This window comes from Bacillus sp. S71, from assembly GCF_016625265.1.
Lineage (GTDB): Bacteria > Bacillota > Bacilli > Bacillales > Bacillaceae_G > Bacillus_A > Bacillus_A cereus.
The window spans coordinates 346029-699146 of record NZ_JACVUW010000001.1 but is presented as its reverse complement, the minus strand read 5'-3'; the positions used below and the strand labels follow the sequence as shown (position 1 = coordinate 699146).

The following is a 353118-nucleotide window of genomic DNA, read 5'->3' as shown; positions in this document are numbered from 1 at the left end:
CCTTGAGCACCTTGAGCACCTTGAGCACCAGTAGCGCCCGCTGGCCCTTGAGCACCTTGAGGTCCAGTAGCACCAGTAGCGCCTGCTGGCCCTTGAGCACCTTGAGCGCCAGTAGCGCCCGCTGGCCCTTGAACGCCTTGAGCGCCAGTAGCACCAGTAGCGCCTGCTGGCCCTTGAACGCCTTGAGCGCCAGTAGCGCCTTGAGCGCCCGCTGGCCCTTGAACGCCTTGAGCACCAGTAGCCCCCGTAGCGCCTGCTGGCCCTTGAATACCTTGAGCACCTTGAGGTCCAGTAGCACCTTGAGCACCTGCTGGTCCCTGAGCACCTTGAGGTCCTTGAGCCCCAGTAGCGCCTTGAGCACCAGCCGGACCTTGAGCCCCAGTAGCGCCTTGAGCGCCCGCCGGACCTTGAGGTCCAGTAGCGCCTTGAGGTCCAGTAGCCCCAGTAGCCCCCGTAGCACCAGTAGTTCCTCCACCTAGGCAACCAGATCCATATTGAACTAAGATAGCTTGAATTTCTGAAATGAGTTTAACGAGATTATCGATAGCACAGCAATCAATTTTGAATAACTTAGCGATATACAATAAATAATTAAGCAGGCTTTGTAGTTCAACGTATAATGCCCCACATGAAAAAGGTGTTGTTCTTAAAATAGTTAACAGATTAGCGATAATAGAATTTGCAATTTGTTTTTGTGCAGGAGACAAATCTAAGCAATTGAGGAATCGTTGGAGATTATTTAAGACGTTAATCAGATTATCAATATTATTTTGAGAAGGGTTTTGGAAGACAGCTTGAATAGCTTGACCAAGAGCTTGAAGAAGTCTAACAAATTCTGTAAGTTCTGACTTAGAGATGTTAATATGGCTACATGCTCTTACTTCGCAACAATCATTACCATAAAATACTTTTCCTTTATTTTTATTGTTCATCTTTTCATTCCTTTCTTTCATAGAATAAATAGTCGTTACTATATATTAAAATGAAATTCAAATTAAATTCGTGATGGACAAACTACTATTTCTCAAAAAATAAGAAGTTTACCTACCTAACACGAATAATAAAAAAGTAGAGAAAAATCTATATGTTTTAAAGAGAATAAATTAGCATAAAAAAACTCCCTTTAATTGTTAGAGTTTGCTTAACAATTAAAGGGAGTTCATAGAACAGCATTATCATTTTATAAGTTAATTGCTTCACGATTTACTTTAGGTAAAATCGGAATAGAAATAGTGAAGGTTGTACCGTCTGGAGCACTAGTCATTTTGAGCGTACCGTTATGATTTTGGATGATTTTTTTTGTTACTGACAAGCCTAGTCCTGTTCCCGAATCCTTCGTTGAGAAGAATGGATCAAAGATATATTCTTGAATAGCTGGAGGAATACCAATTCCATTATCTGTGAAAGTAATCCGAACGAAGTTATCAAGGCGATAACTAGTGATTTGAATAGAAAGAGGTTTGTCGCCTTGAGCATCGACGGCATTTTGAAATAGATTTAAAAACACTTGAACAAGTTCATGTCGATCAATATTGACTAAAATATCATCTAATTCATTAGAGAAGTTATAATCAATTGAAATGTTATGCAAGGAGACTTCACTAGCTAGTAACTGTTGAATATAGTCACGTAAAAATGTATTGATCGGAAACGGTTCTCTTGTAAATTCCCGTGTTTTTGAAACAGCTAAAAATTTTGTAATAATATTATTTGCACGATCTAATTCAGGGATAAGCAAGTTTTTAAATAACTCTTGATTTGATGTAGAAACGCTTTCTTGTAAAAATTGTAAGTATCCTCGTACTGTTGTAAGAGGATTTCGTACTTCGTGTGCAATTCCAGCTGCGATTCGCCCTGCTAACGAAAACTTCTCTGCATCACGTTCTGTATTTAAATAATGAAAGACACTAATAACTCTAAAAATCTCACCGTTATAATCACGAATAATTCGGTTATTTATAATACCGTAATTTTTGTCTAAAACTTCTTCATTATATATTTCTGTTCCCGTTCTTAATGTTTCAATTGCTTTAATTTTTTCTTCCGGCAAGTTTAGTAATTGTTGAATTGGTTTTCCAATAATATCATTACGTATTACACCGAAATCATCTGCGGCAACTTGATTACATAAAGTAATATTCCCTTTACTATCGACAAAGGTTACATGATGTGAAAAGGCATCAAAAATATGAACAAAGTGTTTTTCAAGTTGTTCAAATAAAAATAATGAATCACAAGTAAGTTGAAAATTAGCTTCTTTATTTTCTTTTGGTATTTCTTGAATGGAATGAGTTGTTCTGGTTTTCTTTATTCGTAAACCAATATGTGGATTTTTGTATGTGAAATGATGTGGTAATTGATTCACAAGTTCTTCATAAAAACGTACTTTATTTTCTAGTTCTTCAATTCGTTTTTCATGAGATACAGTAGCATCGTTTGGAAGCATAAATAAATAACCCCTCATTTTAAAAATTCTTCCATATAGTATATCATATTTTTATAAGGATACTCTTAAAGAAAAGGCTACATGATGCAAAGTGTTTGGAAAGTGAATAGAAGATGAAGTTAAAAAGGGAGGGATATATGTGCTGTTCATTGGAGTGACAGGATGGGGAGATCATAATTCTTTATACATAGATTCCTATGAAAATAGAAATAAATTACGAACATATAGCGAGTATTTTCCTATTGTGGAAGTGGATAGTTCATTTTACGCGATGCAACCTGCACGAAATTATATAAAATGGGCAATGGAAACGCCGAAAGATTTTTCTTTTGTCGTAAAAGCGTATCAAGGAATGACAGGACATATGAAAGGTGAAATTCCTTTTTCTACGTTCGATGAGATGTTTGATGTGTATAAACAGTCTATTCTTCCTTTATTAGAAGCTGATAAATTAAAAACAATTTTATTTCAATATCCACCATGGTTTGATTGCAAAAAGAAAAATGTAGATTTTCTTCGATATACGAAAGAAAAAATGGAAGGTTTACCATGTGCAATAGAATTTCGAAATCAAACATGGTTTTATCCAGAAATGAGAGATAAGACGTTACAGTTTCTAGAACAGGAGAAATGGGTTCATACAATTTGTGATGAACCACAGGCTGGGATAGGTTCTGTGCCACTCGTGTTAGAGGTTACGAATTCAGACATGGCATTAATACGTTTTCACGGTCGAAATGTTCATGGTTGGCTTGATAAAGGGGAAAATTGGAGAGCGGTTCGCTGTTTATATCGCTACAACAATAAAGAACTGGAAGAATGGGTTGAACGACTAGAGCAATTAAAAAAGAAAACAAAGGATATATACGTACTGTTTAACAACAATTCAGGTGGGGATGCAGCAGATAATGCGAAACAGCTTATGAAAATGATGAACATTACATATGGTGAGCCGAAGCCGGAGCAATTAAATTTTTTTGAATGATAATAAACAAGAAAGGCACTGTACAAACAGGGGGAATGTACAGTGCCTTTCTATATGAAAAAGAGGGGTAACAATGTTACTGAGCGTTTGGTTGATTCATCAATTGTTGGCTTCACAATAAATGATAATGGTTATCATTATCATTGTCAATGGTTTTTCTAAAAATATATAAAAAACTTTGTATATTTTAAATAGAGATAAAAAAAGAACAGCATTAATGCTGTTCTTTTCCGTTGACAAATTGTTGTAAATCAAAAGGAGTTATCGCCTGGATAAATTCTTTTGAGATAAGTGTTTGAACGAGAGTGCTCTCAGAGATAGAAGCACCTGTTTTCTTTTCATAAGCTTGTTTTAATAAATCAAGTTTTTCAGCCGTTTCTTTTGGTAATTCAATTGTAAGTGTGTTCATAATTTCTCCCCCTTAGTATTAGAGTACCACTACAGTATAGGAGAGACAAGAAAAGAGAATATGAAATATAAAAAAGGTTACCAAATTTTCAAATGGTAACCTTTTTTATGTATAAGAGTTATTAAGCAATACCGATATACTTTAAAGTTTTTGATGGAGTACTGTGATCAAAGAAGTGTTGTAAAAATGCAATATCAACACCTGATTTGTATGCACAATAACCCCAAGTTTTTCGAAGTGTATGTGAGCTAATCCCTTCTAATCCAACTTCTTTTGCAGCTTTGTTTAAAATGTACCATGCATGTTGTCTCGTAATAGATTTTGTTCCTTTTTGAGATTTTAGCAATGGTTCATTACGTTTCCAAGTTTTACGTTCTTTCATGTAGTCTTCGATTGCGTGCTGTAAGTCTTCATTTACAGCAAACCATTTATGTTTCTTCACTTTTTCATTGTAAAATAAAATGGAATGGCGAACATTTTCATTTTCATCGATTACATCACTAACTTTTAATTGTAAGATTTCACTTACTTTTAAGCCAGAATTTACAGCTAATACGAATAATAAGCCATCACGTTTCGAAGATTGTAAAAGTATATTTTTGATAGTTTCTAATTGTTTTTCATTTTGAATAGGTTGTCCTGCTTGTTTCATTTCACGCACTCTCCTCTTTTATATGTGTAAAGGAAAGGATTAACTTGTTTCTTACTATAAAGGGAGAGTGTGAATTTCATGTGAACTCCTAGTGAAATTAAGACAAATTATTTGACTTCTTTTACTTTTTGTAAATTGAAATAGAATACAACACTGTTAGTCGTATTATACACACCGTATTCGGCATGATGGAGGTCTAAAATGTTTTTAACAATAGATAATCCGAGACCGGTACCTCCAGTGTGACGGCTACGTGATGCATCTAGACGATAGAAGCGATCCCAAATTTTTTCAAGACTTTCTTCAGGGATAGGGTTTCCTGTATTTTCGATTTCGACTTTTACGGTATCTTCTGCTTCTATAATAGAGACTTGTATTTTTTCTCCATCTGGCGTATAACGGATTGCATTACTTAGTAAGTTCACAACTACTTGCTCAATACGGCTACGATTTGCTTTAACAAGTATAGAAGGGTCTGCATCGACATTCACTTGTAAATGTTTTTCTTCCATGCTAAATAATAATTTTGTGTAGACTTGTTGCGTTAATTCACCGATTGAGAACGTCGTCATATCTAGTTTGTAAGTACCAGATTCCAACTTTGCTAATTCTAACATTTCAACAATCAGCCTGTTCATATTTTCTGTTTCTTCTAAAATAACATCAGTATAATACGAAGTATCCTTACTAACACCATCTTTAATTCCTTCTGCAAAACTTCTAATTACACTCAGTGGTGTTTTTAATTCGTGTGACACGCCAGAAATGAATTCTTTTCTTGTTTTTTCTAATTGACGTTCACGTTCAATATCTTGTTGTAACTTTGTATTAGCGACATTTAATCGATCGATTCGATCTTTTAAATTTACAGATAATGTATTGATACTGCCAGAAAGCCCGCCAATTTCATCGTCAGCTGTAACAGGTAATTTCTCGCTGAAATCAAAATTAGCCATTTTTTTTGTAACACGATTTATTTTAATTAATGGCTTAACAATGATTTTTGAGTAGTAGAAGGATAACAAAATAATAACGAGAAACACGATAATTAAGGCATAAACATAATAATCTTTTAAAACGAGCATCGCTTCATTAACAGGCTGCAAAGATGCTATCGCAAAAGCATATTCTGTAATCTTTCCGTTTTCTATAATCGGTTTTACAAAGATACTATTTTTTATATTTTCGCCACCATCTAATATGAACGTGTTTAATTGGTTCGAGTTAGAAGTGCCATCTCTAATAATATCTGCAAAATATTGAACGGCTTGTAATGTTTCAATATCATTTGCAAGACGAACCTCAGCTTTTGATGGGAGCTGTAACTTAGTTATAACACCTGTAAAGACGATGCGAGTTGTAGATTTGTATCGGCTTGTAAGTCTATTTTTGGAAGGATTACCATTAATCGACTGAAAATCCGAATAGAAATGTTCGTTTTGCCATTGATTATAATTCGTTCCTAATTTTTGTGGTGTGATTATATTATTCTCTTGTACGACTCCATCAACATTAATTATTACATCTTTTTTTAAACCTAAATTTTCGAATTTATTATATTCTTCTGGTGTTAAAAGATTATTGAGTGGAATGGAATACTGTTTATTATTGTTGGGATTAAATACATCGATATAGTAATTGTTATCACTTTTAATAATACCGTTAGAATCCAAAAACTGCATATCGGCATTTGTTTTATCATGAAATTCTTGTTTTAGTTTTCTAACTTTCTCATAACTTTTATCACTTTTGTCATAATTATCTACGAATTTTTCAAAAGCAGTTTGAACTGTTTTTACTTTTTTATTAATATAAAATTTCTCTAAAAATAGAGATTGTCCTAGGAAAAAAAGTAGGAATATTATTGTAAATAAAGTTGATGTTAATAAAAATAGTTTAAAGACGATACTTCTGTTTTTCACTGCGTCACCTCTTATGAGAAATACTGTAAATGATTTCTTTATCCCGCCTTAACAGGTAATAAGACTCCTACTTCAAAATTCGGCAAATACAAGGGAGTTAGGCGGGAGATCAACTGCCCGTAAAATCCTGATTGGTTCAACTAATAATCAATGGAGAATGGGAAAAATCCCCACTGATTAAAGTTTCACTTTATTATAACAAACGTTACAAGAAAGTAGAGGGGAGAAATCTGTCTCTTTATAAAATAGTTATTTATAAAAAGTCACATAAAAAGAACTCGCCAGACGTATGACAAGTTCTTTAGTGTATTATTGTTGAATTGCTGCATCTAAAGCGATTTCAATCATTTCGTTAAATGTAGTTTGACGCTCTTCAGATGTTGTTTCTTCGCCAGTGAAGATGTGATCGCTAACTGTTAATACAGATAATGCATTTACACCGTATTTCGCTGCTAATGTGTAAAGAGCAGTTGTTTCCATTTCTACTGCTAATACACCGTAATCTCCAAGTTTTTTAACCATGTCCATGCTTTCACGATAAAACACATCTGCTGTTAAAACGTTACCGACACGAACGTGTAATCCTTTTTCAGTTCCAGCATCGTAAGCTTTCTTTAAAAGATCAAAGTTTGCAGCTGGTGCAAAATCAAATCCTGGGAATGTTAAACGGTTCATATTAGAATCAGTACAAGCCGTCATTGCGATAATAACATCACGAACTTTTACATCTTTTTGAATTGCACCGCAAGTTCCAACGCGAATTAAATTTTTAACTCCGTAGCTTTGGATTAATTCGTTTACATAAATAGAAATAGAAGGAACACCCATACCTGTACCTTGAACAGATACACGTTTTCCTTTATAAGTTCCAGTGAAACCTAACATACCACGTACGTTATTATAGCAAGTAATATCCTCTAGAAATGTTTCAGCGATATATTTTGCACGTAATGGATCACCAGGTAATAGAATAGATTCAGCGATTTCGCCTTGTTTTGCTTCGATATGTACACTCATGAAAAGTCCTCCTTATAATGTATTGATAGAAATCAATATCATTTGCATTATACACTACGAATCCTTTCAATTAAAATCTTTTTATTATTTGTAATATGTGCAAAATAGGAGGATTTCATAAATCATAATCTAGAATATATACCTTAAGAAGTTTTGTATGAACAGAGACAATAAAAATGGTAGGTGATGTTTTGAAAAATCTTGTCATTGGACTTATTGCGTTAGTACTTATTGTGGCAGGAGGATTTTACATAAAAAAATATCAAGAAAACGAAGAGACTGTAGGAGATGTTCAGGAAGTAAAGTGGGATGTGTCAAATGGAAAGGGAAATGAGAAAGTAGATATTGTATTTCAGTTGTTAAACAAAAAGAATAATGAAATTCGTGGTGTAAATGATCAAATTCGGGCAGTGATTGTAGATGGACAGTTAAAACACATACAACAAATTAAACCTACATTTGCAGGGAACGGGTCATATAAGTTATCTTCCAAAATAGCGAAAGACGAAGAATATACAATATTTTTATACGAAGATAAAAATAAGTCCGTAGAGTCATTCGCTAGGAAAGATTTTGGTAGAACGAAAGAGGAGAACAATAAGAAAAAAGTGAAATTTCCAATCGACAGTGTACTTACAAAAAAAATAGGAGAGTATGAAGTTTCTCTTTTATTTGGCGCATTACATCCGAATGAACCAGTTACGTTAACATTTCAGTTTCAAGCGAAAAAGGGTGAAAAATTGAAATTACATTCAGAGAGAGGAGAAGTAGAGTCACTCTATATCGTGGATGAAACGAAGGAGAACTTTTTATACGCTATGCCTGTAGATACGGATGAGCAATTACAATACCGGATTACATTTCCTGCCGAGGGCACGTATAAAATGTGGGGGAATTTCTATATAAATGGTAAGAAGTATGAAAAAGAATTTATTGTACAAGTTCAAAAAAGAAAAAACAGCTAAGAATTTAGCTGTTTTTTCTTTTTCCTATTAATTTTGTTACAGAGAGCATTGTAATTGGTAAAGAATGATTCTTCCTAAATGCTAAATATTTACCGCTCCATGCTGGTTTATATTTTTCTTTAAAATGTCGTAATCCGCTGAAACTATACGTATAACGAACGTTATTAAAGATTGCAGCAGCCACTCGTTCAGACCAGAAAGACTGTGTGGATAAACCAACATTTGAAAGTGGTGCCATACCAATATTAAAGGAGTGGTATTCATTTTCTTTTGCCCACTGGAATAAGTGGATGAAAATTGCGTCCATAATGCCGCTAGGCGCATCTGGATAATATCGCATTAAATCGACAGATAATGATCCGTTTTGATATACGGGCATGAATGTTGTGAATGCAATAATTTTTCCATCTGCATCAGATAATGTTGCAATAGGAGCACGACTAATATATTCACGATCGAAGTATCCGAGTGAAAAACCTTTCTCTTTTTTTCCACCAAGCCATGCATCTGAAACTTTTCTTAACTCTTCATATAATTCGTCTGAGAAAGGTGGCTCGTGAATAGAGAATGTATAGCCTTCTCTTTCAAAACGGTTGAAAGTAGCTCGCATGCCAGCGCGTTTCTTTCCTGTTATTGTAAATGTATTTAAATCAACAACAGCTTCTTCACCGAGCTTAAAGAAGTTATAACCAAAATCGTGATATAAACTCATCCATTTACTTTCAATTTGGTAGAATACACAAATGTATCCAAATCGATCAGCCTCAGCTAAAAACTCTTGCAGTACAGTACGATAGGAGGAAGGGTCCCCAATTGGATCACCTAGTACAATAAGTCGTTTTCCAGTTATTGAGAAGAGAATGAGTGCTTTTCCATCACTACTGAAAAAGAACTGTTTATCTCCTAAAAAACCTAAATGACTAAGTACGTTTCCACCATGTTCATCTAAGAAGTTTTGTAATCTTTTATCATTAGCTGGTTGCCCGGGAAATTCATTTCGATAACGATTTGCAATGAGTGAACCAATTAGTAAAAAAGTAGGAACAAAAAAGGCAGCTGCTAATGCACTTCGTTTCACTTGTGTAATATTACGAACGACAAAATCAGGTTTGAAAGCTTCCTTTGCACCTGCAAATAAAATACCTAAGTTTTTATATAAATATAACGTTACAAGTAGGAATATAAAAACTTTTACGATATCGGAAAGTGAGACTTCCATTTTCTCACGTACAAACCTTTTACGAAGCATATACAATACAGCGAGTACGATTAATAAAATAAACGTTTCTTCAACATCAATTCCTTTTAGTGTATTAAAAATAGCCGCTCCAATTAAAGAAACAATCGTCATATAATAAGAACGTTTTGTTCCGTAATATATCCCCCGTGAAAGAATGAGTAGGAGAATACCGAATGTTAGCGATAAGCTAAAAGAAAATTGAATAAGGTGTTTTGGAGCTAGAATATGTAAGGCGTGTGCCCGATTTATACTTGTCGGTAGAATGGTTGATAAAATAACCATTAAGCCAGCAAATACTGTTAAAGCAGCAGATGCCCAAGAACCTAACTTTCCTAGAAAGTCACGCTGCAAAGTCCATATAACACCAGTTGTCTCTAATGCAGGCGCAATAAAAGGTTTATCTTCAAACTTTTTAATGGCTACTCCTGTCATTTCAAAAGCTGCAAAAATGAGACCAAGGCAGAATGGTAAGATGTAATAGACGAGACGATATAATAACATAGCAGGGAGTAAAACACCTGTATCGATGCCGTATTGCCCAAGCCCAGTTAAGAAGACAAGATCAAATGATCCAAGGCCACCAGGAACAAGACTAACGACACCAGCTAAAGCAGCAATGACATATACGCCTAAAAACTTTTGGAATTCGATTTCAATGCCAAATAATAATAATATGACGTACATAACAATACCAGCAGATACCCATTCGACTAATGAAACTAATGAGTATAAAACGGTTGGGTTTTTCTCCTCTTCTTCTTGTCCCTCTGTTTGCGTCGCTTTTCTATTTTTTAATTTAGAAAACCCGATATATATAGGAACGAAAAGAGCAAAGAAGATAAGAACAGGCCATAGCCATGGTTTTTCATGCAAAATAAATCTCGTGTCTAATATTCCGATAAGACCAAGAAATGAAAGAATGGCTAATCCATTAATAAAGGCAGTTGTCATCCAAGCGATACTTTTAATAAGTTTTCCATTTTCTTTTATGTATGGACGATAAAGCATTGTGCGTACGCCGGCTCCAACGAGACCACCAAACCCGATAAATCCATTTAAAGTATTAGCAATCCACGAGATACGGAAAATCTTTTGGACAGGAATATCAGCTTTTAAGTAACGAAGCATAACATAGTCATAAAAGAACATTGTTGATACAGCGAATGCACCAAGTGTAATTGCTAAAAAGACTCCTCCAGTTGGAATGTTTTTAATTGTATCAATCGCTTCTAAAAAAGAAATGCCCGCTAATTCTTTTTTTGCTTGAAAGAATACAATTGTTAATACAACAAATGGGAAGATAATTTTCCCGATTTGTAAGAAACGTTTCCATGAAAACGACATAAATACAACTCTCCTTGTGTAAGAAAACTGAGACAATAATATTATTATGACAAACTTCAAGAAAAATAAAAAGGTAAATTCCTGTATAGGGGAGCTATTTTTTATATAGGTATATTTAAAAGAATATTTTGTTTATCAGAAAATTAAGTTAGAATAAGATAAAAGAAGGAGGAGGGGGGAGTATATGATTATAAAAGGTTATGTAGGATATGAGTTAGAAAAAGCGAAACCTAATACATCAGAGGATTTTTTTAACAGATCTGAAGTGACATATATATTAAATGATAAAGAGAAAACTTTTTCGGTTTTATACGTTCGATATTTTGAAGAAGTTTTACAAGAAATTACTCCTTTTGAAGGAAATCCAGTGTATAAAGTAGAAGAACAAAACATATATTTGCGCGATATTGTAGCGATATGTTGTTTAGTGAAAGATAGGGAGCTTCGTGCGCAAAAACGTTTGTATTTAAATAATATGGAAGAATTTCAACAATATTTTGATGAGGGAACGGTGTTGAAAGTACAAGAAATATTGGCTGAATTACATAAAAATAAAAGAGTAGAAATAGCGTGAAATGGCAAAGGAGAGAGAAAAAATGTCTAATTTGATGGTTGAAAATCAAACAGAACAAGTTTCTATATTTTTAGAAGATGCTATTCATTTAATAACCAATTATGTAAATTATCATACGTTGCCTTCTTTATTAGAGGAGACACCGGCAGGGAACGAGCAATATTATAAAGGGTTATTAGCATCAATGAGACGACTTCTCGTTTTTTGCGAAGAAGGGCATGATGCATGTTTTGTTTTGTTGAATAGTCAGCCATTTCGAAAAACAGCAGCTGAAAAAATTTTATATAAGATTTACCATCAAGTAATTGCAGAGTTTTTTTCACCGAAGAGTGATTATTGGTATGAAAATAGTCGGTCTGCATATACAGGAAAAAATTCTATCGTTTTTCAACAAACACCACCTGCATCTTTGGGGCAAGTGATGAAGAGTTTAGAAGGTAAATTTCAATTGATGCGTGAAGAACTAGAATATTATGAGACGGATTATCAGACAAAGATGTTACACAAATATTGATTGCGGAAAAGAAGCTAAGGTGACTTAGCTTCTTTTCCTTTTGTACAGTTATATAAGGGATTTTCATTGAATATAGTTAAGTGGATAGCATTAGGGAGGTGCAACATGAATCAACAAGGTGTATTTACAGATTACTTTCATGAAGTAGAAAATTGGTGTGAAAGTGTTCTTCACGTATTAGATAGCCGCGCAATGGAAGTGTATGATGTCCATATGCTTGCTTATAAAATTCAGACGTTGTTAGAGCGTATGAAAGAGCATGAGTATGAAACAGATGCAGAGTTTATGTATGAAATAAGTGATGATGTAGAACATATTCAGCATCACTTGCAGGAAGTATTTATGCAAGAAGAAGAGGAATATGAATTATATGAAAGAGGGGATAGCGAACGAGCTGTTCCAATTGGAGGACATACACTACCGCCATTATCTTATCCGTATAATGCGTTAGAACCGTATATTTCTAAAGAAATTATGATGTTACACCATGATAAACATCATCGGAGTTACGTGGAAGGGTTAAATAAAGCAGAGAAGATGATGGAAGAAGCGAGAAAAACAAATCAATTTGATTTAATTAAGCATTGGGAAAGAGAAGCGGCTTTTCATGGGTCAGGTCATTACTTACACACGATATTTTGGAATAACATGAAAAAAGACGGTGGTGGAAGTCCAAGAGGTGCTTTTTCACAACAAATCGAACAAGATTTTGGGAGCTTTTTACGTTTCCAAAAACATTTTACAGAAGCGGCCTCTAAAGTAGAAGGTTCAGGCTGGGCAATTCTCGTTTGGGTGCCCCGGTCTGGAAGGTTAGAAATTTTGCAAAGTACACTTCATCAATTATTTACACAATGGGATACGATACCACTCCTTGTACTAGATGTCTGGGAACATGCGTATTATTTACAATACCAAAATCGAAAAGATGAATATATTAAAAACTGGTGGAATGTTGTAAATTGGCCTGATGTAGAAAAAAGGTTTGAAACTGCGAAACAAATTGAATGGACACCATATTAGACGCAAATTCTCTGCGTCTTTTTTAATGGAAGCAGAAGGAAGATTTCGTTCATATTTTAAAAGGCCAAGCATACACTTGTACAAAAAGTGCCAAAAGGACGTGGGGAGAAATATGAGACGAATTTGTGTAATCATTACGCTTCTTATTATGTACGCAAGCGTTATGCCAATTCCTACATATGCAAAGATGAACAGCAATGTCAGTGCTCGAAATGCTGTATTAATGGAGCAACAGTCTGGTCGTGTATTATACGGAAAAGCAGAACATGAACCTCAAAAAATTGCTAGTATAACAAAAATTATGACTGCCTTGTTAGCTGCTGAATCAGGGAAGATGAAAGAAATGGTGTCAGTTAGCAATGAAGCGGTGAGGGTGGAAGGATCAGCAATCTATTTAAAGCCTGGACAAAAAGTGAAGTTAGAAGATTTAGTATATGGACTCATGCTTAGATCTGGTAATGACGCAGCGCAAGTAATTGCTGAAAGTGTGGGTGGGAGTATAGATGGATTCGTATATTTAATGAATGAAAAGGCGAAAGAAATTGGAATGAAAGATACTCACTTCTCAAACCCTCATGGTTTAGATGGAGATGGATCACATTATTCGTCGGCTTACGATATGGCGTTATTAACAAAGTATGCAATGGGAAACGAGTCATTTAAAAAAATCTTTGGAACAAAAACGTATAAATCCGATTCTTGGGATTACCCGTGGAAAAATAAACATAAGTTGGTAACGTCTTATTATGAATTTGCAACAGGAGGAAAAACTGGCTTTACGAAGAAAGCAGGAAGAACGCTTGTTACAACGGCATCAAAAGATGGACTAGATTTAATTGTCGTAACTTTGAGTGCTTCTAGTGATTGGGATGATCATATGAATTTGTTTGATAAAGGTTTTGAACGTTTCAAACAAACGAAAGTTTTAGGACAAGGAGCAATTGCTGAAATAAATGAAAAGAAGTATGCCAACCATGTTTATACAAAGAATAGTTTTTCCGTGCCGTTAACTGAAGAGGAAAGAAAGAACGTGTTATTAAAAGTTGAACTGGATAAAAGTATAACGCTTGAGGATGGAGTAAAGGTTGGAAAGACAGACGTTTATGTTGGCAATGAGAAAGTTGGAGAACGGAATTTATTTTATAGTAAACGGAAGTTAGTAGCTACAACGGGACTTTACTGGAATAATGTGAAAGAAATTTTTTCTTACATGATAGGTGTTGGGAACGATGGTTAATCTCGTATGGGTAGCGATGGCTGTCATTGGGATTGTATACGCCATGATAAATGGAACGATGGAAGAAGTGAATAAGGCTGTATTTGACGGAGCAAAAGATGCAGTAACGATTTGTATAGGACTTATTAGTGTTTTAGTATTTTGGCTTGGTTTAATGAAAATTGCAGAGGAAGCCGGATTGTTAAAAAAATTAGTTTCACTTTTTATGCCGATAGTAAAAAGGTTGTTTCCAGAAATACCAAAGGATCATCCGTCCATGGGATTTATTCTATCAAATATGATGGCAAACTTTTTTGGTCTAGGTAATGCAGCAACCCCTCTTGGTATTAAAGCGATGGAACAACTAAAAGAGTTAAATGGAGGAAAGGATTCGGCGAGCCGTTCTATGGTGACGTTTCTAGCATTAAATACATCAGCTATTACATTAATTCCTACGACAGTCATTTCAATTCGAATGACGTATGAATCAGCCAATCCTACTGAAATTGTTGGGGTAACATTTATTGCACAAGTACTTTCTATGATTGGAGCGATTTGGATTGACCGCTATTTTTACCGAAGAAGGAGTAGAAAGGGGCGGAAAAAATGAGTATTGTAAATACAATTTCCTTATGGGTAATCCCTTGTGTAATTGGTTTTATCCTTTTATATGGCACGATAAAGAAAGTGCCGACGTATGAATCGTTCGTTGAGGGAGGAAAAGAAGGGATTCAAATTGCAATTTCCATTTTACCGTTTATGGTTGGAATGCTTGTTTCTATTTCTATATTCCGATCTTCAGGTGCGCTAGATGCAATGATATCAGTAATGAAGCCAATGCTAGATTTAATTCATGTTCCAGCAGAAATCGTTCCATTAGCACTAATACGCCCTATTTCAGGTTCTGCTGGTCTAAGTATTACGACTGATTTAATTGCCACATATGGGCCAGACTCATTCATTGGGAGATTAGCTTCTACGATGCAAGGGAGTACAGATACGACTTTTTATATTTTAACAGTATACTTCGGAGCTGTTGGTATTAGAAAAATGGGAGATGCATTAAAAGTAGGTCTTTTTGCAGATTTAATCGGAATTATTTGCTCGATTGTCTTTGTTTCCCTATTGTTTCAGTAAAGCTATTCATTTTTTATGCTATTTCGCGTATAATACGTATACGACCACTATTAAGGTGTAGCTTAATAGTGGTTTTTTTATGTGGTATTTTTGACAAAATGATGAACTTTTATTGTGAGAAATATGAAAAATATGGACAATAATAAAGGATAAAAACATGATTTGACCTTTATATGTTTAATATCATCGCTATGTTGTTTAAGTGAGACGGAGCGAATAACCGTAAAGCGTATGCGGTTGCCAAGTCTTTCTAATGTAAGGTAAGATAAATTCGAGGTGAAAAAAAGAAATGGAACGATTACAAAAAGTGATTGCGCAAGCAGGTATTGCATCGAGAAGAAAGGCTGAGGAATTAATTCAGCAAGGAAAAGTGAAAGTTAACGGAAAAATAGTGAAAGAATTAGGAACAAAAGTAACTCCTCAAGATAAAGTAGAAGTAAATAACATCCCTCTTGAAAAAGAAGAACCTGTTTATTTTTTACTATATAAACCAACTGGTGTAATTTCAAGTGTATCAGATGATAAAGGTAGAAGTGTTGTAACAGACTTTTTCCCTGAAATTACACAACGTTTATTCCCAATCGGACGTCTAGATTATGATACGTCAGGAGTATTATTAATGACAAACGACGGGGACTTCGCAAATATATTAATGCATCCTAAATATAAAGTTGAAAAAACGTATGTTGCAAAAATAAAAGGCCCATTAACAGGTGAGAAAATTCGCATGTTAGAACGCGGTGTTGCACTAGAAGACGGTAAAACAGCACCAGCACATGTGAAAATTATTTCTTGGGACAAGCGTAAAGAAATGGCTATTGTACAATTAACAATTCATGAAGGACGTAACCGTCAAGTACGTCGTATGTTTGAAGCGTTAGACTGTAAAGTAGTGAAATTAAAACGTGAACGTTATGCTTTCTTAGAAGTAGGAAGCCTGCGACCTGGTGATGCGAGAGAATTGACACCACATGAGGTGAAACAATTACGCGCGCTTGCTTCTACAAAGCCAAGATAAGCTATAGAGTTAAAAATTCACCAGTGGAGTGCTCTGCTGGTGATTTATTCAATACAACATTTACAGAAGATAATACATAACATTTACCGAGGAGAGGAGAGGTAATATGAAGAAAAATCGCTTATTATTTCGCGTTATTATTCTACTCATTTTATGTGGTGCTGTAGGATTTACCCTTTATCAAGGATTCTTTGCTAATAAAGAGAAAATGCAAATCGGAAAAGAAGCACCTAACTTTGTTGTGACGGATTTAGAAGGGAAGAAAATTGAACTAAAAGATTTAAAGGGAAAAGGTGTATTTTTAAACTTTTGGGGTACGTGGTGTAAACCTTGTGAAAAAGAAATGCCTTATATGAATGAATTATATCCAAAGTATAAAGAAAAAGGCGTTGAAATCATAGCGTTAGATGCAGATGAAACGGATATTGCAGTAAAGAACTTTGTGAACCAATATGGTTTGAAATTCCCAGTTGCTATTGATAAAGGACAAAAGATTATAGGAACATATGGAGTAGGTCCATTACCGACAAGCTTTTTGATTGATAAAGATGGAAAAGTAGTGGAGCAAATTATAGGTGAACAAACGAAAGAACAGTTAGAAGGGTATTTAAAGAAAATTACTCCGTAATAAAGAAAGCCTTTACATAAGAGGTGCGTGTCTATAGTGCCTCTGGTTTAAAAATTCTGAGTATTGCGGTAACTCGAGGTTAGAATATACAATAGTACATATAGAGACAGGGGCGGTGAGAGTGTTGAAAGAAATTAAATGTGAATGTGGACATGTTAATCCGATAGGAACCGTTTTTTGTGAAGCTTGCGGGAAACCATTTGAAAGCAATGAAAATGCAAAACTATTGGATATGCGTTATGAGGGGAGTGCACGGAGATCTCTCACGCAAACAAAAACGATAGTCGATAAAATTTGGAGCTTTTTCTCTTCTGTAAAAGTGGGTGTATGGCTAATCGTAATAACTTTAGCTGCATCAGCGATAGGAACTATTTTTCCGCAAGAAATGTACATAACTCCAGGGATTGCACCAGCTGAATATTATAAACAAGAATACGGATTTTTAGGGCAATTATACTATCAATTAGGATTTAATAATTTATACGGTTCATGGTGGTATATGATTTTGATTGCTTCTATCGGTATTTCACTTGTGATATGTAGTTTAGACCGCGTTATTCCACTTTATAAAGCTTTAAAAAAGCAAGGCGTAAAAAGACATCCTAGCTTTTTAAAGAGACAGAGATTATATGGGACTGGTACACCGAAAGATGGTGACCTGGAAAGAGTGCAAAAGAATTTAAAGAAAAGAAACTATAAAGTGAAAGTGGAAGACGGAAACGTTTTAGCAGAAAAGGGACGCTTCTCGCGTTGGGGTCCATATGTAAATCATATCGGTCTTATTATCTTTTTATTCGGTGCGATGCTTCGTTTTTTACCGAGTATGTACGTAGACGAAGCACTTTGGTTACGTGATGGTGAAACGAAAGAAATACCAGGGACGGATGGACAATACTACTTAAAAAACGAGAAATTTATAAAAGAAGTTTATGATAAAAGTAAGGACAAGGAAGTTTTTGAGGAAGCGATTGATCGTGTAGGCGATAAAATGATTGCGAAAAACTTCCAAACGAATGCTGTATTATATAAAGCTGTGGGCGAAAATATAGCAGGGCAAAAACCAAAGTTGGAAAAAGTAAAAGAAGCGGAAATTCGAGTAAATGAACCACTGAAATTTGATCAATTTGCAGTGTATCAAGTGGATTATAAAGAAAGTGAATTTAAAAGTATGTCCTTCAACTTGCAAAATAAAGAAAATAATCAAAAATGGGGACCGATTAAAGTAGATTTAACGAATCCTAAGGAAAAATATGATTTAGGAAATGGTTATTCTCTAGAACTATTAAGCTATTTTCCTGATTTTTATTTTGATGAGAATGGAAAACCAAATACAAAAACGAAATTACCGAACAATCCTGCATTTGTATTTAAAATGTTTACACCTGAAACACCAGATGGTGAAGTGAGTTTTGTTGGTATTCAGCAAAATATAGAACCTGATGGAAACAACAAATATAAAATGTCGTTTGCAGGTGTTGAAATGCAAAATGCAACAGCACTTACTGTAAGAAAAGATTTAACGCTTTGGATTCTCGGTATTGGAGGGTTTATATTTATGGTTGGTGTCATTCAAGGTATGTATTGGAATCATCGCCGTATTTGGATACAACGTGTTAATGATGAATGGTGGATTGCAGGGCATACGAATAAAAATTGGTTCGGTTTAAAGAAAGATATTGAAAGAGTAATAGAAGGTACAGCAATTCCACAGCCAAATGATAAAGTAATCGATAAAAAAATTAGTTAAGGTGGGGAAACGATATGGTGCAAATAAGTAGTAACTTTCTCTTTACCGCATTTATTTTATATTTAATTGCGACTCTATTTTTTGGTGGAGCCATTAAAGAAAAGGGTCATAAATGGGCAAATGTAGGAATAACAATTACAATTTTAGGGTTTATAGCACAAACAGTATATTTTGTTACAAGGTGGATCGCATCAGGGCATGCACCAGTTAGTAACTTTTTTGAATTCGGTACATTTTTCGGCATGATGCTTGTAGGAGCATTTATTGTAATGTATTTTATGTACCGTGTAAGTATAATTGGACTATTTGCATTACCAGTTGCGCTTTTATTAATTGCCTATGCAAGTATGTTTCCGAGGGAAATATCTCCGCTTATTCCATCTTTAAAAAGTAATTGGTTACATATTCACGTGACGACTGCAGCAGCAGGACAAGCAATTTTAGCGATTAGTTTTATTACGGGCGTTATGTATTTATTAAAAAATGTAGATCAATCAACGAGAAGTAAACGGACATTTTGGCTAGAGACGGTAGTATTTACACTTGTTTGTACAGTTGGATTTATTGGAGTAACAACGGTATTTTCTAGTATGAAATATGAAGCGAAGTTTCAATGGGTTGATAAAAATGAACAGCAACTGGAAATGAAGTACAATCTTCCGGCTTTAGTTGGACCGCATGAAGGGAAGTTACTGACAGAAAATAAATTAGAACCGGCAGTTGAAGTTCCAGCGATTGTAAATGCGAAGAAATTAAATACTGTTATTTGGTCAGTGTTAGTTGGAACATTACTTTATATTGTATTAAGACTTGTTTTACGGAAGCGAGTATCGGCAGCACTTCAGCCGTTAGTAAATAATACGAATAGTGATTTACTAGATGAAATCGGATATCGATCTATTGCAATTGGATTCCCAGTTTTCACATTAGGAGCGTTAATTTTTGCAATGATTTGGGCTCAAATAGCGTGGACGCGTTTTTGGGGCTGGGATCCGAAAGAGGTTTGGGCACTTATAACGTGGCTCTTTTATGCTGCAGTACTACATTTACGATTATCTAAAGGGTGGCATGGAGAGAAATCAGCTTGGCTTGCAGTAATTGGTTTTGCAATTATTATGTTTAACTTTATTGTAGTAAACTTAATTATTGCCGGTTTACATTCATATGCATAGAGAAATAAAATAGGAGAGTGCATGTCACTTTCCTATTTTATTTTTGTCAACTTTTCTTCTTTTTTGAGAAAAACATGACAAAGTAGCGGTTGATTTTGTAAAATGATGTCGAGGACATTATATACTGTTCAAAAAAAATACATAGTTTTGGAAAAAAATTGAACAAAATTTATTATTCTTGTGAAGCATAATATGGGAAGTGAAACATTTAGAAGATTGCTTAAATAAACGAGAATAGCGCAACATAATAGTAAAGAAGGGTAGGTGTGAACCGCTGAAGTGAGAGTACGCAGCGGGTAGAGATGGAAAATGAATCAAGAATTTTAATTGTAGATGATGAGGATCGTATTCGTCGTTTATTGAAAATGTACTTAGAAAGAGAACAATACACAATTGAAGAAGCAGATAATGGTGATACAGCTTTAGAAATGGCGTTACAAAATGATTACGATTTAATCTTATTAGATCTTATGATGCCTGGTAAAGATGGCATTGAAGTATGTAAAGGGGTTCGTGAGAAGAAAGCGACACCAATTATTATGCTGACAGCAAAAGGTGAAGAAGTAAATAGAGTACAAGGATTTGAAGTTGGAACAGATGATTATATTGTAAAGCCATTTAGTCCACGTGAGGTCGTGCTACGTGTGAAAGCGGTATTACGTCGTGCTGTACCAACAACATTCTTTACACAAGATACAACGACAAAAGATGTTACTGTATTCCCGCACTTAACAATTGACAACGATGCACACCGTGTTACTGCAGATGGTAATGAAGTAAACTTAACGCCGAAAGAATATGAGTTACTATTATTTTTAGCGAAAGCTCCTGATAAAGTATTCGATCGTGAGCAACTGTTAAAAGAAGTATGGCAATATGAATTCTTCGGAGATTTACGTACAGTTGATACACATGTAAAGCGTTTACGTGAGAAGTTAAGCAAAAAATCACCAGATGCAGCGAAAATGATTGTTACTGTTTGGGGTGTAGGTTACAAATTTGAGGTTGTGAACGACTGATGCTTTGGAGAAGTGTAGTAGGGAAGTTATGGATGACCATATTACTTCTCGTTTCGTTTGTTCTTGGATTTGTTGCGATTTTACTTTCACAGTTTTTTAGAACGTATTATGTTGATATGAGTGAAGCTAGGCTTCAAAAAGTCGCAACAAGTGTTTCAGAGTTAATTGAAGAAGGTGCCGATGTAAAAACGATTGAGAATATCGCTTACAAATTCTCTGATCCACTTTCAAGGATTATTATTGTAGAAGATGGTAAAGAAATCTCTTCTTCACCGAAACAAGAAGGCTTAGTCACTCTTACAATGGATGACTTAAAAGAAGATAAAGAGTTAGCGGCTGTGTTTACAGACAAAAAAGAAATTAAGAATAACATTAGAAAAGCCTCTAATAGTAGAAAGAATAAAAATACTGAAAATGATATTATGATTGTCGGAAAACCAGTGCAATCAAAAAATCAAAGTGCAGTGTTTGTGTACGAATCTTTACAAGTGCCGATACAAGGTATGGAAAGAACGACTGATTTTATATTCTTATCAGCAGGGATTGCGATTATATTAACAACTTTCTTTGCATTCTTCTTATCTACTCGAATTACAGCACCACTTCGTAAAATGCGTGAGGTTGCTTTTGAAGTGTCGCGTGGGAAGTTTGATGCGAAAGCTCCTATGGTATCTCAGGACGAGATTGGTGAGCTTGCAACGGCTTTAAATCAAATGGGGAAACAGTTGAAGTTTAATATGAATGCCCTGCAGCAAGAGAAAGAACAGTTAGCAAGTATTTTGAGTAGTATGGCAGATGGGGTTATTACATTAAATCAAGAAGGTGAAGTTGTAGTAATCAATCCGCCGGCTGAACATTTCTTACAAGTTTGGCAAGAAGAAAAAGAGATAGAGCTCAGTAAAAAACTGCCTTCTGAACTTGTTGAACTATTCCATCTCGTTGTAGAAAGCGAACAACAACAAGTTGTTGAAATTAATTTACAAAAAGGGAACTATGTAGTTCTTATGACGCCGCTCTACAATCAAACGAAAATTCGGGGGGCTGTAGCAGTACTGCGAGATATGACGGAAGAACGTCGTCTTGAAAAGATGCGTCAAGACTTTATTGCGAATGTATCGCATGAACTTCGTACACCGATGGTCATGCTGCAAGGGTATAGTGAAGCAATTTTAGATGATATTGTGCAAACGAAAGAAGAAATTAATGAGTTTGTTCAAATCATTTATGATGAATCCGTTCGTTTAGGTAAACTTGTAAATGAATTATTAGATTTAGCACGCATGGAAAGTGGTAATGTAGAGTTACATATAGGTGAAGTGGACATACATCCGTTTGTTGAAAAAATTGGTCGTAAATTCCAAGGGATCGCAAAGGATAAAGAAGTTGAACTAACAGTTGATTTCAAAAATCCAATTGAACAATACCCGTTTGATGCAGATCGTATGGAACAAGTATTGACGAATTTAATTGATAACGCAATACGTCATACGAACGCAGGCGGACATGTAACACTTGTAATTGATACGAAAAATAATGGTCTCATTTTTGAAGTACAAGATTCGGGCGTTGGTATTCCAGAAGAAGATATTCCATTTTTATTTGATCGTTTCTATAAAGCTGATAAAGCAAGAACACGTGGGAAAAAAGGTGGAACAGGACTCGGGCTTGCGATTGCGAAAAATATTGTTCAAGGCCATGATGGTAAAATTTCTGTATCAAGTGTTGTTGGAGAAGGAACTACATTCTCTGTCTATTTACCGAATCGTATAATTTAGATATACGTTTTTAAAGTTGATAATGAATAAAGTTCTGCTGTTTTTTATTTTTTTGTAAACTCAATTAAATAAAGAATGGTAGAACTTTTTTCTATGTTGCTCGAATAAAGAATAACAAGAGAGGTGCTGTGAAGAAATGAAATTATATACAAAAACAGGAGATAAAGGAACGACAAGTGTAATAGGTGGTAGGGTTGATAAAGATGATATCCGTGTGGAAGCGTATGGAACAATAGACGAGGCGAATTCTCATATCGGATATGCAATGACTAAACTACAAGGCGGGCCTTTCGGAGATATTTACAATGAACTTGAAACGATTCAACATGAACTATTTGATTGCGGGGGAGACTTGGCGATAGTAGGCGAGAAGATACCTTATAAAGTAAAAATTGAAATGGTCGAAAACTTAGAAAGTAGGATTGATTCGTATATAGAGGAAGCACCGCCGCTAGAGCGCTTTATTTTACCAGGTGGAAGCGAGTCGGCAGCTACTATTCATATTGCACGTACAGTTGTAAGGCGAGCAGAACGATGTATCGTGTCCTTACAAAAAGAAGGAAAAATAAATGAAGTTGTTCTAAAGTATGTAAATAGATTATCTGACTATTTATTTGCAGTAGCTAGAGTAATAAACGCTCGATTACAAGTAAAAGATGTAGAGTATAATCGCAGTGCAATCGTTTTTCGTGATAAGAAAGAGAAGGAAGTGGAGTGATTCACTTTCTTTTTTGTATACTTTTTTCTGTAATATACCAAAATAGAGAAGGTATGGTGGTAATTAGAAAACGGAGGATGTATATGAAAGTTTTAAAATACGGCGTTATGTTATTGACAGTACTGTTTTTATCTCAATTACATGTGTACGCAGAGGGAAATCAATGGGCATGGCCTGTTGAAGGACAGATAAGTGATTATTTTGGGACAAGACATGGAAAACACTACGGTATAGATATAGCGGCACCGATCGGCACGCCTGTGTCAGCTATTCAAGAAGGGAAGGTAACAAAGTCTTATTATTCAAGTAGTTATGGAAACGTTATATTTATTAAACATGGAGAATATGAGGCTGTGTATGCACATTTAAATAAGAGATATGTAGTTCAAGGGGATTATATTTCAAAAGGAGAAAAAATTGGAGAAGTAGGGAACACGGGAGAATCGCGAGGTGCACACTTACATCTAGAACTTCATCAAGGAAGATGGACGATGGCGAAAAAGAATGCGATGAACCCATTGCTTGTTTTAAGTGAACAAAGAAATGAAGTTGTTTCTTCATCATTATATGTCGTACAAAAAGGGGATACTTTAGTTAGTATTGCACGGAAATTTAGTATGACACTTAAGGAAATTAAAGAAAAAAATGGATTGCAGCAAGAGCTAATTTATCCTAATCAACAATTATATGTTAAGTAAAGGCAACGTCTCAAAAATTAAACTTTGAATATTCTTAAATAAGGTTCAATGTAAAGGAAATTATATGGGCGCTTCTCCTAGAAGTATTGAGTGAATTAGAGTATCTATATTTAAAAGAAAACCGTCCCAAAATTTATTTTGGGACGGTTTCTTTTACCAAAAAATAAAGACACATATAAATCCAGAAATAGCTAAATAGCTATATAAGTAAAAAACTTTTGTTCTTGTTTTCTCTTTTGTTCGAAACAGTACGATAGTCGGTTCAATTAAACCGATTGTCAAACAAAGTAGGCCAAGAAGCATACAACCAATCGAAATAGAATACAGGGCGATTTGTGGTGCTTGAAATGGAATCATCCATTTTAATAAAAATGCAATAAGTGCAGTGTAACAAATGCTACCGATGTATTTATTCAGTGGTGTATTAGAACGAAAGCCAGGAAGTTTTTTTAAGAAAGAGCGGGAAACAACTTCTGTTTGTAAAGATGTATGCTCTTCAATAATTTTTTGAGCTTCTTTTCCTTTTTGAAAAAGAGATAAGATCCAATTTCGCTCACCCTGAAAAATAAATTGAGAAGTTGTCAAATAGTGATCAATCTTCACTTTACTCCAACTCTTCCACGGATGACGCTCACACAATTTTAATTTACTTTCTGTTTTCTTATCATACTGATAAATACTGATGCCATCTTCATCGAAAGTAGCATAGTATGTCTCGTTTGAGAATGTGCCTAAATCAATTGGGCAGTAGAAAAGTAATTCTTTTTTTAAGTAAAAGTATTCTTTTCTTAAGTTTTTTTTCATTGCTTCTCGAATAGAATGTCTCTTTTCTTTTTTCATGACATTTCCTCCATAACTCAGAAAATGTTCTTATCTTAACAATTCAATATCTTATCACTTTTAATTATATATGACTAGGTAATTCAAAAGAGAAATGCCGAATAATAAAAAATATGGATTGTATTGTAAAATATTTCGCAATTCATTTGTTTTTACGAAAAATAAATAACTAATTTTAAATAAGTTACAATTTTTTAGTTCACAATGTTATGAGGTTGTTGTATAATGAAGGGGAAAATAGAATATCGGTCTATCTTCGGGGCAGGGTGAAAATCCCGACCGGCGGTGATGAACTATTTATGATTTTGTTCTAAGCCCGCGAGCCGTTAAGGCAGGATTTGGTGTGATTCCAAAGCCGACAGTATAGTCTGGATGGGAGAAGATGGAGGTTCAAGCGTTCAAAAAAGATATGGATTTGAACGTCTGTTTGATGTGCCTTAAATTCTCCCTTTGTGTAAAACACAAAGGGTTTTTTCGTTCTATGAAAAAATAGGCATAGCAGAACCTTTCCACTTTCCATGAGATGATCGATGGAAAAGGAGAGAGAAAGATGAAACAAAAAAACAGTGTAGTGCAGATGGTGAGTGTAGCGATGCTAAGTAGTATTGCATATTTACTAATGATGTTGGATTTCCCGTTCCCAGGGCTTCCGCCATTTTTGAAAATTGATTTTAGTGATGTACCAGCTCTAATTGCAGCAATTATCTTTGGACCAGTAGCAGGAGTGATTGTAGAGGCGATAAAGAACATTTTACATTACGGGATTCAAGGAAGTTTAACAGGAGTACCAGTTGGAGAAATTGCAAACTTTATTGCAGGATGTTTATTTATTGGACCAGCAGCTTTCTTATTTAGAAAGTATCGTACTGTGAAGAGTTTAACGACAGGATTAATGCTAGGGACAATTACAATGGCACTTATTATGAGTGTATTAAACTACATCATCATATTCCCGGCTTACACTTGGTTTTTAAATTCACCGGCTATGTCTAGCGAAGCTATCAGAACAACGGTTGTAACGGCAATCTTACCATTTAATTTAATTAAAGGAATTGTTGTAACAATTGTATTTGTAGCATTATTCTCACGCCTGAAAGTATGGGTGTTTGCAAAAATGAAAAATGCATAATATATATTAAAACCATTAGTAGTGTGGAACTACTAATGGTTTTTTATTAAGGAAAATAAAATTTAGATACAAAAAACGCCCCTCATCAATATGAGGGGCGTTTTTTGAAGTTAATAAAAGACTATTCGAATTTTAAAGCGTCTCCGTCGAATGATTCGTCAGCAACTTTAATTGAGTCAGTTGGACAGCCTTCGAATGCATCCATCATATCTTCAATTAATACATCTGGAATTTCAACGATACCTTGGTTATCGTCTAATGTTACAAATGCAATACCTTCATCATCATAGTCATAAATGTCTGGTGCAGCAGCGCCACAAGCACCACATGCAATACAAGTATCTTTATCAACGATTGTATATTTTGCCATCTTTTTTCCCTCCTGATAATATGTATGTGAAAAGCTCGCCATAAAAATTATAACCTTATTGTAAAACGGTTTGTGAAACTTTTCAACATAAAATTATAATGATAATGCTTATCAATTAGAGTGTCAACTTATTTTTGAATTATGTCATAAGATTTTCAAAATACGTAAATGTGATTTCGTTTGATACAATAGAATATATACAAGTATATAGTTCTTATATGATAAGTTTAATGAGCGACAGTAGATAGTGTAATTGTACTGAAAAGAATGAAGTTAAGATTGGAAGGTGGAAGCGGTCATGCAAATACAATATACTTTGTTGCATTGTTTAAAACAATTGAATGGTGAAAGAACCGTTTCTTCTATTTATTATTTACTAAAGGGCAAACGTTCTTCGCAAACTTTACAAGATGGAAATATGTTCCGGATTTCTTTTTTATTCGGAATATATAAATCATTAAATAGAAATGACTATGATGGTGAAGTTGTAAAGTTGTTGCAAGCGGATTTTATTCAAGAAATACATGAAAATACATATGTGTTAACACCTACGGGTAAAATGCAGTTACATAAATGGGAGGAAGTTTATGCTTTTCCAGCACATTTGCATGGTTTACATTATGGTGAATTAGGTGAAACATTTTGGAAAAGATTATCATTGATTATTCAAACCATATCAAATTTACAGCAGAATAATACGAAGTTTATCCCGATTCAACAAGATACAGAAATAATGATGTGGGTAAAACGTTTTCTAACAGGAAGGCCATATAAAAGAAGTGAGTTGGCGAGGAAACTATGGACGGAAGTACATAATCTTTTGGAAAAGAGTAATGCGATAGAAGCGACGATTGTAACATATCGACTAACGGGCTATGAACGTATTGGTTGTACATTGCAACAATTAGCAGAAATTACGAAACAAGATATATTCAGGGTGTATTTTTTATTTTGGGGTACAATGCATTTCTTTATACAAGAAGTTCGTGATAAAGAAAATGAATTTCCACTATTAGCTGAAATTATATCTTATCCAAATGAGAGAGCTGAATTATTTAGTTTATCCACGAAAAAAACATATAATTTTTGGAGACAAGGGCGTTCTTTAGAAGAAATAGCGACGATTCGGAATTTAAAGGTTGCAACGATAGAAGATCATTTTGTTGAAATTGCTTTGCGAGAAAAAGATTTTTCTATTGAAATGTTTATGGAAAAAGAAAAGATAGACAAAGTAATAAAAGTAATTGAAGCATTACAAACGCGGAAGTTACGTGTTTTGAAACAAGCTGTTGGAGAAGATATCTCTTATTTTGAAGTTCGTCTTGTATTAGCGCGGATGGAGGGTGTAAATGAAACTTGAAGAATATTTATATAAGTGGTTTGGATATTCTGAATTTCGTCCAGGTCAAAAAGGAGTTATTACAGATTTATTAGAAGGAAAAGATGTGATAGCAATGCTTCCGACTGGAAGAGGGAAATCTATGTGCTATCAGTTTCCGGGGCTTATGCGAGAAGGAACAGTGCTTGTTGTATCACCGTTATTATCTTTAATGGAAGATCAAGTGACACAATTAAAGTATGTTGTGAAAAACCGAGTGATAGCATTTAATAGTTTTCGGACATTAAATGAAAAAAGAGAAGCGATGAAAAAATTATCTTCATATAAATTTATTTTTGTTTCACCAGAGATGTTACAGTCGGAGTTATTAATTAGGGAATTGAAGAAAATTCATATTTCATTATTTGTTGTTGATGAGGCTCATTGTATTTCTCAATGGGGTTATGATTTTAGACCGGACTATAAGAAACTAAATGTAGTTATTGAAAATATTGGTTCTCCTACAGTATTAGCATTGACAGCCACAGCGACAAAAGGGGTACTACAAGATATCGCAGACAGTTTAAATTTAAAGGGTGCCGCGGAACATGTATACTCTATTGACCGTCCTAATATTGCAATGGAGGTGCAATTTGTAGAGACGATAGAAGAAAAGAAAGAGGCGCTTTTGGAGCAGGTGATGTATTTACAAGGGCCGGGAATTGTATATTGTTCAAGTAGAGCGTGGACAGAAAGGTTAACGGAATACTTGAGAGGAAAAGGTGTTACTGGTGTAGCTTTTTATCATGGTGGTATGGAACATGAAGAGCGTATGTTAATTCAACAACAGTTTATGAACGATCAATTGCAGCTTGTAATATGTACAAGTGCATTTGGTATGGGGGTAAATAAGGCGAATACGCAATATATTATTCATTTTCATTATCCAACTAATATAGCTTCTTACTTACAAGAAATCGGAAGAGCTGGAAGAGATGGCGAACCGAGTATAGCTATTTTATTGTGTAGTCCGTTGGATCATGATTTACCAATTTCAATCATTGAGGATGAATTGCCAAGTAAGTCGCAAATACAATTTTTATTTTCTTTACTACAAGAAAGAATGTTTCAAACGAAAGAATTACCAATAGAAGATGTAGAAGAAATTTGTTATAATGCAGCAAGATTTAATGAGCAATATTGGCGTTTCGTTCGTTATCATCTCGAACAGGTTGGAATTATACAACAACGAAGATTATTATTAGAGAGTTTGTCAGATGAAATTATGAACCGATTAATAGCTGAAGTAGAAATAAGGTTGCGTAATAAATATAGTGAGCTAGAAAATATGAAGTCATGGATACGAGTTAAAGGATGTAGACGTGAATATGTGTTGCAACAGTTCGGTTATAGGAAAGAGAAAGAGTTAAATAATTGCTGTGATTATTGTGGTATTACAAAAGAAGATTATAAAAAAAGACGAGCGCAACAATCGGATTTCGACTATAATTGGGAAACAGAGTTACAAAAGCTTTTCGGCCTAGAAAAGATGGGGGAATGATGAACATTCAAAGGCATAATGTTGAAGATATGAGTCCGCAGGAAATAAGGCTGAATCTATATATAACACAGTTAATTATTATCGGTATTGGCTGTTTACTAGCATATATATTATTTCAAGATGTAAAAGAAGTGTTTAATTTATGGAGATGGGAACCAGTATCTATACTTATTATAGGTGGTTTGTTAGCGATTGGTATTGTGTTATTAGATTATGTTGCAATGCGAGTGTTTCCAGAGTCTTGGTTTGATGATGGTGGTATTAACGATAAGATGTTTCGAGGAATGTCGGTTCTGCATTTACTCATTATTACGTTCGTAATCGGTTTTGCAGAAGAATTTTTATTTAGAGGTGTAGTGCAGACTCATTTTGGAATTGTAATTGCGAGTTTCGTATTTGCAGTGTTACATATTCGTTATATAACAAAGCCATTTTTGTTTTGTTTCGTCTGTTTCATTAGTTTTGTCTTTGGTTATGTATTTGAATGGACAGGGAATTTGTTTATAACAATCTTTGCACACTTTCTTGTTGATTTTATAATGGGACTCCAATTAAGAAAATAAATGGAAGGTGGTGGTGAACAACATGAGGAAACGAATTCCTGATTTTGAAGAGGAATTAGAAGTTGAGCGAGTAGAAGAAAAAGAAAGTTTACCGCCGCGTAGTGAAATTCATAGAAATAAAGAGAAAAAACAAAAGTTTAAAATAAATCATATTTTCGTCCGGGTTTTAACATTTCTATTCATTCTGCTGCCGATTAGTATTTTGTGGTATACGGATAAATATATTCAGGTGAAGGGCGATAGTAATAATGCCGGGAAAAGTGCGTTTGAAGTAATCTTCTTTGATTCAGCTAAATCTGAGTCGCAGAAACAGTCTGAAAAAGCGATAACGCATACTGTGAAAGAGGGAGAAACTTTAGAAAGTATAGCGAAGCAATATTTTTCAGATGAAAATGGGGTTGAAGTAATTAAAAAGTATAATAACTTGCAAGAAGATGAAGTGAGTGCAGGTCAAGAATTAAAAATTCCGATAAAAGATAAGTCCACAAAGCAAGAGAGCTAGTGAATTAGGCGAACGCAGTTTGTTATAAAAGCCTAGGGTTATCTTTATGATGAGGGGAGTAAAAAATATGATATGGATTATATTATTCAGTACTCTCATAGGAATGGGGATTTTATTACTTCTTGTGATGTATAAAGAAGCGATGCGTAATACAGTGTTGGAACATACTTTAGTATTTAAAGAATTTCCGAAAAGTTTTCAAAAAGTAAATGTGTTTTTTATTTCTGATATTCATAGAAGAGTCATTTCGAATTTGTTAATTGAACAAGTAAAAGGAAAAGTAGATCTCGTAATTATCGGAGGAGATTTAGCCGAGAAAGGAGTCTCTTTATCAAAAATCTCTGCCAATATTCAAAAGTTAAGAGAGATAGCTCCTGTATATTTTGTGTGGGGAAACAATGATTATGAGATAGAATATCATGAATTAGATGCTTTATTATTAGAAAATAACGTAAAAGTTTTAGATAATACAAGAGTGGTATTTGAGTCTGAATTAGGCGAGAAAATTTGTTTGCTCGGTATAGATGATGTTGGATTGCACCGTGATCGTTTAGATTTGGCATTGGCGGATTGTAAAGAAGATGGTTTTCGTATCTTAGTTAGTCACAACCCTGATATAATAAAAAAGATGTCTGGAAATGAACAGATTTCACTTGTATTAAGTGGACATACGCATGGAGGACAAATCCGATTATTCCCATCTAAAAAATATTTAAAAGGTGGCGTATATAACCATTTGAATACGATTCTCTTTGTTAGTAATGGGTACGGAACAACATTGATACCACTTCGTTTCCGAGCGCCTGCTCAAACACATATTATTACATTGTGCGGAGGGAAATGATGCCAACTCTTAGTGGGAAATATAATATAAAAGCTGTTTCAAATATAATTGGAGTTCAGCCGAGTACGCTTCGCGCATGGGAAAGACGATATCAAATTATTGCCCCAAAGCGGAATCAAGCTGGGCATCGTTTATATACAGAAGAGCATATTCAAATTTTAAAATGGTTAATGGAAAAAGTTTCTTCCGGTATGATGATTGGACAAGCAGTTCAGTTATTAGAAGAGAATCGTTTGCAGAGTACAGTTCAAAAAGAGATACATTTCGATAAAGAAGTTGTTTTAGTGGACGATTTGCTACAAGCTTTGTTAAAATTTGATGAAATTACAATTGCTGCATTATTAAACGAAGCTTTTAGTATATATTCAACAGAAAAGGTTGTTGCCAGTATCGTTCTTCGAGTGACAGACAAATTATTAACGTCAAAAAATAATAATGAGATTTCAATGGTGCAATTTCAATATGCACTATCATTTTTACAAACGCGTCTAGGGATGGTGTATCACAATGCCTCAATGTTTTCTTCTTTACACAAAGTTATTGTGTTAGAAAAGAATGCATTGAAAGGATTTATTTTTTCAACTTATTTACGCTTAAAAGGATATGAGGCGATATATATTAGGACAAGCTTAGCTGAAGATGGTATGTTGTCAGCGGTAGAGGAAATACAGCCGAAATATGTATTTGTATCTTTTGCTGACGAACTAGAAATGAAAAAGACGATGAACTTTATAAATGTATTACAAGAAAAAAGGGAATCTCTTTCTGTTGGATTTATCGGAAAGCTAGGCGTTCTAAACCAGTTGAACATTGAAACAATCTTAATTGGTGATACGAAAGAAGAATGGGATGAATGGTTAAAAATGTCGGAATAGTTGTTCGAAAAGAACCATCTATTTTCTATTTCATATAATAAAAATTAGATGCATTGGTTACGTAGGGAGGGTATGAGATGAGGCTGGAACGATTAAATTACAATAAGATAAAAATTTTTCTAACATTTGATGATTTATCTGAAAGAGGATTAACGAAAGAAGATTTATGGAGAAATGCGCCGAAAGTACAGCAATTATTTCGTGATATGATGCAAGAAGCAAATAAGGAATTAGGATTTGAAGCAGATGGTCCGATTGCAGTTGAAGTGTTTTCTCTACAAGCACAAGGGATGGTTGTAATTGTAACGAAAGAAAATCAAGAAATTGATACGGATGATGAGTTCCGTGACGAGTTTATTGAAATGCAAGTGACTCTAGATGAAAGTGAACATATATTATATGAGTTTGCTACGCTAGATGACATAATTAACCTGTCGAATCGCTTATATAACCTTGGTGTAACTGGCGGAAAGCTATATACGTGGGATGAGCGCTTCTATCTTTGGGTGGAAGAAGAGGAACAAATTCAATTGTTAAAAGCGGATTTTATAGCTATTTTAGCGGAATACGGCAATCCGTCTACAGCAACTATTTATCGCATCATGGAGTACGGTAAAGAATTAATGGATTTTAACGCGATAGAACAAATACACAATTACTTTGTGAAAAAACAAAACCTCAGCTAATACAACATAGCTGAGGTTTTGTTTTTATTTGGATAAGGGAAGGGATGATAGTAAATACGCGAACATACTTTTTGAAAATAAAATATGCAGTTTTATGGGAGCGTCGCTGAGGAAAATAAAAAATATTTAAATATTTAAGTATTTTACTTTTCTAAAAGTAATAAAAGGACTATAATAATAGTGAAAACGCTTGCAACATAAAATAGTTTGTATATATTTGTTAGCGTTTTCTATTGCATTCCAAATTTAAGGGTGTATACTAGGCAATGAAGGTTTACTAAACAAGTGAAATTACAGGGGGTTTACTTACTATGGTAGCCGAAAAGGGAACTCAAACAAAAACACAACAACAAAGGGAACAACATTTTGAACTATTGAATTCAACACAAATTGTTATTAGTGAAGCGTTAGAAAAATTGGGTTATCCAAACGAAGTATATGAATTATTAAAAGAACCAATTCGTATGATGACAGTGAAAATACCAGTTCGTATGGATGACGGGACTGTTAAAATATTTACAGGATATCGTGCACAACATAATGATGCTGTTGGTCCAACGAAAGGTGGAATTCGCTTCCATCCGAATGTAACAGAAAATGAAGTGAAAGCACTTTCAATCTGGATGAGTTTAAAATGTGGTATTGTTGATTTACCATATGGTGGAGGTAAGGGTGGAATTATCTGTGATCCACGTGAAATGTCATTCCGTGAGTTAGAAAGATTAAGCCGCGGTTATGTACGAGCAATTAGCCAAATCGTAGGTCCGACGAAAGATATTCCAGCTCCAGATGTATTCACAAACTCTCAAATTATGGCATGGATGATGGATGAGTATAGCCGTATTGATGAATTTAATTCACCAGGATTTATTACAGGTAAACCGCTTGTATTAGGTGGATCACATGGACGTGAAACAGCAACTGCGAAAGGTGTAACAATTTGTATTCGCGAAGCTGCGAAAAAACGTGGCATTGATATTAAGGGCGCACGCGTTGTTGTTCAAGGGTTCGGTAATGCTGGTAGCTTCTTAGCTAAATTTATGCATGATGCAGGTGCGAAAGTTATTGCAATCTCAGATGCTTACGGCGCTTTACATGATCCAAACGGATTAGATATTGATTATTTATTAGACCGTCGTGATAGCTTCGGTACAGTAACAAAGCTATTTAACAATACAATTTCAAACAAAGAATTGTTAGAGCTTGATTGCGATATTTTAGTTCCAGCTGCAATTGAGAACCAAATTACAGAAGAAAATGCTAATGATATTAAAGCGAAAATCGTTGTTGAAGCTGCAAATGGTCCAACAACATTAGAAGCGACTAAAATTTTAACAGATCGCGGAATTTTACTTGTTCCAGACGTATTAGCAAGTGCTGGTGGTGTAACGGTATCTTACTTTGAGTGGGTACAAAATAACCAAGGTTACTACTGGACTGAAGAAGAAGTAGAACAACGTTTAGAAAAAGTAATGGTAAAATCATTTGATTCTATTTATGAAACAGCACAAGTTCGTAAAGTGAACATGCGCTTAGCGGCGTACATGATTGGTGTTCGTAAAATGGCTGAAGCAAGCCGCTTCAGAGGTTGGGTATAAAATATTATATCTTGAGAAAACGTGATTTCCTTTCGAGGGAATCACGTTTTTTTGTTGAAGTATTAAATGAGGTGTTGTATATGGAGAATGAAATGCTGGAACGAGTAGAACAATTAGAAGAAAAGGTTAAGAGGTTAGAGGGAGAACTTGCAAGAACGGTGAAAGCTCGAAAAATAAGTACTGTTCGGATATTCGGGGAAGGGCTACTGTTTTTGATATTTGGTATGGTTGTAGTAGGGCCGATTATTGCCGTTGTAATCTCAATTTTTACTTGGCTTGCTGAAAAATAAAATAAAAATAAAAAGAACGCTTGTTCTATACGAACAAACGTGCTATACTCTCCTTAGATAAACAAAACGGAAATGATTTTAAGGAGAGATAAATGATGAAAATGACAGTAGACCAAAGATTTATGATGCCAGCAGATGTTGTAGAGCGAGTGGAAGTATTACGAAACAAACAAAGCAAGCGTGGCACATTATTACAATCGGTAAACAAATTTTTCGGTTTAGATACGAAAGAAGATTGTGTTTGGTTTTACGGTTTTTATGGAGTGGCTGTAAGTATCTTGTTGTTTATGGTGTTCACTTCAAATATTTTCGATTTTCTCTTCGCGTAAGAAATATGCGATAAGGACATTGCTACCGAATACATATATAAGGAAGTAAGGTAATCTTCTAGAGCGGGAGTTGGTAGCAATGGCGATGTTTCCTATAGAGCGCAACTATATAGGATATGGAAGTTCACGACCGGGGATTCCTCTAACTAAAGTGAGATTTATTGTAAGTCATGATACGGGGAATCCTGGAAGCAATGCGATAGGAAATCGAGATTACTTTAATGAATTACAACCGAAAGCTTCGGCGCATACATTTATAGATGATAAAACAATATTGGAGATTATTCCTATAAATGAAGTTGCATATCATGTTCGATATGGTGTGCCGACGGATAATGACTTATACGGCTATGACGCGAATAAGGCGGCCATTGGAGTGGAACTTTGTTATGGCGGTGATGTTAATTTTTGGGAAGCATATAATCGTTTTACATGGTATCATGCGTATTTATGCCAAAATTTTGGCTTAAATCCGAAAAAAGATATCGTGTCACATAAAACGCTTGATCCAGCTAGAAAGATTGATCCTGAGAATGTATTAGGGAAACAAGGTATTAAATTTCAGCAGTTTTTAGCAGATGTCTATCGGATGTACGTTTCGTTTAGATGACAAATATATGAAAAATGAATACAATAAAGATAGGTGCCTACTGCTGTAAGTAGGTTTTTTCTTGTTTTTATAAATAGTGTATTGGTAGAAGACTAGGAGTGGACGAGTATGCAGAAAGAAACAGTTATTATAATCGGAGGCGGTCCGTGCGGATTAGCGGCAGCGATTTCGTTGCAAAAGGTAGGGATAAATCCGTTAGTAATTGAAAAAGGAAACATTGTAAATGCCATTTATAATTATCCAACTCATCAAACATTTTTCTCTTCTAGTGAAAAATTAGAAATTGGTGATGTAGCTTTTATTACAGAAAATCGTAAGCCAGTTCGAAATCAAGCGCTTGCGTATTATCGTGAAGTAGTAAAACGTAAATCTGTACGTGTAAATGCTTTTGAGCGAGTGGAGAAAGTTCAAAACGCTGGAGAAGTTTTTCAGGTTGAGACGACAAAGCGTGACGGAAGTAAAGAAATATATATAGCGAAATATATTGTTGTAGCAACTGGATATTATGATAATCCAAATTATATGAATGTTCCAGGTGAGGAATTGAAGAAAGTAGCTCACTATTTTAAAGAGGGGCATCCTTATTTTGATCGAGATGTAGTAGTTATAGGTGGGAAAAACTCGAGTGTAGATGCCGCGTTAGAACTTGTTAAAGCTGGTGCGCGTGTAACGGTACTGTATCGTGGAAGTGAGTATTCACCAAGCATAAAGCCTTGGATTTTGCCGGAATTTGAGGCGTTAGTACGAAACGACACAATTCAAATGCATTTCGGGGCTCATGTGAAAGAAATTACTGAGCATACATTAACGTTTACAGTTGATGGTGAAGATTTTACAATCCAAAATGATTTTGTATTTGCAATGACTGGTTATCATCCTGATCATAGCTTCTTAACAAAGATGGGTGTTAAGATTGATGAAGAAACAGGACGTCCAATTTATACAGAGGATAGAATGGAAACGAATGCTGAAAATATTTTCATTGCAGGTGTCATAGCTGCTGGAAATAATGCAAATGAAATATTTATCGAGAACGGTAGATTTCATGGAGATGCGATTGCACAAACTATTGCATCAAGAGAAAAATAAAAAGGAGCTGTCGGGAAAACCTCGACAGCTCCTTTTTATTCGTGCATAAACATATTTTGAATGGATTCATGAGAATTTGTATTCTCTAATGCGACAAGTAATTTAATGCGTGCTTTTTGTGCATTTAAGCCGTATGTGAATACAATGCCCATATCTTTTAAGTGTTTACCGCCACCTTCATACGAATATACGTCTTGAACAATACCGTTGAAACAGCGAGAAACTAATACGACAGGAATACCTTTATTTAATAATCGTTCTAGACTAGGAAGTGTTCTTGGAGGTAGATTACCTTGTCCAAGCGCTTCGATAACAATACCGTCTACAGGAAGATTTTCGATTGCTGCTAATAATGTATCATCCATGCCGGCATATGCTTTTAGAACAACTACATTTTTAGATACTTTGTTTATCGTATATGTTTCGTGATGTACTAAAGCGTGATGGAAGACAACACCGCGTTTTGTTACCATTCCAATTGGTCCATATTGTGGGCTTTGGAATGTTGCGACATTACTTGTATGTGTTTTCGTTACATTTGTAGCGCAATGAATTTCGTCGTTTAATACGACTAAAACACCTTTTTCTGCAGCTTCATCACAACTAGCAACTTTTACAGCTGATAAGAAGTTATATAGACCATCAGCACCTAACTCATTGCTAGAGCGCATTGCACCTGTCACAACAATCGGAATGGTTGCTTGTACTGTTAAATCTAAGAAATAAGCTGTTTCTTCTAATGTATCCGTACCATGCGTAATGACTACGCCATGAATGTTGTCTTGTTTTACTCTTTCATCAATGATGACTTGTAATTGTAACATTTCGCTCGGTGTCATATGAGGAGATGGTAGATGGAACACATCTTCAACGATTAAATCAACATCGCCTTCTAAATCAGGAATGAATTTTAAAAGAGGATTTTTTTCACCTGGTTGTACGACCCCAGTTTCTTTATCTTCCTCCATTGCAATTGTTCCACCTGTGTGTAAAACTAGGATTCTTTTCAATGCTTATACCCCTTTCAAGTAAAAAAATACATTTAGAACATAACATGTTTTGAGTAAATTCGACAATGGAAATGTATAAAAGTATGCCTCGAAAATGACAATAAAATTAACTGCTATATGTACGATGTATAAAATCGCGAAACGAAATGTGCAAATATAGTATAGGAGGGGCAATTATGTTGAAAAAGATGGAGAGAATTTTTATTCGTATATTAATAATACAATTCATTTGTCTTTCTGTTGTACAATTGTTATTTATACATAAGTCATCAGTGAAATATTTATCTAAAATTGTTTATTACGAAGGTGTCATGGTAAAAAATAAAGCAGAAATCTTGCAGGTGAATAGGTAGTTTTCATTTTCTTCTATGAAGGATTATGCTACAATAATTGAGGATTTAATGACGTGAAGCAAATGAGAAGAAGCAGGGTGAACACCTGCTTTTCGTTTTGTTTTATAAGTGAAAAAATGAGGTGTTACAATGGATAAACGAATTTCAATTGCTATAGATGGTCCAGCAGCTGCTGGGAAAAGTACAGTGGCAAAAGTTGTTGCGAAGGAACTTTCTTACGTTTATATTGATACAGGCGCGATGTACCGTACGCTTACATATGCAGCCCTTGAACAAAAAGTAGATATTGAAAATGAAGAACAGTTAATGGAAGTTGTAAAGAATGTAAATATTGAATTTCAGCAAGGAGAAAATACGCAGCTTGTATTTTTGAATGGACAAGATGTTTCTGAAGTAATCCGTACACCTGATGTGACGAATCGAGTATCTATTGTAGCGAAGCATCGCCTTGTTCGTGAAGAAATGGTACGTCGTCAGCAAGAGTTAGCGAAGAAAGGCGGCGTTGTAATGGACGGCCGTGATATTGGTACACATGTATTACCGGATGCTGAAGTGAAAATCTTTATGCTTGCTTCTGTTGAAGAAAGAGCGGAAAGAAGGCATTTAGAAAATTTAAATAAAGGTTTTGATTCTAATTTAGAGCAGCTAAAAGAAGAAATTGCTCAGCGTGATAAATTAGATTCAGAACGCGAAGTTTCTCCACTAAAAAAGGCTGATGATGCATTGGAATTAGATACGACTTCTTTATCAATTGAAGAAGTTGTCCAAAAAATTATGAGTATTGTTTCAGGAGTGTTTGCGAAATAAAGAAAGGGGATAATCCTCTTTCTTTTTTTGTTGAAATAGAAATGTAAAGGATACGTGAATTGTGAGTCTCTTTCCTTGACAAATGAGCTAATTTGTAAGAAGTTAGTTAAAGAGGAATAAAACTGTCAGAATATATTCGCTATTATATTTCAAAACATACTTTTTTCAAGCTGGTTTTGCTGTATACTATTTATATAGGTTTAATATATTTTCTTGTGAATGGTATTGAAAAAGAGTATGTGATGAGAGATTCTTAAACATGCAAATGAAAACTTTGTTTTCATTTCGTATATACATAAAAAAATGCTTTGTCAATTCTGTAGGGAGGTATTTCCATGGTAGAGAAAATGAATGAAGAAGTTATGGATTCAAAAGAATTACAAGTTGGTGACGTTGTTACAGGTTCTGTAACGAAAGTTGAAGAGAAACAAGTGCTTGTAAATGTTGGATACAAAACAGATGGCGTAATTCCAATTAGTGAATTAGCTAACGTTCATATTGAAAAAGCAAGCGATGTTGTAGAATTAGATCAAACACTAGAGTTGAAAATTATTAAATTAGAAGAAGATGATCTTGTCTTATCTAAACGTGCTGTTGATGCAGAAAAAGCATGGGTAGAATTACAAGAGAAATTTACTTCTGGTCATGTATTTGATGTTACTGTAAAAGATATTGTGAATGGCGGATTAGTTGTGGACCTTGGTGTTCGCGGTTTTATTCCAGCTTCACTTGTAGAAGTACATTATGTAGAAGACTTTACTGACTATAAAGGTAAAACATTAGCGGTGAAAATTGTTGAATTAGACCGTGAAAAAAATCGTGTAATCCTTTCGCATAAAGCGGTAGTAGAATTAGAACTAGATTCTAAGAAAAAAGAAGCAATTTCTTCATTAAAAGAAGGTGACGTTGTTGAAGGAACAGTGCAACGATTAACTGACTTTGGTGCTTTCGTTAACGTTGGTGGCGTGGACGGTTTAGTTCACATTTCACAAATTTCACACGAACGTGTAGAGCAACCTTCTGAAGTATTAGAGCAAGGTCAAAAGGTTAAGGTAAAGGTGTTATCTGTTGATGCTGATACACAACGTATTTCTTTATCAATTAAAGCGGCTCAACCAGGACCTTGGGAAAACGTTGCTGGCGAAATAAAAGCTGGAGATATTCGTGAGGGAGTAGTGAAACGCCTTGTTACATTTGGTGCATTCGTTGAGATTTTACCTGGCGTTGAAGGACTTGTACACGTATCTCAAATTGCAAATCGTCACGTGAAAAACCCGAATGAAGTATTGGAAATGGGACAAGAAGTAAAAGTGAAAGTACTTGAAGTTCACGTAGCAGAGAAACGTATTTCTTTAAGTATAAAAGAAGCGCTTGAGGAAAATAATGTAATTGAAGATTATAGTCAGTATGAGCCAAATGCTGATTCTGCTACTTTCCAATTAAGTGATATTATTGGTGAACAACTGAAAAAATTAAAGAAATAATGAGGGGTACAAGTGGTAAGGGCAAAACGTAAATTAGATCATATTGAATACGCTCTTTCTACTGGTCAGTCTCGTACGCATGGCTTTCATGATATTGATTTTGTGCATCAAAGCTTGCCAAATTCAAATTATGACACAATAACATGTGAAACAAAAATCGGCGAACTTTCACTAAGTTCGCCGATTTTTATCAATGCGATGACTGGTGGTGGAGGAGAGAAAACGTTACATATTAATGAGCAATTAGCATATGTAGCGAAACAGCATAACCTTGCTATGGCTGTAGGGTCGCAAATGGCGGCGTTAAAAGATGAAAGTGAGGCTGCTTCTTATAAGGTGATTAGAAAGGTAAACCCGAATGGTATTTTCTTTGCTAATTTAGGTAGTGAGGCAACTATCGAGCAGGCAGAGCGTGCCGTTGATATGATTGAAGCGAATGCATTGCAAATTCATTTAAATGTCATACAAGAGTTAACGATGCCAGAAGGAGACCGTGACTTTACTGGTGTACTTCAGCGCATAGAGAAAATTGTTTTAAATAGTAAAGTTCCTGTCATTGTAAAAGAAGTTGGATTTGGGATGAGCAAGGAAACAATGCAACAGTTAGCGAACGTAGGTGTAACGGCAATTGATATTGGTGGGCAAGGTGGTACGAATTTTGCTGCTGTTGAAAATGAAAGAAGACAGCGAATGCTTTCTTATTTTAATAACTGGGGCATACAAACAGCAACCTCGATTATTGAAGCAACCTCTACAAATAATAACCTCTCTTTTATTGCATCAGGGGGTATACAGACAGCGCTTGACGTAGCGAAAGCAATCGCATTAGGGGCGAATACAACTGCGTTTGCTGGTTACTTTTTACGTATTTTAATGCAAGATGGTATCGAGAAATTAGTGGATGAAATTGAGCTTCTACATACAGATTTGAAATTTATTATGACAGCTCTTGGTGCGAAGACGATAGAAGAGTTGCAATCTGTACCTCTTGTTGTAAAAGGTGAAACATATCATTGGTTAATGCAGCGTGGTATTGATACTGCGCATTATAGTAGGAGATAAAAAATCAACCGTTCGGTTGATTTTTTTGTTTTGTTTTCTTTCTCGTAATATAAAATGGAATTGGTATTTTCTAAAGGAAACAGGTGGAGGTAAAAAGAAGTGATAGGAGGATATGGTACACAAAATATTATTTCGATATAAATAAAAATCATTAAAATGATTATGTAAAAGACGGTTTCGTACAATATCGAAACCGTCTTTTTGTATTCATTAGTGCTGGTTTTGTTTTCGAGCCTGCTCTGGTGTATCAAGTCCAGTTGCACCTGGATATTGTAGTGATTGATCACGATCAGATTCAACGCGGCGTGATTCTCGTAGTTTTCGTTCTTGGCGATCTTTACCCATAATGAATAACACCTCCTTGTTAAAAGTGTTGCTGTTATAAGAAAAAACTATGCGTAAATAAAGTGGATTAACTTTCATAAAAAATTCCCATAATGGAAAACATAGGAGGTGAAGTAGATGGATGGAAGTACTTTTTATTTTATAGCTTGGATAGGGTGGGTTGTCGTAACCTTTTTTATGAAAAAGGACCATATTCGGTGGAAGTTAGGCGCTTGTATATTGATTTTTATAATTTGCTCTCCGTTACATGTAACGATCGCCTCATTCATGGTATCAGTAAATGCTCTTTTACTTTGTATTATTTCTTTTATAGGGATCGCGCTGTATTCTGTTTGGAAAAAATTATATAGCTTACTTTCGGCACTTATTATTGCGATGTTATATACAAGTTTTCATCTGTTAGAGATATATGATCCGATTTGGATTGTGGTGGATAGAGTGTTTCTGCTAAGTAGTGCTCTTGTGTATGCATCGGTGTTATTGCATGGGGATCGCATATTACGATTATGTTCCCTATATGTAGGGATGTTACAAGGAGAGTTGCTAGTGACATTTATTTTTCGGAAATTGAATTTTCCATATGATTACGGTAGTTTAGCATTTTTTGATATCGTCGCCGTTTCTACATTATTCATGGCAGTATTGTTTTGGATTGCAAAAGCATCAGTATACATGGAACAGTTTAAGAGAAAAACACGTAAAAGAAAGGCGAGGGTAATACATGACTGAATATACACCAGCCATTTTATGCGGCGTAATAGCGGGGACAGTTACAAGGGTGTTAATGCTTCGGACGGATACACGGCAATATCCGACGAGGCTACATGGAAAGATTATTCATATTGCAATGGGGTTAATTGCAGCAGCTTTAGGAGCGATTGCAATCCCATCTATTTTGAAAAAAGATTTTTCTGCCATTACATTTCTTACGTTAGCAGCGACACAATTTCGTGATGTACGTAACATGGAAAGAAATACACTTCAACAATTAGATGGATATGAGCTCGTACCGCGTGGAAATACGTACATTGAAGGGATTGCATTGGTTTTTGAAAGTCGCAACTATTTGGCGATGTTAACATCGTTTGCAACGACGTTTGCGTATATAGGGTTCCGTTCATGGATTGCTGGAGTAATTATGGCTATAATCGCATTTTTTATTGCGAAAAAATTAATGTCTGGTAGAAGGCTCCATGACCTTGTAGATATTGAGCATGTTCCGCTGCGTTTTGAAGGAGCAGGGCTTTATATCGATAATATTTATATTATGAATATTGGATTGCCGGTGAGGCAAGAAGAGATTATGAAATATGGCATGGGGTTTATATTAAAACCGAAATCAATTGATGCGATGGTGACAATCTCAAATTTAGGGCAACGGCAAGCTATTTTACACGATGTTTCGGTGGCGTTAGGGATTTATAGAGATTCTGGTACACCAGCGCTTGTACCGTTAGCAAAGCGTGATTTAGAGGATGGCAGGGTTGGGATTTTTGTCTTACCGCAAGATCAAGATGCAGAGAAAGCGATAAGTGTCATAGGAAATGTACCAACGTTAGAAAGTGCTGTCCATATGTCATCGGAAGCCCCGAAAGGAAGGGGAGATAAGAGATGATGTTAGAAAGCGTTATCCTGGCAGTTATTACAACAGCGCCAGAAAAATTTGCAGGTGGTGCTCCTTTATTTGTTTGTGAGTCGATGGAGGAACTAGAATTTGTTGCAAATAATTTAGAGGCAATTTTAGATGGTATTGCGCATCGCTTACAAGAGAATGTATATATTATTGTGAAACATTAGGAACGTGTGTTATAATGTGAGGTGTTTTGATACGTTGAGAAATATTCTGGAATGCAAATCCCTTCTTGCACAAAGAAGGGTTTTTTACATAATAAACAGAAGCAAGTTGAAAGGATGAAAGTATATGCCGAAACCAGTAATAGCAATAGTAGGCCGCCCGAACGTAGGAAAATCTACTATTTTCAATAGAATAGTTGGAGAAAGAGTTTCAATCGTAGAAGATATCCCAGGTATAACTCGAGACCGTATTTATAGTGCGGGAGAATGGTTAAATCATGAGTTTAACATTATTGATACAGGTGGAATTGATATTGGAGACGAGCCGTTCTTGACACAAATTCGTCAACAGGCGGAAGTTGCGATTGATGAAGCAGATGTTATCATTTTTATGACGAATGGTCGCGATGGTGTAACTGCAGCGGATGAAGAAGTTGCTAAAATTTTGTATCGTTCTAAAAAACCAATTGTACTTGCGGTAAATAAAGTTGATAATCCAGAAATGCGTAGTGATATTTATGATTTTTATTCATTAGGATTTGGCGAGCCATTCCCGATTTCAGGTACACACGGTTTAGGACTTGGTGATTTGTTAGATGAAGCTGCAAATCATTTTCCAAAGATTGAAGAAGAAGCGTATGACGATGAAACAATCCGTTTCTCTTTAATTGGACGTCCAAACGTAGGGAAATCATCGCTTGTAAATGCACTTCTTGGTCAAGAACGTGTAATTGTAAGTAATATCGCAGGAACGACGCGTGATGCTGTCGATACACCATATAGTAAAGATGATCAAGATTATGTAATCATCGATACAGCTGGTATGCGTAAAAAAGGAAAAGTATATGAAAGTACAGAAAAGTATAGTGTACTTCGTGCACTTAGAGCGATTGAACGTTCTGACGTTGTTTTAGTTGTTTTAGACGGAGAAGAAGGAATTATTGAGCAAGATAAAAAAATCGCTGGATATGCTCATGATTCAGGACGAGCTGTTATTATCGTTGTAAACAAATGGGATGCAGTGAAAAAAGATGAAAAAACAATGAAAGCATTTGAAGAAAACATTCGTGCTCATTTCCAATTCTTGGATTATGCACCGATTGTATTCTTATCTGCAAAAACGAAAAAACGTACACAAACGTTATTACCGGTTATCAATGAGGTAAATGAAAGCCATAGTATCCGTGTACAAACAAACGTATTAAACGATGTAATTATGGATGCGGTAGCGATGAATCCAACACCGACTCATAATGGTAGCCGTCTGAAAATCTTCTATGCAACACAGGTTGCGGTAAAACCACCGACATTTGTTGTGTTTGTAAACGATACAGAATTAATGCACTTTTCATATGAGCGCTTCTTAAAGAATCGTTTACGTGAAGCGTTCGGTTTTGTAGGAACGCCGATTCACATTATTGCTCGAGCAAGAGACTAATGGAGAGGATGTGATTTTATGACAAAAATCACAGTAGTAGGAGCAGGTAGCTGGGGAACAGCGTTAGCGATGGTATTAGCTGACAATGGACATGATGTACGTATTTGGGGAAATCGCTCAGAACTTATGGATGAAATGAATACGAAACATGAGAATAGTCGATATCTCCCAGGCATTACATTGCCAAGCACAATCGTAGCCTACTCTTCTTTAGAAGAAGCATTAGTAGATGTAAATACAGTACTGCTAGTAGTACCGACGAAAGCGTACAGAGATGTATTACAAGAGATGAAAGAAATTGTTACAGAACCGATTACTTGGATTCATGCGAGTAAAGGGATTGAACCTGGTACGTCAAAACGTATTTCGGAAGTAATCGAGGAAGAAATTCCAGAGAACTTAATTAAAGATGTTGTTGTATTGTCTGGACCGAGTCATGCTGAAGAAGTTGGTTTACGACAAGCGACAACAGTTACGTCTGCAGCAAAGCGTATGGAAGCGGCTGAGGAAGTACAAGATTTATTCATGAATAGTTATTTCCGTGTATACACAAATCCAGATATCGTTGGAGTTGAACTTGGTGGTGCGTTAAAAAATATTATCGCATTAGCTGCTGGTATAACTGATGGTCTTGGATTAGGTGATAATGCAAAAGCGGCATTGATGACACGTGGTTTAACAGAGATTGCTCGTTTAGGAAGAAAAATGGGCGGGAATCCGTTAACGTTTGCGGGTCTAACTGGTATGGGAGACTTAATTGTAACTTGTACAAGTGTTCATAGCCGAAATTGGCGCGCTGGAAATATGCTTGGAAAAGGACATTCTTTAGAAGAAGTGTTAGAAAGCATGGGTATGGTTGTGGAAGGTGTAAGAACAACGAAAGCTGCTCATGAATTGGCAGAGAAAATGGAAGTTGAAATGCCGATTACAGCTGCTTTATATGACGTGCTGTTCAATGGGAATAACGTAAAAGATGCGGTAGGCTCATTAATGGGACGTGTTCGAAAACATGAAGTGGAAGCTATACCTGACTTACTGTAAAGAAAAGCGACAGAAGTACATTTGTACTTCTGTCGCTTTTTTATTTTATGGGTCTTTTCACCATTTATTTATTTTTGCATAGGATGAAGAGTAACTTGAGGAGAGGGTGAAAAGAATGGATAATAACATTTTTAATAATATTGAGAAGGAAGCGAAAGTAAATAAAGAGGATATTTTTAAATTAGCATCATCCGTGCAAAATGCGAATTTACGTGATGAAACTGTACTTCGTCAATTGATTCATCAAGTGGCTCTTATGGCGGGACGTGAAGTGCCGAAAGAGCAAGAGGATCAAATTGTAAAAGCGATTATTAATAATAATATGCCAGCGGATTTTGGCTCGTTAAGCAAAATGTTTAAAAAATAAATTATGAGAAACAAAGAGTTTGTAGATTGCATATGATAGCCATGAAAGAATGGGAATAGAGCTGTTTTTGGGCATATTTGGTCAACCGAAGCGAGAGATATAATCGCTTCGGTTTTATTTTTATCTAGATTGGTGGAAGATGCTGAAAAACCTATTGATTAAAGTTACATATTTGCGATTTGTAGTAAAATGTTCTTTTTTTATTTGTTTAAAGATTTTAATTTGTTAAAATAGTATAAAAATAGATTAATAAAAAGGGGTGTGTATATGTCAGAAGGGCTTATGAAAATGTGGTTGGCTTTAGGGGCAATTGGATTTATGTTTTTTGCAGTAAGTTTTATTTTATTAAGTAGACATAAAATAAAGAATAAATTTTTGAAAGGGATTACAGCGTTAGTAGCGTACACCCTTATGGTTGTGTCAGGAATTGTTATTTTTCTTGTTGTATTTAGTGGACCTGTACAGCAGTAAATGGAATGGTCTCGAAAATACTACATACGGAGCAAGTTATATTAGTATGAAAAGGTGATGCTAGTGAAAAAAGTCCATATTATTTTAATATTTTGTTGTATGAGCCTTTTAACGGGGTGTCTGTATCCGAAAGAAAATATGAAGCAAAATGCGGTTCCTTATGAAGATCAGCTACAGGTTGTTCAAAAAGCTGTTGTGACATTTAAGGAGCAAAATGATGGGATATTGCCAATTAAGACGAGGGATATGAGTACACCTATTTATCAAAAGTATCCAATCGATTTTCAACAGATTGCTCCGCGTTACATACAAGAAGCGCCAGGGAATGCATATGAAAGTGGAGGAGTATATCAATACGTATTAATAGACGTTGAAACAAATCCAACAGTAAAGTTAATTGATGTTAGGATGGCTGAACAAATTCAGGAATTATCTTTAAAACTTAGGATGTATCGTGATGAACATCAATATCCACCTTTTAAAAAAGTAATTTCAGATGGTGTATATGAATTGGATTTCAAAAAACTAGGATATAAAGATGTGCCACAAGTGACAAGTCCATATTCTGGTAAAGGGCTTCCTTTTGTAATTAATGAAAAAGGAGAAGTTTTTGTTGATTATAGAATCGACTTATATGACGCTTTGAAAAAAAATGAAGGGCAGTTTACGGAGGGAGAAGATATTCGAAATATACTTTCGAAAGGTTCCCCGTTTGTACCAGCTTATTCTTTACCGTACACAGTAAAGAACGGAGAACCAATTTTTTTAAAATCATAAGTCATGAACCTTTCTTTTAGTGAATAAGTTCTAGAAGAAAGGTTTTTTATGTTATACAACTTACGATGCAAACAAAAGATATTTTTTAATAGTCATATGAAATTGGACAAAATTATATGATATATTGTCCGAACTTCTAGAATACCATTATATTATATCAGATATTATAGGCAACGTTAGAGAAGGTATTAGTTGACTATAAACGCGGAATTATTCCCAAAAATTTTGAGGGAGGGAATCACTTGGAAAAGGTAGATATTTTTAAAGATATTGCAGAACGAACAGGCGGTGATATTTATTTTGGAGTTGTAGGAGCTGTTCGAACAGGGAAATCAACATTCATTAAAAAATTTATGGAACTTGTAGTTATTCCAAATATTGAGAATGAGTCTGACCGTCAAAGAGCGCAGGATGAATTGCCTCAAAGTGCTGCTGGTCGTACAATTATGACGACGGAACCGAAGTTTGTTCCAAACCAAGCGGTTTCTATCGAAGTAGATGAAGGACTTGAAGTGAACATTCGATTAGTAGATTGTGTTGGATATACGGTTCCAGGAGCGAAGGGCTATGAAGATGAGAATGGCCCGCGCATGATTAATACCCCTTGGTATGAAGAACCTATTCCATTCCATGAAGCTGCAGAAATCGGCACGCGTAAAGTAATTCAAGAACATTCAACAATTGGTGTTGTAATTACAACAGATGGAACAATTGGTGAAATTCCAAGAAGAGATTATATAGAGGCAGAAGAACGCGTTGTAAATGAGTTGAAAGAAGTAGGAAAACCTTTCATTATGATAATTAATACGGTACAGCCGTATCATCCAGATACAGAGCAATTACGCCAAAGTTTATCAGAAGAATATGATATCCCGGTTATTGCAATGAGTGTGGAGAGTTTAAGAGAAACAGATGTATATAATGTACTTCGTGAAGCGCTATTTGAATTCCCTGTATTAGAAGTGAATGTGAACCTTCCGAGCTGGGTAATGGTGCTAAATGAAGGGCATTGGTTGCGTCAAAGTTATCAAGAAGCAGTTCAAGAAACTGTGAAGGATATAAAACGTCTTCGTGATGTGGATCGCGTTGTTTGGCAGTTTAGTCAATATGAATTTATTGATCGAGCGAGCCTAGCTGGCATTGATATGGGGCAAGGTGTGGCGGAGATTGATTTATATGCGCCAGATGAATTATATGATCAGATTTTAAAAGAAGTAGTAGGAGTAGAAATTCGAGGGAAAGATCATTTATTGAAGCTTATGCTCGATTTATCTCATGCGAAAATAGAATATGACCAAGTGGCAGATGCATTGCGTATGGTTAAGCAAACAGGATATGGTGTAGCAGCCCCTGCGCTAGCGGATATGAGCTTAGATGAGCCAGAAATTATTCGTCACGGTTCAAGGTTTGGTGTGAAGTTAAAAGCGGTAGCGCCATCTATTCATATGATTAAAGTAGATGTAGAGTCAACGTTTGAGCCGATCATTGGTACTGAAAAGCAAAGTGAAGAATTAGTTCGTTATTTAATGCAAGATTTTGAAGATGACCCGTTATCAATTTGGAATTCTGATATATTTGGACGTTCGCTTAGCTCGATTGTTCGAGAAGGAATTCAGGCGAAATTATCTTTAATGCCAGAAAATGCTAGATATAAATTAAAAGAAACGCTAGAAAGAATTATTAATGAAGGATCTGGCGGATTAATTGCGATTATACTATAAGAAAAATCCCTCTCACTGTAGAGGGATTTTTTGTTTTTTCGATTATAAAATAGAAAAATAAACAGTCATTATCTAATACATTGTTGTAAATTGTCAAGTTTCATCAGATTTTCACATTTTCAGAGTAACAATTTCCTTAAAAATATTGAATTATAAAGGAGAATCGTATAATATAGGCGTTGATAATGATTTATCTACATCTTTGTAGTATAGAATTTGTAAAAATTGCCTACAAATGAAAGTAAGACTCATTTTATGATCATTATACAGTCTTATCTTTGGGAGGAGGTGAATGGCATGAACAAGACAGATTTAATCAATGCTGTTGCAGAAGCAAGTTCCCTTTCTAAAAAGGACGCAACAAAAGCAGTAGACGCTGTTTTTGATTCTATCTTAGAAGCTTTAAAACAAGGTGATAAAGTACAACTGATCGGATTCGGTAACTTCGAAGTTCGTGAGCGTGCGGCTCGTAAAGGTCGTAACCCACAAACAGGTGAGGAGATTGAAATCGCTGCAAGTAAAGTACCTGCATTCAAACCTGGTAAAGCGTTAAAAGATGCGGTTAAATAATCCTTACATATTAACAGGGAAGAAGAGTTTCCTTTTTGGGAACTCTTCTTTTTGCTTTTAAAAACATAAATATGCTAGAATGTGTTCGTATCACTTTTAGGTTTTCGGGAGGGCTAGCGGATGGCAAAAGTTAATTTAGAACAAATTGAACATGCAGTACGCCTTATTTTAGAGGCGATTGGGGATGATCCAAATCGTGAGGGAGTACTTGATACGCCAAAGCGTGTTGCAAAAATGTACGCAGAAGTGTTCTCAGGTATGCATGAAGATCCGAAAGAGCATTTGCATAAAGTATTCGGAGAAGATCACGAAGAGCTTGTACTAGTAAAAGATATACCATTTTATTCGATGTGTGAGCATCATTTAGTTCCATTCTATGGAGTTGCTCACGTTGCATATATTCCGCAAGGTGGAAAGGTGACAGGGTTAAGTAAATTAGCTCGTACTGTAGATACAATTGCACGTCGTCCACAACTGCAAGAACGTATTACATCAACAGTAGCGAACTCTATTATGGAAGTACTAGAGCCTCATGGTGTAATGGTAGTAGTAGAAGCAGAACATATGTGTATGACGATGCGTGGTGTGAAAAAACCAGGTGCGAAAACAGTAACGACAGCAGTGCGTGGTGTGCTTGAAAATGATGCTGCAGCGCGCAGTGAAATTTTATCGTTTATTAAAGCGAAGTAAAGAAAAGCGGGAAACTGCTTTTCTTTTTTTTTTTAGTAAATAAATGATATAGTTTTAGCTAGACAGAGTGAGATTAGAAAGATTGCTTACATGAATGGTAGGTGTAGCCAAGTTTTGGTTATAGAAAATAGAGTGTATGTGTTATAATAAGTTTTATGAATTAGAAAACAAGGGTGATTTTTTGTGTGTGACATCTACGGAGGGTATGCGGGTATAAAAGAGAAATTGATGGAGAAATTACGCCATCCTTATTTTATAAACTATATTGAAGAACCATTTATTGATGAGGAAAAGATAGCATTGTTATATGGTGCTTTAAAGAGTGCAAACTTACATATAGAACAAATTGAGCATTACGTAGTAACAATTATGCTTGTACAAATTGCGCTTGATACGCATGAAAGGGTATCAAATAAAGCAGGCGAGGAAGAGATTGAATTCCATAAATGTCGTCAATTAACAGTACTTGCAGGCGATTACTATAGTGGACTATATTATTATTTATTGTCTATGAATCGTGATATTGTTTTAATTCGTGCACTTGCTGAAGGAATTAAAGAGATAAATGAACACAAAATTATGTTATACCAAAAAGCGCATGAAACGACGGATGACATAATGAAAAGCGTAGTAACGATTGAGTCTGCGCTCCTTCAAAAAACATGTGATCATTTTCATTTATCACATTGGAAGCCATTTATCACATACGTATTAGGTGGAAATCGCCTTCAAAAAGAAATTCAATTGTATGCTGATAAACAACATTCACCTGTTTTTCAAGCTATGCAAGATGCTTTAGGGGATAAAGCAGAAGTAGTGATTAATGGTTGGATGATGGAATTGAGAAAGAAAGAAAAACAATTTTTAGAAAATCACACAGACGTAAATGAAATAAATTCTGTGTTAAGGGATAAATAGAAGACATAAGCAATTTTACATTGGAAGAAGGTACGAGCATGCAACAATCAAAAGAAGAAAGAGTACATGACGTATTTGAAAAGATTTCTGATAAATACGATGTGATGAATTCTGTAATTAGTTTTCAAAGACATAAAGCGTGGCGTAAAGAAACGATGCGAATTATGGATGTACAACCTGGCAGTAAAGCGCTTGATGTATGCTGCGGAACCGCAGATTGGACAATTGCGCTAGCTGGAGCGGTAGGTGAGCAAGGAAAGGTTGTTGGCTTAGACTTCAGTGAAAATATGTTATCTGTCGGTAAGCAAAAGGTAGAGGCGTTACAATTAAAACAAGTAGAACTTCTACATGGGAATGCAATGGAGCTTCCATTTGAAGATAATACGTTTGATTATGTAACAATTGGGTTTGGTTTACGTAACGTACCGGATTATATGCACGTATTAAAAGAAATGACGCGTGTAGTAAAACCAGGTGGAAAAGTAATCTGTTTAGAAACATCTCAACCAACAATGATTGGTTTTCGACAAGGGTATATTTTATACTTTAAATATATCATGCCGTTATTTGGAAAGATGTTTGCGAAAAGTTATAAAGAATATTCATGGCTTCAAGAATCTGCTAGTGCATTCCCAGGGATGAAAGAATTGGCCCAAATGTTTGAGCAAGCTGGACTTGAACGTGTGCAAGTGAAACCATTTACTTTTGGGGTAGCAGCGATGCATTTAGGTATTAAACCAGAATCAAAATAGAAAAAAGAAAAAAGAAGTTTTAGGTTAAGGTGAACAATATGAAGTTACAACTTATGTACTCTTTTTTACGATCGGATATTAATGTGATAGAAAAAGAATTAAAAAAGACAGTTGCTTCTGAACAGCCATTAGTAGAAGAGGCAGCATTACAACTTATTGAAGCTGGTGGGAAGCGAATTCGTCCTGTATTTGTGTTGCTTGCAGGGAAATTTGGAGATTATAAGTTAGATGCGATTAAGCATGTTGCTGTTGCATTAGAGCTTATTCATATGGCTTCTCTTGTTCACGATGATGTTATTGATGCTGCATTTTTACGACGCGGCAGTGCGACTGTGAATGCGAAATGGGGAGATCGTATTGCGATGTATACAGGGGACTATTTGTTCGCTAAGTCTCTTGAATGTATAACAAATATCGAAATCCCAGAGGCGCATCAAGCGTTATCACATACTATTTTAGAAGTCTGTAAAGGTGAAATTGAACAAATTAAAGATAAATACAATTATGACCAAAATTTAAGAACGTATTTAAGAAGAATAAAGCGAAAAACAGCATTATTAATTGCCGCGAGTTGTCAATTGGGAGCGATTGCTGCTGGTGCTAATCGTGATACAGTAAATCGTCTATTTTGGTATGGGTATTTTGTAGGAATGTCTTATCAAATTATTGATGACATTTTAGACTTCGTTTCCACAGAAGAGAAACTTGGAAAACCTGCTGGTGGAGATTTATTACAAGGAAACATAACGCTCCCTGCTTTATATGCGATGGAAGATCCAGTACTTCGTCAAAAAATCACATCTGTACATGAAAATACAACAGCAAGTGAAATGCAAGAAATTATTGATGCTGTAAAAAATAGTCCAGCAATTGATCAAGCATTTGCGTTTAGTGAACGTTATTTACATAAAGCTTTAGAAATAATAAAACCACTCCCACGTGGAAAAGCAAAGTATGCATTACAAAATGTTGCAAAGTATATTGGAAAACGAAAATTTTAATGTTTATTCTAAAAAATAAAATAATCTCTCTATTTCAAAACTATTGCACAATTGTGATAAGGGTGATAATATGTGTGTGGGGATATACAATTACATACATAATTCAGAAGTGGAGAGATTTTTTATGGAAAAAACATTTCTAATGGTAAAACCAGACGGTGTACAACGTGCCTTCATTGGGGAAATTGTAGCTCGTTTTGAGAAAAAAGGCTTTCAATTAGTTGGTGCAAAATTAATGCAAGTCACTCCGGAAATTGCTGGACAACACTACGCTGAGCATAAGGAAAAACCTTTCTTTGGTGAGTTAGTAGACTTTATTACATCTGGACCTGTATTCGCAATGGTATGGCAAGGTGAAGGTGTAGTAGATACAGCGCGTAACATGATGGGGAAAACAAGACCACATGAAGCAGCTCCTGGAACAATTCGTGGAGATTTCGGTGTAACTGTTGCGAAAAATATTATTCATGGTTCTGATTCTTTAGAAAGCGCAGAGCGCGAGATTGCTATTTTCTTTAAAGAAGAAGAATTAGTTGACTACTCAAAATTAATGAATGAATGGATTTACTAATTATTTTGAAATAATTTGTAAACGCTTTAATCACTGTGATAATAGTAAAAAGTGCAAGGAGAATAGGGGTATTCTTCTTGCACTTTTTTTATTTTCAATTAGTTACGAAGTTTGAGCTGTTATGATATATTGATATTTAAATTAGGCCTATCGGAAATATAGAATAAGAAAATGATCGATTTATGATATAATTTCTTTAATATTTTTAGAATGATAAAAGTTAATATAGTGAGATAAATACATATACGAAAAGAGGAATAACGTATGCGATATATTACAGCTGGTGAATCTCATGGTCCGCAACTTACAACGATTATAGAAGGTGTTCCAGCAGGATTGTCTTTAGTAGCGGATGATATAAACGAAGAGTTAGTTAGAAGGCAAAAGGGATATGGGCGTGGTAGACGCATGCAAATTGAAACGGATCAAGTGCAAATTTTAAGTGGTGTTAGACATGGAGAAACATTAGGTTCCCCTATTGCACTCGTTGTTGAAAATCGTGATTTTGCCCATTGGACAAAAATTATGGGGGCAGAGCCTTTAACTGAGCAGGAAGAAAAAGAGATAAAAAGGAAAGTGACAAAACCAAGGCCTGGGCATGCTGATTTAAATGGTGCAATTAAATATGGTCATAGAGATATGAGGAATGTACTGGAACGTTCGTCAGCGCGCGAAACGACGGTGCGTGTTGCTGCTGGTGCGGTTGCTAAAAAGGTGTTAGCAGAACTTGGTATTAAAGTGGCGGGCCATGTAATTGAAATTGGCGGTGTACAAGCTAAGGAGGTTACGTATAGTTCAATTGAAGAATTAAAGAGTATTACAGAAGCATCTCCTGTACGTTGCTTAGATGACGAAGCTGGTAACCAAATGATGAAAGCGATTGATGATGCGAAAGCAAATGGTGATTCAATTGGTGGAATCGTTGAAGTAATTGTGGAAGGAATGCCAATTGGAGTAGGTAGCTACGTGCATTATGATCGAAAACTGGATGCGAAATTAGCAGCTGCAATTATGAGCATTAATGCTTTTAAAGGTGTCGAGATTGGAATTGGTTTTGAAGCAGCGCATAGACCGGGAAGTGAAGTTCATGATGAAATTCTATGGAATGAGGAGCATGGATATACAAGAAGAACAAATAATGCAGGTGGATTAGAAGGCGGTATGACGACTGGAATGCCAATTGTTGTGCGCGGTGTGATGAAACCGATACCTACACTTTATAAACCTCTTCAAAGTGTAGATATTGATACGAAAGAGCCTTTTACAGCGAGCATTGAACGTTCAGATAGTTGTGCAGTGCCAGCAGCTAGTGTCGTTGCAGAAGCGGTTGTGGCTTGGGAATTAGCAACAGCTTTAATAGAACAATTCGGATTAGATCGTATGGAACTAATTCGTGAAAATATTGAGAAACACAATGAATATGCGAGGGGATTTTAATGGGAAACATACATATTCAAACGAAATCAAAAGAATATGATGTACATGTTGGTAAAGAAGCGTTGTCAAACTTAACAATGATCGTTCAAAATATGCAGCCAGCTGTATCTAACGTAATGATCATTTCAGATGAAGCTGTTGCATCACTACATTTACAGACAGTTATCGATGCATTACAAGTGGAGCAGGACGTGTTTTCGTTTGTTGTACCAAGTGGCGAAAAAGAGAAGTCTTTCGAAAATTTCTATGCGGCTCATACGTCAGCTCTTGAAAATAAATTAGATAGAAATTCTTTAATTCTTGCACTTGGAGGCGGAATGATTGGAGATTTAGCTGGTTTTGTTGCTGCATCTTTTATGCGGGGTATTCGCTTTGTGCAGGTTCCGACGACTTTATTAGCGCACGATAGCGCAGTAGGTGGGAAAGTAGCGATTAATCATCCGTTAGGTAAAAATATGATTGGTGCATTCCATCAGCCAGAAGCGGTTGTATATCATACACCGTTTTTACAGTCTCTTCCTGAAAAAGAGTGGCGTTCAGGTTATGCAGAGGTGATAAAGCATGCTCTTATTGGTGATGTGGAGCTATATCATTGGTTAAAAGAAGAAGTGCAAACATTAGCGGATCTTCGTGATGAGAAGTTAATCCATATATTAACGAAGGCGATTCCTGTAAAGGCAAATGTTGTGTCACAAGATGAAACAGAGAAGGGTGTACGTGCCCATTTGAACTTTGGACATACGTTAGGACATGCTCTTGAAAAAGAGCTAGGGTATGGGAATATTACTCACGGTGACGGCGTAGCGGTTGGAATGTTATTCGCCATATTTTTAAGTGAGAAAGTGTACAAGGTTGATCTTGCTTATGAAGATATGAAGCAGTGGTTCTTGAAATACGGCTATCCAAAAATGCCAAGAGATTTGAATGTAGAGCGCCTCGTTCAATTGATGAAACAAGATAAGAAAGCAAATGCAGGAGCAATTCATATGGTGCTTATGCAGGAATATGGGGTAGTGAATGTCGTATCTATTTCAGATGAGACTGTTCATATTGCGTTAGAGGCATTTCAAAAAGATATGGTTTAAAATGATAGCGAAGTGTTGTGAAGTGCTCATTTAGAGGTATTCTCGTAATAGTGACGGTTATGATAAAAGATTACAGTAAGGGGCTATAACTGTATTGTAATCAAATTGAATGAAATGACTGGGGGAAGAAAAATGAGAGTGAAAGAGCAATTGTTAACTTTGAGAGCGTATGTGCCTGGGAAAAACATTGAAGAAGTAAAAAGGGAATATGGATTATCGAAAATTGTGAAATTAGCATCGAACGAAAATCCATTCGGTTGCTCAGCGCGTGTGACAGAAGCATTAACTTCTTTAGCGAGCCAATATGCCCTTTATCCAGATGGATATGCCTTTGAACTTCGGACAAAAGTAGCGGAACATTTAGGTGTAAAAGCAGAACAACTACTATTTGGTAGTGGATTAGATGAAGTCATTCAAATGATTAGCCGAGCGTTACTACATGAAGGAACAAACGTTGTAATGGCGAATCCTACGTTTTCACAATATCATCACCATGCTGTTATTGAAGGAGCAGAAGTTCGTGAAGTATCACTTAAAGACGGTATTCACGATTTAGATGCAATGCTAGAGCAAGTAGATGATAAAACGAAAATTGTATGGATTTGTAATCCGAATAATCCGACAGGTACATATGTTGAGAAACAAAAATTACTTTCATTTTTAGAATCAGTTCCTAAGTCGGCTCTCGTTATTATGGACGAAGCATATTATGAATACGCGGAAGCAGAAGACTATCCGCAAACATTGCCACTTCTTGAAAAGTATGAAAATCTTATGGTTTTACGCACGTTTTCAAAAGCATATGGTTTAGCTGCTTTTCGTATCGGATATGCGATTGGGGATGCGAAGTTAATCGGACAGCTAGAAGTAGCGAGGTTACCATTCAATACATCAACTGTAGCGCAATCTGTAGCACTCGCTGCATTAGAAGATCAAGCCTTTTTACAAGATTGTGTGAAAAAGAATGCTGAAGGTCTAAATCAGTATTATGCATTTTGTAAAGAATATAACGTATTCTATTATCCATCTCAAACAAATTTCATTTTCTTAAAACTTGGTATACCAGGTAATGAAGCTTTCGAACGATTAATGAAAAAAGGATATATCGTTCGTTCTGGTGCTGCATTTGGTATCGATGATGGTATTCGTATTACTGTCGGTTTGAAAGAAGAAAATGATGAAATTATAGAGTTGCTGAAAGAGCTTGTAAATGAGCAAGTACAGAAAGAAGAAACATATTCTTAAGAGATTGTGAAGGCTCCTATTATAGGAGCCTTTTTTATCATATTAAAAATAAAGGTTGAAGACTGGTAATTAAGTTGTTCTGTAAATCACGGTTTGTATGGCTTGATAATTAGTGAGAGAAGTTATTTGCACGGTCATAAAAGAAAGCGGTACAATAGAAGATGATGATAAGGTATCGGTGTCATATCCGAACCTTTTGAACAATTACCTACTCTGTAAGAAGAAGTATAAGAAGAAGCATGCTCATTCTAAAGGTTGCGTTCTAACAGTGAGTTGCTTATGATAAATGAACAGAAGAGAATATTTTTTAGAATTAAAGGAGACGTTTATGCAAAAGTTTGAACAAGCTGTTTCATATATTGAAAATGGTGAAGCGGAAAAAGGATTACAATTATTAAAAGAACAATTAAAAATTGCAAATGATGAAGAGAAGTATGATATCGCTCGTTACTATCATACACTTGGATTTACAGATGAGGCATTAGCAATTACTGAAGACTTACGTTTACTGTATCCGGAAGAAAGTGAATTCACTGTATTTTTAGCAGAATTATATATTGATCTAGATAAAGAAGATGAAGCGATTGAAGTACTTCATGATATTCCAGAAAATGACGATTTATATGTTCAATCGTTATTACTTGTTGCAGATTTATTCCAAATGCAAGGTTTTGATGATGTAGCAGAGCAAAAACTATTAAAGGCGAAAGAAATGATGCCTGATGAACCTGTTATTACGTTTGGGTTAGCAGAATTATATAGTAGTAAAGGTGAAGAACAAAAGGCAATTACTTATTATGAATCGCTATTAGCTGAACATAAAGTAATGGGTGGTGTTGTGATCGCACTTCGCCTTGCAGAAACGTTAAGTGCGATTGGAAACTGGGAAGAGGCGATTTCTTATTATGAAGCAGGCCTAGAGGAACAAAAAGATATTCACTCATTATTTGGATATGCCTTCACATTATACCAAGGTGAAGAATATCAGAGAGCAATCGGTGCTTGGCAAGAACTAAAAGAATTAGACCCTGAGTACGCATCACTGTACATGTATTTAGCGAAAAGCTATGAAAAAGAAGGAATGCTTCAAGAAAGCTATGAAACGCTTCATGAAGGAATTAAAGTAGATGAGCTTTCAGTTCCGTTTTATGTAGAGTTAGCGAACATTGCGGCGAAATTAGGAAAAATAGTAGAAGCAGAGGAAGTTCTTCAAAAAGCACTTGAGTTAGACCCAGGGCATTTAGGCGCAACATTAAAATATGCGTATATCTTAAAAGGACAAGAAAAGTACGAAGAGTTAATTGCAATTGTAGAGCGTGCTATTGATAGTGGAGAACCAGATACACAACTACTTTGGGACCTTGCGTATGCAAAAAAACAATTAGAAATGTATTCGGATGCATTAAAACACTATGAAAGTGCATATACTTCTTTTAAGAATCATCCAGACTTCTTAGAAGAATACGGTTATTTCTTATTGGAAGAAGGAAAGCGAAAAGAGGCGAAAGAAGTATTTACCCAGTTATTACAACTAGACCCGACACAAATTCATATTGAAGAGTTGTTATATAATTTAGAGGATTTTTCATAAGTTGGAAGGAAACTGAATGCCGCTTCTTGAATCTAAAAAGAAAAGAGAAAGACAGAGGAGGGACTTAATTGCTATGAATACCCCTGTTTCTGTAAACGAGAAGAAGGATTTTGTAAAATGGTTTTTGAATAATTACCAACTGAAACAGCGTGAATGTGTATGGATTCTGAATTATTTAATGAGTCACGACCAATTGATGCATAAAGTCCACTTCGTAGAGCATGCAAAATATTGTCCGCGTGGCTTAGTGATGTCAGCGAATTGTGTGAAAGACACACCGTTTCACTTTTTTAAACAAAATGTTATGACAACAGATGCTGAAAAATCGTTTCATGATATTCGTTTAAATCGAGATGAGGATATTTATATTCAACTCAACTTTAAATCATCGTTTCAAAATGCGAATTATGTAGCTGTATTAGAAGAAAACCCATATCTACCAAAGCATATTGAAGTAAATGAAAAAGATCGTTTACTTGCAGAAAGGTTTTTGGAAGAAAGTGTATTTTCATTTAGGAGAGAACGCCTTTTGAAACAAATTGATGAAGCGTTAGATAAGCAAGATAAGGAAGCGTTTCATAGATTAACGGCCGAGTTAAAGACTTTATAGAATTTATTTGGATTAATAAATTTTTACAAATTTCAGACTTTCGCCAAGAAAAACTACCTATATTGGGTAGTTTTTCTTTTTTTACCTCTTTTAGTATGGTTTAATATATATAAAGTGAAAGTTCTGTCATTTGCGAGTGAAGGAGGGAAGGAATTTGAAGTGGAGTGTAAAAGATGTGGAACAGTTTGAACAAGCAAGAGAGTATGTTGATACAGGAGTAATACCGCTTTTATCAATTTCGGCAGCACAAGAAATGAAAATGGTTGTAGAACAAGGTGAATTTATCGAATTGTTGAGCACGGAATTGGAAAGAGAGTATAAAGGAAGAGTGCTTTTACTACCTGCGTTTACGTATTTGGTAGAAAGTCAAAAGAATGAAAAAGGTCGTTTGCAAGAATGGACAAATCATTTACGAAGCGAAGGTTTTAAGCATATTGCTTATGTTACAAGTGATTTTTCATGGAAAGAGGATATGCAAGAGTTACAGGGAGATTTATTTTGGTTCCCTTCATTAGCATTAGAACAATTTAGTGATCAAGCAAAAAGAGAAGTTATTCATGCGCATATAAAAAATATAATGGTGATGTTGGAAGAGAAGTGGGGAAACTCACAATAAACAGAAAGTTCTTATTATTATGAGTAGTATGATATTGACCTGTGCATGAGCGTATTATATCATGATAGTGTCCTAGTTTTTATTTTTTATATAATTTATCACGAGGGGACAATTTCTGATAGAGGGGGGAAATTTTCGTGAGCGAGAAAGAACATCGCGTGTCAAGAAGACAATTTTTAAATTACACACTCACAGGGGTAGGAGGCTTTATGGCTGCCGGTATTTTAATGCCGATGACGCGATTTGCGCTTGATCCGGTGTTAAGAAAAGAAGCCGGAACAGATATGGTTGCTGTTGCGCAAGTAAAGGATATTACAACAGAGCCGAAGCGTTTCGATTTTAAAGTGAAACAGGTTGATGGTTGGTACAAGTCTGAAGAACCAAAATCGGCTTGGGTTCATAAAGATGAAAGCGGAGACATTGTTGCGTTCTCTCCAGTATGTAAACATTTAGGATGTACAGTTAACTGGAATTCGGACAAAGCACATCCGAATCAATTCTTTTGTCCATGTCACGGGGGTCGTTATACAAAAGATGGGATGAACATTAAAGGTACGCCACCCCTTGCTCCGCTGGATGTGTACGAGTCTAAAGTGAAAGATGGAACGCTGTATCTAGGAAAAGCGAAGCCAAGAGGGGGTGCAAAGTAGATGTTAAATAAAATTTATGATTGGGTAGATGAAAGATTAGATATTACACCGATATGGCGTGATATCGCTGATCATGAAGTACCTGAACATGTAAACCCGGCACATCACTTTTCTGCATTCGTCTATTGCTTTGGAGGACTTACCTTTTTCGTTACTGTAATTCAAATTTTATCTGGAATGTTTTTGACGATGTATTATGTGCCTGATATTAAAAATGCTTGGGAATCAGTTTACTATTTACAAAATGAAGTTGCTTATGGGCAAATTGTTCGTGGTATGCACCACTGGGGTGCTAGTCTCGTAATTGTAATGATGTTTTTACATACACTCAGAGTTTTCTTCCAAGGTGCGTATAAAAAGCCCCGTGAGTTAAACTGGATTGTTGGTGTTCTTATTTTCTTTGTTATGTTAGGTCTTGGTTTTACCGGATATTTATTACCGTGGGATATGAAAGCTTTATTTGCTACAAAAGTAGGGATTCAAATTGCAGAGCAAACACCGCTCATTGGTCCTTATATTAAAACATTACTCGCTGGTCATTCCGAAATTGTTGGCGCTCAAACATTAACTCGCTTCTTTGCTATTCACGTCTTCTTCTTACCAGCAGCACTTCTAGGTTTAATGGCCTTCCACTTCATCATGATTCGCAAACAAGGTATTTCCGGTCCACTATAAGAGATTGCTAAATTAAAGGGGAAAGAACTAAAGGAGGGAGATTATGCATCGCGGCAAAGGGATGAAGTTTGTAGGAGATTCTCGGGTACCGGTAGCTCGGAAACCAAATATTCCAAAAGACTATTCTGAATACCCAGGGAAAACAGAAGCATTTTGGCCGAACTTCTTGTTAAAAGAATGGATGGTTGGTGCAGTTTTTTTAATCGGTTATTTATGTTTAACAGTGGCGCATCCGTCGCCGCTTGAGAGAATGGCGGATCCAACAGATGCTGGGTATATACCACTTCCAGATTGGTATTTCTTATTCTTGTATCAGTTATTAAAGTATTCTTATGCTTCCGGTTCATTTACTGTAATTGGAGCGTTTATTATGCCAGGGATTGCGTTTGGTGCATTACTGTTAGCTCCATTTCTTGATCGAGGTCCAGAAAGACGTCCATTGAAGCGTCCTGTAGCAACTGGATTTATGCTTTTAGCAATTGCATCGATTATCTTTTTAACTTGGGAATCTGTAGCACACCACGACTGGGAAGCTGCAAAGAAACAAGGAGCAATTGTAAAAACCGCGCCAGTTGATAAAAATGATGATGGCTATAAATTAATGCAAAAAAATACTTGTTTAACATGTCATGGTGACAACTTACAGGGCGGGGCGGCAGCACCAGCACTGCAAAACTTAACTTTAAAGCCAGAAGAAATTGCTAAAATTGCGAAAGATGGAAAAGGTTCCATGCCTAAAGGTGTATTTAAAGGTACAGATGAGGAACTGAAGAAGCTTTCGGAATTCGTTGCAAAGTATAATAAAAAATAATAAAAAAGCTGACTACAAAATTTGTAGTCAGCTTTTCTATTTAGTTGGATGAAGTTTGTTATAATAGAGTAGGATTTAGTGAATGAATTACTTTGCTTGAAAGGTGTTGGACATACGGATTGGTGTACTTGTATGCAATGTTAAGACAACGCTCGGTATTATTATTTTTATTAATTGTTAACTTATTAGGTACAATTTATGGATTTATATGGTACGGAAATCAATTGAAAGAAACGTCACCTATATTTTGGCCGTTTGTACCAGATAGTCCTATGGCGAGTCTCTTTTTTGTCTTTGTTTTAATTGCTTTTTTGACAAAGAGAAACTGGGGATTAATAGAAGCGCTAGCGATTGTTACTTTAATAAAATATGGTATTTGGGCTGTTGTTGTAAATGCGATTATGATTTACGTAAAAGGTCCTATTGGCCTTATGGGCTACATGTTAATGCTTTCGCACTTTGCGATGGCAGTGCAAGGTGTTTTATATGCTCCATTTTACCGTATAAAAAAATGGCATTTTATAGTAGCGGGTGTATGGACGTTGCATAACGATGCAATTGATTATTTATTTTGGCAAATGCCACGATATGGAATTATGCATTTGTTTGTAGAGGAAATTGGTTATTTTACGTTTTGGTTAAGCGTTGCTGTACTATGTATTACATATTATTGTTGCTTACGTGAGCACAGGAAACAATTTTCTTTATGATGGTTAGAACATTTAGGGGGAGAACATGGAGAAAAATAAGAGTGGTACAAAAATATTGGATCGATTGATTACTTTAGTTGTTTCATATAGCATAGCATTTTCTATTTTTGCACTCGCAACAACGGCAGTTGTGTATGGAAAATGGCTGTATTATTTTGAAATTGATTTTTTAAATATTCCTGATTTAGCGGATATGACGAAGGATGAAATTAAAAGAAATTACGATGTGCTTATTACATATTTATCCCCGTTTTATGACGGAGCATTACATTTGCCAACATTAGATATGTCTACAAATGGCCGTATTCATTTTGTAGATGTTAAAAATATTTTAGTAAAGATTCAATATGTGATGTATGCGACAATTATGATTGCAGTGATAGGGGGAATTTATTTATTAAAAAAGAAAAATGAAAAGTTTTTACTGCACGGATCAATTTTAACAATTATTTTTCCGATAGCGCTTATGTTACCAATCGCTATTAATTTTGAAAAGAGCTTTGTATTATTCCATAAGCTTTTATTCAGTAATGATTATTGGATGTTTGATATTGAAACGGATCCAGTTATATTAATGCTACCAGAGGAGTTCTTTATGCATGCTGCGTGTGCTATTTTATTATTCATTTTAGGTGGTAGTATACTTTGTTATAGCTTATATAGATATTTCGTAAAAAAGAAAAGGATGTCAAAGAAAAAATTCTCTGCTTAAAGAGAATTTTTTCTTTGTAAAACGATAATATATTTTTCGGTTCAGTTCTGTTCTATTCTTGTCCCAATTAACATATTTTGTACTAGTAGTTATAGGGGGGACCGGGATGAAGAGAACATTAATTGGATTGATAGCATTTCTAATTATAATGTTTCCGTTACGTATATATGCTGAAGAGTGGAATGAGCTAACAGGGTTGTTAGACGACTCGTTACAGTTAGTGAAGCGTAATGAAGATGAAAAAGCGGTACAAGTATTACAACTTTTCTCAGAGCAATTTTTAATGAAGGGGAATGAAAAGAAGCATGAAGTAACACCAGATCAAGTTAGAGTTATTTCTTTAGCTTACGACAAGGCGCAGCAATCGCTCTCTGAAGAAGGTTTAGGTAAGCAAGCTAAAATGGATAATGTGTTGGCATTACAACTTGCTGTTGATGCACAAGTATCGAAATATCAGCCACTTTGGATGGAAAGAGAAAGGAAAGTAATGGATGCCTTTTCTCAAATGGAAAAAGCGATGGAAAAAGAAGATGCTGGGCAGTTTCAACAAACATTAAATACATTTTTAAATGAATTCAATATTATTTATCCAAGTTTAATGATTGCTTTGCCAGAAAACGAGGTACAGCGTGTAAATGTTCATTTATCTTATTTGGATGAATTTCGTAACGTTATGTTAAAAACGAAAGGTGGCCAAATGCAATTAGGGATTATTAAAGGGGATTTGCAAAAGATATTTCACACAGTAAAAAAGGATGAAATCGCACCTTCTCTCATTTGGTTTATGACAATTACTGGGGGACTTATTTTATTCACATTAACTTATGTTGGATGGAGAAAGTATAAAGGAGAGAGAGAAAAAAGAAAAAGTAATGTGCATTCTAAAAATAGATAATGTAATAAGTAAAGATATGGATTGTAAGGTTTATTCATTGACAATAGTGGCAGAAGAAAATAGAATGAGAAGTACTATAATTAAAACTTCAATGGAGGTTCATGATGTTTTATTTAATTTACTTCGCGATCATAATGATCATACCGTTGTATGCACAGTCAAGAGTACGAAGTGCCTATAGCAAGTATTCACAAGTTTATTCAACATCAGGTATGACAGGAGCGGAAGTGGCTCGAAAAATTTTAGATGAAAATGGATTATACAATGTAGCTGTGGAAGAAACACCAGGTCATTTATCAGACCATTATGATCCAACGGCCAAGACGGTTCGATTATCAACAGATAACTATTATGGACATTCAGTTGCTGGTACAGCAGTGGCAGCACATGAAGTAGGACACGCAATTCAAGATGCGCAAGATTATAACTTTATGCGTATTCGTCATTCGTTAGTTCCTGTGGCGAATTTTGGATCGAATATATCATGGGTATTTATTATGATTGGTATATTTGCGACAATGTCGAAACTATTGTTATTAGGAATTATTTTAATGGCTGCAGGTGTTGTGTTCCAACTTGTTACATTACCAGTTGAGTTCGATGCTTCAAAGCGTGCAATGCAACAAATTGAAGCGTTAGGTATCGTATCAACAGATGAATATGGCCAAGCTCGTAAAGTATTAAATGCAGCGGCATTAACATATGTAGCAGCTGCAGCTGTAGCGGTATTTGAATTATTACGTCTCGTATTAATGTATACTGGTATGCAGCGTAGCGACGACTAAAGACTATCAATTTTGATAGTCTTTTTTTGTTGTGTGGATTGAATTATATAATGTATTACAAATAGAAATAATAGAAGTAATGCGGAAAGGCGGTGGGGGAAATGAAATATCCAGACCATTTAGTAAAACAAGTGAAAGAGCGTAGTGCTCCTTATCAACTAGAAGGTTTTTTAAGTGGACAAGGTCCTGAAAATCCCAAATTTATGTTGTTAGGAGAAGCGCCTGGTGAAACAGAAATTCATAATGGGATTCCGTTTAGCGGGAGGTCGGGAAAACAATTAATGGGTTTTTTAGAGCGTATTCACGTTACGAGGGAAGAAGTATATATTACGAGCGCTGTTCGGAGTAGACCTTATAAATGGCGAGAGAAAAAAGAACGAAATGGTGAAAGCATACAAAAAAAGTATAATAGAACGCCAAATCAAGGAGAAATAGTTGCCCATGCGCCTTTGTTAGATTATGAATTAGAGAAAATAAATCCGAGGCTTATCGTCACACTTGGAAATATTGGTCTTCAACGTTTAACAGGAAAAAATAAAAAAATCACAGATGTACACGGGCAATTATTAAAACAGCCCATTCAAAAATTAAAGGATATGCAAAGTGCAGAGTTTACATGGTCAGAGAATGAATATCATGTTTTTCCAACTTTTCATCCAGCTTCCATTTTTTATAATCGGAGTTTATTGGAGCTTATTTATGAGGATTTGGAGAAGCTTAAAAGACTTGTAATAAAAAACTAGAAAAGCTAAGGCGCTTTTCTAGTTACATTTAATTATGTAAAGGGTTTTTATTTTCATCTAACGTAAATCCTTCACCAACTACATCATGTACGTCACTTACTGCAACAAATGCATGAGGATCTACAGAAGTAATAATATTTTTTAATTTCACGATTTCATTTTTAGCAACAACGCAATACAATACGTTCCGTTCCACTTTTGTATACGATCCAACAGCTTTTAAAAAGGTTGCTCCGCGCTCCATCTCAGATAAAATCTTAGCAGCAATTTCATCGTTTTTCTCTGAGATAATAGTCGCTCCTTTGGCGGCATAGGCTCCTTCTTGCATAAAATCAATGACTTTAGCCCCGATAAAAACAGCAACTAACGTATACATACCCTCGCGGTATGATAAATAGGTAAGAATAGAGACGACGATAACGACAGCATCGAACATAAACATCGTTTTACCCATACTCCAGCCAACATATTTGTGAGCTAGTCGTGCGATAATATCTACACCGCCAGTAGTCCCGCCATATTTAAATATTATCCCAAGGCCGATACCGATAAATGCCCCGGCGAATAAAGCTGCGAGTGTCATATCATTTTGCAAGTTTAAATGTAAGTTGAGCACTTCGTAACGCTGGAAAATCCATAGAAATAAAGATACGCTAAATGTGCCGATTAATGTATATAAAAATGTCGTTCTGCCAAGTAACCTCCAACCAATAAAAAATATAGGGATATTTAAAATTAAGTTTGAGTAGGAAGGATCAAACTTAAATAAAAAATACAATAATAGTGTAATACCAGTAAACCCACCTTCTGCAAGGTGGTTTTCAATATTGATATTGACAATACCGAAAGAAAATATAGCGGAACCGATTAAAATAAAAATAATATTTCGCATCTTCAATTTTGATGTCATATAGAAATCCCCCTAATTATGTAATGATTACATTGCTCCGCTGAAACGGTAAAACATAATAATAAGTAATTTCTAGTTGCTAGTGAAAATAGTAAGAACTCGATTAGTATGGGCTAATCTTTTGCAAAAAGCGCAAAAGAAAGTTTCACTTTACCCCGTTCCAACGGCTGGTAGGAGATAAAGCTCTGAAGAAAGGCGAACCAGCCGTAGGAACCCGATTGGTTCAACTAATCTTTTGCAAAAAGCGCAAAAGAAAGTTTCACTTTATTATAGTCTATCCAAAAAAGGGTCGCAAATAGGTGTTTGGCGGGGAATAATATTTGTCAAATCGCGATGAATTGGCTAACATGAAAGAGGAAGGATTAGAGGTGAATAGTATGGAAGCAAAAACGATGAAAGATATGCAGAAAGAAGTAGATGCATATATTGGTCAGTTTAAAGAAGGTTATTTCAGTCCGCTTGCAATGATGGCTCGTTTAACGGAAGAAATGGGAGAGCTTGCGAGAGAGGTAAATCATTATTATGGTGAGAAACCGAAGAAAACAACTGAAAAAGAAAGAAGTATTGAAGAAGAGCTTGGAGATGTATTATTTGTTATGATTTGTATGGCAAATAGTTTAAATATTGATTTAGAGACAGCACATAACATTGTAATGAATAAATTTAATACACGTGATAAAGATCGCTGGACACGTATTGATGAGGGAGAGAAAGAATAATGAAAGAAATTAAAGTAATTATCGCCGGACCAAGAGGACGTATGGGACATGAAGCAGTCCTTCTTATGGAAAGAACGGAACATTTTAATTTAGTAGCAGCAGTGGATTATAAGCATGGTGGTGAGAAGATTTCTGATTTACCTGGCATGCCAGCATTACATGCACCGATTTACGCTGATTTACATACTTGTTTAGATGAAGTAGAAGCAGATGTGTTGTTAGATTTAACAACACCAGAAGTTGGGAAACAACACGTTACACTTGCAGTTGAGCGTGGACTTCGTTCTGTTATTGGTACAACTGGATTTACAGAAGAAGAATTGGCACATTTAACAGAGAATGCAAAAGAAAAAGCAGTAGGAACAATTATTGCTCCAAACTTTGCAATTGGTGCAGTTCTTATGATGAAATTCTCACAAATGGCAGCGAAATATTTCCAAGATGTTGAGGTAATTGAATTACATCATGATCAAAAATTAGACGCACCATCTGGTACAGCTGTAAAAACGGTAGAATTAATTCGTCAAAATCGTGAATCAAAGCAGCAAGGTCATCCAAATGAAGTAGAGCAACTAGCAGGTGCACGTGGTGCAAATGTAGACGGTATTCACATTCATAGTGTACGTTTGCCAGGGCTTATTGCACACCAAGAAGTAATGTTTGGTGGAGATGGACAAATGTTAACAGTTCGTCATGATTCATTCAATCGTGCATCATTTATGTCAGGTGTAAAACTATCAATTGAGACAGTAATGAACCTTGATCATCTTGTGTACGGTTTAGAAAATATTATCGACTAAAGGGGAGACAACGGATGAAAATTGCCTTAATCGCACATGACAAAAAGAAAAATGATATGGTTTCGTTTGCATACGCATATAAACCAATTTTTGAGCAACATGAATTATTTGCAACAGGAACGACAGGGCTTCGTATTATGGAAGCGACTGGATTAGTTGTAACAAGATATCAATCTGGCCCTCTTGGTGGAGATCAAGAAATTGGTGCAATGATTGCAAAAAACGATTTAGATATGGTGATTTTCTTCCGCGATCCATTAACAGCACAGCCGCATGAACCGGATGTGAATGCATTGCTTCGTTTATGTGATGTATATGCGATTCCACTTGCAACGAATATGGCAAGTGCTGAAATGTTGATGCACGCATTAGAGCGAGGAGATTTAGATTATCGTAAGTTAAGAAAATGAGGGGAACAATTATGAGTGGATTACATATATTAGCGTTTGGTGCTCATGCCGATGATGTTGAAATCGGCATGGCTGGTACCATCGCTAAATATACAAAGCAAGGGTATGAAGTAGGTATTTGTGATTTAACAGAAGCTGATCTTTCTTCCAATGGAACGATAGAGTTGAGAAAAGAAGAAGCAGAGGTCGCAGCTCGTATAATGGGAGTAAAAACGAGGCTGAATTTAGCGATGCCAGACCGTGGTTTGTATATGAAAGAAGAGTATATACGTGAAATTGTCAAGGTGATCCGTACATATAAACCAAAACTAGTTTTTGCGCCATACTATGAAGATCGTCATCCAGATCATGCAAATTGTGCAAAGCTTGTGGAAGAGGCTATTTTTTCAGCAGGAATCCGTAAATATATGCCGGAACTTTCACCACATCGTGTGGAGTCTTTTTATAATTATATGATTAATGGTTTTCATAAACCGAATTTTTGTATAGATATAAGTGAGTACCTCTCTATAAAGGTGGAAGCATTAGAAGCATATGAAAGTCAATTTTCAACAGGAAGTGATGGGGTTAAGACACCGTTAACAGAAGGATACGTTGAAACTGTGATTGCTCGTGAGAAGATGTTTGGAAAAGAAGTTGGAGTCTTGTATGCCGAGGGATTTATGAGTAAGAAACCGGTTTTATTACATGCTGATTTATTAGGGGGATGTAAATGAAATTAAAAATAGGTATTACATGTTATCCTTCTGTAGGTGGTTCTGGAGTTGTTGGAACAGAATTAGGAAAGCAATTGGCGGAACGCGGGCATGAAATTCACTTTATTACATCGGGTTTACCATTCCGGTTAAATAAAGTATATCCAAACATATATTTTCATGAAGTGACGGTAAGCCAGTACTCTGTATTTCAATATCCACCATACGATTTAGCGTTAGCAAGTAAAATGGCAGAGGTTGCACAAAGAGAAAACTTAGACATTTTACATGTGCATTACGCAATACCACATGCAATTTGTGCATATTTAGCAAAACAAATGATCGGAGAGCGTATTAAAATTGTTACAACCTTGCATGGAACAGATATTACTGTGTTAGGTTCCGACCCTTCGTTAAATAATTTAATTCGTTTTGGTATTGAGCAATCGGATGTTGTTACTGCTGTCTCGCATTCATTAATTAACGAAACGCATGAGCTTGTAAAACCAAGTAAAGAAATTCAAACGGTATATAACTTTATAGACGAACGTGTATATTTCAAACGTAATATGTCTCAATTAAAGAAAGAATACGGTATAAGTGAGAGTGAAAAAGTACTTATTCATATTTCGAATTTCCGTAAAGTGAAACGTGTGCAGGATGTTGTTGAGGCATTTGCTAAAATTGTTAAAGAAGTAGATGCGAAGTTGCTTCTTGTTGGAGACGGACCAGAATTCTGTACGATTTTACAGATAGTGAAGAATTTACATATTGAAGATCGTGTTTTATTCCTAGGGAAGCAAGATAATGTTGCAGAACTACTTGCGATGAGTGATTTAATGTTGCTTCTATCAGAGAAGGAAAGTTTTGGTCTTGTTTTATTAGAAGCAATGGCGTGTGGTGTACCTTGTATCGGAACACGGGTTGGAGGTATTCCAGAGGTTATTCAACACGGGGAAACAGGATATTTATGTGAAGTTGGCGATACAACAGGAGTGGCAAATCAAGCTACTCAGCTATTAAAGGACGAGGAACTTCACCGTAATATGGCAGAACGAGCAAGAGAAAGTGTTTATGAGCAATTTCGCTCAGAAAAAATTGTTTCACAATATGAAACGATTTACTATGACGTACTAAGGGATGACAAAAATGGAAAGATTTAAAAAAGCTAGTTCTATTATTGAGACATTAAAACAACAAGGACATGAGGCTTACTTTGTTGGTGGGAGCGTGCGAGATCTTATTATCGATAGGCCGATTGGAGATATTGATATTGCGACATCTGCTTTACCAGAAGAAGTGATGGCTATATTCCCAAGAAATGTTCCTGTTGGTCTTGAGCATGGAACTGTAATTGTTTTAGAAAATGGTGAGCCTTATGAGGTAACTACTTTTCGAACAGAAAGCGAATATGAAGATTTTCGAAGACCTAGTAGTGTTCAATTTGTTCGTTCATTAGAAGAGGATTTAAAACGTCGTGATTTCACGATGAATGCAATTGCTATGACAGAAGAAGGCGAAATGGTTGATTTATTTGCTGGACAGGAAGCCATTCAACAGAGAGAAATTGTGACAGTTGGAAATGCTGCGGATCGTTTTCAAGAAGATGCCCTGCGAATGATGCGTGGTATTCGGTTTGTAAGCGCGTTAGGTTTTTCATTAGAAACGAAAACGAAGCAAGCGATTGAAACGTATGGACATTTGCTAGAACATATAGCAATTGAGCGCATTACAGTAGAGTTTGAGAAATTGTTAACTGGTACATATTGTGTGAAAGGTCTCAAAGAATTAGTAGAGACGAAGCTATTTTCTCATTTGCCATATTTACAAATGTCAGAAGAGAGACTGTTAAAAGCTACGCAGTATAAATGGGATTCTTTCGAAACGGATATTGAGGCGTGGGCATTTTTCTTATATTGTATCGGAGAAGAACATCCATCTGTCTTTCTACGTCAATGGAAGTTTTCGAATAAAAAAATAAAAGATATTGTTGCAGTTTTATTGGCAATCCGTACTAGAAAGGAGAAGGATTGGGATACAGTCCTTCTTTATAAAACGGGAATTTATATCGCTGAAATGGCAGAGAGAGTATATGAAGCGATGATTGAAAGCTATGATCCTACATCTGTTAAACGAGTACAATCAATGTTTCATGCATTGCCAATCCAGGGTCGTCAAGAAATGAATGTGACTGGTAATGATTTATTAAACTGGGCAAACAAAAAGCCTGGTCCGTGGGTTGCTGACATGCTTCAGAAAATCGAGGAAGCAATTGTAAAAGGAAACGTAGTTAATGAGAAAGAGCGTATAAGGGAGTGGCTGCAAGGATGCAATCTACTATAAGAAAGCAGTTATTACAAGTTTTTTCTGAAGCGGATGGCGAGTTTGTATCCGGCCAAACGATTAGTGATAAACTTGGTTGTTCAAGAACTGCTGTGTGGAAACATATGGAAGATCTCCGGAGTGAGGGATATGAACTTGAAGCTGTGCGCCGATTAGGTTACCGAATTGCAAGTAAGCCAGACAAAGTGACTGCTAATGAAATTCAGTTAGGGCTACAAACGAAGCGAATTGGTAGAACAGTGTATTTTGAAGAAACTGTTGAATCAACGCAGCACATTGCAGCAAAACTTGCTTATGAAGGTGCAGAAGAAGGAACTATCGTTGTAGCAGAAGAACAAACAGCGGGAAGAGGTCGTTTAAGCAGAAAATGGCATTCACCAAAAGGAACAGGAATTTGGATGAGTATTATTTTACGCCCATCGATTCCAGTTCATCATGCACCGCAACTTACTTTGTTAGCGGCTGTTAGTGTTGCACAGGCAATTGAAAAATGTACAGGTGTAGACGTGGGAATAAAATGGCCAAATGACATTTTAATTCAAGGTAAAAAGGCTGTAGGTATATTAACAGAAATGCAAGCGGATCCTGATAAAATTAATGCTGTCATTATGGGCATCGGTATTAATGCGAATCAAAAGCAAGAACATTTTGATGAAGAAATTCAGCACATTGCTACTTCATTAGCGATTGAATCAGGTAAGCCGATTGTTCGTGCAGAACTTATGCAACAAATCTATTTACAACTAGAAAAATTATATGAAGAGTATTTACAAAATGGTTTCTCTGTCATTAAAATTCTTTGGGAAAGTTACGCTGTGAGCATCGGGAAAGAAATTACCGCTCGAACGATGAGAGAGACGATTACGGGGTTAGCAAAAGGAATCACAGAGGATGGTGTATTACTTCTGGAGGATCATGAGGGGAAAGTACATCATATTCATTCTGCAGATATCGAAATTAAGTAAAAGAAGTTCCTCTTTTGGAACTTCTTTTTATTTCAATATTTTTGAGTTAAATTTGTAACATGATAATAAATCCTTTTCATATTTAAAGTTCATTTCAAGATATCTTCCGTCTAGTTGGCCTGGCATGTTATTTGACGATTACTTTGCCTTCCATTCCTTTAAGGAGATGGTATCGACATATTAATTCATATGTACCAGTATTTTTAGGTTTCACGGTAATATTCTTTTCTTTTCCTGACTCAACTACGACGTCAATGCCGAGTTTTTTCACTGTAAAGGTGTGCTCGTTTTTACCTTTATTTTTCAATAGTAATGTTGTTGATCCTTCAAGCGGAATCGTGATGACATTTGGATTAAAGTAATCATCATTTAGTTCAACCTCAATCACGTTCGTTACATCGGTGGGTTGTGTTACGACATTAACTGAGGCAAATACATGAAAGGATCCTAAAGACATCCACCATACAATCATTACAAGCAAACTGCTGAATCGAAATAACCACCTGTTCATAGACATCTGCAATTCTCCTTTGTTAAGTACTTTTCCTCAATTAACCTGCATCATTAGTTTAAGAGTTATACTATACAGTTAAATTGATTACAGAAGAAATTAACTTGGAATTTTTTAACATGCGCTGAAAAAACATGTATCTTTTCAGGATTGAATTATCTATAAAAACTTTATCCCGCTATTTACTGGGCAATAAGACCTCCACCTCAAAATTCAGCGGAAGCAAAGAAGTTAGGTGGGAATCGGGCTGATTAAAGTTTCACTTTCTAGCATATATACTCTCTTATTAAATTTCATATACCGTAATCAGAATAAAAAATTATTTTTTCGAAAAAATGTAGTAATTCCCTTTTGTAGTTTGCTATAATTAGTTCGAATGTGGGCAGTATCAGAGCGAACTGCACCATGATTCGAAGTAATACGAAAAATAATAACTTGGATTCTGCCTTGATCCAATAACGGACTGGGACAGAGGGATGAATAATGCCGACTAACACACAACCCTTCTGCCCTTTTATGGCCAGAGGGGTTTTTTATATGATTGCGGCCATCTCCTCTCTCCTGCATAAAGGAGGAGTAGTTTTTGAAAACAAAAACAGATTTTTTGAAGATGAAAGAGCAAGGTGAGCCGATTACAATGCTAACGGCGTATGATTATCCATCTGCTAAATTAGCAGAAGAAGCTGAAGTTGATATGATTTTAGTTGGAGATTCTCTTGGAATGGTTGTACTCGGATACGATTCAACAGTACCTGTAACAGTAGAGGATATGATTCATCATACGAAAGCTGTACGCCGCGGAGCGAAAGAGACGTTTATTGTAACTGATATGCCATTTATGTCGTATCACGTATCATTACAAGAAACGATGGTGAATGCACGCCGCATCGTTCAAGAGAGCGGGGCGCATGCACTGAAGGTAGAAGGTGCTGGAGAAGTTATATCAACGATTCAATATTTGACGAACGCAGGAATTCCTGTTGTAGCGCATTTAGGTTTAACCCCTCAATCTGTAGGAGTATTGGGTGGATATAAAGTGCAAGGAAAAGATGCGGAGAGTGCAAAGAAATTAATAGAAGATGCAAAGAAATGTGAAGAAGCTGGTGCAATAGCGCTTGTGTTAGAATGTGTACCAATGCAGTTAGCAGAACTTATTTCAGAGCAACTAACAATACCGACAATTGGGATTGGTGCAGGACAAAAAGTAGATGGGCAAGTGCTTGTTTATCATGATCTTATCTCATACGGCGTGAATCGTGTGCCGAAATTTGTGAAGCAATATACATCTGTTCAAGAGGAGATTGTGCGTGGGATTTCACAATATGTTACTGAAGTAAAGACAAGGCAATTTCCTGAAGAAAAACATTCGTTCACAATGAAAGAGGAAGAATGCTTAGCGTTATACGGAGGAAAACAATAATGAAAATCGTAACTACAGTGCAAGAGATGCAGCAAATTACAAACGAACTTCGTGCAAGTGGAAAGAGTATTGGTTTTGTTCCAACGATGGGTTATTTACATGAAGGGCATGCTACCTTATTACGTAAGGCAAGAGAAGAAAATGAAATTGTAGTTTTAAGTGTATTTGTAAACCCGCTGCAATTTGGCCCAAATGAAGATTTAGATCGATATCCTCGTGATATTAATAGAGATGAAAATGTAGCAAAAGAAAACGGTGTAGATTATTTATTTTATCCGAGTGTAGAAGAAATGTATCCAGCAGAACAAACAACAACAGTAGAGGTTGTGAAGCGCACGGACGTATTATGCGGTCAACAAAGACCTGGTCATTTTGCTGGTGTTGCAACTGTACTAATGAAACTATTTAATATTACGCTGCCAACGCGTGCTTATTTCGGTATGAAAGATGCTCAACAAGTTGCAGTAATTGAAGGATTTGTAACTGATTTCAATATTCCGGTTACAATCGTACCAGTTGATATTGTAAGGGAAGAAGATGGATTAGCGAAAAGTTCTCGTAACGTGTACCTATCACAAGATGAACGTGAAGAGGCTCTTCATTTATACCGCAGCCTATGTATAGCGAAAGAAAGAATTGAGGTAGGTGAACGTAATCCGGAAATCATTACAAATCTTGTGAAAGAGTATATTGAGACGCATACGAAAGGCACTGTAGATTATGCGGATTTATATGCATATCCGTCATTAACAATGGTAGAGAAAGTCGAAGGACGAATCATTTTAGCTATTGCAGTTAAGTTTGAAAATGTAAGATTAATTGACAATATAACATTAACGGTTAAATAAGGGGGAGCACCTATGTTTCGCACAATGATGAGAGCAAAGTTACATCGTGCAACTGTAACGGAGGCAAATTTAAATTATGTAGGTAGTATTACAATTGATGAAGATTTAATGGATGCAGTAAATATTGTAGAAAACGAAAAAGTCCAAATTGTAAATAATAATAATGGTGCTCGTTTAGAGACATACGTTATTAAAGGGGAACGCGGTAGTGGTGTTGTTTGTTTAAACGGTGCTGCGGCAAGGCTTGTACAACCAGGGGACAAAGTAATTATTATTTGTTATGGGCTAGTTACGGAAGAAGAGGTTCATAAACAAGAACCCAAAATTGCAGTACTAGACGATAATAATCAAATTATTGAAATGTTAGGTGCTGAAAAAGCGGGTACGATATTATAAGTAGAAAGGCTATCTCCATTGCGGAGATAGCTTTTTTGTGCATCTTTTCATTAAGATGAGATAAAACGTGGTATAGTAACATTATATAAATTATTGTTGTTTGAAAGGTAAGAAATTGAGGTGTTACATATATGAGTAAGCGTTATGTCGTTGTTGATTTAGAGACGACAGGGAACTCCTGGAAAGATGGGAAGGATAAAATTACCCAAATTGCAGCTGTTGTAGTAGAAGATGGAGAGATATTGGAGATTTTTTCGTCTTTTGTTAACCCAAAGAGAGAGATCCCACCATTTATTACAGAATTAACAGGGATTGATGAAAGTCTTGTAAAGCAAGCCCCGTTATTTCAAGATGTAGCCCCGATGATTGTTGAGCTATTACAAGGTGCGGCTTTCGTTGCGCATAATGTTCACTTTGATTGGAATTTTTTAAATGAAGAATTAAGACAGGCTGGATATACAGAAATACATTGTCCTAAAATCGACACGGTTGAATTGGCTCAAATTCTTTTGCCGACAGCTGATAGTTATAAATTACGTGATTTAGCTAAGAAGCATGAACTAGAACATGATCAACCACATCGTGCGGATAGTGATGCTCTTGCAACAGCGGAATTATTTTTACAATTTTTAAATGAAATTGAAAAGTTACCACTTGTCACGTTGCAATCGCTTTATGAATTAAGCGATGTGTTCCAAAGTGATATAGCTGATGTGCTTTCTGAAAATATTTTAAAGAAAGTAATGAATGGTAAAGAAGATATAGCGGAGTATGAAATACATCGAAATATTGCGCTGAAAAAGCGGAACTATTCCTTAAACCTTGGAGAAACGTGTTCATCAAAGTTTGATGCTTTCTTGAATAAAACGATGGATAAATTGGAATCACATATGCCAAAGTTTGAAAGAAGAGAAAGTCAACAACTGATGATGAAAGAGATATATACGGCGTTAAGAGATTCTCGTTTTTCACTAATTGAAGCCGGTACAGGAACAGGAAAGACTCTTGCATATTTGCTTCCTAGTCTTTATTTTGCAAAGAGAAAAGAAGAACCTGTCATTATAAGTACACAAACGGTACAACTCCAACAACAAATATTAGAAAAAGAAATACCGTTATTACAAAAAATAATGCCATTTTCATTTGAGGTAGCTCTTCTTAAAGGAAGAAAGCATTATCTTTGCTTACACAAATTTGAGTATGCTTTACAAGAGGAAGAAAAAAATTATGATATGGCACTTACGAAGGCGAAGATTTTAGTTTGGCTATTGCAAACTGAAACGGGTGATCAAGACGAATTAAATATTCCTGAGGGCGGAAAGTTACTTTGGAATCGTATTTGTAGTGATGCGTATAGTCCAGGCGGTATGCAAAGTAATTGGTTTAGTCGTTGTTTTTACCAGCGAGCGAAGAATAAAGCTTTATTTGCAGATATCGTTATCACAAATCATGCGTTATTATTTCAAGATTTTTCAAGTGAAGAACCGCTGTTTGCTTCATGCGAACATATTATTTTTGATGAAGCTCACCATATTGAAGAAGCTGCGAGTAGAACATTGGGTGAACAGTTCTCTTGTATGTATTTTCAATTGGTTATATCTCGTCTTGGGACGCTAGAAACAGAAGATGTACTCTCCAAAGTATATAAAATGATGAAAAAATCAGAGCAAGCATCTCGTTCAACTTTCCGTATGATAAGTTATAGTTTGAAGGAACTTAAGTTTGATGCGGATGAACTCTTCCAAATGTTACGTACTTTTATATTTAAACAAACAAAGCAAGAACAAGGAACGAATAATATGCCGCTCATCTATAGGTATAACGCAGAACTAGAAAAAGGTAAGTTGTGGGATAGTATCGTTGAATTAACAAATCGTTTTATATATGAATTAAGAAGGGTAGTAACTGCTCTTGAGAAGCAAGTGGATATATTGCAAAGTAAGTTAGAATGGGAGATGCATGTTGTAACAGGTGAATTTATGCATTTAATTGAGTTGCTGAGAAAGATGGCAGAATCATTACAGTTACTCGTATTAGAAAAGAATTCGTATGTAACTTGGATGGAGACTGAAACGAAAGGGACGATTCATTCAACAGTTCTATATGCACAGCCTGTTCATATTGGTGAAAGATTTGCTGATGAATTTTTAACAGAAAAAAAGAGTGTTATTTTTACATCCGCAACACTAACAGTTAACGATACGTTTGATTATATAAAAGAGGAACTTGGTTTACATGATTTCGCTCCAAATACTTTAAAGGTTCCATCGCCATTTCGTTATGATGAACAAATGAAATTAATGGTTTCAACGGATGTACCTTTTATTAAGCAAGTAAGTAATGAGCGATATATTGAATCTGTATCGGAACATATTGCAAAGATAGCGAAAGCCACAAAGGGCAGAATGCTTGTTTTATTCACTTCGTATGAAATGTTAAAAGAAGCGTATGCGAATTTAAAAAATAATGATGAATTAGAGGGTTATTTATTACTCACACAAAGTGTGAATAATAGAAGTCGAAGCCGTTTAATTCGAAAGTTTCAAGAGTTCGACAAATCAATTTTATTAGGGACGAGCAGTTTCTGGGAAGGGATAGATATTCCAGGAGATGCCTTAAGTTGTCTTGTTATTGTCCGTCTACCATTTACGCCGCCTCATCAGCCGATGATGGAAGCGAAAGGTGAGTGGCTAAAAAATCAAGGTGAGGATGTATTCGCTAAATTAGCGCTGCCACAAGCAATATTACGTTTCAAACAAGGATTCGGCCGCTTAATTCGAACGAATACAGATACAGGAACGGTAGTAGTGTTAGATCGTCGTTTGACGAGTTCTTCCTATGGAAAACGATTTCTACAATCGATCCCTAACGTACCTCTTTATGAAGGACCATTAGAAGAATTATTAGTACAATTAGAAGAACCATCAAATGAATAAAAATGGAAGAAAAATACGCCTGAAGTATTTATAAACTTCAGGCGTAAAAAATGTGGGTAGGAGGAATTTTATTTTTCTTACTTCTTGTATACAAAATGTGTTGGTTTTCGACTTGAAACCTTTTTTTGCTGTACATGTCCTGCTATAATAGATGGGTGATGAAGCAGGGGTTGTAAAGAATGTACTCTTATTGTAACCGCATTGCGTTCTTCTATAATTAGAAATTTTTGTGTAACGGAGGAGTTTTTTCATGGAGAAGAAAATCGAAGTACTATCAACGACGCGTATTAAATATTCGTCTGATTTGTATAAAATTGTTGATAGTTTGAATCGTACGTTAAAAGAGCAGGACCTCATGTTCGGACTAGCATTAGACGAAAAAGATAAAGAAACAGCTGTATTTACGATTTACAGAACGTAGTGATACAATGAAAAAGTGGATCTTTGCAATCATTATTGTTATCGTTGCTAGCGGAATATATGGGGCGTATGTTTATAATAAAGCAATGGGGAAGAAAATTCCAAAAGAGTCGAAATTTGTAGAAATTGCTAAAGAAAAAGCAAAGCTTACAAAGGTGAAATCTGTTGATTATTACAACGGAAAATCTGCATATATAGTCGTGCAAGGTACAGATGAAAAGGGAGAACAACTTATCGTTTGGGTGCCGGAGAAAAAAGGGGATACTGTAGTAAGGAAAAAGAGTGAAGGTATTTCTGAAAAAGAGGCTATACAAAGAACATTAGAACAAGTCGGCAATGAAAGTAAGGAATCAAAAAGTAAGCCGAAAGAGATTATGAAAGTGAAATTAGGCTTTGAAAATGATGTACCACTATGGGAAGTTACATATATTGATGATGACAATCGTTATAGTTATTACTATCTTGAATTTAAAGATGGAAAATTTTTAAGACGATATAGCATTGAAAAATAGATGTAGGGGGAACTACAAATGAAATTAGCAAAGCGAGTAGCTGCTTTAACACCGTCTTCAACTTTAGAAATTACAGCAAAGGCACAAGCATTAAAAGCAGAGGGTCATGATGTAATTGGATTAGGGGCAGGGGAACCTGACTTTAATACACCAGAGCATATTATGGATGCTGCACATAAAGCGATGTTAGAAGGGCATACGAAGTATACACCAACAGGTGGATTACAATCGTTAAAACAAGAAATTGTGAAGAAATTTACTCGCGATCAAGGTATTGCGTATGATCCATCTGAAATTATTGTATGTAATGGCGCAAAGCATGCATTATATACATTATTCCAAGTATTACTTGATGAGGGAGATGAAGTTATCATTCCAACTCCTTACTGGGTAAGCTATCCAGAGCAAGTAAAGCTTGCTGGCGGTAAGCCGGTTTATGTAGAAGGTTTAGAAGACAATGAGTACAAAATTACAGCAAAGCAGCTGCGTGAGGCAATTACAGAGAAAACGAAAGCAGTTATTATTAATTCACCGAGCAACCCAACAGGAATGATTTATAGCAAAGAAGAATTACAACAGCTTGGAGAAGTATGTTTAGAACATGATATTTTAATCGTTTCTGATGAAATTTATGAAAAATTAATTTATGGTGGCGTAGAATATACTTCAATTGCCCAGCTTTCTAATGCATTAAAAGAACAAACACTTATTATTAATGGTGTATCTAAATCTCATTCTATGACAGGATGGCGTATTGGATATGCAGCAGGAAATAAGCAGCTTATTAAAGCGATGACGAACTTAGCGAGTCATAGTACGTCAAACCCTACTTCAATCGCTCAATACGGCGCAATTGCGGCATATGCAGGCTCACAAGAACCTGTGGAAACAATGCGTCAAGCCTTTGAAGAGAGATTAAACATCATTTATGATAAATTAATTCAAATCCCTGGCTTTACTTGTATTAAACCGCAAGGTGCATTTTACTTATTCCCTAACGTAAAAGAAGCTGTAGCTTTATCAGGATATGCAACAGTTGATGATTGGGCAAAGGCTCTATTAGAAGAGGAAAAAGTGGCTCTTGTACCAGGTACAGGATTTGGTGCTCCAAATAATGTTCGTTTATCATATGCGACATCTCTTGAACAAGTAGAGAAAGCATTAGAACGTATCCATACATTTATGAAAAGTAAAGTGCAAGCTTAATTTTATATTTCATTCATGTAATATAAAAAACCTCCCTATTGATGGGGAGGTTTTTTTGACGAATTGTGGCAAAAAGAAATAGCTAAAGGTGTGTTATACTAGAAAGCGAGGTGTTTGGTGATGAAAAAGAAAATGATGCTACAGTGGTTTGAGCAGGGAAGCATTGCAATTCCAAAATTGCTTATGATGCATTATAAAAAATTAGGTTTAAATGAGACGGAATTTATGGTTGTACTTCATGTACACACATTTTTAGAATCAGGTAATTCGTTTCCGACTCCTTCAGAGATTTCTGAACGGATGACGATAACGGAAATGAAATGTATGGAAGTAATTCAAGCGTTGATTCAAAAAGGTTTTTTATCACTAGAAGGTGGACAAAGATCAGAAGCGATGATGTGCGAAAGTTATTCTTTACAACCGTTATGGGAAAAAATATTACATTTCTTAATGGATGAATCAATAGAGGAAGAGCAAAAAGAAAAAAAACAGCTGCAAGTAAATTTATATACAGTATTTGAAAAAGAATTTGGAAGACCACTTTCGCCGTTCGAATGTGAAACGTTAGGAATGTGGGAGGACCAAGATCAACATCATCCAAATTTAATTCAAGCGGCTCTTAGAGAAGCTGTAATGAGTGGGAAACTAAATTTCCGATATATTGATCGTATTTTATTTGAGTGGAAAAAGAATGGAATTAAAACGGTAGATCAGGCTCAAAATCAAGGTCAAAAATTTAGAGCGAATCAACAAAGAGCACAACAAATGACAAAACAAGAGACGAAATTTACTGGAAAAGTGCCTTTTTATAATTGGTTGGAGCAGTAATATAGGAGGAGAAATATGCTTAACAAAACGCAAATCCGTTATTGTTTAGACACAATGGCGGATATGTATCCAGAAGCGCATTGTGAATTGGTTCATGATAATCCATTTGAACTTGTAATCGCGGTGGCGTTATCTGCACAATGTACAGATGTACTTGTAAATAAAGTGACAAGAAATTTATTTCAAAAATATAAAACACCAGAAGATTATTTAAGTGTTTCTCTAGAAGAATTACAACAAGATATACGCTCTATCGGATTGTATAGAAATAAAGCAAAAAACATTCAAAAATTATGCCGAATGTTATTAGATGACTATAATGGGGAGGTACCGAGCGATCGAGATGAACTTACGAAATTACCCGGTGTAGGAAGGAAAACAGCGAATGTTGTAGTTTCCGTAGCGTTTGGAATTCCTGCAATTGCTGTTGATACACATGTGGAGCGAGTGAGTAAACGATTAGCGATTTGTAGATGGAAAGATTCTGTGTTAGAAGTAGAAAAAACGTTAATGAAGAAAGTACCGATGGATGAGTGGGGGGTTACGCATCATCGTATGATTTTCTTTGGACGTTATCATTGTAAAGCACAACGACCGCAATGTGAGGAGTGCAGACTGTTAGAAGTATGTCGTGAAGGAAAGAAGCGAATGAAGGTGAAATAAGGGATGGAGCGAGTTATAGAAATACCGAAAGAATTTCACTGCTTACCATTTTTTAAAGAAAGCGTAAATTCAATTGAGTATCATACAGACGAGTCTTTTGAAGAAATAATACAAAATACTTACTTTATATTTGATATTGAAAGACAGTATGAGCCATGGAAGGAAATTGAAAACAGTATTCCAGCGATGTTGAATGTATGGAAAAATAAGCATGAAGACATTGCTATACTGTTTCGAAATAGAAATAAGCAAGAGGCTGAGGGGCCAATGATTCTTTTTGCAGCTCACTTGTTATCGGTTGTCTATTGGCTAAATGAGCAACCTGTTCATAGTTTGAATGAAATGCAAATAAATACGAATAAATTAAAAGTGCAACCTGTTAATTTTATGGAAAGATATTCATTCATAATAAAGAAACCGAGTAATTATCATTCTTATATTCAATTAGCGCAGTTGTATATCGAAATAGAAAAGCTATATGTAAAGAAAATGATAACAAAAAAGAAGTCCGCTTCTCGTTAAGAGAAACGGACTTCTTTTTTGTTTATTAGGACTCTGTTGTAATAACAGTACCGTCTGCGTGAGGTGTATCTCCTCCGGTATTTTGATGTTGCTGTTCTTGTTGTTTCTTAGCTTCTTCTTCAGCTTTTTTCTTGGCCTCTTCTTCAGCTTTCTTCTTAGCTTCTTCTTCAGCTTTTTTCTTAGCTTCTTCTTCAGCTTTTCTTCTAGCTTCCTCATCAGCTTTCTTTTGAGCTTCTTCTTGCTGTTTACGTTGTTGTTCTTGTTGCTGTTGCCGTTCTTGTTGTTTCTTAGCCTCTTCTTCAGCTTTTTTCTTAGCTTCGTCTTGTTTTACTTTATCTTCATTAGCCTTTTTCTGGGCTTCCTCATCAGCTTTTTTCTTAGCTTCTTCATCGGCCTTTTTCTTAGCCTCTTCTTCAGCTTTTTTCGCATCTGGAGTTCCGCCAGGCGCAGTGAAGGATGCACCAACTGCTGGGCTTGTGCCAGTGCCTTTTTTCGCTACTACAGAGAAGCTGTAAGTAACACCTGGTTTAATACCACCAAGAGTAGCTGTCGTACCACTTATTGATAGGCTACCACTTGAACCGTCAGTTGCTTTATAGCTGGCTGCATATGCATCAACTTCTGCTGGTCCAGACCAGTTTAGTGTAACTGTGCTAGCGCCATCGAAAGTGACATTCAGACCACTAGGGGCATCTACTTTAATTTCTTTAATTGCATCTTTTTTCGCACCTTTTACGTATAGTTCTCCGTTTATTTCTTGAACAGAAGAAGGACGTTCAAAGCGTGATTTATCTGTAGCGAATTTGCTCATCATTACTTGGAACATTTGCTGTGCAATTTTAGTATAACGATCACTAATGTAGTTTTCTGGACCGTTCTTTACGTAACCCGTCCATACAGCCATCGTATATTGTGGTGTATATCCAGCGAACCAGCTATCCCTGTTTGCATCAGCTGGAATGCCGTATTTCTTTAAATCTTTTGCATCAAAGTTTTGCGTTCCAGTTTTACCTGCTACGTCAACACCTGAAACATATGCTGTTGGTCCTGTACCACCAGAACCAGGTTTTACTACGTCACGAAGAACGTCAGTTACCATGTAAGCTGTGTAGTCTTGCATAGCACGTTGTTCCTTCGGTTTAAAGCTTTTCTTTTTCCCGTCCGGGAAGATTACTTCTTTTACGAAATGAGGTTTATTATACACGCCGTTATTACCAAACGTTGCATATGCACCTGCTACTGCTAATGGAGAACTATCGTTACTACCAATTGCAGTAGATTCATGTACTCCATCTTCAAATGTCATGCCTAAACCTTCAGCAAACTCTTTTGATTTATTAAGCCCAACTGTTTGAGCTGTTTTTAAAGCCGGAATGTTTAATGACTTCTTCAATGCTTCACGAAGTGAAACGTCACCTTTAAAACTTCCTGTAGCATTTTTAATCTTTGTGCCATCAGAATAAGTATATTCAGAGTCATTTAATTGATGATAAGTAGACCACTGAAGATTCTCAATCGCTGGACCGTAGTCGAAAATAGGTTTCATTGTTGAACCAACTTGGCGTTTTAAATTAGTTGCCATATTATGACCTTTGAAAGTGGACTTATTTTCTTTACGTCCAGCACCAATTGCTCGAACTTCTCCAGATTGTGTATCCATAAATACGAATGACCCTTGGAATTGATCGTTTGGATACTTAATAAGATTTCCATCCATAATTTTTTCAGCGTAATCTTGAGCATCTTGATCAAGTGTTGTATGAATCGTTAAACCATCTGAACCGATATTTACATCAGGATATTCTTTTTCAACTTCTGTTACAACCGCATCTAAAAATGCTTGATACTTCATCTCAGTTACTTCTGAAGACGGTTGAAGGCCCTCTGTTACTGGGATCTTAACGGCGTTATTCATTTCTTCTTTTGTTATATAACCATGTCGATTCATTAATGACAATACGACATTACGACGATTTGTTGCTCGTTCAACATTTTCCTTTTTTGTTGGATCATAAATGTTTGGACCTTGGGGTAAACCAGCGAGCATAGCAGCTTCATGTAATTGCAAGTCTTTTAAATCTTTACCATAATATTTTTGCGCTGCTGTCGCAATACCATATGAACGGTTACCTAAATTAATCTTATTTAAGTACATTTCTAAAATCTCATGTTTAGAGTATTGTTGCTCTAATTTATAAGATAAGTACCATTCTTGTACTTTTCTCTTAGCGGTTTTATCCATCGTTAGAAAATAGTTCTTAACGACTTGCTGTGTAATCGTACTGCCACCTTGGGAACCGAAACCACCAGTGACATTTTCCATAACTGCTTTTGTAGTTCGTTTAAAGTCAATTCCATTATGATCATAGAAACGCGAATCCTCAGTTGCAAGGAATGCATTTTCAACTACTTTTGGAATTTGATCATAAGTAACATGCGTTCGTTTTTCAGCACCGTATTCATAGAAGAAATTTCCGTTTTTATCAAGAAACTTTGTTGATAAAGGATTAACAAGTTTGGATTTATCTAATTTTGGAGCGTCCTTTACCATAACAAAGAAAGCGGAAACGCCGGCTACAAGACCAACGATACCAAGAAGTAGACAACCTATAAGGAATTTCTTGAAAAAGGAGCCTTTTTTCTTTGGTTTTTCTTCTTTATTTGTTTTTTTCTCTTGATTTTTTACATGATTTCGTTCTGTACGAGAACGATAATTATCTGACATTATACTTTCTCCTACCTTTCATTCTCTCCCCCAAAAGTCGAAAAAAGAGCCTTAGTGATGACTCTATCACGAAAAATAAACCGTGTCTAGTACACGGATATAGTCAATCCGAGGGTGATAACCGCATGATAATAAGGATCCATGCTCTTCTATTTCTTCTTTCGTAATCGACTTGCGTCCACCTGTATTTTGGCGATTCCAAAATGTAATAATATGTTTTGCATCTAATAAATAAAATTCATCAAAAAGTGTAAATTTAATAATGACAAATGCAATTCCATTATGAGCAACCACTTGCTTCATATGTTCTATTTGATGAAGGTGGAAGTTTTGAAGTGGGAAACTAGTTTTATTTTTTGTTTCCTTTGCTTCAAAATCGATGTATTTCCCTTTGTATACACCGTTGTAATCTGTCGTAGAAGGTTGTTTAAAATACGCTTCTTTTACCACTGCAGCACTTCGAGCGGGGTAATCTACTTTTACAATTTGAAGAGGTGTAGGCTTTTTATGTACACATGCAATATTATGGGTTAAGTAATATTGATTTGTTTCATTCAATTCCTCTTCAAGGGACATACCTCTATTACTATAAGTATGTGTTTTTATAGGTGTTTTTTGAGGTTGTGAAGCTTGATTATACCTTTTTCCATTTGGGTAACGAATGGTCATAGTGTGTCCACTCCCAACTTGCTAAGAATTACTTACAAAGGTGATTATATCAAAAAATGAAAAAAGATGTGACCTTTTTGATGAAAGGTATGATGACTTATTTATGTTTACATGGAATGATTATATGAAAATTAAACAAAATCGAGAAAAAAATTTTTGTACAGAGAAAGAAAAAGCGATCATTCGCAATATTAAAAAGAAAACAGAAATAGCTAATGTGGACAATATTTCTCGGACACAATCTTATCAAGAATATTATTTAAGAAATAGTGAAATCAGGTGGGCCTTTTTAGCGAGTATGGTTTCGAGAAATGCGGGATGGAATATGACTGATTTAGAAGGGAGATATTATGCCACTGTATTACCTGAAACGGTAAAAAAACATTTATTTCTTCTGTACGAACAAGCTAATTGGATTATTTTCTTAGATGCATTTCCTCAGCTATTATTGTATGAGGAAAGTAAGAAGAGACGGGCACCTCTCTTTCATTTGTTGCAATATTTCAGCGTATCAATTTTTATGGAAAAAGAATGGTTACTTTTCTGGGAAAGAAGAGATATGAATAGGCTTATGACGGCGCTTATTATAAATGAACAAAATAAAATTCAAAAACCAGTCATTGAGAACACATATTTTAAAAAACATGTATTCCATACTGCACTTTTTAAAGTACAAGAAAGATTTCATATTAGTGCAGTTATCTTCCCAACAATTGAAGGGAGGATGTATGGATTTTCGGTTTATCAATTTGAAACGTTACAACAGCGTATAGAACTAGGAAAAAGATTAGCATGGTTATTGTTTCATCCAATTTATAATGGTTCGTTTTATAAGTTTGCATTGCAAACTACACATACTGGGTCTAGAGAAGATTATGAAGTTTACGCACAGGAAACTCGAAAGTCTTATACGCCAACACTTAGAGATATTTATCCTGTTATTTTACATGAAGAAATAAAAATGAGAGATTGGTTTTGTGCAAATATGAAAATGAATGTGCTATTTGTACTTGAAGAACCTAAAGAGGAAGTTAATATAACAGAATGGTATAGAAGAAAGAGAGAACAAATCTATAGGCTATCTATCGTAAATCGTTTTGCTAAAAGGATGGATGAGTTCATGATATAATAAAAAAGAAGTCCCGTCTTCCATTTTGAAGACGGGACTTCTTAATTTGAAACAATCCTGCTATGCGTGCTACAACTTTAATTTCAAAACGTAATGCTAGTAGGAGATTAAGGATGATTTGAAATCTACCTGTTCGTAATAAAGTCTCGCTTTATGTAGCAGGGAAGTTTGGACCATCTAGCTTTGGATTGCCAGTCTCAGGTTTATTTTGTTGTTTGTTTTGGTTTTTCTTTTTTTCATTTTTGTTCTTTGCCATTGTAATACACCTCCTTTTTGTATTGTTACCATTTCTATAAATGACATACGAAATGATTTCTTTGACGAATAACAACTAGTTTTGTCATGTGGGCAGGAGTGGTGAATCATTCGGCGAAATTACATGACAAAGGAAAAGCAAAGAAGGAGGCGTTTTGTATATGGCGATGGTTCAGAAGGAAGATGTAATGAAAAAAATGGATCAAATGTTAAGTTCTCTCGATTTGCTGGAAATGAATATAGGGATTAGAATAAATCATGCATTAAAGGATGCGAGTGAAAAAATATGCAATAAGATAGAAATAACAGAAATGCATATTGAACATATGGAAAATAAATTAGTGCATCACGAAGAAAAAGGGAATTGGGTAAAGACATTTCAAAACGTCGTAGTGAGTGCATAATAAGGTGGGAAAGAAATGAAGAATGAAGCATTAATACAGTCTTCAGAAAAACTCATGCAGTATAATAATGAAGCGAATGTAAAAAAAAGAGAACTGATTGAATACGATTTTTATAAGGATATGAAACCGTTTGTAGATATGGTAGATGAGGAATTAGAGAAGTGGAAAGAATTAGCTTATACGTGGATTAAAGAAGAAAAGCCAAAGTATATACATGTACAGCAAATTGATCAAGTATACGATAATTTACAAACGAATGTGTTACAATGCTTTGTAAATAAAGGTAAAGGTAAACGATTCTTTGAAACACACCAAGCCGTTTCGTATACTTTGCAAAATATAGTTGAGCAATGTAAATAACAAGAGGGAGAACCCTCTTGTTATTTTTATGCTTCTGTCATTGTTGTAGGTTTTGTTGCGCCGTTTATTTCTAATTCTTTTATTAATGTTCGATAATCTGATATGCATATTTTTCCTTCGAGATACCAATGTCTCGCAAAGTCTAATAATTCATTTGCATTCTCTGTGCAATACCCCTTTTTTTGAGAAAACGCTTGTTTTAAATCCCCTAATACCATGTTGATTCCTCCCCCATGAGAATCTTCTTCTTAATTATCATAGCATGGAAGGGTTTTCTTTTTTAATTTTTTAAAAATTTAAACTTCCGACAAAAATAGACAGATACTCCATCACACATATTATTTTATAGGTACATATTATATATGTAGAAACTTATGTAAAGGAGGAGAGAATGCATGTTTCAACAATCTAACGTATATCAGCAAACGTATCCATATGCACAGCAAAATATGTACCAATATAATACGGATACATATTTACGGTATAATATGTATCCTTTCGAGCCTTATTATGGAAATCAAAATTATTATCAACCGTTTGAAGTGTCATTTATGAATCAAGCTCAACAACAGCAGCAACCTTATGTAAATCAGGCTCAACAACCACAACAGCAGCAACCTTATGTGAATCAAGCTCAACAATCACAAGCTCAGCAACCATACATGAATCAACAACAGCAGCAGCCTTATATGAATTCACAATATTATATGCCACCACAAGCGCCCTATGCTAATCAACAAGGGATGTTTTATCCACCAAAACAACCGTATCCGACACAGAGTAAACAAAAGCAACAACAGCCAAGTCAGTTTTCTAGTTTTGTTTCTCAATTTAAAACATCAGATGGTAACTATGATGTAAATAAAATGATGAACACAGCTGGCCAGATGATGAATGCGATGAATCAGGTGACAGGTATTGTAAAACAAGTTGGAGGCTTCTTTGGTAAGTAATGTTGAAGGGTTGTCTATGAAAGTATTGTATATGAAATAAAGGACTAGACAAATTTCCTTGTAATAAATGGGTATATATAACAAACGGCTTTCTCTCTTTTCTCATACTGTAAAGTGTAATCAGATTTTTTTAACGAGAGAGGAGAGAAAAAACTATGCATCATTGTCATCCTTGTTTTGGAGGGCATAAGCCTGTAGGACCTATTTGTACAACTGCTCCTGTCGTTCATCCGACGAAACAATGCGTAACACACTCTTTTTCAACAACGGTGGTGCCACACATTTTCCCAACACATACAACACATGTACATCATCAACAAATTAAAAACCAAAACTTCTTCCCACAAACAAATTCAAATGTAAATGTTGTGGACCCAATCGACCCAGGATTCGGCGGTGGATGTGGACCATGTGGCCATGGTCATCATCACCACGGGCATCAAATATCTCCATTTGGGCCAGGACCGAATGTATCACCGTTTGGACCAGGACCAAATGTATCACCGTTTTTACCAAACAATGTATCACCAGTAGGTCCAAATATCGGACCAAACGTTGGTGGAATATTTAAAAAGTAAATGATATGTTAGAACTAGCGAAATGCTAGTTCTTTTTTTGTAATTGGAGTGTTGATATGAAAGTTATTGCAGTAACAGGATATAAGCCATTTGAACTTGGAATATTTAAAAATGATCATCCAGGGGTGGAGTGTATAAAAAAGGCATTACACCGCAAATTAACCACTTTTGTAGAAGATGGTTTAGAGTGGGTTATAATAAGCGGCCAGTTAGGTGTAGAATTATGGGCTGCTGAAGTTGTTTTTGAAATTCAAGTAGAATATCCAGACTTAAAATTAGCGGTATTTACTCCGTTTTTAGAACAAGAAGAAAATTGGAAAGAAGATAATCGTGAATATTACGAATTTATTCTTTCTCAAGCAGACCATGTTGATAGTATCACGAAACGGAAGTATGAAAGCCCAGAACAATTTAAATTAAAAAATCAATTTTTTATTGAAAAAAGTGATGCGCTTTTAGCGGTATATGATGAAGAAAAACCAGGAAGTCCCAAATATATTGTAGAAGCAGCAAAGAAAAAAGGGGAAATAGAAAATTATCACAGTTATTTCATTCTTTTTTCTGATTTACAAGATATAATAGAAGAGGAACAGTGGAATAATGCAGAGTAATATGTAATATAGTACTCGTATATATGATTGACAAAAAGCATTGTTTCTGAAAAAATTTAGTTAATGAAAGTTTTGGTAAAAATTTGAGGTGAAGAAAATGATTTCGGATAAAATTAAATTAACAGCGAAAGATATTTTAGAAAAAGAATTTAAAACAGGTATGAGAGGTTATCAGCAAGAAGAAGTAGACAAGTTTCTTGATATGATCATTAAAGACTATGAAGCTTTCCACAAAGAGTTTGAGCAATTAAAGCAACAAAATGCTCGTTTAAAGCGTGAATTAGAGGAACAAAAACTAGCAGTAACGCAAGTTCCACAACAACCTGTACAAACACCAGTTGCACAACCGGTTTATAACAACACGAATACGGATATTTTAAAACGCTTATCTAACTTAGAAAAAGCTGTATTTGGAAGTAAGTTATACGAATGATGTAAGGTGGGAAAAGGTTTAAGCGTTTTACATAGAAAAAAACGTTGCAAAATCTTTTTGTTTCCACTATACTAATGGATGTCATAACGTTTGGGTAATCGCTGCAACGCCAACGTTGTAGAGGAAAGTCCATGCTCGCACGGCCTGAGATGGCTGTAGTGTTCGTGCCTAGCCAATTCATAAGCTAGGGTATTCTGGCTGTAAGGCTGGTTTAACGGCAGGGAAAAAACCTAAGTCCTTTCGGATACGGTTTGACTACCTTTAAAGTGCCACAGTGACGAAGTCCTTGAAGAAATGATAGGAGTGGAACGAGGTAAACCCCACGAGCGAGAAACCCAAATAATGGTAGGGGAATCTTTTCTAAGGAAATGAACGACGGGAAAGGACAGGTTTTATAACCTGTAGATAGATGATTGCCACCGGAGTACGAGGCGTGGGCCGTTTGTAGTACAAAGGAACAGAACATGGCTTACAGAACGTTATGAACCAACTATGAAATAACTCAGCTCTCCTTTGTTAGAGGAGGGCTTTTTATTTGTATGAAGTTATAAAGTATGAGTTAAAATGGTTAATAAGAAAATTTTTCGTAAAATGTAATGATTAATAGGACCAATTGCTATTAATTATTGTTTGAATATACATAAGAGGTGAATGCAAATGGGAAAAGTTACTTTAATTGCAACAGCGGCAATGGGTATTGAAGCGTTAGTTGCCCGAGAAGTTCGCGATCTTGGTTATGAATGTCAAGTAGAAAACAGCAAAGTAACATTTGAAGCAGATGAAAAGGCGATTTGTCGCACGAATTTATGGTTACGCACTGCGGACCGTGTAAAAATTAAAGTTGGCGAATTTAAAGCAACAACATTTGATGAGCTATTTGAAAAAACGAAAGCATTAAACTGGGGAGATTATATTCCAGAGAATGGCGAGTTCCCTGTTATCGGTAAATCTTTAAAATCTGAATTATTCAGTGTTTCGGATTGCCAACGTATCGTTAAAAAAGCTGTCGTTGAAAAATTAAAAACAACATATAAACGTACAACTTGGTTTGAAGAAGACGGTCCGTTATTCCGTATCGAGATTGCAATGCTCAAGGATATTGCAACATTAACAATTGATGCGAGTGGTGTTGGACTTCATAAACGTGGATACCGTATGGATCAAGGGGAAGCTCCGTTAAAAGAAACATTAGCTGCGTCTTTAATTAAATTAACAAACTGGAAGCCAGATCGTCCATTTGTTGATCCATTCTGTGGATCAGGTACAATTCCAATTGAAGCAGCATTAATTGGACAAAACATTGCACCAGGATTTAACCGTGGTTTCGCATCTGACGAGTGGGGCTGGGTAGGTAAACAAAACTGGCGTGAAGCTCGTCAAGAAGCTGAAGATTTAGCGAACTATGATCAACGATTACAAATCATTGGATCAGATATTGATCATCGTATGATTCGAGTTGCTCAAGATAACGCAGAAGAAGTGGGCTTAGGCGATTTAATTACATTTAAACAAATGCAAGTAAAAGATTTCACAACAAAAGAGGATTATGGCTACGTTGTAACGAATCCTCCATACGGAGAACGTTTAAGTGAAAAAGCACTCGTTGAACAACTGTATAAAGAAATGGGACAAGTATTCCGCCCGTTAGATACATGGTCAGCGTATGTATTAACAAGCTACGAAGCATTTGAGAAGTGTTACGGAAAAGATGCGTCGAAGAAGCGTAAACTGTTTAACGGATTTATCCGTACAGATTACTACCAATACTTCGGAAAACGTCCACCGCGTAATTCATAGTATAAAACTCCTCCAGCGCGCATATACTGGCTATTATGTAATGCGTAAAGGAGGAAGTGATATGGATAATTTCCAATTATCAATGATTCAAAAAGCTATTCACCGTACGTATGATGAGCTCGGAAAAGAAGTGGATAGTCAAGGTGCGATTGTAGATGAAATACAAAAAGCACAAGAAGAATATTTGTCAGCTCTTTCACATGAAACAGCGATTGATAAACGGTATTTAAAGTCATTAATATAGAAGAAAATTTTCCTTTTTCGAAAGGAAAATTTTTTTTCGTGAATTTCTATGTATTGCAACAGGGGAAAGCAAATGCATACATATGCGTAGCAGTTGCTATTATCTTTTTATAGAAAAACTTTTTGGTTGGAGGCTAAGGATGTTTACTGAGAAGAGATTACCATTTGAAGTAGGAAAACAAGATAATTTTTATGATAAGTTGAATGAGTGGATTGGAGATGTGTTTTACGACATCCTTCCGGAAAAAGGCTTTGAAGAGCGTGATGAACAAATTTTTATGGCGTTTCAGTTAGAACGCGCTTTCCAAGAAAAGAAAGTTATGTTCGCAGAAGCTGGTGTAGGAACAGGGAAAACAATTGTATATCTTCTATATGCAATTTGTTACGCGCGTTATACTGGGAAACCAGCTATTATTGCTTGTGCAGATGAAACGTTAATTGAGCAGCTTGTAAAAGAAGAAGGGGACATCGCTAAGTTATCTGAAGCATTAGGACTATCTGTTGATGTAAGGCTTGCAAAATCAATGGATAATTATTTATGCTTACGTAAACTTGAAGATGTTATGAGTGGACGAGCTCCAGAAGTAATTGAAGACGTATATTACGAGTTACCACAGTTTGTATTCGATCATGGTACGATGCAAAACTTTACTCACTATGGTGACAGAAAAGAATTTCCACTTTTAAATGACGAAGAATGGTCAAAAGTAAATTGGGATTACTTCCAAGATTGCTTTACTTGTGATTCTCGTCATCGTTGTGGACAAACTCTTTCTCGTGAACATTATCGTAAAGCAGCAGATTTAATTATTTGTTCTCAAGATTTCTATATGGATCATATTTGGACGTACGATGCTCGTAAGCGTGAAGGGCAAATTCCGTTATTACCAGAAAGTAGCTGCGTTGTATTCGATGAAGGACATCTAGTAGAATATGCAGCTCAAAAAGCTTTAACATACCGTTTAAAGCAAACGATGATGGAGCAACTTTTAACGAGATTGCTACAAAACGATATTCGTGAGGAGTTTGCACATTTAGTAGAAGAAACAATTTGGCAAACAGAGCGATTCTTTGATGTGTTACAAGAAAACAAAAAAGAAATTGCTGGTTCTGATCGTTTAGAAATTACTGTGACAGAAAAAGTAACAGCTGAAGCGAAACGACTTTATGCAAAAATCGGTGAAGTTGGAGATGCATTAGTATTCGAAAGTGAAATGCATACAGTAAACACGTATGATTTAAATATTGTTGATGAGCATTTAGATGTATTAGAACATTCACTTCGTCTGTTCATGCACGAGAAAAATGTAATTACTTGGGGTGAAGAAGGTGATGGTGCCTTCACGTTAGTGATTATGCCGCGTGCAGTTGAAGAAGTATTACAAGAGAAAGTGTTCTCGAAGAAAATACCGTATATTTTCTCTTCTGCGACATTATCGAACAATGATTCATTCGCGTTTACAGCTAATAGCCTAGGGGTAAAAGATTACTTATCATTCTCAGTTGCTTCACCGTTTGATTACGAAGAGCAAATGGCAGTAAACTTACTATCGCATACGAAAGAAAATGAATGGGAAAGAAAGTGTCAATATACACTTGAAAATATACAAAAAACAAATGGACGTACGCTTGTATTATTCCGTACAACGCAAGAGCTTGCAGCGTTCAAAGAGTATGTAAGTAAGGAGCAAATGTCGGTTCCGTTCTTATATGAAGGAGATCAGGAAATTAGCCAGCTCGTTTCTCGTTTCCAAAATGAAGAAGAGACTGTACTTTGTGCGGTTCATTTATGGGAAGGTTTAGATATTCCTGGTTCATCATTATCACACGTTATTATTTGGTCATTACCATTCCCTCCAAACGATCCTGTGTTTGAAGCGAAACGTAAGCACGTAAATGATCCATTCTGGGATGTAGATGTACCATATATGATTTTACGACTTCGTCAAGGAATTGGGCGTTTAATTCGTACAAGTGAAGATAAAGGTGCTATATCAATCTTCTTATCTGATTCAGAAGATGAGAAAGTAGTTGCAGCTGTGAAAAATGTACTGCCAGTAGAAGGTAAAGAATTATAAGGAGAAAGCTTGGCGCTTGCCAAGCTTTTTTTCTATTATAAAAGGAATTTATGTTTCCGTGTCGAATTAAGTTTGAGGTAGAAAAAGGAGGCTTTTATACGATGACAGTTGCTACATATGAGGTAGAAAAACAATTTTTAACATACGTGAAGAAGATACAGAATTACGGAGAAGCATTAAGTTTAATGTTTTGGGATTTAAGAACAGGTGCACCAAAAAAAGGTGTAGATCAGCGTTCAGAAGTAATTGGTATGCTTTCGTCAGAAGTGTTTGCTATGTCGACTTCAGATGAGATGGGAAACTATTTAACAGAACTTGAAGCTTTAATACGTGAAGATAAACTTTCTGAAACGACAAAGAAAATGGTTGAAGAGTGTCGGAAAGAATATGATAGAAATAAAAAAATTCCACAAGCTGAATATGAGGCTTATGTGAAATTAGAAGCGAAAGCAGAGAGTGTGTGGGAAGAAGCTCGCGAAAAATCTGATTTCGAAATGTTCCGCCCGTACTTAGAAAAAATTGTTGAATTTAAAAAGAAATTTATTACATATTGGGGTTATGAAACATATAAATACAATACATTATTAGACATGTATGAGCCAGGTATTACAGTAGAAGTTTTAGATCACGTATTTGGTCAACTTCGTGAGCGTATCGTGCCGCTTGTAAAAGAAATCTCTGAGTCTAAAAAAGGATTAAAAACAAGTGCTTTATCGGAACAGTTTTCAAAAGAAAAACAAAAGAACTTTACATTAGAACTATTAAAGCAATTGAATTATGACTTTGAAGCAGGTCGTCTTGATGAAACAGTACATCCTTTCGAAATTACATTAAATAGAGGGGATGTTCGTATTACGACACGCTATGATGAAAAAGATTTCCGTATGGCTGTATTTGGAACAATTCATGAATGTGGTCATGCAGTATATGAACAAAACATTGCAGAACAATTTGAAGGTACACCACTTTGCAGTGGTACATCTATGGGTATTCACGAATCACAATCATTATTCTTTGAGAACTTTATCGGCCGTAATAAATCATTCTGGAAGAAAAATTATGATTTATTAAAAGAGTATAGCGATGGTCAATTTGATGATATGTCAGTCGATGAGTTTTATGATGCAATTAACGAATCGAAGCCGTCATTCATTCGTATAGAAGCAGATGAGCTTACATACCCGCTTCATGTTATGGTGCGTTATGAATTAGAGAAAGAATTATTTGATGGTACATTACAAGTGAAGGACTTACCAGCAGCTTGGAATGATAAGATGGAAGCATATTTAGGAATTCGTCCGGAAAATGATGCGCAAGGTGTATTGCAAGATGTTCACTGGGCTGGTGGCTCATTTGGATACTTCCCATCTTATGCGCTTGGTTACATGTATGCAGCGCAATTTAAGCAAAGAATGTTAAAAGACATTCCGAACTTTGATGCATTATTAGAAGAAGGAAACGTAACACCGATTCGTGAATGGTTAACAGAACATATTCACCAATATGGTAAAACGAAAAAGCCGCTTGAAATTTTAGAAGATGTAACAGGTGAAGGCTTAAATGCAAACTACTTAGCCGATTATTTAGAAGCGAAATATAGAGCGATTTATGAGTTGTAAAAAAAGAGCTGCTTAATTGCAGCTCTTTTTATTAAAGGGGATGATAGAATGGGTTATACATATACAGTAATGAAGCAAGAAGAAGCGGAGGAAATTGCGTATAACTGGCATTATGAAGGGAAATATTCTTTTTATGATATAGAGGCAGATGAAGAAGATTTAGCTGAATTTTTACATGGTGAGAGTAGAGGGAATCATACATTTTCTGTGAAGAAAAATGGCATTCTCATTGGTTTTTTTACTGTTTGTAAAATGAATGATGGAACGGTTGATATAGGACTTGGAATGAGACCTGATATAACTGGAAATGGATTTGGTTTACAGTTCGTGAATGCTGGACTAGCTTTTAGCAAAGAAAAATACGGGTGCAATTATATAACACTATCAGTAGCGACATTTAATGAGAGAGCAATCAAAGTGTATAAAAGAGCAGGATTTGAGGCGGTTGGAACGTTTATACAGAAAACAAATGGTAGTTGTTTTGAGTTTTTGAAAATGAACTACATATGTAAACGTGATTAAAAAACAGAGGGATCTTCTGTTTTTTTATTTTGATTTAGAAATATTTGATACATATTTTTTTACTTGTTGTAATTGAGGGTTTTGAAATTTTGGTAAAGGATGTGTATGATAGAAGTTTAGTAGCGAATAGTAGGTTTAGCAAGGAAAGGTAGAGGTAGTATGATTACAATTAAAACGAAAAATGAAATAGATTTGATGCATGAATCTGGAAAATTACTTGCTTCATGTCATAAAGAAATTGCGAAAATGATAAAGCCAGGTATAACGACGCAAGAGATTAATACGTTTGTTGAAATGTATTTAAAAAAGCATGGTGCCACATCTGAACAGAAAGATTACAATGGTTATCCATATGCGATATGTGCATCTGTAAACGATGAAATGTGTCATGCGTTTCCGGCCGATGTTCCTTTAACTGAGGGTGATATTGTAACAATTGACACGGTAGTAAACTTAAATGGGGGTCTTTCAGATTCTGCTTGGACGTATAGAGTTGGAAAAGTTTCTGATGAAGCAGAAAAGTTGTTGCTAGTAGCTGAGAATGCTTTATATAAAGGGGTTGATCAGGCGGTAATCGGTAATCATGTAGGAGACATTGGCTATGCAATTGAAAGTTATGTAACAAATGAAGGTTTTTCTGTCGCAAGAGACTTTACGGGACATGGAATCGGTAAAGAGATTCATGAAGAACCAGCAATTTTTCATTTTGGGAAACAAGGACAAGGGCCTCAGTTACAAGAAGGAATGGTGATTACGATTGAGCCGATTGTCAATGTAGGTATGCGATATTCTAAAGTAGATTTAAATGGGTGGACTGCACGAACGATGGATGGGAAATTATCAGCTCAATATGAGCATACAATTGCGATTACAAAAGATGGACCAATCATTTTAACGAAGCTGTAATTGGAAATGAAAGAGTTTGCAAAACTCGAACAAAAATAGTAGTTTTTTAAAATTTGTACGTGTTTTTTCGATAAATGCTTTTCAAAGTATAAAAAGTGCGTTATAATCCTTCTATAAAATAAATAGTTAGCTACACTCATATAATCGCGGGGATATGGCCTGCAAGTTTCTACCGAAGTACCGTAAATACTTTGACTATGAGTGAGGACGAATATAATTGCTTGTTTGGCATTCTTTTTTGCGAAACTCCAAAAGCGCGTCTCTCACTTGTAACGAGTGGTGGCGGCTTTTGGAGTTTTTTTATTGCATAAGAGGGGGAACAAACATGAAAGTATTACAAGAAAAGATTTTGAATGAAGGAAAGGTTTTATCTGGTGACGTATTAAAGGTGGATGCATTTTTAAATCACCAAATTGATCCAGTACTTATGCAAGAAATCGGAAAAGAATTTGCTAAACGTTTTAAAGAAGAGAACATTACAAAAATCGTGACGATTGAATCTTCAGGCATTGCACCATCTGTTATGGCTGCATTAGAGCTTGGTGTAAAAGTAATCTTTGCAAGAAAACGTAAATCGTTAACGTTACAAGATAATATGTACGTTGCAAACGTATATTCATTTACAAAACAAGAAACAAATGAAATTTCATTATCTCGAAATCATATTGATGAAAATGATCGCGTGCTAATCATCGATGACTTTTTAGCAAACGGTCAGGCTGCTTTAGGTTTAATGAGTTTGGTAGAGCAAGCAGGAGCAAGTATTGCAGGAATTGGAATTGTTATTGAAAAAGCATTTCAAGATGGAGGAAAGAAGCTTCGTGAACAAGGCGTTCGTGTTGAATCACTAGCAGAAATTGCATCACTTGATAACGGCACAGTGACATTTGTACAGCAAGAAACTGCGGAGGTGAAATAAACGATGAAGCAGCATCCATTTAAAATTGCATCGCTTGGTATGCAACATATGCTTGCAATGTATGCTGGAGCAATTATCGTTCCGCTTATTGTGGGCGGTGGACTTGGTTTAAATCAAAAAGAATTAACATATTTAGTCTCAATTGATTTATTAATGTGCGGCGTTGCAACAATTTTACAAGCATTATCAAATCGCTTTTTCGGTATTGGACTTCCCGTTGTACTCGGTTGTACATTTACAGCCGTTGGACCGATGATTGCGATTGGAAAACAATACGGTGTGTCTTCTATTTATGGAGCAATTATTGCTGCTGGGTTATTCGTTGTTATTTTTGCGAAATTATTTGGAAAGCTTGTAAAACTATTTCCACCTGTTGTAACAGGATCTGTTGTTACTGTAATTGGAGTTACACTTGTTCCAGCAGCAATTAATGATATGGCTGGCGGAGTAGGAAGTAAGGATTTCGGTAGTCTTGAAAATTTAGCATTAGCATTTGGTGTGTTACTATTTATCATCATTATGTATCGTTTCTTTGATGGATTTATTCGTTCAATCTCTATTTTACTAGGTCTATTGTTCGGTACAATCGTTGCAGCGTTTATGGGGAAAGTAAGCTTGCAAGCGGTTGGAGAGGCTGATTGGTTCCATGGTATTCAACCATTTTACTTTGGTACACCAACATTTGAATTAACACCAGTTATTACGATGATTCTCGTTGCTTGTGTAGGGATTGTGGAAGCAACGGGTGTATACTTTGCATTATCTGATATTTGCAATAAAAAAATCGGTGAAAAAGAATTAACAAAGGGCTATCGAGCAGAAGGATTAGCGATGGTGTTAGGTGGCATTTTCAACGCGTTCCCATATACAACTTACTCTCAAAACGTAGGACTTGTTCAATTAACTGGAGTAAGAAATCGCGTTATTATTTATACTTGCGGTGGTATGTTAATCGTTCTTGGATTCATTCCTAAAATCGCAGCTATTACAACAATCATTCCGAAATCAGTACTTGGCGGTGCTATGCTCGCAATGTTCGGTATGGTAATGGCATATGGTATTAAAATGTTAAGTAGCGTTGATTTTGGCAAACAAGAAAACTTATTAATTGTTGCATGTTCTGTCGGAATTGGGCTTGGGGTTACAGTTGTTCCTACATTATTCTCACAACTTCCTGAAAACATTCGTATTTTAACAGATAACGGAATTGTACTTGGAAGTGCGTCAGCAGTACTTTTAAATATCGTATTTAATATGGTGCCGCAGCGTAAAGTGAAAGTAAAAGAAGAGCCGGTGTCTATGCAAAGTGCAGTAAGAGAAGCGTAAAAAAGCAAGGTCTCGTTATGAGACCTTGCTTTTCTTTTTAAGTGGCATCATTTTCCCGTAAGTACCAAGACGCCAAATGTACTCAAGTGGTCCGTATTGGTAATGTGAAAGCCACCAGCGGCTAATAAAGATTTGTAACGTGTAGAAACTAATGCAGAATAGTGGTCCAACCCATAGTGGAGCCAGATAATCATTTTTAAACAATAGCCCGAATACAAGTAATGTAACAATTGTATGCGAGATGTAATTTGTTAATGCCATTCGTCCAACGTATTGGAATGGACGTAATAACGTTTGCCATTTTTCTTTTTGTAATAAACGCATTAACGTGACAATGTAGAAGATGAACAATGTCTTTCCGCTTATCATCGTAATGCCCATAAGTGAAAATGGTGTGTATGGTTGATTGTTCATAAAGAAGTAAACCATAATAAACCACATCGGTAATGTTAAAATGAACATAATGATTTGCCATTTTTTAAGTTTTGGATCTAATTCCTTAGCACGGCGGAAAATGTCTTTTTTACCGGCATATAATCCGAGTAAAAACAATCCTAGTGTTTCAGGAAGCATAATAAGACTGTTACTTATTGCTTCAGAATAGAATGAATAGAATCTGTCTGTAATTTGTAAGCCCCAGTTTTCTAACGGCATAATGGCTATGGAAAGGCCTAGTTCATCTACCGGCACTAATAACATGACAAGAGAACCTAATAATGTGAACAATTGCATGAAACTTAATAGTACAATTGACCATATTAAAATAGTACGTGTCTTTCTTTTGTAAAATAAAAATAAGAAAAACCCGGTAATTGCATAAGTATGTAAAATGTCACCGTCCCATAAAAGAACGTAATGTAAGAACCCGAATAATAATAAGATAAGTAAGCGGCGAACAAACAAAGTTTTTGGACGATCGGTCTTCGCCTCAGCACGATTCATAAAAATATAAAAACCTAATCCGAATAAAAACGAAAAAATTGTATAAAATTTCGTTTGAATAAACATATCGTAAAATAGGCGAATATAGCTGTCTATCCCTTCGTAAATTCCTGTAATATCACGTGAGTCAACCCCGGCAATAATTGGCCAGTTAACAAGAAAAATACCTAATACAGCTATTCCTCTAATAATATCAATGGAGTGTATCCTCTCGCCTTGTGTGAGATTTTGTGTCATTTTTTTCCTCCTTGTTAAGTAATTCCCTTTTAGTATACAAAATGTAAGATGGAGGGGATAGGGGATATTTCCATTTTTTTAAACTGTTAAGTTATGTAGGATGAGATATAATAAGAGTGCACAACAAGTTTTAACCTTTTTCAAAACAGGCAGTAAAGCTCCTTCTTATAAGGAGCTTTCTTTATGAAAAGTGTTGATAATGATTCTCTTTAATGATAAAATGTATTCAAAAGTGATAATCATTATCAAAAAAGGTTGGTGCATGAGTATGGTATATGCATTAGTAGCAGGTACAGTTGCTGTATATGCAGTTATTGCAAAGTATGTTTTAAATGGAGTAGGAACAGCAAAATGAGTGATATGACATAAAATCCCTTTCATTTGTAAAAAGAATGAAAGGGATTTTTTATTTTTAATGAGAATATGCTGAAAATTTAGTATGATAGTAAAGTGAAACTGTAATCAATGGGTAGGTGTAACTCTCACTGGTTATGAGCTCGCAATTAGCGGGGAAAAGTATATACATCTTGGATAAAGGGGAACAAGGGGATGACAAACATAGTACAGACAAACGGTATGAAAAAACTTGTTTGTTTTTATGAAGAGTGGCAAAAACACGGCGATGCAGAGAATAGCTTAAAGTTGTTTGAAGTAATTCAAAAATATAAACGAGAGCAGCTTATGATAGCGTTCTGCGGTCACTTCTCAGCAGGGAAATCAACGATGATGAATCATCTATATAAAGCGCAGTTGTTACCAACAAGTCCAATTCCGACAAGCGCTAACGTCGTTAAAATTGAAAAGGGATTTGATCGTGTTGTTGTAACGATTAAATCTGGAGAACAGTACGAATATGACGGTGCATATTCAGCAGAAGAATTAAAGCAAATTTGTAAAGATGGCGATGAGGTAATTGGTGTTCATATTTATCGGAATGATGCACCAATTCCTGAGGGTGTTATGTTAGTTGATACACCAGGGATTGACTCAACAGATGATGCCCATCAACTAGCGACAGAATCAACGCTACATCTAGCAGACGTAATTTTTTATATGATGGATTATAATCACGTCCAATCGGAAGTGAATTTGCAATTTGTTAAAGAATTGAAACAACGTAATAAAACGGTTTATCTCGTTGTAAATCAAATAGATAAACATAAAGAAAATGAATTATCATTTGAGGATTATAAAGATAGTGTGAAACAATCGTTCTCTAACTGGGATATTGAAGTAGATGGAGTTTATTATACGTCATTACGAATGATGAACCATCCACATAATGAAATTGGAAGCTTAGAAACATTAATTACTTCTATTATGAAAGAAAAAGAGCAGTATGTAAGAGAGGGAATGGAGCGAGAAACAGAACATTTAATGGGAGAACATTTCTCGTTTATTGTTTCTGAAAATGAAAAAGCTCTTTTGACATATGAGGAAGAGTTAGCATCACCGCTTTTGATTTCAGAAATAGTTGAAAAGAAAGAAGAGCTAACGGAAACTAAACATCGCGAGGCTAGTAAAGAATCTCATGTGAGAAACGAATTTATAAAAGGTTTACAAGCTATATTAGATAACGCGTATTTAATGCCATTTGAAATGAGAGAATTGGCAAATGCATATTTAGAAACGAAATTAACAAAGTTTAAAGTTGGTTTGCTATTTGCGAAAGGAAAGACGGAGCAAGAAAAACAAAGACGTGTAGAGGCGTTTTATTCTGCCCTTCAAAAGACTGTTGAAACGCAACTTGATTTTCATGTGAAAGAATTTATTGTAGCCTTCTTAAAAGAAGAAGGATTGTTCACGGAGGAAATTGGGAAAGACATATATGCTTTAGAAATCGCTTTTGGACCAGAAATGTTAGCTGAAGTCATTAAACAAGGTGCAGGTTTCACAGGTGATTACTTACTTCTTTATACAGCGGATGTAGCGAATGAACTGAAGAAACGTTATTTTACAAAAGCACAGCAAATTTTTGATAAAAGTGCAGTTGTTTTAAAGCAAAAAGTGAAGGAAGCAGTTGCTCGTATGGAAGAAGAGATTGAAAAATATACGATGTTGCAAACGGCAAAAGAGACGGAATTACAATACAGTAACAATTTAGAGACATATGAAAGTTATTTACAAAATGTTTGGCACGAGCGTGTTGCTACACCAGAAGGATTGCAAATAGAGGAGATATTGCAACGTGAAAAACAAATTGTTAGTGAGAAATTCACACTACAAGAGCAGGAAATGGTAAATGATAACGTAGCGGCTCATGAAGAAGAGATAAAAGGAACGGCAGCTTTAAATATTCAGCGTATATTAGAGAAAGTGAAGAAAGCTGAAATGATATTAGAGCCATTGCCAGCGCTGAAACATGTACAGCAAGAGGTGATAGAAAAAAGGCGTCGTGTGGAAACGAAACAATTTACAGTAGCGTTATTCGGAGCTTTTAGTGCTGGGAAATCATCATTTGCCAATGCCTTACTTGGTGAGAAGGTACTTCCTGTATCACCAAATCCGACGACGGCAACGATTAATCAAATTTTGCCGGTTACAGAGGAAAAACCACACGGAACAGTAATGGTTCAATTCAAATCAAAGCAAGCTCTATTAGAAGATATGAAAGCTGTTTATAAGCTGTTTCATTATGAGATTACTACGTTAGATGAGGCGTTAGCACAAATTGATAAAGTTATGAAATATCCTTCACCGACTGGGAAGCAAAAAACAACATTTAGCTTTTTACGAGCGGTACAAAAAGGGTATGATGCAGTTTCTACTTATTTAGGAGAACAAGTACAAGTCACATTAGAAGAGTTCTCTGATTATGTAGCGAATGAAGAAAAATCATGCTTCGTTGAGTATATGGAGCTTTATTATGATTGTGCTTTAACAAGGCAGGGGGTAGCGCTTGTAGACACACCTGGAGCGGATTCTATTAATGCTCGCCATACGGATGTTGCATTCCAGTATATTAAAAATGCAGATGCTATTTTATTTGTAACATATTATAACCATGTATTCTCTCGTGCTGATCGTGAATTTTTAATTCAGCTTGGGCGTGTAAAGGATACTTTTGCCCTTGATAAAATGTTCTTCTTAATTAATGCGGCGGATTTAGCAGAGTCTGAAGAAGAACTTGAAATGGTAAAAGGTTATATCGCAGATCAGCTACTGCAATACGGTATTAGAAATCCGCGTTTATTTGCAATTTCAAGTTTATGTGCGCTTGAAGAGAAACAAGGAAAGAATGTTGAAAAAGAGAAGTATGGTATTTTACAAAACTCTGGAATTACTAAGTTTGAGGAATCATTTACGTCCTTTATGATGAGAGATTTAATGCTTGTTTCTGTGCATGCTCTATATGGTGCGTTGCAAGGGGCAAATCAGCTTTTAGTAAACATGATAAATGGTGCAAAGCAGGGGAATGAAGAGAAAGAGAAGCAAATGAAAAAATATGAAGCAGAGCGTGATCAACTACTTCATATTATTTCATCATATAGTGTACTTGCTGAAGAACAGGCGATGCAAAATGAAGTGAAAGAGTTGCTTTATTACGTGCAACAGCGTCTATTCCTACGTTATAACGATGTGTTTACTGAATTTATTAATCCGGCGTCACTTCGAACCGATGGAAATGTGAAAACACAATTGCAACAGTGTGTTATGGAATTAGTAGCATTTATTCAGCATGATTTATTACAAGAAATGCGTGCGACATCATTACGACTTGAAAAATGGATAGACGAAGCGATGAAGCGTGTAAAGGACGAAATTGTAGTGAACTGTAAAGTAGAAAATCAATCAATTTCTATGAATGGAACAGTTGAGTATGAATATAAAGATATTACACATAAAGAACCGTTCCCTTCAGTTGAAATAAAAGATTTCAAAAAAGCACTGGCACATTTTAAAAATGAGAAAAGCTTTTTTGAAAAGAATGACAAAGCTTTTATGCAAGAAGACGCTAAATCTGTATTAGAACCGCTTGTATCAAACTATGTAGCCGATGAAAAAGATTTATTTGTCCATCATTATAAGCAAGAATGGGATATGAAGTGGAACTTATTCCAAAAAGTGATGCAACAAGATGTAATGAACTATTATGAAAGTATATTGTTTGCATTGGCTGAAACGATCGATGTATCTCTATATGAACAAAGTAAAGAACAATTGCACAATCAGTTAGTAGAGATTGAAAAAGAAATTTATGTTATATAGTCGTTATGAGAAAAAGATTCGTTCAATTTTCTTTTGCAGTACAGTATCTAAAGATTTGACAAATCCAGCAAATTCATCGGTAGAAATCATATGAGTAAGAACGAGTCGTCTGCCATCTGGTGTTTCACCGCATAAGACGAATGAAGAAAATTCGTATGTTTTATTTTCAACTACTAATTTTGGATAGGAATACGTGTCGCTTTTCTTCTTCTTTCCATCAATAGAGATGACGTTGCATTTTTTCTCATTGTTGTCCATGGTGAATCCCTCCTTTCTATTATTTATGGTAGACAAGGAGGGTTTAGAACAATAGAGATGGGGGGATTTTTTATGTCTTTTGTAATAGAACGTATTTTAAAAGAGGCTATACCGAAGTCTTTATTGCTACTTGCTGATCCAAGTGAACGGCAAATAGCTATATATGTACAAAGAGGGTTAACATACGTAGCAAAGCAAGGGGGCAGCATCATCGGTGTGTATGTTCTTTTGGAAACAAGGCCGAAGACGATGGAAATCATGAATATTGCGGTTGCAGAGCATTTGCAAGGAAAAGGGATTGGGAAGAAGCTATTAAGGCATGCCGTAGAAACTGCTAAAGGATATGGTATGTCAAAACTTGAAATTGGTACAGGCAATTCTAGTGTTTCACAACTTGCTTTATATCAAAAATGTGGATTTCGTATTTTTTCTATTGATTTTGATTACTTTTCGAAGCATTATGAAGAAGAGATTATTGAAAATGGCATTGTATGCCGTGATATGATTCGGCTTGCAATGGAATTGAATTAGAACGTATAACTTATTTAGGGGGAAGAGAAGATGGAAGTACATAAAGCAATTACAGCACATTCTCGTAAACAAAATGAAAGTGTAAAAGCATGTTTACAATTAGATGCGCAGCGTGAAGCAGCCATTGAAGCAGCCGTATCTCTTGCGTCAAATGGGAAAGAATTTTCGGTTGATGTCATTAATGTTGTAACAAAGCAAATTAATGATCTTGCAAAAAATGGTGTTACCTTGCAGCGTAAATATGTTACAGAAGAAATGGTTATGGAGTATGTAAGTCGTTTACAAGAGAAAGAAGGTCGTTAAAGATGATAGTTACAGTCGAATGGTTACGTGAGCATATAGAAGATGAGAACGTCCGTGTAATCGATTGTCGTTTTGATTTAGCGAATCCTAATTGGGGTAGAGAAAAGTATGAAGAAGAACATATTCCTCATGCGTTATATTTTGATTTGAATTTAGATTTATCAAGTCCTATAGCAGAACATGGTGGCCGCCATCCGTTGCCAAGCATTGAAGAGTTTGCGGACAAGCTTTCGGAGGTTGGTATTGATGAACATACGACAGTAATTGCGTATGACAGTCAAGCTGGTGCAAATGCTGCTCGTTTATGGTGGTTATGTAACTATGTAGGACATGAGAAAGTATATATATTAGATGGTGGTTTCCCGGTTTGGAAAGAGAATGGACTACCGACAACAACGGAAATTCCTGTTGTTATACGAAAAACATTTAAAACAAACATACAAGATCATATGCTTGTATCGATGGAAACAGTAAGAGAGAATATCCAGGCAGGTGCAGATGTTACGTTAATTGATTCAAGAGAGCCAAAACGTTATGCTGGTGTAGAGGAACTTGTCGATCATAAAGCAGGACATATTCCGACAGCAACAAACTATTTTTGGAAGGATGGAATGTTGCAATCAGGACAATTTAAGAATGAAGCTGAGCAACAAGAACGATTCCAAAATCTGTCGAAAGATAAGGAAACCATTGTATATTGTGGTTCTGGTGTTACGGCATGTCCAAATATCATTGCGTTAAAATTGGCTGGATTCCAAAATGTTAAATTGTATGCAGGTAGCTGGAGTGATTGGATTTCTTATCCAGAAAATCAAATTGCAAAAGAAGAAGATTAATCACTTGCATGCAAAAATAATTTGTATTAAAATAAGGTCACAAGCAAGAGATTGCTCGAAAAACTTTGTATTTTACACATGGGAAACAATGTGATAATATAACGACAAGTAAATAATACATCCTGCGGTGTACGTAACTTATTTATGTCTAAAACCGATGTTAGTTATACGGAAGCTCAATATTTAGCGACCATCATCAAGCCTTCCTTGTGGAGGAAGATGTACGGTAACTGTGAGGGCATCCACCTGCGAGTAGCGGGTTTTTGGACATTTACGAGGAGCGGCACGTGCGGGGGTCTTATTTCAACTAACCTTATATAAAATTCCTACGGTGTACGTAGCTTATGCATGTCTTAAACCAATAAGTTTAATATGGAAGTTCAATATTTAAATGTAGCTAACATGCCATCTTTTTAAGAAGGAAGTTACAAACATTTGTGAGAGCATCCACCTGTGAGAGCAGGTTTATGGACATCTAGAGAGAACGGCATATGTGGGGCTATATAAAAACCTTACGTTTTATACGTAAGGTTTTTTTGTTGCATAGATATATCAATATTATCTTGATTCACCTGTGAAGTTTCCGTAATAAATGTAGCACTTTCTGTCTTCATCAATCTCTCTTGAATCCAAGGAGAATTCCATAGACATGCCGTCTCGCTGAATATATATAATATCTGAATGAAGAGATGGTAAAATTTCTTCGTAGTTCCATACATCTTGACTATCTACTAAGCTTGAACTCGTTTCACTTAGTTCTCTAATTTCAAAACCGATGTGGGAGTATGTAGGGTCTGAAGGGTCATTGGCGAAAACTTCTTTTTGAATATAAATAACCGCTGTTCCGTCTGGATCAACCGAAGTTGCAGTAACAACATAAGTATTTTTCTCTTTAATAAAATATTCACAAGTCATGCGTGCGATAATTTCAGAATTAGAAATATTGGCGTAGTTCCATAAAGCAGGATACCCTTTCGTTTCATCATTAAGTCGATATTCTAAGCGCATTTAATCCCTCTTCTTCCTTTTTCTTCTACTTTATCATGCCATCCTATATAATAGGAATAGAATTTAAAAAGGGGAGTGCGAAGGTGACAAAAACGAAATGGCTAGTAGGTGGTGTCGTAACGTCTTTAATGACTGGCACTTTATTTGGCTGCGCGCAAGATCTTCCCCCAAAACCGAATGATAATAGTTGTTCTGATTGGGATTGGGATGATGAACTTGGGGTATGGCAGTGTGATGATAGTAGTTCAGGTTATCGTGGGCATTATTTCTATGGTGGGCGATACTATCAAAATAAATCCACTTTTAAAAATTCATCGGCGTTTAAATCGTATCAATCGTCTGCTGAATTTAAAGGTGGAATTGGAAGCGGTTCAAAGGGAGGATTTGGGGGCTAAAATATGTCGCAATACATAAGGGATCGAAAAGAATTTTATTTAAAATATCCGAATTTTTGGTCGGATTTATATGAATGTGAGTATAGTTTGTTTCATGTTTTTTCTATAACAAATCAGACTTTGGACCAATTACACTTAGCGACTGAACGAATGGGGAAAATATTTTTTAAGACTGCTAGACTGCTGCGTAATTTAAGTGACGAACAGCTTCTAGATCTTGGCTTTCCATCCGCGAGTTTATCATTCATTAGAATGAAAGGGCTTTATCCTGAATCTGTAATTTCGCGATTTGATTTTGCTGTAACAGAGGATAATAAAATCAAAATGCTTGAGTTTAATAGTGATACACCAACTTTTATTGTGGAATGTTTTCAAATGAATGGGAAAGTATGTGAAAATCTAGGCTATGATGATCCAAACTCGGATCAAGAACGATTGCTATCTTCTGGTGTAACGAAAGCAGTAATGGAAGCGACAAAGGGATTAGATAATCCAAATGTTGTTTTTACAGCACATCATGAACATATCGAGGATTGGAATACCACTATGTATTTAAGTCAGCTATGCCATGTTGAAAATAAAGTAGTGCCAATGTCAGAACTTAGAATTACAAAGGATGCTCTAGTCGATAAAGATGGGGCGAAGATTGATGTTTTATATCGCCAAACATATCCGATAGAAGATTTAATTGAGGATCAAGATCCTGAAACAGGAGATTTGGTAGGTGTGGAACTGTTACAACTTGTAAAAGCCGGAAAGCTTTTTATAATAAATCCTTTGTCAGCATTTTTACTTCAGCCAAAATCAATTCAGTGTCTTATTTGGGGGTTAGCAGAAGAAGAGATCTTTTATACAAATGAGGAACAACAGTGGATTAAAGAATATATGTTACCTACATATTTAGAACCAGATTTATTTTTAGGAAAAGGTTCTTTCGTTCAAAAACCTTCATTTGGGAGAGAAGGAGATACAATTACGATTCGCGATAAAGACGAAAATATTATGCTTCAAAATGCACACGAAACGTATAAAGCGTCACTGCCGATATTTCAAAAGTATACCGAACTGCCAGTCGTATCCTTGGAAACAGAAAAAGGGATCGAGAAACTGTCATATGTGTTTGGTTCGTTTTTAATTGCTGGAAAAGCGAGTAGTATCGGTATTCGTGCGGGAGAAAAGATTACAGGAAATGAATCGTACTATTTACCGGTAGGTATAAAAAGGAGGGGGAAAAATGATTAATTTTTTATTATATTTAGCAGTAACACTCGGCCTTTTATGTATAGGTCTGTTCTTGATGGAAGTGACAACGAAAGTAAAGGAATTTAAGTTAATGGCTCAAGGAAATAAGGCGGTAAGCTATGTGCTTGGAGGACGATTACTTGGGTTAGCTGTTGTTTTATATTCGACAGCAGCTAATTCAATTTCACTTCTTGATATGATTTCGTGGGGAGCAGTTGGGATTTTGGCTCAAATTATCGTCTTTTATTTAGCTGAGTGGCTTACACCACGCTTTAATATAAACAAAAGTCTCGAAGAAGATAATCAAGCAGTCGGTCTTTTTCTTATGTTTTTATCGCTTTCGATTGGGATTGTAATCGCTGGTTGTATAACTTATTAAAAACTTTACGTTTAAACGTAAAGTTTTTTATTTTATCCCGCTATTTGCCGGGCAGCCCGATTGGTGAGGGCTAATAATCAGTGGGGGATGAACAAAACCCCCACTGATTAAAGTTTCACTTTATATACGTTAGTTTGCCATACCTTTTGAAAAAATTGTAGGCTACTGTTGACATCTATTTTAAATAAGAGTAACATTTTCAATGTAATGAAAATAAGTCTCTGTTAGGTGAGGCTCCTGTATAGAGAAATGCTACTGCCCAAAAATGTCGAGAGACGCCAATGGGTCAACAGGAATGATCGAATTAAGGTTTTTCTTAACGTAGCTGGTAATGTACCTATGCTATACAGTGCTAAAACTCGGCGAGGGAGAGGTCCGTAGATTTCTAATTATATTAGAAATCGTTTATTTGTGTATGTAATGGCCACTACTCTCTTAAGGGTAGGGGTCTTTTTTGTTACCAAGCTATGAGTAATTTCATAGTATAAACTATAAAATTAAACGAGGAGGTGAGGAGCATGTCAAATTCTGACTCGGTTCCGTTACCCATATACTTCAAATCAAAAATATATGATGTAGGCAGGAAACGATTTGTTCCTCCCTCTATATTTATCACAATGTAGCGTTTATAAAGCGCTAGACACTTTCACAGTAAAGTGGATAAATTGAGAAACAAAGCGTTTCTTCCTATGTTGTAAAGGAGGAGACGATAATATGTTATATGCAAACAAAACTGTGGGTAACACGTCATATAAACTAAATAAAAAATCAATAAAAGAACAAACAATGCTCCAAAAAAATAAAGATTTATTAATTGAAATTGCAACAAGAGATGTAAAATCTGTATTTGCATATTTTAAAACAACAAGAGACGGACTATCAATGAAAGAGGCGCAAAAACGTATTCAAGTATATGGCCGAAATGAACTAACTTCAAAAAGAGCAATTCTTGCAGAAGTAATGATGAAGCTTGGTGGCATGATTCCAGGTTTTTCAAAACAACGTGTGTGTGATGAATTACAACGTGAAACGATTACTGTATCTAGAGTAGAATGTTCTAGTAGTACAGGGCTAAATAGTGAACTGAAAATGATGGAGATACCAGTGCAAGAACTTGTACCTGGAGATATGATTTTTCTTTCGGCTGGAGATGCTGTGCCAGCTGATGTACGTATTATTTATGCAGATGATTTATTAGTGAATGAGTCTGTATTAACGGGAAACGAAGCGAGTATAGAGAAGTTTGAAAGCTGCTATCACCTTGAACGTAAACGATTTATTCCATTAAAACGGATGAAAGATTATAATCCACTTGAGCTTGAAAATGTATGTTTTAAAGGTTCACATATCGTTAGTGGAAGTGCAAAGGCTGTCGTTGTTTCTACTGGAAAAAATACGTATTCAGGCATATTGCATACTTGTTGTAGTAGAATGTCTTAATGTGTTAATGGTGCTAAATATACAAAAACAATGTATAATAGACAAAGTTGAGCAAAAACGTAGAATGGTAATCTATTTATATAACCTTACGTGATAACGTGAGGTTATTATTTTTTTAATAGGAGAGGAATTATGAAAAAAGTATTATTAGTTGATGGTATGGCACTATTATTTCGTGCTTTTTACGCAACAAGTGTCTACGGACAATTTATGAAACGACAAGATGGAACCCCTACGAATGGGATTCATGGTTATATGAAACACTTGTTAACAGCTACGCAAGCGATTGAACCAACACATATCGTTACATGCTGGGATATGGGAAGTACGACATTTAGAACAGAATCGTTCTCGAATTATAAAGCAAATCGTGCAGCGCCACCAGAAGAATTAATTCCTCAATTTGATTTAGTGCAAGAAATGACTGCGAAATTATCCATTCCAGTTATCGGTATGAAAGGCTACGAAGCGGACGATTGTATCGGTACGCTTGCAAAACAATACTGCAATGAAGCTGAAGTTTATATTTTAACTGGTGATACAGATTTACTTCAACTTGTTGATAAGAACGTTACAGTTATGCTTCTGCGTAAAGGAATTGGAAATTACGAATATTACACACCGGAGAAAATCATGGAAGAAAAAGGTGTAGAGCCGTGGCAAATCGTCCATGCAAAAGCTTTCATGGGAGATACAAGTGATAATTATCCAGGTGTAAAAGGTATCGGTGAAAAAACAGCGTATAAGCTTATTCAAGAGCACGGAACAGTATCCGCTGTACTAGAAAATGTAGAATCATTAACAAAAGCGCAGCGTACGAAGATTGAAAGTGATTTAGAGAACTTAAATATTTCGTTGCAATTAGCACAAATTCACTGTGAAGTTCCAATTTCATGTTTACTAGAAGAGGGATTACACACAATGGATGAAGAAAAACTTAGATTTGTTTGTGAAGAAATGAATTGGGGAAGACCTGAAATATTAATAAATATGCTATAAATAGTTTGGAAAGAGGGATGTTGCATAAGTCGAAATTTGACTTGGTGACACCTTCTTTTTGTTTTTGTAAACAGTATTATAGTAAATAAAATTATGTCGAACTCAATTTTAAATATATAAATGTTTCGACAAGATATAATGATAAAAGTTGATGGGAATAGTAATTTTTATAATGAAGTGAATTAATTTCAACATAGTTTTAGAGAGTCTTTTTTTCGTGTTCACAAAGTTGTCAGAAAATAAACGGAATTTTCATATGAAGTTCAAATAGAATTCACAACAATCAATTATTATAAGGACACACAGATAATTCTTTATCTTTTATATAAACCATCCCCCAAGGAGGACAATGAAAATGAGAAAAAAAGTGAGAAAATCTTTTAAACAATTATTAATTGAAAATAAACAATCACTATTAAATAATAAAGAAAATATGAAAGAAATTGAAGAGAGAATTGAGAAACGACATGTAGCATATAGTGGTGCTAGTAATTAAATAAAATAAAAAAGATAGCCTATGTAGGCTATCTTTTTTATTTTATATTGAAAAAACGCTATTCATCTCTTTAATTTTGTAAATATGCAAGAAATTTTTATAGTGTTTTTCTATCAATATTACTCATTTTTCGAGGTTGAAATTGGTATATACCAATTTTTGAGATTCTCTATTCATAATATTACAAAAAATGTTACAATACACTCAAATTTATACTATAAAATCATTTTAATATGAAAAATTGGAATGAAAAGAAAGGAGAGGAATATGAATAAAGATGTCGCTTTGAAATGATTATTATCATTTCATTAGGAGTTGATGTAAAAAGATGAAGAGATACGAGGAATTGGATTCTATAAGAGGGATTTCTTCATTAATAGTAATGATCGGTCATCATTTAATGATTTTTTCAGCATTTCAAAATTACAGCTATGAAGATAATAAACCATTTGTTGTGTATCTATTAAAAGAAACGCCTGCTCGTCTTATTTTTAGTAGTGGTAACGAATCTGTTATTATCTTTTTTGTTTTGAGCGGATTTGTTTTGTATGAATCTATTCAAAAAACCTATAGTAGCTATGGGTCATACCTTTTAAAACGTATATGCAGAATATATATTCCTTATATTGTGGCAATAATTATAGCTATTATATGCCAGGCTACAATTAGTGAATATGGTATTTCTTATTTAAGTGAATGGTTTAATCGCTCATGGACGATTGAAAGTTCTCCAAGCTTAATAGCGCAACATATTTTATTGGTTGGGAAATATAATACAGATGCATATAACGGTGTGATTTGGTCACTTGTCCATGAAATGCGAATATCAATAATTTTTCCGTTAATTTTGATGATTTGTTTACGAAAAACGTTAAGGTGTTCATTACTATTATTGTTTAGTTTTAGTATATGTTCTGTCGTAATATTATTTTTGTTTCGCTCGGGCTTAACATTAACAAGCTATGCATTAACGTTGCATTATACGGTGCTGTTTTTATTGGGGGCACTAGTTGCGAAGTATAAAAATAATTTAATAGTTTTTTATAGTAATTGTACTAAAAACACGAAAATTGCATGGTTTTTATTTGCGATTTTACTTTTTATGTATGAAGGACTTATTGGAGAAATTAAAGTACTCAATAATTTTATATTTCGAGACTACGTAGTGGCGATAAGTGCAAGTCTATTTGTCATATTAAGTTTGTCAATATCAACTTTGTCATCCTTGCTACGCAATAAATACTTGTTATATTTGGGGAAGATTTCTTACAGTCTTTATTTATACCATATTATATCGTTGTTTTCCCTTATATACATGTTCCATGAAATATTACCGTTGCCTATTATTTTAATTTTTTCACTTATATTTTCGTTTATACTTGCAATACTTTCGTATATATATGTAGAAAAATTTGCATTCAGAGTCGGAAAGTATGTAACAAAACAAGTAGATAGAAAGAAGAGAGGGGTATCTGTAAAGAGTGACTTGCAGGATGTTATTCAGAAAAGGGCGGTGAAATAATTGAAGCAAGAAATGAGTATAAAAGATTTTCAACAATTATTGAAAAGAAGATTCGTAACGATTATTTTAACGATGTGTTGTTTAACCGCTTCTTTAGTTCTTATCTCTATGTATGTTTTAAAGCCGTCATATCAATATTCAACGCAAATTCTTGTTGGGAATTTAGATGAGTTTAATAAGGAAAATTCAACAAATAAAACACAAGAAAATAAGCAACTAGTAACATCGTATGTCGATATTTTAAAAAGCCCATTAATTATTTCAACAGTCAAAAAAACTTTGAAATTAGAGCAATCAAGTTATGAATTAGCACAAAAAATCTCGGTAGTGAATACGGACAATTCACAAATTGTAACTGTTACAGTAAAAGATTCCAATCCGAAAGTCGTGAAAGACATTGTAAAGACATTGGCAGAGCAATCACAACAAAGTTTTCAACAGTACACAAATGTACAAGGTGTGAAAGTGTTGACGGATCCTGAGTTACAGGAACAGGCTGAAAAATTGTTTCCGAAATTTCAACTGATCATTCCTATTTCTTTAATTGTTAGTTTTTTTGTTGGGATAGGTTTAGCTGTATTTCGAGATTATTTTGATGAACGTATATACACGGAACAAGATTTAGAGAAAATAACAACAGTCTCTGTTATTGGTCACATAAATGTGAAACCGAATAGAAAACAGAAATCTACAGAGATTGATAAACAATCATCTATATATCGAGGTGAACATGTCGATGTTTAGGACAAAGAAACAGCTGCCATTCGATTTGCATGATGATCTGATGAAAGAGCAGTTTTATACGGTGTATCACGAGCTGAGAAAATCTGGAAAACAACTATTCACGGTTAGTTCAACGAAGGACAGAGGGGTTGTTGCCTCACTTATAGTAAATATGGGTCTAGTGTTTGCAGAAATGAAGAAAAAGGTGTTACTTATTGATGTGAATTTTTCTGACCCTAAATTACATGTATTATTACAAAGTGATCACATGATAACCGTAAACGATATAATAAGCTCTTTCCCCTGCAATTATGAATCTTTTTCTAGTAATTTGTCTAAATACTTATATTGTATTCCTGCAAAAAAAACAGTACACACAGGGACGCCCTTAGTTGCTATGGATGAATTTGATAATGCGATTGCTAAGTGGAAAGAAGATTTTGATTACATTTTCTTTTATTCTTCTGAAGTATTTGATCTTCCTGCTACGCACATTATTGCAGAGAAATGCGATGGAATGGTCTTAGCAGTTAAAAAGCGAAAAGATTCACTACGTACAGTGCAAAAAGTAATAGCGGATATAAATAGGAAAGAATGTGAATTAATAGGTATAATTTTATATTCTTGAATGTGGGGGTAACGATCCATGATTCGTGAAACAAATCAAGCCAAGTTGTATACGATTCCGGCTCAAGAAAAGCCTAGCATATTGAATCGAAGTGTAAAACGCTTGTTTGATATTATATTTTCAATCATATTGTTACTATTAACGATACCAATTATGTTGTTCTTTTGTATTATGATTACTTTAGAAACATCAGGGGCTCCAATTTACTTTCAAGAACGTTTAGGTATAAACGGGAAGAAGTTTAATGTATTTAAATTAAGATCAATGGTAAAGGATGCTGAAATAAATGGCCCACAATGGGCAAAAGAACATGATTCAAGAATTACAAAAGTTGGATTGTTTATAAGAAAAACGAGAATTGATGAATTACCACAACTTTTAAATATTTTAAGAGGAGATATGTCTTTTGTAGGCCCTAGACCAGAGAGAGAGTTTTTTTATAATGAGTTTGATACGTTTATTCCAGAATTTAAGGATCGTTTAATGGTAAAACCAGGATTAACAGGATGGGCACAAATAAATGGAGGATATAATCTTGATCCAAAGGAAAAGTTGAGGCTGGACATGGAGTATATTGAAATGAAAACATTTCGGCTGGACATCCGTATTTTATGTAAAACCGTTTTAATTGTATTGAACGGTAATGGTGCAAGATAAATATATATGTAAACAAACAACATATGTAAGTAGGTTACTTGCAAAGGAGAACTTGTATGGGTAGATCTATTCTAAACAATATTATCCATCTATTTTATAGTACGATTTTAGCTAACCTTCTTCAGGCCGTCAGTTTAATTGTTTTAGCAAACTTTTTTAACGCACAACATTATGGGATGTTTAGTGTTGCCATAGCAGTGACGTTTGTTATGTTATTTTTTACAGACTTAGGACTTAGTAATACGTTTCTTCGAGAAGGGGCAAAGGATGGAGCAGATTTAGAGAAGATTTTATCATCGTATATAAAAATAAGGATGATTCTACTTATTCTTATTTCTATAATCGGTTATATTGTTATTCATTATATGTATGCGGATAAAAATTTAATTTATATGATGATAAACGTAATGTTTTTCATGTTAATAGGATTAACTTGGCAAAACATAGGAATTGCCTATTTTCAACTGACGGAACGTATGAAGTATATAGCGCTCATAAAAGTTGTATCAGCATCAGTTGTCATTATAATTACATGTTTTTGTATTTTCGGAGAGTTACCGGTGTATGTAACGGCTCGCTTATATGCTTTTGGGTATATGATTGGTGGTTTATTCAGTATATATACCATGAGAAGAAAGACGAAAATGAATATGAAAGTCGTAATTCATAAAGCGTTATTTTGGCAAGTAACTCCCTTTATTATTAGCGGTTTTTTAATAATGAGTACGCCACAATTAGCGCCTATCTTGCTTAACTATACATTACCATTAAGTATGGTAGGTGTTTTTGCAGTGGCGTACCGGATGCCGGCAGCTTTATATCAAGTACCAGGGGTAATTGCAGGTGCATTTTTTCCAGTGCTCTTTAAGCATTATAACCAGAATAATATAGAAGAGCATACGAAATTAAATTTACTTCAAATTAAATCAATGGCGATTGTAGGAATATGTATGACGATCGGTTTATATCATTTAGCACCATACTTTATTTCTATATTTTTTCATGAAGAATGGAGCAATGCAGTAGAACCACTCCAAATATTATCATTTCTTATTGTGCTACAAAGTTTAAATATTGCCATTGCTGACGGTTTAACGACGAGTGGATGTCAAAATAAGAGGACTGTTGTGCAGTGTGTAGCATTGGTGATAGGTGGGGTTATGCTTTATAGCTTTAGTAGTATTGGTGGAGTGATAGGAGCGGCATATGCTATGGTTTTATTTGAAATCGTCGCTTTAGTGGGATACATAGCGGTAAGTGTAGTGAAGAAAAAAATTGTATTCCAAATTGTAATACCGTATACAATTTATTTTGGTGTAACCTTTATTGGAGTGCAATATATATTGCATACATATCATTTAATTGCGCTTGTTCTTAATATACTAATCGTAGTAGCTGCCATATTCCTATATGATTATGAGCTGAAAAAACTTCTTCTTTCTTTTATAAGAAAAATACGCAAAAAGGATTATATTACGAAACAGGGGATATAGCCTATGGAAAATAATATGAAAGTATCGATGGGATGGATTATTCTTCTAATATTATTTGTTATGTTAAGTAAATACAATTTATATATTGGATTTTCATTGAAGATATATATGATTTTTTTAGTCATATATTTTTGTTTAACAATTAAAAACTTTCATATTCAAAAGTTATATTTTCATGAAGTTGTATTTTTACTGTTTTATTTCATTTATTGTTTAAGTGGAATTCTTTCTATGTATTTAAATGCTAGTATTCGTATGATTTTTGGCGTGCTACTCGTTTTAGGATGCTATTTTATAATGAGGAATTTATTGGGGAATACTGAAATAGTGGTACTTGAATCATCTATTGCTTATGTAGGAGTAGTATTTAATGTTGTAAGTCTAATACTCTATATAATCGGTTTACAATACTTTAGTTTATACGGTGGAGAAGAGAGAGAAATTTTTGCTGGGTTATTAGTGGATAGAGGATATCCACGGTTAATTGGATTGCTAGATGATCCTAACATTTTTATTTTCTATAATACAATATTTTTTATGTACTATATGACGAATTTACAAAATATCACTAACATCCTAGGGTTAATTTTATGTGTTACGACGAGTCTATTAACCTTTTCAAGGGGTGGTATATTAGCGCTTGTGCTTGTCGTTTTTGTATATATATGTATGTCTAGTTTCGCCAAAAAAATAAAAATAATTATGAGTTTAGTATTGTTTAGTGTAGTTATTTTTAGTTTATCGAACAGTGTAATGGGGGGCCAATTAGATGACATATTAAATAAACGAATTTCTGATTTTTCCCATGATAATGGAAGTGGTAGATTTACATTATGGGAAGCTGCTTTTAAATATTATTTATCTAATCCATATATTGGAATTGGTGCTTTTAACTTTTCGAATTATTATGAGTATCAATTTAATGAAAAATTATATGTACACAATACATTTTTAGAAATTTTGTCTGAATCGGGTACAATTGGTTTTCTTCTATATAGCGCGTTTTTATTCATATTAATGTTCAAGTTAGCGCAGCATACTTTGTTTCGTGAAAAACCATATCTTCTATTGACTATGATTGCATTTTTATTTCAGATGATGTCATTGTCACTCATTATTAACGAAGCGTTCTTTTTATTTTTAGCAGTTGTTGTGAAGTATATTTCAATATATGAAGGAAGGGGAAAGATAGATGGTAAAATGTCTATCAGCACATAACGAGCCGCCTTATGTTTCTGTAATAACACCTTCTTATAATAGTATACGATTTATAGGTGAGACAATTTCATCTGTACAGAATCAATCGTATGAAAACTGGGAAATGATTATCGTTGATGACTGTTCAACCGACCAATCTGCCGCAAAAATTAAAGAGATAATAGAAGGAGACTCACGAATTAGGTTATTATCATTAAAAGAAAATGTAGGTGCTGCTAATGCTCGGAATTTAGCGATCAAAGAGGCAAGAGGAAGGTACATTGCCTTTTTAGATAGTGATGATATATGGTTGCCACATAAATTGAAGACACAATTGTTATTTATGGAAGAAATGAATATTGCTTTTTCATATGCGTCGTATAGTTTAATTGATGAAAATGGTAATGAATTAAATCGCGAAGTGAGTGTACCAAAATCTGTTGACTATCATTATTTAGTAGGAAATACAATTATCGGGTGTTTAACAGTGATGATAGATCGTGAAAAAATTCCGTATGTCGAAATGCCTAGTATACAGCCGGAAGATACAGCGTTATGGTTGAACTTATTACATGAAGGGTATGAAGCAAAAGGGATACAGCAAGTGTTAGCAAAATATAGAATTGTTACAAATTCTGTTTCTAGAAATAAAATTAGAGCAGCTTTCCGGTATTGGAAATTGTTAAGGGAACAAGAACGATTGAATTCGGTGCAAATTTTTTACTATTTTAGTAAGTATGCTTATCATGCTTATAAAAAAAATAAAATTAATGTAGTTGGGAAGACGCAATTATGAATATACTGTTGATGACAGATAAATTGATAACTGGCGGAGCCGAGAGCTATTTCTGTAAATTGGAAAGTAATTTGCATTATGATGATTTTAAGATTTATACAGCTGCAGGTGATGGAGAACTATATGAATCTCTTACTAGAAAAGAAAATTTTATATTAATTAGTCGATGGAATCATTTGAGAAATATTTATTATTTACGAAACGAAATTTGTAAACGAAAGATAGAACTTATTCATGCAAATAGTTTGCGAATGGTATTATATGCTTTTCTACTTCAAAAGTTTATTAAAAAAAAGATAAAGATTGTTTATACGAAACATAATGTAACGATATTAGAAAAGAAAATGCCAACTCTTTTTCGTTATTTCATGAATAAATATGTGAACAATATTATTACAGTAAGTGAGTTTGAAAAGAATAATTTAATTTCAATTCATGTAGCAGAAGAAAAAATAAATACAATTTATAATGGTGTCGATATCGAAAAGTTTTTATTCCAGCAGAAAAAGAAAGAATCTACATATAAAATAGGGATATTAGCTAGATTATCTAAAGAGAAAAATCATCAACTATTTATAAAGATTGCAAATGTGTTGAAAAAAAGAGATGACTTTTTGTTTTATATTGCTGGTGATGGACCAGAGAAAGAATCGATTATGAAAGAAATAGAAAAATATGGGTTGCAACAGAGTGTAAAGATGTTAGGGAATATTTCAAAACCACATGAGTTTATAGGGAATATGGATGCCTTACTTTTATTATCTTTTCGTGAAGTGTTTCCAATGGTAGTAATTGAAGCGATGGCTACAGGGACACCAATTGTTTCAATAGATGTTGGTGGAATACATGAAGCGGTAATAGATGGAGAATCAGGTGTTTTGATATCTGAATATTGCGAATCTAAATTTGCAAGTGCGCTTGAGGAACTACAAGGTAATGAAGAAAAGGTAAATGATATTAGATTGAAAGCACGAGAGAAAGCAGTGAGGTATTTCTCGTTAACTAAAATGATAGAAGAAACGAAAAATATATATGAATTAAACAAATGACCGGGTAGGTCGTTTGTTTTTTTTATTATAGAAACTTTTAAGAGAGAACTCACATATTATATGAAAAAGGTAATATGAGGAGTGAATTTATCTTGTCAGAATATATTTCTTCCCAAGAAGATTGTGCGCCAGAAGGTAGCGTTCACATCGATTGTTTTGGCGCAGTTCCAAACTCGGGAAATGATAGCTCATTAGCAATTCAGCAAGCTATTGATTATTGTGTAGCGAATCGAATTTCGACGGTTAGAATTACAGGGGTAAATACGTACAAAATTGTAAAGCCGATTGTTATTAAATCAAACGTAAGATTAGAGTTAGATCCTACCGTAACGCTGCAAATTGATGGGGATTTTAATGCGTTTGAGCTACAAAGTAACGCTTCGATTGTTGGTGGTACTATTCAAGTTATAAATTCATTGTTTCAATCTGCTGTCATTTATGTTTCTGGTTCACAACAAATCGAAGTACCTAATCAATCTGTTATATCAAATATAAATATAATAAATACAACTCCATCGTATAAAGGAAAAGCTATACATTTTTATTGTCAAAAGGCATGGGATTATATTAGTTTCTTTCAAGTTAAATTTATTCAAATTAAAAACTTTCAAACTGCAATATATTTGAAAACAGAGTATATAGATGATATCAATACACCTTGCTGGATTAACGCCAATGTATTTCAATCAATATTTATTGATGGATGTGTGTATGGGATTGAAGTAGATGGAAATAGTGATTTGCCAAATGAAAGTTCAGGAAATACGTTTCATGATATTCAAGTGCAATGTAGACAACAAACGAAAAAAGCAATTCGTTGCTCAGGTGCGTATAATACATTTGATTGTATGATTTGGGATACGTACCGGATGAGTAGTGAACAGATTGTCATTGAATTTTCTTCTAATTCGCATCGTAACTACCTTTTTTCAAATTTACTTTCTACAACTATTGTAGATAAAGGACAGTACAATGTTTGTAAGTCTACCTATGAAGAATCTCTTCGAATTCAGTTACCGATTACGTTAAATAAACCACATTTAATAGGGAATCAAGATGATATTTTAGTAAATGCTCAGCAGAAGTATACGATTAAGCAAGTAAGTGGGAAAGTGCCTTACGGGGGGAATCTCGCAAATTGCTTTAATTTAATAGATGAACAAAGTGTAAACTATATTGACGTTCCAGATAGTAATCCAGTTGTAATTGAACTGGATTTTACGAAAAAACCAATACAAATGTTAAATTGTTTTGGAATGTATTTTGGGTGGGGAGAGAGCCCAAAGAAAATTAAAATTGAATATGCATTAAGCGCAACTGGAAGTTGGGTTATCGCGTTGGATGTTCCATTAAATGTTGGCGATACAATTATATCGAATATGAAGGCGAGTCAGTTATATAAAGTTAGAATTACATTAAGTGGTTATTCTCAAGATCATAAGCGTTTTCGAATTAATCGTATTTTTGCAAGGTCTTCTATGGAAAACGGGAACGCTTGGTTAGCGACAACTGGTGGAAGAATGTTTGGAGATATTGAAATAGAGGCAAGTAAAGGTATAATCATGAAGACTGCTAGTGGAGTGAAATGGAAAGTTACTATTAATGAAGCTGGCCAACTTATTACGACTAAGATAACTTGAGATGTTGTTTAATTGTATATCCTTGGACGAGTTACAACGTAGTGGGATATAGGTAATGAAAAAGAGATTGTAATTTGGTTTCAACCAAACTACAATCTCTTTTTTGTTTCAATTACTTCCACCAAATCCAAGTCCAAAGGTAATTTCGTACATTTCGAGGAGTAATGCGAATGAAGCGTTCACCGTCAAAGAAGCAATTTAAATTTGGAAGTGTTTCATCTGGATTTTCTGGAACAAAGGTGACGATATTTTCGTTACTTGTAACGGTTACTGTAATTGGTGGATCGGTAGGCGAGACTTGAAGTTGTAACGAAATATTGGCCGTATTTTTAAATTGATTATTAACAGGTGGACTTATTACTTGTACTGTGAATAACACGATAATTGTTTCGTTTGGCTCTAAATTAGTGGCAACTAGGAAACCGATATTCGGATTCGCTAGTGGAGAGCGTTCACCGTTAATAAAGACAGTGCCGTTTATAAATTGTAAACCTGCTGGAATGGTATCTTGTAAAGAAATATTTGAGAGTGAAATTTCGGAAGTATTTGTAATACGCACCGTGTAATCAAAATATTGATTTAAATAAGCTGAGCTGACGGAAGCATTTTTCGTGACTGTTGTAGTTATAAATTGAACTGGTATACGAACGATATTTGAATTAACAATGAAAGTAATAATTGGATCCTGTGGTGTCAATTGAAAGGCAGCGGTAACTGTTGCAGAATTTATAATTGTACTATTTGAAGGAATAGAAGTTACGAGAACTTGGAATGTTATAGTTGCTACTGAATCTGCAGGTAAAGAGCCGATATTAATACCAGTGTCTGGACGAACATTTGGAACGGGAGTACCGTTAATTGTTACGCTGTTTTCTATAAATGTTGTACCAACTGGAATTGTGTCTATAACAGAAGTACTGATTGTCGGAATTGGGGAGTGATTAAATACCGCTAATGTGAATGTAATGATATCTCCTATAACGACAATAGATTTGTCAGTTGTTTTTTCAATACGAACCATCGGATCAATGACTGTCGTTGTAACGGTATTTGTTTGCTTTGTAATTTTAATAGGTGGTTTTGTTGGATCAATGATAACGGTATAGGAAACAGAAGCATCGTTATTAATTGTAGGTTGAAGAGTAGAAGAAGATATTGTCACTTGGAACGTAATAATAACAGAGTCATTAGGAGCAAGATTTCCTAACGTAATACCATTTTCAGGATTCTCATTAGGCTGATTGATTCCGTTAATCGTAACACTACCAGCAACAAAAGTCGTATCTATTGGTACGGTGTCTATAGCAAGAAGGTCTTCAATCGTTACATTACCGCTATTCATAATCGTAATTGTATACGTTAAAGTTTGAGCAGGTAAGGCATTCGTTACATCAACAGATTTTATGGCAATGACATTATCATTTTGGACAGTAGTTGTGACGGTATTTGTTGTAGTCGTATTTGTAACGGGTACGTTATTTGGGTTGACTATATAGTTAAAAGTAGTAATTGCGTTGTTGTTTAGTTCATTTGGTGTTGGAATAGAAGTCACAGTTACTTGGAATGAAACGATAGCATCTCCACCAATAGTTATAGTACCAATTGGTATGCCGCTTACTGGATTCGCTCCTGGAAGAGTTTCTCCGTTTACAATGACGCTATTTTCTATAAACGTAGTACCTTGAGGAATAATATCTTGAATGATTACATCATTTACTGCAACATTACCGGTTTGATTTAGTGTAATCGTATACGTTAACGTATCACCAACCGTTGCAAATGCAAGATCAACAGCTTTATTACTATTCAAATTCGCGTGATTAATTTCTGTTAAAGCAGCTGATGAAATAATAGTTTCGGTAATAGGTGGTCGATCTGGTACCGTGTATTGGTATTCAACTGTACTCGTGTTAGAGATTGGATTTGTTTGTGGAATCGAAGTAACCCGTACTTGGAATAGAATAGTTGCTGTCGTATTAGGCGGAATGTTATCAATTTGTATACCGTTAAGAGGGTTGTCATTTGGCCGAGCATTGCCGTTCACGATAACACTATTCTCTATAAAGCTCGTATTTGCTGGGATGATATCTGTAACAATAATGTTTTCGACTTGTATATTTCCGTTATTTATGATGGAAATTGTATAAGGGATGATAGTTTGTAAGTCAGCATATTGGATAGGCGTTGTTTTTGTCGCAATTACATTAGCAGAAATAACTTCAGTGGAGGTAATATTGCTAGTCGATATTTGTTCTTCCACGTTTATTGTATAACGAGAAGTTGATTGATTTTGAATATGACCGCTAGTTGGGAGAGCTACGACGGTAACAGAAAATGTGACTGGGATAGAAATATTAGGAGCAATCGTTCCTACAAGTATACCTGCACCTGGATTGGCGTTAAGCTGAGGAATGTTATTTACTAAAACGCTACCGTCAATAAAAGTTGTTCCATCAGGTATATTGTCTGTAAATACAACAGCAGTGGCATCCGTATTCCCTGTATTCGTTAAAGTTGTTGTATAAGTTAAAATGTCACCAATTGTTACAGAGGTCAAATCAACAGTTTTAAGTGAAACGATATCAGCATCATTAATTTGAACGAAAGTAGTATTGGAAGTAGTAGATTTTTGAATTGGTGCAAAGTCAGGATTGAAAATAAAGTCGTAGGCGATGTTTGCAGTATTAGGTGTTGGATTTACAGTAGGTAAATTCGTAACGGAAACTTGGAATGTTATTGTAGCCATTTGACCTGCTGCGACATTAGGGATGGAAAAGCCGATATTCGGATCTGCTGCAGGAAGTACAGTATTATTAACTATTACACTTCCTGGAATAAATACTGTTCCATCTGCTATAGTATCTGTAAAAAAGATGGAGTTAGTTGTAGCCGATCCATTATTTTGAATGAATACTGTATATTCAATGGTTTCATCAATAGTAGCTAATACAGTATTAGCAGATTTTGTAGCAATAAGAATAGCATCAATAAATTGTATGTTTGTAGCATTGGAAGAGGTCGTTTCTGAAATTGGTGGTGTGCTTGGGTCTGGTCGATACTCATAGTGAATGACGGCGATATTATTAATGTTATTTTGTGGCGGTATAGAAACTACGCTTACTTGGAACGTAACGATAATCGTATTATTTGGAAGAATTATATCAAGATTGATACCGGTAATTGGATTTTCGTTAGGTCTTGGTACGCCATCTACAAGAATGCTATTTGGAACGAATGTGGTGCCAGAAGCAATTGCGTCAAGTAGGAGAGTATTTGTAATAGGTATTGTACCGGCGTTTGTAACTGCGACTGTATATGTGATGATTTGACCGATACGTGTAATGGATCTGTTAGCGGATTTAATTGCACTAACATTTGCCGTTCGCACTTCAGTATTTACTGCATTTGATAACGATCTACGCTGAATAATTGGAGAACTAGGGTCAATTTGGTATTCGTACGAAGTGTCTGAAATATTAATGACTGTATTGCCCTCTGGTATATTTGTAAGTTGTACTTGGAATGAAATAGTGACTGTTTCATTTGGTTGTATCGTGCCGAGAGTTACTCCGTTTTCAGGATTCACGCCAGGCTGAATTACATTATTTATTGCTAAGCTATCTTCAATGAATATAGTACCTTCTGGAATGTTATCAATGAACACGATATTGTTAGCCGGAACGGTTCCTATATTTTGAAGTGTATTTGTGTAGGTAATCATTTGCCCGATTGATACGAAATTTACATCCGCACTTTTAACAGAAATAATATTTGCATTTTGAAGTGATGTTGTAACAATGTTAGAATTTGCAGAGCGATTTACTGGTGGGGCTGTAGGAATACTTACATATTGGTAAGTTGCTGAAGATTGATTTACAATTTCAGTTTCATTCGGTGGATTATTTGTTTGCACTTGAAATAGTATCGTTTTGGAACTGTTTGCTGGAATTGTTCCAATTGGTATTCCGTTTTCAGGATTTACACCTGGCTGAAGGACACCGTTAATTGTGACACTATCGGGAACGAATGTAGTCCCAGTTGGAATAGAATCTGTGAAATTAATATTTATTGCGTCAACATTACCGATATTTTTCACTTCAGAAATATAAAGTATAGTTCCACCGATATCTACAGTTGTTGGATTGGATGTTTTTGTAATTGTCAATTGAGCTTGCACGAAATTTGTAATGACGATATTACTAGTAGATGTTTCACTAATAGGCGGTTGCCCTGGGTCTGGTTGGATTGTATATGTTGTATTGGATTGATTTGTAATCGATTCTTGCGAGAATGAATCGTTAATAAGAATTTGGAACGAAATAAGATGAGTAGCGTTTGCTACTAGGGTAGGCAAAGTAACACCTACATTTGGATTGGCACCAAGTATAGTTGTTCCATTAAGTGTAAAACTATTTTCTACGAATGTAGTATTTTGGGGAATAGTATCTGAAAATATGAGATTAGTAGCTGGAATATTTCCGGTATTTTCTAGTGTTATCGTATAAGTCAAAATATCACCTGTTGTTGCTTGTTGTGCATTGACTCCTTTTAAAGAAAGGATAGTCGTATCTGAAATTTGTGTGAAAGCGGGATTAGACGTAATTGTTCGAGAGATGATAGGAGCAGTTGGATCGGCGATAAAAGTGTAGTCAATACGGGCTGTATTAGAAATTGGGTTCACGCTTGGAATAGATTGAACGATAACCTGGAATGTTACAGTGACGATTTCTGACGGTGTGATGGAGTTTAATGGTATTCCTACGTTAGGATCAGCATCTGGAACGGAAACGCTATTAATAGTTACGCTATTCGGAATAAATGCAGTTCCTTCTGGGACCAAATCTGTTAAAGTAACTGTATTTGCAGTAGTATTTCCGTTATTTTGAACGACTACTGTGTAAGTGATTGTACCGTCAGTAGATTGTACGAGAGAATCTGTACTTTTAATTGCGGATAATGATGCATCAACAACAGCTGTATTAACTGTATTAGATGAGGATGTTGCTGTAACTGGAGGTTGACTTGGATCGACAATATACGTGTAACTTGTAAGTGCTTGATTTATAATCGCTCCTTGCGGCGAGATAGAACTTGCAAGAAATTGGAACGTAATAGTAGCAGAATCACCTGGTGCGATAATACCAACTGGAATACCGAGAGTTGGACTTGCATCTGGAAGTGAAATTCCGTTGAGCGTAACACTATTTGGAACAAATAATGCTCCTTCAGGAACTCCGTTAATGAGTAATACAGAGTTTGCAGGAAAGTTTCCAGTATTTGTTAATGTCGCTGTATACGTAATTACATCTCCAATAGATACGATTGTTCGATTTGCTTGTAAAACAGTTGTAACAGTTGCGTTATTAATTTGTGTTGAAGCGCTATTAGAATTTATCGTGCCTGTAACAGGAGGAGAGGCCGGATCAACGATGAATGCGTATTGAATAGATGCTACGTTTGTAATCGGATTTGAAGGTGGAGTTGATGTAACTATGACTTGGAAAGTAACGGTTAAGGAACTACCTACGCTAACTGTTCCGACATTAACTCCATTATTTGGATTTGCGCCTGGAATGGTACTTCCATTTACAGCAAAACTATTTTCAACAAAGGTCGTACCTGCTGGAACCATGTCTGAGAAATTTACATTCGTTGCATTTGTATTGCCGCTATTTTGAATCAAAACTGTATAAGTGATCGTATCTCCAATATTTGCAAAGGCTGTATTAGCAGTTTTTACAGCTGAAAGTATTGCTGAATTAATAGAGGTAACGAAGACGTTCGTTTCCACATTGCCAGGTTGAGCCTGTAATGCATTGCCTACGTTATATTGGAAGTTAACAAATCCTAAGTTTTGGAGTTCAGGTGTGAGCGTTGTTGGATTGCTTACAATTTGAACTTGGAATACGATTGTTACGATTTGATTTGGAGTTATTGTATTTATGCCAACGCCGTCAATGATAGAAGCGGATGGTAATGGAGTTCCATCAACAACAACTGATCCTACAACAAATTGTGTCCACGATGGTATAGGGTCTGAGAATACAACATTGTTAGCTGGAATATTTCCTGTGTTCGTAATCGTTGTTGTATACGTAATCGTATCACCGATCGTTGCAAATGTTTTATCTCCTATTTTAGTAGTGTTTAAAATTGCACTTTCAATTTGTGTTGAAACGCTATTAGAAGCAATGTTTTTTGAAACTGGAGGATTAGCTGGATTAACGATATGCTGGAAGCTAACGCTAGCTTGATTAGTAATTGGATTTATAGGTGGAATTTCATTGGCATTAATGTGAAATGCTACGATTACAGACTGGTTTGGCGCAATATCACCAATTGGAACGCCTGTAATGATATTTGCATTTGGGATGCTAGTTCCGTTCAGTGTAAAACTATTCGGTTCAAATGAAGTTCCGTCTGGAATAAGGTCGGTAAAAATAACATTTGTTGCACTAACATTGCCGCTATTTGTAATTGTAACGGTGTAGGTAATATCCTGCCCGATATCTACCGTAGATACATTTGAATTTTTTTGTGCAGTAAGAATAGCACTATTAATTTGTGTGGTCGTTGTATTAGATTGATTGGACGTTGTAATAGATGGTTGGCTAGGATCAACGACATAATGATATGTGATAGAAGCAGAATTAGAAATAGGATTAAGTGTAGGAAGTGTGGTAACAGTTGCTTGGAATGTGACGATTGCTGCATTACCGCCGTTAATGGAACCAATATTTACACCAGTAGATAAATCAGCGTTTGGAATGGTTTGCCCATTAACTGTGAAACTATTTGGAACGAAACTTAAATTACTATCAAGAATATCGATAATAGTTACATCAGTTGCAGCCGTATTCCCGGTATTAGGGAGGTTAAGTGTAAATGTTATTGTATTACCAATATCCGCGAAAGTAAGATCTGCTGTTTTTGTGCTAATAATAGTTGCGTTGTTTATTTGAAGAAGTGTAGTGTTGGAAGTAGCTGCACTTGAAATGGGAGGATTAACAGGATCAACAGTAAACTCATACGTCGTTGCTGCTGTATTTGGTGCAGGATTAATAGGTGGGATGCTGTTCACCGTAACTTGAAAGACGATACTATATATTTCATTTGGTGGAAGTGTTGCAAGTAATACGCCTGTATTTGGATTCGCATTCGGTTGTAAAACGCCATCGACCGTTAATGTGTTAGGAACAAATGTGAGTCCACTTGGTAATGCATCTGTGAATACTATATTAGTTGCATCGGTATTGCCTATATTGGTAATAGAAGTAGTATAAAAAGCAGTTTGCCCGATATCAGCAAAGGATACACTTTCATTTTTCGTCATAGATAATATTGCTTCTTTAATTTGTGTTGAAACAGGATTACTAATTGAAGTTTCTGCATCAGGTGGTGAGACTAATTGGTACGATGTTGATGAGAAATTTACAATTGGGTTTTGGGTTGGTAATGACGTCACATTTACTTGGAATGAAACAGTTACTGTAGCCCCAGCTGTTATCGGCCCAATATTTACACCGTTTGTTGGATCTGCACCACTTTGAGGAATTCCATTAATAGAAAATGAATTTGTAATAAATGTCGTTCCGCTCGACATAGCATCTGTGAAAATAACATTTTGTGCGGAGGAATTTCCATTGTTTGTTAAAGTGACAGTATAAGTGAGTGTATCTCCGATGTGGCTAAAAGCTTTATCAACTTGTTTCGATGAAAGAATGGTAGCAGTATTAATTGTAGTAAACGTTGTGTTTGAAGTAACATTTCTTGAAACAATCGGTGCATTTGGATCAGCGATAAATGTGTAAGAAGCAGTAGCGGAATTGGCAATAGGATTTTGAACAGGGGTAGAAGTAGCGGTCACTTGAAATGCTATAGATATTGAGCTGTTAGGGGCAATTGATCCAATCGTTATGCCTGTATTAGGATTCAATCCAATTTGTGTGATTCCATTTATTGTAACGCTGTCAGTAATAAATGTTGTGCCATCTGGTATAAGATCAGTGAAAGTAATATTCGTTGCATTTGTATTGCCGTTATTCGTTAAAATTGTCGTATAGGTAATAGTATCGCCTAGTGTTACAAGTGTTTGATCGACCGATTTTATCATCGTTATCATAGCATCTAATACTGGGTTTGTGACAATATTCGTTGAAGTAGAAGTAGTAGCAGGAGTTCCGTTTGGATCAACAGTATAAGAATATAAAATTGTATCGTTACCCATAATTGAACTTGAAGGAGGAACAGAAATAACATTTACTTGGAAGGTAACAGTTACTGTTTCACCAGGCGCGATATTTGGTATATTTACTCCGAGTGCTGGCTGTGCACCAAGCTGTTGGATGCCATTTATTGTGACGGAATCTGGTATAAAAGTAGTACTAGGAGGAATTGCACTTGTAAAAGTTATATTTGTAGCTGGTGTATTTCCTGTATTTGTAATAGTTGTTGTATACGTAAGTGTATCCCCGACGGAAATAATAGATTTATCCACACTTTTTTGGGTTGTTAATATCGCACTGTTAATAGTTGTCGAAACCGTATTAGATACATTCGTTTGTGATACGGCAGGTTGGCTAGGGTCGACCACATGTGAAAATTGTACAGAACTAGAATTAGAAATTGGATTTATACTTGGAATGTTTGTAACAAGTACGTTGAGGGTAATAACGGCCGTTCCATTTGGGTTTATATTTCCAATCTGAATCCCGTTAGCTGGATTTCCGATTTGCTGTGTACCAGAATCGTTTGTAAGAGTGCCAGATATGAATGTCGTTCCGTCAGGTAAAATATCTGTGAAAATTATATTTTGTGAAGTGACATTTCCAGGGTTATTTAATGTAATCGTATAAGAAATTGTATCGCCAATTGTTGCGAAAGTTTTATCTACAGATTTGATTGCCACAATTTCCCCAGAATTTATTTGTGTCGAAACGGGATTAGATGTCGTATTTCTTGAAACGAGTGGTAAATTAGGTCCTGTCATAAATTGATAATCAATGGAAGCTCCGTTTACAACTGGTGAGTTTGGCCCCCCAGGTCCAATTGTGAAAATTGGATTTGGAATGCTAACTACTTGCACACGGAAGGTAACGTTTGTAAAATCTCCTGCAATAATATCCCCAATTGGTATCCCATTCGCGGGATTTACCCCAGGTAATAAAACCCCGCCTACTCGAACGCTATCCTCTATAAACACTGTATTATTTGGAATTGGATCTGTAAAAATGATATTCGTAGCAGTTGTGTTTCCTATATTCTCCAATAAAACAGTATACGTTAAAAATGAATTTCCAGGTGCTACGTCAGAAAATAGTCGATCCACACTTTTCGTTGCTTGAATAATCGCTTCGTTAATTTGAACTAAAGTTGGATTACTTGTAGCTGTTTCTGTCACCGGCGGCTGGGTAGGATCAACAATGATCGAGTATGTCGTGCTAGACTGGTTCAAAGTTGGATTTGTAACTGGTATTGAGCCAACGATAGCTTGAAAGCTAATTGTTGTCGTTCCTCCAACTGGAATTGAGTCTAAAGAAATCCCGCTATCTGGTCTAAATCCAAGTTGTGGGATGGTATTAATTTGTACGCTATCAGGAACGAATGAAAGTTCAGGTGGTAATATATCGATAAAAACAGGTGTGTTTGCGGTAGTATTTCCGCTATTGGTGAGGGTAGTTGTATACGTAATTGTATCTCCAACAGCAGCAAAAGCACTGCTTGCAGTTTTTGTTGCGATAACAGAAGCAGTATTTACTTGTGTAAAGGTTTTATTAGATTGAACTGTTCGTGAAACTGGCGGTTCATTTATATCTACAATAAAGCTATATTGAAGCGATGATTTATTCGGGATTGGATTAGGGTTTGGAAGTGTTGTAATGTTTACTTGAAAACTGAGTGTAGCAGATGCATTTGAATTCAAGTTACCAATATTGATACCGTTTTGTGGATTTGCATTCGGAACGGTTACACCATTTATCTTAAAGCTATTTGGGATAAAGGTAGTACCGTTTGGAATTGTATCAGTAAAAATAATGTTGTTCGCAGTAGTATTTCCGTTGTTTGTAACAGCTGAAGTGAATGTAATTGTATCACCAATTGTAGCGAAAGTTGTACTAGCGCTTTTATTTATTACTAAAGTAGCGTCAATAATTGGTGTAACTGTTGTATTTGTTACGGTGCTACCAACAGCAGGAGATTGGTTTGGGTTCACGGTATATTCATAATTTACAAGAGCATTATTTGTTAATGTGCCACTAGGTGGTATCGCTAAAATTTGTGCTTGAAAAGTAATGAATACAGTATCTCCTGGCGAAATATCTGCCAAGTGAACACCAAGTGATGGATCTAATCCTGGTTGTGGAACATTATTGATAGTTACGGAGTTTTGGATAAATGAAGCTCCTGCGCCAAGCCCATCTGTTAAAACAGTTGCACTAGCAGGGATATTACCTGTATTTGTTACTGCAATCGTATAGGTAACAATATCACCAATTGCAGCTGTCGGTGTATTCACAGACTTAGTAGCGACAATATTAGCGTTATTAATTTGAGTTGTTATTACGTTACTTAACGTATTGGCGGATGCTGGAGGTAAGTTAGGATCTACGACATACTGGTACGTTGTATTGCTTTGGTTCGGGATTGGATTTGGGTTCGGGATAGAATTTACTTGTACTTGGAATGAGATGATTGTATTTGCATTCGAATTTATTGGGTCGATTGCAATTCCGCTTGCTGGATTGACATTAGGCAGTGTATTCCCGTTTACAGTAACACTATTAGGAATGAACGATGTCCCGTTTGGAATTACATCTGTAAATATTACATTTGATGCAAGTGTGTTCCCGTTATTCGTTAAAGTAGTTGTGTACGTAATAATATCATTTACGTTAGCAAACTGTTTATCTGCCGATTTAGTAGCGGCAATTGAGGCGTTATTAATAGTTGTCTGTACAGTGTTAGAAGCAACCATCTGCATTACAGCTGGTTTGGATGGATCATACGTATATTGGAATGTTGTGCCTGATTGATTTGTAATTGGGTTTACAGCAGGGATAGTTGGTACAAAAACTTGGAATGCAACAGTGCGTGATGAATTCGCTCCTATCGTACCAATCGAAATGCCGTTAGCAGGATTTGCATTAGCTATAGGGACATTATTAATCGTTACAGTATTAGGAATGAAGAGGGTACCCGCTGGAATGATATCTGTAAATGTTACATTAGCAGCAGGGATATTCCCGTTATTCGTTAAAATAGTCGCATATAGTATGACATCACCGACATCAGCGAAGTTCGTACTCGTTAGTTTTGTAGCAACGATATTAGCAGTATTAATTTGTGTAGTTACTATATTGCTAGCAGTGTTTCTAACAAGAGCAGGTAAGTTTGGATCAGCGATAAAGCTATATTGAAGTGAAGCGCTGTTTTGAATTGGGTTTGGTGAAGGTAGCCCATTTGCACTTATTTGAAACACAATCGTTGTAAAACCACCCGAAGGAATGGAGCCCACTTGAAGACCGGCACTAGGGTCTGCACCTAGTTGTAAAGCACCACCTATAAAAATACTATTTGGAACGATAGTGGTGCCATTAGGGATTATATCGGTAACAATAACATTATTTGCTGTAGTATTGCCAAGATTAGCTAAAGAAATTGTATATGTGATTGGTTGCCCGACGTCGGCGATAGTTAAATCTACTTCTTTGACAATAACGACATTTGCTAAATTAATTTGTGTACTTACAGTGTTACTTACAGATGTTTCTATAGTTGGTGGATCGCCCGGATTTAAAATAAAGCTATACTGTGTACTAGATGAATTTAATGTTGGATTTTGTGTTGGTAAAGAGGTGACGGTTACTTGATAAGAGACGGTAAGTGAACCGTTAGCAGCAATGGAAGGTAGCGGAACACCTATATTTGGATCTGCGTTATTTTGAAGTACACCATTAATAAGAAAAGTGTTTGGAATAAAGGTAGTACCGTCTGGATTCGTATCTACGAAAGTAGGGCTATCAGCAGAAACACTTCCTGCATTCGTCAAAGTAACAGTATAAGTTAATATATCCCCTACGGTAGCGAACTCTCGATCCACTGTTTTGGCTGAAATGACATTTGCATCGTTTACTTGAGTAAATGTAGTGGTTGAAGTAGTGTTCTTACTTACAGGTGAAGTGTTTGGATCAACGATAAAGTTATAGGAGATGGAAGCGCTATTTGAAATAGGGTTTGGATTTGGAATGCTAGTTATTACTACTTGGAATGAAGCTGTAATTGTAGTATTAGCATTGATGCTACCAATATTGATGCTAGCTGGTGTAACGCCTGGCTGAGTAACACTGTTAACTATAACGCTGTTTGGGACAAAGGCGGTTCCATTCGCAATTGAATCAGATAGTAATACATTGTTCGCTGCAACATTTCCATCGTTAGTAAGAGCAAAGCTGTAAGTTAATACATCGCCAACTTCCGCAAACGTTTTATCTACAGATTTATTAACATGGAGATTTGCTAGTCTAATTGTTGATGTAACAGAATTAGAATTTGCTGTTTTTGAAGTAGGTGGCAAACTTGGATTTACAGTGTAAATATAAGAGGCGAAAGCGTTATTAATAATAGGGTTTTGGGCAGTAATGTTAATGACTGTTACTTGAAAGGATAAGGTAAAAGTAGCTCCACCAGGAATTGTGCCGATAGGTAAAGCAACGAGAGAATCTACATTCTGCAAAACTCCGTTTAGTGTTACAGTGCCAAGAGTCAATATCGTTCCGTTTGGAAGTGGATCTGTTAGTTGAACGTTATTAGCGGCTGCATTTCCACTGTTTGTAATAAGGATTGTATAACTTATCGTTTCGCCAATTGTGGCAAATTGTTTGTTAGTTGATTTTGTTAATGTTACATTCGCATTGTTAATTTGAGTGGAAACGAGATTAGAAGAAATGTTTTTTGTAACGGGAGATTGGCTAGGGTTTACGGTATATTGATAAGAAGCGCTTGATCCGTTAGATACGACATTTGACGCGGGTATTGTGTTTACTACTACTTGAAATGCAACATTTTTTATTGTGCCGCTTGGGATGGATCCAATGTTCACGCCGGTAGCGGGATTTGCGCCCACTTGTGTCGTGCCATCTATTGTTAAACTGTTTAGAACAAAAGTTGTTCCAGTAGGAATGATATCTGTAAAAATAACATTGTTCGCATTTGTATTACCTGTACCTGTAAAGGAAACGGTGTACGTTAGTGTATCACCAATATCTGCGAAATTTTTATCTACTGCTTTTGCCATTGTTACAGTGGCGTTATTTACTTGAGTAGATACGATATTGGTCGTATCAGTCCCACTTACTGCAGGTTGATTTGGTACAGGAATGTATTGATATGTCGTTGTACCACTATTTAATATTGGATTTGTTTGGGGGATAGAAGGAACGAATACTTGAAATGAAATAGTAGTAGTAGAATTTGCAGCAATTGACCCAATTGATATACCATTAGCGGGATTTGCGGCAGCTTGAGTAACTCCGTTCACAGTTACGCTCCCTGGAATGAAAGTAGTCCCGCTAGGAATTGGGTCCGTATATATAACATTTGTTGCAGCGATATTTCCTATATTAGCTAAGGCAATACTGTAAGTTAATGTTTCACCAATATCGGTAAAAAGTTTGTTGACTGATTTTGTTCCATTAATATCTGCCAGGTTAATTTGCGTTCCAGCAGAATTGCTTGTTGCAAGACCGTTAAAGGTTGTTCCTCCGGCGATTGGTGTATATTGAAATGTAATATTCGCAGTGTTAGAGATAGGATTTTGACTTGGAAGAGAAACGACAGTAGCTTGGAAGGTTACTGTGCGAGAAGTACCATTATTAATTGTTCCAAGAGATATACCAGCCGCGGGATTTGCATTTGTTTGTGGTACGTTATCTACTGTTACAGTGCCGGGTATAAAAGAAGTACCGTTAGGGAGACTATCTATAAAAATAGCGTTATTGGCAGGAAGAAGCCCGGTGTTAGGGATAGTAATTGTATAAGTGAGAATGTCTCCAATTGCAGCAACACTTTTATTTACGCTTTTCGTTGCTTGTATATTTGGGGAGTTTATATTAATTTGTAAGCCGACTGTATTTAACATATATGCATCTCCGTTAGTAGTTAAACGGATTGCGGCGGATACTTGTGAGTTTGTTAAATAAGGAGAAATATCAATAGAAGTAATATCCCAGCCCTGTCTTCCAGCGGAGATGTTTGTACCTGTAGAAGCACTTTGATTTCGCGTTCCAAATGTCCCAGTTGTATCTAAGTTTCCTGCAGCATTATTAACTTGAGAACCGAAGAAATTATTTACAGCATTATTTGGCCCAGATAAAGCATTTAATGAACTGAAATTTGGTCCAAATAAAGCTTGATCCCCTATTAAATCTGCATCTCCTTCAATAGAACTTAAAAATAATCTCCCGCTTACAGGTCCTCCTGAAGGTGTTAAAAATCCAGAAACAGCTACATCTGCACTACCGGTATCAGCAGAAACACGGTTACCCGCTACATAAATGGTTAAGTTTCTTGCTGGCAATGTCCCGTTTTGATAAGCGACGATAAGCGTCCATCCAGCCGAATTAATTGTTCCATTAGAAGCATCTATAGGATCTACAAGTCCAGGAACCGCGCCTGTAGTATAGGAACCAGAACCTCCAGCTTGAATAAGGGTTGTTACGTCTGCTGAACGAGTGTAAAAGCCAAATGTAATAGAGTTTGAAACGAATGTTTGGTTTGAAGCCGTAACAGCTGAAGGAGTAATCGAGTATGTTGAAACAGGTGTTGTAAAAGAAACTGGGTTTCCTAATACACTCGTAATGTTTTGATCACGAGATAAATAGTTTCCACCCCAAACGAGTTCTGCGTAAAGAATAGTACTACCAGCAGGGATATTTAAAATAGCGGTAGAACTATTTTGTGTATAGTTTAACGTTGTACCAGCAGGAAAAGTAGGTACTTGTAAAGCAGTATTCGTAGTTGCGAATGCACCAATTGCCCCGATTGTACCAGCACGGTTTTGATTACTAATTTTACTTAAGCCTAAAGTATTTCCAGTAATAGCGAGTGCGCCGTTAGTGGTGGTAGAAAATCGATTCGTAATGGGCATGTTGTCACCTCATTTACAATATAGTCTTGGTCAAAATAACATATGTATGTGACAAATGAATGGAAACATGTACAAGTTGATTTAGTAATAATGATTTAAATGTCTAGATAAGGGGATGGAGTATGATTGAATTGGAAATTAGGGTGGAGCATCTTAGTAAAGAACAAATAGGCGATATTGTAGCATTATCTTCTTATATTGGCTGGGATTATAACAGAGAAGAAATTGATACAGTTTTTAACTCAGGTATTGTATACGGCGTATGGAATGAGCGAAAGGAACTTATTGCTAGCGCAGCAATAATATTATACGGGGAGGCGTTGGCATCTATCGGAATGGTAATTGTACATCCAGATTATAAGGGGAGAGGGATTGGAAAGATAATAACGGAAGCGTGCGTTAAAAGCGTATCAGCTCATACTCCAATTATGCTTATTGCTACGGATGAAGGGAAACCTTTATATGAAAAGTTAGGATTTAGGGTAGTAAGCTATGTCTCTAAATATATTTGTAACTCGTACAATGCGAATCATAAATGTGCAGAAAATGAAGAATGTATGATGGTTTATAAAGAGGGTGATTTAGAAGGAATAATAAAAATAGATGAAGGCGCATTTGGGACAAGCCGAAACGAGTTTTTAAAACAAAGAATTATGCAAAGTGAGCAGTGTGTCGTTGTAAAGGATACGGAAGAAAATGTAGTAGGATACGGTATAAGTATACAAACGCCAGAAAATAAAATAATAGGACCAGTCGTTGCTAAAAATAATGCGATGGCAATGAGAATAGTACATGATTTAGCAAGAGGGCATAATGGAAAATTAAGAATGGATGTACCAGAAGGAAAGAACGATTTTATGAAAGAATTAGAGATTGCTGGTTTTAAAAAGGTGAATACACCACCAATTATGATGAAAAATAGTAATCGGTTATTAAAAAGAAATGGTGAACTATATAGTATTGCAGCGCAAATTTTTGGATAAAAAAAGAATCCTTTTAAATGAAGGATTCTTTTTTTATCCCGCTATTTGCCGGGCAGTAAGACTCCCACCCAAAAAATTCAGCGGAAGCAAAGAAGTTAGGTGGGGGATCAACAAACCACCACTGATTAAAGTTTCACTTTATCCAATTTAATCACGATATTGGTCATGAGTTGGCTGAAAGAGGTCTTCCTCGATATCTCTCACCATAGAAAAATTATCAACGTTATAATGACCGTGTAAAGTTTTATTGTGATGACCAATAATTTGTTCTGCAGACAATACGTTAGAATCAGTTGTTGAATGCCCGTTTTTAATTAATGTAACGTCAAATCCTTGTACAGTTGCTGTCCTAACGGCAGTGTCGATACAATGTTCTGTTTTACATCCGCCTATAACAATATGATTAATGTTTTCTTCTTTTAAAAGTTCAAGTAAAGAAGTGCCGTAGAATGAATTGGTTGCTGCTTTATTAATAAGGATTGCAGACTGGGGTACTTGAATTTGATTATGTACTTCAAATCCTTCGCCACTACCAGAAGCAACATCGATATCTCTTACGAAAACAATAAGAGCATTTGAATCTATTGCTTTCTGCAGTGCTATATTTAGTGTAGATAATAGCTCGGTTTTACGAAAAACTGCATTTTCTTGCTCATTTCCATCAATTAATTCTTGTTGAGCGTCGATAATTAATAGTGCTTGTTTCATCGTGTCTCCCCTTTAATATGAAATAAGTTCCACTTTACATATTCCTTCAGATTGTTAGAAAATCCTCCATTGTAAGCGAAGTAGAAGATTGATTTACAAAGTTGTCAAAGAAATTTCATTCTCATAGCGTGTAAAAACATGTATGATAGGAGATGGAGAATTTTTGAGTAGGTGGGAATAACATGCAAACAGTAGAAGATTATCTTTCATTCTTACATACGAAAGGATTTAAATTATCAGAGGAAGCGCAAGGGTTTATTATGTTCGGACAAGGATATACTGGTGCGTCTGATGGGATTGTGAACGCAGCAATAGAAGCGACAATTAAACATCAATTGCAGTTTGATGGTAGTTATTTCGTTGCGTTATTAGAACGATTGAAAGAAGAAGAAATTACAGATAAAAAAAGCGCTAAGGCTTTTATGCGGAAGTTACAAGCGTAACTTCACGCAGCCTGCGCTTCTTTTTTTGTTTTGGAAGGCAATTCAACAAAAATCATGCCTAGAAAAATACATAGACATCCGATAATAGCAGAAATAGAAAGTTGTTCATTTGCAACGAGAACGCCTGTTAAGGCAGCAAAAACGGGCTCCATTGCGAAAATAATCGCTACTCTCGTTGGAGAAGTGTGTTTTTGTGCCGATGTTTGAATGAAAAAAGCAATAGATGTTGCAAACAGGGCAGTTAGAAAGAGTGCGAATAAAAAGGATTGATTCGTCCATAGTGATACGGAAAATAACTTTTCCCAATCTTCAAACAAAAAAGCGCAAATAGAAGAAAATATACCAACAGCTAATACTTGAGATGTGCTTAATAATAAAGGTGATATTCTCTTAGAAAAGAAGCCGTTAATAAGAATATGGGCAGCGAAAGCAACTGCACAACCGAGAACAAGTATATCTCCTATATTTAATTGGAAAGAATCAGCAGCTGTTAATAAGTATAAACCTGTTGTAGCGACAGCAATACCAAGTACGATGAAAATGGTAGCTTTTTGTTTTAAAAAGATAAATGATAAGATTGGGACCATAACAATGCTTAGCCCAGTTAAGAAACCTGCTTTTGAAGATGTTGTATAGAGTAAGCCAAATGTTTGCAATAAATAACCGACAAATAAGAAAAAACCAACGATTATCCCTGCCGTGCTACTATGTTTTATATCTTGTTTTGAAGTTTTTTGTGAGAAAATAATTTGAACGAATAATAAAATAATTCCAGCGAATAAAAAGCGAATACCATTAAACGTAAATGGACCAACGAAAGACATAGCGTTTTGAACGACAACAAACGTAGCTCCCCAAATAAAAGAGACAAATAATAAAGCAAGAGGAGCAATCCACTCTTTTTTCACACTCATACCCCCGTTAATTTTGTAATATAGCTTTTCTAGCTAATTCATCAGCTACTTTATTTTGACTACTTGGAATCCACTTAATAAAAAAGAGATCGAAGTTTTTTATGTACTGCAGTGCTTCATCTAAAAGAGGTGCAAATATTTTATTTTTTGCGTATTCCTTTTCAACAGCCCGTTCGACAAGCTGGGAATCTGTACGAAAAGAGACAGTGCTATAATTATGCTCGATGCAATATTTTAATGCTAGAAGTAAAGCGCGGTATTCTGCTTCATGATTGGACATTGTTCCAAGTGGTAATGATAATTGTACAGGCGGCTGAACGCCTTTAATAAACACTCCTGCACCAGAAGGACCAGGATTTCCTTTTGATGCACCATCAATATATACTTCAATCAAAATGAGAAACCTCCAAATTATAAGATTATCCCCTACTTAAATGCTTTTTGAAGTAGGGGATAGAGTAGTTATCCGATTGTGATGCTATAACAACATGTAAATGTTTCATTCGCTTGTAACGATTGAACTCCCTTTTTGTCCTTGAAATCTTTTGCTGGATTTATTTCATCAGCGATTCCATACCAAGGTTCAATACATAAGAAAGGCGCGTTATCCCCTGGTGTCCATACGCCGACAAATGGGAAGCCATCAAATTCTACTTTTACAAATTTATTATGTTTATGAGAACGAATCGAAATTTCATTCGTATTCATATTTTCAAAAATAAGCGCATCATTTTTGAATAAATCATATGTAAGTGGCAATTCAGTTGTATTTTCAGCGATTAATTGCTTTTTGTTTGAAAGATAAGGTCCTTCTAATACGCTTGTTTCTAAGCGTTCCGAACCATTAAACGATAAATGATAATCTGTAAATGATTCACCATCCAATAAAGGGAAGTTGAAGCCAGGATGTGCTCCGATTGAGAAGAACATCTCTTTTGAAGTAGGATTGTTTACTTCATATGCTACATGAACGATTTGTCCATCTAGCTCATAAGAAACGAGTAGTTCGAATTCGTATGGGTATTTTTTTAATGTTTCTTCATTACTAGTAACGATATAAGTGATTTTTGTTTCGCTTTGTTCTTTCACAGAGAAAGTAAGATCACGAGCGAAACCGTGTTGTGTTAATGAATATGATTTACCGTCTACGTAGTATGTATTATCTACTAATCGGCCGACAATTGGGAACAAAATTGGTGCACGGCGTCCCCAATAAGTAGAATCACCTTGCCATAAATATTCTGTGTTGTCTTCTTTTAAGCGAACGCTCTGTAATTCTGCACCTTTGTCAGAAATGGAAACGATCACTTTTTCATTTTGAATTGTTGCTGTCATGAAGTGAAACCTCCTAAACCTTTCATATGTTTCATTATACGTTGTCTAAAAGGAAAAAGGTAGTTTATGATAGGAATCTATTGACGAAAGAGGGGCTACCACGTAAAATATAATCTTGTTGCTTAAAAAACGAATAACGTGGTTCGAAACCATCCCACGTAAAAAAACTAAGGAGATTTTGTCATGAATATTAGAACTTTAGTCGGTAATGGTATTTTAGCGGCATTATATATTGCTGTTTCTATGCTTATTCAGCCATTTGGCTTTACGAATGTACAATTTCGTATTTCAGAGATGTTTAATCATCTCGTTGTATTTAACAAGAAAGCAATTTACGGAATTGTATTAGGTGTATTTTTAACGAATCTCTTTTTCTCACCTATGATCGCTTACGATTTAGTATTTGGAGTAGGACAATCTATTCTTGCGTTAGTTGCAACGATTATTTCTATGCGATTTATTAAAGGTGTTTGGGCTCGTATGATTTTTAATACAGTTATCTTTACGATTACAATGTTTATGATTGCAATTGAACTTCATCTTGCATTGGGTTTACCATTTATGTTGTCTTGGTTAACTTGTGCAATCGGTGAATTTGTTGTCATGGCGATCGGTATGCCTGTAATGTACTGGATTAATAAGCGAGTACAATTTGAAAGATTTATGTAATAGATGAAAGAGCTATTCCTATAGGGATAGCTCTTTTTGTATGTAATCATATTGAATATAATGCTGTGACTCTAGATAAAATATAATAAAATAAAGTGAGGCTTCAATTAGCCGGATATATATAAGAAGTCTTACATAAGGGGAATGTAGTATGAAATATAAAATTCATTGGTTGTATAAAACGAAGCGTGGATTGCAGACGGAATTAACAACAGAGTATATGAACATAGAAGAAGTACTTCAATTTGCAGAGGATTTTGAGAAAACAGGAAGAGCTAAGGAACTTTTATTTTACGATGAAATGGACGCAGAATGGTCATTAAAAGAGATGAAAAAGTTAAGTAAGCAAGTAGAGGAAGAGCCCCAAGAAATACTCGTTTATTTTGATGGGGGGTATGATGTGCAAACGAAAGAAGCTGGCGTTGGTATATGTGTGTATTATAAAAAAGGAAATACAAACTACCGTATTCGCCGCAATGCATATATAGAAGGTATATATGATAATAATGAAGCGGAATATGCATCATTATTATACGGTATGAATATACTCGAGGAACTAGGGATTAAGTATGAAGCAGTTACACTTCGCGGAGATTCACAAGTGGTACTGCAGCAATTAGCCGGAGAATGGCCTTGTTATGATGAGCATTTAAACCATTATTTAGATCAAATTGAACAAAAGGCGAAGCAAATGAAATTAAAACTTGTATGTGAACCGATATCTAGAAAACAAAATAAAGAAGCACATCAATTAGCAACGCAAGCATTAGAAGGAACAGTTATTGATAGTCATAAAGAAATAACCGAATAGAGAGGTGCAAAGGTGGATAAAAAGCAACTCATTACAGAGGTAAATGACTTATTAGAAACGTATTGTGAAGGATGTTTTTTGCGAGAACATAATCGAAAGACAAATAGTAAGTATTATGCTCATTCATTTTGTATAAGGCAATGTACAGTTGGTGAAACATTGAAAAAGTATGGAGAACAGTTGTCATGAAAAAACATCCAGAGAAAATTCTCTGGATGTTTTTTTAGTGCTTTGCTTCGTTTAATTGCTGCTCGCATTTGCTTAGTTTCTTTTCCTCGTTCATTAAAAATGGTTCATCTAAATCTACTGCAACAGATTTCATAATTTCAAGCTGTGAGCGAGCTGCTTCTACTGCAGTAGTAGCATGCTCTAATGTATCTGGATCCATTGAAATTGTTGCTGAGCCTACCATTTTTTGTGCTGTTTCTACACGGAATTTTACTTCTTCAAAATCATTTACTTCTGATCCCATTGTTACTGCCTCCTTTGTATATTGCGCATTTCACATAGTTTTTGCTCTGTAAAACGGAAATATACAAAGGAATAATAAAGGAGGTTACCAAGTAAGGTAACCTCCTGTTATATGTTGGATTAAAGTTTTACTACGTTAGCAGCTTGAGGTCCGCGGTTACCTTCAGTAATGTCGAAAGATACTTCTTGACCTTCTTCTAAAGCTTTGTAGCCGTCTCCTTGAATAGCAGAGAAATGTACGAATACATCGTCAGCGCCTTCCATTTCGATAAATCCAAAACCTTTTTCGTTGTTAAACCATTTTACTTTTCCTTGCATGTTATAATTCCTCCTAAAAGCGTTTACTATTTTCATTTAGTGAAATTCATTTGAAAAATAATATAAACTAAAAATGCTATATTCTTGAATATTCTGCTAAATGATTAATTTAAATATACACGAATTGGGAGAATTTAGTCAAGTAAGCGATTTTATTTTTTGTATTTTTAAATAATTTTTCAGTCGAATTTTTAAATAGGTATAGGACAGGCCGAGTATGTAATATTCTTAATTGAATGCTATACATAATGAGGTGAAAGAATGAATAAGTCTTACTTATTAGATAATGAAGGAATAAGAACGAGAACCGACATACCGGATTGGGTTGCAAAAGAATTTGAGATTTTTTCAAGTGTCGTGTTAGAACCAACTTTTCCATGTTATTTCGGTTTAACAGCTTTGAAAAAGAATGAACTTCGCTATTCATTTCTTTCTCATAATAATTGGAGTCATTTGCCACATACAATGTTATCTTTTTTAGAGTTAATGAAAGAGAGGCCGATTGTAAGAAGGGGCTTTTTCCTTTTTGTAGAACCGGAATGTGAAGAACAATCACTCGAATATTACCGCGATTCTTTTTGGAAAGTGCTACAGTATTTGCATGAAAACGATGATCAAGCATGGCCAAAGCAAATTCCTGAAGATCCAGACCATTATTTATGGGAATTTTCATTTGGTGGTGAGCCAATATTTGCATTTGGAAATGCGCCAGCTTATAAACAACGAAAAACTAGACATTTAGGGAATGCTCTCGTTATTGGGTTTCAGCCACGCACTATTTTTGATGGATTAGAGGGAGATCGTCCTAAAGGAGCATATTCAAGACAAATGGTCCGTGAGCGAGTTGAAAAGTGGGATCAATTGCCGAAACATCCTAACATTAGTCATTATGGTGACCCAGAGCATCGTGAATGGAAACAATATTTCATAGGAGACGATGTAGAACCAATAAAAGGGAAATGCCCTTTTATTCATAAGATAAAAAAGTAAGAGCCATCACCTAGATGGCTCTTTTGTATATTTTGGATAAAAAAGGGTATTTTATTACGAAAGCTAGTCTATTTTTTCAAATTATATCATTAACTAGTAATAAAGAGAGTAGAAAGGATAGAGCGATGTTTGGAGCAATTATACAGCAAATCGTATTAGGTATTTCATTAGCTGCACCAGTAGGGCCGATTAATATTGAAATGTTAAAACGAGGAATTGAACGTGGGTTTTGGCATGCTTGGGTTGTTGGAATTGGTGGAATGACTGCAGATGTTTTATTTATGTTACTTATTTATTTCGGTTTATCTTCTGTGTTTATGTATACATATGTACAAGCCTTCATGTATTGCACGGGTTTTTTCTTGTTATTTTATTTAGGATTTCAAAGTGTAAAACAAGGAATTTTCCACTCGAATATGGAATATAAAAAAGAAGAGGTAGGTGGCCTTAAGCAATCGTTTATGGCAGGATTTTTAATTGCGATATCCAATCCATTAAATCTTGTTTTTTGGTTTGGTATATACGGAAGTACACTTAGCTCATTACTTACGAAGGTAACGAAACAAGAAGCTTTTTTGTACAGTCTTTGCATTATTGCTGGCATTATTTTATGGAATTTAAATATTGCTTTTTCTGTACATTTTGGAAGAACTTTATTAAAACCAAAAGCACTTGGCTACATAACAGCTGGAGCAGGTATTATTTTAGTAGGTTACTCTATACATTTTGCATACAAAGCTTTACAGTTGTTCACATAAGATTGAAGGGGAGATTTTTATGTATCGAACCACTATTGACGGAAAAGAAATTATCATTACGTTAGCGCCAAAAATCCGAAAAGAAATTACTGATAGAAATCCACTATATGAAGCGGTATTTCATAATGCTGCAAGATTGCTACAAACAAAGCAACCGACGTTTGCAGTAAATCATAAAATATTTGGTCTCATTATTGGAGAAGTGCAAAGAGGAGAAGTAACAGTGTTTGCAGTGGAACATATTATTTCGAAGCAAAATATATTTGGACCAAATAATTTTTTCTCGACAATAGAACAGCAGGCAAATTTGTAAAGTGAATAGAATAAGAATAGAAAAGAAATAGTCGTAACGATATGTTGCGGCTGTTTTTTGGGAAAAGGGGGAAACAAGATGAAGAAAGTGGGGAAAGAGTTCTTTTTACAACATGATATCGTTATTATGTATAGCATTCTATTTATTTTCATTATTATTTTAAAAATGCAATTTTTCTCTTGGGTTGGCATGTTAGCATGTATGTTTGGGATTGTTTTCTATACACTTAATGAATATATGACACATCGTTTTTTATTCCATATAAAACCACCTAAAAACACATTTCTATTAAAAATGTTAAGAAGATTACATTATGATCACCACGTATATCCAGAGGATTTAAAACTTTTGTTTTTACCTGTATGGTTTAGTATACCTAGTTTTACTATTTATTTGCTTATAGCATATGGTATTACAAAAAGTGTTACTATTACACTTTCATTTGGAATCGGAATGATTATCATGCTGCTCGTTTACGAATGGAAACATTATATTGCCCATAGACCGATTCGTCCCGTCACTAAGTTTGGAAGATGGCTAAAAAAACAACATATATTACACCATTATAAAAACGAAAAGTTTTGGTTCGGTGTTTCAAATCCAGTATTCGATTTTATATTTGGAACACTTAAAGACGGAAAAGATGTTGAGTTAAGCGAAACAGCTCGTAATTTAGAAAAGGAAAAAAGGACAAAAGTAGTGCGTTAAGCACTGCTTTTGTCTTAATGAGGAAAAAATAAGTAAGGTGTCACTTTATTTTGAAAAAGTATATTAAAAATTTAGGAGAAATTGCCGAAAAATGTCTATCGAAAAATCTTTGCATGAATGCATGGATTGTCTAAAATAAGTATAAGTTTCTGAATATTTATAAAATTTAGTCTTTAGGTATACAAGGAGGAATTGTATTTCAAGTAAGAGAGGGGATCGGTTAATGAAACGAGATGATACGTCAGCACGTAAGTTGCAAAATGAAGTGAATTATACAGAGGTCGTTCAGTCGGAAGAATTTCAATTGTTATTAAATACGAAAAAGAAGTTTATCGTTCCAATGAGTATTTTCTTTTTTAGTTTTTTTATTGCACTGCCTATTTTAACGTCGTATTCAAAGGTGCTTAATACACCTGCATTTGGTGACGTTACATGGGCGTGGGTATTTGCTTTTTCCCAATTTATCATGACATGGGCACTATGTATGATTTATAGCAAAAAAGCAGAATCATTTGATGAAATCTCCCAAAAAATTCTGCAAGATATGCAAAAAAGGAGGGGCTGAACTTGAATACTACTGCATTTGCACTATTTTTAATTATTGTTCTTGGTACGCTCGTCATAACATATTTTGCATCGAAAAAAACGAAAAATGCGAGTGAATTTTATACGGCTGGAGGGGGATTAACTGGTTGGCAAAATGGTCTGGCCATCGCTGGAGATTACATGTCTGCTGCTTCATTTCTTGGTATAGCCGGAGCAATCGCATTAACTGGGTTTGATGGATTCTTTTATAGTATTGGTTTTTTAGTTGCTTATTTAGTTGTACTATATCTTGTTGCAGAACCGCTTAGAAATCTAGGAAAGTACACTTTGGCGGATATGATTGCAGCACGCTTTGATGCGAAAAAAGTTCGCGGAGTTGCAGCTCTTAATACGATGACGATTTCTATCTTTTATATGATTGCACAATTAGTTGGCGCGGGTGCACTTATTAAATTATTATTAGGGATTGAATATACGACATCTGTATTAATCGTTGGAACACTTATGACGGTGTATGTTATTTTTGGAGGTATGACAGCAACGAGCTGGGTACAAATCGTAAAGGCTGTATTGCTTATGGCTGGTACGTTTATTATTTCTGTTATCGTTTTCGCAAAATTCAACTTCAGCGTGACTGAAATGTTCGCTCAAATGAAAACAGCTACACCTTTAAAAGATTCATTTTTAAATCCAGGTGTAAAGTATAAGGATGGTCTTGATACACTTTCTTTAAATTTAGGACTAGTACTTGGTACAGCTGGATTACCGCATATACTTGTCCGATTTTTTACAGTACGTGATGCAAAAACTGCGCGTCAATCTGTCGTATATGCGACGTGGTTAATTGGTGCATTTTATATTATGACGATTTTCTTAGGATTTGGTGCGGCAGCGTTTGTAGGAAATGAAGCGATTATTAAAGCGAACCCAGCTGGTAATATGGCGGCACCTTTATTAGCCAAAGTGTTAGGTGGAGACTTCTTATTTGCTTTCGTATCAGCAATTGCTTTTGCAACGATTTTGGCTGTAGTGGCAGGTCTTGTATTAACGGCAGCATCAGCATTCGCTCATGATTTTTATAATGAAATCATTCGTAAAGGAAAATCAACGGAAAAAGAGCAAGTATCCATGGCTCGTTATGCATCTATTGGAGTAGCGATACTATCTATCATACTTGCATTATTTGCCCAAACATTAAACGTAGCATTTTTAGTATCATTAGCATTTGCAGTTGCAGCGAGTGCAAATCTACCAGTAATTTTATTTACAATATATTGGAAGCGTTTTAATACAACGGGTGCTATTTCGGGTATGATTGTAGGTCTCGTATCAGCAATTGTTCTCGTAGCGTTGAGTCCGAATGTTTGGAACCCTGTAGCTGGAAAAGCTATTTTTGTTGGGGAAGCGTTATTCCCATATACGACACCAGGAATTATTTCAATTCCACTCGGATTTCTTGCAGCATATTTAGGAACGGTTTTATCTAGTAAGAAAGAAGATGCAGCGAAATTTGATGAAATTCTAGTGAAATCTAATACTGGTCATGGCATTAGCGATGCGTCTTCACATTAAATAAAAGAGGAGCTTTTCGATAGATAAGAAAAGCTCTTTTTTCTTTTGTCATTTTCTTGTAAATATTACTGATTTGTAAGTAGGATTTGTCTTAATTTTGTGGAATGAAAATAGCAGGGAGAAATTTAAGTCATCATGGCACCAGCGCAGCTTTTGTGAAAAATAAGTTGTTATGGAAGGTGGAAGTAATGATGAAAACGAAGCAAACTGATGAATTATTAGCAAAAGATGAGCAATATGTTTGGCACGGAATGCGTCCCTTTAGTCCAAATAGTACAATGGTAGGGGCAAAAGCTGAAGGGTGCTGGGTTGAAGATATACAAGGAAAAAGATATTTAGATGGTATGAGTGGCCTTTGGTGTGTGAATAGTGGATATGGAAGAAAAGAGCTCGCAGAAGCGGCTTATAAGCAATTACAAACATTATCATACTTTCCAATGTCACAATCCCATGAGCCAGCTATAAAGCTTGCTGAAAAGTTAAATGAGTGGCTTGGGGGAGAGTATGTTATTTTCTTCTCAAATAGTGGTTCAGAAGCGAACGAAACAGCTTTTAAAATAGCAAGACAATACTATGCTCAAAAAGGTGAACCACATCGTTATAAATTTATGTCACGTTACCGTGGGTATCACGGGAATACAATGGCGACAATGGCAGCGACGGGACAAGCGCAGCGTAGATATCAATATGAGCCGTTTGCTTCAGGTTTTTTACATGTAACACCACCGGATTGTTACCGTATGCCTGAAATTGAAGGGCAGCATATTTATGATGTAGAATGTGTGAAAGAAGTCGATCGTGTTATGACGTGGGAATTAAGTGAAACAATTGCTGCGTTTATTATGGAACCTATTATTACAGGCGGGGGCATATTAATGCCACCACAAGACTATATGAAAGCTGTTCATGAGACGTGTCAAAAACACGGTGCCTTGCTTATTAGTGATGAAGTGATTTGCGGTTTTGGACGTACAGGAAAAGCATTCGGATTTATGAATTATGATGTGAAGCCAGATATTATTACAATGGCAAAAGGTATTACGAGCGCATATTTACCATTATCTGCAACAGCTGTGAAAAAAGAAATATATGAGGCTTTTAAAGGTAAAGGAGAATATGAATTTTTCCGCCATATTAATACATTTGGTGGGAATCCAGCAGCTTGTGCATTAGCACTTAAAAATTTAGAGATTATGGAAAATGAAAATTTAATTGAGCGATCTGCACAAATGGGTTCCCTTTTATTAGAGCAACTAAAAGATGAAATTGGGGAACATCCACTTGTTGGGAATATTAGAGGAAAAGGTCTATTAGTTGGGATTGAATTAGTAAATGATAAAGAGACGAAAGAGCCAATTGATAATGATAAAATAGCAAGTGTTGTAAATGCTTGTAAAGAAAAGGGCTTAATTATAGGACGAAACGGTATGACAACAGCAGGATATAATAACGTTTTAACATTAGCGCCGCCTCTTGTTATTTCAAGTGAAGAGATTGCTTTCGTTGTTGGAACGTTGAAGACAGCGATGGAGCGTATTTAATAAATAGAGAGAGGAGCGAGCTGTAATATAAGGCTCGCTCTTGTTTAGTAGGAGGGGACTTTTAATGGAGAAATATGATCCTAACAAACATTATCACATCGGATATTATGAAGACGGATATGATTTAGAAGTGACGGCGTACAAAAGAATAAATGAACCAGTTTGGGATGCTTATATTCCGCACTATGAGGCAGACTATTTTTATAAGAAAGTGGAGGGAATGAAGCTAGGTAAATATATAGATAATTATGGCATTATGGTGTATTCATTTGGGAATGATATTGATGATGATGAAGCACGAATTATTTTTGAAAAATGGTTAAAAAAGAACGGGATTGTTTAAAGATAAAACAAAAAGGAGATTGCTATCTTATAAAATAGCAATCTCCTTTTATTATAGTAAATTTATTTACTTGCTTTCATTGCTTTATCTTTTGCACCAAAAGTGTATTTTAACATTGGTGGTGTAATCATTGTAGTTAAAATAACGACAATAACGATTGCTGTAAAGTAATCTTGTGCCAATAGACCTGAAGAAAGTCCTGTTCCTGCGATGATAAGTGCAACTTCACCACGAGAAACCATTCCAGCACCGATAATTGCAGAAGACTTAGCGTCAAATCCAGTCATTCGAGCACCGAATCCACAGCCGATTAATTTCGTTAATACAGCGATAACAGTTAATGCTAAGATGAACCAAATTTGATTGCCGATACCGTCAAATGTAATATTCATACCGATACTAACGAAGAATACGGGAACGAACATAGCGTAAGCAATTGGTTCTACTTTCTTTTCTACTTCATGTTTGTAGTTTGTTTGAGAAATTGCAATACCAGCAGCGAAAGCACCGATAATACCAGCAATTCCTAATAATTCGCCGAAATATGCGAATGAGAAACAGATGATAAGAGCCGCGCTCACGATAGACTCAGATACGCGCAGTGGTGATAACCAGCGCATAATCGCAGGAACACCTTTCCATCCGATTAAAATAATAGAAGCGAAGAATACTACTTTCTTCAAGATAACCATTGTTAAGTTAACATCATCAGTACCTAAGAAGCTCATTGCAAATGCTAATAAAATAACAACAAGAATGTCATCAAATACAGCGGCTCCAAGCATCGTCGTACTTTCACGTGTTTTCATTTTACCTAAATCACGAAGTGTTTGTACGGAAATACTAACACTTGTCGCACATAGAAGTAATCCTAAGAATACAGCGTTTCCTTGTTCCATTCCCATCACAAGACCGGAAACGTAACCACCTACGAATGGAAGAATGATACCTCCGAGTGCAACTGCTAAAGAAGAATTACGATTTGCGTTTAATTCTTCTAAGTCTGTTTCAAGTCCAGCCATAAACATTAAAAGAATAACTCCGACATTACTTAATTGAGTTAGAAGCTCTGAATTTTCAATCCAACCTAATACAGCTGGACCGATAACGATACCGACAATTAATTTACCTAGTACAGAAGGTTGACCTAATCTAACACTAAGATCACCAGCAAGCTTTGTACTTAATAAAATAAGTGCAATTTGAAAGAAAAATTCGAATTCCATCTGATCCTCTCCTCGTCATTTTTAATTTTATCATACGATTTCTCGGAATTTGCCTAATGAAAATATGTAAAACCCATTAAACAAAAGGGTCTGATTACAAGTTCTTTTGAACTCGTAATTTGAACCTGTAATTAATATATAATAAAATTTATTAAAAATCAATGAAAAAATAGCAGATTTTCATGATGGAATTTGATTTAGGTATGAAGGGAATGGCTATATAATAAGAAGAAATAAGGCAATATTTTTAATGAATTGGAGAAGGAAACATGTTATTAAATAAACGCTTTACAATTGGAGAAATGGCAAAAATGCATAATATTGCAGAATCTACATTGAGGTATTATGATGAAAAAGGAATTTTTCATCCGTCCATTGTTGATCCTCAAACGAATTATCGTTATTATACAATCGATCAATTTTCACTGTTAGATACGATTAAATTTTTACGCCAGTTAAATATTCCGTTAAAGGAAATTAAGAAATATATTGATGAAAGAAATCCAACATACGCACTCAATTTACTGGAAAAACAACAAGAAATGATGCTGAAGAAACAAAGAGAAATTGAATATGCTTTAGCAAAAATGGAACATAGAATTCATTTAATAAAGAAGGCGACGAAAGCGGAAACCGATCGAATACTTATTAAAAAAATACCAAAAAGAAAAATAACAGCGATTGCAGTGGCGCCGAATACGACAGATGATATGTTTGATTATTATATCCATTCGCTTCAAAAAAATATGAAGCAAATGGATGATAGTCTATTTTCAGGAGATATAGGTGTGACAATTTCCAAAAAAGCATTCATGCAAAAGGAGTTTCAAGCATATAGCAGCGTATTTATTCTTTTGGATTATATGCCTTATCAAGTATATAGTTCAGATTCAATTAAAGCTGGTATGTTTGCGTGCGCTTATCATCATGGATCATATGAAGAAACAGGTGAAACATATAAGAAATTAATGGAATACATTGATCAAGAAGGATACGAAATAAGTGGAGATTCGATTGAGATTGGATTAATTGATTGGTCTGTAACAGAAAATCCAGAGGAGCAAGTAACAGAAATTCAAATTCCAGTAATGAAAAAATAGAGTGTAGGACTTCTATTAATTACAAACCTGCATCAATTCCGATAATTAAATTTCCTATTTTTTTAATTCTCTCTTGACCTTCAAGTTACTTGAAGGTTTAAACTGTGAACAGAGTGTTGAAAAAGGAGCATAATAGTATGGAAGCAACAGAAAAATTAAGAGAAAAACCAGTTAAAAGTTTATTTATTTCTTATTTAATACCAGCCGTTCTAGGAATGGTATTAATGTCAGTGAATATTGTAATTGACGCGATTATGATTAGTAGAGGAGTTGGGGCGAACGGTTTAGCAGGAGTAAACGTGGCTATTCCAGCGTTTTCGATTTTCTTCTCTATTTCATTATGGATCGGGATGGGCGGGGCAACGTTATATTCCATTGCATTAGGTGAAAATAAACGAGAAAGAGCAAGATCTATTTTTACTCAATCCATGACGGTAGCAGTTGTTATCGTAGGTGTTTTAGCGGCTATTTGTTTATGGAGAATAGAAGATTTAGCGTACTTATTTGGTGCAAATGAAGTGATTTTACCATATGCGTTAGACTATTTACACGTATTACTAACATTTGGAATGATATACGTTTTAGAAAATATTTTAAGTACATTTATACGAAATGATGGAAATCCTAATTTAGCAATGGCTGGTCTTGTTGTAACAGCTGTATTAAATATACTGTTTGACTATATCTTTATTTTTATCTTTGGATGGGGCGTAACAGGTGCTGCTTCAGCGACTATTCTTTCAGCAGCGATTGGTTTCCTTGTATTATTAACTCATTTCTTTAGAAAAAGTAGCATTTTAAAATGGACGAAATTCCATTTTGAATGGGATACTGTCAAACAAATTATGGTGATTGGTTTCCCAAGTTTTACAGCAGAAAGCACAGTTGCAATCGTAACGATTGGTTTTAATATCGCATTTGTTCAATATGCAGGAGAAGTAGGAGTAGCTTCCTATGCGATGGTGAATAGTATTCATGCAATGACATTACTATTATTCTTCGGTGTTGGAGCAGCATTGCAACCAATTGCTAGTTTCCATTACGGGGCAAATTTATCAGAGAGACTTCGTGAAGGATTGAAGTTTGCTGTGAAAATTGCAGTTGTCCTCGGAGGCGTTGCGATAATTGTCGGATTATTCTTCGGGAAATATATCATTGGTTTATTTGATGTTCAATCTCCAGAATTATTGGAGTTAACATTAACGGGTATTAGCTTATTCTTTATTCAATACGTATTTTTAGGCTATAACATTGTGTATGGAGAGTACTTCCAATCAGTGCGACAAACGAAGAAATCAGTACTTATTATAATGAGCCGAGGATTACTATTTATCATTCCATTGTTATGGATTATGCCGAAATTATTTGGGATAAACGGAATTTGGCTCGTTATGCCAGTTGCTGAAGTAATGACAGCAATTATCGTATTTACGATGAATCGTATGAAACATCCTGTTCCATTAAATATGGCAGGAGAGAAAGAAGCGATATGATGAAGAAAATCCCCTTAAGCAATTAAGGGGATTTTTTATTCCTTTAAACTAATCGCAAAAGATCCATCCGTTTCTTGAACAGAAGCGAAAGCAACGTTTTTAATATTTGTAATTCCTTTTTCTTTTAATTCTTTATATAACCATTTTTCATCTTTATGGATTAACTTTAAGTTATCGTATTGAATTTGTGAATCGACGATAAGTGCAATTGGTAATCCAGCATACTTAACATCTATGTTTAAATCTTTTGGAGTTAATGGTACAAGTTCTCTTTTTGGTAAAATACTAATAGCTCCGTTCGCTTCTAAAATGGCGTATTCAATTTCATGAACACTCGGATATCCTGCAACGCGAAGATTAGAAAGTAGTTCGGCAATGGGATATCTACTTTTTTGTAAGTTCTCAAAAATAATATCACCATGTTTAATTAAAATGATAGGGTGTCCGAGAATAAAACGATTTAGTTTGTTGAATAGGCTTAATTTTGTAAGGAGTAAATGTAAACATGTAATAACAACCATACCGAGAAATGCTTGTAAAGCACCAGAGACGGGTATGGCCTGGAAAGCTAAATAAGATAAAAAGATTATAGCCCCAAAATCATGAGGAGTTAGTTGTGCTAACGCGGATTTACCGAGTAACTTAAGCGATAGTAAAAATAAGATGAAAAAGAACGACACGTTACATAAAAAGAGAAGCAATAGAGACACTCCTTCGTGTAAAGTTGTACTTACTATTCCCGAAAGTAATATAAATATTACCTTTCAGAGGATAATTTAGGGTTTATTGGAATTTGTCTGTATACAAACAAATAAATGGATATTATCATGAAGGAAGTAAAAGAAAATAGGAGTATATGAGTATGAGAAAGAAGAAAATAATAAAGTGCATTTTAGTTGTTATAATGATTTGCGCCGTATATGCGGGGTTTTTACAATATCACATTTATAAGCATGGACATATGAATGCAAGTGACAATGCTGAGTACATAATTGTACTAGGATCGAAAGTAAATGGAACGAAACCATCTTATTCATTGCAATATCGTATTGATAAAGCAGCTGAATATTTAAAATCACATGAGAAAACAATCGCTATCGTATCTGGAGGACAAGGAAAAGGTGAAGACATTTCAGAAGCATTAGCAATGAAACAAGGACTAATAAAACAAAACATCACAGAAGACCGTATTATAATGGAGGACAAATCTACGAGTACAGATGAGAATATTACATTCTCAAAACCGTTAATTCCAGCCGATATGAAAAAAGGTATGATCGTAACAAACGATTTTCATATGTTTAGAGCGAAAAAAATAGCTGCCAAACAAGGTTTACAATTAGAAGGTCTTCCGGCAAAAACACCGAAACCAATCATCATTCCATCGAATGTACGAGAATATTTAGCCATTACACAGTATTGGTTTATGAATCGAATATAGTGAAAGTGATCCCGTCTGAAACTTCAGACGGGATTTAATTTGAGGAAAATCTTACAAATATGTCACGTTAGTGAAAGGTAAAGCGATAGTTTCTAGAATGATTTCCTGACATAATGAAAGTAACAAAAACTATTTAGAGGTGAATCGGATGAAAGGAAATAATATTTTATCTTCGTTATGTTACTTTAGTATCTTTTTTGCACCATTTTTACTACCGATTATCGTGTACTTTGTTGCAGAAGATGAAGTGAAGTATCACGCGAAAAAAGCATTTTGGTCACATGTTTTCCCATACGCAATCTTATTTGGAGGACTAGCAGTATCAGGCATGTACAGTTTAGGTTTTAATCAATCTGACGGTGCTGGAATTGGAATGATTATCACATATGCAGTGTTCATTCTTGTAGGAATTTACTACTTCATTTGGAATATCGTAAAAGGTATTAAAGTGTTGAAAACGGCGTAATAAGACAATTGTAATTTCATTTACCGTATTCATAGACGTTTTAAAAAAAGAGCAATTCAAAAAAGAATTGCTCTTTTTGTGCTTATAAGTTGTGAATATTGAAAAAGATGTGTTAATTTTTCATTATGAAGAGAAAAAGGAGTGATTTTCATGAATGAGATAATACATAAGATAGAGCAACACGTTTCAGTTCGTAAATATAAAGAAGAATCAATTCCGAAAGATGTAGTAGAAAAAATGGTGCACGCTGCACAGCATGCGGCTTCATCACATTTTGTACAGGCGTATTCTGTCATATATGTAACAAATCAGAAATTAAAGGCTAAATTAGCAGAGCTATCCGGAAATCGCCATGTGAAAGACTGCGCAGCATTCTTTGTTTGTTGTGCAGATTTAAAACGACTTGAAATTGCATGTGAAAAACATGGTACAGAGATAAAGCATGAAGGGGTGGAAGACTTTATCGTTGCGACGGTAGATGCTTCACTTTTTGCGCAAAACTTAGCGTTAGCAGCAGAGTCATTAGGATACGGTATTTGTTATATTGGTGGTATTCGTAATAATCCGAGAGAAGTGAGCGAATTGCTTCATTTACCAGATAAAGTATATCCTGTATTCGGAATGACAGTCGGTGTACCAGATGAAGAACATGGAGTTAAACCACGCTTACCGGTAGCAGCGGTTCTTCATGAAAATGGATATGATGAACAAAAATATGATGAATTATTAAACGAATATGATGAAACGATGAGCGCGTATTACAAAGAAAGATCATCAAATCAAAAAAAAGTAACATGGACGGAATCAATGAGTTCGTTTATGTCTAAAGAAAAAAGAATGCATATGAAAGAGTTTTTAAGTGAAAAAGGATTAAATAAGAAGTGAGTAAAGAGGCAAACCTGTGATGCGGGTTTGCCTTTTTTGAAAGGAGAAATACCTAAGATCAGAAAGTTGTCTATTCTTTCTGATCTTAGGTATTTCGTTTGTTATCATATATATAGAAATAAAAGTTAATAAATTTTTACAAAAGTGATAGAAAATGAGAATGAAATACCAATAGTAAGTAAAGGCAGCTGCTAAAGGGGAACTGAGGAAGGAAGATGCATATGATTTTCGATTCTGAAGAGGATTTAATTATAGCTATGAAAAAACATGATCAAGATGCTTTGAAAGAAGTGATTGATCAATATGGAAAATTAATTTTGTACATTATTCATAAATCATTAAGTACCCCTACTGAAAAACAATATGTGGATGATTGTTATAACGATGTATTTACTGTTATTTGGTTTAATATCGACCAATTTGATACAGAAAAGGGAAACTTAAAATCTTGGATGATTGGTATTACTAAATTGAAGGCATTGGAATATAAAAAGAAAGTATATAAAGAGAATAAAATCGATAAGGACGTAGAAATAGATACAAGTGTCCATGATAGGTATGAAATAGAACAAGAAGAAGAGATTATGGAAATTGTTCAAGATTTAAATAAGAAAGATCGATATATCTTTTTAAAGAGGTATATTGATGGATATTCCATTGACGATATTGCAAAAGAATTAAAAGTAACGGCAGATTATATATACAATCGAATTTCTCGTGGGAAGAAAAAACTTCAAAAACTGTGGAAAGGGAGTGTGTAATATGGATAAAAGATTATTATCGATGTTAAATGAGCTCCAATATTCAGAGGAAGAAATTACACGTTTAGAGAAAGAAGCAAATGAGTCTATCAATATAGATAAGTATTATGTGAAAAACGGGGAGTTATTGAAGAAATTAACGGTGCAAATGTTGGAAGAATCAGTTCGGAAAGAGTTGCAAGAAGGAGAGGAAATACAATGCGAAATATTAGTGGAAGAAGGAAGTCTTGTAAATTCTAAAGTTATACCTAATATATTAACCACAGGTGCTACATTTTATTATTACATTGTTTTAACTAATACAAGGTTACAAATTATAGCGTTAGATTGTTATTTTAAAAAGTTAAATGAATACAGTGTATTAGTAAACTCAATTCAAGCAGTTTCGCAACATAAAAAAATGAAAAATGTATATGGAATTAAAATAAATAACAATTATATACAATTAGGAAGTAAGGAGTATAATCAAGAATTAACAGTTTTAATTGGAAAGCTAAAACAATGTGGAGTGAAAGAAGAGAGATATAAAGATTTCGAAAAAAGTTGGATGATTTTTTTCAATGTGTTTGTAATAGCGATAGCTGGGCTTCTAGTTTTAAAATATTTAATGTGAAAATAAAAAGCGGCATAATAGCCGCTTTTTATCGTTTGGTTAGTATTTTATTTATGATTTTGTATTTTGAAAAACTTACTTATAATAAATGCAAACTTTCAATAAGAAGATACATACCCGTGCAACTTAAAAGGATGTACGTAAATATTTTGAAAATCCGTTGATTAAGCCATTTGAAAATAATTTGCCCTATATACAAACCTAGAAATACAATTGGAATAGCGTAAAAACTTGATTCCCAAATTGTTTTGTTTGTGCCAGTAAAGAGTATTTGAGTTAGTAGGCTAATGAAATATATAAATAGATAAAAAGCTAAAGTAGTTGCTCTCAATTTCTCTTTTTTCGTATCAGTTCCTGTAAAGTAAAGTAACAGGGGTGGTCCTGGCATACCGATACTTGTCGTTAAAAGACCGGATAATCCGCCCACTAAGAAATCTCTAGATTTTGTTGATTTAATCTTAAAGTTGCATATTAGCATCAACGTTAATAGTAAAAGCAGGATGCTAATTGCTAATTTAAAAGTGTTGATGTTAATGGAAGTGAAAATGAAAATACCAAAAGGAACACCAACTATACTTCCGAAAATTAATCTTTTCAGTAGTATAAAATCAATATCCATTCTTATTTTCCAAATGAGTGATATGGAAATAATTAATGATAAAATGATATTTATTTGTATAGCTTCTTGTGGTAGAAATAACATGAGTAAGAAAGGTGTTGCCATAATAGAAAAGCCAAAACCTGTACTTGTTTGTAAAATAGAAGCTACTAATATAATACATATGAAAATGAATATAATTTCCAAAATAGCCCCCCTACATAATCAAATTTAATAAATATTTTAACATAAAGTGAAACTTTAATCAGTGGGGGGCTTACTGCACGGCAAATAGCCGCTTTTTATGTTGCATTTAATATTCTAATGATGATCCTGTAGTTTTAAAGTATTTTTCTCGTGAAGGAGTCATTACCCGGATTGCTAATAAACAGGAAAGGAAAAGAATGAGTAACGAGCTACTTATTACAGTAAATTGAACGGAAAGAAATTGTGCGGATGCCCCAATTGCTAAAACGAAAAAGATTTGGATGAAATTTTTTATGGAATCAAACACGCTATCGATACGTCCTATCATATATATAGGGATGTTATTTTGATAAAATGTTATAAAGCCAGTACCAGCAAATGATGAAGAAATACCAAGTAAAATGAAACCACCTGCTGCGACTATAAATGAATTTGAAAAGGCGAAAATTACATAGCCTATTGCTGTGAAAATCATACCTAATCCGATACAATATTGAATTGGTAATCGTTTGGCAAAGAGAGAGACGAGAAATGAACCGGAAACGTAAGCAGCGCCAGTTATACTAACAAGCATACTGTATTCTATATCGGTTAAAAACAGTACTTGCCTCGTAAAAACAACTTCTTGTGAATCGAGTGCCATAGAAACAAGCATAGTCGCTTGAAATAAAACGAATATGAGAATAATGTACGTTTCTGTTCGAGCGAACGAAAAAACTTGTTTCCAATCACTTCGTAATGTTTGTACGAAAGTATTTGCAACTTCTTCGTTTTGCTTTGTTTGTAATGTAATGTTTGGCAAGAAGTAAATGAGAATGGTAGAAAGTAGAAATGAAAGTGAGTTGCAGTAAATAACAAAGGCTGCTGAGTACGTGGTGAGAAGTATTCCAGCAAGAGCTGGACCGATAATAAAAGCCCCGTTTGTACATAGGCTATTCCATGCATTAAATTGAGCGCGCTCTTCAGCTCGTATGAGCATTGTTTTATAAGTAAATGAAGCTGGATCGAAAAATGATGTAGCGATGCGAGTTAAAAAGATGAACATATAAATGGCCCAAATAGAATCAAATAATGGAATACAGCCAATGAGAGCTGCTCGAATTATATCTGTGATGAGCATAATGGACCGTTTGTTTAATCGATCTACTATACTACCAGACCATATTTTTGTAACAACAGTGGCGATTGGACCAACAATCCATAATCCTGCTACAGCAGCAGGTGAGTTTGTGCTATTTAACACCATTAAGTTTAGAGCGATGAGATACATAAAATCACCTAAACGAGAAATTCCTGTTCCCGACAATAATAATAATTTATTTTTCATGAATAAATGGCCCTTTCTTTCATTGTTTTTTAATCCTGCAGGAAATAGCGTATTCCTTTTCAGAGTTTGATTGACGAGCGGTTTTGTTTTCCCAGCGTAATAAAACTTGTGTAATCTCCCAAGTAAGCTGTTGTAATTCCTCTGGAGTTAAAAATAAATGAGATACAATATGACTACCTGTATTCGTTCCTTCTGTGCCGCTTTCTTCAATATAGAAATGAGCAGCTTTTGCTTTATAATATTTTTCAATAATCCCTCGTTTTTCCTTCGTTTCTACTAATTCAAGCAACCCTCCATCATATAAAATTTGAACGTGATAATGTACGCTTCCAGCAGATTTATTTAGTTTAGTAGCAACTTGTTTTGCAGTAAGTGCTTCATCTTTTAAAAGGTGAAGAATTTGAATGCGAGTTGCATTGGAAATGAGCTTCTGCTGCTCAGCTGAAATAGTAAGTCTATCGTCAAACATTATGGCACCCCTTTTCTTATAATCTAAATTTATTGTACATTCTAAAAAATTAGAACGTAAGGAAAATAAATCGTCTTTTTCCTCTGTATTTCGACATAAATAAAATAGCATGTTTATAAACATGCTATTAAGTAGAAGGAGATTCTTCATTAAATTCCCCGCGATAAAACAAGAACAGCCATATAAAACTTACAAAAATACAGCATGTAGCTAATAAACTGCCAATCATTTGAGGAGAAAGAATTTCTAACAGCCCTCCTGTAAAAAACATCGATAACTGAATAAGAGATCCGTAAATAGAATAATGGAATGAAAAAACTTTACCTATCATATTTTCGTGTGTGTAAGTTTGAAGTAATGTCGTATCAAGTGGAACGATGATTCCTCCTGCTATACGCATACAGAATAAAGTAATGATACCGATAATAAGTTGATCGGATAGAATGAATCCGAGAAAGAAAATTCCTTGTAATAAGTAGGCCCAACCGAATACTTTTTTCATTTTTTCTTTATTATGGGATATATAAAGATTAACGAGAAGGCTTCCTATCATAAGCCCAGCCCCTTGAACCGTATATAAAATCCCAATGTTCGTATGGGAAATTTTTTCGGCATAGATCGTTAGAAGTAGTTGATAAGCGCCTCCAATAATCCCCCATGAAATGCCGACAAGAATTAATGTTAAAATGATTTTTGTTTGTAATATGTATGTATAACCACCTTTTATATCAGTGAAAAATGCTTTGTTCTTGTTACAAGTATCATGAGCAGGAATACTCATATTATAAATAAAATAGGCTGAAAGAAAGTATGATAGGCTATTTACTAAAAAAGCGAACTCAATATGTAAAGATTGTGCAATTACTCCGCCCAAAGAAGCCCCCATAATAGACATAAAACCATTAATTGTACTAGAAAGAGAGTTAGCAGTTACGAAATGATTTTGGTGTACGATATTTTTTAAGGTTGCTTGTTTAGCCGGTTCAAATAAACAAGCAAGTACAGATAAACATATATTAGCAATGAAAATAATCTCAATTTTATAGCCTGCGAGTAAGTATGTAAGGACTAGAATTCCCCGTGTAATATCGGTAAAAATCATAATATTCTTTTTAGAGAAACGATCTACAATTCCGCCTATGAATGGACTAAGAAGAAGCTGTGGTAAACTTTTACTTATAAAAGTAAGTGCGATCATAATCGGCGATTCCGTTATGCTGTAGACAAATGTTAATAAAGCTACCGTATGGAACCAATCTCCAAGTACACTTAATGTTTGCCCATAAAATAGTTTATTGAAGTTTTTATTTGTTTTAAGAAGTGTGGAATAAGAAACCGACATAAATAGATTACTCCTTATGTAATGACGATGTTTGAATTTGTTCTTTCCACTTACTTAAATACACTTTTTCCGCTGTAGGAAGTCCAACAGGTAATTGTGCAATCAATTCTAAACTATTTCCATCAGGGTCGTTAAAGTATACGGCTGCATGTGCTAATTCCGGAAAAACAATCGGTTCAATTGGTTCCATTCCAAAGTCTTTTCGTGCTGAAATTCCTTTTTGATTTAGCCAATGAATCGCATTTTCTAAATCATGTAAACTTACTTGAAAGGCGATATGTCGTAAAGAGGGGTGATAATTCACTTTGTATTCTGTGCCTTCCCAAAGGCCGAGCCAACTCTCATTTTCTTTAATCCAAAAGAAAGCAATATTATCTCCTCGTTTATATAATTTTAGCCCTAGTGATTCATAAAAAGGTATTGATACTTTTAAGTTGCGGACAGGTAAATGTGCTTCGTAAAGACCTCTAATCATTGTAATCCCCCTTAGTAAAAATGTTTCTTATTCCATAGTAAACAATATGTTGCTAGTTGAAATCGCAAATAAGAGGGATATAAATTCATACGAAAGTATGAAAAAAACAGCTCAAATATGAGCTGTTTTTCTATAGTTTTTAGTTCATTTGTCAAGGATAGGATATATTAATATCCGTATCCGCCGCCACCCCAACAGCTACATCCGATGATGATTAGAAGGATGAATAGTACGATAAGCAAAGCAAATCCACCGCCGAAACCAGCGCAACTTCCACCATAACTCATATGTTTTCCTCCTTTTTAGTAAGTTAATCTATATGGTTCATGGACTACTATATACAGTATGTTTTTTGTATAGAAAACGAGCCAGTCTCATTTATAATTAGACAAATGCCTGTAGATTCATTAGGATTGTATGTTAGTGATTTGTAAATAAACCTTTACATGATTCGTAATTTAGGCATAGAAAAATAAAAAATTGTAAAAAAAACCATTTTTTTATTTTTTTATGAGAGAATATGTACTATAATTTTACAAGTAATATTATGGGAAAAGGGAGTTTTAGTATAGAGATGGAGATGGGACAATTACAAAATAAAATAGAAAACAAAAAGAAAGAATTAATTCAACTTGTTGCGAGACACGGATTGGATCATGATAAAGTTTTGTTATTTAGTCGTGATTTAGATATACTAATTAATAAGTTTATGAATATAAAAGACAAAGTGCATAAATAAAAAATTTATAGTTTTTTATATTAAGATGTTTCACAGAAAGGAGAGGACAGTAATTGGAACATTTACAGGAAGAATTGTATAAACAAATAAAAGAAGAAAAAGGTACAGTTACAATTTTCTTAAAGAGTGGCGTTAGAATAGTAGGAGAAGTTGTTGGAGTAGATAAATTTACAGTTTTAATTTTAGTGGATGGAAAACAACAGCTTATTTATAAGCAGGCTATATCAACAATAATGAAATAAGACACTCTTGTTGAGTGTCTTATTTCATTATTGCTTGCATGCCTCAACATCAATGCCGGCAGCAATTAACTTCTTTTCTCCATCTTGTTCAATAATTTTTTGTAATTTAGATAGGAAAGAATCAAAGTTTGTATGCTTTGCTACTTGGAATGTCATTTTATGTTCAATTGGTAGCCACGTATCAATATCAGCTTCGTTATGCTGGATTTTCACCTCAAGTTTATCGAGTGCATTAGCAACTTTTGCTTCGTACGTTTCTTTTGCTTCAAACTCCATCCATAAGTCATATAATTCCTCACCGAGAGAACCTTTTAACGTTTGTTTAATATTTAAAATAGCTTCTAGTTCATTTTTTTGTTTTTGTAGCTGTAATTCGTGACTATTCATCGTATCAAATGCAGGGATATCACCAGCTTCGGCTTCGACTAGGTCGTGAATAATAACCATTTTAAGTAATTTCTCAATATTTACTTTTTGATCCAAATAAGGTTCAACTAAAATGGCCATTAGAGACATACGCCATGTATGTTCGGCAACACTTTCTTGACGTCCGTTGGAAAGCCAGCTATGTCGCATTTCATATTTTAGTTTTTCTGCTAATGCAATGACTTGTAAAATGTTGTGTTCCATCGTGAGCCTCCTTATGTTTTTATACCATAATTCTAATATAGAAATGAAATGTGTCAATTTCATGAGTATATTGCGATAAACAGATGATAAGCGTATAATACATGTTATATGTGAAAACGTATTATTAAAATAAAAAAATGTTATATGAAAATGGAAAGGAAAGGGCAGAAATATGGGAGAAAAAAATCAAGTATTAGCTAGACCACAAAGAAGAAAAAGGAAGTTTGATATTTCTAGCCCAGTGGGCATTATAGTAGGTTTCATCATAGTGATAGCGGCGATTATGCTTGGCGGCGGTGGAATAAAAGCTTTCAAAAACTTTTTAGATATTTCATCTATTTTAATTGTCATAGGGGGAACAACAGCGACAATTGTTGTGGCATATCGATTTGGAGAAATAAAAAAATATACGAAAAGTATTTTCACTGTTTTACATAGAAGAGAAGAAGATTTAGAACAGTTAACGGATTTGTTTGTTGATTTTTCGAAAAAGTCTAAAAAGAACGGTTTGCTTTCTTTAGAGGTTGATGGAGAGCAAGTAGACAATCCTTTTATTCAAAAAGGAATTCGATTAATGTTAAGCGGTTACGATGAAGATGAATTAAAAGAAGTGTTATTGAAAGATATTGAAACGGAAGTGTATGAGTTAAGAAAAGGAGCGGCATTATTAGATAAAATTGGTGATTTTGCTCCAGCTTGGGGAATGATTGGTACGTTAATCGGTCTTATCATTATGCTCCAAAACTTACAAGATACATCGCAAATTGGTACAGGGATGGCAGTTGCGATGTTAACGACATTATATGGGTCTGTACTTGCGAATATGATTGCAATCCCTCTGTCGGAAAAAGTATACCGTGGTATTGAAGATTTATATACAGAGAAGAAGTTTGTAATAGAAGCAATTTCAGAATTGTATCGCGGACAAATCCCTTCTAAATTAAAGTTGAAACTGGATACATACGTATACGAAACAAAGGTAAAAAAGGTAAAAGGAGCAGCCTAATATTTCAAGGAGTGGTATGATGAGTAAAAGACCGCAAAAGGGATCGCCTCGTTGGATGACGACTTTTACAGATTTAACGATGTTATTATTAACTTTCTTCGTATTACTAGTTGCTACATCAAAGCAAGATGCAGTAAAATTGTCAAAGATGCTTGAAAAGTTTAGTGATACGGGGCAAGTAGATGCAAAAGTAATGGAAAATACAATACCAGATATTTCACATGAAAAAAATGATGAAAAAATGATCTCAAAAAAGAGAATGGATGAATTATATAAGAAGTTGAAAGCGTATGTAGATAATAACGGTATTAGTCAAGTGAATGTATATCGAGAGGATACAGGGGTAAGCGTCGTTATAGTAGATAATTTAATATTTGATACAGGCGATGCGAACGTTAAGCCCGAAGCGAAAGGGATAATAAGTCAATTAGTTGGATTTTTCCAATCCGTACCTAACCCAATTGTTGTAGAGGGGCATACAGATAGTAGACCTATTCATAACGAGAAATTCCCTTCTAATTGGGAGTTATCTTCAGCACGAGCGGCAAATATGATTCACCATTTAATTGAAGTGTATAATGTGGATGATAAAAGGCTAGCTGCGGTAGGATATGCAGACACAAAGCCAATTGTACCAAATGATTCACCGCAAAACTGGGAAAAAAACCGTCGCGTTGTTATTTATATAAAAGAGTAGTATATTATTATTTTAATAATAAAATAATAAAAATACGAAAATTCTTTTAAAAAAATATTAAATTTTATCATTTTATTTTGTATAATGAGTGAGAATGATAAGGTGAAATATTAAGATATATTTATACATAGAAGGAGAGAATTAAAAAGAATGGCACATAAAATTTTAGTAGTAGACGATGCGATGTTTATGCGAACGATGATTAAAAACTTATTAAAAAGTAATGCTGAATTTGAAGTTATCGGCGAAGCAGAGAATGGGGTAGAAGCAATTCAAAAATATAAAGAACTTCAACCTGATATTGTAACATTAGATATTACTATGCCAGAAATGGACGGGCTTGAAGCATTAAAAGAAATTATTAAAATTGATTCAAGTGCAAAGGTTGTTATTTGTTCTGCAATGGGACAACAAGGTATGGTATTAGATGCAATTAAGGGCGGGGCAAAAGACTTTATTGTAAAGCCATTCCAAGCGGATCGTGTAATTGAAGCTTTAACAAAAGTAGCAAATAGTTAATATAGAAGGGGTGCCACAAGGAATCAAAACAGTGATAGCGGATCGACGTGTGGCCCCCTTTTTTCTCATTATAAAACACTAAATTGTTATACATAAATGAAATGTTTGTTAGACAGGTAGGGGATAAAAATGCAAACAGATCTATTAAATATATTTTTCGAAGAGTCAGAAGAACATTTACAGTCGCTAAATGAAAATGTGCTAGTGTTAGAGCAAAATCCTGCTGATATGGATGTTGTAGGAGAAATATTCCGCTCCGCTCATACATTCAAAGGTATGTCTGCGAGTATGGAATTTACAGAGATGGCTGATTTAACGCATAAGATGGAAAATGTGTTAGATGAAATTCGTCATGGAAATATAGTTGTAAATGCGGATATTATTGATGTGATTTTTGAGTGCATTGATAATTTGGAGAAGATGGTTGCAGATGTGCAACAAGGTGGAATGGGCAATATTGATGTGGTCTCAACTAAACAGAAATTAGAAGCATTATTGAACGGAAATGTAGAAACTCCTACGGAACATGTAGAGCAAAATCATATAGACAACGATGATGCAGTTTCACATGAAGTGCATATAACAGTTGAACAGCAAGCAATTTTAAAAGCAGTACGTGCCATTATGTGTATTGAAGCATTGCAGAATGTAGGGAATATACAAAAAACAGCTCCGAGTATTGAAGAAATTGAAGCAGATGCTTTCGGATTTGAATTTACAGTATTTATGGATACTGATTGTAGTATAGAAGAATTGAAACAAGTAGTACTTCATGTTTCTGAAATTGAGAAAGTGGAAGTAAAGCAAGGAGAACCTATATCGAGGGAAGTAGCTTCTAAAAAAGTTGTTACACAAGAAGTTGTGCAAGTAGAAGAAATGCTACAACCAGCTGTGGCTACGCAGGTAGAATCACCGATAGTGGCAACGAATCAACCTACAAGTGCTATGCCAGCTAAAAGTACTACAAAAACGAAAAATGCTAAAGTGGAGAATCGTTCAATTCGTGTTCAATTAGAGAAAATCGAAAGATTAATGAATATGTTTGAAGAAAGTGTAATTGAACGTGGGCGCATTGATGAATTGGCTCAAACGATTCAAAACAAGGAGTTAATTGAACATTTAAATCGATTAGGCGATATTTCAAAAGATATTCAAAACGTACTATTAAATATGCGTATGGTGCCGATTGAAACTGTGTTCAATCGTTTCCCACGTATGGTACGTATGTTAGCGAAAGATTTAGGGAAAAAAATCGATTTACAAATTACAGGTGAAGATACTGAAGTAGATAAAATTGTTATTGATGAAATCGGTGATCCGCTCGTTCATTTAATTCGAAATGCAATCGATCATGGTGTTGAAACTGTTGAAAAACGACGTGATGCAGGTAAAAATGAGACAGGCACTATTAAATTAGAAGCCTTTCATAGTGGAAATCATGTCGTTATTCAAATTACGGATGATGGAAACGGTATTAATAAAGGGAAAGTATTAGAAAAAGCGATTAAAAATGGCGTTGTAACTGAAGCAGATGCAAATAGATTAACAGATCGTGAAGTGTTTGATCTTATTTTCCAACCAGGATTTAGTACAGCTGAAGTTGTATCAGATCTTTCTGGACGCGGTGTCGGATTAGATGTTGTAAAACATACGATTCATAGTTTAGGTGGACATTTAATCATTGATTCTGAGGAAGGAAAGGGAAGTACATTTAGAATTGAACTTCCGTTAACGTTGTCTATTATTCAATCTATGCTTGTTCAAACGAATGATAAGCGCTATGCTTTACCTCTTGGAAATATCGTTGAAGCAATTCGAATTAAGAGAGAAGACATCCAATCCTTACAAGGAAAAGATGTGTTAAATTATCGTAATCAAATTATTGAAGTGAAACATTTAAGTACTGTATTTGGTGAAAAAACAGTAGATGAGGCGTTTGCGTCATATGATGGTCAAATGGTTCCTGTGTTAATTGTTCGTAATACACATCGCAGCTATGGACTTATTGTAAACACAATTATCGGTCAAAGAGAAATAGTCTTAAAGTCATTAGGTGACTTCTTTGCAGAGAGTTCTAACTATTTCTCTGGTGCGACGATTCTCGGTGATGGACGAGTGGTCCTCATTTTAAACCCAGAAGGTTTATAATAGGAATGAAGGAAAGCTCCCCACTTGTATACAATTGGGGAGCTTTTTGGCTAATCGTTACCAATCTAATAATGGGAATACATACATATTAACGTTTTATATAATAAGTTTGCTAAAATCAAATGAGAGTTTATATTATTTGATAGAAAAACAGAAATGAGGAGGCAGGGAAAATGCCTGAGCAACACACAAAAGGGGATACGAGCACGATTGTGCTAGAAAAAGAAAATGAGCATTTAACGCCTCAAGAATGCGATATTCTTGGCGAAATTGCAAATATATCATTTGGTTCAGCTTCGACTGTATTATCAACGATTTTAAATAGGCAAGTAAGCATTACTGCTCCTCGCATAGAGTTGGTAGATTTATATGATTCAAGAGATGTCGAAGTTCCACATGTTGTATTAAACATTCATTTTACAAAAGGATTAGATATGGAAAACCTTCTTGTTCTTAAACAAGATGTTGCATTGTCCATTGCTGATTTAATGATGATGGGAACAGGTGAAGTGGAGGATGGAAAAGAACTTGGTGAATTAGAACTAAGTGCTGTACAAGAAGCGATGAATCAAATGATGGGATTCGCAGCTACATCTATGTCGGAATTCTTCCAAGATACAGTAGATATGTCTCCGCCGACGATTAATGTTGTAAAGTTATCAGAAGAAATGGAGAAAATCTCTGAAATCGATGGGAATCATACGATTGTTAAAGTGTCGTTTGATTTAAAGATAGATAATCTTGTAAACTCTAAACTTGTACAAATTGTTTCAGTTGAGCATGCGAAACAAATGGTAAATAAATTAATGCAATTATCTGGTGGAGTAGAAGAAAAAGACGAGCCAGCAGAAGTAGTGGAAACTGAGATTGTAGAAGAAGTTGAAAAAGAGCATTTAACACAAGAAGAGAAAGATGTGCTTGGTGAAATTGCAAATATTTCAATTGGTTCCGCTTCAACAGTATTGTCAACGCTTTTAAATCAGCCAGTTACAATTAGTACACCAAATGTGGAAGCAATCAATGTTCGTCATTATGATGGAGTACCAGTGCCATTTGTTATTTTAAATGTTGACTTTGTTGAAGGGCTAAAGAATGAGAATGTATTCGTATTTACGAAAGATGTCGCCTTAACAATGGTAGATTTAATGATGATGGGAACAGGGGAAGTTGATCCGGAAAAAGAGCTTACTGAATTAGAACTGAGCGGTATTAAAGAAATTATGAACCAAATGATGGGTCACGCTGCTACGGCGATGTCAGAAATGTTCCAAGAAAAAATGGACATGACGCCGCCAAATGTTAAATTTGTAACGTTAAAAGAAGAAATGGAGTATTTGGGAGAGTCAATGGAAGTGGACGAACTCGTTCAAATTACGTTCAATCTTGAAATTGGCGATCTGCTTCAATCGAAAATGTATCAAATTTTGCCGATTTCTGAAGCGAAAGAAATGGTAAGGCGACTTCTGTATCCGATGGTGGAAGAAGAAGAGATTGCAACAGAAGAAATTGAAGAAGAAAAAATTGTAGAACCAGTTGTGCAACCAATTGAATTTAAAGAAGTAAAACAAATGGAACCAGTATATATGGACACGTCCATTCTACAAAATGTAGAAATGAACGTGAAATTTGTATTTGGAAGTACAGTGAAAACAATTCAAGATATATTAAGTTTACAAGAAAATGAAGCAGTTGTACTAGATGAGGATATTGATGAACCGATTCGTATTTATGTAAATGATGTATTAGTGGCGTATGGTGAACTTGTAAATGTAGATGGATTTTTCGGAGTAAAAGTGACGAAATCACTATAAGGCATTGAAATAGGAGTTTGAACTAGTAGATGAAAAACGTAAAGTTTTTTCTAATGAGTTGGCTATGCATACATGTGTGCTTGTTCTTCCCCTTGCAAAGTCAGGCTGAGGAACAAATTGAGCCAGATCAAAAAATAAATGAAGTGAATGTACAAGAAGAAAATAAGGAATCTCAAGAACCGCCAGAGCAAGTGGAAACGAAACAAGATGAAGAGAAACAAAAAGAAGAGAAACAAAAAGAAGAGAAACAAAAAGAAGAGAAACAAAAAGAAGCAGAACAACAAGAAGTAGCAAATAAACAATTGAGTGAAAGAAAGATAGAAACGGAACAGGGAATTATTACGATAAATAAGCCGGAGCTTAAAGTTGGCGAAGAAGTGCGGATTGCTGTAGAACCAAATGGGAAAAACATTCAAAGTATGAAAGGTATATTGCAGTTACAAAAAAATGGCGAGCAATATGCGCAAGAAAGAATGTTATCTTTTGAGTATGATGAAGAAACGAAGAGCTGGGTTGCTAACTATAAAGCAGGGGATTTTGATTTGCAAGGTGATTGGAATCTTCAGCTCGTTCAAAGTTACAAAGAGAATGAGAAAGAAGAGCTCATAAAAAATGAAGTGAAAGTCCCGCTCATTCGTATTAAAAATGAAACGCCAACTATAGATAAAGAATTGCCAAAGTTACAGAAAGTTACTATTGATGAAGTAAAAGAGAACTTAGTTGAACGAAAACAGGGAGATTCTATACATCTACGAGTAAAAGCGTCAGATATAGAATCGGTTGTAAAAGAAGTGCGCGTTACATTAAAAGGGAAAGAAAATAAAGAGCTTTCGTTTTTATTAGATTACAACAAGCATGATATGGATTGGCAAAAAGTATTTGAAATAACAGAAGCATTGCCGGCTGGTCCATATGAATTACTTGTAGAGATAATAGATGCAGCAGGTAATAAACTTGTTGAGAAAAGTGAATATATCATTTCTGTTTTGGCACCAAAAAACGAAGATGATAAAAAGATAGAAGAGAAAGAGAAAGAAGATAAATTAGATAATAAACTAGAAAATGAATTAGAAGATAAGAAAGAAAATGAGAAACAAGAAGATTCGAAAGTCAAAAACCCGCTTCCAGAAGAAAATTTGCCAGTTGTTCAAATTCCGAAGCAAGATGAGATAGTAAATAAGTTTATAAAAGAACCGTTGAAAGAGAAAGAGGAATTTACTTACGTTATAAAAGAGCCGTTCGAAGACAACAAGGAAGTACATAAGGGGAAGGACCAAAAAGAGAAAAATAACAAACAAGTTGCCTCTAAAAAGAAAGAACAAAAAGAAGAACCGAAAGACAAGAAAGAAGAAAAAGGTGAACAGGGAGTGCAAGCTTCTGATTTGTTTACTATCATGTCAGGTTTATTCGTACTGTTTTTAGTTTTAAAGAGTAATAAAGAATGGGGCTAATTATTTCATAGTAGTGGAGGCACTTAAATGGAGATTAAACGTACGACAATTGAAGATAAGGCGTTACAACCATTAAAACAGCCTGCAGCTATTTCGGAGCATGAAATCCAGAAAGAACGAAAGCGTAGCAATTTAGTGTTTACTGGACAGTCTAAAATTATTTCGAAAAATAATGAAATAGGTATTTTACTTGCAAGTTTAAGTGATGGAAAGATTATGAAGGAAATGCTTTCTAAAGAGATGGATACAGTGTTACAACTTTTTAAAAAGTTACACACGTTATCTGGAGAAGGTAAGCAAACAGAAAAAATATTTGAACAAGTAATTAGAAGCCTACAAGGGCTTGTTAAGCAGGCGCATATAAAAGAACTTCCTTTGTTAGATGGAACATATGATTTCGCTGAAGTACAACTATCATTTGGTAGAAAAGTACATATTCCGTTACTAGATGTGAGTGCACTTATCTCTAGAGTGGAAAGTGATTCTTCAGAAGGAAATATAAATTTGATGGTAACGGTTATTACTGCTTATATAACGAAACTGTCTAACGAAACAATTTTAATTAGCGTTACAGACCGTATTGCTAAAGATCGGGATGTAAGTGTATGGAGAGCGCTTGCGGAAATGAACATGACACAATTGTCACAGGCGTTGAAACATACGGTGCAAGAACATAAATGGTCTATGACGTTTCTTTTTCTATTTATATGGATTGTCGGTATTATTTTAATTCGAGTTATGTAAAAAGGTCGTCACTCCATTGTGACGACCTCTTTTATATTTTTTCGTAGAAGAATGTATCAAATCGCTGAAGATTGTAACGTTCGGGTGTTAAAATTTGTTCCGTACTACCAACAAATAGTACACCGCCTTTTCGTAAAGAACGACTAAATTTTTCATAAAGTTTTACTCTTGCTTCTTCTGTAAAATAAATCATTACGTTACGACAAATAATCAAATCATAATTTGTATCGAACGACTGCATTAAAAGGTCGTGCTGTTTGAACGTAACGTTTTGTTTAATGTTTTGATGCAATGAATATATATCATTCTCTTTTGTGAAATGACGTTCTTTCAAATCATTAGGTAATTCCTTCAGAGAACGTTCTGTATATTGACCGCGTTTTGCGGTTTCTAAAATATGAAAATCAAGATCTGTTGCTTGAATTTCAAAACGAAATGGAGCTAGATGCTTTGATAAAATTAAAGAGAGTGTGTACGGTTCTTCACCAGCAGCGCAAGCGGCACTCCATACCTTTAATTTTCCGCTATTTTGTTCGAGTAATTTTGGTAGTGCTTTCGACTCTAAAGTTTGCCAGCGTTCTTTATTTCTAAAAAACTCTGAAACGTTAATTGTAATATAGTCAATAAAATTTAAAAATAAATTTTGATCAGCGCGTAATTTGTTTAAAAAATTAGTGTAGTTTTCGAAGCCTTTTCTCGAAATGAAAGCATCGATTCTACGGCGCATTCTATCTTGTTTATAAGAAGCGATATCCATATTGAATTGTTGTTTAAAACTCGCGATAAAATGATCATAATCTTGTTCAATTATCATATTTACAATGGGCACAATAATGATATTGTGCCTCCCCCTTTACATCATACGAATTTTTTGTTCAAAGCTTTTTTTCATTTGCTTTTCATGTAATCCTGGTAAATCATAAATGACAGCATCAATACCTGCTTCTTTTGCAACATCGACAGGGATGACAGATGTATGTTTGTCCCCATTATAAAAACAGAGAACTAAATCAGTGTCTTCAATAATTTGTTTAACAAAAAACATATAATCTGATCGGTAAATGGAGTCAGAAGGATGATCAAAAGCAACATATTCGGCTCCGTGTTTTTTTAAGTAATCAACGACTTCTTGAAATTCATCTGTTATTGCTTGCAATGGTTGCAGCGTGTAAAGGCATAAATTTTGAGCGAGTCTTTCATTCTCAACAAAAAAACGAAGAACCTCATTTTCAATAGATTTATAACATAATATGTAAATTTTATGTTTGTGAGCATAGTCAGTTAAAAATTTTTTAATTTCTTCTTGATCTAATGCTGTTAATTGATTTGAACCACAAAGGAAAATATTCATAGAATTGTGCCACCTCATGCTAAATTGTAACATATCTTTTATAAAAAATAACTGCAAAATATTACTGTTCAGAGTATAATTATAAATAACTGGATTTTACGATTAAGTTTAGGAAGAAATAAAAAAATAAATAGGTGATATATATGCTACGTTCTATCTCGCATAATCCAATTTTATCGCATATACCGCCTGCTACTCAAATGCCGAAAGAAGCAAATGTCAGGACAGGACTTGCATTTTCGGATAATTTGCATGCAGATCCGAAAAAAGATAAATTACTAGAACAAATGGAAGCGTTTGTCGATAATATTGGAGAAATTAAAGAGAAAATTGAAATGGAATTAACGCTTGATAATGTAATGGAATACAAAAATACAGTAAAATCATTTTTGAATTTTTACGTTGATAATGTATTGCAGTATAAAGATGTCATGTCTCGTCACCCACGTTACGGATATTCACAGAAAATGACGATTGTGAAACAGGCAGAAATGGGATTGAATGAATTAGAAGATGTGATGAATTTAATTAATACGAAAACAGGACATTTAGAAATGTTAAATCAAATTGGAGAAATCCATGGTTTAATTGTGAATTTAGTCTTGTAAAAGGAAGGAAGCTATATGTACATACAATTATATGAAAAACTCGTTATTATTCAAAAAGCGTATGAAAATATTCAAGCGCTTGGAGAGCAAATATATGAGAATTTAAAAAATAAAAATGTAAATGCAGTTCAAAAGTTGCAAGTAGAGCAATTGCAGTACATTGATGGTTTAAAAGGGTTATCAAGCTCATTTGAAGAAATGGTTGTTCAGTTCTGTAAAGAACAAGGAGTTGAATCGTTTCGTGTAAGTGCGTTATTTTCGTATTTTTCTCAAGAAGAAATTGAAAAAATGGAAGAATTACAAAAAAACGTAACTGAATTAGAAGAGAATGTAAAAATGATTCTTTTGAAAAATCAATATTACTTAAACGTACTATTAAAAACTACAGAAAGTATTGTGGATTCTGTTTCTGAATATAACTTAGAGCGAAACAATAATTCGCAAATCTTTATGAACGAACTATTGTAAAGGAGAAGTGAAGCTTTATGAGATTATCTGATTATAATACACCGCTATCGGGTATGTTAGCGGCTCAAATGGGGTTACAAACAACGAAACAAAACTTGTCTAACATTCATACACCGGGGTATGTTCGTCAAATGGTGAATTACGGATCTGTTGGAGCAAGTAATGGTCATACGCCAGAACAGAGAATTGGTTACGGTGTACAAACGCTAGGTGTTGACCGTATTACTGATGAGGTAAAAACGAAGCAGTTTAATGATCAATTATCTCAGCTCTCTTACTATAACTACATGAATTCGACTTTATCACGTGTAGAGTCTATGGTTGGAACGACAGGAAAGAATTCATTATCTAGTTTAATGGACGGTTTCTTTAATGCCTTTCGTGAAGTAGCAAAAAATCCAGAGCAACCAAACTACTACGATACATTAATTTCTGAAACTGGGAAGTTCACAAGTCAAGTGAATCGTCTTGCGAAAAACTTAGATACAGTGGAAGCACAGACAGCAGAAGATATTGAAGCGCATGTTAATGAATTTAATCGTCTTGCTGCTAGTTTAGCAGAAGCGAATCATAAAATTGGACAAGCAGGTACACAAGTGCCAAATCAACTTTTAGACGAACGAGATCGCATCGTTACAGAGATGTCTAAGTATGCAAATATAGAAGTATCTTATGAATCTATGAATCCTAATATCGCGAGTGTTAGAATGAATGGTATTTTAACAGTAAATGGACAAGATACATATCCACTTCAATTAAATAAAGAAAAAGACCCAATGTCAGTTGAGATTTACGGTTCAGAAATCAATGTAACTAGCGGAGCGATAAAATCAGCGATTGACACGAAAGCGAAGATAGTTGATTATAAAAAAAATCTTGAAGACTTAATGAGTTCGATGAAAAATCAAGTGAATACAGTGATGGGAAAAGATTTCTTCGTTGGAGATCATGCGAAAGATATGAAGTTAAATCCAGAATTCCAAAAAGATATTTCGAAAATGAAAATATCTGCTGAAACAGCAAATAAACTAGCAGCAGTTACAGAGGACGATTATAAAGAAGGTCTTTCTTATAAACAAGCATTAGATCAATTTATAGTTCGTGTTGCATCTGATAAAAGTGCAGTAAATGGTTATCAAAAAATTCATGGCGACTTACTAGAAGGTATTCAACAAGAAAAAATGAGCGTTGAAGGTGTAAATATGGAAGAGGAAATGGTAAATTTAATGGCCTTCCAAAAATATTTCGTCGCAAACTCTAAAGCTATTACTACAATGAATGAAGTGTTTGATAGTCTATTTTCGATTATTCGATAAGTGATAATAATTGATTGGAAATATATAAGGAGGAGATAGAAATGAGAGTATCTACATTTCAAAATGCAAACTGGGCAAAGAATCAGTTAATGGATTTGAATGTGCAACAACAATACCATAGAAACCAAGTAACTTCAGGGAAGAAAAATCTTCTTATGAGTGAAGATCCACTAGCAGCGAGTAAATCATTTGCGATTCAACATTCATTGGCGAATATTGAACAAATGCAGAAAGATATAGCGGATTCTAGAAATGTGCTAAGTCAAACAGAAAACACATTGCAGGGTATTGTGAAATCTTTAACGAGGGTAGATCAATTAACGATACAAGCATTAAATGGAACGAATAGTGAAAAAGAGTTGAAAGCAATTGGAGCAGAGTTAGACCAACTGGTAAAACAAGTTGTGTATTTAGCAAATACAAAAGAACAAGGACGCTATATTTTTGGTGGGGACAGTGCACAAAAGCCCCCGTTTACAGATGAGGGTACATACCAAGGTGGCGGAAATGATGTAATGTGGAAGTTGAACGATGGTTATGAAATTAAAGCTTTTCGTAAAAGTGAGGATTTATTAACTCCTGTAATTCAAACGTTAGTAAAGATGAAAGATGCTATGCAAAGTGGTGATCAAAACACGTTGAAACCGTTATTGGAGGGAAATAAGAAAAACTTAGACAATGTTATTAATCGTACGACGGAAGTCGGTTCAACGATGAATACTATTGATACGTTTAAGACGATTTTAAGTGAACAAAATTTAGCGCTTCAAGAAAATCGTAAAGAAATTGAAGATGTTGATTTAGCGGTAGCGATTTCCGATTTAGCTTATATAAATGCGACGTATGAGGCGACACTTAAGGCAGTTAGTACGATGAGTAAAACGAGCATTTTAGATTACATGTAAAAAATAAGGAGTGGGAAATATGGCAGGGACTTTAACGGGTATTGGTGATAGACAACAGATTTGGAACCTTGGTAATAATATGATTGATACCTCAAAACTTGTAGAATTAGAATTGCAAACTTTGGAAATGAAGAAGACACCGTATAATAATCAAAAACAGTTGCTAACAACTGAACGAAATGTATATGCAAGTATGAAAAAAGAATTTGGAAACTTTTTGCAAGTTTTTAAAGATTTAAATGAATTTAAAGGCAATGAAAAGAAAACAACTCTAACAAAAGAGGGGTTTGTTACTGCACAGGCAGATGCAGCAGCGATTGCTGGAACATATACTGTTACAGTCGAAAAAATTGCGGAACGCCATCAAATTACAACAAAACCAGTTGATAAAATAGACTTAGATGCAAAAATTGAAAAAGATGTTACGTTTGGTATTAATGGTAAAAAAGTTGAAGTTTCAAAGGACATGACTTATAAAGAGTTAGTAAATAAAATTAATAATGGAAATTATGGCGTGTCTGTATATTCATTGGGGGGACAATTGTTCTTTACATCTACTACAGCTGGGGAAAAAGGAGCAATAAATTTAGTAGATGGCAAAGAAGGTTTTTTAGAAGAAATAGGCTTAGTGAAGTCATCTATAGATAAGGATAATAACAAGGTATTTACGGTTGCCCATGAAATAACAGCAGCTACAAATGCTGAATATACGATAAATGGGATTAAAGATTCGAGTGTATCTAATAAAATTGATACGATTCCAGGTTTAATAATTAATTTAGAAAAAGTAACTACAGAACCTATCAAAATTACTGTTGAGGATTCAAATATAAAAGACTCCATTGATTTAATCAAAAAAATGAAGGATGAATATAATAAAGCTGTTTCAACTTTAGATTTATTTGCTGGTGAAAATGGAGCTGTACAAGGAAGTAGTATTGCATTTTCAATTAGTAATACGATGACAAATATATTTAGATATTCACAAGATGGAAAGTTTTTAAATGATTTCGGAATTCAAGTGGACAAAAGTGGGAATATGACTCTAGATGAAGAGAAATTAAAAAATGCTTTTAAAGAGGATCAAGAAACAGTGAAGCAATTTTTCTTTGGTTTTACTGGTTTAGGCCATGATATGGAGAAAAAATTAAATGGAATCTTTGGAGATGAAGGAGTTATAGGAAAACGCTCAAAAAGTATTGAAAAGCAAGTAAAAGATTTGGATGATAAAATAAGAGATATTGACAAAGTAAATAAAGAGAAACAAATAACTATTATTGATAAATATTCTAAGTTAGAAAGCACGCTAGCCGCACTGGATAACCAATTAAAAACAATTAAAGCAATGACAAAACAAAAAAGTGATGATTAATGAAAGTTGAGGAAGTGATCGTATGCAAGCATGGCAACGTTATATGCAAAATGATATTATGACGAGTAATCCGATTAAAAATACAATTTTTATTTATGAAAGATGTATTGTAGAGTTTCGTAATTTAGAAGAACTTTTACATACTTTTAAACTACAAGAAGGGGATGCACTTCTTGAAAAATTAGAACGTATTTTTGAAGAACTAAAGCTTCAATTAAATCCTGAGATTACGAAAGATTTATATGATAGTCTATATGGTTTATATGACTGGATTAGCATTCAAATTCAAACGATGAAAGTAACGCGTGAAGCGAAAGATATTGATGCAATTGTGAAAGTGTTACAAGATTTAATAGACGGTTACCGCGGAGCACTTGAAAATGAACAATGATATTTATCGGACGTTTGTCAGCTGTTTTAATGAAATCGGTGAATTGCAAGTGTCAGACAGAGAGTTTGCTGAGAAGAGTGAGATGTTAAATCGCTGGATGATGACATTGGATGAAGAAACGCGTGCGCAAGTTGCAGCAGAAGTAAGCCCATTCATTATTAAGGCAGCTCAGCATATTCGAGATAAGCAAAAGATTTTGGAAGAAATGATTATGACAAATGATGGGCGAATGAAGGCTAATTCATTTTACGGTAAATATTAATAATAACGTCTGGAAGCAGATTCCCCTTTTAAAAGGGGATCTATTCCTTCGTTTACATAAAGAAATCCGCTGATTGAGGTTTCATTTTATGACTGTGATGAAAAAATAATAGTAATCTAAATAATAGAAAAATGGACTTTAGTTTGTAGTTTATATATTGAAATTTTCTATAGATTACTATGTGTATACAGTTTTTTTGCATTCTTTTTTATATTTTTGTATTTTTCTAAAGACAACAATGAAAAAATGGAATAAAATATGTAAGGGTACATAATAGTAAATATTTTAATAAACGCATATAAGAAAATAAATAATGAAGTGAAACTTCTATCAGTGGATCATTACGTTAGAAAAGGAAGGGTGTGGAATATGCCAGATTTAGTGAGTGATGTAAGCCATTATATGAATTATTTAGTGACGAAACGAAATACTGTTTCTAGTAATATTGCAAATGCGAATACACCTGGCTATAAAGCACAAGATGTAACATTTGCTGAGCAGATGAATAAAAGTAGTGCGTTATATAAAAATAATGCGGCTGATTTAAAGAACAATCCAGATTTATATCAAACGAATGAAATGCACTTGCCGACAGTAAATACGAAAAATACATATGCAAAGATTCAAACAAAATCAATGCAAACGAATAAAGACGGGAATAGTGTGGATGTAACGACAGAAATGCTAGATTTAATGAAAACAAATCAGTTATACGGTATTTCAATTAACGCAATTAATACACAATATGCAATTAACCAAGCGGCACGCGGACGTTAAAAGTAGAAGGAGAGACAACGGATGTTTCAGGCAATTAATGCAAGTGGCTCAGGGCTAACGACAGCGAGAAAGTGGATGGAAGTTACTTCTAACAATATTGTAAATGCAAATACGACGGCGGCTCCGGGGGCAGATTTATATGAGCGTCGTAGTGTGGTGCTAGAATCAAACAATAGTTTTGCAAGTATGTTAGATGGGTCTCCTACTAACGGAGTGAAAATAAAAAGTATTGAAGCAGACAAAACGGAAAATTTAGTGTATGATCCGACGCATCCGCACGCAAATGAAGAAGGATATGTACGTTATCCAAATATTGATGTAACTGCTGAAATGACGAATGTAATGGTTGCTCAAAAAATGTATGAAGCGAATACGAGTGTATTAAATGCAAATAAAAAAATGCTTGATAAAGATTTAGAAATCGGCCGAGGATAAGGGGGAAGATAGTAATATGAAAATCCAACCAATGTTAAATACACAACCATTTGGAGCAATTCAGTCAATTGGTGCACCGAAAACTTCTGAAACATCTGTAGCTCCGGGGAAAAAGTTTATTGATTTATTGGAAGATATGAATCAAACACAAAACAATGCACAAACAGCAGTATATGATTTACTAACTAAAGGGGTAGGAGAAACACATGACGTTTTAATTCAGCAAAAGAAAGCTGAGTCTCAAATGAAAACGGCTGCTCTCGTACGTGATAATCTTATTGAAAATTATAAGTCACTAATTAATATGCAAATTTAGGAAAGTGGACGGGTGTGTTTAAATGGAAAAGATGAAAAATGTTATCCAATCGTTAAAAACGTGGCATAAGTTAGTAATTGGTGCTGCGCTTTTAGCGATTGTAACAGGAGCACTTTTATACTTCACCTTGCCAGATAAATATGTTGTTGTATATCAAAATTTAAATGATACAGATAAACAAGAGATTACAGCAGAATTATCGAAGTTAGGTGTCGATTATCAATTAGCGGCCGATGGTTCGATTCGTGTGCAAAAGAATGATGCTCCATGGGTTCGAAAAGAAATGAATGGGATGGGCTTACCGTTTAATTCTAAAAGCGGTGAGGAAATTTTATTAGAAAGCTCGCTCGGTTCAAGTGAGCAAGATAAAAAAATGAAGCAAATTGTCGGTACGAAGAAGCAATTGGAGCAAGATATTGTAAGAAACTTTGCGACAGTTGAAACGGCAAATGTTCAAATTACATTGCCTGAAAAAGAGACAATTTTTGATGAAGAAAAAGCAAAAGGAACAGCGGCGATTACGGTTGGAGTGAAGCGTGGCCAATTGTTAACAGCTGATCAAGTTGCAGGTATACAGCAAATGATTAGTGCAGCAGTTCCTGGCGTGAAGGCAGAAGAAGTAAGCGTTATTGATAGTAAAAAAGGTGTTATCTCAAAAGGGATAGATGAAGCACATTCTAGTAGTTCTTCTTCTTATGAGAAAGAAGTAGAGATGCAGCATCAACTTGAAGGTAAATTAAAGCAAGATATTGATGCAACGTTAATGACGATGTTTAAATCGAATGAATATAAAGTGAATACGAAAGTATCTGTAAACTACGATGAAGTTACACGTCAGTCAGAAAAGTATGGTGATAAAGGTGTACTTCGTAGTAAACAAGAGCAAGAGGAAAGCTCTACTGCGCAAGAAGGGGCAGATATGAAGCAAGGTGCTGGTATTACAGCGAACGGTGAAGTGCCAAACTACGGTACGAACAATAATCAAAATGGTAAAGTTGTCTATGATAATAAAAATGGTAACAAAATCGAAAACTATGAAATAGATAAAACAGTTGAAACAATTAAGAAACACCCAGAATTAACGAAAACAAATGTTGTTGTATGGGTAGATAATGATACGCTAGTAAAACGTAGAATTGATATGACAACTTTTAAAGAAGCAATTGGAACAGCGGCAGGACTTCAAGCTGATCCGAACGGTAACTTTATAAATGGTCAAGTTAACGTTGTAACTGTTCAGTTCGATCAGCCGAAAGCCGAAAAAGAGAAAGAGCCAGAAAAAAGTGGTATGAACTGGTGGTTATTCGGTGGAATTACAGCTGGCTTATTAGCAATCGGTGGTCTAGTATGGTTCTTATTAGCAAGACGTAAGAGAAAGAAAGAAGAAGAGGAATATGAAGAATACTTAGCAGAAGAGGAAGTGGCTGCAAGTAATGAAAGTATCTTGGAAATTCCTGAAGAAAAAATAGTGCCAGAGCCAAAACCTGAACCAGAAGAACCGAAAGAACCAACGTTAGATGAACAAGTGCAGGATGCTACGAAAGAACATGTAGAAGGAACTGCAAAAGTAATTAAAAAATGGTTAAACGGACAGTAAGGGAGGAACAACGATGTTAGATGAAATCTCCTCCAAAGAAAAAGCTGCCATCCTTATTCGTACATTAGAAGAAGGGGTGGCAGCAAAAGTCATTGAATATATGACAGCTGAGGAAAAAGAAGTATTACTTCGTGAAATCGCAAAGTTTCGTGTATACAAACCAGAAACGTTAGAAAATGTACTAGGAGAGTTCTTATATGAACTAAATGTAAAAGAATTGAACTTAGTCACTCCAGATAAAGAATACATTCGTCGCATATTTAAAAACATGCCAGAAGACGAACTGGAAAAATTATTGGAAGATCTTTGGTATAACAAAGATAATCCATTTGAATTCTTAAATTCACTTACAGATTTAGAACCACTTCTTACAGTGCTTAATGATGAGTCACCACAAACAATTGCAATTATCGCTTCTTATATTAAACCGCAACTTGCGTCTCAATTAATTGAGAGATTGCCAGATCATAAACGAGTAGAGACGGTAATGGGTATTGCGAAGTTAGAACAAGTTGATGGTGAATTAATTAATCAAATTGGCGAGTTGTTAAAATCGAAATTAAATAATATGGCATTCAGTGCAATTAATAAAACTGATGGCTTGAAAACAATCGTAAACATTTTAAATAATGTTTCACGTGGTGTTGAAAAAACAGTCTTTCAAAAGCTGGATGAAGTCGATTATGAGTTATCTGAGAAAATTAAAGAAAATATGTTTGTCTTTGAAGACTTACTTGGTCTTGAAGATCTTGCGCTTCGCCGTGTATTAGAAGAAATTACAGATAACGGTGTTCTTGCGAAAGCACTTAAAATTGCAAAAGAAGAAATTAAAGAGAAATTATTTACATGTATGTCTTCAAACCGTAAAGAGATGATTCTAGAAGAATTAGATGGCTTAGGACCGCTTAAGATGACGGATGCTGAAAAAGCGCAGCAAACGATCACTGGTACAGTGAAAAAGCTAGAGAAAGAAGGAAGAATTATCGTTCAAAGAGGTGAAGAGGATGTCCTTATTTAAAAACAGAATTCCGAAGAATTCTGTTTCTTTTTCTGAAGAAACGTATGAATTACAATTTCCAAAACCAGCTTCAGTTCAAATAGAAGAGGAAGAATTACAAGCTGATCATGCAGAACTTCGCGCCCAGCAAGAATCATTACATATGGAAATGAATCAGCTAAGGCAAGAGAAGCAAATGCTAGAACGAGAGCAGCAGCAGTTATTACAAGATAAAGAACAATTTCAAATGCATATTCATGAACAAATGGAACAGATGGAAGCAGCGCGTGTGCAGTTTCAAAAAGAACAACAAGAAACAGCATATGAATGGACAGAGTTATTATGGGATCAATCTTTTCATCTAGCAGAAAAAATCGTGAATCAAGCGGTAGATTCACGATTGCTTGATGTGTTACCTATTTTAACTGGCATCGTGCAAACATTGCCAACTTCGTTTGAAAAATTAATCATTACAGTACATCCAGAAACGTTTGAACGTATTCAAGAAGAGAAGGAGAATACGAAAGAATATTGGTTACTACAATTAGTAGAATGGAAATATGATTTCTCCCTGCAGTTTGGTGAATTTGTTCTGGAAGAAGAGAAAGAGTTCTTTGAATTTAAATTTGCACCTATATTCGCGAAACTTCGTCAGAAATGGGAAGAAGAGAAGTTATTTGAGGAGCAAAATGTATGAGCCGCCTGTTAATGAATGAGAACGAAAAATGGAATAAGTTCATTGAAACACCGCTGTATACGAAAGTAGGCAAAGTTCATAGTGTACAAGAACAGTTTTTCGTAGCAAAAGGGCCGAAAGCGAAGATTGGAGATGTTTGCTTCGTTGGAGAACATAACGTCTTATGTGAAGTGATTGCTATTGAAAAAGAAAATAATATGCTACTTCCATTTGAACAGACAGAAAAAGTATGTTATGGAGATTCAGTGACATTAGTTTCAGAAGATGTTGCTGTACCACGTGGTAATCACTTGCTCGGAAAAGTGTTAAGTGCAAATGGTGAAGTGTTAAATGAGGAAGCTGAAAACATTCCATTACAGAAAATTAAACTAGATGCACCGCCTATACATGCATTTGAACGTGAAGAGATTACCGATGTATTTGAAACAGGAATAAAATCAATTGATTCTATGCTAACAATTGGTATCGGTCAAAAGATTGGTATTTTTGCTGGGTCAGGTGTTGGTAAATCTACTTTACTTGGAATGATAGCAAAAAATGCAAAAGCTGATATAAACGTTATTAGTTTAGTAGGAGAACGTGGCCGGGAAGTAAAAGACTTTATTCGAAAAGAGTTAGGCGAGGAAGGGATGCGAAAAAGCGTCGTTGTTGTAGCGACGTCAGATGAAAGTCACCTTATGCAACTTCGTGCCGCGAAACTCGCAACGTCTATTGCTGAATACTTCCGTGATCAAGGCAATAACGTATTACTTATGATGGACTCTGTTACTCGTTTCGCCGATGCCCGTAGAAGTGTTGATATTGCTGTTAAAGAGTTACCGATTGGTGGTAAAACACTGTTAATGGAAAGTTATATGAAGAAGCTGTTAGAGCGGTCCGGGAAAACACAAAAGGGATCTATAACAGGTATTTATACGGTGCTTGTTGATGGGGACGATTTAAATGGCCCTGTACCAGATTTAGCACGTGGTATTTTAGATGGACATATTGTATTAAAGCGTGAGCTTGCAACGCTTAGTCATTATCCTGCAATTTCAGTATTAGATTCAGTAAGTAGGATTATGGAAGAAATTGTTTCGCCACATCATTGGCAACTTGCAAATGAAATGAGAAAAATTTTATCAATTTATAAAGAAAATGAATTGTATTTTAAGTTAGGAACGATTCAAGAAAATGAAGAAAATGCTTATATTTTTGAATGTAAAAATAAAGTAGAAGGTATAAATACGTTTTTAAAGCAAGGTCGATTGGATAGTTTCCAATTTGATGATATCGTTGAAGCGATACACCATATAGTATAAGGCCTCTGCCTAAGAGGTCTTATTTTTTTGTTTTTTAATATTTCACAGATTTTTTTGGAAAAAAACTATATAATAGAAAAAGAGAACGTTATAATAGGAAGGGGCTATGAAAACAGGTGGATAAACAGCAGTACGACACAATAAAATTGCAAATAAATCAAGAAAAAGAACATATTTTAAAAGAAGTGTATGAATTAACAGCTGAAAAAAGAAAAATAGAACAAAAAAAAGAATATGATTTATATGTTGTGAAATCGCGTAGTAAAGTCGTACAAACTGGGCAACGTATTATGGCGGGCATGCTTTCTTCACATACGTTTTCACCTGAAAGAATAGAAGAATGGAATCGAAAAATTAAAAAAACGGAAGGTTTTATTCAAAAAAATGAAAGCCTTTTAGAGCAAGTAAAAGAAAAAGAACGTGTCATTGATGAGATGTATCAAGAAAATTGTAAAAAGCTTGCGAAAGCACAAGAAAAGCTGGAAGAAAAAATGCTTCTGGATTTGAAAATGTGTATGAATGGATGAGGTGAATGTAGTGATACAGTCTGTATTACCGGTGCAACAAAGTTTACCTCCGCAAAAAGAAAAAGGGCTAGAAGTACAATCAAAAAATGAAGATTCTTCATTCGATCGTACGATGAGAATGGAAAATAAAAAACAGCCGCAAACGGAGAAAACGAAACGAGAAGAAGCACCACCAGAAGAGAAAAAAGATTATATTCTTTCTAAAAAATCGGTAACGAAAGAAGAACCAAATGTAAAGAAAGAAGAAAAAAAAGAGACAGAACAGTTGTTATTAGCTGTATCTGAGCAAATGGTTGCAATTGAGCAATTACATGTGCAGCCGGAATTGTTATATCAATACATACAAAAAATACAAGAGCTATATAAAGAATATGGCAATATTAAACTTAATGAATTACCTGCAGCTGAATTACAACAATTACAAGAACTTCTTTCAAATATGAATATCAAAAATGCTATATGTTTAGAAGATACAATGCAAATGGTATTAGACAAAATGAAGATGCCAGAGCAAACTATGCAAGCATTGAAAGTTGTAGAAACAGAAACTTGTAATATTGCAAAGGAACAAGAAGAGTCTAAAGAGGTAGATCTTCCAAAACTTGAGAGCGATGACGCAAAGGTAGAGTTGCCAGAAGTTGATGCATTAAACGATTCGAGCTCTGCAGGTGCAGAATTATTAAATAAAACGACGAGTACCGAACAAGTAGGGAAATCAAATAGTGGTGCTGAGAAAGTTTCATTACCTGACTTAGGAAAGAAAATGGAAGCACAAGTAGAAGCGCTGCAAAAATTTGTAGTGAAACAAGAACGTGTTTTATTTCAGTTAAATCCAGAAAAACTTGGTACATTAACAGTGTTTATGAAAAAACACGGAGATCAAATTGATGTTCACGTAGAAATGGAAAAACACGATGCGAAAAAACGTGTTGAAATCATTTTTGATGAATTGAAATTAAAATTAAAAGAAAAAGAAATCAATATTCAAATTAGCTATTCAGATAAAGATGAAAATCGAAAAGAACAGCGAGAACAAGAGCAAAGGCAAAAACAGAAATTAGCAAATACAAATCATGAAAAACAACAATCAACAGAATTTGCGGGATTATTGGAGGAATAAAGCGTGCCAACAGTTGGATTAAATACAACGAGTACAAATCATATTCCGTTACAAGCAGGAGCGCAAAAAAGTAATGTACCTGTTAATGGTGTACAATCGCCAGTGCAACAAAGTAATGGAGTTTCGGCAGGAGCGCAAAAGACTCCTGGGGTAATGGGGAAAGATGATTTCCTAAAATTGTTTTTATCAAGTTTCCAACATCAAGATCCATTTAATGCGATGGATATGAATCAAATGATGAATCAGACAGCACAGTTATCTCTTATGGAACAAGTACAGAATATGACGAAAGCAGTAGATAAGCTGCAATCAACGATGTATTCAACAGCACTTGATGGTGGAATGAAGTTTTTAGGTAAATACGTAAGAGGTGTTGACGGTGACGGAAACAAAGTAACCGGTCAAGTAGAAACAGTTCGCCTTGCGGAAAATAACGATGTACAGCTCGTTATTAATAATAAGGTTGTATCTCTTCGTTTCGTTGAGAGAGTGTCTGATAAACCGATTGGGGAAACGAACCCAGAAGACGCAAAGAAAGACGATCAAAAAGTAACTGAAGAAGTAAAAACTACAAATTCATAAGGAGTGTCCATACGTTATGATTAAAGCGTTATATACAAGTATTACAGGGATGAATGCAACACAAAATGCATTAAGTGTAACTTCAAATAATATTGCCAATGCACAAACAGTAGGTTATAAAAAACAAAAAGCAATGTTTGATGATTTACTATATAACAATTCGATTGGTGCAAAAGGTGACGGTAAATACGCAGGAACGAATCCGAAAAGTATTGGTAACGGTGTGAAAATGAGTGGTACTGTTACGGATTATAGTGATGGTACAATTACGTTAACAGGTGGCAAAACACAAGCCGCAATGGAAGGTAATGGTTTCTTCGTTGTAGGTGATTCAAAGGGCGGAAATATGGAATTTACTCGTAAAGGTACGTTTGGGATATCTTCAGATTACTATATTACGAATACTGAAGGTCAATACGTATTTGCATACCCTGCAAATGAGGCAACTGGTGAAGTTGATTTATCTGGAATTCCAGGACCGTTGCAAATTCCAATGGGAACAGCAATTGGTGGTATTCGAACATCGAAAGGGACAATTAAAGGGAATATTCCAACTGGTGAAAAACAAATTACACAAGATTTACCTGTATATGATAATGCAGGGAATACATGGACAATGCGTGTAGAGTTTAAACAAACGAGTGAACATAATTATACATATAAAGTACAAATGCGTAATGACTCGAAAAAAGAAACAGAGTTTAAGGATGTTCCAGGTGCAGGTGGTAATATGACATTTGATGCTGTTGGAAATCCAAATCCGAAAGAGCAAGGAGCCAATATTCCATTTGATGGCGGTTCTATAAAATTAGACTTAAGTCATTTAACAAACCATCCAACAGATAAAACATTATCAGTAACAGACGTAGATGGTAGAGCAGCAGCGACGGTTAAAGATTGCTTCATTGCTGACGGTGGATATGTGATGGTAAAATATTCTGATGGAAGTATGAAATCTGCAGGTCAATTAGCTGTTGCGATGTTCCCGAACGAAGGCGGACTAATGAAAACAGGTAATGGTAACTATACAGCGACGAATACAACAGGTATTTTAGCTCTTGGTGCATCTGGTCAAAACGGTGCAGGTAAAGTACGTGGTGGTGCACAAGAAGGTGCAAACGTAGATTTATCTGTAGAATTCGTTGACTTAATGTTATACCAACGCGGATTCCAAGGAAATGCGAAAGTAATTAAAGTTTCAGATGAAGTATTAAATGAAGTTGTAAACTTAATTCGATAATATATCGTAAAGAAAAAATGTAATGGAGTAGAAAGGGTTTTTTATTCGTATGACAAGACAAGAGCGAATTTTACAATTGCCTTTTTTCGAAAATAAACGTGAACTTGCCGAGCAAGTATTAAAAATAGAACGAGAAGAGCATGTATATTTACCAGATCAATTTGAAATTAAGCAAGTGCCTCCGTATTCATTTGGTGAAAAACAAGCAATCATTGGCCGTATCCATGAGTTTTATTTCATAAGTGTTGGTAGCGATAGCGTTTGGAAGTATCAACTGTTTAAGGATGAGATGAAGTGTCGTGAGTTTTTTGTTATGTTGCCTGATATTACGGATCAGCAGATAGCGTTTTGGTTTAATAACATAGAGTTATTGAAAAGTTCTTAAAAGCATTTTTTAGGTTTTGAGAGAGGACCTGGCGATGCTTTGGAGCGGTTAGTGCCTAATAGAGTCCCGACCGATGTGTAAGACCAGAGATATGTAGCGTTACTAGAGTAGTGTGGTAGTGTAAGAAGTGGTAATATAAAATAGTTTTAAGTTAATTTAAGATAGTTGTAGTATACAATTAGACTGAATTTCTATAAAAGGAGAGGTGAGGAGGATGGCGCAAAATAAGTATCGCGTTACATTCATTTCGCCGAGTGAGATTGAGCAGCGAACTGTAATGGCGGCGAATAGTTTGCCAGATTTAATTCGTAAAGTAGAAAGTATTATTGCGGATCCAAACGGTTATTTTGTAAATGATAAAAAAAATAATTGTTATTTTAAAGTGATTAAAGAAAATGTTACGTTTATTCAATATGAGTTACTATTTTCGGATAAGGAAATTCATATTGAAAAATTAAAACATATAGCACCGGTGGTATTAAAACGATTATTCGAAAAAATAAATGACCCGGAATTATATGCACTTGCGCTACTTGATGTTGATATAGCAACGAAAGAATATGTGCTAGCAGAAATGAATTCTGAGTTGAGAATAAGAGTAGAGACCGAGCTTTCGAAAAAATGGGAAGCAATGCCGACGGAAGTTGTAGGAGCACAAGAAGTGTTATTAGAGGCACTTGCTTCGTTTATACAAGATTAATTGTTTTTTTATAAAATGAATCGTTCGACTATCTATATTTTTTATATAGGTAGTTGACTTTTTCGCTTTTATAAAGCTTAATAATTAGATATACGGAATTAATGGAAGGGGAGCGACACCTTTATGTCACAAGCACAAAGTATTTTATTAGAAAGCGGAACAAATGAATTAGAGATTGTTACGTATACTGTTGGTGAAAACCTATTTAGTATTAATGTAATGAAAGTACGTGAAATCATTAATCCATTCCCTGTTACAACTGTGCCAGAATCTCATCATGCAGTTGAAGGTGTTGTTCAAGTACGTGGTGAAATTTTACCTGTTATTAACTTGGCAATGGCTCTTAATTTAAAGTCAACAAAGCCACTTGATCAAACGAAGTTTATCATCTCAGAATTAAACCAAATGAAAGTTATTTTCCGCGTTGATGAAGTGCATCGTATTCAACGTATTTCGTGGGAACAAATTGATGAACCAGCTTCATTATCTATGGGACTAGAAGAAACGACATCTGGTATTGTAAAACTAGATGGCAAAATCATCTTACTATTAGATTATGAAAAAATTGTATGTGAAATTAGCGGCACTGGTTATGACAATAAATCAATTGCAGGGTTAGAACAAAAAACAGATCGAGCTGAAAAAGTAATTTATATTGCAGAAGATTCAGCGATGCTTCGCCAAATATTAGAAGAAACATTATCATCAGCTGGATATACGAAAATGAACTTCTTCAGCAATGGTGCAGAAGCGTTAGCACAAATTGAAAAATTAGCGAAAGAGCAAGGCGAAAAAATGTTTGAACATATTCACCTGCTAATTACGGATATTGAAATGCCAAAAATGGATGGACATCATTTAACGAAAGTGGTTAAGGATAGTGAAGTAATGAATCGTTTACCAGTCATTATTTTCTCTTCATTAATTACAAATGAATTATTCCATAAAGGTGAAGCTGTAGGAGCAAATGCTCAAGTAAGTAAGCCAGATATTCAAGAGCTAATTGGTTTAGTTGATAAGTTAGTGCTTTAAAAGCTTCTATTTAGCCAGAATAGAAGCTCTAGCTAAGTGTTGAGCGGTCAGTGCTTAATAGAGCCCTATGCGATGTTGAGACCAGAGATATGGAGTGGTTATAGGTAAGTAGAAGAGCTGGCGTATAACATTTTTCTATTTAGTAGGAATAGGGGAACTACTTATGTAAGTAAGTTTTTAGTGATTAATAGAGTCTCATGCGATGTGAGTTCAGAGGCATGAAGTTTAGGTAAGAAGAAGTGAGGCTTTGATTGAGGATCTGAAGACTGGATTTATAAATCTATTTTGTTAGAGAGAGGAAGGAATTAGCCATATGTAGCATTGGCTAATTCCTTTTTGGTATTCTATACTCTAACCTGGCAGAAAAATGAAAGGTTTCTAAGATGTTTGGCGCTGTATGTATGAAAAAATCTTCAAATAAAGATTTTTGATTTGAAAATATAAGCAAACGTATTTTCGAGGGTTATTTTAGTAACATTTCGTGGTAACGCAAATTTTTTCGGTGAAAAAACATTCAAAATACCATATAATATAATTAAATGTAATTAATATGCAATTTTACATATTAATAAAAAACATTTTCCAATTTTTTATACTTTCTATACATTTTTGTATGTTAATTATTTGACAGATAATTTCGAACTGTTATAATATGGATATGTAAAAATTGCTATTTTCTTAAAAGACATGGGAGTCAGATGAGAATTGTGAAAGGATGAGGGGGAGTGGCACAGATTATGTATCACCACACAGCAATTAATGTATTAGGTCTTTTACAAAACATGTCAAATAATAAAATGAACGATATGCAACTAGAGGTGGAATTTAAAAAAATAGAAAAAGAATTCCAAGTAAAGTATGAAGAATTACTTGATTTACATAATAGAATGGTATTATTTCAAATAGATATAGAAAAAAATGGCGGAATGCGAGCGTACGAAAAATCAGCAATTACATGGCTGAAATCTGAACTAGAGCTACTGTATGAAGTGTATCAATTTTGTCAGCGTCACGGTTTAAACATTTTAAATATTTCAAAATACGTAAGTAAAAATGAACTAAATCTTTTTCCAAAAACAGAAAGTCAATTGCAAAATACGTATTATAAATTGAAAAAACGTGAAATACCGTTTGAAAATATTGAAAAACAAAAACCAGGACGAAAGCGAAAATATATACCAGTAAAAGAGACAATCGTTGCAAGAAAACAAGAAAACGAGTACGAATTAAAAGAAGAAATCCAGCATAAAGAGGATGAAAAAAATCTTGTAACAGTTATATCTGGTATCGTTGATAATTTTGAAACAATTAATCAATGTAGTGAAAGGAAAGAAGACGAACTACATCAGTTTATGGAAGGTATTTATAAGCTTTCTAGCATGGCAGCAGGGCGTTCTAGGGAAGCGAAGAATACACGTAGTCTAGAAGGTGAATTGCAGTCGTTACAACTAGAAAATGAAAGGCTAAAACGAGAGAAAGAAGAGCTTGTACAAGATATTAAAGGCATGACGCAGCTTTTAATTCATTTCATTACAAGTTCTGATATCGATCAAATTCGTAAATTACCAACTTTCGTACAAGATTGTAAAATGGAATTACATAAACTAGGGCTATATAATGCACAAGACGGTAAAATGAAAATTATGGTTGATCGTAGCGGACAAGTTATGACCGTAACACAGTAATAAAATTTGGGTACAAAATAAAAGGGAGATACATAGTTTATATGTATTTCCCTTTTATTTTGTATGTGCTGTAAAAAAAGTATCTACCCTTAAGTATTTGTACATAATAGCTAATATGAAAGGTACTAACCAAAAGGTGAATGTATAGACTTTTTCTAAAAGGTTAAGGGATGAAATATTTGTATTCAGGGCCAAAGCTGAAAAGGGATTAAACAGTGCTGTTCTTATATATTTACCAAACTAGAACAATTATCTAAATTATTTAGTGGAATTACGGAGTGAGTAATTAGAAATTGCTTCTTAAAAAAGGACAAAGGTTATGTGCGTGTATTTTGAGATGAAATAGTTATTAAATGAATAATATTATTCTCCTCATCATATTTCACTTCTGTAATAAGGTGGAAAAACAGCTACGTTTTTATTGTACAAATTAAGAGGGACGAAAGATGGCTATTAATCGTTCAAGTCCTTTTACATGCTATAAACAGAATATGATATGACCCGATTAGAGTATATGTTATATCTCTGTAATGAGCGGAGAAGGAGAATTTGAAAATCAGCTGTGATGAAAAAGAATGAAAAGCCAATAATACTCGATCAAACAGTAATTTTAGTTGTTATCTAAGGTATTAAAAATATATCACTAAATTCTTTACAGAAGGCAATGCCTTAGCTTAGTAATATGGTTAGGTCTAATATTAAACAGTAGCAAATAATGAAAAAGAGGCAATGGATAAAATTAAACTAACTGACGTTGTAACCGGTAATATTGTAAAATTCTATTGGTTGTAGCTTTAAAAGGAAAAGAGTTAGCTACAGCAGAAGTGGTGAAAGATATGACAATTATATGGGGGAACTTATTAGTGGTAGCGGATGGAACGGTATATATTAATATCTAAAATAAAAATTAATAAGAAAGTCTATATTCAATAAAGAAGTATGGTACGCAAGTAACAACGACACAGTTTAAAAAAGGACATATAGAAGTGATATTCTTTGGATAACAAATATAGTAACTGGTGACGTATATGTAATTGTAACAAAGCTGAAAAAATGAAAGTAAACGTGTAAGAAAAAATTATATTTGCTGAATGAGGGTGAGATTATATATTTGTTATAAAGATAGAGATAGAAAAAAGTGTACTATAGCTAAATAACTATATATAGTAGCGATATTTTTCTAATTTCTGAATAAAGATGGTTTGACTTCAAATTTTTAAAATGTATTTTTCTGTTAATTATATTCTCGACGCATCGATAATTGGGTGTTTAAAATCGCATTTTCGAATATTTTTATATAAATATTAAATCATTTTTAAAAAAAGCGTTAAAAAAATAGTAAAATGGTAATATAATGATTAAAGGTTATACATTTAGTATAAATAAAGGAGAAAAATTATAATGAAGCCTTTTCTATCAGCTTGTTTAATTGTAAAAAATGAAGAAGAAATGTTAAGGAAATGTTTAGAGTCTCTGAGAATGGTAGTAGAGGAGATTATTGTTGTTGATACAGGATCAACAGATTCAACAAAAGAAATTGCAAAACAATTTACAGATAAAGTATATGATTTTGAGTGGACGAATGATTTTTCTGAGGCACGTAATTTTGCGGCATCTAAAGCAAATGGGGAATGGATTGTTGCAATTGATGCTGATGAGTGTGTCGACCCTGATAATTTCAAAGAAGCTATAAATGAAATAAAATCCCACCAAAATAAATTTAATATGTATTTAGTGGAAATTACTAGTTTTTCAGGGACGTTAGGAGAAAATACAACTGTTAATCAAATGCCAAGAATATATATAAATGATGGCACGATTTGTTATAAGCGTGCTATTCATGAACAATTGGAAACTGTAGAAGGAGAGCTAAGAGTATCTTTATCATCTCTTAAAGTCTATCATTATGGATATTTATTAAATGTAGTGGTAAAACAAAATAAAGAAAATCGTAATATACAAATTATAGAAAAAGAAATAAATAAAGAGGATAATATAGCTTTCTCTTATTTTAATTACGGACAAGAGCTTCGAAGATTAAACAAGCAAGAAGAAGCCCTAAATCACTTTATTAAGGCGTATACATGTAAAAAAAGTGTTGATGAAGGTTGGGTGCGTACATGTTTATTTTATATTATAGAATGTTTAGTTATGCTAAAACGTTTTGAAGAAGCGTTAGAAATTGTATGTGATACAGAGGAGTTGTGGCCCTTGGCTCCAGATTTTACATTTTGGAAAGGAGAAATTTATTTTTTACAAAAACGTTACAATGATGCAAAAGAGATTTATCAAAATATTCTAGTAAACAACGAAATATATACAGATATAATCTATCATTTTGATCGAAAAACATTTTTACCACATGAACGACTTGGACAAATTTATGAAATTGAAAATAATGAAGGAGAAGCAATTAATCACTATATACAGGCATTAAATGAAAACTCTTTATCAGTTAGAATTGCTACAAAAATTGTACATATGCTATGTAAATACTATAGACCACAAGAAGTGTATGAATTTCTTAATAATCAAAATTTAATTAAGACGAATATAATACGTATAGAAATTATGAAATATTTATTGCATTTAGGGTATGTAGAGTTGGCGACTCTATTGGCAGATGATATGGAAGATGGGAAAGGAAATTTAATAAATATAATACAGATAAAAGTAGATATGATTACTACTATGAAGGATGCAATTATTATTTTTGAAACAGAAGATTTATTACTGGGAATTCAAAATGGAGTGTTTGATTTAGCTGATTTATGTATTTTGTATGAAATTACAAAAGATAAACGTATAAAAGATGTTATGAGGCATTCGAATTTTTCTCACGTATTTGAGTTTTTATTTGAAGAACCCAAAGCGATTCAAGAAATAAAAGAAGAAGAGTATCTAGTATTGTTGGATAGAGCTTGTCGCTATAATAAACCAGATTTCGTAGAGAAATTGATTTCATATAAACATTTTCTTAAGAAAAATAGTGATGCGAAAATTGCAGACGTATTTTATACAAATGAATACCAGGATATTGCAATTGATTTTTATCAATTAGCGGATGAGAAAGATATAACAGAGCAAGGATATGTAAATATAATTGAATGGTTAATTAAAAATAATAATACTGAAGAAGCTTATCGTATTGCAGTAGAAGCAGTTGGTAAATATAGTAAGGATTTCCGCTTTTATAAATATGCCATTGAGTTAATGGGGGAAGATAGAGAAGGAATTATGATGAAAGGACTTAAAATGTTTTCAAATAGTAACTGGTTAAGAAAGAATCTAATACTATCTATTTAAAACTATAATTGAGAGCAACTGTAAAAAGAAATATAAAATAAAAATAGGCGCTCTATTTATTATTGTCCTATCAGGTTGTATCCTTCTTTATTGGAAGGATTGAGGGGAACAGTAGAGTTGAAATTTTATGAGTAAATAGTCTTTTTATCTTTTCTTTGTATATTTAGAGAAAGAGGTTTGAAAATAAAAATGAAAAGAGTTCTTACTTATGGTACGTTTGATTTATTGCACATAGGTCATGTTAATTTATTAAAAAGAGCGAAAGAGTTAGGGGACCATTTGATAGTCGGATTATCTACAGATGAATTTAATAAGATAAAAAATAAAAATTCATGCTATAAATACAAAAGTCGAAAAGAAATTTTACAAGCAATTAGATATGTAGATCAGATTATACCTGAAGAAAGTTGGGAACAAAAAGTTCATGATGTATTAAAATATGATATTGATATTTTTGTTATAGGAGAAGATTGGAAAGGAAGTTTTGATTATTTGAAAAGCCACTGTCAAGTTATATATCTACCTAGAACACCAGGGATATCAACTACCCAAATAAAAAATAATATGGTTACATAGCAAAAGAATGAAATTTATATTTTGCTACAAGGAGAAAAATTATGAAGAAAAGAATACTTATTGGAAGTCCAATAAATCAAAAGGAAAACATATTAAAAGAGTTTTTAATGTCATTACAAGAATTAGAAACTGATGAATTAGAAGTTAGTTATTACTTCATAGATGATAATGAGGAACCTAATTCTAGTACATTACTTGAAAAGTTTGCACTAGAAAAAGAAAATGTTTTGGTGCTTGAAGAGAAAAATTTACAAACATATCAACGTGATGAAAATAGTCACTATTGGAATGAAGATTTAATATGGAAAGTAGCAAAATACAAAAATAAAATAATAGATAAGATGTTAGAAGAAGGGTATGATTACTTATTTTTCATTGATTCGGATTTAGTTTTACATCCAAAGACTTTACAACATTTAGTTCAATTAAATAAAGATATTGTAGCAGAAATATTTTGGACAAAATGGGAGAAAAATAATGTGGAGTTGCCCCAAGTATGGCTCTATGATCATTATACATTGTATGAACATCATAGAGAAGAAGTGCTAGAAGAAAAAGAAATCCAAAGGCGTACACTTGAATTTTTAAATATGTTAAAAAATCCAGGGGTATATGAAGTTGGAGGATTGGGAGCTTGTACACTATTTAGTAGGTCAGCCCTTGAAAAAGGGGTTAATTTTTCAAAAATCAAAAATGTAACTATGTGGGGAGAAGACCGACATCTATGTATTAGAGCAGCTGCGTTAGGAATTAGCTTATTTGTTGACAGTCATTTCCCTGCATACCATATTTATCGGGATTCAGAATTAAAAGGTGTAAAAAATTATAAACAGCAATACCGCGAACAAATGGAGACGAAAGTAAAAGATTATATTTTGGATACTGTGATAACGGTGATGGAAATGTATTTGGATATAGGGATATCGCCATTTGAAGAAAAGAACCAAAATACTTCGGTTTCAAAAATGTTTTTATCATTGTTAAAAAATCAAAATGAATTACAGCTAGTTACAAAAAAAAGTGGGAATTTCAATGTATGTTATCCACAAGTAATTGCAATGGAACATAATCAGAATAAAGCTACTGTTAAATTAGAATTAATAAAATCAATTCATATAGGAAACAATGCTAATGAAAATTTAATATGTTATATAGATTTAATTAAGGAGGATAATGAATGGATTGTAAATGAATTACATCTAGAATCTCAAAAAAAGGAATATAGTTCATCTGGCGCTGTGAAGAAGAAAAAAATAACATTAGTATATACATCAAATAGTGGTTCAAACACAATCGCATTATATAAGAATATCCCTTCGAAAGTAAAAGATAAACATACAATAGAGTTAATACGGCAAGAAATGACTGATGAATATATTCAGAAGATAGTTTCAAGTGATGTGGTTGTTATAACAGAAGGGAATTATTTCCTAAATAAAAAAATGTTTAATCCTGAACAAATAATTATTGATTTATGGCATGGTTTTCCTATGAAAGCGATGGGATTTGTTGATAATAGTGAGGTAAATAAGAATAGGTTTTCTAAAATATGGGATCAAGTGAATTATACGACATCTTACTCAAATCTTTATAATGAAGTAATGAATCAATGTATTAAAATTGATCCTAATAAATACGTTGTTACAGGACAGCCTCGTAATGATTTATTGTTTGAAAAAGAAAGTAGAGAAAATTTATTTCAAGTGTTAGATAAATCAGATCAAGGTAAAAATATTATTTTTTATATGCCTACATATCGTTCCACTTCTAATCATAGGAAAGATGGAAACAGAAGCTGGGAAAATCTATTTGATTTTGAAACATTCAATATAAGCGAGTTTAAGAAATTTTTACAAGAAAAAAATTGTGAGATCATTGTAAAGTTACATCCAGCAGAAGAGTATAAAGTACGTCAAATTATTGAGAATATATCTGGAGTACATTTATTAACTGATAGTATGCTAGCGTCTAAGGGTGTAGATTTATATGAAGTACTGGGGGCCACTGATTTATTAATTACAGATTATTCGTCAGTATATTTTGATTATCTACTATTAGATAAGCCGATTATATTCACACCAGTTGATTATAAAGAATATGAAGAAAATCGTGGCTTTTTATTAAGTCCATATGAAGAATGGACGCCTGGGCCAAAGGCAATAACCCAAAAATCACTACAAATGAAAATAGAGGAGGAGCTGAAAAATAAAAATCAGTACCAAAAAATGCGCCAGAATATTAAGGGAAGGGTACATCAATATCAGGATGCAACATCTATTCAAAGGGTTTGGGATTTAATAGAAACGGTATTATAATAGTGGTATATTTATAACCATTAGCAGTCATAAGGACACTGCCTTTTTTATATAATGAATTTAAATAAAGATTACACTGTTTGACTATAGAGCGAAGCTTTATTTATAGTTGCCAAAGAAATACAGGCTTATCTCAACGTATCTCGTTAAAAAATCAAAAATAGCTCTCCACTTAACCAAAAAAGGGGCTGGTGGAGGGCTATTTTTCTAAACTCTATTATTTTATATTGTTTTTTTTTCGTTAAAATCAAAAAAGATTCCAGAGCATTAGGAAGCCCTTTAGGGTTCCTAATGCTCTGAATAAAAATATAAAATATAAGAATATGGATATTTTAAAAATAAATAATAGATTGTGTCAAAAGAAGAAATAATTTTTTTAGAGTAGGTGTTGTGTGTTAGGGATGACGGAAAGTTACTCCTATAAATATTGTTGTTAGAGTCTGAGCAATTTTCCGAGGGTTCAAAAGTAGTTAGAGTTATCACGTGGCAAAGTTCGATTGAAAAATATAAGTTTTAAAAAAGTAAAATTGGTATATGTTTCAATCTTTTAAAGAAGAAATTTAATAGGAGAGAATTCCTCTATACTAATGAATATATATATTATTTTAGAACTTTCATGAGTGTACGCTAGTAAAAACATCAAAATCTATCACATATAGGAACAGGTAAGGATCTAGTTTTAGGTATTTACTTAGGAAAAAATAAATGGTTGGAGTCCGGAACTACCATTTTGAATTATAATATTAGATCTTTTCTATACGTAAAATAACCAATTTATAGAGTCCACATAAATCAAAAAATCAAAATACCTATGTTGGAGGATAAATAATAGAGAATTTATAGTAGAGATTGTTATTTTCTTAAAGGAGTTATGTGGGATTTTTTTTGTTCAATTTTTAAATATTTATTTTTAAAGAAAACGTCCTCAATTGAGGACGTTTTTATAGATAAGTAAATTATTGTAATAATTTACTTACCATTTGTGGAGTTTGGTTTGCTTGAGAAAGCATACTAATACCAGCTTCATTTAAAATTTTGAATTTAGTCATTTCAGACATTTCTTTCGCCATATCTGCATCTTCAATTTGAGAAGCTGAAGATGCCATGTTAGTTGCTTGGTTATTTAAGTTTTCAACGTTACGATCTAAACGATTTAAGGTAGCACCAAGAGTTGCTCGATTACCAGCTACTTGAGTAAGTGCTGCATCAATAGCCGAAATAGCTGCTAAAGCAGAAGATGAAGAGTTAATAGCTATACCTTTAGTTCCAGCAGCAACTCCTAAGTTTGATGCTGTAGTATTAGATAAATTAATAGAAATCTGTTTGCTAGAAGCGGCAGTATCAAGAGTTTCAATTTTAATTTCTGTACCTTTTGCACCTTTTGCACCGATTGTAATAGATGCTGTTCCAGCTAATAAGTTTTTGTCATTAAATTCTGTGTTATTAGCAATGTAGTCAATTTGTTCTTGTAATTCTGCAAATTCTTTTTGTAAAGAAGATTGGTTTTTATCAGTGTTTGTTCCGTTTGAAGATTGAACGGCAATGTCACGCATACGAGTTAAAATGTTTGACACAGAATTCATTGCAGATTCTGCAGTACGGATTAATGACATTCCGTCTTGTGTGTTTTGTGAAGCCTTTTCTAAACCGCTTTGACGAGCGCGCATACGAGTTGCGATAGCAAGCCCAGCAGCATCATCAGCTGCACTATTAATGCGTTTACCGCTTGATAAACGGTTCATAGAAACGTTCATTTTGTCTTGGTTCTGGCGCATGTACTCTTGAGTACGCATGCTGTTAATGTTTGTATTAATTCTCATGTTAAGAAACCCCCATTTTTTTATATTGACTTTTCTGCAAATTGAAAAACGGTAATATGCGAAAAAATCAATTTCGAGATTTATTGTAATCCTTGTCATAGCGGGTGTCAACTAAAAATTCGAATTAATAAATATAAAAAAATAACAGTTTAACAATATATTCATTTTTTTATTACATAATTATTAAAAGGATTATTGCAAACTTTAAAAAAAAACTCTAATATTAGATTATCTTTGTTTACCGAAAAGGTGATATTATGATAGTTGGAAATATAGTAAAAGAAGTGCTTGCATATAAAAAAGGACAAATTCAGCAAAAGCTAAGTAGTCCTCAAGCATTTGTTAGTAGTCGTTTTCAAGAGAAGTTGCAGAGTGAGCCTGCGAAGGGGACGAAAGAAACTATGCAGCCGGCCAAAGTAGAGGATATGAGTCAGCCGGTACAATCTACGAAAATAGAAGCGGTTGTTAATAAACCGGCAGAAACTATTAATAAAGTAGAGGAAGCGAGTAAGCCTGAAGAAAAGGCTGAAACGAAGAAAGCAGATGAAGTGCAAGTTGCGCAAAAAGAGTTTGAACGACGTTTCCCAGAAACGAAAAATGAGGCTGCTGATACGTGGGAATTAACGAAGAAGTATAATATTCAAAAAATACGTTCTTCCAATGAAGGGAAGTATGAGGATATTATTGATCGTGTAAGTCGTACATACGGAATTCCGAAAACGTTAATTCAAAAAATGATTGAAGTAGAGTCTAATTTTAATCCGAAAACGGTGTCACATGCAGGTGCGATGGGTCTTATGCAACTTATGCCAGCGAATGTGAAGGAGATGGGTGTGAAGAACCCCTTTTCACCAGCTGAAAGTATTGAAGGTGGCGTGAAAGAGTTAAGCGGTTATTTAAAGAAAAATAACGGCGACTTAGTATTGGCACTTGCTTCTTATAATGCTGGTCCTGGGAATGTGAGGAAGTACGGAGGCGTACCGCCATTTAAAGAAACGCAAGGATATATTAAAAAAATATTAAATATCGACGTTTCAAAATAAGAAGTTGCACATATAGAGAGAACATGAAATTTTCGTGAACATGATATGGGAGTTGGCTAGATTTGAAATTACAAGATGATATTCCGTTAACAATTTATTTTGAAATCGGAAATACGAAAAAGAAAATTGAAGATCTGCTTCATATTACGAAAGGTACATTGTATCGTCTTGAAAATTCAACGAAAAATACGGTGCGTCTTATGCTTGAGAATGAAGAGATTGGAACCGGAAAGATTTTGACGAAGAATGGGAAGATGTACGTTGAAATCGTTGAATTGAAAAGGTAGGGAAGGGGATTGTCATGAGTGGCGAAAAATTAAGCCAAGAGCAAATTGATGCCCTGCTGAAGGCGGTAAATGAAGGCGAGGAAATGCCAGCTTTCGCACAAGAAGCAGGAAAGCAAGAGAAATTTCAAGAGTATGATTTTAACAGACCAGAGAAGTTCGGTGTTGAGCATTTACGTAGTTTGCAAGCGATTGCTTCTACGTTTGGGAAACAGACGTCACAGACGTTATCAGCGCGTATGCGTATTCCAATTGAACTAGAGCCTTCAACGGTTGAGCAAGTTCCATTTACGAGTGAGTATGTGGAGAAAATGCCGAAAGATTATTATTTATATTGCGTAATTGATCTCGGTTTACCAGAGCTTGGAGAAATTGTTATTGAGATTGATTTAGCATTCGTTATTTATATTCATGAATGTTGGCTTGGCGGAGATAGTAAGCGTAACTTTACGATGCGCAGACCGTTAACAGCATTTGAGTTTTTAACGCTTGATAATATATTCTTGCTTCTTTGTAAAAATTTAGAGCAATCATTTGAAAGTGTTGTTGCGATTGAACCGAAATTTGTAACGACGGAAACAGATCCGAATGCATTAAAGATTACGACAGCGAGCGATATTATTTCATTACTTAATGTAAATATGAAAACAGATTTTTGGAATACGACGGTGCGTATCGGAATTCCGTTCTTATCTGTTGAAGAAATTATGGATAAGTTAACGTCTGAAAATATTGTCGAACATTCTTCGGACAAACGTAGGAAGTATACGTCTGAAGTGGAAGTGAAAGTAAATCAAGTGTACAAACCTGTTCACGTTGCGATTGGTGAGCAGAAAATGACAATGAGTGAGATTGAACAAATTGAAGAAGGCGATATTATTCCGCTTCATACGAAAGTTTCGGATGAATTACTTGGTTATGTAGATGGAAAGCATAAATTTAATTGTTTTATTGGAAAAGATGGAACGCGTAAGGCGCTCCTATTTAAAAGTTTTGTAGAGTAGGAGGATCCATATGAAGCATGAAGTATCTCCCGTGTCATTAATGGGATTAGAAGATTTTGCAGGAAAGCGAAATGAAGCAGGTAAAGCACATATTGATACTGTTTCAGATATTTCGATTGAACTTGGTGTAAAGCTTGGAAAGTCATCTATTACGCTCGGTGATGTAAAGCAGTTAAAAGTTGGCGATGTTCTTGAAGTAGAGAAAAACTTAGGACATAAAGTAGATGTGTATTTAAGTAATATGAAAGTCGGCATCGGTGAAGCAATTGTAATGGACGAGAAATTCGGTATTATCATTTCTGAAATTGAAGCTGATAAGAAACAAGCGGCGCTTATGAAAGCGCAAAGTCAAATGCAAGATAAAGAGTAGAGGAGGAGTCATATGTCGTATATGACGACCTTATTTCAAGTCGTTTTACTGTTTGGTGCGCTCGGTTACGGTGCATATTATATGACGAAAAAGACGCGCAAACAGCAGTTTTTTAAGCAGGGTGAAAATGGCCATATTCAAGTAAAAGACGGCGTGTATTTAAATCATCAAACGAGTGCCTTTTTATTTGAAGTGGACGGAAAGCAAGTGTTCACTGTTATTAGTAATAACGGTGTACAGTCTGTGCAATTAACCGGAACAGGAAATCAGTTTCAACAAGCGCTAGAAGACGCGGTGAAGACTGAAACGAAAAAAGTAGAGGATCCATCATGAGAATAAAGAAACAGTTATCATTATTAGCCGTTATTTTCGTATTTTCTATCGTTTTTTCAATTATTTTTGTAAATCCAGCGTATGCAGCCCCGAACGGTTTTATTAATTTCGAAAATGGAAAAGAGTTTACGAGTAATTCAAGTGTACAACTATTTGCGCTCGTTACCCTTTTATCATTATCTTCTTCTATCGTTCTATTATTTACACATTTTACTTATTTTATGATCGTTCTTGGGATTACACGTCAAGGACTTGGGGTAATGAGTTTACCTCCAAACCAAGTGCTTGTTGGACTTGCATTATTTTTATCACTCTTTACGATGCAGCCTGTACTCGGGCAATTGAAGAGCGATGTATGGGATCCAATGACGAAAGAGAAAATAACAGTAAGCCAAGCTGCGGAAACGACAGCTCCAATTATGAAAGATTATATGGCGAAGCATACGTATAAGCATGATTTAAAAATGATGTTGAAAGTACGCGGAGAAGAGCTGCCGAAGGATTTAAAGGATCTTTCATTATTTACACTCGTACCATCTTTTACGTTAACGCAAATTCAAAAGGGACTGTTAACAGGGATGTTCATTTATTTAGCATTCGTGTTTATAGATTTAATTATTAGTACGCTTTTAATGTACCTCGGGATGATGATGGTACCGCCGATGATTTTAAGTTTACCGTTTAAAATACTCGTTTTCGTATATTTAGGTGGATATACAAAAATCGTCGATATAATGTTTAAAACTGTAGGTTAAGTATGTTATTTATAATTTAAGGTTTATGTGAAACTAAAGTAGAAACGTATATTTATAATTAGACGTATCATGCGATTATGCATATGTACGATAGGAGTCAAAAGTTAATGAACATAACACCTATTACAGAAATTTTTCAAACTTTTTTTTATAAAGGATTTGAAATTGTACTACCTGTAGCGGGCGTCAGCCTAATTGTTGTTGTTATTATTTCAGTTTTAATGGCAATGATGCAAATTCAAGAACAAACTTTAACGTTTTTGCCAAAGATGGCAACAATTATTTTAGTCATTATTATTGTAGGTCCATGGATGTTTCAGGAAATAATAACTTTGATTTTGGATTTATATGACAAGATTCCAACGTTGTTACGTTCTTATTGAAAAAAGGTGATATAAGATGAATATGGAATTATGGTTAAACACTTTTTTTGCTTTTTGTCGTATTACCTCTTTTTTGTTTTTTTTACCATTTTTTTCAGGGAAGTCAGTTCCAGCAATGGCGAAAGTTACATTTGGATTAGGATTATCAATTACAGTAGCAGATAAAATTGATCTTCCTTTGATGACAACAAATGGAGAGGTTGTTGCGTATGCAGCAACCCAGCTAGTAATTGGTTTATCCTTAGCAAAAATTATTGAAATGTTACTAAATATACCGAAAATGGCTGGGCACATAATAGATTTTGATATCGGATTTTCACAGTCTAGTTTATTTGACGTAAATAGTGGTACACAATCGACGCTTATTGCGACGATTTTTGACATGTTTTTTGTTATTATATTTGTTTCTCTTGGTGGTATTAATTATTTCGTTGCAACAATCTTGAAATCTTTCGAATATACAGAGGCAATTTCAAAGTTGTTAACAACGAATTTCCTCGATAGCCTTTTAGCAACATTGTTATTTGCGATAACAGCTGCTGTTGAGATTGCATTACCAATTATGGGAACTCTATTTATTATTAATTTTGTTTTAATTTTAATTGCGAAGAATGCCCAACAACTTAATGTATTTATGAATGCATTTTTAATTAAAATTACATGTGGTATTTTGTTTATTGCGATGAGTGTACCGATGCTCGGTTATGTGTTTAAAAATATGACGGATGTATTACTTGAAGAGTATACGAAACTATTTAACTTTTTCTTAACGAAGTAGGGGGACGCGCATGGCAAAGGATAATAAAACAGAAAAGGCCACCCCGCAGAAGCGTAAAAAATCGCGTGAAGAAGGGAATATTGCCCGAAGTAAAGATTTAAATAATTTATTTTCCATTCTCGTATTAGCAGTTGTCGTTTACTTTTTCGGAGATTGGCTAGGGTTTGAGATTGCGAATTCCGTAGCGGTGCTGTTTGATCAAATTGGAAAAAATACAGATTCAACCGAGTATTTTTATTTAATGGGGATTTTATTACTGAAAGTATCGGCTCCGATATTAATACTCGTATATGCTTTTCATTTATTCAATTATATGATTCAAGTCGGCTTCCTATTTTCTTCTAAAGTCATTAAACCGAAAGCGTCACGTATTAATCCGAAAAACTATTTTACGAGATTGTTTAGTCGTAAAAGTTTAGTAGATATTTTGAAATCACTGTTTTATATGGGATTAATCGGTTACGTTTCGTACGTTCTCTTTAAAAAGAATTTAGAGAAAATCGTCAGTATGATTGGATTTAACTGGACAGCGTCACTTACTGAAATTATTAGCCAAATTAAATTTATCTTTTTAGCCATTTTAATTATTTTAATCGTTCTTTCTATTATTGATTTCATTTATCAAAAATGGGAGTACGAACAAGATATTAAGATGAAAAAAGAAGAAGTGAAACAAGAGCATAAAGATAATGAAGGGGACCCGCAAGTAAAGGGGAAACGAAAAAACTTTATGCATGCGATCTTGCAAGGGACAATCGCGAAGAAGATGGATGGTGCAACGTTTATTGTGAACAACCCGACGCATATTTCAGTGGTGCTTCGGTACAATAAACAAGTTGATGCGGCGCCTATTGTCGTTGCAAAAGGGGAAGATGAGCTCGCATTATATATACGAACGCTTGCCCGTGAACATGAAATACCAATGGTGGAAAACCGTCCGCTTGCTCGTTCTTTATATTATCAAGTCGAGGAAGATGAGACAATTCCTGAAGATTTATACGTAGCTGTAATTGAAGTTATGCGCTATTTAATTCAGACGAATGAACTTGAAGTATAATAGCGCGTTTGGAGGAGATCTCTTTGTTTAAGATAGATTCTGCAAGAACCTATTTTTCTATCTTTTTAGCAGCGTCATTCGTTGTGGCGCTCTTAATTCCACTTCCACCATTTATACTTGATATCGTTATCGTTTTTCTACTAAGTATGTCAGTACTTATTTATATGCGAGCGACAAGTATTAACGAGTGGGATGAATTAAAGTCATTTCCGACGATGTTGTTATTAATCGGGATTTTCCGCGTATCGATTAACGTTTCGACGACGCGAGCGATTTTGACAGACGGAAATGCCGGTCATGTTATTGAAGAGTTCGGCCAGTTCGTAATTGGCGGAAACTTATTAATTGGTATCGTTATTTTTACAGTATTAATCATATTCCAGTTTATCGTTGCAAACGGTGCATCTCGTACAGCTGAAGTAGCAGCTCGTTTTACACTTGATTCTTTACCAGGGAAACAAATGTCTATCGATGCTGATTTAAACCAGCGTATTATTTCAGAAAAAGATGCACAGGCAAAACGTAAAAAATTAAATATGGAAACAGAGTTTTACGGAGCGATGGATGGTGCCGGGAAGTTCATTAAAGGGGACGTTATTTTCGGGATTGTCATTTTATTCGTAAACATTATTTTCGGTTTAATTGTCGGAATGATGCAGCAAGGAATGAGCTTTGCAGATGCAGCTCTTCATTATACACAGTTAACTGTCGGTGACGGAATCGTAAACCAAATCGGTTCGTTAATGCTTGCAATTTCAACAGGTATTATCGTAACGCGTGTATTTGACGGCTCACCGGATACAGTAACAGAAGGTATCTTTAAAGAGTTATTAGCACATGAAGTCGTTGTATATGCACTTGGTGGTTTATTTATTGCAATGGGTATTTTTACTCCGCTACCGTTTTTACCATTCGCACTCGTTGGTGGAACGATTATCTTCTTAGGCATTCGTAATAAAAATCGAATAAAGAAAGAAAAAGAAGACGAGCTTCAAAAAGAATTAGAAATGATTCAAGGCGAAGATGAGCAATTACAACAAGTGGAAGATTCATTCGGAGTATTTACGGATAAATATCCGATTATTGTAGAACTCGGTTTAGATTTAGCAGCACTTGTAAAGCAGAAAATTAACGGGGAAACAGCTCGTGATAAAGTTGTTCTTATGCGGAAGTCGATTATTACTGACCTTGGTATTAACGTTCCTGGAATTAACTTTAAAGATAATACGAGCTTTAGACCACGTGGTCGTTACATTATTCGTATTAAAGGTGCGAAGGCGGCTGAAGGTGTTTTAAAATCAGGTTATTTATTAGCACTAAAAACACCGAACGTAATGGCTGATTTAGATGCAGAACCAGCGAAAGATCCAATTTTCGGCGAAGATGGATATTGGATTTTAGAGCATATGGTGCAAGATGCACAAATGAAAGGCTATCAAGTGTTAGAGCCACTTAGCATATTAATTACACATTTAGATGTTGTCGTAAGGCGTAATCTGCATGAATTAATTCAGCGCCAACATGTAAAAGACTTAATTAACTCGCTTGAAAATGATAATGGCGTTCTATTAGAAGAGATTAAGAAGAAAGAAATTGATTTATCACTCGTTCAAAATGTTATTAAACAACTTCTAAAAGAAGGTATTTCTATTCGTGATTTACCAACAATTATTGAAGGTATTATTGACGGAAAAGAAGTGTATCAAAATCACGTTGATGGTGTGACATCATTTGTTCGTGAATGTATTTCAAAAGTTATTTGTGAAAATGCGAAAAATCCGGACGGAAAAATTTATGCAGCGCTCTTCTCTGATTCAATTGAGTTAGATGCGGATGTTGTGAATAATTCATATCAAGGTTACTTGTTAAACTGGGATTTAGATTTAGAAACACGTGTCGTTGAGCAAGTGCAGCGCGTCTTTAAGCAAGCACGTTTAATGGGAAGAGAACCAGTGTTATTAACACGTAGAAAAGATTTTAGATTTGCAATTGTAAGACTGCTAGAACGTTATCAAGTAGAAGCACAAGTACTTTGTATTAGCGAATTAGCACCAGAAATTGTTGTGGATCAAATTGCCTATATTGAATAGTAGGGGGTGAAGTAATGGAAAGTACAGAAAAGAAAGAAGCGTTAATGCGAATAAAAGCAGCTTCGAAAAATGAATTGTATCGAAAGTTATTTGACCAATATGGTACAGATTATTATTACGTTGTCGATGAAAGTGTAAAACGAAATATACCGTTTTTTTGGAAAAAGGATTATGAAATGTTAGTCGCTTTTCCAGAAGAAAAACAGGAAGAAGTGAATGAAGGTACAGCTCAATTTCATGAACAGTTAATGGATGTTGTGAATGATCCTTCAGAACAAATTGTGAAGGCGAATGGAATTCAATCAGTACTGCACAATTTAGAAAACGTAACGACTTCTATGTCATACGCGGCAATGCAAACAGGAAATAGTGAAGAATGGGCAAGAAAAAAAGAAAAACTATTAAAGCTGTTTGAAAAAGGAATTGTCGTGGTGAAACAGACGAAAGAAACGGAAGTACCGAAAAAGAAAAAAGTTGTGAAACAAGTCGTTCCGGTAAAGAAAGAAGAAGTAGTTCCAAAGAAAGAAAGTCAAGAATCTGTACCGTTTATTATTCAAAAGGTAATTCGGATGCTAGAACAAAACGATGTGGAACAATATTTCATTTATGCATATGCTGAAAAGTTAAAAATAAAGTTTGAAAATGCAACGATGATTACGGAAGAAGAAGTTATTAGGTACATATTGGAAGATATGAAATCTCATTTCAATACGGAAAACGTCTTTGAAAAAGAAGTACAAACAATTGCATTAATCGGTCCAACTGGTGTTGGTAAAACGACGACGCTTGCGAAAATGGCATGGCAATTTCACGGTAAGAAAAAAACAGTTGGTTTTATAACGACAGATCATTCGCGCATAGGGACAGTGCAGCAATTGCAAGATAACGTAAAGACAATTGGATCGGAAGTAATTGCTGTGCGTGATGAAGCTGCAATGACAAGAGCGCTTACGTATTTTAAAGAAGAAGCGCGCGTCGATTATATTTTAATTGATACAGCCGGAAAAAATTATCGTACGACAGAAACAGTAGAAGAAATGATTGAAACGATGGGACAAGTAGAGCCAGATTATATTTGTTTAACGTTATCAGCTTCGATGAAAAGTAAAGATATGATTGAAATCATTACAAACTTTAAAGATATTCATATAGATGGTATTGTGTTTACAAAATTTGATGAAACAGCAAGTAGTGGTGAATTGTTGAAAATTCCAGCAGTATCATCAGCTCCTATTGTATTAATGACAGACGGCCAAGACATAAGGAAAAATATACATATCGCTACAGCTGAACATTTAGCGAAACAAATGTTACAAACATCGTAGAAAAGAGGTGAAGAATAAGGCGCTTGCCTTATTCAAACGAATATGAACGGTCTTTATATAGGTTCTATGGGTATGATGAACTACATGCAGCGAATTAATGTTCATTCGAATAACGTTGCAAATGCTCAAACGACAGGATTTAAAGCAGAAAATATGACGTCTAAAGTATTTGATGTACAAGACACATATCGCCGCGGAGATGGGGCGGTAACAAATATCGGTTCGGTCGATTACGCTGTAGTACCAGCCGCAACACACGTGAATTTAGTACAAGGAAACATACAAATGACAAATAGTGCTACAGATTTCTTTTTAGATGACGGCGCGGCCGGCACAACATCATTTTTCGTTACTTCTAAAAATGATGAAACGTTTTTAACGAGAGATGGTAGTTTCACATTAAATAGTGATCGTTATTTACAAACATCTTCAGGTGCTTTCGTAATGGGAGAGAATAATGAGCGTATTCGTATTCCGGAAGGAGCAAAGGTTGCTGTACAAGCAGACGGTACATTATATGATGAAGTAACACAAAATAATATTGCTCGTTTGCAAACAAAAACAGTAGATGCAGAAACGAATGCTCGTCTCGTACAACGTGAAAATAAAAGCTTTACACTAGCAGAAGGAAACATTGCTAATTTACCGAACGGAACAGGAATAGTAAAAAATCATATGCTAGAAAATTCAAATGTAGATATGACGAAAGAGATGGCCGATCTTATGACGGATCAAAAGATGATTCAAGCATCACAGCGCGTTATGACATCATTTGATAAAATTTATGAAAAAGAAGCGAATGAAATATTGAGATAAAGGACTTCCAAAAGTGGGAGTCTTTTTTGTTATTGCTTTTATTACAGTTACATCATAAAATGATAATGATTATCAATATCATTTTATTTATTTTCATAATGACAGCAACATTTGTTTAACTAAGTGAATTAAAAACAAGGGGATGGTGTATATATGTTTACAAAGAATCAACTTTGCATTGGATTATGTTTAATTTCTAGAAAGAAAGAAGATGGGAATGAGTTTAATTCCGGAATTGATGAACAAGTAGAGTTGGCACTACAGGCAGAAAAGGCTAAGTTAGATTTTGTTTTTAAAGCCGATTATTTAGTGGCGCACCCAGATTTAATTGCTCGTAATAAAGGGAGTGTCATTTTAGACCTGACGTTACTGTTTACTGCTATTGCTTATGCGACAGAAAAAATTGGAGTCGTTACAACTGCTTCAACTTCGTTTTATCCACCATATATATTAGCAAGGCAATTACAATCGTTACACTGGATTAGTAACGGCCGAGTAGGGTGGAATATTGTTACATCCATTGACGGTGCTGAAAACTTTGGTGAGGAAGGGATGCCATCATCTGAGGAACGATACGCGAAAGCGGCAGAATGTACAGAGTTAGTAAGAAAACTTTGGAGGAGTCACCCTAATGAAGTATTGAAAGTAGATAATCCTGATGTTATTAGAGAGATGGTAAAGCCTATTGAGCATAATGGTGAGTACTTTAAGGTAAAAGGTCCACTTAATATTCCGCAGCATATATCAGGAGAAATGCCATTATTTCAAGCCGGTGCTTCAGAGTCTGGTCGGAATTTTGCTGCTTCTGTTGCTGATGCAATTTTTGCCGCAACGCCTGATATAGAGTCAGGAATTGAACTTCGTCAAGATTTAAGAAGAAGAGCAGAACAGCATGGCCGCAAGCAAGATGCTATACGTGTATTACCTGGATTATATTTCTTTATAGGTGATACATATGAAGAAGCGTTAGAAATGCATAGGCAAGCTCATCAACATCTCACAAAAGAGAAGAGATATACGTTACTTGAAATGGTTCTCGGATTAGATGCGAGAGGGATTCCGCTAGAAAGTAAAATTACGGAAGAGATGCTGCCAAGTCGGGATCAAACTGTACGTAGTAAAACTCATGCCGAGTTATTACGGAACTTCATTATTAAAAATGAACCAACAGTTGAACAAATACTAGAACGACCAGAAGTTGTTGGATCGGCTCATTGGGTTGCGGTTGGTACACCAAAAGACGTTGCGAAGCAAATTATGGATAGGTTTGAGGCAGGGGCGTTAGATGGATTTATTGCTATTCCAGGAGGACCTCCAAAGTCACTAGATCTATTCTTTAGTGAAGTCATTCCTTTATTTGTGAAGGCGGGTGTATTTAGGGAAGAGTATACAGGTTGTACTTTACGGGAGCATTTGGCGGGGAACATATTAAATACTTTACAGTTAAAATAAATAATAGTATGTAGAAAAAAGCCTTATTGTAAAAGGCTTTTTTTGTTTAAAATTAAAAATTCTGAAATATAAGTTGACTGTATGAATGTTATTTTTTATATTAGTAGGTATAACTATAACTACTAAAGAGGTGAGAGTATGACAACGGCATTATATTTAGAAGATGCATACAAAACGAGTTGCGAAACAGAAGTGATAAAAGTAGAAGGGAATAAAGTATTTCTAAAAGAAACAGTTTTTTATCCAACTGGTGGAGGGCAGGAATGTGATACGGGTGTCATTGTACAAGATGGGTCTGTATTTGAAGTTGAAAAAGTAAAGAGGGAGCAGGGAGAAATAGTTCACTATATAAAAGATGAAGCTCAAGTAAAATTAGGTCCAGTTAAATTAGAGATTAATTGGGAAAGACGTCATAATTTAATGCGTCATCACTCTTTACTGCATCTTATCGGAGCTGTTGTTTATGAAAAGTATGGAGCACTATGCACCGGAAACCAAATTTATCCTGATAAAGCCCGTATCGATTTTAATGAGTTACAAGAGTTATCGAGCGTGGAAGTAGAAGAAATTGTTGAGGAAGTGAATAAACTTATTGAGCAAAATAAAGAAATTTCCACTCGCTATATGAGCCGCGAAGAAGCAGAAAATGCTGTAGGAATGATTAAAACAGCAATAAATCTCCTGCCAACTACTATCCAAGAAATCCGCATTGTTACAATTGAAAATTTAGACGAACAAGCTTGTGGAGGTACACATGTGAAAAATACGAGTGAAATAGGAACACTTGTTATTGATAAAGTAAAAAGTAAAGGGAAGCAAAATCGTCGTTTTGAAGTAAGGGCGATTTAGATTGTGAGGGGTTACCGATGGATGAAATTATAAAGGAATTACAAAAGTTAGGATTTTCCCAGTATGAATGTAAAGCGTATATTGGATTGTTAAAACACTCCCCAGTAACAGGCTATGAAGTGAGTAAACAAACAGGAGTACCTCGTTCTATGATTTACGAGGTACTCGGTAAGTTAATGGATAAAGGAGCGGTGCATATTGTACCTTCTGAACCAGTTAAATATGTACCAGTACCAGCTACCGAATTAATGAATCGAATGCGAAAAGACTTTGAAAAGTCCTTTGAATTTTTAGATGAGAAACTAAATTGTTTAGAACAAGAGCGACAAATAGATGTAATTTCGCATATTCGCTCAAATGATCGTGTTTTAAAAGAAATATGCAATATAATTAATAGGGCAAAGGAAGAATTATGGATTTCTGTATGGGAAGATCAAGTGCATGAAATTGAGCCATACATTCATCAAAAGGAAGAGGAAGGCGTACATATATTTTCAATCTTATTTGGAGCTCCAGAAACAAAAATAGGAGCCACGTTTCATCATAATTATATGACGCCCCACGTTGTTGAAAAGAGAATGGGTGGTCATTTAACTGTTATTGCTCGTGATGGAGAGGAAGTATTAATTGCGAACTTCTCAAATGATAGCACTTCATGGGCTGTTACAACGTATGACCCAGCGCTAGTTCTCGTTGCTACAGAGTATGTGCGCCACGATATTATGGTTGAGGAAATCACAAAGGAATTTGGAGCTGATAAGTTAGATACGTTATGGCGTGAAAATATAGATTTAGTTCATGTCGTAACAGGAAAACGAACTTTAGAAGGAATGGAGGATGATAGAGATGAGTAAAGCTCAGGCACATGTAGCTTTGCAGAGCGATGATACATTTCAGCAAGGAGTAAAAGATTGTTTACCAACTGTATTTGGTTACTTGAGCATCGGTATAGCAGCTGGTGTAATTGCAAAAACAGCAGGTTTTTCTATCATTGAAATTGCATTTATGTCCACTTTAATTTATGCAGGTTCTGCCCAATTTATATTAGCTGGTATGTATGCAGCCGGTGCTCCTGCTTCCGCAATTATTTTTACTGTATTTTTTGTTAATTTACGCCATTTATTAATGAGTGCTGCCCTCGCACCGTACTTTACGAAACTACCTCTATTAAAAAACGTCATTATCGGTTCTCAAATTACAGATGAAACTTTCGGCGTTGCAGTGCAGCATGCAGCGCAAAAAGGATATTTAGGTGAAAGATGGATGATTGGGCTTAACGTAACAGCGTATTTAAATTGGATACTTGCTACTATTATTGGTGGGCTATTTGGTGAGTGGATACCAGATCCACATACATACGGGATGGATTATGCATTACCAGCGATGTTTATCGGATTATTTGTTCTTCAGCTCATAAGTAGTAAACCAAAACTAGTAATTCATTTAAGTGTTGCAATTGTATCGATTATTATCGCGTACGTTTCACACCTATTTATGCCAGATAGTATAGCGGTTATTATCGCAACATTACTAGCTGCGACGATTGGAGTGGTGATTGAAAAATGGAAATGAGATTAGATGTATTATTACTTTTACTAGCAGCAGGAGCTGTTACACTCGTGCCACGTATTTTACCTCTACTCGTATTTAGCAAACTACAAATTCCTGACTGGGGTTTAAAATGGTTAAATTACATACCAATTGCGATATTAGCAGCGCTTTTAGCACAAGTTTTATTTATGCATGAGACGATGCAGTGGGATTATCTTATTACAGCAATTCCAACATTTCTTGTTGCAATATATACTCGTAGTTTATTAGGTACAGTATTAACGGGAGTGGTTGTGATTATTTTGTTACGTTTCTTTTTCTAAAAAGGATTACGCTCATATAATAGCGAAAAGTGTAATAACATGAAAAATATAGGGGTGGTGTTATGATACTTTTAACGATAGGAGCAATTTTGTTAACGTTGTTTATTTTCTTTATTCTCGGTTTTATTACATTTATGATGTTTGTTGATAAGGCGACGCCTCAAATATATTATACACCTTGTGAATCAGTGACAGTGAAAGCTAAAGGTAAACATAGAAGGAAGAAAAGTTAAAAATTGGCTTTTCTTCCTTCTTCTATTACATCCCCGAAAGAACTAACAACAACAGCCCAAATAGAAAACTAATAAAGGAAAGAAAACCAATACATATCGAGAACACACGATTATTTCTCCATTCGTGCCAAAAAGCGATAAATCCTAAAATACAAAGGAAAAACCAAATGGGCAGGAATATGAACTCGCTAACTTTCTCGGGGAGTAACGAATAAAAAGTTGTTACATATAAGATCCAATTAGTAAAAAATAAAATGCAAATGATAATAGATTGTAGGGAGGGGCGGTTGAAAAATCTCCCTTTTTTTACGGTTTTAAAAATGATAGTTAGCGCTGAGATAAAGGCAATGAGTATGAAAATAAGTAAGAGTAATGTCAGCGTCATTTGATTCTCCTTTATAAGATTGTTTTTATCACGCATGGGCAGTAAGACCCACACCTTAAAACTCAACGTAAGAAAAGAGATTAGGTGGGGGATGAACATCCCCCATTGATTGAAGTTTTACTTTACAAGAAATGAATCTATTAAATTGTATGCTTGTTTTGTAGAGTGCCTGTTATATTTTTCAGTGTACGGATTTAGAAATCCATGTTCACCGTGTAGTTGTTTTATTTCTAATAAAGGATTTTTTTGTTGCTGCAATGTTTGAATTAAAGAGGATACTGAAAAACTAGCTTCTTTTTCAGGAAATATAAGTAGTGTAGCGCATGTAGGCTTTATGTGAACATAGTCGCGTATACGAGAACCGTAACAACCGATAATAAAATCTATTTTCGGATTGTTACTACATAGCCATGAGACGGTAGCTCCAACGCTAAAGCCGATAAGACCAATATGTGTATAACTACTAGAAAGATGAGAAATGAATTCTTCAATTTGCTTTTTTCCATAATCAAATCCAATATGATTTACAAAATGTTCATATGCTTTTTCTTCATCACTATAATGAAATGCATGTTGCGATTGTAGAAGGTTAGGACAGAATACGTCTATATGAGATGAAGTAAAGTGGTTGGTAACGTGATGCATATGGTCGTTCACACCATATATTTCATGAACAATAACGAGAGCTACTTTTTTCTTCATAGTTATATTGTGCCTCTTTGAAACTTAAATTCTTTCTCAACAAGGCAGATACGCAGGTGGAAGTTTTCATACCATTGCTCACGACCTCTTTTTTTCGCTTCTTTATGTAAGGCGTTCTTTTTCCAATTTTCAATCGCATCAAGTGATTCCCAATAAGAAATTGTTATTCCGAGTCCAGAATTACCTCGTGCACTTTCTACACTTAAAAATCCAGGTTGTTGCTTTGCAAGTTCCTCCATTTCTTCGGCAACGGTATTATAGTCTGTTGTATCATTTGATAAATTAGAAGTGAATATCACCGCATAATAATGATTCGCCTTTTGTGAAGCATTTTCCATATAAAATCCCCCTTTAATAAGTATTTTAGCATGTAAAAAAGAAAAGAAGCAGTACGCTTCTTTTCTTTTTTTACGCTGTGAATTTTAATCCAGCATATATTTTACGACCCTTTTTTTGAATCCAACATACTTGTGCATTTCTCTTTTGAATATTACGTTCTTCCATTGTTACTTGTATAATTTGGTCAATCACAAGAGGGGTGTTCGTTTGTACTTGGCACCCACCTGTACTATAGTCGACAATGGTCGCTTCAATCGGCATCCCATTCATATGCAATGTTCCAGAAGACATCAGTTGCTCACGTATATGTTGCCTGCGAAATTGTCTTGGTGCTTTTTTGGTATTTTTTATGAAAGATGCAATTGCTAGTGTAAGAAATGCTTTATCGTACACCTTTTCCACCCGGTCATTAACCGGTTTACTAAATAGATGAAGAATGAGTTTACAATATTGCTCATGGGATACATCATCAAATGATACACCAACTTGTACAGAATTTTCTTGTCTCCGAATCCATTTTTTTGTACTATGAATCTTTTCTACCTCGCCAAAAGATAGCGTATAGGAAGATAGACTTGATAAAGTTTCAAATGGAATGGAGGGATCTAATTCAAAACGTGCCCCCGTTTCACTAATATCAAGGACATGGCAAGAAATGATCATATCTTCGGCATATAAAGTACCTGGTAAATTTACTACGAAACGTTCTGAATTTCGAAAACGCGGTCTTTCAAATGCTACAAATAGTGAAGTGACAATAGCTATCCCGTTGTATAGTACCCAGAAAATATTAATATATAAGCTCTCTCTTTCAATATGATATTGCTCAGGATATAAGAGCATAAGTGTTGCCCGAATCAGTGCAATAATTGTTAAAATGAGTAATACGAGGTGAGGGACGCTTGCAATCCATAAAAAATGCCTTGTATTATTTTGAACTCCCTTTCTTGTCACATGAAATTGAAATTTTTTACGTAAGAAAGTTTCTGATAAAATAGCAAATCCCATATAAGGAGCCATAGCAACTTCGTACACATGACTCCACGTAGTTGTTCGTTTTTTATTAGAAACAGCTTTGAAAATAAGCTGTGATGTTAAAAAAGCAGGTGCCCAGAACATAAATAAGTGCATGAAATTAATTTCTAAACTATAAATATCAAATATTAAAAATAATAGCGGTGCTAGTAAAAATATCATTTTATAAACACCGAAAAACCAATAATGAATTCCATCTGCATATAAAAGACGCTGCATAAAAGATAATCCTTTTATAGTGAAAGGATTCCACTTTTTTACGACTTGAATATTCCCTCTACACCAGCGGTCCCGTTGTTTTAATAAATCACTAAATGTTTCTGGGGATAATCCAACAGCAAGTGTTTCATTGACAAATATAGTTTCCCATTTGTTAGCTTGTAGTAGCATACCAGTTGCCATATCTTCAGTAATAACTCCAGTCGCAAATCCTCCAATTTCTTCAAGAGCGGTGCGGCGAAATAGAGCGTTACTACCAACATACATCGTAGCATTAAAGCGATCTTTTCCTTCTTCTAACTGGCGCATAAAGAAATCTTGTTCATTGGCGATGTTATCTTCAAAAAACAAATTATATTGGAAAGGATCAGCATTATAAAAAACTTGTGGTGCTTGAACGAATACAACATTATTTTTAGAAAAATAACCAATCGTTCGCTCTAAAAAGTTAGCTCGTGGTATCATATCAGCATCCATTGTTACGATAATATCACCTTTTGAATGAAGCATCGCATGATTTAAATTTCCAGCTTTTGCATGCTTATTTTCGGTGCGAGTTATGTGATGAACAGAAAACTCTACCGCAAGTTGCTTTACACTTTCACGGCGCCCGTCGTCACAAATATAAATGTTTAGTAACTCTTTCGGATAAGTAATCAACGTACAACCAGCTACAGTACGTTTTAATAAATCGATCGGTTCATTGTAAGTTGCAATAAATATGTCGACAGTGGGTAGTTTTTCGAAAGTGGATAATGGTACTTCTTTCCGTTTATATGGCTTCCATGAAACAATGCTGAAAACGATAGATTGTAAGTAACCAGCCCATTCTGTAATTAACAATATAATACCAGCGATAATACTTATGAGATTAATAGTTGGTAACGAATAAAAAGTTCGCCAAATAAGATAAATAGCATTACAAATGAGAAATAGAATAATAAGTAATTTTTTTGACCATAAATATTTGTGTGCAAGGGCGTAAGTCATAATGATTACGAAAAAAATAATACCTAAACCTTCGTATATAGAAAGGCTCATACAATTCCTCCTTTATGTGTAGAGTGGGAAACAGGAAAAACTTTATATTATTCATTTATAAAGATTTAGTTATTTCCAAATCATACATTATCACAAAATATAGGTTTAGAGTATAAATTTTACATTTTCTTATTATAAGTTTAAAAAATTAGAAGAAATAATAGTTATATTTTTGATTCATAAGAAAAATGCCACTTCAAAAGAGAAGTGGCATTTCTTATATTTCCTCTAAGCTATTAACTGGAACAGTTAATTCGCGTCCTGGGTTTTTTACTTCATATATGCGGGCGGTTTCATTGCTTTCATCGACGTGTTGAATCATAACAGGCATGCCTTGAAAACTGACATGGGCTTGTTCCGCTGACACAGAAAGCTCTATTGCACGTTGTATATTCATTTATATTCCTCCCATCATTATTATCTTTGCTAAAAAAGAGGAATAATATACCATTTAGAGACATTCTTAAAGTTTTTGTATTATTTGTAATGTTTCTTTAATAAATGAAGTGAAGATGGAATCAGGATAACCATCTATCGTTTGAACTGCTTCTTTTGCTTCTTTCAGAGCAGCTGGTTTATCTTGAAGTTTTATATGACACAGGGCACGATAAGACCCGGCTGTTAATACCCACGATTGATCAAGTGGATGAGTCATATAATCTGGTATGGTAGCGTGTTTTAATATTGCCAAAGCTTCCTTATAACGTTTTAAGCCATACAAAGATTTTCCTTTTTCAAGATAATATAATCCATCGTCTTGAAAGATTGGTTCATCTTTTAGTTTTTCTCGGAATTGTTCTAGATGTTCTAATGCGATTGTATATTCATTAGTAATTGTGTTGTAGTAGTAAGCTTTTAAAATATCAATAATCGCAATGGATAGAATATCTTCTGTAAAAATGGCAAATTGCTCCGATTTTTTTATGTAATATAAATACTGTTCTTTATCAGCTGTAATGACTTTTTGGTAAGATAAAATGCGATAAAATTCATCTGTTTTATAATACACTTGATGTTTTTTTGAAAATGCAAGTGCATCTAAAATGACTTTTTCACATTTTTTATAATTGCCGTATGCGAGTAAAATAATGGCTTCTTTTAAGTATAGTTGTATATGTGTAATAAGATCCATTTCTAAATTCTTCGTTTTATATTCATCGCGAATTCTGCTAATCAACTGTAAACATTCTTTATATTTTTTCCGTTTGTAGAGCATATAGTAAAACAGTAGTTTCATTTCAGTACTTTCACGATACAAAGTATATTTTTCAAATATAGAAACAGCTGTTTCAACGTAATATTCAATATTATAATCGTTCATAATGGCCGCTCCAGTTATGAACTGTTTATATAAACGTGCTGTGTTTAAAGTAAGGGGTAGTTCTTTTTGAACGATAGGTAGTAAAGTCTTGTATACTTCATCGCATTTATTTGATTTTATTAATGGCTCCATTTTTTGAATGAGTTCCACAATTTCTTCTTCATCTTCTTCTAATAAAAAGCTCGTTTCACATTCAAGTTTTTCCGCAATATATTGTAATGTTTTCATAGAAGGTGTAGCTTTTCCATTTTCAATTTGACTAAGCATACTTTTTGTCAGTTCCGAACCTGCCAGTGCTGTTTGCGTAAGCTTTTTATCTTTTCGTAATGCTTTAATTCTTTCACCGAGAGTTGCCATATTATTGCTCCTTTATATTTAAAAAGTTTAATTGTATTTAACTTTTTGTTGTGAAAATTGGAAAGTTGATTATATAATAAGTTTAACACAATTTAACTTTTAAGGGGAGAGAGTCAAAAATGGGAGATATAAGTATAGGAAAACATGATTCAAGAATGAAGATTGCAACTAGAAATATCATTTTAATGATGATTGGAAAAATGACGTCTTTATTAGGCGCAGGTATTTATACGTTCGCAATGGGGTTATATGTATTAAAGACTACTGGTTCAGGGATGGGTTTTGCAATTACGCTCGTTTGCGGATCACTTCCAAGGATGATCTGTGGCCCAATTGCTGGTGCTGTAGCAGACCGTGTGAATCGAAAATGGCTTGTCATTGGTACTGATTTATTAAGTAGTTTAACGATGCTTAGTATGTTTATTCTTGCTACTATATTTGGGCCATCACTTCTTTTTATTTATATTTCAGCAGCATTATTATCAATTTGTGCAAGTTTTTATTCTGTTGCATTAACTTCGTCTATTCCGAGTTTAGTAGATGAAGGACGTATTCAAAAAGCGAGTGCTTTAAATCAAACGGCGGCTTCTTTATCAAATATTTTAGGACCGATTATTGGCGGAGTTGTATATGGTTTCTTTTCAATTAAATCGTTTTTCCTATTAAATAGCATTACGTTCTTTTTAGCGGTTATTTTGCAATTATTTATCGTATTTGATTTATATAAAAAAGAAGTGGCTGAAAGTACAGAGCATTTCTTGACGAGTATAAAAGAAGGTTTTTTATATGTAAAAAGACAACGTGAAATATATGGTTTAATGAAAATAGCATTGTGGGTAAACTTTTTTGCGTGTGGTCTAACAGTTGCACTTCCGTACATTATCGTCCATACATTGCATTTATCTTCAAAGCAACTCGGTACTGTAGAGGGAATGTTAGCAGTCGGGATGCTAATGGGAGCGATTACTTTATCAGTGCGTAAAGAAGTGAATAATCCGTTTCGTTCTATTTATACTGGACTGTTTTTGTTTGCAGGTTTAAGTTTATGTACAGTCTTTCCGTTGTTAGTTATCATTCCAAAAGTAGCAAGTTTTATTTACTATATTGCTTTTATGATGTTAACTGGTATAGCAATTATGATTGTAAACATTCCAATGCAAGTACATATGCAAAAAACGACAGATCCGAGCTACCTAGGGCGTGTGTTTGGCCTACTTGAAACAATTGCGACTGCAATCGCACCACTTGGTATGATTGTATATGGACTACTATTAGATATGTTGCCAACTAGCATTGTTATGATGACAATAGGCGGAGGTTTATTGTTAGTTGTATTAGTTGGAGTAAAGCAACATATGGCGAAAAAACAAGTAGATGTGTCCGCTTAAAAATAAGAAAATAATAAAAATTTGACTTATCATTATAAAAATGACTAAATTAGTATTTTAGTTTTTGAAACTCTTTTTCATGTATGTTAAAGTAAAGTGAGCTTGCAAAGAAAAGGAGACAACAGCATGAAAAAATTAAGTTTTGTTATGCTTTTTCTATTAGTCGTAATGGCTGGATGTAGCAATTATGACACATATATTGAAACAGGTATGCAATCATTGAAAGATGAAAAGTATAGTGATGCAACAATGTGGTTCGAAAAAGCAGAAAAAGAGAAATCAGGAAATGAAGCGAAATCATATAAAGAAGTTGCTGAGAAAATGGATCACGGAGCAACAGCATTAAAAGATGGTAAGTATTTAGAAGCGAAAGACATTGCAAATGAAGTGTTACAAAAGAAAAAAGATGCTGAACTTGAAAAAGCTGTAACATCAAATGCAGAGAATATGCTTCAAAAAGCAAAAGATGTGGAAGAGAAAGTAAATGAAAGAGTGGCAAAGCGTAGAAAGGTAGAAGAAGAAGGAATCGATAAAATTATTAAAGCTGTCGATAGTATAGATGAAGTGAAAGAAAAAGAGAAGAAAGTATCAGAAGCATTAGATAAGGCTGAAGAGGCGCAAGCAAAAATTGAGGCAAAGAAAAATAAATAGATTTATAGTTTGAAAGGCTGTCGTGCATAACGACAGCCTTTTAATTTTTTGTTGCAAATGAAGTGATGCTCTGTAGTAAAAAAGAAATGATTTTAGAATTCCATCTGTCCTCATGATGAATCGTATAAATGTTACGCTGAAATTCAAATTCAGGGATTGGTATATAGCATAGCTCATTTCGTTGTATTTCTTGCTCGATAGCAAGTTTAGAAATAAAGGCAATTCCATTACCATATTTTAAAATTTGTTTCATCGTTTCTAATGAGTCTAATTCAATTTCAGATTGGAATGTAATGTTGTGCGCCAACGTCCATTGTGTAAGTAAATCTCTCGTTGTAGATGGATTACGATGCAATAGTATGCGTTCCTTTTCGATATTTTGTAACGATACATTGTCTTTCTTTGAAAAATGATGTTTTTTGGAAAAGGCAAGAACAAGTGTATCGGGCATTATATTCGTTTGTTTTAAAAGTGCTTCATCAAATGGAGCAGCGGAAATTATCCCAAGATCGATTTCGTGATTTTGTAGCATCATTCGAATTTCAGGGGCTGTTTTCACTAGTAGCGTTATTTTTATATTGGGAAATTCACATTGAAATTGATGAACGACTTCTGGCAAAAGATAAGTCGCTGGTACATAACTAGCGCCGATTGTTATAGCACCTTTATGAAAATCTTTAAACTCTTGCGTGACACGTCTAGCTTCTTTCATAAGTGCATCTATTTTACAAGCATAATGATGCAAAGCCTCACCAGCCTCTGTTAAGAAATACCTTCCAGAACGTAATTCGAATAAAGACACACCGAGTTCTTCTTCTAAGCTTTTTATATGAAATGTAATAGTTGGTTGTTTAACGCCAAGTTTTTCTGCAACGATTGTAAGCTTTTTGTATTTCTTAATAAGTACTACAATTTCTAATTTTAAGAGATTCATTATGAATTGCCGCCTTTTTTATTTTAACTATAGAAAAAATCTATAGAAATAAATAGTTTATTAGAAGTTTTTTAATTTAATCTTTACAGTACATTAACATTCAGTATAAATCTTCCATATAGAATGAAAGCAGGTTAAGAATGAGGGGAGAGAGGTGAAGCAATGGATATTAAAATTAGTGGATTAGAAAAGACATTTGGAAAAACACAGGCGTTAAAGCCGTTGCAGATTGTAATGAAACAAGGGGAATTCACTACACTTTTAGGGCCTTCGGGGTGTGGAAAAACGACTTTACTTAGAATGATAGCAGGGCTTGAAGAACCGGATAAGGGAGAAATATATTTTGGAGACCAGTGCATGTATTCTGCTGCAAAAAAGATAAAGACATCTCCTCATGAACGGAATATCGGTATGGTATTTCAAGATTTTGCTTTATGGCCGCACATGACTGTTTTTGAAAATGTTGCATTTGGTTTAAGAGCTACAAAGCAAACGAATCAATTGCGAGAAAAAGTAGAAGATGCGATAAAGCGAGTTCGCCTGCAAGGTATGGAGAAAAGGTATCCACACGAACTTTCTGGTGGACAGCAACAACGTGTCGCATTCGCTAGAGCAATTGTAACAAAACCTCATTTTATTTTGTTTGATGAACCGCTAAGTGCACTCGATGCAATTTTGCGAGAAGAAATGAGAATAGAGCTTATGGATATCGTTCATTCCATTGGTTTAACTGCACTATATGTCACTCACGACCAAACAGAAGCAATGTCAATGTCAGACCAAATTATTGTCATGAAACAAGGAGAAGTATTACAAAAAGGAACACCGGAAGATATTTATGTGAAACCGTCTCATGAATTTGTTGCCAAATTTGTTGGTAAGGCGAATTGGCTTGTAGAGGGTAAAAAAATGGTTCGTCCAGAGCATGTGAGCTGGACGAAAAATGAAGTGTGCGAAATGTATACAGGTGAAATTAAGCACGTTACATATGTAGGAGAACGGTATGAAATAAAAGTAAACATGGGGGCACTCGGAATATGGACAGCTTATCACAATAGTAAATTAAGCATCGGTAAACCAGTATCGTTATATGTGCCAAAAAAATGTATTCATCATATAGGGGGAGAATCATATGAAGAAATTCAGTTCGCTTAAGTCTTTATTTGTATGTACTTTATTATTTTCGGCTGTAGTAACAGGGTGTAGTTCAAAGACAGGCAATGCAGATGCAAAAAGTAAAAATACGACTGAAAAGAAAATTGTTGTATATAGTGCAGGGCCAAAAGGGTTAGCAGAAAAAATTCAAAAAGACTTTGAAAAGAAAACTGGTATAAAGGTGGAAATGTTTCAAGGGACAACTGGTAAAATTTTAGCGAGAATGGAAGCTGAAAAGAAAAATCCAGTCGTTGATGTAGTCGTACTTGCATCATTACCAGCGATGGAAGGATTAAAGAAAGAGGGTCAAACGTTAGCTTATAAAGAAGCGAAACAAGCTGATAAGCTGCGTTCTGAATGGTCAGATGATAAAGGACATTATTTCGGGTATAGTGCTTCAGCATTAGGGATTGTGTACAATACAAAAAATGTGAAGACAGCGCCTGAAGATTGGAGCGATATAACGAAAGGGGAATGGAAAGGAAAAGTGAATCTTCCAGATCCAGCACTTTCAGGTTCAGCTTTAGACTTTGTAACTGGATATGTGAAAAAGAATGGAAAAGATGGATGGAATTTATTTGAACAACTTAAGAAAAATGAAGTTACAGTAGCAGGAGCAAATCAGGAAGCGTTAGACCCAGTTGTAACAGGTGCGAAAGATATGGTAATTGCGGGTGTTGATTATATGACGTACAGCGCAAAAGCAAAGGGTGAACCTGTTGATATCGTATATCCAAAAAGCGGAACAGTTATTAGTCCACGCGCAGCGGGGATTATGAAGGATAGTAAAAATGTAGAAGGCGCAAAAGAGTTTATTGATTATTTATTATCCGATGATGTACAAAAACAAGTTTCTAAAGCGTATTTATTGCCTGGTAGAACAGATATAAAAGCTGAAAATAGACCAAATGTAGAAGAGATTCGAGTATTAAATATTGATTGGAAAACAGTTGAGAAAGAGCAAGATGAAATAGGAAAACAATTTAAGAAAGTATTTCAATAAGATGGTGATTCCATGGTAAATCGATTCGTATCAGTAAGACAAGTTGGAATGACGGTAGCGTTATTGCTTGTGGCGATGTTAATCGTCATTCCCCTTTTTCTTATTTTATTTTCTAGTATATATGAAAATAGCAGTTGGAACTTTTTAAAGCCTTTTGAAGTGATGCAGAGTGGTGGATTAGCTGGGATTTTTCTGAATTCGCTGCTTCTAGGTGTACTCGTTGTAATAGGAGCTACAATATTTGCATTTCCATTGGCGTTTATTATGAGCAAAACAGATGTAGGAAAGTATAGTAAGTTAGATATTGTTTTTATGATTCCATTTATGACACCGCCGTATATTGGATCAATGGGCTGGATTTTGTTCATGCAACCTAACGGCTATTTTGAACAATTTTTTCCGATGCTAAAGACAGTTTCATCATCGTTTTTTAGTTTAGGAGGTATGGTCTTAATTATGAGTCTGCATTTATTCCCATTCCTTTATTTCATGCTGAAAAACACGTTACTTCAGATTGGGAGTAGTAAAGAAGAAGCTGCAGCAGTTCATGGCGGAAGTTTTTTCTATCGTTTAAGAAAAATAATATTGCCGTTATTAGTATCAAGTTATGTAATGGGTGCTTTACTCATTTTCGTAAAGACGATTGCTGAATTTGGAACACCGGCTACATTCGGACGTAGAATAGGATTCCACGTGTTAACATCAGAAATCCATAAATTTATTTCGAGTTGGCCAATTGATTTTAGTAGTGCAACAGCATTATCTTCTTTATTACTTAGTGCTTGTATGCTTATTTGGTATATGCAAAATGTATTGAATCGAAAGTATTCATATGCAATGGTTAGTGGAAAAGGTGTGAAATCTAAAAGATATACTTTGTCTATATTTACGCGCGTTGTAGCATGGATGTATGTAATTGGTTTATTAATAGTATCAATTGGAATTCCATACTTTTCTATACTTATTGCTTCTTTGTCAAAATTAAGAGGCGGCGGTTTACATGTAAATAACTTTACAACAAGCCATTATGAGGCATTGTTTACAATAGGATCTCCGGGATTAGAGGCTTTATGGAATAGTTTTCTTTTTTCACTCGTAACAGCGATTATCGCGGTAATGATTGGAGTTTTTTTGGCACTTATGATTCGAAAGGGGAAAAAAACCTCTGAAAAATGGCTTGATATGTGCGGTATGTTACCGAATATGGTACCAGGAATCGTTATGGTTGTAGGTCTTATTCTATTTTGGAATTCACCATATATGCCTATGTCAATTTACAATACACCAATCATGGTTATCGTAACGTATGTTGTTCTGTTTTTACCTAACACGGTGCAATATGTAAAATCATCACTCGGACAAATTGATGATTCTCTCATGCAGGCAGGAAGTGTTTTTTCTGGAAATTATATTTATATTTTTAGAAAAATAATAATGCCTCTTATTATCCCGGGTATTCTTGCTGGATGGGCGATGACATTTACAATTTCGATAAGAGAGTTAGTAGCATCGCTTCTCGTATTACCTCCATCAGTAGAAACGTCAGCAACGTTTATTTTTGCTCAATTTGAACAGGGTGAAGTATCTATAGGCATGGCGATGGCCGTTGTTTCTGTTGGACTTACAACAATGTGCTTATTACTGCTGCAACATATGGAGCAAAAACGAAAAGGGGTAGCATGATGAGAGTAGAAGTGTGGGGAGGAGCTGGAGAGTACGGTCGCTCCTGCTATTTTGTAAAAAATAAAGAGACGAAAATAGTATTTGATTGTGGTATTAATCGATCTTATGAGGATAGTTATCCAAAAATAGAGAGAGAAGCTGTTCCGTTTTTAGATGCGGTATTTTTATCACATATTCATGAAGATCATACGATGGGTTTACCTTTATTAGTGAAGTATGGCTATAAGAAAAAAATTTGGACGACTCGTTATACGAAGGAGCAACTGCCGTTATATTATGAAAAATGGAGAAACTATAATGTGATGCAAGGGTGGGATTTACCTTATAGCGACCAACACATAAAAGATTTAAATTATGTATGTATTGATGAGATTAGCAATCCAAATGAATGGGTACAAATTACTCCTACATTGCGGTTTCAATGGGGATATAGTGGGCATGTATTGGGAGCTGTTTGGTTTTTAGTTGATATGTATAATACATACGTATTTTATTCAGGCGACTATTCAGCAGAGTCTAATATACTACGAGCTAATTTACCTGAGAAATTGGGCCACAATATAAAAGTCGCAATTGTGGATGCCGCTTATCACACAGATGATGTTTCGCAAAATGAACGTGTAAACGAACTATGTGCAGAAATTGAACGAGTTATGCAAAATAAAGGAATAGCATTATTACCGCTGCCACAACTTGGTAGGGCGCAAGATATAGTATTGTATTTATATGAACGATATAAAGAATTTCCTCTTATAGTAGATAAAGAAATCTTGGCTGGATTTGAAGAGATGTTCGCATATAAAGATTGGATAAAAAATAATAAAGAACTTAAATGGGTTATGAAGAGTCTAAAAAGAAACATAATAGTGATGGATAATGACATTAGTATGCAAAATAGTTACGGAATAGTTGTAATGAGTGATGCGAATATGCAAACGAAACGAGCACAGTTATACTATGAACAGCTTCGGAATGAAAAGCGGAATGCCGTTATTTTTACTGGGCACATTGCGAAAGGGAGTTTTGCAGAAAGAGTTATGAAAGAACCTGTAAGGAGTACATGTAGGGTGAAGCGAGTTCCGTATAAAGTTCACCAAAGTATAAGAGACGTTAAAGAGATGTTAAATACATTATTACCAGAACATACGGTGCTAGTACACGCTTTGAAAGAGGATACAGATCGATTACAACAAAAGCTAAGTACAGCAGGATATGAAAATGTATATTCACTTGCAATGGAACGTATAGAAGTCATTTAAAATACAAAGGGGATAGGTATATGAAAAAAGTATTTGTATTCGTAAGCATTTTCTTTTGTTGTTTCCTTTATAACGTTAAGGAAGGGTTTACTGCTAGTCCAATGAAACCTAGTTTTGAAGTGAAGTTATTATTAAAGCCAGAACAAGTATTAGGTTATAACAAAGAGATGAAGCAAGAGGTGCTAGAACATTTCCAGGCTGGTACAAAATATGAAAGAATACAAGTGCAATTTTTAGATACTGCAAATAAAAGTTTAAGTGATGAAGGTTGGTTTGCTAGAATTCGAAAGAAAGAATTTAGTAAAGATTTTGAACTAACATATAAAAAAAGATATCCTATTCAAAATGGTGTAATTCAAGATGCACTAGAAGTAGCTAAAAAAGAAGGATTCGATAGTAATACGGATAGTTATGAGGCGGAAATAGATTGGGGATTTGAGAAGAAAACATTAAGCATTTCAAATAAGAAAAGTTACAGTGCTAAAGGATATGGGATACTTGATTTACCAAATGAACAAGCCGCTCAAAACATGTTAATAGAAAAATTACCAGGGAAAATGAACAAATGGTTGTATACAAATTGGGGAGAAGAGATGTTAAAGAATTCCCGTATTTATGGTCCTGTATTAATGAAGCGATATACAGGAGAGTTTGAAAACATAAAAGCAAATATTGAAATTTGGCCATTAAGTAATACTGGGAAATTAGAAGATGACTTCGTAATAGAAGTGTCATTTAAAACAAATGAAGAAAGTATTGCGACAAAACAAAGGGAATTATTAATGGCGAGTTTAGAGAAAAAAGGCTGGTTGTTACCGAAAGATAGTTTGAAGACAGAGCTTATTTTTCAGTAAATAGTAAAAAGGAATCCATATGCCATGGATTCCTTTTTATATATGAGTATTAAGCTAAATCATGTACAGAGATAATAAAGTTGTTTAATTTACAATAAAGTCATTTAAAAAATAATATAGTTGTTTAAAAATCCTTCTTCTACTAACGAGGCAGGTTAGTGGAAGAAATAGCAAGTGGGTTTAACTAGGAGAAGTGTCGATGACATTAAAGAAGACACCGAGGTGTCTTCTGTTTTTTAAATTAAGGATATCGATAAATCAAGATTTATTTACTTAACATTATACTTATTTTCGGACCGAGGCATCTAATCGGTGAGTATATACAAACCAAGTAATGCTTGCTGTTAATAATGTTGACGAAATTAAAGCTGTAAGAACACTATATGTTTGCCAAATAAGTATCGTTGACCAATCGAAGGCAAAAACCATTATACACTGGGCAATCGTAGCGATTAGGAAAATAATTGTTACGATTGTTCTCTTTTTTGTCATTGGCTGCTGCTCATTCGTTTTCCTTTTTCTTAATCCTAAGAAAAATAACAGAACGGCTAATAGGCAAAGAATAATTGTGGTAGACGACAAAATGATGTCCAAAAGCTGTGTGCCACTTATCTCATATGACTGAGTTAGATTGCCGTTTAATATATTTTTAACTTGTAGTACCAGGTTTATATTGGTATTTGCGCCGTTGCTCAGTAAGCAGATGGCTGTTCTTTCATTTGGCAGTATGGCTACTTTGGTACTAAAATTTGGATTACGCCCAGTGTGTTCTATAAACGTTTGTTCGGCGTTTACCGACCAACCTGCCGCATAATACATATCATTGACAGCCGAAACAGACATATCACCTCTATGTGATTTTTCGATGGCCCTGTGAAATATTTCGGGTATGTCCTGCACGATACCCATCTGTATGCCCATCCAACGCGCCATATCTTTTGTATTAGAAATGATATAGCCGGCAGGTTTATTCCCAGCATAATCCGGAGCGTTAAATGGAGTTGTTATAAAAAAGGAAGAACGGTAGCCCTGTGCTAACTGTCCAGTGGCTTGAGCATCTTCTTTATAAACATACGTCTGGTGAAGACCTAAGGGTAGAAATACCTGTTCCTTCATAAAGTCTTCATAGCTTTGTCGTGATACAATCTCAATAACCAAACCCAATACGTCATAATTAACGGTTCCATAGTTATATTGTTCACCGGGAGAGAACGCCAATTCTGCATCTACCAGCGTTTCCACAGTCTTTTGCAACATATCAGGCGTATTACCTTGTGGAATATTTTGAAGATGTTTAATATTTGTTAGGCCGCTGGTATGGTGAAGAAAGTTATTTAGTGTAAGGTTTTGCATATCAACAGGTTTACCTTGATACTTTAACGTAAACCAAGGTAAATATTTTTGGATAGGGTCAGTCATTGATAGCAGCCCTTGCTCTTCCAATAGCAAAATCCCCATACCAGTAAAAGCTTTACTCACCGAGGCCAACTCATAGAGTGTATTTTCACTTGCAGACAGGCCCTTTTCAAGATCTGCATACCCAGAAGAAAAGTAGAACACTTCACCATCAGCAAGTATTGAGATTGACATTCCAGGCACACCTGACGTACGACAGGCATCATCTAGCAATGCTTGTATTGCCACAGATTTCGAATCTGACAATGCATAACCTTGTGTTGCGAATCCTGAGAATAATATAAATATCGTTAATACAAAAACAATGGTCTTTTTCATACACTCTCCTTTTTGAAGAATTATAAGGGTGTAAATAACTTATTTTTATAACTATAAACTAAATTCTAATTTATCTTTCTATTCACCTATATAATATCAAATAATTGTGAAGAGTTACACTTAAACTAACGGGGGCGTTAGTTCAATAAGAAGTAAACAACTTTATTATTCATTTTTAAGCATTACATAAGTAGATGGATATAATTTGAAACAACTTTAAAGAGCCTTGCTGCATATAGAATGTAGTAAGGCTCTTATCTTTTTTAATCAAAATTCAATAACTTTATTATCACTATACAAATCAGCTGACACGAACATATCACTATTTTGAAGATTTTTAGAGCGTAAACTATAAGCAACTACCTTCTTTTTATATTGTTTTACCACATCAACATGCTCTTCATGACTGTAAATATAAAATGTAAAATCTTTTTTACCACGTTTTGCATTGATAATTAAAGGAGTGCCTTCATTATGGGGTGGTGCATAATAGCGATCTAAAAATAAACCTTCGTTAAAATCATGAATAATTTTTGATTTCTTTTCGCCTTCTACGTTATTTCTGTGAATTGTAATAGTCACATTCTCTTCGTCAAGTTGTGGATGTGTTTCGTACTTGCTAATAATGGATTCAATAACAGTGTTAGGAAGGCTAGAAACGATAATTTTAAATGCTCCAAATACAACTAACATCACAATAAACCAAGTCGTCATAGTATATCATCCCCTTTATTCTATTTAATAATATAACTCATATGGTAATAGTACATATGGTGAAGTTTTGTATAATTTGTGAAAAATATGCCATTTTTACGAACAAAATGTTAGAAAAATCAATTTTGTTACAAAAAGTTGAAATCGAAGTATTTTAAAAGAAAAAGGTTTATAATAAAAATATAACTAATAACCACATTACTAATTATAAGGAAGTGTAACTATGAGTACTGTAGCAATCGTATATGGTATTATTCTTTCCACAATTATTGTTTTGTTTTTCGTTGGGGTTTCACGTTATATTCATAAATGGAAAGAAGGCGTTGCGAAATTAAATCACATTGAAGAAGAACTTAGTGATTTAATGTTACATCATGGTAAATAAAAAGATAATTTTTTAACGAAACAATGTGAAGAATATCACAAAACATGCTCTCATCATGAAAGCATGTTTTTTTGTTGTTTAAGAAAAGAAGTGTTTTTTGTATAAATAATCTAATTATTACTTAAAAAGGGAAATTTATTTAGTATAATATATAATATGTTTATTTTAGGGGGAGTATCATGAGGGGATTAAAAGTTGTTGGAATTATAGCTGGAATTACTATAGTAGGCTGTATAGCTTTCTTTTCAGTGAAGGAATATGTCAATTCCAAAGAAGACTCTAATTATGTGCTAAATTACATAAAAGAACATAAGGATGATAAAACAACTTCTTTAATTGTTAAAAGAAATGGTGAAACATTGACATCAATAAATGAAAAAGAAAAACTACCGCTAGCAAGTATGTCGAAAATCGTTATAGCAATTGAATATGCTAAGCAAGTAGCTGAAGGGAAAATAAGAAAAGACGAGCAAATTTCATTGAAAGAATTAGAAAAATACTATGTGAAAAATACTGATGGTGGTGCACACCCTGCATGGCTAGATGATGTAAAAGTTAAAGAGTTAGTGAAGGGTGGTCAAACTTCTTTAGAAGAAGTAGTGAAAGGAATGATCCATTATAGTTCGAATGCGAATACATCATATTTATTGGACAAGCTTGGAGCAGCGCGGATAAATGAAAGTTTGAAAGAGTTAGGCTTAAATAGTCACGATGAATTTTATCCAACGTATACAGGGGCATTATATATGAGGGGCTATGTTGAAAAAGAACTGCATATTCCTCAAAATAAAGCATTGGACAAGCTACGTAATATGTCTAATGATGAATATGTTAAGCATGTATGGCAAATACATGAATGGATGAAAGACGAGAAAGAATGGACAAAACGCGAGATATCGTTAAAAGCCGATATGGACTTTCAACGTATTTGGTCAAATCGGTTTATAGGTGCAAATGCGAAGGATTACATGAGTTTACTGGAAAAGATAAATAGCAGAAATTATTTTACACCACAAATGCAAGGTGAGATTGAGAATATATTTAAAGGAACCGTAGGAGAGGGTATGTTCGAATTTGCTGGACAGAAAGGTGGTTCTACTGCATTTGTATTAACAAATAGTTTCTATGGTACTGATAAAAAAGGGAATAAGATTGAGATTGTCTTTATGATGAACAATTTGAGTGAAAAAGCATTTGAAAAACTTCTAAGTAATATGGATTACTTTATTCGAGATATTGTCATAAGTGAGGAATTCAGAAATAAATTATAACGAAATAATTTTATTATGTAAACAAAGGGGCACTTATGAAAAGTGCTCTTTTGTAATACAGGATTTTCCAATCTTATTATTGAATATAAATTGAAAATAAGAAAGGAGATTGAAAAATGACAACAATCTATTTCGTTCGCCATGCCCATTCTACCTATACAAAAGAAGAACGGGAGCGACCTTTATCTGAAAAAGGGTACTTAGATGCAGAGAATGTAACACGCTTATTAAAAGATAAACATATTGATGTTGTGATTTCTAGCCCGTATAAAAGAGCAATCCAAACTGTACAAGGAATTGCGCATACATATAAATTATCAATACAAACAGAAGAAGATTTGCGGGAAAGATTATTGAGCACAGAGCCGGTATCAAATTTTAATGATGCTATGCAGAATGTGTGGGAAGATTGGAGTTTTGCATACGAAGGCGGAGAATCGAATGATGTCGCACAAAGGCGCGCTGTAATATGTATGCAAAATATATTAAAACAATATGAAGGTAAGAATATTGTAATAGGTACGCATGGAAATATTATGGTATTACTCATGAATTATTTTAATTCGAAATATGATTTAGAGTTTTGGAAAACACTTCATATGCCTGATGTGTATCAATTAAATTTTGATAAAAATCGTTTCATTTCTGCTGAAAGAATAGAGAAAACAGGTCATCGGTTAAATATTTTGTAAAAGTTTATCAAAAAAAGAGGAAAGAGAGAAGTTATTGTAGAAGTATGACTTTGTAACATAAAAAATATATGTTAAAGGAGGCTGTTTACATGTTTGAGAAAGAGAAAGAAGGGCTTATTGAAGTTCAAAACGTATATGAAATTGCACCAGAAGATGGAACAATTATTGGTATGGCAACGGAAGAAGAAATGGAAATTGCTGCTGAACTAGAGTTACAGTACTATGCCCATTCTCGTTTGTTAGAAGCAAATATTCAGTTAGACGGTTCCTCCTACAAAGAGTTACTTCAGGAGTTCCAGGAGTACGAAAGAAAATCAATGAGCTTTTGGCGAGCGATACATAAACGTTTAGCTGTGCCATGGGCGTGGGTACTACGTATTGATGTTGCGAATGGCCCTATATATGTAAGTAATGGAAGTTCATATTACGAAGAAATCGATGATGAAGAAGATTATGAATAGATAAGTAAGGAAGCAGCTTTAGTTGCTTCCTTTTTTTATTTGTAAGAAATGAATCGCCTCAATAATAATATCTGGTCGATCATTTTCTATACCGTGACTCGCATGTTCGGCAAGAATATATTGGTTGTTAGTTGAGAGGTGTAATTGTTCGTGAATTAGTTCTTGCCACATTGCTTCAAGTTGTGTTGCTTCCTCTTTTGGCATGCCGCCATTAGTCAATTGAGTAATAGAATATTGAGGATCTCTACCGATAACGATTAATGGTATTTCTAATGTTTTACATAGCTCTTTTAGTGAGAGAGCACAGTTTTTCCACTCCGATAGTTCAGAAGCTGTCGCTTTATATAATGAAGACGAGGTAGAGAATTCAATTTGCTGTTTTGATTGATCGGTGAGCATAGGTTTTAGTTCATTATAAAGTGTGTCTACATCCATTTTGGAATATATATTATATTTTTGAAACCAAACATCATCAGAATCAGTTTGATCAGAAATTGGTAAATGAAGTTCATCTAAACGGTGTAAGTTCATCGAAGTAGAATCAACTAAAATAAGTGCTTGCAGCTTATCTCCATGTAACATCGCAAAATGTTGTGCACATAATCCTCCATAGGAATGACCGATTAGAATAAATGGCTCTTGAATAGCTAGTTTGTTTAGTAACATATGTAGCTCTTTTGTAACTTGCCTTATTGTACGCGGCTGATTGCCTAAATCACTTTTTCCGTAACCTGGGCGATGGTATGAAACGACTGTAAAGTGCTCTGAAAGCTTTTCTATAATAGGAAACCAATCATAAAATGAGCAAGTCATTCCGGTTTGAATGACTACAGTTTGTTTACCACCTCCTTTTATATGTACTTCTATATTTTGCCCCATTATTTCTACAAATTTATGAATGTTAATTCCTCCTAAGCTTGAAATAATTTTTGACAAGCAAAAACGATACACCAAACACCTATACCAAGTAGGACAGATGTACTAAGTGTAAATGAATTTTTTAAACCAATATAGACGATAAATAATAGTAGTGCTGATGCGGGGAATCCATATAATACCCCTAAAGCAAATTGACTCAATTCTTGTTTATTTCCGCCTTCGAATGAAATCCAAAATAGACTAAGTAAACTCACGAGAGGAAGGGCAGCAATAAAGCCACCTATCGTACTGTAATGTTTAGCGACTTCAGTGATAATGCCAATAATAAGTGCCGAAACGATTACTTTAACGAGGAAATGCATATTTTGCCTCCTTCGCTAATAACGAAAATGCTTTTTCAATTAATTGTTGTTCTTCTTTTGATAACTGTGATTCTAATATTTTTATCTTTTCTTTATCTAGTAAAGTATGTTTTTCTAATCCTTCAATTCCTTCAATTGTTAAAGTAAGGTTTACCACTCTTTCATCTTTTTTATTTCTCTCTTTAACGATGAAACCCTTTTGAATAAGGCGCTTTATGTGTTCAGACGCTGTGTTATGAGAAAGACTAAGCTCAGTAGCGACTTTTCCAATTGTTATATCTTTCTCACGAGAAACGATTTGTAAAATACGAATTGCTTGGTGGGAAAGGTTGTCCTCGTATTCGTATCGTAAGTGATAATAAATGCTCTCCCAATGTTGATTAATGTTGTTCATAATAATAAATCCCCTTTTTTATATCGTATAGTAAGATATATTCGTTGTTTTAGAAATAAAATCCTTTTATTTGGATAAAAAATGTTGAAAAAGTTTATTTTTATTGAAATATAAGGTAATCTATGTGTAAAGGTATACATTTAGCAAGAGAGAGGATGATAGCTGTGAATACATTCAAATGGATTAGTCATGAACAGATGTATGTAGATGAAATACATGTTGAAAAATGTGGTCCTCTTTCAGTCGGCGTATATGGGGGAAATCAAGAGAGTGATGCATATGAACGAGGAGATGCGGTGCTGGCTTGGTGGGATCCTGAATTACAATTTGAATTTGTTATGATTTTTGATACACATCACAAAACAAAAAATATAGATTATATAATAGAAGCGATTTCGGAAAGAAAAGAAAAACTAAAAGAGTTATTCTCATATCCAATACATTTAGCTTTCCATCATACACATATGTACCTATTAGCGTTATTTACAGATGAGTTATTTATTAAAAAGTGTGATCAAGATGATGAGGAACTCGCTTGCTTAATTTGTTTACGAAAAGGCGAATTTTTATATTGGTTATCAGTTGGTGATTGTTTCGCGTATTTATTCCATTCTGAGAAAACGAAAAATGGAAAAGGACGATTAAATAAACGGAAGAATTACGAATATATTGGCAGGAAAAATATTTTTGCAGCAAATACACCTTGCTTTACGTCAGGTGTAAGAGGATTAGAAAAAGGAATGAATCACATTGTAATGGCAACGGACGGTATTTTAGAGTGTGACAAACGAAGGTTTGATGATGATCAATCTTTAGTAGAAATATTACACGACGGAAATAGCTTGCAGATTGAGCCCGTATTAACAAATGTACTGCAGTGGAAAGGTAGAGACTGTGCCACGATTATTGGATGGTCTATTGATACTGATAATAAACAATGTGCTAATTAATATAAAAGGAGTTCAAGGTTTTTATCCTTGAACTCCTTTTTGTTAAGCAATATGGATGTGATATGTTTTCAACCATTCATTTACTTGTAGCATATACTCCATGGCACTTCTTGCCTCAAAATTGTTAATCTCTTTATTACTTTGATCAGCAATTGAAAGTAAGATGGAATGGTTAATAAGTGAGAAAATAGGATTGTTTTTATTGTTACACATATCAAGTGTTAAATTACGGATTGTTTGTAAGTAGAGTGGATCTTGTGAAGTTGGATAAGCGCTTTTTCTTCTATTGCGTACATCGTCAGGTAAAGCTGGTTGTAGTGCTCTACGTAAAATGCCTTTTTCAATATTATCAATACTTTTTATGTTGAAAGGAACATTCCATAAATATTCAACTAATCTATAATCACAAAACGGTACACGAACTTCAAATCCAACAGCCATACTCATGCGATCCTTACGGTCAAGTAAGAAAGGAAGGAATCTTGTTAAAAATAAATAAAACATTTGGCGTTGTTTCGCGGATTTTTTACTTTCGCCTTCAAGAGTAGGTACTTCAAGTATCGCCTCTTGGAATCGTGTATCAATATAGTCTTCTAGATTACATTGGTTACTTACCTCATTTAGTAGAAGAGGAGATGTATTTTTCCAATTTGTTAGCCAAGGAAACTTATCTACATATAGTAGTTCTTCTTGATGAAACCAAGGATATCCACCGAATACTTCATCAGCCGATTCGCCGGATAAAGCTACGGTCGCATCTTTTTTCATTTCGCAAAATAGTAAATATAGTGAAGTTTCCATTTCACCAGCACTCGGTAAATCTTTTGCATGAAGGGGAACGAATAATTGATTTGCTAATTCTTCAGCATTCACAATAATATCATGATGCGCTGTCCCTACATGTTCAGAAACGCGTTTTACCCAAGGAGCGTCTAAACCAGTGCGAGCAAATGTCAGCTCGAAATCTTTTGCACTATTTACAAAGTCAACGGAATACGTATGAAGTGTTTTATTTTCCGCAGCAAATTCTTTACCCGCAAGTGCAGTAATACCGCTAGAGTCTAATCCGCCTGATAACATACAAACGAGAGGAACATCGGCAATTAATTGTCTTTTTACTGTATCTTGTAAAATAGATAAAATATGCGAAGATGTATCTTCTATAGAGTCTGTATGGAACTTACTTTCTAAATTCCAATACTTCGTAACTACTTTTTTATGACGTGTAAACGTTATACAATGTCCAGCACGCACTTCTTGAATATGTTTAAAGACGCCACATCCTGGAGTGCGAAATAAGCCTAATCCAAATATTTCATTTATTCCACCCGCATCAAGTTCAGCAGGGACAGATGGATGCGCTAATAATGCTTTAATTTCAGAGCCGAAAATAATACTGCCATTTCTTTCTGTAAAAAAGAGTGGTTTTACACCTAAATGATCTCGTGCTAAAAACAATTGTTGCTTCTGATCATCCCATAAGGCAAAAGCGAAAATTCCGTTTAAATATCGCACGCAGTCTTCTTTCCATTCTAAATAAGCATGTAGTAATACTTCTGTATCTGAATGGGTTTCAAATGCATGCCCACATTTTTGAAGCTGCTCTTTAAGTTCACGGAAATTATAAATTTCTCCATTATAAGTAAGAGCATACGTATAATCACCAGCACGGAATGTCTTCGGCTGTGTCCCGCCTTCTGGATCAATTACAATTAAACGCCGGTGTGCAAAGGCCGCATGAGGTGAAAACCAAAATCCTTCAGCATCTGGACCACGATGCTCAATACTATTTGCCATCTTTTTTAAAATAACATGTTGATTTGAAAGGTCTTCCTTCCAATCTACCCAACCTGTAATTCCACACATACACATCTCATCTCCTAAATTAAAATAGTAGATTAACGAAATAAAATGTACACTAAGTTAAAAAGTGACTATATAAATAGTGTACTACATGAATTAAATTACAGACTTGAGAAAATTTTCTTTGAACGCATAGTTATGTGAGACAATGGCTAAGGGAAAGTATTCCATTACATACAAAAAATAAAAAGATGAGAGAAAAAATTTTCTCAGACGTTATATAGGGTGTAAAAGCTTTTACAAAACAATAAGGGGAATCGCTACATGAAATCAAATGAGAAAAATTTTATAAAAAGATTACAGCGGCAAAAAGAAGACGCGTTAGAATTTGTTGTCGATACATACTTACCACTCATAAAGGGGATCACGCATAAAGTTCTACTTCCCATTCAAAATGATGGACTCATAGAGGAATGTATAAACGATATATTTCTTTCCATTTGGAATAACGCAAATAAATTTCATGGAGAGCCGAGTGATTTTAAAAAGTGGATTGCAGCGATTGCAAAGTTTAAAGCAATTGATTATTACCGGAAATCGACTAAAACGGTAGAAATCATTTCAGATGAGTTTCATATCAGTACAGAAAAATCAGCAGAAGACGAATTAATCGTTATGGAAGATAGGGAAGAATTATTGAAGCTCATTAATCAATTAGAACCGCTAGATCAAAAGGTGTTCATTATGAAATATTTATTTGGTATGAAGACAGAGGAAATAGGTGACAAGTTAGGATTAACTCGGGCAGCCATTGATAATCGAGTGTACCGTGGGAAAAAGAAACTACAACAAAATGCTACGAATATTAGTTTTGGAGGTAGTGCAATATGAAAGACATTTATGAACTATTAAATGATATTGATATAGACGAAAAAGAACTAGAAGAAATTGAGGCTTCTGAAATTGAAAAGGAAAAAGTAAAACGAAATGTAAAACAATCGATACGTACGAAGAAAAAGATGAAAAGTTGGAAAAAAGGTGTGGCTGCTGCATCTATTTTAGTAGGATTATCAGTTGCAACACTCGGTATCGGATTTCCTACATATGCGGGGGGATTGCCAATTGTCGGTGACATATTCCGATTATTAGATAATGGTAGAACAGGGTTATATGAAAATTATAAAGAATTTTCGACTGAGTTGAATATGACGAGAGAGAGTAATGGAGTTAAGGTTACAATTAATGATGTAATTTCTGATGGCAGAACATTATCTATAACGTATTCACTGGAAAGTGAGCAGGACTTAGGGGAGGATCCTATCATATTAGGTGGATTGGATATAATGGACGCTCATGGTAGTTCAGGCAGTGGTAAAATGACTAAAGTTAATGAAAAAAAGTATGTAGGTATGGTAACAACGACGCATCATGATAGCAATAAAAAGGACAAAGTAAACTTTAGATGGAATATAGAGAGAATAGAGATGCCAGATAGGAAAAAATCAATACAAGGTAATTGGAATTTCGCCTTAACTGTAAAATCAGTGGATAGTAAAGAGAGAACAATTGGTGGGAGTTCGGAAAAAGAAGGTATAAAAGCAAATATGGAAAAGGTCGCAATATCGCCAGTTTCATTTATTCTTTATTACAATCAAGAGGTTTCTAAGGGCGCGAGGAAAGAATGGGATAGTGTAGATGTTGAATTGACGGTTAAGGATGATTTAGGGAATATTTATTCGGGTGAAGGAAATGGGGGAAGTGGCAACGATCCTTACAATATCCATTGGAGTGCCGCCTTCCAAAAACTAAACGAAAATGCAACAAAGCTTATCGTTACACCTCGCGTGCACTTGCGAGTACATACACCTGAAAATCATGGTGGAGTAGAGTATGTGAATGGGAAAGAGAAGAAAATAGAAGTGCCGAAAAAAGAAGCGAAGAGTAAAGATATTGTGTTAGAAGATGATATTGTCATTGATTTAAAGAAATAAAAAAGAGACTGCCTAAAACCATTTAGGCAGTCTTTTTTTCGTTAAGAACTAGTAACGAGCAATGCATGCGGATGCTGCGTTTTATATTCATCTTTCCACGGAATATTTAGTTGTTCCCACGATTCGCCGCTATCATTGGATTGAAAGACGCCATTGTTATTTAACGTGTAAAACGTATGTGGTTCAGCCTTGTTTGTCGCAAACATCGAAATGACTGTACCGATTGCAGATGGTAGTCCTTGTTGTACTTGCTGGAACGGAGTATCTTTCGTTTTTTGATAAATATAAGATTCATAAGGGATACGGTGATGAGCCAGATCAGCACTTGGCGCGGCAGAAACTAGAATCGTATTACAATCAGCTGGATCAATTGCCATGCTGTATAAATAATGATGTTCAAGTCCCTCACTACATGAGATCCAGCTGTTTCCATTGTTATAACTTTCAAGATAAGCACGATCAGGTCCGCCCATAAATCCGTCACCACATGATGCATAAAGACGATTTGGTGCTTCAGGGTGCATAAGTAATTGATGAGCATCGATAGGAGCACCGAATTTTTTATCAATCCATGTATGCCCTTTATCATTACTTTGAATAACAGCACCAGCTTCGATTGAAACGTGTATTGTATTAGGGTTGTTTGGATCAACTGTAATCCAGCGTACGTGATGGGTAAAAGGTCTAGGCGGGAAAGCCCACGTATAAGAAGATAATAATGATTTCATATTTTTAAGTTCAGTCCACGTTTCACCACCATTTTCAGAGCGAAATAAAGCGCTCGGTTCTGTGCCGACATAAACGACCCCATATCCGTTCACTTGTTCATTTGAGCTTATTGTTATGGAAGTGATAGAGGAGTGTAAAATACCATCTTCTTTAGGGAAATCAAAGTAACGATAAGAATCTCCAATTGGTCTCCATGAATCCCCGCTATCGTCACTTAACCATAGACCTCGTCCAAATGTTCCGCAATATACACGGTTTGGGTGGAACGGATCAACAGCGATACAGGTAGGTTGCATATTTTGTAAGTGGTAAGTCGTTTCATAATTATCATATTGTTCTTTCACTACAACAAGTTCACGTTCCATACAGAGAAATAAACGTTTCATTTAAGTAACCTCCTTAAAATTCTTTCATTAGTAAACAATATGAAAATAAAAAAGAAGTAGTCTTGTTTTATTTGAGAAAAAGGGATTGTCTAAAAAATAGCGAAGTGTGTATACAGAGGAAGCGGGCGTTTACAATCAGTCGATTCGGGATAAAGATGGGGAGTTTGTTTCATACTAACATACAGATATTGTACTTAAAGGAGTATAAGTATGGGACATTCGCATGATCATGGTCATTCAAAAAATAAAAAGGCGTTACTAATTGCCTTCCTACTAACAACAAGTTTTATGATTGCAGAAGTTATTGGTGGATTTGTAACAAATAGCTTAGCACTACTATCTGACGCGGGGCATATGCTAAGTGATGCAGTATCTTTAGCTTTAAGTTTACTTGCGTTTAAGCTCGGAGAAAAAACAGCAACAACTGTGAAAACATATGGATATAAGCGAGTCGAAATGTTAGCAGCATTATGTAACGGTGTCGTTCTTATTGTCATTTCGGTATACATTTTTATTGAAGCAATCCGTCGTTTTAAAGAACCAGTTGAGATTGCTAGTAATGGGATGCTCATTATTGCAGTCCTTGGTCTGCTTATTAATATTTTATCAGCTTGGATATTAATGAGAGGCGGAGATGTGAAAGGTAATTTGAATTTAAGAAGTGCTTTCTTACACGTACTAGGCGATCTATTGGGTTCCGTCGGAGCGATCATTGCTGCGTTACTTATTAAATTTTTCGGATGGACTGCTGCAGATGCGATTGCTAGTATTTTTGTGTCTATTTTAGTCATTATTAGTGGATGGCGTGTAACACGTGATACGGTTCATATATTAATGGAAGGTGCACCACAGCACATAAATGTTGAAGAGGTAAAAAGTACGTTATTAAATATTCCGATTGTCAAAGAAGTTCATGATTTGCACATATGGTCTGTCACATCAGATTTTCAAGTATTAACATGTCATCTTATTATTAAAGGGAATGAAACGCAAAGTGTATTAAAAGAGGCTACGTATGTATTAAAGGAGAAATTTCATGTAGAACATGTCACCATTCAAGTAGAAATAGATGGTGAATTTCATCATGATGAGACAACTTGCAAAGTATGAAAGAAAAAGGATAAGAAAAAGTGTCATAACATTTTTCGCACGGCATACATATATATAATGTGGCCACAAATACTTTGCAAGGTAAATATTTCATGAAATTACTTTACTTATAAAGAGTCATCTTTTATAATCAAAAGTGGTAATTGATAAAGATTATCATTTTCAATGATCGTAGAAAGGAGTTTTTTAAAAGATGAGTAGTCAACTCCGTTTTGCTGTTGAAAATCGTAAGAGGCATTTAATTGATGAGTTAATTGGAGCAGGTGTGTTTAAGATTCGCGACCGACAATTATACGAGCTGTCTTTAGAGGAATTGGAAAAAGAGTACGAAGATATGGAAGATTATGCAAATATTCAGGCGTAGCTATATAGATTAGTAAAAGGAGAGCTGGTTACGATATAATGTAACCAGCTCTCTTTTTATTTCGTAGAAATTATTTTTTGTATTTCTTTCATGGGACGGAGCCAGTTTTGAGTCATTATTTGTTCCATTTGTTTTTCGTCCTGCTTCTGCAATGCTTGAATGATAGAGTGATGTTCTTCAATAGATTGACTTGCTGGAACAAAGTTTTGGAAAAACAAATATTCAAGACGTAAAACGTGAAGTTGTATATTTTCTAGAAAGGGTTCAATATATTGATTTTTAGCAATAGAAGAAATTGTATTGTGGAATTGTATATCTAATTCTAAAGCTTGTTTTGCGTTTTTTTTCTCTATAGAGTGCTGAAAATGATCATTTATTTCAGAAAGTAGTTGAATATCAGCGTCTGTAATGTTTTGAAGAGCTTGCTTTCCTATAATAGAGTGAAGACCAGCCATCGTTTCATAAATGATAGATACGTCGTCTAACTTAATAGGAGCAATTTTCGTTTTTTGCCCTGGTACCATTTCCACTAATCCAGAAAGCTCTAATATTTGAAGTGCTTCCCTTACAGGTGTTCTGCTTACTCCTAGTGCCTCAGCCAATTCCCCATCATTAATTTTTTCATTGGGCTTCAGTACACCTTCAATAATCCAATTCTGTAGTTGATTTAAAACGAGTGATTTTGCTGAAATTCTTCCTGGTTTTTTATAATTTTGAGGGACAGGCATAGTGAATTCAATCCTTTCATTGTATATTTTCTTTTTTTGCATGAACAAGCTTTAATTTTTGTTTCCCTTCATCCGGCTTTTGGCTTAAGATGAGCACCATTACAATGACACAAAAAGCGCCTAATAACTGAAAAGATTGAAATGGCACGTGCAATATAAGTACAGAAGAAATAATAGCTGCGAGTGGTTCTGTGCAACCAAATAATGTTGTTTCTTTCGGAGTAAGGTATCGTATGCTGTCTAAGTATAAATAAAAGGCAATAAGTGTCCCGAAAATGACGACAAATGTGATGAGCGGTAGGGTACTTAGTTTTACATATTTCATAGTTGATAATAAAATGAATTCGTTTGTAGAAATAAAGTGTACAATCGTTACACCAATACCCCCAATAATCATGCCCCATCCAACGATAACGGAGGAAGACCATTTTTCTAACAATTCCTTTGAATATAAACTATAAAAAGCGAGAGATAATCCAGATAAAACACCCCAAATAATAGCTGGTGTAGAAACAGCCAAGTTATGAACAGACCCGTTTGTTAGTAAGAGAAAAGTGCCTACTAATGAAAGGGTAATTGAAATGAAATCAATTTTTGATGGACGAACGTTCCATTTGAAAAGTAAGTATACAGTGATGAATATAGGAGCTAAATATTGTAATAATGTTGCCACGGCAGCATTTCCTTCTTTAATTGAAGCGAAATACGTATACTGTACAGCAAGCATACCGAATAGACCAAACAAAATCATTTTAATAGCATCAGATTTTTGTTTCCAAATGCCAAATATCTCTTTTTTTCTCGTTCCGAATGAGGAAATAATGAGCAAAATAATTCCAGATATAAGTAAACGGATCGTAACTAACCATTCGGTTGAAACATTGTCATATTGAAAAAGCTGTTGTGCAGCTGTACCAGACAAGCCCCATAAACAAGCACCGATTATGACCATTATAATTCCTTTTAATCGATTTGAATCCATATGATTTAAAATTCTCCTTTCTAAAAATATAAATTGAATACAATATGCAATATATCACAGAATGACTCGTTAATAAACTGAAATTTCTAATTTTATTTTTTTATGTATAGTAAAATATTGTAGAGGAGGGGGAGTATATGTTAGCTGGATTTTTAGTTTGTTTATTTGTTGGGTTACTTATCATTTTTTTAGGGTATCAAATACATGTGAAAAAGAGGTTGTTTTTGTTAGCGGGATATCAAGAAGAAACGTTTGTTGGAGATAAAAATAAATTAGCGAAGCTTTCAGGAGCATTTTCTTATATAGTTGGAGTTGCTACTATAATATTACCGCTTGGCTTAGAAAAAATAGGGGATGTAGTTGGTATCGTATATGCTATATTAATTGTTTTAGGTACAGTTGTATTTATAATTAAAGCAAACCTATTAAATAAGAGTGCTATAAAGTAAAAAGGCTTCATTCTACTGAAGCCTTTTATTAATTATTATGAAGTATAAGTAAAAGCCGGAATAGGATCAATAAATGTATTCCACTTTTGTCCCATTTCCTTTTCTGTTAATAGACAATCATCTAATGATTGTTCAATCACAGAACGATTCATATCAATACCGATAAATACGAGCTCAGTTATTCGATCTCCATATCGCTCGTCCCAGTTTTTTAATACTTCTGGTTCTTCTGCAATCATTTGATTTCTTTCAGTTTCAGGTAATGCGGCTATCCATTCACCGGCTCCTTGAATTGTAATAGAGGAACCTGCTTGAGATAGAAGCCCTATCATATTATTACGAGATGCGAGCCAGAAGAATCCTTTCGCTCTTACAACATCTAAAGGCCATTTTTCTAGCCAATTCATAAGGCGCTCGGGATGGAAAGGATATTTGCGACGGTAAACAAAGGAATTGATACCGTATTCTTCCGTTTCCGGTGTATGATGTTCACTATTTAATTCTTGTATCCAGCCGGCCGATTGACTAGCTTCTTCATAATTAAATAGATTTGTGTTTAAAATTTCTTGTAATGGTACTTTGCTAAACGAAGCTTCAAGAATTTTTGCATTAGGATTTAATTTTTTTAGTAAATGATGAAGCTCTATCACATCTTCTTTTTCTAGCAAATCTATTTTATTAAGAATAATTACGTTTGCAAACTCAATTTGATCTATTAATAAATCAATAACTTCCCGGGTATCATTCTCATCGATTGCTTGTTTTCGGTCTAATAAACTTTCTCCGTCTGCAAAATCATCCCAAAACCTATTTGCATCTACAACTGTAACCATCGTATCGAGGCGACAATTTCTCGTTAAATCAATGTTAAGAACTTCGTCTGTATAAGTAAATGTTTGAGCAACTGGAATAGGCTCACTTATACCAGAAGATTCAATAATAATATAGTCAATATCACCATTTTCAACAAGACGATTCACTTCTAGCATTAAATCTTCTCGTAGTGTACAACAAATACAGCCATTTTGAATTTCTACTAGTTTTTCCTCCGTACGTGAAAAACCACCCTTTTTTATAAGAGATGCATCAATGTTTACTTCGCTCATGTCATTAACGATGACAGCTACTTTTAAGTTATTCTTATTAGTCAAAATGTGATGTAGTAAGGTAGTTTTTCCGGATCCTAAAAAACCACTCAATACAGTGATAGGTACTTTTTTCATGAAATGATCTCTCCTTTAAATCGTAATGATTACGTTTTATGTTAAACGATGGGAAAAGAAAAAGCAAGAATAAATCATAATGATTACGATTTAAGAATAGAAATAGACTATAAAATTTGTGCTGTAGTATGGAGCATTTGGACAAGCACATGTTTACATATAAATAAAATGGAGGCGAGAAGCTTGGTCTTTAATAGAGTTTCAAAAGAATTAGTAGGCATAGCTCTTATCGCTATGTTTCTCTTTTTATTATTTTTTGTAGATTTTACAAGTCTAGCAAATTTGCACAAAAATATGCCACAGGAATGGTTGAATGTGAATACAGTATTTTTAAGTATCATTTTTGAAGCAATACCCTTTATTTTATTAGGGGTAATTGTTTCTTCATGTATTCAAGTGTTTGTGACGGAAGATATGATTCAAAAAGTAATGCCGAAATCTCCGATTGTTGCAATGATTCCGGCAGTATTTGTGGGAGTTCTTTTTCCAATGTGTGAATGTGTCATTATACCAATTGTAAGAAGGCTCATTCAAAAGGGGTTACCACTTCATGTAGGCATTGTTATTTTACTGAGTGCACCCATTATGAATCCAGTTGTTCTTTTATCTACTGTATATGCGTTTCAAAAAAATGATTACGTTGTATATGCACGCTTTGGGATAACAATTTTAGTTGCTCTATTCATAGGTCTAATTGTGTATTATTGCTATCGCGAAAGAAATGTTTTAAAAAATGTAGAGGTTTCAGTTCAAACAAGCAAAAAAAAGAGTTGGAAAGATGTTATGAATCATATTGTAGATGAGTTTTTTGATACTGGTAAGTATTTATTGATTGGTGCTTTTTTAGCAAGTGTATTTCAAACGTTTTTTGATCGGAATGTACTGGATGCAGTAGCACATAACGAAGTAATTGCCCCCTTTATTATGATGGGATTTGGTTATGTTTTATCAATTTGCTCTGCAGCCGATGCTTTTATAGCGGCATCTTTTGGACATGTTTTCTCGGTAAAGGCACTTCTCGCATTTCTTGTATTTGGGCCTATGCTTGATATGAAAAATACGTTAATGCTATTTGCATATTTTCAAAAGAGATTTGTATTCTTTTTGATAGGAATTGTCATTGCATCTGTGTATACCATCCTGCAAATCATAATGTTATAGGAGGTGAGAAAGAATGGAGAAAGAGGAGCAGAAGGCATATCATCGCTATATTCGTGGCATTATTTTAATTGGTTTAGCAATGCTCTTATTTAAACTACTTGTAACAGGGAATATTTATAATTTTATCGCTCCAAAAATGATTAAATTTACGTATATAGCTTTTGTAGTGATTTTAATTTTTGGTACTGTACAAGTTTGGGGAGATGGAAGAGAGAAACAGCATGATTGTAATTGTTGTAAACATCATACAACATCAAAATCAGGGATAAAAAGTTTCTTTGTATATGTTTTATTTGTTGTTCCGATAGTTAGTGCTTTTCTCTTTGGAAGTGTAACAATTGATGGAAGTTTAGCAGGAAAAAGGGGTATGAATCAAAGTGTACAGGCGAGAAGTCTGGAAAGGAATGAAAAAGAGGGGGAACAGGTTAATTTTGATGGGCGAGAAGTATCCGTTGATCCAGAAGAAACATCAAATTTATCAACGACTTATAAAACGGAAGAGCAAGTAGTAAAAAGTATGTTAGGACAGCGTAAACTACAAGTAAAGGATAAGGACTATGTTCAAACAATGAATGTAATTGGTCAAAATGTTAATTGGTTTAAAGGGAAAGAAATTACATTCTTAGGGTTTATATATAAGGATAAAGATGTGACGGGTAATAAAGCAGTAGTGGCTCGATATGGTATAACTTGTTGTATTGCGGATGCATCAGTCTGGGGGATGATTGTTACCGGGAAAAATATTGAAAAAACTCCAGAAGAAACATGGGTGAAAATAACAGGATTATTAGATGAAACGACATATAAAGGAACAGTCTTTCCACTTGTAAAAGTAAACAAAATCGAGAAAATTAATAAGCCAACTGACCCATATGTATATGATGCTTTACCTTAATAGAAAAGAATAAATTCTTCATATTTTCATGAAATAGAATCATAATCAAGGCGATAAAAAAATAAAGATAAGAGTAATTTGGTTTGTTAAAAATATGTGCAGAAGGAGTTATGCGATGAACTGGGTTACTCATAAACCATCATTTGAATTTGAAACATTTAGTCCTATTATTCGGTCACAATCTGCGTGGAGTGGACATTTAGATTTTGCATATGACTTAGTACGATTTGAAAAACCAGAAACTTTAGTTGAGTTAGGTACACATCTAGGTGCTTCTTTCTTCAGTTTTTGTCAAGGAGTAAAAGATGGAGGGTTATCGACTAAATGCTTTGCAGTAGATACTTGGGCTGGAGATGGGCATACAGGTCCATATGGAGAAGGAGTTTTTCAAATAGTAGAAAAAGTAGTGAGTGATAACTACCTTAATATAGGAAATTTAATTCGATCTACTTTTGATGATGCTGTAGACCGGTTTCAAGATGAAACGATAAATCTTTTGCATATTGATGGCTATCATACGTATGAAGCTGTTTCTCACGATTATAATACATGGCTACCGAAAGTCGCGAAAAACGGTATTGTATTATTTCATGATATTGAAGTTAGAAGTGGTGATTTCGGCGTATATAAGTTTTGGGATGAGGTAAAAGCGAAGTACCCTCATTTTCAATTTGCGCATTCATATGGACTGGGAGTGTTATTTCCGAAGGGTTGTAGTGATAAGTTTGAAGAAATACTTAAAAATAAAGAAGAAATACAAAATATGTATAAATAAAGGTAGGGCATGCATCATTTTTATGATGTGTGCCCTATTTTTTATGTAGAAAATAATGGTGTGAATTAAAAAGTTAAGATAGTTGTAAAAAGTTTTGTTGCAGCAAATATTAAAAAAGTTAGTATGGGATTGTTCCTTGTAAATAAAATAAAGCTTTAATACGTTCATATCAATCCGGGATTTTACAGTAGTTAATTTCTTAACTAGGTACTTTGCACTTACTAAATTTTGATACAAGGGTCTTATTGACCGAAAATATCGGGATAAATAAAAATACAACATTTTTTATATTTTTCATTGCGAAAAACGTAATCTACTTTTACAATAGAAAGGGTTGTGAATATATTATACTGGAAAAATAAATCGAAATAATATGAAAATTTTGTTTTGTCTTCGCTAATTGTATATTACATACATGTAAGACGACATACGTCATGTTATCGACTTGTAAGGAGAGAAAAAAATGAAAAGTGTAAGATTACCATCGATGCTAGAAATCATAGTTCTTTTATTACTATTTCTTGCTGTTGTCTTTTCCTTCCAAACGATTTTTGATCTCCCAATTCAATTAGCGCTATTTATTTCATGGTTTTTAGTAATTGCGCTTGGATTAAGATTAGGATTTCGTTATCAAGAATTGCAAGATGCAATTACGAAAGGGATTTCTAACGGATTAGAAGCAATACTGATTTTAGTTGCAGTAGGTGCTTTAATTGGAACATGGATTGCTGGTGGGGTAGTACCAACATTAATCTATTATGGATTAGAATTTATTCACCCTAGCATATTCCTATTAGCAACATTAATTATTTGTTCTATAACTTCTATCGCAACAGGAACGTCTTGGGGAACAGTGGGAACAGCAGGTATTGCTATGATGGCGATTGGTGAAGGACTTGGTTTACCACTTCCGCTTGTTGCTGGTGCAGTTCTTTCAGGAGCTTATTTCGGCGACAAATTATCACCACTTTCTGATAGCACAGTTCTTGCAGCTTCTATGGCGAAAGTAGATGTTATTGCTCACGTTCGAGCTATGCTCGTATTAGATGTTCCGGCTTATATTATTACTAGTATTATGTTTACTGTAGCTGGTTGGATGTATGGCGGCGATAATGTAGATTTGAATCGAGTAGAATTTTTAAAAGAAGCTTTATTAAAGCAATTTGATATTAAAATATGGATGCTTATTCCAGCGGTCATTGTTATCGTTCTATTAGCGATGAAGAAACCGTCTATGCCAACAATTGCAATGGGAGCTTTAATTGGTGCAATTTGGGCAACTCTTTTCCAAGGGATGAACTTTGGAGAGGCGATTGGAACAGCTTATAACGGATTCTCAATTCAATCTGGTGTTGAGTTTGTTGACAAGTTATTAAACCGTGGTGGAATTAACGGCATGCTTGGCTCAGTAGCCGTTATTATTTTCGGTTTAGGATTTGGTGGATTACTTGAAAAACTAGGTGTTTTAAAAGTAATCGTATCAAAATTTGAGAAGAAATTAAATTCTGCAGGTAATGTAACATTGTCTACATTAATCGTCGCATTCTTAGCTAATATATTTGGTTGTGCGATGTATGTATCACTAATTTTAACACCAAAAATTATGGAAGATAGCTATGATAAATTAAAAATAGACCGTCGTGTATTAGCACGTAACTCAGAAGTAGGTGGAACGTTAACTTCAGGTATGGTTCCATGGTCTGATAATGGTATTTTTATGGCTGGTATTTTAGGTGTAGCAACGTTCTCATACGTTCCGTTTATGTGGTTAAGCTTCGTATCGTTAATTTTAGCAGTTATTTACGGATATACAGGCAAATTCATCTGGTATGTAGATGATGCAGATAAAGGAAAGCAAGCATCATAAAATAAAAATCACCTTCTACAATATGTAGAAGGTGATTTTTTTATTTTTTAATAGCATTTTCTGAAGTTATTTCATTCTCATATTTAGCAATTTTTTGTTGTATCTTTTTTAAGTTTTTTTCAGTGTCTTGAATGAGCTGTAAGACATTGGTCTCCTGTTGTTTCATTAATTCTAACCTTTGAAGGATGGTAGATTCTCCTTCCATAGACCAGTCGATAAATTGTTTTATTTTTTGAATTGGCATACCAGTGTTTTTTAAACACAAAATCATCTCTAAATATTTCAGTGCTTCTTCATCAAAAACTCGATCTCCTTTTTCGTTTCTTTGCAGAAAAGGAAACAGTCCTTGTTTATCGTAATAACGTATTTGAGAAATAGTTAAGTGTTGCATTTTGGCGACTTGCCCAATTGTATAATACATATCATTCATCCTTTTATTACCAAGGTATAATGCCATCTTTGTTAAATATTTTACCATTATAGTTTGTTTCACTTAATGCATATTTAATAATAATTTTAGCACTTTCAGTGGTTGTATGGCCACCGGGGGAATTTCCATTAAGATCCGTAGTTGTAAAACCAGGAGTTACTCCAAATACTTCTGGACCGTTAGTGGCAAATTCTTTACTAAAAGCTAATGTTAAAGCATTAATAGCTGTTTTGGAAGAATTATATCCTAGTGTATTAATTGGATGTGTTTCACCATTAGCAAACATTGTTAGTGAGGCCATGTCAGTTGTTACATTTATGATTTTACTGTTGCTTGATTTCTTTAATAATGGTAAAAAGGCTTGCATCATTTGGAAAGTTCCAAAAAAGTTAACTTCAAATCCTTGGCGTAAAGTTTCAATATTTAATTCACTAGGTAGCGTATTGAAGTCTAGCGCTATGCCTGCGTTATTAATTAATAAATGTAAGTGGTCAGTCGTTTCGTAAATTTTCTTTGTTGCTTCTTGAATGGATTGTGAATTTGAAATATCTACTTGAATATAGGAAACGTTTGAAACATTTAAAGATTCTACGGCTTGTTGTCCAAGTTGTTCATTACGAGCACCTAAAAATACGTGGTAATCTTTTTCTGCTAATTGACGAACAAGTTCATATCCAATTCCTTTATTCGCACCTGTTATAAAAGCATATTTTTTCATATTGAATTCCTCCAGTAGTGTTATAGTAGGTTACAATGGAAAGGATACAGCCTAAACTTAAGTTTAGGTCAAGAGGAATTTTTTAAAATAAATATAGAATATCTATATATAAGAGTGAGAATTCTTATCATTTAAGAGAAAGTCTGTTATTATAAGAGATGTAGGTATTATATTTTCAAGGGGATGAAAACATGGAGTACAGAATTGAAAGAGATACATTAGGAGAAATAAAAGTTCCAGCTGATAAATTATGGGCAGCACAAACACAACGTAGTAAAGAAAACTTTCCAATTGGAACAGAGCAAATGCCGCTTGAAATTGTAAAAGCATTTGCAATTTTAAAGAAGAGTGCAGCGCTTAGCAATCAAAAATTAGGAAAGCTATCAGAAGAAAAAGCAGAAGCAATTGTAGAAGCTGCGGATGAAGTGATTGCAGGGAAATGGAATGAACATTTTCCGCTTGTCGTATGGCAAACAGGTAGTGGTACACAGTCAAACATGAATGTGAATGAAGTAATTGCAAATCGTGGGAATCAAATTTTGAAAGAGAAGGGATCTGACGTACATATTCATCCGAATGATGATGTGAACATGTCACAAAGTTCAAATGATACATTTCCAACGGCGCTTCATGTAGCTTGTGTAATCGCAGTAGAAAATCACGTATTACCAGCAATTACGAAATTAAAAGAAACTTTAGCAGAAAAAGTAACTGCATTTGAACATATTATAAAAATTGGTCGTACACATTTACAAGATGCAACGCCGTTAACTTTAGGGCAAGAAATTAGCGGATGGCACCGTATGCTTGAAAAAACAGAGCGTATGATTGCAGAGAGCAATACATATATGAAAGAGTTAGCAATTGGTGGAACTGCGGTTGGAACAGGTATTAATGCTCATCCTAAATTTGGTGAGATGGTATCAGAGGAAATTAGTCAATTTACAGGTAAACAATTTGTTTCTGCACCAAATAAGTTCCATGCATTAACGAGCCATGATGAAGTTGTATATACTCACGGTGCATTAAAAGCATTAGCTGCGGATCTAATGAAGATTGCTAACGATGTACGTTGGCTTGCAAGTGGTCCACGTAGTGGTCTTGGAGAGATTATTATTCCAGCAAATGAACCAGGGAGCTCTATTATGCCTGGTAAAGTAAATCCAACGCAAAGTGAAGCATTAACGATGGTTGTAGCGCAAGTGATGGGGAATGATGCAACAATCGGATTTGCTGCGAGCCAAGGTAACTTTGAGTTAAATGTATTTAAACCTGTTATTGCTTATAACTTCTTACAATCAGCTCACTTATTAGCGGATGCAATTGTTTCGTTTAATGACAATTGTGCAGTTGGTATTGAAGCAGATGAAGAAGTAATTAATGAAAATGTGAATCGTTCACTAATGCTTGTAACAGCGCTAAACCCACATATCGGATATGAAAATGCAGCGAAAATTGCGAAGCATGCTCATAAAGAAGGATTAACTTTAAAAGAAGCAGCGTTGCAATCTGGACTACTAACAGAAGAGCAATTTAATGAAATTGTAGATCCAAAGAAAATGATTGCTCCAAAAGAGTAATAGAAAAAGCCAAGATTCTTAGTATAGAATCTTGGCTTTTTTGATGTTCATTTTTAAGTTTCATCTACTTACAATAATGCAAGCTTCAAAATATATTATTTGTTAGCAGGCGTATTCATTACTTTCATCTGTGGGCAGTTCTCTTTTAAGAGTGAAATGAATTTTTCTTCTTCTTGTGGTACGAAAGTGGTCACTGAGTCAAATAAATTATAATTAATTTCTAATTGTTGCCTCGTCCATTTTTTTGAACGAAGTTTTTTGCCAGAGTACTTAATATGACGAATGTCTTTAAATGGGATTTCAGTACGAAGTATGAAACCGTGTTTTACAACAAGAGATGATTCCGTTACGTTGTAGTGAGAGAAATAGAATGAAGAAAGATTCACGATATTTAGCAGCATCATGAGAGTGAAAAAAATAGAATTTTCATTTTGGAAGAATAACGAAACGAAAAAAATAATTATAAATAATGTAATGAAAATGACGTGGAATGGATTTTTTTTCGCTTTAAACTTCAAGTTAGTCACCTCGGTATACTTGTTCTTTAACTAAATTAAATCATAACATTGTGATAAAACGTGTGAATATGCAGAATTGCATATTCACACGTTTTATTATTCATGTAAAATTTCTTGATGGGATAAATTCAAAAGAAGTTTTGTAATAGTGGAGTGGCATGAAGTGACTTACAAGAATAGAAAGATAGCGTTAGTCATAATTAGTTGTATGATGATTATGAGTAGTTGTGCTAATAAATTTGTTGAAGATAGAAATCGAAAGCATACATTTGTACAAGCAAGTAAGGTTTTAGTAGAGACTGTAAATAGAATATATAAAAAGTAAAGGATGTTTTCTTATACGAAAACATCTTTTTTGTAGTTAAAATTGAATACTGAAGTTTTGGAATGAGTGAATACCAGTTCCATATTCACTAATCGCATATGTATTCTGTGCAATTTGTTTATCGGTAAACTAAGGGTCTTGAAGAATATTTATGTTCTATTTCACATCCTATAAAATGAATTTGTATAAACATATTCGCTTTTCTTTGTATTAAACCCTTTTGTTAGATGTTTTTATAAAAGTTTATAAAATGGGTAAACGAAACATTGAAATGTTTGTTTGCGTTGTGATAAGATGGTGAAGTGATAGTAAACGTTATACTGATTTGTTTGGTTTTAAATAAACATTTTAAAGGGGTGTTTAGTATGAGCGATATTTCAGAGAAGTTTTGGGATGCGTCAATAGAGGAATTAAAGAAAGGGTATGTGTTTGATGAAGAAAAAGAGGAGTACATTTGCTTAGCTTGTGGTGAAACATTTATTAAAGGTGTTATTTATCAAGATAACCAAATTTTGTATGAAGCAGAGAAGTTCGTCCAATTGCATATTCAAAATGAGCATACGTCTATGTTTGATTATTTGTTAAATATGGATAAGAAATTTACTGGTTTAACGGATTTACAAAAGAAAATGGTTCAGTTTTTCCATATGGGACTGAATGATAAAGAAATTGTAAAAGAAATGGATGGCGGAAGTACATCAACAATTCGTAATCATCGATTTACACTGCGAGAGAAAATGAAGCAAGCAAAAGTATTTTTAGCGCTAATGGAATTATCAGAAGAAAAATCAAAAGTACAAACGAAATTTGTGCCAATTCATAGAACAGCAACGATGGTGGATAATCGATACAATATTACGGAAGAAGAAAATGATGAAGTATTAAAAGCTCATTTTACAGAAGGATTAGATGGACCTCTCTCTAAATTTCCGAAGAAACAAAAGCGTAAATTAATTATATTGCGCCATTTAGTGAAGAAGTTTGATAGTAATAAAAAGTATACTGAAAAAGAAGTAAATACAGTGATAGAAAATGTATACCCTGATTTTGTAACATTAAGAAGATATTTAATCGAATATGGATTTTTAGATCGAACAGCCGATGGAAGTCAATATTGGGTGAAGTTATAATTATACGAAAAGAAAATGAATAGAAGCACAGTATTATAACAACTATACAAAGAGATAGAGATTGAAAATAGATGTTTAATAAAAGGAGAAATGAAATTTGAAACCACCTGCAGATAACAATAAAGAAGGTGCGGAGTCGCATAAGTTGGAAAGTGAGAGTAAACCGATTTGGAAATCGATGTCGATGTTTTTAGTACCGTTATTATTAAGTAATGTACTACAATCAGTTGGACAATTATTTGGTATGGTAGTAGTAGGAAGATGGCTTGGAGTTAATGATTTAGCGGCTATATCAGCATTCTTTCCTTTGTTCTTTTTACTTGTTTCATTCGTAATTGGAATAGGTTCGGGTAGTTCTATTTTAATTGGTCAGGCGTTTGGTGCTAAAAACGAAGATCGTTTAAAAGCTATCGTTGGTACGACGTTGACATTTACCTTTATTATTGGAGTTGTGTTAGCGATAATAGGCAGTATTTTTGCGATGGATATTATGCGTCTAATGGGAACGCCAGAAAATATTATTGAAATAAGTGTACATTATGCACGGATTTTATTTATATCGATGCCAGTATTATTTTTATATTTCGCATACACAACATTTATGAGAGGTACAGGGGATTCTAAAACGCCATTTTACTTTTTAATTGTAAGTACAGCGCTAAATATGATCTTATTACCGATTCTTATTTTTGGATGGTTAGGAGCTCCGAAATTAGATGTGTATGGAGCAGCCTATGCCTCTGTTATATCCACAGTTATTACGTTTATTGTCATGCTCGTGTATTTAAAGAAGAAAAATCACCCATTACAACTAGATGGAACGGTTAGAAAATATCTTCGAATGGATGGGGAGTTATTAAAGTTATTGTTAAGGCTCGGTATTCCAGCGAGTATTAATATGATATTAGTTTCATTATCTGAAATTGCGGTAATCGTATTTGTAAATCGTTACGGATCGGATGCAACAGCTGCTTACGGCGTTGTGAATCAAGTTGCAAGTTATGTACAAATGCCAGCAGTTAGCCTTGGTATTACAGTTTCTATTTTTGCAGCACAATCAATTGGGGCGAATCAATTTGATCGATTGCAGAAAGTTGTGAAGGCCGGAATTATTATGAACTACGTCATCGGTGGTGTGTTAATATCTCTTATTTACTTATTCTCAAGAGATATTTTATCACTATTTTTAACGAGTCAAACTACAATTGAAATTGCTCATAGCTTAGTTATGATTACGTTATGGAGTTATTTAATTTTCGGTCATGCACAAATTATTAGTGCGACAATGCGAGCGAGCGGTACAGTACTTTGGCCAACTGTTATTGGAGTTGTTTCAATTTGGCTTGTAGAAGTACCCGTAGCATATTATCTTTCTTACCATACAAGTCTTGGAATAGAAGGCATCTGGATCGGGTATCCAGCAGCATTTATTGTCAGCTTAATATTACAGTATGCATATTATAAGCTTTCATGGCAAAAGAAACGAATTACACGATTAGTTAGTTAAATAGAAAAAATGTCCCTAAGTTATTAGACTTAGGGACATTTTTTCGTAAGTGCAGGTTTACAAATAGCTTTTTAAAGTGATATCAAAATGTTGTCTAATGAGTGTTTTATCACTCATATAAAACTCCCACGCTTTTTCCGGTTCACCGATAATCTCAAAGGATTCTTCTGTAATATATAAAGCGCAATTATCCTCGAGTGCAATTCCTTCTATATTCCCTTGATGATTTTGTAAAAAGGAATGGAAGGCGTTCATTCTGTTTAATTGATTATAATGTGGACAAAATCTTTTATTAACAATCCCCCATCCGTTACTTTCTATATAACCAGAACCTTCATAATCTGATCTGATACTAGACGTGAACCAACACATAGCACCAGCGCTATAACCAGCAATAAGTGTTCCTTGTTGCAGAGCCAATAATAATTTTTCATCGAGTCTATGTTCTTTCCATTGCGTAAGCATGTGAATATAGTTCCCGCCACCTAGATAAATTAAATCGGCTGAATGAATCATCTCGTCTATTTCATACTTAGAAGGTGAATCTGTTGTAGTACGTAAAATTTGTACTTCACAATGTAATTGTTTTTCAAACGTGTCTAAAAATAATTTTATATAGCTTTCATCATCATGACTAGCCGTTGGAATAAACAATATTTTTGGGTACTGTTTATTTGTTAATTCTATAAGGCGTTCATTAATAGGCAAGTGATTTGAATCTTGTAAAGCACCGCCACCAATGACAGCTAATTTCATAGTAAAGCACCACCTAATCATTTTTGTTATATAAAAATTCGATAGAAGAGAGTTACATTCCTTCCGTAATGTAATCAATAATTAGAAAATATAGCTTAAGTATATCGGAATAGTAAAGAAACTACTGACTATATATACCAATGCATTAGAAACCATTCATTGATATATAATATTTCATACTAATGTTTCAAAATATGGAAAAAATATGTTTAAATAGATATAATGACGCATTCATTCATATTGAATTTATACTTATATTTTAAAAGGGTATCGGAAATAATAGCGATTTTCTAAAACAGTTTTTACTTTTAATAGGAAGTTGTATTACAATATGGTAAAATTATTTCAATATATTTATTTAATATGAAATACAAAGAAGGAGCGTGAAAAAAGTGGATTTTCGATTTGAATTTACAACGAAGCTGAAAGAATACTTAGACGATGAGAAGGATGAAAAAATAATAAAAGATGGACATAGAGATGTAATTTTTCACTATTTATATGCATTAGAGACTGAAATTGGCGTTGTTAAAAATCCTAATTTTACTTTTTTTGCATCAGGAAGACGTTCACATATAGTGTTAGAAAACGTTGAATTTAAAACAGAAGTGAATGTGAAAAGTAATATAATCGAAATTGTAAAAATAGTGGATAATGTAGTTATTCCGTTAGATACTATCGTAGCGAAAGATCGGGAATTATTTGCCCTTGGGCGTAATGAGAAGTTTAGTGTACAAATATTAGAGCAGTACCTTTTTGATACATTTGGAGAAAAATTAGGTTTAAAATGAATGGAATAGCCTATGTATTTATAGGTAGTTAATTTTCGTATATATCATTTACGTTTGACCTTTCATTTAATTTATACTACAATTCGTAGTGTGAAAGGAGTTGTACAATGTTTACTCAAAACTATAAGTTAAATGAGCACGGGTTAAATCATTTCTTTGGACCGCTTGAAGCAAAAATTATGGAGATTGTTTGGTCTAGCGATGGTATTACGATTAAAGAAGTGCAGCAGAAATTAAGTGAAGAATCACCTGTGAATTTTAACACTGTTATGACAGTTATGAACAGGTTAGTAGAGAAATTACACTTAGAAAAACAGACTGTGAAAAGAAGTGGCATATATCGTGCTGTACAAACGAAAGAAGAATTCTTATCCAATCAAACGAAGAAAATGACACAGGAATTGATGGGGGAATTTGGAGATTTAGTTGTAAATCATATGTTAGATGAGTTAGAGCAGGCTGATCCGACTTTAATAAAAAAGTTAGAAGACAAATTGAGTCAGTTAAAAAAAGAGGATTAATGAAATGAAATGGCAAATGCGTAAAATCGTATTGTTAGCAGTAATTGTTAGTACCCTCTTTTTCAGCTTGTTACTGTATTACGTTACATATCCATTTCTGTTTCAAAATAAGATGTTCCTTCTTTCAAAATTTTGCTTGTTCCAGTTAGAAAAACATATGAAAGAATTATCGCTGATTCGTATAATAATCGCTGGATTATTATTACTTACTGTATTAATCGTGTGCAAAAGAATTTGGCGACAATTTTTCTATAGTAAAAAATTAAAAAAAGTACTTATCCCTTTCATCCGAAAAGGAAAACAAATATATATATTGCCGACTACGGAAGTTGCGGCATTTACAATTGGGCTATTTCGTCCGAAAGTTGTCATGTCAGAAGGGATGCTTCAAACATTTTCAGATGAAGAAATGGATGCAATTATTTTCCATGAAGAATATCATCAAAAGAATTGGGATCCGCTAAAATTATTTTGTTTTACGCTATTAGCAGAAGGAATGATGTACATACCAATATTAAAAGGGTTGTTACAACGATATCATACGTATCAAGAGTTAGCAGCAGATAAATATGCGATGGGAAAAATGAAATCTTCATTTGAGTTAGGTAGTGCGTTATTAAAATTAATTAAAATAAAGACAATGGAAAATCGATGTGTTACAGCTTCATTTGCAAAAACAGCAATAAATTTACGAATCGAGCAAGTGTTAAATGAAAAGGTTGTTAAGCTTACTATTCCGTTACATACGAATTCGGTATATGTAACAGTAGGTTTATTCTGTATGTCGGTTGTACTTATTGTCGGAGAGTGCATATAGCCTCTTTTTTTTAGAATAAACACTACTCGTTGTAGTGTTTCAGGGGGAATAAAATGAATGCAGCAGATTTAACAATTTGGCTTGTGGCTGGGGCGGGAGTATTGTCATTTATATCACCGTGCTCTTTACCGCTATATCCATCTTATTTATCTTATATTACAGGTGTGTCTATTCAAGATTTAAAAGAAAATCGTGGGATTATGCAAAAATCAGCGATTATACATACAGTATTTTTTATGATCGGATTTTCGGTTATATTTTACGCGTTAGGTTTATCGGTAAGTTGGATTGGAATAACATTTTCATCTAACCAAAAATTGATTCAACAAATTGGTGGGATTTTTATTGTTTTAATGGGGCTATTTATGACGGGCTTGTTTCAGCCTAAGTGGCTTATGGCAGAGAAAAAGGTGCAGTATAGAAGTAAATCGACTCGATTTATTCGCTCGATTTTAGTCGGTATGACATATGCAGCGGGTTGGACGCCATGTGTTGGACCAATATTTTCAGCTGTACTCATGCTTGGCGCGACGAATCCTGAAGGGGCACTTCTTTATATTACAGCGTATACTCTTGGGTTTGCGGTTCCATTTTTCGTGATGGCATTCTTTATTGGGAAGGTAAAATGGATTGTTACATATGCCAATGTCATGATGAAAATTGGCGGTGGAATGATGATTGTAACGGGTATTTTATTGTATACAAATCAAATGGCGAAAATTACAGCATTCTTTATTCGTCTATTCGGTGGATTTACAGGTTTTTAAAAATGAGGAGGAAGAAAAGTGAAGAAAATAATTGCTATTATATTAGTAGGGGCACTCGTTTGGGCGGGGGTTAACTTTTATAATTCAAAGAAAGAAGAGAAGGAAAGAAAAGCAAAGCAAGCAGAGTTACAGGAGAAAGAAGTATTACCACAAGTCGGTTTTAAAGCACCTAGCATCACATTAAAAGGATTAGACGGAAAGTTACAGTCGTTAAATGATGCAAAGGGAAAACCGTATATTATTAATTTTTGGGCATCATGGTGTGGGCCGTGTGAAATGGAGGCACCTGACTTAGTTCATATGTATGATAAATATAAAAAGGATGTTGAAATTTTTGCGGTGAATGCAACTGTTAGTGACCCAGTACAAGAAGCAAGCGCATTTGCTAATCGTTATGGTTTTGAGTTTCCTGTTCTACTAGATATGGACGGAGTAGCTGGACTAGATTATAAAGTATTCTCTTTACCGACGACATTTTTTGTTAATAAAGATGGAATTATAGTAGATCATGTACGAGGTGTATTACCACCAGATCAATTAGAAAAGAAATTTAAGAAATTGATTGAGAATTAAAAGGAGATTTGGTGACGATGGAGTGGATCGTGAGGTTACAACCCATATCTCTTATAATTGGAAGTCTATTTGGATTTGTGTTGATGAAACGAAAGATGAGGCATCAAAATGTATCATATGAAAAAATGATGGATGCCGTAACAAATGCTTTTCTTATCATCGTATTTGTATGGAAGTTTGCACCATCAATTTTAAATCCTGTATGGGCCTTTGGGGCGCCAGTGCAAGCAATATTAGCTGTTGGAAGTATGCAACATATTGTAGTAGGATGCGTGATTGCGAGTGTATACATTGTTTGGAAAAGTAAAAAGGAGCAATTTTCGCTTCGTATTTTACTTGATGCATTGCCTTTTGGATTGTGTGTGTGCATTATCTTTTATTTTCTATTCCATCATGAAGTAGGTGCACAAACGACACTACCATGGGGAATGAAAATATATGAATCTAAACTTTTATATCACCCTATTTTCGTATATGAGATCAGCCTTGCTCTTTGTATAATGGGCTTGTTATGGATGAAAAATGAAAGGCTCGGAAATGGAAAGAATATAAGTGTTTTTCTAATTATTGAGGGGTTTGCTCATATTATTATTTCGCTTGTTAGTGAACAAAATTCGGTTCTGTTTGGTCTATCAGCAGAGCAAATAATGAGCTTTTGTATTATTAGTTTAGGGATTTTGTTGGTGCCGAAAAAATAAAAGATAGCCATGTACAGAGAGTATATGGCTATCTTTTATAAGCATATTTCTTCATCATATGCTAAATCATTATATTGTAGAAATTTAAAAACCCCTTTATTAGGGGTTTTTAGGTTTCTATAGGTCTGCATGTGTTTCTTGTTTATCTGTATCCCATTTTGGAAGTTGTTTTGCTTGTTGACTTTCAGTAAAATTATTAAATCCAAAAGCAAGTATGCATGTAAAGGTTAAAATAGCTAAACTAATCTTTTTCATTATCTTAGTGCCTCCTTAGTTAATAATTTTTGTTTTGCTTCGTAAGTTTTGAAAAAATATTTTTGAGATTTCTCTATTTTATTCACTTTATGAAATTCTACTGCTAATAATTCGTAATATTCTTGTACATAATCGTATAATTCTTTACTGTTAAAATATGTAGTGCCTGCAATAATTGCGTTTTCTAAGTCGTCTAGAATACCAGTGTGTTGTGTTTTTAAGATAGTGAAATGGTGTTTATATTCTTGATTATTTAATTCATTACAAATTTCTAAGCCTTTTTGAACCCAATCGTTTGCAAGTTCTTTTTCATTTAAACTAAAATGTTCTTTGGCTTGTAGAAAATTGGCTTTTAGGTGTTTAGGTAATTTGTTTGTAACTATTGTAAGATGTCTAATAGCAAGGGTTGATAGATTTTGAGAAGAGTAGAGCCAACCTAAGTTATTTCGGACTTTTAAGATTAGTGTATCGTCTTTCAGCTTTTGTAAAATATTGATTGCTGAATTATAGTTCTCTTCGGCTTGTTCGAATTGTTTTAAATAAACAGAACATGAGCCTAAAATGTTTTCGCATAGAGCTATTTTAATTTCATAACGTGGATATTTTGAGAAAATCTCTTTAGCTTGATTTGCATAATTGATTGCTGTAAGTGGTTTGTTTGTATGGTGATTAAATATAGCGAATTTATATTTATATTCAGCTTCTTCTAGTTCGCCTGGTACATGTTTTAAAAGGGATTCAGCTTTTTCGTATTCTTTTTTTGCTTCATCATAATTTCCAATAATGGTAGCATGTTCAGCTTTAAAAAAGTGATAATAATAAGTAATAAAGTCTTCAGTTATTGGATTGTCTAAACGAACAATTTGATTAAAAGTATCATATTTAATGTTTGTCCAATCGGTTAGGACCTTATATTTAAAGTTTAGTAGGGAGTAGTAAAGCGATAGATTTTGATCAGCTTCAATTTTATTAATCTGTTTCTCTATTTTTTCTTTTAATTGTTTCGCTTCAATTAATTGCTCCGCTACCATTACTTGATATAAAATGTTTAATTCGTTGACAATCTGTTCATGCCCTTTTAATAACACACTCATTATATATTCCCCCATTCGATAAAAGTATCCTAATTTAATTATTTCTATAATAGCAAAATAGAAGAAGTATAAGAGTGATTTTACCATATTTTTCAACAAAATTCTGAAAAAACAATTAATTTTTACGTGTTTCTTATTTTTATGTGAATATTACAAGTGCCTCTGGTAGTGGTGGGATGAATCTGACTCATGATACGTTAGCATCAATGGGAGGGATAGTTTCACTTGTAAATATGTTATTAGGAGGATTGTTCGGATTGGGTCCAACTGTTAAGTTTTTAACAAAAATTTCACTTTCTTATTTAACAAAAACAGGATAATCCTCATTTTATAAGAATCATCCTGTTTTTATTGATATATTAAAAAATCGGCGGAGTAACAGAAAATAAGACTATCGCGTTTTTTTCAAAATGATTCACCCATTTATGCTTTAAATAAGCAGGTATTTTTACACTGTCGCCAGTTTCTAATACGTATTCTTCCTCATTTAAATATAATATGATTTTCCCATCTAAGACAAATGCTAATTCTTCTCCTTTATGTTCTAGCACATTTTCTGATGAAGCTGTATTAGGCGGGACGGTCATAATTGCTGTTGCTAAATTTCCAGTGAAATCAGGTGAAAGCATTTCATATGATAAATTATCAATAATCATTTTCTTTCGTTTATGGGAACGTACAATTAAATCGTCTGTATTTGTATCTTCAAGTAAAAAGCTAAATGTTGGCACATCAAGAGCTTTAGCAAGCACTTTTAATGTTTGGATAGAAGGGTTAGCGGACCCGCGCTCAATTTGACTTAACATTGATGGTGTAATATCGGCCATCTTTGCTAGTTCTTTACTAGTTAAACCTTTTTCTTTTCTTTGTTTTTCAATTTTTTTACCAATATCTATATTTTCCATAATGAAAATCTCCTTAATGATTATTAAATTATATTTAAATAAATTAAATTAAAATTAACTTAATTGGATTATTTGTGTTAAACTATATTAAAATTAATTTAATTATAATTTATTGTATGGTGAGCTACAAGGATATAAGGAGGAAACAAAATGAAAGAAATAGGGGCATTACAAGCAGAATATCCATTAGTGAATAAGCTTATTGCAACAGAAGAAGTATTTTGGATAAATCCAAACATAGAAAAGTATGAAACAGCAATAAAAGATTCACCACTTAATGAAGAGAATGTAAAAGATGCGGAAGAGAGATTAAAGCGTTTTGCACCATATATTGCGAAAGTTTTTCCTGAAACGAAAGGGGCGAACGGCATAATCGAATCACCTTTAGTGAAAATACCTTCTATGAAAGAAGCTTTAGAGAGAAAATATGAGCAACCTATTTTAGGAGAATTATTATTAAAATGTGATAGTCATCTTCCAATATCAGGATCAATTAAAGCTAGGGGCGGCATTTATGTTCTGTTACATTAAAGTTAACCATAGGGAATGGTTAACTTTTTTGCATTATCTTAATAAAATAAGTGGATTAGAATAGTTTACTTTTAAGGTATTTGTAAACTATAAATGATATTTTAGAATATAGGTGGTTATTGAGAGGGGGTGTGGACGAATTATGAATGGGCTAAGGGTAAAGAAAGCCTCAAATGGAAAAAGTTTAAGGTATTTAATTGTGGAGGATGGAATACCTATTCCAGATGTTTGTTTATGGCTTGATTTAATGTCAATGAATAGTTACTTAACTGGAGAAAGATATGCTTATTCCATGTTGAGATACTTACGATACTTAAAAGAAATTGGGATTCACTATAAAGAAGTAACAAAAAAAGGAGTTATTGAGGAATATGTTAAGAATCTACTTGGAATGAGAGGAGTAGTAGTTTCAATCGAAAGTCCGATAACTTTTTCTGCATTGAAATTAAATATAGGTGTTTTAAAAAGTTTTTATTATTGGTTAGAAGATAATGAAAAAATTGAAAGGAATCCAATTGTGTATGGTAGGAAGAAAATTAATAATAGAGAAGTTGTAGAGACAAAATTTTTATATGGGCAAATTTGGGAAATGGATACCGAAAAAACAATTTTAAACAAAATTAAACATAAGGAAAATAGAAATCATCTTAAATGGTACACTCAACAAGAAGTCAAAGCAATAATAAATCAACTTCCAACATTAAGGGATCAATTGGTTTTTCGTATTAGTATAGAAACTGGAATGAGAATAGGCGAAATATTAGGATTAAAATTAGAACATTTCGATCCCTTTGATAATTGGTTGAAAGTTATTAAAGAAACAAATATTGAGAATCAAGCTAGAGCAAAAACTGTGGAAAGAGAAATTCCGATTCATGAGAATTTAGTTGATAATATACAAATTTATAAAGAAAATGACAGACGAGAGGCAGATGTTGAATACAGTAATTATTTGTTTTTAAATTATAAAGGAAGGTATAAAGGCAGACCATTGAAAACAAGGAACTTTTTAAACATATTAAAAGATGCGGCTGAAAAAGCAGGTCTTGATCGAAAAGAAATTAGAACACACAGTGGTAGAAGTACAAGAGCTCAGGAATTAGTTGAAATAATGAGAGATAAACCAGAAGTAGGAGTAACAGAGACATTAATTAAGGAAGAAATGGGATGGACAAGCATTAATACTCTAAAAGTCTATGAAAAAGGGTATTCAAAGAAACAACGAAAGAAAATTATGGAGAAGATTAGGGAAATAGGTGCTAAATTTGATGTTTAGAAAAGTTTAAAATTAAGGGACTGACTAAAATGGCAAATGTGAAGTTTTTGAAAAAATCCAAGCATCTTTTTTATGTATATTTAATTAATGATATCGAAGTTGAACTAAAATGGTCGTTCGAGAAGTATAGTTCCAAATGGAACAATTGTGGAATGGAAAATTTAAAGAAATTCGTTAATGAAATTGAAGGAATTATGAAAAGGTCAAAATTGGATGATTTCAGTGAATTGATTTTAAATTATCCTAGGGAAGATAGTAAGAATTTAGTTTTCATTATAGCAGCTGAAGTATTCCGAAAAGAATTTATAACAATGGTTAGTATTGCTTGTGAAAGAATATATGTAAAAGGTGGATGTTTGCGTATTGGAGAAGTTGTCGGAGAAATAATTAATCCAAATAAAATAGTCAAAGATACAATAATTAATCAATTCATAATGTTTAATAAAGAACTACGAGGAATTAAAATTTGTTATGAAATTTTACAGGAATATTATCAACAAAAGTTAACGGAGATTAGAACGGCGTTAATTCAAATAAATAGAGAAAGAGTTATTGAAATTTTGAATGCGTTTCCGAAGGGGGAGGTTTTCTCCAGTATATTTTTGAAGTTTAAAGAAGAATTTGAGAATTACTTGTTTGTTTGTGGTACAAAGTTAATAGAGCAAGAATTTAATATAACTAAGAAACAGTTAGGGGAATATTCATTAGGGCTAAAATTGATAAGCTCTCACCGATATGAAGATATACCAGAATTCCAGGTTTTTGTAAGTAGAATAGTAGATAATATTAAAAAAAAGTTTTATAAAAATATGGGTAGTTATAGTTATAAAATAACAGAAGATGAGTATATCTTAATGAAAAAGAAATTAGATTATCTGGAGATTGTTCGATTGAAATGGAATGGTTTTTCTGGAAAATTAAAAGATGAAATTAAGAAATACTTTTATTCTCAAATCACGTTTGAGCAGAATTTTCAGAGTATACAAAATAAATATACTTATGTAAAAATGTTCGGTAAAACAGTAGATAGCATGTCAATAGGAAAAGGCTTTTCGTTTTTAGATATAAACCAATATAAAGTTGAACAAATATTACTTTCACTTCAACAGCTGAAGAATGCAAAAGGGGGAAATTATAAAGTAAAAGTTATTCAATCATGTATTTCAGAATGTAGACTAATATTTGATTGGTTGAAGGAAAGATACGAAAAAGAGTATTTAGTAAATCCTTTTCGATTAATTACTATGCACAATTCTGAAAGTTTTATTACAAGTGCTAGTTATATTCCAGAAGAAGTGATTTTGAAATTAGAAGAAAAATTAGAAGAATTACCGGACTATGTACAATTAGTTTGGTTAATCATGATGAACACTGGGATGAGAATAGGAGAGGTTCTTACCCTTACTAAAGATTGTTTAATATACGATGAACACAGCAATGTTACGTGTTTGAAATTTGTTCCACAAAAGACATTGAAATTTCGTAGAAAAAAAGGTTTGGAAGATTATCATACCATCCCTATTATTAGTTTGAATTTGGTGGATAGTATAAAGGAACAAATTGAAAACACAAAAAATTTAAGAGAGCATAATGGAATTAAAAATATTTTTATTAAAGAGAGTGACATAGGTATCAGATTTTATGAGAGTGGAAACATTTCATATTTCATTAATAATTTAATAAAAAAATATGAAGTTAAAGATAGTAGAGGAGAATTATGGCATTATACTCATCATCAGTGTAGAAAAACCGTAGCTGTAAATCTATTCACAGAAGGAGCAAATTTGGATGAAGTAGGGGATATACTAGATCATTTGCATACTAGTACAACAGCTAAACATTATCATGATGTACAATTAAAAAAAATTGCTGAACTTGATATGGAATACTTTGAGTTAATGTTTAATAATCTCGATCAAGATATTAAAGAAGCATACTCTAATGCAGAATTTATAAGTCTTAAACGTGAAATAACGCTAGGTTCCAGAGAAACTCCTCAGGGACACGGTATTTGTGCTAAACATGTATCTTTTGGACCTTGTAAAAAAAGCAAATGTACAGGTTGTAAAATGCTAATAACAGGTCCACAAAAATTGCCGATGTGGAAAAAGTTAAAAGATGAGCAACAAAGATATTTAGAAGAAATAATGAGAAGATTCCAGGAGGAGGGGATGGAGGATTGGCATGAATATAGAGAATATCAGGCAGAACTTCATCTGCTAGAATACTATAAAAAAACTATTAAACAATTAGAAAAATTTATGTATGAAAGGTTAGAATTAAATGGAGCAAAATATAATAGTATCAAGTAAGAGCGCTATTTTTAATGAAAAGTTAAAAACAGAGTTGAAAAGTAAAATTAATCAATTAGGTGATTTTAAATTTGAAGACGATGTGTGGTATTTTAATAAAAAACACAAAGATGCTCAACATAAGAGAACTTACGTGGTAAGGTTTTTATCTATAGATGATGGATATAAAAAAGCATTAAAATATTATACTTTAATCAAAAATAATTCAGTTCTATCTATCCAAAGAAAAGTATATATGTTCGGAATATTCCTTGTTTTCTTGAAGGCAAATTATCAAGGCAAAACTCTAAAAGAAGTAGACAGAAGTATCATCAATAAATTCGAGTATGAACTTAGACTGAATCATGAGTATTCTACTAACAGAAAATCGTATATATATAGTGCGGTTCAGGACATATTTGAAGTTATGAGGGGATTTCCTGTTTTTCCAGATATAGTTCCAACAAAAGAGATTAATCCTTTTAAGCAGGTAGGAAATAAAAATAAACGCGTTATACCAAATGAGGTAATTAAAAAATTAGATTTTTTGATGAAAGATTTCAGTGTAAATGTTCCCTTAGAGTTTCGAACTCTGTACTGGCTTATGCGTTCTTTTCCAAATAGAATTACAGAAATTTTGAGCATGAAGAGGTCTTGTTTAAACACTTTCTTTAGTGAATATACCATTACAATCCCTTCTTTTAAACAAAATGGTGGTTATTTACAGGCCGAGCTTAAAATCATACCTGTGATTTATCAGGGGCATGGAAAGTTTGTAATAGATTTAATAAAAAAGCTTCAAAGACAAACTGAAAATTTATTGGAGAATTTCGAATTAGGAGATAGATATAAGAAAAACAGTGACTATTTATTCGTTGTAAAACATTGGAATTTTCGTGATGATAATAATAAAATTTCGTATGTTTATAATAAGCAACATAAAAATCTTAGAATATGGGATGTAGAAAAGATAAATAAATTAATTAAAGAATTAGTATTGATTTCTGGTATCAAAGATACTAAAGGGAATATTTACTGCCCTACTACACATCAATTCAGACATAACGCTATTACAGATAGATTGTATCAAGTTGGTTATACAGTTGAACAAATTATTAAGCTTACAAAACACAAAAATACAAATATGCTCGCTAATTATATTGAGCAAATTAAAGAAAAACATAAAGAGGTACATCTTAATATTGGTAATTTGAAAAATGCACGAGATAGTGCTGTGTCTTTTAGAGGGCGTATTATGAATTTAGATGAAAATACTATTAAATATCTATCAAAGGATATTAACAAATATTTGACATGGGAAGTTAATGGGAAAAAAGGTGTTGGAATATGCGGGGATATCATAGGATGTAATCCAAAAGGTACTTCCATTCATTTTGAATGTTATGCGTGTGATTGGTTTATACCTAAAGCCGACTATCTTGAAGATTACAAAAAAGAGCATCGATATTGGCTAGATGTTATCGAGAGGACGGCCAATGATGAAAGAAGAGCTGCACATTTAGAAAATGCAATTCGAAATGTAAGTTACCTGGAAAGGATTATTGAAGTATGTCAATCAGGAATAGTGGAGTATGAAGGGAGTATTAAGAACAAAATGAAAGATGAAAATGTGCATAGATGGGAGTAAAGATGAAGAGTCTGGGTCTAGCTAAATATCAAGATGAAAAGAAACAAGATTCTATTCAGAGGGTTCAATGGGCTATTCAAACACTGCGTGATCTTGAGGGGAACCACACAAAAATGAAAGCTGAAAAGCTTGCTGAAATGACTGGCTTGAGTAGGACTGCATTGTACAAGCCACATTTAAGAAAGCTTTGGGATGTTAAATGGGTAAAAATTCAAAAAGAAAAATCTGATTCTAGAGAAAATTTCGCTTTTAATAAACAGATTGAAGAATTACAACAAACTATTTGCCAATTAAAAAAGGATCTGTTATCTCAAGAGGTTAAAATTAGTAAGGTCAAGAAGCAATTAGACAATGAAAAAATGAGAAGTAAAGTCTTTAAAATTGAATATGAGGAGCAAAAGAAAGAAAATGAAAAATTGTTATATAAACATTTAGTCTTGTTAAGAGGTTTACATTCAAGGGGAATTGAAATTACGGATTTTGAAGAAGAAAATATTAGTGTAAATTAATACGCGATTTAAATAAGTGAGTGTATTATCATGTATAAAAGTAATATAGTATTGATGTAAAAAAGATATAGACATATTAAATTAATACTTTTATAAATAGATAGAATTATTGTCCCTTCCAATTGTATTAAGAACCTAACCAATAAGATGAAACATCAACTCTTTTTAAAGGAGAGTTGATGTTTTACTTTTTAGTATTTTCAAATATTTAAATTATATATATAATTTGTTAATCATTATTTGTATGAAACATTCCCACTTTTAGGGAGGTTTATTTTTTTGATTAGATCTCAAAATTAATTCTTGTGTATTGGTTATCCCTTTCTCGATTTAACTAAACATTGAATGAGGGATATTAGCTAACTCTGCTAAACCTTTACTAGTTAATCTAGATTCCTTTATCGGTAACTGAATATTTAGAAATGTATAAATACTTCGTGCGAGTAACCTCTTTTAGGTGAATGGAATTTAATTTAATTTAATTTAATTTACCTTTATTTAATTAAGTGCTAATATGAACTTGATTATAATAAACTTTGATTAATTTATAAACATTTATTTAAGCGAAAGAATGGTAAATAATATGATGATATTTTTATATGCATCTTTTTGGTTTTTATTTAAGAGTTTATTATAAAATTCATCACTTAATTTAAGTTGATAATAGTTAACAGGGGGTTTAAAAATGAGTGAGATTTCAATACAAATAAAAGAGGATTTAAAAAAGAAGTATCCTTTAATTCAAAAGTTAATTGCGACAGAGGAAATGTTTTGGAGTAATCCAAATAAGACAGATTTTAAATCTGCTATTCAAAATAGTGCTTTAACTAAAGAAGATGTTATTGATGCAGAAGATAGGTTAAAAAGATTTGCTCCATATATTGCAAAAGTTTTCCCGGAAACTCAAGAGATGAATGGGATTATTGAATCTCCATTAGTGAAAATTAATGCTATGCAGCAGTATCTGCAAGTAGAATATAACGAGGAAATACCAGGACAATTATTACTAAAATGTGATAGCCATCTTCCAATTTCAGGGTCTATTAAAGCAAGAGGAGGTGTATATGAGGTATTAAAATACGCTGAAAATTTAGCATTTGAACATCAATTGTTACACGAAGAAGATAATTATTCTATACTAGATAGTGAAAAGTTCAAGGATTTCTTTTCAAACTATTCTATTACTGTGGGTTCCACTGGAAATTTAGGTTTAAGTATTGGTATTATGAGTGCGAAGTTAGGCTTTAATGTGACTGTTCATATGTCAGCAGATGCGAAAAAGTGGAAAAAAGATTTACTTCGAGGTAAAGGAGTTAATGTTATAGAATATACAGCGGACTATAGTAAAGCCGTAGAAGAAGGAAGAAAACAAGCTGATAAGAATCCGATGTGTTATTTTATCGATGATGAAAATTCAAGGCATTTATTTTTAGGCTATGCTGTAGCCGCTGCGCGCTTACATACACAATTAGAGAAATTTCAAATAAAAATCGGCGAGTCTTGTCCTCTATTTGTTTATCTGCCATGTGGAGTAGGTGGAGGTCCAGGTGGTGTTTCGTTTGGTTTAAAGTTAATGTATGGTGATAATGCGCATGTATTTTTTGCAGAACCTACTCATTCTCCTTGTATGCTATTAGGTATGATGACAGGATTGCATGATGGAATCTCCGTGCAAGATTTTGGAATTGACAATAAAACAGATGCAGATGGACTTGCGGTGGGAAGAGCATCTGGATTTGTAGGTAAAACAATAGAGCCATTTTTAAGTGGTATATATACAATTAGCGATAATCACCTATATAAGTTACTAAAAGGGTTAGTAGATACAGAGGGTATAGAGTTGGAACCATCAGCATTAGCGGGTATGATTGGGCCAATCAAATTGTTTAAAGAAGGACAAAGATATATAACAAATAATGACTTAACAAAAAAATTGAACCAAGGTATTCATATAGTATGGGGAACTGGAGGGAGTATGGTTCCAAAAGAGGTAATGAAAGTATATTATCAGGCAGGTTCTCAGTTAATCAATAAAAAATATTGATAGATATAAAATGAGTTCATTTTTCATGGCTACCTATGAGAAGATGAACTCATTTTCGTTTTTTGGATGATGGCCACTTTCTGGTACTCCATGTCCATCAATTCAAGAAAGTAGATCCTTTTCTAAACGATAAAACTGAACTTCGGTGTTATCAAAACTCAATTTTTCCGTTTAGGGCTTGGTAAAGAAAATGTGCATCCACTATGAACATTTAGAGGTAGATTTACTTCCAAGGAAATATGTCGTGCGTTTTATGGATAGAAGCTCCTGTATTCGAATCTCATAGTATTAGTGAGGGAATTGGAAGGAAAGCGATAAAGATGGGACACAATAAAAGATTTCGTGATAGTAAAGAATTAAGTGCAGTAATAATATCATTTCCAGGAACTACATGTATTTTAGAAAATAAATATTCCGATAAAATTTTACCATGTCTATTTTGGGAGCCTCTGTCAAAGTTGAGTTGGTTTTCTATAGAAAATAGTTATACATATATGTTTATAGTGGTTTGAAGCAGAAAATAGAATTAGAAAAGTCATCTATTTGTCTTGAGGTAAAATATATTCTTCAAAATCCTTATTTAAAATTAAAGAGTACCTTGGGAGAGAGGCGCTCTATGGCCAAGGCTAATGATGAAAATAGGTGACTACGATTGTATTGTATGTACGAGTTTAAATAAAACCCTTACTAGGTAGGTAATAAAAAAATAAATTAGATTCTATATTTAACACTTAGAAAACCATCGTCATAACATAAATTGTAGTAATTCAAATGAAAGAGGGTTGGATATTTATGGATTATCCTGGTATTAATGGCTTAATTAGAAGGTATCGTCCTCAAGCAGGTACCACGGCTATATCATATAGTGCAGCGCAAGGTACTCTTCACGCTGTTCATCATGCAATGCAAATGCAACAACAAATGCAACAACAAATGCATCCTCATATGCAACAACACACGTATCCTTATATGTATCCTCATATGCAACAACATTATGCATCTACTGGATATTACAATCCTATAGTGATTTCAGCAGATGGGTTATATATATCAACAATTCCCCATGGAACTCTATACAATTTATAGAAAGATTTTAACTGATAAGTAAATGTTCATTTGAAATAACGATTTTATTAAATAGGTAAAAAAAGAGCACCTGACCAGGGTGCCCCGCCCATAACTATGAATAACAATCCATAATAATATATGTGACTTTTGCCCAATCGTGATGGAATCCAATAAAATCTTTATTTTTGAAAAAAGAGGTGATTAATTGATAAGTAAGTGTTCATTTGAAATAACGATTTTATTAAATGGGTAAAAAAAGAGCACCTGACCAGGGTGCTCCGACCATAACTATGAATAACAATCCATGATAATATATGTGACTTTTGCCTAATGGTGATGGAATCCAATAAAATCTTTATTTTTGAAAAAGAGAGGTGACTCTTTGTACTGGCTATTTTATCAGTTTGATAATGGGAAAATTGTAAATCCTCCTATTACAATACCATTATTTGTTGCAATAGGAGGATTGGAAGTCCTAAGTTAAAGAAATAAGAATTTGTTTTTCAATGCATGTTATTGATCTTAAAGGCGAATGGAATTTTGTTGAGAGTCAATTGTAGAAAGAGAAAGAGTATTGGGAAGGCATTCCTCATATCAAGAAGTCGTTTAAAAAATATATGTTGAAGAATATTTTTAGTTTGTTATTTAGAAAGCATGACATATACACAGGAGATTAATACAAATTGTCTTATATACTTAAGTTTCTATAAAATCGTAAATTTAATAAAAGACGAGAGGTAAATATAATAACACAAATAATCTATTTTCTTATATATAATAAATAAATCATTAATAATTCCAAGCTATCAATTTAATTATCAAGAAATGCAATCATATAGATTTTAAAGGGGATCATATTAGTATTTCTAGCGCAGATGATCGGTAGTATTTTAGATAAGAGTATATTCCATCCATTACAGATGTATTTATTTGAAATAAGAACCATTTAGTGAATTAATAATGAGTGCCACTTTAAAAGAAGAGAGGGCTTAGAATGGATAATGATGTTACATAAATATTTTATTTTTGTAAAAAAATGTTGTTTACAAAAGATAAGAAAGCGTACACTAACTAAAAAAGCTAATGCTAATATTGATACTAAAAAAGAGACATTTCTACTTACTTATATTGGTGGATAAAAAGGGGGTATATCATGTTAAATGCTTTCGAAAATAATTTTATTGAAATAATTAATGCTACAGAAAATAATCTGAAAAATATTCATTTAAAGATACCAAAGAAAAAGACGACAGTGTTTGTTGGTCTTTCAGGATCGGGGAAATCATCACTTGTCTTTGATACACTAGCTGCAGTATCAAGGAGGGAGTTAAATGAAACATTTCCAAGTTTTACACAACAATATTTACCGAAATATGGTCAACCTCATGTGGAAAATATTAAACATTTACCAGTAGCAATTGTGGTCGAACAACAACCGATTGGAAAAAGTGCTAGATCCACTTTAGCAACCTATACTGGAATTTATTCGTTAATAAGATTAATGTTTTCTAGGATTGGCAAACCTTTCATTGGATATTCTGAACATTATTCTTTTAATTTACCTCAAGGGATGTGTCCTACCTGTCAAGGATTAGGATATATCGATGAGATTCACGAAGACCTATTAATTGACAAGAACAAGTCACTTAATGAAGGAGCTATTACTTTCGTTAGTTTTGGACCAGGAACTTGGCGATGGGAAGGATACGCCAATAGTGGTTTATTTGATTTGGACAAACCACTTAAAGACTATACTCCAGAAGAATTTGAAATGTTTATGCATGCCCCGCGTCAAAAATTAGAAAACCCTCCTAAAGAATGGGGGAAAACTGCGTTATATGAAGGCTTGGTACCTAGGATAAAACGTTCCATTATTCAAAGCGCTGAAGGTCGACATCACAAAGCAGCAATTGAAGCTGTTGTTACTAAAAAAAACTGTCCGAATTGTAAGGGGGCAAGGTTAAATTCAAAAACATTAACAAGCCGAATTAATGGATATAATATTGCAGAGGTCTGTTCCATGGATTTAATTCATCTTGTTGGATTTATTCAGAAAATCACAGAACCAATAGCCAAGGGTGTAACGCGTGAAATATTATCAAAAGTAAACGCATTAATTGATATTGGTTTAGGATATCTATCCCTAAATCGTGGAACAGACACTTTATCAGGCGGCGAGGCTCAGCGAATAAAAATTGCAAAATATTTAAGCAGCTCATTATCTGATTTAGTTTATATTTTTGATGAACCTAGTGTTGGGTTACACCCACATGATATTATCCTTATTAAACAAGCACTAACTAAACTAAAAGAACAAGGTAATACAGTTATATTAGTTGAACATAATCCTAGCATCATAGAAATGGCTGACTATATTGTAGAAATGGGACCAAAAGCTGGGACTTACGGAGGTTATATAACATTTACTGGAAGTTATCAAGAGTTATTAGAATCGGATACCATAACAGGGAGAATGCTTCAACAACCCATAAAATTCAAAAAAACAAGATCTTTTTCTGAATATATTCAGGTGAATCATATTGAATCTCATAATGTCCATGATGTTGATGTTAAAATTCCAGTTGGAATTATGACAGTAATATCAGGTCCTGCAGGTTCGGGAAAAAGTACTTTAGTTAACGCCGTGAAACGGCAGGTTTCTCCGAACCTTTATATTGATTTAAAACAAGACTCCATAGGTATAAATATAAGGTCGACACCAGCAACTTATTTAAATATATTATCTCCAATTAGAAAACTCTTTGGGAAGGATAATAATGTATCCATACAACTATTTAGTTTTAATGGAAAAGGGGCTTGTCCAAAATGTAAAGGGAAAGGGGTGACAATTACAGAAATGGCCTTTATGGATCCTGTGACTCAAACATGTGAACTTTGCAACGGAAAACGATATAGCAAAGAAGCTCTCCAATATAAATATCAAGGAAAAAATATTTATGAAGTACTTTCATTACCGATTTATGAAGCTTTGGATTTTTTTAAAGACATTCCAAATATCTATAAAAAGCTAGATAATTTAAAACAGGTAGGACTTGATTATTTAAATCTAAGTCAATCAATGACTACCTTATCTGGTGGCGAGTTGCAACGTTTAAAATTAGCATTTCAGTTGGAGAATACTGGTCAAATCTATTTTTTGGATGAACCAACTTCCGGACTTCATTTACAGGATACATTAAAGTTGCTTAGGTTATTTAATGATTTGGTAAATAAGGGGAATACTTTAGTGTTGATTGAGCATAATTTAACCGTTATTTCACAAGCAGATTGGCTGATTGATATGGGTCCAGATGCGGGTAAATATGGAGGCCGCATCTGTTACGCGGGAATACCATCGGATTCTATTCAAAACAAGGGATCACGTACTGGCGAAGCGTTACGTGTAGCTATGTCTTTTTCGAATGAATATTATTAAAAATATAAATTTTGTTTGTTGAGACTATTTTAAAGAGACGTTCTAACTTCTACTGGCCGATATCTATTAAAGTTTATGTAGTATTGATATTGTGTTTTAAAGACGTTTTTATAAGGAGTGCAATACACTTATCTGTTATTAATAAACTTTTAACATGGATTTCGGTCAATGGGATTTGTCTTAATTAATACATATTAGTGGTCATAATTTTAAAAACTTCGACTGGTTATTTGGGATATATTTACAGTCGAAGTTTTATATGTATTAATGTAGTGGCTGCTGTCCTAGTTCATTTTTACAGACTTACAAATCAACAACCGTTCGGAGCGATAGATGTCTTAGCTAATCGAATATCTATAGCTAGGATATCGAAGTATGCTTAATTGGGAAGATTGTAAGGGCAATTCTACTCCAATTCCTTTAATTTGAGCTAGCTGCTATAATGTCTTAAAAGCTTTATTGCAGATTATCAGGAAACGAGTATTTACACTTATTACTCTAGCCGTAATGAAATCACTATGGTTATATTTACGATGGATATATATCGTCGTTTATGTGGGCAGCAAAAACGATAAATCGTTATAAGTAATATGCAGGGATATATCGGCTTGAAAGGAATTTTAAACGATTGATTTAGAGTAGGCATTCAAAATAATGGAATGGTGGTCCATTATGGCGATATATTTATCATTGTTATCCCTTTGTATAAGTCGTTAAAATAGAAATTTGGCATTCCTGAAAGATAGTATGAGATTCAAGAATAGCATAGGGATTTCGCTATTCTTGAAGTCAACGACAGAAAAAATAGACTTTTTGATTAGTAAAGCGGATAGAGAAACTAACACATCATGTCACGTGTTAAATTTGCATGAATGAATATAGCAGTGTGGATTGCTACAAGTATTATAAAGGGAACTTTCAAGGAACTACAAAGAGAGTTGAAAAATATAGGTTTAGAGAAAAGAAATGTAAGTTCAATATTTTTTATGAATCATTAGGTATGTACTTAGAAGTTGCTCTAAACAGTGAATTTTCTATTGGTGTACAGTGACAATAAAGATGCTTAATATTTACTTGATGGATTGGCATTATTATGCTAGATAATAGTCTTTTTGTAAAAATAAAGTTGTTTAATTTTTGTATGTAGGAATTTTAATAACTATATAATTTACATTGTAAAACCCTTGCTAAATATGCAAGGGAAGGTAGATGTACTAGCTGTAAAAAGCTAAGCAATTATTGTAAATGATAACAACTTAATTGTTATGTAAACGGCTTTATTTATTATTAAACAACAATATTGTCACTTGACAATCAGGACAGGTAGAGAATGCGTAGCTTGTTTATCCTATAGTTAGGCTACAATGAATTAATATCATAATCCCACAGGCCTAAATTCCCCCTAGCGGGTATATAATTTATTAACATTTCTTTATTAGAAACTTCCCAAGCATAATTCCCAACCCTAAAATCCCCTAAAAAGTAGTCATTTCCTGAAACTATACGTCCATCTTCCAATACTGCACTCGTTTGGTTGTCTTCTATTACCTTTAAACAATTTATAAGATTACATACACCAATAATCTTACCGGTTGGTAGATTGTTTTTGTTCAATCCTTGTTTGCTGAGTATAGAATGAATTATATCATTGTTGCAAGCATTACTATCAATCTTTTTACTCGTGTGAATTGCCAATGAACCACGATATTTAGTATTCCATGTCCTTGTTTCATAGTGAGCTTCATTAGACAGAAAAAGGCTAGCCCATGGTTGAATCATTGAAAGTACCTTCATGTAAGTAATCCCACTTTCTTTTAATATCATTGAAATATAAAGCAAAGTCGTGTTCTTTCAAACACGACTTTGCTTTATATTTATGGTTTGAGAATAACCTTAGTACACTCATCTTCATGGTCATTAAAAATTCGATAAGCTTCACTTGCCTGATCCAATGGGATTTGATGACTAATAATTTGAGTTGGATCTAGTTCGCCGGATGTAATTTTTTCAAATAACATTGGCATGAGATGTATAACAGGGGCTTGGCCCATTTTTAAATTGATATTTCTTTCCCATATATTACCGAGAGGGAATTGATTGTATGTGGAACCATAAACGCCTGTGATTTGAATTGTACCACATTTACGGACTGCATCTGAGGCGATTTTGAGAGGGCTTAGTGTCCCCCCAATCATCATCATACTTTGTTCAATAGATTCAAGCATTGTTTTTTTACCATCCATACCTACACAATCGATAACCACATCCGCTCCGCCATGTGTTAGTTCACGGATATATAGTCCGGTATCAGTGAATTCTTCAAAGTTAATTGTTTCCACATTGTTCATTTGTTTTGCTTTTTGTAATCTGTATGGTAGGCGATCAACAGCAATAACACGTTTAGCTCCATGCATCCAAGCAAACTTTTGTGCCATTAAGCCGATTGGTCCACAGCCTAGAATAACGACAGTATCACCCTTTTTTACTCCACCATGTACGACGCTCCAATAAGCTGTTGGTAATACGTCAGATAGGAACAATACTGACTCATCGGGCAGCTCGCATGATTCCGGAATAATGAAGGGAATATTGTTCCCATATGGTACACGTAATAATTCCGCTTGACCTCCGACGTAATCCCCGTAGCGGTCTGTAAAACCGAAGTACCCGCCCGTATCTATATTATAAGGATTAGGGTCAGTATTGGCATTATCGCATTGACTTTCCATATCTTGTTGGCAATATTGGCAATGACCACAAGCAATATTGAAAGGTAATACAACTCTATCGCCTTTTTTCACGTGTGTAACCTCTGGGCCAACCTCTTCAACAATTCCCATTGGCTCATGACCAACTACATAATCTTGTTGAGCTGGTAATGCGCCTTGATAAATGTGGAGATCGGAACCACAGATCGCAGTTGATGTGATTCTTACGATAATGTCATCGTTTTTTATTAAAACTGGATCTGGGACATTTTTAACCTGCATATCTCTTACCCCTTGGTACGTCACTGCTTTCATTTCTTTACCTCCTAGTCGGTTTTGCTCAGAAATTTCATTATAGTATCGTCCAGTAAATTTAAGTATATACATTTGTATTGATTCAATTTAATTTTTTTCAGCGTACTGCAATGAGATTTTTTTGGATTAGGGATCATCCACATGTTACGCTCATAAACTTGTTAATTGTATTATTGTGCGATGAAAGTTTCTGCCGTATTCTCTGCTAATGAACGAAAAAACTGAGGGATTTCATAGGTTGCTCCAGCTAAAAAATGACGAAAAACATCCTTTATTCTTTATGCATTAATGTACTTCTGGAAACTCTTGCACTTCTATTTATGGAATAAAGCTCAATAAGAAAATTGATTTATAGAAAAATACACTTAAAAGAAAAGGGGAAGAGAAGGGTTGAGAAAATGAAAAAACCACGAAACACCTTGATATGAAAGCGCTTCGTGGTTTTTTAGATGTTTCAAACACATCATTTAAGAATTTCTTCTTCTTTTGAGTGTATATCGTATACATAAGAAAATTGAGTATTATTATTCGATTCCTTCGTTATCCTAACATTTGTATCGATTTTTATGGAAATGGATTGTTTACAGCCTCTGTATATCCTCTTGCCAATTTGAATCAACTTAGATTTTATTCAACTGATTTTTTATTAGAATCTTTCTCTAAAAATTCTCTGAAATCATCTCCCCAATCACAGATAGAGTTTACAACGGGTTCTAGAAGTAAACCAATTTCACTCAGTTGATACTCTACTTTAGGAGGTACAACGGGGTATACAACTCTAGTAATTATTTCATCTTCTTCTAATTCTCTCAATTGTCTAATTAACATGCGTTGATTGACATCGGGAAGGTATTTTTGTATTTCACTTAACCTTAATGGAGCCTGTTGGAGCAAACACCATATAATCGCTATTTTCCAACGTCCACCTATAACGGATAAAGCCAAATCTTTGCTAGTGAAAAAAGTTTTTTCTTTATAATCAATAACCATATATCACCAATTCTTTCTATTAGGGTTTTGTTTATAGTGACAAAAACGTCAGTATTGTCTAGTGAATTATAATATGTAATTATGGAAAAGTAAATTAGAAAACAAAAGAAAGAAGGGATTCAATTGAAAAGTAGAGCTGCTGTTGCATTTAAGCCAGGAGAACCACTTCAAATCGTAGAAATCGATGTAGAAGAACCAAAAGCAAAAGAGGTATTGGTAAAAATACTGTATACTTCTGTCTGTCATACAGATGCTTTTACATTATCAGGTGACGATCCAGAAGGCGTATTTCCTGCTGTATTAGGTCATGAAGGTGCCGGTGTTGTCGTTTCAGTAGGTGATGAAGTGACTTCAGTAAAACCTGGTGATCATGTGATTCCACTATATACGGCTGAATGTGGAGAATGTAAGTTCTGTCGTTCTGGTAAAACAAATTTATGTAGTGCCGTACGAGAAACGCAAGGTAAAGGTTTAATGCCTGATGGAACAACTCGTTTCTCTTATAATGGAGAGCCTATTTATCATTACATGGGAACAAGTACATTTAGTGAATATACAGTCGTTCCTGAAATCTCTTTGGCAAAAATTGACCAAGAGGCGCCGCTTGATAAGGTTGGCCTATTTGGATGCGGTGTGACTACAGGTATTGGTGCGGTACACAACACAGCAAAAGTAGAAGAAGGGGCTGTGGCAGCTGTATTTGGTTTAGGAGCGATTGGATTAGCCGCTATTCAAGGACTGGTTCAAGCGAAGGCAAGCCGAATTATTGCTGTTGACCTAAATCCTGAAAAATGGGAACTAGCTAAAAAAATGGGAGCGACTGATTTTGTGAATCCTGCGGATTATGATCGCCCAATTCAAGAAGTTATAGTCGAAATGACAGATGGAGGAGTAGATTATAGCTTCGAGTGTATTGGAAATGTTGAAGTAATGAGGTCCGCTCTTGAATGTTGTCACAAAGGTTGGGGTGAAAGTACAATTATCGGTGTAGCAGGCTCTGGTAAAGAGATTCATACTCGTCCATTCCAATTAGTAACAGGTCGAGTATGGCGTGGTTCTGCTTTTGGCGGCGTAAAAGGTAGAACGCAGCTTCCAGGAATGGTTAAAGATTATATGGATGGTAAAATTGATATCGATTCGTTTATCACACACCACTTAAACTTTACAGACATCAATGAGGCATTTGAATTGCTCCATAAGGGTGAGTCAATCCGTACGATGTTAACATATGAAAAATAATGAGTATATTCAAGGAGGATAACGACATATGACTACCACTAAATTACATCCAAGATTAGATAACGGGATTAATGATTATCCAGTAGTAAAAGACTTTGCAGGAGGAACATTAAAGTGTCTCTGTGAATCAAATAAAGTAGAAGTCAAGGTAGATTCGCAAACAATGCACAACCATGCATGTGGTTGTTCTAAGTGCTGGAAACCAGAAGAATCCATTTTTTCTATAGTAGCTGTAGTACCTCGTGACAAAGTTCATGTCATTAGTAACGGCCATAAGTTAGAGATTGTTGATAAAACAGCAGCAATTCAAAGACATTTTTGTAAAGAGTGTAAAGCACATTTATTTGGTCGTATAGAAAATAAAGATCATGCATTTTATGGTTTGGATTTTGTTCATACAGAATTATCAGAGGATAAAGGGTGGTCTGCACCCCAATTTGCTGCATTTGTTTCGTCGGTAATCGAAACGGGTACTCCCGCTTCAAAAATGGCCGATATACGAAAAAATTTAAATAACATTGGATTACCTACCTATGATGTCCTATCACCTGAGTTAATGGATTTAATTTCTATTAATGCTGCTAAACTAAATGGCACATTAAATGAATAAAAATTTATACTTTAATGTAGTGTAAGTCCGAAATGTAAAAAGTAAATCTTGCTGGTACGCATGATAAATAGCCGCCTGTTTATTGATTTTTCATCAAATAGGCGGCTGTTTTATAATTTTGTACAGGTAGCTTGCCTAATTATTTTTAGATCAGGACACGTGCTGATCCAGCATTTTAGGATTCTAATGTATGGTCAACAAGGCAGAAAACGCTGTACAGAATCTATGTACAAGTACTAATCCGTGTGAAACATCTGTAGAAGAAACGAAAGAAACTGAATGTAACCTCATTTTATGGACAAGATGTTCCCTTCTAAATAAAGATCAGCAATTAACTAAAACAAGGTTTATAAAATTCGCTTTTTTGCAGCCGTTCTAAGAAGGAGCGACTGCAACTATTTTTATAGTTAATTACATTCCATTAATCTAGAGAGGTGTTATCATGACACAATATATTAAAAACAAAAAATTGAAATTTTCGGTTCCCGTCATTTTTCAATTTGCTTTAAATATAGCATTGATTTTATTAGCTTTTATTTTTTTTGTTTTACTTGGAAAAGAAATAATATATTTCATTCAGTTTTCTATATTTAACGAAGGTTTTGAGAATCAATACAAGCTTCTGGATCGCATTTTAATTTTCTTTTTATATTTTGAGTTTATCGCCATGATTACAAAATACTTCCAAGGACATTATCACTTTCCACTACGATACTTTCTTTATATTGGTATTACTGCTATGATTCGTCTGATCATCGTCTACCATGAAAATCCGATTGATACACTTCTTTACGCTTCGGCCATACTGGTACTAATTATCGGTTACTATATTATGAGCTCTTCATCAGCAATGGAGCAAAAATGTTAATTTGAATAACCAAAAGGAACTCACCAAAAAACTAATATACAAACTGTCATAATTAAATATATCAAGCTTATGACGGTTTGTATCTTCTAGAAAGGTTAGGTTTTACATCTTTTTTATTCGTATTTAGAGTAATCTCTTCAACAATATACCTATTTAACAATACTTCACTCATGGATTTATCCCTATTTCAGATTTTCACCCTATATCGAAGCATACTAGTAGACGCGTAAAAGAGACTTCACCAAGAAATGATAAAGTCTTTTTATATATAATGATTTGAAGTAACATCTTAGTCTACAATATAAAGGCCTAAAGTGCTTTTTGACTTTCTGTTAATTAGTTATTAAATCTAAAACCAGTTATCGGATACGGTTTTCTACCTAGTGAAAAGGAAGTTTACCTGTCTCTTCAGAAATAACAAGAACTAGAGCGTGACTTAACATAGTTAAACCGAGAGCAGTACGATGACGAGTTCCGAGTTTTTTCACTCATGATTATAATTGTGATAGGAAGAATATTTGCTGCTGATACAATCTAACTTCCTCGAATCAAAACTGCCCATCGTGTAAAGGGTTTCCAGGGGGAAATTGATTCCAATAAAAATGAAGTCAAAGCAGTCCTATTGAAGTTTCAGTCCGTACCAGCGAATCTTCTAGTGGAATTATCCTTTCTACGACTATTAAAGCCCATTGTTGGCGTTTTGATAAATTTTGGATCGTTGTAAATATGTCAACATACTTGTCTGTGAACGGCGCTAAGTAATTTTTTTAATAAAAGCTGGTGGCCTTAGCTTCACTTTTCGCAAATCCCTCTTTTATATCCTCAAATTTTTTAAAAGACAATAATGTGCATAGTCCAGATCTTTCAAGCAAATTTTTCATTCGAGTCACTAATGGCTCTAGACCTCCTTTCATCAGTCTTTTTATTGGAGTCAAATTGAATTAATCAAAATTTTGTTCCATCGACACCTTTTTACAACTTCCCTTTATATTATTCAAGTTCCTTCATAAATAATTATTTAAAAATTATAGTGACAAAAATGTCAGTATTGTACGATGAATTATAGTATGTAATCATGGGAAAAGTAAAGATTAGAAAAAAGAAAGAAGGGATTCAATTGAAAAGTAGAGCTGCTGTTGCATTTAAGCCAGGAGAACCACTTCAAATCGTAGAAATCGATGTAGAAGAGCCAAAAGCAAGAGAAGTATTGGTAAAAATACTATATACTTCTGTCTGTCATACAGATGCTTTTACATTATCAGGCGACGATCCAGAAGGTGTATTTCCTGCTGTACTAGGTCATGAAGGTGCCGGTGTTGTCGTTTCAGTGGGTGATGAAGTGACTTCAGTAAAACCTGGTGATCATGTGATTCCACTATACACAGCTGAATGTGGAGAATGTAAATTCTGTCGTTCTGGTAAAACAAACCTATGTAGTGCAGTACGAGAAACACAAGGTAAAGGTTTAATGCCTGATGGAACAACTCGTTTCTCTTATAATGGAGAGCCTATTTATCATTACATGGGAACAAGTACATTTAGTGAATATACAGTCGTTCCTGAAATCTCTTTGGCAAAAATTGACCAAGAGGCGCCGCTTGATAAGGTTGGTCTATTTGGATGCGGTGTGACTACTGGGATTGGTGCGGTACACAACACAGCAAAAGTAGAAGAAGGGGCTGTGGCAGCCGTATTTGGTTTAGGAGCGATTGGATTAGCCGCTATTCAAGGACTGGTTCAAGCGAAGGCAAGCCGAATTATTGCTGTAGACTTAAATGAGGATAAATTTGAATTAGCTAAAAAAATGGGCGCAACTGATTTTGTAAACCCTTCTAAATTTGATAAACCAATTCAAGAAGTCATTGTTGAAATGACGGATGGAGGAGTAGATTATAGCTTCGAGTGTATTGGAAATGTTGAAGTAATGAGGTCTGCTCTTGAATGTTGTCACAAAGGTTGGGGTGAAAGCACGATTATCGGTGTAGCAGGCTCTGGTAAAGAAATTCATACTCGTCCATTCCAATTAGTAACAGGTCGAGTATGGCGTGGTTCTGCTTTTGGCGGCGTAAAAGGTAGAACGCAGCTTCCAGGAATGGTTAAAGATTATATGGATGGTAAAATCGATATCGATTCGTTTATCACACACCACTTAAACTTTACAGACATCAATGAGGCATTTGATTTGCTCCATAAGGGTGAGTCAATTCGTACAATGTTAACATATGGAGAGTGAAAAAGTGAGTCTTAAACTTATTGAAAAACATCACTCTTTCGGTGGAGAACAATGTAAGTACCGCCATTATTCAGAAGTCTTACAATGTGATATGACATTTAGTATCTACTTACCATCAAATAAAGAAGAGAAAAAAATTCCTCTTATATGGTGGTTATCTGGTTTAACTTGTACAGATGATAATTTCAGTCAAAAAAGTGGATTTCAAAGATTGGCTGAAAAATATCAAGTGGCAGTCATGATTCCAGATACTTCACCACGTGGGGAATATGTTGCTGATGATGCAGGATGGGACCTTGGACAAGGGGCAGGTTTTTATTTAAATGCAACACAAGATCCATGGGCAAAGCATTATCACATGTATACGTATATCGTAGATGAATTAACAGCTATTGCGTCAACATTGATTCCTAATTTTTCAGGAGAAGAAAGTATAATGGGTCATTCAATGGGAGGTCATGGTGCTTTAGTAATTGGCATGAAAAATGCTGCGAGATTCAAAGCGATTTCTGCCTTTTCTCCTATTGTAAGTCCTAGTCAAGTCCCATGGGGCATAAAAGCCTTTTCCTCTTATTTAGGTGAAGACAAAGATTCTTGGAAAGAATGGGATGCGTCAGAACTGGTTAAAGAAGCTGGTATGCCACCTGTTCTCATTACGCAAGGAATTCAAGATGAGTTTTATCCAAAACAATTAGATGAAACAATTTTCCTAAAGAATGCTCAGAAAAATAATCAAGTAGTAAATTACAAGAAAATAGAGGGTTATGATCATAGCTATTTCTTTATTGCTACTTTCTTAGAGGAACATTTTGCTTTTCATATGAAGTACTTAAGATAATTCTTTTTTACGAAAAATATCCACATTGTAATTGAATGTGGGTATTTTTCGATAACTGCATGTTGTTATATTTTTAAGTTTATTATCTATAAAATAAGAAATTATTTGAAGCATGGGTAAGCTAATTGGGGGTATCGTTAAATTGAATTTCAAAAAAATGTTAGTCAATGACCGTGTTAAACCATACTTATTAAAAGCCCGTTATGGGATTGAAAAAGAAAGTAAACGAGTAGATTTATCGGGAAATTTAGCTAAAACAGATCATCCTAAAAGTATTTCGCTGCGAGATGATCATCCATATATTCAGCGTGATTTTTCAGAATTACAGATGGAAATAATTACACCTGTTACTGAGACATTAGAGGAACTGTTTGATTACCTAGCAGCAATACATGATGTTGCTTATCGTTCTATGGGTAAGAATGAAATGCTTTGGCCATTAAGCATGCCACCACAGTTACCAGAAAAAGACGAAGATATTGTGATTGCAAAATTGAAAAATGCTGAGAATGTTCAATATCGTCAAACTTTATCGAATTCTTATGGCCGTCGTAAACAAATGCTTTGTGGTGTTCATTTTAACTTTGAATTTGGCGATGAGTTAATTCAGGCTTTATTTAATGCGCAATCGGAGATTAAGGATTATCAGCATTTTAAAACAGAGATGTATCTAAAAGCCACAAGAAACTATTTACACCATCGATGGTTATTCACTTATTTTTATGGATCTTCTCCTAGTAGTGAAAAGAATTTTTTTGAAGAAGATTCGTTGAAAGAGGTAGTAAGAAGCATTAGAAGCAGTAAATATGGTTATACCAATTCCAATGATGTTCAAGTGTCATATAGCAGTATACAGAACTATGTATCAGATCTTTCTTTGATGGTTAAAAGAGGGCTTCTGTCAGCAGAAAGAGAATTTTATTCACCTGTCCGTTTAAGAGGCGGACATCATGCTTCAGATTTAGAGGATCACGGTATTAGTTACATTGAATTAAGAAATATAGACTTAAACCCTTTTGAAACGTATGGATTTAGCTATGAACAAGCGGAATTTCTCCATCTTTTCTTAATTTATTTACTATGGAAAGATGAAGGAGAAAATTGTGATGAGTGGGTAAAAATGGGCGACTTTTACACTGATATAGTGGCTCTTGAGCACCCATTAGAGCATACACAATTTGAAATAGAAGCTAAAAATATGATTAATGAGATGGAACAGTTAGCAGAAACTTTAAATTTGACTATTTCAGAGACGTTATTTGTGCAACTGAGAGAAATGTTAATGGATCCAAGTAAGACTTTAGCTGGGAGACTTTATAAAGAAAGTGAAAAAAGCAGTCAAGGTCAAGTGGCTACGTCGATTGCTAAAGAAAATTATAAAAAATCATGGGATAAGCCCTATCAATTAGCAGGATTTACTGACATGGAGTTGTCTACTCAGATTTTAATGTTTGATGCGATTCAACAAGGGATCCAAATAGAAATCTTGGATCGACAAGATCAATTTTTGAAGCTGAAATTAAAAGATCATGTTGAATATGTGAAAAATGGGAATATGACGAGTAAAGACAATTATGTATCCACTTTAATTATGGAAAATAAAACAGTAACAAAGAAAATTCTTCAACAACATGGATTCCGTGTGCCGAAAGGTGAGGAATTTCAGACGATTGAACAGGCTTTACGTTCCTATGATTTCTTTGCTACCAAACCTTTTGTTGTGAAACCGAAAACAACAAATTATGGATTAGGAATATCAATTTTCAAAGAAGACGCCAGTTACAAAGATTATCAACAAGCCATTACATTAGCATTTAAAGAAGACTCTTCTATATTAGTAGAAGAATTTCTTAATGGAACAGAATATCGATTTTTTGTATTAAATAATCGAGTTTATGCTGTTTTATTAAGAATTCCTGCGAATGTTAAAGGTGACGGCAAACATACAATCGAAGAGTTAGTCGTGCAAAAGAATCGTGACACGCTAAGAGGAAGAGACCATAGGACACCTTTAGAAACTATACAGTTAGGTGAATTGGAGAACCTTATGCTTAAAGCTCAAGGATATGGAACGGATTCAATTCCAGAGAATGATGAAATCGTCTATTTACGTGAAAACTCTAATATTAGTACAGGTGGAGACTCGATTGATGTGACAGATCACATTCCTGATGATTATAAAAAAATAGCAGTGGATGCAGTATCCGCACTTGGAGTTGAAATTTGTGGTATCGATTTAATTATTGAAAATACCGAAGTTCCTGCTACTAATAAAAATGCTTACGGAATTATTGAAGCGAACTTTAATCCATCCATGTATATGCACATCTATCCATATAAAGGAGAGTCCCGACGTTTAACTATGCATATCATACATTATTTATTCCCCGAATTATTAAAAAATCAGTCAAATTAGGGGTACCACTATTAAAATTTCAAATTTACAACGCTAAGCACATTTCTAAATTGATTCCGGCACTTCTAACAAAGTTAAGAAAAAGTGATTTAGTTGAACAAGCAAAGGCATAACACATTTTATATTGACTAATATGTTATGCCTTTTATTAATCCGCATTTTCCAGACGATACCCCAATATAATCTGTTTGAGTGGACTCGAGATGACTAAGGGGATTTTAAACTTAAACCTCTGCTAGATTTTTTTACATCTATTAGTGTTTATTTGATGATAGGGGGAAAAGCTTCATCCTAAAATTGGGTAACAGTTCTTTATTGGAAATTTCCCAAATATAGTTCTCTACCACAAATCTCCTAAGGAATATTCGATATCTAAAATTATACGTCCATCTTCCAGTATTGTATTTCCTTGATTGTCTTCCGTTAGGCTTAAACAATTTATAAGATTACATACACCAATAATTATACCAGTTGCTAAATTAATTTTATTCAATCCATGCGAACTTTTGTGTCATTAGACCGAAAGAACTCAATTTAGATGGTACTCTTTTTTATTTTAATGAGAAGATAGAGTACAGGTAAGTATAAAAATATAAGATATAATCCGACTTTTGAAAATAGTTGCGAAAGACTTTGGATCTGGTCTTTATTCTCGATTAGATTCCCTATACATAACATTAAAATCAAAAAAAGGATTAAAAAAGTTCTTTGTTTAATATTTGTTATTTTTCTAGCACCTCTACACGCAGCCCATAATTTAATACAAATATTTGGTAGAGCCAATAGGAACCAAATTGAAACTACAACAATTTCAAACCTTTCAATTATAGGGAACTCGGCTATTTTCATTATTGATATTGAAGGCCAATTGGTATGCTTAAGATATTCTTCGCTGAAGTACAAAAATGTCAGAAAAGCAATATAAAGATATAGTAAGGTAATGAAAAATACGCACAGGTGCGCCCATTTTTTTGATTTTTCAGGTTTTTTAAGAAAAGGATAAAACATTAGTATTGCTTCAAAGCCAAGATATTGAAAAAACATGGTTTTAGAAGATCCTAATATATCTGTTAAGGAATGGTTAAACAATGGTAATATATGGTTGATGTCAGCGTAATCAATTGCAAATAAATTAAGAGGGGGAAGGATCAATAGCGGGATGACTGTACCCCAGAAACAAATGCCTGCAATCACGCGGAATCCACTTGAAACAATATAATAAATCAAGATTAGAAATACTAATCCTATTTGCCATGTATTCATTAAAGGGAACATCCACACTTGTACAACTTCAATATATACTCTATAAACAATTATGGCCAATGAAAAAAAATAAATAACAAAAAGGCAATTAAATAGCCACCCGATCCATTTTCCAAAACAATACTGGTTAATAAAAATTATATCATTGTTAACTGCCTCTAGTATCTTATATATCAACCAAATTGCCATATGTATACTAATACTTGTTAAGATTATTGATAACCAAGCATCATAGCCGGCATCCTTTGCTATTTCTCTCTGGAAGTTCAAAATTCCAATACCAATGACGTTAGAGAATATTAAAAAAAAGACATAAAAATCTGATACCATAAATCGTTCATTAACAACGTTTTTCACAGTCATCCTCCTTATGGGACATTCACTCATCTAAACCTGTCTGAACTATATCCACATTTGTATCAACTGAAATGTTCATCTGAGGATAAAAACTTAAATAGTGTTGATAATTCCAGTTTTTTGATTTAGCCTTGAGTCTCTCTCCAAGCCCAATCGGGTCTACTTCGTATTCTTGAAATATTGAAATCAACTGTTCAATTTGTTTATTAAAGTGTGCCTCCAATAGTTTCTCCGTCTTTTGAACATCTGCTTTCTTGGATAAATCAATCCATTTGGGAACCTTTTTAACCTGAATTTTTAAAGATAGCTTGATGTTTATTACAGGATTTTTTTCGTTTTTGATTTTATATTTCGATTTCGAATCTAAACTTCTTAAAAAAATTCTCCCTTCTTTATTATCATCTTCCACTTTCGTCTCATAACTACCGTGTTTGATTGGAGAATCTAATAATCTTAATAGATAGGACTGCTCCAAATTAATATGATTTATATACTTTCCTTTTTTAAATAATGCAATTCCATCAATTTTAGCTCTCCCATCTTCTAAGATAAAAAAAGGTAGATAAGGATCTTTTCCTTCACTATAAAAATCATTCAAAAATATATGAAGGTTCATTTTAGGTAATCCCGCATATTTAATGTTTTGATTGATTTTGTCGTAGAAGTGAGCAGAGACCTTTTCTGACATACTAGATTTTATAACTGCCTCGACATCTCCTTCAGTAATCCCCATTTGAAGCCGGGATCCTATAATAGGATCTCTACTTAAATATTGGATAATTTCATCGATCTTTTGTTCCTTAACAAAATCTTCACTAAATAAAATTGTACGTAGTTGCCCTATATCAATCGGGTAGGAGGATTTAGAATTTAAATTTATAAGTACTTTATCAAAAGTTTCCGCCTCAGTGCTCAATGTATGAAATATATTTTTTCCTTGTTCTTCGAAAGTTGGATACACAACTGTTCCTTTTACTTTTTCTTCTTTTAAATCGTAGCCTAGGACTTGAATAATTTGGACATGATCAATAATTCTTTGATTAACACAACCAACTAAAAACAAATTAATACAAAATACTCCCAAAAAATACTTCTTCATTATTCACCTCAATAACTACTCATTCATCAAAATCATTTTTCTTTTTTCTTTCAGGATTAGGATGATACCTCCAAATAGACTTTGGACGTAAATAAGTTTTTCTTTTTTCGGTTTTATTTAATGGTAGCCTAAGAAAGGTATCTGAATAATCTTTAACCCTTAAAGGGTATAACGGAACTGTATAGGGTGCTCCTAATGATTCTAGTCGCGTAATATGTGTAAGTATAAAACAAATACCTATTACAATTCCTAATCCACCCCAAACAGCTGAAAAAAATATTAACGGAAATCTTAAAAATCGAATGTTATTAGACATTTTATAATTTGGAGTTGTAAATGAAGCTAACGCTGCTAATGCTACGATAATAAGTAATACATTACTAGTTAATCCAGCTTCCACAGATGCTTGACCAATGACAATACCACCTACTATCCCTAAAGTCTGGCCAACTTTAGTTGGTAACCTTGCGCCTGCTTCTCTTAAAAGTTCGATTGTAAGTTCCAAAAAAATCACTTCTAACACTGGAGGGAAAGGAACATTATGACGAGAAAACCCAAGGGTGCTAAGTAATACTCTAGGTATCATTTCAGAATGATAAGTTAAGACTGCAATATATATTGGTGTTGCAAAAATTGAGAATAATACACTTAATATCCGAATAACACGAAAAAATGAAGCTAATACCCAGGGAAAGTAGTAGTCTTCAGGGGATGTGAAAAAATCAAGTAATGTGGATGGCCCGGTAATCGCGTAAGACGAACCATGATTAAATACAACTACCTGACCGTTAACTAAAGAAAATGCAGCCTTATCAATACGCTCTGTTGGGAGTAAAAGAGGAAAAGGCGAATTGGAATTATCTTCTATTATCTGATGGAGCTGAGAAGAGTCAAAAACTACATCATAATTTATAGCTTCTAAACGTTGTATCATTGTTTGAACGTAGTCATCATTTGTTACCCCATCAATATAGGCGACCACTACTTTAGTGTTCGAAATTGTACCAATATGAATTTCTTTAAATATTAAATCTGGCGTGTTAACAGTTTGTCGTAACAAATTTAAATTAGTTGTAATATCTTCAATAAAACCAATTCTTGGCCCAATCACACTATACTCATTCTCAACGTTGTTTTGAACACGCATTCCAGCATTTGTATTAGATATATTTACCAGAGCGCAACATTTATCTTTTTCAGTAATTTGAATGATAGCGTACCCTGTCATCAATTTAGATTTAATACAACCAATATCATCCGTTATTATAATATCTTCGATAGGGATTATTTTTTGTATGTCATTAATATTCTTAATATTATTGCTTTGGTAAAATGGAGCTCTAAAGATCGGGAAAATATGCTCTTCTAATTTTTTCTGATCAATTATTGAAGTATAATACGATATAAGTAAATACCCCTCAGTTTTCGTTAGCTGCGTTTGATAAAAATCATGAGATTTTTTTGCTTTTTCAAGCAAATCTTCTATTGAATGCATATTGCTGCTTGACTTTTCATCTGTTTTTTTTATGTTTTTATCCGAACTTTTTTTTATAATCAAATGTTTCACCTCTAAACACAGGATGGTTAATCAAATTGAATTTATTAAACTTGTTGCCACTACATTTTAATTTTTAGTCAAGTCATTACGGTCAACTGCAATTGGAGGCTGTTCTAGCCATCCTTTTTCTCATATAATCTCTTACTTCTTTAGAGCAATTAATTTGACTAACCCTAACTCAAGCACCATTTTCAACGTTGTTTTTTGAATATTTAAGTACACTCCACTAATTTCAGTTGTATTAATAGGTCTTCGTTTAGTTAACCATCCAGTAGAACTAGTTTTACTATTATTAAATTTGCTGTTCTGTGTATTATTTAATAGCGAAAAATATAACACGCCAAGCTATCATCCATATATTAAGCCCATAGCGCAGTGTGTTCAGTGGCACTCATTTTCGTTTGGTGTTCCGAATCATTCATTTTCTAATTTCTTCTAGACATCTACATAGTTAAATTGTCCATATTCCCAGAATAATATTTATAAAAAAATGAAAGCAACAAAATTAACATTTTATAATGTGAAGAGTTTTTTAGGAAATAAAACTTCTGGTCTTTGCAGAGGAATACTAACTATTATAGGTACTATAAAAATATAGGACCGAACAATTTATATGCCAAAAATATCAGATAGTAGCAATGATTTAAATACCTTGAGCTATTCCCCCAGTGGTTTATTAGTTGTTTTTTCTACAAAATCACTAAATTCATCTCCCAAATCACAGATGGCAGTTACTACGGGTTCTAGGAATAACCTATTTCATTAAGTTCATACTCAACCTTTGGAGGTACTATAGGATATACACACCTAGTAATTATTTTATCTTCCTCTAACTCTCTTAATCGTCGGATTAACATGCATTGATTCATATCAAGAAATTTTTTTTGTATCTCACTTAATCTTAAAGGTGAACGGTGTAACAAAATCCATATAATTGCTATTTTCCAACTTCCTCCTATCTACAGATAAAGTTAAATCGTGTCCATTGAAAAATTCTTTGTCCTTATAATGAATAACCATAATTTCCGACTTTTTACCACGAAAAATGTTTATAGTGACAGATTTGTCAGTATTGTAATTAAAAATATAAAGTGTAATCTTAGTAATGTAAATAATAAAAAAAGAAGGTAGGGATTCAGTTGAAAAGTAGAGCTGCTGTTGCGTTTAAACCAGGAGAACCACTTCAAATTGTAGAAATCGATGTAGAAGAGCCAAAAGCAAAAGAGGTATTAGTAAAAATATTATACACCTCTGTCTGTCATACAGATGCTTTTACCTTATCAGGTGATGACCCAGAAGGTATATTTCCCGCTGTACTAGGTCATGAAGGTGCTGGTGTGGTTGTTTCTGTAGGGGCTGAAGTGACTTCAGTAAAGCCTGGTGATCACGTGATTCCACTATATACAGCTGAATGTGGAGAATGTAAATTCTGTCGTTCTGGTAAAACAAACCTATGTAGTGCTGTACGAGAAACACAAGGTAAAGGTTTAATGCCTGATGGAACAACTCGTTTCTCTTATAACGGAGAGCCACTTTATCATTACATGGGGACTAGTACATTCAGTGAATATACAGTTGTGAATGAAATTAACTTAGCGAAAATCGACGAAAATGCTCCGTTAGATAAAGTTGCCTTATTAGGTTGTGGTGTGACTACAGGTATTGGTGCGGTACACAACACTGCAAAAGTGGAAGAAGGAGCTGTGGCAGCGGTATTTGGTTTAGGAGCGATTGGATTAGCCGCTATTCAAGGACTGGTTCAAGCGAAAGCAAGCCGAATTATCGCAGTTGATCTAAATCCCGAAAAATGGGAACTAGCTAAAAAAATGGGAGCGACTGATTTTGTGAATCCTGCGGATTATGATCGCCCAATTCAGGAAGTTATAGTCGAAATGACAGATGGAGGCGTGGATTATAGCTTCGAGTGTATTGGTAATGTTGAAGTAATGAAGTCCGCTCTTGAAGCATGTCATAAGGGTTGGGGTGAAAGTATTATTATCGGTGTAGCTGGTGCTGGTAAAGAGATTCATACCCGTCCATTCCAATTTGTAACAGGCCGAGTATGGCGTGGGTCAGCCTTTGGTGGGGTTAAGGGAAGATCTGAGCTTCCAAAAATGGTTGAAGATTATATGGAGGGTGATATTGATTTAGATTCGTTTATTACTCATCATTTAGAATTCAAAGACATCAATGAGGCATTTGATTTATTACACAAAGGTGAATCCATTCGTACGATTTTAACATATGGAGAGTGAGATAATGAGTCTTAAATGTATTGAACAACATCGTTCTTTTGAAGGAGAACAACGTAAATATAGTCATTATTCAAAAGTTTTGCAATGTGATATGAAATTTAGTATCTACTTACCATCAAATAAAGAAAAGAAAAAAATCCCGCTTATATGGTGGTTATCTGGTTTAACTTGTACAGATGATAATTTTAGTCAAAAAAGTGGATTCCAACGTTTGGCTGAAAAGCATCAAGTTGCAGTAATCATGCCAGATACTTCACCGCGTGGAGAACACGTTTCAGATGTTGCAGCATGGGATCTTGGACAAGGAGCAGGTTTTTATGTAAATGCTACCGAGGAGCCTTGGGCAAAGCAGTATAAAATGTATTCCTATATAGTAGATGAATTAACATCCATTGCTTCGACTATCGTACCTAATTTTTCAGGTGAAGAAAGTATAATGGGACATTCAATGGGAGGACATGGGGCTTTAGTGATTGGTTTGAAAAATGCTAAGAGATTCAAAGCAATTTCTGCTTTTTCGCCAATCTTAACCCCTAGTCAAGTTCCGTGGGGAATCAATGCTTTCACTTCTTATTTAGGTGAAGATAAAGATTCTTGGAAACAATGGGATGCTTCAGAATTAATTAAAGAAGATACGATTCCACCTATTCTTATTATGCAAGGTAGTCAAGACGAGTTTTATCCAAAACAATTGGAAGAGCATATTTTCTTAGAGAATGCTCAAAAAAATAGTCAACTGGTAACTTATAAAAAAATGGAGGGCTATGATCATAGCTATTTCTTTATTTCCACTTTCTTACATGAGCATTTCTCTTTCCATATGAAGTATGTAAGATGATTCTTATTTACAGCAAAATATAGTAACAAAAGTATCCGCATGTAGTTAAGATGCGGGTACTTTTGATTGTTATATTTTGTGATGAAGTATTTTTATAAAAAAGTGTGTTGGGATGGATAGTTTATGTGGATTAAAAAAATGACGATTAAATATTGTATGAAATCAGGGTTATTGAAATTTCAGAATGGGACTGGAAATAAAAAAAGTCAAATTAATTTATTTGAGAGTCTAACTGAAACTTCTAAAGCTATTTCAATAAAAGGTACCATATCTGCATCTCAAGAATTCCTGGCGGTACAGGTAGACAGTATTCCGCCTAATACTAAACCAGTAGAGAGGGTATTTAATTATTTAGGAATTCACAAATTTGCATCTCTTTCTGAGGACGATAATAAAAGGATTTGGCCACTAATATCAAAATGGTAAATTACAAAAAAATAGTAAATATCATTTCAAGTGTTTAAGATGAATAATTTTAGTCACGGACTGAAAATTAATAAAAAAGTTGATGGAGTACGGCTTATATAAAAAAATGTTAATTAATAATTAAATGAAACCGTACTTATTCAAAGCCCGCTATGGGATTTGAATAAATATAGTATTCGATATATTGAATTAAGGAACCTTGTTTTAAACCCATTTGAAACATACGGAATTGGCTATGAAAAGCAGAATTCTTGTATATTTTCCTCGTCTATCTACTTTGGATTGATGAAGCCGATAATAATGATGAATGGTTAGAAATTGATAATGTTCATAATAATAATGTAGCCCTTAAGCATCCCTTAGAACATAAGCAATTTAAAACAGATGCATGCACATTATCTATGAAATGGAAATTGTAATTGTAATTAAGATGTTCGGTGTAACGGTTTCGGGTACTTTATTTTTTTATTTAAGAAAAATGCTTACTGATCTAAGTGAAAATGTTGGAAGAAGATTGTTTTAAGAAAGTCTCAAAAATAGTCAAAGTCAAGTGGCTACCCATATTGCTAAAGAAAATCATAAAAAGTTTTGGGATAAACCATATCAATTAACGGGATTTACTGACATGGAGTTATCAAGAAAAATTTTGATGTTTGATGCTATTCAACAAGGGATGTAGGTTGATATTTTAGATTGATAAAATCAATTTTAAAAATTAAAATTGGGAAATCATATTGAATATGTAAAAAATGGGGGCATGACAAGTAAAGATAGTTATGTATCACCATTAATTATGGAAAATAAAATAATAAGAAAAAATTCTTACGGTAGCATGGGTTTCGGTATACCGATAGGTGCGGAATTTAATGATATAGAAAAAGCTATACGTTCCTATGATATATTTTCAAGGTTTGAAATATTTTTGAATCTAACACATGGATACGATTAAAAGTAGAAGTATATGGAGCCCTGATTAAAAAAGGAGTTAAAAATCGATTACATTTAATGTAAGGCCAAAAATGAGATTGGGACGGGAATAATGTACAAATCAATATTTTAAAATGATGTGTTAATTACATTTTATGGTTATAATGTAATTAAATTAAATTTATATAATGGAGGGACAATATTGGATAAAAATGAAAAGGAAAGTTTTGAAGAGAAAAACTCGGTAGAAGAAATTGAGGATTTTTTTCAAGGACTTGGGGAAAAGATAAGTCAATATTCTGGATTGGATATTAAATTTCCAATTAATCAGCAGGAAGAAAATTTACTTTACAATCTTAAAGGTAAACTATCGTTAAATATACCTCAGGTAACTAATAGAGTAACAATGGAAATAATTAAAATTGTTCAAGAGATTTTAGAAAAATCAGTCGGTGATACAGGTATGCTTAATGGAAATATACTGCAAAATATTCAAAGAGAATTATCCCTAATATTAATTGATAAAAAATATCTTAGTCTAAGTCCCACACAGCAGTATAAGTTTTGGGAAAATATAAATTCATTGAAAAATATTGGAACTAAAACTTATGAAGGAAATTCGGTGAATATTGGAGTAATATATTGTCTCGATGAAGAATTAACAATTGAAGAAATAAAGAATTTAAATGTGGAAATCAAAACTATTGAGAATAGAAAGCCTATTCAACAATTCTTTCTGGATGAAAAACCCTTTCTAAGACTAATAGATAACAAATCGTTAGTAGTGGCAGTTAATAAAAACTTTGAAGTGTTTGCAATGATAAGAAAAAAAAATGAAGGGAAAAGCTTGTCAGATATAATCAAATCGCAGTTTAATAACTGGACAATAAATGAGATGAAGAGAAAAACATTTTTGAATTTAACTGATGATTTCAAAAAATCAAGAAAGGGACATGAGTTAAATGAGGACCTAAAAAATGAAATGCGTAAATCAGAAGAATTTTTGATAGCTTATACTAAGGGATTAAGAACTCAAGAACGTTTAAACTATATTTATTTTTCACTTTCAGACAAAAAAATGGATGTATTCCTTAATAAAGAATTTTTTCTTAGTTATGACAATGGGGATTGGAAATTGAAACATTATGGTTTAATGTTGGCTTCATTAATGAGGATTTTATTTACGAAAACGCTAGATTTATTGTATTCTTTAGGGGCCGATTGTTACAAAGAGCTTCATTTGAAAATGACAGCTTCTATAATAAAATTAGTAAACGTTATTGAAATGTTATCGAAAAAAGGAAGTAGTTCAATTTTTATTATTGTACTTCAAAATGAACATAACACTAATCTAACATATAGTGATGCTGAAGAATTTTTGGTAAAGAATAAATTTAAGAAAAATAATTTAGACAGAGACTTTTTAAATGTTATTAGAGATAATAAAAGGCATTTGAGTGTTACAGAGATAGATAAATTTTTATTAGAAACTATTTCAGTAGTTGATGGTGCAATGGTAATTGATGGCCATATGAATATAGTGAGTTTCGGAGAGATTATTGAAATGCCTAACAATGTGGTATATAAAGATACATTTGGTACAGGAACAAAGGCTGCTAGATATGCCTCAAATTTAGGAATTGCGATTAAAATCTCAGAGGACGGTGATATTTACATTTTTAGTAACGAAGAATTGTTGTTGAAAATATAGTGAAATGAGTGGAATGGTCCCAGCAACCGTGATAGGGAAATACGTTAATGAGTAAGATAGCATTTGATACTGAGTTGAGACATAATTTGTATTTAATAGTCGAATGAGATTATAGGGAAGATCTCTTTACATTTCCTTAGGTTTTTTTACTGCTAATGATGTGTTTTATAAATAATACTTGTTAGATAGGGGCATACGGCCCTTTTTTAGTACTCTTTAATAAAAGGGAAAGAATGGTGAAAGTAGTTACTTTCAATTTAGATGGAACTTTGTTGATAGAGATAGTTCTCTCAAGCTTGTTATAAAAATCAATACGCGCTGTACATTAATGAACTCAAACATGTATCTGAAAAACAATATGCAAACTGATTTATTAAGCTATATACAAGAGGTATGTTTGGAAAGGAAAAGTATATGGAGTTTATTAGTCATGATTACAAATGCATCTTCTGGAATATGCACCTTATTACCCTTCATTTTATATGGAATATTATTCCTCTCAAGTTTGTCGGTATTAAAGCTTTCTATAGTATCGCTCCATTGTACCTATTTTCCGTTGTATTCTTTTTGACAACCAGATAATATGAATAAAATAGACAGACAAAAAATAAGCATCAGCTTCTTTTTCAAAATCTTTATCCCTTTTTATAAGCAAATATGTATTTCCAAGATGTTTATTTAAAGAATTAAGTACAATATAGAAAAATTATTCGTAGGATATATAGTAAGAATTTTTGCATTATAGGGAAAATTCTTACTGGTTTGCAATTTACTTCTTCTTACAATTAAGCTTTTTATTACTTACTATAAATAGAGTTTCATAATTTATAAATAAGTTGTAAACTAATGGAAAGCAATAAATTAATATGAATATACCAATATACATATTAGTGGAGAGTTTTAATAAATGAAGAAGAGGGGATTTTTCAATTGGTAAAAACAGCAAATAGTGCATACGATAATTTTATTAAAAATTCTGTGGACTTAGATAGCGAACAAACTGGAATTGCTAGAAATAGTAGAGATTGGTTGTATGGGAATTTAAAAAATTTTCCTAAAGTTGTTGAAAATTTCCCAAAGCTTTATGCAGGGAAAGAAATTATTGGTTTTGGATCTTTTAGAAGAAGAACAAAAATACGTCCACTTGACGATATCGATCTTATGCTAGTTTTTACAGGTGAAGGAACGACGTATACGGAATACGCAGATAAAATAGTATTAAACGTCCCGGAGGATGCAGATAAGTTAAGGAAGTTAGTTAATGATGATGGTACACTAAATTCAATTAGAGTAATAGAAAAGATTAAGAGTAGTTTATCAATAATTCCACAATACAAAAAAGCAGAAATTCATAGAAGACAAGAAGCAACAACTTTAGAGCTCTCAACTTATGATTGGGTTTTTGATATTGTACCAGCTTTTATTACTTCAGAGAATGCTTATGGAAAAAGTTATTATATTATACCAGATGGTAGTGGAAACTGGAAAAAAACTGATCCCAGAATTGATAATGAAAGAGCGACTGAAACGAACCAAAAATTTGATGGGAATGTATTAGGTCTTATTCGTGTTATAAAGTACTGGAATACTAACTGTTCTAAAAAAATATCTTCTTACTTAATGGAAAATATTGTTTTGGATTATTTTCAAAATAAATTTTATTGGAACGGCATGAAACAAGAGCTAAGAGGATTTTTCGAATACTTAAAAACCTCTATATACAATAGTCATTACGATCCCAAAGGGATACAAGGGGATTTAAATACATTGGATTATAATATTAAGTTTTCCATTAGTAACCAAGCTAGTGGATGCTTTGAAAACATAGATTTGGCTATAAGGTATGAGAATTTAGGACAACATAAAGAAGCTATAGAATGTTGGAAAAAAGTTTTTGGTGATGAGTTCCCATCACATGAAGATTAGGATGGTGTAAGGGTGTTAGAGAAGCAAAACAGTGAAGAAAATATAGAGCTCTTGAGAGCAATGAGATATTGCTATAACAAGTCAAAAACATTTTATGCGGTAAGAATATGTATTAGTATATTTATTCCGATACTCTCAATAAGTATTTATTTATTTAATCGCGGGAGCACTGGAACATCGAATGCTGGTGTCTGGTTCTCAGTAATAGGTTCCATATGGTTGTTAATTGCTTATCAAATCGAGAAGCTAGAAAGTGGTTATATTGAAAAAGGAGCTAAGATACAAGAAAAATTTGATATTAACCTATTTAATATAAGATGGAACAATGTGCTTGTAGGTAATCAAATTTCTCCTGAGGACATTAGGGATTTTTCATCTGAATTTAAAGGAGATGAAGAAAAACTAAAAAACTGGTATGGGGGATTATCTTCAAAACACTTCTATGTTAATGTAATTTTAGCTCAACGAAGTAATTTGATGTGGGCAATTTCATTAAAACGTAATTTTTCAATTTTATTATTTGCAGTTTCTGGGTTATATCTAATTTTAACTATTGCATTTGGATTTTTTGTGAATATGTCAATGCAAGAATATATCATAAAAATATTATTACCTTCGATGTCTATATTAATTTATGGTTTTAAAACATCCGATGAATTGAAGAAGCAATCCAATAAATTAGAGGCATTAGGAAATAGTATTATTAACAAATTTGATACTGGGAATTTATCTGAGATTAATGCAAGTGCATGTAGAGAATATCAAGATGCAATTTTTATTTATAATAGAATAAGGTCAATATTAATACCTGAATGGTTATATTGGCTAAGGCAACCGAAAGATGATGAAAAAATGATTCAAATAAATAAAAGATTAACTGAAAGATCTAACTTATTGTAATTTTTTAGGATGTTTATTTTTAAATGTGGTTTTTACCATTGAATTATGTTCTTAATCATTTGATTTTTGAGGCAGACATATTAGTATTGTAAAAAACTTGTAGGAACCCCTACAAGTTTTTTTGTGGATAATATAAAAAAGTGAAACAAACTATCTCATAATTTGAATCGGAGCAAACACTCTAACTACGGGTTGATTTCATTATATATCAAACATTAACATTTAGGTTTTAATATTTGAAAATTATGTGAATTTAGAAAGAGAAAACGAAAGCACGTCTTCCCTTTCTAAAAGTTCCACTTATTCACTTTGTATAAACCTCTTTAAATAAATGTTGATATCATAATAAAATAGTGAAAATATAGGTATAGGTAATTTGAGAAGAATATAGTATTCTTGCTTATTAATCAGTATTTTAATTGGAATGTAATTTATAATTTTCCGATGGATTTATAGTTGTAATGAAATATAATTTTCTAATTAATCTTAAACTAGAAAAGTATGCATTTTAGGATGAAAAGCTATATATTGGATGTTTTCTGGAAATGTTTAATTGTTTGGGTGAGGTCTTGATAAAAATCTTTATTTGTTTTTAGAAACGAATTTATTTCCCTTTTTCATTTGAATTTCACATGAAATTTAGTGTGAATGATTCAAAAGTAACTATACATGGGTACGAACCTTCCTAAACAATTTAGTTTAAATTTGTTAGTTATACTTTTGAAAATTATAGAGCTTATGCAATTGAATAGTTTACAAATTTAATTTAAATATTGACAACAGAATAAATGAAGTGTTGAAACATGCTGAGCAACTAGCATTGCAGCACGGAATGGTAACAGAAGAAGATAATTATTCCGTTTTAGATAGTGATACATGTAGAGAGTTTTTCTCGAAATATTCAATTGCAGTAGGTTCTACAGGGAATTTAGGACTTAGCATAGGGATTATGAGTGCGAATCTAGGTTTTAATGTAACTGTTCATATGTCAGCAGACGCAAAAAAATGGAAGAAAGATTTATTAAGAAGTAAAGGTGTAAACGTTATTGAATATGAAGATGATTATAGCAAAGCAGTAGAAGAAGGAAGAAGACAAGCGGATGCGGATCCTAGCTGTTATTTTGTAGACGATGAAAACTCGCATGATTTATTTTTAGGATACGCAGTAGCAGCATCACGATTACAAAAGCAATTAGAAGAGTTAGAGGTTGTAGTAGATGAAAATCATCCTTTATTTGTTTATCTTCCGTGCGGAGTAGGAGGAGGACCTGGTGGAGTAGCATTCGGTTTAAAGTTATTGTATAAAGATAATGTTCATTGTTTCTTTGCAGAGCCAACACATTCTCCTTGTATGTTACTCGGCTTAATGACAGGCCTTCATGACAAAATTTCCGTTCAAGATATCGGAATTGATAATGTAACAGATGCGGATGGACTTGCGGTAGGAAGACCATCTGGATTTGTCGGTAAAACGATGGAACCATTTTTGAGTGGGAATTACACAGTAAGTGATGAAGAGTTATATAGATTGTTAAAAGAACTAGCTGATACGGAGAATATTGATTTAGAGCCTTCTGCACTAGCAGGTATGATAGGGCCAGTGAAAGTATGTAAAGAAGATGAGTATTTACAAAAGCAACAGTTAACAGAGAAGGTGAAAAAAGGTACTCATATTGTGTGGGGAACGGGTGGAAGTATGGTTCCAAAAGATATAATGAATGAATACTATAGGAAAGGTTTGGAATTAACGGTATAAGAAAAATGAGGCTAGTTGTAGCCTCATTTTTTCATGTACATAAAAATCTTTGTTATTTTCACAATAGTTCTTTATAGTATATATAAAGGATAACTAATATTGAATAAATACAACAAAAAAGCTTTATTTTACATAATAAGAGGATGTGTATACGATGTCATTACAGACTAAATATATAGCGGGTATTTCGCTTGGGGTTATGGGTGTCGGCTTTGCGGCTTCTATCCCTTTTCAAGGAACGGTAGCAGGAGAGATTATACAAGGGGGATTTGAAGCTGGATTGGTTGGTGGACTTGCGGATTGGTTTGCGGTTACTGCTTTATTCCGTCATCCGATGGGAATACCAATTCCGCATACAGCTTTGTTACCTAAAAATCGTAAACGGGTAACGAAAGGGCTCATTCATACGTTAGAAAATGAATGGCTGACGAAAGAAAGTATTACGAATAAAGTAAAAGAGATGCAGTTAGCACAAATGGTACTGCAAATTGCTGAGAGAGAAATGCAGTCTGATGCTGTGAAAAAGGGGATTGTAACGATTGCAGAGAAAGCAATTGTTACAATAGATACAGAAAAGTTAGCTGTTATTATTGAAAAAGAATTAAAAACATATTTGCATACAATTAATACAAGTAACATTTTACAAGTGCTTGTTGATCAATTAGTTGTGCAAGAATATGATGAAAAGACACTTGATTACATATTAGTGAAGGTAAAAGATTGGACAGCGCAAGATGAAGCTCGTTACCAGCTCGGTAGCTTAGGTATGAAGGCGATGGAAAATATAAAAGTAGATGGATTCTTGCAGTTTACTTTGAAATCATTTATGAATATTGTAGATGAAGATAAAATTGGCGGCATTTTGCAGAAGTTTATCATTAGTAATATTAACAGCTTACAAGAGGCTGATAATAGCACAAGACAACTTATATTAGCGAAGATTCGTCAAGAAATTATCAATGTAAAAGAAAATGAAGCCTTATTACAGGAATTAGAAAATTGGAAAGAAAAGTGGATTGCGAATTGGAATGCTACTGACAAAATAAAAGAGATGCTAGAGCAAGTACAACAAAGAGCAGTTGCTTTTGTAAATAATGAAGAATTTGCTGATAAATATGTTATTCCATTTTTACAAAAACAAATGAATAAAATAAAAGAAGATGAACAAACTGTTCAAAAAATAGAGGAGTGGTTACAAAAGCAAGTTGTTACACTTGTGGAAAAAAACCATTCGAAAATCGGTAAGCTTGTACAAGAAAATCTTGATAAGTTAGATGATAAAACGTTAATCGAAATGATTGAAAATAATGTCGGTAAAGATTTGCAGTGGATCCGAGTGAACGGTGCTGTGTGTGGATTTATGATTGGATTAATTTTAGAGGGAATTAAAGCGATTATATAAGAAAAACCTTCCACAATTGTGGAAGGTTTTTCTTATTTTTCGATAACGCTCATACTCAAATTATAAGCTTTCTCAATATTTAACTTGTACGTCCCATTTCCAGTTTTAATCGAATTTTTATACCAATGTTCTTGCTCGTTTAATTCTGGATGTTCTTCTGAAGAATTATTTTCTTTTTTCGTTAAATCTTCTACTTGCTCCCAAGGTGTGTTTCCGTGTGTTTCTTTTTGATTTGTTATTGCTGTTAAAGAAACATCACTTTCTTTAGCTAAATGAACAGATACACTTGAGTTGTTTTGTACAAACCAATTATTTTGTAATTGGCCAGGATAAAGAGATAGCTCGTTATTTGAAGCGCGAATTTCCACATTTTTATTTTGCGGAAGAACAAGCGTAGGTTTCACCTGTGGTGCTGAGTTAAATAACGTATGCTGAACAGGTAATGATTTTAAAGCGATGTACATCGTTTCTCCAGCCGTTTGAACCGAAAGGAAATCATCTCGTTTTAAATTGAGTTTTTCATTTGCTTTCGTCGTCATTTCATAAGTTCCCAAAAGGTGAATTTGATTTGTATTATTTCCCTCTATCGTTAGAGGCTGATATCCTGCATCTACTACGATTTTTTTGATAGATTCAGGTATATCAAATTGTCCGTCTGGAATATTACTCGTTTGCCTCGTTGTGTTAATAGAGTGACGAACTTCTTCTAGTAATCCAGTTGATAATAAACAGTAAAAAGCAATTCCGACGCTTCCTAAAACACCGATAAAGAAAATACTAAAAATATCATATTTAATAAATGATTGTTCCTTCTTAGAAAAGAGAAGGTATAGTAAAACTTCAGCTCCAAGTATGATAAGTAAAACTGGCCACCATGCAGTTAGTGTATCTAATACTTGAATTCCTTTTATGACTGAAAATAGTAAAAAGCATCCTAACGATATAATAGAAAGCCCCATTGAGAATGTTCCAACACGCCAAGTCCTCATTCGCTTGTCCCACCTTTGTTTTCTTTATTTCCAAGTAACAATTTAAAGCCGCCACCAATTAAAAGGAGCGCAACGATAGATGTCTGGAAATAGCGATAATATAGTTCACTAAGATGAATATTAAATATAGTTACAAAATAATCATTCAAAATAGGAAGGACTGTTTGATTTAATAAATAATAACCACCGAGTGTAATTAATCCGATACCGATCCATCTTTGATGATTTATAAAATAATCGATAATGGGTTCGTCTTGTACTCGTTCTTTTCCGTATTTTGCTGTTTGCTGTAACGCATCAAAAAAGCTATAGAACCAAATGATTGGTACTAAAAATAAAAACGCAGAAAGTCTTAATAAGTCGAGTAAATAAATAGATAGTAAAAAGGCTGCCATAAGCTGAAGACCACGGCGTTGTAAACCTAAATACATATGACCTGCTCCAGGGAACATCGCTAAAATAGAAGCAAATGTTTTACTTTTCTTTCCTTGCTCTCGATGTTCTTCAAAATCTTCGAAAATAGTACGGTCAATTAATTGCTCGTCCCGTTCTTTTTTCTGTAGTTGCTGAACAACGTCAAAGAAATTATAAATCCATAAAACAGGTAACGTAATAAGAAAGATAAGGAAACTTCCTTGAGATGTTAATAATGTTACAAATATAATCATGCTGCCTAAGCCAGCGCAAGCGACTAAAAACGTAAGACCGCGTTGCATAAGTCCTAATTGGAAATGGCCAAGTCCAGGGATGATGGATAGGAGAATGATATAAAATCGTTCGCTCTCTTTAGAAGAATTTATCAATTCTCCAGCTTCTTGTTTTTTCGTTTGTTTTATAATGGTGATAACTAAATCTAGTAAGTTAATTACCCATAGAACAGCTAGTAAAAATAGAGAAAGAAAAGCAATATCACGTTCTCTTACTACTATGGTACAAAATACTGCAAAGGAGAATAGAAATAAAGATCCTCCGCTATATAGAATAAACCGTCCTAGCTTTTTTAAGTATAAATGTCCAAGCCCAGGAATTAGCCCTAATACAAGTGCTAAAAAGGGGTTTTTATTCATGCTTTAAACCTCCGTCCTTTTTTGATGTATCTACCGATTTGTTTACAATTTGTTGTGAGATAGAAGACTCGTTATGTTTTGAAGATTTCTCGAAATTTGATGTCGCTGTAAAAATATATTGGAATAAACCACTTACCATAAAAATAATTGTAGCTGCAGTCGCAATTATGTAGTGAATAATTGTGCGTTTTAGTGAGTTTGTTTTTATATTTTCATTAGGTTGTAGCGTTTCAAAATTAATTTGCGTCATAACTTCGTTCGTAAATGAATCATCATTTATCATTGGAAGGTTTTCATGTTGTTCATCAATACTTTCCATATAAAGTGCTAAACAATGATCACATTCATAAAGATGTTCTTCCATAGATTCACGTTCATTGTTTTCTATAAAATCTAATGTATAATTGCGCCAATCTTCTTTTGAATAATGCATCATAGAAACTCTTCCTCCTTCCAATGTTTTTTTATCCATTTTCTTGCCCGATACAGTTTCATTTCTACTGTTTTCACTTCGATGTTTTCTTGGAAAGCAATTTCTTGATAACTTTTTTCCTCCAAGTAATGCGCGAGAACAACGTCACGGTAATTTTCCGGAAGTTCTCTCAGTTTTTGAGCAATAAGTAATTTTTGCTCTTTCGTCAATAGTAAAGCTTCAATGTTATGAGAGGATTTTATATTTTCCTCTGTTTCTTTACATAAGGAGAGTTCTTCGTGTTCTCTAGCTTTCTTTCTCTTATAATCAATAGCGTGATTGGTGGCAATACGTGCCATCCACGTTTTTAATCCGCGAAATTGATAATTTGGGAGAGAGGTATGAATTTTTACGAATACTTCTTGTGTAACATCTTTCGCATCTTCTTCATGTCTTAAAATAGAAAAGATAACTTGAAAAATATAATGACGATATGTTTGTACAAGGATACGAAAAGCATGCTCGCTTCCTTGCTGTGCTTTTTCAATTAATTGTTTTTCCTCAATCGGTCTCTCCCTCCTTTTTGACGCATTCTATTATATAGACGTAAAGAATGATAAGTCACCCTACACATTTTATAAAAAAAGAATAATATATTTTTTGCAGGAGAGCTAGATGAAAAAAGGTGTGAAAAAATGGTAAAGAGAAGTATATAATGAGCAAGTAGGAAATGTTACGGGAAGAAAGGATGTGAATGTTAGTACGGATGGTCCATACTAACAAACATGAAAATTAAAATATTAATAGCAGATGATAACTCTTTTATTAGAGAAGGCATGAAAATTATTTTAAATACATATGAAGAGTTTGAAGTTGTAGATACAGTAAATGATGGAAAAGAAGCAGTGGAGTATTGCAAAAAGAACGATGTTGATATCGCTCTATTAGATGTTCGCATGCCAAATATGAACGGGGTAGAGGCGACGAAGTTCATTTGTGAAGAGACGAAAACAAAACCGCTTATTTTGACGACGTTTGATGATGATGAATATATTTTGGATGCAGTAAAAAACGGAGCGAAAGGTTATTTATTAAAAAATAACGATCCGGAGCGGATTCGTGATGCGATAAAAGGAGTATATAACGGTCAAACTGTTATGCAAGATGTTGTCCTCGATAAAATTAAGTCTAATTTAATGGAAAGTAAAGAGGAAGAATGTAAAATTGATAAGAGCCTTTTCACAGAAAGGGAGCTTAGTATTATCGCATTAATTGCAAAAGGTTTCTCAAATAAAGAAATTTCGAAGCAGCTTTTTATATCTGAAGGAACAATCGCAAATTATATTACATCAGTTTTAGGGAAAACTGGACTTGAACATCGCACACAAATTGCGATTTATTACTTAACAGGGAAAGTAGATTAATGATATGGAATTTTGGTTAACTGTAAGTAAATTAATTGTCTTTTTATATATTGTGTTTAGTTATATTTACGCAAATGTAGCAAATTTATCGTGGGTTATATTTACTTTACTTATTTACCTCTCTGTAAACGTAATGATTTCTATATTTAAAAAAGATACGTATAAAAAAATATTAATCTGTATGTCAATTGGTGTAGTTATGTTATTTACATGGAGGGTTCATCCATTTTTTATTTTGTTTTTACCTTTGAATTTATACGAAATTACATTCTATTACATAGAAAAGAATTGGCCACGCTTTGTCATTATGATGCTCCCAATTACGATTTCAGATGAAAGCATTCGAATGACATACGGATTAATTGTTGCATTTTCTTTCCTCGTATTAATTATGGCAGAACGGTATATATCGCGCTTATTAAAGCTTGAATCACAAAATGATAAGATGCGAAAAGATATGCAGCGATTGACGAAAAGCTTACATGAAAATAAAGAGTACATAAGGCAATCAGAATACACATTTAAGTTAGAAGAGAGAAATCGACTTTCTCAAGAAATTCATGATAAAATTGGCCACTCGATGACAGGTGCACTTATTCAAATGGAAGCAGCAAAGAGGTTAATGGAGATAGATAAAGAAAAATCAGCCGAGTTATTACAAAATGCAATTCACATTTCAAAAGATGGTATTGAAAGCATTCGGATTACATTAAAAAATATGAAACCACCAACTGAGCAAATTGGCATTCATCGTATGAAATTATTCATAGAGGAATTTGCCGGTAAGAATGATGTGAATATTCCTTTTGTGTACAAAGGGAACTTAGATATGATTTCTCCCATTCAGTGGAAAATTATCGGTGAGAATGTTACAGAAGCACTAACAAATGCAATGAAATATGCTGATGCGACAGTCATTTCTATAGATATTCATGTACTTAACAAGATGGTAAAGGTACAAGTGAAGGATAACGGCAAAGGTGCAGTACTTGTTAAAAAAGGTATCGGTATTATGGGGATGGAGGAGCGAACGGCGTCTGTAAACGGAAAAATTATTGTAGATGGGACAAGTGGTTTTTCAGTAACGATGTTGTTGCCAATATAAAGAGAATGGGACGAGGATGAACCATCTCATATGAAAAAAGTGAATATTCTCATGTGAAAAGAATGAACTTCTGCACTGAGCAGGTTCATTCTTTTTGTTTATACTAATAGCAGAGAAACCGAAATAGGGGTGAAAATGATGAATACATTAGAAATTAAAAATTTAACGAAAAAATTTGGTGATTTCATCGCAGTTGATAATATGTCTTTATCTATTAAAGAAGGAGAAATATTTGGCTTTTTAGGATCAAATGGTGCTGGTAAGAGTACAACGATAAATATGATTGCTGGTTTATTAAGAAGTAATGAAGGTGAAATTAGCATACTAGGAAAAAATATAAAGAAACATAATCGATTTGCGAAAATGAATATCGGTATTGTTCCACAAGATATTGCGATTTATGAAGAGCTAACTGCCTATGAAAATGTGAAATTCTTTGCTGGATTGTACGGATTACGAGGAACCGAATTAAAAGCTAGGGTAGAGGAAGCTCTTCAATTTGTAGGACTTAGTGATAAACAGAAAAGCTATCCGAAGAACTTTTCTGGTGGGATGAAGCGAAGACTGAATATCGCTTGTGCAATTGCTCATAGACCGAAGTTAATTATTATGGATGAGCCGACAGTTGGAATTGATCCACAGTCAAGAAACTACATTTTGCAGTCAGTACGTAAATTAAATGAAATGGGAAGTACAATTATTTATACGAGTCACTACATGGAAGAGGTAGAAGAGATTTGTACGAAAATAGCAATAGTAGATCACGGTAAAGTAATTGCAGAAGGTACGAAAGAACAACTAAAATCGATTATTACTGATACGAAAGATATTTGGATTGAAGTGAAGTCGGTGGAAAATTTAGACGTGGAAAAATTAAAAGAGATAAACGGTGTGAAAGCAGTTCAAATTGAAGAAAACGTAATTAAAGTGAATTCTGATGCGGGATTAAATAATTTAAATAAAATCATTCAACACTGTATCAATCATGATATTGAAATTCGTTCATTAGAGGAGCAGGCTCCCAACTTAGAAACAGTATTTCTTACATTGACGGGAAGAAACTTACGAGATAAATAAAAAGTAAATGAAGAAAAGGTAAAGGGAGGTTCATCAATTGAACATCTTCAATATTGCAATTATGCATATTAAAAGAGATTTCAGAGACGTAAGGACTTTAGTTTTTATGTTAGCATTTCCGATTGTGCTTATGCTTGTGTTAGGAACAGCGTTAACCAACGCATTTAATAGTGATAGTCATTCGATTAAAGATATACAAGTGCTATATAAAGATGAAGCGAGTAGCACGTTTTCTCAATCATTTGAAGCATTTACGAAAGAAGTGGATAAATCAGGTATTCATTTTAAAAAAGCTTCCGGCAGTATAGATGGGAAAGAAGAAGTGAAGCAAAATAAATATGCCGCTTATGTAGAGTTAAATAAAGATGGTGCAAAATTTTATGGAAGTGACAAAAGTAGTATTGAGGGAAGTATTGTGGAAGGAATGCTTACAACATTTGTTGATAAGTACAATGTAGCGGTCGAAGTTGCAAAAGTAGATCCTACTAAGGTTAGTACGGTTATTTCAAACGGAAATCATAATGATTATATAAAAGAAACATCTTTACAAGCTGCGAAAAAACCAGGTTCTATGGATTACTATGCGGTTGTAATGACAACGATGATTGCACTATATGCTGCGATGGGAGCGAGTTCTTTAATTCGAGGAGAACGAATACGTAAAACAGGAGATCGTCTCATTGCTGCACCTATAAGTAAAGCTGAAATATTCATTGGAAAAGTACTTGGTAGCATAGTAGCGAATGCCCTGTGCATATTACTCGTCATGTTATTTAGTAAATTTGTTTTTCAAGCGAATTGGGGCGACCATCTTGGAATCATATTTCTTATTTTATTAACAGAAGTCTTTCTAGCAATTAGCTTCGGTTTAGGAATCGGATATATTACGAAAACAGCTGAAGCGTCTAGGGCAATTATTATGGTTGTTGTGCAATTAGCTTCTATTTTTGGAGGTGCATATTTCGTAATAGAAGAAAATTTCATTACGAATTTATCACCATTAACTTGGGCAAATACAGCTGTTATGAAAATTATTTATGCAAATGATGTAGGGGCAGCATTACCAGTCATTTCTTTAAACCTTGGAATTTCAGCACTCTTTTTATTAATTGCAATTATTGCATTACGTAGACGGGAGGGGCTATAGTATGAAGGATATTTTATGGCTCATACAAAAAACGTTATCTGTGCTTTTGAAAAATAAAAAAAGTTTACTCATTATAATTAGCTTGCCGATAATAGGGACGCTCATTTCCTTCTCGATATACGGAAATGCAGGGCAAGGAACGTTAAATATCGGGATTGTAAATAAAGAAAATGAGCCGATAGCAAATGATACGATAAAGCTTTTAGAAGGATTAAATCATGTGAATGTGAGTAAGGTTAAGGAGTCTGAAGTAGAAGATAAACTCACTTCCAAAAAACTTGATGGAGTTATTACATTAGATTCTGGTTTTTCAAAAAGTGTTCGAGAAGGGAAACCAGAGCATATTGAAATTTCATCGATTAAAGGTGATCAAGTAACAGGATTTATAAAATCATATTTATATAATTATATTGATAATATAGCAGCTATTAGTAAAGTAGCAGGAACAGATCAAAGTACATTCGACAATATGTACGCAGGGTATCAAAAAAGTTCATTTAAAATGAAAACTGAGACGCTAGAAGATACTTCGAAAAATAAAGATATGACAAATCAAACGATGGGTTACCTTATTATGTTTATGCTGTTTTCAGCAGCGAACTTATCAGGTCATATTTTAAAAGAAAAAGAGAATAGAACGTACTTTAGACTATTATCAACGCCGATAGATGGGAAGAAGTTCATATTATCTAATGTCGGGGTAAATATGATAATACTAACAGTACAAATTTTGATTACAATCCTATTCCTAACGAATGTTTTTCATACGAATATCAATATGCCTTTTATAGTGATGATGGGCGTACTAATGCTATTTGCATTAATCGCAATTGGAATATCATTAGTTCTTGTAGCTTTTTCGAAAAACTCAGCATCGGCAAATGCGATGCAAAACATGGTCATTGTACCAACATGCTTACTAGCGGGTTGTTATTTCCCATATGACATTATGCCAAGTGCAGTACAAAAAGTAGCTAATTTTCTTCCGCAGCGCTGGTTGTTAGATACGATATCAAAACTTCAGCAGGGAATACCATTCTCGGAGTTATATTTAAACATTTTAATTTTATTCGCTTTCGCAATTGCATTCTTCTTAATTGCGATTTATAAGTTTGGAAGAAATAATGATGCGAGGAATTTTGTTTAATGTGAAAAGGTGTGGCTTAATGCCATACCTTTTTTGTTTGTAATTTAGAGTATCTTTTGTAATATAGGAATGCTTTTGTAGAGCACTTCGTTATGTGAAGCATGCACAACATATTTATTTCCCTCTAGAAGAAAAACGCTATGTAAAACAGCGTTGCCGTCACCATGTTTTGTAAGTAAATCACCGACGACTTTGCCGTCTGTCCATTTCAGTTTGGAGTGTGAAGGGACAACTTGTAAATATTGAATTGTTTCCTCTCCATCTCCGGCAATGAGTGTAGTTTCAATATTTCTTTTTTGTATAATAAATCTATTTTCATTTAATGTATCGAGGAAAGGGTTTTTCGTTTGCATATTACTATAAGGAAGAAATGTAAGAGAAGAGTCAGATCTTATAAATAAATAATTTCCGTAATCTTTACAAGGAATAACATCTTGTAATCCTGGAAAGTAAAGATGTATCGCCTCAACCTTATTCAGTTTATGTAAGATGCTTAAGTAACGAATATATTGTTCCATATAAAAATGAACGATATTTATTTTAGAAGAGGCATGGATAGGGAGACTACCTCCAGTCCAATAACTATAATTTGGTGGAGATCCAGCGTTTGGTGTGCAGAGTATTATAAGTTGATTCACATCATTTTTATATGTTTCACTTTGAACGTAAGAACGTCCAAGAAGCCCGCCCATACTATGACACATTAGATTTAGCTTATCGCACCCTGTAATTTTTTTAGCATAGGCAATCGTTTGTAATAAATATTTTTGTGTAGAAAAAACAATGCGCTGCCGCCAGTCATAAAAACAGATGAACAAGTTTTTATTTCGTTCGTACCCCATACTTTCTAACATCATGATGAATGGTTCGTAAACAAATGCAGAAAGTCCAAAACTCCAATTACCAGTACCTGGAATGATAATATTACTCATTGAACCGAAAAGACCTGGGATAAAAACAATAGGGATTTTTCCTCTTTTCATATTTCTCTCTCCTTTAATCGTTTGGTATCAATAGAAATACATTTCGTATGAAAACATATTTAAATGAAACACTACAGAGTAGAAAGTAATTTGATCGGAAGGAAATCAAAATGATTAAAAAAATATTACGAGTTACTTCTATTGTTATTGCTATTTTTGTTTTTATTTTAATTTGGATGCATATCGATGTTACCTTAGGTAGGAAAATGGAAGCTGGGAAAAACATGCCGACAGAGTATGCATCTCATTATAGTGACTTTCAATTATATGTAGAAGGGAAGTCTTTTTATAAACAATTATTTACTGATATAAGAGAAGCGAAAAGCTCCATCTACACTTATTTCTTCATTTTGTCGGATGATAAAAGTAGCCATACTTTTTTAAACTTATTAAAAGAGAAGGCAAAAGAAGGAGTAAACGTCTATTTATCAGTTGATCGCATTAATGATTTATCATTTGAAAGAAAGGTGATAAATGAATTGCGGGAAAGTGGTGTACATTTTACATATAGTAGAAAACCTTCATTACCATTCGGATTTTATTCACTTCACCATCGTAATCATCGCCGTATTACGACGATTGATGGGGAGATTGGCTATACAGGCGGATTTAACATAGGAGATGAGTACTTAGGGAAAGATAAGCGATTTGGATATTGGCGTGATTATCATGTACGTCTTAAAGGAGAAGGGGCAAAAGATTTAGAACAGCAATTCGCTTTAGATTGGAAACGAGATACGAAAGAAGAGATAAAGAGAAGTACGAATAAAGCTAGTAAAGGGAATACTTTACATACTATGACTAGTTACAATGGGCATTACGTCGCTGAAACATATATACAGCTAATAAAGCAAGCGCAGCATTCAATCGTCATTACAACACCTTATTTTATAGCGAAAAATAAAGAATTAATGAATGCTTTAATTGAAGCACAAAAACGTGGTGTTACAGTAAAAATACTTTGGTCATATAAACCAGATATCCCTCTTATTAAAGAGGCGGCATATCCGTATATACGTCAAGCTGTTAATAACGGGATTACGGTATATGGTTATAAAAAAGGGATGTTTCATGGAAAGTTAATGCTAATTGATAATGAGTTAACTGTTATAGGTACAACAAACTTTACTGCCCGTAGCTTCTATATAAATGATGAGATGAATTTGTATATTCATGGCGGGACTATTGTATCGGACGTGAATAAGGCGTTAACAGAGGATTTTCGTGATTCAAAAGAAATGACGAAAGAGTTTTTTGAGAAGTTATCTTTTTGGGAGCGTTGTAAGGAGAAAGTGGCGGGATTGTTTGATTTTTATTTGTAACGATGAATTAGGAAAGGGTGCCTACAAAAGGCACCCTTTTTGGTGGGAAATCATTATTTCTCATGCACCAGCATCGTAACATCATCATTGATCAACGTCCCCACATGTTCGCCTAAACATATTTTCTTCATGACACCAGGCTCATCAAAGTTAAAGACGTGTGCTGGTAAATTGTAGTCCCTGGCAAGCAGTAATGCCGCTTGATCCATGACTTGTATATTTTGTCTAACGACATCATTATAGTTTAGTTTGCTGTACATTTTTGCTGATTTATTATGCTTTGGATCACTTGTAAAGACGCCATCGACCCCTTGTTTTGCGACTAATATGGCATCACTATTCATCTCGATGGCTCTTTGTACACTTGGATAATCTGTCGTCACGAACGGTTGGCCGTTACCGCCTCCAAAGATAACGATATAACCGTTATCTAAATGGTGGACTGCACGCAAGCGAATGTATGGTTCAGCTACTGCATTAAATGGAATGGAAGTCATAACGCGTACTTCTCTATTTGTTTTACTTGTTAAAACACCGCGAAGCATTAAGCTGTTAATGATTGTACCTAACGTACCGATATTATCAGCTTCTACGCGATCAATTCCCCACTCTTCAGCTAGATGTCCCCTAAAAATGTTACCGCCACCGATGACGATGGATACTTCGATACCTAAATCAACAATGGATAAAATTTCGTTTGCGATATGTTCTAATCGTTTGGAGTTAAAGCTATTTCCAGTTTGATCGGCAAGTGCACCGCCGCTTAATTTAATTAAGACACGTTTATATGGTCTCATAACAATTCCCCCTATATAGATCGCAATAAAAAAGGAACAAAGGCGAATGCCTTTGTTCCTTTTTAAGAAAATGAAAAAGAAAAGAAGAAGATAGGACGAATTGCTTTGTATAGTTTTTCATAACATCCACTCCTTTTCATTTTGATTTGTTTTAAGTATATATCTTTTTGATTATACGAAACAATCTGATTACTTATCAAGTTTATTTTATCGTTTTTTAACAAAATGGTGTCAATGAAAAAAAGAAGAAAAATATTTGAATTTTTTGTGACGAACTTGTAGGTTTTTGTATGATTTTGTAGGTTCGCTTATAAGATGTGTGAGTAGCTTTTATAAATTTAAATTGAAAGCGTTCGCATGAAGGGGATGAACATAAATGAAAAAATTCGGATTGGCAACACAAATTTTTGTCGCGCTTGTTTTAGGGATTGTAGTAGGGGCAGTCTTTTATGGCAATAAAACGGCGATTTCTTATATCACACCAATTGGGGATATATTTATTCACTTAATTAAAATGATTGTAGTACCAATTGTTATTTCAGCATTAATTGTTGCAGTAGCTGGTGTAGGAGATATGAAAAAGCTTGGGAAACTAGGCGGTAAGACAATTCTTTATTTCGAAATTATTACGACGATTGCTATTTTAATGGGATTACTTGCAGCGAATATATTCCAACCAGGTACTGGCGTTGATATGAGTAATCTACAACAAAGTGATATTTCTTCTTATAAACAAACTGCAGATGCAACAGAGAAGAAAGGTTTTGCTGATACAATTGTTCACATTGTACCGAAAAACGTATTTGAATCGATTGCACAAGGTGACCTATTACCGATTATATTCTTCTCAGTACTATTCGGCTTAGGAGTTGCAGCAATTGGGGAAAAAGGAAAGCCTGTCTTTAACTTCTTTGAAGGTGTACTCGAAGCGATGTTTTGGGTTACAAATCAAGTTATGAAATTTGCACCATTTGGTGTATTCGCATTAATTGCGGTTACGGTTGCAAAATTTGGTGTAGCAACACTACTTCCTTTAGGAAAACTAGTGCTAGCTGTATACGTAACTGTTATACTATTCGTTGTGATTGTATTAGGTATTAATGCAAGAATGGTTGGCGTAAACATTTTTACATTAATGAAAATTTTAAAAGAAGAACTTATTCTTTCATTTACGACAGCAAGTTCAGAAGCTGTTTTACCTAATATAATGAGAAAAATGGAAGAGTTCGGTTGTCCAAAGGCAGTTGCCTCTTTCGTAATTCCGACAGGTTATACATTTAACTTGACTGGATCGGCTATTTATCAAGCGTTAGCGGCATTATTTGTTGCACAAATGTACGGTGTGCACATGTCACTGACAGAGCAAATAACGTTATTATTCGTTCTCATGTTAACATCCAAAGGTATGGCGGGAGTTCCAGGTGCATCGTTCGTTGTTGTATTAGCAACGTTAGGTTCAATGGGGCTACCACTAGAAGGTATCGCGTTAATTGCGGGAATTGACCGCATTTTAGATATGATTCGCTCATCTGTCAATGTATTAGGAAATGCATTAGCGGCCATTGTTATGTCGAAGTGGGAAGGCGAATTCGATAATGAGAAAGCAAAACAATATGTAGAAACAGTCAAAGAAACAAAAGCAGCATAAGAAATCGTTAAGGAGTGAATAATCATGGCAACATTAACTGAAGTTAAAAATGGTGTTCGAATTGAAAAAGATTTTTTAGGTGAAAAAGAAGTACCAAACTATGCATACTACGGCGTACAAACGATGCGTGCAGTTGAAAACTTCCCGATTACAGGATACAAAATCCATGAAGGCTTAATTAGAGCGTTCGCAATTGTAAAAAAAGCAGCAGCGCTTGCTAATACAGATGTAGGAAGATTGGAATTGAACAAGGGTGGCGCAATCGCAGAGGCTGCTCAAGAAATTCTTGATGGAAAATGGCATGATCATTTCATCGTAGATCCAATTCAGGGCGGAGCAGGTACTTCAATGAACATGAATGCAAATGAAGTCATTGCCAATCGTGCTCTTGAATTATTAGGAATGGAAAAGGGAGACTATCACTATATTAGTCCAAATAGTCATGTAAACATGGCGCAATCAACAAACGATGCATTCCCAACGGCGATTCATATCGCAACATTAAATGCATTAGAAGGCTTATTACAAACGATGGGTTATATGCATGATGTATTTGAATTAAAAGCAGAACAGTTCGATCATGTGATTAAAATGGGTCGTACACATTTACAAGATGCTGTGCCAATTCGTCTTGGACAAGAGTTTAAAGCATACTCTCGCGTACTTGAACGTGATATGAAACGAATTCAACAATCACGTCAACACTTATATGAAGTGAACATGGGAGCAACTGCAGTTGGTACAGGCTTAAATGCAGACCCAGAATATATTGAAGCGGTTGTAAAACATTTAGCTGCAATTAGTGAACTACCACTAGTTGGTGCAGAAGACTTAGTAGATGCAACGCAAAATACAGATGCATACACAGAAGTATCTGCAGCACTTAAAGTATGTATGATGAATATGTCTAAAATTGCGAATGACCTTCGCTTAATGGCATCAGGTCCACGTGTTGGTTTAGCAGAAATTATGTTACCAGCTCGTCAGCCAGGTTCATCTATTATGCCAGGGAAAGTAAACCCTGTTATGCCAGAAGTTATTAACCAAATTGCGTTCCAAGTAATTGGTAATGACCATACAATTTGCCTTGCTTCAGAAGCAGGACAATTAGAATTAAACGTTATGGAACCAGTACTTGTTTTCAACTTACTGCAATCGATTAGCATTATGAATAACGGTTTCCGTGCCTTTACAGATAATTGCTTAAAAGGAATTGAAGCGAATGAAGATCGCTTAAAAGAGTATGTTGAGAAGAGTGTAGGAATTATTACAGCCGTGAACCCTCATATCGGTTATGAAGCTGCAGCTCGCGTTGCGAAAGAAGCAATTGCGACAGGGCAATCCGTTCGAGAACTTTGTGTAAAAAATGGTGTACTGTCACAAGAAGACTTAGAGTTAATTCTAGATCCATTCGAAATGACACATCCAGGGATTGCAGGAGCAACTCTTTTAAAGAAAAATTAAAAGAAGAGGGGGGACAAGCCCCTCTTTTTTGTTTACAATATAGAAATGCTATATATGAATAGAGGTAGGGATGTTATGAGTAAGTTTACAGTAGCTTCTAATGGCGCATTAGAAACAACATTAAGAGGAGCAGAAGTATTATCAACACCACTTTTAAATAAAGGGGTAGCTTTCACACAAAATGAAAGAGAAGAGTTAGGTTTAAAAGGGTTATTACCGCCAGCGGTTTTAACGTTAGAAGAACAGGCACGCCGAGCATACGAACAATTTAGTTCTCAGCCGGATGATTTATTAAAGAATGTATACTTAACTGCGTTACATGATCGAAATGAAGTATTATTTTATCGTATATTAACAGATCATTTACGTGAAATGTTACCGATTGTATATACACCAACTGTCGGTGTAGCAATTCAAAGATATAGTCATGAATATCGTAAACCACGTGGTGTTTATTTATCGATTAACGATCCATCAGGTATTGAAGAAGCATTCACCAATATTGGTGCAACAGCTGAGAACATTGATTTAGTCGTTGTAACAGATGGAGAAGGCATATTAGGAATTGGTGACTGGGGCGTTGGTGGTATTAACATTGCAATCGGAAAGCTAGCAGTTTATACGGCCGCAGTTGGAATCGATCCTAGCCGCGTATTACCGGTAATTTTAGATGTAGGTACAAACCGTGAGGAACTATTAAACAATCCATTTTATATTGGAAATCGTCACCCTCGTATAACAGGTGAAGCTTACGATGAATTTATTGATACGTTTGTACAAGCGGTAAATAAACAATTCCCGAAAGCACTTTTACATTGGGAAGACTTTAGCTCTCGTAACGCACGAAAAATTTTAGATAAATACCGTCATGACGTTTGTACGTTTAATGATGATATTCAAGGTACAGGTGCAGTTTCACTTGCCGCAGTATTATCGGCAGTGAAAGCTTCTGGTGTACCATTAAGTGAACACCGCGTTGTTGTATTTGGTGCTGGTACGGCTGGAATCGGTATCGCAGATCAAGTTAGAGATGCGATGGTCCGCGTAGGCGTATCTGAAGAAGAATCATATAAGCGTTTCTGGTGTATTGATCGTAACGGGTTAGTTACAGATAATATGGAAGATCTTCTTGATTTCCAAATTCCGTACGCAAGAAAAGAAGCAGAAGTAAGTGAGTGGAAAGAAAATGATGTGATCGGACTTGCAGAAGTTGTGAAACATGTAAAACCGACAATTTTAATTGGTACATCTACTGTTGCAGGTGCATTTAAAGAAGAGATTATTAAAGAAATGGCTTCTCACGTAGAAAGACCAATCATTTTACCAATGTCGAATCCAACGCCGCTTGCTGAAGCAAAACCAGCAGATTTAATCGAGTGGACAGAAGGAAGAGCGTTAGTTGCAACAGGAAGTCCATTTGAACCAGTTACATATAACGGTGTAACGTATGTGATTGGACAATCAAATAATGCACTTATTTTCCCAGGGCTTGGTCTTGGAACAATTGTAGTACGAGCAAGCGTCATGACGGATGGAATGTTCGCAGCGGCTGCTGAAGCAGTTGCAAGTATGGTAGATACAAGTCAGCCAGGAGCACCTATTTTACCAGAGGTCGAAGAATTACGTAATATCTCAGAAATGGTTGCAATTGAAGTAGCGAAAGTTGCAGTTGCAGAAGGTGTTGCAAGAGTGAACTTAAGTGATAACGATATCAAGATGGCAGTGCAAGAAGCAATGTGGAAGCCAGAGTATCGCCAAATAAAAGCGGTAGAAAAGGTTAGAATATAGAAAAAAAGCCCGTTTATAACAATAAGCGGGCTTTCACTTTTACTACTGAAAAAAAGTATAGGAAGTGTCACTTTTGAATTGGAATCAATTATGGAAGAAAGATATGTCCCTTTTAATTATATTAATGGTCGTTGTTCCGATTGCTGGGGAGCTGAACTTTCATCCCTTTAATGATACGTTTCGAGTTAGCTTCGGTACACCGCTATTCTTCTTTTTATTATTATTTTTAAGAAGAGTACCAGCAGGAGTTGCAGGTATTCTTGTTGGTATATCTGTAGTCTTATTCCGAGTATGTCTTGACTGGATCATGCAAGGTTCATTTCATATGACAGAATCATTTTATTTGCGTTATCCTGTGTTCTTCTATTATTTTATTTATGGCAGTTTTTTTTCGCTTTGTAGGGTAAATAAGTTCCATCAGAAACCAATCATTATTGGATGCCTTGGAATTTCAATTGAAATTGTTGCAAGTATGTCAGAACTTGCGTTTTATCACATGTTAGTACTAGGTACAACAATAACGATTTCTGAAGTGAATAAACTTATTATTATTGCTATTTTTCGTAGTTTCTTTGCACTTGGTTTTTTAAATATGATGAATTTATATGAAACGAAATTAAAAGAATCGCAAGTTCGAAAAGAAAATGAAAATATGTTAATGCATCTTTCTAATTTATATGTGGAATCTGTTCATTTGAAAAAGACGTTACAAAATGCGGAGTTAATTACACAAGAAGCATATCAACTATATCGAAATTTACAAGTAAGCGCTGATTCAAGTAGTAAAACAGCATTGAAAATAGCGGGGGAAGTGCATGAAATAAAAAAGGATAATCAAAGGATATTTGCAGGGTTATCTAAACTGTTATTAGATAAAAATGTGGCTGAATATGTAGAAGGACATGAGTTAGCAGAAATGATTGTTAGAATAAACGAGAAGTATGCTGAAATGCTAGAAAAGGATATACGTTTTTCTAAACATATAGAAGGTGAGCATGCTGCATACCACGTGTATACAGTTCTATCAATTTTTAATAACTTAGTTGCAAATGCAGTTGAAGCAATTGAAGATAAAGGTGTCGTTATTATTAAGCTATATAAAAGAAATCAGCATATATTTTTTGAAGTAATTGACGATGGGCCTGGTATTACACAAAAGTATAAGAAATTAGTATTTAAGCCAGGATTTACTTCTAAGTATGATCAAACGGGAACACCGTCAACTGGTATTGGGCTTTCTTACATAAATGAAATGGTAACAGAGCTAGGCGGAGAAGTGAAATTAGAAGACCGAGAAAATAAAAGAGGATGTAAGTTTATCGTTTGTTTACCGGAGGATAGTTTAAAGCGGGAAGGGGAATAGATTTGTTTTATTATATCGTAGACGATGATGAAGTTTTTCGTTCGATGCTTTCGCAAATTATTGAAGATGGAGATCTTGGAGAAGTAATTGGTGAGGCGGATGACGGAGCTTTTATTGAAGCCGATCAACTAAATTTTAAAAAAGTAGATATTTTATTTATTGATTTGTTGATGCCGATGAGGGACGGAATTGAAACAGTTCGTCACATTGCGTCAACTTTCACGGGGAAAATCATTATGATTTCTCAAGTGGAATCGAAGCAGCTTATAGGTGAGGCATATACACTTGGTGTAGAATATTATATTACAAAACCATTAAATAAAATCGAAGTTGTATCTGTTGTACGCAAAGTGATGGAGCGTATTAGATTGGAGCGTTCTATACATGATATTCAAAAATCATTGAATAACGTGTTTCAGTGGGAAAAACCGCAATTGCGTACTGAACCAGTGCAAGAAGGAAAAAAGATAGGGGATTTAGGACGCTTTTTACTATCAGAACTCGGTATTGCGGGAGAGAATGGAAGTAAAGATTTACTTAGTATGCTGGAATATTTATATGGTCAAGAAAAGGCACAGACATTTGAGTTTGGCTTTCCTGCGTTAAAAGAAATTTTTCATCATATTACGATAAGGAAATTAGGGGATCTAGCTTTAGGTGCGGATATTGATAAAGAGAAAAAAGCGTCTGAACAAAGAGTACGTCGAGCTATTTATCAGTCGTTAAATCATTTGGCTTCTTTAGGACTAACAGACTTTTCAAATCCAAAATTTGAAAGCTATGCTCCAAAATTTTTCGATTTCACCGTAGTTAGAAAACGGATGACAGAAATGACGAAAGATGAACTCGCATCTTCTGGTCATACGCGAATTAATACGAAGAAGTTTATTCAAGTGTTGTATTTTGAGGCGAAGAGGTTGATGGAGATAGAGTGAAGAAGATGCTTATAAATAAGCATCTTTTTTTGTTAAATCAACATTTTATATTTTCTCGTGGAGCATGTAAAATGTTAAGTAAGAGAAAATGGTTTTATATTAAGGAAGTGTCAAAGCGATGAGTTTCACATTGAATAAATCGATTATTAAAGAAGTGTGCGGAGAGACCTCATATAAAAGAGGTGAAACCTATTATAAATCAAATAAAGTGATAATAGATCATTACGATGAAAATAAAGAAATTTGTGAGGCGACAGTAAAAGGGAACGAGGATTTCCGTGTTACAGTAGCAAAAGCCAAAAAGGGTGATGTTGTTGCAAAATGTAGTTGTCCTTCATTAGCGTCTTTTCAAACGTACTGTCAACATGTTGCAGCAGTATTAATACAAATAAACTATAATCAACAAACAGGTGGAATGAGCTCCACTAGTAACAGAAATGATCAATTGACAAGTGGTATGTTTCAGCTGTTTGCAGACAAACCACTGAGGCCAAAAAGTAAACAACACCGTTTTGATACACGTGAAATATTAGATGTTGAGTTTATATGTACACCAGTAGCTACGAGAAGTGGTGGTGCTCTTCTTGGAATTCAATTGAAACTTGCCAAGGTGTATTTCATAAATCATATTAGAGAATTTCTTTCTAAGGTGGAGAAAAGAGAGTCTTTTCATTGTTCAAATGAATTTACATATACACCAGATGTACATAGTTTTAAACAAGAAACGGATGCAATTATTCAGCAGCTCGTTAAAATGTATCATAACGAAAAAATGTATGAGGATGCGCTAGAAGTACATGCGAAACAAGATGAAAGTATGATATTTATACCACCAGCTTCATGGAAAGATATGCTCTCTTCACTTTCTAAAGTTGAATATGTACAGCTGAAACAAAATAAACAACTGTTTCAGGGATTACAAGTTTCAAAAGGTTTGTTGCCGTTACACTTTGAATTTACGAAGGGAAATAATGGCGGATTTACACTTCATATAGATGGTCTAAATCGTGTACAAGTTATGGATATGTATAACAATGCACTTTATGGTGGGAAATTATATCACTTACACATTGAAGATTGTATGCGACTTATTGAATTACAAAAGATGATGAGTCGCTCAAATAGTAATCAGTTTTATATTCCAGAAAGTAAGATGGAATATTTCGTCGCGAAAGTTGTACCAGGATTAATGAAGCTCGGAACTGTACACATTGATGAAGTAATATCGGATCGTGTTGAAACACCTTCGCTAAAAGCGAAATTGTATTTAGACCGCGTGAAAAATCGCTTATTAGCAGGTCTTGAATTTCACTATGGGAACGTCATGATTAATCCGCTAGAAGAGGATGGACAGCCGTCTGTTTTTAATCGTGATGAGAAAAAAGAAAAAGAGATTTTAGACATTATGAGTGAAAGTGCCTTTGCAAAAACAGAAGGCGGTTACTTTATGCATAATGAAGAAGCTGAGTATAACTTTTTATATCACGTCGTGCCAACATTAAAAGGTTTAGTTGATATTTATGCGACGACAGCAATCAAATTGCGAATTAGTAAAGGGGATGCAGTTCCTCTTATTAGAGTGAGAAGAAAAGAAAGAATTGATTGGTTGTCATTTCGTTTTGATATAAAAGGAATACCAGAAGCAGAAATTAAAGGTGTATTAGCGGCCCTTGAAGAGAAACGTAAATATTATCGATTGGCGAACGGTTCGTTTTTGTCGCTAGAGAGTAAAGAGTTTAATGAAATTAATCAGTTTATAAAAGAATCAGGTATTCGGAAAGAATTTTTACATGGAGAAGAGGTAAATGTTCCTCTTATTCGGAGTGTAAAATGGATGAACGGACTTCACGAAGGCAATGTTTTAAGTTTGGATGATTCAGTTCAAGAGTTAGTAGAAAACATTCAAAACCCGAAAAAATTAAAGTTTGCTGTGCCAAATACTTTAAATGCAGAAATGAGAAAGTATCAAGTATATGGGTTCGAATGGATGAAAACACTTGCTCATTACCGTTTTGGCGGTATTTTAGCAGATGATATGGGACTTGGAAAAACGTTGCAAAGCATTGCTTTTATAGATTCTGTTTTGACTGAGATTCGAGAAAAGAAACTGCCAATATTAGTCGTTTCACCATCATCTCTTGTTTATAATTGGTTTAGTGAATTGAAAAAATTCGCCCCGCATATTAGAGCAGTTATTGCAGATGGAAACCAAGCAGAGCGCCGGAAAATTTTGAAAGATATAACGGAATTTGATGTCGTAATCACGTCATATCCATTACTGAGAAGAGATATAAGATTATATGCAAGACCATTTCATACACTATTTCTTGATGAAGCACAGGCGTTTAAAAACCCTACAACGCAAACGGCAAGAGCTGTGAAAACAATTCAAGCTGAATACCGTTTCGGACTAACTGGTACACCTGTAGAAAATTCATTAGAAGAGCTATGGTCTATCTTCCATGTCGTCTTCCCGGAATTATTACCAGGAAGAAAAGAGTTCGGTGATTTAAGGCGTGAAGATATAGCGAAGCGAGTGAAACCATTCGTATTAAGACGATTAAAAGGGGACGTATTAAATGAGTTGCCAGAGAAAATAGAGCACTTACAATCATCGGAGTTATTACCCGATCAAAAGAGTCTCTATGCTGCTTATTTAGCGAAGTTAAGGGAAGAAACGTTAAAGCATTTAGACAAAGAAACGTTACGTAAAAATAAAATTAGAATTTTAGCTGGTTTAACGAGATTGCGACAAATTTGTTGTCATCCCGCTTTATTTGTTGATGATTACAAAGGAAGTTCAGCTAAATTTGAACAACTGTTAGAGATTTTAGAGGAATGTAGAAGTACAGGGAAGAGAATATTAATTTTTTCTCAATTTACGAAGATGCTTTCCATTATTGGTCGTGAGTTAAATCGACAAGCAATTCCATACTTTTATTTAGACGGGAGTACACCAGCGCAGGATCGTGTAGAGCTGTGCGATCGGTTTAACGAAGGAGAAGGAGATCTATTTCTCATTTCTTTAAAAGCTGGTGGTACCGGACTTAATTTAACTGGTGCAGATACAGTAATATTATATGATTTATGGTGGAATCCAGCTGTTGAACAACAAGCGGCCGATAGGGCGTATCGAATGGGACAAAAAAATACAGTGCAAGTTATAAAGCTAGTAGCCCAGGGAACAATTGAGGAGAAAATGCATGAACTGCAAGAAAGTAAGAAAAATTTAATCGCTGAAGTGATTGAGCCGGGAGAAGAGAAATTGTCCTCAATCACAGAGGAAGAAATTCGAGATATTTTAATGATTTAATATAAAAAAAGCTATGCCTTCGAATTTATGAGGGCATAGCTTTTTTGATGTAATAATTATATTTTGTTTTGTACAAAGTAAAGAAATCAAATGTTATTTAAATTACTTCTTTGTACCTTTACTTTTGTATGGTTTGGCAGCTGCCTTTTTCTTTGCACTTGATTGCCAACGGTTCCATCCTTTACTTCCTGTACCTTGTCCTACACCTTTTTTCGGTTTTGCTTTCGTTTTACTCATATGATCACTCCGTTATATAAAAATCTTATTTGATAATAGTCAATGATTTAGAAAATACTCTTTATAAATGACTATGATTGCTTTAAGTAAAAATAAACTGCTTGAATGCTATAGTATAACATGAATTTGCAAGTAAACTGAAAGGAATTATAAAGAAAATGAAAATAATAAGAAATACTGCGGATTCTATATTCCGAACGATCACATTAATTGTTGTGTATACGTTAGTTTCGGTCAGTGAAACATTTTTTGGATTGACGAGGCAGAAAAAGTAAAGATGTTAAATTAACAACAATCAATAAAGCCGTAAAATAAAGAATTGAAAAACATTTTAAAACTTTTTGTTGACTTTCTTTATTTTTTGTATAGAATAATCATTAATAAAATGTTTCAGAGATGTGACAACAAAACGACTATGAAAGGACGAGTAGTAGTAGGACGTAGTTTAAGCGAGTCAGGGGTGGTGTGAGCCTGATACGAAGCCTATTATGAAGAACCTCCTGGAGTTGCTAACCGAAATCCTTTATAGGAAAGTAGACTTAGCCGGGAACTTCGCCGTTACAAGAAGAACAGTATCGAGATATTTCATCTCCGTATTGTATAAGTGAGCAACCTCTGTTGCTAATTTGGGTGGTACCGCGGAACCAAAGCCTTTCGTCCCAGTTTTTTGGGAAAGAAGGGCTTTTTTTGTTGGCTTCTTTTCACAACATCCAAACATTTTAGGAGGAAACCACCATGTATCAATCATTAATGACAGTAAGAGAGACTCAAATCGCAATTAAGGAAGTTAAAACATTTTTCGAGGACCAATTAGCAAAACGCCTTGAACTATTCCGCGTATCTGCACCATTATTCGTAACGAAAAAATCAGGATTAAACGATCACCTAAACGGTGTAGAACGTCCAATTGAATTTGATATGTTACATTCAGGAGAAGAATTAGAAATTGTTCATTCACTAGCGAAATGGAAACGATTTGCATTACATGAATACGGATATGAAGCTGGTGAAGGTTTATATACAAACATGAACGCGATTCGTCGTGATGAAGAACTTGATGCAACGCATTCCATTTATGTTGACCAATGGGATTGGGAAAAAATCGTTCAAAAAGAATGGCGTACTGTCGATTACTTACAAAAAACAGTACAAACAATTTATGGAATATTCAAAGATTTAGAAGATCATTTATTTGAAAAATATCCGTTCCTTGGAAAGTATTTACCAGAAGAAATTGTTTTCGTTACTTCTCAAGAATTAGAAGATAAATATCCAGAATTAACACCGAAAGATCGTGAACATGCAATTGCAAAAGAACACGGTGCAGTCTTTATTATTGGAATTGGTGATGCACTTCGTTCAGGTGAAAAGCATGACGGACGCGCGGCTGATTATGACGATTGGAAATTAAACGGGGACATTTTATTCTGGCACCCAGTACTACAATCTTCATTTGAATTATCATCAATGGGAATTCGTGTTGATAGTAAATCGCTTGATGAGCAGTTAACGAAAACTGGTGAAGACTTCAAACGTGAGTATGATTTCCATAAAGGTATACTAGAAGACGTACTACCATTAACAATTGGCGGTGGCATTGGACAATCAAGAATGTGCATGTACTTCTTACGTAAAGCTCATATCGGTGAAGTTCAATCTTCTGTATGGCCTGACGATTTACGTGCAGCTTGCAAGAAAGAAAACATTCATCTGTTTTAATAGAAGTAAGAGAGGGTAGCTCAAAGAGTTATCCTCTCTTTTTATTGTGTAAACGAATGGTTTACAGTGAATTTTACTAATGGTTTCTTTCTTTTACATCTCTTTTTATGTAATAATTTGTTAAAGGAGGGGGACGTTATGAGCATAGGAGAGCAGCTAAAAAAACTACGAGAATCAAAGGGGTTTTCGCAAGAGGATGTTGCTAAAAAGATTGGTGTGACGAGGCAAGCAGTGTACAAATGGGAAAATGATAAAAGTTATCCTGATATTGATAATTTAATTTTACTGAGCGAAATGTATAATGTTACGCTAGATGAGTTGATAAAAGGGAAACAGAATATTAAAGAAAAAATACATATTGATGAAGAAGATGAGGATTTTGAGAAAGAGAATGATTTTGGTTTTTATATTGGGTTTGGATTGCTAATTATGAGTGCATTCATTGATTATGAAGGAATACAAGTATTTGTATTAGGAGTTGCACTATTCATGATGGTTTTTTATTCGAATGTGAAGAAAGTTATTTTGAATGAATATAGATCGTTTTTTCAAGAGAAAGAGCGAAAAGATATATGTGATAAAAAGTGAGAAGAGTTAGTTATATTTCCTAGGAAAGGGTATAATGAATATTTTCATTGTATTATAATGATTTTGGGATATCGGTAATATGAAAGCTATTTGGGTAGATCCTTGAAATCTATATGTAAAATGATAATAAAGTTATTTAATTTTAAAAGCTCAAACAAGCATAACCCCGTTCTAAAGCTAGGACGGGGTTGAAAATATAATAATAAAATCGCTTAAGAGTCTACGTTTTATTCAATGATAGTGCCTTTTTACAAAACTTCACTTGCTTATTTATTACCGAGTTCTTCCGCTAAACCGATTAAAATTCCTTCGACTCCACGAATGTAGCAGAGACGATACGAGTTCTCGTACTGAACTACTTCACCAACGAGCTCTGCACCATGCTTAGTGAGTCTCGATACCATTTCGTCAATATCTTGAACGGTGAACATGACGCGTAGATAACCGAGGGCGTTTACAGGAGCATTTCGGTGATCTGCTATAGTAGGAGGGGTGAGAAATCGCGAAAGTTCAATTCGGTTGTGGCCATCTGGAGTGACCATCATAGCAATCTCTACGCACTGAGAGCCGAGTCCAGTTACGCGACCAGCCCATTCACCTTCGACATTGGCTCGACCTTCGAGATTCAAGCCAATCTCCTCAAAGAAAGAGATTGCGTTATCAAGAGATTCTACAACGATGCTGACATTGTCCATTCGCAGTAATTTGTTTTTTGCCATAGTCTTATCTCCTTATGTATAAAAGTTCATTATTTAATCATCCTCATAATTATACTACTAAGTAGTTACAAATTCCTTTCAGTCAAAAACACCTTGTCACAGTATAGGAAAAATTGACAAGGTGTTTTTTTATATGTCATATAGCATCTTGTTAACGAACAGCTTTTATTTAATAGGAAGGAAGTAGATTAATATGATTTTTTTATAAGTGTTACTGAGCATATCAAATTAGCTCATTTGCACTAAAGGCTCAATTTTCGCCATAAATGATTGATGCAGTGCCTCAACACCTGTTACTAAATGAAGGCGGTCAATAACGACAGACACTTTAATTTCTGATGTACTTACCATTTTAATATGAATATCTTCTTCTTTTAAAGTAGTAAACATATTTGCAGCGACACCAGGGTTAGATACCATGCCAGATCCTACGATTGATACTTTTGCTAAATGATTTTCATATTCTACTGCTTCATAGTGAAGTGCCTCTTGATTTTGTTCCAATACTTCTAATGTTTCTCTTAAATCATTAGAATGGATGGAGAAGGAGAGATGAACAGTTCCTTCATTTGTAATACTTTGAATGATGATATCTACATTAATATGTGCCGCTGCTAATGTAGAGAAAACAGTTGAAAGTGAACCTTGTTCTAGTCCTTTAATTGTGACACGTGTAATGTTATCCTCAAATGCAATACCTTTAACGATTGATTGTTGTTCCATGTTACATTCTCCTTTTACAATTGTTCCGTTTTCTTGTTCCATACTTGAGCGAACTTCTAAAATGACATTATGATTTTTAGCAAACTCAACAGCACGCGGGTGTAATACACCAGCACCGAGGTTTGCAAGTTCTAACATTTCGTCATAAGAAATTTCATCTAATTTATAAGCATCTTTTACAACTCGTGGATCCGTCGTATATACGCCGGTCACATCTGTGTAAATATCACATTTTTTTGCGTTTAGTGCAGCAGCTAATGCGACAGCAGTTGTATCAGAACCGCCTCGTCCGAGCGTTGTAATTTCAAAATCTTCACTGACTCCTTGGAAACCAGCTACAATAACAATCGTGCCTTTAGTAAGATAAGACTGAATTCGATCTGTATTAATTTCAGTAATCCGTGCACTACTATGTACAGATTCTGTCGTAATACCAGCTTGCCATCCTGTTAATGAAATCGCGTTATACCCTTTTGCTTGTAGTGCCATCGTTAATAATGAAATAGTTACTTGCTCTCCTGTCGATAGAAGCATATCCATTTCGCGTTTACTTGGATTTTCTGTAATTGCGTTAGCGAGTGCGACAAGTTCATCCGTGCTTTTTCCCATTGCTGAAACGACAGAGACAACGCTATGACCTCGTTCATATTCTTCAATAATTAAATTTGCTACATGTTGAATGCGCTCGACGCTTCCGACAGAAGTGCCACCAAATTTTTGAACAATTGTTTCCATTACAAATTCCTTCTTTCGTCTATTTTTAAGAATAGATTAGGAAATATATAAATCCCAATACTCCTGTAGTTACCATAAAGACAAACAAAAAACACCATCTCAAATAAGTGAGGATGGTGCTGTTACAGGAAAAGGGAAACAGAAAACGGAGCTAATAAAAAAACCGCCAAAAAAGGAATATCATAAAAAATGATATCTCTTTTTTGTAGATAGCTCTTCATACGTACACGTCTGTACATATGACAGTTCTGTTTCTATTCGAAAACAGCCCCAATTGATAAATGCAGAGAAACTTATCAATTTCGGCAATACTTCCTTTCATCTAAGTTCATAGACATCTCTGTGTCTCCATTAGAATACTCATAAGTATCGCAACCTCTATCTCACGTTTTAGGCGAGAGTGTTTGATTTATGAAGTTGTTGGTAACATTTGTTTTATAATAATTTAAATTTTTCGGGGAATCAAGTATTTTATATATATTTTAAAAATTCTTTCTTTTTTCTGAGGAAGTTTGTGAAAAATGTAGCAAAATAAATTCATTGCATGTACATTAAACTTATAGTGCATAGGACATAGGAGGTGGGAGAATGAAAAGGAAACAGCCTATTTATGTTGCGACAAAAATGAACACGACGATGGGAAAATTATGGGAATATACGCAAGAACCAGATATACATACAGAGTGGGATGCTCGCTTTACTGAAATTTCGTATTTAGAGAAAAAAGAAGGAGAACCACAGAAGTTTTTGTATAAAACAAAGATTGGATTTGGGCTTGAAATATCTGGAGAAGGGGAATCAATAGGTGAAATAAGAAAAGAAACTGGTGAAAGAATTTCTTCTTTAAAATTTTGGACGGATAATACATTATCTCTTATTCAAATAGGACGTGGTTATTGGAAGTATACGCCGAATAAAGAATACATCCATTTTGAGACACAATATGATTATGATACAAGATTTGGTCGTATAGGAAATGTGATAGATTCCTATATTTTTCGTCCGTTATTAGGTTGGACGACTGCTTGGAGTTTTGATGCGTTAAAATTATGGTTAGAAAAGGGGCTTCATCCTAGGTTACTAATTAGAAGAACAATGACGTATTGGCTCGTATGTTTTTTATTTGCTTTTGTATGGATATATCAAGGGATAGTGCCAAAACTACTTTTTACTCATTTAGAAGAAGTAAAGATGCTTTCTGTATTAATCGGTTCAAATGAAAATAGTGTATATATACTTAAAATAATTGGGGTGTTAGAAATAATTTTCGGTGTTGTATGGCTATTGCCAATAACAAAACGAAAATTATTTATACTGCATATTATTGTATTACTAGTTTTAACATTAGCGGCAGGATTTACGAATATTGCAAGCTTTACAGGGCCGTTTAATCCGATTACATTAAATGTTCTTCTAATGGGGTTATCAATTGTCGGTTATATAAATAGTTTCGATTTACCAAGAGCGAAAAATTGCAAGAGGGCGAGAAAGGGATAAGTGTATGGCTAATATATATGAACGATTATTAGGGGATACCTATAAAAATCTTCATCCTGAATTGCAGAAGCGTTATGCGATTACAGAAGAGAATAGTTTTACAGGTGAAGGAAAGATGGATGAAATTTACGGTGGCTCTTTTTTCGTGAAATTTATATTAAAAATTGCATCGAAGTTTCGAATGTTTTTCTCGGAACGAGGAGAGGAAATTCCATTTACGATACAAAACATAGCTGAGCGAGATGAATATGGACAAGAATTAGTAAGGTGGAACCGTACTTTTTATTTTCATAATAAGAAAAGATATTTTAATGCAGTTATGCAATTGGATGAAAAAGAAAATGAAATTGTAGATTATTTTGGCGAACCACATTTACTCGTTTCTACACTGCATTTTCATATCGATGAGTTAGGTGCAATGCATATTTCTTCAAAGAAACAATGGTTTTATATGTTTGGAAGAAAAATTCCGTTACCAAAATTTTTGTATGGTGAAGCAAAAATTGTTGAAAGTTATGATGATGAACTACAATGTTTTCGAATTCATGTACAAGTACGAAACCCGTTAATTGGCTCGCTTTTTTCATATAAGGGAACATTTATGGAAAGGAACTAAATGATATGAAAAATATAATATTTGGGCTTGCTTGTTATGTTGTTTTTCTATTATGTGAGCGGTCGAATACAAATCCTGTTGAAGCAATTATATTATTATCTGTTTTATTATTTATACCAATGTCACTTTGTATTATTGATAAAAGAAAAAGAGATGGATCGTATTTATTATTTTATAAATTCGTATCGTTTTTATATCCAATCGCAGCAATTTGTGCAATGCTAGCTTTCGTCACAAATCACTATGTATTTGCGCTAGTTTGGTTTGTATATACAGGAATCGTTGCGTTATTTGGTGTAAGTAGATTGCTAGAAAGAGGATGGAAGCCGTTAGAAGAGATCGCCATAGATAGTGCGTTTATTTATTTGTTTTTAGGTGGTTTTTGGTTTTTTGCTTCAGTAGCAAAACTTTCAATTATGCATTTTAGCTCTGACATTGTTTTACTCACAGCTGCACATTTTCATTATTCGGCGTTTCTATTGCCATTATCAGCTGGTTTAATAGGGAGAAAAAGAGAAAAGAGAAGTAAAGTATATGATGCTATTATGTTTATAATCATGATTTCACCTATGACAGTTGCAATAGGAATTACATACTCGAGAATATTTGAATTTTTTGCAGTGCTCCTATATTTATGTGCGATTTATGGATATGGATTTTACGTTTGGAGAGCAAAATTTAATGCTATCAGTGCAAAGATTCTTTTAATCGTTTCGTCTAGTACACTCATGGTTACAATTATGTTCTCACTTATATACTCATACGGGAATTTGAAGCATGTAATGACGATTACAATTGCTCAAATGGTTTGGATTCACGGTGTTGTCAACGGAATTGGAGTAGCGTTACCGGCATTTGTCGGCTGGATGATCGAAAAGAGTGTTCCGAATTATAAATACTATGGGAAACCAATGAGTAAATTAAGAGGAAGTGTGGCAATTGGTGAGGCTTTTTTATATAGCGGCAATTTAGTAGGCAGTAAGGAATACAACGGTTTAGTTGATCAAATAACTGATTTTCATAGTGAGTCATTTGACGTGACGAAGGTACCTTTAAGTATTATTCGTTTTTATGAAAATACAACAGAGTATGAGTTGCAATCAAATATTAAATGGGCTCGTTGGTTCCGCCTATTTGCATTTTGTTATGAGAAAATGAGCAAGCATGTAGGACAAATACATTTAGGAATGGGCGACAAGTGGGAAACGATGCATGGCTCTATCATTGGTGTAATGGATGAGGAAGATGGAAGAGAGAATGTAAGGGCTTGGCTAAGGAAAAATGAAGCAGGTGAATCTATTTTTGTAGCTCTTTATTCAAAGCATACAGATAAGGATGAGACATATATGAATATCGCCTTGCCTTTACCTTATTCGAATATGACTGGTATTTTGAGGCTATGTAATGATAATCATGATTTAATCATTACTAGTAAGTTAAGAGAAAATGGCCAGGGAGATGAGGGGATTTATTTACATACTCGGTTCTTAACAATCCGTTTACCGTTAGCAGAGACTTTCATCATTACAGAGGGTAAGGATAAAATGTTAACAGCTCATCATAGCATGTGGCTATTTGGACTTGAATTTTTACATATTCATTATAAGATTGAAAAAATTGCACAGAAGTAAGAAAGGCTTGGAGGGGTTTCCAAGCTTTTTTATGTATGGGTAATTGTCATAGAAATTTGTTTATTTAGCTCATTATCCCAAACACGTTGAATTTCAAAAGTGCCTGTTTCAAAAAATAATGGGAATCTTTCTTTAAACCAAGTTTGCATAGGTAGCTTTAGTGCTGTATCGATTGGTATCCATAATAATTCACCCTCAGGAGGATTCAAAAGAAGTTCACCTTCAAATGAGTCTGTCCAATAGTTAAATACCATATATCGAACATTACCTTTCGGATTGACATATTCATCTAATCCTTTAAAAGTTAAATTGGAAACAAGTAATCCAGTTTCTTCTTTTACTTCTCTTATAGCGGCTTGAACGATACTTTCGGGGAAATCTACTTTGCCGCCAGGAGCGATGTAGCCAGGGAAACCTCGATGGCTGGGGCGTTTTATGAGTAAAATTTCATTGTTACGTTGGATCATACACATTGTATAGATCTGATGTTCGATGTTATGTGAATTTGGAGGCATAATGATGTATTCTCCTTTATATTTTTTTGATAATTTTACCATAACATAATTGTTTCTTATATAATTAGAAATGGAATGTTATAAATTTTCAGTTATATATTATAAATTCTATAGTCATTCGAAAAGAGGGGAGAGACATGCAAGGAGAAATACAAAAGGAGAAAAGTTTGGGTTATGTTGGTAAATTATTATTACCGGTTAAAGTATCACCACACTTTAAATTTTTATGGATTGGACAATTACTCTCGGTCTTAGGTAGTTCGATAACTATGGTCATACTCCCAGTTGTTGTGTATTCATTAACTGGTTCAACAGTTGTAATGGGGATGACGATGGCAATGTACATGCTACCTAATATTCTTGCCTTACCGTTTGCGGGTTTAGTTGTAGACCGAATTGATCGGGTTAAATTAATGTTATTTACGGATATAATCCGCTGTATATTAATGCTATTACTTGCATCGCTTATATTTATGGATTTATTAACAATTACAATTTTATATATTCTCGTTGCCTTATACGGACTTATGGAAGGGATATTCCAACCAGCATATGCTGCTGTAAGAGCGAAAGTATTTGTTCCTGAAATTCGTAATGCAGCTAACGCACTCACTCAAATGAGTAATCAAGGTATACGATTAATTGGACCAGCACTTGGTGGGTTAATCGTATCGGTTGCGTCTGCAGGGATAGGCTTCGGACTAGATGCAGTAACGTACTTATTATCATTTTTATGTTTATTATTTTTAAAAGAAATTAAGTTTAAAAAAGTAAAACCCATTGAAAAGAGTAAGCTTAATTACAAACAAGAGTTTATGGCAGGTGTTTTCGTTTTAAAAAGTCATCCTTGGCTATGGATTACAATTTTAGTCTTTTCTTTTATAAATATTTGTTATGCCGGCATTATCGTCGTATTAATTCCATGGTTATTTAATGTTCATCATCATTTTGAAGCTTACGTGTATGGACTTGGCATGGCCTTTTCTGGTGGTGGAGCTGTAATTGCTGCATTAATATTTGGTGGGAAAGAGCGGTGGCAGAAGAGAGGATTACTGGCTTATGGAGGTGTTTTAATTAGTGGGATTGCTTTATTAATTATGCCATTCATTTCTTGGGCACCTGCTTTAATATTCTTAATGGCAATTGAAGGATTCGGCATGATGATATTTGGACTCATTTGGGAAACGAGTTTACAGGAGCTTGTACCAGAAGAAGCGTTCGGAAGAGTGGCAAGCCTTGATATGTTGGGTTCTTTTGCTTTATTACCATTAGGGTACGTAGTTGTAGGCTGGTTAGCTACTGTCATAGGTGGCGAGATAACTATTATAACACTAGCTAGTTTAGTAATTTTAACAATTGGAATCGCATTGTCTGTACCGAGTATTCGTCGATTTGATTGATTATATGGGAAAAGAGGGCGATATGCATGACTATAGAAAACTTGAAAGATATAGTAACAAGGCAATTAGAGAGTAAATACATTTTGGAAGAAAAGGTCTTTGAAGCAAAAAATTTTACAGTTTATATCTCTACCCAAATAGAAAATAACTTAGCATATAATCAACTAGTATTAATAAAACATCTTTGTAATGAAAAACCTTCCATACATATTTGGCACAAAAAAATTAGTATGGAAGCAACAGAATTGGAAATCACAAAAGAAGTGATGGAAGCGATACAAGCAGGTTTCAAAAAAGAAGAATAAGCCCTAAAGAAATTAGGACTTATTCTTCATTAAATACAAATGTTTGTTTCATTTTTTTACCTTCATTTACCGGATGGCCGTTATAAGAGAAATTCTTTTCTTCCCAAGTGATCACAACTTTAAAATTATGACTATTAAAGTCTAATGGGAATACCATGTAGTCAAAGCTTGTATGACTTTTAGAAATATTTTCATTAGGTGTAGTAGGTTTAAAGGTAGCCTTAGAGGTAGGATTGTTATCAAGTATTTCCACGGATACGTTTGATACATCATGACCGATGTTTTTTACGAGTAAACTATACGTATCAAATACACCTTGTTTCGGCTGGATTGCTTGCTTGTTTGAGTTATGAGATTTATCAATTTCGACATACCATTGTTTAGACTTTGATGCAATCGGTAGTGACTGAAATGTGTAAGCACTAGCTTGCATTGGTAGTGCTAAACATATAAGCGTAAAGAGAGTTAATATTTTTCGTTTCATTTTTTGAGAGCTCCCATTCTTTAATGGATTTACTTGTTATTATCTTCTTTTTACGAGTTAATATACCATATAATGTAAAGTGGTTGTTGTGAGTAGTGAATCAATATCTTATTCACTACTCTTATAGCTAGCATAATTACGTATGAAGTAAGAAAGAATAAATTTGTTTTTTCTATACTTAGATTACTGCCCTTTTTAAAAGGGCTATTTTTACGTTTTAATAAAAAGAATATACTAAGAATTCCGTATAAATTATTTATTTTAATGTAGTTAAATGTGCTTGTATATGTGAAATTAGAGAGGGAAGCTGTGTAGAGATGTTTCTACACAGCTATTTAGGATATGAAAAAATTACCAAAAATATGTTAAAATAACATTGTCATACAACAAGGGGGCTTTGTTTTATGGAAAATGTACATCTTGCTAAAGTAGATTTAACGAAAAAAATTGAATCAAAATCTAAGTACAACAAGAAACTCGAAAAATATCAAAGGCGCTTATTAGCATTACAGCAAATTTTGAAAGAAGAAAAAATCGCGGTTATGCTTGTTATGGAAGGATGGGATGCGGCTGGTAAAGGTGGGGCAATTAAGCGGGTGACGGAACATCTTGACCCACGTGGGTTCCAAGTAAATCCAATTGGAGCACCTGCACCTCATGAAAAACGTTACCATTATTTGCAACGTTTCTGGCGCAAAATTCCACAGTACGGGCAAATCACCATTTTTGATCGCTCATGGTACGGTCGTGTGTTAGTTGAGCGTGTTGAAGGATTTGCTACAAAGGAAGAGTGGATGAGAGCATATGATGAGATTAATGATTTTGAAAAACTACTAACAGATGACCATTACATAATAGGGAAGTTCTTCTACCATATAAGTAAAGAGGAACAGTTAAAGAGATTTAAAGATAGAGAGAAAAATCCTTTGAAAAGATGGAAAATTACAGACGAAGATTGGCGTAATCGTGAAAAATGGGATGAATATGTTGAAGCAATGGAAGACATGTTTGAAAAAACAAGTAAGTCAAATGCGAAGTGGCATATTATTGAAAGTAACGATAAATTGTATGCCCGTGTGAAAACGTTAAAAATCATTATTTCATTCATTGAGGATTATTTCTTAGAACATGGTATAGAATTGCCTTCTTATTATTATGAAATGAAAGAGGATATTGAAGTTTTGCAAGATGTAGGTGTTAAAGAGTAAAAAAGAAAATGGTCCTGTGAATTGGTGAAACCAAATTATGGGGCTTTTTTATTTAGAAACATTTTACAATTAACAGAATAAGGTATATAATCAATAATCATATTAACATTGTTAATATGATTATTGATTATATACTATGTGGGGGTTTTACTTTGAAGGGAAGAGATGTTGTTTTAGGTTTATTAATGGAAAAGGAATTGTCTGGTTACGATATTAAAATTGTGTTTGAAGACGTATTTACTCATTTTTTTGATGGAAGTTTTGGAATGATTTATCCAACGTTACGACAATTGGAGAATGAAGGGAAAATAAAAAAAGAGGTTGTCATGCAAGAGGGAAAACCGAATAAGAAAATGTACTTTATTACAGATGAGGGGCGTGAAGAATTTTATCAATACATGCAGACACCTGTAGAGAAGGATGTTTTACGTTCGGATTTTTTAATGAGAATGTATTTTGGTAACTATAGTGATGATGTAACAATAAAAAAATGGATTAAAGATGAAATTGAAAGAAAAGAAGCGTACATTGCAGATCTTCGATTGAAATATGAAAAGTGGAGAGTAGGTATTACTTTCGTCGAAGAAATTTCACTAGATGTAGGTATTGCATCGTATAGTGCACAAGTGGAGACTTTGAAGAAAAAATTAGAAGAGTTAGAGGCGAAAGAAAACAATAAAACAGAAGAATGAAAAACGCGTTCACAATAAATAAAGGGGTATATAAAGATGGAGCAATCAAAGGGTATTAAGATTGTCTTTTTAATGTGTCTAGGTATCTTTCTTTGTATGATTGATACGACAATTATGAATATAGCTTTACCGGCAATACAATCGAGTGTAAATACTTCGTTAGAAAAGATGTCTTGGGTATTAAATGTTTATACAATGACGATTGCAGTACTTGCCATTCCGTTAGGGCGGATAGCTGATATCTTTGGAAAAGCAAAGATGTATATTCTTGGTCTGGTGATTTTTGGTGGTGGATCGGTACTTTGCGCTTTTGCTAATACAGGTGATTTTCTTATTTTTTCTCGTTTTATACAAAGTATTGGGGCAGCGATTTTATTTCCAACAAGTATGGTAATTGGTGTATCAGCTATGCCATTAGCTAAAAGGCATGTTGCGCTTGCGATTTTAGGAGTAACACAAGGATTGTCAGCTGCTATGGGACCAGTAATAGGTGGAATTATTACGCAAAATTTAGGATGGAGATGGGTGTTTTTCGTTAATGTTCCGGTTTGTATAATAGGAATCGTGTTATGTTGCATCATGCTACAAATAAAAAATGAAGAACGTATTATCTCAAAAATAGATTGGATAGGACTACTATTAAGTAGCACAGCAATTTTTTCATTTACTCTCATATTAGTAAAAGGTAATACATGGGGATGGCAAAGTAATATTGCTTTGTCTTGTTATGCAATTAGCACTATTTCTCTTATTCTATTTGTTTTAGTAGAACGAAAGATTCATAATCCAATGGTGAATTTAAAGTTATTTCAAGATCGAATGTTTGTCGGAGCGTCTATCGTTGTTATATTAAGTAATTTATTTTTAATTGGAGTTACTGTATTGCTTCCAACGTTCTTGACGAAACTACAAGGTCGAACGGAAATTGAAGCGGCTTTTTTAGTGACACCTATTTCAGCAATGATATTTTTTGTCTCACCAGTTGCAGCAACTTTAATTAAAAAACTCGGAAAAGTAACTATTATTTTGTCAGGATTTCTTATTATGGGGCTTTCCTACTATTGGTTGCAAATGATTGATGTTCATTCAACAAATATAGAAATTATTATTCCATGTATGATATTAGGTGTTGGATATGGTTTAGTAGTGGGGCCAATTACAGTTTTAAGTGCGTCTTCGTTTGAAGGAGAATTGTTAACTGCTTCTCAAAGTGTTGTATCAATGTTACGACAAGTCGGAATTGTATTGGCAGTCGCAATATTTGTCTCTAACTTAACTCACAATTTAACTGTAAATAAAGAAAAAGTATATCGTTATGCAGAAGAAAAGGTGCGTACTATTCATGTGAATAGTACTGAGCAAACTGAAATTTTACAAATGACTAAAGAAAAAATAGAGAATCAAAGTTTAGAGTCGAATATAAATAAGAAACAAAATGCAATGACAATGGGATTAAGTAAAGAGAAAAAGGAAGAATTGATTCGCGACAAGACGGATGAAATATTAAGAAAAGTTCCAGTAGAATATAGAGATGTAAAAAGAGAAGAAGTTATGAGGCAAGTGACAAAAGAAGTTGAAAAACAAGAGGAAAGTATAAAGAAAGAAGTACTCACATTTTCAAATGATGTGAATCATTATGCCAAGAATCAGATGGCTATGAGTTTTACAGATTTATATAAAGCAAGTGTGCCAATTATTTTAATTTGTGCTTTCGTAAGTTTGTTGTTTTGGGAAGGGAAAGCTTTGAGTAAAAAGAGAAAGGGAAGATTAGTAGAAGAAGCGTAAAGAAAAACAGGCTATAGCAGCCTGTTTTTTTCATTGTTTTCTCCTTGCATATTGTGAATAGTAGTATTTTTAATATAGCATGGGATAAGTCGAGTATGATTAGAAAGTTTTTTAGAATGAAAGGGATGAATGGAAAATGCCATTGAATATGTAACGTTATACATAGTACATTAACAAGAGGGATTAATTTTAAAAGGAGGATGGGGAATTGCTAGATAAGGCAGGGGCTTTAATAGATAATCATGTGTACACAGAAGAAGAGCAACAAAAACTATACAAACGAACGTTAATAATCGTCAGCATTTCACAAATGTTTGGCGGTGCAGGACTAGCTGCTGGTATTACAGTAGGTGCACTTCTTGCGCAGCAAATGCTTGGAACAGATGCATTTGCAGGATTACCAACTGCTATGTTTACATTAGGATCGGCATTAGCAGCTTTCATAGTAGGGAAGCTTTCGCAACGATATGGACGCCGGATAGGTCTTGCAACAGGGTTTATAGTAGGCGGATTTGGAGCAATTGGTGTTGTAATGGCAGCTTTAACAAATAGTATTATTCTTTTACTTATTTCTTTACTTATATATGGTGCCGGTACAGCCACAAATCTACAAGCTCGTTATGCAGGTACAGATTTAGCAGATAAGAAGCAGAGAGCAACGGCTGTTAGTATTACGATGGTAATGACGACTTTCGGTGCAGTTGCAGGACCAAATTTAGTAGGGGTAATGGGAAGTTTTGCTCATTCAATTGGAGTTCCTAAACTTGCAGGTCCGTTCATACTATCGGCAGCAGCATTTATACTGGCGGGTCTAGTTCTTTTTGTTATGCTTCGTCCAGATCCTTTGATTATTGCTAACATTATAGAAAGATATAAACAGGAACATACATATAAAGGACAACCAATAACAGAAGAAGCGAAAGAAAATAAACGAGGTATTACAGTTGGAGCAATCGTAATGATACTTACGCAAATAGTGATGGTTGCGATTATGACGATGACGCCAGTTCATATGGGACACCACGGTCACGGTTTAAGTGCAGTAGGACTTGTGATAGGTTTTCATGTAGGTGCAATGTATCTTCCATCTCTCGTTACAGGAATGTTAATTGATAAAATTGGCCGAACTACAATGAGCATAGCTGGTGGAGTGATTTTACTTGCAGCGGGTGTCATAGCTGCGATAGCGCCAAGTGATTCTTTATTATTATTAATCGTTGCTCTGTCTTTACTTGGGCTAGGATGGAACCTCGGATTGATAAGTGGTACAGCACAAATCGTTGATTCCACAACACCGTCTACACGTGCTAAAACACAAGGGAAAATAGATGTTTTTATTGCGCTAGCTGGAGCTTCTGGTGGAGCAATGTCAGGTATGGTAGTAGCGAATTCAAGTTATGCGGCATTGTCATTGGCTGGAGGCGTGTTAGCGTTATTACTTATTCCTGTTGTGATATGGTCTCGAAAAGGGGCAAGAAATTAAATGAAAAAGAGGTTCTAGTTACTGACTAGAGCCTCTTTTTATACACTTAAATTAAATTCCACTCTACAATAAGCCCTAAATGCGTAAGTCCGCCACCAAATCCGTATAGTAAAAGTGTGTCTCCGTTATTTAATTTCCCTTCTTTTATAGCTAAATTTAAAGCGAGTGGAATGGTGACTGAAGAGGTATTCCCCATATATTCCACGCTCGTTAATGTTTTTTGTATTGGAATTTGAGATTTTTCGCAAATAGATTCGATCATTCGTAAGTTAGCGCTGTGGGGTATGAACCAGTCTATATCATCTACTTGCATATTTACGGTATGTAATAAATTTTTTATGCCTTTTGGTACTGTGCGTGTTGCCCATTTATATACTTCTCTTCCATTTTGAACGATTTTTTCATTTGTTTGCAGTGGTGTGCCATTCATAGTAGTAGATAAGTTTGTTCTATATAGATGAATGCCGCCATCACCGTTTGTTCCCATGTGAGCAGCGATAAAGCTTTGGGTGTTTTCATCTCTTTCTAATAAAATAGCTCCAGCACCATCACCGAATAAAATACAGGTCGTTCTATCGGTATAATCAGTAACTTTAGATAATGTCTCTGTCGCGACGACAAGTACTTTTTCATGTGAACCAGAAGTGATTAAGCTATTACCGACGTGTAGTCCATATGTAAAACCAGCACAAGTTGCATTTAAATCAAAAGCTAGTGTATGAGGTATGTTGAAGTATTGTTGTATTTGGCAAGCAACATTAGGGAAAACGTAATCGGCAGTAGTAGTAGCGACAATGATACAGTCGACATCTTCTAAGTTTTTCTTATATGTTGTACATAAATTTTCAATTGCTTTAATGGCTAAGTTTGAGGAGTATTCTTCGTCGCTAGCGATTCTTCTTTCCTTCATTCCTGTTCTTTGTACAATCCATTCATCATTCGTATGGACCATCTTTTCTAAATCGTTATTAGACAATATTTGATCTGGAACATAAGTACCAATTGCAGTAATACGAGATTTAGAATGCATAGGAACATCTCCTAATTTTTATTTTTATAACCTGATACTAATATCAGGTTATAAAAATGTCAATAAAGATTTTTGTTGTATTAAAACGATAATACTTAACTTACTATGAAGGAATTTGGCGAGTGCTGTAAAAATAATATACGAGAAGTTTCTAAAATTGATAATGAAGGGAGTTAAGCTCCTTGAAAAGGATTTTACACATGTTTCCTGTCGTCATCATTTGTAGCTTTATTCTTATTATTTTTCCTGAGAAATCTTATGCTTGTGATTGTATTAAAGTATCAACAGAAGATGCATTTCAAAAAAACGATGTAGTGTTTGAGGGAAAAGTAATTGAGGTTGGAAGGAAAGAAGGGGTTGGAACTGAAGTGTTATTTGAAGTGAAGAAAATTTGGAAAGGGACAACTTCTTCGCAAATTATCGTATATACAAAGGGTGGTGATTGTATGTTTCGCTTTGTAGAAGGAGGAGGGTACTTAGTATTTTCTACTCAAAGAGGATCAGAAAAACAATTACACACAAATAGTTGTAGTGGAACGAAGAGATTGGATGAGGCAGGGGCGGACAAAGCGGCTTTAAGTCAAATTGCAAAAGAGTCTGTTCCGACGAAGAAAGTGGATTTAAAAGGTGAGATGGTGAGCGGTTTAAATTGGCGGCAAGTTGCTATTATTTCCATTGGTTTGTTATTGATGATTGTTTTTGTTATTTTTATTGTGAGAAAAACTCGCAAAAAATGACGATTAAAGTAAAAATATAAAGATTTTCTTTAGTGTGATATAGGTTGTTAAACCTTGTGAAAGCGAATTACTTATGCTACACTTTATGTAACTTAAAATGAACGGAGGGGCTTCCTTTGATCTTAATCAGATTACGTCTCAATACTTTGTGCCAATAATTGAATAGCGCTCAAAGGCTCTGTCTGTGTACAGAGTGAACGGGATTGGTCTGCCTATTTTAAAGGAACCCTTTATTAAGCTTATATGTGAAAAAGAGGGAGGGACGAATACGCCCTCTTTTTGTTTTGCCTTTATAAATAGAATGGGATTGTATAGGTGAACACTTATTGTGGATACGTATACAATCTTGGGACTTTTTGACTATAAAATAGGATGAAAGCATAGCTTTCTTCTATTTCTTTGGTGAACCCTTATCCGTTTACGAAAACACAGGCAGCGACCTGTGTTTTTTATTTTACGTAATCGAAATGGAGGAATAAATATATGGAAGAAGTATTACAAAGAGCAGTTTTAGTTGGAGTAAATGTAGGTAATGAAGATGATTTTGCATATTCGATGGAAGAGTTAACAAATCTTGCGGAAGCTTGTGATGTAGAGGTAATTGGGCAAGTAACGCAAAATTTACAACGAGTAAATCCATCGCATTATATCGGAAAAGGAAAGATTGAAGAAGTAGCAGCGTATGTACAAGAAATAGATGCGAATATGGTCATCTTTAATGATGAATTATCTCCTTCACAAATTCGAAATTTAGAAGAGGATTTAGATTGTAAGGTAATTGATCGTACCATTTTAATTTTAGATATTTTTGCGCAACGTGCGAAAACGAAAGAAGCACAGCTACAAGTAGAAGTAGCACACCTTCAGTATATGATGCCTCGTTTAATCGGTCTTCGTGAATCGTTAGGGAGACAGAGTGGCGGCGTTGGTACGAAAAATAAAGGTGTCGGTGAGAAGAAGTTAGAGTTAGACCGTCGTAAAATTGAAGAACAAATTTCAGTTTTGAATAAAGATTTAGAAGCGCTCGTTGCCCAGCGTCAAACGCAGCGAAAGCAACGTAAGAAAAATGAAATACCTGTTGTAGCATTAGTAGGTTATACGAATGCAGGAAAGTCAACGACGATGAATGCAATGCTTGAAATTTATAATGGTACAGAAGAAAAGCAAGTATTTGAAAAAGATATGTTATTCGCGACGTTAGAAACATCTGTACGAAATATTGATTTACCAGATAATAAATCATTCTTATTAACAGATACAGTTGGATTTGTAAGTAAATTACCACATCATCTTGTGAAAGCGTTCCGTTCAACGTTAGAAGAAGTAGCGGAAGCGGATTTACTTATTCACGTCGTAGATTACGCAAATCCAAATTATGAACAATTAATTGATATTACAAATGAAACATTAAAGAAAATTGGAGTAGAAAATATTCCAACGATCTATGCTTATAATAAATCAGATATGGTAGATGTTGAAATTCCGAAAGTGCAAGAAGATCGCGTTTATTTATCAGCGAAGAAACATGTTGGAATTGAAGAACTTGTAGAAATGATTCGCTCACACATCTATAAAGAATATACGAAGTGTGAAATGTTAATTCCATATGATCAAGGACAGGTAGTTTCGTATTTCAATAATCATGCACACGTTTTATCTACGAGTTACGAAAACGAGGGTACCAAATTAGAAATAGAATGTAAGACGAGTGATTACGAGAAGTATAAGCATTTTGCAATTTAATGTAAGAGGCAACCCAGTATGTGATTGGGTTGTCTTTTTTTTGTACTGTTTTACCGCTGAAAGTTACAAGGATGCAAGCCAATGACGGGAGTTAAGTTATATTTCTGGAAAAAGAAATGAAAGCAGTATAGAATAGAAATGTTTCAAAAGTCAGAATTTATTACACCTACTGTAATAAATATATATTTTGTACAGAAAGGGGAGATTCACATATGCAGGCAGTTTCACACAAAAAAACTGTAGAAACACCGACAATATATCGAATTTTATTTGCGATTAGCTTTGGGCATTTTTTAAATGATTCGATGCAAGCAGTTGTGCCGGCGTTGTTTCCTATTTTGGAAAAAACGATGAATTTATCCTATATGCAAGTAGGGTGGATTGCGTTTGCATTAAATATGACGTCATCGATTATGCAACCGGTGTTTGGTATGTATTCAGATAAGAAGCCGTCACCATTTTTATTACCACTCGGCATGTTTTCAAGTATGCTTGGAATGATTGGACTCGCGTTTGCACCAAACTTTATTATTGTTATTATTTCTGTTTTATTTATTGGTTTAGGTTCCGCGGTCTTTCATCCAGAAGGCGCTCGTGTTGCGTATATGGCGGCAGGTGCAAAACGAGGGTTAGCGCAAGCAATTTATCAAGTTGGGGGAAACACGGGGAATTCTTTAGCTCCTATTTTTACAGCGCTAATTTTCGTTCCACTCGGTCAAATTGGTTCATTAGGTTTTACAGCATTTGCAGCAGTAGGAATTGTATTATTAATTTTCGTATCGAATTGGTACAAAAATGAATTAGCAACCGGTGCTGTAAGAAGGAAGAAGAGGGCTGCACTTGAGGCGGAAAATGCAATTGTAAGTACACACATTAAATTCGTTATTATACTTCTTGTTTTTCTTACTTTTGTACGCTCTTGGTACGGTGCTGGTATCGGGAATTTCTATCAATTTTACTTAATAGAGCATTACGGTTTATCTATAAAAAATGCCCAGTATTTCGTATTCGCATTTATGATTGCTGGTGTGTTAGGAACTTTCTTCGGAGGACCGTTAGCAGATCGATTTGGTAAGAAAAATATCATCGTATTTTCAATGTTAGGTTCAGCGCCACTTGCACTGTTATTACCACATGTCTCACTTGTGTGGGTCGTACCGTTATTTTTATGTATCGGTTTTATTAGTTCAAGTAGTTTTAGTGTAATTGTTGTATATGCACAAGAGCTTGTACCTGGAAAAGTGGGAATGGTGTCAGGATTAATCGTAGGTCTTGCGTTTGGACTTGGAGCATTAGGTGCTGTAGTTCTTGGGAAATTAGCAGATATATATAGCCTGCAATTTATTATGCTATTATGTAGTTGTCTACCATTAATTGGACTCACTTCATGGTTACTGCCAAGTGATAAGAAAACGATAGAATAGGGGATGCGCTATGAAATTGTGTGAAAACGTTACGGAATTAATAGGAGATACACCTGTCGTCCGATTATCTAAATTTATTCCGGAAGACGCAGCAGATGTGTATGTGAAACTAGAAATGTTTAATCCATCGCGCAGTGTGAAAGACCGTGCTGCTTATAATTTACTTCACGTTGCAGAAGAAAATGGTCTCATCAAACCAGGAGATACAATTATTGAACCGACAAGCGGGAATACAGGGATTGGTTTAGCGATGAATGCAGCAGCTAAAGGGTATAAAGCGATTTTAATTATGCCAGATAATATGTCAAAAGAGCGTATTAATTTATTGAAAGCATACGGAGCAGAAGTAGTTTTAACACCAGCAGAACAAAGAATGCCAGGAGCAATTGCGAAGGCGTTAGAATTGCAAAAGCAAATACCGAATAGTTTTATCCCGCAACAATTTGAAAATCCAGCTAATCCGAATATTCACCGTTATACGACTGCGCTTGAAATTTACGAACAAATGGATGGAGAGCTGGACGCTTTTGTTGCAACGGCAGGAACAGGCGGAACGATT

Annotated in this window: 349 protein-coding genes, 3 other RNA genes, 5 pseudogenes, 5 riboswitches and 1 other annotated feature (1 of these 363 cut by a window edge); of the genes and pseudogenes, 274 read left to right on the top strand and 83 right to left on the bottom strand. The window is 34.4% G+C overall.

The window, feature by feature from the left end; translation table 11 throughout:
* Positions 1-932 (bottom strand): collagen-like repeat preface domain-containing protein (locus IBT51_RS03380; protein ID WP_200483272.1); only part of this gene is annotated, 932 nt, incomplete at its 3' end.
* 248 nt (positions 933-1180) lie between these two features.
* A complete protein-coding gene (locus IBT51_RS03375; RefSeq protein WP_053564899.1) occupies positions 1181-2446 on the bottom strand; it encodes an ATP-binding protein in 1266 nt (421 codons plus the stop codon).
* Between the two features lie 139 nt (positions 2447-2585).
* Between IBT51_RS03375 and IBT51_RS03370 the strand changes: the two genes are divergently transcribed.
* Complete coding sequence (locus IBT51_RS03370; protein ID WP_000897364.1) at positions 2586-3431, top strand: DUF72 domain-containing protein; 846 nt, start codon at positions 2586-2588, stop codon at positions 3429-3431.
* Positions 3432-3645: 214 nt separating this feature from the next.
* On the opposite strand, the gene IBT51_RS03365 is transcribed toward IBT51_RS03370, so the two are convergent.
* The 4 genes from IBT51_RS03365 to deoD form a co-directional block, all read right to left on the bottom strand.
* Positions 3646-3840, bottom strand: a complete 195-nt coding sequence (locus tag IBT51_RS03365; RefSeq protein WP_001094860.1) for a DUF3924 domain-containing protein — start codon at positions 3838-3840, stop codon at positions 3646-3648.
* A gap of 121 nt (positions 3841-3961) precedes the next feature.
* Complete coding sequence (locus IBT51_RS03360; protein WP_000806236.1) at positions 3962-4492, bottom strand: tyrosine-type recombinase/integrase; 531 nt, start codon at positions 4490-4492, stop codon at positions 3962-3964.
* Positions 4493-4599: 107 nt separating this feature from the next.
* Positions 4600-6414, bottom strand: a complete 1815-nt coding sequence (locus tag IBT51_RS03355; RefSeq protein ID WP_069355308.1) for a sensor histidine kinase — start codon at positions 6412-6414, stop codon at positions 4600-4602.
* A gap of 309 nt (positions 6415-6723) precedes the next feature.
* On the bottom strand, positions 6724-7431 hold the full coding sequence (deoD, locus tag IBT51_RS03350; protein WP_200458011.1) for a purine-nucleoside phosphorylase: 708 nt from the start codon (positions 7429-7431) through the stop codon (positions 6724-6726).
* Positions 7432-7607: 176 nt separating this feature from the next.
* Here deoD and IBT51_RS03345 point away from each other — a divergent pair, with 176 nt between their 5' ends.
* Complete coding sequence (locus IBT51_RS03345) at positions 7608-8396, top strand: hypothetical protein (RefSeq protein WP_000232602.1); 789 nt, start codon at positions 7608-7610, stop codon at positions 8394-8396.
* Positions 8397-8400: 4 nt separating this feature from the next.
* Here IBT51_RS03345 and mprF read toward each other — a convergent pair whose 3' ends face one another.
* Positions 8401-10980 carry a bifunctional lysylphosphatidylglycerol flippase/synthetase MprF gene (gene mprF / locus IBT51_RS03340; RefSeq protein WP_000010853.1) on the bottom strand — a complete coding sequence of 860 codons (2580 nt, stop codon included), beginning with the start codon at positions 10978-10980 and terminating at the stop codon, positions 8401-8403.
* A 184-nt stretch (positions 10981-11164) separates the two neighbouring features.
* Between mprF and IBT51_RS03335 the strand changes: the two genes are divergently transcribed.
* The 14 genes from IBT51_RS03335 to IBT51_RS03270 all read left to right on the top strand — a co-directional run bounded on the left by IBT51_RS03335 (position 11165) and on the right by IBT51_RS03270 (position 24216).
* Entirely contained in the window at positions 11165-11554 is a 390-nt protein-coding gene (locus IBT51_RS03335; protein WP_053564895.1) for a hypothetical protein, read from the top strand.
* 22 nt (positions 11555-11576) lie between these two features.
* Positions 11577-12068 (top strand): YpuI family protein, encoded by a 492-nt coding sequence (locus IBT51_RS03330; RefSeq protein ID WP_000067551.1) that lies wholly within the window; start codon positions 11577-11579, stop codon positions 12066-12068.
* A gap of 105 nt (positions 12069-12173) precedes the next feature.
* Entirely contained in the window at positions 12174-13088 is a 915-nt protein-coding gene (locus IBT51_RS03325) for a superoxide dismutase (protein ID WP_200458010.1), read from the top strand.
* Positions 13089-13200: 112 nt separating this feature from the next.
* Positions 13201-14325: a D-alanyl-D-alanine carboxypeptidase family protein gene (locus IBT51_RS03320; protein WP_001252626.1), complete on the top strand. Its 1125-nt coding sequence runs from the start codon at positions 13201-13203 to the stop codon at positions 14323-14325.
* Positions 14318-14914 (top strand): spore maturation protein SpmA, encoded by a 597-nt coding sequence (spmA, locus tag IBT51_RS03315; RefSeq protein WP_000247810.1) that lies wholly within the window; start codon positions 14318-14320, stop codon positions 14912-14914. Before IBT51_RS03320 ends, spmA begins: the two co-directional genes overlap by 8 nt.
* Positions 14911-15441: a spore maturation protein SpmB gene (gene spmB, locus IBT51_RS03310; protein WP_000029514.1), complete on the top strand. Its 531-nt coding sequence runs from the start codon at positions 14911-14913 to the stop codon at positions 15439-15441. Before spmA ends, spmB begins: the two co-directional genes overlap by 4 nt.
* Positions 15442-15730: 289 nt before the next feature.
* Complete coding sequence (gene rluB / locus IBT51_RS03305; protein ID WP_000440553.1) at positions 15731-16459, top strand: 23S rRNA pseudouridine(2605) synthase RluB; 729 nt, start codon at positions 15731-15733, stop codon at positions 16457-16459.
* A 106-nt stretch (positions 16460-16565) separates the two neighbouring features.
* Entirely contained in the window at positions 16566-17087 is a 522-nt protein-coding gene (gene resA / locus IBT51_RS03300; protein ID WP_000742194.1) for a thiol-disulfide oxidoreductase ResA, read from the top strand.
* A 121-nt stretch (positions 17088-17208) separates the two neighbouring features.
* On the top strand, positions 17209-18834 hold the full coding sequence (gene resB, locus IBT51_RS03295; RefSeq protein ID WP_200458009.1) for a cytochrome c biogenesis protein ResB: 1626 nt from the start codon (positions 17209-17211) through the stop codon (positions 18832-18834).
* A 14-nt stretch (positions 18835-18848) separates the two neighbouring features.
* Positions 18849-20006 carry a cytochrome c biogenesis protein ResC gene (resC, locus tag IBT51_RS03290; RefSeq protein ID WP_200458008.1) on the top strand — a complete coding sequence of 386 codons (1158 nt, stop codon included), beginning with the start codon at positions 18849-18851 and terminating at the stop codon, positions 20004-20006.
* Positions 20007-20308: 302 nt separating this feature from the next.
* Positions 20309-21025 carry a DNA-binding response regulator ResD gene (gene resD / locus IBT51_RS03285; protein WP_000426861.1) on the top strand — a complete coding sequence of 239 codons (717 nt, stop codon included), beginning with the start codon at positions 20309-20311 and terminating at the stop codon, positions 21023-21025.
* Positions 21025-22800: a sensor histidine kinase ResE gene (gene resE / locus IBT51_RS03280; RefSeq protein WP_000964683.1), complete on the top strand. Its 1776-nt coding sequence runs from the start codon at positions 21025-21027 to the stop codon at positions 22798-22800. Before resD ends, resE begins: the two co-directional genes overlap by 1 nt.
* 136 nt (positions 22801-22936) lie before the next feature.
* On the top strand, positions 22937-23518 hold the full coding sequence (locus IBT51_RS03275; RefSeq protein ID WP_053564894.1) for a cob(I)yrinic acid a,c-diamide adenosyltransferase: 582 nt from the start codon (positions 22937-22939) through the stop codon (positions 23516-23518).
* An 83-nt stretch (positions 23519-23601) separates the two neighbouring features.
* Positions 23602-24216, top strand: a complete 615-nt coding sequence (locus IBT51_RS03270) for a peptidoglycan DD-metalloendopeptidase family protein (protein ID WP_000866228.1) — start codon at positions 23602-23604, stop codon at positions 24214-24216.
* Positions 24217-24369: 153 nt separating this feature from the next.
* On the opposite strand, the gene IBT51_RS03265 is transcribed toward IBT51_RS03270, so the two are convergent.
* Positions 24370-25056, bottom strand: a complete 687-nt coding sequence (locus IBT51_RS03265) for a hypothetical protein (RefSeq protein ID WP_000711798.1) — start codon at positions 25054-25056, stop codon at positions 24370-24372.
* 248 nt (positions 25057-25304) lie between these two features.
* Positions 25305-25444, top strand: a riboswitch (FMN riboswitch).
* Positions 25445-25606: 162 nt separating this feature from the next.
* On the opposite strand from IBT51_RS03265, the gene IBT51_RS03260 reads away from it, so the two are divergent.
* Positions 25607-26185: an ECF transporter S component gene (locus tag IBT51_RS03260; protein WP_000810856.1), complete on the top strand. Its 579-nt coding sequence runs from the start codon at positions 25607-25609 to the stop codon at positions 26183-26185.
* A gap of 121 nt (positions 26186-26306) precedes the next feature.
* On the opposite strand, the gene IBT51_RS03255 is transcribed toward IBT51_RS03260, so the two are convergent.
* Entirely contained in the window at positions 26307-26555 is a 249-nt protein-coding gene (locus IBT51_RS03255; RefSeq protein ID WP_001151993.1) for a ferredoxin, read from the bottom strand.
* Between the two features lie 298 nt (positions 26556-26853).
* On the opposite strand from IBT51_RS03255, the gene IBT51_RS03250 reads away from it, so the two are divergent.
* The 12 genes from IBT51_RS03250 (at position 26854) to IBT51_RS03195 (ending at position 36820) form a co-directional block, all read left to right on the top strand.
* Positions 26854-27915, top strand: a complete 1062-nt coding sequence (locus IBT51_RS03250; RefSeq protein WP_001167017.1) for a YpbB family protein — start codon at positions 26854-26856, stop codon at positions 27913-27915.
* A complete protein-coding gene (gene recQ, locus IBT51_RS03245; RefSeq protein WP_000762977.1) occupies positions 27905-29434 on the top strand; it encodes an ATP-dependent DNA helicase RecQ in 1530 nt (509 codons plus the stop codon). The genes IBT51_RS03250 and recQ overlap by 11 nt, the downstream gene beginning before the upstream one ends.
* Entirely contained in the window at positions 29434-29997 is a 564-nt protein-coding gene (locus IBT51_RS03240; RefSeq protein WP_001025783.1) for a CPBP family intramembrane glutamic endopeptidase, read from the top strand. The genes recQ and IBT51_RS03240 overlap by 1 nt, the downstream gene beginning before the upstream one ends.
* 22 nt (positions 29998-30019) lie before the next feature.
* Positions 30020-30499: a LysM peptidoglycan-binding domain-containing protein gene (locus IBT51_RS03235; RefSeq protein WP_001231555.1), complete on the top strand. Its 480-nt coding sequence runs from the start codon at positions 30020-30022 to the stop codon at positions 30497-30499.
* A 67-nt stretch (positions 30500-30566) separates the two neighbouring features.
* Entirely contained in the window at positions 30567-31343 is a 777-nt protein-coding gene (locus tag IBT51_RS03230; RefSeq protein ID WP_000637796.1) for a metallophosphoesterase, read from the top strand.
* On the top strand, positions 31343-32218 hold the full coding sequence (locus IBT51_RS03225) for a MerR family transcriptional regulator (protein WP_053564891.1): 876 nt from the start codon (positions 31343-31345) through the stop codon (positions 32216-32218). Before IBT51_RS03230 ends, IBT51_RS03225 begins: the two co-directional genes overlap by 1 nt.
* Before the next feature lie 77 nt (positions 32219-32295).
* Complete coding sequence (locus tag IBT51_RS03220) at positions 32296-32904, top strand: genetic competence negative regulator (RefSeq protein ID WP_001235396.1); 609 nt, start codon at positions 32296-32298, stop codon at positions 32902-32904.
* 311 nt (positions 32905-33215) lie between these two features.
* Complete coding sequence (gudB, locus tag IBT51_RS03215) at positions 33216-34502, top strand: NAD-specific glutamate dehydrogenase (protein ID WP_000225172.1); 1287 nt, start codon at positions 33216-33218, stop codon at positions 34500-34502.
* 80 nt (positions 34503-34582) lie between these two features.
* On the top strand, positions 34583-34792 hold the full coding sequence (locus tag IBT51_RS03210; protein ID WP_000426766.1) for a hypothetical protein: 210 nt from the start codon (positions 34583-34585) through the stop codon (positions 34790-34792).
* A gap of 92 nt (positions 34793-34884) precedes the next feature.
* A complete protein-coding gene (locus IBT51_RS03205) occupies positions 34885-35121 on the top strand; it encodes a DUF3961 domain-containing protein (protein ID WP_001983018.1) in 237 nt (78 codons plus the stop codon).
* A gap of 79 nt (positions 35122-35200) precedes the next feature.
* Complete coding sequence (locus IBT51_RS03200; protein ID WP_001240655.1) at positions 35201-35731, top strand: peptidoglycan recognition protein family protein; 531 nt, start codon at positions 35201-35203, stop codon at positions 35729-35731.
* 108 nt (positions 35732-35839) lie between these two features.
* Positions 35840-36820: a YpdA family putative bacillithiol disulfide reductase gene (locus tag IBT51_RS03195; protein WP_200458007.1), complete on the top strand. Its 981-nt coding sequence runs from the start codon at positions 35840-35842 to the stop codon at positions 36818-36820.
* A 35-nt stretch (positions 36821-36855) separates the two neighbouring features.
* On the opposite strand, the gene ansA is transcribed toward IBT51_RS03195, so the two are convergent.
* Positions 36856-37830 (bottom strand): asparaginase, encoded by a 975-nt coding sequence (ansA, locus tag IBT51_RS03190; protein WP_000822009.1) that lies wholly within the window; start codon positions 37828-37830, stop codon positions 36856-36858.
* 179 nt (positions 37831-38009) lie between these two features.
* Between ansA and IBT51_RS03185 the strand changes: the two genes are divergently transcribed.
* From IBT51_RS03185 to IBT51_RS03170, 4 genes are all read left to right on the top strand, one after another.
* Complete coding sequence (locus tag IBT51_RS03185) at positions 38010-38183, top strand: YpfB family protein (RefSeq protein ID WP_023521499.1); 174 nt, start codon at positions 38010-38012, stop codon at positions 38181-38183.
* 129 nt (positions 38184-38312) lie between these two features.
* Positions 38313-38990, top strand: coding sequence for a (d)CMP kinase (gene cmk / locus IBT51_RS03180; protein ID WP_000361252.1), 678 nt, complete (start codon positions 38313-38315; stop codon positions 38988-38990).
* 335 nt (positions 38991-39325) lie between these two features.
* Positions 39326-40474 (top strand): 30S ribosomal protein S1, encoded by a 1149-nt coding sequence (gene rpsA / locus IBT51_RS03175; protein WP_000229558.1) that lies wholly within the window; start codon positions 39326-39328, stop codon positions 40472-40474.
* A gap of 12 nt (positions 40475-40486) precedes the next feature.
* The gene (locus IBT51_RS03170; RefSeq protein ID WP_000251041.1) at positions 40487-41536 is read left to right on the top strand and encodes a type 2 isopentenyl-diphosphate Delta-isomerase; all 1050 of its coding nucleotides are present in this window, start codon (positions 40487-40489) and stop codon (positions 41534-41536) included.
* A 210-nt stretch (positions 41537-41746) separates the two neighbouring features.
* Here the strand turns inward: IBT51_RS03170 and IBT51_RS03165 are convergent, their stop codons facing one another.
* Positions 41747-41881, bottom strand: coding sequence for a YpzI family protein (locus IBT51_RS03165; protein ID WP_000513900.1), 135 nt, complete (start codon positions 41879-41881; stop codon positions 41747-41749).
* 117 nt (positions 41882-41998) lie between these two features.
* On the opposite strand from IBT51_RS03165, the gene IBT51_RS03160 reads away from it, so the two are divergent.
* The 29 genes from IBT51_RS03160 (at position 41999) to IBT51_RS03020 (ending at position 66557) form a co-directional block, all read left to right on the top strand.
* A complete protein-coding gene (locus IBT51_RS03160; protein WP_002093921.1) occupies positions 41999-42610 on the top strand; it encodes a YphA family membrane protein in 612 nt (203 codons plus the stop codon).
* Entirely contained in the window at positions 42603-43496 is an 894-nt protein-coding gene (locus IBT51_RS03155; RefSeq protein ID WP_000141599.1) for a YIEGIA family protein, read from the top strand. The genes IBT51_RS03160 and IBT51_RS03155 overlap by 8 nt, the downstream gene beginning before the upstream one ends.
* The gene (locus IBT51_RS03150) at positions 43493-43678 is read left to right on the top strand and encodes a capping complex subunit for YIEGIA (protein ID WP_000979048.1); all 186 of its coding nucleotides are present in this window, start codon (positions 43493-43495) and stop codon (positions 43676-43678) included. The genes IBT51_RS03155 and IBT51_RS03150 overlap by 4 nt, the downstream gene beginning before the upstream one ends.
* Before the next feature lie 124 nt (positions 43679-43802).
* Positions 43803-45113: a ribosome biogenesis GTPase Der gene (gene der, locus IBT51_RS03145; protein WP_001125890.1), complete on the top strand. Its 1311-nt coding sequence runs from the start codon at positions 43803-43805 to the stop codon at positions 45111-45113.
* Positions 45114-45131: 18 nt separating this feature from the next.
* Positions 45132-46154 (top strand): NAD(P)H-dependent glycerol-3-phosphate dehydrogenase, encoded by a 1023-nt coding sequence (locus IBT51_RS03140; RefSeq protein WP_000161783.1) that lies wholly within the window; start codon positions 45132-45134, stop codon positions 46152-46154.
* A gap of 115 nt (positions 46155-46269) precedes the next feature.
* On the top strand, positions 46270-46521 hold the full coding sequence (locus tag IBT51_RS03135) for a stage VI sporulation protein F (protein ID WP_000369753.1): 252 nt from the start codon (positions 46270-46272) through the stop codon (positions 46519-46521).
* A gap of 267 nt (positions 46522-46788) precedes the next feature.
* Positions 46789-46992, top strand: coding sequence for a DUF2768 domain-containing protein (locus IBT51_RS03130; RefSeq protein WP_001289005.1), 204 nt, complete (start codon positions 46789-46791; stop codon positions 46990-46992).
* 63 nt (positions 46993-47055) lie between these two features.
* Positions 47056-47769, top strand: coding sequence for a hypothetical protein (locus tag IBT51_RS03125; RefSeq protein ID WP_000755480.1), 714 nt, complete (start codon positions 47056-47058; stop codon positions 47767-47769).
* 242 nt (positions 47770-48011) lie between these two features.
* Entirely contained in the window at positions 48012-49490 is a 1479-nt protein-coding gene (gene spoIVA / locus IBT51_RS03120; RefSeq protein ID WP_000416519.1) for a stage IV sporulation protein A, read from the top strand.
* A 297-nt stretch (positions 49491-49787) separates the two neighbouring features.
* The gene (locus IBT51_RS03115) at positions 49788-50060 is read left to right on the top strand and encodes an HU family DNA-binding protein (protein WP_001043860.1); all 273 of its coding nucleotides are present in this window, start codon (positions 49788-49790) and stop codon (positions 50058-50060) included.
* Between the two features lie 120 nt (positions 50061-50180).
* Positions 50181-50750 (top strand): GTP cyclohydrolase I FolE, encoded by a 570-nt coding sequence (gene folE, locus IBT51_RS03110; RefSeq protein ID WP_001151481.1) that lies wholly within the window; start codon positions 50181-50183, stop codon positions 50748-50750.
* Positions 50751-50933: 183 nt separating this feature from the next.
* A complete protein-coding gene (locus IBT51_RS03105) occupies positions 50934-51668 on the top strand; it encodes a heptaprenyl diphosphate synthase component 1 (RefSeq protein WP_200458006.1) in 735 nt (244 codons plus the stop codon).
* A 38-nt stretch (positions 51669-51706) separates the two neighbouring features.
* The gene (gene menG, locus IBT51_RS03100; RefSeq protein WP_001187668.1) at positions 51707-52420 is read left to right on the top strand and encodes a 2-heptaprenyl-1,4-naphthoquinone methyltransferase; all 714 of its coding nucleotides are present in this window, start codon (positions 51707-51709) and stop codon (positions 52418-52420) included.
* Between the two features lie 38 nt (positions 52421-52458).
* A complete protein-coding gene (gene hepT / locus IBT51_RS03095) occupies positions 52459-53421 on the top strand; it encodes a heptaprenyl diphosphate synthase component II (RefSeq protein WP_000776079.1) in 963 nt (320 codons plus the stop codon).
* 124 nt (positions 53422-53545) lie between these two features.
* Complete coding sequence (ndk, locus tag IBT51_RS03090) at positions 53546-53992, top strand: nucleoside-diphosphate kinase (RefSeq protein WP_000415883.1); 447 nt, start codon at positions 53546-53548, stop codon at positions 53990-53992.
* Positions 53993-54256: 264 nt separating this feature from the next.
* Positions 54257-55429: a chorismate synthase gene (gene aroC, locus IBT51_RS03085; protein WP_200458005.1), complete on the top strand. Its 1173-nt coding sequence runs from the start codon at positions 54257-54259 to the stop codon at positions 55427-55429.
* The gene (gene aroB, locus IBT51_RS03080; RefSeq protein WP_200458004.1) at positions 55429-56514 is read left to right on the top strand and encodes a 3-dehydroquinate synthase; all 1086 of its coding nucleotides are present in this window, start codon (positions 55429-55431) and stop codon (positions 56512-56514) included. The genes aroC and aroB overlap by 1 nt, the downstream gene beginning before the upstream one ends.
* A 132-nt stretch (positions 56515-56646) precedes the next feature.
* Positions 56647-57759, top strand: a complete 1113-nt coding sequence (hisC, locus tag IBT51_RS03075) for a histidinol-phosphate transaminase (RefSeq protein WP_001264022.1) — start codon at positions 56647-56649, stop codon at positions 57757-57759.
* A 328-nt stretch (positions 57760-58087) separates the two neighbouring features.
* Positions 58088-59350 (top strand): tetratricopeptide repeat protein, encoded by a 1263-nt coding sequence (locus IBT51_RS03070; RefSeq protein WP_001168673.1) that lies wholly within the window; start codon positions 58088-58090, stop codon positions 59348-59350.
* 73 nt (positions 59351-59423) lie between these two features.
* A complete protein-coding gene (locus IBT51_RS03065; protein WP_001095925.1) occupies positions 59424-59960 on the top strand; it encodes a ReoY family proteolytic degradation factor in 537 nt (178 codons plus the stop codon).
* A gap of 154 nt (positions 59961-60114) precedes the next feature.
* A complete protein-coding gene (locus tag IBT51_RS03060) occupies positions 60115-60576 on the top strand; it encodes a YpiF family protein (RefSeq protein WP_000872171.1) in 462 nt (153 codons plus the stop codon).
* A 137-nt stretch (positions 60577-60713) separates the two neighbouring features.
* A complete protein-coding gene (gene qcrA, locus IBT51_RS03055; protein ID WP_001290420.1) occupies positions 60714-61226 on the top strand; it encodes a menaquinol-cytochrome c reductase iron-sulfur subunit in 513 nt (170 codons plus the stop codon).
* Positions 61227-61901: a menaquinol-cytochrome c reductase cytochrome b subunit gene (gene qcrB, locus IBT51_RS03050; RefSeq protein WP_000932700.1), complete on the top strand. Its 675-nt coding sequence runs from the start codon at positions 61227-61229 to the stop codon at positions 61899-61901.
* Between the two features lie 43 nt (positions 61902-61944).
* A complete protein-coding gene (gene qcrC, locus IBT51_RS03045) occupies positions 61945-62712 on the top strand; it encodes a menaquinol-cytochrome c reductase cytochrome b/c subunit (RefSeq protein WP_000554601.1) in 768 nt (255 codons plus the stop codon).
* A gap of 119 nt (positions 62713-62831) precedes the next feature.
* Positions 62832-63422 (top strand): lipoprotein heptaprenylglyceryl N-acetyltransferase LhaT, encoded by a 591-nt coding sequence (gene lhaT, locus IBT51_RS03040; protein WP_141241095.1) that lies wholly within the window; start codon positions 62832-62834, stop codon positions 63420-63422.
* Between the two features lie 25 nt (positions 63423-63447).
* Positions 63448-64134, top strand: coding sequence for a lipoprotein intramolecular transacylase Lit (gene lit, locus IBT51_RS03035; RefSeq protein ID WP_000414374.1), 687 nt, complete (start codon positions 63448-63450; stop codon positions 64132-64134).
* A gap of 106 nt (positions 64135-64240) precedes the next feature.
* Complete coding sequence (gene ypjB, locus IBT51_RS03030; protein ID WP_000831589.1) at positions 64241-65029, top strand: sporulation protein YpjB; 789 nt, start codon at positions 64241-64243, stop codon at positions 65027-65029.
* A 101-nt stretch (positions 65030-65130) separates the two neighbouring features.
* Entirely contained in the window at positions 65131-65814 is a 684-nt protein-coding gene (locus IBT51_RS03025) for a zinc metallopeptidase (RefSeq protein ID WP_011109966.1), read from the top strand.
* Between the two features lie 101 nt (positions 65815-65915).
* Positions 65916-66557, top strand: coding sequence for a uracil-DNA glycosylase (locus IBT51_RS03020; protein WP_000876861.1), 642 nt, complete (start codon positions 65916-65918; stop codon positions 66555-66557).
* Positions 66558-66585: 28 nt separating this feature from the next.
* Here the strand turns inward: IBT51_RS03020 and IBT51_RS03015 are convergent, their stop codons facing one another.
* A complete protein-coding gene (locus IBT51_RS03015; RefSeq protein WP_000202121.1) occupies positions 66586-67467 on the bottom strand; it encodes a YitT family protein in 882 nt (293 codons plus the stop codon).
* Positions 67468-67844: 377 nt separating this feature from the next.
* Here IBT51_RS03015 and IBT51_RS03010 point away from each other — a divergent pair, with 377 nt between their 5' ends.
* Genes IBT51_RS03010 through IBT51_RS02980 form a run of 7 tightly spaced genes read left to right on the top strand, consistent with a single transcriptional unit; the run spans position 67845 to position 73399 of the window.
* Positions 67845-68186, top strand: a complete 342-nt coding sequence (locus IBT51_RS03010; protein ID WP_002108639.1) for a nucleotide pyrophosphohydrolase — start codon at positions 67845-67847, stop codon at positions 68184-68186.
* Positions 68186-68986 carry a dihydrodipicolinate reductase gene (gene dapB, locus IBT51_RS03005; protein WP_000658808.1) on the top strand — a complete coding sequence of 267 codons (801 nt, stop codon included), beginning with the start codon at positions 68186-68188 and terminating at the stop codon, positions 68984-68986. Before IBT51_RS03010 ends, dapB begins: the two co-directional genes overlap by 1 nt.
* Positions 68987-69000: 14 nt before the next feature.
* Positions 69001-69396 carry a methylglyoxal synthase gene (gene mgsA, locus IBT51_RS03000; protein ID WP_000684765.1) on the top strand — a complete coding sequence of 132 codons (396 nt, stop codon included), beginning with the start codon at positions 69001-69003 and terminating at the stop codon, positions 69394-69396.
* 11 nt (positions 69397-69407) lie between these two features.
* Positions 69408-70112, top strand: a complete 705-nt coding sequence (gene bshB1, locus IBT51_RS02995) for a bacillithiol biosynthesis deacetylase BshB1 (RefSeq protein ID WP_000015660.1) — start codon at positions 69408-69410, stop codon at positions 70110-70112.
* Positions 70109-71254, top strand: a complete 1146-nt coding sequence (gene bshA, locus IBT51_RS02990; RefSeq protein WP_088022023.1) for an N-acetyl-alpha-D-glucosaminyl L-malate synthase BshA — start codon at positions 70109-70111, stop codon at positions 71252-71254. Before bshB1 ends, bshA begins: the two co-directional genes overlap by 4 nt.
* Positions 71241-72434: a CCA tRNA nucleotidyltransferase gene (locus tag IBT51_RS02985; RefSeq protein WP_000439311.1), complete on the top strand. Its 1194-nt coding sequence runs from the start codon at positions 71241-71243 to the stop codon at positions 72432-72434. The genes bshA and IBT51_RS02985 overlap by 14 nt, the downstream gene beginning before the upstream one ends.
* Positions 72419-73399 (top strand): biotin--[acetyl-CoA-carboxylase] ligase, encoded by a 981-nt coding sequence (locus tag IBT51_RS02980; RefSeq protein WP_001192056.1) that lies wholly within the window; start codon positions 72419-72421, stop codon positions 73397-73399. The genes IBT51_RS02985 and IBT51_RS02980 overlap by 16 nt, the downstream gene beginning before the upstream one ends.
* Positions 73400-73526: 127 nt before the next feature.
* Here IBT51_RS02980 and IBT51_RS02975 read toward each other — a convergent pair whose 3' ends face one another.
* Positions 73527-73916, bottom strand: a complete 390-nt coding sequence (locus IBT51_RS02975; protein WP_000062382.1) for a cupredoxin domain-containing protein — start codon at positions 73914-73916, stop codon at positions 73527-73529.
* Between the two features lie 577 nt (positions 73917-74493).
* Here IBT51_RS02975 and panB point away from each other — a divergent pair.
* From panB to IBT51_RS02925, 10 genes are all read left to right on the top strand, one after another.
* The gene (gene panB, locus IBT51_RS02970) at positions 74494-75330 is read left to right on the top strand and encodes a 3-methyl-2-oxobutanoate hydroxymethyltransferase (RefSeq protein WP_000851108.1); all 837 of its coding nucleotides are present in this window, start codon (positions 74494-74496) and stop codon (positions 75328-75330) included.
* Positions 75330-76178 carry a pantoate--beta-alanine ligase gene (gene panC, locus IBT51_RS02965; RefSeq protein WP_053564883.1) on the top strand — a complete coding sequence of 283 codons (849 nt, stop codon included), beginning with the start codon at positions 75330-75332 and terminating at the stop codon, positions 76176-76178. Before panB ends, panC begins: the two co-directional genes overlap by 1 nt.
* Positions 76179-76190: 12 nt before the next feature.
* Positions 76191-76574 carry an aspartate 1-decarboxylase gene (gene panD / locus IBT51_RS02960; RefSeq protein WP_000490186.1) on the top strand — a complete coding sequence of 128 codons (384 nt, stop codon included), beginning with the start codon at positions 76191-76193 and terminating at the stop codon, positions 76572-76574.
* 131 nt (positions 76575-76705) lie between these two features.
* The gene (gene dinG, locus IBT51_RS02955) at positions 76706-79510 is read left to right on the top strand and encodes an ATP-dependent DNA helicase DinG (protein ID WP_000044967.1); all 2805 of its coding nucleotides are present in this window, start codon (positions 76706-76708) and stop codon (positions 79508-79510) included.
* Between the two features lie 250 nt (positions 79511-79760).
* Positions 79761-79931: a YpmA family protein gene (locus IBT51_RS02950; RefSeq protein WP_000412179.1), complete on the top strand. Its 171-nt coding sequence runs from the start codon at positions 79761-79763 to the stop codon at positions 79929-79931.
* A 7-nt stretch (positions 79932-79938) separates the two neighbouring features.
* Positions 79939-80442 carry a cell wall elongation regulator TseB-like domain-containing protein gene (locus tag IBT51_RS02945; protein ID WP_000758740.1) on the top strand — a complete coding sequence of 168 codons (504 nt, stop codon included), beginning with the start codon at positions 79939-79941 and terminating at the stop codon, positions 80440-80442.
* A gap of 18 nt (positions 80443-80460) precedes the next feature.
* A complete protein-coding gene (gene aspB / locus IBT51_RS02940) occupies positions 80461-81648 on the top strand; it encodes an aspartate transaminase AspB (protein WP_000761571.1) in 1188 nt (395 codons plus the stop codon).
* 120 nt (positions 81649-81768) lie between these two features.
* Entirely contained in the window at positions 81769-82476 is a 708-nt protein-coding gene (gene dnaD / locus IBT51_RS02935) for a DNA replication protein DnaD (protein WP_000728542.1), read from the top strand.
* 15 nt (positions 82477-82491) lie between these two features.
* Entirely contained in the window at positions 82492-83139 is a 648-nt protein-coding gene (nth, locus tag IBT51_RS02930; RefSeq protein ID WP_000933035.1) for an endonuclease III, read from the top strand.
* 3 nt (positions 83140-83142) lie between these two features.
* Complete coding sequence (locus tag IBT51_RS02925) at positions 83143-83661, top strand: YpoC family protein (RefSeq protein WP_029441862.1); 519 nt, start codon at positions 83143-83145, stop codon at positions 83659-83661.
* Between the two features lie 25 nt (positions 83662-83686).
* Here the strand turns inward: IBT51_RS02925 and IBT51_RS02920 are convergent, their stop codons facing one another.
* Together IBT51_RS02920 and recU are read right to left on the bottom strand one after the other, a co-directional pair.
* Positions 83687-86386 carry a PBP1A family penicillin-binding protein gene (locus tag IBT51_RS02920; RefSeq protein ID WP_200458003.1) on the bottom strand — a complete coding sequence of 900 codons (2700 nt, stop codon included), beginning with the start codon at positions 86384-86386 and terminating at the stop codon, positions 83687-83689.
* A gap of 66 nt (positions 86387-86452) precedes the next feature.
* Entirely contained in the window at positions 86453-87055 is a 603-nt protein-coding gene (recU, locus tag IBT51_RS02915) for a Holliday junction resolvase RecU (protein ID WP_089170711.1), read from the bottom strand.
* Positions 87056-87158: 103 nt separating this feature from the next.
* Between recU and IBT51_RS02910 the strand changes: the two genes are divergently transcribed.
* Positions 87159-88184, top strand: a complete 1026-nt coding sequence (locus IBT51_RS02910) for a DUF2515 domain-containing protein (protein WP_088021956.1) — start codon at positions 87159-87161, stop codon at positions 88182-88184.
* A gap of 151 nt (positions 88185-88335) precedes the next feature.
* Here the strand turns inward: IBT51_RS02910 and IBT51_RS27290 are convergent, their stop codons facing one another.
* Complete coding sequence (locus IBT51_RS27290) at positions 88336-88515, bottom strand: hypothetical protein (RefSeq protein WP_001987054.1); 180 nt, start codon at positions 88513-88515, stop codon at positions 88336-88338.
* Positions 88516-88600: 85 nt separating this feature from the next.
* On the opposite strand from IBT51_RS27290, the gene IBT51_RS02905 reads away from it, so the two are divergent.
* Together IBT51_RS02905 and IBT51_RS02900 are read left to right on the top strand one after the other, a co-directional pair.
* Positions 88601-88843, top strand: a complete 243-nt coding sequence (locus IBT51_RS02905; RefSeq protein ID WP_200458002.1) for a hypothetical protein — start codon at positions 88601-88603, stop codon at positions 88841-88843.
* A 15-nt stretch (positions 88844-88858) separates the two neighbouring features.
* Entirely contained in the window at positions 88859-89203 is a 345-nt protein-coding gene (locus IBT51_RS02900; protein ID WP_000786937.1) for a YppE family protein, read from the top strand.
* A 26-nt stretch (positions 89204-89229) separates the two neighbouring features.
* On the opposite strand, the gene IBT51_RS02895 is transcribed toward IBT51_RS02900, so the two are convergent.
* A complete protein-coding gene (locus IBT51_RS02895; protein WP_000242652.1) occupies positions 89230-89421 on the bottom strand; it encodes a YppF family protein in 192 nt (63 codons plus the stop codon).
* Between the two features lie 177 nt (positions 89422-89598).
* Here IBT51_RS02895 and IBT51_RS02890 point away from each other — a divergent pair, with 177 nt between their 5' ends.
* From IBT51_RS02890 to pbuX, 13 genes are all read left to right on the top strand, one after another.
* A complete protein-coding gene (locus IBT51_RS02890; protein WP_000487718.1) occupies positions 89599-90156 on the top strand; it encodes a YppG family protein in 558 nt (185 codons plus the stop codon).
* A 155-nt stretch (positions 90157-90311) separates the two neighbouring features.
* The gene (locus tag IBT51_RS02885) at positions 90312-90734 is read left to right on the top strand and encodes a CotD family spore coat protein (RefSeq protein ID WP_000546292.1); all 423 of its coding nucleotides are present in this window, start codon (positions 90312-90314) and stop codon (positions 90732-90734) included.
* A gap of 56 nt (positions 90735-90790) precedes the next feature.
* The gene (locus IBT51_RS02880; RefSeq protein ID WP_000862916.1) at positions 90791-91345 is read left to right on the top strand and encodes an SLOG family protein; all 555 of its coding nucleotides are present in this window, start codon (positions 90791-90793) and stop codon (positions 91343-91345) included.
* A gap of 97 nt (positions 91346-91442) precedes the next feature.
* Positions 91443-91778 carry a cell division regulator GpsB gene (gpsB, locus tag IBT51_RS02875; protein ID WP_000622431.1) on the top strand — a complete coding sequence of 112 codons (336 nt, stop codon included), beginning with the start codon at positions 91443-91445 and terminating at the stop codon, positions 91776-91778.
* Between the two features lie 86 nt (positions 91779-91864).
* Positions 91865-92255: RNase P RNA component class B (gene rnpB / locus IBT51_RS02870), an RNA gene on the top strand.
* 180 nt (positions 92256-92435) lie between these two features.
* Positions 92436-93575, top strand: coding sequence for a THUMP domain-containing class I SAM-dependent RNA methyltransferase (locus tag IBT51_RS02865; RefSeq protein ID WP_000521224.1), 1140 nt, complete (start codon positions 92436-92438; stop codon positions 93573-93575).
* A gap of 61 nt (positions 93576-93636) precedes the next feature.
* Positions 93637-93819, top strand: a complete 183-nt coding sequence (locus tag IBT51_RS02860) for a DUF3921 domain-containing protein (protein ID WP_000368570.1) — start codon at positions 93637-93639, stop codon at positions 93817-93819.
* A 139-nt stretch (positions 93820-93958) separates the two neighbouring features.
* Positions 93959-95896: an ATP-dependent DNA helicase gene (locus tag IBT51_RS02855; RefSeq protein WP_000493700.1), complete on the top strand. Its 1938-nt coding sequence runs from the start codon at positions 93959-93961 to the stop codon at positions 95894-95896.
* A 101-nt stretch (positions 95897-95997) separates the two neighbouring features.
* On the top strand, positions 95998-97515 hold the full coding sequence (ypwA, locus tag IBT51_RS02850) for a carboxypeptidase (protein ID WP_023521517.1): 1518 nt from the start codon (positions 95998-96000) through the stop codon (positions 97513-97515).
* A gap of 48 nt (positions 97516-97563) precedes the next feature.
* Complete coding sequence (locus IBT51_RS02845; protein WP_200458001.1) at positions 97564-98037, top strand: GNAT family N-acetyltransferase; 474 nt, start codon at positions 97564-97566, stop codon at positions 98035-98037.
* A gap of 159 nt (positions 98038-98196) precedes the next feature.
* Positions 98197-98943, top strand: coding sequence for a type I methionyl aminopeptidase (locus tag IBT51_RS02840; protein ID WP_075716812.1), 747 nt, complete (start codon positions 98197-98199; stop codon positions 98941-98943).
* A gap of 116 nt (positions 98944-99059) precedes the next feature.
* Positions 99060-99161: riboswitch (purine riboswitch) on the top strand.
* Between the two features lie 107 nt (positions 99162-99268).
* Positions 99269-99862 (top strand): xanthine phosphoribosyltransferase, encoded by a 594-nt coding sequence (locus tag IBT51_RS02835; RefSeq protein ID WP_000866496.1) that lies wholly within the window; start codon positions 99269-99271, stop codon positions 99860-99862.
* 3 nt (positions 99863-99865) lie between these two features.
* Positions 99866-101188: a xanthine permease PbuX gene (gene pbuX / locus IBT51_RS02830; RefSeq protein ID WP_000809230.1), complete on the top strand. Its 1323-nt coding sequence runs from the start codon at positions 99866-99868 to the stop codon at positions 101186-101188.
* Between the two features lie 15 nt (positions 101189-101203).
* On the opposite strand, the gene IBT51_RS02825 is transcribed toward pbuX, so the two are convergent.
* Positions 101204-102367 (bottom strand): DUF418 domain-containing protein, encoded by a 1164-nt coding sequence (locus IBT51_RS02825; RefSeq protein ID WP_000193179.1) that lies wholly within the window; start codon positions 102365-102367, stop codon positions 101204-101206.
* A gap of 220 nt (positions 102368-102587) precedes the next feature.
* On the opposite strand from IBT51_RS02825, the gene IBT51_RS27195 reads away from it, so the two are divergent.
* Both IBT51_RS27195 and IBT51_RS02820 read left to right on the top strand, forming a co-directional pair.
* The gene (locus IBT51_RS27195; protein ID WP_001997119.1) at positions 102588-102722 is read left to right on the top strand and encodes a hypothetical protein; all 135 of its coding nucleotides are present in this window, start codon (positions 102588-102590) and stop codon (positions 102720-102722) included.
* 194 nt (positions 102723-102916) lie between these two features.
* Complete coding sequence (locus IBT51_RS02820) at positions 102917-106576, top strand: dynamin family protein (RefSeq protein ID WP_200458000.1); 3660 nt, start codon at positions 102917-102919, stop codon at positions 106574-106576.
* A gap of 3 nt (positions 106577-106579) precedes the next feature.
* On the opposite strand, the gene IBT51_RS02815 is transcribed toward IBT51_RS02820, so the two are convergent.
* A complete protein-coding gene (locus IBT51_RS02815; protein ID WP_000369740.1) occupies positions 106580-106834 on the bottom strand; it encodes a DUF3931 domain-containing protein in 255 nt (84 codons plus the stop codon).
* 72 nt (positions 106835-106906) lie between these two features.
* Here IBT51_RS02815 and IBT51_RS02810 point away from each other — a divergent pair, with 72 nt between their 5' ends.
* The 5 genes from IBT51_RS02810 (at position 106907) to ssrS (IBT51_RS02790) (ending at position 109008) form a co-directional block, all read left to right on the top strand.
* Positions 106907-107365, top strand: coding sequence for a GNAT family N-acetyltransferase (locus IBT51_RS02810; protein ID WP_000011410.1), 459 nt, complete (start codon positions 106907-106909; stop codon positions 107363-107365).
* 30 nt (positions 107366-107395) lie between these two features.
* On the top strand, positions 107396-107668 hold the full coding sequence (locus IBT51_RS02805) for a YpbS family protein (RefSeq protein ID WP_000451820.1): 273 nt from the start codon (positions 107396-107398) through the stop codon (positions 107666-107668).
* A 2-nt stretch (positions 107669-107670) separates the two neighbouring features.
* On the top strand, positions 107671-108504 hold the full coding sequence (locus IBT51_RS02800; protein ID WP_089170718.1) for a sulfurtransferase: 834 nt from the start codon (positions 107671-107673) through the stop codon (positions 108502-108504).
* A gap of 116 nt (positions 108505-108620) precedes the next feature.
* Positions 108621-108803, top strand: a non-coding RNA gene (ssrS, locus tag IBT51_RS02795) — 6S RNA.
* Between the two features lie 21 nt (positions 108804-108824).
* Positions 108825-109008: non-coding RNA, 6S RNA (gene ssrS, locus IBT51_RS02790), on the top strand.
* 54 nt (positions 109009-109062) lie between these two features.
* Here the strand turns inward: ssrS (IBT51_RS02790) and IBT51_RS02785 are convergent.
* A complete protein-coding gene (locus tag IBT51_RS02785) occupies positions 109063-109512 on the bottom strand; it encodes a hypothetical protein (protein WP_001235522.1) in 450 nt (149 codons plus the stop codon).
* A gap of 83 nt (positions 109513-109595) precedes the next feature.
* Here IBT51_RS02785 and IBT51_RS02780 point away from each other — a divergent pair, with 83 nt between their 5' ends.
* The 15 genes from IBT51_RS02780 (at position 109596) to IBT51_RS02710 (ending at position 124168) form a co-directional block, all read left to right on the top strand.
* Positions 109596-109907, top strand: coding sequence for a hypothetical protein (locus tag IBT51_RS02780; RefSeq protein ID WP_000169030.1), 312 nt, complete (start codon positions 109596-109598; stop codon positions 109905-109907).
* A 3-nt stretch (positions 109908-109910) separates the two neighbouring features.
* Positions 109911-111149: a glutathionylspermidine synthase family protein gene (locus IBT51_RS02775; protein ID WP_200457999.1), complete on the top strand. Its 1239-nt coding sequence runs from the start codon at positions 109911-109913 to the stop codon at positions 111147-111149.
* Positions 111142-111528 carry a DUF350 domain-containing protein gene (locus tag IBT51_RS02770; RefSeq protein ID WP_000606862.1) on the top strand — a complete coding sequence of 129 codons (387 nt, stop codon included), beginning with the start codon at positions 111142-111144 and terminating at the stop codon, positions 111526-111528. Before IBT51_RS02775 ends, IBT51_RS02770 begins: the two co-directional genes overlap by 8 nt.
* Before the next feature lie 213 nt (positions 111529-111741).
* Positions 111742-111907, top strand: a riboswitch (M-box (ykoK) riboswitch).
* A 335-nt stretch (positions 111908-112242) separates the two neighbouring features.
* Positions 112243-112968 (top strand): P-type ATPase actuator domain-containing protein, encoded by a 726-nt coding sequence (locus IBT51_RS02765; protein ID WP_049108367.1) that lies wholly within the window; start codon positions 112243-112245, stop codon positions 112966-112968.
* 132 nt (positions 112969-113100) lie between these two features.
* Positions 113101-113967, top strand: coding sequence for a 5'-3' exonuclease (locus IBT51_RS02760; protein ID WP_000757069.1), 867 nt, complete (start codon positions 113101-113103; stop codon positions 113965-113967).
* Positions 113968-114322: 355 nt separating this feature from the next.
* Entirely contained in the window at positions 114323-114463 is a 141-nt protein-coding gene (locus IBT51_RS02755; RefSeq protein ID WP_001228048.1) for an FbpB family small basic protein, read from the top strand.
* A 328-nt stretch (positions 114464-114791) separates the two neighbouring features.
* Positions 114792-115985 carry an acyltransferase family protein gene (locus IBT51_RS02750; RefSeq protein WP_049108366.1) on the top strand — a complete coding sequence of 398 codons (1194 nt, stop codon included), beginning with the start codon at positions 114792-114794 and terminating at the stop codon, positions 115983-115985.
* Positions 115986-116729 carry a YveK family protein gene (locus tag IBT51_RS02745; RefSeq protein ID WP_000807062.1) on the top strand — a complete coding sequence of 248 codons (744 nt, stop codon included), beginning with the start codon at positions 115986-115988 and terminating at the stop codon, positions 116727-116729.
* Positions 116716-117336: a CpsD/CapB family tyrosine-protein kinase gene (locus IBT51_RS02740; protein ID WP_049108365.1), complete on the top strand. Its 621-nt coding sequence runs from the start codon at positions 116716-116718 to the stop codon at positions 117334-117336. The genes IBT51_RS02745 and IBT51_RS02740 overlap by 14 nt, the downstream gene beginning before the upstream one ends.
* Before the next feature lie 18 nt (positions 117337-117354).
* Entirely contained in the window at positions 117355-117993 is a 639-nt protein-coding gene (locus IBT51_RS02735) for a sugar transferase (RefSeq protein ID WP_000617645.1), read from the top strand.
* 56 nt (positions 117994-118049) lie between these two features.
* A complete protein-coding gene (locus tag IBT51_RS02730) occupies positions 118050-119486 on the top strand; it encodes an oligosaccharide flippase family protein (RefSeq protein ID WP_049108364.1) in 1437 nt (478 codons plus the stop codon).
* A 3-nt stretch (positions 119487-119489) separates the two neighbouring features.
* Positions 119490-120704 (top strand): O-antigen ligase family protein, encoded by a 1215-nt coding sequence (locus IBT51_RS02725; protein ID WP_000429880.1) that lies wholly within the window; start codon positions 119490-119492, stop codon positions 120702-120704.
* Positions 120679-121479 carry a glycosyltransferase family 2 protein gene (locus IBT51_RS02720; protein ID WP_200457998.1) on the top strand — a complete coding sequence of 267 codons (801 nt, stop codon included), beginning with the start codon at positions 120679-120681 and terminating at the stop codon, positions 121477-121479. The genes IBT51_RS02725 and IBT51_RS02720 overlap by 26 nt, the downstream gene beginning before the upstream one ends.
* A complete protein-coding gene (locus IBT51_RS02715; protein WP_049108362.1) occupies positions 121476-122528 on the top strand; it encodes a glycosyltransferase family 4 protein in 1053 nt (350 codons plus the stop codon). Before IBT51_RS02720 ends, IBT51_RS02715 begins: the two co-directional genes overlap by 4 nt.
* Before the next feature lie 92 nt (positions 122529-122620).
* Positions 122621-124168 carry a glycoside hydrolase family protein gene (locus IBT51_RS02710; protein WP_046392531.1) on the top strand — a complete coding sequence of 516 codons (1548 nt, stop codon included), beginning with the start codon at positions 122621-122623 and terminating at the stop codon, positions 124166-124168.
* 112 nt (positions 124169-124280) lie between these two features.
* Here the strand turns inward: IBT51_RS02710 and IBT51_RS02705 are convergent, their stop codons facing one another.
* On the bottom strand, positions 124281-139313 hold the full coding sequence (locus IBT51_RS02705) for a DUF11 domain-containing protein (protein WP_200457997.1): 15033 nt from the start codon (positions 139311-139313) through the stop codon (positions 124281-124283).
* A 122-nt stretch (positions 139314-139435) separates the two neighbouring features.
* Between IBT51_RS02705 and IBT51_RS02700 the strand changes: the two genes are divergently transcribed.
* Positions 139436-140296 carry a GNAT family N-acetyltransferase gene (locus IBT51_RS02700; RefSeq protein WP_200457996.1) on the top strand — a complete coding sequence of 287 codons (861 nt, stop codon included), beginning with the start codon at positions 139436-139438 and terminating at the stop codon, positions 140294-140296.
* A 147-nt stretch (positions 140297-140443) separates the two neighbouring features.
* Here the strand turns inward: IBT51_RS02700 and IBT51_RS02695 are convergent, their stop codons facing one another.
* On the bottom strand, positions 140444-141004 hold the full coding sequence (locus tag IBT51_RS02695; protein WP_000806310.1) for a cysteine hydrolase family protein: 561 nt from the start codon (positions 141002-141004) through the stop codon (positions 140444-140446).
* Positions 141005-141186: 182 nt separating this feature from the next.
* Here IBT51_RS02695 and IBT51_RS02690 point away from each other — a divergent pair, with 182 nt between their 5' ends.
* Positions 141187-141447, top strand: a complete 261-nt coding sequence (locus tag IBT51_RS02690) for a DUF6123 family protein (RefSeq protein ID WP_001195212.1) — start codon at positions 141187-141189, stop codon at positions 141445-141447.
* A 2-nt stretch (positions 141448-141449) separates the two neighbouring features.
* Here IBT51_RS02690 and IBT51_RS02685 read toward each other — a convergent pair whose 3' ends face one another.
* From IBT51_RS02685 to IBT51_RS02675, 3 genes are all read right to left on the bottom strand, one after another.
* Positions 141450-142355: a DMT family transporter gene (locus IBT51_RS02685; RefSeq protein WP_140155650.1), complete on the bottom strand. Its 906-nt coding sequence runs from the start codon at positions 142353-142355 to the stop codon at positions 141450-141452.
* Positions 142356-142368: 13 nt separating this feature from the next.
* Positions 142369-142755, bottom strand: coding sequence for a reverse transcriptase-like protein (locus tag IBT51_RS02680; RefSeq protein WP_000573877.1), 387 nt, complete (start codon positions 142753-142755; stop codon positions 142369-142371).
* 68 nt (positions 142756-142823) lie between these two features.
* Positions 142824-143696: an aldose 1-epimerase family protein gene (locus tag IBT51_RS02675; protein ID WP_200457995.1), complete on the bottom strand. Its 873-nt coding sequence runs from the start codon at positions 143694-143696 to the stop codon at positions 142824-142826.
* A gap of 132 nt (positions 143697-143828) precedes the next feature.
* Positions 143829-143873, top strand: a riboswitch (PreQ1 riboswitch).
* A 6-nt stretch (positions 143874-143879) separates the two neighbouring features.
* Between IBT51_RS02675 and IBT51_RS02670 the strand changes: the two genes are divergently transcribed.
* The 3 genes from IBT51_RS02670 (at position 143880) to IBT51_RS02660 (ending at position 145365) form a co-directional block, all read left to right on the top strand.
* The gene (locus IBT51_RS02670) at positions 143880-144365 is read left to right on the top strand and encodes a QueT transporter family protein (RefSeq protein WP_001026474.1); all 486 of its coding nucleotides are present in this window, start codon (positions 143880-143882) and stop codon (positions 144363-144365) included.
* A gap of 151 nt (positions 144366-144516) precedes the next feature.
* Complete coding sequence (locus IBT51_RS02665; protein ID WP_000875548.1) at positions 144517-145176, top strand: ribonuclease H family protein; 660 nt, start codon at positions 144517-144519, stop codon at positions 145174-145176.
* A 12-nt stretch (positions 145177-145188) separates the two neighbouring features.
* Positions 145189-145365: a zinc-finger domain-containing protein gene (locus IBT51_RS02660; RefSeq protein WP_000358801.1), complete on the top strand. Its 177-nt coding sequence runs from the start codon at positions 145189-145191 to the stop codon at positions 145363-145365.
* Between the two features lie 34 nt (positions 145366-145399).
* Here the strand turns inward: IBT51_RS02660 and IBT51_RS02655 are convergent, their stop codons facing one another.
* Together IBT51_RS02655 and cspB are read right to left on the bottom strand one after the other, a co-directional pair.
* A complete protein-coding gene (locus IBT51_RS02655; RefSeq protein WP_000534400.1) occupies positions 145400-145648 on the bottom strand; it encodes a DUF2564 family protein in 249 nt (82 codons plus the stop codon).
* A gap of 119 nt (positions 145649-145767) precedes the next feature.
* Positions 145768-145965, bottom strand: a complete 198-nt coding sequence (cspB, locus tag IBT51_RS02650; protein ID WP_001161731.1) for a cold shock-like protein CspB — start codon at positions 145963-145965, stop codon at positions 145768-145770.
* Positions 145966-146226: 261 nt separating this feature from the next.
* Here cspB and IBT51_RS02645 point away from each other — a divergent pair, with 261 nt between their 5' ends.
* The 8 genes from IBT51_RS02645 to IBT51_RS02610 all read left to right on the top strand — a co-directional run bounded on the left by IBT51_RS02645 (position 146227) and on the right by IBT51_RS02610 (position 152736).
* Positions 146227-146955: a YqcI/YcgG family protein gene (locus IBT51_RS02645; RefSeq protein ID WP_200457994.1), complete on the top strand. Its 729-nt coding sequence runs from the start codon at positions 146227-146229 to the stop codon at positions 146953-146955.
* 14 nt (positions 146956-146969) lie between these two features.
* Positions 146970-147713 (top strand): LysE family transporter, encoded by a 744-nt coding sequence (locus IBT51_RS02640; protein WP_016513073.1) that lies wholly within the window; start codon positions 146970-146972, stop codon positions 147711-147713.
* A gap of 19 nt (positions 147714-147732) precedes the next feature.
* The gene (locus IBT51_RS02635; protein ID WP_200457993.1) at positions 147733-148026 is read left to right on the top strand and encodes a cytoplasmic protein; all 294 of its coding nucleotides are present in this window, start codon (positions 147733-147735) and stop codon (positions 148024-148026) included.
* Between the two features lie 78 nt (positions 148027-148104).
* Positions 148105-148734: a sterol desaturase family protein gene (locus tag IBT51_RS02630; RefSeq protein ID WP_200457992.1), complete on the top strand. Its 630-nt coding sequence runs from the start codon at positions 148105-148107 to the stop codon at positions 148732-148734.
* A 223-nt stretch (positions 148735-148957) separates the two neighbouring features.
* Positions 148958-149299, top strand: a complete 342-nt coding sequence (locus IBT51_RS02625) for a DUF485 domain-containing protein (RefSeq protein WP_048565245.1) — start codon at positions 148958-148960, stop codon at positions 149297-149299.
* A 2-nt stretch (positions 149300-149301) separates the two neighbouring features.
* On the top strand, positions 149302-150852 hold the full coding sequence (locus IBT51_RS02620) for a solute symporter family protein (RefSeq protein WP_234465779.1): 1551 nt from the start codon (positions 149302-149304) through the stop codon (positions 150850-150852).
* A gap of 191 nt (positions 150853-151043) precedes the next feature.
* Complete coding sequence (locus tag IBT51_RS02615) at positions 151044-152393, top strand: aspartate aminotransferase family protein (RefSeq protein ID WP_000850962.1); 1350 nt, start codon at positions 151044-151046, stop codon at positions 152391-152393.
* A 64-nt stretch (positions 152394-152457) separates the two neighbouring features.
* Positions 152458-152736 (top strand): DUF3986 family protein, encoded by a 279-nt coding sequence (locus IBT51_RS02610; protein ID WP_200457991.1) that lies wholly within the window; start codon positions 152458-152460, stop codon positions 152734-152736.
* Between the two features lie 62 nt (positions 152737-152798).
* Here IBT51_RS02610 and IBT51_RS02605 read toward each other — a convergent pair whose 3' ends face one another.
* A complete protein-coding gene (locus tag IBT51_RS02605) occupies positions 152799-153962 on the bottom strand; it encodes a cation:proton antiporter (protein WP_000393901.1) in 1164 nt (387 codons plus the stop codon).
* Positions 153963-154231: 269 nt separating this feature from the next.
* Here IBT51_RS02605 and IBT51_RS02600 point away from each other — a divergent pair, with 269 nt between their 5' ends.
* Both IBT51_RS02600 and IBT51_RS02595 read left to right on the top strand, forming a co-directional pair.
* Positions 154232-155062, top strand: a complete 831-nt coding sequence (locus IBT51_RS02600; RefSeq protein ID WP_053564856.1) for a MerR family transcriptional regulator — start codon at positions 154232-154234, stop codon at positions 155060-155062.
* A 137-nt stretch (positions 155063-155199) separates the two neighbouring features.
* A complete protein-coding gene (locus IBT51_RS02595; protein WP_053564855.1) occupies positions 155200-156555 on the top strand; it encodes an MATE family efflux transporter in 1356 nt (451 codons plus the stop codon).
* Positions 156556-156590: 35 nt separating this feature from the next.
* On the opposite strand, the gene IBT51_RS02590 is transcribed toward IBT51_RS02595, so the two are convergent.
* On the bottom strand, positions 156591-157256 hold the full coding sequence (locus IBT51_RS02590; RefSeq protein ID WP_000923922.1) for a DUF421 domain-containing protein: 666 nt from the start codon (positions 157254-157256) through the stop codon (positions 156591-156593).
* A gap of 161 nt (positions 157257-157417) precedes the next feature.
* On the opposite strand from IBT51_RS02590, the gene IBT51_RS02585 reads away from it, so the two are divergent.
* The 5 genes from IBT51_RS02585 to IBT51_RS02565 all read left to right on the top strand — a co-directional run bounded on the left by IBT51_RS02585 (position 157418) and on the right by IBT51_RS02565 (position 160721).
* Positions 157418-157996, top strand: coding sequence for a YdcF family protein (locus IBT51_RS02585; RefSeq protein ID WP_200457990.1), 579 nt, complete (start codon positions 157418-157420; stop codon positions 157994-157996).
* A 148-nt stretch (positions 157997-158144) separates the two neighbouring features.
* Entirely contained in the window at positions 158145-158462 is a 318-nt protein-coding gene (locus tag IBT51_RS02580) for a magnetosome magnetite crystal formation protein family (RefSeq protein ID WP_053564853.1), read from the top strand.
* 150 nt (positions 158463-158612) lie between these two features.
* Positions 158613-159347 carry an oxygen-insensitive NADPH nitroreductase gene (gene nfsA / locus IBT51_RS02575; protein ID WP_200457989.1) on the top strand — a complete coding sequence of 245 codons (735 nt, stop codon included), beginning with the start codon at positions 158613-158615 and terminating at the stop codon, positions 159345-159347.
* Between the two features lie 215 nt (positions 159348-159562).
* Positions 159563-160108, top strand: coding sequence for a sigma-70 family RNA polymerase sigma factor (locus IBT51_RS02570; protein ID WP_003274080.1), 546 nt, complete (start codon positions 159563-159565; stop codon positions 160106-160108).
* A 1-nt stretch (position 160109) separates the two neighbouring features.
* Entirely contained in the window at positions 160110-160721 is a 612-nt protein-coding gene (locus tag IBT51_RS02565) for a flagellar motor switch protein FliG (protein WP_000361356.1), read from the top strand.
* Positions 160722-160800: 79 nt separating this feature from the next.
* Here IBT51_RS02565 and IBT51_RS02560 read toward each other — a convergent pair whose 3' ends face one another.
* The 6 genes from IBT51_RS02560 to IBT51_RS02535 form a co-directional block, all read right to left on the bottom strand.
* Positions 160801-161526, bottom strand: coding sequence for a sulfite exporter TauE/SafE family protein (locus IBT51_RS02560; RefSeq protein ID WP_098629001.1), 726 nt, complete (start codon positions 161524-161526; stop codon positions 160801-160803).
* 106 nt (positions 161527-161632) lie between these two features.
* Positions 161633-162853, bottom strand: a complete 1221-nt coding sequence (locus tag IBT51_RS02555; protein ID WP_098126967.1) for an MFS transporter — start codon at positions 162851-162853, stop codon at positions 161633-161635.
* A gap of 19 nt (positions 162854-162872) precedes the next feature.
* The gene (locus IBT51_RS02550) at positions 162873-163322 is read right to left on the bottom strand and encodes an ArsR/SmtB family transcription factor (RefSeq protein WP_000459090.1); all 450 of its coding nucleotides are present in this window, start codon (positions 163320-163322) and stop codon (positions 162873-162875) included.
* A 127-nt stretch (positions 163323-163449) separates the two neighbouring features.
* Positions 163450-164664 (bottom strand): MFS transporter, encoded by a 1215-nt coding sequence (locus IBT51_RS02545; RefSeq protein ID WP_200457988.1) that lies wholly within the window; start codon positions 164662-164664, stop codon positions 163450-163452.
* A gap of 7 nt (positions 164665-164671) precedes the next feature.
* The gene (locus IBT51_RS02540) at positions 164672-165139 is read right to left on the bottom strand and encodes a VOC family protein (protein WP_053564850.1); all 468 of its coding nucleotides are present in this window, start codon (positions 165137-165139) and stop codon (positions 164672-164674) included.
* A 167-nt stretch (positions 165140-165306) separates the two neighbouring features.
* Positions 165307-165426 (bottom strand): YjcZ family sporulation protein, encoded by a 120-nt coding sequence (locus tag IBT51_RS02535; protein WP_000120179.1) that lies wholly within the window; start codon positions 165424-165426, stop codon positions 165307-165309.
* A gap of 233 nt (positions 165427-165659) precedes the next feature.
* On the opposite strand from IBT51_RS02535, the gene IBT51_RS02530 reads away from it, so the two are divergent.
* A complete protein-coding gene (locus tag IBT51_RS02530; RefSeq protein ID WP_000291691.1) occupies positions 165660-165878 on the top strand; it encodes an aspartyl-phosphate phosphatase Spo0E family protein in 219 nt (72 codons plus the stop codon).
* A gap of 53 nt (positions 165879-165931) precedes the next feature.
* Positions 165932-166120, top strand: a complete 189-nt coding sequence (gene hfq, locus IBT51_RS02525) for an RNA chaperone Hfq (protein WP_000400665.1) — start codon at positions 165932-165934, stop codon at positions 166118-166120.
* 27 nt (positions 166121-166147) lie between these two features.
* Here hfq and IBT51_RS02520 read toward each other — a convergent pair whose 3' ends face one another.
* Positions 166148-166750, bottom strand: a complete 603-nt coding sequence (locus tag IBT51_RS02520) for an HD domain-containing protein (protein ID WP_000400762.1) — start codon at positions 166748-166750, stop codon at positions 166148-166150.
* 172 nt (positions 166751-166922) lie between these two features.
* On the opposite strand from IBT51_RS02520, the gene IBT51_RS02515 reads away from it, so the two are divergent.
* From IBT51_RS02515 to IBT51_RS02485, 7 genes are all read left to right on the top strand, one after another.
* Entirely contained in the window at positions 166923-167756 is an 834-nt protein-coding gene (locus tag IBT51_RS02515; RefSeq protein WP_000504186.1) for a flagellar motor protein MotP, read from the top strand.
* A gap of 19 nt (positions 167757-167775) precedes the next feature.
* Entirely contained in the window at positions 167776-168453 is a 678-nt protein-coding gene (locus IBT51_RS02510; RefSeq protein ID WP_053564849.1) for an OmpA family protein, read from the top strand.
* A 150-nt stretch (positions 168454-168603) separates the two neighbouring features.
* Positions 168604-168972, top strand: a complete 369-nt coding sequence (locus IBT51_RS02505) for a response regulator (protein WP_000940568.1) — start codon at positions 168604-168606, stop codon at positions 168970-168972.
* 129 nt (positions 168973-169101) lie between these two features.
* Complete coding sequence (locus tag IBT51_RS02500; protein WP_069355332.1) at positions 169102-171120, top strand: chemotaxis protein CheA; 2019 nt, start codon at positions 169102-169104, stop codon at positions 171118-171120.
* Between the two features lie 173 nt (positions 171121-171293).
* Positions 171294-172931, top strand: a complete 1638-nt coding sequence (locus IBT51_RS02495) for a flagellar motor switch protein (protein ID WP_001115016.1) — start codon at positions 171294-171296, stop codon at positions 172929-172931.
* Positions 172932-172960: 29 nt separating this feature from the next.
* Positions 172961-174382: a transglycosylase gene (locus tag IBT51_RS02490; RefSeq protein WP_200457987.1), complete on the top strand. Its 1422-nt coding sequence runs from the start codon at positions 172961-172963 to the stop codon at positions 174380-174382.
* Between the two features lie 27 nt (positions 174383-174409).
* Positions 174410-175126, top strand: coding sequence for a hypothetical protein (locus tag IBT51_RS02485; RefSeq protein WP_016082186.1), 717 nt, complete (start codon positions 174410-174412; stop codon positions 175124-175126).
* Between the two features lie 31 nt (positions 175127-175157).
* On the opposite strand, the gene cheR is transcribed toward IBT51_RS02485, so the two are convergent.
* Positions 175158-175940, bottom strand: coding sequence for a protein-glutamate O-methyltransferase CheR (gene cheR / locus IBT51_RS02480; RefSeq protein ID WP_000582875.1), 783 nt, complete (start codon positions 175938-175940; stop codon positions 175158-175160).
* A 39-nt stretch (positions 175941-175979) separates the two neighbouring features.
* On the bottom strand, positions 175980-176477 hold the full coding sequence (locus tag IBT51_RS02475; protein WP_001020110.1) for a flagellar motor switch protein FliG: 498 nt from the start codon (positions 176475-176477) through the stop codon (positions 175980-175982).
* A gap of 143 nt (positions 176478-176620) precedes the next feature.
* Between IBT51_RS02475 and IBT51_RS02470 the strand changes: the two genes are divergently transcribed.
* The 25 genes from IBT51_RS02470 to IBT51_RS02350 all read left to right on the top strand — a co-directional run bounded on the left by IBT51_RS02470 (position 176621) and on the right by IBT51_RS02350 (position 201387).
* The gene (locus IBT51_RS02470; protein WP_000946323.1) at positions 176621-177085 is read left to right on the top strand and encodes a YaaR family protein; all 465 of its coding nucleotides are present in this window, start codon (positions 176621-176623) and stop codon (positions 177083-177085) included.
* A 15-nt stretch (positions 177086-177100) separates the two neighbouring features.
* Positions 177101-177553, top strand: coding sequence for a hypothetical protein (locus tag IBT51_RS02465; protein WP_000275878.1), 453 nt, complete (start codon positions 177101-177103; stop codon positions 177551-177553).
* 17 nt (positions 177554-177570) lie between these two features.
* Positions 177571-178869 (top strand): flagellar hook-associated protein FlgK, encoded by a 1299-nt coding sequence (flgK, locus tag IBT51_RS02460; RefSeq protein WP_016082184.1) that lies wholly within the window; start codon positions 177571-177573, stop codon positions 178867-178869.
* A 41-nt stretch (positions 178870-178910) separates the two neighbouring features.
* The gene (locus IBT51_RS02455; protein ID WP_200457986.1) at positions 178911-179774 is read left to right on the top strand and encodes a flagellar hook-associated protein 3; all 864 of its coding nucleotides are present in this window, start codon (positions 178911-178913) and stop codon (positions 179772-179774) included.
* A gap of 19 nt (positions 179775-179793) precedes the next feature.
* Positions 179794-181146, top strand: a complete 1353-nt coding sequence (locus tag IBT51_RS02450; RefSeq protein ID WP_200457985.1) for a flagellar hook-associated protein 2 — start codon at positions 179794-179796, stop codon at positions 181144-181146.
* A 22-nt stretch (positions 181147-181168) separates the two neighbouring features.
* The gene (locus IBT51_RS02445) at positions 181169-181537 is read left to right on the top strand and encodes a flagellar export chaperone FliS (protein WP_001149516.1); all 369 of its coding nucleotides are present in this window, start codon (positions 181169-181171) and stop codon (positions 181535-181537) included.
* On the top strand, positions 181527-181799 hold the full coding sequence (locus IBT51_RS02440; protein WP_001058088.1) for a hypothetical protein: 273 nt from the start codon (positions 181527-181529) through the stop codon (positions 181797-181799). The genes IBT51_RS02445 and IBT51_RS02440 overlap by 11 nt, the downstream gene beginning before the upstream one ends.
* Before the next feature lie 318 nt (positions 181800-182117).
* A complete protein-coding gene (gene flgB / locus IBT51_RS02435; RefSeq protein ID WP_445661887.1) occupies positions 182118-182576 on the top strand; it encodes a flagellar basal body rod protein FlgB in 459 nt (152 codons plus the stop codon).
* 21 nt (positions 182577-182597) lie between these two features.
* Positions 182598-183011: a flagellar basal body rod protein FlgC gene (gene flgC / locus IBT51_RS02430; RefSeq protein WP_065482994.1), complete on the top strand. Its 414-nt coding sequence runs from the start codon at positions 182598-182600 to the stop codon at positions 183009-183011.
* Positions 183012-183027: 16 nt separating this feature from the next.
* Positions 183028-183327, top strand: a complete 300-nt coding sequence (fliE, locus tag IBT51_RS02425; RefSeq protein ID WP_016082181.1) for a flagellar hook-basal body complex protein FliE — start codon at positions 183028-183030, stop codon at positions 183325-183327.
* Positions 183328-183349: 22 nt separating this feature from the next.
* Positions 183350-184924, top strand: coding sequence for a flagellar M-ring protein FliF C-terminal domain-containing protein (locus tag IBT51_RS02420; RefSeq protein ID WP_200457983.1), 1575 nt, complete (start codon positions 183350-183352; stop codon positions 184922-184924).
* A gap of 13 nt (positions 184925-184937) precedes the next feature.
* Positions 184938-185942, top strand: a complete 1005-nt coding sequence (gene fliG / locus IBT51_RS02415) for a flagellar motor switch protein FliG (RefSeq protein ID WP_000883364.1) — start codon at positions 184938-184940, stop codon at positions 185940-185942.
* Positions 185929-186618 (top strand): FliH/SctL family protein, encoded by a 690-nt coding sequence (locus IBT51_RS02410; RefSeq protein ID WP_200457982.1) that lies wholly within the window; start codon positions 185929-185931, stop codon positions 186616-186618. Before fliG ends, IBT51_RS02410 begins: the two co-directional genes overlap by 14 nt.
* Positions 186615-187919, top strand: a complete 1305-nt coding sequence (locus IBT51_RS02405; RefSeq protein WP_200457981.1) for a flagellar protein export ATPase FliI — start codon at positions 186615-186617, stop codon at positions 187917-187919. Before IBT51_RS02410 ends, IBT51_RS02405 begins: the two co-directional genes overlap by 4 nt.
* A 116-nt stretch (positions 187920-188035) precedes the next feature.
* A complete protein-coding gene (locus IBT51_RS02400; RefSeq protein ID WP_000360860.1) occupies positions 188036-188446 on the top strand; it encodes a hypothetical protein in 411 nt (136 codons plus the stop codon).
* Positions 188447-188456: 10 nt separating this feature from the next.
* Positions 188457-189566 carry a flagellar hook-length control protein FliK gene (locus IBT51_RS02395; protein ID WP_140155646.1) on the top strand — a complete coding sequence of 370 codons (1110 nt, stop codon included), beginning with the start codon at positions 188457-188459 and terminating at the stop codon, positions 189564-189566.
* A gap of 3 nt (positions 189567-189569) precedes the next feature.
* Complete coding sequence (locus tag IBT51_RS02390) at positions 189570-190148, top strand: flagellar hook assembly protein FlgD (protein ID WP_001143462.1); 579 nt, start codon at positions 189570-189572, stop codon at positions 190146-190148.
* Positions 190149-190164: 16 nt separating this feature from the next.
* On the top strand, positions 190165-191388 hold the full coding sequence (locus tag IBT51_RS02385; RefSeq protein ID WP_000588320.1) for a flagellar hook protein FlgE: 1224 nt from the start codon (positions 190165-190167) through the stop codon (positions 191386-191388).
* A gap of 49 nt (positions 191389-191437) precedes the next feature.
* Positions 191438-191773, top strand: coding sequence for a DUF3964 family protein (locus tag IBT51_RS02380; protein WP_016122222.1), 336 nt, complete (start codon positions 191438-191440; stop codon positions 191771-191773).
* A gap of 214 nt (positions 191774-191987) precedes the next feature.
* Positions 191988-192473, top strand: a complete 486-nt coding sequence (locus IBT51_RS02375) for a hypothetical protein (RefSeq protein WP_063546972.1) — start codon at positions 191988-191990, stop codon at positions 192471-192473.
* A 123-nt stretch (positions 192474-192596) separates the two neighbouring features.
* Positions 192597-193505, top strand: coding sequence for a chemotaxis protein (locus IBT51_RS02370; protein WP_000075943.1), 909 nt, complete (start codon positions 192597-192599; stop codon positions 193503-193505).
* 737 nt (positions 193506-194242) lie between these two features.
* A complete protein-coding gene (locus IBT51_RS02365) occupies positions 194243-195190 on the top strand; it encodes a DNA-binding domain-containing protein (RefSeq protein WP_000274679.1) in 948 nt (315 codons plus the stop codon).
* A gap of 1401 nt (positions 195191-196591) precedes the next feature.
* Positions 196592-198496 (top strand): tetratricopeptide repeat-containing glycosyltransferase family 2 protein, encoded by a 1905-nt coding sequence (locus tag IBT51_RS02360; protein ID WP_200457980.1) that lies wholly within the window; start codon positions 196592-196594, stop codon positions 198494-198496.
* Between the two features lie 189 nt (positions 198497-198685).
* Positions 198686-199072 (top strand): glycerol-3-phosphate cytidylyltransferase, encoded by a 387-nt coding sequence (gene tagD, locus IBT51_RS02355; RefSeq protein ID WP_200458017.1) that lies wholly within the window; start codon positions 198686-198688, stop codon positions 199070-199072.
* A 41-nt stretch (positions 199073-199113) separates the two neighbouring features.
* Complete coding sequence (locus IBT51_RS02350) at positions 199114-201387, top strand: CDP-glycerol glycerophosphotransferase family protein (protein ID WP_200457979.1); 2274 nt, start codon at positions 199114-199116, stop codon at positions 201385-201387.
* A 956-nt stretch (positions 201388-202343) separates the two neighbouring features.
* Here IBT51_RS02350 and IBT51_RS02345 read toward each other — a convergent pair.
* Entirely contained in the window at positions 202344-203207 is an 864-nt protein-coding gene (locus IBT51_RS02345) for a flagellin N-terminal helical domain-containing protein (RefSeq protein ID WP_200457978.1), read from the bottom strand.
* Positions 203208-203464: 257 nt separating this feature from the next.
* Here IBT51_RS02345 and IBT51_RS02340 point away from each other — a divergent pair, with 257 nt between their 5' ends.
* The 18 genes from IBT51_RS02340 (at position 203465) to IBT51_RS02255 (ending at position 217853) form a co-directional block, all read left to right on the top strand.
* Positions 203465-204250, top strand: a complete 786-nt coding sequence (locus tag IBT51_RS02340) for a lytic transglycosylase domain-containing protein (protein WP_200457977.1) — start codon at positions 203465-203467, stop codon at positions 204248-204250.
* Positions 204251-204312: 62 nt separating this feature from the next.
* Entirely contained in the window at positions 204313-204537 is a 225-nt protein-coding gene (locus tag IBT51_RS02335; protein WP_000775712.1) for a flagellar motor switch protein FliN, read from the top strand.
* 14 nt (positions 204538-204551) lie between these two features.
* Complete coding sequence (gene fliM, locus IBT51_RS02330; protein WP_000012361.1) at positions 204552-205538, top strand: flagellar motor switch protein FliM; 987 nt, start codon at positions 204552-204554, stop codon at positions 205536-205538.
* A 10-nt stretch (positions 205539-205548) separates the two neighbouring features.
* Positions 205549-205908, top strand: a complete 360-nt coding sequence (fliN, locus tag IBT51_RS02325; RefSeq protein ID WP_000680010.1) for a flagellar motor switch protein FliN — start codon at positions 205549-205551, stop codon at positions 205906-205908.
* 12 nt (positions 205909-205920) lie between these two features.
* Positions 205921-206241 (top strand): hypothetical protein, encoded by a 321-nt coding sequence (locus IBT51_RS02320; RefSeq protein WP_000121178.1) that lies wholly within the window; start codon positions 205921-205923, stop codon positions 206239-206241.
* Positions 206238-206996, top strand: a complete 759-nt coding sequence (locus IBT51_RS02315) for a flagellar type III secretion system pore protein FliP (protein WP_200457976.1) — start codon at positions 206238-206240, stop codon at positions 206994-206996. Before IBT51_RS02320 ends, IBT51_RS02315 begins: the two co-directional genes overlap by 4 nt.
* A gap of 107 nt (positions 206997-207103) precedes the next feature.
* A complete protein-coding gene (locus tag IBT51_RS02310; RefSeq protein ID WP_016122230.1) occupies positions 207104-207379 on the top strand; it encodes a flagellar biosynthetic protein FliQ in 276 nt (91 codons plus the stop codon).
* A 16-nt stretch (positions 207380-207395) separates the two neighbouring features.
* Positions 207396-208157, top strand: a complete 762-nt coding sequence (locus IBT51_RS02305; protein WP_200457975.1) for a flagellar biosynthetic protein FliR — start codon at positions 207396-207398, stop codon at positions 208155-208157.
* Positions 208158-208167: 10 nt separating this feature from the next.
* The gene (gene flhB, locus IBT51_RS02300; RefSeq protein WP_065228577.1) at positions 208168-209214 is read left to right on the top strand and encodes a flagellar type III secretion system protein FlhB; all 1047 of its coding nucleotides are present in this window, start codon (positions 208168-208170) and stop codon (positions 209212-209214) included.
* A gap of 23 nt (positions 209215-209237) precedes the next feature.
* Positions 209238-211304, top strand: a complete 2067-nt coding sequence (gene flhA, locus IBT51_RS02295; RefSeq protein WP_200457974.1) for a flagellar biosynthesis protein FlhA — start codon at positions 209238-209240, stop codon at positions 211302-211304.
* A gap of 14 nt (positions 211305-211318) precedes the next feature.
* Positions 211319-212629 carry a flagellar biosynthesis GTPase FlhF gene (gene flhF, locus IBT51_RS02290; RefSeq protein ID WP_095691124.1) on the top strand — a complete coding sequence of 437 codons (1311 nt, stop codon included), beginning with the start codon at positions 211319-211321 and terminating at the stop codon, positions 212627-212629.
* A 42-nt stretch (positions 212630-212671) separates the two neighbouring features.
* On the top strand, positions 212672-213445 hold the full coding sequence (locus IBT51_RS02285; protein WP_001013934.1) for a flagellar basal-body rod protein FlgG: 774 nt from the start codon (positions 212672-212674) through the stop codon (positions 213443-213445).
* 153 nt (positions 213446-213598) lie between these two features.
* Positions 213599-214897, top strand: a complete 1299-nt coding sequence (locus IBT51_RS02280; protein WP_200457973.1) for an NtaA/DmoA family FMN-dependent monooxygenase — start codon at positions 213599-213601, stop codon at positions 214895-214897.
* A gap of 138 nt (positions 214898-215035) precedes the next feature.
* Positions 215036-215746 carry an alanyl-tRNA editing protein gene (locus IBT51_RS02275; protein WP_000205375.1) on the top strand — a complete coding sequence of 237 codons (711 nt, stop codon included), beginning with the start codon at positions 215036-215038 and terminating at the stop codon, positions 215744-215746.
* Between the two features lie 17 nt (positions 215747-215763).
* A complete protein-coding gene (locus IBT51_RS02270) occupies positions 215764-216600 on the top strand; it encodes a TrmB family transcriptional regulator (RefSeq protein ID WP_016513054.1) in 837 nt (278 codons plus the stop codon).
* Complete coding sequence (locus tag IBT51_RS02265) at positions 216593-217318, top strand: AzlC family ABC transporter permease (protein ID WP_016124352.1); 726 nt, start codon at positions 216593-216595, stop codon at positions 217316-217318. The genes IBT51_RS02270 and IBT51_RS02265 overlap by 8 nt, the downstream gene beginning before the upstream one ends.
* Positions 217309-217620 carry an AzlD domain-containing protein gene (locus IBT51_RS02260; RefSeq protein WP_023521614.1) on the top strand — a complete coding sequence of 104 codons (312 nt, stop codon included), beginning with the start codon at positions 217309-217311 and terminating at the stop codon, positions 217618-217620. The genes IBT51_RS02265 and IBT51_RS02260 overlap by 10 nt, the downstream gene beginning before the upstream one ends.
* A 62-nt stretch (positions 217621-217682) precedes the next feature.
* On the top strand, positions 217683-217853 hold the full coding sequence (locus tag IBT51_RS02255) for a DUF3951 domain-containing protein (RefSeq protein ID WP_000602245.1): 171 nt from the start codon (positions 217683-217685) through the stop codon (positions 217851-217853).
* Positions 217854-217878: 25 nt separating this feature from the next.
* On the opposite strand, the gene IBT51_RS02250 is transcribed toward IBT51_RS02255, so the two are convergent.
* From IBT51_RS02250 to IBT51_RS02225, 6 genes are all read right to left on the bottom strand, one after another.
* Positions 217879-218238 (bottom strand): hypothetical protein, encoded by a 360-nt coding sequence (locus IBT51_RS02250; protein WP_078401708.1) that lies wholly within the window; start codon positions 218236-218238, stop codon positions 217879-217881.
* Positions 218239-218355: 117 nt separating this feature from the next.
* Entirely contained in the window at positions 218356-218940 is a 585-nt protein-coding gene (locus IBT51_RS02245) for a dienelactone hydrolase family protein (RefSeq protein WP_078401707.1), read from the bottom strand.
* Between the two features lie 2 nt (positions 218941-218942).
* Complete coding sequence (locus IBT51_RS02240; protein WP_078401706.1) at positions 218943-219278, bottom strand: antibiotic biosynthesis monooxygenase family protein; 336 nt, start codon at positions 219276-219278, stop codon at positions 218943-218945.
* A gap of 70 nt (positions 219279-219348) precedes the next feature.
* On the bottom strand, positions 219349-221574 hold the full coding sequence (locus tag IBT51_RS02235; protein ID WP_200457972.1) for a glycosyltransferase: 2226 nt from the start codon (positions 221572-221574) through the stop codon (positions 219349-219351).
* Between the two features lie 217 nt (positions 221575-221791).
* Positions 221792-221971: an H-type small acid-soluble spore protein gene (locus tag IBT51_RS02230; RefSeq protein WP_200457971.1), complete on the bottom strand. Its 180-nt coding sequence runs from the start codon at positions 221969-221971 to the stop codon at positions 221792-221794.
* 66 nt (positions 221972-222037) lie between these two features.
* Positions 222038-223252 carry a helix-turn-helix domain-containing protein gene (locus IBT51_RS02225; RefSeq protein WP_200457970.1) on the bottom strand — a complete coding sequence of 405 codons (1215 nt, stop codon included), beginning with the start codon at positions 223250-223252 and terminating at the stop codon, positions 222038-222040.
* 119 nt (positions 223253-223371) lie between these two features.
* Here IBT51_RS02225 and IBT51_RS02220 point away from each other — a divergent pair, with 119 nt between their 5' ends.
* Both IBT51_RS02220 and IBT51_RS02215 read left to right on the top strand, forming a co-directional pair.
* Positions 223372-224640, top strand: a complete 1269-nt coding sequence (locus tag IBT51_RS02220) for an MFS transporter (protein WP_200457969.1) — start codon at positions 223372-223374, stop codon at positions 224638-224640.
* Positions 224641-224766: 126 nt separating this feature from the next.
* Positions 224767-225291 (top strand): DUF4398 domain-containing protein, encoded by a 525-nt coding sequence (locus IBT51_RS02215; RefSeq protein ID WP_000736436.1) that lies wholly within the window; start codon positions 224767-224769, stop codon positions 225289-225291.
* A 40-nt stretch (positions 225292-225331) separates the two neighbouring features.
* Here the strand turns inward: IBT51_RS02215 and IBT51_RS02210 are convergent, their stop codons facing one another.
* On the bottom strand, positions 225332-226225 hold the full coding sequence (locus IBT51_RS02210; RefSeq protein WP_200457968.1) for a LysR family transcriptional regulator: 894 nt from the start codon (positions 226223-226225) through the stop codon (positions 225332-225334).
* A gap of 162 nt (positions 226226-226387) precedes the next feature.
* On the opposite strand from IBT51_RS02210, the gene IBT51_RS02205 reads away from it, so the two are divergent.
* Genes IBT51_RS02205 through IBT51_RS02185 form a run of 5 tightly spaced genes read left to right on the top strand, consistent with a single transcriptional unit; the run spans position 226388 to position 232179 of the window.
* The gene (locus IBT51_RS02205) at positions 226388-227380 is read left to right on the top strand and encodes an ABC transporter ATP-binding protein (RefSeq protein WP_200457967.1); all 993 of its coding nucleotides are present in this window, start codon (positions 226388-226390) and stop codon (positions 227378-227380) included.
* Positions 227358-228383, top strand: coding sequence for an ABC transporter substrate-binding protein (locus IBT51_RS02200; RefSeq protein ID WP_089170755.1), 1026 nt, complete (start codon positions 227358-227360; stop codon positions 228381-228383). Before IBT51_RS02205 ends, IBT51_RS02200 begins: the two co-directional genes overlap by 23 nt.
* Before the next feature lie 12 nt (positions 228384-228395).
* A complete protein-coding gene (locus IBT51_RS02195; protein WP_200457966.1) occupies positions 228396-230066 on the top strand; it encodes an ABC transporter permease in 1671 nt (556 codons plus the stop codon).
* On the top strand, positions 230063-231325 hold the full coding sequence (locus IBT51_RS02190) for an MBL fold metallo-hydrolase (RefSeq protein ID WP_200457965.1): 1263 nt from the start codon (positions 230063-230065) through the stop codon (positions 231323-231325). The genes IBT51_RS02195 and IBT51_RS02190 overlap by 4 nt, the downstream gene beginning before the upstream one ends.
* 20 nt (positions 231326-231345) lie before the next feature.
* On the top strand, positions 231346-232179 hold the full coding sequence (locus IBT51_RS02185) for a hypothetical protein (protein WP_000755327.1): 834 nt from the start codon (positions 231346-231348) through the stop codon (positions 232177-232179).
* Between the two features lie 285 nt (positions 232180-232464).
* Here the strand turns inward: IBT51_RS02185 and IBT51_RS02180 are convergent, their stop codons facing one another.
* Together IBT51_RS02180 and IBT51_RS02175 are read right to left on the bottom strand one after the other, a co-directional pair.
* On the bottom strand, positions 232465-233913 hold the full coding sequence (locus IBT51_RS02180; RefSeq protein ID WP_075718144.1) for a serine hydrolase domain-containing protein: 1449 nt from the start codon (positions 233911-233913) through the stop codon (positions 232465-232467).
* A gap of 267 nt (positions 233914-234180) precedes the next feature.
* Entirely contained in the window at positions 234181-234627 is a 447-nt protein-coding gene (locus tag IBT51_RS02175; RefSeq protein WP_098855590.1) for a YfmQ family protein, read from the bottom strand.
* 41 nt (positions 234628-234668) lie between these two features.
* On the opposite strand from IBT51_RS02175, the gene IBT51_RS02170 reads away from it, so the two are divergent.
* The 5 genes from IBT51_RS02170 (at position 234669) to IBT51_RS02150 (ending at position 237436) form a co-directional block, all read left to right on the top strand.
* Complete coding sequence (locus tag IBT51_RS02170; RefSeq protein WP_012593193.1) at positions 234669-234785, top strand: hypothetical protein; 117 nt, start codon at positions 234669-234671, stop codon at positions 234783-234785.
* Positions 234786-234850: 65 nt separating this feature from the next.
* Positions 234851-235012 (top strand): hypothetical protein, encoded by a 162-nt coding sequence (locus IBT51_RS02165; protein WP_000108701.1) that lies wholly within the window; start codon positions 234851-234853, stop codon positions 235010-235012.
* 179 nt (positions 235013-235191) lie between these two features.
* Positions 235192-236283, top strand: coding sequence for a serine hydrolase (locus IBT51_RS02160; RefSeq protein ID WP_200457964.1), 1092 nt, complete (start codon positions 235192-235194; stop codon positions 236281-236283).
* 116 nt (positions 236284-236399) lie between these two features.
* Positions 236400-236975: a histidine phosphatase family protein gene (locus IBT51_RS02155; RefSeq protein ID WP_043936901.1), complete on the top strand. Its 576-nt coding sequence runs from the start codon at positions 236400-236402 to the stop codon at positions 236973-236975.
* Positions 236976-237064: 89 nt separating this feature from the next.
* Positions 237065-237436: a hypothetical protein gene (locus IBT51_RS02150; RefSeq protein WP_000461779.1), complete on the top strand. Its 372-nt coding sequence runs from the start codon at positions 237065-237067 to the stop codon at positions 237434-237436.
* Positions 237437-237454: 18 nt separating this feature from the next.
* On the opposite strand, the gene IBT51_RS02145 is transcribed toward IBT51_RS02150, so the two are convergent.
* Genes IBT51_RS02145 through IBT51_RS02135 form a run of 3 tightly spaced genes read right to left on the bottom strand, consistent with a single transcriptional unit; the run spans position 237455 to position 239071 of the window.
* The gene (locus IBT51_RS02145; RefSeq protein ID WP_142947237.1) at positions 237455-238387 is read right to left on the bottom strand and encodes an alpha/beta fold hydrolase; all 933 of its coding nucleotides are present in this window, start codon (positions 238385-238387) and stop codon (positions 237455-237457) included.
* On the bottom strand, positions 238348-238677 hold the full coding sequence (locus IBT51_RS02140) for a DUF3147 family protein (RefSeq protein ID WP_000545616.1): 330 nt from the start codon (positions 238675-238677) through the stop codon (positions 238348-238350). Before IBT51_RS02140 ends, IBT51_RS02145 begins: the two co-directional genes overlap by 40 nt.
* Positions 238661-239071, bottom strand: a complete 411-nt coding sequence (locus IBT51_RS02135; RefSeq protein WP_001059782.1) for a MarR family winged helix-turn-helix transcriptional regulator — start codon at positions 239069-239071, stop codon at positions 238661-238663. The genes IBT51_RS02140 and IBT51_RS02135 overlap by 17 nt, the downstream gene beginning before the upstream one ends.
* 122 nt (positions 239072-239193) lie before the next feature.
* Here IBT51_RS02135 and IBT51_RS02130 point away from each other — a divergent pair, with 122 nt between their 5' ends.
* Positions 239194-240021 (top strand): PP2C family serine/threonine-protein phosphatase, encoded by an 828-nt coding sequence (locus IBT51_RS02130; RefSeq protein WP_002040904.1) that lies wholly within the window; start codon positions 239194-239196, stop codon positions 240019-240021.
* Between the two features lie 42 nt (positions 240022-240063).
* On the opposite strand, the gene asnB is transcribed toward IBT51_RS02130, so the two are convergent.
* Positions 240064-241887: an asparagine synthase (glutamine-hydrolyzing) gene (gene asnB, locus IBT51_RS02125; protein ID WP_089170762.1), complete on the bottom strand. Its 1824-nt coding sequence runs from the start codon at positions 241885-241887 to the stop codon at positions 240064-240066.
* A 261-nt stretch (positions 241888-242148) separates the two neighbouring features.
* Between asnB and IBT51_RS02120 the strand changes: the two genes are divergently transcribed.
* Positions 242149-242715 (top strand): sigma-70 family RNA polymerase sigma factor, encoded by a 567-nt coding sequence (locus IBT51_RS02120; protein WP_053564809.1) that lies wholly within the window; start codon positions 242149-242151, stop codon positions 242713-242715.
* Positions 242712-243815 (top strand): DUF4179 domain-containing protein, encoded by a 1104-nt coding sequence (locus IBT51_RS02115; RefSeq protein WP_200457963.1) that lies wholly within the window; start codon positions 242712-242714, stop codon positions 243813-243815. The genes IBT51_RS02120 and IBT51_RS02115 overlap by 4 nt, the downstream gene beginning before the upstream one ends.
* A 41-nt stretch (positions 243816-243856) precedes the next feature.
* Here IBT51_RS02115 and IBT51_RS02110 read toward each other — a convergent pair whose 3' ends face one another.
* Positions 243857-244930 carry a WD40/YVTN/BNR-like repeat-containing protein gene (locus IBT51_RS02110; protein ID WP_200457962.1) on the bottom strand — a complete coding sequence of 358 codons (1074 nt, stop codon included), beginning with the start codon at positions 244928-244930 and terminating at the stop codon, positions 243857-243859.
* A 210-nt stretch (positions 244931-245140) separates the two neighbouring features.
* On the opposite strand from IBT51_RS02110, the gene IBT51_RS02105 reads away from it, so the two are divergent.
* Both IBT51_RS02105 and fbpA read left to right on the top strand, forming a co-directional pair.
* Entirely contained in the window at positions 245141-246040 is a 900-nt protein-coding gene (locus IBT51_RS02105; RefSeq protein ID WP_095691108.1) for a cation diffusion facilitator family transporter, read from the top strand.
* Positions 246041-246233: 193 nt separating this feature from the next.
* Positions 246234-246404 carry a Fur-regulated basic protein FbpA gene (fbpA, locus tag IBT51_RS02100; RefSeq protein WP_000098302.1) on the top strand — a complete coding sequence of 57 codons (171 nt, stop codon included), beginning with the start codon at positions 246234-246236 and terminating at the stop codon, positions 246402-246404.
* 56 nt (positions 246405-246460) lie between these two features.
* Here fbpA and IBT51_RS02095 read toward each other — a convergent pair whose 3' ends face one another.
* Both IBT51_RS02095 and IBT51_RS02090 read right to left on the bottom strand, forming a co-directional pair.
* A complete protein-coding gene (locus IBT51_RS02095) occupies positions 246461-247132 on the bottom strand; it encodes a GntR family transcriptional regulator (RefSeq protein WP_089172099.1) in 672 nt (223 codons plus the stop codon).
* A gap of 16 nt (positions 247133-247148) precedes the next feature.
* The gene (locus tag IBT51_RS02090; RefSeq protein ID WP_098382586.1) at positions 247149-248114 is read right to left on the bottom strand and encodes a DMT family transporter; all 966 of its coding nucleotides are present in this window, start codon (positions 248112-248114) and stop codon (positions 247149-247151) included.
* A gap of 137 nt (positions 248115-248251) precedes the next feature.
* Between IBT51_RS02090 and IBT51_RS02085 the strand changes: the two genes are divergently transcribed.
* The gene (locus IBT51_RS02085) at positions 248252-248563 is read left to right on the top strand and encodes a DUF3784 domain-containing protein (protein ID WP_089170766.1); all 312 of its coding nucleotides are present in this window, start codon (positions 248252-248254) and stop codon (positions 248561-248563) included.
* Between the two features lie 35 nt (positions 248564-248598).
* On the opposite strand, the gene IBT51_RS02080 is transcribed toward IBT51_RS02085, so the two are convergent.
* On the bottom strand, positions 248599-249786 hold the full coding sequence (locus IBT51_RS02080; protein WP_200457961.1) for a GTP-binding protein: 1188 nt from the start codon (positions 249784-249786) through the stop codon (positions 248599-248601).
* A gap of 168 nt (positions 249787-249954) precedes the next feature.
* Between IBT51_RS02080 and IBT51_RS02075 the strand changes: the two genes are divergently transcribed.
* The 4 genes from IBT51_RS02075 to nhaC all read left to right on the top strand — a co-directional run bounded on the left by IBT51_RS02075 (position 249955) and on the right by nhaC (position 254484).
* Positions 249955-250947: a permease gene (locus IBT51_RS02075; protein ID WP_200458016.1), complete on the top strand. Its 993-nt coding sequence runs from the start codon at positions 249955-249957 to the stop codon at positions 250945-250947.
* 13 nt (positions 250948-250960) lie between these two features.
* Complete coding sequence (locus IBT51_RS02070) at positions 250961-251842, top strand: TIGR03943 family putative permease subunit (RefSeq protein ID WP_053564801.1); 882 nt, start codon at positions 250961-250963, stop codon at positions 251840-251842.
* A gap of 115 nt (positions 251843-251957) precedes the next feature.
* A complete protein-coding gene (locus tag IBT51_RS02065; RefSeq protein ID WP_001104670.1) occupies positions 251958-252617 on the top strand; it encodes a class I SAM-dependent methyltransferase in 660 nt (219 codons plus the stop codon).
* Between the two features lie 463 nt (positions 252618-253080).
* On the top strand, positions 253081-254484 hold the full coding sequence (gene nhaC / locus IBT51_RS02060; RefSeq protein ID WP_000843986.1) for a Na+/H+ antiporter NhaC: 1404 nt from the start codon (positions 253081-253083) through the stop codon (positions 254482-254484).
* Between the two features lie 40 nt (positions 254485-254524).
* On the opposite strand, the gene IBT51_RS02055 is transcribed toward nhaC, so the two are convergent.
* Both IBT51_RS02055 and IBT51_RS02050 read right to left on the bottom strand, forming a co-directional pair.
* Positions 254525-254905 carry a MerR family transcriptional regulator gene (locus tag IBT51_RS02055; protein WP_002153132.1) on the bottom strand — a complete coding sequence of 127 codons (381 nt, stop codon included), beginning with the start codon at positions 254903-254905 and terminating at the stop codon, positions 254525-254527.
* A gap of 16 nt (positions 254906-254921) precedes the next feature.
* Positions 254922-255632, bottom strand: coding sequence for an SDR family NAD(P)-dependent oxidoreductase (locus IBT51_RS02050; RefSeq protein WP_000759552.1), 711 nt, complete (start codon positions 255630-255632; stop codon positions 254922-254924).
* 191 nt (positions 255633-255823) lie between these two features.
* On the opposite strand from IBT51_RS02050, the gene fumC reads away from it, so the two are divergent.
* On the top strand, positions 255824-257212 hold the full coding sequence (gene fumC / locus IBT51_RS02045) for a class II fumarate hydratase (protein WP_053564799.1): 1389 nt from the start codon (positions 255824-255826) through the stop codon (positions 257210-257212).
* A gap of 95 nt (positions 257213-257307) precedes the next feature.
* Here the strand turns inward: fumC and IBT51_RS02040 are convergent, their stop codons facing one another.
* Positions 257308-257730: a PH domain-containing protein gene (locus IBT51_RS02040; RefSeq protein WP_000669072.1), complete on the bottom strand. Its 423-nt coding sequence runs from the start codon at positions 257728-257730 to the stop codon at positions 257308-257310.
* Positions 257731-257893: 163 nt separating this feature from the next.
* Here IBT51_RS02040 and IBT51_RS02035 point away from each other — a divergent pair, with 163 nt between their 5' ends.
* The 3 genes from IBT51_RS02035 (at position 257894) to IBT51_RS02025 (ending at position 260692) form a co-directional block, all read left to right on the top strand.
* A complete protein-coding gene (locus tag IBT51_RS02035; RefSeq protein ID WP_000221432.1) occupies positions 257894-258055 on the top strand; it encodes a hypothetical protein in 162 nt (53 codons plus the stop codon).
* Positions 258056-258420: 365 nt separating this feature from the next.
* Positions 258421-259185: a DUF2087 domain-containing protein gene (locus IBT51_RS02030; protein ID WP_200457960.1), complete on the top strand. Its 765-nt coding sequence runs from the start codon at positions 258421-258423 to the stop codon at positions 259183-259185.
* 97 nt (positions 259186-259282) lie between these two features.
* Positions 259283-260692, top strand: coding sequence for an MATE family efflux transporter (locus tag IBT51_RS02025; RefSeq protein ID WP_200457959.1), 1410 nt, complete (start codon positions 259283-259285; stop codon positions 260690-260692).
* A gap of 57 nt (positions 260693-260749) precedes the next feature.
* Here IBT51_RS02025 and IBT51_RS02020 read toward each other — a convergent pair whose 3' ends face one another.
* On the bottom strand, positions 260750-261448 hold the full coding sequence (locus tag IBT51_RS02020; RefSeq protein WP_200457958.1) for a peptidase E: 699 nt from the start codon (positions 261446-261448) through the stop codon (positions 260750-260752).
* Positions 261449-261840: 392 nt separating this feature from the next.
* Between IBT51_RS02020 and IBT51_RS02015 the strand changes: the two genes are divergently transcribed.
* From IBT51_RS02015 to IBT51_RS01990, 6 genes are all read left to right on the top strand, one after another.
* Positions 261841-262239, top strand: a complete 399-nt coding sequence (locus IBT51_RS02015) for a DUF3942 family protein (RefSeq protein ID WP_000347529.1) — start codon at positions 261841-261843, stop codon at positions 262237-262239.
* A gap of 107 nt (positions 262240-262346) precedes the next feature.
* Entirely contained in the window at positions 262347-262760 is a 414-nt protein-coding gene (locus IBT51_RS02010; RefSeq protein WP_000495052.1) for a BlaI/MecI/CopY family transcriptional regulator, read from the top strand.
* 4 nt (positions 262761-262764) lie between these two features.
* Positions 262765-263577, top strand: a complete 813-nt coding sequence (locus IBT51_RS02005) for a M56 family metallopeptidase (protein ID WP_200457957.1) — start codon at positions 262765-262767, stop codon at positions 263575-263577.
* Between the two features lie 53 nt (positions 263578-263630).
* Positions 263631-264344, top strand: coding sequence for a cytochrome c biogenesis CcdA family protein (ccdA, locus tag IBT51_RS02000; protein ID WP_200457956.1), 714 nt, complete (start codon positions 263631-263633; stop codon positions 264342-264344).
* A gap of 18 nt (positions 264345-264362) precedes the next feature.
* Complete coding sequence (locus IBT51_RS01995; protein WP_000719879.1) at positions 264363-264917, top strand: TlpA family protein disulfide reductase; 555 nt, start codon at positions 264363-264365, stop codon at positions 264915-264917.
* Between the two features lie 17 nt (positions 264918-264934).
* On the top strand, positions 264935-265615 hold the full coding sequence (locus IBT51_RS01990; RefSeq protein WP_167316510.1) for a prolipoprotein diacylglyceryl transferase family protein: 681 nt from the start codon (positions 264935-264937) through the stop codon (positions 265613-265615).
* 117 nt (positions 265616-265732) lie between these two features.
* Here the strand turns inward: IBT51_RS01990 and IBT51_RS01985 are convergent, their stop codons facing one another.
* Together IBT51_RS01985 and IBT51_RS01980 are read right to left on the bottom strand one after the other, a co-directional pair.
* Positions 265733-265870, bottom strand: coding sequence for a hypothetical protein (locus IBT51_RS01985; RefSeq protein WP_000724012.1), 138 nt, complete (start codon positions 265868-265870; stop codon positions 265733-265735).
* Positions 265870-266964: a response regulator aspartate phosphatase gene (locus IBT51_RS01980; RefSeq protein ID WP_095691103.1), complete on the bottom strand. Its 1095-nt coding sequence runs from the start codon at positions 266962-266964 to the stop codon at positions 265870-265872. Before IBT51_RS01980 ends, IBT51_RS01985 begins: the two co-directional genes overlap by 1 nt.
* A 143-nt stretch (positions 266965-267107) precedes the next feature.
* Between IBT51_RS01980 and IBT51_RS01975 the strand changes: the two genes are divergently transcribed.
* Positions 267108-267284 (top strand): hypothetical protein, encoded by a 177-nt coding sequence (locus tag IBT51_RS01975; protein ID WP_061660324.1) that lies wholly within the window; start codon positions 267108-267110, stop codon positions 267282-267284.
* Between the two features lie 39 nt (positions 267285-267323).
* Here the strand turns inward: IBT51_RS01975 and IBT51_RS01970 are convergent, their stop codons facing one another.
* The gene (locus IBT51_RS01970) at positions 267324-267869 is read right to left on the bottom strand and encodes a helix-turn-helix domain-containing protein (RefSeq protein WP_095691102.1); all 546 of its coding nucleotides are present in this window, start codon (positions 267867-267869) and stop codon (positions 267324-267326) included.
* A 150-nt stretch (positions 267870-268019) separates the two neighbouring features.
* On the opposite strand from IBT51_RS01970, the pseudogene IBT51_RS01965 reads away from it, so the two are divergent.
* The 9 genes and pseudogenes from IBT51_RS01965 to IBT51_RS01930 all read left to right on the top strand — a co-directional run.
* Positions 268020-268394 (top strand): annotated as a pseudogene (locus tag IBT51_RS01965) (D-serine ammonia-lyase); the annotation flags it as partial.
* A gap of 148 nt (positions 268395-268542) precedes the next feature.
* Entirely contained in the window at positions 268543-269676 is a 1134-nt protein-coding gene (locus IBT51_RS01960; RefSeq protein ID WP_061680256.1) for a tyrosine-type recombinase/integrase, read from the top strand.
* Positions 269677-269828: 152 nt separating this feature from the next.
* A complete protein-coding gene (locus IBT51_RS26990; protein ID WP_234472615.1) occupies positions 269829-271988 on the top strand; it encodes a site-specific integrase in 2160 nt (719 codons plus the stop codon).
* Positions 271960-273615 carry a site-specific integrase gene (locus IBT51_RS01950; RefSeq protein WP_061680255.1) on the top strand — a complete coding sequence of 552 codons (1656 nt, stop codon included), beginning with the start codon at positions 271960-271962 and terminating at the stop codon, positions 273613-273615. Before IBT51_RS26990 ends, IBT51_RS01950 begins: the two co-directional genes overlap by 29 nt.
* Positions 273606-274124 carry a DUF6262 family protein gene (locus IBT51_RS01945; protein WP_141108666.1) on the top strand — a complete coding sequence of 173 codons (519 nt, stop codon included), beginning with the start codon at positions 273606-273608 and terminating at the stop codon, positions 274122-274124. The genes IBT51_RS01950 and IBT51_RS01945 overlap by 10 nt, the downstream gene beginning before the upstream one ends.
* A gap of 685 nt (positions 274125-274809) precedes the next feature.
* A complete protein-coding gene (locus IBT51_RS01940; RefSeq protein ID WP_061680253.1) occupies positions 274810-276168 on the top strand; it encodes a D-serine ammonia-lyase in 1359 nt (452 codons plus the stop codon).
* Positions 276169-276960: 792 nt separating this feature from the next.
* Complete coding sequence (locus tag IBT51_RS01935) at positions 276961-277254, top strand: DUF3947 family protein (RefSeq protein ID WP_061680251.1); 294 nt, start codon at positions 276961-276963, stop codon at positions 277252-277254.
* A 737-nt stretch (positions 277255-277991) separates the two neighbouring features.
* Positions 277992-278144 (top strand): annotated as a pseudogene (locus IBT51_RS26985) (CPBP family intramembrane glutamic endopeptidase); the annotation flags it as partial.
* Between the two features lie 245 nt (positions 278145-278389).
* Complete coding sequence (locus IBT51_RS01930; RefSeq protein WP_061680250.1) at positions 278390-280672, top strand: ATP-binding cassette domain-containing protein; 2283 nt, start codon at positions 278390-278392, stop codon at positions 280670-280672.
* 1359 nt (positions 280673-282031) lie between these two features.
* Here the strand turns inward: IBT51_RS01930 and IBT51_RS01925 are convergent.
* The 3 genes from IBT51_RS01925 to IBT51_RS01915 form a co-directional block, all read right to left on the bottom strand.
* On the bottom strand, positions 282032-282466 hold the full coding sequence (locus IBT51_RS01925) for an ASCH domain-containing protein (protein WP_061680249.1): 435 nt from the start codon (positions 282464-282466) through the stop codon (positions 282032-282034).
* Between the two features lie 80 nt (positions 282467-282546).
* Positions 282547-283695 (bottom strand): zinc-dependent alcohol dehydrogenase, encoded by a 1149-nt coding sequence (locus tag IBT51_RS01920; protein ID WP_061680248.1) that lies wholly within the window; start codon positions 283693-283695, stop codon positions 282547-282549.
* Between the two features lie 627 nt (positions 283696-284322).
* Positions 284323-284685 carry a winged helix-turn-helix transcriptional regulator gene (locus IBT51_RS01915; RefSeq protein ID WP_061680247.1) on the bottom strand — a complete coding sequence of 121 codons (363 nt, stop codon included), beginning with the start codon at positions 284683-284685 and terminating at the stop codon, positions 284323-284325.
* A 123-nt stretch (positions 284686-284808) separates the two neighbouring features.
* On the opposite strand from IBT51_RS01915, the gene IBT51_RS01910 reads away from it, so the two are divergent.
* The 4 genes from IBT51_RS01910 to psiE all read left to right on the top strand — a co-directional run bounded on the left by IBT51_RS01910 (position 284809) and on the right by psiE (position 287402).
* A complete protein-coding gene (locus tag IBT51_RS01910; RefSeq protein ID WP_076868150.1) occupies positions 284809-285924 on the top strand; it encodes an S-(hydroxymethyl)glutathione dehydrogenase/class III alcohol dehydrogenase in 1116 nt (371 codons plus the stop codon).
* Between the two features lie 28 nt (positions 285925-285952).
* Positions 285953-286534: an S-(hydroxymethyl)glutathione synthase gene (gfa, locus tag IBT51_RS01905; RefSeq protein ID WP_000214001.1), complete on the top strand. Its 582-nt coding sequence runs from the start codon at positions 285953-285955 to the stop codon at positions 286532-286534.
* A 190-nt stretch (positions 286535-286724) separates the two neighbouring features.
* On the top strand, positions 286725-286913 hold the full coding sequence (locus IBT51_RS01900) for a hypothetical protein (protein WP_033656672.1): 189 nt from the start codon (positions 286725-286727) through the stop codon (positions 286911-286913).
* A 63-nt stretch (positions 286914-286976) separates the two neighbouring features.
* Positions 286977-287402, top strand: a complete 426-nt coding sequence (gene psiE, locus IBT51_RS01895) for a phosphate-starvation-inducible protein PsiE (protein WP_000195740.1) — start codon at positions 286977-286979, stop codon at positions 287400-287402.
* Between the two features lie 380 nt (positions 287403-287782).
* Here psiE and IBT51_RS26980 read toward each other — a convergent pair whose 3' ends face one another.
* On the bottom strand, positions 287783-287845 hold the full coding sequence (locus tag IBT51_RS26980) for a hypothetical protein (RefSeq protein WP_231691668.1): 63 nt from the start codon (positions 287843-287845) through the stop codon (positions 287783-287785).
* A gap of 674 nt (positions 287846-288519) precedes the next feature.
* Here IBT51_RS26980 and IBT51_RS01885 point away from each other — a divergent pair.
* From IBT51_RS01885 to gshAB, 3 genes are all read left to right on the top strand, one after another.
* Positions 288520-289635, top strand: a complete 1116-nt coding sequence (locus tag IBT51_RS01885; protein WP_033657046.1) for an S-(hydroxymethyl)glutathione dehydrogenase/class III alcohol dehydrogenase — start codon at positions 288520-288522, stop codon at positions 289633-289635.
* A 4-nt stretch (positions 289636-289639) separates the two neighbouring features.
* On the top strand, positions 289640-290473 hold the full coding sequence (gene fghA, locus IBT51_RS01880) for an S-formylglutathione hydrolase (protein WP_000053812.1): 834 nt from the start codon (positions 289640-289642) through the stop codon (positions 290471-290473).
* Positions 290474-290615: 142 nt separating this feature from the next.
* A complete protein-coding gene (gene gshAB, locus IBT51_RS01875) occupies positions 290616-292889 on the top strand; it encodes a bifunctional glutamate--cysteine ligase GshA/glutathione synthetase GshB (RefSeq protein WP_175543878.1) in 2274 nt (757 codons plus the stop codon).
* 534 nt (positions 292890-293423) lie between these two features.
* On the opposite strand, the gene IBT51_RS01870 is transcribed toward gshAB, so the two are convergent.
* The 4 genes and pseudogenes from IBT51_RS01870 to IBT51_RS01855 all read right to left on the bottom strand — a co-directional run bounded on the left by IBT51_RS01870 (position 293424) and on the right by IBT51_RS01855 (position 298186).
* On the bottom strand, positions 293424-294515 hold the full coding sequence (locus tag IBT51_RS01870; protein WP_061680244.1) for a GerAB/ArcD/ProY family transporter: 1092 nt from the start codon (positions 294513-294515) through the stop codon (positions 293424-293426).
* Between the two features lie 16 nt (positions 294516-294531).
* Positions 294532-295608: a Ger(x)C family spore germination protein gene (locus IBT51_RS01865; protein ID WP_071727116.1), complete on the bottom strand. Its 1077-nt coding sequence runs from the start codon at positions 295606-295608 to the stop codon at positions 294532-294534.
* A 19-nt stretch (positions 295609-295627) separates the two neighbouring features.
* Complete coding sequence (locus tag IBT51_RS01860; protein WP_046199532.1) at positions 295628-297103, bottom strand: spore germination protein; 1476 nt, start codon at positions 297101-297103, stop codon at positions 295628-295630.
* Positions 297104-297823: 720 nt separating this feature from the next.
* Positions 297824-298186: pseudogene (locus IBT51_RS01855) on the bottom strand (winged helix-turn-helix transcriptional regulator).
* A 119-nt stretch (positions 298187-298305) separates the two neighbouring features.
* Here IBT51_RS01855 and IBT51_RS01850 point away from each other — a divergent pair.
* The 9 genes and pseudogenes from IBT51_RS01850 (at position 298306) to IBT51_RS01805 (ending at position 309307) form a co-directional block, all read left to right on the top strand.
* Entirely contained in the window at positions 298306-299421 is a 1116-nt protein-coding gene (locus tag IBT51_RS01850; protein ID WP_200457955.1) for an S-(hydroxymethyl)glutathione dehydrogenase/class III alcohol dehydrogenase, read from the top strand.
* Positions 299422-299425: 4 nt separating this feature from the next.
* Positions 299426-300259: an S-formylglutathione hydrolase gene (gene fghA / locus IBT51_RS01845; RefSeq protein WP_061680242.1), complete on the top strand. Its 834-nt coding sequence runs from the start codon at positions 299426-299428 to the stop codon at positions 300257-300259.
* Positions 300260-300382: 123 nt separating this feature from the next.
* Positions 300383-300685, top strand: coding sequence for a hypothetical protein (locus IBT51_RS01840; RefSeq protein WP_000264858.1), 303 nt, complete (start codon positions 300383-300385; stop codon positions 300683-300685).
* A 156-nt stretch (positions 300686-300841) separates the two neighbouring features.
* A pseudogene (locus IBT51_RS26975) lies at positions 300842-301592 on the top strand (bifunctional glutamate--cysteine ligase/glutathione synthetase); the annotation flags it as partial.
* Positions 301593-301814: 222 nt separating this feature from the next.
* Positions 301815-303323 carry a hypothetical protein gene (locus tag IBT51_RS01825; protein ID WP_061680240.1) on the top strand — a complete coding sequence of 503 codons (1509 nt, stop codon included), beginning with the start codon at positions 301815-301817 and terminating at the stop codon, positions 303321-303323.
* A 930-nt stretch (positions 303324-304253) separates the two neighbouring features.
* Complete coding sequence (locus IBT51_RS01820) at positions 304254-305249, top strand: nucleotidyltransferase family protein (protein ID WP_061680239.1); 996 nt, start codon at positions 304254-304256, stop codon at positions 305247-305249.
* A gap of 12 nt (positions 305250-305261) precedes the next feature.
* Positions 305262-306149: an S-4TM family putative pore-forming effector gene (locus tag IBT51_RS01815; RefSeq protein WP_061680238.1), complete on the top strand. Its 888-nt coding sequence runs from the start codon at positions 305262-305264 to the stop codon at positions 306147-306149.
* Between the two features lie 784 nt (positions 306150-306933).
* Positions 306934-307905: pseudogene (locus tag IBT51_RS01810) on the top strand (D-serine ammonia-lyase); the annotation flags it as partial.
* A gap of 154 nt (positions 307906-308059) precedes the next feature.
* Positions 308060-309307: a DUF445 domain-containing protein gene (locus tag IBT51_RS01805; protein WP_200457954.1), complete on the top strand. Its 1248-nt coding sequence runs from the start codon at positions 308060-308062 to the stop codon at positions 309305-309307.
* A 32-nt stretch (positions 309308-309339) separates the two neighbouring features.
* On the opposite strand, the gene exsE is transcribed toward IBT51_RS01805, so the two are convergent.
* Genes exsE through IBT51_RS01785 form a run of 4 tightly spaced genes read right to left on the bottom strand, consistent with a single transcriptional unit; the run spans position 309340 to position 312284 of the window.
* Positions 309340-310296, bottom strand: a complete 957-nt coding sequence (gene exsE, locus IBT51_RS01800; RefSeq protein WP_200457953.1) for an exosporium protein ExsE — start codon at positions 310294-310296, stop codon at positions 309340-309342.
* Positions 310293-311363, bottom strand: a complete 1071-nt coding sequence (locus tag IBT51_RS01795; protein WP_001039115.1) for a hypothetical protein — start codon at positions 311361-311363, stop codon at positions 310293-310295. The genes exsE and IBT51_RS01795 overlap by 4 nt, the downstream gene beginning before the upstream one ends.
* Positions 311356-311799 (bottom strand): hypothetical protein, encoded by a 444-nt coding sequence (locus IBT51_RS01790; RefSeq protein ID WP_016082116.1) that lies wholly within the window; start codon positions 311797-311799, stop codon positions 311356-311358. Before IBT51_RS01790 ends, IBT51_RS01795 begins: the two co-directional genes overlap by 8 nt.
* On the bottom strand, positions 311796-312284 hold the full coding sequence (locus tag IBT51_RS01785; protein WP_071730900.1) for an RNA polymerase sigma factor: 489 nt from the start codon (positions 312282-312284) through the stop codon (positions 311796-311798). The genes IBT51_RS01790 and IBT51_RS01785 overlap by 4 nt, the downstream gene beginning before the upstream one ends.
* Positions 312285-312560: 276 nt before the next feature.
* On the opposite strand from IBT51_RS01785, the gene IBT51_RS01780 reads away from it, so the two are divergent.
* The 5 genes from IBT51_RS01780 (at position 312561) to IBT51_RS01760 (ending at position 317675) form a co-directional block, all read left to right on the top strand.
* Positions 312561-313199, top strand: coding sequence for a response regulator transcription factor (locus IBT51_RS01780; RefSeq protein WP_000694106.1), 639 nt, complete (start codon positions 312561-312563; stop codon positions 313197-313199).
* Positions 313200-313203: 4 nt separating this feature from the next.
* Positions 313204-314304 carry a sensor histidine kinase gene (locus tag IBT51_RS01775; protein ID WP_200457952.1) on the top strand — a complete coding sequence of 367 codons (1101 nt, stop codon included), beginning with the start codon at positions 313204-313206 and terminating at the stop codon, positions 314302-314304.
* 138 nt (positions 314305-314442) lie between these two features.
* Entirely contained in the window at positions 314443-315381 is a 939-nt protein-coding gene (locus tag IBT51_RS01770; protein ID WP_088023064.1) for an ABC transporter ATP-binding protein, read from the top strand.
* 37 nt (positions 315382-315418) lie between these two features.
* Positions 315419-316528: an ABC transporter permease gene (locus IBT51_RS01765; protein ID WP_089170775.1), complete on the top strand. Its 1110-nt coding sequence runs from the start codon at positions 315419-315421 to the stop codon at positions 316526-316528.
* Position 316529: 1 nt separating this feature from the next.
* A complete protein-coding gene (locus IBT51_RS01760; protein WP_200457951.1) occupies positions 316530-317675 on the top strand; it encodes an ABC transporter permease in 1146 nt (381 codons plus the stop codon).
* Between the two features lie 44 nt (positions 317676-317719).
* On the opposite strand, the gene IBT51_RS01755 is transcribed toward IBT51_RS01760, so the two are convergent.
* Positions 317720-318658 (bottom strand): esterase/lipase family protein, encoded by a 939-nt coding sequence (locus tag IBT51_RS01755; RefSeq protein WP_088023036.1) that lies wholly within the window; start codon positions 318656-318658, stop codon positions 317720-317722.
* Between the two features lie 110 nt (positions 318659-318768).
* Here IBT51_RS01755 and cls point away from each other — a divergent pair, with 110 nt between their 5' ends.
* Positions 318769-319980 carry a cardiolipin synthase gene (gene cls, locus IBT51_RS01750; protein WP_200457950.1) on the top strand — a complete coding sequence of 404 codons (1212 nt, stop codon included), beginning with the start codon at positions 318769-318771 and terminating at the stop codon, positions 319978-319980.
* Between the two features lie 53 nt (positions 319981-320033).
* On the opposite strand, the gene pyrH is transcribed toward cls, so the two are convergent.
* Entirely contained in the window at positions 320034-320777 is a 744-nt protein-coding gene (pyrH, locus tag IBT51_RS01745) for a UMP kinase (RefSeq protein ID WP_001248059.1), read from the bottom strand.
* A gap of 376 nt (positions 320778-321153) precedes the next feature.
* Here pyrH and IBT51_RS01740 point away from each other — a divergent pair, with 376 nt between their 5' ends.
* The 6 genes from IBT51_RS01740 (at position 321154) to IBT51_RS01715 (ending at position 331288) form a co-directional block, all read left to right on the top strand.
* Positions 321154-322425 (top strand): cation:dicarboxylate symporter family transporter, encoded by a 1272-nt coding sequence (locus IBT51_RS01740; protein ID WP_000713290.1) that lies wholly within the window; start codon positions 321154-321156, stop codon positions 322423-322425.
* Between the two features lie 24 nt (positions 322426-322449).
* Positions 322450-323889 (top strand): aspartate ammonia-lyase, encoded by a 1440-nt coding sequence (aspA, locus tag IBT51_RS01735; protein WP_000224194.1) that lies wholly within the window; start codon positions 322450-322452, stop codon positions 323887-323889.
* Between the two features lie 75 nt (positions 323890-323964).
* The gene (malS, locus tag IBT51_RS01730) at positions 323965-325677 is read left to right on the top strand and encodes an oxaloacetate-decarboxylating malate dehydrogenase (protein ID WP_002023847.1); all 1713 of its coding nucleotides are present in this window, start codon (positions 323965-323967) and stop codon (positions 325675-325677) included.
* 64 nt (positions 325678-325741) lie between these two features.
* Positions 325742-327040: an ATP-binding protein gene (locus IBT51_RS01725; RefSeq protein ID WP_200457949.1), complete on the top strand. Its 1299-nt coding sequence runs from the start codon at positions 325742-325744 to the stop codon at positions 327038-327040.
* Positions 327041-327042: 2 nt separating this feature from the next.
* Entirely contained in the window at positions 327043-327975 is a 933-nt protein-coding gene (locus tag IBT51_RS01720; protein WP_006918521.1) for a response regulator, read from the top strand.
* A gap of 118 nt (positions 327976-328093) precedes the next feature.
* Complete coding sequence (locus IBT51_RS01715) at positions 328094-331288, top strand: SNF2 helicase associated domain-containing protein (protein ID WP_200457948.1); 3195 nt, start codon at positions 328094-328096, stop codon at positions 331286-331288.
* 102 nt (positions 331289-331390) lie between these two features.
* Here the strand turns inward: IBT51_RS01715 and IBT51_RS01710 are convergent, their stop codons facing one another.
* Positions 331391-331525: a DUF3934 domain-containing protein gene (locus tag IBT51_RS01710; RefSeq protein ID WP_000047588.1), complete on the bottom strand. Its 135-nt coding sequence runs from the start codon at positions 331523-331525 to the stop codon at positions 331391-331393.
* Between the two features lie 406 nt (positions 331526-331931).
* Positions 331932-332190 (top strand) — a binding site (T-box leader).
* Between the two features lie 70 nt (positions 332191-332260).
* Between IBT51_RS01710 and asnA the strand changes: the two genes are divergently transcribed.
* Positions 332261-333244 (top strand): aspartate--ammonia ligase, encoded by a 984-nt coding sequence (gene asnA, locus IBT51_RS01705; RefSeq protein ID WP_000284914.1) that lies wholly within the window; start codon positions 332261-332263, stop codon positions 333242-333244.
* A gap of 138 nt (positions 333245-333382) precedes the next feature.
* Entirely contained in the window at positions 333383-333832 is a 450-nt protein-coding gene (locus IBT51_RS01700; protein WP_023521645.1) for a helix-turn-helix domain-containing protein, read from the top strand.
* 266 nt (positions 333833-334098) lie between these two features.
* Here IBT51_RS01700 and IBT51_RS01695 read toward each other — a convergent pair whose 3' ends face one another.
* Both IBT51_RS01695 and IBT51_RS01690 read right to left on the bottom strand, forming a co-directional pair.
* Positions 334099-334551, bottom strand: a complete 453-nt coding sequence (locus IBT51_RS01695; RefSeq protein WP_088023022.1) for a VOC family protein — start codon at positions 334549-334551, stop codon at positions 334099-334101.
* Between the two features lie 228 nt (positions 334552-334779).
* Positions 334780-336009: an aspartate kinase gene (locus tag IBT51_RS01690; RefSeq protein WP_088023020.1), complete on the bottom strand. Its 1230-nt coding sequence runs from the start codon at positions 336007-336009 to the stop codon at positions 334780-334782.
* A gap of 202 nt (positions 336010-336211) precedes the next feature.
* Positions 336212-336398, bottom strand: a riboswitch (Lysine riboswitch).
* A gap of 199 nt (positions 336399-336597) precedes the next feature.
* On the opposite strand from IBT51_RS01690, the gene IBT51_RS01685 reads away from it, so the two are divergent.
* Genes IBT51_RS01685 through IBT51_RS01675 form a run of 3 tightly spaced genes read left to right on the top strand, consistent with a single transcriptional unit; the run spans position 336598 to position 339753 of the window.
* A complete protein-coding gene (locus tag IBT51_RS01685; protein WP_088023017.1) occupies positions 336598-337506 on the top strand; it encodes a DoxX-like family protein in 909 nt (302 codons plus the stop codon).
* Positions 337507-337510: 4 nt separating this feature from the next.
* The gene (locus IBT51_RS01680; protein ID WP_069355385.1) at positions 337511-338122 is read left to right on the top strand and encodes a DUF4166 domain-containing protein; all 612 of its coding nucleotides are present in this window, start codon (positions 337511-337513) and stop codon (positions 338120-338122) included.
* 5 nt (positions 338123-338127) lie between these two features.
* The gene (locus tag IBT51_RS01675; RefSeq protein ID WP_088023014.1) at positions 338128-339753 is read left to right on the top strand and encodes a YndJ family protein; all 1626 of its coding nucleotides are present in this window, start codon (positions 338128-338130) and stop codon (positions 339751-339753) included.
* A gap of 29 nt (positions 339754-339782) precedes the next feature.
* Here the strand turns inward: IBT51_RS01675 and IBT51_RS01670 are convergent, their stop codons facing one another.
* A complete protein-coding gene (locus IBT51_RS01670) occupies positions 339783-340268 on the bottom strand; it encodes an 8-oxo-dGTP diphosphatase (RefSeq protein WP_069355387.1) in 486 nt (161 codons plus the stop codon).
* 137 nt (positions 340269-340405) lie between these two features.
* Here IBT51_RS01670 and IBT51_RS01665 point away from each other — a divergent pair, with 137 nt between their 5' ends.
* Positions 340406-341668, top strand: a complete 1263-nt coding sequence (locus IBT51_RS01665) for an MFS transporter (RefSeq protein ID WP_088023011.1) — start codon at positions 340406-340408, stop codon at positions 341666-341668.
* Positions 341669-341694: 26 nt separating this feature from the next.
* A complete protein-coding gene (locus IBT51_RS01660) occupies positions 341695-341973 on the top strand; it encodes a hypothetical protein (protein ID WP_069355389.1) in 279 nt (92 codons plus the stop codon).
* Between the two features lie 19 nt (positions 341974-341992).
* Here the strand turns inward: IBT51_RS01660 and IBT51_RS01655 are convergent, their stop codons facing one another.
* On the bottom strand, positions 341993-342457 hold the full coding sequence (locus tag IBT51_RS01655) for a hypothetical protein (RefSeq protein WP_000823337.1): 465 nt from the start codon (positions 342455-342457) through the stop codon (positions 341993-341995).
* Positions 342458-342861: 404 nt separating this feature from the next.
* On the opposite strand from IBT51_RS01655, the gene IBT51_RS01650 reads away from it, so the two are divergent.
* The 4 genes from IBT51_RS01650 (at position 342862) to IBT51_RS01635 (ending at position 347625) form a co-directional block, all read left to right on the top strand.
* Positions 342862-343665 carry a polyphosphate kinase 2 family protein gene (locus IBT51_RS01650; protein WP_200457947.1) on the top strand — a complete coding sequence of 268 codons (804 nt, stop codon included), beginning with the start codon at positions 342862-342864 and terminating at the stop codon, positions 343663-343665.
* Positions 343666-343817: 152 nt separating this feature from the next.
* A complete protein-coding gene (locus tag IBT51_RS01645) occupies positions 343818-344357 on the top strand; it encodes a PadR family transcriptional regulator (RefSeq protein ID WP_000678333.1) in 540 nt (179 codons plus the stop codon).
* Between the two features lie 36 nt (positions 344358-344393).
* Complete coding sequence (locus IBT51_RS01640) at positions 344394-346142, top strand: MDR family MFS transporter (RefSeq protein ID WP_069355391.1); 1749 nt, start codon at positions 344394-344396, stop codon at positions 346140-346142.
* A 208-nt stretch (positions 346143-346350) separates the two neighbouring features.
* Positions 346351-347625, top strand: a complete 1275-nt coding sequence (locus IBT51_RS01635) for an MFS transporter (RefSeq protein WP_000884513.1) — start codon at positions 346351-346353, stop codon at positions 347623-347625.
* Between the two features lie 46 nt (positions 347626-347671).
* Here the strand turns inward: IBT51_RS01635 and IBT51_RS01630 are convergent, their stop codons facing one another.
* Positions 347672-348655, bottom strand: a complete 984-nt coding sequence (locus IBT51_RS01630) for a ketoacyl-ACP synthase III (RefSeq protein ID WP_078401115.1) — start codon at positions 348653-348655, stop codon at positions 347672-347674.
* A 200-nt stretch (positions 348656-348855) separates the two neighbouring features.
* Here IBT51_RS01630 and IBT51_RS01625 point away from each other — a divergent pair, with 200 nt between their 5' ends.
* The 4 genes from IBT51_RS01625 to cysK all read left to right on the top strand — a co-directional run.
* The gene (locus IBT51_RS01625) at positions 348856-349392 is read left to right on the top strand and encodes a cobalamin biosynthesis protein CbiN (protein WP_200458015.1); all 537 of its coding nucleotides are present in this window, start codon (positions 348856-348858) and stop codon (positions 349390-349392) included.
* A gap of 483 nt (positions 349393-349875) precedes the next feature.
* Complete coding sequence (gene hflX, locus IBT51_RS01620; RefSeq protein ID WP_000393281.1) at positions 349876-351135, top strand: GTPase HflX; 1260 nt, start codon at positions 349876-349878, stop codon at positions 351133-351135.
* 212 nt (positions 351136-351347) lie between these two features.
* Complete coding sequence (locus tag IBT51_RS01615; protein ID WP_001149399.1) at positions 351348-352559, top strand: MFS transporter; 1212 nt, start codon at positions 351348-351350, stop codon at positions 352557-352559.
* A gap of 10 nt (positions 352560-352569) precedes the next feature.
* Positions 352570-353118, top strand: the 5' portion of a protein-coding gene (gene cysK / locus IBT51_RS01610) for a cysteine synthase A (RefSeq protein WP_000762271.1). 369 nt of this gene lie beyond the right edge of the window; the window shows 549 of its 918 coding nt (coding positions 1-549); its start codon is at positions 352570-352572; its stop codon lies beyond the right edge, outside the window.

Coding starts and splice junctions, on each gene's coding strand:
- IBT51_RS03375 (WP_053564899.1), bottom strand. CDS start 2,446: ATGCTTCCAAACGATGCTACTGTATCTCATGAAAAACGAATTGAAGAA.
- IBT51_RS03365 (WP_001094860.1), bottom strand. CDS start 3,840: ATGAACACACTTACAATTGAATTACCAAAAGAAACGGCTGAAAAACTT.
- IBT51_RS03360 (WP_000806236.1), bottom strand. CDS start 4,492: ATGAAACAAGCAGGACAACCTATTCAAAATGAAAAACAATTAGAAACT.
- deoD (WP_200458011.1), bottom strand. CDS start 7,431: ATGAGTGTACATATCGAAGCAAAACAAGGCGAAATCGCTGAATCTATT.
- IBT51_RS03345 (WP_000232602.1), top strand. CDS start 7,608: ATGGTAGGTGATGTTTTGAAAAATCTTGTCATTGGACTTATTGCGTTA.
- mprF (WP_000010853.1), bottom strand. CDS start 10,980: ATGTCGTTTTCATGGAAACGTTTCTTACAAATCGGGAAAATTATCTTC.
- IBT51_RS03335 (WP_053564895.1), top strand. CDS start 11,165: ATGATTATAAAAGGTTATGTAGGATATGAGTTAGAAAAAGCGAAACCT.
- IBT51_RS03330 (WP_000067551.1), top strand. CDS start 11,577: ATGTCTAATTTGATGGTTGAAAATCAAACAGAACAAGTTTCTATATTT.
- IBT51_RS03325 (WP_200458010.1), top strand. CDS start 12,174: ATGAATCAACAAGGTGTATTTACAGATTACTTTCATGAAGTAGAAAAT.
- IBT51_RS03320 (WP_001252626.1), top strand. CDS start 13,201: ATGAGACGAATTTGTGTAATCATTACGCTTCTTATTATGTACGCAAGC.
- spmA (WP_000247810.1), top strand. CDS start 14,318: ATGGTTAATCTCGTATGGGTAGCGATGGCTGTCATTGGGATTGTATAC.
- spmB (WP_000029514.1), top strand. CDS start 14,911: ATGAGTATTGTAAATACAATTTCCTTATGGGTAATCCCTTGTGTAATT.
- rluB (WP_000440553.1), top strand. CDS start 15,731: ATGGAACGATTACAAAAAGTGATTGCGCAAGCAGGTATTGCATCGAGA.
- resA (WP_000742194.1), top strand. CDS start 16,566: ATGAAGAAAAATCGCTTATTATTTCGCGTTATTATTCTACTCATTTTA.
- resC (WP_200458008.1), top strand. CDS start 18,849: ATGGTGCAAATAAGTAGTAACTTTCTCTTTACCGCATTTATTTTATAT.
- resD (WP_000426861.1), top strand. CDS start 20,309: ATGGAAAATGAATCAAGAATTTTAATTGTAGATGATGAGGATCGTATT.
- resE (WP_000964683.1), top strand. CDS start 21,025: ATGCTTTGGAGAAGTGTAGTAGGGAAGTTATGGATGACCATATTACTT.
- IBT51_RS03275 (WP_053564894.1), top strand. CDS start 22,937: ATGAAATTATATACAAAAACAGGAGATAAAGGAACGACAAGTGTAATA.
- IBT51_RS03270 (WP_000866228.1), top strand. CDS start 23,602: ATGAAAGTTTTAAAATACGGCGTTATGTTATTGACAGTACTGTTTTTA.
- IBT51_RS03265 (WP_000711798.1), bottom strand. CDS start 25,056: ATGAAAAAAGAAAAGAGACATTCTATTCGAGAAGCAATGAAAAAAAAC.
- IBT51_RS03260 (WP_000810856.1), top strand. CDS start 25,607: ATGAAACAAAAAAACAGTGTAGTGCAGATGGTGAGTGTAGCGATGCTA.
- IBT51_RS03255 (WP_001151993.1), bottom strand. CDS start 26,555: ATGGCAAAATATACAATCGTTGATAAAGATACTTGTATTGCATGTGGT.
- IBT51_RS03250 (WP_001167017.1), top strand. CDS start 26,854: ATGCAAATACAATATACTTTGTTGCATTGTTTAAAACAATTGAATGGT.
- recQ (WP_000762977.1), top strand. CDS start 27,905: ATGAAACTTGAAGAATATTTATATAAGTGGTTTGGATATTCTGAATTT.
- IBT51_RS03240 (WP_001025783.1), top strand. CDS start 29,434: ATGAACATTCAAAGGCATAATGTTGAAGATATGAGTCCGCAGGAAATA.
- IBT51_RS03235 (WP_001231555.1), top strand. CDS start 30,020: ATGAGGAAACGAATTCCTGATTTTGAAGAGGAATTAGAAGTTGAGCGA.
- IBT51_RS03230 (WP_000637796.1), top strand. CDS start 30,567: ATGATATGGATTATATTATTCAGTACTCTCATAGGAATGGGGATTTTA.
- IBT51_RS03225 (WP_053564891.1), top strand. CDS start 31,343: ATGCCAACTCTTAGTGGGAAATATAATATAAAAGCTGTTTCAAATATA.
- IBT51_RS03220 (WP_001235396.1), top strand. CDS start 32,296: ATGAGGCTGGAACGATTAAATTACAATAAGATAAAAATTTTTCTAACA.
- gudB (WP_000225172.1), top strand. CDS start 33,216: ATGGTAGCCGAAAAGGGAACTCAAACAAAAACACAACAACAAAGGGAA.
- IBT51_RS03210 (WP_000426766.1), top strand. CDS start 34,583: ATGGAGAATGAAATGCTGGAACGAGTAGAACAATTAGAAGAAAAGGTT.
- IBT51_RS03205 (WP_001983018.1), top strand. CDS start 34,885: ATGATGAAAATGACAGTAGACCAAAGATTTATGATGCCAGCAGATGTT.
- IBT51_RS03200 (WP_001240655.1), top strand. CDS start 35,201: ATGGCGATGTTTCCTATAGAGCGCAACTATATAGGATATGGAAGTTCA.
- IBT51_RS03195 (WP_200458007.1), top strand. CDS start 35,840: ATGCAGAAAGAAACAGTTATTATAATCGGAGGCGGTCCGTGCGGATTA.
- cmk (WP_000361252.1), top strand. CDS start 38,313: ATGGATAAACGAATTTCAATTGCTATAGATGGTCCAGCAGCTGCTGGG.
- rpsA (WP_000229558.1), top strand. CDS start 39,326: ATGGTAGAGAAAATGAATGAAGAAGTTATGGATTCAAAAGAATTACAA.
- IBT51_RS03165 (WP_000513900.1), bottom strand. CDS start 41,881: ATGGGTAAAGATCGCCAAGAACGAAAACTACGAGAATCACGCCGCGTT.
- IBT51_RS03160 (WP_002093921.1), top strand. CDS start 41,999: ATGGATGGAAGTACTTTTTATTTTATAGCTTGGATAGGGTGGGTTGTC.
- IBT51_RS03155 (WP_000141599.1), top strand. CDS start 42,603: ATGACTGAATATACACCAGCCATTTTATGCGGCGTAATAGCGGGGACA.
- IBT51_RS03150 (WP_000979048.1), top strand. CDS start 43,493: ATGATGTTAGAAAGCGTTATCCTGGCAGTTATTACAACAGCGCCAGAA.
- der (WP_001125890.1), top strand. CDS start 43,803: ATGCCGAAACCAGTAATAGCAATAGTAGGCCGCCCGAACGTAGGAAAA.
- IBT51_RS03140 (WP_000161783.1), top strand. CDS start 45,132: ATGACAAAAATCACAGTAGTAGGAGCAGGTAGCTGGGGAACAGCGTTA.
- IBT51_RS03135 (WP_000369753.1), top strand. CDS start 46,270: ATGGATAATAACATTTTTAATAATATTGAGAAGGAAGCGAAAGTAAAT.
- IBT51_RS03130 (WP_001289005.1), top strand. CDS start 46,789: ATGTCAGAAGGGCTTATGAAAATGTGGTTGGCTTTAGGGGCAATTGGA.
- IBT51_RS03115 (WP_001043860.1), top strand. CDS start 49,788: ATGAACAAGACAGATTTAATCAATGCTGTTGCAGAAGCAAGTTCCCTT.
- folE (WP_001151481.1), top strand. CDS start 50,181: ATGGCAAAAGTTAATTTAGAACAAATTGAACATGCAGTACGCCTTATT.
- menG (WP_001187668.1), top strand. CDS start 51,707: ATGCAACAATCAAAAGAAGAAAGAGTACATGACGTATTTGAAAAGATT.
- hepT (WP_000776079.1), top strand. CDS start 52,459: ATGAAGTTACAACTTATGTACTCTTTTTTACGATCGGATATTAATGTG.
- ndk (WP_000415883.1), top strand. CDS start 53,546: ATGGAAAAAACATTTCTAATGGTAAAACCAGACGGTGTACAACGTGCC.
- aroC (WP_200458005.1), top strand. CDS start 54,257: ATGCGATATATTACAGCTGGTGAATCTCATGGTCCGCAACTTACAACG.
- aroB (WP_200458004.1), top strand. CDS start 55,429: ATGGGAAACATACATATTCAAACGAAATCAAAAGAATATGATGTACAT.
- hisC (WP_001264022.1), top strand. CDS start 56,647: ATGAGAGTGAAAGAGCAATTGTTAACTTTGAGAGCGTATGTGCCTGGG.
- IBT51_RS03070 (WP_001168673.1), top strand. CDS start 58,088: ATGCAAAAGTTTGAACAAGCTGTTTCATATATTGAAAATGGTGAAGCG.
- IBT51_RS03065 (WP_001095925.1), top strand. CDS start 59,424: ATGAATACCCCTGTTTCTGTAAACGAGAAGAAGGATTTTGTAAAATGG.
- qcrB (WP_000932700.1), top strand. CDS start 61,227: ATGTTAAATAAAATTTATGATTGGGTAGATGAAAGATTAGATATTACA.
- qcrC (WP_000554601.1), top strand. CDS start 61,945: ATGCATCGCGGCAAAGGGATGAAGTTTGTAGGAGATTCTCGGGTACCG.
- lit (WP_000414374.1), top strand. CDS start 63,448: ATGGAGAAAAATAAGAGTGGTACAAAAATATTGGATCGATTGATTACT.
- ypjB (WP_000831589.1), top strand. CDS start 64,241: ATGAAGAGAACATTAATTGGATTGATAGCATTTCTAATTATAATGTTT.
- IBT51_RS03025 (WP_011109966.1), top strand. CDS start 65,131: ATGATGTTTTATTTAATTTACTTCGCGATCATAATGATCATACCGTTG.
- IBT51_RS03020 (WP_000876861.1), top strand. CDS start 65,916: ATGAAATATCCAGACCATTTAGTAAAACAAGTGAAAGAGCGTAGTGCT.
- IBT51_RS03015 (WP_000202121.1), bottom strand. CDS start 67,467: ATGACATCAAAATTGAAGATGCGAAATATTATTTTTATTTTAATCGGT.
- IBT51_RS03010 (WP_002108639.1), top strand. CDS start 67,845: ATGGAAGCAAAAACGATGAAAGATATGCAGAAAGAAGTAGATGCATAT.
- dapB (WP_000658808.1), top strand. CDS start 68,186: ATGAAAGAAATTAAAGTAATTATCGCCGGACCAAGAGGACGTATGGGA.
- mgsA (WP_000684765.1), top strand. CDS start 69,001: ATGAAAATTGCCTTAATCGCACATGACAAAAAGAAAAATGATATGGTT.
- bshB1 (WP_000015660.1), top strand. CDS start 69,408: ATGAGTGGATTACATATATTAGCGTTTGGTGCTCATGCCGATGATGTT.
- bshA (WP_088022023.1), top strand. CDS start 70,109: ATGAAATTAAAAATAGGTATTACATGTTATCCTTCTGTAGGTGGTTCT.
- IBT51_RS02985 (WP_000439311.1), top strand. CDS start 71,241: ATGGAAAGATTTAAAAAAGCTAGTTCTATTATTGAGACATTAAAACAA.
- IBT51_RS02980 (WP_001192056.1), top strand. CDS start 72,419: ATGCAATCTACTATAAGAAAGCAGTTATTACAAGTTTTTTCTGAAGCG.
- IBT51_RS02975 (WP_000062382.1), bottom strand. CDS start 73,916: ATGTCTATGAACAGGTGGTTATTTCGATTCAGCAGTTTGCTTGTAATG.
- panC (WP_053564883.1), top strand. CDS start 75,330: ATGAAAATCGTAACTACAGTGCAAGAGATGCAGCAAATTACAAACGAA.
- panD (WP_000490186.1), top strand. CDS start 76,191: ATGTTTCGCACAATGATGAGAGCAAAGTTACATCGTGCAACTGTAACG.
- dinG (WP_000044967.1), top strand. CDS start 76,706: ATGAGTAAGCGTTATGTCGTTGTTGATTTAGAGACGACAGGGAACTCC.
- IBT51_RS02950 (WP_000412179.1), top strand. CDS start 79,761: ATGGAGAAGAAAATCGAAGTACTATCAACGACGCGTATTAAATATTCG.
- IBT51_RS02945 (WP_000758740.1), top strand. CDS start 79,939: ATGAAAAAGTGGATCTTTGCAATCATTATTGTTATCGTTGCTAGCGGA.
- aspB (WP_000761571.1), top strand. CDS start 80,461: ATGAAATTAGCAAAGCGAGTAGCTGCTTTAACACCGTCTTCAACTTTA.
- dnaD (WP_000728542.1), top strand. CDS start 81,769: ATGAAAAAGAAAATGATGCTACAGTGGTTTGAGCAGGGAAGCATTGCA.
- nth (WP_000933035.1), top strand. CDS start 82,492: ATGCTTAACAAAACGCAAATCCGTTATTGTTTAGACACAATGGCGGAT.
- IBT51_RS02925 (WP_029441862.1), top strand. CDS start 83,143: ATGGAGCGAGTTATAGAAATACCGAAAGAATTTCACTGCTTACCATTT.
- IBT51_RS02920 (WP_200458003.1), bottom strand. CDS start 86,386: ATGTCAGATAATTATCGTTCTCGTACAGAACGAAATCATGTAAAAAAT.
- recU (WP_089170711.1), bottom strand. CDS start 87,055: ATGACCATTCGTTACCCAAATGGAAAAAGGTATAATCAAGCTTCACAA.
- IBT51_RS02910 (WP_088021956.1), top strand. CDS start 87,159: ATGTTTACATGGAATGATTATATGAAAATTAAACAAAATCGAGAAAAA.
- IBT51_RS02905 (WP_200458002.1), top strand. CDS start 88,601: ATGGCGATGGTTCAGAAGGAAGATGTAATGAAAAAAATGGATCAAATG.
- IBT51_RS02900 (WP_000786937.1), top strand. CDS start 88,859: ATGAAGAATGAAGCATTAATACAGTCTTCAGAAAAACTCATGCAGTAT.
- IBT51_RS02895 (WP_000242652.1), bottom strand. CDS start 89,421: ATGGTATTAGGGGATTTAAAACAAGCGTTTTCTCAAAAAAAGGGGTAT.
- IBT51_RS02890 (WP_000487718.1), top strand. CDS start 89,599: ATGTTTCAACAATCTAACGTATATCAGCAAACGTATCCATATGCACAG.
- IBT51_RS02885 (WP_000546292.1), top strand. CDS start 90,312: ATGCATCATTGTCATCCTTGTTTTGGAGGGCATAAGCCTGTAGGACCT.
- IBT51_RS02880 (WP_000862916.1), top strand. CDS start 90,791: ATGAAAGTTATTGCAGTAACAGGATATAAGCCATTTGAACTTGGAATA.
- gpsB (WP_000622431.1), top strand. CDS start 91,443: ATGATTTCGGATAAAATTAAATTAACAGCGAAAGATATTTTAGAAAAA.
- IBT51_RS02865 (WP_000521224.1), top strand. CDS start 92,436: ATGGGAAAAGTTACTTTAATTGCAACAGCGGCAATGGGTATTGAAGCG.
- IBT51_RS02860 (WP_000368570.1), top strand. CDS start 93,637: ATGGATAATTTCCAATTATCAATGATTCAAAAAGCTATTCACCGTACG.
- IBT51_RS02855 (WP_000493700.1), top strand. CDS start 93,959: ATGTTTACTGAGAAGAGATTACCATTTGAAGTAGGAAAACAAGATAAT.
- ypwA (WP_023521517.1), top strand. CDS start 95,998: ATGACAGTTGCTACATATGAGGTAGAAAAACAATTTTTAACATACGTG.
- IBT51_RS02845 (WP_200458001.1), top strand. CDS start 97,564: ATGGGTTATACATATACAGTAATGAAGCAAGAAGAAGCGGAGGAAATT.
- IBT51_RS02840 (WP_075716812.1), top strand. CDS start 98,197: ATGATTACAATTAAAACGAAAAATGAAATAGATTTGATGCATGAATCT.
- IBT51_RS02835 (WP_000866496.1), top strand. CDS start 99,269: ATGAAAGTATTACAAGAAAAGATTTTGAATGAAGGAAAGGTTTTATCT.
- pbuX (WP_000809230.1), top strand. CDS start 99,866: ATGAAGCAGCATCCATTTAAAATTGCATCGCTTGGTATGCAACATATG.
- IBT51_RS02825 (WP_000193179.1), bottom strand. CDS start 102,367: ATGACACAAAATCTCACACAAGGCGAGAGGATACACTCCATTGATATT.
- IBT51_RS27195 (WP_001997119.1), top strand. CDS start 102,588: ATGTATTCAAAAGTGATAATCATTATCAAAAAAGGTTGGTGCATGAGT.
- IBT51_RS02820 (WP_200458000.1), top strand. CDS start 102,917: ATGACAAACATAGTACAGACAAACGGTATGAAAAAACTTGTTTGTTTT.
- IBT51_RS02815 (WP_000369740.1), bottom strand. CDS start 106,834: ATGGACAACAATGAGAAAAAATGCAACGTCATCTCTATTGATGGAAAG.
- IBT51_RS02810 (WP_000011410.1), top strand. CDS start 106,907: ATGTCTTTTGTAATAGAACGTATTTTAAAAGAGGCTATACCGAAGTCT.
- IBT51_RS02805 (WP_000451820.1), top strand. CDS start 107,396: ATGGAAGTACATAAAGCAATTACAGCACATTCTCGTAAACAAAATGAA.
- IBT51_RS02800 (WP_089170718.1), top strand. CDS start 107,671: ATGATAGTTACAGTCGAATGGTTACGTGAGCATATAGAAGATGAGAAC.
- IBT51_RS02785 (WP_001235522.1), bottom strand. CDS start 109,512: ATGCGCTTAGAATATCGACTTAATGATGAAACGAAAGGGTATCCTGCT.
- IBT51_RS02775 (WP_200457999.1), top strand. CDS start 109,911: ATGTCGCAATACATAAGGGATCGAAAAGAATTTTATTTAAAATATCCG.
- IBT51_RS02770 (WP_000606862.1), top strand. CDS start 111,142: ATGATTAATTTTTTATTATATTTAGCAGTAACACTCGGCCTTTTATGT.
- IBT51_RS02765 (WP_049108367.1), top strand. CDS start 112,243: ATGTTATATGCAAACAAAACTGTGGGTAACACGTCATATAAACTAAAT.
- IBT51_RS02760 (WP_000757069.1), top strand. CDS start 113,101: ATGAAAAAAGTATTATTAGTTGATGGTATGGCACTATTATTTCGTGCT.
- IBT51_RS02755 (WP_001228048.1), top strand. CDS start 114,323: ATGAGAAAAAAAGTGAGAAAATCTTTTAAACAATTATTAATTGAAAAT.
- IBT51_RS02750 (WP_049108366.1), top strand. CDS start 114,792: ATGAAGAGATACGAGGAATTGGATTCTATAAGAGGGATTTCTTCATTA.
- IBT51_RS02740 (WP_049108365.1), top strand. CDS start 116,716: ATGTCGATGTTTAGGACAAAGAAACAGCTGCCATTCGATTTGCATGAT.
- IBT51_RS02735 (WP_000617645.1), top strand. CDS start 117,355: ATGATTCGTGAAACAAATCAAGCCAAGTTGTATACGATTCCGGCTCAA.
- IBT51_RS02730 (WP_049108364.1), top strand. CDS start 118,050: ATGGGTAGATCTATTCTAAACAATATTATCCATCTATTTTATAGTACG.
- IBT51_RS02725 (WP_000429880.1), top strand. CDS start 119,490: ATGGAAAATAATATGAAAGTATCGATGGGATGGATTATTCTTCTAATA.
- IBT51_RS02720 (WP_200457998.1), top strand. CDS start 120,679: ATGGTAAAATGTCTATCAGCACATAACGAGCCGCCTTATGTTTCTGTA.
- IBT51_RS02715 (WP_049108362.1), top strand. CDS start 121,476: ATGAATATACTGTTGATGACAGATAAATTGATAACTGGCGGAGCCGAG.
- IBT51_RS02705 (WP_200457997.1), bottom strand. CDS start 139,313: ATGCCCATTACGAATCGATTTTCTACCACCACTAACGGCGCACTCGCT.
- IBT51_RS02700 (WP_200457996.1), top strand. CDS start 139,436: ATGATTGAATTGGAAATTAGGGTGGAGCATCTTAGTAAAGAACAAATA.
- IBT51_RS02695 (WP_000806310.1), bottom strand. CDS start 141,004: ATGAAACAAGCACTATTAATTATCGACGCTCAACAAGAATTAATTGAT.
- IBT51_RS02690 (WP_001195212.1), top strand. CDS start 141,187: ATGCAAACAGTAGAAGATTATCTTTCATTCTTACATACGAAAGGATTT.
- IBT51_RS02675 (WP_200457995.1), bottom strand. CDS start 143,696: ATGACAGCAACAATTCAAAATGAAAAAGTGATCGTTTCCATTTCTGAC.
- IBT51_RS02670 (WP_001026474.1), top strand. CDS start 143,880: ATGAATATTAGAACTTTAGTCGGTAATGGTATTTTAGCGGCATTATAT.
- IBT51_RS02665 (WP_000875548.1), top strand. CDS start 144,517: ATGAAATATAAAATTCATTGGTTGTATAAAACGAAGCGTGGATTGCAG.
- IBT51_RS02655 (WP_000534400.1), bottom strand. CDS start 145,648: ATGGGATCAGAAGTAAATGATTTTGAAGAAGTAAAATTCCGTGTAGAA.
- cspB (WP_001161731.1), bottom strand. CDS start 145,965: ATGCAAGGAAAAGTAAAATGGTTTAACAACGAAAAAGGTTTTGGATTT.
- IBT51_RS02645 (WP_200457994.1), top strand. CDS start 146,227: ATGAATAAGTCTTACTTATTAGATAATGAAGGAATAAGAACGAGAACC.
- IBT51_RS02640 (WP_016513073.1), top strand. CDS start 146,970: ATGGCTCTTTTGTATATTTTGGATAAAAAAGGGTATTTTATTACGAAA.
- IBT51_RS02635 (WP_200457993.1), top strand. CDS start 147,733: ATGTATCGAACCACTATTGACGGAAAAGAAATTATCATTACGTTAGCG.
- IBT51_RS02630 (WP_200457992.1), top strand. CDS start 148,105: ATGAAGAAAGTGGGGAAAGAGTTCTTTTTACAACATGATATCGTTATT.
- IBT51_RS02625 (WP_048565245.1), top strand. CDS start 148,958: ATGAAACGAGATGATACGTCAGCACGTAAGTTGCAAAATGAAGTGAAT.
- IBT51_RS02615 (WP_000850962.1), top strand. CDS start 151,044: ATGAAAACGAAGCAAACTGATGAATTATTAGCAAAAGATGAGCAATAT.
- IBT51_RS02610 (WP_200457991.1), top strand. CDS start 152,458: ATGGAGAAATATGATCCTAACAAACATTATCACATCGGATATTATGAA.
- IBT51_RS02605 (WP_000393901.1), bottom strand. CDS start 153,962: ATGGAATTCGAATTTTTCTTTCAAATTGCACTTATTTTATTAAGTACA.
- IBT51_RS02600 (WP_053564856.1), top strand. CDS start 154,232: ATGTTATTAAATAAACGCTTTACAATTGGAGAAATGGCAAAAATGCAT.
- IBT51_RS02595 (WP_053564855.1), top strand. CDS start 155,200: ATGGAAGCAACAGAAAAATTAAGAGAAAAACCAGTTAAAAGTTTATTT.
- IBT51_RS02585 (WP_200457990.1), top strand. CDS start 157,418: ATGAGAAAGAAGAAAATAATAAAGTGCATTTTAGTTGTTATAATGATT.
- IBT51_RS02580 (WP_053564853.1), top strand. CDS start 158,145: ATGAAAGGAAATAATATTTTATCTTCGTTATGTTACTTTAGTATCTTT.
- nfsA (WP_200457989.1), top strand. CDS start 158,613: ATGAATGAGATAATACATAAGATAGAGCAACACGTTTCAGTTCGTAAA.
- IBT51_RS02570 (WP_003274080.1), top strand. CDS start 159,563: ATGCATATGATTTTCGATTCTGAAGAGGATTTAATTATAGCTATGAAA.
- IBT51_RS02565 (WP_000361356.1), top strand. CDS start 160,110: ATGGATAAAAGATTATTATCGATGTTAAATGAGCTCCAATATTCAGAG.
- IBT51_RS02555 (WP_098126967.1), bottom strand. CDS start 162,853: ATGAAAAATAAATTATTATTATTGTCGGGAACAGGAATTTCTCGTTTA.
- IBT51_RS02550 (WP_000459090.1), bottom strand. CDS start 163,322: ATGTTTGACGATAGACTTACTATTTCAGCTGAGCAGCAGAAGCTCATT.
- IBT51_RS02545 (WP_200457988.1), bottom strand. CDS start 164,664: ATGTCGGTTTCTTATTCCACACTTCTTAAAACAAATAAAAACTTCAAT.
- IBT51_RS02540 (WP_053564850.1), bottom strand. CDS start 165,139: ATGATTAGAGGTCTTTACGAAGCACATTTACCTGTCCGCAACTTAAAA.
- IBT51_RS02535 (WP_000120179.1), bottom strand. CDS start 165,426: ATGAGTTATGGTGGAAGTTGCGCTGGTTTCGGCGGTGGATTTGCTTTG.
- IBT51_RS02530 (WP_000291691.1), top strand. CDS start 165,660: ATGTACTATAATTTTACAAGTAATATTATGGGAAAAGGGAGTTTTAGT.
- IBT51_RS02520 (WP_000400762.1), bottom strand. CDS start 166,750: ATGGAACACAACATTTTACAAGTCATTGCATTAGCAGAAAAACTAAAA.
- IBT51_RS02515 (WP_000504186.1), top strand. CDS start 166,923: ATGGGAGAAAAAAATCAAGTATTAGCTAGACCACAAAGAAGAAAAAGG.
- IBT51_RS02510 (WP_053564849.1), top strand. CDS start 167,776: ATGAGTAAAAGACCGCAAAAGGGATCGCCTCGTTGGATGACGACTTTT.
- IBT51_RS02505 (WP_000940568.1), top strand. CDS start 168,604: ATGGCACATAAAATTTTAGTAGTAGACGATGCGATGTTTATGCGAACG.
- IBT51_RS02500 (WP_069355332.1), top strand. CDS start 169,102: ATGCAAACAGATCTATTAAATATATTTTTCGAAGAGTCAGAAGAACAT.
- IBT51_RS02495 (WP_001115016.1), top strand. CDS start 171,294: ATGCCTGAGCAACACACAAAAGGGGATACGAGCACGATTGTGCTAGAA.
- IBT51_RS02490 (WP_200457987.1), top strand. CDS start 172,961: ATGAAAAACGTAAAGTTTTTTCTAATGAGTTGGCTATGCATACATGTG.
- IBT51_RS02485 (WP_016082186.1), top strand. CDS start 174,410: ATGGAGATTAAACGTACGACAATTGAAGATAAGGCGTTACAACCATTA.
- cheR (WP_000582875.1), bottom strand. CDS start 175,940: ATGATAATTGAACAAGATTATGATCATTTTATCGCGAGTTTTAAACAA.
- IBT51_RS02475 (WP_001020110.1), bottom strand. CDS start 176,477: ATGAATATTTTCCTTTGTGGTTCAAATCAATTAACAGCATTAGATCAA.
- IBT51_RS02470 (WP_000946323.1), top strand. CDS start 176,621: ATGCTACGTTCTATCTCGCATAATCCAATTTTATCGCATATACCGCCT.
- IBT51_RS02465 (WP_000275878.1), top strand. CDS start 177,101: ATGTACATACAATTATATGAAAAACTCGTTATTATTCAAAAAGCGTAT.
- flgK (WP_016082184.1), top strand. CDS start 177,571: ATGAGATTATCTGATTATAATACACCGCTATCGGGTATGTTAGCGGCT.
- IBT51_RS02455 (WP_200457986.1), top strand. CDS start 178,911: ATGAGAGTATCTACATTTCAAAATGCAAACTGGGCAAAGAATCAGTTA.
- IBT51_RS02450 (WP_200457985.1), top strand. CDS start 179,794: ATGGCAGGGACTTTAACGGGTATTGGTGATAGACAACAGATTTGGAAC.
- IBT51_RS02445 (WP_001149516.1), top strand. CDS start 181,169: ATGCAAGCATGGCAACGTTATATGCAAAATGATATTATGACGAGTAAT.
- IBT51_RS02440 (WP_001058088.1), top strand. CDS start 181,527: ATGAACAATGATATTTATCGGACGTTTGTCAGCTGTTTTAATGAAATC.
- flgC (WP_065482994.1), top strand. CDS start 182,598: ATGTTTCAGGCAATTAATGCAAGTGGCTCAGGGCTAACGACAGCGAGA.
- fliE (WP_016082181.1), top strand. CDS start 183,028: ATGAAAATCCAACCAATGTTAAATACACAACCATTTGGAGCAATTCAG.
- IBT51_RS02420 (WP_200457983.1), top strand. CDS start 183,350: ATGGAAAAGATGAAAAATGTTATCCAATCGTTAAAAACGTGGCATAAG.
- fliG (WP_000883364.1), top strand. CDS start 184,938: ATGTTAGATGAAATCTCCTCCAAAGAAAAAGCTGCCATCCTTATTCGT.
- IBT51_RS02410 (WP_200457982.1), top strand. CDS start 185,929: ATGTCCTTATTTAAAAACAGAATTCCGAAGAATTCTGTTTCTTTTTCT.
- IBT51_RS02405 (WP_200457981.1), top strand. CDS start 186,615: ATGAGCCGCCTGTTAATGAATGAGAACGAAAAATGGAATAAGTTCATT.
- IBT51_RS02385 (WP_000588320.1), top strand. CDS start 190,165: ATGATTAAAGCGTTATATACAAGTATTACAGGGATGAATGCAACACAA.
- IBT51_RS02380 (WP_016122222.1), top strand. CDS start 191,438: ATGACAAGACAAGAGCGAATTTTACAATTGCCTTTTTTCGAAAATAAA.
- IBT51_RS02375 (WP_063546972.1), top strand. CDS start 191,988: ATGGCGCAAAATAAGTATCGCGTTACATTCATTTCGCCGAGTGAGATT.
- IBT51_RS02370 (WP_000075943.1), top strand. CDS start 192,597: ATGTCACAAGCACAAAGTATTTTATTAGAAAGCGGAACAAATGAATTA.
- IBT51_RS02365 (WP_000274679.1), top strand. CDS start 194,243: ATGTATCACCACACAGCAATTAATGTATTAGGTCTTTTACAAAACATG.
- IBT51_RS02360 (WP_200457980.1), top strand. CDS start 196,592: ATGAAGCCTTTTCTATCAGCTTGTTTAATTGTAAAAAATGAAGAAGAA.
- tagD (WP_200458017.1), top strand. CDS start 198,686: ATGAAAAGAGTTCTTACTTATGGTACGTTTGATTTATTGCACATAGGT.
- IBT51_RS02350 (WP_200457979.1), top strand. CDS start 199,114: ATGAAGAAAAGAATACTTATTGGAAGTCCAATAAATCAAAAGGAAAAC.
- IBT51_RS02345 (WP_200457978.1), bottom strand. CDS start 203,207: ATGAGAATTAATACAAACATTAACAGCATGCGTACTCAAGAGTACATG.
- IBT51_RS02340 (WP_200457977.1), top strand. CDS start 203,465: ATGATAGTTGGAAATATAGTAAAAGAAGTGCTTGCATATAAAAAAGGA.
- fliM (WP_000012361.1), top strand. CDS start 204,552: ATGAGTGGCGAAAAATTAAGCCAAGAGCAAATTGATGCCCTGCTGAAG.
- fliN (WP_000680010.1), top strand. CDS start 205,549: ATGAAGCATGAAGTATCTCCCGTGTCATTAATGGGATTAGAAGATTTT.
- IBT51_RS02320 (WP_000121178.1), top strand. CDS start 205,921: ATGTCGTATATGACGACCTTATTTCAAGTCGTTTTACTGTTTGGTGCG.
- IBT51_RS02315 (WP_200457976.1), top strand. CDS start 206,238: ATGAGAATAAAGAAACAGTTATCATTATTAGCCGTTATTTTCGTATTT.
- IBT51_RS02310 (WP_016122230.1), top strand. CDS start 207,104: ATGAACATAACACCTATTACAGAAATTTTTCAAACTTTTTTTTATAAA.
- IBT51_RS02305 (WP_200457975.1), top strand. CDS start 207,396: ATGAATATGGAATTATGGTTAAACACTTTTTTTGCTTTTTGTCGTATT.
- flhB (WP_065228577.1), top strand. CDS start 208,168: ATGGCAAAGGATAATAAAACAGAAAAGGCCACCCCGCAGAAGCGTAAA.
- flhF (WP_095691124.1), top strand. CDS start 211,319: ATGGAAAGTACAGAAAAGAAAGAAGCGTTAATGCGAATAAAAGCAGCT.
- IBT51_RS02285 (WP_001013934.1), top strand. CDS start 212,672: ATGAACGGTCTTTATATAGGTTCTATGGGTATGATGAACTACATGCAG.
- IBT51_RS02280 (WP_200457973.1), top strand. CDS start 213,599: ATGTTTACAAAGAATCAACTTTGCATTGGATTATGTTTAATTTCTAGA.
- IBT51_RS02275 (WP_000205375.1), top strand. CDS start 215,036: ATGACAACGGCATTATATTTAGAAGATGCATACAAAACGAGTTGCGAA.
- IBT51_RS02270 (WP_016513054.1), top strand. CDS start 215,764: ATGGATGAAATTATAAAGGAATTACAAAAGTTAGGATTTTCCCAGTAT.
- IBT51_RS02265 (WP_016124352.1), top strand. CDS start 216,593: ATGAGTAAAGCTCAGGCACATGTAGCTTTGCAGAGCGATGATACATTT.
- IBT51_RS02260 (WP_023521614.1), top strand. CDS start 217,309: ATGGAAATGAGATTAGATGTATTATTACTTTTACTAGCAGCAGGAGCT.
- IBT51_RS02255 (WP_000602245.1), top strand. CDS start 217,683: ATGATACTTTTAACGATAGGAGCAATTTTGTTAACGTTGTTTATTTTC.
- IBT51_RS02250 (WP_078401708.1), bottom strand. CDS start 218,238: ATGACGCTGACATTACTCTTACTTATTTTCATACTCATTGCCTTTATC.
- IBT51_RS02245 (WP_078401707.1), bottom strand. CDS start 218,940: ATGAAGAAAAAAGTAGCTCTCGTTATTGTTCATGAAATATATGGTGTG.
- IBT51_RS02240 (WP_078401706.1), bottom strand. CDS start 219,278: ATGGAAAATGCTTCACAAAAGGCGAATCATTATTATGCGGTGATATTC.
- IBT51_RS02235 (WP_200457972.1), bottom strand. CDS start 221,574: ATGAGCCTTTCTATATACGAAGGTTTAGGTATTATTTTTTTCGTAATC.
- IBT51_RS02230 (WP_200457971.1), bottom strand. CDS start 221,971: ATGAATATACAACGTGCAATAGAGCTTTCTGTGTCAGCGGAACAAGCC.
- IBT51_RS02225 (WP_200457970.1), bottom strand. CDS start 223,252: ATGGCAACTCTCGGTGAAAGAATTAAAGCATTACGAAAAGATAAAAAG.
- IBT51_RS02220 (WP_200457969.1), top strand. CDS start 223,372: ATGGGAGATATAAGTATAGGAAAACATGATTCAAGAATGAAGATTGCA.
- IBT51_RS02215 (WP_000736436.1), top strand. CDS start 224,767: ATGAAAAAATTAAGTTTTGTTATGCTTTTTCTATTAGTCGTAATGGCT.
- IBT51_RS02210 (WP_200457968.1), bottom strand. CDS start 226,225: ATGAATCTCTTAAAATTAGAAATTGTAGTACTTATTAAGAAATACAAA.
- IBT51_RS02205 (WP_200457967.1), top strand. CDS start 226,388: ATGGATATTAAAATTAGTGGATTAGAAAAGACATTTGGAAAAACACAG.
- IBT51_RS02200 (WP_089170755.1), top strand. CDS start 227,358: ATGAAGAAATTCAGTTCGCTTAAGTCTTTATTTGTATGTACTTTATTA.
- IBT51_RS02195 (WP_200457966.1), top strand. CDS start 228,396: ATGGTAAATCGATTCGTATCAGTAAGACAAGTTGGAATGACGGTAGCG.
- IBT51_RS02190 (WP_200457965.1), top strand. CDS start 230,063: ATGATGAGAGTAGAAGTGTGGGGAGGAGCTGGAGAGTACGGTCGCTCC.
- IBT51_RS02185 (WP_000755327.1), top strand. CDS start 231,346: ATGAAAAAAGTATTTGTATTCGTAAGCATTTTCTTTTGTTGTTTCCTT.
- IBT51_RS02180 (WP_075718144.1), bottom strand. CDS start 233,913: ATGAAAAAGACCATTGTTTTTGTATTAACGATATTTATATTATTCTCA.
- IBT51_RS02175 (WP_098855590.1), bottom strand. CDS start 234,627: ATGACGACTTGGTTTATTGTGATGTTAGTTGTATTTGGAGCATTTAAA.
- IBT51_RS02170 (WP_012593193.1), top strand. CDS start 234,669: ATGGTAATAGTACATATGGTGAAGTTTTGTATAATTTGTGAAAAATAT.
- IBT51_RS02165 (WP_000108701.1), top strand. CDS start 234,851: ATGAGTACTGTAGCAATCGTATATGGTATTATTCTTTCCACAATTATT.
- IBT51_RS02160 (WP_200457964.1), top strand. CDS start 235,192: ATGAGGGGATTAAAAGTTGTTGGAATTATAGCTGGAATTACTATAGTA.
- IBT51_RS02155 (WP_043936901.1), top strand. CDS start 236,400: ATGACAACAATCTATTTCGTTCGCCATGCCCATTCTACCTATACAAAA.
- IBT51_RS02150 (WP_000461779.1), top strand. CDS start 237,065: ATGTTTGAGAAAGAGAAAGAAGGGCTTATTGAAGTTCAAAACGTATAT.
- IBT51_RS02140 (WP_000545616.1), bottom strand. CDS start 238,677: ATGCATTTCCTCGTTAAAGTAATCGTTTCGGCACTTATTATTGGCATT.
- IBT51_RS02135 (WP_001059782.1), bottom strand. CDS start 239,071: ATGAACAACATTAATCAACATTGGGAGAGCATTTATTATCACTTACGA.
- IBT51_RS02130 (WP_002040904.1), top strand. CDS start 239,194: ATGTGTAAAGGTATACATTTAGCAAGAGAGAGGATGATAGCTGTGAAT.
- asnB (WP_089170762.1), bottom strand. CDS start 241,887: ATGTGTGGAATTACAGGTTGGGTAGATTGGAAGGAAGACCTTTCAAAT.
- IBT51_RS02120 (WP_053564809.1), top strand. CDS start 242,149: ATGAAATCAAATGAGAAAAATTTTATAAAAAGATTACAGCGGCAAAAA.
- IBT51_RS02115 (WP_200457963.1), top strand. CDS start 242,712: ATGAAAGACATTTATGAACTATTAAATGATATTGATATAGACGAAAAA.
- IBT51_RS02110 (WP_200457962.1), bottom strand. CDS start 244,930: ATGAAACGTTTATTTCTCTGTATGGAACGTGAACTTGTTGTAGTGAAA.
- IBT51_RS02105 (WP_095691108.1), top strand. CDS start 245,141: ATGGGACATTCGCATGATCATGGTCATTCAAAAAATAAAAAGGCGTTA.
- fbpA (WP_000098302.1), top strand. CDS start 246,234: ATGAGTAGTCAACTCCGTTTTGCTGTTGAAAATCGTAAGAGGCATTTA.
- IBT51_RS02095 (WP_089172099.1), bottom strand. CDS start 247,132: ATGCCTGTCCCTCAAAATTATAAAAAACCAGGAAGAATTTCAGCAAAA.
- IBT51_RS02090 (WP_098382586.1), bottom strand. CDS start 248,114: ATGGATTCAAATCGATTAAAAGGAATTATAATGGTCATAATCGGTGCT.
- IBT51_RS02085 (WP_089170766.1), top strand. CDS start 248,252: ATGTTAGCTGGATTTTTAGTTTGTTTATTTGTTGGGTTACTTATCATT.
- IBT51_RS02080 (WP_200457961.1), bottom strand. CDS start 249,786: ATGAAAAAAGTACCTATCACTGTATTGAGTGGTTTTTTAGGATCCGGA.
- IBT51_RS02075 (WP_200458016.1), top strand. CDS start 249,955: ATGGAGGCGAGAAGCTTGGTCTTTAATAGAGTTTCAAAAGAATTAGTA.
- IBT51_RS02070 (WP_053564801.1), top strand. CDS start 250,961: ATGGAGAAAGAGGAGCAGAAGGCATATCATCGCTATATTCGTGGCATT.
- IBT51_RS02065 (WP_001104670.1), top strand. CDS start 251,958: ATGAACTGGGTTACTCATAAACCATCATTTGAATTTGAAACATTTAGT.
- nhaC (WP_000843986.1), top strand. CDS start 253,081: ATGAAAAGTGTAAGATTACCATCGATGCTAGAAATCATAGTTCTTTTA.
- IBT51_RS02055 (WP_002153132.1), bottom strand. CDS start 254,905: ATGTATTATACAATTGGGCAAGTCGCCAAAATGCAACACTTAACTATT.
- IBT51_RS02050 (WP_000759552.1), bottom strand. CDS start 255,632: ATGAAAAAATATGCTTTTATAACAGGTGCGAATAAAGGAATTGGATAT.
- fumC (WP_053564799.1), top strand. CDS start 255,824: ATGGAGTACAGAATTGAAAGAGATACATTAGGAGAAATAAAAGTTCCA.
- IBT51_RS02030 (WP_200457960.1), top strand. CDS start 258,421: ATGAGCGATATTTCAGAGAAGTTTTGGGATGCGTCAATAGAGGAATTA.
- IBT51_RS02020 (WP_200457958.1), bottom strand. CDS start 261,448: ATGAAATTAGCTGTCATTGGTGGCGGTGCTTTACAAGATTCAAATCAC.
- IBT51_RS02010 (WP_000495052.1), top strand. CDS start 262,347: ATGTTTACTCAAAACTATAAGTTAAATGAGCACGGGTTAAATCATTTC.
- IBT51_RS02005 (WP_200457957.1), top strand. CDS start 262,765: ATGAAATGGCAAATGCGTAAAATCGTATTGTTAGCAGTAATTGTTAGT.
- ccdA (WP_200457956.1), top strand. CDS start 263,631: ATGAATGCAGCAGATTTAACAATTTGGCTTGTGGCTGGGGCGGGAGTA.
- IBT51_RS01990 (WP_167316510.1), top strand. CDS start 264,935: ATGGAGTGGATCGTGAGGTTACAACCCATATCTCTTATAATTGGAAGT.
- IBT51_RS01985 (WP_000724012.1), bottom strand. CDS start 265,870: ATGAAAAAGATTAGTTTAGCTATTTTAACCTTTACATGCATACTTGCT.
- IBT51_RS01980 (WP_095691103.1), bottom strand. CDS start 266,964: ATGAGTGTGTTATTAAAAGGGCATGAACAGATTGTCAACGAATTAAAC.
- IBT51_RS01970 (WP_095691102.1), bottom strand. CDS start 267,869: ATGGAAAATATAGATATTGGTAAAAAAATTGAAAAACAAAGAAAAGAA.
- IBT51_RS01960 (WP_061680256.1), top strand. CDS start 268,543: ATGAATGGGCTAAGGGTAAAGAAAGCCTCAAATGGAAAAAGTTTAAGG.
- IBT51_RS26990 (WP_234472615.1), top strand. CDS start 269,829: ATGGAAAATTTAAAGAAATTCGTTAATGAAATTGAAGGAATTATGAAA.
- IBT51_RS01950 (WP_061680255.1), top strand. CDS start 271,960: ATGGAGCAAAATATAATAGTATCAAGTAAGAGCGCTATTTTTAATGAA.
- IBT51_RS01945 (WP_141108666.1), top strand. CDS start 273,606: ATGGGAGTAAAGATGAAGAGTCTGGGTCTAGCTAAATATCAAGATGAA.
- IBT51_RS01940 (WP_061680253.1), top strand. CDS start 274,810: ATGAGTGAGATTTCAATACAAATAAAAGAGGATTTAAAAAAGAAGTAT.
- IBT51_RS01935 (WP_061680251.1), top strand. CDS start 276,961: ATGGATTATCCTGGTATTAATGGCTTAATTAGAAGGTATCGTCCTCAA.
- IBT51_RS01930 (WP_061680250.1), top strand. CDS start 278,390: ATGTTAAATGCTTTCGAAAATAATTTTATTGAAATAATTAATGCTACA.
- IBT51_RS01925 (WP_061680249.1), bottom strand. CDS start 282,466: ATGAAGGTACTTTCAATGATTCAACCATGGGCTAGCCTTTTTCTGTCT.
- IBT51_RS01920 (WP_061680248.1), bottom strand. CDS start 283,695: ATGAAAGCAGTGACGTACCAAGGGGTAAGAGATATGCAGGTTAAAAAT.
- IBT51_RS01915 (WP_061680247.1), bottom strand. CDS start 284,685: ATGGTTATTGATTATAAAGAAAAAACTTTTTTCACTAGCAAAGATTTG.
- gfa (WP_000214001.1), top strand. CDS start 285,953: ATGACTACCACTAAATTACATCCAAGATTAGATAACGGGATTAATGAT.
- IBT51_RS01900 (WP_033656672.1), top strand. CDS start 286,725: ATGGTCAACAAGGCAGAAAACGCTGTACAGAATCTATGTACAAGTACT.
- psiE (WP_000195740.1), top strand. CDS start 286,977: ATGACACAATATATTAAAAACAAAAAATTGAAATTTTCGGTTCCCGTC.
- IBT51_RS01870 (WP_061680244.1), bottom strand. CDS start 294,515: ATGACTGTGAAAAACGTTGTTAATGAACGATTTATGGTATCAGATTTT.
- IBT51_RS01865 (WP_071727116.1), bottom strand. CDS start 295,608: ATGAAGAAGTATTTTTTGGGAGTATTTTGTATTAATTTGTTTTTAGTT.
- IBT51_RS01860 (WP_046199532.1), bottom strand. CDS start 297,103: ATGCATTCAATAGAAGATTTGCTTGAAAAAGCAAAAAAATCTCATGAT.
- fghA (WP_061680242.1), top strand. CDS start 299,426: ATGAGTCTTAAATGTATTGAACAACATCGTTCTTTTGAAGGAGAACAA.
- IBT51_RS01840 (WP_000264858.1), top strand. CDS start 300,383: ATGTGGATTAAAAAAATGACGATTAAATATTGTATGAAATCAGGGTTA.
- IBT51_RS01805 (WP_200457954.1), top strand. CDS start 308,060: ATGTCATTACAGACTAAATATATAGCGGGTATTTCGCTTGGGGTTATG.
- exsE (WP_200457953.1), bottom strand. CDS start 310,296: ATGAGGACTTGGCGTGTTGGAACATTCTCAATGGGGCTTTCTATTATA.
- IBT51_RS01795 (WP_001039115.1), bottom strand. CDS start 311,363: ATGAATAAAAACCCCTTTTTAGCACTTGTATTAGGGCTAATTCCTGGG.
- IBT51_RS01790 (WP_016082116.1), bottom strand. CDS start 311,799: ATGATGCATTATTCAAAAGAAGATTGGCGCAATTATACATTAGATTTT.
- IBT51_RS01780 (WP_000694106.1), top strand. CDS start 312,561: ATGAAAATTAAAATATTAATAGCAGATGATAACTCTTTTATTAGAGAA.
- IBT51_RS01775 (WP_200457952.1), top strand. CDS start 313,204: ATGGAATTTTGGTTAACTGTAAGTAAATTAATTGTCTTTTTATATATT.
- IBT51_RS01770 (WP_088023064.1), top strand. CDS start 314,443: ATGAATACATTAGAAATTAAAAATTTAACGAAAAAATTTGGTGATTTC.
- IBT51_RS01760 (WP_200457951.1), top strand. CDS start 316,530: ATGAAGGATATTTTATGGCTCATACAAAAAACGTTATCTGTGCTTTTG.
- IBT51_RS01755 (WP_088023036.1), bottom strand. CDS start 318,658: ATGAAAAGAGGAAAAATCCCTATTGTTTTTATCCCAGGTCTTTTCGGT.
- cls (WP_200457950.1), top strand. CDS start 318,769: ATGATTAAAAAAATATTACGAGTTACTTCTATTGTTATTGCTATTTTT.
- pyrH (WP_001248059.1), bottom strand. CDS start 320,777: ATGAGACCATATAAACGTGTCTTAATTAAATTAAGCGGCGGTGCACTT.
- IBT51_RS01740 (WP_000713290.1), top strand. CDS start 321,154: ATGAAAAAATTCGGATTGGCAACACAAATTTTTGTCGCGCTTGTTTTA.
- aspA (WP_000224194.1), top strand. CDS start 322,450: ATGGCAACATTAACTGAAGTTAAAAATGGTGTTCGAATTGAAAAAGAT.
- malS (WP_002023847.1), top strand. CDS start 323,965: ATGAGTAAGTTTACAGTAGCTTCTAATGGCGCATTAGAAACAACATTA.
- IBT51_RS01715 (WP_200457948.1), top strand. CDS start 328,094: ATGAGTTTCACATTGAATAAATCGATTATTAAAGAAGTGTGCGGAGAG.
- IBT51_RS01710 (WP_000047588.1), bottom strand. CDS start 331,525: ATGAGTAAAACGAAAGCAAAACCGAAAAAAGGTGTAGGACAAGGTACA.
- asnA (WP_000284914.1), top strand. CDS start 332,261: ATGTATCAATCATTAATGACAGTAAGAGAGACTCAAATCGCAATTAAG.
- IBT51_RS01700 (WP_023521645.1), top strand. CDS start 333,383: ATGAGCATAGGAGAGCAGCTAAAAAAACTACGAGAATCAAAGGGGTTT.
- IBT51_RS01695 (WP_088023022.1), bottom strand. CDS start 334,551: ATGGCAAAAAACAAATTACTGCGAATGGACAATGTCAGCATCGTTGTA.
- IBT51_RS01690 (WP_088023020.1), bottom strand. CDS start 336,009: ATGGAAACAATTGTTCAAAAATTTGGTGGCACTTCTGTCGGAAGCGTC.
- IBT51_RS01685 (WP_088023017.1), top strand. CDS start 336,598: ATGAAAAGGAAACAGCCTATTTATGTTGCGACAAAAATGAACACGACG.
- IBT51_RS01680 (WP_069355385.1), top strand. CDS start 337,511: ATGGCTAATATATATGAACGATTATTAGGGGATACCTATAAAAATCTT.
- IBT51_RS01675 (WP_088023014.1), top strand. CDS start 338,128: ATGAAAAATATAATATTTGGGCTTGCTTGTTATGTTGTTTTTCTATTA.
- IBT51_RS01670 (WP_069355387.1), bottom strand. CDS start 340,268: ATGCCTCCAAATTCACATAACATCGAACATCAGATCTATACAATGTGT.
- IBT51_RS01665 (WP_088023011.1), top strand. CDS start 340,406: ATGCAAGGAGAAATACAAAAGGAGAAAAGTTTGGGTTATGTTGGTAAA.
- IBT51_RS01660 (WP_069355389.1), top strand. CDS start 341,695: ATGACTATAGAAAACTTGAAAGATATAGTAACAAGGCAATTAGAGAGT.
- IBT51_RS01655 (WP_000823337.1), bottom strand. CDS start 342,457: ATGAAACGAAAAATATTAACTCTCTTTACGCTTATATGTTTAGCACTA.
- IBT51_RS01650 (WP_200457947.1), top strand. CDS start 342,862: ATGGAAAATGTACATCTTGCTAAAGTAGATTTAACGAAAAAAATTGAA.
- IBT51_RS01640 (WP_069355391.1), top strand. CDS start 344,394: ATGGAGCAATCAAAGGGTATTAAGATTGTCTTTTTAATGTGTCTAGGT.
- IBT51_RS01630 (WP_078401115.1), bottom strand. CDS start 348,655: ATGCATTCTAAATCTCGTATTACTGCAATTGGTACTTATGTTCCAGAT.
- IBT51_RS01625 (WP_200458015.1), top strand. CDS start 348,856: ATGTTTCCTGTCGTCATCATTTGTAGCTTTATTCTTATTATTTTTCCT.
- hflX (WP_000393281.1), top strand. CDS start 349,876: ATGGAAGAAGTATTACAAAGAGCAGTTTTAGTTGGAGTAAATGTAGGT.
- IBT51_RS01615 (WP_001149399.1), top strand. CDS start 351,348: ATGCAGGCAGTTTCACACAAAAAAACTGTAGAAACACCGACAATATAT.